The sequence below is a fragment of the Vibrio sp. 1-1(7) genome, assembly GCF_013048485.1.
GTDB classification, from domain to species: Bacteria; Pseudomonadota; Gammaproteobacteria; order Enterobacterales; family Vibrionaceae; genus Vibrio; species Vibrio fujianensis.
Genome location: NZ_VHSP01000002.1, coordinates 114,186 through 575,558, shown reverse-complemented (window position 1 = coordinate 575,558; position 461,373 = coordinate 114,186). Strand labels below are relative to the sequence as shown.

The 461,373-nt window shown below is 43.0% G+C and carries 365 protein-coding genes, 3 tRNA genes, 3 pseudogenes, 1 CRISPR repeat array and 1 riboswitch (1 of these 373 cut by a window edge); of the genes and pseudogenes, 148 read left to right on the top strand and 223 right to left on the bottom strand.

Translation table 11 applies throughout. The annotated features are described in order from the left end of the window. Positions 1 to 349: 349 nt before the first annotated feature. The 3 genes from nrdA (at position 350) to yfaE (ending at position 4,161) form a co-directional block, all read left to right on the top strand. A complete protein-coding gene (nrdA, locus tag FKN05_RS10525) occupies positions 350 to 2,632 on the top strand; it encodes a class 1a ribonucleoside-diphosphate reductase subunit alpha (RefSeq protein WP_170887462.1) in 2,283 nt (760 codons plus the stop codon). A gap of 117 nt (positions 2,633 to 2,749) precedes the next feature. Beyond that, a complete protein-coding gene (gene nrdB, locus FKN05_RS10520) occupies positions 2,750 to 3,883 on the top strand; it encodes a class Ia ribonucleoside-diphosphate reductase subunit beta (protein WP_099611171.1) in 1,134 nt (377 codons plus the stop codon). Then, a complete protein-coding gene (yfaE, locus tag FKN05_RS10515; RefSeq protein WP_099611170.1) occupies positions 3,883 to 4,161 on the top strand; it encodes a class I ribonucleotide reductase maintenance protein YfaE in 279 nt (92 codons plus the stop codon). Before nrdB ends, yfaE begins: the two co-directional genes overlap by 1 nt. A 5-nt stretch (positions 4,162 to 4,166) precedes the next feature. On the opposite strand, the gene FKN05_RS10510 is transcribed toward yfaE, so the two are convergent. Both FKN05_RS10510 and FKN05_RS10505 read right to left on the bottom strand, forming a co-directional pair. Further along, positions 4,167 to 4,439, bottom strand: coding sequence for a 30S ribosomal protein S6 modification protein (locus FKN05_RS10510; RefSeq protein ID WP_099611169.1), 273 nt, complete (start codon positions 4,437 to 4,439; stop codon positions 4,167 to 4,169). A gap of 227 nt (positions 4,440 to 4,666) precedes the next feature. Further along, positions 4,667 to 5,914 carry a CinA family nicotinamide mononucleotide deamidase-related protein gene (locus FKN05_RS10505; RefSeq protein WP_099611168.1) on the bottom strand — a complete coding sequence of 416 codons (1,248 nt, stop codon included), beginning with the start codon at positions 5,912 to 5,914 and terminating at the stop codon, positions 4,667 to 4,669. A gap of 324 nt (positions 5,915 to 6,238) precedes the next feature. Here FKN05_RS10505 and FKN05_RS10500 point away from each other — a divergent pair, with 324 nt between their 5' ends. After that, positions 6,239 to 6,751: a glycine cleavage system transcriptional repressor gene (locus tag FKN05_RS10500; RefSeq protein WP_099611167.1), complete on the top strand. Its 513-nt coding sequence runs from the start codon at positions 6,239 to 6,241 to the stop codon at positions 6,749 to 6,751. A gap of 105 nt (positions 6,752 to 6,856) precedes the next feature. Here the strand turns inward: FKN05_RS10500 and nspC are convergent, their stop codons facing one another. From nspC to FKN05_RS10425, 15 genes are all read right to left on the bottom strand, one after another. Beyond that, a complete protein-coding gene (gene nspC / locus FKN05_RS10495; RefSeq protein WP_099611166.1) occupies positions 6,857 to 7,987 on the bottom strand; it encodes a carboxynorspermidine decarboxylase in 1,131 nt (376 codons plus the stop codon). 165 nt (positions 7,988 to 8,152) lie between these two features. Beyond that, on the bottom strand, positions 8,153 to 9,397 hold the full coding sequence (locus FKN05_RS10490; protein WP_099611165.1) for a carboxynorspermidine synthase: 1,245 nt from the start codon (positions 9,395 to 9,397) through the stop codon (positions 8,153 to 8,155). A 14-nt stretch (positions 9,398 to 9,411) separates the two neighbouring features. Further along, positions 9,412 to 12,297: a pyridoxal phosphate-dependent class III aminotransferase gene (locus FKN05_RS10485; RefSeq protein ID WP_170887461.1), complete on the bottom strand. Its 2,886-nt coding sequence runs from the start codon at positions 12,295 to 12,297 to the stop codon at positions 9,412 to 9,414. A 596-nt stretch (positions 12,298 to 12,893) separates the two neighbouring features. Next, a complete protein-coding gene (gene mnhG, locus FKN05_RS10480; RefSeq protein WP_237665739.1) occupies positions 12,894 to 13,295 on the bottom strand; it encodes a monovalent cation/H(+) antiporter subunit G in 402 nt (133 codons plus the stop codon). After that, the gene (locus FKN05_RS10475; RefSeq protein WP_099611164.1) at positions 13,285 to 13,560 is read right to left on the bottom strand and encodes an MrpF/PhaF family protein; all 276 of its coding nucleotides are present in this window, start codon (positions 13,558 to 13,560) and stop codon (positions 13,285 to 13,287) included. The genes mnhG and FKN05_RS10475 overlap by 11 nt, the downstream gene beginning before the upstream one ends. A gap of 6 nt (positions 13,561 to 13,566) precedes the next feature. Continuing rightward, positions 13,567 to 14,040, bottom strand: coding sequence for a Na+/H+ antiporter subunit E (locus FKN05_RS10470; protein WP_099611163.1), 474 nt, complete (start codon positions 14,038 to 14,040; stop codon positions 13,567 to 13,569). Continuing rightward, the gene (locus FKN05_RS10465; RefSeq protein WP_099611162.1) at positions 14,037 to 15,533 is read right to left on the bottom strand and encodes a Na+/H+ antiporter subunit D; all 1,497 of its coding nucleotides are present in this window, start codon (positions 15,531 to 15,533) and stop codon (positions 14,037 to 14,039) included. Before FKN05_RS10465 ends, FKN05_RS10470 begins: the two co-directional genes overlap by 4 nt. A gap of 2 nt (positions 15,534 to 15,535) precedes the next feature. Then, the gene (locus FKN05_RS10460; RefSeq protein ID WP_099611161.1) at positions 15,536 to 15,883 is read right to left on the bottom strand and encodes a Na+/H+ antiporter subunit C; all 348 of its coding nucleotides are present in this window, start codon (positions 15,881 to 15,883) and stop codon (positions 15,536 to 15,538) included. A gap of 2 nt (positions 15,884 to 15,885) precedes the next feature. After that, the gene (locus tag FKN05_RS10455; RefSeq protein ID WP_099611160.1) at positions 15,886 to 16,317 is read right to left on the bottom strand and encodes a Na+/H+ antiporter subunit B; all 432 of its coding nucleotides are present in this window, start codon (positions 16,315 to 16,317) and stop codon (positions 15,886 to 15,888) included. Then, entirely contained in the window at positions 16,314 to 18,605 is a 2,292-nt protein-coding gene (locus FKN05_RS10450) for a putative monovalent cation/H+ antiporter subunit A (protein WP_170887460.1), read from the bottom strand. The genes FKN05_RS10455 and FKN05_RS10450 overlap by 4 nt, the downstream gene beginning before the upstream one ends. Before the next feature lie 308 nt (positions 18,606 to 18,913). Beyond that, positions 18,914 to 20,098 carry a Na+/H+ antiporter NhaA gene (gene nhaA / locus FKN05_RS10445; RefSeq protein ID WP_161433784.1) on the bottom strand — a complete coding sequence of 395 codons (1,185 nt, stop codon included), beginning with the start codon at positions 20,096 to 20,098 and terminating at the stop codon, positions 18,914 to 18,916. A 577-nt stretch (positions 20,099 to 20,675) separates the two neighbouring features. Continuing rightward, entirely contained in the window at positions 20,676 to 21,800 is a 1,125-nt protein-coding gene (locus FKN05_RS10440) for a lipocalin-like domain-containing protein (protein ID WP_524540898.1), read from the bottom strand. Beyond that, entirely contained in the window at positions 21,797 to 24,253 is a 2,457-nt protein-coding gene (locus FKN05_RS10435) for an ABC transporter permease (protein ID WP_170887459.1), read from the bottom strand. The genes FKN05_RS10440 and FKN05_RS10435 overlap by 4 nt, the downstream gene beginning before the upstream one ends. Next, positions 24,234 to 24,905, bottom strand: coding sequence for an ABC transporter ATP-binding protein (locus FKN05_RS10430; protein ID WP_099611338.1), 672 nt, complete (start codon positions 24,903 to 24,905; stop codon positions 24,234 to 24,236). The genes FKN05_RS10435 and FKN05_RS10430 overlap by 20 nt, the downstream gene beginning before the upstream one ends. Before the next feature lie 123 nt (positions 24,906 to 25,028). After that, the gene (locus tag FKN05_RS10425) at positions 25,029 to 26,405 is read right to left on the bottom strand and encodes an MATE family efflux transporter (protein ID WP_170887458.1); all 1,377 of its coding nucleotides are present in this window, start codon (positions 26,403 to 26,405) and stop codon (positions 25,029 to 25,031) included. A gap of 168 nt (positions 26,406 to 26,573) precedes the next feature. On the opposite strand from FKN05_RS10425, the gene FKN05_RS10420 reads away from it, so the two are divergent. Continuing rightward, positions 26,574 to 28,013 (top strand): DUF2867 domain-containing protein, encoded by a 1,440-nt coding sequence (locus FKN05_RS10420; protein ID WP_170887457.1) that lies wholly within the window; start codon positions 26,574 to 26,576, stop codon positions 28,011 to 28,013. Positions 28,014 to 28,041: 28 nt separating this feature from the next. On the opposite strand, the gene FKN05_RS10415 is transcribed toward FKN05_RS10420, so the two are convergent. From FKN05_RS10415 to rsuA, 3 genes are all read right to left on the bottom strand, one after another. Next, positions 28,042 to 28,707, bottom strand: coding sequence for a DUF2913 family protein (locus FKN05_RS10415; protein WP_099611156.1), 666 nt, complete (start codon positions 28,705 to 28,707; stop codon positions 28,042 to 28,044). Continuing rightward, a complete protein-coding gene (locus FKN05_RS10410; RefSeq protein ID WP_170887456.1) occupies positions 28,707 to 29,912 on the bottom strand; it encodes a Bcr/CflA family multidrug efflux MFS transporter in 1,206 nt (401 codons plus the stop codon). Before FKN05_RS10410 ends, FKN05_RS10415 begins: the two co-directional genes overlap by 1 nt. A gap of 96 nt (positions 29,913 to 30,008) precedes the next feature. Continuing rightward, positions 30,009 to 30,704, bottom strand: a complete 696-nt coding sequence (gene rsuA / locus FKN05_RS10405) for a 16S rRNA pseudouridine(516) synthase RsuA (RefSeq protein WP_099611155.1) — start codon at positions 30,702 to 30,704, stop codon at positions 30,009 to 30,011. An 87-nt stretch (positions 30,705 to 30,791) separates the two neighbouring features. Here rsuA and radD point away from each other — a divergent pair, with 87 nt between their 5' ends. Then, on the top strand, positions 30,792 to 32,564 hold the full coding sequence (radD, locus tag FKN05_RS10400) for a DNA repair helicase RadD (protein WP_170887455.1): 1,773 nt from the start codon (positions 30,792 to 30,794) through the stop codon (positions 32,562 to 32,564). 214 nt (positions 32,565 to 32,778) lie between these two features. After that, positions 32,779 to 33,057 carry a 50S ribosomal protein L25 gene (gene rplY, locus FKN05_RS10395; RefSeq protein WP_099611153.1) on the top strand — a complete coding sequence of 93 codons (279 nt, stop codon included), beginning with the start codon at positions 32,779 to 32,781 and terminating at the stop codon, positions 33,055 to 33,057. 279 nt (positions 33,058 to 33,336) lie between these two features. Here the strand turns inward: rplY and FKN05_RS10390 are convergent, their stop codons facing one another. From FKN05_RS10390 to FKN05_RS10370, 5 genes are read right to left on the bottom strand one after another with little or no spacing between them, the layout of a single operon-like run. Then, a complete protein-coding gene (locus tag FKN05_RS10390) occupies positions 33,337 to 34,701 on the bottom strand; it encodes a TrkH family potassium uptake protein (RefSeq protein ID WP_170887454.1) in 1,365 nt (454 codons plus the stop codon). Position 34,702: 1 nt separating this feature from the next. Further along, a complete protein-coding gene (locus FKN05_RS10385) occupies positions 34,703 to 35,356 on the bottom strand; it encodes a potassium channel family protein (RefSeq protein WP_161427080.1) in 654 nt (217 codons plus the stop codon). Positions 35,357 to 35,369: 13 nt separating this feature from the next. Further along, entirely contained in the window at positions 35,370 to 36,830 is a 1,461-nt protein-coding gene (locus FKN05_RS10380) for a potassium transporter TrkG (protein ID WP_170887453.1), read from the bottom strand. Beyond that, positions 36,823 to 37,521 carry a response regulator transcription factor gene (locus FKN05_RS10375; protein WP_099611149.1) on the bottom strand — a complete coding sequence of 233 codons (699 nt, stop codon included), beginning with the start codon at positions 37,519 to 37,521 and terminating at the stop codon, positions 36,823 to 36,825. Before FKN05_RS10375 ends, FKN05_RS10380 begins: the two co-directional genes overlap by 8 nt. After that, a complete protein-coding gene (locus FKN05_RS10370; RefSeq protein WP_099611337.1) occupies positions 37,522 to 38,547 on the bottom strand; it encodes a sensor histidine kinase in 1,026 nt (341 codons plus the stop codon). 728 nt (positions 38,548 to 39,275) lie between these two features. Here FKN05_RS10370 and pnuC point away from each other — a divergent pair. The 3 genes from pnuC to FKN05_RS10355 all read left to right on the top strand — a co-directional run bounded on the left by pnuC (position 39,276) and on the right by FKN05_RS10355 (position 41,698). Continuing rightward, positions 39,276 to 40,016: a nicotinamide riboside transporter PnuC gene (gene pnuC / locus FKN05_RS10365; protein ID WP_170887452.1), complete on the top strand. Its 741-nt coding sequence runs from the start codon at positions 39,276 to 39,278 to the stop codon at positions 40,014 to 40,016. After that, positions 40,013 to 40,741, top strand: coding sequence for a nucleoside phosphorylase (locus tag FKN05_RS10360; RefSeq protein WP_170887451.1), 729 nt, complete (start codon positions 40,013 to 40,015; stop codon positions 40,739 to 40,741). Before pnuC ends, FKN05_RS10360 begins: the two co-directional genes overlap by 4 nt. A gap of 267 nt (positions 40,742 to 41,008) precedes the next feature. Further along, on the top strand, positions 41,009 to 41,698 hold the full coding sequence (locus FKN05_RS10355; RefSeq protein WP_099611146.1) for a Crp/Fnr family transcriptional regulator: 690 nt from the start codon (positions 41,009 to 41,011) through the stop codon (positions 41,696 to 41,698). Here the strand turns inward: FKN05_RS10355 and FKN05_RS10350 are convergent. Further along, positions 41,672 to 43,534 carry a fructose-specific PTS transporter subunit EIIC gene (locus FKN05_RS10350; RefSeq protein ID WP_099611336.1) on the bottom strand — a complete coding sequence of 621 codons (1,863 nt, stop codon included), beginning with the start codon at positions 43,532 to 43,534 and terminating at the stop codon, positions 41,672 to 41,674. The two genes, FKN05_RS10355 and FKN05_RS10350, sit on opposite strands and share 27 nt — an antisense overlap. A 287-nt stretch (positions 43,535 to 43,821) precedes the next feature. Between FKN05_RS10350 and FKN05_RS10345 the strand changes: the two genes are divergently transcribed. Further along, positions 43,822 to 44,124, top strand: a complete 303-nt coding sequence (locus FKN05_RS10345) for a PTS fructose transporter subunit IIB (RefSeq protein WP_099611145.1) — start codon at positions 43,822 to 43,824, stop codon at positions 44,122 to 44,124. 55 nt (positions 44,125 to 44,179) lie between these two features. Continuing rightward, on the top strand, positions 44,180 to 44,956 hold the full coding sequence (locus tag FKN05_RS10340; RefSeq protein ID WP_161426993.1) for a PTS sugar transporter subunit IIA: 777 nt from the start codon (positions 44,180 to 44,182) through the stop codon (positions 44,954 to 44,956). 26 nt (positions 44,957 to 44,982) lie between these two features. On the opposite strand, the gene FKN05_RS10335 is transcribed toward FKN05_RS10340, so the two are convergent. Beyond that, positions 44,983 to 45,825, bottom strand: a complete 843-nt coding sequence (locus FKN05_RS10335; protein ID WP_099611144.1) for a helix-turn-helix transcriptional regulator — start codon at positions 45,823 to 45,825, stop codon at positions 44,983 to 44,985. A 358-nt stretch (positions 45,826 to 46,183) separates the two neighbouring features. Here FKN05_RS10335 and FKN05_RS10330 point away from each other — a divergent pair, with 358 nt between their 5' ends. The 3 genes from FKN05_RS10330 to FKN05_RS10320 all read left to right on the top strand — a co-directional run bounded on the left by FKN05_RS10330 (position 46,184) and on the right by FKN05_RS10320 (position 51,355). Continuing rightward, a complete protein-coding gene (locus FKN05_RS10330; RefSeq protein WP_099611143.1) occupies positions 46,184 to 48,091 on the top strand; it encodes a PTS fructose transporter subunit IIABC in 1,908 nt (635 codons plus the stop codon). A gap of 79 nt (positions 48,092 to 48,170) precedes the next feature. Continuing rightward, a complete protein-coding gene (gene manA, locus FKN05_RS10325) occupies positions 48,171 to 49,391 on the top strand; it encodes a mannose-6-phosphate isomerase, class I (protein ID WP_337247019.1) in 1,221 nt (406 codons plus the stop codon). 560 nt (positions 49,392 to 49,951) lie between these two features. Beyond that, the gene (locus FKN05_RS10320) at positions 49,952 to 51,355 is read left to right on the top strand and encodes a PTS fructose transporter subunit IIBC (RefSeq protein ID WP_170887450.1); all 1,404 of its coding nucleotides are present in this window, start codon (positions 49,952 to 49,954) and stop codon (positions 51,353 to 51,355) included. A 54-nt stretch (positions 51,356 to 51,409) separates the two neighbouring features. Here the strand turns inward: FKN05_RS10320 and FKN05_RS10315 are convergent, their stop codons facing one another. The 9 genes from FKN05_RS10315 to FKN05_RS10275 all read right to left on the bottom strand — a co-directional run bounded on the left by FKN05_RS10315 (position 51,410) and on the right by FKN05_RS10275 (position 62,190). Then, positions 51,410 to 51,895 (bottom strand): hypothetical protein, encoded by a 486-nt coding sequence (locus FKN05_RS10315; RefSeq protein ID WP_099611141.1) that lies wholly within the window; start codon positions 51,893 to 51,895, stop codon positions 51,410 to 51,412. 70 nt (positions 51,896 to 51,965) lie between these two features. Next, positions 51,966 to 52,382 carry an IrmA family protein gene (locus FKN05_RS10310; RefSeq protein WP_099611140.1) on the bottom strand — a complete coding sequence of 139 codons (417 nt, stop codon included), beginning with the start codon at positions 52,380 to 52,382 and terminating at the stop codon, positions 51,966 to 51,968. 169 nt (positions 52,383 to 52,551) lie between these two features. Beyond that, positions 52,552 to 52,999: a CRISPR direct-repeat array (repeat unit 28 nt; unit sequence TTTCTAAGCTGCCTGTGCGGCAGTGAAC). A 155-nt stretch (positions 53,000 to 53,154) separates the two neighbouring features. Next, on the bottom strand, positions 53,155 to 53,793 hold the full coding sequence (gene cas6f, locus FKN05_RS10305) for a type I-F CRISPR-associated endoribonuclease Cas6/Csy4 (RefSeq protein WP_170887449.1): 639 nt from the start codon (positions 53,791 to 53,793) through the stop codon (positions 53,155 to 53,157). A 9-nt stretch (positions 53,794 to 53,802) separates the two neighbouring features. Further along, positions 53,803 to 54,834 (bottom strand): type I-F CRISPR-associated protein Csy3, encoded by a 1,032-nt coding sequence (csy3, locus tag FKN05_RS10300; RefSeq protein WP_170887448.1) that lies wholly within the window; start codon positions 54,832 to 54,834, stop codon positions 53,803 to 53,805. 14 nt (positions 54,835 to 54,848) lie between these two features. After that, complete coding sequence (csy2, locus tag FKN05_RS10295) at positions 54,849 to 55,733, bottom strand: type I-F CRISPR-associated protein Csy2 (protein WP_170887447.1); 885 nt, start codon at positions 55,731 to 55,733, stop codon at positions 54,849 to 54,851. After that, positions 55,730 to 56,992, bottom strand: coding sequence for a type I-F CRISPR-associated protein Csy1 (csy1, locus tag FKN05_RS10290; RefSeq protein ID WP_170887446.1), 1,263 nt, complete (start codon positions 56,990 to 56,992; stop codon positions 55,730 to 55,732). The genes csy2 and csy1 overlap by 4 nt, the downstream gene beginning before the upstream one ends. A gap of 230 nt (positions 56,993 to 57,222) precedes the next feature. After that, positions 57,223 to 60,591 (bottom strand): type I-F CRISPR-associated helicase Cas3f, encoded by a 3,369-nt coding sequence (gene cas3f, locus FKN05_RS10285; protein ID WP_170887445.1) that lies wholly within the window; start codon positions 60,589 to 60,591, stop codon positions 57,223 to 57,225. Further along, on the bottom strand, positions 60,588 to 61,577 hold the full coding sequence (gene cas1f, locus FKN05_RS10280; RefSeq protein WP_170887444.1) for a type I-F CRISPR-associated endonuclease Cas1f: 990 nt from the start codon (positions 61,575 to 61,577) through the stop codon (positions 60,588 to 60,590). The genes cas3f and cas1f overlap by 4 nt, the downstream gene beginning before the upstream one ends. Before the next feature lie 538 nt (positions 61,578 to 62,115). Next, a tRNA-Gly gene (locus FKN05_RS10275) sits at positions 62,116 to 62,190 on the bottom strand. Positions 62,191 to 62,610: 420 nt separating this feature from the next. On the opposite strand from FKN05_RS10275, the gene FKN05_RS10270 reads away from it, so the two are divergent. Further along, a complete protein-coding gene (locus tag FKN05_RS10270) occupies positions 62,611 to 62,799 on the top strand; it encodes a hypothetical protein (protein WP_099611136.1) in 189 nt (62 codons plus the stop codon). Positions 62,800 to 62,852: 53 nt separating this feature from the next. On the opposite strand, the gene FKN05_RS10265 is transcribed toward FKN05_RS10270, so the two are convergent. Continuing rightward, a complete protein-coding gene (locus FKN05_RS10265; RefSeq protein WP_161426821.1) occupies positions 62,853 to 63,332 on the bottom strand; it encodes an RNA-binding S4 domain-containing protein in 480 nt (159 codons plus the stop codon). A 153-nt stretch (positions 63,333 to 63,485) separates the two neighbouring features. On the opposite strand from FKN05_RS10265, the gene FKN05_RS10260 reads away from it, so the two are divergent. Continuing rightward, positions 63,486 to 63,881: a PPC domain-containing DNA-binding protein gene (locus FKN05_RS10260; protein WP_099611134.1), complete on the top strand. Its 396-nt coding sequence runs from the start codon at positions 63,486 to 63,488 to the stop codon at positions 63,879 to 63,881. Here the strand turns inward: FKN05_RS10260 and FKN05_RS10255 are convergent. The 5 genes from FKN05_RS10255 to FKN05_RS10235 form a co-directional block, all read right to left on the bottom strand. Beyond that, positions 63,878 to 65,470, bottom strand: a complete 1,593-nt coding sequence (locus FKN05_RS10255) for an ABC transporter ATP-binding protein (protein ID WP_170887443.1) — start codon at positions 65,468 to 65,470, stop codon at positions 63,878 to 63,880. The two genes, FKN05_RS10260 and FKN05_RS10255, sit on opposite strands and share 4 nt — an antisense overlap. Then, positions 65,470 to 66,510, bottom strand: coding sequence for an ABC transporter permease (locus FKN05_RS10250; protein ID WP_099611132.1), 1,041 nt, complete (start codon positions 66,508 to 66,510; stop codon positions 65,470 to 65,472). The genes FKN05_RS10255 and FKN05_RS10250 overlap by 1 nt, the downstream gene beginning before the upstream one ends. Before the next feature lie 2 nt (positions 66,511 to 66,512). Further along, on the bottom strand, positions 66,513 to 67,595 hold the full coding sequence (locus FKN05_RS10245) for a microcin C ABC transporter permease YejB (RefSeq protein ID WP_170887442.1): 1,083 nt from the start codon (positions 67,593 to 67,595) through the stop codon (positions 66,513 to 66,515). A gap of 9 nt (positions 67,596 to 67,604) precedes the next feature. Then, positions 67,605 to 69,422 carry an extracellular solute-binding protein gene (locus tag FKN05_RS10240; protein WP_170887441.1) on the bottom strand — a complete coding sequence of 606 codons (1,818 nt, stop codon included), beginning with the start codon at positions 69,420 to 69,422 and terminating at the stop codon, positions 67,605 to 67,607. Between the two features lie 181 nt (positions 69,423 to 69,603). Next, on the bottom strand, positions 69,604 to 70,122 hold the full coding sequence (locus FKN05_RS10235; protein WP_099611131.1) for an NUDIX hydrolase: 519 nt from the start codon (positions 70,120 to 70,122) through the stop codon (positions 69,604 to 69,606). A 168-nt stretch (positions 70,123 to 70,290) separates the two neighbouring features. On the opposite strand from FKN05_RS10235, the gene FKN05_RS10230 reads away from it, so the two are divergent. Further along, positions 70,291 to 71,082 (top strand): siderophore-interacting protein, encoded by a 792-nt coding sequence (locus tag FKN05_RS10230; protein ID WP_161427946.1) that lies wholly within the window; start codon positions 70,291 to 70,293, stop codon positions 71,080 to 71,082. A 79-nt stretch (positions 71,083 to 71,161) separates the two neighbouring features. On the opposite strand, the gene phnR is transcribed toward FKN05_RS10230, so the two are convergent. Next, positions 71,162 to 71,911 (bottom strand): phosphonate utilization transcriptional regulator PhnR, encoded by a 750-nt coding sequence (gene phnR, locus FKN05_RS10225; protein ID WP_099611130.1) that lies wholly within the window; start codon positions 71,909 to 71,911, stop codon positions 71,162 to 71,164. A gap of 199 nt (positions 71,912 to 72,110) precedes the next feature. Here phnR and rnk point away from each other — a divergent pair, with 199 nt between their 5' ends. Next, positions 72,111 to 72,518 (top strand): nucleoside diphosphate kinase regulator, encoded by a 408-nt coding sequence (gene rnk, locus FKN05_RS10220; protein WP_099611129.1) that lies wholly within the window; start codon positions 72,111 to 72,113, stop codon positions 72,516 to 72,518. Between the two features lie 53 nt (positions 72,519 to 72,571). Here the strand turns inward: rnk and yjjG are convergent, their stop codons facing one another. Further along, positions 72,572 to 73,246, bottom strand: coding sequence for a pyrimidine 5'-nucleotidase (yjjG, locus tag FKN05_RS10215; protein ID WP_099611128.1), 675 nt, complete (start codon positions 73,244 to 73,246; stop codon positions 72,572 to 72,574). 100 nt (positions 73,247 to 73,346) lie between these two features. Here yjjG and elbB point away from each other — a divergent pair, with 100 nt between their 5' ends. Continuing rightward, entirely contained in the window at positions 73,347 to 73,997 is a 651-nt protein-coding gene (gene elbB, locus FKN05_RS10210) for an isoprenoid biosynthesis glyoxalase ElbB (RefSeq protein ID WP_099611127.1), read from the top strand. 77 nt (positions 73,998 to 74,074) lie between these two features. Here the strand turns inward: elbB and folE are convergent, their stop codons facing one another. Further along, a complete protein-coding gene (folE, locus tag FKN05_RS10205) occupies positions 74,075 to 74,728 on the bottom strand; it encodes a GTP cyclohydrolase I FolE (protein WP_099611126.1) in 654 nt (217 codons plus the stop codon). Between the two features lie 148 nt (positions 74,729 to 74,876). On the opposite strand from folE, the gene moeA reads away from it, so the two are divergent. The 3 genes from moeA (at position 74,877) to FKN05_RS10190 (ending at position 77,776) form a co-directional block, all read left to right on the top strand. After that, positions 74,877 to 76,112, top strand: a complete 1,236-nt coding sequence (moeA, locus tag FKN05_RS10200) for a molybdopterin molybdotransferase MoeA (RefSeq protein WP_099611125.1) — start codon at positions 74,877 to 74,879, stop codon at positions 76,110 to 76,112. An 8-nt stretch (positions 76,113 to 76,120) separates the two neighbouring features. Beyond that, a complete protein-coding gene (gene moeB, locus FKN05_RS10195) occupies positions 76,121 to 76,879 on the top strand; it encodes a molybdopterin-synthase adenylyltransferase MoeB (RefSeq protein WP_161427948.1) in 759 nt (252 codons plus the stop codon). 72 nt (positions 76,880 to 76,951) lie between these two features. Next, positions 76,952 to 77,776: a sulfurtransferase gene (locus FKN05_RS10190; protein ID WP_099611124.1), complete on the top strand. Its 825-nt coding sequence runs from the start codon at positions 76,952 to 76,954 to the stop codon at positions 77,774 to 77,776. Positions 77,777 to 77,863: 87 nt separating this feature from the next. Here FKN05_RS10190 and FKN05_RS10185 read toward each other — a convergent pair whose 3' ends face one another. The 3 genes from FKN05_RS10185 to FKN05_RS10175 all read right to left on the bottom strand — a co-directional run bounded on the left by FKN05_RS10185 (position 77,864) and on the right by FKN05_RS10175 (position 83,114). Further along, complete coding sequence (locus FKN05_RS10185; protein WP_170887440.1) at positions 77,864 to 80,521, bottom strand: alpha-amylase family glycosyl hydrolase; 2,658 nt, start codon at positions 80,519 to 80,521, stop codon at positions 77,864 to 77,866. Between the two features lie 130 nt (positions 80,522 to 80,651). Then, positions 80,652 to 82,088, bottom strand: a complete 1,437-nt coding sequence (locus FKN05_RS10180) for a helix-turn-helix transcriptional regulator (protein ID WP_099611122.1) — start codon at positions 82,086 to 82,088, stop codon at positions 80,652 to 80,654. Between the two features lie 36 nt (positions 82,089 to 82,124). Continuing rightward, positions 82,125 to 83,114 (bottom strand): sugar-binding transcriptional regulator, encoded by a 990-nt coding sequence (locus FKN05_RS10175; RefSeq protein ID WP_099611121.1) that lies wholly within the window; start codon positions 83,112 to 83,114, stop codon positions 82,125 to 82,127. A gap of 446 nt (positions 83,115 to 83,560) precedes the next feature. On the opposite strand from FKN05_RS10175, the gene tal reads away from it, so the two are divergent. After that, positions 83,561 to 84,511, top strand: coding sequence for a transaldolase (gene tal / locus FKN05_RS10170; protein ID WP_099611120.1), 951 nt, complete (start codon positions 83,561 to 83,563; stop codon positions 84,509 to 84,511). A gap of 390 nt (positions 84,512 to 84,901) precedes the next feature. Then, the gene (tkt, locus tag FKN05_RS10165) at positions 84,902 to 86,899 is read left to right on the top strand and encodes a transketolase (protein WP_099611119.1); all 1,998 of its coding nucleotides are present in this window, start codon (positions 84,902 to 84,904) and stop codon (positions 86,897 to 86,899) included. 75 nt (positions 86,900 to 86,974) lie between these two features. Here the strand turns inward: tkt and FKN05_RS10160 are convergent, their stop codons facing one another. Beyond that, on the bottom strand, positions 86,975 to 87,646 hold the full coding sequence (locus FKN05_RS10160) for an OmpA family protein (protein ID WP_245868847.1): 672 nt from the start codon (positions 87,644 to 87,646) through the stop codon (positions 86,975 to 86,977). Positions 87,647 to 87,786: 140 nt separating this feature from the next. Here FKN05_RS10160 and FKN05_RS10155 point away from each other — a divergent pair, with 140 nt between their 5' ends. Together FKN05_RS10155 and FKN05_RS10150 are read left to right on the top strand one after the other, a co-directional pair. Then, positions 87,787 to 88,422, top strand: coding sequence for a thiol:disulfide interchange protein DsbA/DsbL (locus FKN05_RS10155; RefSeq protein WP_161431019.1), 636 nt, complete (start codon positions 87,787 to 87,789; stop codon positions 88,420 to 88,422). A gap of 13 nt (positions 88,423 to 88,435) precedes the next feature. Then, complete coding sequence (locus FKN05_RS10150) at positions 88,436 to 88,909, top strand: FKBP-type peptidyl-prolyl cis-trans isomerase (RefSeq protein ID WP_099611116.1); 474 nt, start codon at positions 88,436 to 88,438, stop codon at positions 88,907 to 88,909. Positions 88,910 to 88,983: 74 nt separating this feature from the next. Here FKN05_RS10150 and FKN05_RS10145 read toward each other — a convergent pair whose 3' ends face one another. Together FKN05_RS10145 and FKN05_RS10140 are read right to left on the bottom strand one after the other, a co-directional pair. Beyond that, positions 88,984 to 89,607 carry a beta-phosphoglucomutase family hydrolase gene (locus FKN05_RS10145; RefSeq protein WP_170887439.1) on the bottom strand — a complete coding sequence of 208 codons (624 nt, stop codon included), beginning with the start codon at positions 89,605 to 89,607 and terminating at the stop codon, positions 88,984 to 88,986. A gap of 106 nt (positions 89,608 to 89,713) precedes the next feature. Further along, positions 89,714 to 90,244: a GNAT family N-acetyltransferase gene (locus tag FKN05_RS10140; RefSeq protein WP_099611114.1), complete on the bottom strand. Its 531-nt coding sequence runs from the start codon at positions 90,242 to 90,244 to the stop codon at positions 89,714 to 89,716. Between the two features lie 500 nt (positions 90,245 to 90,744). Between FKN05_RS10140 and dcuC the strand changes: the two genes are divergently transcribed. The 4 genes from dcuC to FKN05_RS10120 all read left to right on the top strand — a co-directional run bounded on the left by dcuC (position 90,745) and on the right by FKN05_RS10120 (position 98,628). Next, a complete protein-coding gene (gene dcuC, locus FKN05_RS10135; RefSeq protein ID WP_099611113.1) occupies positions 90,745 to 92,112 on the top strand; it encodes an anaerobic C4-dicarboxylate transporter DcuC in 1,368 nt (455 codons plus the stop codon). Positions 92,113 to 92,652: 540 nt separating this feature from the next. Beyond that, positions 92,653 to 94,290 carry a methyl-accepting chemotaxis protein gene (locus tag FKN05_RS10130; RefSeq protein ID WP_099611335.1) on the top strand — a complete coding sequence of 546 codons (1,638 nt, stop codon included), beginning with the start codon at positions 92,653 to 92,655 and terminating at the stop codon, positions 94,288 to 94,290. A gap of 438 nt (positions 94,291 to 94,728) precedes the next feature. Continuing rightward, positions 94,729 to 96,360: a methyl-accepting chemotaxis protein gene (locus FKN05_RS10125; RefSeq protein WP_161427172.1), complete on the top strand. Its 1,632-nt coding sequence runs from the start codon at positions 94,729 to 94,731 to the stop codon at positions 96,358 to 96,360. A gap of 330 nt (positions 96,361 to 96,690) precedes the next feature. Next, entirely contained in the window at positions 96,691 to 98,628 is a 1,938-nt protein-coding gene (locus FKN05_RS10120; protein ID WP_249339304.1) for a PAS domain-containing sensor histidine kinase, read from the top strand. A gap of 35 nt (positions 98,629 to 98,663) precedes the next feature. Here the strand turns inward: FKN05_RS10120 and FKN05_RS10115 are convergent, their stop codons facing one another. Together FKN05_RS10115 and FKN05_RS10110 are read right to left on the bottom strand one after the other, a co-directional pair. Continuing rightward, entirely contained in the window at positions 98,664 to 99,437 is a 774-nt protein-coding gene (locus FKN05_RS10115; protein WP_170887438.1) for a substrate-binding periplasmic protein, read from the bottom strand. 37 nt (positions 99,438 to 99,474) lie between these two features. Then, positions 99,475 to 100,404, bottom strand: a complete 930-nt coding sequence (locus FKN05_RS10110) for an ABC transporter substrate-binding protein (protein WP_157928687.1) — start codon at positions 100,402 to 100,404, stop codon at positions 99,475 to 99,477. A gap of 158 nt (positions 100,405 to 100,562) precedes the next feature. Here FKN05_RS10110 and FKN05_RS10105 point away from each other — a divergent pair, with 158 nt between their 5' ends. Then, positions 100,563 to 102,473, top strand: a complete 1,911-nt coding sequence (locus tag FKN05_RS10105; protein ID WP_170887437.1) for a PAS domain-containing sensor histidine kinase — start codon at positions 100,563 to 100,565, stop codon at positions 102,471 to 102,473. A 149-nt stretch (positions 102,474 to 102,622) separates the two neighbouring features. Here the strand turns inward: FKN05_RS10105 and FKN05_RS10100 are convergent, their stop codons facing one another. From FKN05_RS10100 to FKN05_RS10080, 5 genes are all read right to left on the bottom strand, one after another. Next, entirely contained in the window at positions 102,623 to 104,173 is a 1,551-nt protein-coding gene (locus FKN05_RS10100) for a DUF3369 domain-containing protein (RefSeq protein WP_161433850.1), read from the bottom strand. Positions 104,174 to 104,501: 328 nt separating this feature from the next. Further along, positions 104,502 to 105,404 (bottom strand): protein translocase subunit SecF, encoded by a 903-nt coding sequence (gene secF / locus FKN05_RS10095; protein WP_099611107.1) that lies wholly within the window; start codon positions 105,402 to 105,404, stop codon positions 104,502 to 104,504. Between the two features lie 2 nt (positions 105,405 to 105,406). After that, the gene (secD, locus tag FKN05_RS10090) at positions 105,407 to 107,233 is read right to left on the bottom strand and encodes a protein translocase subunit SecD (RefSeq protein WP_170887436.1); all 1,827 of its coding nucleotides are present in this window, start codon (positions 107,231 to 107,233) and stop codon (positions 105,407 to 105,409) included. Positions 107,234 to 107,300: 67 nt separating this feature from the next. Next, positions 107,301 to 107,774, bottom strand: coding sequence for a hypothetical protein (locus tag FKN05_RS10085; protein ID WP_170887435.1), 474 nt, complete (start codon positions 107,772 to 107,774; stop codon positions 107,301 to 107,303). A gap of 137 nt (positions 107,775 to 107,911) precedes the next feature. Then, entirely contained in the window at positions 107,912 to 108,586 is a 675-nt protein-coding gene (locus FKN05_RS10080; protein ID WP_170887434.1) for an SH3 domain-containing protein, read from the bottom strand. A 634-nt stretch (positions 108,587 to 109,220) separates the two neighbouring features. On the opposite strand from FKN05_RS10080, the pseudogene glgC reads away from it, so the two are divergent. Continuing rightward, positions 109,221 to 110,441 (top strand): annotated as a pseudogene (glgC, locus tag FKN05_RS10075) (glucose-1-phosphate adenylyltransferase); the annotation flags it as partial. Positions 110,442 to 110,507: 66 nt separating this feature from the next. Here glgC and FKN05_RS10070 read toward each other — a convergent pair. After that, positions 110,508 to 113,642 carry a chitinase C-terminal domain-containing protein gene (locus FKN05_RS10070; protein WP_170887433.1) on the bottom strand — a complete coding sequence of 1,045 codons (3,135 nt, stop codon included), beginning with the start codon at positions 113,640 to 113,642 and terminating at the stop codon, positions 110,508 to 110,510. A gap of 610 nt (positions 113,643 to 114,252) precedes the next feature. After that, the gene (locus tag FKN05_RS10065; protein ID WP_099611333.1) at positions 114,253 to 115,143 is read right to left on the bottom strand and encodes an AraC family transcriptional regulator; all 891 of its coding nucleotides are present in this window, start codon (positions 115,141 to 115,143) and stop codon (positions 114,253 to 114,255) included. Positions 115,144 to 115,337: 194 nt separating this feature from the next. Here FKN05_RS10065 and FKN05_RS10060 point away from each other — a divergent pair, with 194 nt between their 5' ends. Together FKN05_RS10060 and FKN05_RS10055 are read left to right on the top strand one after the other, a co-directional pair. Beyond that, a complete protein-coding gene (locus FKN05_RS10060) occupies positions 115,338 to 116,486 on the top strand; it encodes an iron-containing alcohol dehydrogenase (protein ID WP_170887432.1) in 1,149 nt (382 codons plus the stop codon). A gap of 177 nt (positions 116,487 to 116,663) precedes the next feature. Continuing rightward, entirely contained in the window at positions 116,664 to 117,119 is a 456-nt protein-coding gene (locus FKN05_RS10055) for a methylglyoxal synthase (RefSeq protein ID WP_099611101.1), read from the top strand. A gap of 224 nt (positions 117,120 to 117,343) precedes the next feature. On the opposite strand, the gene FKN05_RS10050 is transcribed toward FKN05_RS10055, so the two are convergent. From FKN05_RS10050 to helD, 5 genes are all read right to left on the bottom strand, one after another. Continuing rightward, positions 117,344 to 118,303 (bottom strand): reverse transcriptase family protein, encoded by a 960-nt coding sequence (locus tag FKN05_RS10050; RefSeq protein WP_170887431.1) that lies wholly within the window; start codon positions 118,301 to 118,303, stop codon positions 117,344 to 117,346. After that, complete coding sequence (locus FKN05_RS10045; RefSeq protein WP_170887430.1) at positions 118,284 to 118,589, bottom strand: helix-turn-helix domain-containing protein; 306 nt, start codon at positions 118,587 to 118,589, stop codon at positions 118,284 to 118,286. Before FKN05_RS10045 ends, FKN05_RS10050 begins: the two co-directional genes overlap by 20 nt. A 39-nt stretch (positions 118,590 to 118,628) precedes the next feature. Further along, positions 118,629 to 118,796, bottom strand: a complete 168-nt coding sequence (locus FKN05_RS10040; RefSeq protein WP_170887429.1) for a hypothetical protein — start codon at positions 118,794 to 118,796, stop codon at positions 118,629 to 118,631. Between the two features lie 597 nt (positions 118,797 to 119,393). Continuing rightward, positions 119,394 to 120,020, bottom strand: a complete 627-nt coding sequence (pncA, locus tag FKN05_RS10035) for a bifunctional nicotinamidase/pyrazinamidase (RefSeq protein WP_170887428.1) — start codon at positions 120,018 to 120,020, stop codon at positions 119,394 to 119,396. Between the two features lie 27 nt (positions 120,021 to 120,047). After that, positions 120,048 to 122,114, bottom strand: coding sequence for a DNA helicase IV (gene helD / locus FKN05_RS10030; RefSeq protein ID WP_170887427.1), 2,067 nt, complete (start codon positions 122,112 to 122,114; stop codon positions 120,048 to 120,050). Positions 122,115 to 122,285: 171 nt separating this feature from the next. Here helD and yccS point away from each other — a divergent pair, with 171 nt between their 5' ends. Further along, on the top strand, positions 122,286 to 124,439 hold the full coding sequence (yccS, locus tag FKN05_RS10025) for a YccS family putative transporter (RefSeq protein ID WP_161427449.1): 2,154 nt from the start codon (positions 122,286 to 122,288) through the stop codon (positions 124,437 to 124,439). 137 nt (positions 124,440 to 124,576) lie between these two features. Continuing rightward, positions 124,577 to 124,867, top strand: coding sequence for a hypothetical protein (locus FKN05_RS10020; protein WP_099610127.1), 291 nt, complete (start codon positions 124,577 to 124,579; stop codon positions 124,865 to 124,867). 57 nt (positions 124,868 to 124,924) lie between these two features. On the opposite strand, the gene modC is transcribed toward FKN05_RS10020, so the two are convergent. The 3 genes from modC to modA are packed head-to-tail and all read right to left on the bottom strand — an operon-like array spanning position 124,925 to position 127,489. Further along, positions 124,925 to 126,034 carry a molybdenum ABC transporter ATP-binding protein ModC gene (gene modC / locus FKN05_RS10015; RefSeq protein WP_161433834.1) on the bottom strand — a complete coding sequence of 370 codons (1,110 nt, stop codon included), beginning with the start codon at positions 126,032 to 126,034 and terminating at the stop codon, positions 124,925 to 124,927. Next, positions 126,031 to 126,735 carry a molybdate ABC transporter permease subunit gene (gene modB, locus FKN05_RS10010; protein WP_170887426.1) on the bottom strand — a complete coding sequence of 235 codons (705 nt, stop codon included), beginning with the start codon at positions 126,733 to 126,735 and terminating at the stop codon, positions 126,031 to 126,033. The genes modC and modB overlap by 4 nt, the downstream gene beginning before the upstream one ends. Next, a complete protein-coding gene (gene modA, locus FKN05_RS10005; protein ID WP_170887425.1) occupies positions 126,716 to 127,489 on the bottom strand; it encodes a molybdate ABC transporter substrate-binding protein in 774 nt (257 codons plus the stop codon). The genes modB and modA overlap by 20 nt, the downstream gene beginning before the upstream one ends. A gap of 180 nt (positions 127,490 to 127,669) precedes the next feature. Here modA and FKN05_RS10000 point away from each other — a divergent pair, with 180 nt between their 5' ends. After that, the gene (locus FKN05_RS10000) at positions 127,670 to 128,194 is read left to right on the top strand and encodes a hypothetical protein (protein ID WP_161427102.1); all 525 of its coding nucleotides are present in this window, start codon (positions 127,670 to 127,672) and stop codon (positions 128,192 to 128,194) included. 279 nt (positions 128,195 to 128,473) lie between these two features. On the opposite strand, the gene FKN05_RS09995 is transcribed toward FKN05_RS10000, so the two are convergent. The 3 genes from FKN05_RS09995 to FKN05_RS09985 form a co-directional block, all read right to left on the bottom strand. Beyond that, positions 128,474 to 128,773 (bottom strand): GIY-YIG nuclease family protein, encoded by a 300-nt coding sequence (locus tag FKN05_RS09995; RefSeq protein WP_161427104.1) that lies wholly within the window; start codon positions 128,771 to 128,773, stop codon positions 128,474 to 128,476. Between the two features lie 15 nt (positions 128,774 to 128,788). Beyond that, entirely contained in the window at positions 128,789 to 129,424 is a 636-nt protein-coding gene (locus FKN05_RS09990) for a YceH family protein (RefSeq protein WP_161427101.1), read from the bottom strand. A 96-nt stretch (positions 129,425 to 129,520) separates the two neighbouring features. Further along, positions 129,521 to 129,754, bottom strand: coding sequence for a hypothetical protein (locus FKN05_RS09985; protein WP_099610123.1), 234 nt, complete (start codon positions 129,752 to 129,754; stop codon positions 129,521 to 129,523). Between the two features lie 174 nt (positions 129,755 to 129,928). Here FKN05_RS09985 and FKN05_RS09980 point away from each other — a divergent pair, with 174 nt between their 5' ends. Together FKN05_RS09980 and FKN05_RS09975 are read left to right on the top strand one after the other, a co-directional pair. Further along, positions 129,929 to 130,249: a DUF496 family protein gene (locus FKN05_RS09980; protein WP_099610122.1), complete on the top strand. Its 321-nt coding sequence runs from the start codon at positions 129,929 to 129,931 to the stop codon at positions 130,247 to 130,249. A 304-nt stretch (positions 130,250 to 130,553) separates the two neighbouring features. Next, positions 130,554 to 130,799, top strand: coding sequence for a YgjV family protein (locus FKN05_RS09975; protein ID WP_099610121.1), 246 nt, complete (start codon positions 130,554 to 130,556; stop codon positions 130,797 to 130,799). Between the two features lie 165 nt (positions 130,800 to 130,964). On the opposite strand, the gene glpK is transcribed toward FKN05_RS09975, so the two are convergent. Together glpK and FKN05_RS09965 are read right to left on the bottom strand one after the other, a co-directional pair. Continuing rightward, positions 130,965 to 132,485 (bottom strand): glycerol kinase GlpK, encoded by a 1,521-nt coding sequence (gene glpK, locus FKN05_RS09970; protein WP_161427641.1) that lies wholly within the window; start codon positions 132,483 to 132,485, stop codon positions 130,965 to 130,967. A gap of 60 nt (positions 132,486 to 132,545) precedes the next feature. After that, complete coding sequence (locus FKN05_RS09965) at positions 132,546 to 133,400, bottom strand: MIP/aquaporin family protein (RefSeq protein ID WP_099610120.1); 855 nt, start codon at positions 133,398 to 133,400, stop codon at positions 132,546 to 132,548. A 538-nt stretch (positions 133,401 to 133,938) separates the two neighbouring features. Between FKN05_RS09965 and glpA the strand changes: the two genes are divergently transcribed. The 3 genes from glpA to glpC are packed head-to-tail and all read left to right on the top strand — an operon-like array spanning position 133,939 to position 138,115. Next, a complete protein-coding gene (gene glpA, locus FKN05_RS09960) occupies positions 133,939 to 135,582 on the top strand; it encodes an anaerobic glycerol-3-phosphate dehydrogenase subunit A (RefSeq protein WP_170887424.1) in 1,644 nt (547 codons plus the stop codon). Then, positions 135,579 to 136,892, top strand: coding sequence for a glycerol-3-phosphate dehydrogenase subunit GlpB (gene glpB, locus FKN05_RS09955; RefSeq protein WP_099610117.1), 1,314 nt, complete (start codon positions 135,579 to 135,581; stop codon positions 136,890 to 136,892). Before glpA ends, glpB begins: the two co-directional genes overlap by 4 nt. Then, complete coding sequence (glpC, locus tag FKN05_RS09950; protein ID WP_099610116.1) at positions 136,889 to 138,115, top strand: anaerobic glycerol-3-phosphate dehydrogenase subunit GlpC; 1,227 nt, start codon at positions 136,889 to 136,891, stop codon at positions 138,113 to 138,115. Before glpB ends, glpC begins: the two co-directional genes overlap by 4 nt. A 160-nt stretch (positions 138,116 to 138,275) precedes the next feature. Here the strand turns inward: glpC and FKN05_RS09945 are convergent, their stop codons facing one another. Further along, positions 138,276 to 139,370, bottom strand: coding sequence for a ketoacyl-ACP synthase III (locus FKN05_RS09945; protein ID WP_099610115.1), 1,095 nt, complete (start codon positions 139,368 to 139,370; stop codon positions 138,276 to 138,278). 192 nt (positions 139,371 to 139,562) lie between these two features. On the opposite strand from FKN05_RS09945, the gene trxC reads away from it, so the two are divergent. The 3 genes from trxC (at position 139,563) to FKN05_RS09930 (ending at position 141,742) form a co-directional block, all read left to right on the top strand. Beyond that, complete coding sequence (gene trxC / locus FKN05_RS09940) at positions 139,563 to 139,997, top strand: thioredoxin TrxC (RefSeq protein WP_099610114.1); 435 nt, start codon at positions 139,563 to 139,565, stop codon at positions 139,995 to 139,997. A gap of 196 nt (positions 139,998 to 140,193) precedes the next feature. Next, positions 140,194 to 141,348, top strand: coding sequence for an MFS transporter (locus FKN05_RS09935; RefSeq protein ID WP_099610113.1), 1,155 nt, complete (start codon positions 140,194 to 140,196; stop codon positions 141,346 to 141,348). A 211-nt stretch (positions 141,349 to 141,559) separates the two neighbouring features. Beyond that, complete coding sequence (locus FKN05_RS09930) at positions 141,560 to 141,742, top strand: DUF2986 domain-containing protein (RefSeq protein WP_099610112.1); 183 nt, start codon at positions 141,560 to 141,562, stop codon at positions 141,740 to 141,742. 49 nt (positions 141,743 to 141,791) lie between these two features. On the opposite strand, the gene FKN05_RS09925 is transcribed toward FKN05_RS09930, so the two are convergent. After that, positions 141,792 to 142,265 (bottom strand): LabA-like NYN domain-containing protein, encoded by a 474-nt coding sequence (locus FKN05_RS09925; protein WP_170887423.1) that lies wholly within the window; start codon positions 142,263 to 142,265, stop codon positions 141,792 to 141,794. 385 nt (positions 142,266 to 142,650) lie between these two features. Between FKN05_RS09925 and FKN05_RS09920 the strand changes: the two genes are divergently transcribed. Continuing rightward, positions 142,651 to 144,231 (top strand): BCCT family transporter, encoded by a 1,581-nt coding sequence (locus FKN05_RS09920; protein WP_161433836.1) that lies wholly within the window; start codon positions 142,651 to 142,653, stop codon positions 144,229 to 144,231. Positions 144,232 to 144,639: 408 nt separating this feature from the next. Here FKN05_RS09920 and FKN05_RS09915 read toward each other — a convergent pair. From FKN05_RS09915 to FKN05_RS09890, 6 genes are all read right to left on the bottom strand, one after another. After that, positions 144,640 to 144,713, bottom strand: a tRNA-Cys gene (locus FKN05_RS09915). 19 nt (positions 144,714 to 144,732) lie between these two features. After that, positions 144,733 to 144,819 (bottom strand) — tRNA-Leu (locus FKN05_RS09910). A 280-nt stretch (positions 144,820 to 145,099) separates the two neighbouring features. Further along, positions 145,100 to 146,266, bottom strand: a complete 1,167-nt coding sequence (locus FKN05_RS09905) for a D-alanyl-D-alanine carboxypeptidase family protein (protein ID WP_099610110.1) — start codon at positions 146,264 to 146,266, stop codon at positions 145,100 to 145,102. 209 nt (positions 146,267 to 146,475) lie between these two features. Continuing rightward, positions 146,476 to 147,402: an agmatinase gene (speB, locus tag FKN05_RS09900; protein WP_099610109.1), complete on the bottom strand. Its 927-nt coding sequence runs from the start codon at positions 147,400 to 147,402 to the stop codon at positions 146,476 to 146,478. Beyond that, entirely contained in the window at positions 147,403 to 149,313 is a 1,911-nt protein-coding gene (gene speA, locus FKN05_RS09895) for an arginine decarboxylase (protein WP_170887422.1), read from the bottom strand. A gap of 317 nt (positions 149,314 to 149,630) precedes the next feature. Further along, complete coding sequence (locus FKN05_RS09890) at positions 149,631 to 150,482, bottom strand: tetratricopeptide repeat protein (RefSeq protein ID WP_161433839.1); 852 nt, start codon at positions 150,480 to 150,482, stop codon at positions 149,631 to 149,633. A gap of 297 nt (positions 150,483 to 150,779) precedes the next feature. On the opposite strand from FKN05_RS09890, the gene proV reads away from it, so the two are divergent. The 4 genes from proV to FKN05_RS09870 are packed head-to-tail and all read left to right on the top strand — an operon-like array spanning position 150,780 to position 154,618. Next, positions 150,780 to 151,967: a glycine betaine/L-proline ABC transporter ATP-binding protein ProV gene (gene proV / locus FKN05_RS09885; protein ID WP_161427945.1), complete on the top strand. Its 1,188-nt coding sequence runs from the start codon at positions 150,780 to 150,782 to the stop codon at positions 151,965 to 151,967. Between the two features lie 2 nt (positions 151,968 to 151,969). Then, positions 151,970 to 153,034: a glycine betaine/L-proline ABC transporter permease ProW gene (proW, locus tag FKN05_RS09880; protein WP_170887421.1), complete on the top strand. Its 1,065-nt coding sequence runs from the start codon at positions 151,970 to 151,972 to the stop codon at positions 153,032 to 153,034. 32 nt (positions 153,035 to 153,066) lie between these two features. Next, positions 153,067 to 154,071 carry a glycine betaine/L-proline ABC transporter substrate-binding protein ProX gene (gene proX / locus FKN05_RS09875; RefSeq protein WP_161427943.1) on the top strand — a complete coding sequence of 335 codons (1,005 nt, stop codon included), beginning with the start codon at positions 153,067 to 153,069 and terminating at the stop codon, positions 154,069 to 154,071. 55 nt (positions 154,072 to 154,126) lie between these two features. Continuing rightward, positions 154,127 to 154,618, top strand: a complete 492-nt coding sequence (locus FKN05_RS09870) for a MarR family winged helix-turn-helix transcriptional regulator (protein WP_249339302.1) — start codon at positions 154,127 to 154,129, stop codon at positions 154,616 to 154,618. 75 nt (positions 154,619 to 154,693) lie between these two features. Here FKN05_RS09870 and FKN05_RS09865 read toward each other — a convergent pair whose 3' ends face one another. Next, positions 154,694 to 156,331: a methyl-accepting chemotaxis protein gene (locus FKN05_RS09865; RefSeq protein ID WP_170887419.1), complete on the bottom strand. Its 1,638-nt coding sequence runs from the start codon at positions 156,329 to 156,331 to the stop codon at positions 154,694 to 154,696. Positions 156,332 to 156,605: 274 nt separating this feature from the next. Then, positions 156,606 to 157,325 carry an AraC family transcriptional regulator gene (locus FKN05_RS09860; RefSeq protein WP_170887418.1) on the bottom strand — a complete coding sequence of 240 codons (720 nt, stop codon included), beginning with the start codon at positions 157,323 to 157,325 and terminating at the stop codon, positions 156,606 to 156,608. 110 nt (positions 157,326 to 157,435) lie between these two features. Here FKN05_RS09860 and FKN05_RS09855 point away from each other — a divergent pair, with 110 nt between their 5' ends. Further along, a complete protein-coding gene (locus tag FKN05_RS09855) occupies positions 157,436 to 157,858 on the top strand; it encodes a nuclear transport factor 2 family protein (protein ID WP_170887417.1) in 423 nt (140 codons plus the stop codon). Positions 157,859 to 158,015: 157 nt separating this feature from the next. Here FKN05_RS09855 and FKN05_RS09850 read toward each other — a convergent pair whose 3' ends face one another. The 6 genes from FKN05_RS09850 to FKN05_RS09825 all read right to left on the bottom strand — a co-directional run bounded on the left by FKN05_RS09850 (position 158,016) and on the right by FKN05_RS09825 (position 163,923). Beyond that, positions 158,016 to 159,206 carry an acetate/propionate family kinase gene (locus tag FKN05_RS09850; protein ID WP_099611077.1) on the bottom strand — a complete coding sequence of 397 codons (1,191 nt, stop codon included), beginning with the start codon at positions 159,204 to 159,206 and terminating at the stop codon, positions 158,016 to 158,018. Positions 159,207 to 159,542: 336 nt separating this feature from the next. Further along, the gene (gene vctC / locus FKN05_RS09845; protein WP_099611076.1) at positions 159,543 to 160,304 is read right to left on the bottom strand and encodes an iron chelate ABC transporter ATP-binding protein VctC; all 762 of its coding nucleotides are present in this window, start codon (positions 160,302 to 160,304) and stop codon (positions 159,543 to 159,545) included. A 7-nt stretch (positions 160,305 to 160,311) separates the two neighbouring features. After that, positions 160,312 to 161,262: an iron chelate uptake ABC transporter permease subunit VctG gene (vctG, locus tag FKN05_RS09840; protein ID WP_099611075.1), complete on the bottom strand. Its 951-nt coding sequence runs from the start codon at positions 161,260 to 161,262 to the stop codon at positions 160,312 to 160,314. Further along, on the bottom strand, positions 161,252 to 162,190 hold the full coding sequence (vctD, locus tag FKN05_RS09835; RefSeq protein ID WP_170887416.1) for an iron chelate uptake ABC transporter permease subunit VctD: 939 nt from the start codon (positions 162,188 to 162,190) through the stop codon (positions 161,252 to 161,254). Before vctD ends, vctG begins: the two co-directional genes overlap by 11 nt. Positions 162,191 to 162,413: 223 nt before the next feature. Continuing rightward, positions 162,414 to 163,328 carry a siderophore ABC transporter substrate-binding protein gene (locus tag FKN05_RS09830; RefSeq protein WP_161428175.1) on the bottom strand — a complete coding sequence of 305 codons (915 nt, stop codon included), beginning with the start codon at positions 163,326 to 163,328 and terminating at the stop codon, positions 162,414 to 162,416. 316 nt (positions 163,329 to 163,644) lie between these two features. Continuing rightward, a complete protein-coding gene (locus tag FKN05_RS09825; protein WP_170887415.1) occupies positions 163,645 to 163,923 on the bottom strand; it encodes a hypothetical protein in 279 nt (92 codons plus the stop codon). 317 nt (positions 163,924 to 164,240) lie between these two features. Here FKN05_RS09825 and emrD point away from each other — a divergent pair, with 317 nt between their 5' ends. Then, positions 164,241 to 165,446: a multidrug efflux MFS transporter EmrD gene (gene emrD / locus FKN05_RS09820; RefSeq protein WP_161428177.1), complete on the top strand. Its 1,206-nt coding sequence runs from the start codon at positions 164,241 to 164,243 to the stop codon at positions 165,444 to 165,446. Between the two features lie 157 nt (positions 165,447 to 165,603). On the opposite strand, the gene FKN05_RS09815 is transcribed toward emrD, so the two are convergent. Beyond that, positions 165,604 to 166,128 carry a nicotinate-nicotinamide nucleotide adenylyltransferase gene (locus tag FKN05_RS09815; RefSeq protein WP_170887414.1) on the bottom strand — a complete coding sequence of 175 codons (525 nt, stop codon included), beginning with the start codon at positions 166,126 to 166,128 and terminating at the stop codon, positions 165,604 to 165,606. A 129-nt stretch (positions 166,129 to 166,257) separates the two neighbouring features. On the opposite strand from FKN05_RS09815, the gene nadE reads away from it, so the two are divergent. Both nadE and FKN05_RS09805 read left to right on the top strand, forming a co-directional pair. Then, positions 166,258 to 167,103: an NAD(+) synthase gene (gene nadE / locus FKN05_RS09810; RefSeq protein ID WP_170887413.1), complete on the top strand. Its 846-nt coding sequence runs from the start codon at positions 166,258 to 166,260 to the stop codon at positions 167,101 to 167,103. A 329-nt stretch (positions 167,104 to 167,432) separates the two neighbouring features. Beyond that, positions 167,433 to 168,758, top strand: a complete 1,326-nt coding sequence (locus FKN05_RS09805; protein ID WP_161427418.1) for an anaerobic C4-dicarboxylate transporter — start codon at positions 167,433 to 167,435, stop codon at positions 168,756 to 168,758. Between the two features lie 86 nt (positions 168,759 to 168,844). Here FKN05_RS09805 and FKN05_RS09800 read toward each other — a convergent pair whose 3' ends face one another. From FKN05_RS09800 to ppiC, 4 genes are all read right to left on the bottom strand, one after another. Next, complete coding sequence (locus FKN05_RS09800; protein ID WP_170887412.1) at positions 168,845 to 169,753, bottom strand: aldo/keto reductase; 909 nt, start codon at positions 169,751 to 169,753, stop codon at positions 168,845 to 168,847. 27 nt (positions 169,754 to 169,780) lie between these two features. Beyond that, the gene (locus FKN05_RS09795) at positions 169,781 to 170,326 is read right to left on the bottom strand and encodes a hypothetical protein (protein ID WP_170887411.1); all 546 of its coding nucleotides are present in this window, start codon (positions 170,324 to 170,326) and stop codon (positions 169,781 to 169,783) included. A gap of 318 nt (positions 170,327 to 170,644) precedes the next feature. Next, positions 170,645 to 171,289: an outer membrane protein OmpW gene (gene ompW, locus FKN05_RS09790; RefSeq protein ID WP_161427420.1), complete on the bottom strand. Its 645-nt coding sequence runs from the start codon at positions 171,287 to 171,289 to the stop codon at positions 170,645 to 170,647. Positions 171,290 to 171,588: 299 nt separating this feature from the next. Continuing rightward, entirely contained in the window at positions 171,589 to 171,867 is a 279-nt protein-coding gene (gene ppiC, locus FKN05_RS09785; RefSeq protein WP_170887410.1) for a peptidylprolyl isomerase PpiC, read from the bottom strand. Between the two features lie 176 nt (positions 171,868 to 172,043). Between ppiC and FKN05_RS09780 the strand changes: the two genes are divergently transcribed. Both FKN05_RS09780 and FKN05_RS09775 read left to right on the top strand, forming a co-directional pair. Further along, positions 172,044 to 172,970: a chemotaxis protein gene (locus tag FKN05_RS09780; RefSeq protein WP_161428489.1), complete on the top strand. Its 927-nt coding sequence runs from the start codon at positions 172,044 to 172,046 to the stop codon at positions 172,968 to 172,970. Positions 172,971 to 173,340: 370 nt separating this feature from the next. Continuing rightward, positions 173,341 to 174,357: a GGDEF domain-containing protein gene (locus FKN05_RS09775; protein WP_161428491.1), complete on the top strand. Its 1,017-nt coding sequence runs from the start codon at positions 173,341 to 173,343 to the stop codon at positions 174,355 to 174,357. Between the two features lie 253 nt (positions 174,358 to 174,610). Here the strand turns inward: FKN05_RS09775 and FKN05_RS09770 are convergent, their stop codons facing one another. Beyond that, entirely contained in the window at positions 174,611 to 175,189 is a 579-nt protein-coding gene (locus tag FKN05_RS09770) for an aldolase/citrate lyase/malate synthase family protein (protein ID WP_099611068.1), read from the bottom strand. A gap of 159 nt (positions 175,190 to 175,348) precedes the next feature. On the opposite strand from FKN05_RS09770, the gene FKN05_RS09765 reads away from it, so the two are divergent. Next, positions 175,349 to 176,866: a DUF3612 domain-containing protein gene (locus tag FKN05_RS09765; protein ID WP_170887409.1), complete on the top strand. Its 1,518-nt coding sequence runs from the start codon at positions 175,349 to 175,351 to the stop codon at positions 176,864 to 176,866. A 498-nt stretch (positions 176,867 to 177,364) separates the two neighbouring features. On the opposite strand, the gene FKN05_RS09760 is transcribed toward FKN05_RS09765, so the two are convergent. Next, entirely contained in the window at positions 177,365 to 177,673 is a 309-nt protein-coding gene (locus tag FKN05_RS09760; protein ID WP_161439545.1) for a hypothetical protein, read from the bottom strand. Between the two features lie 352 nt (positions 177,674 to 178,025). On the opposite strand from FKN05_RS09760, the gene FKN05_RS09755 reads away from it, so the two are divergent. Continuing rightward, on the top strand, positions 178,026 to 178,490 hold the full coding sequence (locus tag FKN05_RS09755; RefSeq protein WP_099611065.1) for a DUF2850 domain-containing protein: 465 nt from the start codon (positions 178,026 to 178,028) through the stop codon (positions 178,488 to 178,490). A gap of 31 nt (positions 178,491 to 178,521) precedes the next feature. Here FKN05_RS09755 and FKN05_RS09750 read toward each other — a convergent pair whose 3' ends face one another. After that, the gene (locus tag FKN05_RS09750; protein ID WP_170887408.1) at positions 178,522 to 180,882 is read right to left on the bottom strand and encodes a Lon protease family protein; all 2,361 of its coding nucleotides are present in this window, start codon (positions 180,880 to 180,882) and stop codon (positions 178,522 to 178,524) included. 452 nt (positions 180,883 to 181,334) lie between these two features. On the opposite strand from FKN05_RS09750, the gene FKN05_RS09745 reads away from it, so the two are divergent. Beyond that, positions 181,335 to 181,829: a hypothetical protein gene (locus tag FKN05_RS09745; RefSeq protein WP_099611063.1), complete on the top strand. Its 495-nt coding sequence runs from the start codon at positions 181,335 to 181,337 to the stop codon at positions 181,827 to 181,829. 343 nt (positions 181,830 to 182,172) lie between these two features. Here the strand turns inward: FKN05_RS09745 and FKN05_RS09735 are convergent, their stop codons facing one another. After that, entirely contained in the window at positions 182,173 to 182,592 is a 420-nt protein-coding gene (locus FKN05_RS09735) for a PaaI family thioesterase (protein ID WP_161439548.1), read from the bottom strand. A gap of 492 nt (positions 182,593 to 183,084) precedes the next feature. Between FKN05_RS09735 and FKN05_RS09730 the strand changes: the two genes are divergently transcribed. Further along, positions 183,085 to 184,314 (top strand): aldose 1-epimerase family protein, encoded by a 1,230-nt coding sequence (locus tag FKN05_RS09730; RefSeq protein ID WP_161439549.1) that lies wholly within the window; start codon positions 183,085 to 183,087, stop codon positions 184,312 to 184,314. A 174-nt stretch (positions 184,315 to 184,488) separates the two neighbouring features. Here the strand turns inward: FKN05_RS09730 and aroG are convergent, their stop codons facing one another. After that, entirely contained in the window at positions 184,489 to 185,541 is a 1,053-nt protein-coding gene (aroG, locus tag FKN05_RS09725; protein ID WP_099611061.1) for a 3-deoxy-7-phosphoheptulonate synthase AroG, read from the bottom strand. A 511-nt stretch (positions 185,542 to 186,052) separates the two neighbouring features. On the opposite strand from aroG, the gene FKN05_RS09720 reads away from it, so the two are divergent. Then, positions 186,053 to 187,756 (top strand): phospho-sugar mutase, encoded by a 1,704-nt coding sequence (locus FKN05_RS09720; RefSeq protein ID WP_170887407.1) that lies wholly within the window; start codon positions 186,053 to 186,055, stop codon positions 187,754 to 187,756. A 42-nt stretch (positions 187,757 to 187,798) separates the two neighbouring features. Here the strand turns inward: FKN05_RS09720 and FKN05_RS09715 are convergent, their stop codons facing one another. Beyond that, on the bottom strand, positions 187,799 to 188,446 hold the full coding sequence (locus tag FKN05_RS09715; protein ID WP_161426957.1) for a LysE family translocator: 648 nt from the start codon (positions 188,444 to 188,446) through the stop codon (positions 187,799 to 187,801). A gap of 228 nt (positions 188,447 to 188,674) precedes the next feature. On the opposite strand from FKN05_RS09715, the gene FKN05_RS09710 reads away from it, so the two are divergent. After that, positions 188,675 to 189,397: an AzlC family ABC transporter permease gene (locus FKN05_RS09710; RefSeq protein ID WP_170887406.1), complete on the top strand. Its 723-nt coding sequence runs from the start codon at positions 188,675 to 188,677 to the stop codon at positions 189,395 to 189,397. Further along, on the top strand, positions 189,394 to 189,711 hold the full coding sequence (locus tag FKN05_RS09705) for a branched-chain amino acid transport AzlD family protein (RefSeq protein WP_170887405.1): 318 nt from the start codon (positions 189,394 to 189,396) through the stop codon (positions 189,709 to 189,711). Before FKN05_RS09710 ends, FKN05_RS09705 begins: the two co-directional genes overlap by 4 nt. A 63-nt stretch (positions 189,712 to 189,774) precedes the next feature. Here the strand turns inward: FKN05_RS09705 and FKN05_RS09700 are convergent, their stop codons facing one another. Continuing rightward, positions 189,775 to 190,389 carry a fumarylacetoacetate hydrolase family protein gene (locus tag FKN05_RS09700; RefSeq protein WP_099611058.1) on the bottom strand — a complete coding sequence of 205 codons (615 nt, stop codon included), beginning with the start codon at positions 190,387 to 190,389 and terminating at the stop codon, positions 189,775 to 189,777. Between the two features lie 271 nt (positions 190,390 to 190,660). Here FKN05_RS09700 and FKN05_RS09695 point away from each other — a divergent pair, with 271 nt between their 5' ends. Together FKN05_RS09695 and FKN05_RS09690 are read left to right on the top strand one after the other, a co-directional pair. Continuing rightward, entirely contained in the window at positions 190,661 to 191,593 is a 933-nt protein-coding gene (locus FKN05_RS09695; RefSeq protein WP_161427799.1) for a porin, read from the top strand. 170 nt (positions 191,594 to 191,763) lie between these two features. Beyond that, the gene (locus FKN05_RS09690) at positions 191,764 to 192,351 is read left to right on the top strand and encodes a glutaredoxin family protein (protein WP_099611056.1); all 588 of its coding nucleotides are present in this window, start codon (positions 191,764 to 191,766) and stop codon (positions 192,349 to 192,351) included. A gap of 58 nt (positions 192,352 to 192,409) precedes the next feature. Here the strand turns inward: FKN05_RS09690 and FKN05_RS16780 are convergent, their stop codons facing one another. Both FKN05_RS16780 and FKN05_RS09685 read right to left on the bottom strand, forming a co-directional pair. Further along, the gene (locus FKN05_RS16780; RefSeq protein WP_099611055.1) at positions 192,410 to 192,544 is read right to left on the bottom strand and encodes a hypothetical protein; all 135 of its coding nucleotides are present in this window, start codon (positions 192,542 to 192,544) and stop codon (positions 192,410 to 192,412) included. Positions 192,545 to 192,655: 111 nt separating this feature from the next. Then, the gene (locus FKN05_RS09685; RefSeq protein WP_099611054.1) at positions 192,656 to 193,006 is read right to left on the bottom strand and encodes a hypothetical protein; all 351 of its coding nucleotides are present in this window, start codon (positions 193,004 to 193,006) and stop codon (positions 192,656 to 192,658) included. A 253-nt stretch (positions 193,007 to 193,259) separates the two neighbouring features. Here FKN05_RS09685 and FKN05_RS09680 point away from each other — a divergent pair, with 253 nt between their 5' ends. Further along, entirely contained in the window at positions 193,260 to 195,089 is a 1,830-nt protein-coding gene (locus FKN05_RS09680) for a putative bifunctional diguanylate cyclase/phosphodiesterase (protein WP_170887404.1), read from the top strand. A gap of 42 nt (positions 195,090 to 195,131) precedes the next feature. Here FKN05_RS09680 and shyA read toward each other — a convergent pair whose 3' ends face one another. Both shyA and FKN05_RS09670 read right to left on the bottom strand, forming a co-directional pair. Continuing rightward, positions 195,132 to 196,448, bottom strand: coding sequence for a peptidoglycan DD-endopeptidase ShyA (shyA, locus tag FKN05_RS09675; protein ID WP_170887403.1), 1,317 nt, complete (start codon positions 196,446 to 196,448; stop codon positions 195,132 to 195,134). A 109-nt stretch (positions 196,449 to 196,557) separates the two neighbouring features. Next, entirely contained in the window at positions 196,558 to 196,857 is a 300-nt protein-coding gene (locus FKN05_RS09670; protein ID WP_099611053.1) for an isoamylase early set domain-containing protein, read from the bottom strand. Between the two features lie 286 nt (positions 196,858 to 197,143). Here FKN05_RS09670 and FKN05_RS09665 point away from each other — a divergent pair, with 286 nt between their 5' ends. Together FKN05_RS09665 and FKN05_RS09660 are read left to right on the top strand one after the other, a co-directional pair. Then, the gene (locus FKN05_RS09665) at positions 197,144 to 198,796 is read left to right on the top strand and encodes a SulP family inorganic anion transporter (RefSeq protein ID WP_170887402.1); all 1,653 of its coding nucleotides are present in this window, start codon (positions 197,144 to 197,146) and stop codon (positions 198,794 to 198,796) included. Between the two features lie 296 nt (positions 198,797 to 199,092). Next, on the top strand, positions 199,093 to 200,472 hold the full coding sequence (locus FKN05_RS09660) for a YjiH family protein (RefSeq protein ID WP_099611050.1): 1,380 nt from the start codon (positions 199,093 to 199,095) through the stop codon (positions 200,470 to 200,472). 252 nt (positions 200,473 to 200,724) lie between these two features. On the opposite strand, the gene FKN05_RS09655 is transcribed toward FKN05_RS09660, so the two are convergent. Further along, positions 200,725 to 202,056: a DEAD/DEAH box helicase gene (locus tag FKN05_RS09655; protein ID WP_346656354.1), complete on the bottom strand. Its 1,332-nt coding sequence runs from the start codon at positions 202,054 to 202,056 to the stop codon at positions 200,725 to 200,727. A 451-nt stretch (positions 202,057 to 202,507) separates the two neighbouring features. On the opposite strand from FKN05_RS09655, the gene FKN05_RS09650 reads away from it, so the two are divergent. Further along, a complete protein-coding gene (locus tag FKN05_RS09650) occupies positions 202,508 to 202,777 on the top strand; it encodes an Lpp/OprI family alanine-zipper lipoprotein (protein ID WP_099611048.1) in 270 nt (89 codons plus the stop codon). Positions 202,778 to 202,849: 72 nt separating this feature from the next. Here FKN05_RS09650 and FKN05_RS09645 read toward each other — a convergent pair whose 3' ends face one another. Continuing rightward, a complete protein-coding gene (locus FKN05_RS09645) occupies positions 202,850 to 203,734 on the bottom strand; it encodes a LysR family transcriptional regulator (protein ID WP_099611047.1) in 885 nt (294 codons plus the stop codon). A gap of 221 nt (positions 203,735 to 203,955) precedes the next feature. Between FKN05_RS09645 and maoP the strand changes: the two genes are divergently transcribed. Further along, on the top strand, positions 203,956 to 204,315 hold the full coding sequence (gene maoP / locus FKN05_RS09640) for a MaoP family protein (protein ID WP_099611046.1): 360 nt from the start codon (positions 203,956 to 203,958) through the stop codon (positions 204,313 to 204,315). A gap of 173 nt (positions 204,316 to 204,488) precedes the next feature. Here maoP and FKN05_RS09635 read toward each other — a convergent pair whose 3' ends face one another. Continuing rightward, the gene (locus tag FKN05_RS09635) at positions 204,489 to 204,740 is read right to left on the bottom strand and encodes a DUF3081 domain-containing protein (protein ID WP_099611045.1); all 252 of its coding nucleotides are present in this window, start codon (positions 204,738 to 204,740) and stop codon (positions 204,489 to 204,491) included. A gap of 310 nt (positions 204,741 to 205,050) precedes the next feature. On the opposite strand from FKN05_RS09635, the gene nagB reads away from it, so the two are divergent. Then, positions 205,051 to 205,851, top strand: coding sequence for a glucosamine-6-phosphate deaminase (gene nagB / locus FKN05_RS09630; RefSeq protein WP_099611044.1), 801 nt, complete (start codon positions 205,051 to 205,053; stop codon positions 205,849 to 205,851). A 66-nt stretch (positions 205,852 to 205,917) separates the two neighbouring features. On the opposite strand, the gene FKN05_RS09625 is transcribed toward nagB, so the two are convergent. Next, on the bottom strand, positions 205,918 to 207,657 hold the full coding sequence (locus FKN05_RS09625; protein ID WP_099611043.1) for a SulP family inorganic anion transporter: 1,740 nt from the start codon (positions 207,655 to 207,657) through the stop codon (positions 205,918 to 205,920). Positions 207,658 to 208,041: 384 nt separating this feature from the next. Here FKN05_RS09625 and FKN05_RS09620 point away from each other — a divergent pair, with 384 nt between their 5' ends. Further along, positions 208,042 to 208,707, top strand: coding sequence for an HAD family hydrolase (locus FKN05_RS09620; RefSeq protein ID WP_099611042.1), 666 nt, complete (start codon positions 208,042 to 208,044; stop codon positions 208,705 to 208,707). A 19-nt stretch (positions 208,708 to 208,726) separates the two neighbouring features. Here FKN05_RS09620 and FKN05_RS09615 read toward each other — a convergent pair whose 3' ends face one another. Continuing rightward, positions 208,727 to 211,462 carry a cation-translocating P-type ATPase gene (locus FKN05_RS09615; RefSeq protein ID WP_170887401.1) on the bottom strand — a complete coding sequence of 912 codons (2,736 nt, stop codon included), beginning with the start codon at positions 211,460 to 211,462 and terminating at the stop codon, positions 208,727 to 208,729. Between the two features lie 359 nt (positions 211,463 to 211,821). Here FKN05_RS09615 and FKN05_RS09610 point away from each other — a divergent pair, with 359 nt between their 5' ends. After that, entirely contained in the window at positions 211,822 to 213,357 is a 1,536-nt protein-coding gene (locus tag FKN05_RS09610; protein WP_099611041.1) for an EAL domain-containing protein, read from the top strand. A 95-nt stretch (positions 213,358 to 213,452) separates the two neighbouring features. Here the strand turns inward: FKN05_RS09610 and FKN05_RS09605 are convergent, their stop codons facing one another. After that, entirely contained in the window at positions 213,453 to 213,962 is a 510-nt protein-coding gene (locus FKN05_RS09605) for an outer membrane beta-barrel protein (protein ID WP_099611040.1), read from the bottom strand. Positions 213,963 to 214,436: 474 nt separating this feature from the next. Here FKN05_RS09605 and FKN05_RS09600 point away from each other — a divergent pair, with 474 nt between their 5' ends. From FKN05_RS09600 to tyrS, 4 genes are all read left to right on the top strand, one after another. Further along, positions 214,437 to 216,734, top strand: coding sequence for a starch-binding protein (locus tag FKN05_RS09600; RefSeq protein WP_170887400.1), 2,298 nt, complete (start codon positions 214,437 to 214,439; stop codon positions 216,732 to 216,734). A 146-nt stretch (positions 216,735 to 216,880) separates the two neighbouring features. Beyond that, on the top strand, positions 216,881 to 217,468 hold the full coding sequence (locus FKN05_RS09595) for a class I SAM-dependent methyltransferase (protein ID WP_170887399.1): 588 nt from the start codon (positions 216,881 to 216,883) through the stop codon (positions 217,466 to 217,468). Positions 217,469 to 217,571: 103 nt separating this feature from the next. Next, on the top strand, positions 217,572 to 218,369 hold the full coding sequence (locus FKN05_RS09590; RefSeq protein WP_099611091.1) for a LuxR C-terminal-related transcriptional regulator: 798 nt from the start codon (positions 217,572 to 217,574) through the stop codon (positions 218,367 to 218,369). Positions 218,370 to 218,471: 102 nt separating this feature from the next. Next, the gene (gene tyrS, locus FKN05_RS09585; protein ID WP_099611039.1) at positions 218,472 to 219,734 is read left to right on the top strand and encodes a tyrosine--tRNA ligase; all 1,263 of its coding nucleotides are present in this window, start codon (positions 218,472 to 218,474) and stop codon (positions 219,732 to 219,734) included. A gap of 57 nt (positions 219,735 to 219,791) precedes the next feature. Here the strand turns inward: tyrS and FKN05_RS09580 are convergent, their stop codons facing one another. Beyond that, the gene (locus FKN05_RS09580) at positions 219,792 to 220,241 is read right to left on the bottom strand and encodes a DoxX family protein (RefSeq protein ID WP_099611090.1); all 450 of its coding nucleotides are present in this window, start codon (positions 220,239 to 220,241) and stop codon (positions 219,792 to 219,794) included. Between the two features lie 203 nt (positions 220,242 to 220,444). Further along, positions 220,445 to 221,770 (bottom strand): 6-phospho-beta-glucosidase, encoded by a 1,326-nt coding sequence (locus FKN05_RS09575; RefSeq protein WP_099611038.1) that lies wholly within the window; start codon positions 221,768 to 221,770, stop codon positions 220,445 to 220,447. Between the two features lie 109 nt (positions 221,771 to 221,879). On the opposite strand from FKN05_RS09575, the gene FKN05_RS09570 reads away from it, so the two are divergent. Next, positions 221,880 to 222,782 carry a LysR substrate-binding domain-containing protein gene (locus tag FKN05_RS09570; RefSeq protein WP_170887398.1) on the top strand — a complete coding sequence of 301 codons (903 nt, stop codon included), beginning with the start codon at positions 221,880 to 221,882 and terminating at the stop codon, positions 222,780 to 222,782. A 107-nt stretch (positions 222,783 to 222,889) separates the two neighbouring features. On the opposite strand, the gene FKN05_RS09565 is transcribed toward FKN05_RS09570, so the two are convergent. Then, on the bottom strand, positions 222,890 to 223,234 hold the full coding sequence (locus FKN05_RS09565) for a hypothetical protein (RefSeq protein WP_099611037.1): 345 nt from the start codon (positions 223,232 to 223,234) through the stop codon (positions 222,890 to 222,892). A 285-nt stretch (positions 223,235 to 223,519) separates the two neighbouring features. On the opposite strand from FKN05_RS09565, the gene FKN05_RS09560 reads away from it, so the two are divergent. Continuing rightward, positions 223,520 to 224,083 (top strand): RNA methyltransferase, encoded by a 564-nt coding sequence (locus FKN05_RS09560; protein ID WP_099611036.1) that lies wholly within the window; start codon positions 223,520 to 223,522, stop codon positions 224,081 to 224,083. A gap of 12 nt (positions 224,084 to 224,095) precedes the next feature. On the opposite strand, the gene FKN05_RS09555 is transcribed toward FKN05_RS09560, so the two are convergent. The 20 genes from FKN05_RS09555 to FKN05_RS09460 all read right to left on the bottom strand — a co-directional run bounded on the left by FKN05_RS09555 (position 224,096) and on the right by FKN05_RS09460 (position 263,071). Beyond that, complete coding sequence (locus FKN05_RS09555; protein ID WP_170887397.1) at positions 224,096 to 225,091, bottom strand: M48 family metallopeptidase; 996 nt, start codon at positions 225,089 to 225,091, stop codon at positions 224,096 to 224,098. Beyond that, the gene (locus FKN05_RS09550; RefSeq protein ID WP_170887396.1) at positions 225,091 to 226,263 is read right to left on the bottom strand and encodes a YjgN family protein; all 1,173 of its coding nucleotides are present in this window, start codon (positions 226,261 to 226,263) and stop codon (positions 225,091 to 225,093) included. Before FKN05_RS09550 ends, FKN05_RS09555 begins: the two co-directional genes overlap by 1 nt. 530 nt (positions 226,264 to 226,793) lie before the next feature. Further along, positions 226,794 to 233,138: a DEAD/DEAH box helicase gene (locus FKN05_RS09545; RefSeq protein WP_170887395.1), complete on the bottom strand. Its 6,345-nt coding sequence runs from the start codon at positions 233,136 to 233,138 to the stop codon at positions 226,794 to 226,796. After that, the gene (locus tag FKN05_RS09540; protein ID WP_170887394.1) at positions 233,139 to 236,447 is read right to left on the bottom strand and encodes an STY4851/ECs_5259 family protein; all 3,309 of its coding nucleotides are present in this window, start codon (positions 236,445 to 236,447) and stop codon (positions 233,139 to 233,141) included. Positions 236,448 to 236,674: 227 nt separating this feature from the next. Then, complete coding sequence (locus FKN05_RS09535) at positions 236,675 to 238,495, bottom strand: hypothetical protein (protein ID WP_212752270.1); 1,821 nt, start codon at positions 238,493 to 238,495, stop codon at positions 236,675 to 236,677. Then, positions 238,495 to 241,083, bottom strand: coding sequence for an AAA family ATPase (locus tag FKN05_RS16830; RefSeq protein WP_212752269.1), 2,589 nt, complete (start codon positions 241,081 to 241,083; stop codon positions 238,495 to 238,497). The genes FKN05_RS09535 and FKN05_RS16830 overlap by 1 nt, the downstream gene beginning before the upstream one ends. Further along, on the bottom strand, positions 241,076 to 242,569 hold the full coding sequence (locus tag FKN05_RS09525; RefSeq protein ID WP_170887393.1) for a HEPN domain-containing protein: 1,494 nt from the start codon (positions 242,567 to 242,569) through the stop codon (positions 241,076 to 241,078). The genes FKN05_RS16830 and FKN05_RS09525 overlap by 8 nt, the downstream gene beginning before the upstream one ends. Next, the gene (locus tag FKN05_RS09520; RefSeq protein ID WP_170887392.1) at positions 242,553 to 246,014 is read right to left on the bottom strand and encodes a DEAD/DEAH box helicase; all 3,462 of its coding nucleotides are present in this window, start codon (positions 246,012 to 246,014) and stop codon (positions 242,553 to 242,555) included. Before FKN05_RS09520 ends, FKN05_RS09525 begins: the two co-directional genes overlap by 17 nt. 3 nt (positions 246,015 to 246,017) lie before the next feature. Then, on the bottom strand, positions 246,018 to 247,445 hold the full coding sequence (locus FKN05_RS09515) for a protein kinase domain-containing protein (RefSeq protein WP_170887391.1): 1,428 nt from the start codon (positions 247,443 to 247,445) through the stop codon (positions 246,018 to 246,020). Between the two features lie 3 nt (positions 247,446 to 247,448). Further along, positions 247,449 to 248,150 (bottom strand): PP2C family serine/threonine-protein phosphatase, encoded by a 702-nt coding sequence (locus tag FKN05_RS09510; RefSeq protein WP_170887390.1) that lies wholly within the window; start codon positions 248,148 to 248,150, stop codon positions 247,449 to 247,451. After that, complete coding sequence (locus tag FKN05_RS09505) at positions 248,150 to 248,836, bottom strand: vWA domain-containing protein (RefSeq protein ID WP_025788273.1); 687 nt, start codon at positions 248,834 to 248,836, stop codon at positions 248,150 to 248,152. The genes FKN05_RS09510 and FKN05_RS09505 overlap by 1 nt, the downstream gene beginning before the upstream one ends. A 42-nt stretch (positions 248,837 to 248,878) precedes the next feature. Then, complete coding sequence (locus tag FKN05_RS09500; RefSeq protein WP_170887389.1) at positions 248,879 to 249,520, bottom strand: hypothetical protein; 642 nt, start codon at positions 249,518 to 249,520, stop codon at positions 248,879 to 248,881. Between the two features lies 1 nt (position 249,521). Continuing rightward, positions 249,522 to 250,613 carry a ComEC/Rec2 family competence protein gene (locus FKN05_RS09495; RefSeq protein WP_170887388.1) on the bottom strand — a complete coding sequence of 364 codons (1,092 nt, stop codon included), beginning with the start codon at positions 250,611 to 250,613 and terminating at the stop codon, positions 249,522 to 249,524. A gap of 189 nt (positions 250,614 to 250,802) precedes the next feature. Beyond that, positions 250,803 to 251,702 (bottom strand): hypothetical protein, encoded by a 900-nt coding sequence (locus tag FKN05_RS09490; protein ID WP_170887387.1) that lies wholly within the window; start codon positions 251,700 to 251,702, stop codon positions 250,803 to 250,805. After that, a complete protein-coding gene (locus tag FKN05_RS16825) occupies positions 251,702 to 253,345 on the bottom strand; it encodes a DUF3696 domain-containing protein (protein WP_170887386.1) in 1,644 nt (547 codons plus the stop codon). Before FKN05_RS16825 ends, FKN05_RS09490 begins: the two co-directional genes overlap by 1 nt. Before the next feature lie 24 nt (positions 253,346 to 253,369). Then, complete coding sequence (locus FKN05_RS09480) at positions 253,370 to 254,560, bottom strand: restriction endonuclease subunit S (protein ID WP_170887385.1); 1,191 nt, start codon at positions 254,558 to 254,560, stop codon at positions 253,370 to 253,372. Further along, positions 254,557 to 256,158: a type I restriction-modification system subunit M gene (locus tag FKN05_RS09475; RefSeq protein WP_170887384.1), complete on the bottom strand. Its 1,602-nt coding sequence runs from the start codon at positions 256,156 to 256,158 to the stop codon at positions 254,557 to 254,559. The genes FKN05_RS09480 and FKN05_RS09475 overlap by 4 nt, the downstream gene beginning before the upstream one ends. Positions 256,159 to 256,315: 157 nt before the next feature. Beyond that, complete coding sequence (locus FKN05_RS09470) at positions 256,316 to 259,714, bottom strand: type I restriction endonuclease subunit R (RefSeq protein ID WP_249339301.1); 3,399 nt, start codon at positions 259,712 to 259,714, stop codon at positions 256,316 to 256,318. A gap of 61 nt (positions 259,715 to 259,775) precedes the next feature. Next, positions 259,776 to 261,269 (bottom strand): sigma-54 interaction domain-containing protein, encoded by a 1,494-nt coding sequence (locus FKN05_RS09465; protein WP_170887383.1) that lies wholly within the window; start codon positions 261,267 to 261,269, stop codon positions 259,776 to 259,778. Between the two features lie 758 nt (positions 261,270 to 262,027). Beyond that, the gene (locus tag FKN05_RS09460) at positions 262,028 to 263,071 is read right to left on the bottom strand and encodes a GMP reductase (protein ID WP_170887382.1); all 1,044 of its coding nucleotides are present in this window, start codon (positions 263,069 to 263,071) and stop codon (positions 262,028 to 262,030) included. Positions 263,072 to 263,807: 736 nt separating this feature from the next. On the opposite strand from FKN05_RS09460, the gene FKN05_RS09455 reads away from it, so the two are divergent. Beyond that, positions 263,808 to 264,803: a 2-hydroxyacid dehydrogenase gene (locus tag FKN05_RS09455; RefSeq protein WP_161426884.1), complete on the top strand. Its 996-nt coding sequence runs from the start codon at positions 263,808 to 263,810 to the stop codon at positions 264,801 to 264,803. Here FKN05_RS09455 and FKN05_RS09450 read toward each other — a convergent pair. The 5 genes from FKN05_RS09450 to FKN05_RS09430 all read right to left on the bottom strand — a co-directional run bounded on the left by FKN05_RS09450 (position 264,800) and on the right by FKN05_RS09430 (position 268,769). After that, positions 264,800 to 266,275: an NAD(P)H-hydrate dehydratase gene (locus FKN05_RS09450; RefSeq protein WP_099611032.1), complete on the bottom strand. Its 1,476-nt coding sequence runs from the start codon at positions 266,273 to 266,275 to the stop codon at positions 264,800 to 264,802. The two genes, FKN05_RS09455 and FKN05_RS09450, sit on opposite strands and share 4 nt — an antisense overlap. A gap of 222 nt (positions 266,276 to 266,497) precedes the next feature. Next, positions 266,498 to 266,941, bottom strand: coding sequence for a hypothetical protein (locus FKN05_RS09445; RefSeq protein WP_099611031.1), 444 nt, complete (start codon positions 266,939 to 266,941; stop codon positions 266,498 to 266,500). Continuing rightward, complete coding sequence (locus FKN05_RS09440) at positions 266,941 to 267,945, bottom strand: response regulator (protein ID WP_099611030.1); 1,005 nt, start codon at positions 267,943 to 267,945, stop codon at positions 266,941 to 266,943. The genes FKN05_RS09445 and FKN05_RS09440 overlap by 1 nt, the downstream gene beginning before the upstream one ends. A 110-nt stretch (positions 267,946 to 268,055) precedes the next feature. Beyond that, on the bottom strand, positions 268,056 to 268,319 hold the full coding sequence (locus FKN05_RS09435) for a hypothetical protein (RefSeq protein ID WP_202597784.1): 264 nt from the start codon (positions 268,317 to 268,319) through the stop codon (positions 268,056 to 268,058). A 108-nt stretch (positions 268,320 to 268,427) separates the two neighbouring features. Next, complete coding sequence (locus tag FKN05_RS09430; protein WP_099611029.1) at positions 268,428 to 268,769, bottom strand: NADH:ubiquinone oxidoreductase; 342 nt, start codon at positions 268,767 to 268,769, stop codon at positions 268,428 to 268,430. 675 nt (positions 268,770 to 269,444) lie between these two features. On the opposite strand from FKN05_RS09430, the gene FKN05_RS09425 reads away from it, so the two are divergent. Continuing rightward, a complete protein-coding gene (locus FKN05_RS09425) occupies positions 269,445 to 269,654 on the top strand; it encodes a cold-shock protein (RefSeq protein ID WP_000106983.1) in 210 nt (69 codons plus the stop codon). A 210-nt stretch (positions 269,655 to 269,864) separates the two neighbouring features. Here the strand turns inward: FKN05_RS09425 and FKN05_RS09420 are convergent, their stop codons facing one another. The 5 genes from FKN05_RS09420 to FKN05_RS09400 all read right to left on the bottom strand — a co-directional run bounded on the left by FKN05_RS09420 (position 269,865) and on the right by FKN05_RS09400 (position 276,849). Beyond that, complete coding sequence (locus tag FKN05_RS09420) at positions 269,865 to 270,737, bottom strand: mechanosensitive ion channel family protein (RefSeq protein ID WP_099611028.1); 873 nt, start codon at positions 270,735 to 270,737, stop codon at positions 269,865 to 269,867. A gap of 402 nt (positions 270,738 to 271,139) precedes the next feature. Continuing rightward, positions 271,140 to 272,372 (bottom strand): peptidase T, encoded by a 1,233-nt coding sequence (gene pepT / locus FKN05_RS09415; RefSeq protein WP_161430409.1) that lies wholly within the window; start codon positions 272,370 to 272,372, stop codon positions 271,140 to 271,142. Positions 272,373 to 272,868: 496 nt separating this feature from the next. Next, complete coding sequence (locus FKN05_RS09410; RefSeq protein WP_099611027.1) at positions 272,869 to 274,230, bottom strand: alpha-amylase family glycosyl hydrolase; 1,362 nt, start codon at positions 274,228 to 274,230, stop codon at positions 272,869 to 272,871. Between the two features lie 343 nt (positions 274,231 to 274,573). Continuing rightward, complete coding sequence (locus FKN05_RS09405) at positions 274,574 to 274,774, bottom strand: restriction endonuclease subunit S (RefSeq protein WP_170887553.1); 201 nt, start codon at positions 274,772 to 274,774, stop codon at positions 274,574 to 274,576. Positions 274,775 to 274,935: 161 nt separating this feature from the next. Then, positions 274,936 to 276,849 carry a methyl-accepting chemotaxis protein gene (locus FKN05_RS09400; RefSeq protein WP_170887381.1) on the bottom strand — a complete coding sequence of 638 codons (1,914 nt, stop codon included), beginning with the start codon at positions 276,847 to 276,849 and terminating at the stop codon, positions 274,936 to 274,938. Between the two features lie 401 nt (positions 276,850 to 277,250). Here FKN05_RS09400 and FKN05_RS09395 point away from each other — a divergent pair, with 401 nt between their 5' ends. Genes FKN05_RS09395 through FKN05_RS09370 form a run of 6 tightly spaced genes read left to right on the top strand, consistent with a single transcriptional unit; the run spans position 277,251 to position 284,116 of the window. Then, positions 277,251 to 278,207 (top strand): AAA family ATPase, encoded by a 957-nt coding sequence (locus FKN05_RS09395; RefSeq protein WP_170887380.1) that lies wholly within the window; start codon positions 277,251 to 277,253, stop codon positions 278,205 to 278,207. A gap of 9 nt (positions 278,208 to 278,216) precedes the next feature. Continuing rightward, on the top strand, positions 278,217 to 279,146 hold the full coding sequence (locus tag FKN05_RS09390) for a DUF58 domain-containing protein (protein ID WP_099611023.1): 930 nt from the start codon (positions 278,217 to 278,219) through the stop codon (positions 279,144 to 279,146). Positions 279,147 to 279,150: 4 nt separating this feature from the next. Further along, positions 279,151 to 279,636, top strand: a complete 486-nt coding sequence (locus FKN05_RS09385; protein ID WP_170887379.1) for a DUF4381 domain-containing protein — start codon at positions 279,151 to 279,153, stop codon at positions 279,634 to 279,636. Then, entirely contained in the window at positions 279,623 to 280,591 is a 969-nt protein-coding gene (locus FKN05_RS09380) for a vWA domain-containing protein (RefSeq protein WP_170887378.1), read from the top strand. Before FKN05_RS09385 ends, FKN05_RS09380 begins: the two co-directional genes overlap by 14 nt. Then, positions 280,584 to 282,476, top strand: coding sequence for a vWA domain-containing protein (locus FKN05_RS09375; RefSeq protein WP_170887377.1), 1,893 nt, complete (start codon positions 280,584 to 280,586; stop codon positions 282,474 to 282,476). Before FKN05_RS09380 ends, FKN05_RS09375 begins: the two co-directional genes overlap by 8 nt. Then, entirely contained in the window at positions 282,476 to 284,116 is a 1,641-nt protein-coding gene (locus FKN05_RS09370) for a BatD family protein (protein WP_170887376.1), read from the top strand. Before FKN05_RS09375 ends, FKN05_RS09370 begins: the two co-directional genes overlap by 1 nt. Positions 284,117 to 284,223: 107 nt before the next feature. Here FKN05_RS09370 and FKN05_RS09365 read toward each other — a convergent pair whose 3' ends face one another. Together FKN05_RS09365 and astB are read right to left on the bottom strand one after the other, a co-directional pair. Further along, a complete protein-coding gene (locus FKN05_RS09365) occupies positions 284,224 to 286,410 on the bottom strand; it encodes a sensor domain-containing diguanylate cyclase (protein ID WP_170887375.1) in 2,187 nt (728 codons plus the stop codon). A gap of 232 nt (positions 286,411 to 286,642) precedes the next feature. Continuing rightward, entirely contained in the window at positions 286,643 to 287,986 is a 1,344-nt protein-coding gene (gene astB, locus FKN05_RS09360; RefSeq protein WP_170887374.1) for an N-succinylarginine dihydrolase, read from the bottom strand. A gap of 661 nt (positions 287,987 to 288,647) precedes the next feature. Between astB and FKN05_RS09355 the strand changes: the two genes are divergently transcribed. Together FKN05_RS09355 and FKN05_RS09350 are read left to right on the top strand one after the other, a co-directional pair. Next, positions 288,648 to 289,856 (top strand): NupC/NupG family nucleoside CNT transporter, encoded by a 1,209-nt coding sequence (locus FKN05_RS09355; protein WP_161427833.1) that lies wholly within the window; start codon positions 288,648 to 288,650, stop codon positions 289,854 to 289,856. A gap of 143 nt (positions 289,857 to 289,999) precedes the next feature. After that, a complete protein-coding gene (locus tag FKN05_RS09350) occupies positions 290,000 to 292,525 on the top strand; it encodes a zinc-dependent metalloprotease (RefSeq protein WP_170887373.1) in 2,526 nt (841 codons plus the stop codon). Positions 292,526 to 292,661: 136 nt separating this feature from the next. Here FKN05_RS09350 and traF read toward each other — a convergent pair whose 3' ends face one another. The 4 genes from traF to FKN05_RS09330 form a co-directional block, all read right to left on the bottom strand. Further along, on the bottom strand, positions 292,662 to 293,792 hold the full coding sequence (gene traF, locus FKN05_RS09345; protein ID WP_099611015.1) for a conjugal transfer protein TraF: 1,131 nt from the start codon (positions 293,790 to 293,792) through the stop codon (positions 292,662 to 292,664). Between the two features lie 91 nt (positions 293,793 to 293,883). Next, positions 293,884 to 295,257, bottom strand: coding sequence for a DEAD/DEAH box helicase (locus FKN05_RS09340; RefSeq protein ID WP_099611014.1), 1,374 nt, complete (start codon positions 295,255 to 295,257; stop codon positions 293,884 to 293,886). 691 nt (positions 295,258 to 295,948) lie between these two features. Next, positions 295,949 to 296,161: a transcription antiterminator/RNA stability regulator CspE gene (gene cspE, locus FKN05_RS09335; RefSeq protein WP_099611012.1), complete on the bottom strand. Its 213-nt coding sequence runs from the start codon at positions 296,159 to 296,161 to the stop codon at positions 295,949 to 295,951. A gap of 390 nt (positions 296,162 to 296,551) precedes the next feature. After that, complete coding sequence (locus FKN05_RS09330; protein ID WP_099611011.1) at positions 296,552 to 297,628, bottom strand: helix-turn-helix transcriptional regulator; 1,077 nt, start codon at positions 297,626 to 297,628, stop codon at positions 296,552 to 296,554. A 26-nt stretch (positions 297,629 to 297,654) separates the two neighbouring features. Here FKN05_RS09330 and FKN05_RS09325 point away from each other — a divergent pair, with 26 nt between their 5' ends. Continuing rightward, positions 297,655 to 299,634, top strand: a complete 1,980-nt coding sequence (locus FKN05_RS09325; RefSeq protein WP_099611010.1) for a TonB-dependent siderophore receptor — start codon at positions 297,655 to 297,657, stop codon at positions 299,632 to 299,634. A 279-nt stretch (positions 299,635 to 299,913) separates the two neighbouring features. Here the strand turns inward: FKN05_RS09325 and budC are convergent, their stop codons facing one another. The 3 genes from budC to budA are packed head-to-tail and all read right to left on the bottom strand — an operon-like array spanning position 299,914 to position 303,193. After that, positions 299,914 to 300,672 (bottom strand): meso-2,3-butanediol dehydrogenase, encoded by a 759-nt coding sequence (gene budC, locus FKN05_RS09320; RefSeq protein ID WP_099611009.1) that lies wholly within the window; start codon positions 300,670 to 300,672, stop codon positions 299,914 to 299,916. After that, complete coding sequence (alsS, locus tag FKN05_RS09315) at positions 300,669 to 302,375, bottom strand: acetolactate synthase AlsS (protein WP_170887372.1); 1,707 nt, start codon at positions 302,373 to 302,375, stop codon at positions 300,669 to 300,671. The genes budC and alsS overlap by 4 nt, the downstream gene beginning before the upstream one ends. A 32-nt stretch (positions 302,376 to 302,407) precedes the next feature. After that, on the bottom strand, positions 302,408 to 303,193 hold the full coding sequence (budA, locus tag FKN05_RS09310; protein WP_099611008.1) for an acetolactate decarboxylase: 786 nt from the start codon (positions 303,191 to 303,193) through the stop codon (positions 302,408 to 302,410). A gap of 108 nt (positions 303,194 to 303,301) precedes the next feature. Here budA and FKN05_RS09305 point away from each other — a divergent pair, with 108 nt between their 5' ends. Next, on the top strand, positions 303,302 to 304,243 hold the full coding sequence (locus tag FKN05_RS09305; protein ID WP_245868758.1) for a LysR family transcriptional regulator: 942 nt from the start codon (positions 303,302 to 303,304) through the stop codon (positions 304,241 to 304,243). 286 nt (positions 304,244 to 304,529) lie between these two features. On the opposite strand, the gene hemB is transcribed toward FKN05_RS09305, so the two are convergent. The 3 genes from hemB to FKN05_RS09290 all read right to left on the bottom strand — a co-directional run bounded on the left by hemB (position 304,530) and on the right by FKN05_RS09290 (position 307,581). Then, positions 304,530 to 305,510: a porphobilinogen synthase gene (hemB, locus tag FKN05_RS09300; protein WP_212752268.1), complete on the bottom strand. Its 981-nt coding sequence runs from the start codon at positions 305,508 to 305,510 to the stop codon at positions 304,530 to 304,532. Between the two features lie 495 nt (positions 305,511 to 306,005). Continuing rightward, the gene (locus FKN05_RS09295; protein ID WP_099611006.1) at positions 306,006 to 306,221 is read right to left on the bottom strand and encodes a DUF3820 family protein; all 216 of its coding nucleotides are present in this window, start codon (positions 306,219 to 306,221) and stop codon (positions 306,006 to 306,008) included. A gap of 100 nt (positions 306,222 to 306,321) precedes the next feature. Continuing rightward, positions 306,322 to 307,581 carry an adenylosuccinate synthetase gene (locus FKN05_RS09290; RefSeq protein WP_170887371.1) on the bottom strand — a complete coding sequence of 420 codons (1,260 nt, stop codon included), beginning with the start codon at positions 307,579 to 307,581 and terminating at the stop codon, positions 306,322 to 306,324. 130 nt (positions 307,582 to 307,711) lie between these two features. Between FKN05_RS09290 and FKN05_RS09285 the strand changes: the two genes are divergently transcribed. Together FKN05_RS09285 and glpT are read left to right on the top strand one after the other, a co-directional pair. Then, entirely contained in the window at positions 307,712 to 308,635 is a 924-nt protein-coding gene (locus tag FKN05_RS09285) for a LysR family transcriptional regulator (RefSeq protein ID WP_161427828.1), read from the top strand. Between the two features lie 389 nt (positions 308,636 to 309,024). Then, positions 309,025 to 310,395, top strand: coding sequence for a glycerol-3-phosphate transporter (gene glpT / locus FKN05_RS09280; protein ID WP_170887370.1), 1,371 nt, complete (start codon positions 309,025 to 309,027; stop codon positions 310,393 to 310,395). A gap of 86 nt (positions 310,396 to 310,481) precedes the next feature. On the opposite strand, the gene FKN05_RS09275 is transcribed toward glpT, so the two are convergent. The 9 genes from FKN05_RS09275 to srlA (FKN05_RS09235) form a co-directional block, all read right to left on the bottom strand. Beyond that, a complete protein-coding gene (locus FKN05_RS09275) occupies positions 310,482 to 310,841 on the bottom strand; it encodes a PTS glucitol/sorbitol transporter subunit IIA (RefSeq protein ID WP_161431108.1) in 360 nt (119 codons plus the stop codon). Positions 310,842 to 310,848: 7 nt separating this feature from the next. Beyond that, positions 310,849 to 311,829: a PTS glucitol/sorbitol transporter subunit IIB gene (gene srlE / locus FKN05_RS09270; RefSeq protein ID WP_170887369.1), complete on the bottom strand. Its 981-nt coding sequence runs from the start codon at positions 311,827 to 311,829 to the stop codon at positions 310,849 to 310,851. Then, positions 311,826 to 312,386, bottom strand: coding sequence for a PTS glucitol/sorbitol transporter subunit IIC (gene srlA, locus FKN05_RS09265; RefSeq protein ID WP_170887368.1), 561 nt, complete (start codon positions 312,384 to 312,386; stop codon positions 311,826 to 311,828). The genes srlE (FKN05_RS09270) and srlA (FKN05_RS09265) overlap by 4 nt, the downstream gene beginning before the upstream one ends. Positions 312,387 to 312,544: 158 nt before the next feature. Further along, positions 312,545 to 313,321, bottom strand: coding sequence for a glucitol operon DNA-binding transcriptional repressor SrlR (srlR, locus tag FKN05_RS09260; protein ID WP_099611001.1), 777 nt, complete (start codon positions 313,319 to 313,321; stop codon positions 312,545 to 312,547). 81 nt (positions 313,322 to 313,402) lie between these two features. Continuing rightward, positions 313,403 to 313,756 carry a transcriptional regulator GutM gene (locus FKN05_RS09255; protein ID WP_099611000.1) on the bottom strand — a complete coding sequence of 118 codons (354 nt, stop codon included), beginning with the start codon at positions 313,754 to 313,756 and terminating at the stop codon, positions 313,403 to 313,405. Positions 313,757 to 313,844: 88 nt separating this feature from the next. Further along, positions 313,845 to 314,624 carry a sorbitol-6-phosphate dehydrogenase gene (gene srlD / locus FKN05_RS09250; RefSeq protein ID WP_099610999.1) on the bottom strand — a complete coding sequence of 260 codons (780 nt, stop codon included), beginning with the start codon at positions 314,622 to 314,624 and terminating at the stop codon, positions 313,845 to 313,847. Between the two features lie 62 nt (positions 314,625 to 314,686). Then, positions 314,687 to 315,052, bottom strand: coding sequence for a PTS glucitol/sorbitol transporter subunit IIA (locus FKN05_RS09245; RefSeq protein WP_161427044.1), 366 nt, complete (start codon positions 315,050 to 315,052; stop codon positions 314,687 to 314,689). Between the two features lie 12 nt (positions 315,053 to 315,064). Continuing rightward, positions 315,065 to 316,051 (bottom strand): PTS glucitol/sorbitol transporter subunit IIB, encoded by a 987-nt coding sequence (srlE, locus tag FKN05_RS09240; RefSeq protein ID WP_157928686.1) that lies wholly within the window; start codon positions 316,049 to 316,051, stop codon positions 315,065 to 315,067. Between the two features lie 12 nt (positions 316,052 to 316,063). After that, entirely contained in the window at positions 316,064 to 316,612 is a 549-nt protein-coding gene (gene srlA, locus FKN05_RS09235; protein WP_099610996.1) for a PTS glucitol/sorbitol transporter subunit IIC, read from the bottom strand. Positions 316,613 to 316,877: 265 nt separating this feature from the next. Between srlA (FKN05_RS09235) and FKN05_RS09230 the strand changes: the two genes are divergently transcribed. Beyond that, positions 316,878 to 317,846 carry a KpsF/GutQ family sugar-phosphate isomerase gene (locus FKN05_RS09230; RefSeq protein ID WP_170887367.1) on the top strand — a complete coding sequence of 323 codons (969 nt, stop codon included), beginning with the start codon at positions 316,878 to 316,880 and terminating at the stop codon, positions 317,844 to 317,846. Positions 317,847 to 317,889: 43 nt separating this feature from the next. On the opposite strand, the gene FKN05_RS09225 is transcribed toward FKN05_RS09230, so the two are convergent. From FKN05_RS09225 to rbsD, 6 genes are all read right to left on the bottom strand, one after another. Then, the gene (locus FKN05_RS09225) at positions 317,890 to 318,903 is read right to left on the bottom strand and encodes a substrate-binding domain-containing protein (protein ID WP_170887366.1); all 1,014 of its coding nucleotides are present in this window, start codon (positions 318,901 to 318,903) and stop codon (positions 317,890 to 317,892) included. A gap of 12 nt (positions 318,904 to 318,915) precedes the next feature. Further along, on the bottom strand, positions 318,916 to 319,836 hold the full coding sequence (rbsK, locus tag FKN05_RS09220; protein WP_099610993.1) for a ribokinase: 921 nt from the start codon (positions 319,834 to 319,836) through the stop codon (positions 318,916 to 318,918). A gap of 122 nt (positions 319,837 to 319,958) precedes the next feature. Beyond that, on the bottom strand, positions 319,959 to 320,837 hold the full coding sequence (gene rbsB / locus FKN05_RS09215; protein WP_099610992.1) for a ribose ABC transporter substrate-binding protein RbsB: 879 nt from the start codon (positions 320,835 to 320,837) through the stop codon (positions 319,959 to 319,961). 62 nt (positions 320,838 to 320,899) lie between these two features. Further along, positions 320,900 to 321,883, bottom strand: a complete 984-nt coding sequence (gene rbsC, locus FKN05_RS09210; protein WP_524540897.1) for a ribose ABC transporter permease — start codon at positions 321,881 to 321,883, stop codon at positions 320,900 to 320,902. Then, positions 321,880 to 323,388 carry a ribose ABC transporter ATP-binding protein RbsA gene (gene rbsA / locus FKN05_RS09205; RefSeq protein WP_099610990.1) on the bottom strand — a complete coding sequence of 503 codons (1,509 nt, stop codon included), beginning with the start codon at positions 323,386 to 323,388 and terminating at the stop codon, positions 321,880 to 321,882. Before rbsA ends, rbsC begins: the two co-directional genes overlap by 4 nt. Before the next feature lie 34 nt (positions 323,389 to 323,422). Then, entirely contained in the window at positions 323,423 to 323,842 is a 420-nt protein-coding gene (gene rbsD, locus FKN05_RS09200) for a D-ribose pyranase (RefSeq protein WP_170887365.1), read from the bottom strand. 376 nt (positions 323,843 to 324,218) lie between these two features. Between rbsD and FKN05_RS09195 the strand changes: the two genes are divergently transcribed. Next, positions 324,219 to 324,482, top strand: a complete 264-nt coding sequence (locus FKN05_RS09195; RefSeq protein ID WP_099610988.1) for a DUF3012 domain-containing protein — start codon at positions 324,219 to 324,221, stop codon at positions 324,480 to 324,482. A 37-nt stretch (positions 324,483 to 324,519) separates the two neighbouring features. On the opposite strand, the gene FKN05_RS09190 is transcribed toward FKN05_RS09195, so the two are convergent. Continuing rightward, entirely contained in the window at positions 324,520 to 324,963 is a 444-nt protein-coding gene (locus FKN05_RS09190) for an Lrp/AsnC family transcriptional regulator (protein WP_099610987.1), read from the bottom strand. Positions 324,964 to 325,072: 109 nt separating this feature from the next. On the opposite strand from FKN05_RS09190, the gene FKN05_RS09185 reads away from it, so the two are divergent. Beyond that, on the top strand, positions 325,073 to 325,657 hold the full coding sequence (locus FKN05_RS09185; protein ID WP_170887364.1) for a LysE family translocator: 585 nt from the start codon (positions 325,073 to 325,075) through the stop codon (positions 325,655 to 325,657). 113 nt (positions 325,658 to 325,770) lie between these two features. Then, a complete protein-coding gene (locus FKN05_RS09180) occupies positions 325,771 to 327,450 on the top strand; it encodes an RluA family pseudouridine synthase (RefSeq protein WP_170887363.1) in 1,680 nt (559 codons plus the stop codon). 12 nt (positions 327,451 to 327,462) lie between these two features. Here FKN05_RS09180 and FKN05_RS09175 read toward each other — a convergent pair whose 3' ends face one another. Both FKN05_RS09175 and FKN05_RS09170 read right to left on the bottom strand, forming a co-directional pair. Beyond that, the gene (locus tag FKN05_RS09175) at positions 327,463 to 327,786 is read right to left on the bottom strand and encodes a bactofilin family protein (protein ID WP_245868741.1); all 324 of its coding nucleotides are present in this window, start codon (positions 327,784 to 327,786) and stop codon (positions 327,463 to 327,465) included. A gap of 8 nt (positions 327,787 to 327,794) precedes the next feature. Beyond that, on the bottom strand, positions 327,795 to 328,742 hold the full coding sequence (locus FKN05_RS09170) for a M23 family metallopeptidase (protein ID WP_170887361.1): 948 nt from the start codon (positions 328,740 to 328,742) through the stop codon (positions 327,795 to 327,797). Positions 328,743 to 329,307: 565 nt separating this feature from the next. Here FKN05_RS09170 and FKN05_RS09165 point away from each other — a divergent pair. From FKN05_RS09165 to FKN05_RS09150, 4 genes are all read left to right on the top strand, one after another. Beyond that, on the top strand, positions 329,308 to 331,260 hold the full coding sequence (locus tag FKN05_RS09165; RefSeq protein WP_170887360.1) for a PTS mannitol transporter subunit IICBA: 1,953 nt from the start codon (positions 329,308 to 329,310) through the stop codon (positions 331,258 to 331,260). Positions 331,261 to 331,358: 98 nt separating this feature from the next. After that, positions 331,359 to 332,507: a mannitol-1-phosphate 5-dehydrogenase gene (locus tag FKN05_RS09160; RefSeq protein ID WP_161427006.1), complete on the top strand. Its 1,149-nt coding sequence runs from the start codon at positions 331,359 to 331,361 to the stop codon at positions 332,505 to 332,507. Between the two features lie 60 nt (positions 332,508 to 332,567). Beyond that, positions 332,568 to 333,098, top strand: coding sequence for an MltR family transcriptional regulator (locus FKN05_RS09155; RefSeq protein WP_161427007.1), 531 nt, complete (start codon positions 332,568 to 332,570; stop codon positions 333,096 to 333,098). A 230-nt stretch (positions 333,099 to 333,328) separates the two neighbouring features. After that, complete coding sequence (locus FKN05_RS09150) at positions 333,329 to 334,075, top strand: potassium channel family protein (protein ID WP_099610983.1); 747 nt, start codon at positions 333,329 to 333,331, stop codon at positions 334,073 to 334,075. 46 nt (positions 334,076 to 334,121) lie between these two features. Here FKN05_RS09150 and lplA read toward each other — a convergent pair whose 3' ends face one another. After that, a complete protein-coding gene (gene lplA / locus FKN05_RS09145) occupies positions 334,122 to 335,138 on the bottom strand; it encodes a lipoate--protein ligase (RefSeq protein WP_170887359.1) in 1,017 nt (338 codons plus the stop codon). A 223-nt stretch (positions 335,139 to 335,361) separates the two neighbouring features. On the opposite strand from lplA, the gene FKN05_RS09140 reads away from it, so the two are divergent. Next, on the top strand, positions 335,362 to 335,592 hold the full coding sequence (locus FKN05_RS09140; RefSeq protein WP_099610982.1) for a VF530 family protein: 231 nt from the start codon (positions 335,362 to 335,364) through the stop codon (positions 335,590 to 335,592). A gap of 128 nt (positions 335,593 to 335,720) precedes the next feature. Here FKN05_RS09140 and FKN05_RS09135 read toward each other — a convergent pair whose 3' ends face one another. Both FKN05_RS09135 and FKN05_RS09130 read right to left on the bottom strand, forming a co-directional pair. After that, entirely contained in the window at positions 335,721 to 336,635 is a 915-nt protein-coding gene (locus FKN05_RS09135) for a VirK/YbjX family protein (RefSeq protein ID WP_157928685.1), read from the bottom strand. Positions 336,636 to 336,964: 329 nt separating this feature from the next. Beyond that, the gene (locus FKN05_RS09130; RefSeq protein ID WP_099610981.1) at positions 336,965 to 337,600 is read right to left on the bottom strand and encodes an NAD(P)-dependent oxidoreductase; all 636 of its coding nucleotides are present in this window, start codon (positions 337,598 to 337,600) and stop codon (positions 336,965 to 336,967) included. Positions 337,601 to 337,719: 119 nt separating this feature from the next. Between FKN05_RS09130 and FKN05_RS09125 the strand changes: the two genes are divergently transcribed. Beyond that, the gene (locus tag FKN05_RS09125; protein WP_170887358.1) at positions 337,720 to 338,616 is read left to right on the top strand and encodes a LysR family transcriptional regulator; all 897 of its coding nucleotides are present in this window, start codon (positions 337,720 to 337,722) and stop codon (positions 338,614 to 338,616) included. Positions 338,617 to 338,676: 60 nt separating this feature from the next. Here FKN05_RS09125 and FKN05_RS09120 read toward each other — a convergent pair whose 3' ends face one another. The 6 genes from FKN05_RS09120 to FKN05_RS09095 form a co-directional block, all read right to left on the bottom strand. Then, positions 338,677 to 339,864 carry a DEAD/DEAH box helicase gene (locus FKN05_RS09120; RefSeq protein WP_161427012.1) on the bottom strand — a complete coding sequence of 396 codons (1,188 nt, stop codon included), beginning with the start codon at positions 339,862 to 339,864 and terminating at the stop codon, positions 338,677 to 338,679. Positions 339,865 to 340,012: 148 nt separating this feature from the next. Then, positions 340,013 to 340,669 (bottom strand): 3,4-dihydroxy-2-butanone-4-phosphate synthase, encoded by a 657-nt coding sequence (ribB, locus tag FKN05_RS09115; RefSeq protein WP_099610980.1) that lies wholly within the window; start codon positions 340,667 to 340,669, stop codon positions 340,013 to 340,015. Positions 340,670 to 340,867: 198 nt separating this feature from the next. Beyond that, positions 340,868 to 341,008: riboswitch (FMN riboswitch) on the bottom strand. A 494-nt stretch (positions 341,009 to 341,502) separates the two neighbouring features. After that, the gene (putP, locus tag FKN05_RS09110) at positions 341,503 to 342,993 is read right to left on the bottom strand and encodes a sodium/proline symporter PutP (protein WP_099610977.1); all 1,491 of its coding nucleotides are present in this window, start codon (positions 342,991 to 342,993) and stop codon (positions 341,503 to 341,505) included. Between the two features lie 71 nt (positions 342,994 to 343,064). Further along, positions 343,065 to 343,763 (bottom strand): 1-pyrroline-5-carboxylate dehydrogenase, encoded by a 699-nt coding sequence (locus tag FKN05_RS09105; protein ID WP_099610976.1) that lies wholly within the window; start codon positions 343,761 to 343,763, stop codon positions 343,065 to 343,067. Positions 343,764 to 343,784: 21 nt separating this feature from the next. Beyond that, positions 343,785 to 346,901: a bifunctional proline dehydrogenase/L-glutamate gamma-semialdehyde dehydrogenase PutA gene (putA, locus tag FKN05_RS09100; RefSeq protein WP_170887357.1), complete on the bottom strand. Its 3,117-nt coding sequence runs from the start codon at positions 346,899 to 346,901 to the stop codon at positions 343,785 to 343,787. A 262-nt stretch (positions 346,902 to 347,163) separates the two neighbouring features. Continuing rightward, positions 347,164 to 347,988 (bottom strand): AraC family transcriptional regulator, encoded by an 825-nt coding sequence (locus FKN05_RS09095; RefSeq protein WP_170887356.1) that lies wholly within the window; start codon positions 347,986 to 347,988, stop codon positions 347,164 to 347,166. A gap of 420 nt (positions 347,989 to 348,408) precedes the next feature. On the opposite strand from FKN05_RS09095, the gene FKN05_RS09090 reads away from it, so the two are divergent. After that, the gene (locus tag FKN05_RS09090; RefSeq protein WP_170887355.1) at positions 348,409 to 349,515 is read left to right on the top strand and encodes a PEGA domain-containing protein; all 1,107 of its coding nucleotides are present in this window, start codon (positions 348,409 to 348,411) and stop codon (positions 349,513 to 349,515) included. A gap of 156 nt (positions 349,516 to 349,671) precedes the next feature. Continuing rightward, on the top strand, positions 349,672 to 351,489 hold the full coding sequence (locus tag FKN05_RS09085) for an SUMF1/EgtB/PvdO family nonheme iron enzyme (protein WP_170887354.1): 1,818 nt from the start codon (positions 349,672 to 349,674) through the stop codon (positions 351,487 to 351,489). 58 nt (positions 351,490 to 351,547) lie between these two features. On the opposite strand, the gene pdxH is transcribed toward FKN05_RS09085, so the two are convergent. The 8 genes from pdxH to FKN05_RS09045 form a co-directional block, all read right to left on the bottom strand. After that, positions 351,548 to 352,183, bottom strand: coding sequence for a pyridoxamine 5'-phosphate oxidase (pdxH, locus tag FKN05_RS09080; protein WP_099610973.1), 636 nt, complete (start codon positions 352,181 to 352,183; stop codon positions 351,548 to 351,550). A 117-nt stretch (positions 352,184 to 352,300) separates the two neighbouring features. Further along, entirely contained in the window at positions 352,301 to 353,974 is a 1,674-nt protein-coding gene (locus FKN05_RS09075) for a flagellar assembly protein A (protein ID WP_161433719.1), read from the bottom strand. Positions 353,975 to 354,205: 231 nt separating this feature from the next. After that, positions 354,206 to 355,903 carry a SpoIIE family protein phosphatase gene (locus FKN05_RS09070; RefSeq protein ID WP_170887353.1) on the bottom strand — a complete coding sequence of 566 codons (1,698 nt, stop codon included), beginning with the start codon at positions 355,901 to 355,903 and terminating at the stop codon, positions 354,206 to 354,208. A gap of 131 nt (positions 355,904 to 356,034) precedes the next feature. Next, positions 356,035 to 356,901 (bottom strand): NAD(P)-dependent oxidoreductase, encoded by an 867-nt coding sequence (locus FKN05_RS09065; protein ID WP_170887352.1) that lies wholly within the window; start codon positions 356,899 to 356,901, stop codon positions 356,035 to 356,037. 203 nt (positions 356,902 to 357,104) lie between these two features. Beyond that, complete coding sequence (locus tag FKN05_RS09060; protein ID WP_170887351.1) at positions 357,105 to 357,824, bottom strand: YebC/PmpR family DNA-binding transcriptional regulator; 720 nt, start codon at positions 357,822 to 357,824, stop codon at positions 357,105 to 357,107. 73 nt (positions 357,825 to 357,897) lie between these two features. Then, positions 357,898 to 358,107 (bottom strand): DUF3283 family protein, encoded by a 210-nt coding sequence (locus tag FKN05_RS09055; protein ID WP_099610968.1) that lies wholly within the window; start codon positions 358,105 to 358,107, stop codon positions 357,898 to 357,900. Positions 358,108 to 358,263: 156 nt separating this feature from the next. Next, positions 358,264 to 358,461: a PA3496 family putative envelope integrity protein gene (locus FKN05_RS09050; protein ID WP_099610967.1), complete on the bottom strand. Its 198-nt coding sequence runs from the start codon at positions 358,459 to 358,461 to the stop codon at positions 358,264 to 358,266. Between the two features lie 398 nt (positions 358,462 to 358,859). Beyond that, a complete protein-coding gene (locus tag FKN05_RS09045; RefSeq protein ID WP_099610966.1) occupies positions 358,860 to 360,836 on the bottom strand; it encodes a replication initiator protein RctB domain-containing protein in 1,977 nt (658 codons plus the stop codon). Positions 360,837 to 362,165: 1,329 nt separating this feature from the next. On the opposite strand from FKN05_RS09045, the gene FKN05_RS09040 reads away from it, so the two are divergent. Together FKN05_RS09040 and FKN05_RS09035 are read left to right on the top strand one after the other, a co-directional pair. After that, positions 362,166 to 363,383, top strand: coding sequence for a ParA family protein (locus tag FKN05_RS09040; protein ID WP_170887350.1), 1,218 nt, complete (start codon positions 362,166 to 362,168; stop codon positions 363,381 to 363,383). A 7-nt stretch (positions 363,384 to 363,390) separates the two neighbouring features. Continuing rightward, on the top strand, positions 363,391 to 364,362 hold the full coding sequence (locus FKN05_RS09035) for a ParB/RepB/Spo0J family partition protein (RefSeq protein ID WP_161434049.1): 972 nt from the start codon (positions 363,391 to 363,393) through the stop codon (positions 364,360 to 364,362). A gap of 58 nt (positions 364,363 to 364,420) precedes the next feature. Here the strand turns inward: FKN05_RS09035 and potD are convergent. Then, a pseudogene (gene potD / locus FKN05_RS16820) lies at positions 364,421 to 364,644 on the bottom strand (spermidine/putrescine ABC transporter substrate-binding protein PotD); the annotation flags it as partial. A 90-nt stretch (positions 364,645 to 364,734) separates the two neighbouring features. On the opposite strand from potD, the gene FKN05_RS09030 reads away from it, so the two are divergent. Then, the gene (locus FKN05_RS09030; protein ID WP_170887349.1) at positions 364,735 to 366,777 is read left to right on the top strand and encodes a GNAT family N-acetyltransferase; all 2,043 of its coding nucleotides are present in this window, start codon (positions 364,735 to 364,737) and stop codon (positions 366,775 to 366,777) included. Between the two features lie 333 nt (positions 366,778 to 367,110). Then, positions 367,111 to 368,424 (top strand): FAD-dependent oxidoreductase, encoded by a 1,314-nt coding sequence (locus FKN05_RS09025; RefSeq protein WP_099610962.1) that lies wholly within the window; start codon positions 367,111 to 367,113, stop codon positions 368,422 to 368,424. A gap of 218 nt (positions 368,425 to 368,642) precedes the next feature. On the opposite strand, the gene FKN05_RS09020 is transcribed toward FKN05_RS09025, so the two are convergent. Then, the gene (locus FKN05_RS09020; RefSeq protein ID WP_099610961.1) at positions 368,643 to 370,586 is read right to left on the bottom strand and encodes a methyl-accepting chemotaxis protein; all 1,944 of its coding nucleotides are present in this window, start codon (positions 370,584 to 370,586) and stop codon (positions 368,643 to 368,645) included. Between the two features lie 228 nt (positions 370,587 to 370,814). Between FKN05_RS09020 and FKN05_RS09015 the strand changes: the two genes are divergently transcribed. The 3 genes from FKN05_RS09015 to FKN05_RS09005 all read left to right on the top strand — a co-directional run bounded on the left by FKN05_RS09015 (position 370,815) and on the right by FKN05_RS09005 (position 373,471). After that, positions 370,815 to 372,359 carry a cryptochrome/photolyase family protein gene (locus FKN05_RS09015; protein WP_099610960.1) on the top strand — a complete coding sequence of 515 codons (1,545 nt, stop codon included), beginning with the start codon at positions 370,815 to 370,817 and terminating at the stop codon, positions 372,357 to 372,359. A 350-nt stretch (positions 372,360 to 372,709) separates the two neighbouring features. Continuing rightward, the gene (locus FKN05_RS09010; RefSeq protein WP_099610959.1) at positions 372,710 to 373,021 is read left to right on the top strand and encodes a YkgJ family cysteine cluster protein; all 312 of its coding nucleotides are present in this window, start codon (positions 372,710 to 372,712) and stop codon (positions 373,019 to 373,021) included. A gap of 18 nt (positions 373,022 to 373,039) precedes the next feature. Beyond that, positions 373,040 to 373,471: a DUF1090 domain-containing protein gene (locus FKN05_RS09005; RefSeq protein ID WP_099610958.1), complete on the top strand. Its 432-nt coding sequence runs from the start codon at positions 373,040 to 373,042 to the stop codon at positions 373,469 to 373,471. A gap of 263 nt (positions 373,472 to 373,734) precedes the next feature. Here FKN05_RS09005 and FKN05_RS09000 read toward each other — a convergent pair whose 3' ends face one another. Next, on the bottom strand, positions 373,735 to 375,396 hold the full coding sequence (locus FKN05_RS09000) for a methyl-accepting chemotaxis protein (RefSeq protein ID WP_099610957.1): 1,662 nt from the start codon (positions 375,394 to 375,396) through the stop codon (positions 373,735 to 373,737). A 503-nt stretch (positions 375,397 to 375,899) separates the two neighbouring features. Between FKN05_RS09000 and FKN05_RS08995 the strand changes: the two genes are divergently transcribed. Then, positions 375,900 to 376,256, top strand: coding sequence for a YibL family ribosome-associated protein (locus tag FKN05_RS08995; protein WP_099610956.1), 357 nt, complete (start codon positions 375,900 to 375,902; stop codon positions 376,254 to 376,256). 71 nt (positions 376,257 to 376,327) lie between these two features. Here the strand turns inward: FKN05_RS08995 and malT are convergent, their stop codons facing one another. After that, positions 376,328 to 379,036: an HTH-type transcriptional regulator MalT gene (gene malT, locus FKN05_RS08990; RefSeq protein WP_170887348.1), complete on the bottom strand. Its 2,709-nt coding sequence runs from the start codon at positions 379,034 to 379,036 to the stop codon at positions 376,328 to 376,330. A gap of 517 nt (positions 379,037 to 379,553) precedes the next feature. On the opposite strand from malT, the gene FKN05_RS08985 reads away from it, so the two are divergent. The 3 genes from FKN05_RS08985 to glgB all read left to right on the top strand — a co-directional run bounded on the left by FKN05_RS08985 (position 379,554) and on the right by glgB (position 386,715). After that, positions 379,554 to 382,007: a glycogen/starch/alpha-glucan phosphorylase gene (locus tag FKN05_RS08985; RefSeq protein WP_099610954.1), complete on the top strand. Its 2,454-nt coding sequence runs from the start codon at positions 379,554 to 379,556 to the stop codon at positions 382,005 to 382,007. 99 nt (positions 382,008 to 382,106) lie between these two features. Then, entirely contained in the window at positions 382,107 to 384,287 is a 2,181-nt protein-coding gene (gene malQ, locus FKN05_RS08980; RefSeq protein ID WP_161427168.1) for a 4-alpha-glucanotransferase, read from the top strand. A gap of 244 nt (positions 384,288 to 384,531) precedes the next feature. Beyond that, the gene (gene glgB / locus FKN05_RS08975) at positions 384,532 to 386,715 is read left to right on the top strand and encodes a 1,4-alpha-glucan branching protein GlgB (protein WP_170887347.1); all 2,184 of its coding nucleotides are present in this window, start codon (positions 384,532 to 384,534) and stop codon (positions 386,713 to 386,715) included. Between the two features lie 61 nt (positions 386,716 to 386,776). Here the strand turns inward: glgB and FKN05_RS08970 are convergent, their stop codons facing one another. After that, positions 386,777 to 387,733, bottom strand: coding sequence for an AEC family transporter (locus FKN05_RS08970; RefSeq protein WP_170887346.1), 957 nt, complete (start codon positions 387,731 to 387,733; stop codon positions 386,777 to 386,779). Positions 387,734 to 388,028: 295 nt separating this feature from the next. Between FKN05_RS08970 and FKN05_RS08965 the strand changes: the two genes are divergently transcribed. Continuing rightward, complete coding sequence (locus FKN05_RS08965) at positions 388,029 to 389,417, top strand: SLC13 family permease (RefSeq protein ID WP_161427265.1); 1,389 nt, start codon at positions 388,029 to 388,031, stop codon at positions 389,415 to 389,417. A gap of 79 nt (positions 389,418 to 389,496) precedes the next feature. Here the strand turns inward: FKN05_RS08965 and FKN05_RS08960 are convergent, their stop codons facing one another. After that, positions 389,497 to 390,132, bottom strand: a complete 636-nt coding sequence (locus FKN05_RS08960; protein ID WP_170887345.1) for a DUF2057 family protein — start codon at positions 390,130 to 390,132, stop codon at positions 389,497 to 389,499. 387 nt (positions 390,133 to 390,519) lie between these two features. Between FKN05_RS08960 and FKN05_RS08955 the strand changes: the two genes are divergently transcribed. Together FKN05_RS08955 and FKN05_RS08950 are read left to right on the top strand one after the other, a co-directional pair. Further along, a complete protein-coding gene (locus FKN05_RS08955) occupies positions 390,520 to 393,060 on the top strand; it encodes a glycosyl hydrolase family 18 protein (RefSeq protein ID WP_170887344.1) in 2,541 nt (846 codons plus the stop codon). A gap of 723 nt (positions 393,061 to 393,783) precedes the next feature. Beyond that, a complete protein-coding gene (locus tag FKN05_RS08950; RefSeq protein ID WP_170887343.1) occupies positions 393,784 to 395,667 on the top strand; it encodes a methyl-accepting chemotaxis protein in 1,884 nt (627 codons plus the stop codon). A 53-nt stretch (positions 395,668 to 395,720) separates the two neighbouring features. On the opposite strand, the gene FKN05_RS08945 is transcribed toward FKN05_RS08950, so the two are convergent. Continuing rightward, positions 395,721 to 397,067 carry a Na+/H+ antiporter NhaC family protein gene (locus FKN05_RS08945; RefSeq protein ID WP_161427268.1) on the bottom strand — a complete coding sequence of 449 codons (1,347 nt, stop codon included), beginning with the start codon at positions 397,065 to 397,067 and terminating at the stop codon, positions 395,721 to 395,723. Positions 397,068 to 397,340: 273 nt separating this feature from the next. Here FKN05_RS08945 and FKN05_RS08940 point away from each other — a divergent pair, with 273 nt between their 5' ends. From FKN05_RS08940 to FKN05_RS08930, 3 genes are all read left to right on the top strand, one after another. Then, positions 397,341 to 398,075, top strand: a complete 735-nt coding sequence (locus FKN05_RS08940) for an IclR family transcriptional regulator (RefSeq protein ID WP_170887342.1) — start codon at positions 397,341 to 397,343, stop codon at positions 398,073 to 398,075. Positions 398,076 to 398,081: 6 nt separating this feature from the next. After that, positions 398,082 to 398,912: an arginase family protein gene (locus FKN05_RS08935; protein ID WP_099610948.1), complete on the top strand. Its 831-nt coding sequence runs from the start codon at positions 398,082 to 398,084 to the stop codon at positions 398,910 to 398,912. 122 nt (positions 398,913 to 399,034) lie between these two features. Then, positions 399,035 to 399,796 (top strand): phosphatase PAP2 family protein, encoded by a 762-nt coding sequence (locus FKN05_RS08930; RefSeq protein WP_099610947.1) that lies wholly within the window; start codon positions 399,035 to 399,037, stop codon positions 399,794 to 399,796. Positions 399,797 to 399,859: 63 nt separating this feature from the next. On the opposite strand, the pseudogene FKN05_RS08925 reads toward FKN05_RS08930, so the two are convergent. From FKN05_RS08925 to glgX, 3 genes and pseudogenes are all read right to left on the bottom strand, one after another. Continuing rightward, positions 399,860 to 400,264: pseudogene (locus FKN05_RS08925) on the bottom strand (DUF445 domain-containing protein); the annotation flags it as partial. A 277-nt stretch (positions 400,265 to 400,541) separates the two neighbouring features. Continuing rightward, entirely contained in the window at positions 400,542 to 402,389 is a 1,848-nt protein-coding gene (locus tag FKN05_RS08920; protein WP_170887341.1) for an ABC transporter ATP-binding protein, read from the bottom strand. Between the two features lie 219 nt (positions 402,390 to 402,608). Then, a complete protein-coding gene (glgX, locus tag FKN05_RS08915) occupies positions 402,609 to 404,585 on the bottom strand; it encodes a glycogen debranching protein GlgX (protein WP_170887340.1) in 1,977 nt (658 codons plus the stop codon). 449 nt (positions 404,586 to 405,034) lie between these two features. Between glgX and FKN05_RS08910 the strand changes: the two genes are divergently transcribed. From FKN05_RS08910 to FKN05_RS08890, 5 genes are all read left to right on the top strand, one after another. Next, positions 405,035 to 406,354 (top strand): maltoporin, encoded by a 1,320-nt coding sequence (locus FKN05_RS08910; protein WP_170887551.1) that lies wholly within the window; start codon positions 405,035 to 405,037, stop codon positions 406,352 to 406,354. Between the two features lie 97 nt (positions 406,355 to 406,451). Then, on the top strand, positions 406,452 to 407,267 hold the full coding sequence (locus tag FKN05_RS08905) for a MalM family protein (RefSeq protein ID WP_170887550.1): 816 nt from the start codon (positions 406,452 to 406,454) through the stop codon (positions 407,265 to 407,267). A gap of 188 nt (positions 407,268 to 407,455) precedes the next feature. Beyond that, positions 407,456 to 407,962 (top strand): glycosidase, encoded by a 507-nt coding sequence (locus FKN05_RS08900; protein WP_161430698.1) that lies wholly within the window; start codon positions 407,456 to 407,458, stop codon positions 407,960 to 407,962. A 276-nt stretch (positions 407,963 to 408,238) separates the two neighbouring features. Beyond that, a complete protein-coding gene (locus FKN05_RS08895) occupies positions 408,239 to 409,849 on the top strand; it encodes an alpha-amylase family glycosyl hydrolase (RefSeq protein WP_170887339.1) in 1,611 nt (536 codons plus the stop codon). Between the two features lie 358 nt (positions 409,850 to 410,207). Continuing rightward, positions 410,208 to 411,377: a tetratricopeptide repeat protein gene (locus tag FKN05_RS08890; protein WP_099610940.1), complete on the top strand. Its 1,170-nt coding sequence runs from the start codon at positions 410,208 to 410,210 to the stop codon at positions 411,375 to 411,377. 76 nt (positions 411,378 to 411,453) lie between these two features. On the opposite strand, the gene sstT is transcribed toward FKN05_RS08890, so the two are convergent. From sstT to deoD, 9 genes are all read right to left on the bottom strand, one after another. Further along, positions 411,454 to 412,764, bottom strand: coding sequence for a serine/threonine transporter SstT (gene sstT / locus FKN05_RS08885; RefSeq protein WP_099610939.1), 1,311 nt, complete (start codon positions 412,762 to 412,764; stop codon positions 411,454 to 411,456). Positions 412,765 to 413,252: 488 nt separating this feature from the next. After that, complete coding sequence (locus tag FKN05_RS08880) at positions 413,253 to 413,750, bottom strand: copper chaperone PCu(A)C (protein WP_161428075.1); 498 nt, start codon at positions 413,748 to 413,750, stop codon at positions 413,253 to 413,255. Further along, complete coding sequence (locus FKN05_RS08875; protein ID WP_170887338.1) at positions 413,747 to 414,349, bottom strand: SCO family protein; 603 nt, start codon at positions 414,347 to 414,349, stop codon at positions 413,747 to 413,749. Before FKN05_RS08875 ends, FKN05_RS08880 begins: the two co-directional genes overlap by 4 nt. Further along, positions 414,346 to 414,786: a hypothetical protein gene (locus FKN05_RS08870; RefSeq protein WP_170887337.1), complete on the bottom strand. Its 441-nt coding sequence runs from the start codon at positions 414,784 to 414,786 to the stop codon at positions 414,346 to 414,348. The genes FKN05_RS08875 and FKN05_RS08870 overlap by 4 nt, the downstream gene beginning before the upstream one ends. A gap of 142 nt (positions 414,787 to 414,928) precedes the next feature. Further along, on the bottom strand, positions 414,929 to 415,846 hold the full coding sequence (locus FKN05_RS08865) for a polyprenyl-phosphate transporter (RefSeq protein WP_161428072.1): 918 nt from the start codon (positions 415,844 to 415,846) through the stop codon (positions 414,929 to 414,931). A 710-nt stretch (positions 415,847 to 416,556) separates the two neighbouring features. Further along, positions 416,557 to 418,140 carry a GGDEF domain-containing protein gene (locus FKN05_RS08860; protein WP_170887336.1) on the bottom strand — a complete coding sequence of 528 codons (1,584 nt, stop codon included), beginning with the start codon at positions 418,138 to 418,140 and terminating at the stop codon, positions 416,557 to 416,559. Then, a complete protein-coding gene (locus FKN05_RS08855) occupies positions 418,121 to 419,608 on the bottom strand; it encodes a tetratricopeptide repeat protein (protein WP_099610932.1) in 1,488 nt (495 codons plus the stop codon). The genes FKN05_RS08860 and FKN05_RS08855 overlap by 20 nt, the downstream gene beginning before the upstream one ends. Positions 419,609 to 419,832: 224 nt before the next feature. Further along, a complete protein-coding gene (locus tag FKN05_RS08850; RefSeq protein ID WP_161427365.1) occupies positions 419,833 to 421,302 on the bottom strand; it encodes an IS1 family transposase in 1,470 nt (489 codons plus the stop codon). 22 nt (positions 421,303 to 421,324) lie between these two features. After that, the gene (deoD, locus tag FKN05_RS08845; RefSeq protein WP_099610931.1) at positions 421,325 to 422,041 is read right to left on the bottom strand and encodes a purine-nucleoside phosphorylase; all 717 of its coding nucleotides are present in this window, start codon (positions 422,039 to 422,041) and stop codon (positions 421,325 to 421,327) included. Between the two features lie 382 nt (positions 422,042 to 422,423). Here deoD and FKN05_RS08840 point away from each other — a divergent pair, with 382 nt between their 5' ends. From FKN05_RS08840 to FKN05_RS08805, 8 genes are all read left to right on the top strand, one after another. Then, positions 422,424 to 423,377, top strand: a complete 954-nt coding sequence (locus FKN05_RS08840) for a YbgA family protein (protein ID WP_099610930.1) — start codon at positions 422,424 to 422,426, stop codon at positions 423,375 to 423,377. Continuing rightward, a complete protein-coding gene (locus tag FKN05_RS08835) occupies positions 423,367 to 424,176 on the top strand; it encodes a MerR family transcriptional regulator (RefSeq protein WP_099610929.1) in 810 nt (269 codons plus the stop codon). Before FKN05_RS08840 ends, FKN05_RS08835 begins: the two co-directional genes overlap by 11 nt. Before the next feature lie 2 nt (positions 424,177 to 424,178). Further along, positions 424,179 to 425,606: a deoxyribodipyrimidine photo-lyase gene (phrB, locus tag FKN05_RS08830; protein WP_099610928.1), complete on the top strand. Its 1,428-nt coding sequence runs from the start codon at positions 424,179 to 424,181 to the stop codon at positions 425,604 to 425,606. 19 nt (positions 425,607 to 425,625) lie between these two features. Next, positions 425,626 to 426,507, top strand: a complete 882-nt coding sequence (locus tag FKN05_RS08825; RefSeq protein WP_170887548.1) for a L,D-transpeptidase family protein — start codon at positions 425,626 to 425,628, stop codon at positions 426,505 to 426,507. Between the two features lie 581 nt (positions 426,508 to 427,088). Further along, the gene (gene gltS, locus FKN05_RS08820) at positions 427,089 to 428,315 is read left to right on the top strand and encodes a sodium/glutamate symporter (protein ID WP_099610927.1); all 1,227 of its coding nucleotides are present in this window, start codon (positions 427,089 to 427,091) and stop codon (positions 428,313 to 428,315) included. A gap of 260 nt (positions 428,316 to 428,575) precedes the next feature. Beyond that, the gene (gene gltS / locus FKN05_RS08815) at positions 428,576 to 429,805 is read left to right on the top strand and encodes a sodium/glutamate symporter (protein ID WP_099610926.1); all 1,230 of its coding nucleotides are present in this window, start codon (positions 428,576 to 428,578) and stop codon (positions 429,803 to 429,805) included. A 182-nt stretch (positions 429,806 to 429,987) separates the two neighbouring features. After that, positions 429,988 to 430,467, top strand: coding sequence for a methylated-DNA--[protein]-cysteine S-methyltransferase (locus tag FKN05_RS08810; protein WP_170887335.1), 480 nt, complete (start codon positions 429,988 to 429,990; stop codon positions 430,465 to 430,467). Between the two features lie 11 nt (positions 430,468 to 430,478). Further along, positions 430,479 to 430,868 (top strand): hypothetical protein, encoded by a 390-nt coding sequence (locus FKN05_RS08805; protein WP_161428264.1) that lies wholly within the window; start codon positions 430,479 to 430,481, stop codon positions 430,866 to 430,868. Between the two features lie 49 nt (positions 430,869 to 430,917). Here the strand turns inward: FKN05_RS08805 and nhaD are convergent, their stop codons facing one another. Beyond that, complete coding sequence (nhaD, locus tag FKN05_RS08800) at positions 430,918 to 432,354, bottom strand: sodium:proton antiporter NhaD (RefSeq protein WP_099610924.1); 1,437 nt, start codon at positions 432,352 to 432,354, stop codon at positions 430,918 to 430,920. A gap of 308 nt (positions 432,355 to 432,662) precedes the next feature. Between nhaD and FKN05_RS08795 the strand changes: the two genes are divergently transcribed. Next, positions 432,663 to 432,947, top strand: coding sequence for a DUF134 domain-containing protein (locus FKN05_RS08795; RefSeq protein ID WP_099610923.1), 285 nt, complete (start codon positions 432,663 to 432,665; stop codon positions 432,945 to 432,947). A 120-nt stretch (positions 432,948 to 433,067) separates the two neighbouring features. Continuing rightward, on the top strand, positions 433,068 to 434,693 hold the full coding sequence (locus FKN05_RS08790) for a methyl-accepting chemotaxis protein (RefSeq protein ID WP_170887334.1): 1,626 nt from the start codon (positions 433,068 to 433,070) through the stop codon (positions 434,691 to 434,693). 58 nt (positions 434,694 to 434,751) lie between these two features. Here the strand turns inward: FKN05_RS08790 and FKN05_RS08785 are convergent, their stop codons facing one another. Further along, on the bottom strand, positions 434,752 to 435,375 hold the full coding sequence (locus tag FKN05_RS08785; protein WP_099610922.1) for a PGAP1-like alpha/beta domain-containing protein: 624 nt from the start codon (positions 435,373 to 435,375) through the stop codon (positions 434,752 to 434,754). Between the two features lie 70 nt (positions 435,376 to 435,445). Further along, the gene (locus FKN05_RS08780; RefSeq protein WP_099610921.1) at positions 435,446 to 436,162 is read right to left on the bottom strand and encodes an NUDIX hydrolase; all 717 of its coding nucleotides are present in this window, start codon (positions 436,160 to 436,162) and stop codon (positions 435,446 to 435,448) included. 302 nt (positions 436,163 to 436,464) lie between these two features. On the opposite strand from FKN05_RS08780, the gene pncB reads away from it, so the two are divergent. Then, on the top strand, positions 436,465 to 437,772 hold the full coding sequence (pncB, locus tag FKN05_RS08775) for a nicotinate phosphoribosyltransferase (RefSeq protein WP_161427874.1): 1,308 nt from the start codon (positions 436,465 to 436,467) through the stop codon (positions 437,770 to 437,772). Between the two features lie 133 nt (positions 437,773 to 437,905). After that, positions 437,906 to 438,964, top strand: coding sequence for an oxidoreductase (locus FKN05_RS08770; RefSeq protein ID WP_161427873.1), 1,059 nt, complete (start codon positions 437,906 to 437,908; stop codon positions 438,962 to 438,964). A 60-nt stretch (positions 438,965 to 439,024) separates the two neighbouring features. On the opposite strand, the gene gdhA is transcribed toward FKN05_RS08770, so the two are convergent. After that, positions 439,025 to 440,377: an NADP-specific glutamate dehydrogenase gene (gene gdhA, locus FKN05_RS08765; RefSeq protein WP_161427872.1), complete on the bottom strand. Its 1,353-nt coding sequence runs from the start codon at positions 440,375 to 440,377 to the stop codon at positions 439,025 to 439,027. A gap of 673 nt (positions 440,378 to 441,050) precedes the next feature. On the opposite strand from gdhA, the gene katG reads away from it, so the two are divergent. Continuing rightward, positions 441,051 to 443,228 carry a catalase/peroxidase HPI gene (gene katG, locus FKN05_RS08760; protein WP_099610918.1) on the top strand — a complete coding sequence of 726 codons (2,178 nt, stop codon included), beginning with the start codon at positions 441,051 to 441,053 and terminating at the stop codon, positions 443,226 to 443,228. 103 nt (positions 443,229 to 443,331) lie between these two features. On the opposite strand, the gene FKN05_RS08755 is transcribed toward katG, so the two are convergent. Both FKN05_RS08755 and FKN05_RS08750 read right to left on the bottom strand, forming a co-directional pair. Further along, positions 443,332 to 443,979 (bottom strand): DsbA family protein, encoded by a 648-nt coding sequence (locus FKN05_RS08755; RefSeq protein WP_099610917.1) that lies wholly within the window; start codon positions 443,977 to 443,979, stop codon positions 443,332 to 443,334. After that, the gene (locus tag FKN05_RS08750) at positions 443,973 to 444,836 is read right to left on the bottom strand and encodes an MBL fold metallo-hydrolase (protein ID WP_170887333.1); all 864 of its coding nucleotides are present in this window, start codon (positions 444,834 to 444,836) and stop codon (positions 443,973 to 443,975) included. Before FKN05_RS08750 ends, FKN05_RS08755 begins: the two co-directional genes overlap by 7 nt. A 123-nt stretch (positions 444,837 to 444,959) precedes the next feature. On the opposite strand from FKN05_RS08750, the gene FKN05_RS08745 reads away from it, so the two are divergent. Next, positions 444,960 to 445,898, top strand: coding sequence for a LysR family transcriptional regulator (locus FKN05_RS08745; RefSeq protein ID WP_170887332.1), 939 nt, complete (start codon positions 444,960 to 444,962; stop codon positions 445,896 to 445,898). A gap of 123 nt (positions 445,899 to 446,021) precedes the next feature. Here the strand turns inward: FKN05_RS08745 and FKN05_RS08740 are convergent, their stop codons facing one another. From FKN05_RS08740 to FKN05_RS08720, 5 genes are all read right to left on the bottom strand, one after another. Beyond that, positions 446,022 to 446,159, bottom strand: coding sequence for a hypothetical protein (locus tag FKN05_RS08740; protein WP_170887331.1), 138 nt, complete (start codon positions 446,157 to 446,159; stop codon positions 446,022 to 446,024). Positions 446,160 to 446,292: 133 nt separating this feature from the next. Beyond that, on the bottom strand, positions 446,293 to 447,741 hold the full coding sequence (gene gnd, locus FKN05_RS08735; RefSeq protein ID WP_099610914.1) for a decarboxylating NADP(+)-dependent phosphogluconate dehydrogenase: 1,449 nt from the start codon (positions 447,739 to 447,741) through the stop codon (positions 446,293 to 446,295). Positions 447,742 to 447,754: 13 nt separating this feature from the next. After that, positions 447,755 to 448,471: a 6-phosphogluconolactonase gene (gene pgl / locus FKN05_RS08730; RefSeq protein ID WP_099610913.1), complete on the bottom strand. Its 717-nt coding sequence runs from the start codon at positions 448,469 to 448,471 to the stop codon at positions 447,755 to 447,757. Beyond that, complete coding sequence (zwf, locus tag FKN05_RS08725; RefSeq protein WP_161427875.1) at positions 448,468 to 449,970, bottom strand: glucose-6-phosphate dehydrogenase; 1,503 nt, start codon at positions 449,968 to 449,970, stop codon at positions 448,468 to 448,470. The genes pgl and zwf overlap by 4 nt, the downstream gene beginning before the upstream one ends. A gap of 245 nt (positions 449,971 to 450,215) precedes the next feature. Beyond that, positions 450,216 to 453,089 (bottom strand): HD domain-containing phosphohydrolase, encoded by a 2,874-nt coding sequence (locus FKN05_RS08720; RefSeq protein WP_099610912.1) that lies wholly within the window; start codon positions 453,087 to 453,089, stop codon positions 450,216 to 450,218. Between the two features lie 210 nt (positions 453,090 to 453,299). Between FKN05_RS08720 and FKN05_RS08715 the strand changes: the two genes are divergently transcribed. Then, the gene (locus tag FKN05_RS08715) at positions 453,300 to 454,055 is read left to right on the top strand and encodes a phosphatase (protein ID WP_170887330.1); all 756 of its coding nucleotides are present in this window, start codon (positions 453,300 to 453,302) and stop codon (positions 454,053 to 454,055) included. Positions 454,056 to 454,252: 197 nt separating this feature from the next. Further along, positions 454,253 to 454,642, top strand: a complete 390-nt coding sequence (locus tag FKN05_RS08710) for a cytochrome b562 (RefSeq protein ID WP_099610910.1) — start codon at positions 454,253 to 454,255, stop codon at positions 454,640 to 454,642. Positions 454,643 to 454,698: 56 nt separating this feature from the next. Here FKN05_RS08710 and FKN05_RS08705 read toward each other — a convergent pair whose 3' ends face one another. Then, positions 454,699 to 455,631: a LysR family transcriptional regulator gene (locus FKN05_RS08705; RefSeq protein WP_099610909.1), complete on the bottom strand. Its 933-nt coding sequence runs from the start codon at positions 455,629 to 455,631 to the stop codon at positions 454,699 to 454,701. 618 nt (positions 455,632 to 456,249) lie between these two features. Between FKN05_RS08705 and kbl the strand changes: the two genes are divergently transcribed. From kbl to FKN05_RS08685, 4 genes are all read left to right on the top strand, one after another. Continuing rightward, positions 456,250 to 457,446 carry a glycine C-acetyltransferase gene (gene kbl / locus FKN05_RS08700; RefSeq protein WP_099610908.1) on the top strand — a complete coding sequence of 399 codons (1,197 nt, stop codon included), beginning with the start codon at positions 456,250 to 456,252 and terminating at the stop codon, positions 457,444 to 457,446. Beyond that, positions 457,443 to 458,474 (top strand): L-threonine 3-dehydrogenase, zinc-binding type, encoded by a 1,032-nt coding sequence (gene tdh / locus FKN05_RS08695; RefSeq protein WP_099610907.1) that lies wholly within the window; start codon positions 457,443 to 457,445, stop codon positions 458,472 to 458,474. Before kbl ends, tdh begins: the two co-directional genes overlap by 4 nt. Before the next feature lie 391 nt (positions 458,475 to 458,865). Further along, positions 458,866 to 460,383: a ParB/RepB/Spo0J family partition protein gene (locus tag FKN05_RS08690; RefSeq protein WP_170887329.1), complete on the top strand. Its 1,518-nt coding sequence runs from the start codon at positions 458,866 to 458,868 to the stop codon at positions 460,381 to 460,383. Positions 460,384 to 460,451: 68 nt separating this feature from the next. Beyond that, the gene (locus tag FKN05_RS08685) at positions 460,452 to 461,315 is read left to right on the top strand and encodes a DNA adenine methylase (RefSeq protein ID WP_170887328.1); all 864 of its coding nucleotides are present in this window, start codon (positions 460,452 to 460,454) and stop codon (positions 461,313 to 461,315) included. Positions 461,316 to 461,335: 20 nt separating this feature from the next. On the opposite strand, the gene FKN05_RS08680 is transcribed toward FKN05_RS08685, so the two are convergent. Next, positions 461,336 to 461,373, bottom strand: partial view of a site-specific integrase gene (locus FKN05_RS08680; RefSeq protein WP_170887327.1) — the 3' portion only. 1,189 nt of this gene lie beyond the right edge of the window; only the last 38 of its 1,227 coding nucleotides appear in the window; its start codon lies beyond the right edge, outside the window — the gene reads right to left on this strand; its stop codon occupies positions 461,336 to 461,338.

Below are 461,373 nucleotides of genomic sequence, written 5' to 3'. Positions count from 1 at the left end.
TGAAGTCAATTTATCGCAAAAGATCAAGTGATTTTTTTTCTGAACTGGTGAGTATAAAACCAATATTCAAACCATTATTTTTTACTATTAACTCTACCGTTTGATTGTCGGTAAGTAGCTACTAACTGAAAATTTTTCTTGCCCAACTTATCCACAAATTATGCAGCAACTCTGACTTGCATTCCCCCTCTGATAGCACTATCTTGTTACCCGAACACTGATACACCCCTACATATAGTGTTTATTCACACTAGGTGTAGGGCGACTTCGATAACAAAGCCAACGTTAAACTTACAAAAACCACACCAAAACACGGCTTTTATCAGTTTTGTTAGGGAAATAAAGCAGAATGAACCAACAACTTACTGTCACCAAGCGTGATGGCCGCAAAGAAACGATCAACCTCGATAAGATCCACCGCGTGGTGACTTGGGCCGCTGAAGGCCTAGAAAATGTCTCCGTATCGCAAGTTGAACTGCGTGCTCATATCCAGTTCTATGATGGGATCACCACTTCTGACATCCATGAAACGATCATCAAATCAGCCGCGGATCTGATTTCTGAAGAAACACCGGATTATCAATATCTAGCAGCTCGCCTAGCCGTCTTTCACTTACGCAAGAAAGCCTATGGTCAATACGAGCCGCCAACTCTCTTTGAACACGTTTCAAAGATGGTAGAAAAAGGCAAATACGATCGACACTTATTAAAAGATTATAGCGAAGCAGAATTCGCGATCATGAATGAGTTTATCGACCATCGCCGTGACCTCAATTTTTCGTATGCCGCCGTCAAACAGCTGGAAGGTAAATACTTCGTACAAAACCGAGTAACCGGTCAAATCTATGAAAGCGCCCAGTTTTTATACATCTTGGTCGCCGCGTGTTTATTTGCAAAATACCCGCAAGCCACACGTCTAGACTATATACAACGTTTTTATGATGCGACATCAACCTTTAAAATTTCATTGCCAACCCCAATCATGGCTGGAGTCCGAACCCCGACCCGCCAGTTCAGCTCATGTGTACTCATTGAATGTGGCGATAGTTTAGACTCAATCAATGCCACTGCTAGCTCTGTGGTTCGTTATGTGTCTCAACGTGCGGGTATTGGTATCAATGCTGGCCGTATCCGTGCACTCGGCTCGGAAATTCGTGGAGGAGAAGCTTTCCATACCGGTTGCATCCCTTTTTATAAATACTTCCAAACTGCGGTTAAATGTTGTTCTCAAGGTGGGGTGCGCGGTGGTGCAGCCACGGTATTCTATCCTCTCTGGCATGGTGAAGCTGAATCGCTGCTGGTGCTGAAAAATAACCGAGGAGTGGAAGAAAACCGTGTTCGCCATATGGATTACGGCGTCCAACTGAATAAATTGATGTACAAGCGTTTAGTCGAAGGTGGCAATATTACCCTATTTTCACCTTCCGACGTTCCTGGTCTATACGACGCATTCTTCCAAGATCAAGATGAATTTGAACGTTTATATGTTCAATATGAAAGTGATCCGGACATTAAAAAACGCAGCGTAAAAGCGATTGAAATTTTCTCGCTCTTAATGCAAGAGCGTGCATCTACTGGTCGAATTTACATTCAAAATGTCGATCACTGTAATACCCATAGCCCATTCGATGCCAGCGTCGCACCAGTACGTCAATCGAATCTGTGTTTAGAGATTGCTCTACCTACCAAACCACTAACGAATGTCGAAGACGATAGCGGTGAGATTGCACTCTGTACCCTGTCTGCCTTTAACTTAGGTGCAATAGAAAAACTGGATGATTTCGAAGAGTTAGCTGAATTGGTGGTGCGTGCATTAGATGCTCTACTCGATTATCAGGATTACCCTCTTCCAGCGGCACGTAAGTCCACCATGAATCGCCGAACGTTGGGCGTGGGTGTCATCAACTACGCTTACTACTTGGCAAAACACGGTGTGAAATATTCCGATGGCAGCGCGAACGGATTGACGCATCGTACCTTTGAAGCAATGCAGTATTATCTGCTTAAAGCATCGGTAAACCTTGCCAAAGAACAAGGAAGATGCCCTGCGTTCAATGAAACAAACTATGCTAAAGGCTTGCTCCCCATCGATACCTATAAGAAAGATATTGATCTTATTTGTCGTGAAGATCTGCATTACGATTGGGATACTCTGCGTCACGACATCATGGAGTTTGGTCTACGTAACTCAACCTTGACCGCTTTAATGCCATCTGAAACCTCATCGCAAATTTCTAACGCGACCAATGGTATTGAGCCACCACGTGGTTATGTATCGGTCAAAGCCTCTAAAGATGGTATTTTAAAGCAGGTGGTACCTGAGTTTATCAAACTCAAAGAGAACTATGAGTTATTATGGAATATCGGCTCAAATGAGGGTTATTTGCACCTAGTCGGTATCATGCAAAAATTTGTTGACCAAGCGATTTCTGCCAACACTAACTACGACCCAAGTCAATATGACTCAGGTAAAGTGCCAATGAAGAAGTTATTGCAAGACTTACTCACTGCGTACAAGTTTGGGGTAAAAACGCTTTACTACCATAACACCCGTGATGGTGCGAAAGACGATCAAAAAGATGCTGTTCAGCCACAAGATGATGATTGTGCTGGCGGCGGATGTAAGATCTAACTTTGTCGTTCTCTTCAGCTCACTTTGTACACTCGTACAAGTGAGCGAGAACAAACGTTATTCACTGATGATTTGTATACCTCTTGCAATAATAAGAGGTGAAACGGATGAAACACTATGGCTTACAGTACGTTTACCCAGAAAAAAAATAACCAACTCAAAGAACCTATGTTTCTTGGTCAATCGGTTAATGTCGCTCGCTACGATCAGCAAAAATATGAAATTTTCGAAAAACTGATTGAAAAACAATTAAGCTTTTTCTGGCGACCAGAAGAAGTTGATGTCTCTAGTGATCGTATCGATTACGGGAAGTTACCTGAACATGAAAAGCATATTTTCATTTCCAACCTTAAATATCAAACTCTACTCGATTCGATCCAAGGCCGTAGCCCAAACGTTGCATTACTGCCTTTGGTTTCACTACCAGAATTAGAGACTTGGATCGAAACCTGGTCATTTTCTGAAACGATCCACTCTCGCTCATACACACATATCATTCGAAACATTGTGAATGATCCTGCGGTTGTCTTTGACGATATTGTTGAAAATGAACACATTCTCAAGCGAGCAAAGGATATTGCCCACTATTATGATGACTTAATCCAATACACCAACGATTACCATCGTTTGGGCGAGGGTTCTCACCAACTGAATGGTGAGACAGTCAATATTAGCCTTCTGGAACTAAAGAAAAAGCTTTACCTATGCCTTATGTCGGTCAATGCACTAGAAGCGATTCGCTTTTATGTTAGCTTTGCTTGTTCATTTGCTTTTGCTGAGCGTGAGCTAATGGAAGGAAATGCAAAAATTATCAAGTTAATCGCTCGTGATGAAGCACTGCATCTCACTGGCACTCAGCACATGATCAATTTACTGCGTAATGGGATTGATGATTTTTCATTCTTGCAAATTGCAGAAGAATGTAAACAACAATGCTTTGATCTGTTTAAAGAAGCCGCCGAACAAGAAAAAGAGTGGGCTGCGTATTTATTTAAAGATGGTTCAATGATCGGTTTAAACCGCGATATATTATGCCAATATGTTGAATACATTACTAATATCCGCATGCAAGCCGTTGGTTTAGAACCTGCTTATCCAAAAGCAACCAGTAACCCGATTCCTTGGATTAATGCGTGGCTATCTTCTGACAATGTTCAAGTAGCACCACAAGAAGCAGAAATCAGCTCTTACTTAGTTGGTCAAATTGATAATGAAGTGAAAGCTGATGATTTTGAGGGCTTCGAACTGTAATGACCAGCCTCACGATCAACAAAATATTAACGATTGAATCGAACCCAACGAACACCTTACTGGAAAGTATGGAAAATGCCGGGTTACTGCCAGAGTATAACTGTCGAGATGGCCACTGCGGTGCTTGTCGTTGCCGTTTAATTTCTGGTGAAGTGGAGTATGTTGGTTTTGCCATGGCTTACACACAAGGCAACGAAATTTTACCTTGTATCTGCAAAGCAAAAAGCGCGCTTGAATTGGAAGATGTGAAATACTTCCCGAAAGCTAAGCGCGCTTAATCTATCTATTTTAACAAGCCAGAGCGACATTCTGGCTTGTTTGTCCCAAACAGTAAACGATCTGCAGTCGTCACTGATACCGATTTATTTGCGACCTCTCTCCCGTCATCATCAAACAAGGACAATTGATAGCCATAACCCAGCTTGAGTGGGTCTTCCGATGGTGCACGCCGCCACAACGAAGTCATATCTTGGGATTGATTGACCAACACTTCACCTAATATTATTTTTTGACTAGCAATTTTATACCACACGATAATTTTTGATTGATGGAACATCACAGCCTCCTGCCGAAATGATTCAAGCCGATGTTTGATGGATAAACAAGGTTAAGTTTACAAACAAATAATAATCTCGTGGCAATCAATTGTATCAGTTCAACAACACTCTCAATGAATCAGGCAGTTACCGTTTAGACTGATTATGCATAGACGCTATGCAATACCATAAATTCAAGTAATAAGGTTATCTTTCATTCGGTTATGTTGCTCAACCCTGTGATGGTTTATGATGATATGCTTAATAACTGAGCGGGTAGGTGCATTTCTTTTATCACCGACACTGAACCGTATTGGGTAAACACCGTTTTTCCAGAAAGATAGCGACGTAACATATCCCCCGCAATAGTACCAATCAACTCTCTTTGCTCAGACAACGAATAAGTTCGATTAAAAGTTAATTGCTGCCCCCACTCACCTTGTGGCGTTGATAATGCAACGCAAAACGTATCTTGATGCAAAGGCCCGGTCACGAGTGCAAGATCCGTTGCACATTTATCTTTCGTCGCTCCCGCCAAAGCAAAAATAGCCGCTAACGGTTCTTTCTCTACAAGCTCAGAAGCAACCTGATGGCTTAATATCCAGCTATGACCGCTCAGTTGATCAATCTGAGCATTGCTTAACAACCACTGTGACAACCAACCTTTGGTTGCTTGTTCGGCAATCGATAAGGACAGCCCTTTATCAGACATTAAATGCCCCAGATGCTCGAGCATCGGTTGATCAATGCTAACAACGTAAGGTTCAATCAAAGAATGGATGATTTGCATTAACTTGATACGCTTAGTCAAATCATTTCGAGGGCCAAATAATTTCACTTCAATAAAGGGTAAATATGAACGATAACCCAAGGTATACCCTTCAGGTAACTGAAGTTTATCTAACTGATCGGATAAGCCAGATTCTGAGCTGCCAAAAGTATATAATTTACTGCATTCAAGCCCAACCTGCTGAGGAAACTGTTGTTTTAGATCAGGCAAAATTTGCTCATTAACCATGCGTATAAATTCTTTTGGCACCCCAGGCGTAAAATAGAACCAACAATCGTTAATCTGCATTTTAAATCCACAAGCGGTGCCAATTGGGTTATCTAAAATAGTCGCTTTTTCTGGCAACATTGCTTGTTTAATATTGCTCTCTGGCATAGTTTTTTGTCGATGAGCAAAAAAAGCTTCTAACTTCGTTAACCACTCAGGAAAGAGCACCAAAGCCTGTTCTGCCGCTTGTGCTGCAGCCGCAGCACTAAGATCGTCGCTCGTTGGCCCTAAACCGCCATTCACAATCACCACATCGTTATTAAAACTGAGCATCAATAACTCTTCCGTTAATATCGCTTGGCTATCACCAACAGTGGAACGCTTGTGAAGACTAAACCCATTGTCAAAAAAGAGACGAGAAAGCCAAGCCGCATTCGTATCCAGGATATCACCGTGTAGAACCTCTTCACCTGTACTTAGCATTGCTATTTTGAGCATAATTAACCCTTATTTCTATTGGTGAAGGAGTTTCACTCTCCACCACTCTTTTACGACTCAGTATACCTAAATATCCTTCGAATCTGCGACTATTGTTAACTAAATAACATGACCATAAGCCTTCCTGAGGATAAATGTTTCGCGTTGATTTAGACCTCAATCCTTCTATTGCTCAAAGAATGGCTCTCTTTTGTGCGTAAAGTACAATTATCGCACCTTTGTCTTCATACCTCTTGTAAAAATTGACCCATATCAAGCTTTATTAACAAGAAACACCTACACTCAGTGGTATAGGATTTGTTAGGTAATGTTCTGGAGGCCGTTATGAATTGTACTTTTATTGTTAACTTCGTGGGTACAGCGACCGCTGCCACAATTAAACAGCTTGCCGCCATTACCCATGAGAATGACGGTAAGTGGCTAATTAGCAAAGTAAATTTTATTGACAACCAAGTTGCAGCCGTGATTAAAGTCGAGATGCCGCTTGATAAAGCCTCCATCGTTAAAGAAGCATTTCAATCACATCCGGATCTGCTGGTGCAAATTGTCGATTGTGAAGCCAGCGCTAATCAGGAAGAAGCGATTTACCAAGTTCGTCTTGATGCAAATGATCGCTTTGGTATCGTCAATGAAATCACTCATTTACTGGATGGTCAAGGCATTGGCATTTTAGATATGGATTGTCAGCGAGTCTTTTTAGCGGGTGGTGGTGGAGTAAGCTCAAGTTTATTTAGTGCGATGATGGCCATTCGCTTGCCAGCAGAAATCCAGATTGAAGATGTCATTAAAGAGCTGGAAGCGCTCAGTGAAGATACTCGAGTCATGCTCGAGTCTTAATCTAACCAGCACCTAACTTAATCAATTATTAGATCGATCAATAAAGGGAGGCCAAGAGCCTCCCTACTTTTCAGTACTCATTTTTCAGAGCCACGTAATCAGAGATTAAACCGACCACTGAGACAAAGAACGTTTAAAGTCTTGGTAACCAAACTCATTTAATTTAATGATTTGTCCATCACGACGCTCACAATACACCGATGGCATTTTTAGGCCATTAAACCAGTTTAGCTTCACCATGGTATAACCGGCGCTGTCCATGATATGCAGCTTTTGCCCGATCTGTAATGGCTGAGCAAATTTAGCCACGCAGAATTGATCGCCAGCCAAACAAGAACATGAACCAATCACATATTCATGTTCACCCTGTTCACTGGCTTCGAGTACCGATGCTGGCTCACGATAAATCAAAGTATCAAGGCGGTGCGCTTCGGTCGCCGAATCAACAATCGCGGTTTGCATTTCGTTATCTACAATATCAACCACGGTCACGACTAAATCTGTGGTTTGAGTAATGATCGCTTCACCCGGTTCAAGGTACAACTGCACCTTGTGCTTATCAGCAAACGCTTTCAGCGCATCGGCGAGTTTATCCACATCATAGCCCGGCCAAGTAAAGAATACGCCACCACCAAGACTTACCCAATCGAGTTTATCAAGATAAGCACCAAACTTTTCAGAAATCGCATCAAGCAACGCAATAAATGCGTCTACATCCTTGTTCTCACAGTTCATGTGGAACATCACACCATTGATAGAGTCGAAAACGCTGGTATCTAACTTATCAAACTGTACTCCGAGACGAGAAAATTTACGAGCAGGGTTAGCTAAATCTTGCCCCGCATAACTCACTCCCGGATTTAAACGTAAACCTAGTGATGCCTTACCTTCCACCAAGTGGCGATAAGCCGCCAACTGAGATTGAGAGTTAAAGATCATTTTGTCGCAAATATCAGCAACCTCTTTAACATCCTGCTCACTGTAACCAACACTGTAAGCGTGAGTTTCACCGCCAAACTTCTCATAACCTAGCTTGACTTCAAACGGGCCCGAGCTGGTGGTGCCGTCAAGGTAAGGCTTAATGATGTCAAACACGCCCCAAGTCGAGAAACATTTCAATGCCAGCACTAATTTAACCCCTGAACGTTCTTTTAAACGCTTAGCGATTTCCAAATTAGCGATCAACTTCGCTTCATCGATCATGAAGTAAGGGGTGTTTAATTCACTCTTTTGCATCTGATTTTATTCCTATTCATATCCAGTGACTTTCGTTACTGGAAATATCCTAAAAAGGAAAAAACAGCCGCTACTCAGTAGCTGCTGTTTTAAACACGCGGTATTTATTTCACATCTCTAGAATCAATATCCAAGCAATCAGTTCTAAGATGCCCTCAGTGATGATTATTTGAGAATTTTAATATCAGGCTGTCCTGGCTCAAGTTCAATCACATCCCAGTCCAAACCAATCGATGGCATGGTTTCTAAGAACGGATCGGGATTCAACTGCTCCATATTGAACACACCCGCTTGTGCCCACTCACCACGGAAAAACTGTAGCGCAGCAGTAATTGCTGGTACGCCAGTGGTATAAGCAATCGCCTGATGCTCAACATCCTTATAAGCCACTTGGTGATCAGCGTTATTATAAATAAATACACTGCGCTGTTTACCGTCTTTTATACCTTGCACCCAAGTACCAATACACGTTAATCCCGTGTAGCCCGGTGCGAGTGACGTTGGATCCGGTAACATAGCTTTCAATACTTGCAGTGGTTTTACTACCGTTCCATCATGCAAAGTTAATGGCTCTGGGTTCAATAAACCAATATCTTTCATCACATTAAAGTAATTCAGGTAACGATCGCCAAAGCCCATCCAAAATTCAATCCGTTTAGCTGGTATAAATTCTTGCAGCGAACGAATCTCATCATGAGACATTGAATAAACTTTAAAATTACCGCAATTCGGGAAATCGAATTCCAGCATCCGAGTATGGCAAGGAACGCTTTTCCACTGCCCCTCTTCCCAGTAGAAAGAGTCACCCTGAATTTCCAGTAAGTTAGTTTCTGGATCAAAGTTGGTGGCGAATTTTTTACCGTGATCGCCTGCGTTAATATCTAACACGTCGATGGTATCAATTTCATCGAATAAATGTTTGGCGGCATAAGCGGCAAACACACTCACCACACCAGGATCAAAACCTGCACTCAAAATACCAGTAATGCCCGCTTGCTTAAATTTATCGCGAAACGCCCATTGTGGATCATATGCTTCAGGTACTTGTTGGCCTTCTGTGCATAAGTCAACAGCCACTGATGTATCTAAATAAGAGACCTTCGCTTGGTAGCAAGCTTCCATAATTGTGACGTTAACCCAAGGAGGGCCTGCATTGATCACTAAATCTGGTTTTACTTCATTAATCAGTGCCACCAAAGCTGCAACATCATCAGCATCCACTGCGCGAGCTTCTAGCTTCTTAGTCGAATCTTTAAGGTTATTTTTACCTTTAATGGATTCAATGATCTTCTCACACTTCCCAATAGAACGAGAAGCAATGGTAATATCACCCAGTACGTCATTGTTTTGCGCTGCTTTGTGAGCAACGACCCAACCAACACCGCCCGCACCAATCTGTAGAATTGACATAGTATCCGTTACCTTTATTTCGCTAGCTCAACCGCTAGAGTTTCAATTTTAGCCAGTAAAGATTCAAAATCTGAAATCTTTAAGCATGGATTCAAGATTGTGAATTTCAAAGCCGTTTTGCCATCCACTATGGTTTCGCCAAGTACAGCGACACCGCGTACCAAGGCCTGCAGACGAACGGTTTTATTCAGTTCATCTAAATCAGACGCTTGTGTGTTTACCGCGCGGAACAACACGGTAGATAAACAAGGTTCAGCTAACAGTTCAAAAGCGTCATGCTGACGAACTAACTGAGCCACTTGTTGAGTTTGCTCAAGTAAATGATCATACATGGCACCCATTTGTTGTGGTCCCACGTTTTGCATGGTCATAAATACTTTTAAAGCATCAAAACGCTTGGTGGTCGCAATCGATTTATCGACCAAGTTTGGTAAAGTATCGTGTTCACGGTTTAAGTAATCCGCATGATGAAGCAGATACTTAAAGTTATGCTTGTCTTTCAGTAGCAAAGCGCCACAGCTGATGGTTTGGAAAAATAACTTATGGAAATCAACACTGACTGAGTGAGCGCGCTCAATGCCCTGTAAACGCTGTTTATGACTACTCAAAATCAGCGCACCACCGTAAGCACTGTCGACATGCATCCATAAATCATATTGCTGAGCGACATCAGCAATCGCCACTAAATCATCAATGGCACCGTGATCGGTTGTTCCAGCGGTGCCGACAATAGCAAAAGGTATTAACCCCTCCGCTTTTGCTTGGTGTATCACAGCGTCTAGCTGAGTGACGTCCATCGTGCCATTAGGCAGTGCATCCACAGCAAGAATGGCTTTTTCGCCTAAGCCCATCCAAGATGCAGATTTTTGCACCGTGAAGTGCGATTTTTTCGAACACACAATCCGCAGCTTATCGGCATAGTCTGGTAGGCCAAGCTTTTGAATTGAATGGCCACTTAATTTATCGGCAATCCAATCACGGGCTAACAGCAAACCCATTTGGTTACTTTGCGTGCCACCACTGGTGAAAATACCGTCCGCTTGAGCACCTAACTGGTATTTATCACACATCCAATCCACCACTTTCTGTTCAACAAACGTTGCCGCAGAAGATTGATCCCAAGAATCCATGGATTGATTGAGTGACGCGATGATCGCCTCAGCCACCACCGATGACATCAATGGCGGTGTGTGCAAGTGAGCAATACAATCTGGATGCTGAACAATGATTGAATTTTTAGCAATCAGTTCAGCAGTATCTGAAATCACATCGTGCAAAGACGCATTTTTATTATCCAGATCAACCGCGTTAATCGCATTTTCGAGGATCTTTGGCTCTAACCCCGAATAAGGCGCATTAACCTGCTCAAACACCGCTTTCATTGCCGCTGTGGTATGGTTCATTACTTGAGCAAATTCTTGACTACCTAAATGGCCAGTATGGATAAAGTGTTTTTTCCATTGTTCGTTGGACGCTTCAGGCTCTTTCAAGCTACCACCAGCAGCAAGTATCGCTTGTTCTAGCGTTCGTAAAGCAAAATCAATCTGCTCAAAAGAGATGATCAATGGGGGTAAGAAACGAATCACCGAACCATCACGCCCACCTTTTTCCACCATCAAACCACGCTCTAACGCTGCGCGTTGAATGGCTAAGGTTAATTGTGGTGCCGATTTAGGCTCGCCAAATTTATTCAGCTCACCACTTGGATCTTGAATTTCTAAACCAAGCATCAGACCCTTACCACGCACCTCGGCAATACAGTTCACACGGCGTTGGATACTTTCTAAGCCCATGCGTAAATATTGCCCCGCAATATTGGCATGCTCCACCAAATTATCGCGAACAATAATTTCTAATGCTTTAGCTCCTGAGATCATTGCTAATTGGTTACCGCGGAAAGTTCCCGTATGTTCACCTGGACGCCAAGTGTCGTGCTGTTTGTTGATCACCAAAATAGACATCGGTAAACCACCGCCAATCGCTTTTGATAAACAAAGTACATCAGGAATGATGCCGGCTTCTTCAAAGGCGAAGTGATAACCGGATTTACCAACCCCACACTGAATCTCATCGAAAATCAGTAAAATGCCATGTTCATCACAGATACGGCGCAACTCACGCAACCAAAATGCTGGCGCTGGGATAACCCCACCTTCGCCTTGTACAGGCTCCACAATGATCGCAGCGGGTTTCATGATCCCAGCTTCGTCATCATGCAATAAGCGCTCTATATAACGAATGCTGGCTTTGGCTCCTTCATCACCGCCGAGTCCAAACGGACAACGCAGGCTGTATGGGAAGGGCATAAAATGTACATCGGACATTAAACCGGTGCGACGTGCCTTGGTATTTAGGTTGCCCATCATGCCCATCGTCCCATTGGTCATGCCGTGGTAAGCGCCACGAAACGCAAACATGGTATTACGACCAGTCGTTTGTTTGGCAAGCTTAATCGCCGCTTCAACCGCGTCCGCACCTGATGGCCCACAAAACTGAATGACACACTGTTCAGCAAGTTCTGTCGGTAAAAATCCTTTCACTGTTTTAATAAAATGGGTTTTTGCCGCAGTCGCTATATCCAAGGTTTGATAAGGCAAGCCAGAGTCTAGCTGGTCTTTCAACGCTTGATTGATTTCAGGATGGTTATAACCTAACGCAAGGGTTCCTGCGCCAGCTAAACAATCGAGGAAAAGCTGTCCACGAGTATCTTCCACTAAACAACCAAAAGCTTGTTTAATCGCAATCGGTAAGCGACGTGGATAAGAACGTACCGCGGATTCGTGTTCAGCTTGATCAAGCAACACTTGATCAGGCGTCAGATCATAAAGACCATCGAGTATAGGTACTTGGTTGGAAAAACAGGTTGCGATAGTGTTATCGACTTCAAAGGCTGTGCTCATCTTCGTTCCCTTGAAATAGTTAAAGTTTTGTCCTTTCTCAATGACTATTCGAGAAAAAATGACAAATAGTGAAACTCCCAATGCACTCAAAAGATACATTCGGAATCTGGCCCATTAACAATGGCCAATGACTAAAACAGAGAATCAAGGTTCGGTTATGCTACTGTCTTGATAAACAGGGCATAGAGGAAGCACAAAGCTGATTATTAATGTGTGTAAGTTAAGTAAGTTCAATGTTGGGTTTCCCATTAACATGCTGTTTTCACAGCAATAGTATCCCGTCTATCAGTAAAAGGATTTACTGATACCTACCCTACGTAGTGTCACAATCAGCTTGAATGGTCACTACGCGTATCCCCCAGAATCATCGTCCGAGATTGTTGCGGACGTTAACATACAACTGGCGATATTCGCAACGACTTTCATCGATAATTTATTAAGATCATCTCTCAATTCATAACGCTTGATGATGAATTAAAGATCTTGATTTTTTATCAAAACCAGAGCATGTCCGCTTGATTATTTATCATCGTATTCACCCTGGCTGATGATAAAAAACCTGCCGTATAGGCAGGTTTATGATAAAAAATGATCAGTTAGTCCTTTTGGGGTGGTTCAAACTCTTCTTTTGATGGCATATGACGACTGGCTAACTCATGAGTTTCTAAGTTGTAACGCTCTTTAATTACATCCTTTACTACGCCATCCCATTGAGGTACACCAACAAAATAGCTAGCTCTGGCTAATACATGCGCGGCAATCGGTGCTGTTAAAATAACAAAAATAACAACCGCAAATGCTCGTACCACAAAAGCAACGTCGCCCCAATTGACCACGGCAAATGCAGTTACCATTAAACCGACCCCTAACGCTCCCGCTTTCGTCGTTGCATGCATCCGAGTGAGAAGATCAGGCATCCGATTTATTCCAATCGCAGCGAGTAGCATTAAAAAAGAGCCTAAAAGTACCAAAATTGAGATGATAAAATCAGTCATCATCACGGTGTCCTCGCTTTTCTAAATAACGGGAAAAACCGACTGCAGCCATAAATGATGTTAAGGCCAATACAATCGCCACATCAATAAAGTAAGGTTGCTGATAACGAATACTATAAAGAACAACCAAACCTACCGTTAATGAAGCCATTAGTTCCAATGCAACAACGCGATCAGGTAATGATGGCCCCTTTAGTAAGCGAATCGTTGCCAATACTAGACTCAGCGCTAACATGGCAAAACAGAGGGTATAGACAATATCTAACATACTTATTTACCCCAATAAATCGATTACACGCGCTTCAAGACGTTTAAATTCTTCAATTTGACGAGCCTCGTCTTCAAAGTACATTAAATGAACATATAAAACACTTTTATCTGTCGCTACATCTAATGCTAAAGAACCCGGCGTCACGGTAATGAGAGTTGCAAACATGGTAATTGCTCCTTCATCACGTAACTCTAAAGGAATCGCGATCACTGCGGGCTTCATTAAGTGAGTGGGCGTCAAAACATCATAAGCAACACGCCCATTAGCTTTAATTAAGTCCCAAATAAAAAATAAGCCAAAGCTAATCACTTTCGGTAATTTTTTAAAATAAGCCTCAAATGTCGGGCTATCGCGTAGTAAGTAAGCCAAAATGGCATAACTCATGATCATCCCAGCAAATAAGTTGGAAATTGTGTAATTTCCAGACAGTACCAACCATACCAAAGCAAGTAACATATTCCATCCAAAAGCTTTCATGGTTGGCCTCCTAATACGGCATCAATATATCCTTGTGGGTTCATTATCTGCTCAGCAGCTAAACTCGCTAGCTGGACAAACCACTCAGCACAGATCCCTATCGTAACGGTAACGCCTGCCATTAATATGATCGGTAGATAGAGACAAAAACGTTCACCGTCTGATAAAGGTGGCTTCGTTTCTGCTGCCACCGGCAATGGCTTCCAGAACGCCTCTGCCCAAATTTTCACCATAGAATAAAGTGTTAATAAGCCCACCGCTAACGCCGATGTGACCATTAACCATGCTTGGGTATCAATACCGGCTTTGATCACCACAAATTTGGCAAAGAAGCCAGAAAGTGGCGGTATGCCTGCCAGAGACATCGCTGGAATCGCAAATAAAAAGGCTAAAAAAGGAGCAGATTTATAAAGACCACCCAATTTTTCAAGATGGTAACTACCGTGTAAACGGTGCATAACCCCGCTGATTAAAAAAAGATTCGTTTTTACCACAATATGGTGAAAAAGATAAAAGATCCCTCCCATAATCGCTAAAGGAGTAAATAAGGCCAATCCGACAATCATGTAACCGATTTGGCTGACGATATGGAAAGAAAGAATTCGTCTGACTTCATATTGTGCTGCGGCCCCCAACACACCGGTGACCATTGTGAATATCCCCATCCACAACAAAAGTGTGTGATGCGTAAAAGCAATATCTCCAATAAAAATTACACTAAATACGCGGTATAAGGCATACACGCCAACTTTCGTTAATAACCCTGCGAATACAGCAGAAATAGCCACTGGCGGTGTATGATAAGAAGCCGGTAACCAAAAAAACAGCGGAAACGCAGCCGCCTTTATTCCAAATGCCACTAAAAAGAGCAAAGAGATGACGGTTACGACCCCAGTATTATCAGACTCCGCTAATTTACTCCCGAGATCCGCCATATTTAAAGTACCAGCATACGCATACAATAAACCCACAGCACTCAAGAACAAGGCGGAAGACAACAAGTTTAGGGTTACATATTTTAATGCGCCTTCCATCTGTGCGCGTTCGCCACCGAGAATTAAAAGCCCAAAGGAAGCGACCAGCATAACTTCAAACCACACATAGAGGTTAAAAATATCCCCTGTCAGAAAAGCGCCGATAACTCCCGCTAGCATTAAATGTAATAAAGGATAAAACCCAAAAGCCTCCCTTTCTTCATCCATTGTGGCCAATGCATAAATAGCAATACAAAATGCAACAAACGCGGAGACAGTCACCATGATCACTGCCAATAAATCGGCCACCAATGAAATACCAAAAGGCGCTTGCCAATCCCCTAAGTAGGCAACTTGAATACCGTTGTTATACACATCATGAAATAAGATCAGCGCCGAAATCAATAAAATGGAGTTGGCAAAAACACTGACCCAACGCTGAAGAGTGCGATGCCGCCAAATAGTCATGGATAAGGCAGCCGCAAACATGGGAACAAGAATAGGCATTAGTAGTATCATAATTAAGAATCTGTACTCTTCATTTTGTTCATATCATCGGCACCAATCACTTTATAAGCTCGGTGAATCAACACAACGGCAAACGCTAATACGCCAAAGCTAATCACAATAGCCGTTAAAATTAAGGCTTGTGGCAATGGGTCGGCAATTTCAGTCGCAGGCACATTCATCCCTTCAGGAATCAAAGGAGGTGCGCCCCTCACCAGTCCTCCCCCAGTAAAAATCAGAAGATTGGCAGCATTAGATAGGATCATTAATCCAATAACCAGTTTAACAATACTGCGTCTGAGCATCATAAATAATGCCGCAGCGTACAAACCGCCAATCACAAAGGCAAATAAAGTGGCCATGATTAATCCTCCACTTCAGCGAGGGTGAGTAACAAGGTCGTCACCATACCAATAACAACCAGATAAACCCCAATATCAAATAATAAGGGAGTGCTGAGTTTCAGCTCACCAACACCCGGTAGATAAACCGTCCACCACACACTGGTTAAAAATTGGCTACCCGATTTAATGACCCCAATGGCACCACTTAACATCGCAATGATAAGCCCTATACCCATCAACTGAGCACTATCAACACCCATTAATTGACGAGTTTGTAACGGGTTAAAGGCAAACAAATGCAAAGCAAAAGCACTAGCAGCGACTAAACCAGCGATAAAGCCACCACCAGGTTCATTATGACCCCGTAGCAATAAAAAAATAGAAAAAAGCAGCAGCATCGGTAGTAGAAAACGAGCGGCAACTTGCAAGATTAATGCGGAATCCGTTTTCATGATTTACCCTTGTCCAATTTAATCATCGCCGTCACTCCAATCGCGGCAAGCGCGAGAACAAAGATTTCTCCTAATGTGTCCAAAGCTCGATAATCCACCAAAATTACATTAACAATATTTCGCCCTTTCGCAATTACATAGCTATGTTCAATCAAATAATCACTAATACGTTCTGGCTCTGCAAAATGAATGACGGTCATGACCAGCAATGTCATCATCCCCCCAAAAACAATTGCAACTAACGCATCACGCCACCTGACATCTGAACTAGATAAACGCTGGAATCTTGGTAACTTAAATAACACAAACACCAATAAAATGACGGTTAATGTTTCAATCAGAACTTGGGTAATTGCTAAATCAGGAGCGCTAAAGAATACATAAATCAACGCCATGCTAAAACCTAACGCACCAATGGCTGCTACTGCGCCCAGACGCTGTTCTGTGATGCAGGCATAACCGACCACGGTGATAATGATTGCTGAGATCAAAATCTCATACACTTCGACACCAGAAAAATCCAACGTGCCATACCAACCAACCTTATTGCCCATTGTATAGCTGACTAACACAATGGTTGTAATAAAGATGGTTAAGATATAATTAGACAAGTAGCCATTTTGCAGTTTAGTTGTTAGCCACTTTGCAAACGACACCAACCCCACCATGAAATATTCATAACCTTTTTCAGGGCCATAATTAAGTAACGATTTAGCCCATACAATATGCGCTGATAATTTATCCCAATATTTAAACAGCAAGTAACCGAACACAAAAGCGAGAAAGCTCATCAAGAGAGGAAGGTTAAATCCATGCCAAAGCGATAAAGACACCGGCTCAATAGGACGGCCAATCACCGCAGAAGCAGAAGCAGTAATCAATGGTGAGACCAAAGACGGAAGTACCCCAAACATGAGCCCAAGTGTCGCCAATAATGAAAAACCTAACCGCATCGCTAAAGGGGCTTCATGTGGTGATTTTGGAGTGGCAATTTTTGCGCCCCAAAACGGCTTAATGACCACTAACCCAGCACAGGCAACTAAACAGATCGATGATATAACCCCAACCAGTAACAGCATACTCTGCCACGGGCTCGTCAATAGGCCCATCAGCATCGACTCTTTAGCAATAAAACCTAATACAGGTGGAATGCCAGCTAAAGCTAATGCCGCAAGCGACATAAAGATAGCCGTTTGTGGCATGGTGCGACGTAATCCACCTAACTGACGAATATCTTTGGTTCCCGTTTCATGATCAACCGTTCCTGCCGCCATAAAAAGTGCCCCTTTATATAGGGCATGCGCTAGCAGAAAAACCATCGCGGCAATTAATGCTGTCTCATTTCCAATACCAATCAGTAATGTCAAAGTGCCTAACGAAGCCACCGTGGTATAAGCTAAAATACGTTTCAAATCGGTACTTGTCACTGCCATAATGGATCCGACTAACATGGTCAATGCACCAACAGTGACAAGCAGTATGGTCCAAGTACTCTCTCCTGCCATCACGGGTTGCAAACGCGCCATTAAGTAGATTCCGGCTTTAACCATGGTCGCAGAGTGCAAAAATGAACTCACCGGTGTCGGCGCAGCCATGGCATTAGGCAACCAAAAGTGAAAAGGAACTTGTGCTGACTTAGTAAATGCTCCTGCCAAAATGAGCAATATCATCGGAAAGAAGAGCGCATGTTGTTGGATTTGAGGCCCTTGACTTATGATCTGATCTAACTGGTAGCTTCCTGCAATTTGACCCAGTAATAAAATCCCGGCCATAAGTGCTAGTCCTCCACCTACAGTGATAAATAACCCTTGCAGTGCAGACTTACGTGATTTGTCTTCTTCATGATAAAAACCGATCAACATATACGAGGTGATACTGGTTAACTCCCAAAAGACAAACATCGCCATCAGATTATTGGTTAAAACTACCCCTAGCATCGATCCCATAAATGCACATAAATACATGACAAGCTTACGTTGATCAGCATGCCCAGCAAGGTAGCTCCCCGTATAAACAATGACAAGAGTCCCAATACCACTGACGAGTAATGCAAATAGCAAGCTTAATCCATCAAGTCTTAAATCGAGAGAAATATCGAGCGATGGAATCCAATGATAATGGAAGAAAAGCACATCACCTTGGGCAATAGCGTTGATAAAACCGAAGAAATAGATAAACAAAGCGGCAGGAAGCAGTGCAATCCACCATACCGCCTGCTCCCCAAGCCGACGATACAGCAAAGGAACCAAAAAAGTTGCAACAAATCCTGACATTAATGCTAATAGCATTCAATGATCTCCAATCGTTAACGCTGTATTGAACACTCAACAACGTTTTTATCTTAGTGAGTAACTAAATATTAATCCTAGGTTCACCTTGGTTGCCTCATGATTCGTCATGATAGATAAACCAGAAGCTTTTGCTAAAGAATAGCTCAGTGTATACGAAAGAAGAAAGCATAAAAACCTTGTTTCATACTTTCTTCTACACATAACGCTAGCTTAATCTACCTATGCCATTACACACTAGTACAACGAAATGACTTGAAACATTATTTTATGACTTAAGGGCTGTTGACCCTCGCCTAGTAAAACCACTATTTTTTCGCTTGAGCAAGCGAAGATGGCATTTCTAAAGTTACTTTTTTCGGTAAAGTGGCTCGCAACATCATATAACCAGCTAATGCCGCAGTGGTCGACCCCATCAAAATACCTAAACGAGCATAATTATCTAATAAAATATAATTGCTACCAAATGCAAGAGAAGAGATAAATATCGACATCGTAAAGCCAATCCCACATAAAACAGAAACTGCAAAAATATGCCTGATATCAATTCCCTCAGGTAGCTTAGTCATTCCCAGTTTCACCGAAATCCAACTGAAGGTAAAAATACCCAAGGGTTTCCCAACAAATAGGCCTAATGCAACACCGATGGGCAAAGTCGACGTTAGCCCAGAGATAGAAATACCCGCCAAAGAAATCCCGGCATTCGCCAATGCAAATAGTGGCAAAATTAAAAAAGTCGACCAAGGATGGAGCCTATGCTCCAAATGTTTTAGAGGTGAATGTCCAACATGTTTTCCTTTCAGTGGTATCGCAAAACCAACAATTACCCCAGCCAAGGTTGCATGCACCCCTGATTGTAGAACGGCAAACCACAATATCGCACCAACAATTAAATAAGGTGCCGTTTGAGTCACCCGGTAACGATTCAGTAGATATAGTCCTCCGATGGCGATCACACAGAGACCTAAAGCCGCAAGCGATAAATCACTCGTATAAAAAAGCGCAATAATGATGATAACGCCTAAATCATCAATAATGGCGAGCGCCAGTAAAAAGGCTTTTAAACTCACTGGAACTCGATTGCCGAGTAATGCCATAATGCCCAATGCAAACGCAATATCGGTCGCAGCTGGAATGGCCCATCCTTGACTCGCCATTGGGTCGGCAGAATTAAACATCATATAAACCAACGCTGGAGCAAGCATGCCCCCAAGCGCAGCAATGGCTGGGAATAGCGCCTGTTCCTTTGACTTTAGTGATCCCTCAATTAACTCACGCTTGACTTCTAAGCCAATCAATAAGAAAAAGAGTGCCATCAAACCATCATTCACCCAATGAGCAACAGACATACCCAATACAGGAGCGTGCAGTACATGCTGATAGAGTTCATTCAGTGGAGAGTTAGCAACCAACATGGCCGCAACGGCGGCAAAAACAAGCAGAACGCCACCAGCCGCTTCCGACTTAAAAAAACTACGAAACAGATCAATCATGATGATATCGTCCTTAATTATTATGCTAATAAACGATGAGATAACCTAAGTGACTAAAAAATGGGGAATTAATAACGTCACTACGGCAAAAAGAAGATGCGAGCAGTTTACTCAGGCTACCGTCGCTTTAAAAATCGCTTGTAATGAATAAAGACATCGGAAAAACCGAACAATAGAGCGTAAATAAACGTAAATTCCGTGATTAAAATAAATCAACCCTAAACTCGTGCAAAGGTAAGAAAGATAAAATGCAGATGTGATAAAGAGATTGGCAAGGCTATCCGTTATTCCTAAAAAATTGGGCGTTGCAGGTAGCCATCAAGTGAGTGACAAATTGGTCTGGAATAAATTTGAACAGCCGCAGGCTAACCTTTGGTGAGAGTTACGGATGGCTCTCATAATCTGCATGAGCATAGACAGGCGATGTGATTAAGGTCAACGAACGTAGCCCCCTTGCAGCTTCAAATAGGAAGAAGATAAGTTTAATAACAATAGCTGAGTGAATCTGTAACCAAGAAATTAATAAGGTGGAGAAGAAACTCATCAAAACGAGCGAGAGTACTAGAGTCAGTTGGCCCTAATAACCGGTTAATTGCATAAAACCACGCGCTTGATGAGAGCCACTAGCTTTAATCGGGCCTTCCCAATAGGGCAAAGCAAAAGAAAGCCACAAATTTGGGTTCAACGCCTGAGTAGTGAGGTGGATATTTTGGCTTGGCACCGAAATTTCCCACTGGAGTGGTAATATTTTCGTCTCCGTGAGGGTCGTGGTAGCGAGCGGTGAAATATCAATATCTTGAGCAGATAATACTAACGTATTTCCCTGTCGTGTTGCTAACGTTCCATATAAATAAGGCGCTTTATTCCGATATCGGTGACGATACACGGTTAAGATCTTATGATTATCAAGATGGAGTACAAACCAATCCCAACCTAATTGCTCTTCTCCTAATAATCCACTGCCCCACTCTTTACTTACCCAGGCTTCCCCTTCCACAGGAATAGCATTCATCTCAGGACTCAATTGTAGCAATCCATTAACCGAGATAAATGGCGCATAAATTGAGTAAGATGCCATCGCATCCTTGGCCCCTCGACGCTGATAACCATGCTGTCCGGGCAAAATATAAGGCCCATTTGCCACCATCTGCAATGAGACACCAAAAGTATCTGTTTCGATCATTAACTGACTCGGCAATGGGCTAGATCCTAGAGAGCGCCAGCGCCAGTTATCAATCCATAAGCGAAAAGGCGACTGAATCATATCGGCTTGCCCGATTCCACCACGAGCAATCCTTTGTTCTTTCCATACTTGATGTGCATTTGAAATAACCACGTGTGACAAAAATAGTTGTGAATTTTGCCAGCCACTCTCTTGCCGATTATCATTCGCCACTCGAAAATAATTCCATTGCACACCATACTCTTGGCCTTGTTCATCACGGACATTGGCAAAGACATGCCACCATTCATGCTGATATTCAGGGTGAATGGAAAAATCATGCGGTAAACGTACAGGTTTCTCTGGCGAGACGAGCGCAAAACGTTGATCTTGATTCGATAAAAGTAGTCGATTAGATTGACCATCTAGCAATGGCTCAAGCGGATTTAAGATTGGATAAAGGCGGTATATAAGCACAGCTAACACCGTGCAGCCCAATGTCGCTATTAATAACACTCTGCCAATTTTTGTCATCTTCATACCGCATCTCTCAATGATTTCATTGCGGTTTGACGTACCAAACGAATAATTGGCAACGCTCCGGAGACAATCAAAGCCGACATAGAAAGTACAATGGTTTTTGTATAAGCCGAAGGCACCATTTGTAGTTCAAGCGTCCAACCAAAAGCCTCGCGAATCACAATATCCACCATTAACTTTGCCAACGCTAACCCTAACGGTAAGGCGATCAATAAAGAAATGAGACCAAACACAAACAGTTGCAAAGCGCCAATAATCACTAATTCTTTACCGGAAACACCAAGACATCGTAATAAAGAAATATGCCGCTGACGCGAAACCTCCCCTGCTAACGTAGCAAAGAAAATGCCACATATTGCAATAAACAGGGTAATATTACCTAAACTATCAGCAATCGCGAATGTTCGATCAAATACACGCATCGCTTGTTTATGTAAACGATGGTTATCAAACATTCGTTCAGAATCGAGTTTAAACATCGTATTTAATCGCTCAAGCAAGTGCTCGGTATCTTTATATTTATCTTTGAGTGTGACCCCTAACGAAACGTTACCGCTGGTTGATAAGCCCTCTATCCAATTATGATGAGACATCAACACCTGATGGTAAGGATTACCATAATCATAATAAACCCCCACCACGAGCCAGCTTTGACCTAATGGCAATGAAAGATCTAAATAATCACCCGGCCGGATCCCTAATCGTAATGCCATCGACTCACTGATCATCACACTACGAGAGTGATGCAAGTGATACCAATAATTGGGAATAGCTAATTTTACGGTTAACGACGCTAGCTCACCTTCTGAAGAGCCAGTACTGACAACCTGAATCGTTCCCTTATCGCTCATGATATCTTTTTCCCAGCGATGCCACACCGCTTGGACTTCAGGTTGTTGATTTAACCACTGGGTGATTTTTGCTGCCGAGCTATTGGTCGGATAAAGATAAAGATCCGCCGCTAAACGTTGAGTTAACCAAGTATCCGTGGTGTGTCTGAAACTACCAATCATAGTTTCCACACCAATATTAGCTGTCATGGCCAACATAAAAGCCATCGTCGCCACACCGCGATAGCTCATACTGGCCGCAGCATCAGCAAAAAACCAACGAACTTTAACCCAACGTAACGTATAAGAAAAACTGATAAAAAGCTTCCAAATTAAATAAGGCGTGATCAATGCTGCACCCAGCAACATTAATCCGATGATAACAAAACCCGATGTTTGACTTTTAGGAGCTTGATATACGGCAATAGCAGCGACCCCCAACGCACAAGCCACTATAGCCTGTAAGGTAAATTCTACCCCCGCAAAACGTGCTAATGATAAACGCGTGGTTAATCGAATCGGTTGAGACATGAGTAAACGAATTAAAGGCCAGGCACACGAAATTAAGGCAGCAATCATCGCCATCAATAAGCTGTAACTGCCCCATTCCCAACGCCAATTAATAGAAAGCCCGACATGTGCATCATATAAATTACTTAAGCTCGCCGAAACCGATGGCAGTAACTGATTAGCGAGCAATAAGCCTAAAACGTTGCCACATAGCCAACTAAATAGGATCAACCCAATGAGTTCTATTGATAAAGCTTGCGCTAGCTGCCAACCAGAGACCCCGGTTTGTCGTAAAATCCCAACCAAAGGCTGCCGCTGGATCAGCGAAAGTGACATCGCCTGATAAAAAATGAACATCCCCACCAGAAAAGATAGCATTCCTAATGCAGTCAAGTTCATATGGAACGCTTGCGTTAATGATTCCAGATCTGAGCGAGATGTCCTGACCAAGACCATGCCATTGGGCAAACTTTGCTTTAATTTTTCCAACTTACGACTTGGCATCTCTCCACAACTAATCACAGAAAGCCCAGCACTCTTACGTAATGTTCTCACCAAGGAAAGATCAGCGATCACCCGAGTCCCATTGAGCAAATGATAGCGGTCAACCAATATCGGGCCTAACGCACTCCCTTCCTCTAACAAAATAAAATCGCCATCTTGCCACTGTTGTAAAGCTGCAAACTCTTGGCTGACAAGCACTGGATAAGGGGCCCTCATTAAAGAAAGCGTGACCATTTCAGGCAATGGACGATCACTATTAATCGGTAACATCGCTACGGTATCAATTCCGAGTAAAGTAATGTCAATTCCATTTTGAGTGGTTAAACGATAATTGTCGAAAGGGACACATTGCTGAAAACCTTCGCGGCGCAACTGGACATAAAAACCTTGTGGGATTTTATTGGCTATATGTTTAGGGCGAATGCGATAAGGTAAAGGATTAGAGAAAAGTTTTTCACCGTGCTGATAACTCTGCTGCGCGTGTTGGTTAATCGCAGTCACACCCACCAACAAAGAGACACTGAGTGTTAAACCGAGCCAAACCAAAAAAATTTGCAGAGGGTAACGCCGATAGTGCCCAAGTAGCGCTTTAACTACGGGCCATAACATGAAGCTGCCCCCCTTGTAGGCGGATACACCCACGCATATGCTGAGCCACTTTTTCACTATGGGTAACCAGTAATAAAGTACAATCAAGCTGACGAGTTAAGCTGGTCAACAAACGCATCACCGCTTCTGCATTACGTTCATCTAAACTTCCTGTCGGTTCATCAGCCAACAAAAGCGTCGGTTGCATGTACAAGGCTCGAGCAATGGCAGCACGTTGTTGCTGACCACCCGAAACCTCTTCCGGGTAGCGCCCTAGCAACGGCATTAAATCTAATGATGAAAGAATTTGTCGCAGTAAGCCTTGATCTTCCGCAAGCCCTTTCAGTTGGCGACAAAAACGGATGTTATCGGCAATATTGAGGGTTGGTAACAAATTAAACTGTTGAAAAATGTGGCCGATATTATTGCGACGAAAAGCGGTTCGCTTATGTTCAGAGGTACGATGCATGGCAAAACCAGGAAACCAGATTTCACCAGAGTCAGCACTATCAAGCCCAGCGATCAAATTCAGTAACGTGCTTTTTCCTGATCCGCTTTCCCCCATCAACGCCAGCTGGTCGCCTCGATTTAACGTTAACTCTGCACCTTGTAACACAGGGTGGAACTCATCACCATCCACATAACCTTTGCACAAGTCTATCAGTTGTAACATTAAATCACTCACCATTGCTCAAAATAGGACTGAGAATCTACACTAAATCCTTTCAGGTAGAAAGTTTTTTGGACGCCAGATCACAAAATATGAATCAAATTGCATCAAAATGACAACCTCAGCCTAATTTTCAATCAAATTACGCATCCATTTTTTACTAAACATTCGCCACATTGATCCACCCCATTTAATCAGCTCTTCAAGTAAAAACAGCAAATATATCCACTCAGGAGCGAGATTGAAATAAATAGCAGACAGTGCCGTGAGTGGGATACCGATCAACCACTGAGCACATACATCTTGCGCAAAACAAAATTTCACATCGCCCCCGGCTCGTAATACCCCGACAATCACTGTCATTGGTACAGAACGTAGCACAATCCCTACACTCAAAATCATGATAAATTTTTCGGCCAACTGACGCGTTTCTTCGGTCAGAGCGCTGAATGCATTTAAAATTGGAATTTGAATTATAAAGAGCGCGATAGCAACCACGATACCAGCGATAAAACTTAAAATAGTTACTCCGATTGCTTGGTAATACACCGCATCATATTGCTTTGCCCCCAGTTGGTTACCCACCAACACAGCAGCAGCATTCGACATACCAATCAGCAAGCTCAGTGAAATCGATTCTACTGGCGTCATGACAGACAAGGCGGCTAAACCTTGGACACCACTTTGTCCCATAATGGCATGGTAAACAAATAGACCACCAGCCCACGTCAAAAAGTTAAACGTCGTGGGCAAAGAGAGTCGCAAAAAACGGGCAATCGGTTTCCACACCATTACCGCTTTAATATCATTCCATCCAAAAGCAAGTAGATGCTTCTTGCGATAAAGATAGCCATATAAACACCCAACCTCTATAGCACCACTTAATACGGTCGCGATGGCGGCACCTTCAATACCCAAAGCGGGGAAGCCCAATTTGCCAAAAATTAGCACCCAGTTAAGCATCACGTTAGCGACAATACCAATACCACTGAAAAAGGTACTCACTCCTGGTTTGTGCATCGCACGCAGCCCTACCGCCATACTGCTGACACAAGCAACGGCCAGCATACTTAGTGAGGTAATAACAAGATATTGGCTACCCAGTGCATTGACTTGCAGCGAATCTGTGGTTAATCCCATGATTTGGCTAGGAAACAATAAAAAAAGTGCGACAGTAAATAGGGCAAAGAAGGTGGAAATCAACCAAGTCAGAGCGGTACTCTCTCGTACCCCTTGATGATTGGCGGCCCCCCAATACTGAGCGGTTAATAATGCCCCTCCAGTTGTCACCCCCACTAGCATAATGGTTGTTACAAAAGTCGCTCTTGCGGCGACACCGACGGCTGCAATTTCTGCCTCACCCAGTTGACCGAGCATCAGTACATCGACTAACCCCCGGCTCGAAAACATGATACTTTGTAAACTGATCGGTAAAGCAATAGCGATCAAGCGACGCAGAAAATCCCCTTTGGTGTAGTATATAACTTGAGAAATAGCAGACAACGGATCACCTCTGTCGTGAGAGTTTGATATGATGAGTATTCTCGCCACTGTTCATCGGCAAAACGATTGCCGATTCAAAAGCGAATATACAACTGGGTATACCATTTATTAACCCGTGAATTATACGCATCGATATAAATTCAAACTAGTCCATATGAAGGAATAAAGATGAAAAAGGTATTAGTGTTAGGTGCTTCGGGTTATGTCGGCTCACAATTGCTTCCTCTATTGCTGAACGAAGGTTACACCGTCACCGCTACCGCTCGACAGGTAGAAGAATTATCCGATCGTATTCCTGCCCATCCTCAATTGACCATCACGCATCTTGATCTTGCGGAGCGAGATCAGACCATACAATTGATTAACGATTTTGATTTAGTCTATTTTCTGGTTCATGGCATGGCACAAGGAGGAGATTTTGTTGATTATGAACTGTCACTTGCCGAGAATGTTCGCCTAGCGCTAGATCAAAGCCAAGTTCAACATGTGATTTATCTCAGCGCCTTGCAGCCGATTGTCGGACATTCGGAACATTTATTGGCAAGACAGAAAACTGGAGACATTCTACGCCAAAGCCGCGTTCCAATCACTGAACTACGCGCCGGAGTTATTATTGGCCCAGGTTCAGCCGCTTTTGAGATCATGCGAGATTTTGTCTATAACTTGCCCATTTTAATTACCCCCAAATGGGTCGATTCCAAAGCGAATCCAATTGCACTGGATAACCTCAACAACTATTTACTCAATTTGGCTAAAGAAACACCTCAAGCCCACCAACAATTCGAAGCGGGTGGCCCCGATATTCTTAGTTATCGAGAGCAATTTGATATTATTTGTCAGTTAGCGGGTAAACCATTTCGACTCTGGTCTACCCGCTTACTCACACCACGTATGGCGTCTTATTGGCTTGGGCTGGTAACTTCAGTCCCCTCTAGTATTGGGCGCGCACTACTCGATGGATTAGCGCATGACTATATTGCTAAGGCTGATGAACTTCATCAGCGCTATCCTCAGCCACTGATCTCATACTATCAAGCCGTACAAAACACCATTGAGCAAGAAGGTCAGTTTATTCGCAGCAATGTATGGGGGTTTGATCCCGGTGCAATGCAACGTTGGCAGCCCGGTTTTGGGTTCTATGCTAAAAAAACCGGAGCCACAATCACGACAGAAGCAACCAGAGCACAACTTTGGCATGTTATAAAAACCATTGGTAGTGATCAGCAAGGGTATTTTTTTGCCAATACCTTATGGCGTACCCGAGAATGGTTAGATGTCTTATTCGGTGCCAGTCGTCCAATTCGCCGTCGTCCACAAGGGCCAGAGTTACAAATTGGCGATTTTATTGATTCTTGGAAAGTGATCCGGTGTGATCCCGGCCAATTTTTATCTTTACTGTTTGGTATGAAAGGGCCCGGACTTGGCCGACTTGAATTTATGATAAAAGAACAAGAAGGTAAACGCACATTGACCGTCACCGCTTGGTGGCATCCGCAAGGGTTTCTTGGACTTCTTTATTGGTTTGTGATGATGCCCGCCCATTTATTTATTTTCAAAGGCATGGTACGGGCCATCGTACGAAAAGCAAAACAAAAAGCTAATGCTTAAAGCAATTACAATAAATCTTCATTTAAGATCAGCGAGGCGAGGCTTGGAAAGATAATGGAATTTCTGCCAGTTGATTACCTTGGTTATCAGGAAAGATCAGATACTCGCCATGATATTTTACATTCGATTTATAGTCAGTCCGTTTATGCAGCATAAACCCTGCGGCAAACGCTTGTTCGATAAACTCAGCATGATGCCCCCGGACAAACCAACTCATAGGTTTCACCAAACGTTCACCCTCAAAGCAAGATTCACATTGTGTGGCACACAGCGCTAAAGAATTTTGTCCATCGGTAAAGAGCTGTACCCGACCACAATCAACCAGAGGTTCAGAGGTTGACACTTCCCACCCCGCTTGCTCCATTTGATCCAGAAAAGATTCAATCTTTTTATCTGTCAGCGTATTATCCGCTTGATCATGAAAAAAGTGTTGGTAATAAGCCGCAATGCGCTGAAACAGCGGTAATAGCCCCGCTTGATTCCCCTTGGAGCGACCCGCTTTTTGCCAAGTGGTTAAATCATTGCCCACACAACGATGAAAACGTTGATTTTTTAATGATTTAGATACCCAATGTACTAAAAAATGGTTATTCGCTACTGGTGCATCGACCAATTTCCCCGAAGCATGTTCTTGCGCTAATTCTTGCAGCGCACTATTCACTACATGTTGAATTTCTAAATGATAACTCGACATTATGCGTTTCTTCCGAATATCCAATAAAAACCAGCCGACAACACAGAGCATGCCGCCATCATAAAAATCATCGGCCACGCAACACCGCTTGGCATCGCGGCCACAATGGCTCCAATTACCGAGCCAGTACCAAAACGTAATGTGCCAGCCAATGAAGAAGCCGTACCTGCCATTCGTGGATAACCGCTAAGCAATAACCCCATAGTATTACTACCGATAGTAGAAATGGTACCGACAAACAGCACAACAAAAGGCACCGTTCCCCACAGCCCCCAATCCAACAACCAACCGATTAACAAGCCACAACCGGCCATAAGTTGGATAAATAGCCCAAACCGTAACATGGCATGAGAACCGACTTTTTTCACAATTCGACCATTCAAGCTGGTCATGGCGATCATCGCGATAATATTAAGCCCAAACAGATAACCAAATTCATTCGGTGTAACGCCATATAAATCAATATAGACAAATGACCCTGCCGTTAAAAAGGCAAACATACCGGCAAAAGAGAATGCTCCAGCAAAGATAAGCCCCATCGCCTGACCACTGCGACAAAGTTGAAAATAATTCCGTAAGGTATTTCCCAACCGTAACGGTTGACGGTTCTCAACCACTAAGGTTTCTGGGATCATCCATGTCACCATCGCCATCACGATCATTGCAAAAATCGCCAAGACCCAAAAAATAGATCGCCAACCAAACCAAATTGCAAGGTGTCCGCCAATCATTGGCGCAACCAATGGTGCTAATGTCACCACCAAAGTAACGAAAGACATGGCTCGAGCAAAATCTTCACGATCAAACATATCCCGGACGACCGCTTGGATGATAACCGCCGCTGCCGCACCAGCAAACCCTTGCGCGGCTCGAATATAGGTTAGTGCTTCAATACCTTGAATGGTGGCACTGACGACAGAGGCAACCGCAAATAAAAAGACGCCAACCAACATCACAGGCCGTCGTCCATAACTATCTGCTAGCGGCCCATGCAATAACTGTCCAATTGCAAACCCTGCGGTATAAGCGGTCAAGGTAATTTGCACCGCCCCCGCGCTAGTTCCGAGATCTTTAGCGATCGACGGCATAGCAGGCAAATACATATCAATGGCTAACGGAGTTAATGCTCCTATCGCCCCAAGCACCACAAATAATAAAAAGCCAATATTTGCCGCATTAGGCGGAGGAGACGCATCTTTAGTCATAACTTTCCAGAATAGTGATAATAATTAAACGGTATACCCAAAACTATTTTACGTTGTAGGTAAACGATAAGCAGTTGAATCTAATATGATTAGAGCCTATTTCCACACGGAGGCAATTTCTTGTTCTGTCAACCGACGGTATTCACCCGGCTCTAACTTGTCATCCAGTATAATGTCGCCAACCCGTTCACGATGTAAGCCAATCACCTTATTGCCAAGCGCGGCGAACATCCGCTTCACTTGGTGATATTTTCCCTCATGAATCGTGAGTAAGACTTGTGTTTGATCGATAATCTCTAATTGAGCGGGACGTGTTAATTCGCGCTCATTGCGCAGCTCAAGACCAAGAGCAAACTGCTCAGCGTAATCGGGCTCAACCGGGTCGGCAAGCCAGACTCGATAGGTTTTTTCACAATGATGTTTAGGTGAGGTAATACGATGTGACCATTGCCCATCATCGGTAATTAATACTAATCCCGTTGTATCTGCGTCTAAGCGCCCCGCAAAATGTAAATCACGTAGGTTCGCTTCATCAAGCAAAACAAAAGCCGTTTGATTAAAGCTATCTTCATGCGAACAAACATATCCTTGAGGTTTATATAACATGATATAACGAGGCCCGGTTAAACAAATAGAACGGCCTTGCCATTCCACACAAGCATCGCTCTTGACCTTAAAGGATCCACTTTTTTGTACGATGTCATCGACGGTGACTTCACCACTTTTCAATAGGCTAGTCGATTCTTTACGTGTGGTGCCGAGTGCATCACACAGGAATTTATCTAAACGCATGAATACCTCATCTGTTCTAAGTCAGGTATTATACAAGCCTTACTAAAAATAGTTGAACTATTTCACACAATTAATCTTTCGTTATTTATGTATACATTACGCCCTTACCAAGCCGATGCTGTCAAAGCGGTGATTCACTATTTTCGTCAACATTCAACTCCCGCGGTTATCGTCTTACCAACCGGAGCAGGTAAAAGCCTGGTTATTGCAGAGCTTGCTCGCTTAGCAAAAGGACGCGTTTTAGTACTAGCTCATGTTAAAGAATTGGTTGAGCAGAACCACGCCAAATATGAAGGTTATGGGCTTACCGGAGGAATTTATTCGGCAGGATTAGGGCGAAAAGACACCGATCATTCGGTTGTTTTCGCCTCGATTCAATCGGTAGCACGTAACTTAACCGATTTCACCGCTCAATTTTCACTCTTAGTAATTGATGAATGTCACCGAGTTCCAGATGCTAAGAATAGCAGTTATCAAAAAGTTATTGCACACCTCTCATCCTTAAATCCCAGGATGAAAGTACTTGGCTTAACCGCCACCCCTTATCGATTAGGCATGGGGTGGATTTATCAATACCACACTCGGGGACTAATACGCAGCGAAGAGCCCCGTTTTTTTCAAGATTGTATTTTTGAATTACCTATTCATTACTTACTTGATGAAGGCTTTTTAACTCCCGCAAAATTGATTGATGCTCCGGTGCTCAGTTATGATTTTTCACAAGTCAAGCCGGCCAGCACGGGGCGCTATAAGGAATCTGAACTCGACCTCGTGATTGAACAGTCCAAACGTGCCACACCACAAATTGTGCACCAAATTATTAACCTCGCAAAAAACAAACAAGGAGTCATGATCTTTGCTGCAACGGTGCGCCACGCTCAAGAAATTCTCGGCTTATTACCACCTGAGCAGGCAGCAATTGTGATTGGTGATACTCCATCACATGAGCGAGACATCATTATTCAACAATTTAAACAGCGAGAGATCCGTTTTTTAGTCAACGTCTCTGTACTCACAACAGGATTCGATGCTCCACATGTCGATCTTATCGCCATCTTGCGCCCCACTGAATCGGTCAGTTTATATCAACAAATTATTGGTCGGGGTTTAAGGCTATCACCAGGTAAAACAGAATGTCTGATTTTAGATTACGCAGGAAATAGCTACGATTTATACCAACCAGAAGTGGGAGATCCTAAACCCGACTCCAGCAGCGAAATTATTACCATCCCCTGCCCTGCTTGCGGCTTTAATAACAACTTTTGGGGTAAATTAGATGAAAATGGCTTCCTGATTGAGCATTATGGGCGTCGCTGCCAAGGCTATTTTGCAAACAAAGAAACGGGAGAACGCGAGCATTGCGGCTACCGTTTCCGTGCCAAATACTGTTCAGAATGTGGTGCGGATAATGATATTGCTGCGCGAATTTGTCATGCATGTGATGCAACCCTGGTCGACCCAGATAAAAAGTTAAAAGAAGCGCTCAATTTAAAAGATGCCTTAGTCTTTGAATGCTTGTCGATGGATCTCTCGGTTCATAAAGACAACCAAGGCAAAAACTCCCTGAAAGTTACTTATCAGGGAGAAAATAATGCCTTAGTACATGAATTTTGGTCATTAACCAGCGTCAAACAAAAAACCATATTTAAGCAACGTTTCGTGCGTCCTCACCTAGCTGATAAACACCGACCTTTTACAGCCGCCTCTCCCAATAAAGTCGTTGAGAATCAACATCGCTTCCGGCCCCCCAAATTTGTTATCACTCGCAAAGAAGGTCGTTTTTGGCGTTTGCGAGATAAAATTTTTGAAGATGAACTAACCAGCGATCCAAGCCGCATAACACCAAAGAAAGATGGGTAGAGGATCATATACGATGCTTATCCCGCTTTTGGCCACTTGAATCATTGGCAACCGTTCCCTTGCGCGGATTTTTATTGCCCGCAAGCCAATTGAATGCTAGTATCCGCGCTCGTTTTGATAATCACGTTTGTTCGTGGTTTTCAAAGCAACACTACAGCACAAGGTCGCATTGTGGCTGTAACTTTTATTTTTACTAATTTTGAGAGTAAATACTATGAAATTCAATGCAGTAGTACGTACTGAACTAGGTAAAGGTGCGAGCCGCCGCCTACGTCATGCTGATCAATTCCCTGCTATCGTTTATGGTGGCGAAGCTGCACCAGTTGCTATCGCTCTAAAACACGCTGACATCATTAACCAAATGGACAAGCCTGAATTCTACGAAGGCATCACGCTTGTTATTGATGGCACAGAAGTTAAAGTTAAACCTCAAGACGTTCAACGTCACGTGTTCAAGCCAAAAGTTGAGCACATGGACTTCATCCGCATCTAATTCCCTACCAAGGAATTCATCGGATATAATCCAACCTTTTGCATAATTAAGATTTTCCGGCTTTACCAACCGACAAATCTAAAAAATTAGAAACCCCGATGCTACCAACATCGGGGTTTCGGCGTTTAAAAGACCTGCCTTATTCACTTCACAATTGAGTTTAACAAAAAACATCGAATAAAAGACGCTAGCAGTGATGGTCATTAATGCGCATTGCGGTTAACTAGATTACCTTAGTCGTGAAACACGTGCACATTTCCTTGTTCTAGTCTTAAAAACTCATCCAATAGCTAATTTTGTCTCCGCAAAACGGAGTTTTTTCTGACGTGGGCTGGCTAAAAAGTACGCCAAGGTTAATGGCCCCAATCTACCCATATACATCATAAAGATGATAATAAGCTCGCCCGATGCAGAGAGCTGACCTGTTAAGCCACGAGATAATCCCACAGTACCCAATGCAGAAACCGCTTCAAACACGACATCTATCATCGGGGCATTTTCCGTCAAGAGTAATGCAAAGATGGCTAACCACGTTACTACAACCGAAATCATCGTCAGTGCCAGAGCTTTGCTGATCGTATCTTTCGCGATTTCACGTTTAAACACATGGATTTGCTCATCACGACGTAAGTAAGCGTAAGTCGATAATATCAACACCATAAAGGTCACGACTTTGATGCCGCTTGCAGTACTCAAAGAGCCGCCCCCAATAAACATCAGCACCAAAATAATCGTGGTTGTGGCATCTTCGAGTTGGTCAATCGCGAGCGTATTAAAACCTGCGGTTCTGGGGGTTACCGCTTGAAACCAAGAAGCCAGCCACTTACCGAGTTCGCTGAGTGGCGCTAAGGTGTTGGGGTTATCACGCTCGATTAGGTAGATGGCGATCACTGCCACAGCATTGATAAGCACGGTTCCCATTATCATCATGCGGCTATAAACCGTCAGCTTTGACCAGCGACGGTTTCGCTTTAAATCCATCCAAACCGAAAAGCCTAACCCACCAATAATAAATAACCCGGTAATTGTTAAGTTAACGACGGGGTCATCCACATAAGGCATTAAGCTATCAGCACTTAAGGCAAACCCTGCATTATTAAACGCACTGACGGTATAGAAAAAACCGTGAAATAAACTGGTTGCCCAGCCAAGTTCATCACTCCAATACCAAGTTAGTATCATCACCCCAACCAATTCGACGGTCAGTGCAAACATCAGTACGGATTTAGCGGTTGCAACCAACATCGAGGAGTCGGTTTGATTGAAGGCTTCTCTTGCGACGGTACGCTCTAAAAAGCCGATTTTCCCTCCCAAAGCAATTAAGGTCACAATGGCAAAGGTCATGAGCCCGAGTCCACCACACTGAATCAGTAAAGCGATGACAACTTGCCCAAATAAAGTGAACTGTGTGCCTGTATCAACCACCACTAGCCCTGTCACCGTCACGGCTGAGGTTGCCGTGAACAAACTCTGTATCCAAGTGATAGGCTCATGAACCGCAATAGGCAATTTGAGTAGTGCCATACCCAGCAGGATGAGCAGTAAAAAGCTGCCACTTAAAATCAACGGTGGCGCACCCACTATTTTTTTTCCTGACTTGGGTTTACGCTCTATCGGCGTGATCGAGGGATGCCACAATACCATGTCACACCAACCTTGGAGCGAGGTATTTTAACTCAGCCCGAGTGCCGCACAACAGAATAATATCATTTGCTTTCAAGACAAAATCATGACCAATCTGATTGAGCACGTCTTGTTCACGTTTGATGAGAACCGTTTGCACACTGCCTTTGGTATCGCCAAGAATTTGTCCAATTTGGGTATCGTGTAGCGACGCTTTAATATGAACTTCCACCACATACAAGCCATGACCTAATGACAAATAGTTATTCACCATCGGGTAGTTTAGTGCCTGAGCGACACGCACGCCCATTTCCTCTTCTGGATGGATAATACGTTGAACGCCAAGTTTCGATACAATGGTGTGATGTGCTTTGGTACTGGCCTTCACCCAAATCTCTTTAACACCGAGATTTTTCAATGCCAACGTGCAAAGCAAACTTGACTGCATGTCCTCCCCAATCGCGATCAATACCGCTTCACTGTTGCCAAGATCTAATTCACGCAGCGCATTTTCATCGGTGGAGTCACAAATAATCGCTTGCGTTAACTCCTCGACATATTTCTCAACAATTTTGGGGTCGCGATCAACGCCCGTCACGGTGTGTCCGAGATGGATCAGTTCAAGACTGGCTGCGATACCAAAACGCCCAAGTCCAATGACAGTAAAATGTGCCATGACAATACCTTTACTATTTTTTCCAAAAGTGGGGCAATAACATGGCTAACACCGTGAAGTATTCCAGTCGGCCAAGGATCATTGCCAGATTTAATATCCAGATGCCTGGATCAGAAACAGGTTGAAAATTGCTTGCTACCACGCCAAAACCAGGGCCAAGCACATTGATACACGCCACCACTGCGGTAAAAGACGACCAAAAATCCAGTCCCGTTGCCATCATCAATAAGGTAAACACCACGGTAGTCAATGCTGCTAGAGACATAAAAGCCATCACTGAGTTGGTGACATCAGAGGCCACTACACGACCTTGATAACGGATCGGTAATATCGCCCTAGGATAAGTCAGTTGGCGGATCTCTCTTCGAATAACTTTAAAAGTAATAATATCGCGCACAAATTTATTGCCCCCTGCGGTAGAGCCAGAGCAACCACCAAGATAAGCACAAAACACTAAAAAGAACGCGCTTGCCGCAGGCCAACTGCCCAAATCCGCCGCCCCAAACCCAGTACTGGTCATAAATGAAACGACGCTGAACATGGCAAAACTGAGTGAGGTCAGAAAATCGTCGTAAGCAGAATGGTTAAAAATATACCAGCCCAAAACAAAGGAGAGCGCAATCGCAGTAACAATAAACACTCTTGACTCTTCATCGGAAGCATACAGACGTAACCCTTTAAAGCCACCTCGAAAAACTCGGAAATGAAGGCCAAAACTGATCGCGCCCAACATCATGAAAATGTTGGATAATATAAGGATAAGGTGGCTTTCAAAATGCCACATACTGGCGTCATGGGTCGAGAACCCTCCTGTTGAAACCGTGGTAAAACTGTGCGCAATAGCATCGTAGGCCGACATCCCTGCAAGATAGTAAGCCAACGCACAAGCAACGGTTATCGCCAAATAGACACCCCAAAGGTAATGAGCAGATTTAGAAATACGTGGTGATAACTTATCATCCTTGATAGGGCCTGGTGTTTCGGCCTTAAGCAGCCGCATTCCACCCACATTAAGCATAGGCAACACCGCGACGACAAAAATCACCACGCCTAACCCTCCCATCCACTGAAGAAATTGACGATACAAGAGAAAAGATTTCGGCATATCGTCCAAGCCAGCCAAGATGGTGGCACCCGTGGTGGTTAACCCACTGATGGACTCAAATACTGCATCAGTCATACTGACTTTTGTAACGAGATGGATCGGTAATGCACCTAAAAATCCTGTCAAGACCCAAGTTAAACTGGCAAACATTAACGCATCTCGGAAGGTGACTTTATGCAGTTCACTTTTTCGCAATAAAACGGATAACAAAAAGGCAGTGAGCATCATTACCGCCGAAGGAGAGAAAAAGTTACTGGATATACGGTCTTGAAATATAAACAGCGATAACAAGCCAAATGAACCTTGCACAATCCCCATCCAAAGTATGGGCATAACCAAGAGTCGAACGGTGTTCTTAAGGTTAATCACAAGGTGGCTCCATTGAAACTAAACGGTAGCCAATCCCTGATTCGGTTTTAATGAGCTGTTGTTCGTCTGCACTGTCGTTGAGTTTTTTACGTAATTGGCTAACCAGTACGCGCAGATAATGGGTATCGTCGGTATGACTTTCGCCCCACACCTCTCTCAACAAGTCTGTTTGCTTCACAAGTTGCCCTGGTGTAATCATGAGCATTTCAAGAAACGCAAACTCCTTTTTGGTCAAAATGACTTCGGTATCGTACAGCCAACATTGATGGGTACTTTTTTGTAGCTTGAGCGCACTAAAAGTAACGATATCCTCGCTAAAATGGTCACTGACCAAATCTCGCAGCAGTACCTTAATCCGTACAATAAGTTCTTTAATGCCAAACGGCTTACTGAGGTAGTCGTTAGCGCCCGCTTCAAGTAAGCGGATCTTCTCTTCTTCTTGATCGCGTGCCGTTAGGATGAGCACGGGTGTTTTACTGGATTGGCGGATCATCGATAGGAACTCGATACCATCGCCATCAGGCAACCCTAAGTCGAGCACCACCACATGCGGCAGAACACGCTCAAATTGCACTTTCGCCGTCGCTAACGAGTCTGCTCCCACGTAATCAAAGCCTTCAGCCGCCAAAGAAATGCGCATAAACGTTTGGATTTGAGGCTCATCATCGACCACCAGTATTTTGTAGTTCACTTACTGCTCTCCTTGTTGACTGCTTGGCAGCGAAATCCGAATCAAACAACCTTGTTGTACTTCTACACATTCGATATGGCCTTGATGGGCTGAGACCACGCCTTTTGCCACACTCAATCCAAGGCCAGAGCCAGAGTCATCACTTCTTTTTCCCTTACCTGAATAAAACAGCTCGAACATGCGTTCTGCTTCATCGGGTCGCAGTGATTGGCCTTGGTTGTAGACATCAATCACCACATTCTGCTGACTCTGATAAATCGTCACACTGACCTGTTTATCTTTGGGGGAATAGCGCAACGCATTGTCCAAGACATTAAATAACGCCTGCTCTAGCAAAGCTCGACTGACATCAACCGATGAAACCACCTTATTGACGACAACCTCAATACTGGTAGTGGATGGAGAAAAACGGCCAATAACGCTTTTTACAATATGTACTATGGATTCTTGTTGCTTCTTGATACGAACCACACCGTGTTGTAATTTCGTCGCTTGCAAAAGGTTCTCAATGTATTGATGTAAGCGGTGACTTTCTTTGATGGCACTGTCGAGCAGTTCATTCTTTTCTTTGGCTTGCAGTTGCGTCTGATATTCTTTGAAGGTGGTGAGATTACCGATAATCCCCGCGAGCGGGGTTCTCAAATCATGGGATACAGAGAGCAAAATTTGGTGGCGCAGTTGAACTTGTTCTAGCGCATTTTGTTGGCGTCGATATCGATCTGCGAGCTGACTGGTGGTAAAGGCAACCACAATAAAAACAAGTAAATTGATGATGTCATCCAAGTGAAACATCTGAAGCGAATACCGAGGCGTGGTAAAGAGAAAATTGAAACTGACCGCTTCGGCAATCGCAGCCACATAAGCTATTCGTGAGTGACATTGGAGGGCAATCACAACGATAGAAAGCTGGAGTATCAGCAACACCGCGATGGTTGAGCCCAACCACTGATCAAGCCCTAAAGAGATAACAAGTGCAAGAACAAATACCGAGGCTGATAATAGATAACGCTTCTGTAGCCAACTCATTGCCATATCAATCATTTGCAAGAAAATATTAACCGCGACTCTATCAGATACGGAATCAGGGTTCGCGTAAAAAAAACGTAAAAAAATGGCAGGTAATAATAGAAAAATCTAGAGATGTAACAAACTTTGATCGGATAGGCAACACCTGTTACTAAGTGCTGACCTCCTCGTGCACCTTTCACTGCATACGGCTCAAGCCCCCACTAAAGTGTATTAGGTTACCCTGCAACCTAGGTAGCAGTTAAAGCAGGATCAAACCAAGAGTGACGGCTTTCCAATCAATGTATTGCCACTGAGTGCCATTAGGAGAAGCACTAATTTCTGATGATACAGATGATTCACTCTTATCGTGGTGAACAACGCTTTAGATCCCAGAGGCCAGAATAAGTTAGTCTCTGGTTAACAGACCCTAGGCGTAAAGGTAATAGAACTGAATCAACCCAGCAACAAAACTGGGCTGATGTGTAATGCATAAAAGGTGGCATTATACTGTACTTGAAAGTAAGTCACTCATTGAACCCGTCTTTTCCACGATACATATTACCTAATCTGCGAAGCTATCGGGCTTGAGAAGTATTGATAGAAAAATATGAACAAAAAATATATTGCCTTTTTTAGCGTCTGTTTGAGATCCCGCCCTTGTTTGGGAGGACATTTGTCCTCCCTTTTGACGAGTGAAGAGAGATACCATCCTTTTATCCACTAACATTCAATGAAAAGGACTTAATATGGAGCTGCTCTCCTTATTCGATATCAATAATACCTTGCTACACATTCCGATTGGCACAGGTTATGACATGAGCTGGATCGAAGCTATTGGCACCATTTTCGGCTTACTATGCATCTGGTTTGCCAGCCAAGAAAAAACCATTAACTACCTGTTTGGTTTAATTAACGTGACCCTTTTTGCGGTGATTTTCTTTCAAATCCAACTTTATGGCTTACTTCTGCTGCAGTTGTTTTTCTTCTGTGCCAATGTGTACGGCTGGTATGCATGGACAAGACCCAATGCGGCGGGAGATTTGCTCGAAGTTCGTTGGTTAAGTCAGAAAAAAATGCTCATCACCGCCAGCCTCTGCGTGTGTGCGATTGCCCTGTTAACACTTTATATTGACCCATTTTTCTTCGCGTTAGCAAACATCGCCGTCGATAGCATGAACCTATTTGGTGCCAACTTATCTGAACCAGTATTAGAACCGGATGCGTTTCCGTTCTGGGATTCAACCATGACCGTATTATCGATTGTCGCACAAGTTCTCATGACTCGGAAATACGTTGAAAACTGGGTACTTTGGGTTGTCATAAACATCATCAGTGTCGGCATCTATGCGATGCAAGGGGTGTATGCGATGTCATTACAATACGCTATCCTAATGTTTATCGCAGCCAATGGCACTCGCGCATGGGCACAAACAGCAAAACGGAACCGCGCATCAAACGAAAAATCGGTCAATGAGGCCGTCGCATGAGTAAACAACCCCATTTATGTGTTGATCCAACCCAAGTGGCTGAGCGAGTCATCGTTTGTGGTGAACCTGATCGTGCCGATCGCATTGCCGCATTGCTCAACAACGGAGAACGTATCGCAGAAAACCGTGAATTTCGCTTATTCAATGGACAATACCAAGGAAAAGCGATCACGGTGTGCAGTACCGGGATTGGCGCACCGTCGATGATTATTGCGGTTGAGGAGCTGGCACAATGTGGCGCACGCTACCTTGTGCGGGTCGGCTCAGCGGGTGCATTACAGCCAAATATCCAACTTGGCCAACTGATCATTGCGGAAGCTGCCGTGCGTGATGATGGAGGCTCAAAAAGTTATATCGATTCGACTTACCCTGCCTACGCCAGTTTTAATTTACTTCAAGGGCTTAATGGTTATTTGCAAACACAAAACAGGCCTTACCATATGGGAATCGTCCGTTCACACGACAGTTTTTATACCGACAATGAAGAAGCCTTATGTCATTACTGGCATGGAAAAGGCATCCTAGGGGCGGATATGGAAACGTCAGCACTATTTACCGTCGGTCGTTTACGCGGTTTACAGGTGGCGTCTGTACTCAATAACGTCGTTTGTTATCAGCAAGATGTAAAAGAAGGAGTCAACCAATACGTGAATGATAACAAGGACATGATGGATGGAGAAAAACGCGCCTGCTTGGCTGCACTGGAAGCCCTTGTAAACCTGTAGTGTGGTAATCCGCCCCACCAAAGCGAAATGGTCTCTTCAGAAACCGTTTCTATAGCCAGCCCACTGAAATTGCAGGTAGGTGGCAAGTAAATCCCCAATCGCATAGACAGACGATGCGATTGGGGTGAACGAGCGTAGCTAACACCGCTGCAGCGTCAGGTAACAAGGAGATACATCTGGTAAGCTCTCATTATCAACCGTAGAGGAGTGACATTGAGCAATAAGAAACGTACTCTTTACCTTCTTAATCGACAGTAATCATGAACTATGAGAATCAGCCCCTATCCCACTGGCCGTTTCGCAACTTATTTGACAAAACAAGCCAAAGCTTTTCGAGATCTCATCTACCGCTGCCAAATAAACAGCTACTATGTTGATGCTGGCACAGCCATACTGCGTCAAGGCGAACAGCTCGAACAAATTTTTGTCGTGCCTGTCGGCCGCGTTTCAATGAATATCATCGCCGTGAATGGCCGACGTTTTCAACTCGGTGAAGTTAATTGTGACCACCATATCTTTGGTGAAATGGAGTTTTTTACCGAAACACCGTGCCAGTGGACCGTCACCGCCGATGAACACTTACAAGTCGATCTCATTTGTATTCACCGTTTAATGCAAGCATTGCAACAACAGCCTGAAATGATGGTTTTCTTTGCCTCGGCATTAGCTGAGGATTATCAAGACTCTATGGCGATTTATACGAGCCGCTTACTGCACCCTATCGCTTACAACATTGCCTTTGATTTACTTCAACAAAAACAACATTCCGTAACGCTAGGAGGGTTTGACAAGGTGAATCAGGAAGCTGAACGCTTTGGTACTTCAAGTCGAGTATATAGACGTGCGGTAAAAGAACTGATCGAAAGAGGACTAATCACCAAACAAGGCAACCGCTTAGCCATTGTGAATGAACCGCAATTACGTCGTTTTCTAGGGTCTGTTGACCCGAGTGAGTAAAGCGGCAGCATTAAATATGGCTTCTTTAGTACTGACATCAAGAACGTTTATTTTATTAAAACGCTCCGGATCGTTTATCGCAACATCATGAGCAAAAATAACCAATTTGGCTTGTGCAATATCTTTCTCTGTAATCCGGTTAATCACTCCATTTGCCCCCTGTGTTTCAACCTTAATTTTAATGCCAAGTGCACAAGCGGCTTTTTCTAAGGATTTCGCTGCCAAAAACGTATGAGCCACCCCAGAAGGACAAGAGGTAACCGCTAGTACATCGGCTTCGCCTTCTCCATACACTGACGTATAAGCGGGAGAACCTGGCATATAGTATCGCTCTTCTACCACGTTTTTTTTCAAAGCAATAACAATCATCGCCGTCGTCACAGAACCGGCCACTGTACCGACGAGGTAGCCGATTTTCCCATCAATGACCGGCAATACGATCCAACCGCCCCACGGTGCATGATTCATCACCTGAAACATAAACCCAAGCACATTCCCAACAATTCCGCCCGCAACAATAGCAGGTAATACGCGGGCCGGATCGGCAGTGGCAAAGGGAATGGCACCTTCACTAATACCAATCATACCCATAATGCCAGCCGCTTTTCCGGCTTCGCGCTCTTCACGCTTAAATTTATGCGGTGATAACAACGTCGCCAGCGCCATTCCTAATGGCGGTGTGCAAATAGCGATTCCAACCCCACCCATCAGCCATGGCTGAGTATTCACTTGTGTCTGCGCAAACAAGGTGGCAACTTTATTAATCGGGCCGCCCATATCAAATGCAGTCATTGCTCCAAGCACAGTACCCAGCATAACTTTTCCTGAGCCTGCCATTTCCGTCAGCCCATTATTCATCGCCGTCATGGCACTTGCGATGGGTACTCCCATCACCCACATCACCGCACCACAAGTCACGAAAGTACCGACGAGGGGATAAATAAAGATAGAGCCGAGTGATATCATGCTATCGGGTAACCGAATTTTTTTGAGTAACCACACAACCCATCCGGCCAAAAAACCCACGATGATCGCACCAAGAAATCCGGTGTTGTAATGGCTTACCGCAATCCAAGACCCGATCATGCCGGGTGCAAGCCCCGGCTTATCAGCAATTGAATAAGCAATATAACCGCCCAGCACAACCGTAAATAACGTTAAACCGGCCATTCCCATTTGGGCGATATCGGCGAGAACGCCTTCTTGCGGCACACCACCATGACCAGAGATCATCACGGATAATGACAGCAAAACACCACCTGCAACAATAAACGGGATCATATGTGAGGTACCAAACAACAAATGTTCTTTGATCCGTCCGAGCTTTTGTGCCCAAGGGCTTAATGGCTGCTCGCTCACATCAAAAATCGCTGGCGAATCTTGTTCTGACGTCTCTGTTAGCATTGCGAACGCTTCTGCACATGATTGAGCCGCTTTAAGCTTTTCCACAAAGCTCTCTTCAATAATTTTAGTGGAAATTTGTGCCAATACTTCGATATGGTGGTGGTCATCCCCAACGGGTGAAGCCAGCATAAAAAAAACCTCCGCTCGCTCGCCATTCTCAGCACCATAATCAATCCCAGTACGGCTAATACCCACAGCAACCGCAGGCTTAGCAACGGCACGACTTTTCGCGTGCGGAATCGCAATTCCATCATCAAAGCCCGTATTCCCTATCTCTTCCCGCTGCCAAATATCGGTTAAAAACTCGCTTTGACTGGTTAACTTCCCAGCCGCACCAAGCAGACCGACCAGTTCTTTGAACACTTCATCTTTGGTTTGAGCCTTCAATTCTAAACAAATCGTATCTAGCTCGATTAAGTCGGTAATATCCATCAATTGTTGTTCAATATTCACGCTCGAATGTATCCTTATAGGCGTTTACCCTGTGCGATGAAGAGCAAAAATGGCTCTCTATGGGTAAGGTTGCTGTGATCACCTGCACGTTAATTGTGCATAGATTAACCAGCCAACTCGCTTGCAGCTATAGGACTAAGCACACATCAACTGGATTAATGTAACATGATGAGCAAACTGTGATAGAACACCAATGTTTATCGGTTATCGATTCATGCCATCGGTTGTTGTTGTGTTAATATTTACCAAAAATCATTGGATAGTTCATGAAGATTGTCGCAGTCACCGCATGCCCTACAGGCATTGCTCATACCTATATGGCGGCCGATGCTTTGATGAAAGCAGCGCCTAAATATAACGTACAAATCAAAGTTGAAACTCAAGGCGCAATGGGCATCGAAAATCAGCTCACGCCCCATGATATCGCCCAAGCGGATCGCGTTTTGATCGTCTCTGACATTGATATTGAACAACCAGCACGTTTCGAAGGGACACATCAAGTTCAAATCCCGATTGAAGATGTATTACTTAATGTCGATAAAGTATTTCTCCTCTATTGCCGCGATTAACCACTGCCAAGTGGCTGAGCATCAAAGCTGCCGTTTTCATGCGGAGAAATAACCGATGAACGAATATCAAATTACTTTTTTTGTTGATAACAACACTGCACGGGCTCATATCGTTCAGCCCCTCAATCGAGTGGTAAAAAAATTCAAAAGCACCTTGCATATCATCAACATAACTCGCAATCGCGTGGCACAATTAAGCAAATCCTTAGCTATATTACAAGTTGGATTACAGCAAAACGACCTGTGCCAAATCACAGCCATAGGCATTGATGCCGAGCTGGCTTGCTTCGTTATCAAAGACATCATGGCAGAATACTTTACGGTTGTTGGCTCACAAATCAACTATGAGTTTTCCAGCCAATTGGCCGAACGTCTACCACAGATCAGCCCACCCTGTGACATTAAATGGCTTTACGCCAACGCACACACAGCGTTGACTAAGTTTGAATGTTTAAAAGGATTGGCTCAATTAATTCATCCCATTCATCCAGATGAACTGCTCCTTGCGTTTATTAAACGAGAGGAGCGATCTTCCACATGTGTGATACCAGGGATCGCTCTGCCTCATGTTATGTTTGCAGGCGTTGAGCACATTAGCGTTGCTGTCATTGCCAATCAAATTCCGATGGATTGGGCGTCAAAAATGGGCAATGTCCATCTTGCCATCGCACTGGTCATGCCGGAAAAACCCTCTCGAGAACAGATCATCGCTGCGACAAATCTCACCCGTAACTTATTAACTGATCAAATGGCAGAACGCCTGCTACTGACGAAAAGTCGCGTTGATTTACAAGCATTGCTAATGTACGCTATGTCTCGCCTACTAGCTTGATTAATAAAGCTTTTTATTTCTCTTGGTCAAATTGAGCCACGGTATTGAGTTGGGGTTTTCCCTGTGCGATTTTTAAACACACGACAAAAATAGTTCACATCTTTAAAACCACAACGGACAGATACTTCATTCAGTTTAAAGTTATATTTTTTCAGCATAAACTTTGCGCGCTCAACCCTAACCCAAGTAATGTAATCAGCTAATGTCATGTGACCTTGTTGCCGAAAAAGGCGCGACAAATGATTGGATGAAATACTAAACCGAGCAGCAATACTGTCACGGGTAATTGGACGGTGAAAGTTCTCTTGAATATAAATACAAATACCTTGATACAAATCTTGCACACGGCGGCTCGACTGCTGCTCAATCGGCGCATCCAACATTGTTTTGGCATATTGTAATAGGGCTTGTAACAAAAGCTCATCCATCGGCTTTTTTATATTCTCACGAGCCAGCGAACTAAGCGCTTCTAAGATGTTATCAATCGCAAACCCAGAACGGGTCTGAATACTGTGTTTTTGAATATCGTAAAAAGTCGCCTCACCTTTACGTTTGCTTACTAAGCTCAGACCAAGCTGACGACGACCAAACAGAATGCTCAATACCGAACAATCTGTATCCCAATCAGGCTTATTCCAACAGTTTGGTGGAATAAAAATGGCGTCTCCACTTTTGGCAACAATATGGCTGACTTTTCGATGATCATCTTCCATTTGATTAATATATTCCCCACTTAATACCAACTCTAGACGCGGAAAATTGACTTGATAGCTAAATTTTGGGGGGGTATGAAAATCACCTGCGAACCAAATATGATGAAAGGGTTCCCTTTCTTGTAAGACCGCTGAAATTAACTCATTAAAAATCATTTGCTCATACCCTATCTATTGGGGACTATTTTTTTAGGTATACACTGGGCTGGATTTTTGTACTACAGAACAAAATCACACTTCACCAACAAGGTTATAAAAATCCAGTTACTGAATCAATTTTCTAGATAAAACCCGTCGCCAATTCTACTCTCGCAACGAGTGATAAGGTTGATGAGCTCTATATAATAATTTTCCCACAAATCACCGCTGCAATAAAAATACAGTAGATGATCTGAATCACACTCTTACTAGTGAGTTACAATTATCCAGTAAATGCATTATTTATTCACTACCCTGAATTGAGCACAACTTTGACAATGCACTGAAATAACAATGATCGTTACAGGGGTTATTCATGATCACCAAACTCATTAATGAAAATTTAATCAAGCTTGATCTTCAAGCCACGAGCAAAGAAGAGGTGTTTAAAGAACTCATTGAAGTTCTCTATGCTCAAGGTCGCATCTCAGACCAAGCACAATTTTTAACAGATATTCAAGCACGTGAAGCGTTGGGCAACACAGGATTTGAAGAAGGGGTTGCGATCCCGCATGCCAAAAGTGCCGCCGTCATTGAGCCGGCGGTGGTGATCGGTGTTAGCCAATCAGGTATTGAGTACGGTGCTGATGATGGGCTCCCTTCTAAATTATTTTTCATGATCGCCTCACCCGATGGTGGCGATAATCACCATATTGAAGTGCTTGCTGAACTCTCATCAAAATTAATTGAAGATGGCTTTATTGATGCCTTTGTTAACGCATCCAATAGCCAGCAAGCGCTGGCGTTGCTGTTAACCAAACAAGAATCACAACAACCCACACTCCCCGTAACCAATCAAGGATTCATTATTGGCGTAACGGGCTGTCCTGCCGGTGTTGCGCACACCTACCTCGCTGCAGAAGCACTAGAGAAAGGTGCCGCTGCCATGGGTTATGATATTAAAGTAGAAACGAATGGCTCTATCGGGGTCAAAAATAGCCCAACTGAGCAAGAAATCGAACGTGCCGACGCCATCATCGTCGCCTGTGATAAACAAGTGGACATGAGCCGTTTTGCGGGCAAGCGTGTGGTTAAAACGAATGTAAAAGCTCCTATCCGCGATGCTCAAGCCCTGATTAATGAAGCGTTAAACGCCCCCATCTACCAAGCAGATGCCACCAGCAATACACAAAAATTTGCCGCTGGCAAAGCCTCTCAAGCTCGCTCCGATCTCTACCGTTATTTAATGAATGGTGTCTCACACATGATTCCATTCGTTGTAACAGGCGGTCTACTGATCGCTTTAGCACTGGCAGTAGGCGGTGAGCCGAGTGAAACTGGCATGGCGATTCCGGACGGCAGTATGTGGAATCAAATCCTTAATGTGGGCGTGGTTGCCTTTACTCTGATGATCCCAATCCTTGCCGGTTACATTGCTTACGCCATTGCAGACCGCCCTGCACTCACCCCAGGATTGATCGGCGGCTGGATTGCCAATAACGGATCTTTTTACGGCGCAGATGCAGGCACAGGCTTTATTGGCGCGATCATCGCGGGTCTATTGGTGGGTTATTTCGTCAAATGGATTACATCCATCAACTACCACAAATTTATCCAACCTTTAGTCCCCATTATGATTGCGCCGATCACTGGTTCATTATTCATTGCGGGGCTATTTATCTTCGTAATTGGAGCACCAATTGCAAGCTTAATGGATAGCCTAACCGCACTTCTGACCACCATGAGTACCGGTAATGTGGTATTGCTCGGTATCGTATTAGGCGGAATGGCTGGATTCGATATGGGTGGCCCCTTCAACAAAGTTGCCTTCTTATTCTCGGTCGGTATGATAGCGAGCGGTCAAACACAATTTATGGGGGCAATGGCATGTGCTATCCCCGTCGCACCGTTAGGTATGGCATTAGCAACGGTATTGGGGCGTAAGTTCGCTCTATTTGAAGCATCAGAACAAGAAGCCGGTAAAGCGGCTGGTGCAATGGGTTTGGTCGGTATTTCTGAAGGTGCAATCCCATTTGCCGCGCAAGATCCGATGTCGGTTATTCCTGCCAATATGCTAGGTTCAATGGTTGCGGCAGTCATGGCGTTCTCATTTGGTATCACCAATAGCGTCGCACATGGTGGCCCCGTGGTTGCACTATTAGGTGCAATGAACCATCCCGTGCTTGCACTTCTCTGTATGATCGTCGGTGCAATAGTAACGGCAATAACGTGTGTCACATTGAAGAAAATTCGTAAAACGAAAATGATGCAAGCTACGGCTTAGCCCTAACGATTCTAATGGCTTGGGCAATTTGGTCCAAGCCATGATTTTTTAATGGTGAGATTTTATGTCTGATTTAACAATGTCTAAGGCACAAACGGCCCCAACACAGGCGGGTTATCCCATGTTCTTATTGATGAATAATGTGATTCAAAACTACGCTTGGGGCAGTACAACCTCTGTCAACCAACTGTTTGGGATTGAAAATCCAACCCATGAGCCACAAGCTGAAGTGTGGATGGGCGCGCATCCCAATGGCTGCTCAACCGTCAATATCCACGGTCAAGCCACAAAACTCTCTACGCTGATTGCTCAAGACATGGATGCTTTTCTAGGCACAGAAGTAGCCACTCGTTTTAAAGAACTTCCTTATTTATTCAAAATATTGGCAGCAGAAAAAGCCTTATCTATTCAAGTCCATCCAAACAAACAACAAGCAGAACAAGGATTCGCGTTAGAACAACAACAAGCCATTCCTCTCTCTGCGGCTCATCGTAACTATAAAGATCCCAACCACAAGCCGGAATTGGTCTACGCATTGACTGAGTACCAAGCGATGAATGGTTTTCGATCCATCAATGAGATTATTGGCCATTTTTCTCAGCTTGCTATTTTTGAGCTACAACCGCTATTAGACGAGCTTATCGCTCATCAAACACCTCAAGGCTTAGCGGCGTTCTTTTCTGGCTTATTATCTCTTGAAGGGCAACAAAAAGAAAACGCGCTCACCGCTCTGTTGGTAAAAGCGCGCGAACTAAACTCTCCCCTGTTTAGCCTCATTGCGACACTGGAAAAACAGTATCCGAATGATATTGGCCTATTTGCACCCTTATTGCTTAATGTGATCACACTACAACCCGGTCAAGCGATGTTTTTAGATGCCGAAACGCCACATGCCTATCTCCAAGGGACAGGTCTTGAAATTATGGCAAACTCTGACAACGTCTTACGCGCAGGCTTAACCCCTAAATATATTGATGTACAAGAGTTAATCGCTTGCACTCGTTTTACCGAAAAACCATCCGATAGCTTATTACTCGACCCCATTGAACGTGATGGTATCTTGGAATATCCCGTGCCAGTGAACGATTTCAAATTTGCTATCATTACCGCCTCAAACCACAATGCATTTGATGTGCAAAGTGCTGAAATCCTACTTCCGTTAGAAACCACCTTAGTGCTCACTCATGCAAACGGTGAAACCTGTGTGGTAGAGAAAGGCCGCTCCGTGTTCATTCCAGCTTATGCCAAACATTACACGATGAGTTGTACTGGCCGAGTTGCTCGCGCATATAGCGAGTAATCGACAAACTATACCCAAACAACGTGGAGTTACAGGTAGGCGGCAAGTGAGTGAATCCCCATGAGCATAGACAGGCTATGTGATTGGGGTGAAAGAACGTAACCAACACCCCTGCAGCGTCAAGTAGGAAGGGGATATCCGATTGGGCTAAACGAACGTCGCCAACACTGCTGCAGCGTCAAGCAAAAAAGGAATACCATTCAGCCAGTCTCTTTTGACTGGCTTTTTTTGTTTTTGGTATTGAGCGATATAAATCACATTTAAGCTTGAGTGATACAAATGTGTAGTAATAGACTCTTTTTTACTATTTCCGCTCCCCGCAAGATTAATTAAATTAGATCCATCATTTACTAAGCATGAATCAAAGCCGAATAATCCAATTAATCAATCGTTAATTTAATCAAAATCACCATCAAGAAAAGAATAAAAAGCCGTAATAAAAACACTTGATCAAATACGCCACCGATACTCAAACAATTTGGAGTTGCAGGTAGGCGGCAAGTGAATAAAAAAGGTGAGCATTAAATTATTATTTTAACTCAATCATAAGGTATAACATTATGAGTACCCTAACCGCTCAAGCTACCCATAATCGTAGCAATTTTAAAAAACTCCTCAGTACCGTGAAAGGCCATCTTTTATTTGGTACCTCTCACATGTTGCCATTTATCGTCGCCGGAGGGGTATTATTGGCGCTTGCCGTCATGGCCTCTGGTAAAGGAGCCGTACCGGCTGATGGTTTATTAGCTGACATTTCTAATATTGGCATAAAAGGCTTGGTATTGTTTCCTATTATTTTAGGGGGCTTTATCGGTTATTCTATTGCGGATAAACCAGCACTTGCACCGGCAATGATCTCATCTGGTATTATGGCCGACATGGGCGGCGGTTTCCTTGGCTGTATCGTGGCAGGCTTTATTGCCGGTGGCGTGGTATTCCAACTGAAAAAAATCCCACTTTCAGCCAACATGACCGCATTGGGGGCATATTTTATTTATCCTCTGGTAGGTACAATCATTTCTGCAGGCATCGTGCTATGGGGGATCGGTGAGCCAATTAAATTATTTATGGCTTCGATGAATGAGTTTCTCGCATCCATGGCCGGAGCATCAAAGGTGGTGTTAGGGACAATTCTAGGCGGGATGACAGCCTTTGATATGGGTGGCCCAATTAATAAAGTCGCGACCCTATTCGCACAAACACAAGTCGATACCCAACCATGGCTTATGGGCGGCGTCGGTATCGCCATTTGTACACCACCGTTAGGTATGGCACTGGCAACCTTCCTATTTAAGAAAAAATTCACCAAACAAGAGCAAGAGGCGGGTAAAGCGGCAGCCATCATGGGATCCATTGGTATTTCTGAAGGCGCAATTCCATTCGCAGCCAATGACCCGATACGAGTGCTACCGTCTATCGTTGCTGGTGGTATCGTAGGCTGTGTATTTGGCTTCTTAACCAATGTATTGCTTCACGCACCTTGGGGTGGCCTGATCACCGCGCCAGTTTCAAGCAACATTCCAATGTACGTAGTCGGTATCGCACTCGGTTCGCTCACAACGGCTTTAATGGTTGGCTTTTGGAAACCGGTTGTCACTGACGATCCAGAAATGGAAAAAGAAGAGAACACCCCATCCGAGACTCAAACCATACCTACCGTGGGTGAAGGCGAATATGACATCGTAGCCGTCACCTGTTGTCCATCCGGTGTGGCGCACACTTTCATGGCCGCAAAAGCACTTGAAAAAGCAGGGGCAGCAGCCGGCATCAAAATCAAAGTTGAAACGCAAGGTCAAAATGGTATCAAAAACCGCATTACTGACCAAGACATCGCCTATGCTAAGCTGGTTATTCTTGCCCACGATATCCAAGTCAAAGATGCACATCGCTTTGCTAAAGCAAATATTATCGAATGTTCAACTAAAGAGGCGATGAAAAAAGCCGCTGAATTGATTCAAATTTAAATAATACGCTCCAGTTCAAGAGCCCTTCCCCCAAGGGCTCTATTTGAGGAAAACTCAACGAATATAACTTATCTTTAACACATTATTCCGCGCATTCTCGCCAGCTTCGATAAGATCATCAAAATCAAACCCGTTGACAAAATTAATCAGTGCTTTACTTTTAGCTGGATTAATTTTCAATTCATAAGCCAGTTTCTCTGTATTTGATAAATGTATTAATCTTTCAATTTCAACGCGAGATAAACCTGGATTAGACTTAACATAATCTTCAAGCAGAATTTGATTAAATGCTACGGCTGCGGCATATTGTTCATTATAATCTTTTCTCGATTCGATGAGTTCAACTAACGAGTTAATCACACTATCGTATGACTCTCCCTCTATTTTTGGCCGTGAGACATATTGATAAAAGCTTACCGGCCATAATAATCCCACTTCAATATGGTCTTTCCCTATATTATCATAACCATGCGTGGTAACGATTGAATAGCCCGATACAACAAACATCATAATAATATAAAAACGTAAAATGTGTTTCATAACACTTCCATTCTAAACATAATAATTTAATAGCAAAATAGCGTTGATAACCTAAAAAGCATCCTATAACTTATTGAGCCATACGAATATTGAAAGGTTTAAAATCTCGCGCTGATATCATTTTGCTTTTTAGAAGATTAATAGGTTGACCATCTACGATGGCTTGAGCATCCTTAACTAAGATGGTTAGTTGTTCATCACAAAAAGCCTCGCTCTCTAAGTATGCGTCAATATAACGATCAGCTGATGATTGGCCAAAGTGTGCAATTTCAATAACCCCCGATGCAACTTCTTCACCGACCTGATTAAAAGCAGAAACTGAAAGCTGAAGATCGATTATTTCATTCATTTCACTATCAAATGAAAAGACAGCCGAACATTGTCCTTGACCGGCCCAAACCGTATTGGAATGCCAAAATTCAACGGCATAGGCGGGTAAGGTTAAAAAGGAACTTATGGTGATACATATCAAGATAATCGCTTTCATCAAATTTTCTCCTTGATTGATGAATGAATGAATGAATGTTGCAGTTTATCTTAGAACGACGCGATAAAGCGCGAACTTTTTAAGCTATTTTTAAGCTAAAAGTGGATCAGTTTTCGGTGATCGTTAACACAATGAACGAACGGTAACATAAGAAGAGCCGATCACTCGCTTTCTAAGCTGCCTGTGCGGCAGTGAACAGCTACACAGTACGGTGCATGGTGCATCAAAATTTCTAAGCTGCCTGTGCGGCAGTGAACGCATGGTCGTACTCAGCACGGCCATGTACCACTTTCTAAGCTGCCTGTGCGGCAGTGAACTCACTTTGTTAGTCTACTCAGGAATTCGGAGTTTTCTAAGCTGCCTGTGCGGCAGTGAACAAGGAATACGACTAATAGAAGATGTGGTATTGTTTCTAAGCTGCCTGTGCGGCAGTGAACGTGATGGTTGCGGTATCGGCTTTAGTCGCGGCTTTCTAAGCTGCCTGTGCGGCAGTGAACGGCGAGGCTTTCAAGAAAAACGCCCAGTTATTTTTCTAAGCTGCCTGTGCGGCAGTGAACCGCTTGCGCCCCTTGGTCACCCAACGCTTGACTTTCTAAGCTGCCTGTGCGGCAGTGAACAATAGAATAAATCAATAAAAATAAGTTACAACAGTTAGTTAGGATAAAAAATGCATTTTTACCTTATAAAAAACCACCCATTGTAACTTATTGTATTTAAAGCTTATTTTTAAAGAGCAAAAATAAAGGGTAAAAACTACCCTTTTTCGTTCAATTTAAAAGTGCGGTACGGTCGCCAATGCGGATTGTCCATTCGCTTTGCTACTTAAACCATAGCAATCAAAGCTCCCATCTTGAGATGTGCTTTGGGACTGCATCTCAATAAACAGCGGAAACTTGCTGTTTTTTTCTGGTGAGCGTTGCTTGGTTTGCTGGCTATGCAAGTAAATAAACGGCAAAGAGCACAAGGCTGTCGGCTTGCTTTGTTGCAAATCCGCTAAACATTCCACCAGTGGTTTACCGGATTTTGCTGCCCATAGTTCGGCTTTTTGCTGCATATCCCGCTCTATTCGTTCGGGCGATTTCACCTGCTTGCGTACAAAGCTGACGTAAGTTACCTCGCTTGGTACGGGTTTGATGCCTTTGATGTGCACATAGTCTTCTAGCCGAGTTAGCCAGCGGTGGATATCTAACTTTTCCAATGTCGCTTGCTCTTTTGCAAAGAGACGCAGCTTAGCGCCGAGCGGAAACTTTGCTTGACGATAATCAGGAAAACCGACCGCAACCAGAGATTGATTGCTACCCACTTTGTGCTCCACCAAAGCAATGTGCACTTGTTGAAAGACGTTTTGCCACAGGAAGCCTACTGCGATGTCGGCATCTGGCAATAAAGTGATCTCTTGGTAGTAGTTCATCACTGCCACCTATTTGTCACTTTCGCCAAATACACCACCGCGCACCAATACGGCCATGACGTAATGCTCATCTTCTTCACGGGGCAAGCTTTCACCACGCGCCCATTTATCAAAGAAAGTGTAAAAATCTTGCTTATCTTTCGGGGTACGGAACGCCTTTCCTAAGTTAGTGACTGCACCATAAGGTTCAACGGCAATTGCTCCTGCACTTTGCTCCTCAGATGCGTAATCTGGGTACCAAGTATCAATGGAACGCAGTGCGTTACCAATTTTTTGTGAGTGCATCGCAGCATGTTCATTAACTGCATACAGGATTTTACTTTTCTTGGTTTTGCTGTTGCCTTTATCCAGCACCAGCTCTTCACTTGGATAGACCTCTTGCGCTTTACCAACCTTGGCGTAACAGTCAATTTGCAGCATCAAATGTTCAGACTCGCTGGCTAAAGCTTTGGCAATACGTTCTGCCAAGCTATCGATATGTTGATCATTATGATCAAAATGACGTGTACTAAATTGTTTGCCATCAAAAGTCCAAGTTTGCTCCGCTCCTTTGTTAAGCGCCTTAACTTGCACTTCAATCTCTTCTGCACCCACTCGGTTGCGCCATAGAAAACGAGCATTGGCAAGGTTGGTGGCGTAGCGTTTCGCCAACTCAAAACAGCCATATTTGGCAATGTACTGTGAAACTGCAGCACTGTAACTCTGTTTGAACAGCGTATTGTTACATGCCGAAGGTTGAGCAAGCCCCCCTAATACTTTGAGTGTGAAGTGCAACTTCAAAGTATCGTGATCCTGCCCCAACGCACAAGCATCCACTCGTTGTAAGTTCGCCTTTTCGACTTCAGCATTCAATTTAGCGGGATCATTTTTCACCGCCGCTTTTAAACGATTAGAAATCGTGCCACGTACCGATTTTTCTTGCAGGGCTAACGGGATTGCGTGCTCTTTGGTTTCCCACTGGCAACCAAAGAGATAGCCATCCGATGGTACTAATTTTTTTTCAAATGCGAGTACTGAAGCGCTGTCGTTATTTTTAGCCATGATGTTGTTCCTTATTAGTATTCGTTGATAGGGTTAACTTGCTGACAAAGGTAAAGATCGTTTTCTAAATCGGGGTGGTATTGCCAAAGGATGTCATCGAGATGTTTGATTTTGTGCGCCATGACAAATTCGCCTAGCGTGACCACACTTTCGGCAAAGCGATGCGGCACTGATGGATCTCGCTGATTTTTTGCTTCACCTAATGGTGAAATGCCTTGAAAGCCTGTGGCAATCGGTACAATCCAGCCACTCGCCTTGCGCTGGCTACGCCAAACAACGCTTTGGTCTTCAAGCTGTTCACAATGGTGATGTACGGTGAGGTAGTCGAGCAGCGCATCTATGGCATCATTGCCTTGCTGCATGGCGTCTATCATTAAATCGCGGCGTTCAATCAGCACATAGCCTGGCATTAATTGGCGTAGGACTTGAGCGGTATCCTGTTCCGTAATCACAGATTTGATTGAGGGCTTCCCAACGGAAAGAACGTCACCTCCTGCCACTTTCATCGTCGCGATCACCGCTTGCAACTGCTGGGTAAAGTCTGGCTGCTGAAGTTCTTCGTCATTGCCACTCCACTCAATAACGAGGGACACATCTAAGTGACAGCGTGCTTCCTCGATAAATGCCGAGCGTGAACCATCCTTATCGAGTGGATTGCCAGTACCGATAATTGAATAAACAAAGTCACCTTCGCCTTTATGAGTCTGTACATCACAACGGTGGCTCACCACCGCAGCACTGTGCAGCATGAGATCGGATAACCCTGCTTGGTTCAGCTTGCGCTCTAAGGCATGCACAAAGCCTAGCCATGCCGTCATGGCCGGAAAGCCAATCGTAAAGGGGCTTGAAAGTGCATTGGCGTTGTGAATTTTAAGATGCGGTAAAATCAATACGTTCATCGCAAGTTCTCCTTATTGCTGGCAACCACGCTCTCAATCGCTAGCAGCTCTTGGTCAGCCAATGTTATGGGATTAGCGATCACTTTGCTGCGGCTGTAATGGTTGATGAAGCCTCGCGCAATGTGGCGAGCGAGTTTATCGAGCCATTCATCCTCGTGCTGACGCTGCTCAGCAAACTCTGGATAGAGCCAGATTTTTTGCTCCAAAGGCAACGCACTCGATAATTCACCGGAATACGCTTCAAGAAATAGGCGTACTTGCCACATTTTTTCAATCACCAAATCAACGTATTGCTGAATACGGTAGTCGCGCCCATCACGGAGATTGATGTTGTTGTAGTCGGTTTGAAAGAGTCGATGCAGCGCTTCAAGCACCTCTTTGGCTTGCCAAGCGCTAAAGCTCTCTTTGAAAAAATCCGTTTTCGGCAAACGAATATCGCGAGGTGTTAACTCCGGTGGTATAGAGGCCAGCAAATGTGCTTTACCTGCGTTTTGGTTATTGAGCACACTGATATTTTGCGGTTTTGTGCCGCCAAACCCAATCGTGGTGAGACCAAAGATCTCTTGGTAACCCTCAGGATGAAAGTGATTCGTTTTTTTGCACTCTCTTGCCTCTTTTACCGCATCACCAAATCGAAGTGCATCAAGACGTTTACGCAACTCAAAAAGATGACCGGAATGGGTTAATAACGACAATAAATGATATTCCCCATCGGCTATCGGGAAATAGACTTGCTTAATCTTCGAGCTAGAAACAGACGCCTGATCGCTATCGACCATTTTTAAAAAGCCATCGCGTAGCGCCTGATATTCACAACTTGGTATATCAAGCAATTGCCTTGCTAACTCGCTTTGTTCCTCAATATGCACCAATAAAGAACGTTGGTCGCTCATCTCTAAGCTGAGAAACTTGTATACATCTAATGCCGCTGCGTTACCGAGTGCATCTAGCTCAACACTCACATTGCCGGAACGAAGCAAACCATCTATTCTTGGTTTGTTCTTGGCAATAATGGACGATACGTAACCATTTTTGTTTTTCCGCGCACTCGGATGACTAAAGGTACAAGGATGCGAAGCCACTGAAATTTGTCCCGCCCTTTTGGCTGCATCAGGCAACCAATTGTCTAATAGAAAGTTTTGCTCACACTCCTGTTGTTTTTCCAATACTTCTGTATCAGACATTGCTGCACTGATGTTTTTCTTTAGCCATGCTTCTTTACGCTCAGCAAAAAAGGCGGCTATTGCTGGATCTATCATTTGACATCTCCCGTCTCGATTAAATTACGCTCAGTTTATAACCAACACAGACAACATTCAACCATTATATAATTATTTAATTAAGTTATAATAAAAATACTTTGAAAGAGTTCGACTCTTGTTATAGCCTCTCCCCCGACTGCAAAAATGCAGCTTAGAAAATTATCTAATTGTTTAAGATGTTCACTACCATACAGGTAGCCAAAGGCTGGATTTTCCAGCCTTTACTTCTAAGAGCTTTTGACCAACCCTAGCTGATCGTTGTAACTGTATTGCTGATTACCTTCACGGTAGATAAAACTGATTTCGCCATAACGCACTGAGGTGGAGAATTCCTGTTCAGGGCTTGGACTGTAAAAACTGACTAACTCACTGTAATCACGCTGTAGCCAGAGCTTCTGTTGCTGCGTTGGTGGAAGCGGCAGGTGTTTAATATTTAACACTTCATCGATTGAAGGCATCCCCTCGTCAGGCAAACAAAACTCAATGCTGCGCGCTTTTTTAACTAAGTAGATTTGCACTGTCGGTTCACTTTTACGAAAGCGTTTGAAGTGTTGCGGCAATCCGGTAAGCCACCAGTAGCCGTGAATATGACCGTGCAGATGCTCATACCAACATGACTGCGGCGAGCTACTGCGACGATTACGGTTGTATCTATCCTGACGGCTAGTATTGACTTGCTGTGGTTTGCCAATTTGATCGGTGCCAAGGGTTTTCGCGGTGGCAAAGTGCTCTAAATCTGCCAAGTTGTTGCGCGGTTCTAGCACTACTCGCTTTTGAATACGGACAATGGCATTGACCGCTTGCAGCAGCGACTTTTCATCCACCAGCTCAGATAAATCATGAGTGGCGAGCTGGGTGGCGCTGTCTGTTTCATAACCGGGATGATTAAATACTCGATCTGAGCCTCCCTTAAAGCCTTTAACGTTGTATTGCAACAAGCCAATATTGGGCTCCTGAATCTCACCATCACGATGTCTACGTACTCGGCCTGCCATTTGAATAATTGAACGAAAAGATGATGGCTCAATTACCGCCCAGTCAAAGTCATGATCACGCCCCACTTCTTCAACTGGGGTGGCAACCAGAATAAAAATCAGGTTTTTCGCTTGGCAAGTCGTTAGGTGATCACGAATCACGGGATGAGCAAACGCTTCGGGTAATTCTCCCGTTTTCTCTTTGCGTTTGAGCACTTCATCCAAATGCTTTTCTTGCGCATGACGTAGTAACATCACTTGCTGACTGTGATAAGGCATGCAACGCACTTCGGTATCGGCAGGCCACTCACAGCTGAGTAGATATTGGGTTAATTCGACGCAAGGTTGAATATTGGCAACCCGAACCACGCCAAACGATACTCTTGTTTGGCTTTCTGGCTCTATCGTGTTGTGGTGCTGGTGTTTGGTCAAAACCGCTTGTTTGACTATCTCGAAATACTCTTCCTCAAGCGGTTGCTCACCCTGTTTAATGCATGGAATGATTTCGGCTTTTCGTCTTGAGATTTGCTGTTTTAGTTTATCAACGCGTTTAGCAACAAAGCGTTGTTGGAACGCCTCATAGACAGCTAAATCAGCATCATCACAGCCCACCATCTGTGCTTCGGTATTAAATTCATCGACATAAACACAATTGATGCTACTGACTCTATCACGGCTGGCGGCAAACACTGCCCATCCTTGACGATAGGCATTGTATAAACCCAATGCTAAATCCGGTGGTATGGTGGCAGAGGAAATCATCACTTTGCGCCCTAGCATGCCCGCCAAATGCACTAATCGGCCAATCGCAATCAGATCATCGCCGGTAAAGTCGTCAATTTCATCAATCACCAAGTCGGATGACATTAAACGTAAACAGGGCAGAATATAGCGTCCACCACGCTTGGTTTCGGTCGCTGCCATAATGTGGTCGATAGTGCATACCAGTACGGGGGCATACAGAAGTTTTCGGTCTTTTTCTTTGGTTAAAACGGTCGTGAGCTCTTCTTCAGGCAGCACACCTTGCCAATCCAGAACATCGTTTTCATCTTGAAGACTCTCCAAAGACTCAGAACCAGCGTCAGCTTGTTCAGGTTCAATGTCGTCTTTTTCAACTTTCTTGCCCGATTGATGTAACTCCGAAATAGCTTTAGAACCAATCAGCACTGCTAAATCGCTCTCTTGCAGTTTGAGACGTTCTTTATATTCGTCTCCGGTTTGCAAAGTGAGTGTGCGCAAACCAAGTGCCAGAATAAAACGCAGGCTTTCACCCTCTTCAGATAACGCCTGCATAATTTTGGCGTTGGCGATGGTTTTACCACAACCGGTACTGGCCATGTTCACCACAAAATAGCCTTGGCTTTTATCTTCCGTGTGTTCACGCCACTCATTGATTTTGCGTACCGCTTTGTCTTGCCAACGGAATGCTTTAGGCGTGTTGGCCTTAGGTGCAAGCTCGTTGAGCTCGGTAGCTTTGAGCGGTTCGGTTTCAAAAAACGGCAGTAACTTCACTGTGTTCACTGCAACTTTAGCGACATTCACTAAGTGCTCATCCAGCTTTTGTTTACGCGCTTTAGTAATGGGATCGGTGTTGGCGTACAGATCTATCGAGGTTTTCCATTGATGATCATTAGGCTGTGATGAGTAATAGTGGTCACCTAGCATCAGGCACAACCGAGCATGGTGTAGAATCCCTCGCCAACTCCCATCATTCATTGCCAGATCGAGTAAAGGCAGATGATGCAATAGATCCTTTGCGCGGCGTTTTAGCTCAACAAGCCAAATCGAGGAATTAGAAAGTAACTCTAACGGAAATTCAAAACATTTCGGCAGCAGCGCGTTGTACTCATCAAAGCGGTTTTCATAACCCCATGCTGGGGTAATTCTGGCAAGTAAATCCGCCAAGGACGAGTTATCAACTTCTCGCTGGTTGTTACATAGAGCTTCTTCTTTTGGCAAAGGTAATCGGTGATGAGAAACAATCAACCAAGCGATCAAAGCCGCCGCTGTTGGTAATTCGGCAAGCGCCTTCTCTTTTTGTAACACGTTGGTGTTAAAGCAAGTTTCATCAATACTTTGATTGATAAGAGTCGCCAACCAAGCCTCATCTTGAGATTGGTGTATTGGATTAGCGACAAATTGATGGAACAGCAGACAAGATATCCACTCATGACGTAGCGGGTCACCTTTATGCTTGGTTTTAATTTCTGGATTTAACTTTTCCTGAAAAAGTACAGAGGCTTTACCCCAATCGTGCAGCAAAGCGGCCATTCCAGTTATCGCTTTAATCAGGGGTAAATATTTCCAATCGTTTTCAAATTCACTGTTCAACAGGTCTTTCTCTGTACTGTTTACTGGCACATATCCTTCTGCATTAAATTTCTTTTTGTTACCCACTACCCATAACAACTGGCTGCGCGATCGAGAACGGATCCAGTGGCAACTCACCGCAGTGCTGCGGCTAGCGGTTTGGCCTAGCATTTTTTTAATGGTGAGTAACCCATCTTCGGTGATCAGGGTTTGCCAGGTGTTATCACCAATGCGGTTGGCGAAGGCATCCAGTACGCGGCGGGTCTTCTTGAGAGCGTTTTTCTCACACTGAGAAACAAAGGTGACCATCATAAAGCGTGTTCCTCGCGCTCTTCTTCCTCTTTGCCTTGCAGTGCGATGTGTTTCACTGTGTCGAACATATAATCGAGCGCTTTGTGTTCAATGAAAGATTGTAAAACTTGTTGGCGAAACTCTTGCTCGGTGGCGTTTTCTTTGCCGCAAACAAAGGCCCACGGCAGCACAATCGCATCTTTGATTAAGTCGGCGACATCAAACACCAAAGCGCCACGACGGGTTTTGCCATGCATGACGGCAAAACCGTGCGGAATGCCAAGCACCCACAAGCAACTTGCCGCGAGTCCATAAGCTAAATAGTTACCATGATTCAAAAAGTCATTGGCTTTATCGGTGGATTTTTTATCCGGCTGATGCTGACGAGTAAAGCCTTCTTTCCCCGTATTATTGGCAGCGTACTTGTACAGGGCTTTGGTGAGCTGCGCTTCCGTGAGGAGCAGATCGGCTGGTTTATTCGCGGCTTCAGTACGTTGGTGGAAAGTATCAAGGGATTGCTGTATTACTTCATCTTGAACATTGAATTTTTCAAGGGTTAATTCTCGGTCTGATCGCCAAACCCGCTGCAAGTAATCAATTCGTGCGTTTTGAAATTGTTTGGCGGCGGCCAAGCGCTTTTGATCATCAAACCAGAATGAGAGCCAGCCTTGTAAGTATTCGGTTGGGCGATATTCGCTTTGCGGCGTAAACCATTCTACTTCGCAAGCCATGTGCAGTGGCGTACCGCCGCCACCACAAAACCCGACCAATACGCCAGCCTGTGAGAGCATGCGCATGGCCGCTTGAGTAATGGAGGTGCCGTTGCCGAGCATGAGTACGGTGGTATTGGCAATCGGGATATTGAAGTAGAGATTTTCTTTGTCTGCTTCGGTTAAATAGAGCACACGGCCATCTTTTTGCATCACGCGGCAGTATTCAAGGTAATACATATTGGCGCGCTTTGAGTGCAGGATGACTTTAAGATCGGAGGGTGAGAGATCGTCCATTTTTTGCTCCATGCCTGATGATTATGCATCGACTTTATCCCCTTCCTACTTGAATCTGCTGGGGTGTTGGCTACGTTCGCTTACCCCCAATCACATAAGCCTGTCTATACTCATGGGGATAATGAGAGCCATCTGTGGTTTTCATCAAAGGCCAGCCTACCTGCAACGCTAAGTTGTTTGGGTATGGGTTTGGCTAGTGGTGGTTTCAGTCAACACGGTGTCACATAACAACTTACCACGTTTAATCAACCGATTGCATGGTCATGGCACAGAGAAAAAGAGAAGTATGATGAGCTGCATATTTTTTAGAGTTATGCGGAGCTTCAGCAACAAAATGATGGCGCAAATATCTTCCATTTATCGGATAACCAATAATCTGATAAGACGATTCTATCGTTGACGCATGAAACGGAGAATTATGTTTAAAGGTAAAAACAAAAAAAACGCTCAAAAGCGCAGTGTTCGAATGGAAGTTTGGGGTTTGGGGTTTGGGGTTTGGGGTTTGGGGTTTGATAATAAACTGACGTTACTGGGGAATTGGAGCGTGCAGCGGGAATCGAACCCGCATCATCAGCTTGGAAGGCTGAGGTAATAGCCATTATACGATGCACGCTTTGCGTCTTGGCTTGCTGTCTACGGGAGTTATATTGCCACATTTATGAGAAAAGAAAAGTCTTTTTTAAGGATTTTTTTCTGTTTGCTCGTAAAATAAACAAAATAATATCAATAGGTTACTTTTCAAGCTATCCATCCCCTCAATCCTTGCTTACCCATCGTTCTCTGTATGGGACTCAGCGCACTTACCGTTTATTAGATTGATGAAGTTAAGTGGATGACAGGCGTTAAAACGCAAATTATCCGCATCAACCGCATCTAGGGTCTGTTGATCTTTCGCGATTAAATTTTGTTCAAAAAGTCAACGAATCGTAAAGAATAAGCATTCCATGTGAATCGGCAAAATTTATCAACTGGGTATATACTGACCAAGAGCAGCCAGTAACTCCCAACTCAAGTGAATTACAGGAGGTGTCAGATGAACATCAAAGACAGCATCGATGTACTAGAGCAACAAATCTATGTCGCTTGTTCAGAAGGTGATTACCAAACGGTTAATCAACTTGAGCAACAACTGGAAAAGTTACGTGGAGAAATGGAGCACCCTCTTGATGACGATCCATACGCACTCGAGGGGCGGACATTTCTTGATGATGACTGGCGATAAACCATCAAGGGAGCAAATTAAGCTCCCTTTTTACTCACTTTAGATTTTTCACTTTAGAAAAAGCGAATCGCACTGCGTCCACCTTTGGTGCTGGATGGTGCCTCTTCAATCGTCTCTTTCGTCGGCGTTTGCCTTTTATTCGACGGAGTTGGTTTTTTATTGGTGGATTTTTTTTCTGTTTTTTTTGCCGAATGACGCGCTTTGGGTTTGCTGACTGCTGGTGGCGGCGTGGTGTTGGTCATCAAACTTTGCTCTGATTTTTGTGGTTCAACCATCTCGGTCGTTGGAACATCACAAATTACTAAATAATACTCTTGGTCAAACTCCACCAAATCACCATCATATAGTTTTCTGCGTTTGCGCGTCTCTAATTCGCCATTGACCGCAACATAGCCTTCGGCGATTGCATACTTTGCCTCGCCTCCGCCACTCACGGCATTAGCAAGCTTTAAAACTTTATAAAGTTCGATGGGTTGAGCATCAACCTCAATACCGATGGCTTCAATTTCTACTTCTTCTGGATGATCACTCATTGGGAATTCTACTTTTCTGACATAACCATAGTGTATACTGAATCGATATCATGACAATGTTTCAATTCTACTGGGCGGGATTGCATTGAACACGATGTATGGGATTGGTACTATTTCAGCCATTCTTTTCCGTTTTATTATCAAGGCTTGGCCATGAAACTTATCGCAACTCGTCTATTACCGGGCACCGATCTTAAACTGGCGATACAATCGCTGGTCGCTCAGCATAATATTCGAGCGGGAACCATCGCATCTTGTGTCGGTAGTTTATCAACGTTAGCCATTCGCTTGGCAGACAGTACCACCACTCTACAGCAAAGTGCTTACTTTGAAATTGTCTCTCTTATGGGTACATTGACACCGGAACATCAGCATCTACATATCTCTGTCGCTGACCATCAAGGGCAAGTATGGGGTGGACATTTACAAGTGGGTAATATTATCCACACAACGGCTGAGCTGATGATACATCACTATCCTGAACACCAATTTTCACGCCAATTTGATCCCAACACTGGGTTTACCGAACTTACCATTAACCCCAATTAGCCTGCAGACAGCCGCACCAAAGTTTGAGTATAAGGGTGACTCGGGGCAGAAAAGAGTTGTTCTGTTGGCCCTTGCTCTACTATTTCTCCCTGCTTCATCACAATAGTGTAATGGCATAACGACTTCACCACATTTAAATCATGGCTGATAAATAAATAAGTTAACCCATATTTTTCCTGTAGTGACTTCAATAGATCGAGCACTTGCGCTTGAACCGTACGATCCAGCGATGAAGTCGGTTCATCAAGTAAGATAAATTCCGGTTTTAAAACAAGCGCACGAGCAATGGCAATGCGCTGCCGCTGCCCTCCCGAAAATTCATTGGGATAACGATGTCGCGTTTCAGGATCAAGCCCAACTTCTTGCATTGCTAAACAGATAGCTTGATCAATTTCTGAGGCAGAGTGTTGGCTATGTACAGTCAGCCCTTCACCAATCACTTGAGCCACCGACATGCGAGGGTTTAACGCAGAAAAGGGATCTTGAAAAACCACCTGCATTTTACGCCGAAATGGCAACATCGCCTGCCTATCAAGTGATTGGATAGTCTGATCGGCATAACGAATCTCACCACTCGAATTGACCAACCTTAATACCGCCATGCCTGTGGTCGATTTTCCTGAGCCACTTTCCCCAACTAATCCAATCGCATGCCCTTGACGCAACTGAAATGTCATCCCTGTGACCGCTTTGACGTGATCCATGGTGCGTTTAAAAATCCCGCCTTTAATTGGAAACCACACATTCATTTGCTGAGTTTCTAATAAAACTGGGTTATTTTTATTGACGGCAACCGGTGTGCCACGCGGATCTGATTCAATCAGTAATCGGGTATAAGGATGCTGCGGCGCAGAAAATAATTCCGCGCAATGATTTTGTTCAATCACGCGCCCAGCCTGCATCACCGCGACCCGATCGGCAATACGTCGGACAATGCTTAAGTCATGGGTAATGAACAACATGGCCATACCTAACTCTTGCTGCAAAGATTTGAGTAGATCTAAAATCTGCGCTTGAACCGAAACATCCAAAGCGGTGGTTGGCTCGTCAGCAATCAAGAGTTCGGGCTCATTGATCAACGCCATCGCAATCATCACCCGCTGCCTTTCTCCTCCGGATAATTCATGAGGATAAGCATTAATTTTCACCTGTGGTTGCCGAATCCCAACTTTTTCTAACCAAGTCATGGCTAAGGATTCTGCGTGACGTTGACGCATCCCACGGTGAATCGCTAAGGTTTCAACCAGCTGTTTACCGATTTTATGCAATGGATTTAATGACACCATAGGTTCTTGGAAAATCATACCTATCCGTCCCCCGCGAATACCCCGCAGTTGACGCTCTGAACAGGTGAGTAGATTCAATCCCGCAAACTCAATTCTGCCCTGCTGATAATGCGCTGAACCCTTCGGTAAGAGTTTTAAAATAGCATTGGCGGTGACTGATTTTCCGGAACCACTCTCCCCGACTAATGCCAGTGTTTCCCCTTTATGAATAGAGAGGGAAACTTGATGAGTCACCGTTTCGATCGCTTGTGCTCGACCAAATCCAATCGAGAGATCGGTAATGGTTAATAATGGTTCGCTCATTAACTTCTTCCTTGCACATGTGGATCAAACGCATCACGCACCGCTTCACCAATAAACACCAGCAACGTGAGCATCAAAGATAACACCACAAACGCTGAAATACCGAGCCAAGGGGCTTGTAAATTCGCTTTGCCTTGCGCTAATAATTCACCAAGAGAAGGTGAGCCCACGGGTAAACCAAAACCGAGAAAATCCAGTGAGGTTAAGGTGGTGACTGAACCCGATAAAATAAAAGGCATCATAGTGAGTGAGGCAACCATAGCATTAGGCAACATATGTCGGAAGATGATGCGGGTATCTTTTACTCCCATCGCTTGTGCTGCGCGGATATAATCAAAATTTCGGCAACGCAAAAACTCCGCACGTACCACACCCACCAAACTCATCCAACTAAATAACACCATGATGCCAAGTAACCACCAAAAATTGGGCTCGACAAAACTAGACAGGATAATCAACAAGAATAAGGTCGGCATACCTGACCAAACTTCAATAAAACGTTGCCCGAACAGATCCAGCCAGCCGCCGTAGTAGCCTTGGGTTGCTCCCACCAAAACACCAATCACCGATGAAATAATGGTCAATGCAAAGCCGAATAATACTGAAACCCGAAAGCCGTAGATAATTCTGGCTAATACATCACGCCCTTTATCATCTGTACCTAACCAGTTAACAGAATCCGGTGCAGACGGCACCGAGCCGACCACATTGAGATTGATGGTATCGTAGCTAAACCGAATCGGTGCCCAGATGAGATAGCCTTTTTGCTCAATTAATCCCACCACATAAGGGTCGGTATAGTCTGCTTCTGTCTCGAACTCGCCGCCAAAGCGGGTTTCGGCATATTGAGTCACGACAGGGAAAAACCACTGATGGTCATAAGAGACCAGCAGCGGTTTATCATTGGCAATGATTTCAGCAAACAGACTCACAATAAAGAGCAGTGAAAAAATCCACAGCGAATAGAAACCTCGCCGATGAAATTTAAACCGTTGCCAGCGCGCCTGAGTTAATGGGTTGATCCTTGACTTGTTTACCATACTTAGCGCGCCTCAAAATCAATACGAGGATCCACCCAAGTGTAGGTAAGATCGGAAATAATACTAAGCAGTAACCCAAGTAACGTCATGATATAGAGTGAACTAAATACCACAGGATAGTCACGTTGAATGGTTGACTCAAACCCGAGCAAACCGATACCTTCTAAAGAGAACATCACTTCAATCAACATCGATCCGGTAAAGAAAATACCGATAAAGGCGCTAGGAAAGCCCGCAATGATGATCAACATAGCATTGCGAAAGACGTGTTTATATAAAATAGTCCGTTCATCCAACCCTTTGGCTCGTGCCGTTACCACATATTGCTTATTAATTTCATCAAGAAAGGAGTTTTTGGTCAGCATACTTAACGTCGCAAACCCACCGATCACCATGGCAAAAATGGGCAGCGCCAAATGCCAAAAGTAGTCAATTATTTTTTGATACCAGAGCAGTTGGTCAAAATGATCAGACACTAGTCCTCGGAGTGGGAACCAACTAAAATAGTTTCCGCTCGCAAAGAGAATAATCAAAATGATGGCAAATAAAAAACCGGGAATCGCATAGCCGACAATCACCAGTGCACTTGACCAGACATCAAAACGAGAGCCGTGATGAATCGCTTTCATAATGCCAAGGGGAATGGAGATAAAGTAGATGATGAGGGTACTCCATAACCCCAAAGAAATCGAAACGGGCAAACGTTCTACAATCAAATCAATCACATCTCCGCCACGAAACAGACTCTCACCAAAATTAAAGGTCAGATAGTTTTTCAGCATCTCAAAGTAGCGTTGATGTATCGGTTTATCAAATCCAAACTGGCGTTTGATCGCCTCAACCACTTCGGGATCTAAGCCTCGTGATCCTTTGTAACCTGAACTATCATCCAGTTTGCTGGCGATAACCTCTTGCCCACCGCCAGCGAATCGTTCCATGACGCCAGAAGTGTGCCCTTCTAACTGAGCAATCGCTTGTTCAACAGGGCCACCTGGCGCAATTTGAATAATAAAAAAGTTAATGGTGATGATCGCCCACAAGGTGGGGATCACCAGCAATAATCGGCGAAAAATATACGCAGCCATGTCGACCTCTTAACGGCGTTTGGCAGGCAGTTTCTGCGCTTTTTGCTCAGAGATCCACCACGTGTCTAACCCTAAATCATAATCTGGCATCACATCGGGACGGGCAAATTTATCCCAACTGGCGACCCGATACATTCCGGTATACCACTGAGGAATTAGGTAAAAGTTCCATTGTAAAACGCGATCTAATGATCGTCCTAATGCGACTAACTGCGATGGATTTTGTTGATTTTGTACGATTTGCTCAGTAAGCGCATCAATCACCGGATCATTCACTCCCGCAGTGTTATAGGTAGAATCCATATAACTTGAGTGCCAAACAATCAGTAAATTGGGGCTCGGATAAGGGTTAGCGAAAAAGCTGGATGAGACCATGTCAAAATCTCGATCACGCAGCCGTTTAGTATATTGCGTGGTATCAATGGTGCGAATTTTCATATCGATGCCCATCAACTTTAAATTGCGCTGGATAGGAATGGCAATTCGCTCTGCCGTTGGGCTATAAATAAGTAATTCAAAACTCATCGGCTCTCCGGTGGCGACGTTTTTCATCACTTTATTCTCCAGTTCCCATCCCGCCTCTTTTAGCAATCGGAAAGCTTCTCGCATCTGTGGGCGAATTCGGCCACTGCCATCGGTCACTGGCGGCTGATATTCTTGAGTAAAAACCCGAGCGGGGAGCTGTGCTTTAAACGGCTCAAGTACCGCTAATTCTTGTTCACTCGGTAAACCTTTTGCTTCATAGCGAGTATTTTGGAAATAGCTGCGAGTACGGGAATATTGATCGTAAAACATATTCCGATTCATCCACTCAAAATCCATGGCATAATTTAATGCTTCACGTACTCGAACATCTTGAAAAATCGGGCGCTGAGTATTAAAAACAAAGCCTTGAGTTGCAACTGGTGCATGATGTGGAATCTCTTCTTTTTTGATCCACCCCCGATCAAAATTAGCACCGGTATAAGAGGTTGCCCAAAATTTCGCCTGACTCTCTTGGCGCAGGTCAAACTCACCGGCCTTAAAGGCTTCAAGCATCACCGTATCATCGCGGTAATAATCATACTGCACTTGCTTAAAGTTATTTCGTCCAACATTCACCGGTAGATCTTTCGCCCAATAATCATCCACCAGCTGATAAGTCACACTTTGACCGGGTTTAAAATCAACCACACGGTAAGGCCCGCTACCGACGGGAGGCTGATTTAAAGGTTCAGATAAATTTTTATCACGCCAAAAATGGGCGGGTAACACTCGAGTCGATTGAGCAAAACTAAAGAGCTTCTCACGGTTGCCTGTTTTCATTTCAACGCGGACAGTACGCTTATTTAAGGCTTGCACCGATTTGATTTCTTGATAGTAAACTCGGTACTGAGCAACGCCTTCGGTCATAAATTTATTAAAGGTGAACTCCACATCATAAGCGGTGATCGGAGTGCCGTCGTGAAAACGTGCCGCAGGGTTTATATCCAATTCAAGCCAGAGGTAATCATCAGAATAACGGACTTTTTCGGCGATAAGTGGATAGTAGGTATCGATTTCGTCACTGGGTGAAAACATTAATGCATCGTATAACTCACCCGTTCCCGCAGCCGCCACTCCACGTGAAGCATAACGGTTAAAGTTATCAAAGGTGCCAATCTGCCCATAAGTGATTTTTCCATACTTGGGCGCTTGAGGATTCACATAATCAAAATGGGTAAAATTGGCTGGATATTTCGCTTTGCCGTAACCGACTAACTGGGTCGTCTCTATAACATCCGCCCAAGCCATCTGGCTGGATGCGACCAATAATGCTCCCAATACCCATCGTGAATATTTCCCCATGTAAACGTCCTTTTGGTTAACTGGTTATTTTTCGTCTTATCCTATTGTTTTTACTATACTCAACTCTGAATAAGATACCAATGCATAACGGATCTGATTTCATTCAATTGCCGCGCTTCGAACGAGATCGTATTAGCGACTTACGATTTCATTCTGTCCAAGCGTTTAATTCCCCTAAATCTTACAGCAATTCTTTGGCAATCAAGCGCAGTAAAAAAGTTTCTCGCTCAATACTCATGCCTTTTTGTGTACTATGTGCCATGGTCTGCTCATTATGGGCAATGGCCTGATGAATATTCATCCACACAGGCTGCATACCATTGTTGATTTCATACTCTTCCAAACGCATTTGACCAAGCTGACGATCGGCTTTGCAGGTATAGCAATAAGAGATCATATGCATCACATCAGCATCCTCTCGATACCAAGGACGAAACTCTTCATATAAGCCAAATGGTTGGATCATTTGAATATTGCTTGCACCTGTTTCTTCTTGTAATTCACGCACCATGGCTTGGATGATATCTTCCTGTTTATCAACGCCCCCACCGGGTAAGGTGTAATCATCATAGCGCTCAGTATAGAGCAATAAAATCTCTTCACCTTCAAGCACAATGGCTCGAGCGGCTTTACGCTGTATGATTGAATAATGGCTTAAGTTAGCGATATCTGGGTGGGTTGCTGTCTGTAAATGTCTCATGAGTCTCTCGCTTTAATCCTTGCAGTGAATTTTATCATGTAGACTCATCGACCAGCGAATCCGTTCATTATTTTTATCGATAAATTATTGTAAACGACAACGATTATCATTGCCGATACGTAAAATTATCGTTATGGTAAGCCAGATAAAGTCAGCGAGATAAATACTATGAGTCATCCAAATAATCAACGCCCTTCTTACCCTGTCACCGTGGTAAAAACTGAACGAATCTCTCCGCACATTCAGCGTATTACTCTGCAAGGTTCAAGCATTGCTCACTTTGGAAAAGAGAGTGAAGGTGGCTATATTAAACTGCTGTTCACTCCGCAAGGATCCAGTGATCTCAGTCAACTTGGCAGTGAAGAACGCTCCGTCATGCGCACTTATACCATTCGTCAGTTCGATACACAGACTCACAGCCTTGTGGTCGATTTTGTTCGCCATTCCAGTGAGGATTTGGCTTGCAGTTTTGCCTCCCGCTGGGCAGAAACTGTACAAGTGGGTGAAAGCATTGCCATCGCAGGGCCGGGTAAAAGCCAAGACCCAAACTGGAAAGCAGCTGAATGGGTATTTCTTGCAGCAGATATGACCGCCCTGCCCGCCTTGTCAGTGACACTGGCGAGTCTTGATGCAAAAACAAAAGGTTATGCTGTGATAGAGATCAGCGATCCCGCCGATCAACAACGCTTAATCTCCCCAACCGGCGTGCAAATTATATGGGTCAATGCAGCGCAAGGAGAATCCTTAACTGAGGTTGTCAAAGCTCAATCTTGGTTAACGGGTCAATGCGCGGTGTGGTGTGCCTGTGAATTTGATGCCATGCGGACACTGCGGCAATATTTTCGAAATGAACGAGCCGTTGCGCGAGATTTTATTTACATCAGCAGTTACTGGAAAAATGGAGTAACGGAAGATGGGCATAAAGTGATCAAACGCCAAGATGCGGAAGAAAACAGTTAGCCATTCACTATTCAGTGGTATAAGTCAAACCACCTCAAACATGGCCTGCGGGCCATGTTTTTCTCATTTATCGTTTTTCTCACTTATCGGCACGAGTTAAACACGATGAGAGATCCGATTCAGCGGGATGTGATCGCTCAGCCACCGATTCGATACTAATGGCATCATGTCGCCAATATTCAATACCACAGTCGATTAACTCGCCGTACTGGTTGTAATTCACTCGCTCAACTACCGTTGCCGGTGTTCCTGTTGTCGATCTCAAGGCCTGCGCAGTTTCACCGAATAGTGAACGAGTGGTGATCCGATAGCGTATTTTTTGATATTGTATCGAAAAGTGACGTTGATAGGTGTCAGTCAATGATTGTGACAAATCAAAATCTAACAAGTTAGGACAATATTCTGGACGCACGTAGTGAGTCACGAACGCCACCGGACGATGATCTAAATAACGAACACGCTCAATACAATACACTTCCGAAAATGGGGCTAATTGCAAAAGTTTCGAGGCTAATTTATTAGCCACCTCTACTTTGGCACTCACAAGCTCAGTTTTCGGCTGACGATGTTGTGCTCGTGCCATATTGGTAAAATTTAAAGTTTGAGTTGGGTCATAACGCAGTGGTGGTGGAGAAATAAACCAGCCTCGCCGATCTTCTCGATAGATTCTTCCTTCCGCTTCTAATAATGAAAGCGCTTCACGCAGCGTTACCCGTGTTGTATTAAAAGTCTCGGCTAATTGACGTTCAGCAGGTAATTTCTGCTTAGCCGTCAACATGCCTGCTTCAATTTGTTCAACAATGACATCTTTAATTTTTATGTACTGCACATTCGCCCTTATTTATTCCTAGGGTCTGTTGCCCCTAGCACATCATCAGCCACTAACACGACAAAACTGTGCGCGCAACGATTGAATTTTATCACCATTCAGTTTATGTTCTAGACACAATAGATGCAAAATTGCATACTGGACATGTTTTATGCCGCCCTGATTCGTTCGGGGCGGTATTTCTTTTGGAGAAAATAAAATGCCAAACAATCATTCAATTATCGTGTCAACCCTCGACATGGATCGCATCAGTGCATTAATGGATAACATGCCTAAGTTATCAGCAGAGCTGGAACGTCTAGAAGATGAGTTGGATCGTGCAACCGTACTCGCTCCTGAAGAAATCCCAGCGAATGTTGTCACAATGAATTCTACGGTGAAGTTTAAATTTTTGGGCAGTGATGAAATTATGCAAAAAAACCTAGTCTACCCCAAAGACCTAAAAACAAGCGACGATATCTCGATTTTTGCCCCAGTAGGCAGCGCATTGCTCGGTTTATCAGAAGGGCAGCAACTCTCTTGGCCAATGCCAAGTGGTGGCGAAAAAACGATTGAGATCATTGAAGTGGTTTATCAGCCAGAACGAGAAGGTGAATATACTCGTTAATCATCCCTGACACTTTGGTGCAAAGGCCACTCTTTGCACCAAGAGCGATGGACTTACGCCAGTAAAATGGTTTGCAACTCATACAAGGAAGCCACTTCATAGTGAGCATTAATCCCTTCTGGGCATGGGTGTTGATGTGTATTTAGCCAACATGTTTCAAACCCAAAATTAAGCCCTCCCAAAATATCTGAGTGAGGATTGTCTCCTACCATCAGGACTTTTTCTTTCGAAGGATGCCCCATCCTCTCCATCGCATGGGCAAAAATTCCCGCATCGGGTTTAGCAATACCGACTTGCTCAGAAATAACAATATGCTCAAAATAATCCGTCATACCTGTTTTTGCTAAACGCACATCCTGCAGCTCTGTAAAACCGTTGGTAATAATCCCTAGCTTGGCTTTTCCTTTTAATCCATCTAATAACTCTTGTGCACCAGGTAATAAAGTACAAATATCTGCCATTGCGGTTAAAAATGCGCTATTAAGCTCTGTGGTGGTGGTCTCTAATTGTTCAGCCCAGTGCGTAAAGCGAATATGTTTGAGTTGCTCAGCGCTAATATCGCCATTTTGGTAGTCCACCCACAGCGGTTTATTAACCTGTTGGTATTGATGGAAATCCTGCTCAGTAAAATCGACCCCTTTACGCGCAAACATTAATTGCATGCCTTTAAAGGCATCAAAGTGGAATAACGTTTCATCCGCATCAAACAAAATCCAATCGTACTTCATTACTTGCTCCTCAAAATTATCCGCGCAGTGTAGATTGTTTTTAATAAAATGTTAACCTCATAGAGAGGTCTTATCGATGAAATAAGTAAGGAGCCTATCAATGAAAAAAGTGGCCGTAATTTTAAGTGGATGTGGTGTTTTTGATGGCGCTGAAATTCACGAAACGGTATTAGCCCTGTATGCCATAGAAAAGCAAAGAGCCAGTTGGCACTGCTTTGCGCCCAACATTGAGCAACAGGTCGTCATTAATCACTTGACGGGTGAAGTAATGAAAGAAACCCGTAATGTCTTGGTTGAAGCGGCCCGCCTCACTCGTGGTAACATCCAAGATCTAACCCAACTGAACGTTCAGGACTTTGATGCATTACTGCTTCCCGGTGGGTTCGGTGTGGCAAAAAACCTAAGTGATTTTGCCGATAACGGCGCTGAATGCGGTATTAACGAGCAAGTTGCGACGATTTGCCGAGCTTTTGCGAAAGTGGGTAAACCGGCGGGTTACCTTTGTATTGCTCCTGCGCTTATCCCCCATATTTACGAATCTGGCGTTGAAGGAACCATTGGTAATGATCCTGATACCGCTTGTGCATTCACTAAAATGGGGGGTGAACACGTAAACTGTCCGGTCGATGATTATGTGTACGATCAGCAGCATAATGTGCTTTCTACCCCTGCTTATATGCTCGCAGAGAATATCACTCAAGCAGCAAGTGGGATTGATCGATTAGTTAAAAGATTGATTCAATTGGCTTAATAGCATTCAGAATCCATCCTTAAGCTTTACATACTTTAGTTAAATGATGGATTCTGATCTGCATATCACGACTTAGTTTAGCGAATGCTGTGTAAAAACTCTGCGCGAGTGGAAGGGTTTGACTTAAAAATCCCGCCTAATGCTGTCGTGGTTGTCATGCTGGTTGCGTCCATCACACCGCGAGATTTAACGCAATAGTGGGTCGCATCAATAGTGACCGCCACATCATCCGATTCAAGCAAGGTTTGCAATGCCACCAAAATTTGCTGGGTGAGCCTTTCTTGAACCTGCGGACGCTGGGCAAAAAATCGAACAATGCGGTTAATTTTTGATAAACCAATAATTTTCCCACGCGGGATATAGGCAACTGCGGCTTTACCATCAATGGTAACTAAATGGTGTTCACAGGTGCTGGTCAAGGTGATGTCTTTCACGCATACCATCTCACTGACCTTCATCTTATTTTCGATGACGGTGATTTTAGGGAAGTTCTTATAGTCAAGCCCAGAGAAAATCTCATCCACATACATTTTTGCGATGCGATGGGGCGTTTCTTCTAAGCTGTCATCAGTGAGATCAAGCCCCAGCAGATTTAAGATTTCACGCATATGATGTTCAATTTGCGTTTTTTTCTCTTCACGGCTGATCACATTGGGTTGCATTGGCGTTTCCTGGCCGCGGCTTTCGAGAGCCGCTTTCACTAACTGGGCGGATTCGCTCAAACTTGACATTTCCCTACCTCTTGTTTACCCCTTTTGAATGGCAAACAAGAATACTCGTATTTTTGAATAATTACATCCCTATTTTATGAGAGGGCATTATTGTCTCGCCCTTTGTATGCTAAAGTACGCCAAAAATAATAACCACAGGACGATTAATATGGGCTGTTGCGATGCACAAAATCTCATGCCAATTGAAGATGCTCTCAACTCAATGCTTGCACGCATTACACCGATTAATGACACACACCAACTTCCGCTAGCCGATGCCCTCGGTTTTGTGCTCGCAGAAGATATTCTCTCCCCAATCCACGTTCCTCCTTTTGATAATTCAGCCATGGATGGATACGCGGTAAGACGCGCGGAACTCGCACAACAAGTCCAGTTGCCCGTTGTGGGCAAATCATTTGCAGGACAACCTTATACCGGCAATTGGCCAGCAATGACATGCATCAGAATCATGACCGGTGCTCAAATCCCATCGGGATGCGATGCAGTGATCATGCAAGAGCAAGCCCAAGTGACAGAGCAAGGTATTCGGTTTGCGGTCTCTGAAGTAAAGCCGAACAGTAATATTCGCCCCACAGGTGATGATATCCGACAAGGTGATGTGGTGCTCAGCGCTGGTTCACGTTTAACCGTGCGCGATATTCCGATGATCGCCACCTTAGGGATAAGCCATGTGCGTGTGTTTCGTAAACCCAAAGTAGCCTTTTTTTCAACCGGCGATGAATTAAAGCCACTGGGTGAACCACTAAAGGCTGGGCAAATTTATGATAGCAACCGCTATGGCATGAAGCCGTTAATTGAAAAATTTGGCTGTGAAGCGATTGATTTAGGAATTATTCCCGACTGTCCTGCCCAATTAACCACTGCATTTGAGCAAGCACAAACTCAAGCCGATGTGGTGATTACTTCCGGAGGCGTGAGTGTCGGCGAGGCGGATTACACTAAAGATATTCTGGCTAAACTTGGTGAGATCGGCTTTTGGAAATTAGCCATAAAACCCGGTAAACCCTTCGCGTTTGGCTCACTCAATCATGCATGGTTTTGCGGCTTACCGGGTAATCCGGTTTCTGCTATGTTAACTCTATATGTGCTCGTGCAACCCATGTTGGCAAAACTTGCTGGGCACACGGCTTGGCAAGCCTCTCCCTCGATCCCAGCGACGACTCGCTCTCGTTTTAAAAAATCTCCCGGACGCACCGATTATCAACGAGGAATCTACTCAATTGAAGATGGGCAGTTTGTCGTTGAAAGCACAGGTAACCAAAGTTCTGGTGCCTTCCGTTCCATGAGTTTAGCTAACTGTTTTGTGGTGCTTGAACGAGAACGTGGCCATGTTGAGGTTGGAGAAACGGTTCACATTCAGCTATTTAATGCCAGCTTGTATTGAGGAACATTATGGATCTTTTGTCTGATCAGGAAATGCTGCGTTACAACCGCCAGATCATGCTAAAAAACTTCGATTTCGAAGGGCAAGAAGCGCTGAAACAAAGTTCTGTTTTAATTCTTGGTGCAGGGGGGTTAGGTTGTGCCGCAAGCCAATATTTAGCGACCGCGGGCATCGGTAGCCTGACGCTGATTGATGATGATGTGGTTGAATTATCTAACCTACAACGCCAAGTGTTGCACACGGATAACGATCTTGGCCGCCATAAAGTTGACTCGGCGGCCGAGTCACTGCATAAACTCAACCCACACTTGGTGATCAGGACGATTGCGCAACGTTTAGAGGATGAAGCGTTGAATGCGCTGATTGCCACTCATAGCCTTGTGCTGGACGCGTGTGATAACGTTGAAACTCGCAATCAACTTAACCGCCTATGTTACCAAAACAAAACACCGCTCGTTTCTGGTGCGGCGATTCGAATGGAAGGGCAAGTCAGCGTATTTATGTATCAACACCCTGACGAACCCTGTTACCAATGCTTAAGCGCTCTATTTGGCCATAATTCACTCACGTGTGTTGAAGCGGGAGTTATGGCACCGATAGTCGGTATTATCGGTGCAGTGCAAGCATTAGAGGCAATCAAAGTCATTGCTAATTACGGCCAACCTTTGAGTGGAAAAATTTTGATGCTTGATGCATTAAGCATGACATGGCGAGAAATGAAATTACCTAAACAGGCTCACTGCCCTATTTGTCATGCTCAATCATGATCACGAAAAAGACGACAGAGCACCAGCGATAAGGACGCCCTGCCATATTTTGTTACTTAAGGAATCGTAACCATGTCCCCACTCGTAACTCCAGCTTGGCTATCTCAGCACTTAGCCTCTCCAGAAATCATCCTCCTCGATTGCAGTATTGAATTTCAAATGGCTAATGAAACGGAGAAGGATTGGCTCAATAAAATTCCTGGCGCACAACGCTTTGATTACGATAAAGAATTTTGTGATCCATACAGTACCCTGCCGCATATGATGCCAGATGAAATTCGGTTTAATTGTCTTGCACAAGCACTAGGGATCAATCAAGACTCTATCATTGTGGTGTACGACAATAGTGGAACTTTTGCTTCACCTCGTGCTTGGTGGATGTTTCAAGCCTTCGGCCATAAGCAAGTTTATATTTTGGATGGCGGGCTACATGAATGGAAATTGGCAGGGTATGACGTGTCACAGGAATACACCCAGACGCCACGTCGAGGTAACTTCGTGGGTAAGCTTTCACCTGACTATTTTGTTGATGCGGGCTATGTTTTCAATAAAATTGCCGACCCCACCAGCTTAACGATCGATGCTCGCTCTGCTGAACGATTTTTAGCGCAAGTCCCCGAACCAAGGGCCGGTGTGCGCAGTGGTCACATCCCAAACTCGTGTAATATGCCGTTTGCACAGGTAATGGATGGGCATAAAATGAAATCGTCACAAGCTTTAGCTCCTATCCTTGCCCAAGCTTTCGCACCCGCTAATGAGTATCTATTTAGTTGTGGATCTGGAGTGACCGCTTGCATTGTTTTGCTGGCCGCTTATCTCTGCGGCTATCCCAATCTCGCCATTTATGATGGTTCATGGACTGAATGGGGCCAACGACACGAATTACCGATTGCATAAATCCTATTTTTACCCAAACAACTTTGAGTTACAGGTAGGCAGCAAAGACGAGGCCTAAAGCCTCGTCTCATTCGAACGCCTAACCGTTTATTCTTTTAAGGTTATGATAGGCAACTCATCCCAAATTTTACTTTCATCCGATGCGCCACCAGAGAAGTTCCATGGCCCTTTGTCTTGATTTAACGGACGATAATTGGCCGATAAACCATCCAAATCCCAGGTAGTAACATAAAAGCGGACATCATCGAGTGACTCAGGTCGACCCAGCGCATCGCTGGCAAAATCGATCGAGATCGTGTTATTGGCTTTATCCACCGTGACCTTAGGTGCTGGTGTCACAGCCTCTCCCCATGTGGTGGCATTTGCTCCTTTGGTGTTGTAAATCGAGCTTTGCCAGCCAAAAATAACCGCATTGCGACTCCAGGTTCCGCTTGGCATCGATGCGTTGATCTTTGGCAGTTCCGTTAGGTTGGTTGCCGCTTCTTCTGGTAAATCAATGAAGATGGTGAAACCCACGTGGTCAAAGCCGTTTGGCGGTAACCAAGTATCGGTGATCTTGTCCATGGTGAAGGTCAAACGTACGTTACTGCCAACGGTAAACACCTCTGCTTGGTTGATTGCGAGTTGGCTGTTGTCTTTGTCGAACGTTGGATCGGTTGGCAACGAGTAGTTACCGTTAAGGCCGCCTGTACCGTCTTGCGCATCGTCCGCATCATCAATAGTCTCATCCGGCATGTTTGACCAACTTAGGTTCGAGATAAAATTCACATCCTCGATACCTGCTTTTTTCTCGGTGGAATAAATTGCGAAGCGGTGCTGTTGCTCACCAATCGCAAAGTGACGCGTCGACAGCGTGACGCTAAACTGACCGTCAGCGCTTACAGTAATGGTTTGCGCGGTTTCCAAGTTACCGTCGACGACAAGGTTTAATTTCTCGTTCGCGTTAGCACTACCCGCGATAACAATATCACCAGTGATGGTTTGTCCTTCCCAATTCTCCGCCAGTTGGATGTTGAGATCCGGTCTGTCTACTGATTGGGTATCGGCACTTTTAAAGTAAATGGCGGCAGATTTCGCGGGCAATTCCAGCGTCACATGACCATTGTCATCGATAACTAACTGTTCTGGCGCACCTGCCCAGTTCGACATAATTTGTTGTTGGAATACGGTACCGCCCGCTTGCTCTACGTCGAGTTGGTTCATCAACATCGGTGAGTTGGAGGTGTTCATCACCACTAAGACTTCGTCGTTATCCAATGTTCGAGTAAAGGCGAATACGCCCGCGCCCGCTTTATCGCTGCCAATCACTTTTATTTCGCCACGTGTCATGACTTTGTTTTCGGTGCGCAACTTAGCCAGTTCTTGGATGAACAAGTACATCTCGCTATTTTGATCGAATGAATCGACAGATTGACCATCTTCACGGTAACCGCCAGCAAACATCGCATCACGTGCCACTGACATCGCCTGTTCTGTACCTTGGTAAATCACAGGAATACCGGGTACGCTCATCATGGTGATCAGTGCTTGTTTCATGTCATTCACGCTACCTTGCGACAGAAAACGCGGCATATCGTGATTATCAATGAAGTTCGGCATGATGTATGGATTCGGGAACATCTCCATCATTTTTTCTAGCCGGAAACGCAAATAATCAGTTGGTTGTCCTGAAGCAAATACGCGCGTCATGGTCGCTTGCAGTGGGAAGTTCAATACCGAGGTTAGCTGTTTCGGCGAGCCATTTTCACCGATGTAAGTCAGCATCTTTTCTTCACCTTGCGTCTGGTAAGGTGTGGATGTTTCGAATACTTCACCAAAAGTGAGGAAGTTGTCACGCCCGGTATCAACCGCTTGCGTCATCACGCCATCGTCGGCGTGCAAGAAATCATGCCAAAAATCGTGTTCGACAAACTTTACCGTGTCGATACGAAAAGCGTCAACACCCACTTCGCGAATCCATTTTCGGTAGCTCTCTTTTAGATAAGCGCGTACTTCTGGATCGGACGTGTTGAGATCATCCAAATCAGAAAGCTGCCAGGTTTTTTCTTGTATCGGATCATTGTGATCGGTGATGCTTGGTGTCCAGTGGTAACTGCCTGTGCCGTCTGTTTTACATTCGTTCATGTTGAGTGGGTAAGGCAGCTCTTGCCCTGCTGGCAACGCATTTTCAATCAAACGGAAGCCCTGACAAGGGAGGCTTGGATCATAATTATAAGGATTATCGTAGGTGAAGAAGTTGCCTACATGGTTAGTCACGATATCCTGAATTAAGAACATATTGCGAGCATGCACTTCGCGCGCTAACGCTTGATAACTTTCTAGATCCCCAAAATGCTCATCCACTTTTTGGAAGTCACGCGCCCAATAGCCGTGGTAACCGCCGTAGTTTTGCTCTGCATCCCACCATTGGTTTGCAACCGGAGGCGTAATCCAGATCGATGTCGCGCCCAACTGCTCAATATAGCCCAGTTTATCGCTCACCCCAACAAGATCGCCGCCACTGAATTTTTTCTCAGAGGTGGGGTCATATTCGTTCTGTCCTTGGTCATTAATCGCATGATCACCATCATTAAAGCGGTCAATCATTAAAAAATAAATGATCTGATCTCGCCAGTCAGGAGATGCCACGTGACTACCGGCTTCTACTGATGTCGTTTCATCACTTCCACAGCCAGAAAGAGCAAGAGCAATCGATAAAGAAAGTATTTTTATTTTATTCATAGGTTTAGGTATTATTTCAAACACAGTTATTGTCTCCGTTATGCAGCAATAACAGAACAATAAAGTAAAGGTTTGAAATCGATAGTGTCATTTCACGCCAAAAAAGACGTGAAATGATGTCACGTGATACAGTATTTGATCTCGCCGACAAATTTTATGTTAATGGCTGCACAATCGTGTATTGGACAGGATAATGTTCTTTCGCTTGTTCATTTCCCGATGAGTCATAAAGTCGAAATCGACACTGCTTCACCTTTTGATTGATAGGTAATTGAAGTGTCCAACAGCCGTATTCAGATGATGCTAGCGTACGGCTCATGATATGGGATGCGGGATCGTCATCAATAAAACACTCAATGTTCGCCACATGATTAAGCCTGCAGGCTAACTCAATAAATAACGTGTACTGTTCACCAAATTGAATGAGTTGGCATGTCCGGACAATGTACTCCGTCTCTCCAAGCAAAAGTCCTTTTGCGACGACATAATCTCGCTGGTGGTTGTTGTCGATATAGCGTTCACCATCCACTTCATAACAAAGCCTAAAGGTAAGCGGGTGAGCCACCGGTAGCTCTGTCGTGACCCAAAGCTCAGTCCCTTGATTTAAAAAACTCTCGAAAAACGCAGGGTAATGACGCCAAACGCCATCACGATCTCGACATTCGACCGACACCACTTTTTCAAACGCAATGTTATCGACTTCTAACCAAATTTTACCAACCGGTTGATTGATATCATGCTCAGACCATAAATTCGCTTTGGCGTAATATAAACGGATCGGTTGTTGGCGCAGTGGCGTGCGGTTTTCTAAGCACTGCTGGCGATACTGCATAGGAGAAAAAGGATACCAACGGCGAAACGTTCGATGAAAATTAGAAGGCTCTTCATAACCAAGCTGATAAGCAATTTGTTGGATCGTCAGTTGGGTATCTGCCAATAACGCCAGGGCGTGCTTCTTCTTAGCAAAGTCAACGCATTGCGAATAGCTCATGTGCTTTTCTTTCAGTCGGCGTTGCAAAGTACGCTTTGATACGCCCAATTCTTGCGCCGCTTGTGCTAATTTGAGCGCATAATTGCTATTTTGTGTAAAAATGGCATTTAAAACGCTAAGTAATTCAGGTTGTTCAATCGATTGATGAGAAAGCAATACATAGCACTGTTTCACCAATTCAAACACACTTGAACTGTCGTTTGAAACCGTACGCGGCGATATGCGAACCGCTATGCCAAATGGCGACTGGGTATGAACCGACAATTGCACCCAACGAGTCAAATTAAGCAGCTCTAATTGCATCATTAACAAATCAAACACCGCTTCCGACCAATTAGGCAATGTCGCGACTCTACATTTTAACGTCATGCGCATATGGTTATGATTCTGCTCAACGCTGATGTACAAGCGACGATCGAATAAAGACACCGTTTTACTCCACCATCGCAAGCCTTCTTCTAGGCTAGGTGCGGCTTCTAAAAGCATGCACTGCAGAGTAATCAGCTTTTCAATATGCCAATATTCACCGGCGATCCGTAGGTGATTGTGGCCCAACTTTTTACACCAAAAGGAGGTAATGTGGGTGTGTTCAGCGAACATATTTATCCTCTTACCGGCGCTAACACAGCTAAACGATTACTGCACATGACGCATCTGCTCATCTAAGTTGAGAACTGTTAACGCATTACTCACACTGGTTGCAATCACATCAATCGCTCCGGTACGAAGTGCGCCCAATAGCGCAAGGGGCTTACTATTTTCAGCCGCAATGGCTATCACTTCCGAGATAGGTCGAAACTCATCAATGCCTAATCCGATCACTCGATCACTCATCACAGTATTCGCGATTTGGCCGTGGATATCGAAAAAATCATAACCGGCAAAATCGCCCACCACCCCTTGCTGAAGACGTGATTGCACAACTTCATCAGGAGTAAACCAGCCCAAATCGACCATGTAACTGTTCTCACTCATATCGCCAATTCCTACCAAGGCAATATCGGCTTTACGTGCTAAGTCTAATGTTTGTTTCACCGTCGCGTTTTGCATAAAAGCCAGTTTTTGCTCACGATTTTCGGCATAAGCAGGGGCATATAAGGTTTCCGATGTACCGCCATATTTTTTCGCCATTTGTCGACAGATATGATCCGCATTAAACATCCCACCTCGAGGATGAATACCGCCAATACTACAAACGAATTTACAATCTCTTGGCGTGATCACACCAATATGATGAGCAACCGCAGACACGTTTCGCCCTTGCCCAATGCTAACCACCAGACCATTTTTTAAATTACTGGATAGGTAATTGGAAACCAAACCAGCCACTTGTAACCTTTGCTGCTCTTCATTCGGTTGATCCAAAGCAACCAATGCGCGTTTTATACCAAAGCGTTCAATTAATCGTTGCTCTATTTTGGCACTAAACACGGGGTGGTATTTCACCGTAATTTCGACAATCCCTTCATCTCTTGCCTGTTTGAGCAAACGCCCAACCTTCGCTCGGGAGAGGGAAAACTTTTTTGAGATCTCCTCTTGAGTCGCACCATCTTGATAATACGCGACTGAAATTTCAGTCAGTAGATCGGTATTTTCCATTGAAAAATCTTTAGTTGAATGACTCATACCCTGCTCTCATGCGCAATTTTACCCTTAACTTATCATATAAACTTGAACATATGCTCATGGTGCTAGCATATGTAAAGCGGGCAAGATAATCAACATTTGCTCAGCAGCATGACATTTTCTCAACCAGATTTTTTACGCCTATCCAGAGCAATTCATCCACAGACCACCTAGGCAAACGTTTATTTTCTTATACTGATTTATCATACGCAAAATTAGTGCGTTGAGGGCGTCATTCCACCGTTATGATGATTGACTTTCTGTATAGATAAGATAAATATGGGGTCATCATTTACTCATCGATAGAGCAAATGTTCAATGCATTTGTTTGGTCGCTGAAAATTAACGTTCGCATTAGCAATATCGAGCAAGTTAGCTAGCCAGAACTTTGCTAATTCGCTGCCAGCCTTCCAGCTGGTTTTGCCACAAGAAATAGGATGACCGAAATGAGCAACAAATTAGAGCAACTTCGTAAACTTACCACTGTTGTCGCCGATACCGGTGAAATTGATGCGATAAAAAAATATCAACCTGAAGATGCAACAACTAACCCATCTCTGATTCTTAAAGCAGCACAAATTGCTGAATACGCCCCCTTGATTGATGCCGCTATCGCATACGCCAAAACACAAAGTTCCGATAAAGCGCAACAAGTGCAAGACACTTGCGATATGCTTGCGGTTAATATCGGTAAAGAAATTCTCAAAACGATTCCGGGCCGAATTTCAACCGAAGTTGATGCTCGACTCTCTTATAATACCGAAGGCAGTGTGGCAAAAGCGCGTCAACTGATCAAAATGTATAATGATGCTGGGATCAGCAACGACCGTATCCTGATCAAACTCGCCTCAACTTGGGAAGGCATCCGCGCAGCTGAAATTCTAGAAAAAGAAGGCATTAACTGTAACCTCACGCTCCTTTTCTCTTTCGCACAAGCTCGTGCCTGTGCAGAAGCCGGTGTGTTCCTTATTTCGCCTTTCGTTGGCCGGATTATGGACTGGTATAAAGCCAAAGAAGGACGTGATTTTGCTCCGCAAGAAGATCCGGGCGTGGTGTCTGTCACCACCATCTATAACTACTACAAAGAGCATGGTTATAATACTGTCGTTATGGGGGCGAGCTTCCGTAACATCGGGGAAATTCTAGAGCTTGCAGGCTGTGATCGTTTGACGATTGCCCCTGCTCTACTGGCAGAATTAGAAGCGGCAGAAGGAGAAGTAATCGAGAAACTCATCGATTCGAAAGGCACCAAAACACGGCCAACCCCAATGACGCACGCAGAATTCCTTTGGGAACATAACCAAGATCCAATGGCAGTTGAAAAGTTAGCCGAGGGTATCCGTAACTTCGCTATTGACCAAGGCAAATTAGAAACCATGATTGCGGCAAAATTGTAACTCAAAGGTATCAAGCAGCTAGCTAAGCAGGATCGCAACACGGTTTTTCTTGGCTAAGTCTAGCTTGTTAAGCGCTTTTCTCTGATGGTGCTTTATGCACCATCGATATACCCAGACCATTTGCTGGCAAGCCAATGTGCTGCTCATTACCCTGGTAATGAACGAAAGTTACTTATATACCCAAACAACTTGGAGTTGCAGGTAGGCGGCAAGTGAATAAATCCCCATGAGCATAGACAAGCGATGTGATTGGGGTGAACGAACATAGCTAACCCCCCTGCAGCTTCAAGTAGGAAGGGAATAACCATTTCGTTGAGCGGTCGGGGGTCACTTTATTTAAATAATTCTGTTTTCAAATAACTCTGTTTTCAAATAACTCAGGAAAATATTATGGATCGTAAACAACTGGCCAATGCAATTCGTGCGTTAAGCATGGATGGGGTACAGCAAGCCAATTCGGGTCACCCCGGTGCCCCGATGGGAATGGCAGATATTGCCGAAGTACTTTGGCGAAACCATTTGAACCACAACCCACAAAATCCCAAGTGGGCCGATCGAGATCGCTTCGTCCTCTCTAATGGCCACGGCTCGATGCTGCTTTACTCACTGCTTCATTTAAGTGGTTATGAACTTTCGATTGATGATCTAAAAAACTTCCGCCAGTTGCACTCTAAAACACCAGGTCATCCTGAATACGGTTACGCACCGGGTATTGAGACAACCACAGGCCCGTTAGGCCAAGGAATTACCAATGCTGTCGGTATGGCTATCGCGGAAAAAGCTCTTGCTGCTCAATTTAATAAACCCGAGCATGACATTGTGGATCATTTCACTTATGTCTTTATGGGTGATGGTTGTTTGATGGAAGGTATTTCTCATGAGGCCTGTTCACTCGCTGGTACATTAGGGCTGGGTAAACTGATTGCCTTCTGGGATGACAACGGTATCTCTATTGATGGCCATGTAGAAGGCTGGTTCTCTGACGACACACCTAAACGTTTTGAAGCTTACGGTTGGCATGTCATTCCCGCGGTGGATGGCCATGATGCGAAGGCGATTAACGCAGCGATTGAAGCGGCAAAAGCAGAAACAGCTCGCCCCACACTCATTTGTACCAAAACCATTATTGGTTTTGGTTCTCCCAATAAATCTGGTTCACATGACTGTCATGGCGCTCCTCTTGGCCATGATGAAATTAAAGCAACAAAAGAATTTTTAGGTTGGAAATACGGTGCGTTCGAAATTCCGCAAGAGATCTACTCAGAATGGTCAGCGAAGGAAGCTGGCGCAACTAAGGAAACAGCGTGGAATCAGAAATTTGCAGCTTATGAAGCAGCGTATCCCGAGTTGGCGGCTGAATTTAAACGCCGCGTAAACGGTGAATTACCCGCGCAATGGGAAGAGAAAGCGAGTCAAATCATTGCCGATCTACAAGCGAACCCTGCCAATATCGCGTCACGTAAAGCCTCACAAAATGCCTTAGAAGCCTTTGGTCAGTTACTCCCCGAGTTTATGGGCGGTTCAGCGGACTTGGCCCCGTCTAACCTGACAATGTGGTCTGGTTCTAAGTCATTAACCACTGACGATTTCGCAGGTAACTATATTCATTATGGGGTGCGTGAGTTTGGAATGACGGCGATCATGAACGGCATCGCCTTACACGGTGGCTTTGTACCTTACGGTGCAACCTTCTTAATGTTTATGGAATATGCTCGTAATGCAATGCGCATGGCTGCGCTGATGAAAATTCAAAATATCCAAGTCTACACCCATGATTCCATTGGCTTAGGCGAAGATGGCCCCACTCACCAACCGGTTGAGCAGATCGCCTCACTGCGGTTAACACCGAACATGAGCACATGGCGTCCTTGTGACCAAGTGGAGTCGGCAATGGCTTGGAAATTGGCCATTGAACGTAAAGAAGCGCCATCGGCCTTGATCTTCTCTCGTCAGAACTTGGCTCAGCAGCCTCGTACGGCCGAGCAAGTGGCAGATATTGCCAAAGGTGGTTATGTTTTAAAAGATTGTGCAGGCCAACCTGAGCTTATCTTGATTGCAACAGGTTCTGAAGTTAGCCTTGCGGTAGAAGCGGCAGAAAAACTGGCAGCGGAAGGTAAACAAGTGCGAGTCGTTTCCATGCCATCAACCGATACATTTGATAAACAAGATGCTGCTTACCGTGAAGCGGTACTGCCTGCTGAGGTAACCAAACGTATTGCGATTGAAGCGGGTATTGCAGACTTCTGGTACAAATACGTCGGTTTTGGCGGTAAGATCATCGGTATGACAAGCTTTGGTGAGTCAGCACCAGCGGATGAGCTGTTTAAATTATTTGGCTTTAGCACCGATCACGTCGTTAAAACTGCGCAAGAGTTATTAGCATCATAAGATAGCTAAACTCATCTAATCACAATCACCGCCACTGGCGGTGATTGTGTATTCAACTCGTGACGTTTAAGAAACTTATTGATCTAAATATTGTGGCACAATTAAGCGCAGTGTCGCTCTTCGGTTACACGCTCTGCCTTGAGCAGTACCGTTTGAACAACTCGGCAAATGAGCGCCATACCCTCTAATATACACCACCTCTTGTGCAATTTTTTGGGCTAATAAGACTTGCTTCACCGCTTCAGCTCGCCGCATTGATAACCCATCATTGAATCGCTCTGAACCGGTATTGTCCGTATGCCCTTCAACGACAATGTCGATGGTTTGATCTTGAGCGAGAAAGCGGCCTAATGCGCTAATCCAACGGATTGAATCTGCCGATAGTTGCGCCTTCCCTGTTTGGAAAAGAATGGGACGATTGAGTTTCACCATCGAATGTTCACCGGCTTGTAATTCATAGTCAATACGGTAACTGGCTAAAAAATCTAACAACGATTGGGGCTCATCGGCATGGAGAGGTTGCCGCTCTGCCGTCTTTGTCACGGTCGTCTCAACCGCTGTCGGAGAAACATCTCGGCTAGACAGTTGGCTCGCTCTGCGCCAATCAGGATAGAGCACTTCTGCATCATTTTTCGGCGCGGTGTTTAATAGATTATCGCTAAACATTCGATCCACGGCTAAAGAACCGCATCCAGATAATAATAGGCATACTAGTAGCGTATAAACTTTCATTAATGCTGCACTCACTTTCCTTATCTCTCCTTTTGTTATCGGCCAACATCGTAAAACTTTATGCTGTCTAGCTAACAAATTCGTCTTATGCGATTTGCCTCACGTCGATTACTGGTTAGACTGATCCGGTATTTTTCACTGTTATGGATTTTTTTATGAAAACATCGGCTTTTCGCTTAATTACCCTTTTATTCAGCCTTATCGCGATCATTAGCTGCAGTGATAATGCAGAAACCCACCCCACCGAGGGGGTTCACTATAAAGAGTTACCCGTCAGCCTAACCAGCTACCAGCTTGCTCCTATCACGGAGGTTTTCTCTCTAACCTGTGGCCATTGTCGAACCATGGAATCGATGATTCCTGAGCTAGAAAAAATCACCGGAGAGCATTTTGGTAAGCTTCATGTCACTTTCAACCAAGGTGCTCAGATCAGTGCCATGCTTTACTACAGTGCAGTCATGCAATTAGAGGAGGTTCCTAACTCAAGTATCATGGAAGGGCTGTTTGCTGCTATTCAAGCCCCCATAGAAACCACTCCAGATGCCAGAAAAGCGGCAATTGATAAGATATTTCATCAACATCAATTAATCAGCCCCTATGATTTGAACGAGGCCCAGCAAAACCAACTGATGGAAATGATCACACTCGCGAGTGAAATTTCACAAAAATCACAAATTAATGCCGTTCCAACCTTTATCATTAAAGGAAAATATCAATTACTGACCAGTGGGCATGACGACATCAACAGTATTGCTACAACAATGCGCTACTTACTAAAACAACCGCAATAACAAGAGCACGATCATGAATAAAACTATCTTTACTCTCATTGCCTTATTGTTGGCGATTTTTTTTGTCTATCGTTCTTGGAATAACAGTAAACTTGCTGAACAAAACCGCATGCAGGGCGAAGCCTTTTTACTTAACAATAGCCAACAGCCGGACATATCGACAACAGAAAGTGGCTTGCAATATCAATTACTACAAGCGGGTTCAGGAAAAATACATCCCACGGCAACCAGTAAAGTCACTGTCCACTATGAGGGGCGATTGCTTGATGGCACGGTGTTTGATAGCTCAATACAACGGAAAACACCGATTACTTTTGGCTTGAATCAAGTCATTAAAGGCTGGCAGGAAGGCGTCCAACTGATGGTAGAAGGAGAAAAAATGCGTTTTTTCATTCCAAGTCATCTCGCCTATGGAAAAAGTGGTGCGGGCTCTATTCCGCCCGCTTCAACCTTAATTTTTGAGGTCGAACTGCTTGAGATTAAATAACACTCTCACATTCACCTGACTAAAATGAGCAGTAACCCCTGCTCATTTTAAAATAATCCGGTGACGATAGATGCTCACTCAGTTATCGGATTGGCGGGCGTTTTAGCCGCATGAAACGTTAATCCATTTGACGTAACCATGACACAATCCATTCCCCCTGCATGTGCTGCCTGCATTCCCAATGCGGTATCTTCAAAAACGATACACTCTTGCGGTGATAAATCTAACAGCTCGCTAGCACGAACAAAGGTTTCAGGATGCGGCTTATGGTGAGTCACATCCGTTGCCGTCACTAATGCATCTAATTGTTCTAAAATACCCGCTTTAGTCAGCAATCGAATCGCACTTTGTCGTTGACTGCCGGTTCCAACGGCTATTTTCTTCTCGCCCCGATTTGAGCAAAAAATGGCATAAGTTTCAGCAATTAAGGGGCTATCCGCTCCCTGCTGATCAAATGATCGCATTTTATATTGCGCAACCTGCTGCGGATCTAACGCAAGCTGAAAGCGCTGGTTAATTTCTCGAACAATGTTAAAACTGGGCATTCCCCCCATACTATGTAACCACTGCGAATCAAAAGGGAACTGAAAATGTTCGGCTGTCATTCGCCATGCCGCAAGGTGTGCTGGCATCGTATCAATTAAGGTTCCATCCATATCAAAAATGAGACCTTTATAGCGGCTTAAATTTAATAACATTCATTACTCCAAGGTGTGAGGTGTGATAATCGCGGATCTTACAAGCGTGTTTTTCATCATCATGATTAAATCAAAATGGTATCTAGGATCTGCTAGGCAGCTAACTCTAACTCACGGCTTGCAACATGACTTGCGATGACGGCCAAGTAAACACTTTTTCCAGTAGCTGATAGCCACTGGGAGCTTGCCACGTTTTTATCACGGTACTTTGTCCACCAATATGTTCATAAAAATCCAGAGCTGATTGATTTTTCTCTGCCACTTGCAAATAAATACCATGTTCAGGAAAATAGTGTTCAACCCATTCAAGCATCGCCTTAATCAGCCACTTTCCTAATCCTTGACCTTGATAGTCAGGGCTGACATGTAATGCATCAATCATGGTACCTTTTTCAACATCATGATTGCCAAAAGCACAAATAAATCCCAGCAAACGATCGTTAGCTTCCAATAATAAAATATGTTGATTATAAGGAGGGTTAGTCAGTCGAGTCTGCCAGATCAGTAAACAATCTTGTAACGCCTCATTATCCAGATAATCTTGCTCTAGAATGCCTTGATAATGGCGCTGCCAATTGTGCGCATGCAAGTGTGCAATCCGTTCAAAGTCCTTATATTCCGCTACTTTTATTTCCATTTTATAGCCCTTATCACTTCCTGTTGCTGTTTCTACTTCACATCATACTATTCATTTATATAGTAAAAGCAAAACTGACCGATCACATCCGCCTCTACCCAAACAACTTGGAGTTGCAGATCAACGACAAGTGAGTGAGCCCTGATGAACATAGACAAACGATGCAATTGAGGTGAATGCACGTAACCGACACCGCAACAGCTTCAAGTAGGAAGGGGATATTTGCTCCCTAAAAGTGACAATATTGTCACTTTTATTTTCTCATGAACATTAAACCCAATAGTAATCAATAAAACTAGCTCATGGTTTTAACATAAAATTTACCACTAAAATCAATCCCAATAACCTTATTATTCACTCTATAAACTTATTGTTTTTTTGTTTGTTTTAGATCATACAAAGTACAACTTTGCCTCGTCTCTCGCTCCTGTTTTGAGTAAATTCTCAGTTATAAATTGTATTAGACTGTTACAACTCAACATATTTGACTGGAGATCACTATGCTAGAGCTTCTTATCGGCGCAATTGTGACCATTGCTGTCGGTTATTTTATCGTTAAAGGTTATAAACCCGCAGGGGTACTCCTAACCGCGGGGATTACATTATTATTGATCACCGGTTTGTTAGGTTATGACGTGCTACCAGAATCAATTACCGCAACCGGTAATTTAGTGACTGATACCATGGAGTATATAAAATTCACACTACAAAGCCGTGGTGGTGGCTTAGGTATGCAGATTATGCTGCTATGCGGTTTTGCTTCTTATATGACACATATTGGTGCCAATAATGTCGTGGTCAAACAGTTTTCAAAACCCCTTTCTGTTATCAACTCGCCTTATGTACTGCTCGTAGCTGCTTATATTGTCGCCTGCTTAATGTCACTGGCGGTTAGTTCTGCAACCGGGCTTGGTGTGTTATTGATGGCCACCCTATTTCCGATGATGACTGCGATGGGCATTTCTCGCCCCGCTGCCGTTGCCGTTTGTGCTTCACCGGCAGCGATTATTTTATCGCCGACCTCTGGTGATGTCGTGATCGCGGCTGAAAAATCCGGCCTTGCTTTGCATGTATTTGCTGTTGAAACCGTCTTACCGGTTTCTATTTGTGCCATTATTGTGATGGCGGCTGCCACGTTTTTCTGGAATAAATACTTAGACAAACGAAACAATACTCCGATGGAACGTATTGATGTTTCGACCATTGAAGTCAATGCCCCCGCCTACTATGCCGTATTACCATTTCTTCCTATTATCGGTGTATTCCTCTTTAATGGAGAAACCATTCCGGGCCTGTATCTTGACATTTATACCATTGTGGTTGTTTCTATTTTTGCCGGTGCTCTGGTTGATTTTATTACCAAACGCTTTGATGGCAAAAAAACGCTTGAAGATTTGGAGTCATGTTATGAAGGCATGGCAGAAGCGTTTAAAGGCGTGGTTATGTTATTGGTGGCCGCTGGAGTATTCGCGCAAGGTTTAATGTCTATCGGGGCAATTGATAACTTACTAGGCTTGGCAGAAACAGCCGGCGCTGGCGGTTTAGCACTCATGATGATTTTAACGATCCTAACAATGGCGGCTGCGATTGCAACCGGATCAGGTAATGCTCCATTTTACGCTTTTGTCGAGTTAGCCCCTTCGCTCGCAGCAAAAATGGGCGTAAACCCTGCATTTTTAATTATTCCTATGCTGCAAGCGTCTAACTTAGGTCGTACTGTGTCACCAGTTTCTGGCGTTGTGGTCGCCACAGCAGGTATGGCGCATATCAGCCCATTTGAAGTGGTAAAACGGACCTCTGTTCCCGTATTGGCTGGATTAATTACCGTAATTATCGGTACCATGATCCTTGTCCCGATGACGGCTTGATTGTAAATCAACATAATGAACAGCGGCGAGAATGAACGCTCCTGTTCGTTATGTTTTTAATAAGCAAGTAAAAAGAAAATCAATAATTAAAAGCATAACAGATACTAATATATTCCACGCCAATTTCTTGTTTAATCTATTTATTATACGAACATAACATAGAGATTAATTAACATTTCCACCTCAATTTACCAACTCAACACTGTAAAAGAAAACGAACATTTCATTCAGCTAATAAAATCTATTTTTCCTTAGTTTATCAATCAGCTCCGTGCTAAACTTTCCTGCCATAATGCAGGCTTAATATTCCTCCATTCTGCCTCTTTAATTAAAATATTTTTATTATACGGATAAATATATTCAGTCAACTTGAATTGATCGGTAAACGACAAGTCAGTCCCCTTACTTATAAGCATAGCCATACGATGCCATCGTCAGGGGTAAACGAGCGTAGCCCTCAGTAGTAAGGGAATAATACCGCGGCAAATTTAAGGAGAATGGATATATCCATTCGTTCTTACCATGAGGTTACTCACTGTTATGTCGTTTTTAAAAAACTTAGCAATCCGTAATAAAATTGCACTATCTTTTAGTATTATTGCCCTGGTCAATATTGCGTTTGGTCTTTATATTTATTTATCTATCAATTCAATTGAAAAGAAAGTATGGGAATTAACCGACACGACGTTACCTTCTCTGATGCTGGTTAATGATTTGAAATATAATATGGCTTCGGTACGTCGAGGACAGCTTGGCATTCTTTCCGCTGCGAATGATTCAGCCATTAACGCTGAAATAGAATGGATGAATGGTATCGAAAAAAAAATTCAAGAAGAATTCGCCAGCTATGAACAATCAATATGGGATGATGACCATGCTGATCGAGAAAAATTTTTGGCCGTGAAAAACTATTGGCAAACTTATTTACGCGATCTCCAATCATTTAATAATCATGCGCTCAGCCATGATATTGATAAAGCGGCAAATCAACTAGCAAGTACTTTAGCCACTTATGAAAAAATCGAAGCTGCGGTCGATGAGTTGCTGCAGTTTAACGTCTCATACGCCAATGAGAACCGCACCACCCTAACTAAATCAATTAGTCATATTATTCAATTTACCGTTATTTGTTTTATTGCCATTCTCATTTTTATGGCCGCGATGACAGGGCTATTATCGAAGTTAATTTGCCGTCCACTACATTTGGTTGTAGCTCAAGCCCAATCGATTGCCAAAGGTGACCTCACCCATACGCTAAATCGACATGAAATCGGTGAAGACGAATTAGGTCACCTTGCTGATGCGTGCCACACCATGCAAAGTAACCTCGCCAAAACTGTAGAAGAAATCGTTGCAGGCGCAACACAATTGGCGCATGCGGTCGATGAAGTGAGTGCGGTATCGGAGCAAACGTCACAAGGGATGCATGAGCAACAAGCTGAAGTGATGCACATCGCAACGGCAATGACTGAGATGAAATCCACGGTAGCGGAAGTCGCTCGCAATACTGAAGTCGCTTCTGATGCAGCTCGAGAGAGCAACCAACAAGCGATCACCGGCTCAGAGCAGATGGCGAACGTGACGAATTCGATTGACCGAGTGACACACGAAATCTCACTGGCTGAGCAACGTGTTTTAGAGCTTGAAGAGCAAGCTCAACAAATTAATATGGTGGTCGATGTGATCAGCAATATTGCCGATCAAACTAATTTGTTAGCCCTCAACGCTGCGATTGAGGCGGCTCGGGCAGGTGAACAAGGCCGTGGATTTGCCGTTGTTGCTGATGAAGTGCGAGCCCTTGCCGGTAAAACTCAGCAATCAACTGGCGATATTGTCACTATTATTCAAACATTACAGCATTGTGCGCTAAAAGCTCGTGAAGCAACGGCGCAAAGTAGCACACTGATGGCTCAATGCGTTGAACAAGGCCATCAAACTCAACTAGTTATTCAGCAAATCAGTAACCAAAGTGAACAAATTGCTGATATGACCATTCAAATTGCCAGCGCTTGTGGTGAACAAGACTCGGTAAGTGAAGAGCTAAACCGCAATATTGAACGGATTAATGAATCCGCTAAACAAGTTGCCCAAGGCTCATCAGGTGCTGCGCAAGCATGTATTGAGTTAAGCCAATTAGCCTCCCAATTACAAAACACCGTCAACCGCTTCCAAGTATAACGGAACCCACTCAGCCACCTTCCTCTGGCCTAAATCATGACCGATTGAGCGAGGCACTAAGCCTCGCCTTCGTCCGCAAACCAATGATGATTGAAGATACCCATTCTTTTAAGTGATGGATCATGCTGTATCCCAAAACCACTTTCATGCTAGAATCCGCCGCCGCAATACGTCAAAAAACACGACGGTATTGATTGGTATGCCCAAACAATTGGAGCGTTGCAGGCCAGCGGTAAGATCAGTGATCAATGATTAACTCAGCCCAAAGCTGGCCTTTCGTGAGAGCCAAGAGCCCCATACTCAGCGACATCGCTCAATGATGTTAATGTGGTGATGAACGGCCTCCACCACGACCAACTCCAGTTGTAAAGGGATCGAAGGATTAATTTTATCATATGGATGTGACCACTCGTTTTTAGTATAAGGTCACTCACTGTTATGTCATTTTTGAAAGATTTAGCGATACGCAAAAAAATAGCTCTTGCATTTACTATTATTGCGTTAATTAATATTTTGTTTGGGATCTACCTCTATCGTGCTCTTGAGTCAATTAAAGGCGATGTACTTAACCTGACTGACGATACGTTACCATCTATGATGATGGTCAATAATATCAAATATAATATGTCCTCCGTTCGACGGGCTCAAATCAGCTTACTAACCGCAACCGATCCAGCCGAAATTGATGAAGAAATCACTTGGATGGACGGGCGTTATCAAGAAATTGCCGCTGAACTAACCCACTATGAACGCAGTATCTGGACAGAAAATGAACGTGCAGTTTTTGCTCCGGTGAAAAATCTCTGGCTAGAGTATCAAAATGCATTAAGTTCTTTTAATAATGAAATTCGCGCGCAAAAAACGGAAAAAGCTCTCAACGATATTCGGCACTCGCTACACACATATGAAAAGCTAGAAAATGCCATCGGTGAGTTACTTAAGCTAAATTTAAGCTATGTTGATAATAACCGTTCAGAATTAACCGCATTAACTGATACTATCCGACACTTTTCTATTTCCAGCATTGCTGCATTACTTGGCTTTATGGTCGGCATGACGCTCCTTTTAGCCAACTTAATTTGCCGTCCTTTGCAGCAAGTCGTCAATCAAGCCCATGCCATTGCTCAAGGTAATTTAGCCCATCACTTGGATCGCCAACAGATCGGGCAAGATGAGCTGGGTAAGCTGGCTGATGCGTGTAGCAGCATGCAAAATAATTTACGCACTATGGTCGAAGAAATTGTTGCTGGTGCAACACAACTGGCACATTCAGTTGATGAAGTCAGTGCAGTCTCAGAGCAAACGTCACAAGGGATGCATGAGCAACAAGCCGAAGTGATGCACATCGCAACCGCAATGACTGAGATGAAATCAACCATAACGGAAGTTGCTCGCAATACTGAAGTCGCTTCTGATGCAGCTCGAGAGAGCAATCAACAAGCGATCACTGGCTCAGAGCAGATGGCAAACGTGGCCCATTCCATTGACCAAGTAACACACGAGATCTCACAGGCTGAGCAACGTGTTTTAGAACTTGAAGAGCAAGCTCAACAAATTAATATGGTGGTCGATGTGATCAGCAATATTGCCGATCAAACTAATTTGTTAGCCCTCAACGCTGCGATTGAGGCGGCTCGAGCAGGTGAACAAGGCCGTGGATTTGCCGTTGTCGCTGATGAAGTGCGAGCCCTTGCCGGTAAAACTCAGCAATCAACTGGCGATATTGTCACTATTATTCAAACATTACAGCATTGTGCCCTCAAAGCTCGTGAAGCGACGGCGCAAAGCAGCGCATTGATGACCCAATGTGTTGAACAAAGCCATCAAACCCAGCAAGTTATTCAGCAAATCAGTAACCAAAGTGAACAAATTGCTGATATGACCATTCAAATCGCCAGCGCTTGTGGTGAACAAGACTCGGTAAGTGAAGAGCTAAACCGCAATATTGAACGGATTAATGAATCAGCTAAACAAGTTGCCCAAGGATCATCAAGTGCGACACAAGCTTGTATTGAATTAAGTCAATTAGCCTCTCAGCTACAAAACACCGTGAATCGTTTTCAGGTCTAAACCACCAGTTCCGCAACGTTTCACGACGGCTTAGCCCATGCAGTGAATAATAAATTTGTCTAAAACAAATTTGCATAGCCGAAGCCCCGTAAGCACGAACCGCCCCATAAGCAATAACCACTAGGTACTCCCTGATCAGAGTCAGGGAATACCTAGTGGCACCTCAACGCGCTTTTTTACTCCTGCCTGCAACATCATAAGACAAATGAAAACCATGTGTCCCAAATACTCTATACTAGTAGCATGAGAAAATGAGTGTTATTGGGATGTGTTTCTACCACTACCAATAATACGCTGTTACTTTTAATGCTTTATCGATCAGGAAACGCTATGCACTATAAGGACATACCACAAAATCCCTGGCTCAGTCGTATTGGCAAAAAAATAATCCTCACTATGGTGCTGGTGAGCAGCCTCTTTACTCTTGTCGCAACTTCGATTCAATTATTTAATTACTACCGGATAGAAATGAATGAAGTCAAGAATAGGCATCAAGAAATTGAAACACTACATATTGAACTGATTGCCAGTGCTTTGTGGGCTTATGATCTTCCGTTAGTTCAACAACACATGAACTTACTCGCACAACTTCCTAAGATCGACTATTTAGAAATACAATCTAATGGAACCCAAATCTCTTCAGGTACCCCACCGCCAACTTATGCGATTGAACACGTCTATCCTATAAATCATATTGATCAAAATGAACAGTATTCACAAAAGATAGGAATCCTAACGGTACTTTCTAATACAGAGGGGATATATAATAATTTAGTTAATCAGTTTATCTCAATTCTAATTATTAATACAATCAAGACTCTCTTTGTTTGTATTTGTTTATTATCCGTATTTCATATGAGTATCAATAGACGCATTTTTAATATCGTTGACTATCTACATCATTATGATTTAAATAAAAAAAACCAACCTTTACAATTACACTCCTCTTTTTTTATAGATAACTTCGAGGATGAAATTGACATTCTTGCCAGAGAAACAAATCGACTCACTGCTCATATAAGTCATTTATATAAAGGCCTCAAATTAGAAAAAGAACGTTTAAACGATTTTACCAAAGCTTCATCAGACTGGTTATGGGAGACAAATGCTGATGGATATATCATTTATTGTTCTGAAAATATGGCTACCGTTTTATCGATTCCCGATCAAGAACACAAACGTTTCCGTGAATTACCCTATGGTAATAAATTTACTCAATTGCAAAAGATGATTGATAATGAATGTGACTTTTCTCATTGTGAAGTAAATATCGATATTGGCGGAGAAAGTGAATTTTTCATTTTTCAAGCACTGGTAAAAAAAGAACATGGTAAATTTTCTGGATTTAGGGGCACTGCACTCAATATCACAAGACTAAAACAAGTACAGTTAGAACTTAGTCAACTCAATAATCACTTGGAACAACAAGTCGATTTAAGAACTCAAGAATTAACCACAAGTTTAGAACAATTACAACAAACTCAGCAGCAATTAATCGAATCAGAAAAACTTTCAGCCTTAGGAGGATTAGTCTCAGGTGTTGCGCACGAAGTCAATACACCACTTGGTATTGCCGTCACCTCTGCATCTATTATTCAAGAATCCGCACAACAACTGCATCAAGCATTTTCTAATAGCTCTCTTACTAGTCAAAATTTTACTGAAACAATGAGTAATATTCTAGATAGTAGCGATATCCTACAAAGTAATTTAAATCGAGCGGCAAAACTAATCAGAGATTTTAAACAAACCGCAGTCGATCAAGTTTCCGAAGCAAGGAGTGAATTTGATTTACAGCAAGTGCTAATGGCACTGCTTGCCAGTCTACATTCTCAAACACGCCAAGTTCCTGTCACTCCAGTATTGTTATTCGATCAAACGATACAAATGAATAGCTTACCGGGTGCTATTACTCAAATTTTCACGAACTTGATCTTAAATAGTGTCAACCATGCTTTTCACCATACTCCACAAGCGAGCATCATCATCAAAGCCTCCAAGGCTGATCATCATACCGTTATTTTAGATTATTCAGATAATGGTGCTGGTATTGAACCGCATTTACATCAAAAAGTATTTGAACCTTTCTATACAACAATGAGGGGCAAAGGCGGTTCTGGTTTAGGGCTAAATATTGTTTTTAATCTAGTGAAAAAATTGCATGGTGAATTAACTTTAGATTCCAAACCAAACCAAGGCGTTCATTTTACCATTAAACTACCGATAAACTATCAATACAAGATTGAAATTGAAGAGGAATCACCATAAATAATTTTATGGTTGATCACTCAGACAATAGGCTTTTATTTTTTTATAAAATACTGGTCAAGCATCACCATAAGATGATCATTATTGCGCATTTCAATTATTCCTTGATCAATGATCTGTTTAATCCTTTGTGCCTCTGGATGAAAACGAGAAATTAATAAGTAAAATGGTTCTGGTTTAAGGCGAGGAATAGTGACCAATCGAATATCATCTGATAAATGAACAATATTTTTAACTTCATTAAAACCTCTTAGTATTTCATAACGAGCTAAAAAAACATCACAACGTTCAGATCGCAGCATTTTGACTAATTGTTCAAAACTTCTCGCTAATTTATGAACCCGATGTTCATCGACGCCAAACTTCAAATAATTATAACCTTGTAAACCACACATCCTCAATGAATTCAATTCCTGTGGAGAAGTTATATTTAACCCTTGAGGATATTTATTGGCTGAATATACATAACTAGGGACAACCGTATAATAATATTCAGTCATAAGATAATCACGGTCTCTTTCTTCATTATAAGAAGCACTAAGCGCAATATCAAAAACGCCAGATAAAGTATCTTGTAGGCAGCGTTGCCATGGTGGCAAACGAAATGTTAATTGGACATTTTCTTTTTTAAAGATGGCACTTAATACATCAATGTCATAACCCACTATTTCCCCTTCACGAATAAAATGATAAGGCGGCCATTCCCCACCATCACCGCAAACATTAATATGTTTAGTTTCTAATGCGTTGACATTTTTAGACAATATAAAAAATATCAATAAAAACATATATTTTATTAAAAATCGCATAATTTCAATCTCCAGAAAACATCATTGTCACCCATTATCATTTTTTAAATTGACCATCAATAAATAATGTGGTTCCTTTTCTATCCAACTCAAAAGGAATCATTCTCGGATTTTTACCTTGCTCAACAATTTGTTTAATTAATGATGCAGCTATTTCTCCCTGGTTTTTCCCACTCAACACGATCCCACCCATTGCTTTATTTTCTCCAACGGAGAAATCCCAAAATGCAAATATAGGTACAAGGCTATTCTTTGCTGTCCATTGGATTATCTCTTCATCTGACACATTTTCTTCACTTGCATCAATTAAACTTTGATAGAGTCCAACAATGATGGCATCGAAACCATTTTTATGGGCATTCAATATTGCTTTTTGCCACTCTTGTTGGCTAATAACAGATAAATACTCAACCTCTATATTTAATTTTTCTTTTACAAAAAATTTATTAGAATATAAATAATTTAAAGTAATTTGCGATGTGTAAGAATCATCAAATAACACCAATATTTTAGGGTTAATAAAAAATCGGCCAATACTAGCAATATTTTTAATATACAATGGACGCTCTAAAACTCCCGTTATTCTAGCTAAGCCTTGATTTAATTCTTTAATATTTCTTGGGTTATCATTAACCCCTAAAAATACAATATCAATGGATTCTTCATACAGCAATGGGACGAGGTAGGTCAAGGCATTATCATCGCCAAGAACGACAAGGTCAGGTTTTATTTTCAAGTAATAATCGAAAGCTTTCTTCGCCATTGCTGGATGTTCATGGCTGGGTAATACTTTGGTATTCATTTCAAAAAAGACCCAATGATAGGACTTATCCAAACTTTCTTTTAATGCCTGCCGATAATCATGGCTCCACTGATAACTTTCAGTATAGCTATCAACAACCAATATCGTTTTGCTTTGTAGGTCAAAGCCAATGAATATCAAAATAATCATTACTAGTACACGCACACAATCACCTAACCGATCTATCATCACATTTAATGATAGACTATATTGATATTTTATCAGCTTGAATTATGCTTAATGCAACGTAAAATTGTACATAGATCACAAGCGAGTTTAATCGCTCACCTAATGGATCAGCTTTCCTCTAGAAGATGAGAACAATGCGAAAATATGCACATAGAAGAAATACAATATCAAAAATAAAAATAAGCCATCTTGGCAAAAGAGTCAGTATTATTGTTTTTGCTATTAGTCTTGTTTTCACCTTGATTTTTTCTTTTATACAAACGAAATTAGCCATTAATCAAGAGATTGCCCATATTGAAAATCGTCAACTAGAACTTGATCAAGATTTCACACAGGATATAGGAACATTTATTTGGAATTATGAGTTTTTTACCCTTCAGTTAAGGCTTAATGCACTAGAGAACTTATCACATATTGATTATCTACAAGTTACGTCTGACCATTATACCTTCCATTCAGGAGAAAAAGGTAAAGAACCTTTAATCAAAAAATCTTTTCCTATTTTATATAAAAATAATATTGTAGGTGATATTTATGTTGAATCTAGCTTACAAAGTGTTTATCAAGATATTTATTATAACTTCTTTCATTCTTTATCAGTAAACTTGCTCAAAACTGGATTGCTTTGTTTGGTTATTTTATATATCTTTCACTATAGTATTAATGTTCGATTAACTCAAATGGTTAAATATTTAAAAGAAATTGACCCTCATCTGATTAGTAAAAAATTAATATTATTCAAAAAACCTATCATTACCTCTAGTAAAGATGAAATAAGCAAACTCGGTTCAACAATAAATAAACTTACTATTAATTTATATCATCTTTACGATAAAATAAGAAAAGAAAAAGATCGTCTCAATGACTTTACACAAGTCTCATCAGATTGGTTATGGGAAACAGATTGTGACGGTATGCTTGTCTTTGCTTCTGATAGCATGAAAAAAACACTACAAATGGATAGTAATGAGACTGTGTCTTTATTTGATATTTGTAAAAAATTTAATTTTAATCATTTAGAGGAAAACTTAAAGAAAAATAAACCCTTTAATTTATGTGAAGAAAAATTAGCCAGTGACAATATATCTGGGTCTCTTATCCTTATTTTTCAAGCTGTAATAAAAAATGATATCAATCATCAATTTTTAGGTTATCGAGGAACCGCGATTGACGTCACTGATCTCTATTTGGCGCAACATCAACTTAAAGAAATTAATCAAAATTTAGAGAAAAAAGTGACAGAACGCACCTTGGAATTAAAGCATAATCTAGAACAATTACAAAAAGCACAAACTCAACTCATTGAAACTGAAAAGTTAGCTGCATTAGGTAGTTTGGTGGCTGGCGTAGCACACGAAGTTAACACACCTCTCGGTGTTGCTGTTACCTCTAACTCAATTATTCAAGAAACGATTAATGACTTAAAAAGTCAATTTGAAACACAAACCCTTACTGCCGATCAGTTCAGCATACTGATAAACGAAATACAAGATGCAACTCAACTTCAAGAACATAATCTTAATCGCGCAGCCAAATTAATCAAAGATTTCAAACAAACCGCGGTTGATCAAGTTTCGGAGGTTAAAACTGAATATGTTATTTTCCAAGTTTTACAATCATTAATTAATAGTTTGCATTCTGAAACTAAAAAAGTTCCGGTTAGCCCCAAGCTTGATGGCGATCATCATCTAGTAATGTATGGTTTCCCTGGTATTCTTAGCCAAATATTTTCGAATTTAATTATGAATAGCATAAAGCATGCATTTAATATGCAAAAATCACCAGAAATATCGATCCGATTTTATCAAGAAGATAATGAGATCATCTTTATTTATCAAGATAATGGTTCCGGTGTAGCGCCTAAATTACATGAAAAGATTTTCGAACCATTCTATACAACACAACGCGCTCAAGGTGGCTCAGGGCTTGGGTTAAATATTGTTTATAACTTGATTAAAAAACAGTTAAAAGGTGACCTTAAATTTGACTCGGATATCGATCAAGGAGTGACTTACACCATTATATTGCCAAAATTATTATCTTAATTGTTTCTGTTTATATCCAAACAACTTGGAGTTGCAGGTAGGCGGCAAGTGAGTGAATCCCCATGAGCATAGACAGGCTATGTGATTGGGGTGGATGAACCTAGCCAACACTGCTACACCTTCAAGTAAGAAGAGCATCGATTGATGATTCAATCAGGATATTTATCTCTGATTGCAACAAACTCAGACCAATGCTCGATTAATAGATCAACGAGTAACGGCTCAAAATGTAGCCCTTTTTGTTTCACTATTTCAGTTTTAATATCGTCTTCAGACCAAGGCTCTTTATAACTACGCTTCGATCCTAACGCATCAAAAACATCCGCTAACGCAGTAATACGTCCACTAATAGGAATGCCTTGACCTTGCAAGCCATTTGGATAACCACTTCCATCCCATTTCTCATGATGCGTTCCTGCAATTTCTTTCGCTTTAATAATCAGTGGCCGGGTCGATTTACTGAGGATTTGCACGCCATAGTCCACATGTTTTTTCATTATTTCCCATTCATCAGCATCGAGCTTAGCGGGTTTATGTAAAATAGCATCAGGAATTGCAACTTTACCAATATCATGCAATGGTGAAGCATGTTGAATCATATAAGCTTCTTCTTCAGGTAATCCATACAATAAAGCGAGCTTTTCACAAAATAAGGAAACCCGCTGTACATGTGCTCCGGTTTCTTTGCTTCGAGCCTCAACCGCATTGGCTAAATTATGCACTAATTCACGGGAGGTTTCTCTGATATCAAGCTGCAAATTTAAATTATTAAAAGTCAAAGCGATATTTTGCATATAAATATCAAGTAAGTTTTTTGAGGCCTCATCTAAGGGTTCAATAAGATTAATATAAAGTAAATTCTCGTAGCCTCGGCTATCTAGCATATACAGTAGCGTTGCATCAGGATACGTTTGCGATTTTTTTTCCTTTAATACATCTTGGCATCGCTCAGCGACAAGTTTAGGTAAGTGATTAAAATTACACTCTGTATGTAAATCGACAAAACCACCAATAGCGGCAAGAGTTAAAGATGAAGCGCTATTGCTATCGTAAGAAGGTTTTACAACACAATAAAAACCGGATGCCGGTAAATGCAACAAGGAAGTCAATTGATGCAGAACCGCCTCGGCATAGTTTTTTAAGGTGGTAGTATTCTGAACATTGGCGGATGCTTCGATGACCCTTTTTAGCCCTTGTTTTTGCTCCTCAATCAGGCATAAATCACGATAAGCACGTAACATAGAATACATTAAGGTACGTAATTTTTGAGTCGTCAATTCGGTTTTTTCTTTATAATCATCAATATCATATTGTTGAATGACTTTATCTTCCGGAGCTTGCCCAGCTTGGCCGGTCCGAAGTACTAAGCGGATATTATGATTATGATGAGAGTTACGAATATACTCAACTAACTCTAGGCCCGCATGCTCGGTTTCCATCACCACGTCAATCAACGCTAAAGCAATATCAGTATGGTCATCGAGTATTTTTTTTGCTTCTAGGCCAGACATTGCCGACAGTAATTCCAACTTTCGATGTTGAAATGTAAATCCCCTTAAGGCCATTTTGGTGACCAAATGAACTTGTTCATCATCATCGACTAACAGCACTTTCCAAGGCTTCAAAGCATATTTGAACGTGGTACCGTTTTCGGGATTATCCTCGGGAAGAGCTGGCTTAGTATCGGCAAAAAAATCCATAAATTTGGGCACTTAAATGATTTCACTTACTATAGTTGTAATACAAAAAGTACCATCTATACAACTTTCTGTATCCAAAATTGCTAACAGCTAATCAGATTTTTATGGTGAATCGCTCAGGTGACAACTTGATGACATTGAGGTGCATATCCATCATTTGTCACTCCATCCATGCATTAATATATACCCAAACAACTTGGCGTTGCAGGTAGGCAGCAAGTGAGTGAATCGCCATGAGCATAGACAAGCTATGGATTCTCGGCATGGCTGACTTGCTCCCTCTACAACTCCCTGCTGTTTGAATATGCTTACATCAGTGACTTGCGTGTTACGGTGCCATATCCACTTCAACGGGCAAATAATGCTTTGGCTCTAAATGCAGCCACTCTGGCAAGACCGTACCAATCGAAATCGATGACCATGTCCCAGAAATAATGCCAATAAACATCGCAATGGCAAACCCTTCCAAAGGTTCCCCTCCCATCATCCATAACGCTGCCACGGTCAACAGTGTCGTCCCTGAGGTGACCATTGTGCGTGAGAAAGTCGCAATAACAGCTTGATCGTTAATCATGGCTGTTGGGCTTGTTTGTTTGGCTATCAAGAGTTCGCGGATCCGATCAGCAATAATAATCGAATCATTCAATGAATAGCCTAAAATGGCCAGTATTGCGGCAAATACCGTTAGATTAAATTCCATTTGTGTGATGGCAAAAAATCCGAGCACTAGTACAACATCATGGGCTAGGGCAAATAACGCACCGCTCGCTAATCGCCATTCAAAACGGAAGGACAGATAGCCTAAAATCGCTAAACAACAAATCAATAATGCTAATGCCCCTTGATCAACGAGGTCATCCCCCACTTGTGAGCCAACCATACTGTTACTAATCACTTGTACTGAAGAGGAGACCGTTTTGAGCAGCGCCTGTATATCTGGAGTGGTCTGAGATACCTCTATAAGTGGATAGCGAATCACCCAGCGTCCTTCTTCTCCTGACGGAGTGATCAGGGTTGAATCACCCAACACGGGCTTAACGATCTTAAGCAATTGCTCATGAGTGAGTGTTTTTTCGATCTTGACTTCGGTGACCATTCCGCCAGTAAAGTCGAGACCAAGATTTAAGCCTTTGATTAGAAATGCGCTTAAAGCCAGCAGTGTCAGAGCGATGGAAACAAAACTGGTGATATATCGAATTCGGCGAATATGTGTTTTTAAATAGTTCAGCATGATTAAACCCTCACATCTCGGCGAGTATCTCGCCCCCAAACTAAATTAATTAGTGCCCTTGATGCAAAGACCCCAGTAAACATGCTCGTAAGCAACCCTAATCCAAGTGTGAGTGCGAATCCTTGAATCGGCCCATTACCAATACAGTACAATACGACCGCTGTAATCATGGTCGTAATATTGGCATCTAAAATGGTACTCAATGCACTACTAAATCCGCTATCGATCGCTTGGGCGAAACTTCTCCCTTCAGTTAATTTATCTCGAATACGTTCAAAAATAAGGACATTGGTATCTACCGCCATTCCGACCGTTAGCACCAATCCTGCAATGCCAGGTAAGGTTAAAACCGCTCCCGGTAGCAGTGCGATCAACCCAAGTAAGCAACCCATGTTGGTAATCAATGCGGCGTTGGCAATCCAACCTAGGCGACGATACCACAATGCCATAAACGTCAGCGTCATCGCCATACCGAGGCCTAATGCAGCAAAACCATTTGCAATATTTTCCGCTCCGAGTGATGCACCGATCGTCCTTTCTTCCACAATAGTCACGGGCGCGGTTAATGAACCCGCACGAAGTAAAAGCGCAAGTTGTTGAGCTTCTTGATTAGAGCCCGCTCCCGTAATTCTAAATTGGCTGCCTAGCTGGGATTGAATCGTCGCCACGCTGATCACTCGTTCACTACGTTCGGTTTCCCCGCGCGCATTGGTTTTATATTCTCGATACACCGTCGCCATTGGTTTACCAATATGTTTTGCGGAAAAATCACTCATCACTTTTCCACCCGTGTGATCGAGCGAAATATTGACTTCCGAAAAGCCCATTTTATCCATCCCTGCACGGGCATTAATAATATGATCGCCGGTTAAGACGGGACGTTTATTTAAAATAACAGCGTGTCCGGCGTTATCATTTAAGATGATATCTTCTCGGGAAGCGATCGTTTTTACTTCATAAAACGCGAGACTTGCGGTAGCGCCAATCACATTTTTTGCTTGGGACGGATCTTGTACGCCAGGGAGTTCGATACGAATGCTATGCTCACCTTGACGCTGAACAAGTGCTTCTGTAATCCCCAGTTCTTCAATACGATCACGCATGATCTTTAAATTTTGTTGTAAAGTCGCGGATTGAAAGTCCAGTTTATTTTGTTGGCTCGGCTGAACCGTCACTCGATTTGACGCAACCTTGACTTCCCATCCCGCATAGTTTTCTTTAACAAACTTTTGGATTTTACTCAGTGAGGCATTGGAATTGACTGACACCATAAATCCATCATTTCCAACAGGCTGAATACTAGCCCCTCGAATCGATTCATTACGCAGCATATCGCGTAATTCATCGGTTAGCGCATCACGCTGCTCTTGAAAAGCCTTATCCACATCAACATTCAGGAGGAATTGCACTCCACCACGTAGATCTAACCCTAATTTAATTGGATGAAATCCTAACTCGCTCAGCCATCTCGGTGCCATTGAGACATAAGAAAAAGTAATACTTTCTCCTTCTTTAATCATGGGATCCAAAACTTGGCGAGCTTGCGCTTGTTCGGTCTCGTTACTAAAAACCAAAGTCAATGTATTCTCTTGTTGACGGATCTCTTGTGCCTGAAGCCCTTTTTCTTTAAGTATCCGGTTAAGGTTAACTATATTATTTAGTTGCTGGTTAGCGGATGAATATTGAATCTGAATCGATGGTTGTTCACCATACCAAGTCGGGATGGCACTTAAGATCAAGATAGCAACCGTCACCACCAGAATCAGGTATTTCCACATCGAATAATGATTGATTAGACGAGCGGATGCTTTACTACTTTTTTTCTGCATAACTCTCTCCTCGAGCTGAACGTCGAGTTAAAATAAATAAGAAGTGACAAGGTCACTGATAGAGAAATTAGACAGTAAAAAATTGGCTGTTAAGCGCCACATACATGGCATTAGTTTCTTTCCAACCGGAAAGACGATAGGAGGTATGAAAATGTTGATAGGGTGTAGCCAATAATGCAGCCGAGATTAATCGACATGAACCATTCAGGCAAGGAACGACATTTAATCCAGAGCCATCAATATCGCTGTCTTCATCGTCTTGCCAGAGCGTTTCACCCACACTCCAACGTGAAGAATAGATAATACCATGCTGCTGCGTCAGTTGAGGTATTTCAGTGATAGGAGAAGAAATCCCCTCCGATAAAGACTTTTCTGTTTTAGAATCAAGCTGCAATGGATTAAATAAAACAGATGCAGACTGCTCTATTTCACTGCTTATCGGTTGACCAAGTGGTGTATTGGATGCAGCAGAAAGGCTCTGCATAGGCAGCAGCGCACTTATTAACACCAACCAAAACAGACCCGTCAAACGACTAACCATAACAACACCACAAAAACAGACTGGCTCAGTTTAGGGCCGGGTGTGCAAGTACTCAAGTAAAATCTTTGCACTCAAGATAAAATCACTACTATTTTCGTTTAAGTCACTGTAAATCAATCATAACACCCGTTACGGGTTTACTGATAAAAAATATCCCCACTTTGTACATTCAAATAAATTTTATTCGATTGATTTAAACCACCGCAATAGACAAAATAAACATCTCTATCTTGATAACGTACCGATCGAATCCACCCGCCTAACTCTTTAAAATCGACTGGAGAACACGAACCATCGGTTAACAGTTGCTCTGTTTTTTCAATAAATATTTCTTCAAATAAATCTAAATCATCGGAATCAGCAATATAGCTTAGTACGGTGTTATACCGTTCTTCAGCGGTAATACTCGGTGCTTGCTCACTCAACCCTTGTAAAGGGATCCATTCGGCGACCTCTGGCCCGCCATCTTGATAAACAAAATAGGGAGAAATCCGCCCCCAACCCGATTTCTTTTCATAAAGATAAACTTTTTCACCGCGATACAATAAACGATGAACAAATGCATTTATTTCCGGCGACTCACGAACCCCTATCGTTGTTGCGTCGACATAATAATCCATCACTTCAGGTAAAATAGGTACGTTCAGATCGTCACTCTGAACCTTGGTTTCCTCTAACAGCATCGGGTCATCTTTCGGCAAATTTTCCTTCTGGGCCAGCTCATGCTGAGGTTTATAATAAAACAGGTAATAACCTGCACCAGCGCCTGCTAGCCCCAACATTAGAATGAAGAGCATGAGTGTTTTTTTCATGATGGCCCGCTCCCTATCTGAGTAAACAATCCGTTACCGTTATAGTGCTCCATCGGCAGCCTACCCCCTTCTGACTTGCCGCCTACCGACAACACCAAGTCGTTTAGGTATAGCTCCTCTTTTTATAACGACCTTGATCCGATGAACTTTAACTGAGGAACTTTCACTGATGAACTTTAACTATAGTTGAAACGACAGCCAGGTTAAGCATGGGGCCCCATAACATAGCCAATCTACGTTGATCGGCACTCATTCACTGGCCGTCTACGACAATACCAGCTCATTTGACGGTAACCATTGGGCTTGAGAACTTATCTTATTAAGCCGATAATTTTGAAGCTAACCCTATATCATAACTAGAATTTACAATGTAAATTGTTATTCGTCATCTAAATATAAACTCACTTACACGCTCTTTTAACTTTTGCACTTATGCTGTGCAAATGCCACTCTCATTGCACCTTACTTGGATGCCAACACTTTTGTGCTACCCATCATTTTTGCTCAAGCTGGCCTCTATTTTTCTTATAACTGGCTAATATCAAATATAATAAGATCGAAAAACACATTCTGCGCCGATAACTTGGCGCAAAACTTGTACAGTTAAACCAGCGATTGCACAAAAACAGGGAGAGATAAGATGCAAGAAACGTTAGCCATTGTACTAGCCGGAGGTGTCGGCTCACGCTTATCACCTCTGACCGATAATCGAACAAAACCCGCCGTTCCTTTCGGTGGCAAATATCGCATCATTGACTTTACTCTCACCAATTGCCTGCATTCAGGGCTACGGCGGATTTTGGTTCTCACCCAGTACAAATCTCATTCACTGCAAAAACACCTGCGTGATGGATGGTCAATTTTTAATCCTGAGCTAGGCGAATATGTCACTGCAGTTCCACCTCAAATGCGCAAAGGTGGAAAATGGTATGAAGGAACCGCCGATGCGCTTTATCACAATATGTGGTTACTTTCTCGCAGTGATGCGAAATACGTTGTTGTTCTTTCTGGCGACCACATCTATCGAATGGATTATGCGGCAATGCTTGAGGAACATATTGAAAATAAAGCAATTTTAACAATTGCCTCAATGAAAGTTAGCCAACCCGAGGCGCACGCTTTTGGGGTGCTCGCGATAGATCATCACCATCGAGTTCACAACTTTGTAGAAAAACCAATACAACCGGCCAGCCTGCCGGATGATCCTGATCACAGCTTAGTATCCATGGGAGTCTATATTTTTAATATGGCAACACTCCAGCAAGCTCTCATTGACGATGCCGCTTTAGATTCATCAAGTCACGACTTTGGGCATGATATTATCCCTAAGCTCATACCAACCGAACGGGTGTTTGCTTATTCTTTTGGCAATGAAAAAGGCCGAGTAGCAAAAGACTGTTACTGGCGCGATGTCGGCACGTTAGATTCATTTTACCAAGCAAATATGGATTTGCTCGATCCTGTACCGCCAATGAATCTTTATCAAAAAAACTGGGCTATTCGTACTTATGAACCTCAATTACCGCCAGCCAGAACGGTATCTTCGGCAACAGGAAATGAAGGCATTTTTATTAATTCCATGATCGCCAGCGGAGTAATTAATTCTGGCGGTTCTGTACAACGTTCGATTATTTCCTCTGGTGTACGGATTAATGATGGCGCAACGGTAATGGACAGCATTTTATTTGATGGTGTAGAAGTTGGAGCAGGATGCCAATTAGTACGTTGTATTATTGATAAACAAGTTAAAATCCCGCCACATACGCACATTGGCGTCAACCCTAACGAGGATAAACAACGTTTTACCCTTTCGGATAAAGGCATTGTTATCGTTCCAGAAAATTATCAGTTTTGAGCAATGTTCATGACCAAAAGACCGCATAAAAGCGGTCTTTTTAGTAAGATTGCCTCGCTTAGCGGTTTACGGACAAGTCACTTCAGTCCAAAACCAGTTGCTTTGAGTGGGTGATTCCCATACTCCCGGGTTATTTTGAGCAATGAAACATTTATTGTTATACAGTACCGTCGTGCCATTAGCGACTTGGCTCACTCCCGGCTGCCATTGAATAACCGTACCGGGCTGAGTCTCGCCACCATCAGCTGGGTTATCTTCCCCAGTTCCGGACGAAAGATCGGCAAGAGGAAGATCTGGCTGTTCTGATTTAAAAGCATACTCTACCCCATTAATACGCACGGTATAATTAGCCGGCCCAGAAATCGGTAAATAATAAACCATATCCAATTCATAGCTTGCTCCGGCGGGTAACGCTTTCCATGTCGGTAATGAGAACGCGACTCGGTGCATCGTGCCATCAAGCCCACCAATATTATCAGCACGAGTATGACCAGATGCGATGACAGACAGTCCGCCACCCGATTGATCTTTCGCATTGTCAGGCGCTGAAACTGGAATATCGAACTGGAACTCAGTGCCCCCCGGAAGATCAACCCCCGTCTGGTTAGTAAACGTTAATGTCGGATTGATAGGATAGTTTTGATCGCCCACTTTAAAGCCATCAATCGAAACACCAATATCAACCGCTTCTAACGGTGTGGCTCCAGTCGCTAATTTATTGCCGTAAGGTGAGGCCGACTTAAATTTATCGAACATGGCTTTAGTCATGGTATTCCCCATATGATATTCACCATGACCACTGGCACAAGCTCGCTCTGACAGATCCACTTCGGTACGTTGACCATTTTCATCAAGAATATAGCAGTTATAGTCACCGGCTAGTTCCCAGAACATAATGCCGCCGATCTCTTTATCGATGACATAATCCGCTTTAATATCAATTGACTGCTGATCTTCTGTGGATAGGAATACACGTTTGTCAGCGTTCCATAGCCAAGGCGCAACAGCTACGCTATCAAAATGGCGTTGATATTGACCAACCCAAGGTGCATTGTCTGGATTAAGCCCATAAGCGGCTAGGTACGAACCCCAAATACCTTTTTCAAGGTTTTTCGCATGCCACATGGGGTTAGAACCGGCTCCCATTTCATTGCCATTTACGTCTAAGTCATGCCACATGTTCTCTAAACCGGTGGCACCATATCCGCAATTATTTTTTTCACCTTCCCCAGTTCCGGCTGGGCATTCGCTTTGATTTGGCAATGCCGCCCGTCCCCAAAGCCCATTTTCACCGCCCGTTACTCCTTGCCAGCCACGGGTATAATAAGGCACACCAATATTAATCCGGCCTGCGGGCATGGAACCGCGGAAGTAGTGGAAAGCCCAGTCGGTATTGAGATAACCAATGCCGCCATATTGAGAGGTGGTATAAACGCCCCATTGCGCTAGCTCTGAGTCCTTGCCTGTATCATAAAGTGCAGCGTTATGACCGACATGATCATTCCATGCTCCGTGCAAGTCATAACTCATGATATTGACGTAATCGAGATACTTGGTGACTTCCATGGTTTCCATGCCGCGCAATAGATAAGCTGACGAAGGGGCAGCAATGGTTAACATATAATGAACCCCATCTTGTTCACTAGCGACATCTAACCGCTCACGTAATACACGCATCAGTTCATGATAGGATCGCATTAAATGAGGGCGACGAGACTCCGCAAAATCTTTATCATCTGGATTGCCCGCTCCGGCCATCGATGTGGGATATTCATAATCAATGTCGAGTCCATCAAAACGATACTGACGCATCATTTGAATGGCAGAATCAACAAAGGTTGCTATCGCTTGATGATTAATCGAGCCATCGGCATTGGTTGTCATGGTATAAAAACCACCGTCTGCTACGCGCTGGCCATTGTCATCAAAATGCCCGCCGGTTTCAGCCCAACCGCCGATCGAGATCAACGTCTTCACTCCATAACGTTCTTTATAGGTTGCCAACGCACCAAAATGGCCTTTAAACCCTAATGCAGGATCAACCTCAACGCCATCCCACTCTTTCCCTACCGCAGGATTTTCTGGGTCATTCACATTGCCAATGTTAACTTTACCATCAGAGCCAATACTGACAAAAGCGTAGTTAATATGGGTTAGATGCTGCCAAGGAATGTCTTTAACCAAGTACGAGGTTTGTGGATCATCACCAGAGCGCCAACTGGTAAAGTAACCAATCACACGTCTTGGTTGGCCTCCAGCCATGATTTCACGCCCCTCCTCATCATAAATCGTACAATAAGGAACGTTTACCCCTTCGGTTTGATATAATCCATCCGGTCGACAAGTACTAGCGACTGGCGCACGCTTGACTGTCAACGTCATTGAGGCTGAAGTGCTCACCGCCCCGTGATCATCGGTCGCTTTCGCTAACACGGCTAAAGCACCCGCACGTTCAGCGGTATAATCATACGTATAAGGCGCTTCAGTTAAGCTTGCAACAAGGCTTCCGCCGACAAAAAATTCCACTTTCTCGACTTGTCCATCCGCATCATCTGCATCGGCAGAGAGCGTCACCACTTCACCTTGCTCAATCGTATTGGTAGATAAAGCAATCTCTACTTTTGGTGCTTGATTACCCGGTTGTGATGATGCTTCAACATCAACCGTCACGCTGCTGGCTTCACTAGCAAGATCTTTATTATCATAAGCAATGGCACTAATGGTATGTAAGCCACCAATAGCCAGCCATGTAGCCTGATAAGGCGCTTGTGTCGCGCGCTCTACAACCACGCCGTCGACCAGAAAATCAACTCGTGCAATCTCGCCATCAGTGTCGCTAGCGTCGGCCGCCAGTTTCACCGCTTGGTTTACGACAATCGATAGACTAGCGGAAGGAGAAGTCAAAGAAACGGTTGGAGCAAAATTGCTAACCTCTCCGGTTGCACAAGTATCTAGGATCCGCCACTGAGCATGATCACCCGAAAATTGGTCTGGACTGTTATTTTGCGTCCAATAATTGGCTTGATAAACGATACCTTGGTACTGAACTTGGTCACCACCGTGATACACCGTGCCAGACTGCCAAGGGTTTAAATTTTCGCAATCCATGGCGGCATAGCTGTTAAACGCCATTAAACACGATGCGGTGAGCGTGCTAAGCGTCAATACACTCTTAGGCACGGTTGCTTGCTTTAAGCGCATAATATTTTCCTTAAGTTGTTGTTTCCACGTTATTAAAACCATCAGTCCTTACTCTGACAGTGTTAAATTTTGTGTAATACCACTGTAGAACAGCGCCACAATTTGGCATCTGATAATGTGTAAAACTTAAGAATCACTCGCAAACTACAGCCACGAATCAACAATGATCACAGGTTAATTTGGCAGCAAACACTAACTTATTGATGATAAAGTCAGCAAAAAAATGCCCGTTATAAAAACGAGCAATAAATATAAGCATATATACCCAAATAACTTGACGTTGCAGGTCGGCAAGTCAGTGACAAATTTGTCTGGAACAAATTTGAACAACCGTAGGCTGGCCTTTGGTGAGAGCCACGGATGGCTCTCATACCCCTTGCGCATAGACAGGCTATGGGATTGGGGTAAACGAACGTAGCCAACCCCCCTGCAACTTCAAGTAGGAAGAGTATAAACAATGCCTATAGGGGGAAAGCCATTATCAAATAAGAGTAAGAAAACAAAAAGAGTAAATGTCTTGCTTTCTCTTTCCTCTTTTGCCTCAACAGTTCAGCACGCGCTGTACCATTCATCCTGACGAACGATCAGACATCCTGATGAACGATCAGAATCACACATGAGGTAACGTGCCTCGCGGTGTTTGATTAAAATGACGTTTATACTCACGGCTAAACTGTGACGGACTGGTGTATCCAACCAGCCGAGCGGCATCACTGACTCTTTTTCCCTCCACTTGAATCAGCTCCTTTGCCTTATTCAGACGAACTTTTTTAAGATATTGCAAAGGAGAGGCTAAGGTAACATCACGAAAAGCTTGATGGAAAGCAGAAACACTCATGCTCGCCTCTTCCGCTAAAGTATGTACCGTCAGACGAGTAGCGTAATCTCGATGCACGCGGCTTAATGCTTTGGCAATGCGTGCATAATGTCCTTCTTGGTGAGCCAACTCAAAAAGCACATGCCCCTCCGAACTGGTTAGAGCACGAAAGACCATCTCTTCTAACAAAGAAGCGCCTAATAGTTGAGCTTCTAAACCGTTTAATAAAGCAGCAATCAGCCTTTTACTACTGGCCAGCATCGCGTCATTCATTTTTACGCATTGGAGACCGCATGCGTTATCTCTTGAGTTGGCATTAGGCTCAAAGCCATACTGCTCAAGCGCGGCCACCTGTTTGAGCAACAAGGAATGATCAATATCTATCGTTAGCCCTAATAGTGGCTGATTGTTTTTTGCTATCGCCTCACATTCCAAAGGCATTGGAACCCCTACCACCAAATAATCGTTTGGGCCATACTCCACTGAAGTCGCTCCCAAGTGAACCTGCTTATAACCTTGCCCGAGAATAATAATGCCGGATTGATAAATAAAAGGCTGTCGTTCATTACCTTGACGACTTCGGTAAAACCATACCCCCGGTATCGCAGTTTCAATGCATCCCTCAAGTTGTTCAAGTTGGTATTTTTCCACATATCGTTGCATTAACGATGCAAGATCGTCCATATCAACATCTTGCGTCATTCTCCACCTCCTATTGAGGATATTGTAGGAATAGGCAATAAATTTACAGGAATTGCGCTATAAGTACGACCATTACTCGACTATTATGCATATAACAATCACATCCCCACCATCATTACAATCCGAATTAACGGTCGCTCTCTGGGTGGTTATCCTAACAATAAGAGGTAAAAGGAATGAAATTTACTTATGTTAATCCGACTCGAATTTATTTTGGTCAGCAACAGATTGCAGCAATAGAACATGCCATTGCACAAGATAAAAAAGTACTGGTCATTTATGGTGGCGGGTCGATTAAACGTAACGGTGTGTATGATCAAGTCGTCGATGCACTGAAACATCATACTTGGTTAGAATTTTCTGGCGTGGAAGCAAATCCAACAAAAGAAACTTTGGATAAAGCGATTACTCTCGCTAAACAACAAGATATCGACTTTATCCTTGCGGTTGGTGGTGGTTCGGTCATTGATGGTGCAAAATATGTTGCCGCCGCCGCTAAATATGACGGTGATGGCTGGGATATTATGCTGGGTAAACATACGGTCATCGATGCAACGCCAATCGGCGCAATTTTAACGCTGCCAGCCACAGGCTCAGAGTCCAACTCTGGCGCAGTGATTACCAAAGCAGAAACCGCGGACAAGCTGGCATTTTTATCGCCACATGTGCAACCTCAATTTGCCGTCATGGATCCGGATGTGATGAAAACACTCCCCGAGCGGCAACTGATTAATGGCTTAGTGGATGCTTGGGTTCACACTTGCGAACAATATCTGACGATGCCAACTCAAGCCATGGTTCAAGAGGGCTATGCCGAGGTGTTACTAAAAAATTTATTAATACTGGGTCGCGACTTTTCTAAGCGCGATGATGACGCATGGCGCGCCAATTTAATGTGGACAGCAAACCAAGCATTGAACGGCTTAATTGGTAGTGGCGTACCACAAGATTGGGCAACCCATATGATAGGCCATGAATTAACGGCGTTATGGCATGTTGATCACGCTCGCTCACTTGCCATTATTCAGCCTTCTTTATTACGTAACCAATTAGCGGTAAAAAAAGCCAAATTAGAGCAAATGGGGCAACATGTTTTTAGCCTCACTCCCGGAGAAGATCTCGCCCTTCGTACCATTGATGCCATCGAAGCGTTTTATCATCAGTTAGGCGTCGACACTCAATTCTCTGCACCGAATGTAACCCGTGAACAAGCCGTGGAGATGGTCATTAATCAGTTGCAAGCTCACGGCATGGTTGCCCTTGGCGAGCATCAAGCCATTCAATTACAGCAATCACGAGAGATTCTTTCTCAAGCATTGGTCTAAATTTTCTTCCGAGCGGCGCGAAAGCGCTGCTCTATATCTCGCCCTAAACAGCCCTTCTCTTAATATCATTTAATTTACTCGTTTTAGATCTCAGTTAGAGTTTCCACTCAAAGTGATTGAATAAGCGTATACTTTTCGTTATGAAAGAAAAGTAACTAAATATTAGGAACGATTGTTATGAAGAAAATTACACGCACCATGGCGGCCCAAAAACACGTCGCTTTAGTTGCTCACGATAACTATAAAGGTGAGCTGCTACGTTGGGTGATAGAAAATAAAGAAAAATTACAACATCATCAATTATATGCAACAGGCACAACAGGCCATATGCTAACCAAAGAAACAGGGCTTCCCATCACCAGTATGATCAGCGGCCCAATGGGAGGGGATCAACAACTGGGAGCAAAAATTGCCGAAGGGCTGATTGATGTCTTGATCTTCTTCTGGGATCCGTTGAACTCCGTTCCCCATGATCCTGATGTTAAAGCACTACTTCGTATTGCCAGCGTCTGGAATATTCCGGTTGCCACCAACCGTGCCACCGCAAAGTTCTTATTCAATTCCGTTTTAATGGAACAAGATGTTGATATCGAAATTCCTGACTATCATGCTTATCTTACCGACCGCACTTAATCTCCCCTCCCCAAAGGTATTTTAGCGGCGTGGATATAAGAGGGCAGACAAGCCTCATATTAAAATGGCAGCGATATAACCAAACGTTGCCATTGCTAAATTGAAAGTGCCCCATTCCGTGTTTCGACCGATTTAACGCAGATATCACCAAAGCCTCATTTGACTTATTTTTCGTAATACCTGTGTCTACATATCTCAGGCCTTACCAAACCTTGGATTGCAGTTTATTTTGCAGTTTGGTTTCTGATATTAGTAGCTTTATCTTTAAAAATAGACTCGATTACCCCCATCGAGTGTAATCGCCCTATCAGCCTGTTTGTATAAGGCATCCTGATAGCTTCTGGTATTGCTTTAATACTACTCCAACAAGCCATGTCAGTGACTAGTTGCTTGTGTTGCTCATTGCGAACTTTGATTTCACCATTATGTACAACAACTCCTGTAACTAACTTAGGCTCTTCTTTCTTATATATCTTAGTCTTGTCTGGATGCATTGTATGGTGATGACGTTCTATAACTCTCTTTACTGTTGATTTGAAAAGCTTATTTACGTTATTACCTGAAAAAGTAAGGTCATCAACGTAAACGGTCATAACAATATCGTGCTTTATAGATAAAGCTTCTAGCTCTTCAAACATTCTTGAATTTGCCCAAAACGCAAGAGGCATACTAATTCGACTGCCTGTAGGTAAAAACTTGTGAATTGTACAAATATCCGCTAGGACATCAGCAACGTCTGCACTGCACTTCATTACAGAATAGAAGAAAGAAAAAATCATCTTTCTGGTAGTCGATGGGAAAAATGACTTAATATCTGTAGTCATAGTCGGAACATTATCGAGGTGTTTTTCTACATGAGTTTTTGCATTAGATACATTTGAGTGATTCTTTTTCCCTGAATGTAGATAGCCTGGTGTTTCTATCCTGCATAAAAGACTAGCTATTCGAGTATGAATTCTATCTAAGCCGCTAACTGGTTGTTGTATCTTCCGACTTTTACCACCAGTACTTTTTTCTTGAAACTCGTGATAGTTGCCTTTGTCTATAGAAAAAGCTTTAAGTTCGTTAAGAGTACAACCAATTAGAATTGATAGTCTTTTCTTGGTTTTTATATTGTAGAAAGGGGAATCTTTCAGCGAGTATTCTTTGCCATTGGTCTTGATTTTAAGCTTCGATTTTTTCATTTTTATTCATCGCCCATTCTGCTACATCAAGGATTTTTCCTGCCAAAGAACTTCTAAGCTTCTTCGCCAGTTTTCTCTCATTAGTAATTTGTGCTGAGAACATAACTAGAGAAGAAATAGGAATATCGAATCTGTTTGAATATTTTTCGAGAATATCATTGCCTACAGGTTTTACACCTGATTCTATTCCATCTAAATATTGCTTAGGAATGCTGAGTTCTTCAGCTAGCTTGGTTACAGAAAGATTATGATACTGACGAATCAAACGTAATGCTCTATGAATCATATAAATAGCCTCATATTTCGAAACTAGGGGGAGCAAACATTAGCTATCACCACCATCTAACAGACCTAGAAGAAAATTGAACCAATACCAAAGACGGTATAGCCAACTAAGAGCTTTAAGGAAGCGTTTGAATTGCTTTTGGCGTTTCTCATGCTTTGATGGTTTTGTAATGCTTACTTGCTGATCGCGTTGCGTGTTATTTGACATTTCATGTCCTCCGTAATCCCCAAGCCCCCTCGCCAGTACGAAGTAAAAAGCTTGGTTTCGTCCAATTACAGAGAAGGGATTGATCAGCACATGCCCCCGTCTCGACGAACCTTGATTTCGTCCCAAGGTTCGAATTCCCACATGTTCTGAACGGTGCTCATCATGGTCACTGCTAGGCATGTATGGGTCAAAAAGACAGAAAACTTTCGTTTTCCCACGAGCTAAATAAGCTCAATATGTGACGAGGATATCCCACACCACAACGTATTGAAAAGACTATATCAAGTTGCTTTGGTGTGCAACTTAAGTGCTATAAGTTATATTAAATAATGTGAATATGATGACATTTACCTTCTTTCGTCTCTTCTTCAATCTATCAGTGAGGATAGATTTGTAGTGGAATCGTGAATTTGGTCAGGAAACAGGAGTTTTTCATACTTGTAGTAATCCGTGCTTTGCTAAATTAAGTAGAAATTCCAACAAACTTCTGTCCAAAAACAAGTTAAGTTGACAATAAAGCTCTAATCCCGCTCATACCAATTTAAGTAGGAAAAGAAGCATTTCATTTTTCAAAAAAACGCTTCTTTTTGTGGTTGTCTAATACCCTTTTTGTAAAAAAGAGGATGATACCGTCAACTGACAACCGGCCGCTTGCATGGTGCTCCAAGCCGCTTCAATATCACCGTCATGGAGATTAACCCCTCGGCAAGCATCTTGGATAACCCATGTTTTAAAGCCTAATGAAATCGCATCCAAAACCGTATACTTAACACAGTAATCGGTTGCTAGTCCGACAATATAAAGCTCTGTTACTGCTATTTTATGTAGGTAATCCGCCAGACCTGTCGCTTGATAACGCTGGTTATCAAAAAAACCACTATAGCTATCGATCTCAGGGTGAGTCCCTTTATATATCACCCGTTCAATCGCATCGAGATTGAGCCCAGCTATAAACTCAGCCCCGTGAGTTTCTTGCACGCAATGATCCGGCCAAAGGATCTGCTCAATGCCAGCCAGTATCATCTGCTCTCCCGGTTGTTTTCCCTGCGTTGAGGCAAAACTGGCGTGCCCTTCTGGGTGCCAATCTTTGGTGGCAATCACATGGTCAAAATGGGGCATCAAAAGATTAATCACAGGCACAATCGCGCCACCATCAGGAACAGGTAATGCACCATCGGGCGAAAAATCATTTTGCACATCAACTAAAATTAACGCTTTGCTCATCGGTTCCTTCCTTTATACATCATAAGGTTACTTATATTTGATCACCGGATAGTCATCATCGGCTAATAACTCTTGAACAAAGCAAGAACCATTACCACTGTAGGTTACCCAAACTTTTTCTTTTGCTCTGGTCATTGCAACATAAAATAAGCGTCGTTCCTCTGCATAAGGGTAGGCCTTTTCTGGCTGGTTAAGCGCGCTATCGAGATGAAGGCTTTTCACTCGTGCAGGGAATTGACCTTCATTCACTGCCAGTATAATGACATAATCCGCTTCTTTTCCTTTACTGGCATGACAAGTCATAAACTCCAATTGCAGCGATAAATAGCGCTGCTGCCAATCTGATAAGTGCTCTGGTCGATGATAATGGTTACGACCGAGTAATAAAACACGTTTGGGTGTTTTGGTTTTTCGATTGAGCTGATCCAATACTTTCTCAACCTGAGCACTCTCGCTAAGATACACCGCTGGTTGTTTTTGTTTTTTAAAACTATTGAGCGTTTTCGGTAATTGGTGGGGATTTTTTTGCACAAATCGATTGGCCACAGCACCGATCTGATCATTAAACCGATAGGTTGTGTCTAGATGATGAATCGTTGAATGTGGAAAACGGGCCGAAAATTCCGTCGTTAAATTAACATCGGATCCTGCAAATTGATAAATAGATTGCCAATCATCGCCCACAGCAAATAAGTTCGGGCGAATTGGTTCTTGTTCACACAAAGCTTGGATCAACTCGAGCCGTTGCGGCGAAATATCTTGATATTCATCCACCATGATATATTTCCAAGGTACAGAAAATTTACCTTTACGCACATATTCAGCAGCTCGGCTGATCATGATATTAAAATCGATTTGGTTGCTGTCTTTTAGTGTCTGTTGCCACGCTTGAAAACAGGGCCAACATAATGCTAACTCACTATTTAGACGAGCATAGTCAGGGTGATCAACCAATTGCTGTTGAATGGCTTTTTTGCTAAGAGCTAACTGTGCAAGGAGATCAAGCTGCCTCTCTAACCAAGCGATCAATTTAGGGTCTTCAACATGGCTTCCTAGCTCATCGTCACCAGCAAGATAAGCGATGGGCCATTGGGCTAAATGTTTTTGCCACCGTTTAAAATGAGTCGGTGTCATCCAGTGACGCTTCAGCCAATCGACACACCATGCTTTTTTTAGTTTCTCATTTAGAGCCAGTGGAGAAATCGTCACCTCATGCGTTTCAACTTGGTTGATAATAAATAATCCCAACTGATGAAAAGTATTCACGCGTAGATGATCAGCTACTGATCCTAATGTATTTTTTACCCGCTGTGCCATCTCATTCGCTGCATCTTTACCAAAAGCGATCAGCAGCATCTCTTCGGCTTGAGCAAGCTGACTCTGTAGTAAATAAGCCGTCCGAGCCGTCAGAACACTTGTTTTACCAGACCCCGCGCCTGCTAACACTAAGTTATGATCATCATTCAGCAACACCGCTTGTTGCTGAGAAGTATTCAATGGGGAAGACTCTAATTGGTCAAATAATACGTGCCAACGGTGTCGTTCAGCTTCTAACCACTGCTGATTACGAGCAAGTAGCACTTGGTTGGTTTCTAATAGCCAAGGGGTTAGCGGAGCCATTGCTTCGGGCAAATGATGGCAAGCTTCCGCTAAACTCATTCCCATGTCAGAAAGGTCGGCAAAGACTTGATTGACCCATTGTTCAATGTGAGAGTGGGATAAAAAAGTTGCTGAATCGACTCGTTCATGTAACCTCTGTTGCCAGACGGGTAAGTGGCTCGATAACGCAACACATTGGCGATTAAACCAAGCCTGATAAGCCGTAACAAGCTGATGAGCAAACTGACGCGCCTGAGGCCAAGGTAACCCTTGAACCAACCATGATCGTTGAATTGCTTGTTCTGGATGAGCAAAAAATTGCAGTTCTGCCCATAACAAACCTCGACGAACTTTGACTTGTCCATTCCATACCGTGAAAGGAATACGTTCTTCACTCTGTAATGAGGTTAATACCAGACGTTCGTTTTCTAGGCTAATTTGATGGTATTCATTAGCAATAAAAAACTGTGCAGTTTTGCTTGCACCTAGCTGCATATTGACGGCCCTGTAATTTCATCAGTTAAATATCATAACCTAAACCATCATTGCAATGAAAAATTAATGTCAATAATGAAGTTATATTAAGCGATTTTCTTATTTTTGATCAGACCCTTAGCATTAAATTCTGCTACACTAAGCGTTTTATTTCTTGTATTGATGATTCCCGTGAAAAGACTCCACCGAATCCGGCTTTATTGGGCAAATAAAACCATTAATTATTGCCTACTGATCCTTATCACTTTATTAGGTGTCGTCATTCCTGCATGGCATTACAACCTGAATACTTGGATTACACCACTGATTTTAGGGGTGATTGCCGCCGCGCTCGCTGAACGAGATGACCGTTTCTCAGGGCGCTTAAAATCTATTCTATTAACTTTTATCTGCTTTGCGATCGCGGCTTTTTCGATTGAGATTTTATTTAATACCCCATTACTGTTTGCGATTGGGCTGTTCATTTCAACCTTTGGTTTTATCATGCTCGGGGCCATGGGAGCACGCTATGCGAGTATTGCTTTTGGCTCCCTGTTGATCGCCATCTATACCATGTTAGGTGCTCATCAAAGTACCAATATTTGGTTTCAACCCTTATTACTGCTTAGTGGCAGCGCTTGGTATTATCTCTTATCGATGGTGTGGCATGCCTTTTGGCCGATGCAGCCTGTACAACAAAATTTAGCCACGGTTTTTCTTCAATTAGCCAATTATCTCGATGCTAAATCACAGCTTTTTTATCCCGTGTCTAACTTAGTGCCACAGCCCTATCGAATTGCAGAAGCTAATTTAAATGCCGCAACCGTCAATGCGCTTAATCAATGTAAGGCGACCTTATTAACTCGTTCCAAGCGAGGCCATGTTGATAGTGCCAGTGACCGTTTCTTAAGCCTCTATTTCTTAGCCCAAGATATTCATGAACGAGCCAGTTCAAGCCATTATCGATATCAAGAGTTAGCCGAGCATTTTGGCCGGACCGATGTGCTGTTTCGTTTTAAATATTTGCTGCATACTCAAGCACAGGCCTGTCGTGATATCGCACTTTCGATTCGTTTAGGACAGCCTTATCAACATCGTGATCATTCTATCCTCGCGCTGGATGAAGTGTTTCTATCACTCACCCATTTACAAGAGCAACAACGTCCTGAATGGAAAAGCTTATTAACTCAATTAGGTTATCTTTTCAATAATTTAGCAACGGTAGAAAAACAGCTTAATAATGTCAGTAACCCAGATGTGCATAAATCTGAAGATGATGTGCTCCACGATACCGAAGCCCATTCTCTCAAATCGATGTGGCAACGGCTCACCGCTAATTTCAACTCGGATTCTCTGCTCTTTCGGCATGCGATTCGAATGTCTATCGCGCTCACCACCGGCTATGCCATCTTACAAGGGTTAGGGTTAGAACGGGGATATTGGATTTTATTGACCACGTTGTTCGTTTGTCAGCCAAACTATGCCGCAACACGGCAAAAACTGGTATCACGGATCATCGGTACGTTAGCCGGTCTATTGATCGGGGTTCTTTTACTGACGTTATTCCCATCACAAGAGAGTCAACTGGTCTTTATTGTCATCTCTGGGGTGATGTTTTTTGCTTTTCGCCTTAATAACTACGGCTACGCGACTGGGTTTATCACGCTATTGGTTCTCTTTTGCTTTAACCAATTAGGAGAGGGTTACGCCGTTGTACTCCCTCGCCTTGCTGATACCTTAATTGGTTGTATTTTAGCCGTATTAGCGGTGATTTTTATTTTACCTGACTGGCAATCTAAGCGACTACATAAAGTCATGGCGGAGGCAATTGATGCCAACAAACACTATTTGGCACAAATCATTGGCCAGTACCGTATCGGCAAAAAGGATAATCTAAGTTATCGAATCGCTCGGCGCAATGCACACAATCAAGATGCCGCCTTGTCTGCAGCGGTGAGTAATATGTTAGCGGAACCAGGGAAATACCGAGCAGCAACTGATGAAAGCTTTCGATTTTTAACGCTCAATCACGCGCTATTAAGTTATGTCTCCGCTTTGGGTGCCCACCGGACAAGGATCGATGATGAACAGATCCATCAATTAGTACTGGATTCTCATCGCGTGATCCACCAACACTTAGACATACTGTACCAGCAATTATTCAATCATTGTGACGAATGTGACACTCGTAATATTGATGAAATGAATCTTGAGACAAGATTGGCTGAATGGCGAGAAGAAGATGATAGCTCGGCACGCATGGTGCTGCAGCAGTTGCATCTTATTTACCGAATGCTACCAGAGCTGCATTCATTAGCCAGTAAGTTTGCGGTTCGAGTCAACTGATGTACATGGATGCCTCTCAATCCTCTCGAAGCATCCACGTTATGACACTAAAGCACTTTTGACGTTCTTTGCTGTGGTTAACCTTGCACATCAAGGAAGATAGACATAAGATTAATTAAACAGTGCGGAGAAAAACGATGTCTATTTCAGCCATTTCTTCTGGATATCCCATCATTCAGCAATCGTCCAAGATGGCTGAAGAAGCCGCACTCGATATTCAAAAAAACCAAGCAGAAAACGCTAAGCCAAGCCCACTCTCTTTTAATCAGGTTGATGATCAACCAATCGAAAAAAAAGCACCAGCTCCGGTTGATAATACTCAAGCCATGGTTAACCTCAATCAGGCTCAGCAATACCATCGTGTCGGAACCAGTGTCATTCAGCGAGAGCAGGCCATGATCGGTAGCCTGCTAGATATTCGTATATAAATCCACCGATTCTTCTTACTGCTGGTAAAAAGTCACATTTATACTATATGAAATCGGTTAACAATGGCTCAAAGTAATATCTCGCTGAGCGACGCTCACCCCCTTGATCTGAGCATAAACCGATGATCCTACGCTAAGTTGTAGATCGTCTAATGCCCACTCCGTAATCGTTGACCATAAAAAACAGTTTTCCGCTAACGCCAATTGCAACGCCACACTTTTTCTATTTTCTCCCTGTTGGAGGTGCTCAATAGCCCTTACCTTCGCAGGTAATATATTGCGAATAGAGGTTTTCTGCGGCTTTTGTAATGTGACGGACACATCCGTGGCTCGTATTTTTAATCGAATGGCGGCATTAAGCTCACCGTCAACCTGTTGTACCCAGATCCCCACGTCATCGGCCAGCATAATACAACTCAAACCATATTCTGTTTGGTGCTGAGCAATATAACCTGAGAGTAAGGTACTTTGTTCACTAAAGGCTTGCCAAGGCCGCATCACAGCAGACGACCAAACCGGTTCAACCGGCCCTGAAATTAATTCTTGTCCGTTGTCTAAAACCACTAAATAATCAGCAAGGCGTAAAACCTCATTCATACTATGGGTAACGTATAAAACAGGAATATTAACCGATAGTGTCAATTGTTCCAGAAAAGGCATCACTTCACGCTTGCGAGGAATATCAAGCGAAGCCAACGGCTCATCCATCAATAACAAATCCGGTTTACTTAGTAAGGCTCGCCCAATAGAAACACGTTGTTTCTCGCCACCAGATAAAGCATGGGGATAACGTTCTAATAATGGTTGTAATGCTAAAAGTTGTACGACTTGGTGGAAATAGGCAGGGTCGTTGTCAGTGACACCATAGAGTAAGTTGCCACGAACGCGGTAGTGAGGAAATAATCGCGCATCTTGAAATACATAACCAATTTTTCTTTTTTCAACTGGCACATTTATTTTTTGCTGAGCATGAAACAAGACCCGATGAGGAAGCTCAATTTTTCCATCATCGGGAGTGGTTAACCCACTAATTAAATTAATTAATGAAGTTTTTCCAGAGCCAGAACGACCAAAAATAGCGGTTATGCCGGTTGCGGGTAAATGTAAATCGACACTCAGTGCCATCGACCCAAGCTGTTTATTCACTTGAATATGCAACGAATTCATGCGCTATGTACTCCTAAACGAGGTTGCATACGTCGGTTTACCCATTCAGATACAAATAATGATAGCAACGCAATGATGATAGAAATCAGACATAGACGAGCCGCTTCCATCTCTGCCCCTGGCGTTTCTAAAAAGTTGTACATCGCTAAAGGTAAAGTTTGTGTTTCACCCGGAATATTAGAGACAAAACTAATGGTTGCACCAAACTCACCTAAACTACGCGCAAATGAAAGCATGGTACCGGTAATAATCCCCGGTAATATCAAGGGAAGCGTAATGGTAACAAACACTTTCGCTTGCGAAGCACCTAAAGTTCGAGCGGCTTGTTCTAGCTTAGGATCTACGTTTTCGATACTTAAACGAATGGCTCGAACCATCAAAGGTAACGCGATAACCACACAAGCTAAAACTGCACCCCGCCAACTAAAACTAAACGACAAACCCAACCAAGCCGCAAACCATTGGCCGATAAAACCTTGGCTCCCCATTGAAATTAACAACAGATAGCCAACCACAATCGGTGGCAAGACCAATGGAAGGTGAATCACACTATCTAGCAAAGACTTACCGATAAAGGTTTTGCGAGCCAGTACCCACGCAAGGAATACACCAATCGGCAGTAACCATAATACGGTATAACCTGCCACTTTTAAGCTCAGTTGTAAGGCCATCCACTCATAGTCACTGAGCAAATTGTTCATGCGCTATATCCGTATTAAAACCATAAGAGGTTAAGATGCCTTTTGCATCAGAAGAAGTTAAAAAGGTCATGAATGAAGCACTGCTTGGTTTATTATTCAATTGAGCCACCGGATAGTGGATTGGAGAATGTAAAGCGCTGTCAAACTCTAGCACAATCGCAACCTTGTTACTCGTCAACGCGTCGGTTTTATATACCATGCCTAGCGGAGCTTCTCCCCGTTCAACTAAAGCTAACGCCAAACGAACATTATTTGTTTGCGCCAACCGTGAGTGCACGGTATCCCAAACACCTAGGGTTGTAAGTACCTGTTTAGAATAAATACCAATCGGAACGGCATCTGTATTACCAACAGCCAAACGTTCCCCAGTTAAACGTTGTGTCCATTGCTGAGAGTCTGCCACATCAAACGCCGTTAAATTTAAATTAGCCGGCTGGATCAAGACCACTTGATTACTGGCTAATAACGCCACCTGCGCTTCCTGCACCTTATTTTTTCCTATAAGGTACGTCATCCAGTCATCATTTGCGGAGAGAAACACGTCAGCTGGCGCGCCATGTTCAATTTGTCGAGCCAAAGATGAAGATCCCCCAAATACCGCAACAACTTTAGTATCATGGTGCGATTGATAAAGACGAATAAGATCATTAACCGCATTGGTCATTGAGGACGCAGCATAAATATGGACGGTTTCTTGTGCCCAAACCATCGGGCTAAGAAGCAAGGCGATGAGCATGTAAATTCGTTTTTTCATTGTTTACTCGTATCGTGCAATTAATATGTATTGGCGTTGTTATAAACAGAACACAACCACCAGTCGTGCCTATTTTAACCCTAATCTCTGTGATAAAATGGAATAATTTACAGAAATGGCCTGAAATTGGCATAACATTGTTGTATCTTTACGCTTTCCTCGTTTTAGGATGAATCTAATATGCTCAAAATAACCTCTTTAGCTGGTGTTTTACTTTTATCGACGCTTCTTCCCACCACCGCTTCAGCGAATAATTTTGACTACAATTTCTTTGAAGTAAGAACCGCCTTAAATCCTGAATCGATGGGGGCAGAATTCAACACCTATTTTACAGAAAACTCGCACGTTATTGCTCGGATTGATTCTCGCTTTGAAGGTGATTGGGATGCCGCTGGCGGTATTGGCTTTAATGGCCCGATCAATCCATTTGCTGATATCTATGGTCAAATGCTAGTCCATAGTGTCCGTAGCAGTAACGATGAAGGCAATAAAAATGATCTGATGATGGAACTCAACATCGGCACTCGAGTTTGGCTCACCAACCAAATTGAAGGCCACCTGCGTATTGGTCGAAATGAAGACAGATCCGTATTTATCGGCGGGCTACGCTTCCATTCAACTCAACAGATGACGATTTCAGCAGAAGCGCGCAATGCTGGATTGTGGGGGCCACAGATCAGCATGGGAGTCCGCTTTCAATTTTAGGTTATGATAAATCAATTAAGGTGATAAACCGATGAGAGTTACTCTCATCACCTTACTGATCCGAAAGTCAATTTGCTTTAGCGTACCCCAAACAACTTGGAATTGCAGGTAGACGGCCAGTGAGTGACACATTTGTCTGGAATAAATTTGAACAGCCGTAGACTGGCCTTTGGTGAGAGCCACGAATGGCTCTCATAATCCCCATGAACATAGACAGACGATGCGATTAGGGTGAACGGCATGTATAGGTAAACGAACGAAGCCAACACCGCTGCAATTTCAAGTAGAAGGAGTATAAGTTAATTGATCCAGAGAGCAAGTTCCGGCAACTAGGCTCTCTTTGTCCTTTTTATTCAAACGCTTAATCTGATATTCCAACTGCAACGCTTGGCTCTTATTGGAGCCAACCTCATACTGCCACACTAAAGTCAGTGGCCCCTTGCCTCTTAATGCTTTAGCGCCTTGTCCTTGCTGATGTTGCTTCAAACGGCGCTCAGTGTCCGTACTAATGCCACAATATAAGGCATTTCCGGAAGTCCGAATCAAATACACCCACCAACACGGGCCAGCAGCCGTCAACGAATTCACCACCTTTTAGTGCTGGCGTTCAATCAGTGCCCGTAGCTCTGCGACTTCTTCACGCAAAGCAGCCACTTCTAATGCTAATGTTTCAACTTGAGAAGAGGCGGGTTCAGCCACAGAGCTTGCTGAAAAACTGGCCAGATCAACCTCACCACAAAACAAGTGATGGTATCGAGACTCTCGTTTGCCAGGCTCACGCGGCAATTTCACCACGAGATCTCGTTCAACTAACTGATCTAAGGTGGCTTCGGTTTGCTTAACATCACTAAAGCTGCATAAACGATTGGTGCGAGTTCTCAATTCACCAGGGGTTTGAGGCCCTCGCAGTAATAAACAGCACACTAATGCAAGTTCTTGTTCATCTAGTTTTAAATCACCAAATTCTGTATTACAAAAGCGGTGCTGGTATTTACGAGTGCGGCTATTAAAACTACTTTCATCACTAACTAAACGACGTGCAATGAGCGCTTCAACCGTATCTTGCACCTCTGCTTCTGACAATGAGAGAACAGGATCACGGTTACTTTTCTGATTACAAGCTGTCGTTAAACTATTAAGCGTTAGCGGGTAGTGATCCGGAGTGGTAATGGCTTTTTCAATCAAGCAGCCAATAACTCTAGCTTCTAAGTGGGAAAGTTCATTCTGCATTTCTGCTTCCTTATTATCTAAGAGCGTCACGGCCCTAAAATTAACTTTTGGGGTCACGACTTTTCATCTTGCTCAGGCATCAGTACTCACTAATGCTTAATGCTCTAGAATGCAGGCTAGACCAATTAACCGGCCATATTGATCGAGCATGACAATACTAGCGCGGTTTAATTCTATTTCGTGTAGGGCAAGGTTTTGCCGTTCATCTAGATAGGCTTGGCAAAATTTCTGTTGTTGCTCAGTCAGGCAAGACTTCGCTTTTGAGCTTGGAACAACAATTTGTGAGCATGACATAATTAAATTAGTTGTTTCATGTTTCATAAAATACATGATATAGCGCCTTCTGATTGATGTACACTAGCACTATATCTAAGGCCCTCAAAAACCACACATTCTGGTGATTTATTCAGCAATATGTCATGAGGTTTGATCTTAGGTCTGTTATGCGTCTTAACGATGTGCTTTAATCTCTGGTAGTGGTATTTATGATAGGAAAAGGGATCTATGAACAGCGTATTTGAAATTGTGAGCTTAGCTCGTCGTAAAAACAAACTGAAACGTGAATTGCTCGATAACGAAAAGAAAGTTCGTGATAACCGTAAACGTGTAGATCTACTAGAAAATTTAGTCGACTACATTAAACCAGACATGACTCAAGAAGAGATCATCGAAATTGTCAAAAAAATGAAGTCAGACTACGAAGATCGTGTCGATGACCACATCATTAAAAGTGCTGAAATTTCTAAAGAGCGTCGTGAAATTAGCCGCCGAATTCGTGAACTCACTGAGCAAGATAAGCTCATGACTCAAGGCGGTAAAAAATAAACTCACCTCTGAGTACTTCTTTGTCGATATAAGTCCGCAATATGCGGACTTTCTTTTTCGAGACAACCTCTCTGAATAGTTCAACAGATAACGTAATAACAAAACTATTATTAGCGTTAATCGTTTGCGTAATCGCTAACCTTCTCCGAAGTTCTTTTTAACGGTTTTACCTCAGATTAACCATTGTTATAGTTTCGATTAGAAAAATTAATTTCGCCCTTTCGGTAAGGCTTTGTCCATTTTCATCATGAAAAACAGCGTGCCACTACTGACCCGGTTTGGGCCAACAGCAAGAGGATAAATAATGGATGTGATTGAAATCATGGGCTACGCTGCCTCAATTATGGTCGCTATCTCCTTAACGATGAAAGACATCGTTAAACTAAGAATATTAAACTTTATCGGTTGTGCTTTATTCGTTGTTTACGGATTAATGATTGATGCTTGGCCTGTCGTGGCAACCAATGCCTTTATCGCTTGTGTTAATGTCTACTTTTTAGTGAAGATGCAACAAGCAAAAAAGGCTGAAGGCGTACAAAGCGCCGCCTAAATACCCCAAGCAAGATAGCAGAGTCGGTGGTAAAGATTCAGTGAACCCGATGCACCATAAAAACGATGCAAGTGGAGCAAACCAATACAGCCAATAGCACTGCTATCTTCAAATAAAAAAACGATAGCCCGACGCTCTGCCGGGCTTAGTCATCATGAGCCATTATTACTCGTCTTCGTAATGTAATTCAGCCCAAGACTGAGCGCATTTCACGGCACGTTTCCAACCGCGATAGCGACGTTGACGCTTCTCTTCATCTTGATGTGGCATAAATGAACGATCAATTTCTGCTTTATTCTGCAGCTCTTCTAACCCATCCCAGAAACCAACGGCAATCCCCGCTAAGTAAGCGGCTCCCAATGCGGTCACCTCTGTAACTTTAGGACGATGAACTTCCGTATCAAGCACATCGGATTGGAACTGCATTAAAAAGTTATTGGCTACCGCCCCTCCGTCGACACGCAGCGCCGCCAATTTAATACCAGAATCCGCCTGCATCGCATCCAACACATCACGCGTTTGGTAAGCAATGCTTTCTAATGTCGCACGGATAATATGGTTAGCATTCACGCCACGTGTTAATCCAACAATGGTACCGCGCGCGTACGCATCCCAGTAAGGCGCACCAAGCCCAGTAAAGGCAGGAACAACGTACACGCCATTCGACGTGTCGACTTTTGTTGAAAAATATTCTGAATCATGAGCATCGGAGATCAATTTCAATTCATCACGCAGCCACTGGATAGAGGCTCCCCCCATAAAGACCGCACCTTCTAATGCATAAGCTGGTTCGCCTTTCGGGCCACAGGCTAATGTGGTGAGCAAGCCATTTTTAGAGATCACTTTTTCTTGCCCAGTATTCATTAACAAGAAACAACCTGTACCATAAGTATTTTTCGCCTGCCCCGCTTGCACACACATTTGACCGTATAAAGCCGCTTGTTGATCACCGGCAATACCCGCAATAGGGATCCGTGTTCCTCCCTTGCCTCCAATGTTAGTTTGGCCATAAATTTCAGAAGAAGATCTCACTTCTGGCATCATATTAAGCGGAATATCAAATTCTTTTAATATTTTCTCATCCCAGTGTAATTTATTGATGTTAAATAACATGGTTCGAGATGCATTGGTATAATCCGTCACATGAACTCGGCCTTGAGTCATCTTCCAGACCAACCAAGTATCCACGGTTCCAAACAATAACTTACCCGCTTCGGCATCTTCGCGTGCCCCTGGCACATTATCCAGAATCCATTTGATTTTGGTGCCTGAGAAATAAGGGTCAAGCAATAGTCCAGTATTTTCTCGAATATAGGCTTCTAGCCCTTCACGCATCTTCAATGTTTCGCAAATTTCGGCCGTACGACGGCATTGCCACACGATGGCGTTGTAAACCGGCTTTCCTGTTTCTTTATTCCAAACAATCGTTGTTTCACGTTGGTTAGTAATCCCGATTGCCGCAACTTCATCGCTACGAATACCAGATTTACCCAACACTTCAACCAAGGTTGACGTTTGAGTTGCGTAAATTTCCATTGGATCGTGTTCAACCCATCCCGCTTGAGGATAAATTTGAGTAAATTCACGCTGAGAAACGCTGACAATATTGGCATCATGATCCAGTACAACGGCTCGAGAACTGGTGGTGCCTTGATCAAGGGCAACGACATATTTTTGCTCAGTCATGGTGTGTTCCTTATTATTTCACGTTCGAATAAATCGACTAAATAGCATAATGTGTGGCATTTATACGTGTGCTTGCTCGCTTTCTTCTGCTTTATCACACTGATTAGGAATCGTACATCCTGTCCCCACTTTCGGAAGATAAACCGCAATAAATTTCGGATACGCCCAACCACCAAAACAGGCACCAGCGATCGGTGCGACAATCGGGACAATAAAGTAAGGAATATCTTTAGCACCGCTCAAGGCATAATCCCAGCCAGCAAAATAAGCAAATAGCTTAGGCCCAAAATCTCGCGCTGGATTCATCGCAAAACCTGTCAATGGGCCAAGCGACCCACCGATAATCGCGATTAACACACCGATCAGAAGTGGATTTAATGCGTTACGGTGCGCACCATTGTTTTCATCTCCTAGAGCCAAGATGCCAAACATCAACACCGCGGTAATGACAAACTCTACCGCCATGGCACCAGAAAAAGAAAGAGACGCATGCGAATAGGTAGAAAAAACCCCCGCAGTAGCAAGTGCTTCTTGGCTATTGCGGGTGAAATTATGAGCGATTTCGTAATCAACAAAAAGGTTACTGTATAGACTGTAGACTAACGCCGCTGCACAAAAAGCGCCGAGTGTTTGTGCAATGATGTAAGGGATTACTTTCGCTTTATCAAAGCCGTGAAATGCGGCCAGGGCTACCGTCACGGCAGGGTTAATATGAGCCCCGGAAACGCCTGCGGTGCAATAAATAGCAATCGCGACTCCGAGCCCCCAAATGATACTGATTTCCCATTGGCCAAACTGAGCATTGGTTAAAACTAATGCCGCAACGCAGCCGACCCCAAAAAAAATGAGCAAACCCGTACCGATAAATTCTGCGATACACTCTCCTAATAGAGTATGTTGTTTTGTTCGCGCCATAGTAAGCATCCTTGTGTTTATTTACAGCTTGAGTGGTTTACACGTTGTTTGTGTGCAGCACAATCTGCCACAGAACCATCAACTCGCAAATAAACAAAGATTACTAATGAGCGTTCGAGCACATAAATGTTAATGTTAAACTCGTTTTTTGTTAAACAACGCAATTTTTTGATCAACCCATTGCATGAATCACTCATAAAAAACAACGCTAAATAAAGTAAAAACACAACCGCATAGAAATCATCTTTTAGTGTTACACCTTTTTAAATCAATCCCATTGTCAAGCGTCAGCAACATTTTGCTAGACAAGACTTTTACCACTTCAAATGTAATCAAAAGGTTACACAGACTACTATCGCCATTCTAAAGTGTTGCTACATTTCACCATCACACGCTAAAAATGAACTTTCCCTTTGGTTGTTTGTTTCGTTCGAGCTTTTGTGAGCAAGGTTACGAACACAAAGTTATAAAAATGACACAATAACTATTAGTACAACGAATAACGATCAGCATAACGGATAAAAATAGGGTAACGGTCATGACGGCAAAGCAACGAATGGAAACTGACGTAGTCATCATCGGAGGTGGCGCAACGGGTACGGGAATTATGCGCGATTGCGCATTACGAGGTATCCCGTGCATTCTTTTGGAAAAAGACGATATTGCTTCTGGTACGACAGGCCGAAATCACGGCTTGCTCCACTCAGGCGCTCGTTATGCAGTCACAGATCCTGAATCAGCTAAAGAGTGTATCCAAGAAAATCAGATTCTCAAAAAAATTGCCAAACACTGTGTAGAAGCAACCGACGGCTTATTTATTACCTTGCCGGAAGATGACTTAGCTTTTCAAGCACGTTTTATCGATGCCTGTACTCAGGCTGGAATCGAAACTTCCCGCTTAACACCCAAGCAAGCATTGGCATTAGAGCCAAATGTCAACCCTGCTTTGGTCGGTGCTATTAAAGTTCCCGATGGAACGATCGATCCTTTTCGTCTCTGTGCATCCAATGTCTTGGATGCCAAAGAGCGGGGAGCACAAATCATTAATCGCACCATCGTCACTGGCCTTATCCGCCAAGGTGACACTATCTTAGGTGTCCACTGCCTACAACTAAGCACTCATCAATCGTTTGATATTTATGCAAAACAAGTCATTAATGCGGCGGGAATCTGGGGACAAAATATCTGCGAATACGCCGATCTGAATATCAAAATGTTTCCAGCAAAAGGATCTTTGCTGATTCTGGATTATCGAATTAACAACCTTGTGATCAATCGCTGCCGAAAACCGTCGGATGCCGATATTTTAGTCCCTGGGGATACCATTTCGTTAATTGGCACCACCTCAGAACACATCGATTATGACCAAATCGATCACTTACACGTCACCGATCATGAAGTGGATGTATTACTCAAAGAAGGAACAAAGTTAGCTCCAATTATGGCAAATACACGCGTTTTACGTGCTTATGCTGGCGTACGACCTTTAGTTTCAGTCGATGATGATGGAAGTGGACGCAATATCAGCCGAGGAATTGTACTGTTAGATCATCAAGAACGAGATGGTTTGAATGGGTTAACGACCATTACCGGCGGCAAATTAATGACCTACCGATTAATGGCTGAATGGGCAACTGATCTCATCGCAAAAAAACTGGGGAATCAGCAACCTTGTACGACGCATCTACAGCCACTTCCTGGTTCAAATGAAACCCCAAAAGAGGTCAAAAAAACCGCCAGTATCGCCAAACCCGTTTATGAGTCGGCCATTTATCGTCATGGGGAAAGAGCAAAAGCCTTCTTAACCGATGAGATGAAAAACCAAGCCATTATTTGCGAATGTGAAATGGTCACTGCCGGAGAGATTGAATACGCGATTACCCAGCTCGATGTGAATAACTTGGTCGACTTACGCCGTCGAACTCGTCTTGGAATGGGGCCTTGTCAGGGAGAGTTGTGCAGCTACCGAGCTGCGACCCTCTTTTCAGAATATGGCCACTGTACAGGTCAGCAGTCTAGCCAATTACTTACCGAATTTCTTGAAGAGCGCTGGAAAGGAATTAAACCCATTTTTTGGGGAGATGCTCTACGAGAAGCCGAATTTAGTTACTGGATTTATGATGGGCTACTCGGCGCAGGAGAGCTGAATCAAGCCAATAATCATAAGGAGAATAACCAATGATGCACTATGATATTGTGGTGATCGGCGGCGGAATTGCAGGATATACGGCGGCAATTCGTAGCTTACAAGCAGGAAAGAAAACCTTATTGATCAACCAAGGGCAAAGTGCGTTACATTTTTCTTCCGGCTCAATTGATGTACTCGCCAAACTCCCGGATGGTAGCCCTGTGACTCATCCTTTTGAGGCACTCAACCAACTGAAACAGCAAAATGACCAACATCCTTACCACCTTGTAGGACAACCATTATTAATGGAGGGGCTGGACTGGTTCAAACGTACCATTACGGATGCTGGGCTCCCAATGCTCCATCACCCACAAGGAGCGAATCATCAACGCATCACTCCGTTAGGTACATTGAAAGCCACTTGGCTTTCCCAGCCGTTCGTTTATCAACACCATGATGCCCTCCCTTTTAAACGTATTGTGGTTATCGCTATCGACGGTTACCGAGATTTCCATCCACAAATGTTGCAGGATAATCTTCGCCAACACGTTGATTTTGCCAATACACACATTGAACATAAAACCATTACCTTACCCGGCTTTGATGCGTATCGGCGTAATCCAAATGAGCTTCGGTCGATTGATATAGCGCGTTTTCTCAAACAACAAAGTGCATGGGATCACCTGTGTCACGCATTAACTGCGCTCGCAACACCTGATGATTTGGTGATCCTACCAGCCATTATGGGCAACGGTGATGGGCTAATCTTGATGAATAAGCTACGTGAGGCAACACAATTACATTTTCATGAAGTACCCACGATGCCGCCCTCTCTGCTTGGTATTCGGATTGAAGAAACGCTTAACCGTATCTTTATTCAACTGGGAGGCACTCAGTTGAAAGGAGATAAAGTCGTTCGCGGCACATTTACTAACGGTCAGTTAAACGAAATTTATACCCAAAATCTACGAGATATCCCAGTACAAGCACCATACTTTATCATGGCGACAGGAAGTTATTTCAGCCAAGGATTGGCAGCCACGCAAGATCAGATCTCTGAACCAATCTTTGGGCTGAAGGTCAGCTATCCTCAACAGCGGACGTTATGGCGAAATGGGAACTTTTTTGCACCTAAGGCTCATCCATTTATGACCTTTGGCGTACAAACCAATGCACAGCTGAATCCTTATCAACAAGACATCGCGATCAAAAATCTATATTGCTGTGGTTCGATGCTATCTGGCTACGATCCGGTATTTGAAGGTAGCGGTGGCGGAGTAGCGATTGCAACAGCTTACTATGCCATTAAACAAGCGCTACAAATTGATTCTACTATTTATTCGACTCTGGAGGCGCGAGTATGAACACCCCCTTCTCTCAAGCAGCTCCTCAAAACACCAGTTTTGATCAATGTATTAAGTGCACCGTGTGTACCGTTTATTGCCCTGTAGCAAAAGCTAACCCCGATTATCCGGGCCCCAAACAATGTGGCCCAGATGGTGAACGTTTACGTATTAAAAGCCCTGAATACTATGATGAAGCCTTAAAATATTGTACCAACTGCAAACGCTGTGAAACGGCGTGTCCTTCTGGAGTCAAGATCGGTGATTTGATTGCTGTCGCTCGCGGTAAATATGGTAAAAAACCGCTAAATCCCAAACTTGTCCGGGACTATGTATTGAGTCACACCGATTTATTTGGCTCTCTTGCCACACCGTTTGCTCCTGTGGTCAATTTCGCAACAGCTTTACCCGTGGTAAAAAAGATCATGCACAAAACCATTGGCGTACATGATCATAAAGCACTCCCTAAATATTCACAGGGTACTTTTCGTCGCTGGTTTAAACAAAACTGTACCCGTCAACCACTGTATCAACGGCAAGTAACTTACTTCCACGGCTGTTATGTGAATTATAACCACCCCCAATTAGGCAAAGATTTAGTACGCGTTCTCAATGCTATGAATATTGGGGTGCGCTTACTCGAAAATGAAAAATGTTGTGGTGTACCTTTAATCGCCAACGGCTTTCACGACAAAGCTCGAAAAAATGCTTTGCTCAATATCAAACATATTGAATCCGCAGTTGAAGATTACCAAACCAAAATCATCTCTACATCATCGACTTGTTCTTTCACCCTTCAGCAAGAATATCCTCATGTACTCGGAGTGGATAACAGTAAAGTGGTCAATGAGATTGAATATGTCACTCGCTTTTTACTCAAAGAATTTATGAGTGGGAATGCTCCAGCAATGAAACCGCTTCATTTAAAAGTGGTCTATCACACCCCTTGTCATTTAGAACGAAGCGGTAATGTAATGTTTACTATCGAGTTGCTGCGTATGATCCCTGGGCTGGAGTTGATCGTGTTAGAGAGTGAATGTTGTGGATTAGCCGGTACGTATGGGTTTAAAGAAGAAAACTACGACGTATCGATGAAAATTGGCAACCATTTATTTAGCGCCATTAATCATTCCGAGGCAGATTTTGCAGTCACGGATTGTGAAACATGTAAATGGCAAATAGAGGAAAACACCCAACAAGAGTGCCTACATCCCATTAGCTTGCTTGCCATGGCGCTTGCTTAACCCATTAGCCTATTTCAAGCAAGCCGACTTTTCGAGCTGGTTTTTGTCGCTGTTTGAGGCTTCTTTCTACACGGCTGAGGCTTTGAAATATAGTGGCTCTATATGATAAGTCGATAACGCCGTAGAAAGAAGCCATCTCGGCTCCTTACCATCATTTATTCTATTGATGTGATAGGGGCCGTTTTTGACAATGTTCAATGGCTTGTTGCAATAAAGCTAACGCTGTTTGTTCACAAGGAGGTAATTGTGCATCACTCTTGGCCAGTGGGGTTACACGTTCACCCCATTTTATATGGCCTGCTCCCCAAGTGAGTCCAGCGCCAAAGGCGGCAACTAGCAGATCATCGCCAGCCGCCACTCGTCCTTGTTCGAGTGCTTCACATAACGCAATAGGAACGGTCGCTGCTGAGGTATTGCCATAGTGTTGAATATTCACAAATGCTTTGCTTTGATCAATGCCTGCTAGATCACACAAGGTGTGAATAATACGGATATTAGCTTGATGTGGAACCATCACATCAATATCTTGCTGAGCCAGCCCACTACGAGCTAAGACTTGCTGTACTGCTGCCCCCATACCTTTAACCGCCCGCTTAAAGATCTCTTTACCAACAAAATCAAATGCCCAATAACCATTATCAGCAGCGAAGCGATCCATCGAACTGCCAAACTTAGGTACCGCAAGAATATCTCGCCCTTGAGCATCGCAGCCAATTTGAGTGTGTTGTAGCCCTAACGGTTGCTCCGTTTTACTCAATACCACCGCACCAGCACCATCACCAAATAAAACGGCGGTATCTCGCTTAGTCCAATCAATGTAAAAAGAGAGGTGCTCGGCACCAATCACCAATGCATGGCGATAGTAACTGGCTTGCATCAAACGAGTCGCCGTTTCAAGCCCGTAAATAAACCCAGTGCAAGCGGCATTCAAATCAAAAGCAGCAGCGTTATCAATCATCAAGTTTTGTTGAATTTTGGACGCAATATTAGGAATTAATGAATCTGGAGAACAGGTCGCAACAATAATTAAATCGATATCTTGTGCATTAATACCAGCACAAGCGATGGCGTGTTGGGCCGCAACGGTTGCTAAATCAGAGGTATCCACATGACTGATACGGCGCGCTTCAATCCCCGTTCGAGTCCGGATCCACTCGTCACTGGTGTCAAGGAACGTACTTAAATCTTCATTAGAGAGCGAGGCGGGAGGTAAACATTTACCCCAACCAGTAATTTCAGCATAATATTGAGTCATTATCGTCCTGCTTTGTTGTTGTCATTTTTCAGGGGGAGTCAACTGATGTCGTCATCTACGCCATTCATACCCCGCCCTTGATACAGAAAATAGCGATTTTTTGTTAAAATCGTGCATAAAGTTCTCAGTATACGCCGATTTAACCGCTCAAGTTAAGTCTGAGTCACTCACAATGATGATAAAGAGGAAGTTATGTCAACATTCACCACTCGTTGCTCTGCCTGCCATGGGCTAAATAGAATCCCATCGGATCGCGTTTCCGAAAGCCCTCGATGTGGCAAATGCCAAACCCCATTATTAGATGGTGCCCCGATTGAAGGAACCTTAGCCAATTTCGATACGCTTCTAAAAAGTGCTCAACCCGTCGTCGTCGATTTTTGGGCCCCTTGGTGCCACCCTTGTGTTGGATTTGCCCCCATTTTTGCAGAAGAAGCCAAAAAGCAACAAGGCCGCCTCCGGTTTATTAAAATCGATACCGAAGCACAGCCCGAATTGGCGAAAAGATATCAAATTCGCAGCATTCCAACCATTATGGTGTTTAAACATGGCCAAAAAATAAATATGATCAATGGTGCACTAGCAAAAGGACAATTTAATCAATGGATAAATCAAACTACTGAACAATAATTCATTCAATAAAACGAGCGGTAAAGTTGGTCTATCCCCTGCAATTAGTCCAACTTTATCGTTGTTTATTCACAAGGAATGATTGATAGATTTATTTTATCGTCAAGAGCATTATTTTTCATTTTACCTTTCTAGCTTAAAGTCTCATATTCGCCGCGAATCTCTTCCATCATCCACATCTTGTGAGGCGAAAACTATGAACATGCATCCAACTTCCGTTCATCGTATTTCTGTACCGGTTATTGCGTTAACTCTTTATGCGGTCGCCTCCGGATATTTGATGAGCGTCATTCCGCTCATGCTTTCCCACTATGGGTTAGAATCCTCGCTCGCCAGTTGGTTAGCCAGTGTTTTCTATGCGGGTCTATTGCTGGGGGCGCTATTTATGGAACCGCTGGTGAATCGCTTTGGTCACCGCAATGCTTTTATTGGCTGCTTGCTTCTTTTGCTCGCTTCTATTGTGATTTTGCCAATCAATCACCACAGCCTAGTTTGGCTAACTGCACGCTTTATTGCGGGAATTGCTGTGGCGGGCGTATTTGTGGTGGTGGAATCTTGGCTACTACATGGTAACGAGTCAGGCCGAGCAAAAAGACTCGGTATTTATATGGCATCACTTTATGGCGGAACGGCCATTGGACAATTGGGCATTGGTTTTCTCGGTGTCGCGGGCTCAATGCCTTTTATCGCAATTTGTTCACTCTTGATACTCGCAACCGTGGTATTGATTTATGGTAAGTCAGATCAACCCTCAACAGAAGCCGGGCAAAGCCTGTCATGGAAACAAATAACCAAACTCAGTCACGCCGCAGTGATAGGTTGCTTAGTTTCTGGTTTAGTGTTGGGAGCGATTTATGGCTTGATGCCCGTCGAGCTAGCCGAACGTGGGATCAGTCACACAGAGGTTGGTCGCTTAATGGCTTTAGTCATTCTTGGCGCAATGGCGGTACAACCTCTGGTTCCTTGGTTATCAAAACACCTCGGACGAACTCTGCTTATGGCACTGTTTTGCTTGTTAGGTGCAACGTCAGCGGTACTGCCATTATTGGATAACCAAATGGGCACACTGGCCGTTAGCTTGTTTATGCTTGGCATGGCGACTTTTGCACTCTATCCGATTGCGATTAACCTAGGCTGTGACAAGCTCGATGCTCACTATATTGTGTCTGCGACTCAAGTGATGCTATTTAGCTATAGCATTGGATCCGTCGCTGGCCCAGTTCTGGCTGATTGGTTTCTTCAAACCAACCAAAGCTTACTGGGTTATCTATTTGTCACCTTGCTAGCAACCTGCTTGTACATGCTCGCTGCCAGCCTAAAAACCAAACGCCAATGGGTGGCCGGAGAGTAACACTTAAAAAGGGTAACTGAGGTTACCCTTTTTTGTTATTCACTTTCAATCGCTCTGCTGACGACAAGCTGTATTGACCATACTGCGACTATTTTATCGTCGGTTAATCCCTTGTCGCTAAGTATTTTTCATCCATCCTTACGAATAGATTGAGTTGAACGATAAAAACTCGTAAGCTCACCATCCACGACTTAAGCGGCTAGTCACTCACATGAACCGTAAAAAACGAATTAATCAAATTTTAAAATCTAAGCAGAAGAAGCAAAATGCCAAGCTACATAAAAGTGGCAAGCCTCGTTATATTGCTAAGGCTGAGCGAGAACAAACCGCACTATCACCATCCGATGAAATAGAAGGCCAAGAAACTTCCCTTACCGATTTAGAGCGGTCATAAAACCGCCGAAATGCGTTCCCCCACCGCCAACACCAACGAATGGTAAACACTAGAGCAATAGAGGCAGCTCGATTGCTTGATACTCATCTGCCACCTCGATTAAGTTTTTAGCGGTTAACCCCGGCACACCATACACGATCACCCGAGTGCCAAAGCGACGTTGAATTCGTTCAACCAACAACTCAAAATCACCATCACCTGAGACTAAAATCAAGGTATCCACTTGTGAAGCTAGCTCATAAGCATCCAGCGCAATGCCAACATCCCAATCACCTTTAGTACTGCCATCTCCACGTTGAATAAACGGTTTTAATACCACTTCAAAACCAATTCCGCGCAGAATATGGTGAAACTGTCGTTGACGAGTATCGTACGTAGCAATCGCATAGGCATTGGCTTTTACTACCTGTCGCGTTGCTGTCGCCATTGACCAAAATTGATTGTAGTTAAAGTGCCGCCCGTAACGTTCGCGGCAGGTGTAATAAACGTTTTGTACATCGACCAATATGGCGATCTTTTCCATCAGTATCTTCTATTCAATTGAAATTAACTCATGCCTTCGGATTCAATCACCCAATGAGTAAAGAGAAAGATACTTTAACACACTCTAGTTCTGACCCACTATCCTTTGCTGAATTCTCTTACTCATAGTCGCACCTCATTGAGCGAAATCGTGTTACCACTTAAGCAAAAAACCAAGCAAAAACCTTTCGTACACATACCTTTAATTATAAGAAAAAACAAACAAAAAAAGTAAAACACTTACCGAGTATGACAAAAATTAAAAAAAGCGGTATGATTAGCCCGTAAAAATAATTTGCACTCTAATTATTTAATTCACTTTTAACGCATTCATCACTTCTCTAACTGTAGAAAAGTGACGAATGCGATACTGATCGAGTCATACGATGGAAGACGCATTAAAAAAATACAGTATAGAAACCACCGACTACCGAGTGGGACAAGATAACGTTCAGAAATGGGGGTTTGATGTTCATAACCCTGTTTTTGGCATCAGTGCCGGATTAATCATTTTCTTTTTAATTTCAATTATCTGGGTTGGCCCAACGACAGCGAAAGAGGTGCTCGACACCCTAAAGAACAGCATTATTCAAGAATTTGATGTTTTCTTTATGTGGATAACGAACTTCTTTTTATGCTTTGCTTTAATCTTGATGATCTCTCCACTGGGTAAAATTCGCCTAGGTGGAAAAGATGCCACCCCGGATCACTCTCGTCCCTCATGGCTCTCGATGCTTTTTGCCGCAGGAATGGGCATCGGCTTACTATTCTGGAGTGTGGCTGAACCGACCGCTTACTATACCAATTGGTGGGGAACTCCTTTTAATGTCGCAGCCAATACTCCTGAAGCGAAATCATTAGCCATGGGCGCGACCCTCTTCCATTGGGGAATTCATGGCTGGTCCATTTATGCCATCGTCGCTTTATCGCTCGGATTTTTTACCTTCAATAAAGGTCTCCCTTTATCCATTCGTTCCGTGTTCTATCCCATTTTTGGTGATCGCGCTTGGGGATGGCTAGGCCATGTTATTGATATTATGGCTGTATTAGCAACCTTATTCGGGCTGGCGACTTCATTAGGTTTAGGCGCTCAGCAAGCCACAAGTGGCATTAACTATATCTTTGGAACGAATGGCGGCATCGGTATGCAATTTACCGTTATCATTTTTGTTACGCTTATTGCCATCATCTCCGTATTTCGAGGGATCAATGGTGGTGTCAAAGTGCTTAGTAATATTAATATGCTGTTTGCTTTTGCACTGTTGATTTTTATGATCATCGTCAGCTTTACTATCACTTTACAGTCGATCCCTGATACCTTCATGGCGTATGTTGAAAATATTCTTCCGCTAAGTAATCCCCATGGGCGGGAAGATGAAATCTGGATGCATGGTTGGACTGTATTCTATTGGGCATGGTGGATTTCATGGTCACCTTTTGTCGGCATGTTTATCGCACGGGTGTCAAGAGGGCGAACGGTTCGTGAGTTTATCCTTGCGGTGGTCTTTATTCCTACGTTATTAATTTTAATTTGGATGTCTGTTTTTGGTGGTGTTGCGCTCGATCAAGTTGCCAATCACATCGGTGAACTAGGAGCCAATGGACTGACGGATATTTCATTAACATTGTTCCATGTTTATGAGCAATTACCGTTTGGCAGCGTTATTTCTCTCATTTCTATTGGATTGATTTTAATTTTCTTTATTACCTCAGCCGACTCAGGATCACTTGTTATTGATAGTATTACCGCTGGTGGTAAAGTCGATGCGCCCGTTCTACAACGTATTTTTTGGGCTATTATTGGTGGGGCGATTGCTGCGGTCATGCTTTGGGTTGGCGGCCCAGAGGCACTACAGGCCCTGCAATCTGGAGTGGTCGCTACAGCGTTGCCATTCAGCTTTGTGCTACTCTTAATGTGTTTCAGTTTGATCCAAGGGTTAAGAACTGAACAAACCTTATATCGTTAATACATGCATAATTAATACAAGGCCAGCGATTGTTGGCCTTTTTTGATTATCCCCTTGCTACTTGAAGCTGCAAGAGCGTTGGTGACGTTCGTTCACCCCAATCACATCACCTATCAATGCCGTAATTCTGAATGCTCACCATTAACCGCCATCATTGATACGATAACAAAGTAATGGTAAAGGTGACCTTCGGATAGAAAAAACAACGTTGCTGCTTACGAAAGATTCTAGCAGTGAAAGTGAAGCTAGGTTGAATAGAGGGCGAATTTATTCACATAAGTGAAATAAATCAACGGATACACCGGCAACCGCCTTGCCAATTAGATTAAGAGAAAGGCTAAAACAAAAAAAACAGCTCAATGCTGGTTACGATTAATAACAGAGATTTATAACAGAGATTTATAGTAATGGAGGCGCGTCCCGGAGTCGAACCGAGGTCCACGGATTTGCAATCCGCTGCATGGCCACTCTGCCAACGCGCCTTTACTGTCTTTCGATAGATGGTGCCCCGGGCCGGACTTGAACCGGCACGACTCGAAAGTCGAGGGATTTTAAATCCCTTGTGTCTACCAATTTCACCACCAGGGCAACGCGCATTACGCTAGGCTCACACTATCTATTCCCGTTTCGCCTTGGGAACGAGACGTACTTTAACGTATTCAGCCATAAGGTCAATAAAAAAATTACTAAAATCAATCAAATGGTTAATAAACACCCCAAGCAGTATAGATAGGCATCAAATAGGATAATTCTCAAACAGCTTTGTGCAATAACGTTATCTGCTCACACAAATTAAACTCAGGATGTATGACGAAGAACTCACCATCATTTATTAATACCTCCGCTTGATCCTTAAGTCAAAACGACATTAAAACCAACCAGCAAAGAAGCGCTTAATGCTATCGAACAGACGTTTAAACCAGTTCCCTTCTTCCACTGTTTCCAAAGCCACTAGCGCGGCTTCTCCAACTTGATGTCCATCAACTTGATAAATCACTTTGCCAATCACCTCGCCCTGTTTCAGTGGCGCTTCCAGCTCCTTATCTAATTCAATAACACCGCTGAGTTTTGCTAATTCACCTTTAATAAGCGTTAAATAAGTCGTGTGTGCAACCCCGACCGCAACTTGATCTTGCTTCCCGCTCCAAATTCTGACGCTCTCTAGCACTTCATTGTTTTGATGGGGTGAGATGGTTTCAAAAAACCTAAAGCCATAGCTGAGTAATTGTTTACTTTCTGATTCTCGTGATTTTTGGCTATTTGCTCCCATGACAACCGAAATTAAACGCATATCACCATCGGTTGCTGAGGTTGCTAAGCTGTAACCAGCTCCGCTGGTAAAGCCGGTTTTCATTCCATCGACATTCAAACTGCGATCACGTAACAGTCCATTACGGTTGTATTGAGTAATGCCGTTATACGAGAATGACGTTTCGCTATAAAGCGGGTAGATTTCCGGTAAATCACGAATAATCGCTTGGGCGAGTTTGGCTATATCATAAGGCGTGCTGTATAGCCCCTCACTATCGAGACCATGAGGATTGGTAAATGAGGTGTTTTCTAACCCCAGTTTTTGGGCCCATAAATTCATTAGATCCACAAAAGCACTTTCTGAACCTGCAACATGCTCAGCAATGGCAACGCTAGCATCATTGCCAGACTGCACAATAAGCCCTCGATATAAGTCCATCATGTTGACTTGCTTTCCAACCTCGATAAACATCTTTGAAGAATCTGGAAAGTTTTTAGCCCAAGCTTTATGGCTAATGGTCACTTGATCAGCTGCGCTAATTTTACCTTGCTTAAGACCTTGTCCCGCCACATAGGAGGTCATCAATTTTGTTAAGCTAGCAGGGTTTAGCCGCTCATGAGCATGATGTTGAACCAATACCCTTCCCGTGTGGTAATCCATCAACACATACCCTTTCGCCGAAAGTTGAGGCGGATTCGGCACGACAATGGGTGTAGAATGACCCAGACTTGGCAAAAGAGACAATCCGATCGTAGACAACACGATTGACTTGATATTTTTCATAATCTATATCCCAAAAAATCATGCAAAAATAAATCACTGGCTTTAGATTACCTTGTTTCGAGATCGGTATTAAGACCGTTATGTAAACGAACGTAACAAACCGATTCATTTCCTACGCTTGATTAAAAGTTAGGTAATTTTGGACATTAAAAACTGATAAAAAAACCGAGCGTACACAAGCTCGGTTTCCATCAGCAGCTAACGTCTAGTTATTCTATCTCTTGACGAGATGCCCACACATAAAGCAGCTCCAAGGCAATCGTTGCTCCCGCTAAAGCGGTCACATCACTCTGATCATAAGGAGGAGACACCTCTACGACATCCATCCCAACCAAATTGATGCCTTTGAGTGCCCGAATAATTTTTAAAATTTTATCGGAATTTAAACCACCACACACCGGGGTACCGGTACCGGGAGCAAACGCAGGATCTAAACAATCGATGTCAAACGTCAAATAGACCGGCTTATCGGCAACAATCTGACGAATTCGCTCAACAATCTCCTCAACTGGCATGTCATTGGCTTGCATCGCATTAATCACATTAAAACCGTGTCCTTGCTGTTTATACTCGGTTCGAATACCAATTTGGACCGAATGTTTCGGTGAAATCAATCCTTCTTTGGGAGCATGATAAAACATCGTCCCATGATCATAAGCACTGCCATTAGCATAAGTATCAGTATGCGCATCAAAATGAATCAATGCCATTTCACCGACATGCTTGGCATAAGCACGTAAGATCGGCAAAGTAATAAAATGATCGCCCCCTAATGCAAGTAACGTTTTACCACTTTTGACGATTTCATTTGCGGCCGCCTCTAGACGATAAGTAAAATCTTCCGCATCACCGCAATCAAACACTAGATCACCGGCGTCAATCACCTTGGTTTGCTCAAATAAATTGAACTCCCAAGGAAATTTTTTGCCTTCCCACGCTAAATTCACCGATGCACGACGAATCGCATCCGGCCCCATTCTAGCTCCCGGGCGACCCGATGTAGCCATATCAAGCGGAACCCCAAGTACAACGACATCGGCTTCAGTATCGACTGGGTTTCTCACATACGGGCGACGGACAAAAGTCATCGCATTGGAGTAGAGTGAATAATCAGTTTTCGTAAACAAATCATTCATTTAAAAATCCTCTAAATAAGTATAACCACTCAGGCCTTGTTCTAACTCTTCCAGCACGGTTGCCTGCTCTTGCTCTGCCACTCGTTGACTGACTAGCTGACGATAATTGGCACGAATTGCATCGACATCAATATGAACATAACGCATCATATCCTCAACCGTATCGCCTTCATTGATAAAGGTAATTTCTGACTCACCTTGATCATTGATATGCACAACCACGCTATGAGTATCGCCAAACAAGTTATGCATATCACCTAAAATTTCCTGATAGGCTCCAACTAGGAAAAATCCCATCAGATAGGGCGTATCTTTCGACCAAGCAGGAACGGGTAAGGTGGTTTCAATACCCTGTCCTTCGACATATTGCTCTATTGCGCCATCTGAGTCGCATGTAATATCCAACATCACCGCTCGCCGATCGTCGACATGCTCTAACCCCGACAAGGGCAATACGGGAAATACTTGATCAATTCCCCATGCATCTGGTAAGGATTGAAAAAGTGAAAAGTTGACAAAAAATTTATCAGCCAACCGTTCTTGTAACTCATCTAAAATGGGGCGATGGAAACGGTTTTTCGTACTCATTTTTAAACGTAGTTCATGATAAATACGTAACGAAAGTTGTTCGATCCATGCGCGATGGGGTAAGTTAATCACCCCGGACGCAAAGAGCGTGTGCGCCTCGGATAAATCACTCTGGGTATCATTGTAAATCTCAATTAACGCTCGAGCATCGGTTCCTTCTCGTAATGTTTCCCAACTACGCCACATATTTTGCATCAATAACGGAGCATCGGCATCCGGCTCACTGATCGTTTCAGGGCTATAAATCTCTGTTCCAATCACATTGGTAATTAATACCGCATGATGAGCAGTAATTGAACGGCCCGATTCAGAAATAATGATCGGTTTCGGTTGTTGATAAAGAGTGCACATATCCGCAACAACACTGACAATATTGCGTGCATACTCTTGCAGACCATAGTTCATAGAATTGGAAGACTGGCTGCGCGTGCCATCATAATCGACCGCCAAACCTCCGCCTACATCAAAATAGTCAATTTGTGCCCCCAGCTCTCTTAGTTCACAATAAAAACGAGCGGCTTCATTGACGCCATTTCTGACGTCACGGATATTGGCCATTTGTGAACCAAGATGAAAATGCACCAGTTGTAACGTATCTAACTGTTGCTCTACTTTTAAACGCTCAATCACTGTTAATACTTGTGCCGCCGCTAAACCAAATTTTGATTTTTCGCCACCACTCGACTGCCACTTTCCTGCTCCCTGCGAAGCTAAACGGATGCGCAAACCCAAGCGCGGTTGTACGCCAAGGCTCTTGGCTTCTTTGAGCACAAGCTCCAACTCTGACAGTTTTTCTAATACAATAAAAACTTTATGCCCAAGCTTTTCACCAATTAGTGCTAACCGAATGTATTCTCTATCTTTATAACCATTACATACAATCACCGAACTGGCTTGCTGAGCCATAGCAAGAACGGCCAAAAGTTCAGGTTTACTTCCGGCCTCAAGCCCTAGCTGCTTTGTTTCTAACTTAGCTTGGCTAGCCAGTATTTCATCTACCACTTCTTTTTGTTGATTCACTTTTATCGGATACACCAACAAATATTGGTTGGGATAATCACATTCTTCTATTGCTTGGTTAAAAGCATCACAAATATTATGAACTCGTTGGTGCAAAATTTGTGGGAAACGCACAAGGACGGGTAAATTGAGATTACGAGCCTCCAACTGTTGAACAATCGAACTCAAGGCCGTTGAATAGGCTCGATCTTTACGAGGAGAAACATACACTTCACCTTGATCATTAATGCCATAAAACCCTTGGCTCCAGTAATGAACGTTATAATCCGCACGAACGCGATCCAATTTGGATGATTTTTCCACTTGATATCTCACAAAAACAAAGAGAATGTAGTGGCGACTCAATACAAGTCGCCCTCCCCGACACCCTGAGGGTCTCGCGCTTTATCCGCGAAAAACCAAGGTGTGTCTAATGATAATAATTTGTCGTTAAGACAACACTTCGTTATGCGTTAAACAGCTCGGCCTATCCCCAAATAACTTGGCGTTGCAGGTCGGCGGCAAGTGAGTGACAAATTTGTCTGGAACAATTTGAACAGCCGTAGGCTGGCCTTTGAATGAACGTAGCCAACACCCCTGCAGATTCAAGTAACAAGGGGATATACCATAATCATAAAAAATTAACTGATATTACCGCTAATTAACGCATCAAAACGTTTATTGCCATATAAAGATTCAAAGTCAGGCTCATCAGCAATCAATTCTCGCAACGAAGGGCTGATATCCGTAGCTCGCTGAATATCTTCCAACGCCTGTTCTTCAGCCCCTAAACGAGCATAAGCACAAGCTCGCTGATACAGTGCAGGGCCATTACTTTCATCCAACTCGAGCACTCGATTACATAAGCTCATTGCCCAATGGTACTCCTGCATCTCCATGACCGCATCAGCTTTATAAGTTAATGCTTCTAGATCGCCTGGGCGAATCTTAAGAATTTCATCATACACTTCGATTCGTTGCTCGGCTGTTTGTACATTCTGCGAACGCAACCACAAATTATGAATCTCATTGATAATTTCAATTTCTCGGTTATTTTCACTGATGATGCTACTTTTACGTTTAAGATCACGCTCTAACGCGACAAATTTCCGCTCATATTCTTGAGCTATTTTATTAAGTTTTTTATCGGCCATTTCTCGAGTGTTATGCTTTACCTCTCTTAATGATTGCCAACCAATTAAGGCGACCAGTGAAGCGACCCCCGCAATTACATAGAAAAAATAGGTCACGGTGACATTAGAATAATTGAGAGATTTATCAGCAACAGCCAACTCTCGATCCGTGATCTGAATCGTCAAACGCCGTTCTAGATCCTGTTGATCCTGACGTAACGCTTTTAACTCATCTAAAATATACCGTTCCACTAAGGGCCTATCTAATATCGGTGATTCCGAGTAAGGCACGGCTTGTTGCTCTTGAGCAAAAAGGTTTGTCGTACTGCCCAACAGCAAAACCACTCCATATAGCACCATCCAAAATTGTCGCACGCGTTACGCTCCTCAATTACATCAATTTCACCGTCACATCATACCGCTAAATCAGTTTATATGCAGGCGCAGTGAGAAAAAACCACCCCATCCAAAACATTCTACCTCAAATTAAAACACTTTTTTTTGTATTTTTTATTTTCTTTAAAAAACAACATTTTAACTAAAATTACACACTAGCAGCACCAATAAAAACTTGAAAAGTCATAAAACAATGTTTAGTGTTCTATGCATATTTTCTATTTTCATTGTGTCATATTGACAAAGATAAAGGATATAAAGATGTCAACTATGCTGGAAGTGAAGAACCTTTATAAGGTGTTTGGAGAGACACCAGATGAAGCGTTCCCTCTCATCGAAAAAGGCCTGAATAAAGATCAAATCTTTGAAAAAACAGGCCTGACCGTTGGGGTTAAAGATGTGTCATTATCGATTAATGAAGGGGAGATTTTTGTGATCATGGGGCTTTCAGGCTCCGGAAAATCGACCCTTGTTCGATTATTAAACCGTTTGATTGAACCGACCCGAGGGAGCGTTTTACTCAAAGGAAACGACATTGCCACAATTTCTGACCAAGCGTTAAGAACCGTTCGTCGTCAAAGTATCTCCATGGTGTTTCAAAACTTTGCCCTCATGCCACACATGACCGTGATAGAGAACACGGCTTTTGGCCTTGAATTAGCAGGTGTTGATGAGAAAGAGCGCCACCAAATCGCCCGTCAAGCGCTTGAGCGAGTCGGGTTAGAAGCTTACTGTGATTCCTACCCTGATGAACTTTCTGGTGGTATGAAACAACGCGTTGGGCTCGCCAGAGCGCTCAGCAATGATCCCGATATTTTATTAATGGATGAGGCTTTCTCCGCCCTTGACCCTTTGATTCGTAGTGAAATGCAAGACGAACTGATTCGTCTACAAAATGATGACAAGCGCACTATTGTTTTTATTTCTCATGATTTAGATGAAGCGATGCGCATCGGGGATCGCATCGCTATTATGCAGGATGGTGTGGTGGTACAAGTCGGCACTCCGGATGAAATACTGCATCAACCAGCAAATGATTATGTCAGTTCCTTTTTCCGCGGCGTCAATATCGCTAGCGTGTTCAGTGCAAAAGATATCGCGCGTAAAAAACCTGCGGCGGTCTTTAAAAAACATGATAACGATGGCCCAGCAACCGCCCTGCAATTGCTACTAGATAATGAGCGAGAATTTGGCATTGTGGTTGATCGCACCAATAAATACACCGGCATTGTTTCACTTGACTCGCTAAAAGCCGCCAAAAAAGAGCAACGCTCTCTTAACAGCGCTTTATTATCAGACACGGTGACCATTCACCCTGATGTTTCCGTCGGCGACTTAATTAGCCAAGTGGCCAGTGTGCCTTATGCTGTTCCTGTTGTGGATGAACAAGGGAAATATTTTGGCGTCATCACAAAATCACGATTACTGCAAACTTTAGATAGAGAATAATTATGACCATGGAAACAAGTCATGCCGCGGCAAACGCCGCAGATCCTTGGGGAGCAGCGACTCAAACGGTCAGCAGCGACCCATGGTCAACCACCTCAAGTGCCACCGCCGCTAATGATTGGCTCAATGCCGCACCAGTCACCACCGAACCGTTTGATTGGTTACACCCATTTAAAGAGGCCCATATCCCTTTTGATCACTGGGTAGAAACCGCCATTAATGGACTGGTTCAGCATGGTCGGCCATTATTTCAAGCCATTCGTGTGCCTATTGATTTCATACTCAGTTCATTCCAAACCACACTGATTTCAACACCAGCTCCACTTATGCTGTTGATTGTATTACTGATTACTTGGCAGCTTGCTGGGCGACGTTTGGGTATCGCCTCTTTCGTCTCATTGCTTGTCATTGGTCTTATTGGTGCTTGGGATGAGGCAATGGTCACTCTAGCCTTAGTCATGACCTCAGTTTTTTTCTGCCTTCTTATTGGCCTTCCCACGGGGATATGGCTCGCTCGTAGTGAAACTTCAGCTAAGATCATTCGGCCCATGCTAGATGCCATGCAGACAACGCCTGCCTTTGTCTACTTAGTTCCGATTGTCATGCTGTTTGGTATTGGGAATGTTCCGGGTGTCGTCGTCACCATTATCTTTGCACTGCCTCCGATTGTTCGTTTAACCATCTTAGGTATTCAACAAGTTCCTGAAGAGCTGATTGAAGCTGGGCACGCTTTTGGGGCTAGCCCAAAACAAATGCTCTACCGAATTCAACTACCACTGGCTATGCCAACGATAATGGCGGGGGTCAACCAAACCTTGATGCTTTCACTCTCTATGGTCGTGATTGCCTCAATGATAGCGGTCGGCGGTTTAGGACAAATGGTGTTACGCGGCATTGGTCGTCTCGATATGGGTCTCGCGGCTGTCGGTGGCTTAGGCATTGTTATCCTCGCCATTTTACTCGACAGACTTACTCAGACGATTGGCATCAACAGTCGAGATAAGAAAATACGTTGGTACGAAAAAGGCCCGGCCTTACTCGTGTACCGACTTAAGCCAAAAAAATAACTTGATATAAATCAATTACTAGGAGAATAGAAATGAATAACGCATGGAAGACGCTGCTCACGACTGGGCTCACCGTCAGCGCAACCTTATCTGGCTCTGCTTGGGCTAAACTTCCCGGCGAAGGGATTACTGTACAGCCAATACAATCCACCGTTGCAGAAGAAACCTTCCAAACTTTAATTGTCAATAAAGCCATGGAAGCTTTGGGTTATCACGTACTGCCTACCAAAGAAGTTGACTACAACGTAGGCTATACCTCAATTGCAGAAGGTGATGCGACCTACTTGGCGGTGAATTGGCAGCCATTGCATGATGATAAATACCTCGCCTCTGGTGGTGATGACAAATTCTATCGTCAAGGCACATATATCTCCGGAGCCGCTCAAGGTTACTTGATTGATAAAAAAACCGCTGAGAAATATCACATTACCAACATCGGTCAGCTCAAAGATCCCAAAATTGCAAAACTCTTTGATGCCAATGGTAACGGAAAAGCCGACTTAACCGGTTGTAATCCAGGCTGGGGATGTGAAAGTGTGGTTGAATACCAACTCGATACTTTTGGCCTACGTGATACGGTAACCCACAATCAAGGCAACTACGCAGCTATTATTGCTGATACCATCTCTCGCTATAAAAAAGGCGATCCGATTATTTACTACACATGGACACCTTACTGGGTGAGTGGTGTTTTAGTTCCAGGAAAAGATGTGGTGTGGCTAGAAGTGCCATTTTCAGCGCTACCAGGGAATCAAAAGGGAATTGATACGACGCTACCAAATGGTAAAAACTACGGTTTCCCAATTAACTCGATGAATATTATCGCCAATAAACAATTTGCTATGGAAAACCCAGCAGCAGCGAAATTGTTTGAAATCATGAAATTAAGCATCAACGATATCAGTGCACAAAATATGCTGATGAGTCAGGGTAAAAATTCAGCACGAGATATTGAATCTCATGCCAATGGTTGGATCAAAGCTAACCAAGCATTGTTTAACTCATGGATAGCAGCTGCCACACAAGCAGCGCAATAACTCGGTGATCGTTAATAGAGGCTGCTTGAGCAGCCTCTTCCTTATGGAGGAAAAATTGGATATTCACGAAGAAGTACTCGTATCAGTGCGACAAATTATTCGCGCGATTGATCTACATTCAAAACAGTTGAATAAAACGTTTGGCCTAACGAGCCCACAACTGTTATTGATGCGAGCCATTAATAACTCGCCTAATATGACCATTCGCCAACTGTCAATAGCAACCAATATGAGCCAAGCAACGGCGACCAGTATTTTAGACCGCTTAGAGAAACGGCAGCTTGTCCTGCGTACACGAGATACTGATGATAAAAGAAAGGTACATGCGATGCTCACGACCACTGGACAAACCTTGCTACAAACTGCACCACAGCTTATGCAACAAGACTTTATTCAACGATTTCAATCATTAGCTGGTTGGGAACAAACTCTACTGCTCTCTTCACTACAACGCCTCTCTAAAATGATGAATACCTCTGATTTAACTGATGATCCATCGCAACGGACATTAAATAAACCCGCTTTGCCGCCGCCTAATCACGGTTAGCATCATGGTTTTTTTAAGTAACCCCAGCCAACAAACTTTCTTGATCGTTTCAATGATCAAGAGAGCAAGCTTCATTTATGCGGTGACAAAGTGATGAACCTTATCTCGCAGCTCACCAGAGGCTTGGCTCAACATTTCGCTCACTTCTCGAGCCTGCTTTGCCTGCTGCTCTAAATCCTGTGTATCGCCACTTAAGCTATGGATACTTTGCTTCGTTTGCTGAGCAACCAAAGCCTGCTGCTCACTGGCCGTGGTGATCGAACGATTCACTTGTGCTACATCTTCAAATGCTTGCCGAATATGATTTAAAACTTGTTCCGATTGATTAGAAAAATCGACACTTTCTAGTGCTTGTTGATTCGCAGACTGCATGGCGTTCACCGCATTATCCGCGCCTTGTTGTAAACGCGACAAAACATCACTAATCGAGCGAGTCGCTTTTTCTGTGTTACCCGACAAATTACGCACTTCATCAGCGACAACCGCAAATCCTCGTCCGGCCTCGCCAGCACGTGCGGCTTCTATCGCAGCATTAAGCGCTAATAAGTTGGTTTGTTCAGCAATATTTTGTATCACACCCAACACTTGGGTAATTTCTGTCGACTCTTGATGTAAGTGCCGAATAATTTGAGCAGAATGATCTATTGCATTGGCTAAGTTTTTTATCCGCATACTGGCTTGTTGAACGGTATTTGCACCTTGTAAACTAAGCTCATCAGCTTGTGTTACCACCGTTTGTGCATATTGAGTATGTTGACTTACCGCACTAATCGCTTGGCCCATTTCTTCCATAGCTTGGGTCACGGACTCGGTTTGTAAAGATTGGTTATTCGATTTTTCTTCTACGGTTTCGCTAACCAACAACATACGCTTGGCATTTTTTCTTAGTTCAACACTCTTATTCTCTATCTCAATAATCAAGTGACAAAAGTGATTTACCATCCTATTTAATGCTTGTGCCGTTTGAGCGATTTCATCTCGACCTTGTACAACGACTTGCGTGGTCAGATCAGAAGAGTTGGCTAATCGTTGTATGCCTGCACGTAACTGATGCAGTGGCCGTTGAATAGAATGCTGAATTAACCAACCGAGTAACATTAATAAGCTAATCCAAATCGCTCCACCAAACAGATAAAATTGGACCATGGTATGAGTAAGGCTAGCCGCCTCGGTCTGTACTTCCCCAGCCATACCAATCTGCTGTGCGACCAGTTGATTTAACGTCTCACCCAGTGGAACAAGGGTATGATTAATCTCGTTATTAAAAGTCGATTCATTCAGGATTCGCACAGTAATTGCATCACTCCCTGCGCGAGATATCCATTGCTGATAGAGTTGAATGGCGCTCTCTAATTGTTGATCAGCCAATTGGTTGAGCGGATCAACAGCCTCTCCCCTTTGTTGTTGATAAGCTCTCCAGTGTTCTCCAACTTGAGCTAATAAGCTTTCAATCTTATCTATCGTTTCATTTTGGCCAGCCCACCCGGTTCGATAACGCCTTAAATCATCAAGGCCAGTTTGTCTGAGCAATGAATGAGTCGCAAGGATTTCACTTAGAGGCAGTAGGTGTTGCTGGTAAAGACGATCAAATAAACGATCTTTTTGTTGTGTCACTTGAAAAGAGAGGAAAAGTGCCACCAGTAAACTGATGATAGGGAGCGCGCTTAAGCAAAATAAGCGCGTACTGATTTTGACTTGGTTGAATCTGAACATGCCGATAATCGCTCTGAAAAACAGAAAAGTCGGCGATATATACCAAACAATATGAAATGGCCGTATCAAGTAACTCACCGCCGAACCATACCCAAAGACGGAACCGGAACCCAATCACTCAGCCAACGTCATACAGAAGAAGTATTTCAGATCGCTCGCTATAAGCCACGCAAGCAATCCATACCGCCTTAGTGTGATGGTATGGATTATTCCTAAAGACTATGACAAGAGCGTTACAATGTATTCAACACTCTCGATTTACTAAAATGGGGCTTTATTTTTTTATCCATTGACCTGGAGAGCATGCTAAGTATTGTTTAAACACAGCAATAAAAACACTTGCATTACAATATCCGCAGGACTGAGCTACCCATTCGACCGACTTTCCCATTTGTAACCATTCCATAGCTTTCATTAATCTAGCAAGTATTCTCCAACGAACTAATGGCATCCCAGTCTCCTGTGCAAACTTTCGACTGAGAGTACGAGTACCCATCCCAATCACCTGCGCCAAATCAGCAACTGAATCACCACAACTGACGTCACTGAGAATAAGCATTGTTAATTTCTGTAACCGACGATCTCGAGGAACTGGTAATTGCCAAGTCTCTCTCTCTGATGTGCTTAATTCATGTATAAGCACCGCGATCAAATGTGAATGAATGGGGCTAGACTCTTCCTCGTTTAATAACCGAGTAAAAACAACATCGGCAAGCTCTGTTGGCTTCAACACCGTGGGCTCCGCTGGCATTCGCTGGCAGTATTGGGGAGATAAATACGTTGAATGGCCTGATATTTCCGTATGAGAGTATGACATGTGCCGTTGCTTTGGAGGTATCCAACCAATACGTCCGTGAGGCACCAGCCACTTACCATAGGCAGTATCCACAATTAGCACACCTACATCTATTTTAGTTATTTGCCCATATTCATGACTATGCCATTCTGTTTGATATTGAGGTGGATGGGACACTTGATCTGTTCGTGAAAACATAATGTCGGACATAGATTGGCTTAAAAACATTATTATTAGTCCAAATATATAAACATGAACTGCTTCAGTCAAGGCAAGATAGTCGCGAACATTACAACGAGGAAAACATCATGAGCTTATCTATTCAACACCAATTATCAGATAAAAATGAAAGTGAACAGTGTGCCATTTTAAGCGATATCCTTAACCGATTATTTATCGGTGATATTGCAGTCGAAACACTGTTCAGAGCTGATTATCAACAAAACACCGATGGAAAAACGTTAGACTTGGTCGATTTTAAGCAGCATGTATCCTTCCTTCGTCAGCATGTCAGTAAAATTCAATTTAATGTCGTGGATGTATGTTTACATGAAAATAGGCTGGGCGAACGTCATTTCGTCACCATCACACACCTAGACCAAACGGAATCTCAGCTAGAGGTATATATGTTTATCCGCTTTAGAGATCAAAAAATAGAATCAACGCATGAAGTCACGCGGCTCATCTCTGGGAATATAATTGACAGAGAGCTAGCGAGCGCAGTAGCTTAGAATCTTAAAACGACAAATTAAACGATTAAGTTGGTCGCTGCCAGAATGTCTTACCATTTTAAGCCGCCATTCGCGTGACTAGCGACGATCTATCCAAAAAAGGAACAAAAAAAAGCGAGCACTAAGCTCGCCTTTAACTACCTGTGTTTAATTTAAATTACAATAACTCAACCGATTGTTTGGCGATCACGAATTCTTCGTTGGTTGGGATCACTAATGCCAATTTTGAATCTGAGCAAGTGATGCTACCCGACTGACCAAAACGCGCCTCTGCATTACCTTTCGGATCTTCTTTATAGCCAAAAACAGAGAGGTAACTTAAAATCTCACTGCGAATCGGTAGTGAATTTTCACCAATACCTCCAGTAAAGACAATCGCATCAACGGCTTCACCAATTGCGACCATATAAGAGCCAATGTATTTGGCAACGCGATACGTAAAAATATCAAAGGCAAGTTTGGCTCGAGGGTTGCCATTGTCCATCGCTTCTAATACACCGCGAGCATCACTGGTGACTCCAGATACCCCTAAGAACCCTGATTTTTTATTCAGCATTTCAAAGAGTTCTTCTTGTTTCCAACCTTTACGGAATAAAAACTCAATCACACTCGGATCGAGATCGCCACAACGCGTCCCCATCATCAAACCGGCAAGCGGTGTTAAGCCCATGCTGGTATCCACACATTCGCCATGTTTTACTGCAGTGACAGAGGCTCCATTACCTAAATGTACGGTAATAAAGTTACTTTGTTCAATGGGCTTATTGATCATTTTTGCGGCTTCACGACTCACATAATAGTGACTAGTCCCGTGAGCACCATAACGACGCACTTTATGTTTTTCATACAACTCGTAAGGCAGTGCAAACGTAAACGCTTTCGCCGGCATCGTTTGGTGGAACGCAGTGTCAAAAACCGCAAATTGAGGTAACTCAGGGAAGGCTTCCATCGCAGCTCGCATTCCAACGGCGTTCGCTTTGTTATGCAATGGAGCAAGTTCGGCTAAACGTTCCACTTCGTTTATGACCTCATCAGTGACTCTTACGGTTCCTTTAAACGTTTCTCCTCCAGCGACAATACGATGCCCAACGGCAACAAATTGAGCACTTAGCCCCAAGGTTTCTAAGAGCTTCACAACTCGGTTTACGGCATATTGATGATGATCCTCTGCCGTGTTAATCACTTCCTCTGTTTTTTCTCCTTGATATTTCCAGCTGATTGAGGCTTCGGGCAGGCCAAAACACTCACCAAGACCAGTAACCAATGCTTCGCCAGTGACTGAGTCAATCACGGCAAATTTAAGCGAAGAGCTTCCTGAGTTGATAACCAACACATACGAGTTCGACATGGGGCAGTATCCTGTTTCCGACTAAGAGTTCGAAGCTTGTGCTTCTCCATTTCATGTTGACCATTATTCAATAATTTTTGAATCTTTCAACTTTTGTTTTGTTCTTTGTGACTGGAAAGGTTTATTTGTTGATCTTTAGCAAGGAATGATTTCTTTTAAGTAGAGAAATATATGACCATATTCCTTACAAGGATTAAATGATGGCTTAAGATAACATAACAAAAAATGGCCGCCATGCCCAATAGCCGCATTGCTCAATAATGACGCTCACAGCACTCGCCATAACCCGTCGAGATGAACTCACTAGAGACGGAATCAATGGCTAACAAAACACACCTAAGCGGTGTGATATAAGCACATCCGTTTTCCTTCTAGCTCAAGGACTCGAAAGGGAGTTTCATAAATTTCACCGAGTACGCCTTCTTGGATCACCTCATTGACTGAGCCTTGCGCAACCACTTGCCCTTTTTTTAAAGCAATGATGGCGTCTGAATAACAAGATGCAAAATTAATATCATGAATCACGACCACAACCGCCTTATTTAACTCGTGAGCGAGTCGCTGGATAGTCGTCATAATCTGTAATGAATGCTTGATGTCTAAATTATTGAGCGGCTCATCTAAGAAAATGTAGTCGGTATCTTGTGCCATCACCATAGCAATAAAAGCAAGTTGGCGCTGTCCCCCACTTAACTCATCTAAATAATGATGTTCTAAACTTTTTATATCCAGATAATGAATCGCTTGATCAATCATCGCCTGATCTTCAGCGGTTAGCTTACCTTGTGAGTGCGGGAAACGGCCAAACGCCACTAACTCTCGTACCGTAAAGCGCATCGTTAAATTATTGGCTTGACGCAGTACCGATAGACGCTTGGCCAGTGCTTTGGTATCCCAATCAACCAGCTCGCGACTATCAATCCAAACCTTGCCTTGATCTCGTGAAATTAATCGGCTCGCCATCGACAATAAGGTACTTTTACCTGCACCATTGGGCCCAATAATCGAGGTCACCTTACCTTTAGCAAATTCGGCACTGGCTTCGTACACGACCGCTTGTGAGCCAAAATATTTAGTCAATTTATCTAATTGAATCATAACGGGCCTATACCACTTTATTGCGCAAAAGAAGAGAGAGGAAATAAATACCACCAATAAAATTGATGATAACGCTCAAGGTTGTACCAAATGAAAATAGGTTTTCCACCACCCATTGACCCGCTAATAAAGCGGCAACGGACATCGCAGAACAAGCCAATAATAGCGTTCGATGCTGGTAGGTGTGCAACCATTCTCGAGTTAAGTTAGTGACCAATAACCCAAAAAACATCACAGGCCCAACAAGCGCAGTTGAAATAGAGACTAACACCGCACTCAATAGCATTACTGAACGTGTTGTCCGTTTTACATCAACCCCAAGGCTAATGGCATTGTCTGCATCTAACCAAAATACATCTAAAATCCGGTGTAAACGGAACAAGGCATAGCTAACCACCAATAGTAGCGGTGAAACCGCATAGACTAAATGCACATTAACATTATTAAAGCTAGCGAACATTTTGGCTTGCACAGCAGCAAAATCATTCGGGTCCATCAACATAATAAAAAAGGAAGAGAAATTAGAGAAAAGTTGACCGAGAATGACACCCAGTAGTAATAACACAATGATGTTGCTACGTTGACGACGAAAGTAAAAGGTGAACAGTAGACTAGAGAATAGCAGCATCACTATAACGGATACTGAGAAGTTCCAATAAGTGTTCAACATGATATGGCTTAAACTACCCAATAACGCAACCACTAACACTTGCACAAGTAAATAAAGCGAATCAAACCCCATAATACTTGGGGTAAGTATGCGATTGTGAGTAATGGTTTGAAACGCCAACGAAGATTGCGCAATAGCGATACCTGCCACAATCATGGCCAATACTTTAGGGATACGGCGAGATAAAAAGTATTGATAATTATCAGCCGTTAGTCCAAGACCAATAAAAAGCCCAGCAAACACAAGCGCTACGCATAGCATGGCCAGCGTTTTACGATTATCTTGCATGTTTTGGCCCTCTTAAAATCAGCAAGATAAACGCAATGCCGCCAAGAATACTGATGATCATGGAAATAGGAATTTCATAAGGAAAGATAATCACTCGGCTGATGATGTCACATAACAGCACGAGTGAAGCACCAAAGAGTGCCGTTCGTGGAATGTTTTTGCGCAAGTTATCGCCATAAAAATAACTGACCAAATTGGGCACAATTAGGCCGAGAAAGGGTAATTGTCCGACAATCATGACCACAGAAGCCGCCATAATTGATACTAAACAGACGCCTAATGTCAAAACTTGTTGGTAATTTAAGCCCAAATTGACCGCAAAATCTTTCCCCATGCCGACAGCAGAAATGCGTGCCGCATAAAGGTAGCTCAGTAAAGCAACCGGAATGGCAATGTACAGTAGCTCAAAATCACCACTTAATAAATTTGCGAAATTCGCAACGGCCCAACCAGAGAGGTTTTGCAAAGCATCATAACGATAAGCAATAAAGGTAGCGGCTGACTGCACAACATTGCCAAAGATAATTCCCACGAGGGGAACAAAGACAACATTCTTAAACTGAATACGTTGAATAAACTGAACAAAAATCAAAGTGCCTATCATCGCAGTGGCAAAAATAAGCAGTAAACTTTCACCATGACCAAAAAGGACAAGGCTAAGCACATACCCCAGCATCGCGCATTCAATCGTGCCAGAAGTAGACGGAGCCGCAAATCGGTTTTGACTAATTTGCTGCATGATAAGCCCGGCGATACTTAACCCACCGCCCGCAAGTAGCACAGCAAGCACGCGAGGTAACCGGCTGGTCCATAATAGCTGCCAAGCTATACTATCCCCCTGCATTAAAGCCATCAGAGAAAGCTGTCCGACCCCAACAAATAATGAAATCAGACTTAAAATAAACAAAACGAGTAATAACTTTTTCAAAGTTAACCCCAAACAACACAAATCGATACAGTGATCGCGACACTAACGATAAAAGTCAGACCACGAAAATAGAGACCAAATCTAAGCAAACGTTGACTTTATAGGTTCAACCAATCAGGCCTAATTCTACGATGACAATCAAAAGTACAAACATTGAACAATAGCGGCCGAGATGACTTAGCATCAACCAAGTCATCCACCAACTTACAAGGCAACACAGGCGTTATTCTTGATGCAGTTTCACTTGCATATCATTCAACATTTGCTCCGTCGCTGTAACACCAGCAATCGCTAGGTACCAAGCATTGAGATCGAGAAACACCATCCGGTTATGTTGATAAGCCTCTGTGGCTTTGATCAAATCATTTTCAAACTCTTCACGAGTGTGACTTTGCCCTTTATTCACCAACCTGTCTCGATCGATAATAAACAGCGTTTGCGGGTTATTTTGTCGAATATATTCGTATGAAATTAAATTACCGTGATTAGCCGTTTGCTTCACCGTGGCCGCTTCAGCGAAGCCAAAATCTTTATAGACCGCTGCAAAACGCGAGTTTGCCCCAAAAGTGGTTATATTTCCTCCCGAACTCATCACCGTCATCGCTTGTGCTTGATGCTTTTGGTTATAGTCATGAACTTGAGTAAAGCGTTTGTCTAACTCGGCAATTTTTGCTTCGACTTTATCTTCAATGGCAAACAGTTTGCCGAGATTACGCCATTGAGCTTGCGTACTCTCCCAATACGGTTTTTTGTCATCAATCGCAAACACGACCGTTGGGGCAATTTTACTTAACTCATCATAGGCAGTACGTGCCGCTCGTGGCCCGGTAATAATAACATCAGGCTTTTGCATATAAATACGCTCAAAATCGGGTTCAAATAATGAACCCGCTGGAGCATATTGCGCCTCTTTATACTGAGCTAAATAGTCGGGTAACTCTGCCACTTTGGAAACCGCCACTGGATTAATACCAAAGTAGTGAACGGCATCTAACGGGCCAATACCTATCACCACCACGCGCTGAGGATTTTGCTCTAACGTTGTTTGTCCCATTTGATGCTCGATTGTGACATTGGCAGCCTGTACAGAAAGTGAGGCAAATAATCCCAATGCGGCCAAACTCATTACTGATTTCATACGATTCCTTATTGCTAGCTAAATATTGCGATGTATTTTGATAAGCATTCTCATTATTGGGTGAGAACTATAACCAGTAATGTTTTACGCCGCAATAGTATTGCAATGATTTGATAAACTTATCCCTCAGCGAGTTGTATACCCAACCAACTTGACGTTGCAGGTAAGCGGCCAGTGAGTGACTAATTTGTCTGGAAGAATTTGAACAGCCGTAGGCTGGCCTTTGGTGAGAGCCACGGATGGCTCTCACCATCCCCATAAACATAGGCAAACGATGTGATTGGGGTGAACGAATGCAGCCAACACAGCTGCAGCTTCAAGCAGGAGGAGTGTGGACAAAAATTAACCACAAATTGAGCAAACAAGGTCCGAGCACACAAAACATAAAAGAAATTTTCGTCCATGGCTGTGCTTTCCAGTGACTGAGAACTGGCGCAGCAATAAATAAACAAATCAGGACGAAAACCATGTGGAACCCTGCTTGTAAAGACAGTCCCACCAGTAATAAAGCGAGCAGTAATAATCGAGCAATAGGGATGGCAAGTTTGCTGCCCAATCCAAATAACAAGATTAGTGTAAAAACGAGGGTTATCATACGCCTCCTTTATGATATTGATTATTATTTAGATATAGAATACCACTGACTCGCGTAAAGGCAATCCGTTCACGCTAAAACCTTACTTTTTCTATTTCTTAGTCCTTATTACGCATTACAAGCGTATACTGGATCTAAATATTGATTAGTTTTTCTAATTCAAACTATAGATTTTTATCGTGCGATACTCGATAGATTAAGATTGCTTAAGTTAATTTATCTAACTAATATCTCGCGCTGAGAATATAGCCACACTCTGATTTGTCATTAGTAAAACTTTCCCTTTTTATTTTTAATGTTGTTAGGTGGAGAAAAAGATGTCTGCAACATTTCCATTAGCTAAACTAACTTTCCTGATCGCCATATTGACTGCAGTCGGTCAAATGACGCAAACCATGTACGTTCCTTCCGTTGGCTACATGGCTAATGAGTTTCTGGTCACGCCTGCGGCTTTACAAGCAGTGATGGCTTGCTACTTAATTCCTTATGGTTTTTCACAGTTTATCTATGGAACCTTATCTGATCGTCTTGGCCGTAAACCCATCATTATTGCTGGGTTAGCTATTTATATTGTGGGAAGTTTAGTGGCGCTATTTGCTCACCAGTACTCCCTATTTTTAGCGGGCAGCTTTATTCAGGGATTAGGAATTGGCTGTGGTGGAGCCATGAGTCGCACCTTAACCCGAGACTGTTTCAGTGGTGCAAAATTGCATCAAGCAAATAGTTTGATCAGTATGTGTTTGATCTTTTCGCCATTAATTGCACCGGTGCTCGGCGGTTATTTAACCGAAACGTTTGGTTGGCGATCCAGCTATCTGTTTTTATCTTTATTTGCTATCGCCGTCATTATCGTCATGATGACAACGATGATTGAAACACTACCGAAAGAAGCGCGGAAAAAAGAATCGGTACTGAAAAGCTACCAATTTGTTCTTTCAGATCACCGATTTCAAGGATATTTACTGTGCTTAGTCGCCACCTTTGCTGGTGTCGCTGTTTTTGAAGGGGCGGCAGGGGTTCTTTTAGGCGGAGTGCTCGCATTACCAGCCACCACAGTAAGTTTACTATTTGTTACTCCTATTCCCGGTTATCTTACTGGCGCATGGCTATCAAATACCATTGCCCAACGTAGTGGTGAAAAACAGGCGTTACATGTCGGATTAATGGCGATTATTTGTGGCTCAATGATCGTACTCATTCCGGGTCTATTTGATAAAACCACAGCGCTCACCTTAGTCGGAGGTGCAACCTTGTATTTTTTAGGCGCGGGTATATTGTTCCCGGCTGCAACAACCGGAGCGTTGGAGCCATTGCCTTATCATGCCGGAACAGGAGGCGCTATTCTTGGCGGTATGCAAAACTTGGGGGCTGGTATTGCAACGTTAGTCGCTTCACTTTTCCCGGCTACGAATCAATTACCACTCGGCACGATTATGCTGGTGATGTCTATTTTTGCTCTGCTCGGATTACGGCGAGTCTATAAACATCAAGATCCTTCACAGCATATGCCTTTAGCCGTATAACACTGAGGCAGCAAGCGCTATTTTTCAGGCCCGTCACCAAATAACCGACATCCAGCCATCGCCGATCACACCGGCGATGACAACATTTTCCAACTAAATGCATCACGTGATCTGCTTCAGGTGCTTCAAACTCGGTTGTATTACCCAATGCAGGCTCTTATGATGCGATCCGATAACAGTTAAGCTGTGTAATCAACGCTGCAACCCTCGGTGTGGTTAACTCGCTGATATCTTTCTTTTCTTGCACGGCATACCGAATATCAGTGCTTCTTACCTTGATTTTTTCTGGGCAGGCCATCACCGACCAGCGTTGAAGAATATCCTGGGCACGATAAAATTGACTAAATTGAAATAGGTTATCGGGGCCAATGACAAAAGTCAGTTCCGCCTCGGGCCATTGCGCTTGTAAAAAAGAAAGCACAGCATAAGTCGTTACGCTTTGACCCGGCTGTAAAAGCTCTTTTTCAACCGTGGCTAATTGAGCTTGAGGTAAACTTAAATCGGCAATAAATGCTTCGATTAACCGACAACGGACTTCATAATCCACCATCTCTTTCCCCCATGCATGCGCAATACTGGGGACAAGTACAATGCGATCAAAATGAGTTAACGACTCGATCACACTCTGATGCCCAATCGTTGGCGGATTAAAAGCGCTACCAAATACGGCTATTTTTTCCATCGATTTCTCTCTTTATTTTCGAGATCGTATTCACGGTTTTCTAATTTATCGTTTTCGGTATGATATAACTAATTTACATCAAGATGCGAGGATCCAAACATGGTTTCGCTTACTGGGAAAGGAAAAATTATGGAACAAATGATTCGAAAAGAGATGCGGGTACAACCAAACATTGATCCTCAGTTTGAAATTGAACGTCGAGTCGCATTCATTCAGCGTAAGCTAGTAGACTCTGGCTGCCATGCCCTTGTACTGGGGATCAGTGGCGGGGTTGACTCAACCACCTGTGGTCGTTTAGCTCAATTGGCGATCGAAGCATTAAATCAACAACACAATACGGATCGATACCAATTTATTGCGGTGCGTTTGCCTTATGGTGAACAAAAAGATGAGCAGGAGGCGCAACTCGCCCTCTCTTTCATTCAACCGACTCATTGTGTTTCCGTCAATATTAAATCCGGAGTCGATGGCTTACATTCGGCCTCGCATCAAGCGCTCTCGGGGACGGGATTATTGCCCACCGATAAGGCAAAAATTGATTTTGTAAAAGGCAATGTCAAAGCTCGAGCGAGAATGGTTGCTCAATATGAAATTGCAGGGTATGTGGGAGGCTTGGTATTAGGAACTGATCACTCAGCCGAAAATATCACAGGGTTTTATACAAAATATGGGGATGGCGCTTGCGATTTAGCACCACTCTTTGGCCTCAATAAGCGTCAAGTTCGTCTGGTGGCAGCTCAACTCGGAGCCCCCGAAGTATTAGTGAATAAAATACCCACCGCCGATTTAGAAGAACTGACGCCACAAAAGGCGGATGAAGAAGCGCTCAATCTAACCTATGAACAAATTGATGATTTTCTCGAAGGTAAACCCATTCCTTCTTCAATCACAGAACGTCTGATTCATATTTATCAGACGACACAACATAAGCGTCAACCTATCCCAACCATTTATGATGATATCGAAACCGAATAAATATTCGGTTATCCCTTTCCTACTTGAAGCTGCTGGGGTGTTGGCTACGTTCGTTCACCCCAATCACATCGCCTATTTATGCTCATGGGGATTAGGAGAGCCAGACTAATTCGTTTGGCTTTTTTTTTACATTCCACCACGAGTAACACAACATTTTTCCTACAGCCATCCTCCTAAATTTTTTACCTTTACTTAAAATAAAGTGACCCAAATCACACCAACAACTTTCCATTTTTAGAATGTAAGTTTATGTGACAAATGCTTCATATTTTTTATCTATAGCACGGGAAAATAGTCGCCATTTATCTTAAATAACAAGGTCTATATCTATGCTCTATTTGGAATTTTTATTCCTCTTGCTGATCCTTTATACCGGCTCACGTTACGGCGGTATCGGGTTAGGGGTTGTCTCAGGCATTGGCTTGGTCATCGAGGTGTTCATCTTCAAAATGCCACCAACGTCACCCCCGATTACCGTCATGCTGATCATTTTGGCAGTGGTAACTTGTGCTTCTATTCTGGAAGCTGCCGGTGGTCTGAAATACATGCTGCAAGTCGCAGAAAAGTTGTTACGCCGTAACCCAAAGCGCGTCACTATTATTGCTCCTTTAGTGACCTATTCAATGACTTTTTTGCTCGGTACCGGCCATGCCGTTTATTCCATCATGCCGATTATCGGTGATGTCGCGCTAAAAAATGGTATTCGACCTGAACGCCCAATGGCGGCAGCTTCTGTGGCATCACAAATTGCCATTACCGCCTCTCCTATCTCTGCCGCTGTGGTGTATTACTTAGCTGAATTATCGAATATTAATCACAGCATAACCTTGCTCTCAATTTTAATGGTATCCGTTCCCGCTACATTATTTGGTACCGTATTGATGTCACTCTACAGTATGCGTAGAGGCAAGGAACTGGATCAAGATAAAGATTATCAATCAAGACTACAAGATCCTGTTTTTAAAGAAAAAATATTAAGCACAACCGCCACATCTTTAGATGAAAAACTGCCAACCGCTGCGAGAAATTCGGTATTACTGTTTATTTTATCAATTTTGGTTATTGTTTTTGTCGCCATGTTCCCTGAAGTCCGTATGGTTGGCGGTGATAAACCGGTGAATATGGCCACCGTCATTCAGATGATGATGCTCTGCTTTGGTGGGATTATTTTACTGGTCGCCAAGGTAAACCCTAAAGTGGTTCCAGAAGGCGTTGTTTTTAAATCAGGTATGGTGGCTGCGATTGCCATTTTTGGTATTGCTTGGATGTCGGATACTTATTTCCAATATGCCATGCCACAGTTTCGTTCCGGCATTATTGACATGGTCAACGCTTACCCTTGGACTTTTGCTCTGGCTCTATTTATCGTTTCTGTCGTGGTAAATTCACAAGCCGTTGTAGCAAAAATGATGTTACCCGTTGGTTTAGCACTCGGTTTAGAGCCTGCTTTATTAATTGGCCTTATGCCAGCACTATATGGTTACTTCTTTATTCCGAACTACCCATCGGATATTGCAACAGTCAACTTTGATATGACCGGCACGACCAAAATTGGCAAGTGGTACTTTAACCACTCTTTTATGGCTCCGGGTTTAGTTGGTGTGATCAGCGCATGCTGCTTAGGCTACGTACTGGGGCAAATTGTGATTGGTTAATTACCTTTCGCCATCGAATGAGAAAGCCGCGGCACGATATGATGCCGCGGCTTTTTTACATGAAAAAATTTACATAACAACACAATTTAAGGCACGTTATGTCCTTTCGCGGCCACCCAAACTCGATACCATTGCTCACGAGTTAACGTAAGTTCTAGTGCTGCAACAGCCGATTTTACGCGTTCTATATTTCCAGATCCAATTATCGGTAGCGGCCTAGAAGGTAACTGACGCACCCAAGCGTATACCACTTGAGCGATAGTCTGTGCGCCTGTCTCTTCTTTTAGTTGTTCAAGTACAGCTCGCACACGTTGACTCAACTCTTCTTGTCCATTCAAGATCGCGCCACCGGCTAAACAAGACCAAGCCATGGGGCGAACACGCAACATTTGTAGTTGATCTAATGTGCCGTCATGAGCGACCTGAAAATTCAATGGATTGATTTCCACCTGATTAGTGATTAAAGGCTTACTAAGACGAGATTGCAATAATTCAAACTGAGCAGGCGTAAAATTTGACACGCCAAAGTGTTTCACTTTACCAACTTTGTGCAATTCGGCGAACGATTCTGCCACTTCATCAGCATCCATCAGCAGATCTGGACGATGCAATAACAGCACATCTAATTCATTGACACCTAAACGTTGCAAAGAATTATTTACAGACTGATAAATATGTGTCGAACTGGTGTCATAATGATTAATCTGACGATTCGGGAATTGATCGCTGCATAATTTAATATCGCATTTGGTCACAATTTGCAGTCGTTCTCGTAGTGAAGGCTCCAGCGCAAGCGCTTCACCAAATAAACGTTCACACTGGTAATTGCCATAAATATCCGCGTGATCGACCGTGGTAATACCAAGCTCAATATGTTGCTTAAGGAACGTTAAACGCGCTTGGGGGGTCATATTCCACTCCCCTAAACGCCAATAACCTTGCACCAATTCAGAGAACTCAGGCCCTTTCGATGCCATCGTTACTTTTTCAACCATGGGTAACACTCCTCTACGTTCAGTATGTTATGAACGGTTATTAATATAAATCCATTGCAATTCGATGATGATTCCATCCGTTTTTAACTGCACTTGCCTTTGCTGAGCAAGCCAACGTTGTGTTTTGGGAAACTCGTTCACATTACGGTTTAAGAATACAATCAACGCTCGATCAAGCTCTTGCCAAGACTCATCCTCTCGCCGCTCGATCACATCAAACTCATTATCGCCCAGCTTCACCCAACCCAATGAAAAACCATCTCGTCTTAAGCCAAGCTGAAGTTGACTCCAAATTGAAGAGGAATAATCGCTGTACATCGTCATCACTGCCGGTTGATCGGCATCTTGCCCAATACTGGCCCAAACAGAAACTGAATAATAATAAAATGGATCACTACACCAGCGCTTGTCAGTGGCTCGCTCACCACACGCAAACCAGTATGGGCTCTGTTCAATCGTTTCAAAACTAGGAAATGGTACATTTCTTTGTAAAAAGGGCGCGATAAATGTAGGGTGAGCGGCTTGAGCACTAGCAGCCCACAGCCACGCGACTATCCACAACCAATGCAACATATTGGACGGCCCTATAAAGTTGGTAAGTTAGAATAAAGAGGCATATTACTATTGTTATGTGGTGTAAGCGCGTTTCTATTCATAGGATACATATTGGCACAGCAGAGATGATAACATTCAAACCATGAACAAAATGAAGGGATGGTAAAAATCTATAGTGCCTTGGCATTACATTCGGAACAAGTCTTTTTCGCCTCGGCATATCACAAAATACCGACAGAGACTTGCTAAACAGAAGAGATAAAAAGAGGTGCTAGAGTGCACCTCTTAGATTAAATTGAATTTTATTACACACTAAGCGGAGTTGAGATTTCGCAGTTAAAACTTATACCCACCCGCTATCATCAACACCCAAGGATTAATTTTTACATCCGTTGACTGAGCAGCACCACCAAATTTATACTTGGCGGTTGTTTCAATATTAGCGTACCACGCTGACGCATTGAAAAACCAATTATCGTCAAGCATATAATCAATACCAATATTGGCCGCCAATCCCCATGAGTCATCCAATTTCAGATCACTTAACCCAGCAGTTTTACCGGTGTTATTAAATTTCTCATCAAAAAAAGTGGTGTAGTTAATGCCTGCTCCGACATAAGGACGAAACGCAGAATTCGCCTCACCAAAATAGTACTGAACCATTACGGTTGGGGGTAAATGTTTCGTTTTACCAATATCGCCTAATCCAAGTAGATCAGTAGAAATATCATGGGAAAATGGGGTCGCTGCCAACAGCTCAACACTGAAATTATCCGTCAACATATACCCTAAGGTGAGTCCCAATTGAGTATTGGTATTAACTTTCAACTCGTCAGAGCTTCCTAGAATTTTATCACTGCTATCATTAGGCACAACAGCAGCTAGGCCTGCCCGGACTAAAATATCCCCTTGCTGGTGGGCTAATACATGAGTTGAGACAAGCGCGGCTAATACAGCCAATCCACAGACTGTTTTTTTCATTATGATTTTCCTTTTGTTGGGGCTAATAATTATTATGCCCGCAACATAACACAGAAAAACCATACAAATTTGATGGAAATCAATTTGTAAAATTTATTGTAAAAAAGTATGAGAATATGCAACCTTCGTCACTTTTTATTGCCAATAACACACAATTATCTAATGCAACTTTAACGTGTATCACACCATGGTATCTGGCTTTGTGTTGACACGAATCAATTAAAACTGCAGTAATAAAGCAATTACTGAGACTCAGTTGACATATTAATCAAAATCCAGCCACTTACGGTCTGTTGACCTTAGGTACGATACAGCACCTTAACAATATGCCAACCAAATTTGGTTTTGACTAACTGAGGTGTCAAAAGTTCAGCCTGAAAACACACCTTATCAAACGCAGGTACCATTTGTCCCTGACGAAACTCTCCCAAATCACCGCCTCGTTTTCCTGATGGACATAAGGAGTGTTTTCTTGCCAAATTTTGAAATTTTGCTCCTTTTTTTAGCTGCTGAAGTAATGCTTCGGCCTGTTCTTTATGCTTGACTAAAATATGCAATGCCGCTGCTGTTTTTGCCATGGTTTTCTCTCACAATAAAAGTGGCTCAGTCTAACGAAAGGTTAAAGAGAATGCACCTCCTCACTGCCCATCGATTTTTTCTGGTTTGCTGACGCTAAAAATGGCTTGATCACGTTACGACTTGACCTTTTTCAGTTACTATAGACACATAGAAAGCATTTATTTTGAGTAATATTATGGCTAAAACCATCAGTAAAGCGAATCAGTCACAAGGGATGTTGATGTTCACCTTGAACTCACAGCGGCAACTGTTTGCGATAGGAACATTAAAAGTACGAGAAATTGTTCCTTTTTTACCGATGACTCAAATCCCTTATTCTCATCATCATGTGGTTGGTACTGTCACGATTCGAGACCTCACTGTGCCAGTAATCGATATGGCTGCGGCTATTGGTTTTCGGCGGATAACTGAACAAGAATATAAAAACTGTTATTTAATTGTTACCGACTGTCTGCGAACTGTGGTGGCTTTTATGGTTCGTAGTATTGAAAAAATTATTGAATGTGATTGGCGCACCATCGAGAGTGCTCCTAGCTCTGCAGGTCAAAATGTTTTTGTGACGGGAATTACTCGCTATCAAGATCGTATCGTACAATTGTTAGACGTTGAACTATTGCTCTCAAAAATCTATCCGCAGTATGAGTCAGCGAAAGTTCCAATGCTGACAGATATAGAACGTGAACGCCTAAAACCCCTTCATATTTTGTTAGTGGATGACTCTTCTATCGCTCGTAAACAACTCGCTGATGCTTTAGACAGTATTAATATTCCATACCAAATTTGTAAAAATGGACTTGATGCCATTGAACTGATGCGTCGAGCCGCGGATGAACATAAAGCGATTGATATTCTAGTCAGTGATATTGAAATGCCCGGTTTAGATGGCTATGAACTTGCTTTTGAAGTGCAAAATGATAGCAAACTCAGCCATGCATATTGTATTTTACATACCTCATTATCGAGTGAAATATGCGTCGATAGAGCGCGTCAAGTGGGGGCACATGAAGCATTGGAAAAATTTAATGCGACAGAACTGATTGAAGCGATGTTACGAGGAGCAAAAACTATCGACACTCAACGTAATGGCACCTTAGCTCGTTAGGTTCCCAGTTCAGAGGGCGTGTGCCCGCCCTTCTTTTTAACCTGCTATACCCAAACAACTTGGAGTTGCAGGTAGGCGACAAGTAAGTGACAAATTTGTCTGGAACAAATTTGAACAGCCGTAGGCTGGCCTTTGGTGAGGGCCACGGATGGCTCTCATCATCCCCATGAGCATAGACAGGCTATGTGATTGGGGTGAAAGAACGTAGCCAACACCCCTGCAGCTTCAAGTAGGAAGGGGATAACTCGCTTTATCTAGCCATCAATGCCTTATCGAGCTTCATTGTGTAGCCGATTATTTTGCAGCAATATAAAATAAAATCCGCTATGCTAAATATACTAGTTCATAGGGTAGTATTGTGAATAAGACAATGACTGACGACACGTTTAAAAAAGCAACCGAGAACCTAAAAAAAGCGGTGCCTTTAATGATGAAGCATCATGTTGCTGCCAGCCCAACTAACTATGCACTTTGGTACACCTATGTTGATAATACGATGCCACAACTCAACCAAGAGCTTGATGACGTATTAAGCAACTTGGGGATTTGCCCGCCAGCTTCTGGGGATTACCTCTACCAGCAATTTATTGCTTCTAAAGTCGAAACCACGGTTAGTGAACTACGCTCCAATATCGAACTATTAGCCACTGAAGTCGCCAGTTCAATGTCAGACACAATGACAGATACTCATGCTTTTGAAACGATCATTGATAAAAGCTTTAATCATTTAGAACGCGTGGAAAAAGAAGATCTTTCCATCGATGAAGTCATGAGCTTAATTAGGCAGTTGGTCAGTGAATCACAAGATATTCGCCATTCAACTCGCTTTCTAGGCGCTCAATTGAAAAATGCCTGCGAAGAAATTTCTCGCTTGCGTCATCAATTATCCGATGTGCAAAAAGACGCTTTATTTGATTCACTATCCGGGCTTTATAATCGTCGTTCATTTAACGCTGATTTGCTCAGTTTTGTGCATGCTCAACAAGCCATGAGTCTTATTTTATTGGATATCGATCATTTTAAATCGTATAACGATGACTTTGGCCATCTATTCGGTGACTCGGTTCTGCGTACACTGGCAAAACGTATTCAAGCCAGTTGTAGAGAAGGCATTACAGCCTATCGATTTGGTGGTGAAGAATTTGCCTTGATTCTACCACATAAACCATTGCGTAGTGCTCGCCAATTTGCCGATTCTCTCCGCCGCTCAATTGAAAGGTTATACGTTCGCGATCGTCGAACAGGGCAGCAAGTTGGCAATATTACCGCCTCTTTTGGTGTGGTGGAGTATCAACCAATGGAAACAGTAGACAATCTGATTGATCGGGCAGACAAACTGCTTTATGAAGCAAAAAAATTAGGTCGTAACCGAGTTATGCCCTTATAAAACAGAACCTTGAGCATTAAACCATCAAGCTCAAGGTTTTATACCCAAACAACTTGGAATTGCAGGTAGGCGGCAAGTAAGTAACAAATTTGTCTGGAACAAATTTGAACAGCCGTAGGCACTGACCTTTGGTGAGAGCCACGGATGGCTCTCATCATCCCCATGAACATAAACAGGCGATGTAATTGGGGTGAACCAACGTAGCCAACACCCCTGCAGATTCAAGTAGGAAGGGGATATCGTTTTTATTTGGTCATAAATTAAAACAATAACTAAGACAGTAATCCCCTCCACTCTTAGCTCTAAATTCTTTATCTTCACTGCTGGCCTGAGGCTTACCCCGCTCATCTCCCTTAATTAAGCTAATCCAATGGCGCAAAACAGCGTTTGGCATATGATCGTTCACCTCTTGGCTAAGGACAGTACAGGTTTCTAACTGAATGTCATCGATGTCGATCAGTTCAATATAACCGGTTCCTCGTTGACAACCGAGTAAGACTTCAACATGGCTCCCATGCCCATCTCGAAAAAGAATTGAACAAGGTTGTTCTTTCCCCCCCGTGTAAGCAATAAACTGTTTAGGATACTTCAGCCCACTATGCTGACCATTTTTAAAATATGCCAGTACATGATGATAATCGATCACATAACTTGTCACTTCTTGGTGAGAACCATTTTCTAACGGGAATAAACGATCAAGCAATTGCTTGGCTCTAAGTTGTTTTTCTCGTTGTAAATTCGCGCTGATTGTCTCGACGGCGAAGACAGCTTCAGCGATAAAGGGTTTATTGTGTTGTTGCATGTTAGTCTTATCGAATGTCAGCATATTCATCGTCTTTCCCTCATGGATAACTTTCAATTATGTCCTAGCGCAATCTTTTTCAAACTTGTGGTTAAATTTCACTCAAGTTTGTGACTTGCTTACTTGGTAGATTACCGTATTTTTAACTACAATTTCACAACAAAAATTTTACAATGTGAATTTTACAAAATGGCCATCTCCAAAAGCTTAGTTAGACAGTCCCATTTTTTGGGTACAAAAGTGCGAAATTTAAGAAAACGTAACCATTTAACGATGGAAGATCTCTCTGCGCGCTGTATTCGTATTAATCCAGAGTATGCGCCATCGGTCTCTTATCTTTCGATGATTGAACGAGGGAAACGGGTACCTAGCATAGAAATGCTGGAAGTGATTGCAGAGGTTTTTCAAAAAGATCCACGTTGGTTTTTAGACGATGAACCCGAGCAAGCGGATATTACACCAGATAAAGGGAAACGAGGAGGCATCAGTGGTATGGCTCTTGAGCCGAGTTTTCTTTTTTCCCATGATATTTTACAAATAGCTATCCCGGAAATGCTCTCACAAGCAGGCATCACAGGACGACAATTTGCTCATCTTTTGATTCGAGCCCATCAAGAAAGCTTGCAAAATCATTTTCCTGATTTAGAACGAGCCGCTGAGGAAGTTGGATTAAAACGCCTTAACTTAGCAGTAGAAGACTTAATCGATATGGCGAAAAGTTTAGGCTTAACCGTACGCTGGGTGACTCGCACACCACATGATGTGGTCGATGAATTAGGGACTAGCGCCAAACAGTTGGTCACCTCTTTCTTCGAACCGCCAGGCCATATCTACTTAAATGAAATCCTACGCAGCTATCCGACTCGGCTCAAATATGATTTAGCCGTCTATATTGGCCATAATATACTCCACAGTAAGGACGGGTTAAAAAGCGTTCTTTCGGTTGGACATACACACAGTTGGGAAGAGTTGGCTGAAACCCCACAGGGTTCTGAACTGAATTCACAAGATATTTTACAAGCTTGGCGTGATTTTGAATCAAGCTTTTTTGCCGGAGCATTACTCTGTCCTAAAGTTCCATTTCGCCAGTTACTGGATAGAAATGGCTATGAGATAGCGGTACATCAAAAGGCCGGTGTTTCTCCCTCTGTGGCGATGAGAAGAATGACCGTCGTCTCTCCCTACCCACATTGGCATTATTTTGATGCTTATGGTGAAGGGAAGCTAAAAGCGGTTTATCGTGGAAATGGTATTCCTCTTCCTTGGGGAAATATGCGTAAAGTGAATGACCCATGTCAACATTGGGCAGTATTTCGTCGCTTAGCGGAGCCTCAGCCTGGCAGTTCGGCACAAATTTCCATTTTAAATGTGGGTGATGAACCACGGATCTACTGCTGTGAATCGATGAATATGACCGATCCTGCAGGAAACAACCGAGTCCTTTGTGCCGGTATCGATCTTAACCCAGCCATTAATGCACAGGGGGGAGATGCCCGAAGCATTGCTGAAGAGCTAAAAGCCTCTTGCGTCACACAAGGAGGAACCACATCCATTCCTCGCCATATTAAAAAGGACTTATTGACGATTGCTAAGATTCTCAACATTAACTGGGTTGAGCGTGGTATAGAGAACCAAGCACGCTTAATCTGCTCTCGAGGTGCCGTTTGTCCTCGTATCCCAAGCTGTTATCAAAAATGTGGGGAATAACAAATAAAAAAATAGCCAATCGCAAGAAGCGCGATTGGCTGTATATAGATGTGAACAAAAGGGTTCACTAACAACGTCAGTTGGCTAGGTGACCCTCGGCTTAAAAGGGTCAATTTATATAAAGCACATTGTGTGCCAACTTTTAACCCTATGAAAAGTGCGATTTTGGGCAAAAAACCACCAGTTTCATTACAACTAATCTCATAATAAAATTGCATAATGCAAAATATTTGCTATTTGCAAAAAACAGCTATCTCTGTCTCATTTCATTATCTGTACAAGTATTGATTATGAAAAATTAATTGCTCATCCACATAGATAACGGCCAATTCCAGTGAAGTAAGTATGCACTAACTCAACAGCATCAATAAGGGGAGATTGATGGATTGCCGTATTTGGCCGCCGCTAAACATATCGAGCGCTTTCCTATGGTTGTGGATTAGTGCCCCTTGATGTTACCAAGCCGAAAACTCAGCAGCAGTGATCGGTTCCAATCGTTTAACCGGACATATACATCCACCACAACCCGATCGCTGCAAACACAACTAACCAAACGATATAGCGAAGCGTATTCGGTTTATCTGATTTAGTTACCACGACGGGCTTCATCGCCTGACGTCGAGCACGACGTGCCGCTGCCATCATAAACGATGGTTTCTCTGGTGGTTTTTCTTCTGCTGATTGTTCTTCGCGCTTTTTTTGAGCACTATTCGCCGTTTGTGTAAAACGGTGTAATTGGTCTGTAGTTAGGTCTCGCTCAGGATCATAACGTGAATAAGGATCAGTATGTTTGGGAACGATCGCCATCTATTCTCCTCACTCGCCCAGCTTTGATTAAATTATAGCCAATACTATCAACCCATGCTTAAACATGCTTCATGAGCTATATATTTTCCCGTTCTCTCATCTCTGATCAGCTCAGCTATGTGCTACAACGCCTTGAGAGAATAAAAATAACCGCTACCTACTTGCCGTATTGAATAAATATTGAAGCTAGATCATACTTTCGATCATCGTTGTTGCGCTTAATAAATCACTGCTTCACTCTAAATTAATCGATACACTCAAACCACTGTGGGTATAACACAAACCTATACGTCGAAGTGGTTTCTAAGTGTACCTGTTTGATCACTGAGTATGCTGAAAAATAGAAGAGATCATGAATAAACCACGCTATCGCCATTATCCATCGACCTCCAAGCAGATTCTGTTACAAACTGTTTTCTGGCTAGTGCTGGCTTTTTTGGCATTGATATTTTCCATGCTCATCTATTTTAGTTATCAAGATTATACCCACCCCAAACATGTCTATGGCTCATGGATAGAAATAGGCACTCCCCCCCATTTGACGGAAGTTCTTACCTTTAATGAACAAGGTGTCTTTCGGAATGAACGGCTGATCAGTACTCAATTTGGGTTTGATGGAAGAAGTATTGAGGTCACCACTGGCAGTGGGATAACCATTTATCAATTATCCGGGACTCAGAAATCCCCCCAGTTGCGGCGAATTGAGCCATTAATTCCTCATCAACGCTTTATTCGAGAAGGCTACGAACATACCATATCAACCGATCCAACGCCGACTCGTCGATCTGCCGTTTCGGAACACTTTAGAGAGCAATAAGGCTTCGGCAAAGAAGCCTTATCAGCGTAGTTTATTTACGCAAAGCGTTGAGTTTTGCCTGTGCTAAGCCAAAGATACTATCTACTGGATAGCTGCCATCTTCTGTTGCAATTCCAGCAGGTTTACCGGTAAATAGTTCAATGGCTTCGGTAACATGCTCAATTGCCCAAATATGAAATTCACCTTTTTCTACCGCTTTGACAATATCATTACGTAACATCAGGTTATGCATATTTGCCCGCGGAATAATCACGCCCTGATGATCATGCCGCCCTTTAATATTACAGACATCAAAGAAGCCTTCGATTTTCTCATTCACGCCACCAATTGGCTGCGCTTGACCAAACTGATTCATGGAGCCCGTAATCGCAATATCTTGTCGGTTCGGGTACTTAGAAAATGCCGACACAATCGCGCAAAATTCAGCCATACTCGCACTATCGCCATCTACCCCACCATACGATTGTTCAAAAGTAATAGTAGTGGTTAATGGTACCCGAGCGGTACGGCCAAAGACTGACGTTAAGTAAGCAGATAAGATCATCACTCCTTTTGAATGAATACTGCCGCCTAAATCAACACTGCGTTCAATATCAATGATCTCGCCGTCACCATAAGAAGTGGTGGCCGTAATTCGATTCGGTGCCCCAAAAGCATGGTCACTGGTTGCCAGCACTGAAAGTGCATTGACTTGACCGATTGCTGTGCTCTCTGTTTGAATTAAAGTTGTGCCATTGAGAAAGGTTTCCATAACCCCTTCTTGCAAACGGTTAACACGCATTTGTTGGTTATTCAACGCCTCTTCGACATGATTTTGTCGAATCATATTTGAATTAGCTTGTCTGGCAACGTAGTTTGATTCACGTAATAAATTAGCAATATGCGCTGAGTGTAACGACAGTTTATGCTGATCACCTGTCATTCTAGAACTGTGTTCGATAATTCGTGCAATCGCTTTTCGGTCACAATGCAGCAAATTATTGTCATGAATGATACTAGAAATAAACCGAGCGTAATGCAGCTCACTCTCTACGGTACGCTTCATTTCATCTTCAAAATCGGCAGTGACACGGAACAACTCACTAAACTCAGGATCGTAATGAGTCAGCAATTCATAGGTGCGATAATCACCAAATAAGATAATTTTCACATCTAAAGGAATCGGTTCTGGATCCAATGAGACTGTGCCCGTCAAAGTGACCTCTTTTTCTAATGAGGTAAAGCTTAACTGACGTGAACGGAGTGCTCGTTTCAGGCCGTCCCAAACATAAGGTTGCTCTAATACTTTGACGGCATCCATCAACAGCACGCCACCATTGGCTTTATGTAAACTACCCGCACGGATCAAAGAAAAATCAGTGAATACGGTGCCTTTATACGTCGCAGTTTCAATATAGCCAAACAGTGAATGATAATTCGGATTTTCCTCAACGACGACAGGGAACTGTTGCGATGATCGACAAACCAGGACATTCACTTTATAACGACGGGGCAGTTTTTTATCGAGGGCAGCAGTGGCTAATTCACCTTGCTCGCCGGTATCATCGAGGAAAATATCCACATTCTCAACAATATCTTTTTGTAACTCGGTCAGATAAGCTTTGATTTCTGGGTATTTAGAATAATCTTGTTTGAGCTGCTTAATAAAATGACTGATGACATCTAGCGTCACATCATCATTCAATTTTTTAATTTTTTCACTGTACGCTTCTTCCCATTCAGTTAGCTGTCGAACCATATTTCTGAGACTAACTTCAAGTTCATCAATCGTTTGAGAAAAATATTCTTGTTCTTTTTTACTTAACGCATCGAAACTTTCTTCGGTATGCATCTCCTCGCCATTCATGGCTACGAATTGATAATCACCTTGCGTCGTGATGGTTAAGCTAATATCACGCTCTTTCGCTCGGCGAGTAATTTCTTCCAACTCGTGTCGCTGCTTCTGTGCTAATTGATTTTTTAACCGATCGGCACGGCTAAAATAGAGTTCATTATCAAAAGCTAATGGAATGGCATTCATTAATTTTGCCATCAATTTTTCAATATCTTGGCGAAATTTTTGTCCCACGCCAGATGGAAGCTTTAACACCCGAGGAGTACGAATATCATCAAAATTGGCCACATAACACCAATCAAATAACTCGGTATTTTCATGCTGATGGCGATTAAGATAACGGAGAATCATCGTCCGTTTACCCAGCCCATTACGCCCAATAGCATAAATGTTGTAACCTTTCTCTTTGATAGACATGGCAAATTCAACCGCTTTTTGCGCACGCTCTTGACCGACGATCTCATCAATAGGAGCCAATTCTTTGGTTGATTTACATGGCAGTTTTTCTAATGTTGCAACATGATAGAGCTGCTCAGCACTTAAATGTTGAATTGCCATACTCCCTCCTTATTTTTTTATGATTGTTATGCATCCTGATACTCCAAGGAGATAATTACGTCTATGTGGATGGATACTGAATAATGTTTGACTACAACACGTCTTTAATACTTCACCGTTATTTGGTTCTTTGTTTACCGTATCGGTTAGCCTTACGCTCCTTTGTAGCTCAAGTGTAGAAGAAAATCACAACCTTTTTAGTGACTTAATACCAATTCACAACCAAGCGGATAAATAATCAACAACCGAGCCTAAAAAATTAAATGATAATTAGTTGCATTTAGTGAGTTGTTGCATTTAAATATATCTAAATAACTTGGATCTGCAGATAGGCGGCTAAAGTGTAAAGCCTCATGATCATACGTGCTCAATGTTATTGAGGGCAATCAATTCGCCAACACCGCCTCCCCTGCAACTAGGTTCGAAAAAAGTTACTCTCTATCGGAGTTAATATGGAACTAAAACCATGCTGGAGCCATTACCTTAAAGCGAAACAATTAATGGCTCAACACCATTGGCCTGAAGCTCATTGTCTTTTGATTGATGTCCTACACCATCTTCCCAAACATCTGTGTGATGCGGCACAAAACGCACAAACGAAACCTTGCCAGTTTATTTGCCTCATGACAGGGTTAAAAGAAAGCGCTATTTATCAGTCAGACATTCTTTCTAAAATGGGGCAAGATCAATATGCTTATCAGGCCATTAATCAGACTTATGCTCTATTGCAATTTCTTTCCATAGAGACAAGTCCTCTCATTCGCTCGGTAGCTAATGTAATCAATACACTCTGTAACGAGTTACTTGAGCATATCCACCGGTTTTGTCATAACCAGAGAAGTGCTTCGTGGCGAATCGAATATCAGGATGTTGAAAAAACACATCGTTATTTTACTCAGCTAAAATACCACCAAGGGCAGCCTTGTGATATCCCGATGTTAAATTAAATCAATCGAATCAAATATAGTGCACTATGGTTAAATAGCGTGAACGAGTATGCTCTATGAATAAACGAACTTTATTAGGGAGGCTGATGTGTAAATGGATAAACGAAGTTGCGAGATGCGTGGGCAATATCATGTCAGCCTAATCAAGTATTAGGCGCTTGCTGACTTAAACAACTCGCGCATCAATGATGTCAATGAAATGAAGGGATAACCTCTGTTTAGTTGGCGGCTAATCCTCTCAGAGGCTAGTGGCCTTTAGCCAAAGTTAATTTATCGCTTTTGAATAGAAACGAATTTGAAACCATTGCTCCAGAGGCACTCAATAACGTATTGAACCATTAATTTAATCCTTTTGGCTTTGCTTTTTGGCACATAGAAATCGACCTTTGGCACTCACTCTACGCTCTCCATTCACCAATAATTGAGCAGATAAAAAATAAATACCTCGTCGCTCATCATGACATTGTCCGATCACCGTGAGCCTATCTCCCACCTTAATCGGATGATGAAAGCGAACATCTAACTGCGCCGTTAACGCTGGGATCTCTTGCAGCAACAGACAATGCGTCATAGCTGCATCTAATAACGAACTGGCAATACCGCCATGCAATAATCCTAAGTATCCTTGGTGTCTAGGCTCAACAATAAAGTGCCCTTCTGTTTTTCCAGCAGCAACCGCTGTAAAGTTAACCCCTAAGGAATAAAAGTTTTTTTCTGGTGTTGAACACACCGCACACATTACGTGAGAATCCACCGCTGACATTGATCACTCTCCATTACTCAATGTTAATAGCATATGCTAATTATGGGTAACGTAAAGGAATGGAAACATTGTTTGCAGCACATATTTATATTTACTATAACCAAACAACTGAGAGTTGCAGGTTGGCGGCAAGTGAGTGACAAATTTGTCTGGAACAAATTTGAACAGCCGTAGGCTGGCCTTTGGTTAGAGCCACGGATGGCTCTCATTATCTCCATGAGCATAGACAGACGATACGATTAGGGTAAAAGAACATAAACACCCCATGCAGCTTCAAGTAGGAAGGGCATAGCCCTTCGGTTTATCATTATCCCCCTTATTCCCATTTTGCTGAAGTTGATTCAGCCATCAAAAATCACCCCTATTTTTCTATTCCATCCTATAAAGATCACATTACGCCAAGTTATATATTGAGCACCAGTTGTTCAGGTGTACTCTTTTTGCTGAATCGATTCAGTTATTTAAAATTCGACAATAACATAAGGAAAGACAATGAAAATCACACCGACATTTGCTGCCGTGTTACTGGGTTTAACTGCAATGAATAGCTACGCAGTGGAATTTGTCCTTACAGATTCCATGCTTGCAAAAGAGGTAGGCAATTGGCAAGTCACCCACGACTCACTGGATTTTACCGATAGTCACCCCTTTTCTATTGAAAAACGACAACTACATGGAGGAAAACAAACTGGGGTCGATGTTCTTATTATTGATAATGGAATTCTCTCCATCACCTTAGTTCCCACTCGTGGTATGGGGATTTATGATGTCAAAATGGATGGTCAACGAATTTTAGGTTGGAACTCTCCTGTCAAAGAAATTGTGAATCCGGCATTTATTGATCTTGAAAGTCGTAATGGATTGGGCTGGTTAGATGGCTTTAACGAAATGTTAGTACGCTGTGGTTATGAATGGACAGGTCACCCGGGCATTGATGATAATGGGCAGTTACTCAGTTTACATGGCCGAGTGCAAAATACCCCCGCCTCGACAGTAAAAGTGATTATTGATGATACGCCACCACACAAGATTACGGTTGAAGGTAAAGTGGCTGAACGTACCTTTAAAAAAGCAGAATTAGTGACGCTCACACGGCTAGAAGTCACCCCTGGCAATAATACCTTTGCAATACATGATACGCTCACCAATAAAGCCGATTATGATGATGAATATCAAATTATTTATCACTCCAATTTTGGCCGTCCCATACTAGAAGAAGGGGCCAAAGTAACCGCGGCCGCCAGTGAGATCTCTCCTTTTAATGACTATGCTCAAGCCGGATTAAAAAGTTGGCAAACCTACCTTGGTCCAACAAAAGGATTTGACGAAATGGTCTTTAACTTAAAACCCATCGGCGATGAAAATGGCCATTCTCTGGCGGTATTGCATAACAAGGCAGCAAATAAAGGGGTAGCCGTCGGCTACAACGTGCAGCAACTGCCTGTTCTTACCCTATGGAAAAATACCGATACTGAGCAACAAGGTTACGTAACGGGTATCGAACCAGGAACCAGTTATGCGTACAATACCAAGTATCAGCGTCCTCTAGGTTTAGTGCCAACCATTAAGGCTGGAGAAAGCAAAGACTTTAATGTGACCTATACCGTATTACGGGACCATAAAGAAGTCCAAAAAGCATTGCAAGCTGTCCAAAAAATCCAAAAGAATGTGCCGCTAAAAACCAGTAACACACTGATTGTAGACTTAAATAAGGTTCAGTAACCCACGACCATAGCTTCCTCCATCATGAATAAGGCTGGAGTTCTCACTGGGTTTATCTATTGTCATTCAACCGCTCAAAATGAGTAGAGAACATTCAGAGTGATATAGATATAACACTGGCGCTTACAGTAAGCGCCAGTGTTTTTATGTTTTTAGCGGAGTAAAAATCACCATTTAACCCGCTCGGCGTATTTCTACCGCTTTCGCCAGCTCACGCAACACAGTCTCTGTATCATTCCAACCAATGCACGCATCGGTGATCGATTGTCCATAAACGGGCGCTTGACCATCCACCAGATCTTGGCGACCTTCGACCAAATGTGACTCGATCATCACGCCAAAAATAGCATGCTCACCTGAACGAATTTGCTGGCAAATATCCTCTGCGACCACCATTTGACGCTGGTACTGTTTTGAACTGTTGGCATGGCTAAAATCGATCATTACTTTTTGTTTTAAACCTGATGTTTCCAATTCTTGTTTGATCGCTGCAACATGCTCTGCACTGTAGTTTGGCTCCTTGCCACCACGCAAAATGATATGACAATCTGGATTACCTGCCGTTTCTACAATTGCCGAATGTCCAAATTTAGTGACCGATAAAAAATGGTGTGATGCACTCGCAGAGCGAATGGCGTCAGAGGCTATTTTAATATTGCCATCGGTACCGTTTTTAAAGCCAACAGGGCAAGAAAGGCCAGAAGACAGCTCTCGGTGAACCTGCGATTCCGTCGTGCGTGCACCTATCGCTCCCCAACTGATCAAGTCTGCAACATATTGTGGTGTAATCATATCTAAAAACTCACTGGCGGTAGGAATACCCATGTCCGTCAGATCCAATAATAACTTACGTCCAATGCGTAAACCGTCATTAATTTTATAAGAATCATCTAGATAAGGGTCATTAATTAAACCTTTCCACCCTACTGTCGTCCGGGGTTTTTCAAAATAAACCCGCATCACGATTTCTAAATGGCCACTTAACTCCTCTCGCAATGTTTTAAGACGCTGGCCATACTCCATCGCCGCTTTCGTGTCATGGATGGAGCAAGGCCCTACCACGACTAATAACCGATCATCTTTATCGTGTAAAATATTATGTATTGCCTCACGCGCTTGGAATGTCGTTGAAGAAGCGATACGACTAGCAGGGAATTTTTCTAAAACCGCCACAGGGGGTAATAATTGCTTAATTCGTTTAATATTAACATCATCAGTTTGGTACATCGCTTACTTCTTCCTATTACTTACATTCAACCGTTGCCGGTTATCCCGTCACAGATTACTTATCCTCTTTAAGTAACTTAAAGGCTTCCTCAACCAAGAGCAAGCACTATTTTATAAAAAATGCAACAAAACAACTTAACTTACAACTAAGTAGATTCGTAATATTTTCTTTACACCCAATAATAAAGAAAACCATCAGCTTAAAATCACTGAGTTATAATGAGCAAAGAGAAGTTTAGCGATTGCGTGCCCATTATTGATAATGAATATCAATTACAATATATCCTCAAATAACTTCGAGTTGCAGGTAGCCGGCAAGTGAGTGATAAATTTGGACAGCCTCAAGCTGTCTTTTACTGAAAGCTAAGGATGGCACTCATCATCACCATAAACATAGACAGGCGAGGAGGTTGAGGTGAACGAACATAGCCAACACCACTGCAACTTGAAATAGGAAAGGTATACCATCCTCTCGGAATAATCATCGCTCAACAATAATAAGGTGACCACAATGATGAATAAAGTCCTAGCTTGGCTAGAAAAAGATCCTGATCTTAAAACTCGTCAAGAGCTACAATCGCTGATTGATAAGCACCAAATGGATCAAGTTGAAGAACGGTTTAAATCCCGATTAGAGTTTGGTACCGCAGGGTTGCGAGGGAAAGTCGGTTGTGGCCCCAACCGAATGAACCGATTGGTAATTCAAGAAACTGCCGCAGGGCTAGGTGCCTATTTAATAAAGCAGGTTGAAAATGCTCAGCAACGTGGTGTGGTCATTGGCTATGATGGCCGCCCGGACTCTCAACAATTTGCTCACGATACTGCCTCAGTGCTCACCGCTTTAGGCATCAAAGTGTACCTCACCTACCAAGTCGCTCCAACGCCAGTGGTGGCTTTTGGTGTCAACCATTTTAACGCCGCCGCTGCGGTTGTCGTGACTGCCAGCCATAACCCTCCCGAGTATAATGGTTTTAAAGTTTATTGGGGAAATGGCGCACAAATCATTCCGCCTCATGATGCAGGCATTGCGGCAGAGATCGAACTGGCGGCAGTGCAAGAAATTCTAACGCTAGATTTGAAGACAGCAGAGCAACAAGGTCTACTGGTTTGGCTGGAAGAAAATTATTACCAGACTTACCGCCAAACCATTAATGCCAGCCCACTTCTTCAAAATCACACTCACCCAGAAAATATCACATTGGCCTATACGGCGATGCATGGTGTTGGCGCTGAAATGGCGGAAACGTTACTAGCGGATGCGGGTTTTACTCAGGTGTACAGCGTGCAAGAACAGCGCGAACCCGATGGTACTTTTCCTACCGTACATTTCCCAAATCCAGAAGAAGCGGGCGCGATGGATCGAGTCATTGCATTAGCCAGTTCGGTTAATGCTCAACTAGCTTGTGCCAATGATCCCGACGCTGATCGGTTTGCGGTCGCTATCCGTAAATTGAACGGGGAATACCAAATGTTAACGGGCGATCAAGTCGGGGCGTTACTAGGCCACTACTTGCTCAATCAGACTCATCAACAACAGCCTCTGGTTGGAAATACCATCGTATCGTCTAGCCTATTACATAAAATAGCCCACGCTCATGGTGCGAAATATTATCAAACCTTGACCGGGTTCAAATGGTTAACCAATATTGCCATGCAGCAACAAAGCGAGCAGCATCCTTTCTTATTTGCCTACGAAGAAGCCTTGGGTTACACCGTTGGCAATACCGTTTGGGATAAAGATGGCTTATCTGCCATGGTTGCCTTTGCGCAACTTGCCGCAGAGTTATATAGCCAAGGAAAAACAATTTGGGATCAGCTTGAATCTCTTTACCGTCAGCATGGTTTATATGTCACCGCTCAGCGTAGTATTGCGCTGGATCCGGATACCCCCCCCATTGGCGATCAACTACGTGCAGCGCCACCTCAATCGATTGCAGGTCAAGCTATCTTAAGCTGGGACGATCTCAAACATGCGCTTCGTCACCATCAAGATGGCTCAAGTGAAACACTGACGTTACCCAGCAGTGATGTACTCATTTACCACTTGGCCAACGGCGCTCGGGTGATTGTACGACCTTCAGGTACTGAACCAAAGCTCAAATGTTACTATGAGGTGATCGGCAGTTTTGATGATCATGAAAGCTTCAGTGATGCTCAGCAACGAGCAGAAGAACAGATGGCGCTATTGATTAGTGAGCATCAAAAAAGCCTATAATCTAAGCGCAGAAGCTCAACCTCATCACAGAGGTTGGGCTCTTTAACTATTCAAGAAAGGGATGACAATCCCACTAACCATCCAGAGTGCCAAGAGCAAAAAAATCGTCCCCATCAATTTATGTTGATAACATCGAAATTTATCATTTTCTAACAATGTGTTACCGCATAAACCCACCAAGGCAACTAATGATAAATTAAATAATAACCCACAAATATTGAGTAAAATACCCAACGCGAGCATTTGCTCACCTGAGCTGGCGGCTATCTTATGAGAAACAAACTGAGGCAAAAACATAACAAAGAAAACCAATGCCTTAGGATTAAGTAAATTACTCAATAAGGCTCGTTGATAAAACGTTTTTGCCAATTTTGATTCAATCGCCACCGTCGCCGCTGAATGCTCAGTCGCCCGCAGACAATCGATGCCCATTTTCAATAAATACGCCCCACCTAATAACTGTAGAATTGTCAATGCCATCGGATTCATAGCAACCATGGTGGAGACGCCTAGTGCTGCCAGTAAAGTTAAAATCACACCAGAGGTGGCATTGCCTAAGCTAGCAAAAACTCCGACTCTACGTCCATAACTCAAACTAGAGCTGGCAATCAATAACATATCTGGGCCAGGTAATAACAGCAAGGCAATCACCGCCGTGAGATACACAGGAAGAATCGATAAATCAATCATTACTATCTTTCATATAATAAATAAAACCAGAAATTTTATATCAATAAATAAGAAAAACATAATTATATAAGTAATATATTGACAAAGTATCCAGTCAATTACTTCAATAAAAAAATCAGGCGAAATTTTGTACAAGTATTTGTTGTTCAATGGTGGTTAGATAAGGTTTTTCACACTGTATTTTGTCAAGGCAACAAGATACAGTCAGCCTATTGATTAGGATGATTTATGAGTAACCACATTTTGTCACAACACACTGAAATAGAGTCTCAGTCACGCTTATTCTGGCAAGGCTGTCTTGCCATGTTACCACTCAGTATCGCCGTTTTACCTTGGGGATTATTAGCAGGTTCCTTTGCGATTGATGCCGGTTTAACCTTATTAGAAGGTCAGGCTCTTTCGGCGATTCTCTTTGCCGGCTCCGCACAGTTGGTTGCTATCGGAATGATGAAAACGGGCGCGGGATTAATGACCCTGCTGATGACCACCTTTTTTATTACTTCTCGCCATTTCCTCTACAGCGTCTCCATGCGTAAGAAAATAAGCCCGCTGCCTCTTCGTTGGCGTTTAACGCTTGGCTTTCTTCTCACCGATGAATTATTTGCTATTTGTGGGCAACAAAGTGATCAGCAATTTCAACGCTGGTATGCATTAGGGGCAGGGCTGAGTTTTTATTTATGCTGGAACCTCGCCACTTTGGTGGGCATTATTGCAGGGCAATACTTACCCGCTTTAAATGAATTAGGCTTGGATTTTGCTGTAGCAGCAACCTTTATCGCGATTGTCATTCCCACGGTGAAAAATCGAGCCGTTTTAGTTTCCATACTCGTCGCACTGATACTTTCAGTCGGGTTAACCGTCTTTCATGTACAAGGAAGTTTAATGATCGCCAGCATTGGCGCTATGTTAGCGGGATTTTTCACCGAACAAATGACCGGAGGAAAAGTATGATTATCCTGTTTATTTTTGCAATGGCAGCGTTGGTGTTCTTAAGCCGGTATCTATTTTTAGAGCCTCGTCTTCCTCTTCGACTCAACCCAACATTGCACCGCTTACTAAGCTACTCAGGGCCTGCGGTCTTAACCGCCATTTGGGCCCCTATAGTCTTTACGGATCAGGGGACTCTTTGGGTCAGCCATCACAACCCTTATTTATGGGCTGCGCTACTGGCGGTAATATTGGCGTGGAAAAGCAGCAATGTACTACTCACCACTCTTATTAGCATGGCAATGTTTTTATTGCTCAATATCGTACTCCTGTCTTGAAACGAAATGTTGCTTCGTCAACCACACCAATTTAGGAGTGGATTCTTCAACTCACTCGGCTGGCTACTCTGCCAGCCATTCAACTTCTATCAAGACTTGATCAGCACATTTTAAACGCCCTAAAAATCGATCCCCCTGATGCACTTCGCCAACGCCTTGGGGCGTACCAGTCATCACAATGTCGTTATCGCACACGGAGGTATATGTTTTTAACTCAGCCAAAATTGCATCTGGTTTATAAATCATCTGTGCCACACCGCCACCTTGTACTCGGACGCTATTAATAAATAGTTCCAGTTGTAAATCAGAGATATTTACGCCTGGCAATGGAATAAATCGACTTAACACCGCTGAACCATCAAAGGCTTTGGCTCGCTCCCACGGTAACTGTTTCTGTTTCAACTGTGATTGTAAAGTCCGTTTCGTTAAGTCTAATCCCAAGCCTACCGCAGTATAAAGACCATTTTCCACCAAAAAGCAGATTTCAGTTTCGTAATGTAAAGCTTCTTGATGGAAAGCCCGTAAGGTGGAAGTAATACTGCTGTTCGGTTTATTAAACACCACCATCTGTTCTGGGAAGGGATTATTCAGCTCTTTGATATGGTCAGCATAATTGCGCCCGACACACAGTACCTTTGATGGATAGACTAACTGTCCTGCATAACGTACGGCGTTCATTTCTCGTCCTTGAATGATGAGTAAAAACAAAGTGTAACCGATCTTTTTTAATCACCAACCTTCACGCTAAAAATCCTAATAGAAATAAGATCCCTGACTCAATATGCGGCAATAGTCCGCGCTTCATCACCAAACATATTCATTTTTATTCAATAAAAACAAAACCTAATCGTCACAATTAAGCAATCAAATCGTCATTTTAAAATCTTAACTTATTCTCAACCAAAACATAGGGCATGAAGCTCAATTCACTATCAATAAGGTAATAACAATGAAACAAGCAGTAGTAGCAACCGCAATCTTCGCCGCTCTCGCTTCTGGTTCCGCGATGGCAGCCACTGTGTATAAAGCAGAGGGTACAGAACTCAAAGTGGGCGGTCGTGCAGAAGCACGCTTCAATATATCTGATAATAACGAGTCGGATAGCTCGACTAAATTTAAAGATAAATCACGTGCTCGGTTCAATTTAGTGGGTAAAACCACCATTGCTGACGATCTGTACGGTTTTGGTAAATACGAAGCGGAATTAGATGGCAGTGACAATTTAACTAATCGCTACTTCTTTGCTGGGCTTGGTACTTCTCTCGGAGCATTCTCATATGGCAAACAAGATTCTGCACAAGTAATGCTCACAAACTTCACCGATATCATGGCAACCTTTGGTGCCGATGCCGCTGACATTGTTGACGGCAATAAAGATAAACGCACCAATAACTTCCTTTATAGCGCTAAATTTGATGCATTATCAGTCCAAGCTAACTATCTTGCTGGAGAGAAAAAACAGGCCAATGGCGATGATGACAGCAGTTTCGGTATTGCTCTTAAATACGACTTCAACATGTTTACACTCGGCTTAGGCTATGTCGGACAAGACAATGATGACAAACAGTTCAACCTTGCTGCTTCCATAACACCAACAGACTCTCTCAGCCTAGCGGCGCTCTTTGTCAAAGGAGAAAAATCGTCTGAAGATATTATCGGTTATGAACTTGCCGCTAAATTTAAAGCCAATAAACAGCTTGATTTAGTCGGTGTGTATAACTTCCAAGAAAATGATGATACCAATACCGATCTAGCGAAAAACTTTGCTATCGAAGCGGTCTATAAATTTAACGGCAATATTCGAACGTATGCTGGTTACAAATTTGAGCAGCTGAACAATAAAGATGATCAACTCCAAGCAGGCATCCGTTACGATTTCTAGTTTCTCGTCTACTCCATAAATACTGTCCTTTTGCTTAGCCTCTCTCACCGGGAGGCTTTTTTCACTGCAATGAACAGTGATCTCAGCTATCTTGATTATATTCAGATACATTAGATGTGCTGCTCAATCGAGCTTATCTACTTAAATACTCATTTATCGAGATCACCAACATGGCAACTCCTATCAATATCACTTTATACCGTTGGGCTGGTCAATTTGGACCATTTAAAGTCAAAATACCTTGTGGTGAGTGCACCTTAACGCTCGATATTCTCAAAGACACCTTCAACCATGAACTGTCCGACGTGGAGATCAATCTACAAACAAAAGAGTGGCTTAGCCATTGGTGGGAACCATTGAAATTCGGCGCTTGGCATGCACCAATTGTGGTTGTTGAAGGTAAATTGATCAGTCAAGGTGAGGCGATGAATCGTGGTGTGCTTATACAAGCTGTCATAAACGAGTGGCGCAAACGTCAATCTCTGCAAGGGAATATTATATTTGGTAAAGCGGGCTGTCCTTATTGCCAAAAAGCCCAGCAAGCACTTCACGAGGCAAGTATTTCTTTTCAATATTTTGATGTGATAAAAGACAGTGCGGCGCTCTACCGGATGATTCCCGAAGTAAAAGCAATGATTGGCCCGAAAACCCCTGTCACAGTGCCACAAATCTGGCTTGATAGCCAATACATCGGGGGCTACGATGCGTTGACTCAATGGCTAGCCGACTCCTCTACGAGTCAATCATCCCGAGTATAACGTCACGCAAAAACCCCGAGCATTCACTCGGGGCTTTTCATATTCTGTTTAGGCAAAGTTATTTGCTCATTTTCTTCCACACGTTTTTGATGAAAGATTTTTTCTTTGGTTTAGCTTTGCCATAGAGGGCTTCATGCATCATTTGTTTCGCGATGATTTGGCCCATATAGACGGTACCTAAATCGTTACCCATGACAATCTCCTACAATAATTACGTAAATTAATTACCAAACAAAGTAAATATATCACATAATAAGGCAAAAAAAAGCCATGGATCACATAAATTTAGTTATTTTATTACAAGCTAATTTCGTTTTGGTTGCTGGTAAGTTTTTCCCGCAGCTTTATAAGTCTCTTTAGCCTTAATCGAAAATTGTGAATCAAAAAACCAAGCGATAAACCTAATTACATCGTCCCCTTCGTTCATCACATGCTCAATAAACTCTTGCTCTTCACCTTGCTCATTTTCCTCTTGTGTCACATGATAGATACGCTTTTCTCCATCAACGGTAGCCAAAGCAAACTGTCCGGTTAACGCTTGCGCGGCTTCGGCAATATCAGACTCGTCATGCGTTTTTAATACTTCCAGAGCCTGTGGCAAATTTGGCTGTTGACAAAGGTTTTTCACCAGAGCCTCAAATTGTTTTTGCTGCATTATTATCCCCCAAAATTATTTGAGGGGAGATTATATACTGAACGCCGACAAGGTACAGAATTCAAATACTTCCCGACGTCTCCTCCATGTCTGGCTATCATTACCACCCAATCGCTCCGAAAGTCGTAGAGCCATAAAGTGGCAAATCCATGCATCTTCATCCATAGTTTCTCTATGCATATGATCAATGATTAGCACCATCAAATTATATTAAGACTAGGTAGTTTCCTTTAAACCGTACAGTGAGCAAGCTATGATAACCACCAGCACCTTGGCTAGAGATGCTGTCAGTTTAGAGACAGTGAATAAATTGCTGTTGCTTGACGGTAAGTCTCTCTATGAACAATCCGTATTGAGTTTACATACTCACTTTCAGACCGAGACAACCCAGCTATTGGAGATCGATAAATTAAACTATAAAGCGGTGATGCTTGCTTACGCAGGAAATAACCCAGCATCTACCCATTGCTATATGATAAAAGGAAGTCTCTTCGAGCACATTGCACATTCTAAGCAAGAATTTTCGCTCATCACTGAGCACTCTCTCTCGACTTTTGCCCATGCCCCCGGTTTCCTTAACCAAGGCACACAAGCATATTTAGGCCTCCCCATAAAAGCAGAAACCGGTGAAGTGCTTGGATTACTTTTTTCAACGTTCACTCAGCCAATAGAGCATCACCATCCTGCGCTTGAATATCATCGAATAATCGCGCGGCTATTAACTCACAGTTTACGCAATAAGTGGCTATATGACCGTTCTGAAAGTTTAATTCAGCAGCTCAGCTATGAGATATCACACGATAATCTGACCCACCTTCTTAATCGCGATTGTTTATCCGATAAATTGGATTATTTGCTAGAGAATAACCATCAATCTTTTACTCTCGCCTACCTCGATATCGATAACTTTAAAGCCATTAACGATCTCTTTGGCCACTATATTGGTGATCAAGTCATTAAATACGTCGCGAATACTATTTTTCAATGCGTATACAATGAAAACCTAATCTTTCGCATTGCTGGCGATGAATTTGCGTTCATTACCTTTTCCAGTGACCCACTAAAAATCTGTCAAATGATCATAGAAAGGTTACAGCGAGGCTATCGTGATTCTAATCATCACATTAAAGTCCGTTTAAGTATTGGGCTCGCCAAAAAAGATGCCACAATCAAAAGTTCGGATCAGCTCATTCTGAATGCCAGCTTGGCACTAAAAGAATGTAAGTCCATACATAATCAACCTATTTGTTGTTATGATACGCACCTAAGCCATGACTATCATCGGCGTACACAAATTATTAATGCGTTACGTATAGAGTTGGATAAATCACTAGAAAATGCGCAGGAACTTTATGTCAACGTCCAGCCGATAGTGCAACGTAGCAACCCAGAATGGCACTATTTTGAGGTGTTAGCACGTTGGGAAAACCCACAACTGGGTACGATTTCTCCAGTCGAGTTTATTGATGCTGCAGAACAATCAGGCTTGATTGTCGATCTAGGGGAAAGAATTGTAGAACTCGCCTGTCAAGCCAAAAAGGAATTAGAACGCTCTTTTAAGCGCAAAATAAAACTTGCCATTAACTGTTCCGTACATGAAATCGCTCACTCCTCACGTTACTTAAAACAGTTAATGGCAATCATTGGACGCTACCAATTTCATCCCGATGAATTTACCATCGAACTCACAGAAACCGTACTATTATCGAAAACCGCTGAAGTCTCGCAGATGCTCGGCCAGCTACGTAAGTTAGGGTTTAAAGTCGCGTTAGATGATTTTGGCACAGGCTATTCCAGCCTCAATTATATTCACAGCTATCCAATTGATTGTATAAAAATTGATGCGACCTTCATCCGTAACATGCTTTGCAGTGAGACATCTGAACGGGTGGTATGGTTAATCATTCAACTAGCCAAGCAGCTGAAGGTCGATTTAATTGCTGAAGGAGTAGAAAATCAGCAAGCATTGGACAAATTGTATGCGATGGGATGTGAACAAATACAAGGCTATTATTTTTCAAAACCGGCCCTACCATCACAAATATTGCAGCGGTGGCACACTTGGCAAGCACAACATCCTTAAACTATAAGCCCGATGTTGTACTTGCCTCAGACTCAAAAACCGTTAACGCTCTGAATCTGGGGGGGTTGAGTGAACGGCCAGCAAACCATCTTGCTTGGCAAGCAGTTGGTCTAACTCGTTACGTCGTGCTATAAATGTCGCCATTTCTTGTTTAGGCACTGAATTGGCCATTGGGATATTCGCTGTCATCGGATTAACAGGACGGCCTCGAACAATGAGTTCATAGTGTATATGGGGGCCTGTCACTCTTCCCGTTGCTCCCGATAAGCCAATTCGCTGGCCACGCGTTACCTTCTGCCCCTTACGTACCAAGATTTTATCAAGATGCAGGTAACGGGTCATGTATGTACTACCATGCTGGATAGCAACATAATTACCAGCATAAGGATGATTTCGCGTCATTACGACAACGCCATCGCCGGTCGAAACCACTGGCGTTCCGATTGGCGCAGCAAAATCAGTTCCATTATGAGGGGAAACTCGTCCGGTAACCGGGTGGCGACGATGAGGATCAAACCCTGAAGACATACGCCATCGACTGGTGGTCGGATAACGTTGGAAAGCGCGTTGTAAACTTTCGCCGTTTTTATCGTAATACTGGCCATCTTTATATAGATAAGCCGAAATTTCATTCCCTCGGTTATAAATTTTAACCGCTTGAATTTCTTTATTACCTGTAAACTGATCGGCAACAAATTGGCGAGATAATACCACTTCGAAACGATCCCCTGCACGAAGATCACGTCCAAAGTTAATTTTATCTTTTAGCACACTCACAATTTGATCAATATCGGCACTCCCTAGGCCTAATTGGTGAGCAGATTGTGAAAAGCTGCCTTGTATTTCACCAATAACTGGCAGCTCTTGCCAACGGCCAGGTAAGCTAATTTCTTCAAACTCGTAGCTACCATCATCTAAACGAGAATACACCGCCCCTTGCACTAAGCTAAATTTCAACTCCATTTTCGCTAGCGTTTGTCCATCAATCGATTTCCAAAATCGTAGCGTATTGCCTGGTTTCAACGTATCTAGCGCCAGATAATTTAAATCCGTTTCCATAATTTTCATCAATTCTTGGTAACTAAAACCAAGGTGATTAAAAATAGAACTTAAGTTATCCCCTGCTTTGATCTCATATTCATAATCAGGGTAAGAGACTTTTTTGGTTTCTTCAGTATCCGATAAAATCGACTGCACGATCTGAGACTCAGTAATCGTCAAATCGATTTTTCTGGGATAAGACGGATGGCTAAAAGAGGCATAAACCGCAGCAATAGCCAGTAGAGGCAAGCCTACAACGGAAGCTTTTCTCCCTTTAGAAAGCTCCGAAAATCGAAAAAAAAGAGACTTTGGTGACACAATTAACCCGTACAGACTGTTCAAAGAAGCAAAAGGGTAAAACTTTCTCGCCTAAAAGTCACCTTCTGAGTAAAAAACAGCCCATTTTTTGACAAACTTGTCAAATTTATTACTGGGCAGTGCAGAGTACGCAGTTATGGTCGCCAAACTCATTTACAACATAATCATCCGCTTGGGAATCATTCATCCACTCTTGTTCGTTCAGTAAATAGCGATATTGGAACTTACCATTTTTAGGTAAACGAGTTTTAAACTTATAAATACTCGATTTAGCCACTTTTTTCATTGGCTGAGGTTGCCAGTCTGAAAAGTCAGCGACAAGAGATACTCTGGTGGTTTCTGCGGGTACTTCTAGCTCAAAAGTAACTTCAACTTCATTTTTTGTCTTAAAAAAACGTTTGCTAATCATAACCAATTCCCTTTATGTATCAATTTTGCTCAACCTGAACGATTATAAGCATACTTACGCACATGCTCAACATGAAATCTATTTTATTACCACTGAAAAGCCGTAAAGCTTCTCTCTGTCTATTTCTGAACTCATCATGTATATACCCAAACAACGTGGAGTTGCAGGTAGGCGGTAAGTGAGTGGCAATCACACTTCCTGCCATGGCCGCTCCCTTTACAGCAATCAAAATAAGCGTAGAATCCCCAGCGTCCTTATCCCCCTATATTTATTAAGGTGATCATTCATGTTTGCCGTTTATGAGTCTTATAAAGCAGGTTTACTCAAACCCAATCAATGGATAAAAAATATTACCGCCGGTATTATTGTTGGCGTAGTTGCTTTACCTCTAGCCATGGCTTTTGCGATCGCTTCAGGCGTTAAACCCGAGCAAGGAATTTATACTGCCATTATTGCAGGTATTATCGTTTCACTGTTTGGTGGATCTCGCGTCCAGATAGCAGGCCCAACTGGAGCATTTATCGTTATTTTAGCGGGTATTGTCGCTGAGTTCGGTGTTGCTGGATTACAAATCGCCACCATGATGGCTGGCGTGATTTTACTCATTCTTGGTATTGCTAAACTTGGCAGTATCATTCGTTATATCCCAAGCCCTGTCATTGTGGGTTTTACTAGTGGTATTGGTGTCATCATCTGGATTGGCCAATGGCAAGAATTTTTTGGATTACCAGCAATCACCGGAGATCACTTTCATCAGAAATTGATCGCGATTTTTTATGCCTTTCCTCGCCTTGATCTGACCACGACCTTACTTGGTTTGTTTTCACTTGCGCTTGTTATTTTTGGCCCAAAACTTCCGAAGTTGACTAAAGTTCCCGGGCCATTATTAGCATTACTGGTCGTCACTAGCCTACAGTACACGGTTGGTTTCGATGGCGTTCGCACAATTGGCTCAGCCTTCGGTGGAATTCCACAAGGGTTACCTGAGCTCGCGATACCTCAGGTGAGTTTTTCACAAATTTTACAACTAATAGGCCCTGCCTTTGCGATTGCAATGTTGGGAGCCATTGAATCTTTACTGTCTGCGGTTGTCGCCGATGGTATGGCGGGTACTAAGCATAATTCGAATCAAGAACTTGTCGGACAAGGGCTCGCAAATATTGTTGCACCATTATTTGGTGGTATCGCAGCAACGGGCGCGATTGCTCGTACCGCGACAAATATTCGTAACGGGGGTAATAGCCCTATTTCCGGTATTATTCACGCCCTAACATTAGTTATCATTCTACTGGCGTTAGCTCCTCTTGCGGTCAATATTCCATTAGCAACTCTCAGTGCGATTTTATTTGTGGTTGCTTGGAATATGAGTGAAGCACCACACTTTATTAAACTGATCAAACGAGCCCCCAAAGCTGATGTTGCTATCTTATTGATCACATTTGGCTTAACTGTTTTTGCCGATCTCGTTGTGGCCGTTAATATCGGGGTGATCATCGCCACCTTACATTTTGTAAAACGTATGGCGGCAAGTGTTGAAGTCAAAGCAAGCACGCCACGCGAGCTAAATTATGAACTTCAGCAACACGGTATGACTGAACTCCCAAGAGAGATTGCGGTTTATGCGTTAGAAGGACCATTCTTTTTTGCGGCAGCCGAAAACTTTGAACAAGTGATGAGTAGTATTCAAGAGACGCCAGAGATTTTAATTATTCGTTTAAAATGGGTGCCGTTTATGGATATTACGGCACTGCAAACGCTAGAAGGCATGATTAACCACTTTCATCGTAAACAGGTCAAAGTGCTCATCTCTGGCGCAAACGCCAGAGTTACCCTTAAGCTGCGCCGGGCTGGTCTTATTGATTTAGTTGGTGAAAAAAACGTCTTCACTGAGTTTGATGCAGCACTGAGTGCGAGTTTGGCGGATATTCAAGCGAAATAGCGGTCAATCATCATTTTTTATTCATTTAAAGTGCATCGCCCTTTACCCGATAGGTAAGGGGCTTTTTTTATGTCACCGACAATTAAACAAAATAATAACAAATCAAACACTAACAAAACAAAGGACCATTTGGATTAAATATAACAGTAGAAATAAATGAATATTTAAACCATTTAAATGAATAGTATTGCAAAGTAATACGAATATAGATATTCTGAGCGACAAGGTTAAAGTCATCGTATTGAATAAATATCAGATAGAAACCTTTCATTTATTAGCTACGTATGGGAAAAAAGATGCAAGATAATAGTCAACCCTTCACATCCAGTGCCAATAAGCACTCTGCCAGCAGCTTTTGGATGTTTTTCCTGCCATCATTAATGGGCATTTTTCTATTTATGGCCCCCATTTATTATAATGATGGCCTAACCATTCCTGTCGCTGTTTTAGCTAAATCAGTCCAAGCGATCTTTGGTGATTATCTCGTAGGCACCATTACGATCATTGTTACTTTTATGGCGATCGCTTCCGTTATCACTAAGCTATTCAAACCTGCGGTGATTATTCGCCACACTTTTCTTAATAACCTTTTTAATCCAAGCTGGGTTTGGCTAATTGTTCGAGTTATTGGTGGGTTAGCAATCATCATGACTTTCTTCCAAATTGGTCCTAAAGCCATCTGGGAGGAAAATACTGGTGGTTTAGTACTTGATGGATTACTTCCAACGTTATTCTCGGTATTTATTTTCGCAGGGCTACTGTTACCCCTCCTGTTAAACTTTGGTCTACTTGAATTGATGGGCAGTTTGCTCAGTAAAATAATGCGTCCTCTGTTTAACTTACCAGGGCGTAGTGCAATTGACTGTACAGCTTCTTGGCTTGGTGATGGTAGCGTGGGCATCCTGCTAACCAGCAAACAATATGAAGATAAGTTTTATACTCAGCGTGAAGCGGCTGTTGTCGGTACCACCTTCTCTGCCGTGTCGATTACGTTCAGTTTGGTTGTTCTCGCTCAAGTACAATTAGAACACCTATTCTTACCATTTTATGCCGCCATTTGCCTTGCGGGTATTGTTGCCGCAGTTATCATTCCTCGTTTACCGCCTTTAAGCTTAAAAAAAGACGTATTTATTGACGGTTCAACACCAGAAAAAGACGCCGATGCCATTCCACAAGGACACAGCACTTTTTCTTGGGGGCTCTCACTGGCACTAACGAGAGCAGGACAAGTTAAATCTGCCAAGGCGATTTTTGGTGAAGGCATTCGTAATGCGATCGATATGGTATTTGGCGTACTGCCTGTTGTGATGGGTCTCGGTACAATCGCTCTCGTCATTGCCGAATACACTTCTGTTTTTGCGATGCTTGGTCAGCCATTTATCCCCTATTTAGAAATGCTCGGCGTTCCTGAAGCGGTACAAGCATCACAAACTATGGTTGTGGGTTTTGCCGATATGTTTATTCCGGCGATTCTCGCCGCGTCTATCGATAATGAAATGACTCGATTTGTAATTGCAGCCATGTCCGTCACTCAACTTATCTATATGTCCGAAGTTGGAGCCCTGTTACTGGGCAGCCGCATTCCCGTCAACATCTTGGAATTATTTATTATCTTTATTCTACGAACCCTGATTACATTACCGGTCATTGTTGGGGTTGCCCATCTCATTTTCTAATGATGCCATTATCTAGATAACCATTTAAGCTCCGTTAATTCGGAGCTTTTTTTATCGTCGGCGATACCTAAACCGCTTGGAATGGCTGTTAGGTGGCAAGTAAATCTCCCCCGTGAGCATAGGCAGGTTATGTGCTCGGGGGAAACGAACGTAGCCAACACCGATGCAGATTCAACTAGGAAGGATCTAGAAGAATATATACGCAAAAGCCGCCATATTGGCGGCTTTGGAATGACGGGTATCCTTAACGATCTATTCTCCATCATCCGTTTTAGGCGGTGTTTTCTTTTTGGGAATAAAAATAGAGTCACCAACGGCCACATTCTGATAATAGCTTTTATCTCGCTTCACCGGTTTCTTAGCCATTTTCTTTTGTTGAGGCTTTTTGTTGTTAACGCTAACCGTGGATTTTTTTGTCGCTTGGCGAACTTTGAGCCCTTTAAACTTGCCTTGTAAACCTTCTAAAACATCAAACTGAATATCTTGCTGTAAAAAGGCTTCTACACGTTTAAAACTATCCCAATCTTTCGGACCAACAAGAGAAATGGCATCACCTTTATTACCAGCTCGTCCAGTACGCCCTACACGATGAACATACTCTTCGGTGTGTTTAGGCATATCAAAGTTAATCACATGCGTGACCGTAGCAATATCCAAACCGCGAGACGCAACGTCAGTGGTCACTAAAATTTTAAAAACAGCACGTTCGAATTGGCTCATAATGGTATTACGTTGAGCTTGATTCAGATTCCCACTCAACGCGACCGCTTTTAACTGCTGTTGGTTTAACTTCTCTGTTAAACGTTCCGTATCAAGACGTGTTGCGGTAAAAATAATCACTTGACGATAATCCGCTTCTTGCAAAATACGTTCGAGCAATGCTTCTTTATGATCGAGATGATCACACAAATAAAAACGTTGTTGAATATCTTTATGTTGCTCATTGGATAATCCAATGGCAATGCGTTTGGGATCGTTAAGCATTTCATAAGCAATGTCATTCATTTCTGCGTGATCTAACGTTGCAGAAAACATCAGCGTTTGTCGCCGACGATGCTTCGCTGCCTTATGGATATGTCTAAGTTGTGGCGCAAAGCCGAGATCAAGCATGCGATCCGCTTCATCTAAAATAAGTGTCTCTAGCCCATCTAAAAAAAGTGAACGATGCTCAAGATGATCCGCTAAACGGCCCGGAGTTGCGACAATAAATCTCGGCCCTCGACGCAACGCTTTCACCTGATCATTAAAGTTTTCTCCACCAGTAATCAGTGTGGCAGTATAACTTAACCCAGCCAACACTGAACGAAGCTCACCGTAAACCTGCTTCGCTAATTCACGGGTTGGAACTAAAATAATCCCTCTTGGATCCTTAGCTGATAATGCTTTAGTTTTTAATGCCTTATGCAGCATTGGCAGCAAAAAGGCTAACGTTTTTCCCGATCCCGTTTTTGAAGAGGCCAGCAAATCTTTTCCCGCCATGGCGACTGGAATGGCTTGTCGTTGGATATCGGTCGCTTGTTTGAAATTATAATGCGCTAAGGTTTTCAATAAGCGATTGTCTAGGCCTAATTCTTTAAACTGCAAAGGATTCTCCAATAAAAAATAACAACGGCTAACGCTATAAAATAAGATGCTTGCTGATACAGATAAACAACAAGCATTCACCTCGCACAATCACGAAGAAGATAAACGCCGCCAGATCGCTGCGACTTCAAGTAGAAGCTAAGCAGCACACCAAAAATTTAACGCGATATGATAGCGCGAATAGCTACCGCATAGATAGCCATCATGGACAATTATTCTAGCTCAAACCACTTGCATTGCAGGCCATCGACATGTACCTCGCTTCATTCACGAGCTGAACGGTGGAACACAGGCCTAAATTATTTATTATTTTATAATATTTTGGATTATTTTGACGGTTCTTCTATAGGCGTAAGGTAGAATAGTGGCTACACTTTAACCCGTCACTATATAATATGGTATAAAAATAATGTATAGGGCGTATTTGGTAAATATCAACAAGGAGTTCGATATGAATAAACTATTACTTGCCGCTGCAGCATCGTCAGTACTTCTATTGGCGGGTTGTGCATCAGGCCCTGATGAAGCAACAACCACAAAACTGGATGAATTAAGTAACCAAGTCGGTCAACTGAGCGAACAGGTTTCTGCACTCAGAAGTGAAACCGCTTCATTAACCTCGAAAACGAATACAGCAGCCGATGCAGCCATGGCAGCACAAGAAGAAGCAGCTCGTGCCAATGAACGTATCGATAATATTGCACAGTCATATACGAAATAATTGACTAGCTTGGCACTACTGAAAGAAAAAGGGCAATCATTGCCCTTTTTACATGTTCTGACCTCGTACTACTTAATTTATTTTACCCGCTTTTTGTAGACTATAAGCGGTTAATGGATCAATTTTTTTGACCAACTTTTCCACTTGAGTAATTGCCTCAATTGATGAGCTGTTTTTTCTATAACTCAAATAAATAGGCCAATACCAATCTTCTACCGCTGCGACACGATACAACTGACCTGACTGCAAAAACGGCTCAACAACGGATGCCGGTAAATAAGCACTACCACCTTTCTCTAGAATAAAATCAAGCGCAATACGAGCTGTTGACGTTCTGAGAAATGGCGCAGGAGAGCGAGGGTGGCGATCGGCATGCTCAGAAGCAAATCGTCCTCCCCAATCAACATATACGTACTTGTTATCAAACACAGTGTCTGCTGTATCGGGTCGTGTTGAGACAAATACTAACACTAAGTCTGCCACTTTTTTACATTGCAGCTCTTCTGCTTTGATTTGATCAAAAGAGAAAGCCATGTCTAATGTTCGCTCAAGAAGATGGCGATTAAGCTGTTCTCGCCCCATAACCTCAGCTTTAAACCCATAGCCACTAAATTCATCAGTCACTGCGCTAAGACAATTTTGTAAATAAGCATCCCATATGTTAGGAGTGCCTCCTAATGTAAGTTGTAGTGCTTTACCGCTCTCTAATGAAAGTTCTAGCTTAGCTTGCTGTAGAGTCGTGACCATCACTTCAGCATAACCGACCAGTCGTTCCCCAGCAGATGTTAACTTGATGTTATTACGATCACGGGTAAACAGTTGGGCATCAAAGTAATTTTCCAACTGTTTGATTCTTGCGCTTACCGCTGCTTGAGTGAGATACAAGTTCTCCGCGGCCCGCCCGAAGTGACGAACTTTAGCCAACTCAAGAAAGGTACGAAAGACTTTTACATCCATTATTCAATCCTCTGCAATGACAGATGAAGATTAACAAGTAACTACAATTATGACGATAAAAAATTTTTGTTTTTCTTTTCCGGAGTTTGCGCCTAACTTTCGCCGTAATCTACCGTTAAGTAATGCTTCTCCTAAATATCGTCAAAATGTGAGCATTATCACTGACATCCGAGCATCTTAGCGGAATTTAGGGAACACCCGCATATTCATACGAGGTTGATATGTCTGAAACACTCTTTCGTCACGGTAAAAAACGTTTTTACGATACAAAAAAATTTCCGCGCGGCTTCGCCAAATCCGGTGACTTTACTCTTGGTGAAGAAGAACTACTAACCCTTTACGGAGAAACTCTGCTGGGGTTAGAGTCTGGTGAATTACACCCTGCTAATGAGGAAGAACAACACTTTGTTGCTGTACTCGCTAACCCAGAATTAGCCGAAACTAAAATTGAGCGAGTGTGGATGAAATACGTTCGTTTGGCTCGTGGACGTAAGCGCTTCCATACGTTAAATGGTCGCAATAAACCGGATGCGGCAGATGACTATGTGGATGATGAACCCAGCTTAGTCGAAGAAGACTAATCAAATCGTTATTATTAGACTTTGATTGTTTAGCCAATTGACCCTGATGAATAAAGAGCGCGCTCTACCACAGTGCCACTCAAATATCGTTAGTTTAACGTTATAAACCAATCTTTCTCCCAAGGCCCCTGAGCGATATCCGCATGGGGCCTTGTCTTTCTATCGTACGACCTTTACTTTACCAACGAGGCAATTTTTTTTAAAAAACTATCTCGTAGATGTTCTTGGTCATAGTCTAAGTGATAGGTGTTATGAAACCCGACTTTCAACTCCACCCCATTTCCGCGCATATAGACGGTATAGCCATCATAGTCAGAAAACGCTTCTACTCCTTGATATATTTTTCCATATTCGGTTGGCGTGCCATGCGTCATAATGCTTTCATAAGCTTGTAATATTTTGCTGGGTTCAAGTTCATTTTTCATGGTCATCACTCCCTAGGGTCGCTCTTCAAGTATGGATAAGGAAAATGATTTTTACCAACATACACAGTATAGAGCAGCAAATGACTTATTTTTATTATTGAATTTTCCTCTTATCTCGGCCCAGCACACATTACCCATTAGTATAACGAGTACTTATCATGCGATAAAAACGACATAAAAATGTAATATAGAAGAGGAAAAATCACTAAATGTGAAAAATTTGACCCAAAGCATAGCGGTTATAAATAACTTTTTTTATAATGCAAATTAATGAACAATCACATGATATGAATACGATTAGGGGCAAAGAATGAGACTGATTCCATTACACCATGCAGCACAAGTCGGTAAGTGGGCGGCAGCACATATTGCAAAACGCATCAACGAGTTCAACCCAACAGCTGAACGTCCTTTTGTATTAGGGTTACCAACTGGGGGCACACCATTAGCAACGTATCAGGCATTAATTGATCTACACAAAGCGGGTGAAGTTAGTTTTAAACATGTCGTAACATTCAATATGGATGAGTATATTGGTATTGCACCAGACCACCCTGAATCTTACCGCTCTTTTATGTACAATAACTTCTTCAATCATATTGATATTCAAGAAGAAAATATTAATCTTTTAAATGGTAATACTGACGATCACGAAGCAGAATGTAAACGCTACGAAGATAAGATCAAATCTTATGGCAAAATTAACCTCTTTATGGGAGGGGTCGGTAATGATGGGCATATTGCCTTCAATGAACCTGCTTCATCTCTTTCTTCTCGTACTCGAATCAAAACATTAACTGAAGAAACACGTATCGCTAACTCACGTTTCTTTGATGGTGATATCAGTCAAGTTCCAAAATATGCACTGACCATTGGTGTGGGTACTTTGCTTGATGCCGAGGAGGTGATGATTCTTGTGACTGGACATAACAAAGCCTTGGCACTACAAGCTGCTGTTGAAGGGTGCGTTAACCATATGTGGACCGTCTCTGCGCTTCAATTGCATCCTAAAGCAGTCATCGTTTGTGATGCGCCATCAACCCAAGAACTCAAAGTAAAAACGGTGAAATATTTTTCTGAACTTGAAGCGGAAAATATCAAAGGCTTTTAATGCAATCACAATGGCTATTTAACAAAAAGTCAGGTCATTAAACCTGACTTTTTTGTGTCACCAAGATTAAGCGACTTCAGGAATAGATGTAGTACTGATATCAGATTCTGGCTCTTTTTGTACAGGCGGTACTTGGCCTTCTTCTCGTGCATTTTGATAGCAACCACTGAGCTTGACGGCAAGATACATGTCTGCACGTAACACTAAACCACCATCACCAACAGGAACTCCCGTTAGCTCACACCACTGGCGTAAACTTCGTTTTCTTCCGGCTAGAATCAAGCGAACCCCTCGTTTTTTAAGCAATGTCTGCGTTTCTGCAAGCATTGCCATGACGCTAAGATCTAAATGGGTAAAACAGGCCACCGCATCAATCACTACACAACTCACTGCTGGTTCACTCTGCTCGACTTGATCTAATAATCGCCGTTTAAAATAGGGGGCATTAAAATAGGTTAATGGGGAATTAAAACGATAAAGCAATAATCCCGGAATTTGTAAAGCTTTCCCTGAGGCATCCATAGTACGAATCGTGCCATCTTGATCCAGTCCAAGTCGCTGATCACTAGGACGCATCACGACACGTAAAAATTGAAATAACCCAAGTAATACTGCAAGGGTAATGCCAGGTATCACACCAATAATCAATACCGAAATAAAGGTAATTGTTGATAAATAGAAAGCATCTCTATCTCTTTTTTTAAGCCCCCAGATCCCTTTTAGATCCAATAATGACGTTGAAGCAATGATTAATACAACCCCTAAAGCAGCGGTAGGAATGTATTGTAACGGCTGATAAAGAAAAACTGCGACAAAACCTATCACCAATGCAGCAATAATAGACACCAGTTGTGATTTACCACCATTAGCATCATTCACAGCGGTACGAGAATCGGCTCCACTAATGGCAAAACCTTGCGAGAAAGCAGACGCAAGGTTGGCCAAGCCCAAGGCTCGAAATTCTTTATCTGCATCAATATCGTAGCCATTTTTCGCTGCAAAACTACGGGCGGTTAACATCATACTGACAAAGCTCACCATTGCTAGATTCAATGCTGGTACCACTAACTCACGGCTCAGGCCAATATCAAAAATAGGCGTTTGTAACCCAGGCAATCCACCTTGAATGGCTCCAACAATATTAACCCCTTGTTGATCCAGTTGGCTAAACCACACGACAAATCCAGCAACCACCATCGCTAACATCGCGCCAGGCCATCCAGGACGAAAACGCTTAGTCGTAAAATAGACGCTCAATGTCACCACGCTCACTAAAACCGTTTGCCAATGAAATTCTAATACCCGTTGTGGCGCTTCAATTAACCGTTCCAATAAATATTTTTGTTCATACCTCACCCCAAATACCTTACTGAGCTGGCCAACGATGATCGTCAACGCCACACCATTAAGTAAGCCAAGCAATATAGGACGAGATAAAAAATCGGCTAATACTCCTAATCGGAACCGACTAGCAATGAGACACCACATACCCATCATCGCGGTCATGGTCATAACCAGTTGCCAATGTTTAGTTGGATCTCCCGCAGCTAAAGGGGTAACCACGGCGGCCACCACCGCGCAAGTTGCCGCATCTGGGCCAACAATCAATTGTCGAGAAGTACCAAACAAGGCATACACAATCATCGGAACAACACACGAATAGAGACCAACAATCGCCGAAACCCCGGTCAACTGTGCGTACGCAATCGCAACCGGTAACGCAACTGCGACTACAGATAATGCAGCACGTAGATCGTCTTTAAACCAAGATCGTTGATACTCTTTGAACAGGCACAATCCAGGCATCCACTGTCTAATCACAATTGATTTCAATTATCTTACCCTTGCTACGTCAAGTCGGAAAAGTCATAACCCTATATTAACAAACTGATACGACTCATTCTCTAATTTTTACAATCATTTATACCCTTCCTACTTAAATCTGCAGGGGGTTGGCTACGTGCTTGACCCCAATCACATAGCCTGTCTATGTGGATGATAAGAGCCATCCGTGGCTCCCGCCGAAGGCCAGCCTACGGCTGTTCAAATTTATCACTCACTTGCCGCCGACCTCCAACTCCAAGTTGTTTAGGTATATTTTCTTTATTCACAGAAAAATCGCCTGTTTCCCGCGCCTATTTATGTAAGAATAAGTGACTTCATTTCATTGTTAACCAAGATGTCATATTTATGAATTTTCAAGCTGCTATTTTCGATATGGATGGATTGCTACTCGACACTGAGCGCGTTTGTCTGACGGTTTTTGAACAAGCGTGTCATGCGGTAGGTATCCCTTTCTTGCGTGACGTTTACTTGTCCGTTATTGGACGAAACGCAGCGGGGATTGAACAAGCATTAACTGCCGGCTATGGCCCTCAACTCGATTATCCTGCGTTACATAAAGAGTGGCGTCAACGGTATGATGCGGTCGTTAAACATCAAGCGATTCCGGTAAAACAAGGCGTCATTGAATTATTACAATGGTTAAAAGCAAACCGTATTCCGACCGCGGTTGCGACTTCGACTCAAAAAGAAATCGCAACGATTAAACTTCGTTTAGCCCAGATTGATCATTACTTTGATTCGCTGACCACCGGTTGCGAAGTAACCCATGGTAAGCCAGATCCGGAGATCTATTTACTAGCCGCTAAGCGCTTAGGGGTCACACCAACCCAATGTGTTGCTTTTGAAGATTCCAATAACGGCGTAAGATCTGCTATGGGAGCACAGATGATCACATTCCAAATTCCAGATTTAGTGCAACCGGATGAAGAAATTCGGGCACTCGGTCATCATATACGCCCATCGCTGACCCAAGTGCTGTGCGACTTACAACACTCATTGGTTAGTAAATAAGGGGGAATCCCCCCCTTACTCATCCACGCTTTTGTTGTTTATGTTTTCGCCAAATCATTTTTTCTATTTCAATCAATATCATCACGATGAAGCCATACAGGATCATAACCCCCCATTGCATTAAAGAAATAGGAGCACTATGAAACAGTTGATTCATTACTGGTAAATATAAAAAAGCCAATTGTGCGCTGAACATCGCGAATAGTCCCACCATTATCCACGGGTTAGTATGCAGTGGCATAGTAAATATAGAACCATTTAAACGACGACAATTGAGTAAGAAAAAACTTTGTACAACCACAAATAAAGTGACCGCAATACTGCGAGACTCGTCCAAACTCGCGCCCTGAAAGACCGACCATTGAAACAAACCAAATGCGCCAAGTAGTAATAAACTACTCACAGAAAGAATTCGGCTAATGATCTCTCGATTTAGAATTGGCTCTTTTAACTGCCTCGGTCGACGCTGCATTAGCCCAACTTCTTTTGGTTCAAAGGCCAGCATCAGGCCTAAAAAGACAGCAGTCGTCATATTTAGCCATAAGGCCTGCACTGGTAAAATAGGTAGCGTTAAACCAAAGACAATCGCGACCATAATGACTAGCCCTTGACCTAAATTGGTTGGAAGAATCCAAGTGATAAATTTTGTAAGATTATCGAAAACATTACGCCCCTCTTCCACTGCCGCCTCAATCGATGAGAAGTTGTCATCAGTTAGCACCATATCGGAGGCTTCTTTCGCAACTTCTGTGCCACTAATACCCATCGCAATTCCAATATCAGCTTGCTTCAATGCTGGGGCATCATTAACACCATCTCCCGTCATTGCGACAACCCATTGATGAGCTTGCAGTGCCGTCACTAACTGTAATTTTTGTTCTGGTGCAACACGAGCAAAAATCGAGACTTCATGGCAAGCAAGTTTAAACTCTTCATCATTCAATTCATTCAATTGTTGGCCAGTCAATACCGAGCCAAATCGTGAATCGGGAGCACTGATGATACCAATTTTCGACGCAATAGCTTGAGCTGTTAGAGCATGATCCCCCGTGATCATTTTTACTTTTACTCCCGCTTTCTGGCAAATTTCAACCGCATGAATCGCTTCTGAACGAGGCGGATCAATCATGGCTTGGAGGCCAATGAATACCAAGTTTTTTTCTGCCTCTTGGTGATTAAAGCGTTGTAGATTTTTTTCCTCTTTATCAACCCACTGCATCGCAAAAGCGAGGACACGTAAACCTTGACTCGCCCATTGAGTAACCTGTTCATTGACTTGTGTAAGATTAAACGCCGTCAAATGTCCTTCTGCAGTTAATTGTTGACGACAGCGACGGCTGATCTGCTCGACCGATCCTTTCAGGTAAATAATATTTCTATCGTCATCAAAATGGTGCAGGGTCGCCATATACTGGCGATCTGATTCAAAAGGAATGGTATCTAAACGCGGATAACATTGTTGGCTATCATGAGTCTCGAACCCTGCTTTCAGAGCACAGGTAATTAAGGCCCCTTCGGTGGGATCGCCCTCAACGAACCAACGCTCGTTTTTTTCTAATAAGCGAGAGTCATTATTCAATAATCCAGCTCGTAGTAAATGTTCAAATGCACAATTTCCTTTCCACCCCTCATCTAGCTCGCCATAAGGAGCATAACCGCTCCCAGAAACTTCAATTCGATCCTCGCCAGCATAAAGCCCTTGTACCGTCATTTGATTTTCAGTTAGCGTCCCGGTTTTATCTGAACAAATCACATTGGTCGAACCCAATGTTTCTACCGCTGAAAGCTTACGAATAATGGCATTACGTCTGGCCATTCGCCGAACACCAATGGCTAAAGTGATCGTGACGACCGCAGGAAGCCCCTCTGGAATCGCCGCAACAGCCAACGCCACAGCAGCCATAAAAGTATCAGAAACCGATAGCCCATACCCGAGGCCGATAAAAAAAGTGACTGCAGCTAAAACGAGAATCACCCACAATAACAGACGGCTGAAAGCATGAATTTTACGGGTTAATGGTGTTTCTAGTTGAATGGCTTGCGCTATCATACGCGCAATTTTTCCCGTCTGCGTTTTATCACCGGTTGCCACAACAATCCCTTGAGCGGTACCATAAGTCACCAAGGTTCCCGCAAACACCATGTTATGTCGGTCTCCTAAAACCGTCTCAGCATCAAGCTGACCTGGTTGCTTTTGAACCGCCACCGACTCTCCAGTTAAAGTCGATTCATCCACCTGAAGATCCCGACAACGATAAAGACGCGTATCAGCCGGAACTTTATCCCCCGAGGCAAATAACACAATATCGCCACAAACCAATTCTATCGTCGGAATCGACTGTTTTTTTCCGTCACGAATGACGGTTGTATTGGATGAAAGCATTTTCTTTAAAGAGTGGATCGCTTGCTCTGCTTTACTCTCTTGGGCAAAGCCAATCAAGGCATTCACGACTACCACCAATAAAATCACACCGGCATCAACATACTCGCCTAGTAACATCGTCACTAAAATTGCAACTAGGAGAATATAAATCAATGGATTATGAAATTGCAGTAACATTCGACGCCAAGCAGGCATCATGGCTTGACCCGTTATCACATTGGGGCCATCTTGCGCTAAGCGATGCTCAACCTCTTGCGCAGATAAACCACACTCGGCATCACTGCCGATCCGTTGAAATACTTCGTCTTCTGTTAATTGATGCCAATAAACCATTGGGTCGTTATATCGGCTATCCGATGCCTTCTTGCTCATTCTCACCTCCTCATCTCAACCGCTTATCCACTTATTAAGGATAGTTGCCAGATGATAAGAAACGAGATTGTGCTTAAAAATCCGTCTTAGAGTTCAAATTTTTCTGCTCAACTGGGTGTGACGAAGTGGGCAATCTACACCCTTCCTACTTGAAGCTGCAGGGGTACTGGCTACGTGCAACACCACGTTGTTTGGATATAGAATGATCGCAATGAGGGAAATAAGTTGAATGCCAAGAAACTAACAACAGTCTCATAATTAAGACAACAATCGCTTCGATTTACCGCACAAGATACAGGAGCGAGCACTAAAGGGTGCTAAAGTAATGAGTATCACCGATCATTTTGAGGATTAGGACTTTGCCTTCTCACCGCACCAAACAATGTGCCTTATCTCTATTATTACTACCACTACTTATCTATTTCGCAGCCTTCCCACTGATTTCATCATCCATCACGACCCTTCTTCTCAATCAGAAGAAGAATCAGATAGAACTCTATCTGATTCATCGCGGGGAAGCCCTGCAAGAAATGATCAAGCAGCAACTGACTGCCCTACACTTTGATTGTAATAATGAAGATTGGCAAATTATCCGTAACCCACATTTCTATAATCGGTATATTCGTTTTATGAGCGTTGAAACCAAAGAGGGTAAGCAGTGCTCTACACTCGGTTATCCACTAATACTCGACGATATAAAAGGTTTTTCCATTCCAGTGCAAACCGGCTTTTCAATCTCAGCTACACCTGTAATCGACCACACTGAAAGCGAACTGCTTATTCAATTTACTGACAATAATAATCGGGTGATTTGGGTCATTGATAGCAGTTGGATACAAAATAAACTCGATAGCCCATGTAACGCCTGTTTTTATTATCAAGCGACTTTTCTTGAAAATGGTACTGAAGTCTTATCAATCAAAAGAGGAAATGAACAGGTTCCCCTCGAGAGCAACGCAAAATCTGTTGTCTTTCATGGTACAGGAAAGACCTCCGCCACTAAACAACAGCTCTGGTCTGGTGAAGCTCTACAACAATACATCCAATACAAGATGATCATTTGGGGTGCTCCGATTAGTCTCTTATTGGGTCTCCTCCTCATGAGTGGCTATTGGTTAGTTCGTAACTATCGAAATTCAATTGAAGGTCTCATTGAAAAAGGAATTCGGGATCGTGAATTTATCCCTTATTACCAACCGATTGTCGATAGTCGCACGCAGAAAGTCGTCGGTTATGAAGTACTATTACGTTGGCAAAAAGGGCATGAATTAGTAGCACCTGATTTATTTATCTATGCCGCAGAAAGCACCGGATTAATCGTTGAGATCACAACTCAGATCATACGAAAAGTCTTAAATGATTTAGAGCGTCTTCCTTCCAGCCATTGGGTAAGTATCAATTTAGTCGCTGAACATGTTGAAAAACGTCAGCTATCCATACTCTTGCATTCCCTGAACTGGCCACAAACTCAACGAATTAAATTTGAACTAACCGAGCGCATCCCGATCAAAAATTTAACCGTCGCCGCAGAAGAGATCGCATTATTAATGGAAAAAGGCTATCAATTTAAAATCGATGATTTTGGTACTGGTTATGGTGGATTTTCCTATCTGCAACATCTCCATATCCGCAGCATAAAAATTGATAAAATGTTTGTCGATACCATCGAAACGGATGATGTAAAGAAAAGCGTGTTAGATTCCATTATTGCCTCAGCAAAAACGGGCAAAATAGAATTGATTGCAGAAGGAGCGGAGACACTGAATCAAGTTAATTATCTTGCAGCACAAGGAGTCTATCTCATTCAAGGTTACGTCTATGCGCACCCTATGCCTATCAATGAAATCGTCCAGCGACTCAGCCATACAAACTCATCATCTTCTATTTTTGTATAACTACCTTCTATTTTTATATAACTAAAAGTAAGCTCTCTACCTGACGAGAAGAGAGCTTATCCACACGTTTGACGCTATTTGTATCGATGAGCGAGCTAAAAGCCAAGCCCAGCACCAACAGTAATCGAGGTAGAATCAGCACTGCCTTGTGTACTGTAACCCACTTCTAATGAAAAATTAGAAGCATTAGTACTCAATAAGTTAATTCCAATCGCTCCCGTTAAACCAAAACCGTCACTCTCATTATCTTTATAAGTACGATTGTAATATTGACCACCAGCGCGTAAATAAACATCTCCTGCCGCAAAAGGTTGACGTAACGTCATGGTCAGTGGAACCGTGTAAGCCTTATACGAATGTTTGTCTCCTAAGTCATCTTTAAGATCTGCATTCGTTTCACCATAACCCAAGTTAACGGAGCTAAACGGTGTCAATAAATAAGAGCCTCGAACGTTCCATGCATAACCGGTCGCTTTATCGCCACCATAAGAAACCTGTGTTGGGCCAGCACTGGCCGTCATACTAAAAGGCGTTGATTGAGCATAACTCGATGCAGCAAAAGTAAGTAATAGAGCAGCACCTGTCACCAGAGGGAATTTATTCATGCGTATATCCTTATCCATATCTAAACCAGACACTATATTGAATTTAGCGGCAAATAGAATAAAAACCTTAGCAATATTCCTGCCTTCTTTCATAACCTTATATCACATAAGACAAAGAGAATGCCTTTCTTTCGCCCTTCAACATACTAGGCGCTTCGCCTATCGTTTTGCCTAATACATCACGTTATGTGTCAATCAACCACCTGGATACACATTACAAATACAATGAAATCAACACATTAATTCAAAACCAAACTTCTATTCCAATTCTACTCTCTTATTTCATCGTGGGTATGCACATTTAGTGACTGTATTTGAATATAGAAAAGTAAAGCCTGTACAAATAATGACGATTCTCACAATCCCCCTTTATTTCAGGAGGTATTCTTTTTTATCTCTCCTAAAGTCTTGCTGTCTTTTTAGACAAAATAAATTTTTTCTTACATATTAAGATATCAAACTTAAGGAAAGAACATGAAATTAAACAAGAGTTTGTCTGCCGGACTCATGTTATTCGGGAGTTTAATCGGGGGAACGCAAAGCTATGCTCAAAGCATTCCAAAGACAACATTCGTCCACTTATTTGAATGGAGTTGGCAAGATATTGCTCAGGAATGTGAAGAGTTCCTAGGGCCTAAAGGATTTGCTGCAGTACAAGTCTCACCTCCTCAGAAAAGTGTCGATAACCCAGCGTGGTGGTCTCGCTACCAACCCGTTGGTTATGCTTTTGAAGGTCGTAGTGGTAACCGTGCACAATTTTCGGATATGGTGCAACGTTGTAAAAACGTAGGGGTAGATATTTATGTGGATGCCGTCATTAACCATATGGCAGCATGGAATCGTAACTTCCCTGAAGTCCCATATGGAGTTAATGACTTTAATAGCTGCACCAGTGACATCAACTATTCTAATCGCTGGTCGGTACAAAATTGTGATCTTGTTGGACTTAACGATCTCAAAACCAATTCTGAGTCTGTTCGCCAAAAAATTGCGGACTACATGAATGATGCGATCAGTATGGGGGTCGCAGGGTTTCGTATTGATGCGGCGAAACATATACCAGCCGAAGATATCGCGGCAATACAGAGTAAATTACATGGCACCCCTTATATTTTCCAAGAAGTAATCGGTGCCGAGAATGAACCCGTTAAGCCTGCAGAATATACCTATATTGGTGATGTCACTGAGTTCTTCTTTGCTCGCACCCTAGGACCTAAGTTTAAGCACGGGGGAATTAAAGACTTACAAGGTATTGGTTCCTGGAATGGTTGGCTAAGCAGCAGCGATGCCGTTACTTTTGTAACCAACCATGATGAAGAACGCCATAACCCAGAGCAAGTACTCAGCCATCAAGACTTTGGTAACCTCTACTTCCTCGGTAACGTTTTTACTTTGGCCTATCCTTATGGGTATCCCAAAGTCATGTCAGGCTACTACTTCAATGATTTTGATGCAGGCCCTCCCGCGACTGGTATACATACGGGTAACGCTTGTGGTTTTGATGGAGGAGACTGGGTTTGTGAACATCGCTGGCGCGGCGTAGCCAATATGGTGGCTTTTCGTAATCACACCGCAGCAGAATGGCGCGTAACCAACTGGTGGGATGATGGCTATAACCAAGTGGCCTTTGGCCGTGGTGGGCTAGGTTTTGTTGTCATTAACCGAGACGACAACAAAGGCATCAACCAAGGTTTTGCTACCGGAATGTCAGCGGGTGAATATTGCGACATCATCAGTGGTGACTTTAACTCACAAACAGGAACATGTAGTGGCACCACCATCAGTGTAGACAGTTCAGGTTATGCCCATTTCACCGTGGCTTCTCATAATGCGGCGGCCATTCATGTCGGAGCAAAAGTAGGACAAACCTGCACCGATTGTGATGATGGTGAGAAAAAACCGGCTACGCCTGTTACGGCAACCAACCTATGCTACGACAATGTCGCTAATCACACTTCACCAACACTCTACCACTGGGGAGCACAACCAGCAGGCTCACTCACAAACGCCACTTGGCCTGGCGTTACCATGACTGCAAATGGTGATTTCTATTGCCATGATGTTGAAACTGAGCTTTCAAGTGTGAATGTGATTTTTTCAAATCAAGGTGCCAATAAGAGTAACGATCTCACCACCACTACTGGAACGTGTTATAGCGATGGTAGCTGGAAATCTTTAGCCGACTGTGGGTTTACCCTAATCACAGAGAGCGATGAGGATGAAGGTAACGCCACCCAAATCTGTTATGACAATGAGCAAGGATTCTCTCAGCCTTACCTCTATTTCTGGAATGTGGCGGCCGCAACCCCCATTGCTAACGCAACTTGGCCTGGGCAAGCAATGACCCAACAAAATGGTCAATACTGTTATGACTTTGGTACTAACCTCAATAGTTTGAAAGTCATTTTCAGTGATCAAGGCAGCCGCCAAATCCTCGATATGGAGGTGTCAGCACCAAACCTTTGCTATGCCAATGGTGAATGGAAAGATCTGTCTCAGTGCACCAGCAGCACGAATGGTGGAAATGAAACTTGGTACTTCCGAGGTACAGCAAACGGGTGGGGATTAACACTGTTGGATTACAATGAGCAAACCGGCCTTTACACAACAACCCAAACCTTCAGTGGTGAAGAGTCACCCGCAAGGTTTAAAATTGATGATGGTTCGTGGACAGAATCCTACCCAAGTACGGATTATCAAGTCGGCGACTACGCCACCTATCAGATTCATTTCAATAGCAGTACAAAAGCCATCAGTGTGACACAACACTAATCACCTTATCGGTACAGTCTTGAGGCTGTACCGATTTTAAACCATGCATACGATGCTTCACTGCGGCTTAAACAAAGCGAGCGATACACTTTGATTTGATATGGTTAACTGTTACAGTCTTTTGTCTCATAATCAAGGAGCCTGTGATGTGGAATGAGATCTATCAAAGAAAAGAGTATGTCTATGGTGATCAGCCAAACGATTTTTTGAAAGAGCATGCTCATTTCTTACCCAAAGGAAAAGTTCTCTGCTTGGCTGATGGTGAAGGGCGCAATTCGGTATTTTTGGCCCAACTTGGCTATCAGGTTACTGCCGTTGATATTTCAGAGGTCGCTTTAGCAAAAGCTCACCAGTTAGCAGAGAAAAATCAAGTAAACATCCATTTTATCCACGCCGATCTAGCTGATTTTGATTTAGGACATCAAGATTGGGATGGCATCGTTTCTATCTTCTGTCACCTTCCAGCACCATTACGTCGCCAAATCCATAGCTCTGTTATACACGGGCTAAAAACACAAGGGGTTTATCTGGTTGAAGGTTACACCCCTGAGCAACTGAATTATCAATCAGGAGGCCCACCGATTGCCGAAATGATGCTTAGCCAAGCATTACTCAGTAAAGAATTAGCCCAATTAACGCCACTATTTTTAGAAGAAAAAGAGCGAGATATTCAAGAAGGGTTAAACCATACTGGGCTAGGTCATGTCGTCCAAGGCGTTTTTTGTAAGCCCTAATCGACATCAGCCGATCATTTACGCCTATTATAATAGGGGGGTACAGGCAATTCGCCATGTTCAACCTAGCCCCCCAACACACGAACTGTATTTACTTAACCTTATGAATAATCAAGAATATCATCAGCTCGGCAAAGCCATTACTGCGCTACAAACCCCCTATTTTACCTCACAGCTTATCGATTTATTGAAAACGATACTCCCTTTCGATTGCGCCGTCATTTTAGGCTATCGACAAGATAAACATCCGATTTACCTTTATGATTCGATTCCTTCACAGCGTCAGTTACTTTTTCAGCACTACTTAACTCACACCTATTTACAAGATCCTTTTTATACCGCCATTACCTTGCAGCAACACCGTGGTATCTTACATCGCTCAGAATTCAGCCAATTGACATCCACCTATTTTCAACAAAAGTATCACGCTGATTTTTATCAAAAAACAGGCTGGCAAGATGAGGTGGCTATTGCGGTCAATTTAGATGAAACACGCTGGATAGGTGTGTATTTAGGCATTTTAGAGAGAGAAAAAAGCATTACCGCCAAACAGCTCACCTTACTCAAACAGCGCTTTTCCGTGCTCGAAGCCTTATGCCGTCAACATTGGGGACGCCAGCCATTACTGTTGGCTGAAAATGGTCAAGCTAAAACAGATATACGCCACTGGGTCGAACAGGCAATCAATCAATTTGGAGCGAAGCATTTAACTCCGCGGGAACAACAAATTACCTCACTACTGGTGCAAGGACTAGACTCACAAGAGATAGCTCAGCATTTAAACATTGCTCATGGCACCGTCAAAAATCATCGTAAACATATTTATGCTCAGCTAAATGTCTCTTCATTAAGTGAACTGTTTCAGTTGTTTCTGAATTATTTGATAGCCTCCGCGCAATAAAACCTCAAGGTCAGCAAAAATAACGGCGAACTGTCCCTTTAGGGACATCGTCTCTTACGGCCTTCTTCCGCTACTCTGCCAGCAGATTACATTGGAGGCCATATGAATTCACACCCCTTACTTAATGAACTCAATCAACGAGGTTTAATTGCCCAAAGTACCCCACTCGAGGAACTCAGCGTTCTACTCTCTACCCCACAAACGCTTTACTGTGGGTTTGATCCGACCGCGGGTAGCTTACATATTGGCCACTTAGTACCCTTATTAATGCTCAAGCGTTTTCAAGATGCAGGGCATCAAGCGATTGCGTTAATTGGCGGAGCGACAGGTATGATTGGCGATCCGAGCTTTAAAGCCGCTGAGCGCAGCTTGAATTCAGCACAAATCGTACAGCAGTGGGTTGCCGAGCTGTCACAACAAATTCAACAAGTGATGAGTCCTCACCTTCAGCAACCCTTTGTCACCGTTAATAATGCAGATTGGATTGGACAAATCAGCATCATTGATTTCTTTCGTGATGTGGGTAAACACTTTTCTGTCAATACGATGATTAATCGGGAGTCAGTCAAACAACGTTTAGCCCGCCCAGATCAAGGCATCTCTTTTACGGAATTTAGCTATTCTTTGCTACAGTCTTTTGATTTTGCTCATCTCAACCAGCATTATCAGTGCAATTTACAGATTGGTGGCAACGATCAGTGGGGGAATATTGTTAGCGGTATTGATCTCACTCGCCGACTCAATAATACCAATGTACATGGGCTGACTCTTCCGTTGATCACCAAATCTGATGGAACAAAATTTGGTAAAACGGAAAGTGGGGCTGTCTGGCTTGATGCCAATAAAACTTCGCCTTATGCTTTCTACCAATTTTGGCTTAATACGGATGATGCTGATGTCTACCGCTTCTTACGTTATTACACGTTTCTCTCTTTATCGGAAATTGAAGCCATTGAGCAAGAAGACCACACACGCACAGGAAAACCCCAAGCACAGCAGATTCTCGCCCAGCAACTAACCCAATTTGTCCACGGTGATGAAGGCCTCCTTAGCGCTCAACGTATTACCCAAGCACTATTTAGCGGCGAAATGAGTCAATTGAGTCTCAGTGAACTACAACAACTTGAGCTTGATGGTTTACCTTGTTTTCATACTGAGCAAGCCGGTAACTTGATCGACCTCTTGCTGGAGACTCAATTGGCAAGCTCGAAGCGCCAAGCGAGAGAATGGCTCACCAATGGCGCAATTCGAGTTAATGGTGAACGCGTTCAGAACGAAAACATGGCTGAGAATTTTGCTCTCTTTGATCGTTACTATATTCTTCAGCGTGGTAAAAAACAGTTTGCGTTGTTGAAATTAGCTTAAGCGTTTACACTGTCAATAAGCACCGAACCACTCGGTGCTTATTAACTTCACCAACCTTTACTTAGCCATCAGCTTTTTCACAACAATTCCATCTAATCCCAGTTTACCAGCACCTGATAACATTAAAGATAGGCTAGCGGCGAATAAAGCCAAACCAAATTCATAACCGTTATTCGCCATAAACAGACCATTGGTAAGGTGTACTGAGAAAATGGCAACCAACATAGTAAATGAAAGCATCGCGGCCGCTGGGCGAGTGAGCAAGCCTAATAGAATGGCTAACCCGCCAAAAAATTCACCACTTCCGGCTAAAAATGCCATCACAACACCAGGGCCAAGCCCAATAGAGTCCATCCATTGCCCTGTCCCTTCAAGCCCATACCCGCCAAACCAACCAAACAGTTTTTGCGCTCCATGTGCCATAAAGATAATACCAACTGGAATACGTAGCGCCAATGTGCTGTAGCCCGCTTTAGAGTCAACGAGTTTTTTAATGTGTGCTTGCATGATTTCTTCCTCAATAAATTTAAACTTTAAATTCCAAACTGAATACATTGTTTATCAACTGATGTAGCCATTTTAGAGAGAAAAAAAATCAGAAAAACCAGGTTAAATTGATATTAATGTTCAAATTTTTTGAATAAGATAAGTTCCCATTAATCAAAGAAAAAATCCAAGCGCTCCATCACTCGGATATCTTATTTTGGTGATTAAGCTGGAAACATCCAGCGGAACTGAGGCATAAAATCGAGATTTTCTTTTACCGTCTCTTTCAACGCTTCCTCTAATACCGTCCCAGTATTAACGATAGGGTTCAATATTAATCCACGTTTAGCGGCAACTAAATTCCCCGTTACCGCCGCTTCAACCGTTAATGTTTCAAACTCTTTCATCAACTGAATCAGGCGTAAAGTATCGCTTGGAAAGGGGGCGACATTAAGCGGAAGAGGGCCACTTCTGGTGATCACTGAGCTGACTTCAACGGCACAGTCTTCCGGCAAACCTGCGATGGTGCCATTATTGCGCGTGTTGACATGCATGATGGTACGTTTATCGTTATGAATGGAGGCCATTAATTCACAAGCAGCTTCTGAATAATATTGACCGCCTCTTTTTTCCAACTCTTTCGGTTTTTCTGCCAATTGTGGATTTTTATAGATCTCGAACAACCGTTGTTCCATCGCTTTGACCACTTCACCACGAGTACCTTCACCCTCTGCTTCGTATTGTTCCTGTTGCATAATATCGTCACTGGTATAGTAGTAACGTAAATAGGCACATGGAATCATGCCCATGGCTTGTAAAAGATCTTTCGGCCACTTGAATGGGGGAATATTTGCCGGTACTAAAGGATCGTGACCATTAAGAATCTCGTTCATCACCCAACTCAGCTTGTCTTGTCCTTGATGGAGGATCTGACGAACCCAGATCAGATGGTTTAAACCCGCGACCTGCATGATGAAATCATCTTCTTTGCTATTGAGAATCTGGGCGACTCCTTTTTGCATAATGATCGGGACATTACACAGGCCCACCGCCTTAACGTTGGTATGTTTAAGTACCGCTTCCGTTACCATGCCGGATGGATTAGTGAAATTCAGTAACCACGCATCAGGGCAAAGCTTTTCCATCTCTCGACAGATTTCTAAGGTAATTGGAATCGTACGGCAAGCATTAGCAAAACCACCTAACCCGTTTGTTTCCTGTCCAATCATGCCATATTTCAGTGAAATTCGTTCATCTCGAATACGCCCTTCCAGACACCCAGCACGAAATTGTGAGCAAACAAAATCGGCGTTTTCTAATGCAGGACGTCGATCTAAACTGACATGCACATCGATTGTTAATCCGGCTTTTTTGATCATACGGCGAGCAAGATCTGCGATGATATTAACTTTTTCCCAACCCTCTTCAATATCAACAAGCCACAATTCACCGATCGGCAGTTCATTTTTACGCTTTAATAAACCTTCAATCAGTTCAGGAGTGTAGCTTGAGCCGCCACCAATAACCGCTATCTTTAGTTGTCTGTCCATTCCCATTTCCTCATTTGGATAAGCTGTGCTAATTTCACATGGATACCCATGGCAAGAAAAACCAAATAATCACCCTCATCTATTAGTTATATTAATACGTGGTCATCATATGAAACATAAAGAACATTTGCTTGCTCATTTATATACCTTCAGCGTCGTCGCTAAATTTCGAAGCTTTACCTTAGCGGCAGAAGAGCTATGCCTGACACAAGGAGCCGTGAGTCAACGCATAAAAAAACTGGAAGAAGAGTTAGGATTCAAACTGTTTGTTCGCTTGACTCGTAAACTCGAATTAACCGAACAAGGAAAGCGGATTTTAACCACTCTTACCTACTCACTAGATAATGTTTTTGCCGAAATTGAAGATATTCGTTTCAACGAGTTACGCGGTGAACTGTACCTTGGGGCCGCTCCTACCTTTGCTCATTCATGGCTTTTACCTCGCTTAGCGGAGTTTCAACATCTATACCCTCATTTAGATGTCAAAATTCGAGTTAAAGCCAGCAAATTAGATTTTCAGAACCAACCGGTTGATCTAGCAATTTATTATGGCGATAACACCCATGCCGATTTCTACCATCATCGTCTGTTTGATGAGTACTTGTTACCGGTTTGTACCCCAGCGTACGCCCAAAAACTAAACTTACTAGATAACGATCACCGTTTACATGAAGCGTGCTTTTTACACTGTACCGAATCGTTAGAATTTATCTCTCCATTAGCGGAATGGCAGCAATGGCTAAAAGAGACTGGACGAGTCCCGCAAATACTGCAACGAAAGTATGTATTTAATCATGAAGAACTCACTATGGTGGCCGCAAGGCAATCAATGGGAATAGCCATGGGCCGTTACCACTTGATTAAACCCTACCTAGAGAGTGGTGAGCTGATTGCGCCATTTGAACGTATCCCTTCTGGGCTAGGGTACGATTTAATTTGCCCGAAAGGACATGAAGTTCGCCCTCGATTTAGTGCATTTTTCCAATGGATTAACAACCAAGTAGGAGAGTAAGTGATGTTATTGATGTTATTGATGTTATAGTAGATAAAATTGGCGCGAGAGCGATCAAAACCTAGCCTATTGTTAACAACGCGCCACATCAAGGATTACCAATAAATTCAATGTCTAAACATGTGAGGCTCATTGATATTCATCGCACTTAGATCGCCATTTGGGTTAAGTACATGAGGTAAAATTTTAGGTAAATTTAACTCAATATCGTTATCTTCTACAGGGTGAATCACTTCGTTATACCACCCTAATAAACCCAGTACCGCATAACCAATCGCATCATCATCTTCACGATGTTCGATAATAATTTGCAGTAAGCGTAAAATGGCACGGTCATTCGTTTGCGTTTGTGTGCGAGTCGCATGAAAAATTGAAGTTGCCTCTACCACAAGTCCATCAAATTCAGTTTCAATCGCTACTTTAAATGACCCACCATCAACAGAAATTCTCATATCACGTTATCTACTTATACTGATTGATTTCAATGGTTGCTAAGCATAACCATTTTTGAACGTTTTGTCTGTTAAGCGTATGGACTGGTGAAATTTTTCACCTACCGCTCTCTTAGCTCAACATCACTGATGGTTAACATTGCTAGGTACAAAGCGCTCTAGTTTTTTTTAATCGGTAAACATTCGTATCTACCTGATACCGAATCAGTAGTACTTTTGCCAAGTTCGAGCGATAATCCTCCGCCCCTGATAAGTCCATACTCCAAGGTAAACAGTACAGAAACCATGACAGTACAACCAACCGTTATTATCGGGCTGTATAATCCCAAAAGCCCAACCAATGTAGGAGCGGTGATGCGCGCCGCTGGATGCTATAACGCCACTCAAGTGCGCTACAATGGCAGCCGCTATGATCGTGCCGTAAAATTCCAAACCGACACTAAAAAAATGCATCAACATCTTAATGTTGTAGCAATAGACGACCTAACCGCCGATCTTGCCGATGACGTTGAAATTGTCTGTGTTGAATTAGTCGTTGGCGCAACCGCGCTACCTCACTTCACTCACCCTGAAAAGGCCATCTACCTATTCGGGCCTGAAGACGGTTCATTGCCACAAGAGATCGTGAATAAAGCACAGCACGTCGTTTATATCCCAACACATGGCTGTATGAATCTGGCAGCAACAGTGAATGTGGTGATGTATGATCGTTTAGCCAAAACACTAGGCACGATTGATGATCAACAGCAAGTCATGGCGAATCGCGATAATAAAAATCGCTTAATCATCAAGGATGACTTATCCGTCAAAAAAAGAGCACGGATAGGAGAAAACGCCAACATAGCGTAAGCGCACAACTTGTTACTTGTTCTTCACCGCTTCAATTCTCTCTGTAAAATTAGGATGAGATCGAAACCACTCCGGAGTTTCGATCTCTTCTTGCGCTTTGAACAACTCAAACATTTCTGCTAGTGCGTCACTATTACCATAAATTTGCTGCATAGCATTTTTTGCATACTGATCGGCTTGTCTCTCTGCCTCACGAGATTGACCATTCGACGCGATAAAGACTCCGACGCCAGCGAGATTATCAACGATTCCTGAGCTTTCACCCGTTATTAGAGAAACGGCAACCGAAAGAATGGTCGAGTGAACCACACGTGTCATCATATGACGATGATAGACATGGCCAATCTCATGCAAAATTATACCGTCTAACTGCTGCTGAGTTTGTGCTAATGCCACTAAATCATCGAGCAAGACGATCGTCCCTCCCGGAAGTGCAAAAGCATTTGCAACTTCGGGTAAAGAACGAAATTCCACATTTATTTTATTGGGGAGTTCAGGCAGCACGGTGACCCATTGAGCAACGCGTCGGCAAATCTCTTGTTGTTGGTCAATAGGTAAATCACTCGGCGCAAATTGCAGATCAAGAGATGCCAATACTTGCTCGCCTACCGCAACAGACAAGGAGTCGGGTAAACGCTCTGCAATGTGCTTACTTCCCCAAGGTAATAGGTAATAATAACCGCCTACGATAACGCCCAAACAAATCAATGCAGACAAAATCCACGCAGGAATGCTGCCTTCCATACTCGCGACAAAACTGGATTTCTTATGATGACTTCGCCACTGTGTCAAAGATAAGCATGGCTCTGTCACAAACACCCAACCATTAGGAAAAGAGATTCGAACGGGTAATTGTCCCACTGAATCACTGATCGCTACACAATTATGTTCCGCGTTGAAAACCTCTCCATTCACGTGCAAAACTAAAATGGATGGTTGAGAAAGATCCAACACCGCCTCGTGCCGCATAGCACTACGAGGCGGGAAAGCGGTTCCATCAATACGCATTAGTTAATACTGATCCCAAGATCAAACATTTGCGCCACTTCATCACCGATGGCTGTTTTCACATCAGAATCTTGATCCATCGCTTGCAGTGCATCCATATCACCAATCACTGCGGTATTGTGCGCCACATAACGCGTGGTACGCACCATCACCCAAGGACGAGCTAAACCAACCGTGAACACTTGCAAAAAGAAGTTACTGATCACCAACACCATGTAATCCCACACGCTAAATGTAGAAACAAAATTAAATTGCGTTTCTGGATCACTATCTAAATTGGCACCAAGCTTAGAGAATACATAGTTGCGTACTCGAGTGGTCGTATAAGCGCTAATCATGAGAGACATAGCAATGATAAAGACATAAGGTAACATGATATAAGCAAACAACCAGTATCCTTCCCCCATAGCCAGCTCATCGGTAAACGGATATGTCATCTTGATGCTAAGTACCACAATGCCCATAACAATCATAAACGCCACCGAGGTTAAGCCCCCCAGTAATATTGCTTTCAAGTAAGTCTTCAAAAAGAAGCGAGTTTCAATTTGCGCAGAAAATTTCCAGTCACCGTATTGATAGCCTGATGCAAAATACTGATGAATACCAGCGACTAGCCATGCGTACAAAACCACCATCACTAAAATCAGCCCCAAACCTAATACAATCGCCACCACGGGTAACGCATTGGCAGAAATGATCATGAGCACAATATAAGCCACAATCGCTAAGAGAGAGAGCATCCCACGGCCAAGTATCGAACTATAAGCGCCTTTCAATGACCCATTAAAAGCAAAACGCACGTTACGGTAACTCGTCATCGCTGAATCAAAACGTGCATGACTCCAAAGTAGCCAAGGCAAAGCCAGATAAAACAAAACCAGCAAAACAATAGATAGCGGTGGAAAAACCGAATTTGAAACGACCCATACTAATAAAATAACAAGCGCAACTAAGCGCCCTTTTAGTAATTGCATGGGAGTTGCATGGTATTCAAAGTTGTCACCTGAGATAAATGTATTACCGTAAAAATAACGCTTCGTTCTCACTTTAGCCCACGCAGAATAAATCCCTAACGTAATAATCGACAGCAGTATGTTAACGATCCAAATACCAAAAAACTCCCCACCTTGCCCTTTAAATTGAATCGGATTCTTCCGCTGTTTCGTGTTCATTTCTACTTTTCCTGACGTGATCGTGAATTCGACTTTTGAGTCATCCACTATTAGTTTTTATAAAACGGCTTATTTTAACCGTTCTCCACAGAATCATGCTGTGATAAGCGTTAATGAATTAATCGCTGACGTTAATTAATCAGCAATCAATCGGATAAAAATTAGCGATATAATGTGAATCGAGTGAATGAACCCCGCCAACCAACTCACAAGGTCAACATACAAAGAGCCGCAAAAGCGGCCCTTTGTTATTGATGTTGAAACAACCATAAATTGATATTTCATATTTAATTATAATCAATAACTTATCTAAAAAACAACCATATATTGATTCAACCCAAAACAACCATAAGTTGATATTTTTGTGATAAACCGAATTAATGCTGAGTTTTTATGTAAGAAAGTTTCTTACATAAAACGGTCGTTGTACCAAGTTTGGTTAACACAAAGCGCTCATACATTGAACTGAACTTTAATGTGTGATTGATAACCCAACAGTAATATCTATAGACAATACTGATTGGAAATACCTACAACACGTTAACAGCAATCCAAGTGGACCAGTTAGCACTGTTAGACACCTTAGCTAATTTATATACTTCAATTAACCTTTTTATCTGGTCGTGTGTGTCTCTCATAAAATCAAACCGATGCATACCACCAGAGAGATCTAATCGCCAATAGCCAAACCCTTGATCTAGAGTGACTTCAACTATATCACCAGTAGAAAAACGCAACTTTATCGCTCTTCGGTGCGGCACTTCGCGTTTATTATCAATTATATTTGTATCTACTGTTTTAGCGGCCATATGGGTCAACCATGCACCAAATATTGCTTTATAGTCATCACGATCATCCCAATCATGGTTTACCGTATAAGGATTTCTATTTTGTTCATCAAAGCAACTATTTACTTCTATTTGGCAATCTGATGTTCCTACTAGTGCTTTGAGAACTTCCGCTAACAATAATAATGAAACAGGGCTTTGGAGATACCGGTCCGAATACGAAACACTCTTAAGCTCACCTTCTTTAAGCAACTTTGTTAGTCGCTCATCTTTACTTTTTAATAACTTCACAAAACCTCGACCGAAGTTTGAGAGCTGTCCATTTAATTCAGTCGCAATATCAACATGAACTGCTCCTAACAAGTGAGTTGGTTCCTTGGAGTCTAACTCAAAAGGAATTGTCGCGATTTCTGGTTCACTATAAGAAATAATGGAGATGTCGTCTGCTGTAAGCCAATGCGCTCCTGGGGTGGTGGCTTTAACGTCAAGATTGGCTAACGTTGACCAACCACTACTTGTCAAGCCTTGGAAAACAATCGCCCCACACTCTTTCCCATATCTTAGCTGAACTCCAATTTTTTGTATTTCCCTTAAGAAACTCACAATTTCATCTGTGAATTCAACTTTAGGGACGACTATTGAAACAGCGATATTCTTCGCTAATAGTTCATGCAATTTCGATTTCATCAAGACAAGAGATGTATCCCACCCCTCGACTTCAGAAGAAAGAACAAATAAACATTCCGATACCTTTTCATTGAGTAAATCGGTCAATTGGGCCTCGATAGTTTGAGGGCAGTATTTTCCATCCTTGATAAGGTTTTTGTGCTTAGTCGAGAGTGATACGTAATGTTTAAAATTATCCCCTAACCATTCTATCGCTAACATGCGATCGAGTTTATCGGTATCGTGCTTCGAATCCGACTCTAAAAGGCATTCAGGACAAAACGCATCACATTGCTTCCTACAATCAAGTTTTCCAACTAATCCATTCAATATCTCGGAAATATGAAATGGCGCGGATGTCGAAAATCCGGCACCACCGCCCACGCTGTCGAACAGTTGTAGTACTAATGCGCGTTGATTATCACCAATAACTGTTGGCCTAACGCTATATTGGACCTCATTTGTAGATACACCGAGTTGCTCTACTAAGCACTTTCGTAACGCTACAGCCAAAGTGGTCGCTATTTTTCGACCCTGCTCATTATCAGGTATGTATTCACCCGTTTTGGGATTCTTAATCACCAGTTCAAATACGTCTGTTCGAGAGTTAATACCCAAATGAATCGAAGACATTATCTTGGCAGACCCGTCACAGTCCGCATGTCGACCTACTTCATCTTTATCGAACTTACTAGGGCGCGGTGGTTTATGTGTCTTTTCAAAGTTAAGTGCGTTTGGCAACTCACCTTTCGCTGTCATTGACTCTGCACGACCACAAGCCATACATAACGCATATCCTTTACCCGACAATCCAGAACTATGATGGAAGACCTTGCCGTTGGCATCCGACACCATATATCCAAGTGCAGGCATTGGTAATGGTGTCGCTGTACCTGATGCAATAACCCAGGAAGGTTGAACGGGAACATAAACATTATTCGAAATATTATTCGTCGGCTCTCGATAATAATCAGTGACAAACCCTGTAGGCTGAATTACTTTTTTACGACAATCTCTTTTGCTTGGATCTTTCTCGTCGTTTTTCGGAATAGCTTGACCACAAGCAATGTTAGTACACATTAGGTCATTTGAATCAGATTGTATTTCTAGATCCGTTTCGTAGCCTGTCTGCCCACAACTTGGACAACGCCAGGCTAGGTCAAACTTCTGAGAATCTTTCGCGCCATCAACGTGAATTTTTCGCCAATTCAGAGAAATACCTGCCGCTCGATGTACTCGACCATCAAGCACTATTTCAGAACCAGGAGCATACTCGCGGATTGCAACAGCTAAATTTCGACTTGGCAATCCTCGATTTATAGAAACATTATCTTCTCGATCGAGTTTACTTAGATTTCTAAATTGAAGCTGCCTTCTAAAATCGACGATATTATCGGTATCCAAGTTTACGACATCCGTAGGGAATCCATATCCCGGGAGGAACGCCCTTGTTGCTAAATCTCGCAGTAAGTACTCTCGACATAAACGGGACTTCTCACTATTTAGCTTAAAAGCATACGGGCCATCAGGATCAACGCCGATCAATTCATTTTCTATGTATTGATATTCATTTACCCACCGAGTGGTTATTTCCTCTATTTTCTTTGCTGAGTACTTACAAATTTGTGCCAAAGGAGCATTTCTCAACGCGGTACCTTTAACTAAAGTAGACAAGGCTGATTGAAACTTCTTATCACACGTTTTCACCCAATTGATATAACGTTCTGCGATAGATTTTTCGTCATTAACCTTTGCGTTAAACCACTCAAGATCTAAATTAAATTTTTCTTTACTTGTTAAACCAATTTCTTCGATTAAAAAGCGTCCCATCAAAAATGAATTTACATGTCTCTGCACCAATTTCTCAGATGAAAATTCAACGTGTGGAGCAGGTATAACGGTGGTGAATGGCCATTTCGGGTTGTTAAAAACCAACGAGTCATGAGGATTGCTTTTGCATAGCGTATAACTTATCGCTCTAGACTCTTTAGATCGGCCTGCCCGACCTGCGCGTTGAAGGTAGTTAGCAGGGTGTGGCGGTACATTATTCATCACTACCGCAGTAATCCCCCCTATATCAACGCCCATTTCCATTGTTGTAGAGCAATTGAGGACATTTTTCCTACCAACTTTAAACTCATCCTCATATATTTTAAGTCGCTCAGCGGATTGTTGCGCAGAGTGTTCTGCAGAAGAGTAGTAAAAACCACCCTCTACTGTTCTGTCATTAATATCCGTCCACAAGTTTTGCTCTCTTAGTGCTTTCACTTCCGATGAGCTCGCAATAGCTTTGCGCGTTAAAATCAGTGAAAGCAAGAAGTCATCACTTCCTTCAAAAGCCCATACAGCCGGAAGTTTCACTTCTTCACATAGATTATCATCTAACTGACCTTTAAAGGGAATATACGGAGTGATTCCTTTGAACGTAGTATCCAACAGCTTGTTCGTAACCGGGCATATGTAAGCCGAATTCATCAATGAAAAGCTGACATTAGTCAAGTTCAAACTATATTGTTTGTCTGCTGTTGAATCTTGCAAGATTTTCGAACCAGTTAACGCATTCCAAGCAGAAATCAACCAGCCATTAATAGTGTCTTCTCCTGACGTACTCGTTATATCAATACCTGTGGCAATAGTGAGCAAATTGATTATACGCTGTTGACGTTTATTGCCTTTTCTTACTAGCGGCCAACTCTTTGCTCTGTTTTCATCGACATCACTCGCGTCAGGCCCTAATAAGGTTTTGGGAGAAAAGTGCATGCCGATCCAACGAATCCATTCACGATCAATGGTTATATAGGAGTTTTCGCGTACAAAGAAATCCAGACATACTTTAAGGTAATCGCGCCAATCTGTTACTGTTAAGCCGTAATTTTCCCAAAGCTCCGGTACAACATCAATTTTATCCAATCCTGGGTAGACTATCTTAACCAAGCCCTGAGTTTCTAGACTGTTTCTATTTTTGGGTCGTCTAGCAAATTCTCTTGTCAGTAGCATTTGAGTCAGTCGTATAGGCCCAGTCGAATCATCAAATATTTCCGGCGACAACCTCTTGTTCTCTTTTAACATCGACTCTTTTAAATCATTATCTTGCTTAATAACATCAACAAGATCAGACCAAGGGACCGTTTGAGGCACCGGTATAGCAACCGAGCTACTAGCAATATTAATATATTCTTTTAGTGCTTTTGCGTCTTCAGGCATGGATTGTTCGATGGATGGCAACATAACTCGTAGTTTTTCGATCGGCATACTCAAGTAGTCTTTCACCTGGTTAAGTAACGCCCCATCTATAACAACTTTGTCTTCAACATGCCTACGAAGCTCCTTAAATACTAGACCTCGCAACCGAGACCGCTCAGCTTCTTGTTGCATCCGAATTGACATTTTTGCGGTTCCTTGTCGGCTATCGGTAAAGGTAATTAACCGACGTCCTCTCCCTGGAACGGAATTAGGACCTATCCTGGATTCTTTATCCACCTCAATATCTGGGCAGTACTCGAGTACTGTTGGTACCGCATTCGCCGTATAGAATGGCGCGCCTAATAGACCTCTTCGCAACGCTTTATTGTACTGACCTCTTCCTGAGTAACCACATTCACAACACTGTTGCGATTCACTCATCGACTTAGTCAACCGGATTGGACTCTTATCTAGAAAGCGTTCATGTCCAGCAATATCAAAACCCGTTAATAGGTAATCATCGCTCTGTTTTGAGCCGATAACGACTTGAGTATCACTTGCCATTGCATTTTTAGAAAACTGATCTGAGCGCTCTTCATCCATCTCTTTTTCAGCTTCATCAAGTAGCGAAAACTCATCATTAATTTTTCCCGTCCACTGTTGCAAATGTCCATTGTGATCGGCTGCCAATAAATGAGGTTCGTTACAATCATTGCAAAACGCAAGTTCAAGCACTACCGCACCACAATGACATTTCTGAAGATGTTCACTATACACATACCCAAATGGCCATGCGCCATTCAGTTTAGATTGTTTTTTATTCGGGCAGTTGGGGTCAATACAGCACCACAAGCCATGCAATGTTCGCTGAAAATAATGAGCTCTGAGTTTTAAAAATGCCTCACTATTATGGGAGCTTTTAGTTCCTGTGCAAATATCTAACCATCGAGTTAACTCTGCTTCATCTAACTCATAAGGTTTTAATTTATCTATTAATTCAGCGTAATGTACTGGACCTATATTGTCTCCAGATAACAATTCTCGTATTTTCACAGCTAATGCTGAGCTCGCTAAAGCAGAGTATCGACGTTCTGATACTTCCGAGTTTTGACTCCGCTTCTTCTCTTTGGGTTGTTCACCTTCTGGATCTATCGCTTCTATTTCACTGAGGGTTAAATTTGCTGGCGTTACTTTGGGCAACTTAGGAACAACACGTTTCCCCCCAATGACAACTACCTGCTGTACATCAACATTAGCTAACCTAGCAAGATATTCTTTTAGTTGCGTTTCAGCTTCTGCGCCCGCAATCGTTGCGGAAGTCGCAATAAAGCGAATATCTTCAGGCTTAACATCAAAAGCTTGCATGACACGTCTTAATTGCAGAGCAAGCTCAGCGGCCTGGGAACCAACATACGTATGCGCTTCATCTAGTACGATCCAACGCAACTTACCCTGCGACTTTTGGATAATGGGAGCATCAGCTTGCCTCACCAACATATACTCCAGCATGGTTCCGTTAGTTACCAAAATGGGTGCTGGGTCGTCTCGCATCAACTTTCTAGAAAGAACTTCCTGAGGCTGCTTTCTTTGCCTTTGCCTATCTTGGGCTTTAAGGTCATTTGGGGTATTCCCGTTATACAAACAAAAACGAATATCTCCGTTAAAGTGCCTCGTCCAAGCATTTAGTCGTTCTTTCTGAGAATTTATTAACGCATTCAAAGGATAAAGAAATAACGCTCTCACTCCAGTTAGCGAATTGTTTATCTGTTGCGTTTCTCTATACAAATCTTCGAGTACTGGCACCATGAAGCACTCAGTTTTACCAGAGCCGGTACCACTGGTGATAATTTGAGATTGGGGTTGAAGATCAAGTAAGCCTCTCCATGCTTCTAATTGGTGTTTATATGGTCTTATCTCTCGATTCAACACATACTTACACTTGCAACTGCTGTCTTTTTTACACCCTTCTTTATGCGGTGCGACATCTAGCGCGTCTAGTAGTTCTGGGCTGAGTAGGTTGTTATGTTTAGGGGTAGAGAGGTCTTCTATCGTTATTTCGTCTGCTTCCCAAGCAAACATTTGCTCAAACACAGGACCATGGACAAACTTTTCATCCGTTTCCATCAACTCACTTAAATGGTTTCTAAGAGCGGGATTATTAATACCCAAAATACTCAAAGTTGACTCTTTTGCTCGGCTATTAGCTTGTTGTTTTAGGGTGGAAAAATATTGCTTCATTTAAGCTTCCTCTTGAGCAAATACATATAATGCACTTTGAAATACGGGGTTAAACCAATGACGATCAAACTCGACAATCTGTCGCAAATGGAAATAATGAATGGGATAAAGTGTCGACGATAGTTCTTCCAATTGAACTTTTCCACACGCCACTGCCGCTGCAAAGATAGGAAAATAAAGGACGCTCTTGTGGAACCCACGAATGACTTCGAAATGAATAAGCGATTCACAGTGTTTTTTGCACCATGTTTCTAACTCAAAACTAAATGCTGTCGGCCACTCACGGTCAGACAAATGAACTCGCACCAAGTCTTGACTCCATTCAGGCAGACAATATTGAAAAACAGCTGACAAATTCGGTTCTGGTTGGATAAATTGATCGGAGAACAATGCTCGACACTGTTCTTCAAACAATGGGGTAAATTCAGAAAGTGTTTCTAGTCTACTGTTTACTTTGTTATCCACCACTTTGTCAGGCAGTCCTATGCTTAACAACATCTGACGATATTTATCAATATTCGACTGCCAAATATGCAGCGGTATAAGCTCCCAAATAACATTAAATTCCACTTTCAAACGTTCCATTAACTGAACGGGGTTATCAGCTTTAAACGCAAGTGCTGATAGGCAAGCGGTGTGTTTCACGATTGCTTTCCATACTTCAAACGTAGCCATTGGGAGGTGAGAATAATTGGCAAACAAGTCATTAATAAATCGCCAACTACTGTGATTAAAATCATTAGCTAACATTGGAAATACATCGGCTATCGCATTTGGATTAGTTATTGGGTGGAATAAGGCAACAGCCTTGTTTAAGGTATGGATATCACTAATACAATCAATAGCCTCACTACCAGGAATAAATTTTGCGCGAAATGCCAGCTCAGTCTTGCTTGAAGGAACGATTAACGCTAGCTGATATAACCTTTTATTCAGTTCGAATACACCTGTCGCTGCGCCATTGGAATATCTTTGTTGAAGAGCATGCGGTTTTTCTGCTGGGTCTGCCAAATTAATCACTTCTGGCTGAATGATGAGATCTTTCCCCAGCTTCACGTCAAAACTTACCGTCTCATTAACCAACTGGGCTTCGGTCGCATATCGACCAATAATTATTTGTTGCTCTCTACAACCCGCCCCCCCAATTACCATTCGAACTTCATCATCAAGTTCACCAGATGCCGCCAGTAGCTCCTGAATTCTATGACGGAACTCATATAGACTTACTTCAAAGACCTTATCTGTAACCTTGTACTCCCAATAATAATAAGCATCACGAGACTTCATAGGTCCTTTCAATTCAATATGATAACTCGCCGCAACATCCACGCGCGGGAAAAACTGAATACGCGCGCCTAATAAATCATCGATGGTGATACGTTTAGCTAGACCCTTACCATCTTTGTCAAAGATTAATGCACCAGACGCTGGAAAAGGTACCCGTACTTTTATCGGGTCAGCCATCAAGTTAGCACTTATGGAAAGAATAATATCTGCTGGCGGTGCCCCTTCGGCTGTCACCTTGATCCTTTTACCGCTTTCTATATTTATTTGCTTATAAGAGATTTGCTCTCCTTCTATCGATACAAATAAGTTGCGTTCACAATGAAGATCAACGTAGCCACTATTAGCTTGTTTAGACGGCTTAAGCTCAAGCTGGAATGACTGCGGAAGAATAGCAAGCCGTTTACGAAGTATTGTGCGATTACCACTCCCCTTTAAACGTACTGATTGGATACCAAACAAACCAGATTGATGAGCTTCTCCTAATGGCTTACTACCTAACCACAATTCTGTATTCGCTTCTTGACTGGTAATGGTTGGCAAACCCAAATAGATTGGTTGTCCCGTACTAGAGTAATACTGTAATTTAGCTCCTCGCACACTCACTTGCTCAGCCAACACTGCTGACTGACGAGTCGATATTACATAGGTGTCGCCTTCACCTTCTTCAGTACGGTAATCAACCTTAATTTCCCCACTAAACTCTACTAATTGGTAGCGTTCAGTCGTTACTGACTTGCACAAGTCTGGAAACTCGGCTGTGTACGTTGAACCTTTTAGCAAAAGAGCTTTAAGTTGGTCTGCTTTGACATTTACGCTTCCTTGCCCAATGACCCAATCATGTTCACCGTCTGACTTAAGAACAATCGGCATCTCATTAATAGCGATGTCACAGTTCGGAATTTCTTCTCTATGAAGCTCAATACCAGCCTGTAATACTACTAAGTACAAGTATTGCTCTATGGATTGGCGACGAAACTCACATGCAGGGGTTCGCAAAATTACCTGGGTCATTTCGCCTTCAAAGGTTGTATGCCCGACACCCAACTCGGCGACTACTCGATTACCTTCTTGTATAAATAACTCAACCCGACTGTTAATCAATGCTTCGCGTTTAAAAGGCATTGGTATCGCCTTCATCAATTTAATTTGAGTAACAAAACCCAAGTCTTCATTGTTCGAAAGCCTTTGCGAGCAAATAATTCGTTTTGTTTGTTGTGACTTGCTTTGTCGCTGAACTGAAGCTGAAGTCAGTAAACTGGAGAGAAATTCACTGCCAGTGTCTGTATCAAGTGGGATTGGAAATAGATCTCGCCAATTTGGCAGTTGGGTATCTAAATGATTGACTGGTTGCTCTTGTTGTTGCAGGTTGTATTCGTCGGTTAAACGCAGCAATAGCTCCGCCATATTAGTAATAAGATCAACCGTTGTTTCTTGCCTAAATGCCTCAGGTAAGTGTTCAAGCCCCTCTAACACCAACTCGAACGGCGACTGACCGAATGCCTGAGCATCATCAAAAACCCTAAGAATACGCTTAAAAATTACTAAGAACCTGCCGCCTTCACTAGCTAGCAGACCATAAGGCAGACCGCCCTCTCGGAACACTGAACCAAGAAAACTATGCCTATCATCGTTATATTGACTAACGGTTCGCTGCCAATATTTAAAACCTGTTTTTATTACCTTACTACGTTGATTTGCATCTAACTCAAACCCTAAACTGCTTGATATACCACTCCAACTCCATCCTCCTTGATATTTACGTCGGTACCATTCAGCACTAAAAAGACAAAAAGCCGCACACCAGCTACTATCCCGATGCAACTTTGTTGGCAATTTTTGGCTTTTTAAACTGATTTGCAAATGACGATATTCGGGCTCTGATAGTTGATAAGTAAATAGCGGCTGGCCCGTGGGCTGAGATAGTTCTCGTTTCGTCAAAATGGCCCTTAGACAGCCATTAACAGAAGTAGAGTCGAATATCATACTTGCAGATCCAAGTTTGCTGCGGGACGTAGTATCCATTGATCACCTCTCCTTAGTGCCTAGCCTCAAATTTTATTTTGCTAAATACTCCGTACTTAGCAGCCTCTGTTTACAAGCAAGTGCATTGCAACAAACATCCCCATCAGTAACAAGTTGATTTCATATGGAATAAGTAGGCAGTCACACTTTGATTTAGTAAATAAAATTACAGAGGTGTAACTAATTTACCTATCTCATCCCTTAGCCTAGTCAACGCTTGCTCTTGATTACTCGTCAAAATCAACAGAAAAACTTCTTCGTCCGATAAGTAAAAAGTCGCTGCTCTTATAGAATTGTTCAAAATTAAAATTGCCTTCGTTTAAATCTTTCAAGTACCGTGTAAAGCCGCAACTACAAGTTTGCTTAAACCCTGAAGGTTGAGACAAAAAATCAGTCTTTGATGAACAAATAGGGCAAACAATCAAAGACTCGATTTCCTTTTGACGTATTTCTAGGGCCGCAACCTGTTCTCGAGCATTAGATTGGACTAATAAGTCTTTCAACTGTTTTAACTCTTTATGGTTTATTTCACCAAATAATCGAAAAGTGTATTGCTGGGAGTCAACAGAAATATTTTTTATATTCTGAACGTACTCTAAAGGCTTCATAGGGACTTTCACTATAGGTTTTCCGTACGACATTAAAACATCCTTATACAGCACCCTATCAATTATAAGTCCCAACCGTTCAACACAGTACATATCTGACGGTGTGATCGTAATGAATTTATCCGCATTCATATCTTGATGGTTCTGATTGCCGATATTTGGCCAAGCGATAACATGGTTCTTACTGAGATGCTGACAATTCTCAGCTAAGGGCACATGACTAAACCAAGGTACAACTGTTAGCAATATATCATTGCTTCTAGAAACCCCATCTCTAACAAGCACTAATTGCCATTCGAAACCACATCGCTGAAGCCTTAGTTTTCTTCCCGCCCACTCTCCTTCACTTCGCCCATTCAAATACGGATGTAAAGCATGTGTTAGTACGAGGCCTACATATTGAGAATATGAATAAGACAATTCCTGATTCAGCCAAAATTGCTCATCAGGGCTATTCTTTGTTCTCGATATCGTTACCTCTAACTGTTCCCACAAAATCGCCAAATGCCGATAATGCGGGTCATGACTAAGGATATTTGTTCGGTGTAGTGCTCCACTTAATTGCTTATTTCTGTCAATTCGAGAGTACAAACCAGTTTGTTTAAGGCTTTGAACAGAGTGATTCAGATGCTGAAGTTTGTCTATCGTTTCACTCAGTAACTCGCTCGCCTGGGCTGTCGTTTTTTCATCAAAAGTCCTTCCCCAGAGCTCACATACGTTTTTAGATAAACGAAAATCAATATATTGAGACTGATAAAACTTCATTGCCTGATCTATCGTCAGCAATAAAGTTGTGAGTGTGGATAAACGCCTCTGAAGATGATATTCGAATTTATCTAAAAGCCTCGCAAAGACACAATTTTCGTAAATATTGTATTCGTCGTCACTAAACCGAGCCAATACCTTCTTGGGAACTACGCCACTAAGTGTCTGTCGCTGCCAGTATTCAGAGTGGGAAGCCAAATGAACTAATGCTCCTTTTGACAGTCGTTTCGCCCGAGCCGCATCTGTCACTTCTTCATCGTAACGAATATCGAGTCTTGGACGCTGCGAAATATGGTGCAAATGCCCCTTATTAAGAACTTCCAACAACACAACTTCCACAGGTAGTAAATGGCTTTCTGAATTAACAATAGCAGCTGGTAACATAGGTGATACCAACCTATCAGCATTACTCTCCAATTGTTTACTGATAGTTGTGATTGCATTATTAAATAGAGCAATTGAAGGTTTAAGTCCTTTATCTGCCTGTATAAAAGAATAGTTTCCCGAATTTAGCTGACAACGTACATAACCATCATCAACCAGTAAGTGTTCATAATGTATTTTTGCATGCCTATTGAGACACTCATCATTTTTACCTAGCCATTGATAACGACATGGCTCAATAGTTGGTGGTAAATCAGGTAACTTTTTTTGACTCAACCTGTCAAACCACATTACAAACGCTCCTTACGTTGGCGGTCTGTATTTAATAATTCTAAAGATTTGCGAGGATCACCGGATAGATTATGACTAATCCAAAAATCTTCCAAAGCATCGGTCAATTTGCCGACATCATCAGCGTTAATATCATAACGTCCAGTAACCTTGCCACTACGCATAACACGGCTGGATAACAAATGATCTAAAGCTTCTCCTTCAGTTCCACCACAAGCTAGCATTACGGGAATAAAACGTTTCGCCTGACGTTCAAATCGGTTACCCCATCCAAGCTCAAAAGTCTCAGTCAATTGAGTGGTAATATCATGATCAGACAGCTTCAAAAGCAAATTTTCCACTTCCTTTCTGTGCTTCTGACTTGCTTGATGAAATGCTTTCTGGAGCGACTTAAATGAATAATTAGCCTTATCAAACTTTTCGATATTGAATTGGATATCCTGCTTCGGTAACGTCATCACGTGTGCACGGTCATAAGTTTTGTCTGCTAATTCATTCGTCGTTTCATCATGGTTTGATGTCCCGATAAACCAAACATTCTGTGGTACTAAGATTTGCCGACCATCTTTTAAGCCTCTAGGTGCATTTGGGAGAGCAGTTTCTGAGAGGCTTATCAGGCGGTCCTGACGGTCGTTTTTCTCTAATGCAGAAAGGAATTCCGAAAAGTACTGTTCAGGCCGAGATAAGTTCATTTCATCCAACAAAATAACGTTACAGGTGTCATTCCAGCGAGGAGTTTGAGCCTGGTAAAGTGCTTGCAAACAGTCTTTTTCGTAAAACTTACGCTCGAAAGAATTATAGTGACCAAGAAGATCATCTCTATCACGCCAGCCTGCCTGAACGGCGATATCCGTACAGAAACCACCCATCGCTTTAGCAAACGCTTTAGCCAAACTGGTTTTACCTGTACCACTGATCCCCTGAAAAACGTGCAACTGACTCATTGCTAGACCACTCAGTAATACTCGGATATCTTCTAATCGGTAATATAGTTTTACGCGCTCTGCCTGAGCAATTCGCTGCTGAAGCTCTGATGCAAAGATACTGAGATCAGGCACATCTTCGAGTACCATTGTCGATTGAAAACTCTTGTTGCTGTCCATATTTGACATAGCAGGGAAAGGAGTCTGAGTTTTATGCGCATCTGTAAGCTTTTCGATACGACTTTCCAAATCGTCAATATGCACACTTAATGTGTTTTTGTGCTGTTCAAGTATCCTTTTTTCCTGCTGAATAGCCTGCAACTGTGTAGCCGCTATTCTCTTTTGTGCAACTTCAGACTGAACCCTTTCAAATTCTGGGCGAATCTTAGTTAGTTCTTTTTCCAATTCGGCTACACGAGCACGTAAATTCTCATTTTGCTCTTCCAAACCTCCATGATCAGTATCAGAAAGCTTATTTTTTAATTCTCGGTTCTTCTGTTTAAGCTGATCCAATTGATCAATAAATTCTCTTATCGGCTGTTCACCCAAAGCATTTTGTAACTCTTCAAAATCCGCCAACTTATCATTTAATTGCTCAACTTTATTCCATGCGTTATCTATTTTTTGTTTCTGCTTAGTAATTTCCTTTTGATGGGATTCACGTTCTTCATCCATCCTCTCATCAACGATAGCATCAAGATTATCTTTAGCTTCACGCAAATCATCCCACTCACCATCAAGCTGTTTTCTCTCCAGAGCCAAAGCATCTTGAATCTCTTTACGCTGACGTTCTATTGCTTCTTGCTGATAATGAATTTTTAAATCCAGTGTCGATTTATAAGCCGCTTTTTCATCTTCTAAAGCAGACCGTTCCAACTTAAGCTGTTCCTTCTCTTTATCCAGCTCTGATGCCTTAACCTGCTGAGCAGATTGCAACGCAATCAGTTCAATTTCTTTATTATCCAACTCAGCTTTACGTTGCTGCTCAGTATCCGACAGAGTTAGCTTAGCTGCTTCAATTGCATGCTCAATCTCAGATTTCTGCTTGCTTAACTCGGAGATTTTTGATTTATAACCTGTTATTTCTTTTTCTTGTTCTAACTTCAACTGCTCTAACGATTCACGATTTTGTCGTTCAAAACCTTGGTTAGCATTTAGCTCACGAGAATTCAGTTCGCGTTCACGAGATGTCTGTTCACTTTGTTGTTTTGCCAACTTTGTTTGCAGAAGATCCAATTCATTACTTTGTTTTCCTAAACTTTCAGTTCGGATACATAGATCATCTTGTTCTGTATGAAGTTTTTCTTCTAATGCTTCTAATTCTAAGCCTTTTTGATTATTGGTATCCCAACGAGCTTTATATTCTTCATCCAGACCGAGTTTATATTTATTAATTTCTTTGCAAACATCGGCAAACTGTTGAACCCAACCTCTGAACTGGCTTGTTTTTTCATTAGGGAGTGCGTTAATGAGACTCTTCAAATAATGTTCATCAACCAATATATTCATTTTTTTACCCACACAATCAAAGACTTTACTAGCATTTTCAAAAGATGCTGTCCACATTGGTATCTGTTTTTCCAACTGGATTTTATCATTCGACTTTTGGGTTATTGCTACGTTGTTCTGGGGTTGATTTCCGCTATTTTTTTTATTTCTAGCCACGGATCCATTCCTTAAATTGTTCTGTAAATTGTAATGCGAATTCGATATTTTCCTGAACCACTTCAACCGTTATTTCAGTGTACTGTTTCCCCGTATAACGGCTATTCCCGTGGCTGGTTTGATTGCGTAAGTCAGCTAACGCTAATAATTTTTGTAAATCCAATTGTTCACTGTTAAGTACTTTCAGCGGATGTACATCGGTACCTATCGTCCCAAGCGCGGCTGCAAAAACTAAAGCTTTTAAGGAACTTGTTGGATTTTTGAAAGCACGAATAACCATTTGTAGCTTCTGCCTAGACAGGGTTGCTATAACATCTTCAGTAAATGCAGGAAGATTTAGGTTAGTTAATAAACTACGGTTTAAATTTGTGTCATTTTGTTTTGACTTAGGCAATTGTTCAACTGCTCCTTGAAAGGATTTAATCAGCCATTGCATCAACACTTCTAACAGCTTTTGACATTCTGTAATGGCTGCTTCCAGGTCATTTTTATGATTTTGCCCATTTTCCAACATTTCCTGACGAGTAAGTACAACCGATAATGCATCTGCAATATCAGGCTCCTTTTGTACCCATGGATAGTCCATCATTACTTGTAAGGATGCTTGGTCCCGCAAACTTATCAACCACTCTGACACTGTCTGATTTTCAGGCTCTGGCTGTTCAATTAATCCACTCAAACTTCGAGATAGATTTTTGTCATTTTCTAATAGTTCAGGCAAGTTTCCAGTCAACCACCAGGCTTCATCACGAATATCAAAAGGATCCTTAATACTCCAAAGTCTGCTATTATGACTTGCCGTAATCCATACAAATATCCAAGCAGATTCCGGTTGCTCTGATTGATAAGTCAAACCTGAAAGTTTTATCTGTTTTGGTAACTTATCAGGTGTATATAGCTGTCGAGCTATACGATAATCACTACGATAATCTTGCCATGCCCGCATGGTATCTTGTGTCTTTGGTGTGGCATGATTGACAGGTTTAAATGACGGTTTGAATGGCTCCAATACTTTCCCTGTTTTACGACTTAATGAAAATTTAGGGAATTTGTCACTTGGATTATCCGGTTCTATTATTGCGAGGCGATTATCAATTCTAGGCCAAAACTTACCTGAGACGGCATCCTGGAAAAGATACCCACTAGCTAATTGTTCACTTTGATCGTCTTCTTCACCAATCGCTTTAAGTCCAGACTCGGTCAATTCGATCGCTTTATCATCAATCCATCCTCTACTTAATAATTGCGCCTGAATAAGCTTAACCAAATTGATATGAAAACCTGTTAATTCAGCGATATCACCTGCATCAAAAGTATTAGCTCGAATTAAACGCATCACGACTTTTTGAAACAAGTTCATTTTAGGCTGTTGAACTTCTGGATACAGAACTTGATGAACAAGCACTGGCCAAAGAATAGCTCTGGCTTTACCTGAAGGTTTATTAACGTATTTAAGGTAAGTCATAGTATCAACGAATGCAGCCATGCTGACCTCCACATAGTTCATAAAATGCGTTCAAGGCCGGAACACCTTCCTGTGCACATTCATTGGTTACTAATTCTGGATCTCCAACGCAAATTAACATCTGACGCTGACGACTCATTGCTACGTTCATACGATTAGGCAAACGTAAAAATCCAAACATACGATTAAGTTTGCTTTCGAACCTCTCATCAGAAGATTTCTCATCATTTTCTGTCTTCACCGAATCTAGTGCCGGCTTTTGCCACGTTCTTACACAAGACAATAACACCACATCGAACTCTTTCCCCTGAAAGGCATCTACAGATCCAACTCGCAAACCCTCTTCTTTGTCTATTGTTCCATCTTTTTTCCTTTTTACTGCCCACTTAAACTCATCATGTGGTTCATATTGTCCTTCACGTTTAACCATAAGTGGAATACCGTTTACCTGTTTGGTAGCCAATTTTTCCATGATAAGGTCTCGTTGTGCTGCATAGAAAGTAATAACACCAATCGATAAACTATTTCCTGCAGCCGAAAACAGATGCTGTACTTCTGTTGCAATTCGTTCAGCCTCTGCATCGCGAATACGGCTAGTCCCACGTTTATTGGTTTTTCCATCAGATAAAGGAACATTGATCCACTGACAAACTTTGTCCTTATAAAACTTTCCCTCATATTCAAGAGCATCAATTAATTCGGAAGAAAAAGTGAAATCATCGGCATGTCTGCCAGCTTTTACTTTATCCAAACCAATTGATTCATAGAATTGCTGACTCACAAAATCACCAAGAATAGGATGCATACGGAACTGGGTATCAAGCATTACAACTCGAGAATAATCACTTAACTTATCGAGCTGCAGCCGTAGGCGTTCAAACAAACTAGATTTAAAAGCTGCCAATTGTTGTTCTGTCAATAAATGTTCTTCTTGAAGTTGCTCTTCTATATCAGGTTCAAGCATATGGGGGAGCTGACGGTCATCACCAACTAATATAACTCTACGTTTTGCCATCGACATTGGAATAAACAGATCAAGTGGGTTTGCCCGTGCAGCTTCATCGATGATGACGGTATCAAATTCAATTTCAGAACTATCAAGATCAACTATAGCCTTTAGATTTGCCATTTTCTTACCTGCAGATTGCTGACAGGTTGCGCCTACAACCATGGCATACTCTTCGGTCGTGTTTAATGCAGATAATCGATCAGTTTCGATGTTATCAACAAGCTCTTGAAGAGCCCAGGCAACTCCCTGTTTATGCTGATGCATATACTGGTCAAGAGATAACTCAAGTCGATCTAGCAAATCACTTCCCGTCTTATCAAGAACCTGTTTCAGTTCTGGAGGTCGATAATCAGGTAAATACTGGTCAAGTAATTGGTTTTTGAGATTATTCAATAACTGCAATAACTGATTATCAGGCTGCGTCGTATCTGAGGCTTGTTGCAGTAATTCTTTACTTTCTTTGGAAAAGCGATGCAACTGTCGTTTTAATTCACGTAACAAATCTACTGCTCTTGCACACCCGTCATCTGCAAAACTTAACTCTGTCACTCGTAAACCGCGAATACTACGCAAAAGAGTTTCATTACCGCCACTATGTTCACATACAGCAGTTTCTTGCTCCTGCTCAGCAATATAATCTTCCAATTCGCTTATCAAACGCATAGGTATTCGCATATTGAGTTGTTGTAAATCATCTAACTGACGATACAACTGCCGAAGGCGCTCAATATACTGAGCCGGAGAAACCTGACTGACACGCAACAAAGTCATCGACAGAGAAACTTCATCTAATTTTTTTAGAAATGGGATTTTCTTATATTGTTGGTCAATTTGTTCTTTCAGATAATTTGACTGAGCATCAACCCAACGACTAAAGTTTCCTTCTTCATCAGCATTTTGTTTTTTTCCACCTACTCGAGTTGCTGGTAAATTGAAAACCTGACTTCGATCAAGTGCATTATCAACAGCATCATGTTGAAAACTACTTACCAACACTTGACCACTGATATTCTGCTCTTCAAATTCTTCTGCTAGTCGACGCTGTAATGCGGCTATTACCTGAGTTTTTCCCGTACCAGGAGGGCCGATGATTATAGCCAGATCAGGAGTATTTAATGCTGTTTCCAATGCCAACAACTGTTTATCTGTTGGCTTTCCGCCCTTAAAAGTATCTTTAGCGTATGGCGTTAATCCTTTGAGTTTTCGATGTCTATCCATTGGGACTGAAACACCTTCCAACAACCATTTTAATTGGGGCATTCGTTTTCCAGAGTCAATAACCTGCCTAGCACTCAAACGACGTTTCCCAGCAGTACGTTGCCCTGCTAGTGACAAATACAACCAGCCACCTTTGCTATTTTCTCCATCCTGTTTGGAAAATCGAGGAACAGCGTCTCTTCGTTCTGAGGATGGTGTAAAGACAATATGATCTTCTTCAAAGCGAATTTCACCACGAGGATTTTGACGTTGTTCTCCAGATGCACTATCAGTACTGAGTTCTTCAGCCCAATCAGGGGCTTGTTCTGATAAATCAACTTGCGCTGTTTTATCCAACTCTAGCGATTTCCAGTTTGCCTGGAACTCCTTATATGCTTCAGCTGATTTTGGCCAAATATTCCAGCGGTTTGTTCTAGTATCTTCAAATGACTCAGAATGAGTAAAACGTAATGCTTTAAGTGTCTCTGCTTTTTTTAAAGCAATTTCCCATTCTTTATCATTGTAGAGATTCCACAATTCTAAATAACTTCCATTATCACGTAATGCAGCATCCAACATAGCTCTGTGTGATGCATTATTTAATGCCGTTGCGGTGCTTACATCTGTAAAGGAAAATTCACCGTTCAATAATGAAAATCCACTATCACGACGAGCATGGCGTGTTATACGCTTAATCAAATAGCGGTCATCACGCTGCTCTTCCACATCAGCACGCCAACCTTTACCTAATATTTGAAAACCGTTCCCACGATTAGAATTACTAAATCGAGATATTGATAACCAATGTTCTTCCGAAATATCCGGGTTAGCTAAATCTGAAGTATTTGTCGTCGAAAGGATAAAGTGCTCTGCTAACCATTGGCATGCTGCTTCAATACTGTTTTCACTAATTTCATTTTTTGTAAACAAATCATCTGAAATCAAACCGTCAACACCAAGTGTCAAATCTAGTAAATTGATCTCAACCGGTGCCATATATTGAAGTTGCAATGTATTGTTCTGTACATTCAGATTTGCAAGCATCCAACGAGTTTGATCTCTTCTCGTTAAGCTGGTCAAATGTGGGCGATCGATTTTAGAACAAAATACTGAAATCCTCTCTTCTGACTGTTGCAGTAACCAGTGATCATCGTATTCAAAAAGTTGTACTCGCTGATTCACTCGTAACCGAGATATATTTTCTTCTGATGTTAAATTAATCACATCATTAGCAAAGTAAGGAAATTCTCTTAACTTCATGACTTACCACCTAAATTGCCAAAAAATGTGTGTATCTTGCGGATTACCCAAATGAATACAGTAGGGTTCGTTACTTTTCCCGCGATTATCAGCTTTCAAACGAATTTTTTTGCTAAATTCCTGAATATGTTCATTTCCACGAGAAATATGCAGAGGCTCTACGGGAATAACCATTAAATAGGAATCGGAATACTCAAGTTGAATATGATCACTAGGGGTTTTATCGTAGCTAAACGATGGTAATAATCGCTTCAGCTCTTTTTTATCGCCAGGTTGCAGACAAACTCTTCTGCCTGTAACGACTTGATTGCCATCCAATTCAGGATATTTTTCCTGTTTTTCTTTATCTGATAAAAATATAAATTCCTCAAACTGAACTAACTGTTCATCAACCGCAAAATCACAGAAGAAACAACTAATATCATCAAGATCAGAATTATCTAACGGTAATAAACTGTGACCGCCGCAATTGTGGCAAACAAATAGATGCTCCTCAACTTCAGTAAGTGCTTCTAACCATTCAGCCATACTTGGGCGTTCTAATGGCATATTTTTTCCAGGTCCAAAAGTCTGTTGAAATAGATGGGGTAACTTACTTTCTTCAATCAATTGAATCGGTAAATTAGCCCAACATTCATTATCAGGATCATCCGGGTCGTTTATCCACGGATGTTCGCCACGTAATGCTTCGTCTTCGATCTCTGGTTCTCCATCATTCACCAAATCACCTTTCAGTGGGTGGTTATGGGTCAACAATTGATAAGCAATTACTGCAAAGCTCCAACAGTCGGTCAAACTAGACAACATAGCTTCACCACGAACAACTTCTGGCGCACCATAATCTGGAGTATGTACAGTTAAACCAGAGTGAGATTCAAAACTAATGTTATCGCAGTCAATCAGCCAAGTTTCTGAATAATTTGGGTCATCCGATACAAAGATGTTATCGGGTGAAATATCACCATATAGCATTCCTCGGCTATGCAATTGATTAAGAGTGCGTGCGAGTTGGCATAAAATACGGATTCGTCTGCGCAAACCACCTTGTTCAAGATAGTTCTGAATATGTGCCGTTTGATTCTCTTCCGATATACTGTCTGTTGCTTCTATAAAGCTATCTAACAATGACTTCAGAGGCACTAAACCATCCATCAGTTCCATCACATAACCCATGCGAGGTTCTTTTAATAACACCAGTGGTCGAGCTAATTTCAGGTCAGCAATATCCTGACGAATAAGCCATTCAATATGGGAATGCCAACGCTTTTTAGCTGTTTCATCCTTATTCGTAAAACCTTTAATCAAAACTTGGGGTAACTCAGTTGTGTACACGACCCCTTGACCACCACTTGCCAACTGATTTTTTAGTGGATACTTAGCACCGCGAACGTCTTCCAAAATAGGTAATTTTTTCGTTTTATTTTTACTCATAAATCAGTCAATCCTGAATATAGCAGCTATGCTCTTATCATCCCCATGTCTTGGGGTCGTCCATTCATTCAATTCTTTTGTTAACCATCGTTTACAACGCCGCTTATTAGTCCGTTTCAACTGCTTATAAATTACATCGAAAAAAGCTTCTAGGTGTTCAGGAATCAGATCATCGGAAACTCCATCCGACATTAACAAGACACCGTCACCAGGTAATGTCAAAGAACATTCAATTGTTGACCAATCACAGTCCTTCGCCCGGGATAGTGTTTGAGTTTGATTGCCAAAACCATCTCGTTGTGGCGTAACTGCAGAAAATTGCCCATGACTTCTAACCAACAACAGTCCATCGCCTACCTGAGCGGCTTTGATTTGCCCTTTATTATTACTCCAGGCCCAAAGACAGGTCGTTTCATACTGCAAATATTCATTATTATAAATTTCCAGCCATCGCTTTTGAGCCTGCTGACTGATACTTAATGGTGATAGATTCGCAACATCCCCCATTTCTCGAAGAACTGAACGAACGACCTTTGTAGCCTGTTTGGAACCTTTATGACTCAGTTTTCGACTACCTAAACCATCACAAACGGAAATACACATTCCCTTATTAATGCCATGGACTAACACGGCATCCTGATTAGGAATATTGTCTTGCAAATGAGCGGGTCCCACCACTGAAGTTGCCGTAGCTAACAATTTCATTAGAAATCTAACTCTTCATATTCATCATCCTCTGCACTATCTGCAGAAGGAAGAGATAAAGGTGCTGACTGATTTGGCGTAGTCGAACGACTACGAGTCGTCACACTCATCGTTACAGCTTTGAAGAAACGATGAATATCACGTGCATTTTCAGCCTTAAATACAGGCGCTTCCAAATCATTAGCAAAATCCCCCAAAAGAGATAAATCTGCATCAGCCCCAATCCCCATAGCAAAGCGAGTCGCCTTGGCAGAACGTTCACCATGTAAAAGAGACTGAAAAGCCCCAGAAAAATCATCAGTCGGATGACCATCTGATACCAATACAATAACTGGCTTGTATGCGCGAGATGGAATTTGCTCTTTATCTTCAATCAAATTAGCAACCAACTTACAAGCTTCACCTAATGGCGTTCCACCACTAGCCGGCAATGGTTTAATGGCTTCAATTTGATAAGCTGGTGTTAATGGCAAGTGAACTTCCGCGATACCACCAAAAGTCACCACACTCACTTGCAGTTCGGCTCTCAAGCGACTTTCACTTGCAAAGGCACTAATCATGTCTTTAAGCGCTTTGTTTAATGCCTCAACTTTCCCGTCAACTGACATACTGCCGCTGGTATCAGCCATAACAATAATTGGTAATGGCCGTGCACTCTGAACCTGAAATTTCTTAAGATCTGACATTGTTATATTCTCTTTTATTTAATAACCGCTAATATACGTTATTTATTCTGTAACTATCGTAGTTAAGCTCACAGCAATTGCTGTGGTAACCATTCTCTGCCCTGCATTTCTCGCCGCGACGATAAAACCGATAATGGCAATACCAAATACCCAAACGGAATCAAAACCAATTTGTGCCATCTGTATGTCTACCAACAATTTCGTCAACACCAAGATAACCGCACTAATCAAGGAAACCGCTGCTGCATCCCGGTAAAGCAAATACGATTTATGCGTTGTTGCTACTTCATCCTGATTTGTTACCGGTCGATAAAATTCCCGATACCAGTAACTATTTTGGCTTTTGTTGTCAGATTTAAGAGATTCATAATCAACCACTCTCGTCTTAAACAAATCGATATCAATACGAGTATCCTTTTCGGCAAGCTGAATAAATCGATGACCTGGTAACACATTTCGCCAGCGAAGAAACACCAGTGCATTTTTTAAGTCTGCCGGCATAAGGTGGCTAAGCCACCCTGCTAATACGCTAATTACCAGCATTGCTCCCCCAGTATCCTTTAGAATATCCAGCAGACTGGTATCGAAGGTATGACGGTTAACCATAGCAATAGCAACAAGTTGAATAACCACCAACACAGAAAGTGGTGCGATATTTTTCGCCTTTAGAGATAAACCAGCCATCTTATGCCACCTCATCTTCATATTCATAGTAGTAAGGTTCTGGATCTAAACTATTCCAGCCGGCTCGGTTTGGGGCATTGTGGTAATGGTGGATCCCTGTCCCTCTGGTTGCGAGAACTTTAACACCTCGGTGAGTAAAAGCATTCATCACCGCTTTTCTTGGATGTTTTGGCTCTGCCCATTTCGCTGTGGAAGCTATCGCCGTAATCCCGCGGGATTCTCCTTGTGCAACAGGCTCCCCGACTAAACGATTAAGTACCGTTTTCCCAATATTTCGTTTGCTACCATGGTGAGGAATTTGTATAAATCGTAAGTCTGCAGTTTGACCACTTTGTTCTAATTGGTCGGCTGCGTATTCAAGGGCCTTAATACCAGCATCTCCCGTGAATAGTGAGCGCCGTTCATCCACCAATAGTTGGGTAATGACACTCGAATTGTTTCTAGGAGAGGTTTCTCCACTATCATCAATTTTATCTTCTCCCCAGGAGACAAAGAAACGACGAATTGCAGAAGCTGCTTTATTAAATGCACTTTCCAGCCTATTTGATAGAGAGGCTTTTTCTGGCATGCCTTCAAAGTCCGGAATAAGCGATTCATAAAACTCAACTGAAGGTCCGAGAATTTTAATACCACCACCGGCGTCCGCTAAACCAGTAAATGGTTCTTGAACTTTGATACCTTTTGCTTCAGCCAATTTAACTAACGACCAAGCTTTTTCTAAGTTCTCCTTGAGGCGCGCCCCAATACTGTTGTCCGTGACTCGTCCATCTTTAAACTTATCAGCCAAACCTTGGTTATGTTCCCACGGTTTATGAATCCAGAGTTCTTTGACATCCAGTTCATTGAGTACTGTTTCCAGACCGTTGATATGGTCTAGATCTGGATGAGTGTTGATAACTAAATCAACCTCAGATGTACCGTAATGATTTTTGATATGTTCAACGAGGCTTGCACCTGTATCTTTGAACCCACCATCAATCACAACAACGGTTTGCTCTTCACGAGTGCCGTACAGATTGCCATAACGCAAAGCAATCGCATCGCCACTCTTAGATTCTTCACCAACACCTAAAAAATCAATTTCATAACCCATAACATTTTTCCTCTTTTTGCTAATGTTACAGGTTATATATCAAGGTTTGTGCCAACCCATAAAAAACATATAAATCAATATGTTGGCTATTTTACGCTCAGAGATTAGGGATAAAAAGATAAAATATATTACCATTAGATAAAAATTATTATGCCAACAATAACTTCCTATACCTTTCGCTAATAAACTCTATAGCAATTGAAAATGATCAATCACTTTTGGGTTGACTTCATAATCAGAAAATTGTGCTAGGATTTGATTTTTCCTATTCTCATCCATGCACGTTAGATCCGTCATATTCTCTCTTTGAGCCACATCCTCCGGTTCAACAAATCCACGATCGATGCGTAAACCTGCTTTTTCAGAAATAAGATAGCGAGCATGAAAATCAAAATCTAGATAATCGTCAGACCAACGAACAACTCGCATAGTAGTCTTATCATTGGAAAACGGAGCTAACATCGCTGTACATTCATTCTTGAACTGTTCAGCAGAAATGGGATATTTACTGTAAGCCGTGTGAATAACAAAATCACAGTTCTTTCGATCCATATTGACGCACACAGTTAGAAGAGCAACCAGAACCTTTAGACATCTATTCTTTGATTGAAAATAAGGATCGACTAAAGTGAACTTACTGCTATCGCTGATAACGAACTTTGCTGATTCTGCCAAACAATTTGCTGTTCTTTTAATGTTTATATCACGGCGATTTTGGAACAAATTTTCATCGACTTGATTAAGTGGATGTACTTTAGCGTTATCAAAATCAACTTTGGTTAATATCGCATCCAGTTGTGAACAAATTGCATCGGAGGTCGTGTTATGAATCCAGTCGATCTCACGATCATAAGGTTGACTAAATTTATAAACCCGATCCTGTTTTATCTGACTGAGCTTTTCTTCGATCCGTTTGAGTTGAATATCACCCACCCCATTCTTTCTGCAGGCTTCCATAACTAAGGCAAACCATCTTTTAGGATAACGGGCGATCAAAAGACCGTTGCTATAACCAAATTTCTCGACCGTATAGCGAAAATCGGCCCAGTTATCAATCGCCTCCGGCTCTATGGCAAATAAACTATGCATTAGAACAGCTCCTCAGAACGTTCAACAAAGAACCCTTGCGGCCAGCGGTCGACAAACTCACCATCTTCATCAATACGGATACGTTTTGTGACAACACCATCATTAGTCGGCTCTAAATAAACAATTGCGACATCCTCTTGTTTAATTGAAGGATAGCCATCTGGCAATTCATCATCCGTTGTTTGTCTGATTCTTTTGAGCAACCTGAGAATTAAGTGTTCGCTATGCGTCTCAATCAGAAACGAGTGTTTATCTTTGGTTCTGAGAAAGACATCAGCTAGCTCTACCTGAAAGCGAGGATGAATATGTAATTCCGGTTGTTCAATGCTTATCAAACCAACATCATCATAATTTGCTGCAACAATCAGAGGTAAAACCTGTGAAATCCCCGTTCCCAATTGATTGGCAGACAACATAATATTTGAGCGTAACTCTTTAAAAAACACATGGCGTTTGCTTAACAAACCCAATTCATCAGGCACACCAGAAAGGTTGGAGATTTCAGCAATGGATTTGTTAATAATTTCATAACCAGCATCAAGCTTATCACTCGATGCAAACCATTCACTGGTGTTTTTAATCAATTTCTTAATTGCATCATTGCTTTTCGGGTCTTTATACAACAAATCCCAGGCTGCGGAACCATCAACCCAATCTTTTTGTTCTGGGTGAGGATTGGGAACATAATCATTGTCGGGAACCAGACGCAAAGGGCCAATCTGAGCATTGGCGTTCAAATATTCCAGCAACTTATCAAGCGGTAATACAAATGCTTGACTCAAGACCTGACGAACGACAAGAAAGTTAAAATGAATATCTAAATCATCAAATTCCTGGCCATCCAAATTGGTAAACACTGGCATGCCTAGATATGGAATAGCGCCGCTTCGACAGCCTAAACTGATTGGTGCAACTCGGTTTACAAATGAAATACCAGCCCCTTCGGTATCAGCCACTTCGGCTGTACTTGCCGGATTGGGATTGAGAATATCTAATACAGCTTCAAATTCGCTATGAAATGCCTCTTCATCAAGAGGCTCTCGCTCACTTGCCTCACCATATTGCTCCTCTAGCCAATCATCATGGTTAAATGGAGTCAATAATGGGTGTTGAGTATTCATTTCACTGATGGCCGTGTTTTTCAGATCTTCTTTTGAACTGATACAACCGACATAAATACCATTAATCCAAACTCGATAATGTTTAACGTATGCTCGTTTAAATCGCTCTGACCACGCGATGTCGAATTCAACCGCGCCAGATTCAATGCTGCCACCAAAGTCATCCATCAGCAGATAGCTAACACCTTGAATTTCATTAGCCATTTCCTCCACATCAGAGCCATAGTAGACAAACGGGGTTCTATCTGGGGAAAATTCCAAGCGAATCTTTATTGATTTTTTTAAGTCCTGACCATGCACGAGTGTTCGAAAACCACCAATGGATTTATCTCCAAGTGCGTCCAGTTTTTGTGGGTCGCAATGTCCATTTTTCAAGATCTGCTGAATATAAGCTAATGCCATCAACACCGAACTTTTACCAACACTATTTGGTCCAAATAACAGTGTCACTGGTGCAAAATCGATGGACTGAGTACTTTTAAAAGAGCGAAAATTGGTCAGAGATATTTTGGTAATTTTCACGGCGTTGAGTCCTTTCTATTTTACTTAGAGTTCACCAGAGAATGCTTTTTGGCTTAATGCGGCAAAAAGAACATTCTCTTCGCCCATCGTTTTACGCTTGTATGAATTTTGAGCATTCACAATATTTAAATATCGATCTTGCAACTCAATAGGTGGAATAAAAGGCTCAAATTCACTCAAAACAGTTTTATTTATCGTCGCAATACCAGTCGTTTGCTTGCCAACTTTTAAAAAATATTGTTTTCCTCGCTGTGATGCGATTAAAGCACTCAAAAATTCAGGACGAACTTTATTTAAATCTTTTATGCGAACTGAAAAAATATGGTTCTGATGGATGCAGTTAGGAATCTCATCCCTCCAAACATGTCCACGCCCCAATTTGTCAGGATCCCCACCTTCTGTTAACAAAATATCACCAGAGACCAATTTACACTTCTGAGCATCTGCTGGTGATACAGCAATTTCTTGAACATCATCTAAGGCAAGATAACCATCTTGTACATTTGCAACTCGCATATACGGCAAAGTTATCGCTGTCGATAAATCAATTTTTTTTCCTTTAGTAACACCTGAGCGGATATGTGCAATATTTTTAAGGACAGAAACCTTCAACCCCTTCGGATTTGTCACCGGATCACCAAACATATCCAAAAACACTGCATGCAAAAATTCATCGGCAAGCTCAATAGATTGTTGTCGTTTACGACGAATGGCATCCGCTTTATCCAAAATCGCTGCAATGCGTTTTTGTTCGGCTAGAGGAGGGAGTGGTATTTCACTTTCTTTAATAATTTTATCCGAAACTGCTGGGTAATTTGCTCCGGATGCTTTTGATATCATTTCATTTACAAAAAATGAAGTTTGAACCCAGTAAAACAAATATCTATTATAGACTAAGTTATGATTGGATCTTAATACGCAGTAACCTGTTGATGCTGTTGCACCGGAAAACTCCGCTTCAACCATAGCAACACCATTCAAATTTGGACGCACTGTAGCAACTAATACATCCCCACCTTCAACAAGTTGCCTAGCTCTACTTGGAGCTTTATCAGAGACAACTTGAGTAATGGATTCCGATATAATCTTTTTTGTATCCTTATCCACTGAACTAAGATCTATATAACTAAAAACAATATTACCTTTATGTTTTCCTGGATTCCAAGTTTCAATTTTCGTTACTATGTCACCAATTTTTACTAATGGCCAACTCATAGCATCGCCTCCAACTCATCTAAATCAGCCAGAATTTCTTTTTCTAACGCTTTAAGCTTACCTAATATTACTTTTGGCTCGTCATATTGCTCTTCCTTATACACCACCTGTTTATAGCGGTTAATAGAAAGGTCAAACTTATTATTGGCTATATCCTCAGCATCCACGACAAATGCTTTTTGAGTCTTATCACCAAAGGCTTTGTTAATTTCATCAACAGAAGCATTACGTTGCACCAATTGGCAATATTGCTTCCATTGAGCAAGTGCATCTGGCAAATCATTACTGCCCTCGCCTTTGAGCTCTTGGCGCTTATCATCTAATGAATAACCATCGGCTTGCAGATCATAGAACCAGACGCGATCTGTTTTACCACCCTTGGTAAAGAGCAATATTGCGGTAGATACTCCCGCGTAAGGTTTAAAGACCCCACTTGGCAGGCTAACAATCCCTTCCAACTGATTGTTTTCCAGCAGTTCCTGACGTAATTGCTGGTGCGCTTTAGAGGAACCAAATAAAACACCATCCGGCACAATCACCGCAGCACGTCCACCTAGCTTAAGTGCACGCAAAATATGAGCCACAAACAGCAATTCCGTCTTTTTGGTTTTTACCATTCCTAATACATCTGGATTGGTATTCGTTTCATCCAAGCTGCCTTTAAATGGCGGATTCGCCAAAATCACATTAAAGAAGTTCTCTTCCTGCTGGGGAAAGTTCTCTTTAATCGACTTACTCAAGGTATCCTGATAATGAATATTCGCGCCATTCACCCCATGAAGCGCCATGTTCATACTACTTACCCGCAGCATGGTAGTATCAAAATCAAAGCCCCAGAACATATCCTGATTAATATGATCTCGGTAAGGTTCTAACAAATCGCCGGAATACTGTTTATTGCCATCCTCATCTTCATAAATACCTGCTGGACTAGAATACTGACGATTTAGATATTCCATGGCGCGAGCTAAAAATCCCGCCGTGCCACAAGCCGGGTCGCAAATGGTATCCGTTGGTTGTGGATCAATAAATTCAACCATGGTATCGATGATATGGCGTGGGGTACGAAATTGTCCGTTGATACCGGCAGTGGTTAGCTTACTCAACAGATATTCGTAGATATCACCTTTAACATCGCTCTCAGTAAGAGGCAAACGATCCACGGCTCCAACTGCGCTTGCTAATACCGTTTCATTTTTGATCTCTAGATCGGCATCTTGCATATACTCGCCGATACTACCTAATGCTCGTTTATGGTCACCATTCTGATCGTCAACATCATTATCTAACTCATGGCCAATTTCGGCAAAAAAAGGAAAGACTTTGTCCTTGAGGTGCGAGTGAAGTGCTTTCCCGCTTAAATGCTTAAAGTTCTTCCAACGCAGCAACTGCCCTTCTTGCGTATTAGGAAACAAACGATCAAACTCTTTACCAGAACGATTTGCTTTACGCTCAGCAACATCTTCCTGCATGTCCAACATTCGAGCAAACATCAAATAGCTGATCTGCTCAATCACAGTGAGTGGATTGGTGATACCGCCTGTCCAGAATTGTTCCCAGAGTTTATCGATATCATTACGGATTCTGCCTGTTAGCATGTGTTATCTCGCTTTATACATTTTTGTTTGTAAATTAAATTCTGAATATAAATTGGCAAGGATGCATCCATCATCACTTGCCACTCTGCGGGGTATTATACCCTGTTACTCATTGTAAAATACGGAAGCATTGAATCTGCCAACGTAACTAGTCACATTACACACCAGTTGGTTGAATATCATCCTGGATAAAGGGTTTAAGCACCGCGATAAGTTCGTTGATATCATCCTGAGGGAACACGCCATCAATCCCATCATAAGAGATGGTGGTAAATGGAGCTTCATAAAGCTTATCAACAATGATCGAACCATGCTGCGCAATATAACTTTTCAGCTGATTCATAAACCGAACCTGCTTGGCGGTTAATGCCGGATGCGCATGTAAAAAGTTTTTGAAAACTTCTTCAACTGCTTTCCCATCCAACCCAATAATTTCTCGTACCGTCAGATGTAACTGATCGGCTGTTCGACCATAAAATTCATTCAGTACATCCAGACTCACACCAGGATGTGAGGTAAGAATGGTCGACGTTAATGATTTGAGTTCGTCTTCAGCAATCGGCTCACCTTTACGAATTTTCTGTAGCGTTGGGTTAGCCGCAATCATCTGGTCAAGAATATCCTTAAGGCGACGACGATAAATCATTGCTTCATTCGCCCCAGGGATAACCACTTTTCGATCTTTTTCCTTGATATTGCTATCGCCAATTTTGGTCGTTGGTGTGGCATACATTCCGCCACCGACGCTCTGACGATACTTCATAATACCGCGCAGTTCTTTGCGCGCATTTTCTAGTTTTTCAATACTTGGATTTTGCCAAAAATCCGCACTGCGAACGTCAGCTATCACTGCATCTTTCTGCCGTACAGCCTGAATATTGATCGCTAACTTATCGATCTCTTCCAACAATTGTATTTTCCCGTCGTCGAAACAACTCGCTTGCTCGACTAAACAACGTTCAATACTTGCCATCAGTTTATCTAACTGTGTCGCATGTTTATCACGCAGTACTCGTGCTGACATCAACGGCGAAATGGTGTTTGCCAACACATGTTGCGTTTTCGCATCCAGTTTCTGCAGTAAATCCGTTTGCTGTAGTTGATGCACAATACGCAATTCTCTTTTCACCGCTACACTGGTATCCGGTAGATCATTAATATCCAGCCGTAATAGTTCAATGGCTGCATCAAACCCTGCTGCATGATTGTGTTTTAAAGCGGCTTGAGCTAATTCTAAACGAGCTTCAAACGTGGTTTGTAAAAGAGATTTACTCCCAGTATCTTCGGGCTCTTGGTACTCTTCTTCAAAGAAGTCAAAGTTGCCATAGTGATCAAAAATCAAAAACTCTTTTTTGTGTTTATCTTTACCAAACAGATCTTTACACAGACGCGTTCCACGCCCAATCATCTGCCAAAATTTCACCCATGATTTAACCGGTTTGGCGAACACCAAGTTCACAACCTCAGGCACATCAATACCGGTATCGAGCATATCGACAGAAATCGCAATGCGAAAATCATTGTGACTCTTTTTAAACTCCTTAATCAGGCTATCGACATGTGGAACCTTGTTGTGAATCACCTTACAAACTTTTGTTCCATATTGTGGATACAGTTTGCAGAATAATTTTTCCAGTTGCTCAGCATGCTCCTGACGTTGAGCAAAAATGATCGACTTACCTACCAACGAGCCAGTTTCATCCTTAATACCGTTATTCATCAAGTTTTCAAGGATAATTCGATCGGTTTTTTCACTAAAAATCTTACGACCAATATCTTTGCCTGCAACTGTCGTTTGCTGGGCCTCTTCAACACCAAGCTCGTCTTCTAACTGGCGTTTTTGTTTGTCGCTTAAATCGTTATAGTGAATCCCATCACGCAAAAATCCGGTGGTGAGGTCTCTTACGCGAAAAGGCACTAGATATGGCGGTTCATTGTTGATCGCCGCATCTAATCCAAATTCAAAGGTAGGATCCGTTGTTTCGCAATCAAACATGTCAAAGGTATTACGACTGATAAATTTGACTGGCGTTGCCGTTAACCCCATCTGAAGCGCATCAAAGTAATCAAATAAATCACGATATTTATTATAAATACTACGGTGAGATTCATCGGCAATAATCAAATCAAAGAAACCGACATCTAACTGAGCAAATCGGTTCATCATACCTGGGTAAGTAGCGATATAAATTCTGGCTGTTGGGTCAATTTTATTGGTTTTTCCGACAACGCAGCGTGGTTCAGATGGCAAGTTAAGCTTAAATGCATCATCTGCCTGAACTCGTAATTCTTTGCGGTCACACAAAAACAAAACGCGTTTTGCCCAGCCGGTACGGAGCAGTAATTCAGCTAAAGCAATCGCAACACGGGTTTTGCCTGTTCCAGTGGCCTGGATAATCAGTGCCTTACGACGCTGTTTCTGAAAATGCTCAGCCACTGTTTTAATAGCTTCAATCTGATAAGGACGATCAGCAATGTTCAAATCCGGGTTGAATTTTTCCAATTCAGCCGTTCGGTAATGTCTCTGATAGATCAAATAGTCCAAACTGTCTTGACTATAAAAACCGTAGACAGGTCGGTAAGCATTATATTGATGATCATCCCAGATAAACGTTTCATAGCCATTTGAATAGAAGATAACCGGACGTTGATATCCCATTCTTTCAAAAGCATCCGCATATAAACGAGCCTGTTCACGACCAGCCTGCAAGCTGACTTCACTTGATTTTTTCGCTTCAATTACCGCAAGTGGATGACCATTGCTTCCCCACAATACATAATCGACATAACCTTTTCCTGATGGATTGTCAGGGAAATCGACTTCCACTTCTTGACCGACTTGATCTTTATTATGGATGTCCCAACCAGCCTGTAGAATCATGGCATCAATCAACATTTCACGGGTTTTCTCTTCATTCCACTGAAGGCTATCCGCGACTTGCTGACTTTGTTGTTGTCGCTGTTGTCGTTCTGCAGCATTAGGCTCAGGTAATTGATCACTATGTTGAGTGCGTTCCTGCTCCAACTGCTCCATAACTTTGTTGAGTTCATCTTGCTGTTTTTTGAGTTCTTTCTCATAACTGGAGACTGATTTCTTCAGTTGAGTTAGCATGGATGTTGGATCTGGAATATCAGTAAAAGCAGGGATCTGCTCTTTCTTCTTACCGTAATATTTGATGCCAATGTACATAGCAAGTTGGTGAGCGATACCCAGAGCCATGTATGCATTGCGTAATTCGCCTTCAGCACCATGAGCAGTATCATTGCCTTGGACACGTAAAAAGTTGATTTGATAAGTAAGCGATTTAGTTACGCAGTCCGAAAAAACCGGGCTTTTGGTTAACTCGTAAAAAGTAGCCTCTGGTAGCCTTGGCAAGCACTCTTCTTTATAAATGGATTTGGTTAATTCTTCAGCAAAGTTACGCAGACGAGTCAAAGCACTTCCAGGATCAATATGTAGTACGGCCTCAGCCAACCCGCCAAGATTAGCCAGCACTTCATTTTCTGGTCGCAAAAATTCAAAGTTTACAGATTTCATAAAATTTATTATGTCCATGCTCGTCTCCCCTATTGCACATATGACTTATAGCGAAGACCGTGCCAAGTTTATTCCCTCATTAGGAAATACCGTATTTTTCCATCCAATTATTCAGATTTTGATAGCTTTTCAAGCCAAGAAGTTTTGCCGCATTCGTTTTGTTTCCATTGCAATGTTCAAGAGCCTGACGAATATATTGAGATACAACCTCACCAATAACATCATTAATATCAACACCTTGAGATATATCCTTATGCATTACACCTGCGTCTTTTTCTGGCATTTGGAATAATGCTTGTCGAATATCATCTGAAGTAATGGTGTTATCTTCACACCAAAGTAGAGCTCGTAACAAAGTTGATTGCAATTCACGAACATTCCCTTTCCATGAATGCTTTAGGATAAGATTTTTTGCATCAGGAGAAATTATTTTATGCTCTAAACTTGATTCTTGCGAACTTAATGCTTCAAGTAGAGAGTCAGCTAAAAGCAGTAAATCGCCTTCGCGCTCTCTGAGCGGTGGCAAATGCAACACTCCAACTGCAATTCGATAAAACAAATCTTCTCGGAAAGTTCCATTGGAGACGGCTTCCATTAAGTTCCGGTGAGTCGCAGTAATCAACCGAACATCAACCTTATGCTCTTTGGTTCCACCGACAGGAGTAAACGAACCTTCCTGTAGAACTCGTAATAGACGAACTTGAACATTCGCTTCCAGCTCTCCGAATTCATCTAAAAAGAGAGAACCACCATTCGCCTGTTCAAATACGCCAGGTTTATCTGCTGTTGCCCCAGTAAATGCGCCCTTTTTATGACCAAATAGAACCGAATCAACCAACTCAGAAGGAATAGCACCGCAGTTTAAGGCTACGAATGGTTGTTTATCTCGATTACTCGCGTTATGGATAGCTCTGGCAAATAATTCCTTACCGGTTCCTGTTTCACCATAGATAAGCACAGGCACATCATGCTCAGCAATGACCTGGGCCTGAGCTTTAAGCTTCATCATCCGAGGATTACGAGTAATGATATTGTCGAATGCAGCATCTATTGGCGTACTCGCTTGTGCTAATTGTCCAATTTTATCGCTGGCTAGCGTTTTCGCAGCGGGAATGTATTCTGCCGACAATTCAAAAGGAATCTCTATCTTTTGAACGCCTTGTTGAATGGAGGACTGATAAAAGTCACAGGCATAACGAGTCTTGCCCAGTAGTATCCAAACAGCCTGCATCGCAGGAGTGCCAGGACTGAGTAGGATGGACAAATGATCGTTATTAACATCAAACGAAGAAAGGTGTTTACTTGCTTGAAGATAAATTTCGCTGAAATTTATTGGTGATGATAGGTTGGCAAATTTGGCATTAACAGGAACATCTGTTTGGCTCTTTAGCCAATCAAGATATGGCAATACACGCTCATCAGGGTAATTATAAATAAACTCAGCAGCGTCAAACGCTTCAGTTTCCAATGTAGAAGCAATTGGACCAATCGGTTCATTTTTTTGGGGGTCATGACCTGTTGATTTCAAATCCGTATCGCCAATCCAGCTAACTAGTACACGTCGACTTTTCATGTTTACCTTTCTATTTCAACATATTGATTCACCGAACATAAATTCCGTGCACTACACAATACCATGTATATGAAACAATGAACGATATTACCCTAAAAATTTTAAAATTTAATACAAGCTGTTGCAAAAAAGTAAGTTGATACCCTTCCTACTTGAAGCTACCGAGGGGGGGTACGTTGGTAAATCCCAATCACATCGCCTATCAATGCTCATGGGTTCACTCACTTACCAGCTACCTGCAACTCCAAGTTGTTTGGGTATAGCTTATTGTCTCTGCGCAGTAAGTTTTTCTTTAAATTCATCTTGTTTAGATACCCACTTAGGCTTAACATTCATAATGTGGCGCATAACCATCATGAAAATAATAACAAAGTATATCTGGAATATATCAACGTAAGCGTCCGTTCATCCAATATTTGAAGCCCAATGATTGAGTTTCGAATGTCTTTATTTGCGAAGAAAATTCAAAATGAAAATATACATCAAATTCAAGATCCGATTCAGTAATTTGAACTGAATCTGTCTTCAAGCTAACAAATCGAGAAGCGTTCTTAACTTTTAAGTTTTTGAGGATTCGTTTCTTCATATAAAACAACCACACCCGTAGTAAACTTTCGAAGATATGGTACAACATTCATATAAATTCAAGATATAGTTGTATTAACAGAGTGAATGAACCCCGCCAACCAACTCACAAGGTCAACATACAAAGAGCCGCAAAAGCGGCCCTTTGTTATTGATAAACCATGATATGACGATCACTCTTTACCAAATACATTATTTTCCTGTTCCAACACACGAATAAATGTCGTACGTTTGGTTAGCTCTTTAAGCTTTGCTGCACCTACGTATGTACAGGTTGAGCGCACGCCACCGAGGATATCTTGAATGGTGCCGTGAACGCTGCCTCGGTATGGCAATAGTACGGTTTTTCCTTCGGCTGCCCGATAACCAGCAACACCACCGGAGTGCTTCTCCATGGCGCTCTTTGACGACATGCCATAAAATTTCATGTATGTCTCACCGTCTTTGACTACCATTTCTCCGCCAGCTTCCTCATGCCCAGCTAACATGCCACCAAGCATGACGAAGTCTGCACCGCCACCAAAGGCTTTCGAAACATCTCCAGCACAAGTACAACCACCATCACCAATAATACAACCACCTAAACCATGGGCGGCATCACCACATTCGATAATCGCTGAAAGTTGTGGATAACCAACCCCTGTTTTTACTCGCGTTGTACAAACAGACCCCGGGCCAATACCGACTTTAACAATATCAGCACCGGCAAGGATCAACTCTTCGCACATGTCTCCTGTGACCACATTACCCGCCGCAATCACTTTGTCTGGAAATGCGGTACGGACTTGCTGCACATAGTCAACTAAGTGTTCAGAGTAGCCATTCGCAATATCAATACAGATAAAAATAAGCTCATCAGACAGCGCCATAATATCTTTGGTTTTTTGAAAATCAGCTTGAGAAGTACCGGTTGATACCATCACTTTACTTAACGTTGCACTGTCTACATTTTTTACAAACTCCGCCCAATCATCAACATTGTAATGCTTGTGAACAGCTGTCATGACTCCATGTTCAGCCAATGCTATTGCCATGGCAAACGTTCCTACAGAATCCATATTAGCAGCAATAACAGGAACACCAGACCATTGACGACCACTATGCTTGAAGGTAAAATCGCGGGTTAAATTGACTTGAGAGCGGCTTTTTAACGTTGAACGTTTTGGACGAAACAGGACATCTTTAAAACCTAACTTAAGTTCTTGTTCGATACGCATGGTTATTTCCTTAGTTAATTCACTATCTGTGCTTTATCGCAAGGGTGTAACATACCCAAGTTGGCAGACCTGAGTATATTTCGGACACAAAAAAACCGGAGCGTTGGCAGACGCTCCGGTTTTCAGCATTATAGGTTGCAATTTATTTCCAGCAAGTCTGATATTTCATTTTTTTTTGTGTTACCCTTGAAAAGATTCCATATTCCCAATTTAGTCATGATTGGCTAAGCGTCTCACTTTTAAAATCATTCTATATTTCAACACATTAAAGATACTCCGAACCATTATCTTACTGAAAAAGCTTACTCGTATTATCACATGCAATAAAATAGCAACGTACAATGCTAATAATGTGAGGTTAATCACCTAACAAAATGCCTTTTTTCATCGTTCAAGTATACTAAAGATCGCCATGTTGACCGGCTAAACACATTACCAAACAAGAAATAGGGTTTATTTTTATCACGATTCGGTTGATATCCAAGGGGATGTTTCCGATTTATTTCTATACCTAAACAACTTGGAGTTGCAGGTAGGCGGCAAGTGAGTGACAAATTTGTCTGGAACAAATTTGAACAGCCGTAGGCTGGCCTTTGGTAAGGGCCACGGATGGCTCTCATCATCCCCATCAGCATAGACAGGCGATGTGCTTGGGGTGAATGAACGTATAGCCAACACCCCTGCAGATTCAAGTAGGAAGGGTATGAGTCTGATCTTATTTAAGGAGACCGCAACTATGATCAACGTCGCTTTTTTCAGCGCCAAAACCTATGATGAAAACTCATTTAACCGCTTTGTTGATCCTCAGCAACTCACATTACACTTCCATGATTTCCGCTTAACGCATAAAACCGCTCAAATGGCTCGAAACTGTCAAGTCGTTTGTGCCTTTGTAAATGATGAATTAGGCGAAGATGTCTTAAATGCACTCTACCAAGGCGGCACACGCCTTATTGCGATGCGCTGTGCCGGGTTTGACAAAGTCGATTTAGCTGCTGCCAAAAGCATCGGTTTACAAGTTGTCCGTGTTCCAGCTTACTCTCCGGAAGCCGTTGCTGAGCATACCGTAGGGCTGATGATGTGTCTTAATCGCCGTTTCCACAAAGCGTACCAAAGAACTCGAGAAGCCAATTTTTCACTCGAAGGCTTGGTCGGCTTTAACTTCTATGGAAAAACCGTTGGGGTAATCGGTACCGGCAAAATTGGCGTTGCAACCATGCGAATTCTCAAAGGGTTAGGAATGACGATTCTTTGTTATGACCCATATCAAAATCCTGCCGCCATTGAATTAGGAGCACGATATGTAGAGCTGTCGGAAATTTTCACCAAGAGCGATGTCATTACCCTCCACTGCCCCATGTCGAAAGAAAATCATCATCTCCTGAACGAACAAGCATTTAACCAAATGAAAGACAAAGTGATGATTATTAATACTAGCCGAGGAGAATTACTCGATTCGGTCGCCGCGATCGAAGCACTAAAAAAAGGGCGCATTGGCTCACTGGGTCTTGATGTTTATGACAATGAAAAAGATCTTTTCTTCCAAGATAAATCCAATGATGTGATTGTTGATGATGTATTCCGCCGGCTATCCGCCTGCCATAATGTCCTCTTTACTGGCCATCAAGCCTTCTTAACCGAAGATGCGCTTAACAACATTGCTCAGACAACGCTCAACAATATTTTGGCTTTTACACAAGGCACCTCATCAGGCAATGAGCTAATTGCTTAACGGTTGACTAAGCGACGCAAATGCGGGATTAAATCGCTCGCAATTAGCCCTCGTTCACCAAAGGCTTCGGCGTTTTGATCGGCCGCTTGGCTATGGATCAAAACGCCGATTTTGGCAGCATCAAATAATGCAAGCCCTTGCCCAAGCAATGACACAATCACCCCAGTCAATACATCTCCCATGCCACCACTCGCCATACCTGGGTTTCCAGCCAAACAGACATAGGTGTCTTGACCATTACATACTAAGGTTCCTGCGCCTTTTAATACCACCACACCACCATATTTCTGGTGTAACGCTTTAATCGCCTGAAAACGATCAGTCTCTATGTTTTCGACACCACATCCCAACAGTCTCGCTGCTTCTGCAGGATGCGGTGTTATAATACGCTGGTCATCATAACAAGCCGATTGTGCCAAAAAGTACAGTGCATCAGCGTCCATCACTTTCGGTTTCGTGATGCTTTGTACTCGATTGATTAGCTGCTGAGCCATTGTATCTCGGCCTAAACCAGGGCCAATAGCTAATACACTACACCAGTCTAGCCGATAATCGAACATCACTGTATCCATCCAACTTGATGTCATCATCTCAGGGCAACTGATTAAAACTGGTTGGGTATTATCCGGGTGAACTAAGGCGGCTGTTAATCCACTGCCCGTTCGAACACAAGCTTGAGCTGCTAATATTGCCGCGCCTCCCATTCCAGAATTACCGCCAATAAGCAACACTTTACCCTGTTGACCTTTATGAGCGGTACGCTTTCTGCCAGGTAAGGCCTTTTGAGCCGCCTGAGGATCAATCGCTTTTAAAGTGGCCGTATTTTGATTGTTAAACGTCTCTTCCAGCCCCAATCCAGCAAAATGCAGCTTTCCAACATAATCACGGGCTTTGCCTGTCACTAACCCTTGCTTAAGTCCAATCAAACTGATTGTGTGCTGAGCACAAATTGCCGAACCAAGAACGGTTCCTGTGTGGCTAGACAAACCAGATGGAAGATCAATAGAAACCACCGGAATGCCACTGTCATTAATCGTTTGAATTAATTGTTTCATGGAAGAGCGAACTGCACCTTTGAGGCCTGTTCCAAGTAAACCATCAATCACTACATCAACATCATCAGGTAATGTTTCTGTGCAGGGAAGTACTTCCCCACCACTATCAATCCAATGGTAATAGGCGGTACGAGCATCCCCTTGTAAGCGCTCGGGATCGCCATATTGCCATAACGTCACTTGAATCCCGACCGACTGCGCTAATCGAGCGACAATGTAACCATCACCACCATTGTTTCCGCTACCGCAACAAACCAACCAATGATGCGAGCCTGGATACTGGGCCAATGCAACAGTAAACACCGCTTGTCCCGCTCGTTCCATTAATCGAAACATTTCTAAGCCTTGCGCTCTCGCTGCCCGCAATTCACCACATTTGACTTGTTGAGGGGTATAGAAAACTTGTGGTAACAGCACCGATGATCTCCTTGTGTTAAGTATCCTGACTTTAATTCACCCAGCGGTATTTTTAACGCTTGGTATACCCTTCTTACTTGAAGCTGCAGCGGTGTTGGCTACATTCGTTCATCCCAATCACATCGCCTGTCTATGCTCATGGCGATGATGAGAGCCATCCGAGGCTCTCACCAAAGGCCAGCCTACGGCTGTTCAAATTTGCGGCCTACCTGCAACTCCACCTTATTTGGGTATAGTTAAAGAGGCTAATGCCTCCGCAGTTGCATCTTGTACAGAAAGAAAAAGAGAATTAACTTTACCTGTTGGAGTTCGCATTGGATTTAACGTGATATTTTGATACATGAATTCGGCCTGTTGAGTAACGGGACGTACATTACGGCACTTAAATAAGTAGGGGCGCTGCTGCCAGGTAATAAAACTGCGGCAACCGAGATCATAGACCGGCTTAGTTTTTAATTTAAACCATTCTGATGGAATTTCAGGAAAAATAGTAAATATCGATTTACCAATCACATCATGCCCATGTTTACCACTGTGATGGGTCATAAATCCATTCCATACCTGCACTTCATAGTCTCGATTTAATACAATCAGCCCCATATCAACATTTTGTACCATGTCAACCATCCAATGGAACTGCTCAAATTCAGCGGGTAGTGATAGCATTAGAACTCCTCCATTAAATAGGCGAGCTTATTGTCGAGTAACGGCAGTGATTCATCGACAAACATAAATAGGAGATCGCAGCGAATTGATGTACCTTCAATGTTGTAACTGACTTCAAACGTCATGGTTTTATTAAATGACCCAGTCGTTGACTGAATAACCGAATCAATCGAAATATGCTGCCCCAGTAACACCGGCGAGCTTTGGAAAAACCTCACTTCAGATTGCTGTCCAAGCCCATTTAAAAAAGAACCAACTAAGATATTCGAAACGTCCATTAATAACTCAAGTTCTTCTAACTCTTCGCTATCAACAGGAACTTTCATTAATTTTTTTAAATCCGCGACACTCGAATCACTAAGCAAGACTAACGCTTCGCCAGCAATGCCTTCACCACTGAACCCCTGACAAACACCAGAAACCTGAACATTATCGGCTAAATCACGCAAAGCCATATGTAGTTCGCTCACTTCGAGAATATTAATATTCGGCAAAGGTAATTCAACAAATACATCAAAGTGGCGCGCCAATGCATCAGCCGCTTGACCAATCGACACGTTAGCGACTTCCATATAGACATCACGACGTCGTAAAATCGGCAGATCAACCGCAACTGGCGTGATCATTCGAGGTTGCGTCGAGGGCTCAACAAGTTCGCGTAAAACCGCATTTAAGGCATCTTTATCTATTGGCTTTTTGATAAATGCCTTTGCCCCGAGAGTGAGTACCCGCTCCTTAGCTTTAGGTTGAATATCACCAGAAACCACGACGACTGGGGTTTGGTTGTCTTGGGCTCGCATCGCCTCAAGCGTTTCAAACCCATCTAGCTCTGGCATGGTTAAATCTAAAAACATCAATTTAAACGACTGCTTATCAAGCTGCTCCAGTGCATCAACACCATGGACAGCAAAAGTAATGTCTGCATTTAATGAGGCGGGTAGAGAACGTGCCATTTGCTTTCTAGCTAACGCTGAATCATCGCAGATCAATACTGGGTAAGACATAACGACCACCAATCTTATTTATTATTACTTCCAATGTTAAAAGTGTATACCCAAATGAAACCGAGGGTTAAGTCATACAGCAAAGACTCTTACCGCTCGAGCGATCTAGGCTAGGCTGGCCAAAAAATTAACCGCACAATACGTAAAACAATCGCCAACACCATCATCGCAATGCCTAAGCGATACCATTTATATTCGGCTACAGACATTGGTATACGTTTATAGAACATCGTTGCGACGCCTTTCCAATCGTGGCTTCGCCTCCCATAACCGATAATTCCCGTTAAACTACAAATGATGCCGAATACCAGTAATGTGTTTTCTAATCCAAACAATACAAAATCCACTTTAACCTCTCTATTCTTTTTCAACATCCAATATCACTAGCATAGAAAGACATAGACAAAATCGCTGTAACACACTAGTAGAATAGGAAAGGAGCGCCCCCAAAACCCGGTATGCGACTCCAAACCTAATTTATATTAATGTGTTAAACCTAGCTGATTTGAACGAGTTTGAAACCATAAATAAGTGGTAACAATAGAAAAAAACAGATAAGAAAGACCAAAAATGGCAGGGGAAGACATTAAGTGTAAAGAGACAGCCCATAACACACCGACAATGGTAATCAGCATTTTTACCATCACCCCCAAAAACAGTAACATCAGGGCCAGTTCAGGGAAACGTGTACAGCGAAATGTTAACCAATAACAACTACTAACGGCAACAACTGCAATAGAGAAACCAAGGAAAAATGAATGAACATGATCAGCCGATGCGATAGCCGCCGATACTGACACGATAGCAATGATTAACCATCTCATTATCTACCTTCCTTAGTGCTCGAGCACCTTAAGAAACAGTAACAACCGTGAATATACGCAAGACGTTAAAAAAGCTAAACGCCGTACGACACTGATACCCAAATCGCTTGCAATTTTAGGTCGGAGGCGAGTAAGTAAACCCCATATCATGTGATTGGGATGAACCCACATAACCAACACCGATGCTACTTCAAGTTAGAAGGGTATACATAATAACTAAAGTTTAGCTTATCTAATGGATTTTATCGAGGATAAGCCTTTATAAAAAAACAAATTCTTGCTCAACCTCCCTCACTCGGTACGATGACAAATAAGTGTTAGCGAGCACGTGATAAAGCGTCCATTTAGGTAGGCACCATTAATCAAATAATCAAACAAACATAGCCGCTTAACTAAGATGAAAAATAAGTAAATAGTGAATTACACAGAAATGCCGCATAGAGCAAAAAAATGAATAAAAGTTAAAAAACGTCTGCGACTCATATCAAGTTCCGATTGACAAGCCCAAAGATTGCTCTAGACTCGATGTTAGCTAGAAATGAAGTTGATTGTATACACATTGTTTCGTTGGATTCCTTGTAACTCCCGTCGTGTCGTACGCAATAGCAATCTACTTTTCCACGCTATCCGTGCCGAGATCGGCCTATATAAAATTGTTTTTTTAGGATTTTTACTATGTCTACTCCTGTTACTGGTACCGTTAAATGGTTCAACGAAACGAAAGGTTTCGGCTTCATTAAGCAAGAGAACGGTCCTGACGTTTTTGCTCACTTCAGTGCAATCCAAGGCGACGGTTTCCGTACTTTGGCTGAAGGCCAAAAAGTTGAGTTTGTCATTACTCAAGGTCAAAAAGGCCCTCAAGCTGAAAGCATTAAAGTCCTGTAATAGACTTCCAAATTATTCTAATAGCCAGCCTTAGCGCTGGCTATTTTTATATCTGCCACCAAACAACTTGGAGTTGCAGGTGGGCGGCAAGTAAGTGGAGTGAACGAACGTAGCCAACACCCCTACAGCTTCAAGTGGGAAGGGTATGGTTGACCAACACTAGCCATTACCAAAATAGCCACACTAAAAAACACCTCAAGCTAGACAAATTTAGTGCTGAGCTTCAACAACTCGCTCAACCATAGGCTCCGCTGGAAAAGCTTTCTCGTACTCCACCATAAAATCTTGCCGAATAAGCTGTTCTAAATGATTTGCTTTGTCCGTTGGACAAAAAATCATAAAGTGAACGATCTGTTCCCCCGCTGGTGCACTGGTGATTTCAATATGAGGTTCAGCACTAGGTAAATCGACCCCCGCATGTTTTTCGATCATACTGTTATAGCGACGGGCAACATCAATAAAATGGGAAAAATGCTCTTCCATACGCTGATGCATGATAGGTAATAGTGGGTATAAATTGACAAACTTTGGCACTACAATGTTAAAATTATGAAAAACATAACGTTTCATAAAATTCAGGTTTTTCACGGGATGAGTAAAAAACAAGCTATTGGGGAGAGTTGCTGTTTTTCCGGTGTAGTGGTACTGACCATGCTGTAGGTCTATTTCTTGAATTACTGTTGCCATCATATTGTGCTCAATAACTTCACCACAAACTTTTCCTACTTCGATCCAATCCCCCATTCGAAAAGAGCGAGAACTGGCCCGTTGGATTGACCCGGTAAAGCAGAGAATAATTTCTTTGGAGGCGACCACAATTGCAATCGCTATTGCGGTGACTGATAGAGCAAACTGACTAATTTCAGATTTCCAAAGTACAAATAAAATCATCAAGCTGATAACAAAAGCGCCATTCTTGGTGCGAGACATCCACTTACGTTGATCTTCACTCAAAAATGAAACATCACCTCGTATCTGTGCTAAGGCTATCCGTTTAATTAACACGATCACTGATAAAACCAATAAGGTTAAAACTAACTTATTGGTCAATAGATAATCGACAATAGCATTAATGTGTTCCATTCTTTAGCTCCATCAATCACAGTTAAACTAAGACGTTTTCGCCTCATTGGCTAGCATGTCCAACAAAACACAACTCATTGATTTATCCTCAAATAACCTGGAGTTACAAGTAGACCTCCCCCATGAACCTAAATACGCTATCGAATTGGAATAAACGAATATCGCCAGCATCACTGCCGTGTCAAATGAGAAGGTATATACCCCAACAACTTGGTGTTGCAGGTAAGCGGCAAGTGAGTGACACGAACGTAGCCAACACCCCTGCAGCTTCAAGTAGGAAGGGCATAGCTCTATATTTATCTGATTATATTAACAATATGAAGCATGGATATCAGGATAAATTCTAAATTTGTGATTTGTGATGAAGGATAAAACGTGCTGGACGCTCCAACACGTTTTGAATTACAGGGCGTATTGACGAGCGGTTTTTTCAGCCAACTTCATGATAACACGGACAGCTTGCTCCATGCCTTCAATCGTAATAAATTCATGGATACCATGGAAATTATAGCCACCGGTAAAAATATTTGGGCAAGGTAACCCCATAAAGGATAATCTCGCGCCATCTGTTCCACCGCGAATCGGCTTAATCATCGGCTCAATGCCACACGCTTGCATCGCCGATTTAGCAAGCTCGATAATGTGTGGATGCTCGGCAATTTTTTCCTTCATATTGGCATAGCTATCGATAATGTCTAACTCAATATGCCCTTTGTTTAACTGGCGATTGAGTTCCGCCACTTTTTGTTGCATCAACGCCTTACGATCAGCAAACCCTGCAAGATCAAAATCACGAATCAAATAGTCTAGTTGAGAACGAGCAACGCTCATCTTAGCAGATTTGAGATGATAAAAACCTTGGTAACCTTCAGTATGTTCCGGAGTCTCTTGCGCTGGCATCATTTGAATAAATTGCGCTGCAAGATACATTGAGTTGACCATTTTATCTTTGGCGGTTCCTGGGTGAACATTAACACCATGACAAACCACTTGAGCATTCGCAGCATGGAAGTTTTCAAATTCCAGCTCACCAACAGGGCCACCATCAATCGTATAAGCCCACTGTGCGGCAAACTTCTCAACATCAAAATGATCCGCTCCCCGGCCGATTTCCTCATCAGGCGTAAAAGCAAGACAAATATCCCCATGTGGTATAGAAGGATCAGCGATTAACAGTTCAACCGCGGTGATAATTTCCGCAATCCCAGCTTTATTATCGGCACCAAGTAGCGTATTACCATCAGTAGTAATCAAATTATAGCCATGTAGCTGATGCAATTCTGGGTATTGAATTGGCGATAAAATTTCATCACCTTTTCCTAATGCAATATCGCCGCCCTGATAGTTCTCAACTATTTGCGGTTTAACATGCTTACCGGACGCATCCGGTGCAGTGTCCATATGTGAAATAAAACCAATGGCAGGAACAGGGTAATCAACATTAGATTTTAATTTCGCCATGACATAGCCATGGTCATCTAAGCTCACCTCATTCAGTCCAAGTGCTCGCAGTTCATCATACAATAATTGGCCAAACACTCTTTGTCCTGTTGAGCTGGGGCAATGGGTATTCTTAGGTTTTGATTGAGTATCATAGGTAACATAGCGTAAAAAACGCTCAACAAGATTATTCATAGCTAGCACTCACTATCGATAAATACAGTCAAAAATCGACTGAAAAAACGCTATACCCAAACAACCTAACAGAGTACGACAAGGACAATAAAGTGATTTGGGTATATACGCAGCGAATTGCAATTCATAGTACGTATTTATATCCGAGATAACTTGCTATAAATCAGTTTTTATTGGATTAACTAACCGAATCGCTCAACTGGCCGAAAAATAAGATTTCAAGAAGTGAAAGCAAAGCCCACCAAAAGATGGAACCTACATCTCAAATTCATCACAAAAATAGTATTTTCTCTGCCGAGATTGGCATTTTTTCAAAGTATAACTACATTTACAGGTATGCGATTCCAATAGTTAGTCTATCTGGATTCCCTCAATTAATTATTATCACTAACAACGTCTTGCCTCTTGCGATCTCAGTTTGGTCCTTGAGGCTCTTTTCTTTTATAAAAATTCAATAAAGATGCTCAAGAGCACTTCTTGAGCATCGCTGAACGGCTTATGACTCACAAACCACCGACAACATTCGGCTACTTTTCGCTGGGGTATTAATGGTGACTTTTCCTTGCGAACTCAAAAAAGCATCGCCAGTAGACAAGTCGTAAAGCGTTTGATCCCATAACAACTCAACTTGCTGGGTACGAGACGATTTATTAATAATGACTACGCCTTTATCACCCCGACAAAAGACCAACAGATCATCACTTGCCTCTATCGTAGTCATGGGTAAGCCATGCATTTGATTATGGAAAGTAATCCCCGCCATAATGTGAGGTGCGCACCAAGCATCTAACCAACGAGGACATCCTTCTGAATCACGAAGATGACTCGGGTTTAAGTCAGAATAAATCAGAGGCACGCCCCCGTCTCGGCCTAAAATATAGCTATAAGCGAGTGCTTCATTATCCGCGGACATGACGAGGTCAATAAATACATCATTGTTGGGAATATCATGGGTGATGGCAAATGTGATCGCTCGCTCCTTAGATAGGGCTTCACCAAAGCAATACGGGTCAATCAAACGCTTTAAGCTGCCTTTGGGTTGCAACGCATTATAAACGGTTTGAAATAGAGGAAAATCATAAGCTCCGAGGCGAGTTTCTGCTAGATAAGGCTCCAAAAAAAGTTGGTATTCGGATTTGGTTGCCCCACCATCAGTGATAATTTCACCAAAAATATGTACATCATGCGTAATTGCCTCTGTCCACACCAAAGTGAGATGTTCAAGGCTCATATGTTTAGCGGCATCGATACGAAACCCTTTGACCCCCATGGCTTTTAGAGCCTGTAGATAAGCTTGTTGGCACTCAACAACATGCTTATTGGGCCGCAAGCTGGGTAGCCCGGGATCATGAGGGCCTCCGGAAATTCGGCCATTTTGCACTTGCCATTTATCTTGCCAATTTTCAATGCCAAACGCTTCGACAAAGTCCGTTTCGGTAAATAAGGGTTGTGATAAGTCCCCAAAAAGACGTTGCTTTTGGTAATAATCAGCCTGTTGCCGATAAGCCAATAGATCTTTATTGCTCGGATACTGTAAGTCCAAACGAAGAGATGATTCATTTGCCATATGGTTAAACACCACATCGGCATAAACCCATAAATCTAATCGTTGTAAGGTACTCACCATCGTTTGAAACGATTCCGTATTACCTAATTGGTTATCAATAACTCGGTAGTCTTGTGGTTGGTAACGCTGCCACCACGGCGTGCCTTTATCGTGTCGATAAGATTTCATTGGTGGAGAAACCAGCACGGCTTTATAGCCCGCTTCAAAGATAGCTTGTGCGCGCTCTGTAACTTGTGAATACGGCCAGTCAAACGCGTGTAAAATAACATCAGTTGGCTGAGAACGAATCATGACAAATACTCCTGCTCTGTCTAGCAAGCGAAAAAAAATAATTGAATGCAACTTACTCAATCGCATTCCTACTATTGACGATGATTATAATTCGTCCTCTAAAAGGGCAATCCCCCTAACGTTAATTATTCATGGTGGAGAGCTAGGGCGTAGAACTCAACATATCCTGCTTATGATTAAAGACAATAACTCATCGTTCATCAAGATTGAAAGATAAACGAAAAAGATCGATAACGACTGGGATAAACAAGGAAAATGCTTTAAAAAGGCATAGATGGTAGAACAAAGAAAATGGGGAAATATCACAGCAGGCACCATTCAATACCTGCTGTTTAGCATCCAATCAGTGAATAGGAACTTCCGATTGAGCAAAAAACTGACCAAAATGGGCTTCTAATACCTCTGGAGTTAACTTGCCTTCAGCCTCTAATTTTTTAAGTTCAGCCACAATGGCCTTTTGCTCATCCAAGCTAGGGAGGGCAACCTCCGGTTGTGCTTGCATTTCTTGAGCCATTGTTTCTAGTTCTTTTTCGAAATCATTCATCATACTTACCTGATAGTGTTAATGCTGGCGAGGAGTGTAACTAACTCCTCGTCCAGATTCTAGCGTTAACCATGTTCAAGCATAATGGATAAAGATCGCCGTTTTGATTAGAAGATACCCAAATAACTTGGAGTTGTAGGTAGGAAGGGGATTAAAACCCATTATACCTTAAAGCGCCCCACTCTCGTTTGCAGGTCGGTGGCTAAACGGGCTAATTCATCGCTCGCAGCGGCAATATGTGTTGACCCATTCGAGAGTTGCTCAACCCCACTACTGATCCGGTTTAAGGTTTCATTGACATCATCCGCAACAATTGACTGCTGCTCGGTTGCTGTGGCAATTTGAATATTCATATCATTAATGGTAAAGATGCCCTTGGTAATATCACGTAATTTTTCGGAGGCTTCTTCAGCCCACTGTACAACTTCATTCGCCTTACGATAGCTACCATCCATGACATGAGAGGCTTCTTTAGAGGCAGTTTGTAGTTTTTCAATAATATCTCGGATCTCTTCTGTCGAACTTTGAGTCCGTGTCGCTAAGGTACGAACTTCATCGGCCACAACAGCAAATCCACGGCCATGTTCACCCGCTCGAGCGGCCTCAATGGCAGCATTCAGTGCTAATAGGTTAGTTTGTTCAGCAATGCTGCGGATGACCTCTAATACTTTACCAATAGAATCGGCATCTTGCTGTAATTTACCAATCACTTCAACGGCAGTTTGTACTTCCTTCGATAGCACTAACACTTCATTGGTGGTATTAGTAACGACCGCTTCACCCTCTTGCGTAAATCGACTTGATTGTTCCGCTGCTTGCGCTGCATTCGCTGCATTTTCAGCAACTTGGTTAACCGTTGTGGCCATTTCAGTCATGGCCGTTGCCACCTGATCCGTTTCATGTCGTTGCTGTTGAACCTGGTCATTCGCTTCTCGACTAGAGACCGCGAGCTCTTCTGCTGCTGCACCGAGTTGAATCGAGGCTTCAGCAACTTGTTTGACTAGGCTATGTACACCACCAACAAAGGCGTTAAAACTACGCGCAAGATCGCCAAATTCATCGTATCGGTCTTCGTTTAATCGTTGAGTTAAATCTCCATCACCAGCGGCGATTTGTTCTAACGCTTGACGCGTTTCATTAACTGGTTTGACTATCATTTTGGCCACCAATAAGACAATGCCAATAAGAACAATGATCGTCACCACAAAGGCAAGCAATAAACTCACCGTTAGCTCATGAGCGGTTGACATAATTGCATCGTATGGCTGAGCCACTGCTAATGACCATCCAGGGGTATTTGCCACTGGATGATATGCCACCATATAATGCTGGTTATTCTCTAAATAAAGATCGGTAATGCCAGTCTGCCCGGCAACCATCTGCTTACTCATCTGAGCATAAGCAGCATCACCAGATTCGATGGCCTTATCTTTTAAGCGCTTGCTTTCGGTTGGGTGGGCAACATAAATACCTCGTGAATCCACCAGCCAAGCAACCGCATTATCGGTTGAAACATTATCCACCAGCTCGGTTAAAGTATTCAGCGTCACCGTGGCTGCTAATAAACCAATCACCTCGCCCTGATGATTTTTCACCGCTTGCGCTAACACAATGATCGCATTACCTGAAGTTCCCGAATACAGAGGATCACTCACTAAGGAGGATTGTGTTTTTTGTACAACCAATTGTTGGAAATAAGCTCGATTTGCTCGACTAGCAATCACACCATTGTGATGATAGGCATCGCCTTTAAGATCAACAAAAAACATAACTTCAAACTCCGGACTCATTTTTTTGCCAAAATGCTTCACGTAGTTAAAAATGGCTTGTGTGTCTCCTGATGCTAAGGTTTCTGTTTGCGCTAACGAACGCACCACCGCCATTCGCGCCTCAACCCAACTGCTTACCATATCAGCACTGCTTTGAGACGTTTGACTCACTGACGTCTCTCCCAAACTGACCACTCGTGAACTGACCTGATTAGTCACAATCCAAGCCGCTAATAACAAACAAAGCGTTAATGGCAAGCTAAATACCATAATAAGTCTTGAGGTCATTCTTAATTTTTTAAACATAGGTTCCTCTCGGCAACAACATCTATATACATCAACATACGCAACTTTATTTTTATGATTATCGCTACAGTTTTAGCACAGTTTGCATCGGGCGCATCCATTTGATCTAAATTTGGTGAGAACTCTCCAATAAAAATAGCTCTATACCCAAATAATTTGGCGTGACAGGTCGGCGGCAAGCGATGTGATTGGGGTGAAAGAACGTAGCCCCGCCTCCCTGCAGATTCAAGTAGCAAGGGTCTATATCTAACTATCTAAACCGCTTGATATTGCAACCGATAACCAGATTGTATACATGATAACCAATCAGACAGTAAAATGAACATTCCGCTTTTATTGATAGGAACTTTTCGATAAATACAGTGACCAATGGCTGAATTACTAATCGGGAGTCGGGTTAAATGCAGTTATCCACCTTTCAATCACTACAAACCTATTTGAACCAGCAAGTCATTGGTCAACAAGCCTTAGTTGAGCAGTTATTGATTGCCCTGCTCGCAGATGGACATATTCTAGTAGAAGGGCCACCAGGACTTGCAAAAACAAGAGCGGTAAAATGTCTCGCTGAATGTATTGAGGGCGAATTTCATCGCATTCAATTTACCCCTGATTTACTCCCAGCTGATTTAACAGGAACAGATATTTTCCGACCAGAAACAGGAGAGTTCATTTTTCAAGCTGGGCCTATTTTCCACTCTTTGGTATTAGCCGATGAAATTAACCGTGCTCCGGCTAAAGTACAGGCGGCGATGCTAGAAGCGATGGCGGAAAAACAAATTACCGCAGGAAGAAAGACTTATCGTCTCCCCGAGTTGTTTTTGGTCATGGCGACTCAAAACCCTATTGAGCAAGAAGGAACCTATCCGCTACCAGAAGCCCAATTAGACCGTTTTTTGATTCATCTTGATGTCGATTATCCTGATGCTGAACATGAGCTGGCCATTCTACGCCTCAATCGAGGAGAAGCTCTGGGACAAACCTCCGCACGCGCCCCCATGATCACTCAAGCCGAAATTTTTCAAGCTCGACAAGAAGTGCTTAATATTCATATGGCCGAATCCATTGAACATTATTTAATTCGCTTAGTCATGGTAACGCGTCAACCTAAAGAATATGACCAGCAGCTCGCACAATGGATTGAGTTGGGAGTGAGTCCACGGGCGACGATAGCGTTGGATCGTTGCGCTAGAGCACACGCTTGGCTTAATGGCCGTGATTTTGTTAGCCCTGAAGATGTACAAGCTATGGTTTTCCCAGTGTTGCGTCACCGATTACTTCTCTCGTATCAAGCTCAGGCAGAAGGCATTCATCCGAATCAGGTCATAGCTCATTTACTTTCTTTGGTTGGCAGCGCCTAAGGCACTACGATGGTCAATTCGTTAAGCTTATCTCTCCCAGAATATGCAGATGGTATTCACCTTTGCCTTGAGGAACTATTACCTTATCAGCAGCATGCAATAAAATGGTTACCGCCAGCAAAAAGTTTATGGTCTCAACTATTAGGGCATCATCAAAGTAGACAGCTGGGACGAGGGATGGATTTTGCAGAAGTACGTCAATACCAGCCGGGCGATGATATTCGAGCCATGGATTGGCGAGTAACAGCCAGAACAGGCAAACCACATACCAAACTGTTTTGTGAAGAGCGCGAAAAGCCGGTCATTTTATATGTAGATTTGAGTACCTCGATGCAATTTGGCTCAACCCTGCTCTTTAAGTCGGTACTAGCCGCTCATTTGGCCAGCTTACTCAGTTGGCTCGCGGTAGCTCAGCACGACCGGATCGGAGCAATTATTGACCTTGGCTTTCAACAATTCGAATTGAAGCCAACGGCTCGCCACAAAGGGGCATTACAGATCATGGCCAATTTGGTCAATGGTCAACAACAAGCATTATCCCAAATAACCCAGACGCCCACCTCAATGCGAGAAGGGCTTCTGGCATTGAACCGCCTTTGCCCTAAAGGTAGTGAAGTGGTCTTAATCAGTGACTTTGTTCGTTATCATGACGAGTTAACCCCGCTATTTAGCCAACTGAGTCAGCGCAACCAAGTTCGTATGGTACATATCATCGATCCTTTAGAGCAAGGCGAGACCGATTTTAGAGGAATCGCACGAGTAAAGAATGAACAACAGACGCGCTGGCTCAACTTTTCAGCAAATAATACACGGTTAGGCATCAAAAAATCCTTTGAATCTCAAAAAGTAAAACTAAAATCATTGAGCCAATCTCAGGCAATGGACTACCGTTCACTCTTGTGTGATCGGCCTTTGTTGCAACAATTATCTGGACTCTAAACCGATGCAGGAACCGTCAGCCACTTTAAGCCTTAATCCACTCCACCTCCCGACTCAACCTTCTTGGTGGCCTTTAGCCTGGGGGTGGTGGGCCAGCCTAGCGGTGATTTTTATCATCAGCCTAGTGATGATTGCACTACTAATATGGAGAAAAAAACGTCTCGCTCCCCAAAAAACGGCTCTACGCCTACTTTGTCAAACGAGTGGCTATCAAACACCCTCTGCAGCCATGGAGTTACTCAGACAAACAGCACTTTGCTATTACCCACGAGACTACATCGCACCATTGACGGGCCATGAATGGTACACCTTTTTAGATACCCAATTAGGTCAATCGCGCTTTGTACCTAATGTCTCCCTATGGCAGCAAGCGTTATATCAAAAAACACCGGTGACTCATCCCGATCAGTTAATTAATGACTGCCAATTGTGGATCAGTGAGGCATTGCCACCGAAAAAGAGGAGTTTAAGGAACCTTGGCAAATATTGAGTTTTTATGGTGGTGGTTTTTATTACTACTTCCATTACCTGTTTTGGTCTATCATTTTGTCTCGCCGCTCCCACAACAGGCGGCGATTCCACTCGCTTATTTACCAACTGATAGCCATGCTGCAAGCCAACAGCAGTGGCGGATAAAAGGCCCCGTCATCGCCATGTGGGTCTGCCTAATTATCGCGGCTGCTCGCCCAGTTTGGTATGGAGACCCTATATCGGTGACGACTCAACAACGAGATGTGATGCTGGTTGTTGACCTTTCCTATTCTATGAATCAGCAAGATATGCAACTCGGAAAGGAATATGTGGATCGCCTCACAGCCGTCAAACAGGTACTCAGTGATTTTATTGCTAAACGGCAGGGAGATCGATTAGGGCTGATTTTCTTTGCTGACCATGCTTACCTGCAGACTCCTCTGACCTTCGATCGCACCACAATTACACAGCAATTAAATCAAGCGGTCTTAAAATTAATTGGAACCAGAACCGCGATAGGTGATGGCATTGGACTTGCCACAAAAACCTTTATTGACAGTGACGCTCCGCAGCGGGTCATGATTTTACTCAGTGATGGCAGCAATAATGCTGGAGTATTAGATCCACTTGAAGCCGCTGAGATCGCAAAACACTATGGTACCACCATCTATACAATTGGGGTCGGCGCTGGTGAAATGACGATCAGAGATTTTCTGCTGACTCGCCGCGTTAATACCGCAGAGGATCTGGATGAAAAAACGTTACAAGAAATCGCTCAATTAACCGGTGGCCAATATTTTCGAGCCCGTGATCAACAAGAGCTGCAAACGATTTATGACACCATCAATCAGTTAGAACCACTGAGTCAAGCAACCCAAACTTGGCGTCCACAAAGTGAATGGTTTCACTATCCACTGGCTGCTGCTTTATTGTTTTCCGTGGTATTAATGATTGTAAGGAGACAGTATGGTTGATTTTATGTTTCTCTATCCTGTTTGGTTGTGGGCCTTGCTGCCTTTAGCTGGGCTATTAGGCTGGCTCTTTTATCGCTCTCCTGGTCAGTCATTAATTGCCCCTCACTTGGCACAAGCGTTGGGCGTTAGCCATAAACGGCATCACCACCTTTGGCTGACAGGGGTAAGCTTTTGTTGGCTAATCACCACACTCGCCTTAGCTGGGCCTAGCTTTGAAAAACAAACCAGACCCAGCTATACCAATAGTGCTGGTCGAGTTGTGGTCATGGATATGTCATTATCGATGTATGCCAGTGATCTTAAACCGAACCGACTCTCTCAGGCTCGCTACAAAGTATTAGATTTACTCGCTAGCTGGCAAGAAGGCAATACGGGGTTAGTCGCTTATGCTGGCGATGCTTATAGCATTAGCCCCTTAACCACAGACACGGCAACAATCGCCAATCTACTACCAAACTTGTCACCAGATATCATGCCCTTTCCTGGGGCAAATGCAGCAGCAGGTGTGCAACTTGCGATAGACATGTTAAAGCAAGCGCAGTTAGCTTCAGGGGATATTATTCTGGTCGCGGATGATTTATCGGCACAAGAAAGCCAATCGATCCAAACCCTCCTCAATGGAACGCCGTGGCGATTGACCCTCTGGGCAATCGGAAGTGCCAATGGTTCACCAATCACATTAAATGATGGCCGCCTACTAAAAGACGAGAAACAGCAACCTGTGATAGCAAAAACCGATATGATTGCGATGCAAACATTCGCCTCACAAGTGGGAGGTCATTTTGTCGCTTATCGTAATGATGATCAAGATGTACAAAATATTCTGCGTGTTACTGATGCCCCAAAAACTGAGATCAAGCAACGCTCGGATACTGCTCAGATAACCGATGCCATCAATAATGGTTATTGGCTGGTAGGGCTGTTAATTATCCCTGCCCTCTTGCTCTTTCGGCGCGGTGTTCTATTCACTCTCCTACTCTGTATTGGTAGCACTGCCGTTCCTAATCCTGCTCATGCCTCTGCTTGGTTAAATCAAGATCAACAGGCGTGGCAAGCCTACCAGCGAGGCGATTATGATGCTGCCGCGACACTCTTTACCTCACCAGCATGGCAAGGCGCGGCGCATTACCAAGCGGGAAATTACCAAGCCGCTATCGATAGCTGGGAAGGCATTGCCAACCCAGATGAGCAAACCCAATACAACCTAGCAAATGCCTACGCGCAAGCTGGCCAGTTAGCAAAAGCCGCCCAAGGTTACCAAACCATACTCAAAAACCATCCCAATCATCAAGATGCTCAGCATAACCTCGCTGAGGTTGAGCAGGCATTGAAACAGCAACAGCAACAGCAACAGCAACAGCAACAGCAACAGCAACAGCAACAGCAACAGCAACAGCAACAGCAACAGCAACAGCAACAGCAACAGCAACAGCAACAGCAACAGCAACAGCAACAGCAACAAAAGTCTTCATCGGGTAAAGAGCAAGGTCAAGACGTTTCTTCCTCATCGGATAATCCAGCACATAAAGCGGAAAAAGCCGTAGACCAATCTCAACCTTCACGGCCCACAGAACACGATCCATCATCACAAGCTCAAAGCGCATTAAATGAGCAGTCGCAGATGGATCAGAGCGATGAATTAAAAAATCAACAGTACAATACGAAACAAGCGGAAGCTAAACCGGAGAACTCCCAAGAAAACAAGGGCAAGTATATCAATACAACCCCAGAGCCTAGTGAGGGCAGCACTCAAGATGTCGATCCTCAAATGCGAAAGCTTGAACAAGTGGAAAGTACCCGTGACCCGAGCCGCTTGCTACGCGCACAACTTTATCTGCAAGCAAAAAATAAACCGGCTCCAACAACAGAAGGTAAAAAGTGGTAATGATTAAATTGTTACAACGTCGATTTGCTCTTTGGCTAATCGTATTACTAAGTATGCTAAGTCTGTCTGTCCATGCGGCCACCTTATATGCCACTGTCAGTAAAAACAAAGTGATACAAAATGAGGTCTTTCAACTGCGCATCGTTAGTGATCAACCCTCGACAGCGGATGCGATTGATTTTCACGAACTGGACAACGACTTTTTTACCAGTCGCCCTAGTTTTACCTCTTCAGTAAATATCATGAATGGCAAACGCAGCCAGCATAGTGAATGGACTCTTTCTCTGGCCGCTAATCGACTCGGTATCCTGACTATTCCCAGTTTTGAGCTGGATGGACAAACCACTCAACCCATTGCCATCCAAGTCACCGTTGATCAACAAGCACCCAATATCGATGAACTCATTGAGATGCACAGTCATCTTTCACGAGATAAGCTTTATCCACAAGAAAGCGCCCTGTTGCATATTCGATTGCTGATCAAAACCGAGGTACGTCGGCTGCAAAACCCTCAACTGACACCTCCCTCTGTTGAAGGAATGACGATCACTCAAGCTAACGAAACCAAGCAATACCAAACCGTGCTAGGGGGAGTGGAAGTGACTGTGCTAGAACAAGATTTTCGCCTAACGGCAGAGAAAGCGGGACAATTTCATTTAACCGAGGCCATATTCCAAGGCTCACTTATTTATGGTAATCACTATGATAACGCCACTCGGATCATCCCTTTTAAGACCACGCCCAAAACCTATGCAATAACCGTAGAAGATAAGCCAGCTGATTATCAAGGTGCTTGGCTGCCTACCTCTCAGCTCACTCTGACGGAACAGTGGCAAGATAGCCAAGGCGCGCCGATTGAACAATCACCTTATTCCCTTCAAGTCGGAGAGACAATCAGTCGGCAAATAACCATGCAAGTGACTGGATTAAGCCCAGAACAACTGCCTAAATTAACCGTCTCTTATCCAGACGCAGTACGCGTGTATGAAGAAAAACCGCAATTGACCACTCAAGAGAATGGTCAAGTCGTTATGACGGTAAAACACGTGTTAATTCCACGCCAACCTGGCGAAGTGACCTTGCCAGAAATTACTGTCAATTGGTGGAATACCGAAACCAAACAGCAACAGGTTTCTCGAGCATCAGGCTTAACCTTAATCGTCGCAGAGAATGAAGAAGTAAGCATCTTACCCATCAACTCAGAACAACCGTCCTCTAGCTCGGTGAATCTTGTCCAAGACTCAGGCTGGTGGCCTTACTTAACAATGCTCTTTGCTCTACTCTGGCTAATGACAGCATTCCTTGCTTGGCGTTTACACTCATCCACTACACAGGATCGCACAGCGACAAACCCGATCATTGCGCCATCAAACTCTAGCTGGCAACGGCTACAGCAGGCGTTAGCACAACAAGACGGGATCATGATCAGTCATGCAGTAAAAACATGGATGGAGACATTAGATCTCAGCAACGCTGAAAAAATATCGCTTCAACAGGCACTTCAGCAATACCATGCCCAGCTTTATTCTGCGAATGGCCAAACTGCAAATATTGAACAATTAAAACAAGCGATTAATCAAATTCATCGTCAGCAGGCACAACGACAGAGCCAATCGACTCACCCCTTAGCGAAATTATGATTCTCAGCCATCATCATTGAGGACAATGAGCAAAACATTTGTAGCTTCTTTATCCAACAAAATGCGATCAAATTAAAGAAGATGAGCGTGAGAGAAAGCGTAAAATATTACCGATCAGGTTGATTTGAGATTGGTAGACAAGCGGCATCAAGCGCCGATGAGGTGAGCAAAGTTTCACCAATAACACGATTACGGCCTTGATGCTTTGCTTGATAGAGTGCTTTGTCTGCTTGGGCGTACATACGCTCAAATTGAATTTCACTGGCTGGGAAGTTAGCCACACAATAACCAACAGAAATGGTTAACCAAGAACCATCGGGACTAGCACAATGTGGAATGCTTTCCTGTTCAACCGCTGCACGAATACTTTCTGCCAATTGATGTACTTTTTGTGCGCTATGTCCAACCAGTAATAAGACAAATTCTTCTCCCCCGATACGACAAAATTGCTCGCCATCTGACTGAGTGTGTTGGCTTAAAATTTTACCAATACGCATCAGGGCAATATCACCCTCTAAATGTCCATAGTGGTTATTAAACAAACCAAAATGGTCAATATCTAGTAATATAACGCCATAATCAACGGGCTGCACATCATACTGCTCACAGATTTGCTCCAATAAATGCGTCAGCATTCTTCGATTACCTAACCGCGTTAAAGGATCCATTTTCGCTAATCGTTCCAGCTTTTCATTCGCTTTCTGCAACTCTCGAGTGCGGTTATAGATCTCCTTTTCAAGGTTTGCATTTAACTCATTGATTGCTTGCTGTGCTTTCGCTCGCATCAATACTTCGGTCAGGTTTGAAGCAAACATACGAATCACCTCCCTTAACTGAGAAGTTAAAGGAGAGCGGCGAATTAAATTATCAACCGATATAAAAGCCAGTGGTACGTCGTTATCTGTTAGCATGGTCATCGCTGTCCAGCCGAATCCAACGATGTTATTGTCATGATAAATCGGCGCTGATTCTTTAAATACCACTTCATTAGGAGAAGCTTTAGCTAAAAGCACGATTTCATTGTCTTGCGCTGAGGTACGAAAATACCGTTCATCGACAATATTTCCTTGAATATCAGTGCCCCATGTACCTTGTAAGGTATGACATTTTTCATCCGTTAAAAAAACCGCCATGCGATCAATTCCCATCCGTTTTATCGCAAAAGCAACGGCGGTTTTACATACATCACTCACCGTTAAGCAACGTGATAGTTCGACCATACTGGCATGTAAGATACGAATATTCTGTTCTTGCCGTTTACGTAGGTAAATCTGAGCCAGTAAAGAAGAAAACGATTCCAACATCTGTTTTTGATAATCACTAATGGGCTGACGATGAATAAAATTATCCATGGCTAACCAACCAAACACCTCTTCCCCATCACGAAGCAATAACATACCGTTCCAGCCTTGCCCAACGACGGCTCCGTCAGTATAGAGTGGCGCGTCATCGACAATAACGAGTGTAGAATGCCCATCTGAAATCGCTTCAATGTAGCGTGCTTCTAATTGATGTAGGTCGTATTGGCTATGATGTTCACTAATGGTGACACCTTGCTCATTGGTTCCATAGGTTCCATAGGTTCCATAGGTTCCATAGGTTCCATTAAAGCAGCGTTTTTTCATATCCAGTAAAAAAAAAGCGACCCGATCAACACCTAGCTTATCCCTAACTGCTTCAACGGCAGCCCGATGAAGTGCATCCAAATTTTCCGGATTGGATAAAGTGATCGCAAGTTGATGGACACACTTCATATTCTCAATGAATGCTTCCCGCGCAGTAATTTCATCTCGATATTTGGCTTCTCGTCGATCACGCAGTTTAAATTCGGTTGCCGCGTCTGTTTCTGCTCGAATACACTGCCATCGAGCGGCCAGCAAGTGCAGACACTCTAACTCTCCCGCAGCCATCATCTGAGCGACACGCTGCTCATTAACGCCTTCTAACACAAGGTAGGCACGTCGCTCATTATGGTTATCTAACGTAAATAAGTAAGTTTCTTCAGCAATCAGTTGTTTATAATTCCATTGGCAAGGATTGGTCGCAAAGGGGATCAGTGAGTCCGATGAATCAAACTGAGCAGCCCAAGTCCAAAAGTCGTCTGGGTAATGGGTGACCTCTAAAGGCTGCCCTAATTTAAACAAACATTCAAAACGCTGAGTGACCGATGGAGGGTAAAAGACCAATATCGCCTGGGGTAAAAGTTGTTGCTGTAAAAAGGAAAACATAACGTCAGCCAGCATGCGATAATTTCGACAAGCCGAAAGCGGTTTAGAGAGCGTTCGAGAAAGCATGGTGGGCGCCTAAATCAAGTGACCTTGCTATAAAATTAGAAAATAGCACACGGTAACTCAATGGCTTATGTACTGCTCTGTTAACTGCGCCGCAAATCATGTAAACCGGTTTATTTATCTTAGAGCAGAGCAACATTTTTGAGAGGTTGTTTCCATTTTAATCCCCTTCCCTAGCAATAAAATCAACAAAAGTATCAATAGTGAGACACTCTCTCGTGATGCTTCCGTTTAATTAATCACGCTGAAATGGGTAAAGGGAGCCTAAGTCCATCAATTGAGTCAATTCATCCAAAGCGGTACGATTCTCGTTAAGTAATACAGGGTCAGCGAGATCAGCTTCCGTTAATCGATCTCGATAATGTTTTTTCACCCAACGGGTTAGCGAGTGATAGAGATGATCATCCAGCAAAGTATTTGGATTAGTGGCTGCCAATTCTTGTTGATTAAGTACTACCCTTAACCGCAAACAAGCTGGCCCACCGCCATTTGCCATACTTTCTCTTAAATCAAACGCTTTTACTTCATTAATCGGGCCACCGCTGCTAACTAAATCATTTAAATAAGCCCAAACACGCGTATGTTGCTGAGACTCCTCTGGTACAATCATCAACATCTTTCCATCAACTTTACTCAGTAACTGACTATTGAACAAATAAGTCCTCACGGCCTCCTCAACGGAGACGGTATGGTTTGGTACTTCAATCGGCACAAACTGACATTCAAACTGGCTTAATTGGCGAGTAATTTGCTCAAATACACGTGATTTATCAAGAAATGCATGCTGATGATAAAAAAGCACTGGGCCATTGGCCACGGCAATCACATCATTATGAAAGACGCCTTGATCAATCACTTGTGGGTTTTGTTGTACAAACACACAATGTTCATCCGCCAATTGATGTAGGCGAGCAATCGCCTCACTCGCTTCACGAGTATGACGCGCGGGAAAATAGCGGGGCTCAACACTCCCTCCCCATGCTTGCCGTCCATACACAAAAACTTCAACCCCCGGTTTACCATAATCAGCGCATAAACGATTATGGTTGGCAGCGCCTTCATCACCAAACTGCGCCTGCAAAGGTAGTGGTGTATGATGCACAAAGTGTTCTTTTGCTCGAAACGTCGCTTGTAAGGCTTGTCTCGTCGTTTCTACCTCTATCGAACGATGAAATTTATTGGTGAGATTTGCCACCGTAAAATGAACTTTATTATCCTGCGTATCAGCAGATGGAGAAACTGTTGCAGCATTCGCAACCCACATCGCCGATGCCGAACTCACGTTTGCTAAAAGGTACGGGGCTTTTTTTGCGACTTGGCCTAAAATATGCGCATCAGTGCCAGAAAAGCCAAGCAAACGTAAGCTATTGATGCAGGGCCTTTCTTGTGGAGGAAGCACCCCTTGCTTAAATCCGATATCGACCAGTGCTTTCATTTTTTTCAGCCCTTGCAAGGCCGCCAACTGAGGATTTGCCACTGCATGTTGATTCGCTGTAGAGGCGAGATTACCTAATGACAGCCCAGCGTAATTATGGGTTAACCCAACCAAACCATCAAAATTCACTTCATAAGTCGGCATTACCTGCACTCCTTTGACTAAGGTTCTATTCATCGATTTTATGGTGAACTGAATATCATTGAGGCGAATCATGCCATTTTACACCACCTGATGAATCTTTATTCTTCACCACACAACGGTGATAATAAAGTAAAGACTTAAAAAAACACAAATTCTTTAACAAAAAACAAACAACCACGCTGTTATTCATTCCTCTTCAGCCAAATACTTTGTTACCCGATCTCTTCCCATCAATATGCCTAAATAACGTTAATTAATAAGTTACAAAGTACCGCTCCTAAACCCGTCTCTATAGATTTAAGTCACCATAGGATGGAGACCAATGGACGTAGCGAATACTGCCGCACCGTCAAATAGAAAAAGTAATAGTGATTTTCATTACTGAATAAATGTGATGAAAGTCACCTCTTATACCGCTATACTCCGCGCTCGGTGGTTATCCGAACTCACCAATACAAGCTGTCATATGGAATAGTGAATGACCCTAGGAGGGGACCGGCTCGTTAACATTGCTTGTAAAGGTGCTTTATGAACAAACAAAGGCGACCGCATGGGTCTTTTATTTATCCTTCACTGCAAGTCAGTGCCGTTGCTTGTTTCTCCACTTTTATTTCTATCGCAACTCTTCCCTTTTTATTGACACAACTCATCGAAAACTATTATGAATATTCTTTTTAGCTTACTAGGCATGCTAGTACTGCTTGCTTTAGCGTACCTGCTGTCTGAACGACGCTCGATTATTAATTGGAAAACCGTTTCACGCGCCTTACTACTCCAGATTAGTTTTGCTGCACTAGTCCTCTACTTCCCATGGGGACAAGCGGCTCTAGGTGCATTGAGCCAAGGTGTCGCTAGCCTACTCGGCTTTGCCGATGTCGGAATCGCTTTTCTCTTTGGTGACTTAGCCAATACCGGTTTTATCTTTGCGATTCGGGTATTACCTATCATTATCTTTTTTAGCGCCATAATTTCTGCACTTTATTATTTAGGCATTATGCAGAAAGTGATCGCTTGGTTAGGCGGCGGCATACAGCGCTTTTTAGGAACCAGTAAAGCGGAATCGTTAGTGGCGACAGGTAATATTTTTTTATCACAGGGCGAATCACCATTATTAGTACGACCTTTTCTGCCTAAATTAACACGTTCAGAACTGTTTGCCGTTATGACGGGCGGCATGGCTTCTGTAGCAGGGAGTGTGCTTGGTGGTTATGCTGGCTTAGGCATCGAATTGAAATATTTGATTGCCGCAAGCTTTATGGCTGCACCGGGTAGCTTATTGATGGCCAAATTAATCGTGCCGGAAACCGAACAACCCGGCGATCAAACGGACGTACACATTGATGGTAGTGAACAAAGTAATGTCATTGATGCGCTAGCTAGTGGCGCGATGAATGGTATGAAGGTTGCGGTTGCGGTTGGTACCATGCTAATCGCTTTTGTCAGTGTCATTGCGATGGTCAATACTGGGCTGGAAAGCTTTGCCGAGTTATTCGGTATGCAAGGCATCACGTTACAATTATTATTGGGTTATGTATTTGCCCCTCTCGCTTGGATCTTGGGAATACCAGCGAATGAAATGGTACAGGCTGGATCTTACATCGGGCAAAAAGTCATTATGAATGAATTTGTTGCTTTTATTGATTTTATTCAAGGAAGAGAAACGCTATCAAGCTATACCCAAGTCGTCATTACTTTTGCGTTATGCGGCTTTGCTAATATCGGTTCAATCGCTATCCAATTAGGCTCTATAGGGGTGATGGCACCAGAGCGCCGCGCAGAAGTCGCAAACTTGGGCTTAAAAGCCGTTGTCGCAGGTACACTTGCTAACTTAATGAGTGCCTGTTTAGCTGGCTTATTTATTTCCCTTTAATATATCGAATAAGGAAGGCGTTGTCCTTCCTTATCGATGGCTTGGCCCGTATCAAGTCCCGTAAGTGTCAACCTGAGTAACAAGCCAAATTGCTAGTGCATCAAATGGGGAGAATTATCTCCAATAATAAAGGATCGTTCCGCATGATAATGCATTTTCGTCAACAAACTGTCGTTGCACTACTCACCAGTGCGCTCTTGATCTCATTTCCTGTGTCAGCAAGCCCCCCGCCAGATGCTCACTCACTAAGCTATCGCAATATTGTAGAAACCATGAGCCATAAGGAGGGTTTTCTTAACTTTTATCGCGATCAAATTACCGGTGAAACCTTGTTTTCTATCCACGAATCACAACTCCATCATCCGATGATTTATCTCGCCCAAAGCCTAGATGGTATTGTCGAAACGGGACATTTCCGGGGCAACTATCGTCAAACCCGCATCATCGAGTTTCGTCGCTATTTTGATAGAATTGATATCGTGGCATTAAATCCTCGCTTTCAATTTGACGTGAATCATCCGCTCTCTCGTGCAGCTAACGCCAATATTAGTCAAGCTACGTTGGCAACCTTGCCCATTATCGCCGAAGAAGAGGGAAATATTTTACTCAGTGCTGATCGATTATTCATTAGCGATGCGCTGCATAAACTGACCCCAACATTAGATAACCATTCAATAGAACAAGGTTTTATAATGGGCGATCTACTTGAGCATCGCTCACGTTTTAGTGCTGAACGTATCTACCCACGTAATGTCGATATCGTGGTAGATTACGTGTTTTTGAACAATGAGCCACAGCACTACTCTACCGCACAAGCCGATGCGCGGATCACTCAGATTCGGCTCCAGCATTCATTAATTGCTTTACCAGACAATAATTATCAACCCCGTGCCGATGATGCTCGTATAGGCTACTTTACACAGTCGTTTGATCGAATGACGGAGAGCAGTTGGGCACCTTATGGCGATGTCATTAATCGCTGGCACTTAGAGAAAAAACACCCCGAACAAGCGCTCTCCGAACCGGTCAAACCGATCGTGTGGTGGATAGAAAATACCACCCCCTATGAATGGCGAGACGCCATTCGTCAAGGTGTAGAAAGCTGGAATATCGCGTTCGAAGCTGCCGGGTTTAAACATGCTCTGGTCGTTAAAGAACAACCTGACGATGCTGAGTGGCAAGCTGGGGATATTAACTATAATGTCTTGCGTTGGGCCTCTTCACCTCAACCATCATTTGGCGGTTACGGCCCTTCCCTGGCCAATCCTTTAACGGGTGAGATTATTGCAGCTAACATTATGTTAGAACATGCCTTTTTGACTAACGTTTGGCGAACAGGGCAAGTGTTTGCACCACTAAAATCATCGCCCTCTCACATGGTTAACGGGCCACAGGTACATTGCTCTGCGGCTGATTCTTTACATCAAGGTTTGCTGATGGCAAACGCAACGTATGGCTTGCCTAGCGGGGAACAGTTTGCCAATAATGAGCGCTTACAGCAAAGTTTACGTCATTTGGTGATGCACGAAATTGGTCACACTCTTGGGCTAAGCCATAATATGAAAGCCCATTCATTATGGGATAATACCCAAATTCATGATAAATCGCTCACTAAAGGGGTCTTATCTGGATCAGTCATGGATTACGCACCGATTAACTTAGCACCAGTGGGTATTGTTCAAGGTGATTATTACAGTTACTCACCCGGGCCTTACGATATTTGGGCGATTGAATATGGTTACTCACCCGCACTGGCTGATGCTGAGCAAGAATCTCAACGTTTAGAGCGTATTCTCCAACGTTCTCATCAACCTGAATTGGCATTTGCTAACGACGCAGATGATATGCGTTTACCTGGAGTACATATCGACCCACGCGCAATGATTGGCGCACATAGCTCAGATCCCATTACCTATGCCACGCAACGTTTTGAGCTAATTAAACAGACTTATCCTCAACTGTTGCAAACAACCCGGGTAGCGGGCCAATCCCATCAGCAACTATTAAGCAGCGCTAATGTGTTATTTGACCACTACCTTAATCAGGCTAATGTGGTTTCGCGCTATATTGGCGGTATTTATGTCGAACGAGCAGTGGTTGGACAACAATCTGCCGTCAAACCGTTTACCCCGGTACCGCTCGCCGAGCAACAACGGGCGATGCGCACCTTAGCACGCTATGTTTTTGCCCCTGATGTCTTGCAAGAAATGATGCCGCTGCTCAATTATATGCAACCGCAACGACGCGGCTTTGAACGATACAATATGAATGAAGATCCAAAACCTCACCAGCGTTTATTTGTGATGCAGCAAATAATTCTCGATCATTTACTGCATCCGAGCGTCACGATGCGTCTGAGTGATAGCCAATTGTATGGTAATCAATACACTGTGAATCAAATGCTGAGTGAGTTAACTCAGGCTATTTTTGTCGATGCAAGACAGGTCAATACCATTAGCCAAATGTTACAAGTCAGTTATGTACAGCGCTTGATTGTAATCGCGAATCTCGATCCAGAAAGTGGAAGTGAACATGATTTTGTGACTCGATCTGAAGCCTTAGCTCAACTCAACGCAATTCGTAAAATGCGCATATCGAGACATGTGAGTGATGAAGTGAAAAATCATTATCAGTTTATTAATCAAATGATAGATAAAGCGCGAAAATAAAATACCCCAAAATGAGGAATGAGGGATAACCGACCAGAGAAAGTTTGAAGTGTTCGGCCCAAAGCCGTTAAGGTATACACCAGCGGCTTTGGGCCATTTTAATCTAGTGGCTTTGTTAAGCTAGTCGCTCAGCCGCTTAAAAGGTAAATGAAATATTAGCGGCGGCACCCAACTGGTTTTTACCCGCGTAATTTCCTGCAAGATCAAAACGAACCACACTGAACGGGCTAAAACCAATCCCCGCGGTAACCGTATTGTCTAAATTATCTTGTAGATCAACTTCATACCCTGCGCGCAATTGTGCCCAACCCCATGCATTACCCTCGACACCGAAACGCAAAAACTGAGTATCATCGATTTTTCCCTCAAAGCGTGATTGCTTGGTCACATCCATATCAATAGCTGCGGTGAAAAAATCCGATACATAGCCACCAGAAATGGTCACTTGAGTATCGAGTTTATAATGACTCTGATCGTTAAAAGTTGCGATGGTTTGACTAAAGAGATCTTTTACCGCAATACCCGCGCGATAATTGTCTTTAAAATAAACCACCCCTAAATCAAGATTAAAGGCGCTTTTGCTCACCTCACTCTGATCATAGTCGTCAAGATCAAAATCTTGCACACTAAACGTTTGATGGTACGTTTTAAGCTGTTGAACTTTTGGAGAAATACCGACAGCCCAATGATGGCCACGCGAGGTTATTGTCTTGGCTAGAGCAAGACCATATTCGGAATAACCGAATGCCATCAAGTCAACCGCAGAATTTTGGTAACGATCTTCGATATCAGCATCCTGACTTATCTGCGCATCGGCTTGAATTTCCACATAACCACGCGAGAAAAAATTCAGCGATATTTTATTCATCGGAATCGCGACTGCAACCCCCAAACCACCCGATACCGCAAAAGGTTTATTGGTGCTTAATTCATCTAAGTAACGACTTAAGCGGGCCTGATTCGCAGGTGATATATCCCCGGCTTCAAACGCTTTGATTGTATCTTGTAGATCATCAATCGTTGACAGGTTATCATCACTATCACGCAGATTAATCCCTACCGCAGGCAACAATACGCCAAAATCATCTCGACTTTGATAAACAGCCGTCAGCGCGGGATTATAAAAAGGCGCTAATAAGTAATTAGAGGTTGTTACCCCAGTATTTCCCATTGCATTCCCTCTCGCATCAGCCACCATATTTGCTGCATAGCTACTGCCACTCATCAATACGCCCAGCACCACTGCCAGTTGTGTGTATTTTTTCATATTCTTTACAATCCTGAATTAAAAACTCATCCATAAGATTAATACATTCGAGACAGGAGAGGGATAAAAATCGAGATTCGTGTCTAAAAAACTAAGAGGCTTCACGGCTCGGTTGAACACGGCGGTTGGTGTCTCCAGAACCTCGCTGAAACTTCGGCTTTATTGCGCTTCTCGGAGTATGACGGCGCTCAGGCTGGCTAGTCCGGTTTTTTCTCCCCTCTGGCGTACCTTGCGCCGATTTCACTTCTGGCAATACAGAGGTGAGATTTTTCAACTTTTTCGGTTTTTTAGGTTTTTTCGCACGCGTATCTAATTTGGACTCTGGCAATGCATTCACGGGTTCAAAACCAGTTAGCGTTATCCGAGTTAGTAACGTTTGAGTTAAACGTTCAATGGCAAATAATTCTGGAGCTTCTACCGCGCAGACAAGGGAAATCGCTTTACCGACTTCACCAGCTCGGCCCGTTCGGCCAATGCGGTGCACATAATCTTCGGCAACATTAGGCAGTTCAAAATTGACCACTTGCGGCAACTGAGGAATATCGATGCCACGAGCAGCAATATCTGTCGCCACTAATGCCCGCACTTCACCAGATTTAAAGTTCGCCAAAGCTTTAGTACGAGCGCCTTGGCTCTTATTTCCGTGAATCGCCGCCGCGGTAATCCCTTGCTCAGTTAGATAAGTTGCAAGGCGGTTTGCACCGTGTTTGGTGCGCATAAACACCAAAACTTGCTGCCAATTCCCATCATTAATTAATTTCACCAACATTGGTGCTTTCTTTTTTACATCAACAGGATAGATACATTGCTCAACGGTTCTGGCCGTAGAGTTCGCTGGACTAACTGAAATTTCAATCGGATTATTTACAAGCCCTTTCGCCAGTTGACGAATTTCGCTGGAAAACGTCGCAGAAAAGAGTAAATTTTGTCGTTTTTCTGGAAGTAATGCTAAGATTTTACGAATATCACGAATAAACCCCATATCCAACATACGGTCGGCTTCATCGAGGACTAAAACCTCTAACTGATCAAATTTCACCGCATTTTGATGATATAAATCCATCAAACGTCCCGGCGTGGCCACTAATACATCCGCCCCTTTGCGTAAACGCAGCATTTGCGGGTTAATCTTCACTCCGCCGAATACCACAGCACTGGTGAGCGGTAAATGACGTCCATACATAAAAACATTATCTTGGATCTGTGCTGCTAATTCACGGGTTGGGGTTAAAATCAAAGCGCGAACTTGATTACCTCGAACCCGCGGGCCTTTCGATAAACGTTCAAGAATTGGTAATGTAAAACCCGCTGTTTTACCTGTTCCGGTCTGAGCTGCCGCCATGACATCTTTACCTTCTAATACCGCAGGAATCGCCTGCTGTTGGATAGGAGAAGGTGTATCGTATCCTTTCTCTTGAATTGCTTTCAGGATTGGTGCAGACAGACCAAGCGAGGTAAAACTCATATATAATTCTCAATAGTAATATAAATAAACAACGTGGCATGGCCACGAAAGGCGGCCATTCTGAGGCCTTTACGATTGAGTCGCAACCGTTAATTGCCTATCAACCGAAACGCCTTGATCATGTCATCAGTAAAGCCTGACGAATTTTCGTCAACCTGACGCCACTAACAAACCGAAAAGGATCCAATTAAATGATTATTTGTATTTTTTATTTCGCCTTTGCAAGTTTGCTCACAATAAGTGAAATGAATACAAGTATCGACATTGGCTTTAGCTAAAACATGCCGAGTCAATACATCACTATTTAATTGATGGATATCAGAACTCCAGTGATGTTGATTAACAAAGAAATGAACAATCATTGATGAACTTCGATTTTTTTACTTTTATTCATGGTATTTTGTTGTGATCGCTGTTGAAACCAAAACCGTTTACGACCAATAGAACGAGACATAAGCATCCTTAGCTTTTTAAGCATTTTAAAGCGATATAATTATATAGCTCGCTCTAAAATATTTAATAAAATAAATCTATTTATAATAATGCAACGAAGAAAATAAGGAACGTAACGACAAAAACACAGAGGTAGATGTAAGAAATGTTTAATATTTTTATGGTGTGTGTATAAATAAAATTATAGCAGTCAATATGGGTGCCAATAAAATTACTTTATTAACACCCTACAATACGATTATAGAGCAACAACGTTCGCAGCTTGAAGACCTTTCTGGCCTTGCTCTACATCAAAAGAAACTTTTTGACCTTCAGTCAAGGTTTTAAAACCTTCAGAAGCAATAGCACGGAAATGAACGAATACGTCAGCATTGCCATTATCTTGAGTTAAAAAGCCAAAGCCTTTCTCTTCGTTAAACCATTTTACTAAACCAGTTGTTTTATTAGACATATGTGTCCCTTAATTTAAAATTCATAAAATATACCGCAAAATGCGATGCACTGAGCTTGAATTATTGAATGTAACGATGAAGCTAAGGGAAACACTGAGGATTGCAACGGTGACGAAGATATTCTGAGGGTTTTACTACACTTTATTTTTCATTAATAACTCTGAACAACAGAGCGAAGCTATTATTAATCAAATAGTCTATGATGTAAAGCATTATTTAAATGCTTTATTGCTATCCCCAAACAACGTGGAGTTGCAGGTCGGCGGCAAATGAGTGATAAATTTGTCTGGCACAATTTTGAACAGCCGTAGGCTGGCCTTTGATGAGAGCCACCGATGGCTCTCATCATCCCCATGAGCACCGGTTTTATTAAGTTGAACGCCTTACGCTCACCTTGTACTAAATGGGGTTTGTTCAAGAAAAACCTGAGGGGAAGAACCAAACGCTTTTTTAAAAGCTGCCGTAAAGTTGGATGGGTGTAAATAACCTGCTTCATAAGCCGCCTCGGTAATCGTCACTAAACCGCGTTCTAGTTTCTGACGCGCGAATTGCAGACGACGATGGCGGATGTAGTGTGCCATCGTCATATTAAGGCGATATTTAAACTTTCGCTGCAAAGTAGAGACGCTCATCGCATGTTGGTCTGCAAGCTTAGCCAAGCTAAGCTCATCGTAGAGATGCTGATCAATGTAATGTAGGACATCGTCAATGACACTTTCTGTTGGCTCATCGCGAGGTAACGCTGAACGATGATCAACCGTCGCTAGCGAGCACTGTAGCATGACGTCTTGGATCAATCGCCAACTCATCGCCTCTCGGGTAATATGCCAACTGAGCGTTTGCGACTCAGGCTTATTAAGCAAGTTCGCTACAGTTTGCCAGCTATCGGTAGCCAGCATCAAATGCGTGAATACTTTATCTTGTTGAATAAAATGATGCAGCGGGCACTCTTGGACTGCAAATGGTTGTAATTTGTCCTGCGGTAAGGTGATGGTGAGTTTACGTACTTGCATATCTTGATGTAGGCGACGATGGAAAATACAAGGCTGCAATACATTCACCATCAACGCTTGAGGCTCAACATTAGCCGACAAATTAAACTTAAGATCGTCATAAGCAAAACTTAACGTTCCTTCCATTAAAAGGATTATCACCAAGGCCGGTGCACTGGTCGTCACCACATCACAATCAATCAGTTCATGACTACAACCGCCATGCAAGGTAAACCCGCTTGGGCTGGTGTATTCAATAAATCGACCTCGCGCTATTACGGGCTGATTGGATTGCTGAGCAATGATGACCTCATCCTGATCGGTGATGACATGACGCGCTAAAGTAATCGTTTGTCGTATTACTTGCTGAGCAGGCCTGTGCTTGTTTTCCATAACTGATGTGCGATTTTGCATAATCTGTTCAACTTTTTTCTCGATGGCTCTCAATTTAACATACATGCGAATTATTATCATTTGTATTTTTGAGGACTAAAGTCAGTATGGATATTTGCAATAAGTCAGCGTTATGGCTTGCCATCACCGCAGCAATATCAACCCACGCCCTTGCTCAACAAGAAACCGCACCAGATCAGAACAATATTGTCGTTTGGGGAACCAAAGTATCAAGCAGCTCAGAATCGCTGACGACCGATGATTTATCACTCAAACAAGCAGATCATATGTCAGATTTGCTACGTGATATTCCAGGTGTCGACGTCGGAGGAACACACTCAGTGAATCAACGAATCAATATTCGTGGCTTGGGTGAAACCGATCTAGATATTCGTCTCGATGGCGCTTCTCAACATGCCAATATGTTCCACCATGTCGGTAACTTAACCTTGAACCCTGATATTTTAAAATCTGCCAACGTTCAGGTCGGTAATAACTCCGTCACTCAAAGTGGTCTTGGCGGCGCAGTCTATTTTGAAACCAAAAATGCCAAAGATTTGTTGGTAGGAAGTGAAACGTTCGGTACTCGCGTGTTTGGTGGTTATTCTTCTAATAATAGCCGACAAGGCTCCGTGACTGTTTATGGTCAATTGAATCAGACTATCGATGCACTGATATATGTTCAAGGCATCTCCCGCGGTGATTTCAAAGAGGGTGATGGTCAAAAAACCTTTGGTGTTGAAGGGGATACCTATAATGTTCTTGCTAAAATCGGTTTTGAGCCAAGCGATGGACACCGTTTCCAGCTTGCTTATGACGCGTATCGTGATGAAGGTGATTACCGGCCACGAGCTGATATGGCGGGCAGCGCAAATGAAGGTTTGAGTCAAAATCGTTTAATTCCAACCCATTATGATCGCGATACCATTACTGGATCATATGAACTGAAGACAGCACAACACCAAGGTAAAGTGACGCTCTACAGTAGCCAAACCAAAATCGATCGTGATGAAAGCGTGATGGCTGGCGCTTGGCCAAGTAACCGCGTATCGCGCAATACCGCCACAAATCGCAATGTGGGTATTAATGCTCTCTTTCAGTCAGATTATCAACTGGCCAATCTTCGTAACCAAATTACCTACGGGATGGACTACATCGATCAAACCAGTAAAGCCAGCTATGGCAATACATCCTTTATGAAAGAATCAACGATTTCTACCGCAGCATTTGCAGAAAATAAATTATACGCCACTGAGGCTTGGTCACTCACTGGCGGCCTACGCTTCGATGACTTTCAACGCAAGGCCGTTACCGGTAAAAAAGACTTTGACCGGTTAACTTGGTCACTCGGTACAGAATGGGATGTGAATAGCAATTGGACTCTATTTGCCAATGCCCGTTCACTATTTAAAGGCCCAGAACTACTAGAGACTTTTGTTCGCTATCAAGATATTACTTATCTAGCGGATAACATCAAAGCAGAAACTGGTCTCAATACGCAAGGAGGTGTACGCTTTGACAAACAGTTTGGCGAACACTTCATCGGTACAAACCTTACCCTATTTAAAACCAAAATTAATGACCATATTCGTACAGACAATAATTACCTCATCAGCAATGTCGGTGATGTGGAAGTGAAAGGTTTTGAACTTAGCACCACCTACACTTATCAAGCCTTGAGCACAAAGCTTGCGTACGCTCGATCAGATACCAAAGATTTAACCAATGGCGGGCCATTACTCAATGCGGATGACACCAGTGCCGATATGGGTGACAGCATAGCGCTAACACTGAGCTACCAAGCTGATTCAATTGATACGCTATTTGGCTGGAACTCTATTATCGTCTTAGATGAAGATAACGTGGTTCAAGGTAGCGCGAAAAAAGAAGGTTACGATGTGCACAACCTTTATGCGCAATGGACGCCATACACGGTACCAAACTTAGTGCTGACCTTCGGTATCGACAACGTATTCGATGAAACTTATACCTCTCACGCATCACGTCTTGGTGCAGCACGAGGTTTCACCTTGGATGATAAAGAACCAGGCCGTAGTTATAAATTATCCGCCGCTTATCAATTCTAATTTTTGAGGCACCATAAAAGCCCGTACCGTGCCGGTTTCTTGATCTAGAAATGTGATCAAGAGACCGGCACGGGGCGGGCTTTTTATGCGAGGAGTTTAACCATATCTGATCAATCAACATTCTGGACACATAGCAAAATACTTCATGGTGTTATGTCGCCATTTTGCGTGTAACGTGCCGATAATATGAGACAAATTCAAGGCCGCGTTGATAATGAAATCCGTCTTTGTTGCAGATACACCGATATATCAACATAGTCCTCAACCGCCACTAACACGTTACACGATTTTCGGTTGTCCATCTGAAGCCGTCGCGCCACCATCAACCGGTAAATTCACACCATTGATAAATGAAGCATCATCACTGGCTAAAAATGCCACTACCGCTGCTATCTCTTTGGGGTCAGCGGCTCGCCCTAGTGGGATACGTTCATTAAATTTATCTCGCACTGAATCCGACCAAGCATTGGTCATATTGGTTTTCACTAAGCTTGGGCATACCGCATTAACACGAACACCGTCTAAACCATGATCTAGTGCCATCGCACGCGTTAAATTGACGACAGCGCCTTTCGTTGCACAATAGAATGCAGCGCCCCAGTCACCACCTAGACCAGAAACTGACGCGGTATTCACAATGCAGCCACGGGTTTTCAATAACTCTGGTAAGGCAAATTTCGCGCAGTAAACCACCCCATCGATATTGACTGCCGAAATTTTCTGCCAGTCTTCTACGCTACATTCCAGTACCGTTCCGGGAATATGAATCCCCGCGTTGTTAACTAAAATATCCAGTTGACCAAAGCGCTCAACGCAGGCTTGAACCAAGGCGGTCACTTGCTGGGCATCGGATACATCTACTTTCTGCGCGGCAACACGAGCCTTATCAAAATGCTCTAAAGCATTCAGCAATTGCTCTTGATCCCAGTCAGCTAGCATCAACTGAGCGCCTTCATCATACAAACGCTGTGCAATCGCTAAACCAATGCCATTAGCGGCACCGGTGATGATCGCGACTTTATTGGTTAACCCTTTCATAGCAAAACTCCTTCATGATTGATTTGAAAAATAGGATCTTGATGCTGCTCACTACGAGCCTGCATTAATTTGTAGTTATCTGAATAGTCCACTGGAATCGCGACAACTGCTGGCCCTTCGACTTCCATGGCTTGGCGAAGGATAGGCATTAATTGATCCGCTTGGGTCACAGCAAATCCATGCGCACCAAACGATTGCGCGTAAGCTTGAAAATCAATTGGGCCAAATTTTACCCCCGAGCTGCGTTGATATTTTTGTTGTTCCTGCATTTCGACCATGTTGTAAGCATGATCAACCCAGATAATATGCACAATATTGCATCTTAAACGCACTGCGGTTTCTAACTCCATGCTCGACTGCATAAAGCCACCATCACCAGAAACTGAAACCACTTTATGTCCCGGTTTTAATAGGCTCGCGGCAATCGCCCAAGGTAGCGCAACGCCCATGGTTTGCTGACCATTCGAAACTAACATCTGCCGAGCTCGAAAGCAGCTTAAATAGCGCGCAATCCAAATATGAAAACTCCCCATATCAAGGCACAAGGTCGTATCGGGGGTAATGATCGCCTGCATGATTTTAATCAAGCTCAGAGGATGAAAACCCGCCGCTTGCTGCCTAATTGGATAGTTTTTTAGAATATGCCTTTGCTGCGTGACTTCTTCTAAAATCGATAATGCCTTGGGTGATAAACAAGCAAATTCGGTCATCTGTGTACAGAGAGCTTGTAACGTTGCTCCAATATGACCAACCACTTCAATGCATGGTTGGTAATACTGTTGGAACTGTGCAGGTTCAATATCAATATGGATAATCGGACAACGACGCGTATTCCACAGTTCTGGGTCGTATTCGATGGGGTTAAAGCCAATAGTGATGATTAAATCCGCTTCTTGCAGTAACACATCTCCTGGTTGGTTATTGAACAATCCGACGCGGCCAGCAAAATGGTGATAATAGTTAATATCTACCGCGCCTGCCGCTTGATAAGTCCCCACTACCGGTAACTGCATTTTTTGTAAAAATCGACTGATCATAGAGGCGGTCATTTGATCGCTTGCATGTAGGCCAAGCAGCACCACACAACGCTGTGCTTTACTGATCCGATTGGCAACCTCTTCAACCGCCGTTAAATCAGAATAGCCCGTTGGGCGATAGCTGGGAGGGATGACTAAATCGGTTTTCGTTTGAGCACTTAACACATCTTGCGGAACACTAATAAAACATGCCCCTTGACGACCAGACTCGGCAATTCGAAACGCATTAGCCATGATTTCACTCGCCGCATCAACATGTTGGATCTCTGCGCTGTATTTGGTTACCGAGCGAAAAATGCTCACGGTATCCATACTCTGGTGAGTCTGTTTTTGCTGGTAAGTTCGTTTTACCGCACCACCAATAGCCAACATCGGATCGCCCTCGGCATTGGCCGTTGCAACACCAGTCACTAAATTTCCACAGCCCGGCCCTGAGGTCGCCAAGGTGACTCCCGCTTTACCGGTTAAACGGCCCATGATACCCGCCATAAACGCGCCATTGGCTTCATGTCTGACCGGGATCAGTTGAATGTGGGTATCTTCAAATGCGTCAAATAACCGATCAATTTTCGCGCCGGGTATACCAAACACATAACGAACACCTAAGGTTTCTAACTGTTGTGCAATTAACTGCGCCCCATTGCGCAAGGCATGATGAGATGACATAACCTTTCCTTTTTGACTGACAGAATGGTGGATTATTTTTCAGCCGCTTCGATGGCGGAATGAAGATCTTTTGGCATCAAATCAGCACCAAGAAACTCACTTGATACCGGCATATCAATCACTAAGCGCGACACACGACCGATTTGTAAAAAACCCGACGCAACGACATAATCTTGAACATGACCGCCCCCTGTTCTCGCTTGATCAATAAAGTGCTCATGGTAACCGGGGACATTAATCCCCGTGGTATATCGTGGGCTACGAAACCCCGCCATCACCCCCGATTGATGTTCAAAATGAAACATGGGCTGCTGTTTGATTGCTTCGAGCATCGGCCGATAAGGGCGCTGCTGTTTAGGAACGGTGCGGGTTTGGACGAATGGAAAATCCCCTTCAAGCCGAATCGCGCAAAATACATTGTCACTAGGCACCAAGCGATCGATAAGCTGATGCACTTCCTGACGGGTTAACGTGTCATTAATGGGTAATTCAATGTCTGGTTTAAAGAAAGTAAACACCGCAAACGGCGTTTTTTGATCAAGTTGAGCAGGATGCGCGGAACCATTGGCGTGCAGTTGGAAAACCTGACGATCAAAAGCGATCAATTCGCCATCCAATTGATTAAATGTCCCTAATCCGAAGTCTCCGTGTTTAAGCAGTTCGGCAATGGTTGTTGAACCTTCATAAACACCGGCAATTAAGCCGCTCATCAGCGAAGTTTGATAAATTTCTCCTTCTCCTGAGCCTTGCTGATAGTGAGAAAATTGTTGTGCAATCTGCTGAGGACAAGAACAGACCGCAGAGATAAAACGTTGCATCATTCAACCCTAATATGAACCAAAGCGTATATTTAGATTGACTTCATGCGCACAACAAATCCAATATAAAAAAGATTTATTTTGATATAAAAAAAATATGGATGAACCATGGAATTTCGCTATATGAAATATTTTGTCGCGGTTGCTAAGGCTAAGCATTTTACCCGCGCGGCTGAACAGTTGGGCATGGCCCAACCACCGCTGAGTCAACAGATCAAAAAATTAGAAGATGAGTTAGGCATTGCCTTATTTAAACGTTTATCTCGCGGAGTTGAACTTACTGCCGCTGGGGAAGAGTTTTATCATGATGCGCAGCACATTTTGCAAGAGGTTGAGTGCTGTCAGCGAAAGTTAGAACAAATTGCGCGCGGTGAAAAACAAGAGTTACGCATCGGGTTTGCCTCCTCAACAGCGAGCAGTCGTAGCGTTTTAGAGAATATCCGCCAATTGCATGAACAGTGCCCAACTCTCCATTTAATTGCCGTTGAACACTCAATGCCCGAGCTGGTTACGTTACTTAAACAACAGCGTCTAGAGCTGGCTTTTCTGCGTTTACCTTGCTATGCCAGTGAGTCACTCAAACAACTGATCTTATTTGATGATCCTTTTGTCGCTGTCACCCCAGTCAGTCATCATTTAGCCGTCCACTCAAGCATTTATTTAGCTCAGTTACATCATGAAAATGTGTTGATGTTTCCCCGTGATACAGGTCCTGCGTTGTACGACCGTATTGAGGCAGCGTTACACAATGCTGAGGTACATATTGCTCGGCCTTACGCCACACCACAACTACGCACCGCGATTACCATGGCACAAGCCGGTTTTGGTATCGCCATTGTACCGTTATCTTTAACTGAGCATCTCGATCAATCCGTCGTTATACAACATCTTAACGACATGCCTTTTGTCAGTCAGGTCGCATTAGTATGGAATAGCCATCATCATCATCCCTTAATTAGTCACAGTATTCGATGTATGAACAGTTCTATCCCTAAACAACGTGGAGTTGCAGGTCGGCAGCAAGTGAGTGAAAAATTTGAACAGCCGTAGGCTGGCCTTTGGTGAGAGCCACGGATGGCTCATCATCCCCATGAGCATAGACAGGCGATGTGATTGAACGTAGCCAGCACCCCTGCAGCTTCAAAATCCGTTAGTGCTATTGGACTAACTCAATCCGATTAAATTAGAAAAAGTACCTTAAGGCTTTAAACGCTTGAATGCGAATTTACCGACTCTGAAAATGAAATAATTGTGGACGAAGATCATTCCCTTAGCCCACAGTCTTAGTACAGCAGAGAAATTATTGAAATTATTGAAATTATAGTAAAATACTCAGCTAATCTTCTTCACTTAACCATGTCGCATACTGCTTGGTGTAGTAGCTGACAATGAAATCAGCTCCCGCTCGTTTTAGCCCAATAAAAGTTTCGTTCACTACTCGTTTTTCATCGAGAGCGCCGGCCAGAGCCGCAAATTTAATACTCGCATACTCACCACCTACTTGATAAGCCGCTAGCGGTAAATGAGTCTCTTGTCTTAAGCGGGAGAGAACGTCTAAATAAGGTGTGCCCGGTTTAACCATAAGAATATCAGCGCCTTCAGCTTCATCAAGAGAAGCTTCGAGTAAAGCTTGTCGACCATTGGCATAGTCAAGTTGATAGCCTTTCCTATCACCATTGAGATCACAATCTACTGCCGCTCTAAATGGCCCGTAAAACGAAGAAGCAAACTTTGCTGAATGGGCCAAAATTGCCACATCATGATAACCAGCGGCATCAAGACCGAGACGAATCGCTTTTACTTGACCATCCATCATTGCTGATGGTGCTAACATGTCAGCACCCGCTTGGGCTGCGGTTAAAGCTTGCTTGACTAAGTTTTCAACCGTAAGGTCGTTACACACTTTACTATTTTTTATGACTCCGCAATGCCCATGATCAGTATATTCACAGAAACAAATATCCGGGATGACCATCATATCTGGCACAGCAGACTTTATTATTTTAATCATACGTGCAAGTAGACCATGCTCATTCCATGTATCGCTTCCTTGCGCATCTTTAGTGTGAGATATTCCAAAAGGCATCACATAACGTATACCTAACGCATGAAGTTCTCGAACCTCATCCGCTAAATGACATTCAGGGATTCTGCTTATCCCAGGTAGAGTAGAAATTGGCACTGCTTGCTCTATATGCTCTTCGACAAATATAGGGTGAATTAAATCGCCTAGCTGCACATGAGTTTCTCGTAATAAATCTCGCATAGCTTCGGAACTGCGGAGACGTCTCAGTCGTCGTGTTGGGGCAGTATTCAAAATATCATATCCTCATTTAAGTTAATTGATGCAAGGGTTCGTTAGCTCCGGTTGACGCTCACCGTTTCCCAAGAGGTAACGTTTAGACTGTGGATATCCGCCTTCTGGCAAACGTGATGATTTATACACGCATGAGAACATACTGGATTCGGTGTCGTTGGTTCGCCCTCTATAAACCTAACCTTCGATCGACCAAACTGGTCACACAGTCCGCTAACGCCTTCACTTCGAAGAAAAGCCACCATTGAAATACCTTGATACCGCAAAACCTGTACTATTAATTATGCTTGATGGATCTTACGTTATCAGACAACAAGCCATAGCAGCATTTGATCGAGACAGAATTCCGGGGAAAATTACCTGTGTTGGCCGAAGTTTGAGTCAATGATGAAGTGCAATTAATGCTGGATTAAGAATTACCGTTCGTTCTTCTTTCAGTCACCCGGATACTGTTAGTAAATTGAAGAGCTAAAAATTTACGGTTGCTCCCATCAATCACATTCGTTGTAAGGGTTTAACCACACTGTCCAACCCTTCGATTTTTAATGCCAGGCAAAGCTGCAATAACTGACCTAATTCCCCTTCCGGAAAGCCTTTATTAGCGAACCATAATAAGTACTCTTCAGGTAAATCAATCAGCGCTCTTCCAGCATATTTACCAAAAGGCATCGGCATTCTGGCCAATTTGATGAGATTTTCTTTTTCTAACATCGATGAACCAAGCTCGGTAACGCACAGAAAAATTAGAATACAAAAAGTCTCCCAGGCAAAGCAAGCTCTGCGGGAGACTTAGTTGCTTAAAAGATCCCGATTAACCGCGTAAGATCATTTGCTCACGCTCAGGCCCCACAGAAATCATGGAGACGGGAACACCCAGCAGCGCTTCAATACGCTGTACATATTTTTGTGCAGCAATCGGTAAACTCTCAAATGTGCGGCAACCGGTAATATCTTCTTGCCAGCTCTCCATTTGCTCATAAATAGGGGCTAATTGTGCGGTTTGTGGCCAAATTGGGTTTTCGCTGTGGTTACCTTCATAACCGATACAAATTTTTAGATCGGCCAACCCAGTTAAACAATCAATTTTAGTCAGTGCCACTTCGGTTGCCGCTTGTAGCTCAACCCCATTACGCGTTGCTACCGCATCAAAATAACCCATATCACGTGGGCGACCGGTTGTTGCACCAAATTCATTGGCTTTTTCACGGAAGGCATCTTGCTCTTCCATCGCAGTGATTAAGGTGCCGGTACCCACAGATGAACTGAAAGCTTTCGCAACCGCAACCACACGTTCAGGACGTAACGCTGGTAAACCGCCGCCGAGACCAGCATAAGCGGAAGTCACATTCGAAGAGGTAGTCCAAGGATATTCCCCATAAACTAAATCACGACCAGCCCCTAGTTGCGCTTCAAACAGTAAGTGCCCCCCTTGAGCTTGGATCGCTTTAAGCGGTACGGTGACATTGCAGACTGCATCCAACCAAGGTTTTGACACGTCAAGTAACCATTGGGTCATCTCAGCGGCACTTTGACTAAATTCAAAGCTTGGATAAAGCGCTTTAAGCTGCGGTAATTTCCAATCTAACCAAAATTGAATACGCTCTTGTAGCACGTCTGGTTGTTTTAACCAACCGACTAAAATGCCTTTTTTCATCACTCGATCACCATAAGCCGGTGCAATACCTTGACGAGTTGAACCGTAGGCGCGATCAGCTAATCGAGCTTCTTCTAGTGAGTCTTCTAGGGCATGTAGAGGTAAACATAGCGTAGCTCGGTCTGAAATGGCTAAACGCAATGGCACACCAGACTGCTCAACTTCTGCCATTTCTTGTGCTAATAGCTCAGGGCTAATTACCATGCCTGGGCCAAGTACCGCTAAACAATCTGGGTTAAATACGCCGCTCGGTAGTTGGTGCAATTTAAACGTACCAAATTCATTCACTACGGTGTGACCGGCGTTATTTCCGCCTTGAAAGCGAACACTGGCTGAGGCTTGATCTGCTAAATAATCAACAATACGACCTTTACCTTCATCACCCCAGTTCGCACCAACGACAACAATAGACGACATAATTTACTCTCCTTAAAAGCAATAAAGCTCATCCTATGCTCAATATTGAAATAAGAAAAATTAATTATTATTATAATGCCAATAAGAAAATCATATCGATATAACCCTAAGTAAAATGCACGGAGCCATCATGCTTGATTTCAACTGGTTAAATACTTTCGTAACCTTGGCTAAATATCAGCACTTTGGCAAAACAGCAGTAGCGCTACATATGACTCAACCCAATGTCAGCCTGCATCTTAAACAGTTAGAACAGGTAACCCGAGTTAAACTAGTTGAACGAAATCCCTTTCGCTTAACTCAAGCAGGCGAGCGCTTACTGATCAGTGCAGAAAAAACACTACTGGAGCTACAAGTTTGTCAGGCTGATCTCAATGCGATTAATGATCTGCATCAAGGAACGCTGACGATAGCTGCCAGTGACATTATTTCCCGGTTATTGTTGATCGGCCCTTTCCAGAAGTTTCGTCAACACTACCCAGGTATCGATCTCTCTTTATTTAACACCACGTCTTCTCAAGCGGCTGAACTGGTCAAAAGTGCTAAAGCCGATTTAGGATTCGTGATCGCACAAAAAGAAGAATCTCCCATTCACTTTACCAAACTGCGTCAGGTTGAATGGTGTGCGTTAGGAAATGGTTTACAAAAATGGCAAGCAATTGCCAATTCCCCATTACTTCACAAAGACGATCAACATCAAGAGCGAACCACCGATGAACCAACCTTGATTCTATTGGGTCATGATACTCGAACCCGAGAGCTGATTGATGTCGCACTTCCACAACTGCATTTGCCTAACTATCGAATCATGGAGGTGGGCAGTGTTGATGCACAAATTGATTGGGCTGAAGCTGGATTTGGCGTAGCGATTATTCCAACGTTCTCTGTCAATCCCAAACGCCAACTAAAGACCACCATTACACCTCTTCCTGATTTTTCCACCACCAGCTTGGGCTATATCGTGCGACAAAATCAGCGATTATCTCGTGCCATTAAACAGTTATTAGTGTGGGTGGATGAAGAAATTCAAAAATCGCAACCGTTGACTCGCTAAACTCACGCTGTTGAATTTTTGTTCGATATTAATCAAAAATGATGATTTCACCATCACATTAAAATTCGTTTGAACACACACTATCGTGTTATGCGGGTGCAGTTCCACTGCTGTGTTTAATGGAATAAAAAGATATACGCCACCTCATTTAAGTCACAATATACTGAAATAGTTATTTATTTACTTCGTAAAATAAATTTAACCTCTCAGCGGTCACAGAAATAACTCCTCACAAAAATAGAATTACCACAAAGTTTCGAACGAAGCATTTTATATTTCGTTCAACAATTTTAGCTGATTAAAAACCACGGATGGATGGTACGAAAAGGAAGCGTATTTTCAGTTGCGTAAGTGTTCTCCCAGCAATTTAATGACTATACGAGGCGACTATGTTTGGGATCTTTAAACCACAAGCTCATATTGAGCGACTATCAAAAGAGCGGATAGATAGCACCTATTCACGGCTACGTTGGCAGCTATTTATCGGAATTTTCGTCGGCTATGCGGGGTATTATTTAGTACGTAAAAACTTTAGCCTTGCTATGCCTTACCTGATTGAACAAGGCTTTAGTCGCGGTGAGCTTGGTATTGCTTTGGCTGCTGTATCAATCGCTTATGGGCTATCAAAGTTTTTGATGGGCAGTGTTTCTGATCGCTCCAATCCACGCTATTTTTTAAGTGCAGGCTTATTACTCTCCGCGCTCGTCATGTTCTGTTTTGGCTTTATGCCATGGGCGACGGGCAGCATCACTGCCATGTTCATCTTACTCTTTTTAAATGGTTGGTTCCAAGGAATGGGCTGGCCCGCCTGTGGACGAACCATGGTTCACTGGTGGTCTCGCAAAGAACGGGGAGAACTGGTTTCTGTTTGGAACGTTGCACACAACGTTGGTGGTGGATTAATTGGCCCTATTTTTATTTTTGGCTTGTGGCTATTTCATGATGACTGGCGCACAGCATTTTACGTACCTGCTTTTTTCGCCGTATTAGTCGCAATATTTATTTGGTTAACCATGCGTGATACTCCTCAGTCGTGCGGTTTACCATCAATTGAAGAGTATAAAAACGACTATCCTGAAAATTATGATCAATCTCATGAGAATGAGATGACGGCAAAAGAGATTTTCTTAAAATATGTTTTAAATAACAAACTGTTGTGGGCGATTGCCATTGCGAATGCGTTTGTTTATCTCATCCGTTATGGTGTTTTAGATTGGGCTCCTGTTTATTTACAAGAGGCCAAAGCGTTCACGGTCAATAAATCTTCATGGGCTTATTTTCTCTACGAATGGGCAGGCATCCCCGGCACACTTCTGTGTGGTTGGGTTTCCGATAAAGTGTTTAAAGGTCGCCGAGCACCTGCCGGCATTCTTTTTATGGCACTGGTTACTTTAGCCGTATTGGTTTACTGGTTTAACCCACCGGGTAACCCTATGGTTGATATGATTGCACTGATTGCTATTGGGTTCTTAATTTATGGCCCGGTCATGCTTATTGGTCTATATGCGTTAGAATTAGCGCCTAAAAAAGCCGCAGGAACCGCCGCAGGCCTAACCGGTTTATTTGGTTATTTAGGTGGCGCGGTTGCAGCTAATGCTATCTTAGGTTATACCGTAGACCACTTTGGTTGGGACGGAGGATTTTTTATCCTAACCGGCTCATGCATCGTTTCCATTCTCTGTTTGCTTTACGCTTTCATTGGTGAACGCGCCTACCACAAACAAAAAGAGGAAAACGAGATAAAAACAGCGACCCTTTAGGCTAGCTGTATACGCAAAGGTCGCTTTATTCTGTCAGCGACCTTTGTTTTCTCTGTTGACTTATCGAGTGCTCAACGATCACCTCATCAACCAAAAATAAGCGTCTCCCCGGGTCTAACTTGAGATAATTTCGGCCCTAACAGATGAATGGTACCCGGTAATTCAGGGGTAGGCTGACCATCAAATTTTAATGTGACATGTCCTAACATCGCTAAGTTGTGATTCGCCAACTCTCCTACTGATGTCACAATATAGGCTCGCTCTCCAATCATCAGGGTACTCTGCCGATCGATATTTGCCGCTAATAAGCTATGACGACGAATCAAAAAACAGTAGTCTTGCACTTCTTGCGGTGCTTCTATGCCAAATAGAATCATCATATCATCATCCAGCGCGTCATAAGCGTGCTCACCCACACCCGCGATACTCGCAATAAATTGATACATAACTACCTCACTGATAAATGAAATAGGAGAAGCCCCAAGCCAATAATACGGTAGGAGCCCCAGTCAAAAAGCGAGAATAGAGCACAGAAGGCACCCCTACTCGTACTGTTTCCGGTTTAGCTTCGGCAAGGCCAAGGCCGACAGGGATAAAATCACAGGCCGCCTGAGCATTAATAGCAAAAAGGGCGGGTAATGCGAGGTGAGCAGGGATAGTCCCCATTCCAATTTGCGTGCCGATTAACACCCCAATAACTTGAGCAATCACAGCTCCTGGCCCTAAAAATGGCGAAAGCAACGGAAAAGAGCAAATTAATGCTAAGGTAATTAACCCCAACGGATGACTGGCTAATGGTGCTAAACCATGCGCAATCAGGTCACCTAAGCCAGAGGCGAGAATGACCCCAATAAGCATGGACACAAAAGCCATAAAAGGGAGTAATGTTTTTAAGACGGTGTCTATCGTTTCTCGTCCGGCCTGATTAAAGGTCGCCATGACCGACCCCATGCCCATACCGATTTTAGCGATTAAACCATCACTCTGCTCTGATAACTTACGGTCAGTATCGAAGTCATGATGAGTAGAAACGTTCTGCTCATTTTGCTTTTCAACGAACCATGATGCAGCCTGGTCCACTAATCTAAAGCACCCGGACGTGACAGAAGATACATAAATTTGTTCGTTAATATATTGGGCCAATGGGCCACTCTTACCCGTCGCATGAATATTTAAGGTTGGAATATTTTTTTTAGGGTATAAACCACAACGTAGCGTGCCACCACAGTCAATCACCACACAGGCAATATCACGCTCTTCAACATAATGTTGAAACCCGTCGATGGCTTCCATGCCTGTTAAAGTGACGATTTCCTCAATGAATGCCGGTTTGACACCTGCGGTGATGTAAACAATTTTTTTATGTGTTTCAACCGGAATATAGAGTGGGCCACCCCATCCTCCTTTTCCAGAGGTTACCTCAAGTATTGTCATTCTGGCTTCTCACTGATATTCACCTGATCACTTAATTCCACCCCTTGCTGCTTAGCCACCCAAGCAGTGGTAAAATCGGTCACCCAACCTCGGAAAAAATTGGTCACTACGCCAACGAGTAGATAAGCAATGGCTAATGGGCCCAACGACAATCCCTGTTGGGTCACACCGGCAGCGACGCCAAGAAAAATAAATAGCTCACCCGGGTTAACATGAGGAAACATGCCATTCATTGTATGGCAACTGTAGGAAGCGGAAGCATAAAAGGAGGGTTTATATTTTTCTGGAAGAAAACATCCTAAACTTAATACCATCGGATTACAAAACACAAAAGTGCCAATCGTCGGCAACAGCAAATATCTAGAAAGAGGATTTGAAGCACTTCTTTGCGCCAGTCGTTCAATTTTGTCTGGCCCCAAAAAGCGAGTGAACGCGTTCATTGCAACAAGCAAGCAAACCAGTAAGGGAAGTATATTGGTCACCATATCGGTGAACACTTCTCCTCCTCTTTTAAATAAACCAATAAACCAATCTGCACCGATAAGAATCCAATCCATTTACCACACCCATCAAATGACCGAATACAGAGTGTTTCTCTTATTGATCATTTAAAAAAGAGGTAAAAGAGAAAATCGTGAATTTCATCACCACAAATTTTCATTTCAAAAAACGAACAGTGAAAAATCACTAAAATCGACTATCGTTTCATAGGCCACTACTCACCGACACAAATCACTTTAATTCCTTGTTTTTCAAGTGAGTGGACATCTTCTATCGAAATTCTATGATCGGTAATGAGTATGTCTATTTTTTCTAAAGGCACCACAACATTCGGGCTGCGACGGCCAAATTTACTAGAATCAGTCACGACAATGATCTGGCTAGCAGCCTGGCACATGGCTTGGCTAACCTGATAAGCTTCATTATATGTAGTCGTTCCTTGTGTTAAATCAAAACCATCAGCACCAATAAAAAGCTTATCAAAGGAAAAATGTTGAAACGCGCGTTCGGCCACTTGACCATGAAAGGAAGCGGATTTACGTCGATAAGTGCCCCCGGGCATAAGTACAGTATGTTCGGTATCTAAATCTGCCATCGCATTAACAATATGCATACTGTTCGTCATCAGGGTCAACGACGTTAACCGCTCAAAGTGTGGCACCATTTGTAAGGTTGTACTGCCACAGTCTAAAATGATTGACTCGCCTTCATGAACCAGGCTAGCCGCCATTTGAGCAATTTGGCATTTCATTTCCAAATTCACTGTCTGCTTCTCATCCATGGAACGATCTTCACCATGAATAAAGGGCGTTTGACAAGCTTCAGCAGCCCCATAACGACGAATGACCAAAGCTTCTTCTTCTAATGATCGTAAATCACTACGAATGGTTGCTCCTGATGTTTTGAAAATTTTCGCCAACTCATTGACCGATGTCTTGCCATGACGACGCAAAAACTGCAGTAACTGTTCTCTTCTATTATCTAGATTCATATCATTCACTTAACGGTTATACTGTGATTAGTTTAACATTAAATTTTCACATTGAAAGAGATAAGCCCACAGTGTTGCCGATTAGTTTGAAAATGCGACGTTTATCGCTTCTTGTAACGGTTTATCTAAGTGCATCACTTGCTCACGGTTAATCGGTGAGCTTAAACCTATTAAATCAGGCAGCGATTTGGGTCTGGCAAAAATTGTGACTCCCCGCATCACTTTGGCGTCAATAATGCGGTGACTTTCATCTTCAACGAAGACCACAATGGTTCTAGGTTTCCAGCGACTGCGAGTTTTACCTATTTTCACTTGTCCTCGCTTTGCAAGAGATTGCAGCATCCTATTGAATGCTCTAATTTGCAAAAAACCCAGCGCAATCTGGCCACCCCAAGCACATAAAGCTAATACGATTAACCATGTTGTCTCATCCATATTCGTTGCCCTCATTTAAAAAAAGGGGCAAGCAAAGCCTGCCCAATGACTTCAGAAGCATATTGACGCTAAAATCCTGGGGGAAGGATTAAAACATCACTTGTCCACCGGTAATATTGATGGATTGTCCAGTGCAATAAGCCGCACTATCGCTGGCATAAAAGGTCAAGACATTCAGTACATCTTGATAATCACAACCCGCTTTTAATGGCACTTTATCAATATAAATTTGTTCCACTTCAGACTCTGCCACTCCCAATTTCTTGGCATACTGAGGAATCAAAGACTGAAACATCGGGCTTTTTAATAAATTCCCCAGCATCAAAGAATGTACGGTAATTTGATGTTCAGCAAGATCTAACGCCAATGATTGCGTTAGCCCTACCCCACCAAATTTCGCCGCAGAATAACCACTGTTATGTTTTGAACCCACTTTACCAGACTTCGAATTGATTTGAATAATCCGACCGCCTCGCCCTTCTCTAATCATCACTTTAGCGACTTCTCGAGCACATAAGAAATAGCCGGTCAGGTTCACATTAATCGAAAGCTGCCATGCATCGAGGGGAAATTGATCAATCTTAGCCGCGGTTGCGGTTCCCGCGTTATAGACCAGAAGATCAACTCGTCCAAACGCCTCATCAACTTGATGAACCATATGGCAAACACTCGCTTCTTGAGTGGCGTCTACGGCAATGCCCATCGCTTTATTGTCACCATATTGCTGACAAATCTGCTCAGCAACCGAGCATGCATTCGACTCATTCAGATCAGCGACGGCAACGGTATAGCCTTCAGCGGCTAACCCTCGAGATAGAAACTCACCCAAAGTTTGGCCACCACCTACCACCAATGCTACTTTATCCATGATTCACTCCAACTTTTATTTGACATCTTACTTACGATATAAAAACTTTAACTAACAAAACGTTACGACTTAAAAAAGGTGATCTGTTCTCCGCAGATGATTTGTGTTGGTTTCTGCCCATCTACATGAAGACAACCGGGATACTCAGCTTGCGCTAGCGCATCAAAACGAATCGTGATGTGCCCTAGTTCAGCTAAGTTTTGGTTCACCACCTCACCAACCGAGGTAATGGGATAACGTTGCTGACCAATCATTAAGGTGTAGCCAGCTTCAATCGGCGCTTTCAACGTATCGTGACTATGAATAAAACAGTAATCGGCAGCATCTTGTGGTGCGATTTGGCTAAAGATAATCATCATGTCATCTTCTAAAGCTTCATAAGCAAAAGCACCAATTCGTTCAACTTGTACTTGATAAAGGGCAGACATCACTTCGTCTCCTTATTGATAAATAAACATTGAAACAAACCAAGCGAGCATGACGGTGGGAGCCCCTGTCAGAAAACGGGAATACAAAACAGAAGGCACACCAATTTCAACCGTTTTCGGTTTCGCTTCAGCCAAACCTAAGCCCACAGGAATAAAGTCACAGGCCGCTTGCGCATTGATTGCGAATAACGCAGGTAACGCTAATTGCGGTGGAATATTACCTAACCCGATTTGGGTACCCACTAATACACCGATGACTTGGGCAATCACCGCACCCGGGCCCAAAAAGGGAGACAGTAAAGGAAAGGAACAAATCAGCGCTAAGGTGATCAATCCGAGTGGGTTCTGAGCCAAGGGAGTCAACGCATGAGCGATAAGATCGCCAAGCCCTGACGCCATAATCACTCCAATGAGCATCGAAACAAAGGCCATAAAAGGCAAAATGGTTTTTAAAACGGTATCAATCGTTTCTCGACCCGCTTGGAAAAAGACCGCCATAACTGACCCCATCCCAATACCAATTTTGGCCAGTAATCCATCACTTTGTTGCGTCAGCTTTTTACTGGTATCAAATTTATTCTGAGTTGCTTCTGGTTGACTAAGGTCGTGAGTGACCGTCGAAGCACTTACATCATCGCCTTGATATAAAAAGATATTTTTATCTCTAACACCAGAGACGTAAATATCTTCAGTAATGAATTGTGCCAAAGGGCCACTTTGACCAGTGGAATGAATGTTGATGGTAGGAATACGTTTTTTAGGATATAACCCACAACGTAAGGTTCCACCGCAATCGATCACGGCCACACCAATTTCATCATCACTAATGGTGGTTTTAAAACCATCGACCGCTTCCCATCCAGTTAGCTCGACTAGCTTATCGACAATGCTGGGACGTGTGCCACCGGTGATATAAATAATTTTTTTATTGGGTTCAATCGGTAAGCGTAAAGGGCCACCCCAACCACCATTACCTTTTTCAATTTGAATGTAATTCATTATCTTATTCCTCTATTTGAAATGAACTTCACTTTCAAGTTGAACACCTTGTTGCCGTTCAACCATCATGGTGGTGAAATCAGTAACCCATCCGCGGAAAAAATTCGTGATCATCCCAACCAGTAAATAGCTCACCGCCAAAGGACCAAGCGGTAAACCCAATGTCGTTAACCCACTCGCAATACCTAAATAAACAAACAATTCGCCTGGATTAATATGTGGGAAGAGCCCATTCATCGAGTGGCAACTGTATGATGCCGCTGCATAATAGGAAGGTTTGTAACGTTCAGGTAAAAATCGCCCAAGACTCAGTGTCATCGGATTACAAAAAATAAATGTACCGATAACAGGTAACACGAAATAACGAGATATCGGGTTTCCTGCACTGCGCTGCGCCAAACGTTCAACACGCTCTTGCCCTATAAATTGAATTAATGCGTTCATTGCCACGAGCAACGCAATCAGCAATGGCAGTATTCCTGTTACCATGCTAACGAAGACATCGCCCCCTTTTTGGAACAGCCCAATAAACCATTCCGCACCGTGAATTATCCATTCCATCTTTAGACCCTCATTTAATTGTAACCGTGTGTCTTACCACACCAATATACTTTCACTTTAACTTTCAGATTAAAAGCTCATACTTTCACTTAATTGAAAGCGATCACAAAAATAGGCTTTCAAAGTAAAAATAAAGTAAGAAAAATCTTTCATGGGATGATTAACTTTGAAATAATCAATAAAAATAAATAGCCATGCTTTTCTCGACTTTTACTTGAAAGAAAAGGTTGAAAAATGAAAACAGAAAAAACCGGTAGGTGAGAAGATGACGATAATCGAACGTATGATTGAATGTGGTAAGCACGTTATTCAACAGGAGTTAGAGCAAGGAGCTCGGCTTAAAAATCGGCTGGATATCGCATTTGCTAACAGTTGTATGGCGATACAGCAATGCAAAGGCAAAATTATTCTGTTTGGTATCGGTAAATCCGGTCATATTGGGAAAAAAATTGCAGCGACTTTCGCCTCAACGGGATCGCCGGCATTTTTTATTCACCCAGCAGAAGCTTTACATGGGGATCTAGGGATGATCACTGAGCACGATTTAGCGATTTTGATCTCTTACTCGGGAGAAGCGAGTGAATTTAAAACGATTGTGCCGTTATTATTGAGCAAACGTATTCCCATCATTGCGATTACAGGGCAACGCAACAGTTACCTAGCCAAACATAGCCACTACCTTTTAAATATTAATGTCGAAAAAGAAGCCTGTCCGCTTGGGCTAGCTCCAACCTCGAGCACCACCAATACCCTGTTAATAGGAGATGCACTTGCGTTAACCGTCATGTCTGAAAAGAAGTTTACCGCTGAAGAGTTTGCTTTTTCTCACCCGGCAGGTGCTCTGGGCGCTCGACTATTAACCCAAGTCCATCAACTGATGACAGATGTACATACCGCGGCCTATTGTTCGCCAAAAACAGGCTTAACTGAGGTCATTGAGATCATGTGTAACACTGGATTAGGATTAATTGCCATTGTCGAAGGAAAGCAATTACAAGGTGTTTTTACTGACGGTGATCTTCGTAGGGCATTGAATAATAACATTGACATGACGATAACGATTGCTCAATTAATGACCCATCAACCGATTGTTATCCGTCACTCCGCGCTATGCCACCATGCCCTTACTATCATGCGTAAGAATGGAATTACCGCACTGCCTATTATCAACGAAAAACAGCATTATCTAGGGGTGATCAATCAGCAATCAATTCAAAGAGCGGGTATCATCTAAGCTCACATGATTAACTGAAAATGTTTAGCTAGGGGTTAGATCGCTACCGCGACCGATTGATCCGCTTCACACTGTCACGAACCACTAGGGTCGGTTCTAATTGCACCACCTGAGGCTCGCGGCTGAGATTTTCCAGTTTATTCAGTAGGGTCTCTACCGCTGCTTGACCTAAACGATACTTGGGCTGATGAATGGTGGTTAAGGCGGGAAGCATAAACTGAGCAATATGGATATCATCGTAACCCATTACTGATAACTGTGCTGGAATAGCAACCCCGGCTCTATTTGCTGCATAAATCACCCCCATGGCCATCATGTCATTACAGACAAAAAGAGCACTCGGAAGAGGCCCCCTTTTTTGCATTCGGGTCAGTGCCTCTAAGCCGCCTTCACATTCAAAATTAGACTCAACAATCCAATGGGGGTTAATCTCTAACCCAGCGTCGAGTAGTGCACGTTTATAGCCTTCATAACGCATTTGTGCTTGATGGCGGATCAGCGGGCCAGTAATACAACCGATTGACTGATGTCCACATTCAATCAAATACTGAGTTGCCATGTATCCGCCACGCAATGAGTTGTCTTGAATTTTATCACTAGCAAACAACATTGGTCCCCAATCCATCACCACGACTGGGATATCGGGATAGCGATCAAAGACCTCAATACGTTCCCCTTCTAAGGTTGAACACATTAAAATCAAACCATCGACCCGCTTTTGTAACAAAGCATTGATGGATGATTTCATACGTTGATTATCACCTTCCGTATTGCAAAGAATAAGATTATATCCTTGTTGATAACAACTGCGTTCGACCCCTTTTACCACTTCACCAAAAAAGGGGTTGGTGGATGTCGTGACCAGCATACCAATGGTATGGGTACGGTTCATTTTTAGACTTCGAGCTAAAGCAGAAGGGGCATAATTCAGCTCTTGGGCGACTTTGTTCACCCGTTCGGCAATCTCATCACTGACATAACGCGTTTTATTGATCACATGACTCACGGTTGATGTGGAAACACCGGCAATGCGTGCGATGTCTTTCATGGTCGCCATGTGATCTTCTCCTTATTGGTGCTGAGCTAAAAATTGGTTCACTTCATGTCGAGTTGGAATTGAGGTTTGTGCGCCAAATCGGGTTACCGAAATAGCAGCCGCAGCATGAGCAAATTTAATGGCTGATTCTAAAGGCATTTCTTCTAATAAACCAGTAACAAACGCACCATTAAAGGTATCCCCCGCCGCCGTGGTATCGACCGCTGAAACACGAAAACCAGCAATGCATTTTCCACGGCCATTTTCACTCAACCAAACTCCTTTAGCACCTAAAGTGATCATGACAATTTCAATGCCTTTTTGGTGCAGCACATTCGCAGCTTGTTGAGCCGTCACTTCGTCTAGCACAGTGATGCCAGTTAATACCTCCGCTTCTGTTTCATTCGGGGTTATCACATCAATACATCGCAACAATTCGTCCGGCAGCGTTTGAGCTGGCGCTGGATTAAGCACCACATTAGTTTTGGCCTGTTTCGCTTCCTGCGCCGCTTTGACAATCCCATCTATGGGTGTTTCTAACTGCATCAACAAGTACTTGGCAGCACGAATACGTGCTAAATCGGCTTCTATCGCTTGAGCGCTTAACTTTGCATTGGCTTCTGCTGACAAGCAAATACTGTTTTCACCACGATCAGAGACTTGGATCATCGCTATCCCGGTTGGGCAATTGGGCTGCATTTTTATGCCTGAGATATCGATTCCATCCAACTTAAAACTTTCTCGAATATTAATGCCAAAAGCATCATCCCCAACACAAGCGATAAAACCAATATCGGCCCCAAGCCGAGCGGCGGCAACCGCTTGATTTGCACCTTTACCACCGGGAATCACTTGGTAATTACGGCCATGGAGCGTCTCGCCAGGACGAGGAAAAGAAGGCACTTGAAGAACATGGTCAGCATTGACACTGCCTAATACTACCAATTTGTTCATAAGGATTATCCTCAGTTTGATTAGAAATAGAGAGCTTTAACGCCTAACTAAGCGCTTTCACAAGCGCTATAGCACTCTATTTGGATAAGGAACCCCCACCTTATACGGTAGGGGTTAAGTTTTTATTGACCAATAATTTTCAGAGGAACGGGAATGTAAGCATCAACATTTTCCCCTTTCAGTACGCGATCAGCGGTTTCCACACCTAGCGCACCAATAAGATCCGGTTGCTGTGCTACCGTTGCTGCCAATTGGCCACGATGAACTGCCGCAATCCCATCATCGGTACCATCAAAACCAACAATTAACACATTTTTGCCGGAAGCTTGTACCGCTCGCAACGCTCCTAATGCCATTTCATCGTTTTGTGCAAACACCGCTTGAACGTCTGGATTCGCCGCAAGCAGGTTTTCCATTACGTTTAGCCCTTTGGTTCGGTCAAAATCAGCGGGTTGACTGGCTAACAGCTGCATACCACTGCCTTTGACCGCATTCATAAATCCTTCCCCACGTTCACGCGCAGCGGATGTTCCGGCAATGCCCTCCAATTGAATAACTTTGGCTTTTTCACCGACTTTTTCGACAATAAAATGCCCCGCCATTTCACCCCCAACAACGTTATCGGACGCAATATGGCTCACGACCTCACCGCGGCTTGCACCTCGGTCTAATGTGAGCACTGGCACTTTAGCACGGTTCGCCATGCGAATTGCATTGGATACGGCATCGGAATCGGTCGGGTTAATCAAAATGGCTTTTACACCGCGTACGGTTAAATCTTCCACATTAGAAAGTTCTTTACTGGGATCATTTTGTGAATCCAGAACAATCAAGTTGTAACCCAACTCTTTCGCTTTCGCTTCTGCCCCATCTTTCATGGTGACAAAAAATGGGTTATTAAGTGTTGAAACCACAATCGCAATGTTGTCGCTTGCATAAGCGGATACCGAAACAGAAGCAGACAGCAGCGCAGCAGAAATTAAAGTTGCCAGTTTTTTCATGTTTATCGTCCTTTTTTGTAGGGGGCCACACAGTAACCATTTCCGTGTGGCGGGTTCACGATTTACTTGTTTTTATTGTCCACCAGTACCGCAAGCAAAATAACCACTGCTTTTGCTATCATCTGGTAGTAAGAGGTCACATCGAGTAAGTTCAATGCGTTATTGAGGAAACCGATGATTAGTGCCCCAATCAAGGTTCCCATGATTCGTCCTTTGCCGCCCATTAAGCTGGTTCCGCCAAGTACGACCGCGGCAATGGCATCCAACTCATAGCCCATACCTGCGGTTGGCTGTGCGGAAGAGAGGCGAGACGTGACAATGATGCCCGCCAAAGCCGACAATAAACCACAAATGGCATAGACGCCGATTTTAACGCGATCAACATTAATGCCGGATAAACGCGCCGCTGACTCGTTACCCCCCATAGCATAAACATAGCGACCAAAACGGGTGTGATTGAGTAGATACCATGCCGCAGCAAAAACAATCACCATCATCCAGACCGGAACGGGAATCCCAAGTGCATAGCCAGTCCCAAACCAAGCAAAAGCATCGGCGGTATCGGTAAAGCCAGTGGAAATCGGGCGGCCATCGGTGTAAACCATAGTGACGCCACGTAGCAAGGTCATGGTCACTAAGGTGGCAATAAAAGCTTGTACTTTGCCTTTAGCGATAATAATGCCACTGATGCCACCCAACATGGCTCCCGCTAATAAAGCGGTCGGCACCGCAACCAATACGGGCACTTCGAGCGCAATTAGGCTGGCAGCAAACGCGCCACACAACGCTAAAACAGAACCCACGCTTAAATCAATTCCTGCCGTTAAAATGACTAAAGTCATGCCAACCGCAATAATGGCATTGACCGAGGTTTGGCGCAGAATATTTAAAATGTTATCAACCGTAAAAAAGTTTGGGTTTAAAAATGACACCACAACCACTAGAAATAGCAATGCGATCAACGATTTTTGTTCAATCAACCACGCTTTGCTAAACAATTTTTGTCCGCCGTCTGGGGTTGGATTACTCATGGTTTTACTACTCATGCTGCTTCCTCATTCACGGTTTTGCCAACGGCACAGGCTAATAAATTTTCTTGGTTCGCTTGTTTTGCATCGAATTCACCACTAATGCGGCCTTCATGCATCACTAAAATACGGTCACTCATTCCCAACACTTCCGGCATTTCTGAGGACACCAAAATAATGCTCATCCCTTGTGCTTTAAATTTGTTGATCAACTGATAGATCTCTTTTTTCGCCCCCACATCCACACCTCGGGTCGGCTCGTCTAAAATCAACACTTTCGGTTTTGTCATCAGCCCTTTTGCAATGGCGACTTTCTGTTGGTTTCCACCAGAGAGGTTGCCGATAATTTGATGACGAGAAGGCGTTTTGATGTTAAAGAGCTGAATAAAATCCTCGACTGCGATTGCTTCTTCACTATGTTGGATCTGAATACCTTTGGTTAATTTATCTAAAGCACACAGCGACATGTTTTCTTTCACTGATAAGCCCAGTACTAACCCATCGCCTTTGCGATCTTCAGAGATATATGCGATCCCATTGGCTAGTCCATCTTGCGGACTGACAGGATTAATGGTGCGTCCATCAAGATTAATCACCCCATGCTCGGAAGGCAGAGCGCCGTAGATCACTTTCATCAGTTCACTGCGCCCTGCGCCCATCAAGCCTGAAATGCCTAAAATTTCGCCCCGTTTAAGGGTAAAGCTCACATCATGAACCCCCGATCCGGTCAAGCCAATCACCTCTAAACACACGCTATTTTCTGGTTGAACATCAATACGGGGGTATTGCTCTTCCAATTTACGCCCAACCATCATTTCAATAAGGCCATCTTCATTGGTGTCATCCACTCGACATTGACCAATAAATTTGCCATCACGCAGAACGGTAATGTCATCACAGATCTGGAAAATCTCTTTTAATCGATGCGAGATATAAACAATGCCACAACCTTGATCACGCAATTCATTAATTACTTTAAACAGTGAATCGGTTTCGGTATCGGTTAATGCATCCGTCGGCTCATCCATAATGATGACTTTGGACTCAAACGACAGCGCTTTGGCGATTTCCACCATCTGTTGTTCACCTAAGCTCAGTTCCCCCAATAAGGTCTTCGCACTGTGCTTCACATTTAAACGCGCCAGCAGTTGATCCGCTTCGGCGTACATTTCTTTCCATAAAATATGGCCAAAGACTCCAGTTTTTTCTCGGCCTAGGAAAATATTTTCAGCAATGGTCAATTGAGGAATTAGGTTCAATTCTTGGTGAATAATGCTGATCCCGGCTTGCTGTGAATCTCGTGGCCCTTTAAAACTGACAGGTTGACCTTGATACTCGATGCTGCCTGCATCTTTACTATAAATTCCCGTTAACACTTTCATTAAGGTCGATTTCCCTGCGCCATTCTCTCCCATCAGTGCCATTACCCGTCCCGGATAGACATTCAGACAAGCTTGATCAAGCGCCTTCACACCAGGGAAGGCTTTATCAATGTCACGGAGAGCCAAAATCGGTTGAGTCATCACTCCTCCTTAGATCTGGATTACTATCTGGGCGTTAAAACACAACACCGGCTTGGAAAATAATATTGGCATACGGCGTACATTCCCCCGTTCTAATCACCGCTCGGCTATCACGAGTGCGAATTTTAAACGCTTCATGAGGAAGATAGGTCATGGTGATGGTATGGCCACAGCGTGTCTCTTCTTCTTTGAGTTCACTCATCAGTGCCGCATATAAATCTGGGCTCACTTGGGCAAACTCCTGCGCCAGCACCACGGCTTGCACTCGCATTTCGCTCAATATCACCTTAACGGTCTCTATAAAGCTTGGAATGCCATGTGTCAGCGCTAAATCAATCCGTTGCACCGATCCATCAATCGGTAAACCAGCATCACAAATCGTGACTTCATCCGTATGGCCTAATGTCGCCACAAGGTAAGAGAGTTCAGCATTCAGTAGGGTACTTTTTTTCATTGTTCTGCCTTATATTTATTCACGCTTGCAGTTTTATCATTCAGTTTGCTGCCAAACCAGAGGACAAATTGTAGAAAAAATACACATCGAAACGTTTCGATGTGATATTAACGTGAGAATTATGCATTGCACTAAGATTGAAAGCAGAGTGTGAGTTGGATCAGTAAATGCCGATATAAAATTCAGCAAATAGTGAGAATGATCACTGAGAGTTTTATCAGTAGTCACGAGGATTTTTTGCTATTTCACCAAAACAGAGTTTCGGTTAATTCAAGGTAAACTAAGCAACCGACCCTAAAATAATCAGCACATCAGTAGCACTCAACGGTTCACTTCGGCTATGATTTCAACTTCTACTCGTAGCGGATCCTGAGCAATGAAAAAACAAGTATTGATTTTACTGAGTACATTGGCATTAAGTGCCTGTGAAAATGAAGTGGGCACCGCTTCTTGGTGCCAAGACATGCGTGATAAACCGAAAAGCGAATGGAGCGCTCAAGGTGCGCTGGATTTTACCAAACACTGCCTATTACAGTCAGAAATCGGCAGCCAAGCCTGGTGTGAAGATATGCAACTCAAGCCGAAAGGAGACTGGACGGCAAATGAAGCGACCTCTTACGCGAAGCACTGTATCTTTTAGTCTAAAAGGCACCAAAGCAATATACAACCAGCGCTCTTTATTGCCGCTCATCTTTCGGGGAATCCATCACCACCATGGTACTGATGGATTTTACCGTAAGACATTCCCCTAATACATCGGCATGAAAGCGTTTATAAGCACTCAGATCTTTGGTCTCAACGCGTAATAAATATTCATTCATCCCCGTGATGTTATGGCATTCAACGACTTCTTTCGCAAACTGAACATGCTCTTCAAAACTGAGTTGAGCTTTCTTGGTATGGCTATTTAATCCAATTGCCACATAAGCAATAAAACCGATATTTAGCTGCGTTTTATCTAATACCGCTCGATAACCTTTGATTACCCGCTTACGTTCAAGCTCTTGCACACGTCGGAGCGTCGCGGACGGTGATAATCCGACCCGTTCAGCCAGCTCAACATTGGCAATTCGCCCGTTTGCCTGTAGCTCATGCAATATTCTTTCGTCAAATCTGTCCATAGTTAATTTTTATTGTTTGATTCATTCATTTATAACAAATATAAACACAATATTGTCCATCAATGCTATTACTATTTTTCCTATTCTATGACCGAAAAAAGAAGAGAGTATGGACTACACACAGTGGGGACCGTTGATCGCCTTTGCTTTTGTTTCGACCTTTTCCCCAGGGCCAAACAATATTATGTTGATGACCTCAGGGGCAAATGTCGGCTTTATCCGCACGATCCCGCATATGCTTGGTGTCACTTTAGGCTTTAGCATTATGGTATTACTGGTGGGTATTGGCCTAACGGATTTATTTCAACGCTACCCATGGATGCAGCATGGATTACACATTGCCTGTAGTGGTTATTTAATCTATTTAGCGTTTAAAATTGCCTTTAGCTCCCCCACACAAGCCAAACAAGACTATCAACCGATGAGCTTTTTAAGTGCGGTACTTTTTCAGTGGGTTAACCCAAAAGGTTGGTCGATGGCTCTTACCGCGGTTAGTGTCTTTAATCCAAGTGCCAGTTGGTTACAGCTTATGGTGATTGCGCTGGTGTTTATCATGGTCAATATCCCATCAGTCAGCGTATGGGCTGCCGCAGGCAAGCAACTCAGCTATTGGATGAATGACTCTCGCTACGTGCGCTGGTTTAACGGCATCATGGGAGGGCTATTGCTGCTTTCTGTTCTGCCAATGCTCTAGCATTACATTTTCTTCCTCAGCACATCGTTTATACGACATGCTGAGGGAGAAATACTGACTTTTCTTGTTAAGCACAGTAAAATTGCTAGGTATGTAGACAACCGATCGCGACTATGCCCACTTATCCTGACTGTTTTACCCCATTTAAAAACGATATTGCTACCCTCACGCCTCCCTTGCGTTTTACTTACCCATTTTGCTATGACCCCCACCCATTATCGGTGATTGCAGCCCAAGAGCTACAACTGCACCTGACGACTCAAACACATTGGACGCACCCTTTTGGACTGAATGAGCAAACACAGCATTCACATGGGAAAATGTTTGGTGTACTGGTAGTAAGGCATCCGCTGGGTACATTGGGTTACTTATCAGCATTTTCCGGTCAACTCGCTGGGCAAGATCATCTGCCCGGTTTTGTCCCTCCGGTGTTTGATCGTTTTACTGACTCAAGCTTTTTTTGTCATGAAGCCGAACAAATTTCTGATATGAATCGACAAATTAGTGAATTAACCGAAGCAACATTACGCAAACAATTAATCCACAAGCTTGATGAGGCTCAGCAAACCGCCAAACATGCAATTGTACGACAACAGCAGCAGATGACGAACCATCGCGCCCAGAGAAAACATCAACGAAAACAAGTAGAAACCTTGCCAGAGGAGCAACGGCCAGCCTTATTGGCACAACTGGCTCAACAAAGTGTGTATGAGAAATGGCAACTTAAACAACTGAAACTCGATTGGCAAAAACGTATTAACGAACTCAGCAGCCAATTACATCAACTAGATCAAACAATCGAAGCGCTCAAGCAACAACGTAAACAGCGCTCTGCGCAATTACAACACAAACTCTTTGCTCACTACCGATTCCTTAACCAATCTGGTGAAGAGAAAAACTTAAATGATATTTTTGCCTGTGCAATGACCCCTATTCCGCCAGCGGGTGCCGGTGAATGTGCAGCCCCGAAACTATTACAGTATGCGTTCCAGCATCATTTAACCCCAATTGCCATGGCTGAATTTTGGTGGGGGTGTTCGCCTAAATCTGAAATTCGCCAGCATGGGCAGTTTTATCCTGCCTGCCAAAGTAAATGTCAGCCGATTCTCACCCATATGCTCAAAGGGCTGCCAATGGACGATAATCCTCTACTTCAGAACCCCGCCGAAGGAAAAGAGATAACGATCATTTACCAAGATGAAGCGATTGTTGTTGTTAACAAACCCGCAGAGTTTCTCTCTGTACCGGGCGTCAATATTAAAGACTCAGTACAAACACGTTTAGAGCAAACCTTCCCCGATGTTGAGGGGCCATTTGTTCTCCATCGTTTAGATATGTCCACTTCTGGGCTTTTAGTCTTTGCTTTAACTCGACGGGCCAATAAATCGCTCCAAAAACAGTTTATTACTCGCCAAGTAGAAAAGCAGTATGTCGCTTTATTAGCCGGAGAACTCTTACAACAACAAGGCGATATTACGCTTCCTTTATGTGCTGATTTAGAAGATAGACCAAGACAGAAAGTCTGTGAAAAACAGGGCAAAGCGGCGCACACGCGGTGGGAAAAAGTGGCCATCGAAAATGGTCAAACTCGGGTCAACCTCTACCCTTTAACGGGGCGCACCCACCAGCTGCGCGTCCATTGCGCACATCATGATGGGTTAGCGATACCGATAGTGGGTGACGATCTTTATGGAGAAAAAGGCGCTCGACTTTGCTTACACGCTCAAAAACTAAGTTTTGTTCACCCTTACCACAAAAAAAGAATGGTTTTCGAAACGCCCGTTCCTTTTTAGTTTCAGATGCTTCTAGCCTTTGGCAATATTTTTCGATTCTTTCACTTCTTTTAACTCAGTGATCTCGGCAAGCTGCGCCACATTTTCCTCAGCAGCTGGATAAGTGACGCCATTAAAACGTCCACCTTGTTCAATGCTGAGATCATCACTGTAAAGCGAGCCTTTCACCTGCCCTTTTGTCAGAATTTCGATTTTATCTGCATGACAGGTTCCTTCAAACTGTCCGTTCACAATCACATGCTGTGCAAAAATTTCACCACTCACGATACCGCTTTCACTGATCACCAAAGTTTTTTCGACATGAAGTTGCCCATCGATCAAACCATCTACTTGCATATTGCTTTCTAACCTGAGTTGTCCACTAACTGCACAGCCTTTTGCGATGAGAGTTGTAACTGAGCGCTGACTCTTAGCTCGACTTTGTTTACTAAAGATTCCCATCGAATACCTCTTACTTTACTAAATAAACTATCAAAATCATTGACTCCCCAATCCACAAACGGCCGAGGATCCAACGGTCGACCCACAAATCGAATTTCATAGTGCAAATGAGGGCCAGAAGAAAGGCCAGTGTTACCGGAATAACCAATTAAATCGCCTTTCTGTACAAAATCACCACTTTTTACCGCGAACTTTTGCATGTGAGAGTAAGAACTCGAGAAACCATAAGAATGTTGTAAACGCAAAAAATTACCAGACCCTTGATTACTCGCTCGAGTCACTTCAACAACACCATCCGCAGGAGCATAAATCGGTGTGCCTATGTTGACCGCAAAATCTTGTCCACGATGAAACTTCACTTCTCCCGTAATAGGATGAGTACGTTTACCATATCCTGACGAAATACGCGCGTCCTGAACAGGAGAACCACTTGGAATTTGGCTCAACATCACCATTCTAACTGAAGAGGTAATGGCAGCAGTATCGAGTCGAGACTCTAATTCAGCATGGCTTTCTCCCACACCTAATACTTTTTCCAGATCGCCGAGCCGATCAGAAACAATCTGTATTTTTTCTTCTCGCTCATTCAGATCACTTTCTAAGTTATCCTTAAGATCCTTCAGTGCCGACAATTCACCAAGCAATGACGAAGATTGATTTTCTAATTCTTGCTGCTTAAGTTTCGCAAAATCCACTTCATTAGATAAATAATAAATCACCCCACCGATGGTAATGACTCCGGCAAACAATACATAGCCAAAGCCTTTTAATAGATGCCGATACCATTTTCCAATATGAAAATGCCGGGTTCCATGGATAGAGGAAACAGAAACGATGACCTGTTCTTTCATAGAATTACGCATGTTAAAACGAATGGAGGGCATTCTAACAGGTAACGAATTTCGACTAAATGTTTTGCTTCACTGATTCAGAACAAAGCCACACATAACAGTGAATTAAATCATACTTTGCCGATCGCTCCCGCCACGTTTAATCGTATTTTTATTACAAAACCCACCGTTAATTTCCCCTTAATTTCTTTTTCGCAATAAAACCAAACAAAACTATCGATCGAAATCACATTTAACCGAACAAAATAAGAACAAAAGACAAAAAACGTGATCTAATTATCATTACCACCCAAGAGAGTTATTGTTAGAATGAGATGTAAATCATTTAAAATTAATTGACAAATAAAAAACACAAGGAATGTAATTAAATTACAATACAGAAATGTGACATAAGATACATAAAAATAATAAGAGAAAGAATTTTATCTAGGATGAGATCACAAAAAACCCGTTGTCAGCTCTAAAGTAAAATTGTGTGATAAATTGATTGTGTACTAAGCAACCAACGGTTTTTAGACGAACCGTTACCACATCATTTCTATAGAACATCGAACGGGGAACAGATATGTTATCACCAGATGCTAAGATCAAGATACAAAATTTTGGTCGTTTCTTATCAAACATGGTTATGCCCAATATTGGCGCATTCATCGCTTGGGGCTTTATTACCGCACTTTTCATTCCAACCGGCTGGTTACCCAATGAGACATTAGCCTCTTTAGTTGGCCCAATGATCACCTATTTACTTCCGTTGCTGATCGGCTATACCGGCGGCAAACTGGTCGGTGGTGAACGAGGAGCGGTTGTTGGTGCTATTACTACCATGGGGGTTATTGTCGGAACCGATATCCCTATGTTTATGGGTGCAATGATCGTTGGCCCTATGGGTGGCTGGGCTATTAAATATTTCGACCAACGGGTTGAAGGTAAAATAAAAAGCGGTTTTGAGATGTTGGTTAATAACTTCTCCGCTGGCATTATTGGTATGATATGCGCCATCATCGCCTTCTACCTTATCGGGCCTTTCGTAAAAATACTTTCAGAGCTTCTTGCTGCTGGCGTCAACTTTTTAGTCGCGGCTCATCTTCTGCCTTTAACTTCTATTTTTGTTGAACCTGCAAAAATTCTTTTCCTCAACAATGCGATTAACCACGGTATTTTCTCTCCTCTCGGCATTCAACAAGCCAATGAAATGGGCCAGTCAATTTTCTTCCTAATTGAAGCCAACCCAGGGCCTGGTTTAGGAATCTTACTGGCCTATATGTTTTTTGGAAAAGGAACAGCTCGTCAAACGGCTGGCGGCGCAACCATTATTCATTTCTTTGGCGGCATCCATGAAATTTATTTTCCCTACATTTTAATGAATCCGCGCCTCATCCTCGCCGCTATTGCAGGCGGTATGACTGGAGTATTTACTTTAACTTTATTCAATGCCGGCATTGTTTCCCCTGCCTCTCCGGGGTCTATTTTTGCTGTATTACTTATGACCAACAAAGCCTCGATGCTGGGCGTTCTTTGCTCCATTTTCGGGGCGGCTGGTGTTTCTTTCACCGTTGCTGCAATTTTAATGAAAGCACAACACTCTACCGATGAGGAAGATAATGAAGAAGCGCTAGAGAAAGCGACCGCTCAAATGCAAGAATTGAAATCTACCGCTAAAGGGCAGCCAACATCTTCAAGTAGCGATCGTGACATCAACCTTAGTCAAGTCAAAAACATCATTGTGGCTTGTGATGCTGGGATGGGGTCTAGTGCCATGGGTGCCAGTTTACTACGTAAGAAAATACAAGATGCAGGCCTAAACATCAACGTAACCAACCTTGCTATCAATAATTTACCGAAAGATGTCGATATTGTAATTACCCATAAAGACTTAACCGACCGAGCACGTAAACATGCTCCGAATGCGCAACATCTTTCACTCAATAATTTTCTCGACAACCAAATGTATAATCAATTGGTGACGCAATTACTGGCCGTGAAATATCCACAAGCGGCGAACGATGGGCATTTAATTAAAATGTCTGTTGTCGCTGCCAATGATGACTATTTTGAGGAGCCCCAACAACCTTCCATTTTTAGCCTACAAGAAAAAAATATTCATCTTGGTTTAACGGCCCGCAATAAAGAAGAAGCGATACGCTTTGCGGGTAATCAACTGGTTGAACTAGGTTATGTTGAACCTGAATATGTGGATGCCATGTTTGAGCGAGAAAAATTAGTTCCAACCTACTTAGGTGAATCAATCGCAGTGCCTCATGGAACGATAGAAGCTAAAGATCGTGTCATTAAAACCGGTATTGTTATTTGCCAATATCCATCAGGGGTTCAATTTACTGACGAAAAAGAAGATATTGCTAAACTCGTGATCGGGATTGCTGCAAAAAATGATGAGCATATTCAAGTGATTACTGCCATTACTAACGCCCTTGATGAGCCAGAGGCCATCAAAACATTAACCTCAACTAAAGACATTAAAGACATCTTGGCCATTTTATCGAAAACCCAAGCTGCATAATAGCTTTGCTCCTGAGGCAAAACGAGGTCAGCTCCCCCTTATTTACCACGCTGACCTCACCCTAATCTCGTTAGTCACTTTTTAATAGGTAATCAATTATGAAAAATGCAGTACATTTTGGTGCGGGTAATATTGGCCGTGGTTTTATCGGCAAACTTCTGGCAGATGCTGATATTCAAGTCACCTTTGCCGATGTAAATGAACCTTTAGTCGATCAACTCAGTCACCAGCAACAGTATCAGGTTAAAGTCGTCGGTAGTGAATGCCGAATAGAAACGGTCAACCATGTTACCGCAGTAAATTCAGCCAGTGATGATGTCATTGAACGCATCATGAATACCGATTTAGTGACAACAGCCGTTGGCCCCACTGTGTTGGATATTATCGCCAAAACGATAGCTAAGGGACTTGAAGCGCGCTTTGCTAGCGGCAATGAACAGCCACTCAATATCATTGCTTGTGAAAACATGGTTCGCGGAACCAGTCACTTAAAAAGTGAAATTTTTAAGTATTTAAGTTCTGAGTCACAAGTAAAAGCAGAACAATGGGTCGGTTTTGTTGATTCAGCGGTCGATAGAATCGTCCCGCCTACGGAAGCGGCAAACGATGATCCACTTGAAGTGACCGTGGAAAGCTTCAGTGAATGGATTGTCGATGAACAACAATTTAAAGGAGACATTCCTTCAATTAACGGCATGGAAAAAACAGATAATCTGATGGCTTTCGTTGAGCGTAAACTCTTTACCCTCAATACCGGACACTGTATCACCGCTTATTTAGGCTGCTTGAAAGGACACCAAACGATCCGACAGGCAATCCAAGATCCACTTATTCATGCTGAAGTTAAACAAGCAATGCAAGAAAGTGGCGAAGTGTTAATTCGTCGATATGGTTTTGATCGAAAACTGCACTACGCCTACATTGAAAAGATCTTGTCTCGCTTTGCTAACCCCTATTTAGTCGATGAAGTGGATCGCGTTGGCAGGCAACCTCTACGAAAATTAGGTGTAAATGATAGATTGATCAAACCATTACTCGGTACAATAGAATACGGCTTAGAAAATAAAACCTTACTCAAAGGGATTGCTGCCGCGCTGAAATATACCAATATCAGTGATCCACAAGCGGTTGAACTGCAAAACTCGCTACGGAAACAAGGTATTGCTCAAACGCTAGCGCATTATTCCGGCTTAGATGCAAACAGTGTCGAAGTACAACAAATCGAAGCGATTTATCATCAGCTTTAATATGACACTTCGATGGGAAGAGCATGCTCTTCCCATCATCAACTTAAATTAGATCAGTATATGGCAGAAAAAATTAACGAAATCGATATCTTAGAACGACTAAACGAGGCCCCTTCTGTACGCGGTTTTTTTATCACCACTGTCGAGGTGTTAGCTCAAGCCATTGATACACTGATACAACGTATTTTTCGCAAAGATAATTTTGCCGTCCAATCGGTCGTTGGGCCACTACTAGACGATACCGGCCCGCTAGGCAATTTGTCCGTTCGTTTAAAATTATTGTATGGTTTAGGGGTTATTGCTGATGATGTTTATCACGATATTGAAACCATCATTAAATTGCGCAATCAACTCAATAGTGATGGAGCTGAGTATCTTTTTACGGATAGCAAAATCCTTGCTGCAATTGAAGCACTTCATCTTGTACAAAACATGGGCCTATTGCAGCTCAATCCCCCGGAGCCTGATGAGGACATCGACCTAGAATTTTATCATTTACACCTCCAGCGACAACAACAAGTGATTCGCTCCGGGCTATCCCTTGCTATTATTGAAATTTGCAATGAGTTAAATAAAGAGAGTCCATTTTAAGTCTCTTTTTCCTGATTGATTTAATATCAATAGTGATAGCCTGAGCAGTTTCGAACCCAAAAACTATCGATGTGATTAGCATGCAACAATTAAACGTCGAGATAAGCCAGTCAAGACTTTCAGGCGATGATTAGATATCGATTGCAGATGGTTATCGCTACCATGGCGGATCATATACGAGCAGGGTATAGTGATCGGCAGCCCCTTTTCTAACATGATCAAATTGTCATATGAACCATCAACAACGAAGTCAATTACTGAACGCCTTTGAGCATAAAACCGAAGTACCTATGCTCATCCTTTCATTGATTTATGTCCTCTTAGCTTTAGTCCCAGATCTTGCTCAATTGGATGAACAAGAACGTCACTTTATTAACCAATTGATCTGGCTAGTGTGGGGCATTTTTGCCACGGAGCTGGGCATCAAAGTATTACTAAGCACCCACCGCTGGAGCTATTTGATTCAACATTGGCAAGATGTCTTGATTGTTGCTATGCCTTTTCTTAGACCATTACGCTTTTTACGTATCCTTTTTATTTTGCCTAAGACATGGCGTCAAACCAAAGCCGTATTACGTCAAAAAACGTTTAGCTTTATTGGTTTAACCAGTTTACTAACGGTCATCTTAAGTTCTGCTTTTGTTTATTTGGTCGAAAGAGGCAGCTCAAGCCCGATAGAAAGTTACGGCGATGCACTATGGTGGGCAATGACCACCATTACTACCGTTGGATATGGTGATATGTATCCGGTGACCTCCTTTGGCCGAGGGGTCGCTGTTTTTTTAATGTTAACCGGAATCACTCTTTTTGGTTTACTTACCGCCAGTGTGGCCTCTTTTTTTGTCGATGATAATCAACAAAGTCGGCAGCATGAAAAACAACCGGATAGCTCTTCCATTCCTCGTCGCACTTTTCATCTGGCCCGTTTTCGGTATCAACTCAAAGAAAAGCAGCGCCGCCGACACAAACGCAAATAAACTTCGCGAGCTTGAACTCAGACTTACAGTTCGGTTAATAACAATATTAATCTATCTGCTGAATAAACCATTGAGAAAATGCCTGTAATTCTAACGCGAATTGAGGCATTTTTTCACATAGTGGTGCTAGGCTCTGAGTGATTGCCTGTTTGTTATAAGTCACCCCCTTCAATTGTTGTGCTATTTTCTCCATTGGATAAGGCTCTAACATATCACTAAATAGTGTCGCGTATTGGATTGTTCCTTGTTCAACCGTTAAATACACATCAACACCGCCCCAAGAAAAACGTTCATCCATACGATGCGTAAAAGGCGGAGTCTGCCCAAAGTTCCACTGCCAACTACGCTGTTTAGCAAATTTTTCCTCAAAATCCGGCAAGTCAGCAAAATGCTCTGGAGAAATCCATTCTGGTGTCACCGTTTGTTGGTAATGCTCAAGATAAGCTTGCATGATAGCTTCACATACTTGCTGATGATGAATATCTGCCTTGACAGTATTAAGGTTAATGACTCGAGATTTTACCGACGTGATCCCTTTTGCTTGCAGCTTTTTCGGATCTGGGTTGAGGTAATCAGCCAACCGGCTCATATCCGCACTGAGTAATAAAGTACCGTGGTGAAAACCGCGATCCACAGTTTCTCGGTAAGCCGAACCTGAAAACTTGCGTAGGCCTTGTTCATCTTCCAGCACTAAATCATTTCGACCATTAGCCACTCCCGCAATGCCAAGCTTACTGAGCCCAGTTAACACAATTTGTGTTGATATCTGTTTATCATATTCAGGCTTACCCGCCATAAAAGTAAAGTTAGTATTCCCCAAATCGTGGAATACAGCCCCGCCTCCTGTCTGTCGACGGGCCAGTTTGACGTTATCTTGCTCCATTCGTTCGATTCGACATTCTCGCCAAGGGTTTTGCGCACGACCAATGACGACCGTATCAGCATTGCGCCACAAAAACAGAATACGTTGATCAGCGGGCATCGAGCGGAAAATCGTATCTTCAACCGCTAAGTTAAACCAAGGATTGGTTGATTCAGAAATTAGAATTCGGGTACGAGTCATGTCTAGTTCACATTGATATTAACCAAACCATTATCCTACTGAGCATAACTCAAGATAGCGAGCAAAATTCCGCTCGCAAGGTCAACAAACCCTAGCGCATACCAACCAGCCAATCCAGCATCTCACCATCGCGTATGTTCAATTACTTCAAGAACGGCCCTACTGCACATTTCTAACTAAGCGCGCTATACTTACTAGCTCAATCATTACTGACGCCAATTTTATGCCAATAAACAATCCCCATGTGCAGCCACATAACCCTTTACACGGCTTAACCTTAGAAAAAATTCTCACTCGATTGGTAGAACATTATGGCTGGCAAGGATTAGCGCAACACATTAATCTCAACTGTTTTAAAAGCGATCCGTCAATCAAATCTTCCTTGAAATTTTTACGGCGTACAGAGTGGGCAAGAAATAAGGTGGAAAAGATCTATCTTGAGACCTTTCATTAAACCATATACCTAAACAACTTGGCGTTGCAGGTAGGCGGCAAGTGTATAGATTAAATAAAGGGCTGAGCAGCCCTTTATCTCCTACCGACGTGACATTATGAAGGGATATCGTTTTACAACTTGGATAATTAACCGCTCAATTGCTTAAGTCGATCACCAATCGCTAGCTCTAACTCATCTAACCATTGATAACGTTTGGTATACAAACGACGCTTATTACGGTTTAAACTCTCAATCTCTTTGCGAGCCGGTAACATAGGAATGCAATATAAATAGCGATTGATTTTTTCCGCCTCATATTCTGTCCATAGCTCATCATAATCAAAACTAACTTTATTACGCTTAGAGCCAATATAACGCAATGCTTGATAAATATGGCCACGATTAGCAATTGCATAACAGCGCTCAACACCCAACTGACGAGACACTAATAACGCTAACTCAACCATTAATGCTTTCGTCCGTAAACCATGTACTGTACGGGTTAAATCTTTAATAATTTGCTGACGGTTTTCAATCTTATCACTTGGGCCTTGCAAGGCTCCGATATACATCGTTTTACCGTGATCAGAAAAATGAAAGCTGATCGAATAAATAATAGTCTCCGCTTGATTCACTAAGCTTAAACCCATTGCCCCCTCACGGCTGGCTCCTCGGTTTAAACGAATATCATAGGTTTCGCCATTTTTATCTTCGATACATAATAAGCTCACACCTTGGGCGGACATGATCTCCGTACAATGCTCACCAAAACGCTCAGCTACAAATAAAAAATGCTGCTCAAGGAGCTCCACCCTTTGCATTAGCGATAAATCAACACAGAGGTAGGGCTTTAGTGGTTTTTCTAATAGCTGTGGATTGTCATTCAGCACCTTAGCGAGAATAGGCTGCTCAAACATTGATAACATCCGCCGCACAGCTTGGGGGTACAACAATGTCCATAAACGAAAACGCCAGTTTTTACGTATACGAGACCAGCCTTTACTCTCTGGATAAATTTTTTCCGCCCATGCCGGCAGATCATTTTGGATATTAGTCAACATAATATAACTCACACTGCGCCAGTGGTAGGATAAATCACCCACCAGAACAAATAGACATAGAATGCAATTATACAGCGTTTTATTACTCTGGACTCGATGACTAATGTATGGGATTGTATGGAGACTCAATCTATACCTAAACAACTTGGCGTTGCAGGTAGGCGGCAAGTGAGTGACAAATTTGTCTGGAACAAATTTGAACAGCCGTAGGCTGGCTTTCATAATCCCCATCAGCATAGATAGGCTATATGATTGGGGTGAAGAACGTAGCCAACACCCCTGCAGATTCAAGTAGGAAGGGGATAAATATCAGCGTTGATAACGATCCGTTAGTAGGCAACTCCGACTCGCTGCTGCGCAAAAGACGCCGTTTCTAACATATCCAGCATTGCCACTGCATAATCACTGACCGAAATCCGACTATGCCCATCTTGGTCGGCAAGTAGCTGATCACCACCGATTCGATAAGCTCCTTGCTTCTCACCAGGGAAAATCTCAGCCGCTGGGCTAACAAAAGTCCAATTCAGTAGACTATCGCTACTTCTAAAAATGGCCAAGGCTTCACCTTGTGCCAGTGCTTCTGGTTTATATTCGCTTGGAAAGTCCGGTAAAGAGACCAGTGCAACCCCCGGTGAAACTTCTAACGAACCGGCTCCCCCAACCCAAAGTAAACGCTTGACGCCTACTTGAGGTAATTGGCTTAATAATAGCTCTGCCGTCTTAGCCACAATACCATGTTCCCCGTTTGCTCGACCGCCAATCGACACCATGACGACATCAATACCGGCAAATAATTGCGCAAAATTAGTTTGATTGTGCAGGTCAAACTGACGTACTTCGACATTCGCATCGGTCATTTTAGCGGGATCACGCACCATAGCGACCACATCATGCCGACGAGACAGGGCTTCTTGCACTAAATGGCTACCGATCCAACCCGAAGCTCCAACAATAGCAACTTTCATTTCTAACACCTTAATGTTTAATTTATCAACAGATGCTAGTGTAGTCGCCCCTGAACGAGTGATAAATGGTCAGAAAGGATGTAGATTGTATCTAAATAAGATACTAATAAGAGATGACCATGGATAAATTAACCGCGATGCGCAGCTTTGTAGAAGTCGCCAACATTGGCAGTTTCACTCAAGCGGCAGAAAACCTTAACTTAAGTCGCTTACAAGTCTCACGCCATGTCCAAGAAATTGAAGATTGGTTAAAACAGCGTTTGTTGCATAGAACCACACGCAAAGTGAGCCTAACAGCATCTGGGGAAGAAGCGCTAAGACAGTGTGAAAAAATCCTCCATCAAACAGCAGAATTAGAAATGCGAGCGCTAGAGCAATCGCAGTCACTGTCTGGACGCATTCGAATTTCGGTACCGATTGGTTTGGCACGTTATCTCCTGCTTGATGCGGTAGAAGCGTTTACTGACCAGAACCCACAAGTAACGATTGATATTCTTGCTTCCGATCGCTTAGCTCAACTGGTTGATGAACGGGTAGATATTGCACTGCGTTTTACTCCCCAACCCGACGAACAATTAATTGCTCGACGTCTTTTTCAAGTCGATACGGTCGCTTGTGCTGCACCCACTTATCTTGCTCAACATCAACCGATTACGCAGCCAAGTGATCTAGCTAAGCACAACTGTTTTGTCCATCTTTCACATCATAAATGGGAATTTATTCGTGATAACCAAACCTACAGTGTCAATGTCAATGGTACGATTCGAGCGAACGATATGAGCCTAATCTGTCGAGCAACATTACATGGTAAAGGCATTGCCCTGCTCCCTTGTGATTTAGCCAATCGCTACTTAAAAGATCGCGCCCTCATCCAGATATTACCCGACTACCATTTAGCGACCAGCGCATTGTGGGCGGTGTATTTATCGCGCAGCTATCAGTCGCCACTCGTGCGACAATTTATCGATTTTGTCAGCACACAATGGGATAATTTAAATATGACCGTACCAGAATAAAGCAGCTTCCACTGATTGATAAGAATGAGGCTGACAGCATGAATCCATCAGCCTCATTGGTTATTGGATGCGTTTGTGTTTTGGTACATAGTTAAGAATAGAGATCGGCACTGGCTTTTTCGGCTCAAACCCCTCAACCACTCTACGCTCAATTAAGTGACCTAATCGGCTTTCAATCATGCAAAGATTTTTAAAATTATCTTTCGAGACAAAAGAAATCGCTTCACCTTTCTCGCCCGCTCGTCCTGTACGTCCAATACGGTGCACATACTCATCAGCAGGAAATGGCAAATCATAATTGACGACTCGTGCCAACGCTTGAATATCGATACCACGAGCCCCGACTCCAGTTGCTACCAAGTATTTGATTTTACCGGCTTTGAAATCTTCTAGAAGTTGGACGCGGATCGCTTGACTACGGCCACTATGAAAAGCTTCCGCATAAATACCTCGCTTTTCTAACTGAGCGACTAATTTTGCTGCCCCGTGTTTAGTTTCGATAAAAATCAGCGCCTGCTCCCAATGATTTTCTTTGATTAAGTGACTTAATAGGGCGGATTTTTTATCTTTATCCACCGTAATAAGCCATTGATCAATATTCGTTTTAGAGGCTTGGTTGGCTGCAATCGTAATCTCGTAAGGGTCGGTGACGGCAGTCTTCGCTAAATCTCGAACCTTGTTCGATAAAGTGGCAGAAAAGAGCAAAAATTGAGCCTGTCTTGGAAGACGATCAATGATTTTATTAATCGGCTCAATAAACCCCATATCGAGCATCCGATCAGCTTCATCCAATACCACCATCTCAACTTCATCAAAATGAACAGCACGTTGACCATACATATCCAACAAACGCCCTGGCGTGGCAACTAAAACATCAATGCCATCGATCAACTGCTGCTTTTGTGTCTGTTCATCTACCCCACCGTACATTGCCAACGTCGTTAATCGAGTATGCTGAGCATATTGCTCTGTATTTTTCGCTACCTGAATCGCAAGCTCCCGGGTAGGGACTAAAATCAACGCTCGAATCCGCTTTTTCCGTTGGATATTTCCATTTTGCAATTGATGTAAAATCGGCAAGACAAAGCTGGCGGTTTTTCCGGTACCCGTTTGGGCGGCCGCAATCAGATCTTGTCCTTGTAAAATAACCGGAATGGCTTTACGTTGAATGGGGGTTGGTGTGTGATAACCCAGTTCAGCCACTGATTGAATCAGAGCCTCGCTAAGTCCAAGTTGTGCAAATGACATGATTGAGCCCAAATCGATAAAGTAGAGTAAGAACACGCTAGAATAGGGCAAATTCTAACATGAAGCGAAAGGTATGAAGAGCGTTATCACACTTTCATACCTTTTACGTCAAATCAAAAGAGTATAAAACAGTAACTCAATGCGTTGATCAAGCCAGCTTTTGTTCATAAGCAAGACGATACTGCACCATATCTTCAATGGTCAGAACTGGCATATTATGCAAGCGGCCAAAGGCAATAATTTCTGGTGTTTTCGCCATAGTCCCATCTGGGTTAGTCAGTTCACACAATACACCGGAAGGAAGCAAACCCGCCATTTGCATTAAATCAACCGTCCCTTCAGTATGACCTCGACGCGTCATAATGCCACCTTTACGAGCCCGCAAAGGAAATACATGCCCAGGACGAGCAAGATCTTCTGGTTTCGCATTAGGGTTAATCGCAGTTTTTATCGTGGTCACTCGATCTTTGGCTGACACTCCCGTTGTTACCCCACTCTTCGCTTCAATTGAGACGGTAAAAGCCGTTTGATTTTGGCTATTATTGTGTTGCACCATAGGAGGGAGATCCAGTTTATTCGCTTGTTCATCGGTCAAGCATAAACAGACGATGCCACTGCATTCTCGGATCATCAGCGCCATTTGCTCTGCAGTTAATGTTTCGGCAGGATAAATGATGTCCCCTTCATTTTCACGATCTTCATCATCCAATAATAAAACACCTCGCCCTTCTCGTAAGGCTTGTAGTGCGCGCTCGACTCGAGTAATAGGGTCGCCAAATTCGGCAAGTAAAGATAACTGATTCATGGTTTACTCCTAATAATGACCAGAATCAGGGCGGTTATGAGGTAAGCGGAAAGCATCAAACACAAGAGGCAAAAAATGCACCTGCACGATGTCTGATGTATACCCAATTCACGAAAATAACCACGGCTCTCAGCTGCGAATTTACGCCATCGCATAAACACCACCGCGCTGCAGTTATTTCATACTGGTAGGTATAATTGCCATTCTCTCTCATCCGGACTATAACCGTCGGCTCTGGCGTCTCACCAGATCTGCTGACCTCGACGAATCGAGCGCTCGTGGGCTCACCCAATCGGGTATACCACCGGTGGGGAATTCCACCCCGCCCTGAGAATTGTATAAATAAATTACGTATTCAGTATAAAGAATGAAAACCGAGCTCATTCTTCGCTGATTATGGTAATACTTTGTTGCGTTTTTGCAAAGGGGAACTCTGACAGATAACCACTTTCAACTGACTTTAGCACGCGAAAAGTTGGTGGATGGTAATGAAGAGGGTTGATTGCATAGTCGGCAAATGGCTTGTTTTTTCATCTTATGGTAATGCTCACCATGCATGACTAGTGACATGAATTGCAGGATAATTTGCCAACTAGAGCAAGGAGAAGTTTGACAGCGCCTCATTACAACTTTGTGCGGGGTAATTTTGTGACAACAGTTGCAATAAGCTTCGGGCATAATTCTATTCTCCTTATTCAGGTTATTGACAATTGACGCAATATTGCCCATTTGGTTCCATCAATACGGTTCTCAATGACATATTTGTGATGAAAATCAAAAAAATACCTCATCGTATCGTATGAGGTATTAAGACATGAGACTCGATGATAAGCTTAATTTAACTCAACCAATTGCTTCTTAAAACTAACATGTTGTGCTTTTACTGTTTCTTCTGGTTCACCAGTCAAAAAACTCACTAGCACAATCGCTGCAGTAGAAAAAATAATGCCGGGTAAAATTTCGTAGACATCAAACCATCCTCCTGCCAATTGCTTCCAAATCACGATGGTCAGGCCGCCGACTAAAATTCCCGCCAACGCGCCATTACGGTTCATTCTCGACCAATAAAGGCTAAGAACTAACACCGGGCCAAAAGCCGCTCCGAATCCAGCCCATGCATAAGAAACTAAGCCAAGTACCGAACTATCTGGCGTCATCGCCAGTATTAATGCCACAATTGATATCAAAATAACCGCTAAACGGCCAACGCGTACTACGTCTTCTGAACTCGCCTCTTGCTTGAATACCTGTTTATAAAAGTCTTCAGCCAAAGCCGAGGAAGAGACCAATAATTGAGAATCAGCGGTACTCATGATCGCAGCTAAAATTGCCGCCAGCAAAATACCCGCTATCACCGGATGGAAAATAGCATTAACCAACAACATAAAGATTTTTTCACCATCATCTAGCTGCATTGTACCGCTGTTGGTCACATAGACTAATCCGACTAACCCCACTAACATAGCCCCACACATTGAAAGCGCCGTCCAGATCACCGCAATCCAACGCGCAGTGGTGAGATCTTTATTGGATCGAGCCGCTTTAAAACGCGCTAAGATATGCGGCTGACCAAAGTAACCAAAACCCCAACCAACTAACGATAAAATAGCGATAATAGATAAAGGTTGACCTTTCACATCATTCCATAATGTGAGCAATTGTGGATTTATGTCGCTTAAATCGGAGTCTAGCTGGCTAAATCCGCCATTCATGGCGGTAATTGGCACAATCAACAAGGCCGCCGACATTAATAACCCTTGCACTAAATCTGTCCAAGAGACCGCGAGAAATCCACCAAACAAGGTATAGGACACCACACAAATCGTACCAATAATGACCGCCGTGGTGTAATCAAGCCCAAAGACTGTTTCAAACAATTTACCGCCTGCGACTAAACCAGAACTGGTATAGAAAAGGAAAAATAACAGAATGAAAAAAGCAGAGATCGTTTGAATCAGCTTCGATTTATCATTAAATCGACGTGATAAAAACTCAGGTAATGTCAATGAGTCAGTCGTAATACTGTAGGTCCGTAGCCGTTTCGCCGTAATAAGCCAGTTTGCCCATGTCCCCAGCAAAAGCCCACCAGCCAACCAAAATGCTTCAATTCCAGCAGCATAGGCATAACCAGGTAGTCCCAGTAATAACCAACCACTCATATCAGAGGCTCCAGCAGAGAGCGCAGCAGGCCATGGGCCGAGAGAACGTCCCCCTAAAAAGTAATCTGCTGAGTTCTTTGTTCGCTGATAGGCAAACACGCCAATCGCCAACATCATAATTAAATAAATGATGAAGGTTGTTGTAATAGCAAAGCTATTTTCCATTGATATTTCCTCTATTTATAAGATCGCTTTCTGTCATCCCCTCCATAATCGAGGGGAAAGTCAGTAAAGGATTAATGAGTTTCACTTCCTAACTCAAGCAAGGTGGCATTCCCTCCCACAGCAGTTATATTTATAGTTCGCGTACGTTCGGTAATAAAACGTAGCGATAGATGCGGATCATGAGTGGTCGGAAGTTGAATAAAATCGGTTTCAGAAACCAGATTAATGATAGCGCCAGAACGTTTGGCTAATTGTCGATTCAGTAAGCGCTCACATGCGTCAGAGCCAACATAACCGACACTACCAATATCTGACTCGATTAAGGTTGAATAGCCATCCAATGAAGTTAGTTGCAAAACATTAAGCGGCAACGAAGCATTTTGAATCGCAGCGTCTAGTCTGGCAATAAACGCGCTATCGTCACTGCATACCACCACGCTATTACCTGCCGCTAACGCACAAACGAGCAGAGCCATCACAGACCATTGACCTGCTTGGCTTTGTTCTTCCTGGATAATCAAAGCCACACCTCGTCCTGATGTGTAGAGTTGGTTACTTTCTCCCGTCGGTCCAACCAAACAATGAGGCTGAGCTAGTAACGAAGTGGCATGTTCAATATGATAAGCCATGACTTGGGCTAAGTCTTTTTTATCCTTTTCTAACTGAGACTTTAGTGAAAGTAAGTGTTCACACTTTTTATCATAGGGTGTAAAGTTCCAATCTTCCCAGGCTGAAAGAGCATCAGTAAAATAGGTGACTTGGTGTACCATAAAAATTCCTCGCTCAGTCAATTAGTGATATTTCACTTGGGTAAAACGGTATAAATAGTGGGGGCCACCCGCTTTGGGGCCGGTTCCAGATAAGCCTTGACCACCAAAAGGTTGAACCCCAACAACAGCACCGACTTGATCACGATTGATATAACAATTTCCAACTCGTGCGTGTTTTTCTATCCAACGATAAGTTGTTTCATTACGACTATGAATGCCCATCGTTAAGCCAAAACCGGTGTTGTTGATTTGCTGTACGACTTGAGCTAATTCTTTCGCTTGATAGCGAACAATATGCAAAATTGGACCAAACTGCTCTTCGCTTAACTCCTCGATACTAGAAATCTCGAAGGCTGTTGGAGCAACAAAATCACCTTGCTGGCACGCGTCACTCAAGGTAAGTTGAGCGATTTTTTTCTGAGTTTTTGTCATATATTCAATGTGTTTTTGCAACTGCTGTTTGGCCTTATCATCAATAACAGGGCCAACATCTGTGCTGTGTAAATAAGGCAGCCCAACCGATAACTCCTGCATCGCCCCTTGGATTAAAGAAATAATGCGCTCAGCAACATCATGCTGCACAAAAAGAACTCGAAGTGCTGAGCAGCGTTGTCCTGCCGATGCAAAGGCTGATCGTAACACATCGCGCACCACTTGCTCTGGCAAAGCAGTACTATCAACAATCATCGCATTTTGCCCACCCGTTTCAGCAATCAACGGGACTGGAGAAGCCTCCCGTTCGGCTAACGTTTGGTTGATCTGCTGCGCGGTCGCGGTCGAGCCGGTAAAGGCAACCCCAGCAACAGCGGGATGAGAGGTCAGAGCTTGTCCAATGAGTGAACCGCGACCTGGGATAAATTGAATAACACCATTGGGAAAACCAGCTTGTAGCATTAATTCCACTGCACGAGCAGCAATAAGGCTGGTTTGTTCGGCAGGTTTGGCGACGACCGTATTGCCCGCGACTAATGCAGCGGTTATTTGGCCAATAAAAATGGCTAGAGGAAAGTTCCAAGGACTGATACAAACAAAAACACCTCGTCCTTGCCGTGATATCTGCCGATTGATCCCATCAAAGCCCGCGATGGTGGTAGGCGATAATGAAGCGATCTGTTTGGCATAATAACGGCAGAAATCAACGGCCTCGCGCACCTCATCAATCGCATCATGGATCGTTTTCCCCGCTTCTTGATGACACAAGGCACAAAGCTCAGGTAGATTCTCTTCTAATAAATCAGCCAAAGTGTCTAGTTTTTCACTCCGTTGATGCACCGGTGTTTGATTCCACTCAGCAAATGCGGCTTGAGCATTCTCCATCGCTATGGAAACATGATCATGGGTTGCATGAAAAACATGACCGATTTGAATTTGACGATCATACGGCGCGCTCACCACTTCAGGCATGATCGCCTCCTTGATCATGCTTTCGAGTTGTGAATGGCCATTAAGAATAGGAGCTGCTTGCCAACGTTGATTTAGGTGCTGCTGAACTTGTAATACAAAAGGCTGTGCCTCACTTTCAATATCAATATTAATACCGCTGGCATTCTTTCGTTCAGGAAAAATAGCGGGAGGAAGAGGGATTTTGCTATTGTGTAACGTTACACATTCAAGTAACCGTTCAACGGGGTGGATGACTAAGGTTTCAACGGGACAACGAGCATCGACCAAACGGTGCACAAAGGAGCTGTTTGCCCCATTTTCAAGTAATCGACGAACCAAATAAGGTAAAAGATCTTTATGGCTCCCAACCGGAGCATAAATACGAACGGGCTGTTGATGGATGGCCTTGACCTGTTTATAAAGTGCCTCCCCCATTCCATGTAAACGCTGAAACTCAAAATCTTTATGGGTGGCCATTACCGCAATAGCAGAAACCGTTTGAGCATTATGGCTGGCAAACTGAGGAAACAGATGCCCACGCACGGAGTCACTCAGAAGAAAACGAGCGCAAGCCAAATAAGAAACATCCGTCGCTTCTTTACGGGTAAAAACTGGGTAGTTTGCATAACCGCTTTGCTGGGACCATTTGATCTCACTATCCCAATAAGCGCCTTTGACAAGCCGTACTGGAATTAAATCTCCCTGTTGCTTGGCAAGGCCTGTTAACCAAACTAAAGTCGGTAATGCCCGTTTAGAATAAGCTTGCACCACTAATCCAAATTTACCCCAACCCCGTACTGATGGAGTACGATACACTTTTTCAAATAGTTGCAATGATAATTCGAGTCGGTCAGCTTCTTCAGCATCAATGGTGATCGCAACATCCAAAGCAACGGCTCGTTCCAATAATTGCAATAATGTTTGATAAAGCTCACTCATCACTCGAGAATAATTAGCCACCTCATAACGAGGGTGTAAGGCTGAAAGCTTAATTGAAATTGATGGTGCAGGGCTTTGGCAATTGGCTTTATTTTGTCCGACCGCCTCAATGGCTTGCAGATAATCTTGAGCATACTTTTTTGCATCGTCTTGCGTGAGTGCAGCTTCTCCCAACATATCAAAAGAATAGGTATAGCCTTGTTCACACATAGCTTGGCCATTGCTTTGTGCTTCAGTCATCGTTCGGCCAAGAACAAATTGGTGCCCCATAATTTTCATTGCTTGGTGCATTGCTTGACGAATAACCGGTTCAGACAGTTTAGTGACCAATCGATTTAAAGCTTGAACCGGACTACGCCATTCTGTATTCGCTAATCCAATCACTTTTCCCGTAAGCATCAACCCCCAAGTTGACGCATTAACAAAGACGGAATCTGAATGTTTTAAATGTGACTTCCAATCTGCTACGCCTAACCGATCCTTGATAAATGCATCAGCCGTGTCTTTATCTGGAATTCGCATCAACGCTTCCGCCAAACACATTAATAAAATCCCTTCTTGTGTATCTAAACTGTACTCAAGTAGTAATGCATCGATCATTTGCAACGCTTTTTTATCTCGCCGTATCGCTTCGATCAAATGAGTAGTTTTGCTAGCCATCGCTGATTGTTCAGCATTGCTTGGCATCGCGAGGGGAAGTAACTGCTTTAGCCATTGAGATTCGTCCACCATATAAAGTGGCGAGATCTGCATCCAAAGTTTATTAAGAGGTTGCTCAACAAACGTCGGATTCAACACATCCGTTGCTGTAAACATGCGTTTTCCTCAATCTCATACCCAGGTAACATGCCTGAGTTTCCTACAATGGCTAGCAGTGTATTTTGAGTGCATGAGGAATACTTGTCAAAAACTCCGAAATTTTTACCAAAAACTCGCCAAATTAACAAAGCAGAAACACAATCACATCATATAATCTCATATAAAATAGCGTTTGGTTAGCAATAGAGCCGTTGCCGTGATGCGACTGCAACACTTATCCATAAACCCCATGCCATCAACTTGGACTGATCGGACGACATTAACGATAGAAACGTTTTCTGTACTGTGAAGGAGAAACGCCTTGTAAGCGAGAAAAGGTATGAGTGAATGTGCTTTGGTTAGAGAACCCCGTTAATTCGGCCACTTGCCCCAGACTAAAGCGCCCTTGTTCAATCAAGGTTTTTGCTAGATCCACTCGTTTTTTTAACACATATTGATGAGGGGTTACGCCCACTTGCTCTTTAAATAGCTGATGAAATTGACTCTCACCAAGATAAACGCTGCCCGCAAGCTGAGCAATAGAGATGCGTCGGCTTAAGTGTTGTTCGATATAACGATCAACCACCTCTAAATCAAAGCGAGATTCTCTCCGATGGACATCAAAAGCCGAAATATGGTGCAGTAATAAAGCCAGCACCGTGTCACTACAAGCTCGACTTAACAATAAATCATTCGGGCTCGATCGTATTTCCTGTACCAGCATATCAATCAATTTTTGAATCGAACTATCAAGTTGAAAATAGATATCCATTTTAGATAACTCATTGATTTTCTCAAGTATTAATGAATCATCTTCTGCCGGATAAGGCAAATTTAAGACTAAAATATCAGATTGATGCGCCAGACTTCCAAAAGCATGATCAGTACTTGCGGTCACTACACATCCTTGGCCGGTACCAACCACATTCGCCACCCCAGAGACCTCAAATTCGACTAACCCTTTTAAGCCAATCACGATTTGTGTATAGCTATGTTCGTGACAATCCATATAAGATGGTAAGGTAATTAATTCGGCAGGACGAGGCGACAAAAGTTTGGCTCTTGATGCCGACTCTAACGAGAAATTCAATGAGGAAAGGTTCATGATCGTTATCTCATACAATGACCTTTTCGCATCATATAACAGTTTAGTCCGAAGCCAAAATGACACGCATTATCTTCTTTGACGTTATCTTATGGATTAATTTTCGTGCTACAGATAAGAAACCCCGACTCAATTGAATTCGGAACAATGATCAAGTGCACATAAATTACGGTCAATGAGTGTTCAATTAAAAAACGTTAAAGCAGATCGAAAATCGGAGCTTGCATATTTCGAGAATCTGCTCAAAATGAAGTGTGTACAGTTATAAAATATACAAAATCAGTGACCTAGTTGTTTGATTTTGTATACTGTTGTGCTTTGAAACTGAGATATTTTAGGATGAGTCAGCATGTTGCTATGCTGTCAAAAGTTTGTCTTCCGCCACGAAACAGTGGCTATATGAATTGTTGCAGGGACCTAATGATCAAATATCACCTCTCAGCGCTACTGCTTGCGCTAAGCCCTTTTTGGGTATCTGCATCAGTGTCCGCAGAAGAAATTACACAGGTAGATCCTGTGGCGGCCATTGATGGAAAAATAAGCATTAAACAAAATGAAATTGAGACGATAGCCTCAGAATTTGAAACCGAAGGAGCCAAGCTTCAACAATTAAAAAATGAACAAGCACGCTTACAACGCGAGAACGAAGAACTTCAAGCCAAACAAAATCGTGCCAAATCGGCTTTGGACAAACAATATAATCGCCTTCTTGAAGATCCAGACACGGATTTAGTCTCTTTTCAGCAACGCTACCAACAAGCTTGGGCTGATGTGAAACAAAATCAATCTGAACAATTGTTGAATCAACAAGCGATCACTGAAAGTGATATGCGTCTCTCACAAATGAAACAAAAGCATGCTCGGTTAAAAACTGAATTTACTAACTTACAAGAAAGTAAAATCGAAGCTCGCGTCAAACGCTTAAGTGCCGAGTTACGTGAGAGTAAAGTGTTGGAAAGTAGCTTTCGTACCACCTGTTCAACCAGTATGACGCTAGGTGAATGTGCCAATCAAGGGCAACACCTCACTCGTCAAAAAGCGGTTAATACTTTCCGTGAACAATTACTCGACCAGTTGACAGAGTCAGTCATCGCCAAACAAAACCTTCGCGGTGTAGAACTCAATATCCACGTCCAAGAAAGCCAAATCATCCGTAGTGGCTTTGAAGGCAATAATGAATACTTCACGCAATTACAGGCCCAATTACAAGCCAAACCTGATGCCGTTGCAGCATGTAAACTGCTCAATGTCTCTAGTCGTTACTGTTTAAAAGGTTCAGCAGATACAAAAAATAGCAAAACGGATAATAAACAGTGGGCTAATGTCAAAGTACGCTCGGATCAATACAATGACATTGTCACGATTAATGGCATTCAATACGGTAGTACACCGGTTGAAATTGTCTTACCTGCAGGGAGACATCAAGTCACCGTGGCTAAAGATGGCTTTGAAACTTATAACCGTGTGGTCACGATTAATGGAAACGATACAATTTGGGTAAAATTACGCCCAAATAAAAATGAGTAGTTACCCCACGTGAGGTGATTTTCTGGTCTGATTTCACAAAGCTGTCGTTAAAACGCCGTTTGGATCTTAAGTTATTGAAAGATGACTTCTGACAAAGCGGCGTTTTCGTTTAGAATAGAGACAACCATTTTCAAAATTTTAACTGAAGTAGGCAACATGCGATTAGGTTTATCCGCTCTGTTATTCGCTCTCTCATCTTGTTTAGTGACAACATCAACTCAGGCTGAAAACGCATCACCCTCTGTTATGGCCATTGATGACACACTATTTAGCCACCAAACACAATGGCAAGAGGCGCAAAAAGCCACCCAAGCTCAGCACATAAAAGTTCATAATCAACAAGCAGAGCTCGATCGCCTAATCGAGATAGCGAAACAATTGAATACTCAGCTACAAAGCGCTAAGGCTCATCTTGAGCATGATTATCTTAAAATGATTGATGAGCCAGAGCTAGATATAACGCCCTCTCAAAATGCCTATCAGGCAGCATGGGCTGAGGTTAAGCAGAACCAACAACAACGCTTAGCGGCAGAACAAACATTACAAGAACAGCAAGCACAGTTAACACAACTGCAAACCTCTCAAGAGGCGCTAGCACAAAAAATCAAACACTTTGAACAAGATAAACTACGGGCTCGTAGTGAACGACTACGAACCGAGCTGAAACGAGCCAGCGTACAGAAAGTCAGTTTTACTAATGTTTGTAGCGCTTCAATGACACTTCAGCAGTGCAATCAACAAACATTAGAACTGGCTCAGCAGAAGGCCGTTAAGCAATTTCAAGCTTGGTTAATTAATGAAACGACTGAATCTTCATTGGTAAAACAACATCTTGCCAATATCTCACTCAATATTCATTTATTAAGTCACAAGATAGTAGAGTCTGGCTTTTATAGCGGTAATAAATTTAAAACGGTGATAGAAGCACAGTTAGAAGCCAGACCCACCACCACCGCCCCTTGCTCTTTACTCAATATTCATAATCAATACTGCTTTGCTGCTGGTGAAGATCAACAAAATACTCAACAACAGGAGGTCGCTTGGATCAGTTTGGTGATACGTTCTAATCAATATCATGACAACGTCTCCATTGATGGCGTTCGCTACGGAAGCACGCCTATCGAAGTGATGCTACCTGCGGGTAAACATTTAGTGGTTATAGAAAAAGAGGGATACCGAACATTCCGTCAAGAAATCGATATATCATCCGATCATACGTTACGTGCCATGTTACATGAGCAAGAAAATGAACTAAAAGCGGGTGATAAATTTGCAGATACACTCAAAAATAATCAACAAGCGCCAGAAATGATAACTCTCGTCGCAGGGCAATACTTACTCGGTGAGAATATTGCTCGCCAAATTCACCTTGATCATGCTTTCGCATTAAGTGCAACTCCTGTCACGGTCGAGCAGTTCAAAAGCTTCACTCAGCAAACCGGTTATCAAACCGATGCGGAATTACAAAATATTTGCTTAGCCGTCAACGAAACAGCAGTCGCTCCGATTTCTGGTAGTCACTGGCAGAAACCGGGCTTTTCTCAAACCGCTCAATCTCCAGTGGTGTGTATCAGTCAGAATGATGCTAACGCTTATACTCGCTGGCTATCCCAACAAACTGGATTTAAGTATCGCCTTCCTACTGAGGATGAGTGGGAAGTTGCAGCGAGAGCTGGGAGTAAGATGGATTACTGGTGGGGAAATCACTTTAGTGCAGGCCAAGCCAATACCGGCTGGGCTGGGACTCCATGGTCAAATAAAAGTACCTCCCCCGTTCGCGCTTTTGCCGCAAATCCGCTCGGTTTCTACGATATGGTAGGCAATGTGTGGCAATGGACAAATGACCCACGAGGCGTCGTCAAAGGGGGAGCGTGGAGCTTTTCTCCAGATATGGCGAAAGCATATAGTCAGTTGTTTGTTGCCCCATCTGCGGCGGCCAACTACGTAGGTTTCCGTATACTTCGCGAATTATAGTTTTTCATAAGCCGGCTAGGGTCCATACCCTAGCCGGCTATGGTTAAGATGCCAGCGGTTAAGGTGCCAGCCGTTCGATCAACCAATCGCTCTCCTGTTGACTATAAAGAAAACGATCATGCAATCGATGCTCTCCCCCCTGCCAAAATTCGATACTGTGAGGGCGGACACGAAATCCCCCCCAAAAACTGGGAACGGGTATTTCTCCTTTCGCAAACTTTTGTTTTAACTCAAGATACTTCCCCTCCAATACGCCTCGAGCAGAAAGACGACTACTCTGTCGACTGGCGATCGCAGCAAGTTGACTTTCCTTTGGCCGAGAGGTGAAATATTTCATATTTTCAAATGCTGTCAATTTTTCGGCATAGCCAGTGATGTGGACTTGTCGCTCGATGGGATGCCAAGGAAAATGAAGGCTTACTTGGTTATTCTGCTGAATATGCAATGCCTTACGACTGGCTAAATTGGTATAAAATACAAACCCTTGCTTATCAACATTTTTCAGCAATACAATTCGCTGAAATGGCTGCCCTTTTTCGTCGACCGTGGCTACTGTCATCGCCGTTGGGTCGGTTAATTGCGCATTAATCGCTTGTTCAAGCCAAAGATTAAATTGGTCAATCGGATCAACCAATAAGTCTTTTCTCCGTAAACCGCCTCGTGTGTATTCACGACGAATATCTGAAAGATCCATTGTTACTCCTTATTTTTCTGCCGATTGTGCGCCGTTAAAGAGCAGATCTCAAGTCGGTAGGAGAAACTCCATCACATAAAGTCTGGTTATCGAATCCTGTTCCTCTAACTAATATCATCATATCCCGATATCTTCTTCATCAAACTTGGAGGAGAGTTGAATTTCATACTGATTAAATGACACGATGGATGGGCCATGAGATCGTTTCGTGGTGACTTTTTCATCACCGAATTGTAGTGTTACGTGGGTAAAAATCTTGCCTTTTGCTTCGATCGTGTTGAGTTCCAACATCTGTTCAAACTCATCATTAAGTAGCTCAACAGCTTCTTTGACTTTTTCCATATGCGCACTGGCTTGATATTTTTGTTGATCAATCTCGCTTAATTCTTCTTCGCTTCGTTCAGCCTTTGGCCGTTTTTTAAATTCTAATTCTCGGCGAATAATATCCATTGTTCTTTCTTGCGCTTGTTTATAATGCTCTTTATGTTTGTTTATTCTATCTTTGTACCATCCATAACGAGCAAACGCCTCCACGGTTGTTGCAGCATCACCTTCAACGCCTAAATTTAAGCAGATTACTTTGCCGCCAACTTTCGCTGTCCCACCACTTAAGGTGCCTTGCTTTTCATTTTTATCTAATACAATCAGATCATTACCACAACGAATGCTATTACTCATACTATGCACAGCGAGTTCAATATTTTCAGAGGCTTGCAGTTCAGAAAACTGGGCATAGTTAGCCCGAATACTGCCTCCCGATTTAACAATGCAGGTTTTCGGTTCATCATCAAAGACTGTATGCCCGATAATCCCTTTACCAATATCAATATCACCTTGTGCTTGTACATCGGCCGATTCAACAAAACCACCAATGGTAATTGAACCGGTTGCACGAACAATCATCCCTGGCTCAACATCACCAGAAATCACTACACTTCCTTTAAACTTCACATGTCCAGTTGCAACACTAACATGATTCAGACAAAGAGCACTTTCTACATCGACTGTTTTATTTTTAATAATTGGCATCCCCGACTGGCTCGCTAACAATAAGTTCGGATCGTCCGGTGAAATATGAGTCCCCTTACCCGCAACCAACGCGGCCTCATTCCCCGGTTTAGCTGGAATGACCTTACCTAATACGGTGTAGCCAGGTTCTCCTTGAGTTGACGGCTTACGGCGCATCACTGGGGAGTTTTCACCAATGGTGACCGTTTCCCCCAAATTGCGCATATCGACCTTTTGAGCACCTTTGATGGGCTGAGGTGCTAAAATGCGAGTGGTGACATCTTCAACCAATGGTATAAATTGTGCGTCTTGTCCTTGAACCGCCTCTTTTCCCTGAGCGACAGGTTGAGTAAAGACTTCGCCAGGCTTGAGGGTATTACTCACCATAAGCACTTTTTTTAATGCAAGTTTGTTAATCCCTTTAAGCACATAGGCTTTGGCCAGTGCATGTACCAACTCACTACCATAGAGCCCTCGACCACCGTAGGCACCAGTAACGACCATCGTCGCCAACATATCTTGCTCACTAACCACCACTTCAACGGTCGCGTTTCTTTTTTCCGCAATAACAATACCTTCACGGGCGGCTTTTTTCCCTTCTTTGACGCTATTGATAAACCGATTAACGGCTTCATCGTTTAGGTAAAACTTACCCGCTCCAATTCTTAACAGTGACTCAGTAAGACCGATAGTGCTTAGTTCTTGGTTCACGTGGGTATCACTCGATAAACGTGCGATAACCGATTTTTTATCTTCTGAGAGGGTGATGAAGTCCTTCCACATAATGCTTAACCTTACGGCGATCTTTCCATTTATTACACAGTGTATAAAAAATCGAGAGTGAGCTAAATCATTCAATATGAAGAGTAAGGCTCATATCAAGATATTTATTTAAATCAGAGCTATTTGGATGCGATACCCAGACGACTTGAAGTTGCCGGTAGGCGGCAAGTGAGTGACAAATTTGTCTGGAAAAAATTTGTTAAGCCATGACCTCAATTCACAGCGTCTTGTTTATCTATTAATAAAATGGGCAATATCAGGGAAAATCGGTGGTGTATCGAATCGATAAACCGCATGCAGCGTTTGACCGGCATGAAGATAATGAAGTGACTCACATAATTGAGCAGCAAATAGAAAGTCATTATCCATAATTGTTGGGTATTCAGAGAGTTGCTCGACTTGCCCGCTATGAGTTAAATAAAATTCAATGGATTGATTTTGAGGTTGATAATTCACCTCACAAGTCACGTAATCCCCCTCTGTGAGAGCTTGAAGCCCTATGTCTCGTAGCTGATGATAACGACTAAAGCCTTCAGGATCCTCTTTCAGTGACATAGGTAACCGTAATAACCTTTGTTCAATCATATGGGAAAAAAGCTCAGATAAAATTTCACAAAGAAAATCCAAATGGTAACTGGTATGAATAATTCCTTTGAGGAAAACTCGAACTTCGTTCATCACAACCACTTGCTTTAAAACATAGGCTGGAAAATATAGTTCACTTTTACAAGGAATGGGGCTTAATAATGACTCGCTACTGGATGGAATTAATTTCGCGTTAATGACAGGAAAGGACAGCATTAATAACGAAATCGGTACGGGTTCCTCTTTGGAGGAGAATTGCTCAATCGCTTCATACAAACTATCCAATGTTTGATTCTCTGCCTGCTCTGTAAATAATGCTACCAAACGAGATTCACCAAACCGTTCACCTTGCTCACTGATCACATCGACAACCCCTTTAGTACAACAAAGAATTTTTTGTCCTGGCTCTAATTTAAAATGTTTAATATCACAACTAAACGAATTTTCTGCCCGCTCCCCCAAGGGATGATGAGTGGCAACTAATGATTTCACTAATTGTCCAGAAGATGAAAGAATATGCGCACTGGGTAGCCCACCTCCCCACCACGAAACCTCGAATCCATTAGAATGTATTTCAAATACATGCGCCGCGAGGTGGATCCCTTCCGGTAAAAAAGCAACGAGCTTTTGGTTTAATTCAACTACCATTTCGCTGAGAGAACAACCTTGCTCTGCCAATGAGAAAAAGGCACGCGTCACTGGTATATTCGCCATTGCGGCAGGTAACCCTTCAGCATTAGAATCGGCAATCATGGCATACACCCCACCATATAACCGTCGAGCCACTAGGATTAAATCGCCATGAAATAGTGTCGTCGGACTTGAAATCGAGTGAATACCATAGATAGGTTCTATTTGTGCGCTCATTTCATCCATTAAACGGTGAAAAATAGATTCTGCAATCGCATATTCTTTCTTTACTCGATCTTGATACCTTTGCAGTTGATCGCGCTGTTGCCTGAGTTGCTTATGCATTTGTGCAATTCTAAAATGCGCTTGTATTTTAGCTAACAAGACGGATCTTTCGACCGGTTTGGGAATGAAATCATCCCCAAATGCAAGACAACGAGAGAATGATTCTGGATCCTCTAATACGGTTAGAAATAGGATGGGAATATGGCACTTTGGAAAAGCTCGCCGAATGTCCTGAGCGGTGGTAAAACCGTCTTTTATCGGCATCATGACATCGAGTAGGATAATATCAGGTAGAGAGGTCATTTGCTGCATTGCCTGAACCACATGTTGACCATTTTCAAATAGATCAACATGTTGTGTAATGGGGGCCAGCATCATACGGCACAATTCTCGGTTTGTTGCATGATCATCAACGATCATTACTCGCATCACAACGCCTCACTTTTTCTATTGTCCATTATTCAATAATATGCGTACACTCCTGTTCAAAATATAGTTCAGTTTATTTGATGGGGCGAACCGTATTTTTCCCCATCATTGACTATTCCATTCGCTTACATTCAGTGAGTGGTCAGTGCTTTAATCAGTACTGAAGTATCCATGCGTCCCAACCCTTGTGAAGATAACGTCTGATACAGTTGAGCCGTTCTTTCTGTCATCGGTAATTGGATCCCCTGCCGCTGTGCTTCGTCGAGACAAAAACCGAGATCTTTGATCATCCAATCAATCGCAAACCCAAAGTCAAAACGATCTTCCGCCATCGTGATCGCCCGGTTTTCCATTTGCCATGAGCCTGCTGCACCATGTTTTAGACAAGAAACTAAGGTGGCAATATCTAGCCCAGCTTGCTTCGCTAGCACTAATCCTTCTGCGAGGCCATTTAGTACACCAGCAATGCAAATTTGGTTGACCATTTTTGCTCTTTGTCCTTGCCCCACTTCACCCATTAAAACAGATGAACGGCCATAAGCATCAAAAATCGGTTGAAGATCACTAAACAACGATAAATCACCACCACACATAATCGTTAGCTGGCCATTCTCAGCTCCAGCTTGCCCTCCAGAGATAGGGGCATCCATAAACTGAACACCAACCTTACCCGCCGCCATAGCCACTTCTTGTGCCAGTAGAGCTGAGGTCGTCGTGTGATCGACCAAGATCGCTCCCGGTTTCATATAAGCCAATGCACCGTACTCATGAGTGGTCATGCTGCGTACATCATCATCATTGCCCACACAGGTAAGAACAACATCCGCTTGAGCGACGCACTCAGCAACCGAATTTGCCGCTTTTCCTGCATATTGTTTCGCCCATGCTAGCGCTGTCTTTTTTGTTCGATTGAAAACCGTGACATCAAAACCCGCTTTAACGAGATGTCCAGCCATCGGATATCCCATAACACCTAAACCAATAAAACTGACTTTCATACAAACTCCTTGTTAAACCTTCACCACACTGAATCAATAAACCGTCCAATTAATGCGAACCATACAGATCATCTCACCCAACGGCAGAGGCCACTTATAGCGCAAAAGATCGACGTGATTAAATTTATGATGATGGGTGATGATAAGAAAGAATGGTGTAAACAGAAATAAAAAAGCCGAGACAAACTCGGCAATTGATATAACTATGCGATATCCGCGTTGTGATACACTTGCTGAACATCATCGCAATCATCCAGCATATCTAAAAACTTCTGGAATTTTTCTGCGTCTTCGCCACTAATAGAGGTTTGATTTTGTGGAACAAAGGTGATCTCTTCCACATCAATGGTTAGCTCTGGGAATGCATTGGTCAGGGCTGTTTTCGCTTTAAAGAATTCAGTATTCGGCGCAAAAACGGTAATCACCCCATCTTCCAATTCGATATCAGTCACATCGACGTCTTCCATCATCAATGCTTCTAAAACAGACTCTTCATCATCACCCTTGAATTGAAATACCGCCTGATGATCAAACATGTGTGCCACTACGCCCGGCGTGCCAATTTTTGCGCCTGTTTTCACAAAACATTGGCGAACATCCTGATAAGTACGGTTACCATTATCAGTTAAACAGTCAACGATCACACTCACCCCACCCGGGCCAAAACCTTCATAGCGAGCGGGTTGATAATCTTCACCGCCACCGCCACTGGCTTTATCAAGTGCTTTTTCAATAACATGTGCTGGTACTTGATCTTTTTTCGCTTTGGCAATCAAATGACGAAGCGACAAGTTCATGTCTGGATCTGCGCCACCATTTTTAGCACATACGTAAATTTCTTTACCATATTTGGAATAAACTTTAATCTTTGCGCCTTGAGTCTTGGCCATAGAGGCTTTGCGCACTTCAAAACTTCTTCCCATTGGGATGTTCTCTCTAGTTCAATTTAATGCGACGGGTAAACAAAAATGGAACATTTTTGTTTAATAATGAACGCTACGCGACACCCATTATTCGTTTATATTTATCCACTGACTGCTGAAACCATGTCTTTTCTTGCTCAGAAACCAGTTTAGAAAGCTGTTTAGTGACGACATCGGGTCCACATTTTGCCTGCTTCATCTTCCAAACTAAAAAAGAAGCTTGTTTATCTAGCTCTATTTTATTTTTCTGCTCTGCATCAAGCAGTGCAAGGTTAAAAGGCATAAGAAAATCTACAATCAGTCAAACGTGCCGCCGAATATAGCATAAAAATGTGCAAAATTCAGAAGCAAAATATTACCTTAACCCTCTAAAATCAACAAAACGACAAAAACAAAGGGTGGCTTATGCCACCCTTATCAATCTGCTCATTAGGGACTTCTAATGAAGTAGACCCAATTCCTTCGCTTCCTCAATAGTTAAGCCGCTTTCACGAATTTCTCGTAGCGTTTCAATACGCCGACGAGCTTCGGCAGACTTAAGGTGTTTCACTGGGCGTTGTGTCTCTACTTCATCCATGAAGTCCCACTTGTTTGTGATATTAGTCATTTCATCATGGTCAATTGAATTTATAGACATTGCAACCTCCGAACAAACCATGCCAGGGACAAGTAATCTGTAGCAAAAGGCTTAAATCTTGTTAAGTAAATTTAAGCTAGAGTGTGACTAAAACGAGAGTTCAAGTATCTAATCAATAAATCACTCAATTATCTTTTGCTCAACCTGAAATATAGCAGTACATTTGAGGAATTATCTTCAAAAAATAAAATCGATCAACCTCTCATTTTTAAGCTTATCACTCCGCACGCACGATCGAGAATTCAGACCAGTAGATCGAAGCAAAATCGCGTAATTCATCGCACAGAAAGAAATAAAAAAACGAGCCCTTATCGAGACTCGTCTACCTTCGCTAAAAACATGGCATTGGTTTCAAGTCATTAGATTTTGCTTACGATCTTATCCACTTAAACCAGCGATCAAAGACCAATAGCCACATCGTCCAAAGCTCGGAATACGGCGTCATCTAGATGCCCTTCATAGACTAATTTACACACTTTTCGGCGTACAGCTAAACCCGAGATCACCCGTTCGATCGATAAGTGTTTATCACAGTTTTGTTTATTATAAAGATCAATCACCTTACTCAGTGTCTCATAAGGAATGATCTCTTCATCGGCTCTTAACCAATCAAGCTTATCTATCAGCTCTAGGCACTCTTCTCGAATCGATGAAGGTGCATGCCCAGTCATTGCTGCTAAAGCCGTTATGCTGCGTTCTAGAGCCTCTGGTGAGGTATACTTAGATAAAGTAATGGTAATCTCGTCAGCATTAATCTCAACCAAATGCTTACGCTGTTTAACTCGACGTCCTAACTTTCCTCGCGGAGAAGGCGCTTTTCTCTGAATCGGTTCAAATTCGCCATCAATAATTTCTGATAACTCATCTAACCTTTGTTTGGATACCATTTCATTTCGCAGCGGGTTAGGTAGGGTTGGAGCCATATTTCGTTTACCCGCATTGGTGGTTTTAGCACGAGAATAACGTAACACCTCTTCAACATTGCATTTTATATCGACCTGATAATCGGAGAGCTTATCCTTTTCAAGCAAACTGGTTATGGTTAAATGGTACCCCCACAAGTTCACTTCAAAATGATCCTCTGTTTTATCTTTTTTAGCTAAACGTCTCAACTCTCGGATAAGATCCATCGAAAAACGTCGCCACTCAATATTACGAGCTAATTTTTGATTGAGTTCGCTAAGCAACATGACATCCGTGTGGCGGCGTGACATACGGCTACGAAAGTAAGAGTAGAGCTGAAACACCAAGGTGTGTTGTTTTAAGATTTCCGGTGGAAATAGGAAAAAGTAATCACGGGTCATTAATTCTTCAAAAAACGAAGGTTCCCAAACTAGGATATATAAATTAGGTTTGATGCGTATTTCACCATCACTTCCTTCGGTGGGCGCTTCTTCTGAAGCTGTAATGGTACGAGCGAGAAAACGAAAACGATCACTTTTAAATCCTTCAGGCATGTTCTCACTCAACCAACGTCCTGTTAGTTCATGTAATTGAAAGTCGGTAAACTCAATTCGATCAATACTATCTCGGATTGAATCTCGTGCTGGTCCACTGTCTTTTTTACCCCGCAATGACAAAATATCGGTAATGTAGAGTGGGGTTTTGTTGGGAACATATTTAGCATTGAGTTGGTAATCTTCTTGATGATGATCGTGGTACTGTACAGTTAAGGTAAACAGTGCAAAGAGCGTCATCAGATCATCGACAGTCATAATATTTTTTGATGAGCGAGTCTCGATCACAGCACGAGTTCCTGAAATCGAAACCATCGATTTTTGATAATTTTTTCGAGTACGAGGCGGTGCTAACGCTTGATCAATGATCCCAGCCCAATTGGTTGGTGAAACGACAAATTGATCCGCTTCATCTTTCATGGCTGGTGGTGTATTTAGGCCATGTTCATGCAATAAACGTTGATTAACCTGCGTTTGTGCTAATGCTTTTGAACGTTTACGTTTTTCGGTTTGCTTAACAGACTCTGTCACTAAACTGGTTGATCCAAGTACAGAAATCAATTGGTTTGGGTTAACAAAACGGTGAAGCATGGTTTTTCCTGCTAGACCCTCTTGAAAACGAACGGGAACTTGCTTAAATAAACCAATCGCCACCGCCGCTCTTAGGCGTTGTTGGATTGCAGCTCGAGTGAGTTGGCCATCTGTTGCTTCAATTAGTTCAGTGGTTGAGACTAAGCCATCTTTACTTCTAAAACCACGTAAAGAAATGAGGTTTAACAGTTCAACAATACTTTTTGTGACACCTTTAAAATGCTGATACTGTTCAATCCAATCGACCGCAGCTTCTGAAATTTCAAAAAGATGCCCATCTTTGTGGCTTCTGGGGGCATTGATCAGCAATTTTTCTTCAGCGGTCATCTTCTTTTCCGTTTTGCATTAGCCGTAATATTGCTATGGTTCCAAGAGCATAAAGAAAAAATGATCATAAATAAAGAGAAATTTATTGTTTTTAAATAACTGATCTTTTTGATTATTCTGATCAGTATTGATTAGTATGATCATATGATCTGGTCGCCGCTTTGCTTTTAAGTGGTTGTTTATAAATAATGTTTTTTTTACTGCGCCAGAAGCATGATCATGTCTGTTGCGTAACGATGATCATTGCGTCTCAGTAAGCATGATCAAAGACCACTTGAACGATGATCATCACATATTCGAATTAATGATCAATAGTAGTTAGGAACAATGATCAAGTGGGATTCACAACTTATCCACAGTCTTAAAGCATAATTCGTTTTTATTGTTGGTTTAGAATGCCCTTGCTCTTACTTTTGTATTGGAAGAATGATCAAGAGAGTGATGAATATGGGCTATTTTAAGCGATTAATACTTGAAAAGTGGTTCAAATAACACTTTACACAGCAATATGCTTTTTTAAGATTGTTGCTAAGGTTAACGAAAGCATGATCATGGTTATTATTGTGCTTTTCTATCTTTAACAAGGCATTTTGTGCCGTTTTATATCCGATTGATGCTAAACAGCAAGCCTGATTACAATTGACATCTACCGTAAATTATCTTGTTTTTATCATGCTTCCGGGAGATCTATACTACTTGATCATTTTTCCGTGCAGCAATGATCTTTTTTACGTTGATTGCGTTACCCGATTCGATCCATTTATCCCTTGATCATTGTTCCATTGACTCTTTTTTCTACGGAAACATGATCATGACGATTCCCTTGATCATCGTTCCATACTTAGAATCAGCCCATCTTCTGGGTACTAACAACTGTCTAAGGGTAAGTATTCCTTACTGGGAGGATAAAAAAGCCCATTTCTGTCCATAACAGCTTAAAAATCGAGCTTTTAATGGCTTTATCAGCTGATATGGATTGATTCTATTCAATTGAAAATACATTAGCCGTAGTTTATTGATTGGAACTAATCGTTCCGATGGATTGATCTTATACATCGAGTGGTATTGATTCACTTTTCTCTTCCTTATTTATTCAGTTTACATTGTAAATGTGTGACAGTGTGACATTTTCATTTGATCTCATAATGAGTATTAATCTGCACAATTTTTTAAAAATAAAAACTCAGCATTATGTTAATAATAGGTCAATTGATGCTTGTTTTTCTATTTATTGTGATTGACCTATGAAAGTGAATGTTCACCTTTTTATTGTTTATAATAAAATTTGCTGTACAATTGGATGGATGGGAATCAGTTATGGAAATGACTATGAAAAGAGAACAAACAATAGAGAATCTCTATCGGCTGGCTGAGCAGACTCAGCAGGTTCAAGCCGATCGAATCGAGATTGTATTAGAAGAGCGTCGTGATGAACATTTTCCACCGATGTCGAAAGCGTTAATGGAAACACGTTCAGGGTTGACGCGACGAAAACTTGATGAGGCGATCGCTAAACTAGAGGCTTCTGGCCATCAGTTTACAAAAAATAATGCTAATCACTACTCTATTTCTCTTGCTGAAGCCCATATGCTTATGGATGCGGCGGGTGTGTTGAAATTCCATCAACGCAAAAAGAATACAGAGAATAAGCCTTGGATTATTAATGTGCAAAACCAAAAAGGTGGAACCGGCAAATCAATGACGGCGGTGCATTTGGCGGCTTGTTTAGCACTAAATTTAGATAAGCGATATCGAATTTGCTTAATTGATTTGGATCCTCAAGGCTCTTTACGTTTGTTTTTAAATCCACAAATCAGCTTGGCAGAACACAGCAATATTTATTCAGCGGTTGATATTATGTTGGATAATTTTCCAGAAGGCACCGAGATTGATAAGTCATTTTTACAAAAAAATGTCTTATTACCGACTCAATACCCTAACCTGAAAACTATTTCAGCATTTCCGGAAGACGCCATGTTCAATGCTGAAGCTTGGCAATATTTGTCACAGAATCAATCCTTGGATATTGTTCGTTTATTAAAAGAAAAGTTGATCGATAAAATTGCAGATGAATTTGACATTATCATGATTGATACTGGGCCACACGTTGATCCTTTGGTGTGGAATGCGATGTATGCTTCAAATGCGCTGTTGATTCCTTGTGCCGCCAAACGTTTGGATTGGGCTTCCACAGTCAACTTCTTTCAACATCTACCAACGGTTTATGAAATGTTTCCCGACGATTGGAAAGGGTTGGAGTTTGTCCGTCTGATGCCAACGATGTTTGAAGATGATAATAAAAAGCAGGTCTCTGTTTTAACAGAAATGAATTATTTACTTGGTGATCAAGTCATGATGGCAACGATTCCGCGTAGCCGTGCTTTTGAAACCTGTGCCGATACTTATAGTACGGTTTTTGATCTAACCACCAGTGATTTTGAGGGGGGCAAAAAGACGTTGGCTACCGCTCAGGATGCGGTACAAAAAAGTGCCTTAGAATTAGAGCGTGTACTGCATACACATTGGACTTCATTGAATCAGGGGTAAATGATAAATGGCAATAAAAACGTCTGAGTTGAATGCGAAGTTATTTGGAAAAGCAGATAAGCGGCGAGCTTCAACACCTCAAGAAGCACAGGCTGCTGCGAAAGCTCAAGCACAAGTGATAGAGTTGGCTGTTGCTGGTGAAGATCTAGTCACTTTTGAATTGATTCGAATTCCGGCCAATAAAATAGAACAAAGCACGGTCGTTTTTGCTCAAAATGCTCGTGAACAGTCGTTTCTTAATGAGCATGCATTAGCTGATATTCTCAATTCGCTACGAGAGCGTGGTCAACAGTTTCCAGCGGTGGGCCGTCGTAAAGATGATGGCAAAATTGAAATTTTAGATGGTAGTCGCCGTCGCAAGTCATGTATTCTCGCTCAACAAGATTTTTTAGTCTATGTTGCTGATAATATTAATACGGAGCATGCAAAATTTCTTTCGGATGTGGCCAATGCGCATAAACCACTTTCATTATATGAGAAAGGAAAAGAGATGCAGGCACAGCTTGACAGCGGTGCTGCGGAAGATCAAAAAGCATTAGCAAAAATGTTTCAATGTAGTGAAGCTTTGGTGAGTGGTGCTTTAAAAGCCGCTTCATTACCGCTTGCTCTGTTACAGGCTTATCCCAATGTCGTTGAGCTTGGGCGACCAACTATTGTGAAATTACACAAACAGTTTAATGAGTTAACTGAAGCACAACAAGCGGAGCTTTTGGCTAAATGCCAGCAACATGATGGGTTTGTTTGGCAGCATTGCCAGTCTCAAGGTGTCGCTCGTATAACTAAAGAGGTCACGGAGACGATAGAAGAATGGATTCAATCTTTAATTCCACCTAAAAAAGCAGTCAGTAATAAGGTCGAATTGGTCAAAGGTCGAGTTCATTATACGCGGAAAGGAAATCAATTAACGATGAATTTGCAGAAAGTCGATGATCGTTCGATGCAAGAAATTCTTGATTTTATACAACAAAAACTAAGTTAGTTTGCTTAAAGTAGCCCGCCAAAGCGGGCTACTTTAGTTTGATACAGCCCCTTGCGTATTACTGATTATGCAAGCGTTGCCAATATTTGTCGTAGAGAGCTAAAGCTGCTGGCCCGGCATCGTTAATAAACTCCCTTTTTTATCACTTCCTCTGTTGGATAAATATCCCCTTCCTGATTACGTTGCTGAAGCATAACCTAAGCTATTAACGACCTCCGCTTGGTTTTTAGCTTCAAACATAAAATTGATCAATTTATTCGCTAAGGCTTTATTTTTACTACCCCTCCATTTTTTACTCGCAGACGAGGGAATGTGGGTGGTGAATGATGCTTGTGCTACCATTATGGCTTCTGTTCTATGATCTGATTTTTTATGGTTGATTTAACGATACAGTTTGGTGAATACATCAAACAACTGAAATCCTCTGCATGTTCGAGCTACTGTCGCCTCGGCTTATATTTTCAAGCAGAAGCGGAATGGAGTCGCACAATGCTCAAACAAGGAGTCAGCCAGCTTGAGAATCCAATGATTTTCCAACTGGGCGGGCTAGCTCTTTTTCCCGATTTAGGCCAAAGCGTTGCTTATAATCAAGGGCAACGCTTGCTTGGGCAAGAATGTGATGTGCTTGTTTGTGACTGTTCTAGTGGATGGGATGCCAATAGTTTTAGCGCCGCATTGGGTACTTTGATTGGCGGGGGCTTACTATTTATTTTTGGCCATGATGAATCAGTCTTTCGTGCTGATAAACGTTGGTTAACTCGTGCGTTACAGCAACTTTTGGTCATCAATAAACAAAATTGGCCAGCTATTCCCACCAGGGATTCGGTGGATCAGCGACATGATTTTACTCAGCAAAATATGGCAGTTGAGCAGATTATTCGAGTCGTAGAAGGGCATCGAAAACGTCCCTTAGTCTTAACTGCGGATCGCGGTCGGGGAAAAAGCAGTGCTTTAGGTATCGCTGTTGCTCGCTTAATGTTATCTCGCTCTCTTTCTATTATTGTCACTGCACCTACCCTTGCGGCTATTGCTCCGGTATTTGATTTTGCGCAGCGTTTATTACCATCAGGACAACATTCAAAAGGTGTCCTGCATTATCAAACATCGGTGCTTCGCTATTTGCCACCCGATGAGATACAGCGTCATCGACCTTCATGTGATCTATTATTGGTCGATGAGGCCGCAGCGTTACCTCTTTCTTTTCTTCAATTATTTGTTGAACAGTATCCTCGAGCTGTTTTCTCGACCACCATTCATGGTTATGAAGGATGTGGGCGTGGTTTCACACTTAAATTTCAACATTGGCTAAAACAAGTTCGTCCGCAGATGCGTCATGTTCATTTAGAGCAACCTATTCGCTGGGCAGCGGACGATCCTTTAGAAGCTTGGCATCGGAAAACCTTTCTGCTTGATAATGAGTTCGAATTTGAACTGACGCATGATGATTCTGAGCCAGTGTTTTATCATGCCGTGACAAAACAAGAGTTGTTGGATCAACCTGATGTATTAAATGCGGTATTTTCTTTATTGGTGAATGCACATTATCAAACCTCCCCTAATGATTTATTTCACCTTTTAGCGGATGACCATATTCAGCTTTTCATTGCCCGTAATCAACGTCATTACTTAGGTTGTCTTTTAGCTATACGGGAAGGACAACTTGATCATAAATTGATTGAACAGATTCAACTAGGAAAGCGTCGTCCTAAAGGACATTTAGCGGCGATAACGATCGCAAATCAGTTAGGTATTTCTCAGGCGGCTCATCAGTCATGTTGGCGAGTGATGCGTATCGCTGTACATCCAGCGAGGCAAAAGCAAGGCTTAGGCAGTGCTTTATTACGTCATTTTATCGAGGTTAATCCTTGTGACTATATTGCTACGAGTTTTGGAGCTACTGCTGAATTGATTTATTTTTGGCAACAGAATCAATTTTATCCGATTAAAATAGGTTCTCATCGTGATCAAGCCAGTGGCTGCTATTCATTGTTGATGGTTTATAGTCAACAGGTTGATTGGCTCGATGAGGCAAGAAAACAATTTATTCTATACCTTCAGTATGCGCTTAAAGATACGTTGCACGCATTAGAGCCAGAATTGGTTCGTGCGTTACTGAACACCGTTATGTTATCTAACCATGAAAAGATCGCTAATACTTCGCTGCAGGCTCTTATTCATCGTTATTCTCTAGGGGGAGCTAATTATGAGAGTGTGGCGGTTTGGATAGAACAATGGCTGTTGGATATTTTTCATCTTGTTCAGGTTTCTGATTTATTGATCGTTAAAGTATTACAGCAGCATTCATGGCAGTCTTGTGCGCTTCGCTATGGTTATACTGGCCGAAAGCAAATAGAGTATGTACTACGTCAACAACTGAATGATTTAATCGCCGATTTACACTGTAAACTCAAATGATCAACCATAGCGCTATTTACAGTGTAAATTGGCATTGTTTTATTTAACTGATAGTCATAATGATGTTGTAAAGGCATAAAGTTTGATCAAGTCGACAGGTTATTATTTTACAGTTAGCACTTATTGTTAATTATGCCTATTTTATAAGAGAAAGCTTATGTTCATAATCTGACGTTACGAATTACGAATAGAAATGGCTAGGGAGCTGTTCTTTCTTTATTAAAGTTGCGAAAACAAAGGAAGTGAATGGCAAATCAAGAGGTTTAGAAGGGGGAATATTATCAGCGATGCCAACTCTTCGCTGGTAATATATCTTTTGATGCAGGAGAGCACATGTCGATTTCGCGTAGAACTTTTTTAAAGGCTGGCATCGGCGTTGGAGTTGTGAGTGCCGCCGGTGTTGGGTATCGAGAATTATCTAAAGTAACAACAAATGCCAAAATCTTAATTGTGGGAGGAGGGGCCGCTGGAATTGGTATTGCTAACCAATTGGAGCATCATTTGGACGGTGCAACGATAACCGTGATAGAGCCGCGTGGTTTTCATTGGTATCAACCGGGCCAAACTTTGTTACTTGCAGGAGTTTATACACAAGCCAGTGATGTGATCAGTGCGAATGAACGTTTTATTGATACGAGTGTGCGATGGGTTGAAGATTCAGTTGTTGAGTATCAACCTGAGCAGAATCAAGTGGTAACAGAAAATGGCCGAGTGATCAGCTATGATTACTTGATTGTCGCGACGGGGGTTGAACTTCGTTATGACTTAATCGAAGGGTTTGATCCGCAAGAAATCGGCCAAAATGGGATAACCAGCATCTATTACAGCCCACAAGCAGGAATCGCTAGTCATCAACAAGCTCAAACCTTTGCTCATAGTCAAGGAGGGAAAGCGGTGTTTACTCGTCCCCAAGGAGCGATGAAGTGTGCGGGTGCACCAATGAAAGCCACTAATTTGGTGGAGTCTTTTGTTGCTAACGCCGGTCATCGGGACGATTTCGTTTTTGATTATTTTACGTCAGAAAACTTCCTTTTCTCGGTTAAAGTGTTTGACCAGCGAATACGAGAGATTTGGCAGCAGCGCAGTATTGAGCCACATTTTCAGCATACTTTAACGTCGATTGATACCAGTAAAAAACGAGCCACATTTCAACTAGCAGACCAATCGACACACACTGTTGATTGGGACTTTATACATGTTGCTCCCCCTATGACGGCCATTAAAAGCATCAGAGAATCGCCATTGGCAGATAACGAGCAATTTAAGGGGTATCTAGAGGTCGATCAATATACGATGCAGCATAAGCGTTACCATAATGTTTTTGGTTTGGGCGATAATGTAGGTACGCCAATAGGTAAGACAGCGGCGTCGGTTAAAACACAAATTCCGGTGGTGACGCAAAATTTAACGGCGCTGATAACAGATAAGCCCTTAGTTGCGAAATGGGATGGGTATACTTCTTGTCCAATGATCCTAGATGTGGGACATGCGATGTTATGGGAGTTTGACTTTACTCTTCAGCCGATGACAGCGCTACCGTTTGAAGTGGTTGATCCTTTAAAAAGTAGTCGTTTTGCTTGGAAGGTTAAAGAATCGGTGATTAGACCGATTTATGACATGATGCTCCATGGTTATACACCAATGTAGCGTCTTTTTATCCCCTTCCTACTTGAAGCTGCAGGGGTGTTGGGGACGTTCTTTCACCCCAATCACATAGCCTGCCTATGCTCATGGGGATGATGAAAGCCATCCGTGGCTTTCACCAAAGGCCAGCCTACCGCTATTCAAATTTGTTCCAGACAAATTTGTCACTCACTTGCCGCCTATCTGCAGCGCCAAGTGGTTTGGGGATAACACTAAACCCGTTATATCCCCTTAAACTGACTGATCTTTGTCGCTAAATGAGTCATCTGTTTTGCTACCCCGTTCACCGAATGCTCACCTTGTTGGGTGAGTTGTTCCGTGCGGCTACTTTGTTCATTTAAATTCTCGATGCTTTGATTAATTTCCAGTACCGCTGCACTTTGCTCTTCTGCACCTTGAACGATGTGTTGATTCATCGAAAAGAGTGCTTGTAGTGTGGTATTGAGGGACTGAACATCATTGACGGCTTGGTGATGAGTGGTCAAACTGTGTTGGCTATTTTCATGCACAACTTCAATTTGTGTCGTCACTGAATTCGACGCTGATCGCAGCTTATTGATGATGTCTTGAATTTCCGTGGTTGACTCACTGGTGCGCTGAGAAAGTGAACGTACTTCATCGGCAACGACGGCAAATCCTCGACCATGCTCTCCGGCTCTTGCGGCTTCAATGGCCGCATTTAATGCTAATAAATTCGTTTGTTCGGAGATAGAACTAATCACTTCTAGTACGCGGAGAATATTTTCAATATGGCTATTAAGTTGTTGCAGGCTTTGCTGACTGGTTGCCATATTGGAACCCAGTTGTTCAATGTGGTTGAGGCTACTCTGCATCGCAGAGAGGGCATTTTGTAATGAGCTATTGCCTTGTGTTGAAAGCTCTCCAGCATGGTTAGCAAGCCGTGTTGCTTCTTCGGTCCGTTCTGTAATATGTTGACTGGCTTGAGAAATTATCTCTAAAGCGCTGCGTTGTTGTTCAGTTGCTTGATTGGTCTCTTTGGCGTTATGCTTTAATTGTAAAAACGCCACTTGCGATTCAGCGACAGTCTGGTTGACTGAACTTAATGAATCTCGGAATCGCTCAATAAAGAGATTAATTTTCTGTGATAAATTCGCTACTTCTGCGCCATCAAAAATATTCACTTTGTGACTCAAATCGAGATGATGAGCGATATGATCTATCTCATTACTTAGTTGTTGAATCGGTTGAGTTAACGTTGTAACCACAACATGCATAATCACTAAGGCGACAGCGATAAAGATCAACGTAAATAGCAGCGATTGAATAAATTGATCGACGATCGGTGAGGTGATTTGAGATTCAGGAATTTCAACCACCACAAAGCGATCCAAATCGGCTAACCAGTAAGAACCAATCAGATAAGTTTGTTGATTAACGATGGTTTCTGTTATAACCGGTGTGGTTTTCCCTGCGATGATGGCTTGCTGCACTTGACTCGTTGCGTGGTTTGCTAACACAGAGTCATCAGGAGCAACTTGAATTTTTCCATCACTAGATGCCAGCATGGCGCGGCCATTAGAGCCAATCCTAAAACCTTCGATCATATTGACTAGACTACTGACATTGAAACCTAATCCCGCGACCACATAAGGTTGATTGGTTAGAGGATTGATTTGTGTACTACGGTAATTAATAAAAATAACGTATTGGCCACCTACTTGATCTTGGTTCATGTTTAATTCAACGGGCTTGTTTTTACCGAGAAAGTTGGGATAGAAATCTTTAAAGGGATAATCGTTAAGACGAGTGGCTCGATGCTGACCATCATAAGTAAAAATATATTTACCTTCCTCACTATCTAATACGGCAAATGCATTGTCTGCGCCGAGTCGAGCCATTGCATTTTCTAAAGCCTGGTGAGCAACAGCCGGGCGATAGATAGATTGTTGCTGGGCGCTCCAATCTAATAGGCCAGAATGGTGAGCAAGAAAATTTGATCCTGTGATCGCGGGCTGTAACTGATTACTGATTTCAAAAGCGAGTCCGCGTAATTGACTTGGCAGAGTATGCGACTTAAGCTCACTCAATTGATCATTTGATGTACGAATTGCCTGTTGCCCCATCGCAATCAGCGTACATGTGACCAAGATGATAGAGAGAACCCAGTTAATTCTGCGACGAATTGATAGCGTTTTCCAATACATAGCATAAGCCTCATTTATTATTATTAGCCAACTAATAGAGAATAGTGTTTATTTGCAAAAATGAACAATAAATGAGCGAAAATAAAAATAACCAATTCATTAACTTATTGATTTTAATTGTTTTGTTATGAGGGTTCTTGGTGGTGGGAATGAATGAGAATCAATAACTGATTCACGAGCAGCTTGAACAGAGTCGCTCTATGTTTAAAGTAAGGATCTTTTTACCGCATGAATTTCAAAACGGCTCGATTACTATTAGGCGATCAGCTCAATGCTCAACACGCTTGGTTTAAGAAAGTGGATGATCATGTGTTGTACATTATTGCTGAACTTCATCAGGAAACGGGCTATGTGGCTCATCACATTCAAAAGACGGTGGCGTTTTTTTTAGCGATGCAAGAATTTGCTCAAGCAAGGCAGGAAGAAGGTCATCAAGTCCTTTATCTGACCCTTGATGAAACGCAGGCTTTTGCTGATCTACCGCAATTGATTGCCCACTACGTACAACTAACGGGGGCCACCTCTTTTCAATATCAGCGTCCGGATGAGTATCGTTTACTCGCTCAATTGGCAAATCTACGTCTTGCTAATACGGCCATTGATTGTGTCGATAGCGAGCACTTTTTGCTGCCGTTTGACGAGATCGAGCAATATTTCCCCAAAGGGAAGCATAAAACGATGGAACACTTTTATCGGCGGATGCGGCAACGTTTTTCGGTTTTAGTCGAAGGCGGTAAACCGCTTGCAGGTCAATGGAATTTTGATGCCAATAATCGTAATAAATTAAAAGCACAAGATATCGCCCAGTTACCCGCCCCTTTGCTGTTCAAAAATAACCCATCTGACGTTATTGAACGGCTAAATCGACATGGAATACAAACGATAGGGCACCTAAAGGGGGATTTACTGTGGCCAATCAATCGCGCCCAGAGTTTGACACTGCTTGCTCACTTCTGCCAAGTGTGTTTACCTCGCTTTGGCCTATTTCAAGATGCAATGACCCACCTGCATCCTGCGCAATGGAGTCTCTATCATAGTCGCTTGTCCTTTGCTCTTAACAGTAAGCTTTTACACCCCAAAGAAGTGATTGATGCCGCAGTTGCAGCGTTTCAGCGTGATAGCCAAATAGATCTTGCTCAAGTTGAAGGCTTTGTTCGCCAAATTCTAGGTTGGCGTGAATATATACGTGGCATCTATTGGGCCAACATGCCGCATTATGCGCAGCTCAATGCATTACAGGCTACGCGTCGCTTACCTGAATATTTTTGGACAGCAAAAACTAAAATGCATTGTATGCAGCGAGCGATTGGTCAATCACTCGATTTTGCTTATGCGCACCATATTCAGCGCTTAATGGTGACGGGAAACTTCTGTTTATTAACAGGAATTAATCCCGACGAAGTTGACGCGTGGTATTTAGGTGTGTATGTCGATGCCATTGAGTGGGTAGAAATGCCCAATACTCGGGGAATGGCTTTATTTGCCGATGGTGGGATCGTCGGAACTAAACCGTATGCGGCTAGCGGCTCCTACATTAATAAAATGAGCGATTATTGTAAGAGCTGTTTCTACGATAATAAGGCGCGCAGCGGTAAGGGGTCGTGCCCATTTAATAGCCTTTATTGGCGATTTATGCACCGGCAACGTGATCGCTTAGCGGTGAATCCCCGTATCGGAATGCTGTATCGCTCATGGGATAAGATGGCCGATCAGCAACGCGCTGATATTTTGCAGACTGCAGAATATTATTTGAGTGACCTGGAGGCGTTATAATGGATATTTTGCTGGTTGCCGCAATTGGTGGAATTGGTTTATACGCCAAACCACTTGGCGTTGCAGATAGGCGGTAAGTGAGTGATAAATTTGAACAGCCGTAGGCTAGCCTCGGATGGCTCTCATCATCCCCATGAGCATAGAACAGGCCATGTGATTGGGGTGAACGAACGTCGTCAACCCCCCTACAGATTCAAGTAGGAAGGGGATAGCCATCGTAAAAGAGTTATTAACGGCCTTACCTGAAGCAAATATTCATGCTAATCATTATCGACCATTCAAAAATAGGAATTTCGCTATCTTAGCAGAGTTGGCGTATCATGCGCTTATCGCCTTTATGATTGACCTTTATGCCGAAATCAATTCCTGTCCATACCCAATTCAATCCTGATCCATCTTCGCCAATTACCTGTGCAACCTGTCAGGCTTGTTGCTGTCGATTAGAAGTGATGATTATTAGTGATACCGGGGTTCCTGAGCAATATATTGCGATTGATCAATGGGGCGGAGAAACCATGCGTCGTTTGGATGACGGGTGGTGCTCGGCGCTTGATCGTGAAACCTTTATGTGTAGTATTTATGAATTGCGACCTTGGGTTTGTCGTGCCTTTGAAATGGGGGCGCATGAATGTTTACAAGAACGTGAGTTGTTTAATCCTTAAGTCTATGGTAGGAGAAAAATGATTAAAGTCTCTATTTTAAGCCGCCCATGCTCGTTACGGTTAAGCCTTGTTACTTTGTTCGTGTGTGGTTCCACTGCTGTTTTTGCCTCCTCTGCTTGTGTCGATCTGATCGGTTGTGAGAGGAAAATTTGTGAAATAGAACGGCAGCTCGACGATGCCAAGTTACATGGTAATAAGAAACAGGAGCAAGGCTTAGCAAAAGCCTTATTGGCTGTACAGCAACATTGTACTTCTGAGTACTTAATGGAAGCATTATTGGATGATATCAAAGAGAAAAAACAAGATATTATCGATTATCAAAATGATAAGCAGGACGCTGAGCGTGAAGGCAAACTACAAAAAGTTGAAAAATATCAGCAGAAAATAGAACGCCAGCAAGCAGAGCTAGAGCGGTTGCAGCAAGAATTAGCCGATCTTTCGACAAAATAATGTCATGTTTTCTACTGGAAGTGGCGTGGCTGCGTTGTTGATGCTGTTGGTTTCTTGCAATGTCATGATGATGGCGTGTGATGCTAGCTTTCCTTGCTCACTACAGGTCAGCCTGTTGCTTTGCAAATTTATTTTTGATTAATTTGTCACTGACTTGATGATAATTTAACCAAGCCTTTGAGCTATGTGTTTCAGCGCTCAAAGGCTTGCTATTCTCGACGCTTCTGTATAATAAAAAGCAACGTATTTACACTGTAAACTCGTTAAACTTGAAAGCGACCCACTAACTGATAAAGCTCATTTGCACGTCCATTTAAGTTTTTGCTGCTTGTCCGGTTTTCATTAGCCAGCTCGGCTGATTGACGACTTTGATCTGAAATCACCACAATTCGTTGTGAAATCTCTTGCCCAACTAAACTCTGTTGTTCTGTTGCTGTTGCAATCAGCGAGTTCATATCCATGATGGTACCAATCGACTGTTGAATTTTTTCTAGTGCCTTGGCTGCGTCGCTGGCTTCTTGTACGGTAGATGCACTACGGTTTTGACTTGAATCCATCGCCTTCACTGCGTTATCTGATGCAGATTTGAGTTGTTGAATCATAGTATGAATTTCTTCAGTACTGTCTTGTGTTCGGCTGGCAAGTTTACGCACTTCATCTGCCACCACAGCAAAGCCTCTACCTTGGTCTCCTGCTCGAGCGGCCTCAATAGCGGCGTTGAGTGCTAATAAGTTGGTCTGTTCAGCAATGTCTTGGATGACTTCAAGTGAGCGAGAAATATTTTGTACATCCCCTTCCAGTTTAGAAATCACACTACTAGCATCAGCGACTTCTATCGCTAACGCTTGTACTGACTGTGCCGCTGATTCGACAATGTTATGTGCGTCTAATGCGTTGTCTTCAGCATCTTTAGCGGATTGAGCGGCTTGACTGGCGTTGTTCGATATTTCGTGCGCTGTTGTGGTCATTTCTGTCATTGCCGTGGCAACCTGTTCTGTTTCTTCCCGTTGATTTGATGCTAAGTCATCCACTTGTGCGGCGCGTTGCGTCATGGCATCGGTTTCATCTACGACTTGCAAGCCCACCTGATTAACACGCTGAATGATCTCCTGCAAGCTGGCAACAAAAGTATTAAAGTTACGGCTTAAGCGTGCAAATTCAGGAATACTAAAGCTTTCCATTCGAGCGGTAAGGTCTGCATCACCATTGGCAAACGAACGTATCGAATTATCCAAAATATCCAGAGGACGCATAATGCTCCGGTTAAGAACGATGACCATGATGCCGACCACAATCACAATCACCCCAGCAATAGAAGCTAATTTCCATAAGCTACCGGTTAATTGCTCGTCTGCTCTTTTTTCCATGGCGGCAATTTCAGCATCGACATCGTCGGTATAAAAGCCGGTACCAATAGTTAGATCCCATTGAGGGAGGTAAACCGAATAACTCAATTTAGGTAAGGGTTGTGATTCTCCTGGCTTAGGGAAATAATAAACAGAGAACGCCTTTTTCTTAGCATTCGTTATCAAATCTTGGATAAGGTAGTTACCTCGACTATCGGTCATGTTGATCAAGTTATCGCCAATGCCAGCATTGCTTTGTCCTAGCAATACACGGGTTCCTTTGCTGTCATAACCGAAAATATAGCCATCAGCACCAAATCGGATTTCACGTAGAATGGCCAGTACTTGGTCTAAAGATGCTTGTTGCTTTCGTAATGGCTCAATTGCTGATTCGGCAATCTCTAAATAGGATTTTAGTTCGGCCTTTTTCATCTCCATCATCGCTGAGCGAGTGGCGGTCATTTGTTCGTGGCTTAAACTTTGAGTTTCTGAAAAAGTAGAATAAATCATACTCAATGTGATGAGTAGTAAAGGTATGATCGATAAAATATAGAGTCTGTGGCGTATAGTGAGATTCATAAGTCTTCCATCCTAGGTATGCCGAAAATAATCAACTGATAGTTGTTTTTTATTATGTGCTTTTACTTGAAGCTGTTGTGGCGTCAGCCATTTTTGCCTAGCGCAATAACCGCATCATGAGACACTCGGTTGCCACGTCCTTGCTGGGCCAAATTACTTGTTTATCCCCTTCCTACTTGAAGCTGCAGGGGTGTTGGCTACGTTCGTTCACCCCAATCACATAGCCTGTCTATGCTCATGGGGGGCTCTCACTTGCCGCTTATCTGCAACGCCAAGTTGTTTGAGTATAGTATTATAATAATACTGTAGTTAGCGGTTTATGCTTGGAGAATAACGGCTAGTCGGTTCACATTTTTTATTTATTTTTCGGCGGGTTTGCAGCTTATTTGGTTTACTTGTTGTTCAGCTGGATTTTTGTGTTTCAATAGTCCGTTTTGTGTTTCTATAGCGATAGTTGCTTGTGTTATACTCCGCAGCCATTTCTCCAGTAAGAGCCTTATACCATGAGCTTAAAAAATGACATTCAACAACTAAACAATCGCCTTGATTCTTGCCGTCACAAGTTGGATGCTGCTAAGGCTCGCGGCGATAGTGCCATGATCAGTAAATTTACCGATGAAGTAGATCAATTGACTAAACAGGTTAATAGCTTAAAAAATAAAGCCGAATATGAGCTTAACAAAGAGCGAAAGATGCTATCCGATATGCCTTTTTATCGTGAACTAACCAAAGCAGAGCAGGCGGATCAAGGGAAGCTGAAAAAATCAGTCAAAGGTTTAATTATTGTCCATCCCACCACTAAAATTGGCCAAGCTTTACGCTTGCAAGCGATGACTGGTTTTGCACCCAAACCATTTTAAGTTGTTTTTCTGAGCGATAAAAAAAGAGCCAAGCAAGGTTTGGCTCTTTTTTAGTGCTTTAAAGAAGCGTTTTAGTATCCCATCAGTTGTAATAAGTTCTCTGCGGTACTGACGGCTTCTTTACGGTTAGCAATATTCAATTTTTGATACAAATTTCGAATATGCGTTTTAATTGTCGTGCCAGCAACATCGAGTTCCTGAGCTATTTGTTCATTACTAAAACCAGAATAGATCAGCCCCAGAACCTGCCATTCTCGTTGGGTCAGCGGGCTGGTGCGAACCAGTTCTGGGATGTTGGGATGGTTGATTAACTTTTCAACAAATTCTTCATCGAAATGAATCGAGCGACTACGTTGAGTGGTGGAAATTTCTTTAACCAATTGTTGTGCTCGATGACGTTCTAGATCACCTAGTTCTACTCGATGTGTTAGTTTTTCGAGCAAATGACCGATTCGGTGACCATCAACCAGAAAATTACCAATCATACCAGTTTGGTTGGTCAGATGGAGTGCCTCTTTGAGTTTTTCTCGGGCCAAATCTTCTTCGTTACAGGCGACCGCTAAAGACGCTTCTACAATTAAGTTTCGGTTGAGATCGGTCAATAAATGGTATTCTTGCGCTTGCTCATGAATAAAGAGCAGTGTTTGTTTGGCTTCAGCATACTGTTCTAAGCTAATTTGAGCGCGCGCAATATTACGCCATTGCAGTTGCAAAAAATGGTTATACGCATTTTCGGGACGAGTTGTGACACTTAACCAATTTTGTATCGCGTCGGTATCTCCCCGAGCTTGCCAATACAGTAATAATGACAACGATGCATTAGCTGTCCAATCAACATGATAATGAGACTGTTTCATTAAATGCTGCACTTGTTCGATAAACCTTCCGGCTTTATCCAGTTCTCCACGGCCAATGGCAATACGGGCTAACATTGAGTAGCAGTGCAAATGTTGGCTAGGCGAATGAGGGCCAAGAACACTTAGCCCCTTATAAGCACACTCTTCTGCTTCATCTAACCGATTCCAGCACCAGAGTATTTGCGCTCGGATACGTAGCAGAAACTCATGAAGTGGTACTTGGTGTAGGTGTTGCTCTTCAACTAGCTTAAACGCATTTTCTTGCACTTCAAAAGCCGCTTGCACATACCCTTGAGCTATTAAAATTTCACTCTGCTGTAAAAGAGCCCATAGAGCTTGATGATAAACTTGATATTGACGGGCCAATTTCTCAGTTTGTTGCATCATCGACAGTGCTCGGCTTAATTGCCCTAGAACATGATTCACTTCACCGACCACAGAGGTTGCCACGATACGACTTAAATAAACGCTATTATCAAGCTGGCTCAAGGCCAGTTCGGCCAGTTGTAGGGCTTTTTCTGGTTCATTTTTATTGATCGCGACTTGAGCCAGTAAGGCATTAAACTCACCTTGTTGTTTACTACTGAGTTCAACATTGAGTGCTTGCATCTCTTTTTTTGCTTTCGCCAACATGTCACCGACAACGTCATAACGATGCTGACTTTGTGCTAGCCATGCTTGCAATAGACACAATTTGGGTTCTTGGTAAAGCTGATTAGGTGAGAGTAAGTTAATCGCAGATTCAAGTACCTTAAGCTCGCCTTGGTTAAACATTTTCCAGCCATACTGGGTTAAGATGTTAGCTAGTAGCTCGGTGTCTTGTGCTAGGTTGGCATGGCGTAATGCTTGGTGAGGCGTGGAGGCTTCAAGCCATGCTTGGGCGGCAGAGCGATGCAGTTCTTGCTCTTGTTGAGGGATACGGGCTAAACGCTGATGAGCAAGAAATTCTGCAAATAGATTATGGAATCGATACCAGTTATGTTCACCTTCAAGCGGGTAGATAAATAACCCATAACGGTTGAGAGACTCAATCATGCTTAGTGCATCATCTCGTTTGGTTAGCGTTGCAACTAAACTATCATTGAAATGATCCAACACTGAGCATTGCATCAAAAAATAGCGAGTATCCTCATCGAGTAAATCAAAAACCTCCTCAACCAAGTAGTCCCAGAGGTGGGCATGGTTAAAATGGGAAACCGATTCAGCGGTTTGCGCTAAGGTACGTTTTTGATGTTGAGCTTGTAGAGCAATAAGTTGTAGCGCAGAAGGCCAACCTTCAACATAGTTACGTAGGTTGATGGCCGTTTTATCATCAATACCATCGGCCACTCGTTGATTGAAGAAACGCGTGGTTTCCTCTGAATCAAAAGCTAACAGTTCATTACCGATCTCGATCATTAAATCCCGAACCCGCAGGTTTGCTGTACCTAGTGGTGGCGTGGTACGGCTCGTCACCACTAATGTTAAATTATCGGGCATATGCTTCAGGAAAAATCGCATCGCTTCATGAATATCGTCATCATTGATGAGATGATAATCGTCAAGCACCACAAAACATTCCTGATGAAATTCGGACATTTCAGCAAAAACTTCACTAAACAAAGAGTGCAATGACGAAAATTGACGCCGTTCCGCGAGTTTCTGGGCATTAGGGCAGCTGTGCTGAGTCGCTTTATTAAGCGCTTGGAGTAAATAATTGATAAAGCGAAATGAATCATTATCACTTTCATCGATGCTATACCAGCCGATATTGGGTTTGTCTGCTAGCCACTGGGCGGCCATGGTAGTTTTTCCATAACCGGCCGGTGAACGAAAAAGAACTAATTTATAGCAAGGCGCGTACTGTAAAAGCTCTAAGACTCGTGGACGAACAATCGCATTATGTAGCCGTCCCGGGCGTGTTAATTTAGAGGGTATCCACATTGTATTGTCCCGTCATTGCGTGTATTGAAGGTTTGCTTATCCATAGTGACAAAGATGTTACTAGAAGTTTGGATAGCAGGTTATTGATCGAGCGCGGCTTTTCTGCATGATTCACAGTTTCCCATTAACTACGCCCCGTAATTGTGATTTGAATCACTTTCTGCTTGAGTGATATTGAAGGTTTTAAACGTGTTCCATACGAACAATGATGAAAATTAAGTAAAATATAAAAATTATTTGTGACTAAAATAACGTTTTGAGTAAATAGTTATCAAGTCTACAGCAGGCCACCAGCAAAAATAATTGGCGCAATTTAGAATGTTGGCGTGATCGACGTCACTTATAAAAGCGATTTAATCCCCATCAATGAGAGCTAGATCACTGCAATTTAGCGATGCTTCCCTCTACGCCCTAGCTCCTCCTCCCGATTTGCTAATTGATCAGGAGGATGTTTTGTTGAGTTAGCCGCGGCAGGATATGACCTAGATGGATTAGAACCTATAAGTGAGATTTCTCGATGAAACCTACGCAACAGAAAGCTTTTGATAAAGCATTATTCCAAGCTAACGTAAAACGACACCTAACCGCGACTTATGCGACCACGATAGAGCAGGCTTCGGCACGTGCTTGGTACTTAGCAATGGGTCGAGCGTTAGCTGAGCTAACCACCTTTGATCTACTTGAAACAGAACAAGATCAACGCATCGTTAAAGCTAAAAGCCTTAACTATTTATCACTGGAATTTTTGATTGGCCGCTTAACAGGTAATAACCTGATTAGTATGGGGTTGTATGAACAAATTTCAGATGCGATGGCCGAGTTGGGCCAAAGTTTAACAGATATTCTAGAAGAAGAACGCGATCCATCATTAGGTAATGGTGGTTTAGGCCGTCTGGCAGCCTGTTTTATGGATTCATGTGCTGCGCAAGAGTACCCAACCGTTGGATATGGTTTGCATTATGAATACGGCTTATTTAAGCAATCTTTTGAAGATGGTCACCAGCAAGAAGCACCAGATGCGTGGCGCGGTGTTGAAGGTTATCCTTGGGAAGTTGCTCGTCCAGAACTGAAGCAAGAAATTGGTTTCTATGGTCATGTTGAGGTGTATAACGACCATGGCAAAGAAAAGCGTCGTTGGGTTCCAGGTATGTTGGTTCAAGCGATGCCTTGGGATTTACCGATTGTTGGCTATCAAAGTGAAACGGTTTATCCATTACGTCTTTGGGAATGCCGTGCGATCGCGCCGTTCTCGTTAGAAAGTTTTAACAATGGTAACTATTTTGAAGCTCAGCATGCACTAATTGACGCAGGTAACATCACGAAAGTTCTTTACCCGAACGATAACCATGAAAAAGGTAAAACACTGCGTTTAATGCAACAGTACTTCCATAGTGCAGCATCGGTACGTGATATTTTGCGTCGTCATGAGGCGGCTGGATTGACACTGCAAGATTTACCTAAGCATGAAACCATTCAATTAAACGATACCCACCCAACGATCGCGATTCCAGAGCTGATGCGCATTTTAATTGATGAGCGAGATTTGAGCTGGGAAGCTGCATGGGAAATCAGTTCAAAAACGTTTGCTTATACTAACCACACCTTATTACCCGAAGCGTTAGAAACGTGGAGTGAATCCTTGATTCAGCGTTTACTACCTCGCCACATGGAAATTATTTACGAAATCAACCACCGTTTCTTACAACAGGTTCGCGCTAAATGGCCTGGGGATGTCGCTAAGCAGCAAAAATTGTCGATTATTGAAGAAGGGTTCCATCGCGTTGTTCGTATGGCGAATCTGTGTGTTGTGGGCTCTTATGCGGTCAATGGGGTTGCGGCACTACACTCTGAATTAGTAAAGCGTGACTTATTCCCAGAATTTGTTGAGCTTTATCCGGGGCGTATTCAGAACGTCACTAACGGTATCACCCCACGCCGTTGGTTGAAATTCTGTAACCCTGGATTATCGAGCTTAATCACTGAAAAAATAGGCGATCAATGGCCTGCCCATCTTGAGCAATTAGCTGAAATCGCTAAATATGCAGACGACAAAGCGTTCCAAAAACAGTTTATGGCGGTGAAAAAAGAGAATAAAACACGTTTGGCGCACTGGGTGAAAGAGAACATGGGTATTGAACTCGATACCAATGCGATCTTTGACGTGCAAATTAAACGTTTGCATGAGTACAAACGCCAGCACCTAAATATGCTGCACATCTTGTCTCTCTACCACCGTTTACTGAATGACCCTCATTTTGACATGCACCCACGAGTGGTCTTTTTTGCGGCAAAAGCAGCACCGGGTTATCACCTAGCGAAAGAAATTATCTATGCCCTAAACAAGATCGCAGAAAAAGTGAATAACGATCCTCGCGTAAATAACAAACTCAAAGTGGTCTTTATTCCCGATTATCGAGTGAGCATGGCGGAAATCATTATTCCTGCAGCGGATGTTTCTGAGCAAATCTCCACTGCTGGTAAAGAAGCGTCAGGCACAGGCAACATGAAAATGGCACTCAACGGCGCATTAACGATTGGAACCATGGATGGTGCCAACGTTGAAATTCGTGAAGAAGTGGGGGATGACAATATCTACATCTTTGGTCTAGACGTAGATGGTGTCGAAGCATTAAAAGCCCAAGGTTATAACCCTTATGATTACTATAAGGCTGATCCTCTGCTCAAGGCCTCTTTGGATCTTCTACTCGGTGAGGAATTTACTCCAGGTGAACCCGGTAAGTTACGTGCCACTTATGAAAGCTTACTTGATGGTGGTGACCCTTATCTTGTATTAGCAGACTTTGCTTCTTATGTGCAGGCTCATGAAGCTATTGATAAGCAGTACCGCGATCAAGCTGGCTGGGCGAATAAAGCGATTCTTAATACCGCTTTAGTGGGTAAATTTAGCTCTGACCGTAGTATTCGTGATTACGTGAATAACATTTGGAAATTGAAAGCGGTCAAACGTTAATCATCCCAAATTTCCAGCCAAGGCGTGACCTTGGCTGGTTCATTCCTTTTTCTTATACCCTACATGATTTGAAGGGGAGTTGTCCCTTCGGAGAGAGCGATGAAAGAACATTATGCATTAAAACAAGTCGCTGAGATGGCAAATATTGCCGACAGCTATATAAGCGCATGGGGCGACGTAGCAAACGTTTCAGACGACACAATACGTCGTCTTTTGGCGTCTATGGGATATGATACGAGCAGTGATGACGCTCTCTTGAAGTCCGCGGAGAAAAAGCACAAAAAAGAGGTGTTGGATTCTGTACTGGTGATTCCTGACGGTGACGCAATTGAAGTTCCTCTTTACTTGGGTGTGAGTGCTCGTGAAAGTGAATTTAATTGGCGTCTTGAAACAGAACAAGGTGACGTTCTTGAAGGGTATTTGCAGTCTCAAATTGTTCGAGATGAACGCTCTGAAGGCGGCCCTTTAGTATTTACGCTCCCGAATGATTTACCATGGGGGTATCACACCTTATTGATTACGCGCAAACGCCGTAAATCTCCTTATCGTATGACACTGATCATCACACCGAAAGCTTGCTATAAACAACCTGAGTTAGAGAAAGGTAAGAAGCTTTGGGGGCCAAGTATTCAACTATATACACTACGTACTCAGCATAACTGGGGAATGGGTGATTTTGGTGATCTCAAACAATTAGTGGCAGAGATTGCCTCTCGCGGCGGTGATTTTGTTGGTTTAAACCCGATTCATGCATTATTTCCTGCTAATCCCGAAGGCGCGAGCCCATATAGTCCATCTTCACGTCGTTGGTTGAATATTTTATACATTGATGTGAGTTCAGTACCTGAATTTGCGCTAAGTGCGCAGGCACAGCAGCAAGTGGGAAGCCAAGAATTTCAGCAGCGATTGCAGAAAGTGCGTGAGACGCATTGGGTTAATTACTGTGAAGTCGCTAATCTTAAAATGAGTATTTTACCGCTTCTTTTTGCTGAGTTTAAAACACGTCATTTAGACAAAAATACTGATCGAGCACAAGAATTTTTAAACTTTGTAGAACAAGGCGGCGATAGTTTACGGCATCAAGCTGCATTTGATGCGTTGCATATTGATTTGCATACCCAAGATGATTCCGTATGGGGGTGGCCGGTTTTCCCTGAAAAATACCGTCACTTTGATAATGTGGCAGTGCAAAAATACATTGAGGAACATCAAGAGCAGGTGCAGTTATATATGTATTTGCAATGGGTTGCCGATACACAAATTCATGAAGTGCAAGCTCTGGCTGATGAAAAGGGCATGACAGTCGGGCTGTATCGTGATCTGGCTGTTGGTGTGTCTGATGCGGGTGCGGAAACGTGGGCGGATCATGGTAACTTAGTACAAGATGCGTGTATTGGTGCTCCGCCAGATGTGCTTGGGCCCCTTGGCCAGAATTGGGGGCTACCACCATTAAATCCACAGGCGTTACAAACAACGGCCTACGATGCATACATTAAATTATTACGCGCAAATATGAAGCATTGTGGTGCACTGCGTATTGACCATGTGCTCGGTTTGTTACGTTTGTGGTGGATTCCGAAAGGTGAAAATGCCACTCAAGGCGCATACGTTTACTACCCCGTTAAGGATATGCTCGCAATTCTTGCGTTAGAGTCACATCGCCATCATTGCAGTGTTATTGGGGAAGATTTGGGCACCGTTCCGGATGAAATCGTACAACTGTTACGCGATGCGGGTGTTCATTCTTATAAAGTCTTTTTCTTTGAAACGTCAAAAGAGGACGGCGGGTTTATTTCTCCTAAACACTACGCTGAACAATCTATGGCTGCACTATGTACTCATGATATGCCGACCTTGCGTGGTTTCTGGCATTGTGATGATCTGAAAATGGGGCGAGAAATTGGCCTTTATCCTGATGAAGAACAACTTGAAGGATTGTTTGCTGATCGCTTGAAATGCAAGCAGGGAATCCTTGATTCGGTTGCATGGCATGGTTATTTACCAGAAGGTGTTGGGCGTGATGCGCAGTTGGTTCCGATGGATTCCTACTTGAGTGAGGCCTTACAACTTCATGTTGCCGCGGGCTCTTCAGCTTTACTTAGCGTACAACTTGAAGACTGGTTAGAAATGGATAAGCCTGTGAACATACCTGGTACGGTGAATGAATATCCTAACTGGCGTCGTAAACTCTCTATCAATTTAGACGAGTTATTTGCCCGTGAGGACGTGAACCGTATTGCCGCGAAATTGACCGATATCCGGGCTAAAGCTCGCCATTAACCTACTCGTCATTAAACTAAGAGATGGCCTAGTGTTTTCTTTGTCATGAGTTTCATAAATTAAGGCTAGGTCACTCCATGTTGGATTAGAGTTCGTTAAGATGTCTTTAATTAAATAACCAAATGGGTATTACGTTTCTTTATAGATGATTTTTCTAAGCGTGCTCTGGTTATTTTTACGCTAACAAGCCCGCTTTGTGCGGGCATTTTTTCCATTTTGAGAGAGTCGGCTAGGAGAAGGTATATTGAAACCCATAAAGAAACCATCCAAAAAACAGCAAATCTATCATCAGTTATCTTATGCTGCTTTTGCTGATCCCTTTTCATTTCTAGGTCCTTACCTGCCAACAGAGCAAGGTGCGTTAAGGGTTTGGATGCCTGGTGCTGATAAAGTCGAGCTGTTAGTTGACGGTCAGCCACGTATTGAATTATCGCCAGAAGAGCCTGGCGGCTTTATTTTAAAGTCTGAGCTTGATTTACAATGGACACACTATCGACTAGCGGTTGATTGGGCTGGGGTTGAGCAAATCATCGATGATCCTTACCAATACCACGCTTTATATGCGGAGTATGACGATCTCCATACCCCAAAACAGATGTATCACCAAATGGGATCACAATTTGTTACGTTAGAACGTGACGGACAATCGATCAGTGGGGTTCGTTTTTTAGTTTATGCGCCTCATGCATCGGCTTGTAGTTTGATTGGCGCGTTCAATCATTGGGATGGTCGTCGTCATCCAATGCAGCGGCTTGACTATGGTATCTGGGGGATTTTTGTGCCCGATTTACCAGAAGGCACACAATATAAGTTTGAACTCAAAGGGCCACATGGCGAGAGCTTGCCACATAAAGCAGACCCATGGGGTTTCTATGCTGAGCAACACCCTTCTTTTGCCTCGATCACTTATAACCATCACCGTTATGATTGGCAAGATTCAAATTGGCAACAACGGGCAGTGACAGAAAAACGTAAGCAAGCCTTATCATTCTATGAATTACACCCCGGATCTTGGAAACGAGCCGCCGATGGCCGTTTTTTAACATATCGTGAATTAGCGGATGAATTGGTACCTTATTTACAAAATATGGGATATACCCATGTTGAGTTAATGCCGGTTTCAGAACATCCTTTCTATGGTTCCTGGGGCTACCAGCCTGTCGGACTTTTTGCGCCGACCAGTCGCTATGGGTCTCCCGACGATTTTAAATATTTTGTAGATCAATGCCATCAAGCTGAAATTGGTGTGGTATTGGATTGGGTTCCAGCTCATTTCCCATCTGATTCACATGGTTTGGCAAACTTTGATGGTACGCCACTTTTCCATGATCCTGATCCGCGTCGTGGGTGGCATCAAGATTGGAGTTCATACATCTACGATCTAGGTCGTGAGCATGTCAGACGCTTTTTAGTTTCTAATGCTTTGTATTGGTTTGAAATGTTCCATATTGACGGTATTCGGGTTGATGCGGTTGCATCCATGCTTTATCTCGACTATTCCCGTAGCCATGATCAGTGGATTCCTAATGTTGATGGTGGACGTGAAAATTACGATGCCATTGCAACGTTGAAGTGGATGAACGAGGAAGTATATAAGCATTTCCCTAATGCGATGACGATTGCCGAAGAGTCAACCGCGTTTCCCGGTGTTTCCGCTCCGACTTTTAGCGGAGGGTTAGGGTTTGGATTTAAATGGAATATGGGCTGGATGCATGACAGTTTATCCTATATCAAAGAAGATCCGATTCATCGTAAATATCACCATAATACATTAACTTTTCCACTGATTTATGCCTTTAGTGAGAACTACATATTATCACTTTCGCACGATGAAGTTGTGTATGGTAAGCAATCATTGATTTATAAAATGCCTGGAGATGAGTGGCAACAAACTGCCAATATGCGTGCTTATTTAGGTTATATGTATGGTCAACCGGGTAAAAAACTCAATTTCATGGGCGCTGAATTTGCTCAAACATCCGAATGGAATCATGATGATCAATTGCAATGGTTCTTGCTTGAATTTGATCGCCATAAAGGGGTACAAAATTTAGTGCGAGATTTGAACCATATGTACCGCGTTGAAAGTGCACTGCATGAACTAGATTGTCAACCACAAGGGTTTGAGTGGCGTTTGCAGGATGAAGCGCAGGCAAGCATTATTGCTCATGATCGCTTGAATGCAAAAGGGGAGCGTATCCTTGTGATCACCAACTTTACTCCAGTCCCTCATGAAGCATTCCGGTTAGGTGTTCCACAGGCGGCGAAATATCAACTGCTACTCAATACCGACAGCGCTGTTTATGGCGGAAGCGATTTTGCCGTGTTGGAGTCTGTGACGACTGAAGCGGTAGTGAGTCAAGATCTCGATCAATCATTACTATTGCGTATTCCACCGTTAGCAACGGTCTTTTACAAGCGCTTGTGATGTGTCGTTATCATGCGACGAAAAAGGCCCATTCGGGCCTTTTCTTACGCTGAGTTACGTTTTAAATTAATTGCCAATTGGCCAATAAGAAAATGCCAAATGTACAGGTAAAGAGAGAAAGTACCGTCGTTAAGGCAATGATATTGGCTGCTAAGGTTGCATTCCCTCCCATCGCTCTTGCCATGACATAGCTGGCAGCGGCGGTTGGTGCACCACTCATGAGAAAAACAATACCCAAATCCAATCCTCTAAATCCATACAGTAGCGCAGCCCCGGTAATCAATATTGGTGACCAGACTAATTTATACACTGTGGCAAACCAAGCCGAATGAGTATCTTCTCTGAGCGATTGTATATTCAGAGAGCCGCCAGTACAAAGTAGTGCCAGTGGCAGAGTCATATTAGCAAAATAGTGTCCGGCATCTGCAATCATGGTTGGAATAGGCAGTGCGATCGAGTAGCAGATCATGCCTAATACAATAGAGATGATGAGTGGATTTTTAGTCAATGTTTTAAGTATGATGGTCGAGGCTTTGGTGCCATGAGCCTCTCCTTTTGCCGTCAAAGCAATCACCGCTTGGATATTATACAGTACCGTGGTGGATGCCACATAAATAGCTGCCAATGCCACCCCAGAATTACCGTAGATATTGGCGACATAAGCAAGGCCAATAATCGCCGTATTGGCTCGAAACCCACCTTGGATCACGACCCCTTGATCTTGTGGCTGGTGAACGTTTCGCTGACTCATCCAACAGATAAATAGAAAAAACAACATATTAGCGATTAAGCCGAAGATGATTAACGACATGCTGGACGAAAAGTCGTGTCGTTCACCGACAATACTTAAAAAAAGCATCGCGGGTAGAGTGACTTGGAACACGATACGAGAAGCAACATCAATAAAATTGTCATTAATGAGCTGAATTCGTTTAAGAAACACACCTAACATCAGCATTAAGCAGATTGGGCCTGTGATGGAGAGAGAAAACTGCAGCTGTTCAAGAATTCCGTGCATAGTCAGATCATCGTCATGAGTATTATTTTTATTCTTTCATAGAAGGCTCTCTGCGGGAATGGGTATTCAGAAAATCTTTCTTCGGTACGCTATTGGTATGGTCGATTGTTTAACCCACGGTAAAGTGTTTTTACTATGTTAACAACTTGGCATTGTTCAAGATGTTTTATTTCATAATGTTAAATGTTTATCCATAGTTTTGATAAGGTTAACATTTTTGCAATGATAATTATCCTCTTGTTTGAATCTATGAAATCATAGCGATTGCCAACTGGCCCGATGAGGAAGAATTATAATGAATCGAAATGATAGTGTCCCTTTGCCTAATAACACCCGAGAGTGGTTGTTGAATAGAAATAGCTTAATTGTCCTTGCAGACATAGTGTTGTTTTTCGTTCTATTTAATACATTGCCTTTTGACGCAAATGTAGTACTCGGCTTGAGTATTCTAGCGTTTATTGCGGTGTTGTGGTTAACAGAAGCCTTACATGTCACGGTGACGGCGATTTTAGTCCCGATCATGGCCGTTGTTTTTGGCATTTTTGATACGCAAGTTGCTTTAAATAACTTTGCCAACTCGGTTATTTTCCTATTTTTAGGCGGTTTTGCACTCGCTGCAGCCATGCACCGACAAGGATTAGATAAAGTCATTGCCGATAAGGTGCTTTTAATGGCTCGCGGCCGTTTTAGTGTGGCTGTTTTTATGTTATTTGGTGTGACGGCAGCGTTGTCGATGTGGATCAGCAATACCGCCACGGCTGCGATGATGCTGCCTCTAGTGCTTGGTATTTTGAGTAAAGTTGATCAAGACAAAGGCCATAATACCTATGTTTTTGTTCTACTTGGTATTGCCTATAGTGCCAGTATCGGTGGGATTGCGACTATGGTGGGTAGCCCTCCGAATGCAATTGCTGCGGCTCAAGTCGGCCTTTCTTTCTCTGAATGGATGAAGTTTGGTGTGCCGATCACGATCATCATGCTACCCATCGCCATGCTCTTGCTTTACTTGCTCTTGAAACCGAATCTCAGTGGCCAATTTGAGCTTAACCACGATGTGGTGGATTGGGATAAAGGTAAAGTGGTCACTTTAGCCATATTTGCCCTCACCGTCGCTTTGTGGATTTTCAGTAAACCGATTAATGCGATGCTTGGTGGCTTTAAAAGCTTTGATACCATCATTGCGCTTGGTGCGATCGTTTTAGTTAGCATCGCTCGAGTGGTTCATTGGAAAGATATTGAAAAAACAGCAGATTGGGGAGTCTTGCTGCTCTTTGGTGGTGGTATCTGCTTAAGTAATATTCTCCGCCAAACAGGCACCAGTCTTTTCCTTGCCCATGAGCTGAGTGCGCTGATTTCAGAGCTAAATATCCTCTTTATTATTATTGCAATTGCCGCTTTTGTGGTGTTTTTGACCGAATTTGCGAGTAATACCGCGAGTGCCGCTTTGCTTATTCCTGTATTTGCTGGCATTGCCGAAGTACTGGGTGTTTCGCCGATCATTCTTTCGGTATTGATTGCCGTTGCGGCTTCTTGTGCCTTTATGCTTCCTGTTGCGACACCACCGAATGCGATCGTATTTGCGACGGGCCATATTAAGCAAAATGAAATGATGCGGGTTGGAATGGTACTCAATATTGCCTGTATTGCGATTTTATCGGTAGTTGCAATGTTATTCTGGAACTAAGTTTCAAGAAGTGAATGTGATCCCCCATCAACACACGGCCTGATGCAAGTTAGCGCTTGGTGTTGATGGGGGATTCATATTATTGATTATTCATGATAAAGGCTTTAAAGCGTGCTTTTGTTGCGGTATCGGCTTTGTTATACCAAAAGTGCAGCATTTCTTCAGCAGTCGTCTCTGTCGGATGATCAAGGTTTGCTGTTGTTGTGGGAGGAAGCGTTGATACCATCGCAATCGCAGCTGGGCCACCTTCCAAATTATACTTAAAGATCTCTTGTGGGTAATCTCGTCCAATTTGCATTCCCGGTTTAATTAAACGATCTTGACGTAGCGGAATGGCCGTATGGTGTTCATCAAGTAATGACCAGGCCATGGATTTAATATTTTTTTCAGCATCAAGCGCATTTCGATATTGAGGCATCTCGAAAGTTAACGTTTGCTCTTGAGCTTGAAACGCGGCCACAATGACATCACTTTCAACCCGAACGCGATCACTTCCTTGAGTGAAATAGGGCTGGTAACGAAAAACAATTTGTTGCTCGCCATCTTCTAAGTTAATGGTTTTATTGGCAGAAAAAAAACCACCAGAAACTTGTGGCTTCTCTCCATTTACAACCAGTAGATCGATGGTATCTGGAATTTCTATCGTGACTTTTGCCATGGCTGAAGCACTAAGTAGCATCGCCATAATGCATGATAAAGATTTCATTTTATTCATCAGGGTTATCCTTTTAACCGCTTACGCATTATCAATCACGAGGTTGCCGATTGTCGGTGAGAAAATCAAGCGCTTATCACCGGAAGGTCTTGCTTGGTCATTAAAATTTCATTGTTTAAGATAGCCTTTGATTGGTGGGGTAGTCGAAGAGCGTTATTTCTCTATTTTGTTTAAGGATATTTTCCGTTTCTTGGCTCAAGGTTGAATTTGTCATGCAATGGCTTGAATTTTCCCTGTGCAATGGTCGTAGTCACTCGTAAACTCTAGCACGAAATTTTCAAAATTCGCGTGGTTGTCAAATACTCTTTCTTGATGCTTTTTTTAATTATAAAAGAGCAGTTATGACGCATTTTGAGTGCAATTGGATAACAAGGAAGAGAGATCACTATGAACCGTATAACTCTGTGTGCTGCGAGCATTACGTTAGCGCTTTCGGGAGCAGTAATGGCAGCGCCTGCAGCCCCGAGCATTGATATTTATGGCTCGAACAACCTACAATTTTCGAAAATAGAACTCGCGATGGAAACCACTGCCGGTTACAAGCAGATGGTGAAATATCATGATCAAGCTCCGATAAACCTTACCTTTAACCAATGGAGCGGTGAAACCGGCGATACTTATAAAATATACTTTGATGGCTTAGAGGTTGCTTCTGGTGCCATCACAGGAAGTCAAACGACGGCTCGCTTTACGTATGAGAAAGGTGGGCGTTACCAGTTGGAAATTGCAGCATGTGATGACAATTCATGCAGCACAAGTGCTCCCGTCGAACTGGTTATCGCGGATACTGATGGTTCGCATCTCACTCCCTTGTCGATGAATGTGGATCCTAATAATAAAAGCTACTCTTTAAAGCCCAATACCGTTGTGGGAACCTATTTTGTCGAATGGGGGATTTATGGGCGTAACTATACGGTAGATAATATTCCAGCGCAGAACTTAACCCATATTTTATACGGTTTTATTCCTATTTGTGGCCCGAATGAATCGGTGAAATCGGTGGGAGGTAATAGTTACAATGCCTTGATGACCGCTTGTCAGGGCGTTCCAGATTATGAAGTGGTGATTCATGATCCGTGGGCGGCTTATCAGAAAAGCTTTCCTCAAGCCGGTCATCAATACAGTTCGCCGATCAAAGGCAACTATGCGATGTTAATGGCACTTAAGCAGCGTTATCCTGATTTGAAGATTTTACCGTCAGTTGGCGGTTGGACCTTGTCTGATCCTTTCTATGATTTTACTACCAAAGCCAACCGCGACACTTTTGTCGCTTCGGTTAAGCGTTTCTTACAAACTTGGAAGTTTTTCGATGGTGTTGATATTGATTGGGAATTTCCAGGCGGCGGTGGGGCAGCTTCCGATCTTGGTGACCCCATTCATGATGGCCCAGCATATATCGCGCTGATGCAAGAGTTACGAGTGATGCTGGATGAATTAGAGGCAGAAACCGGACGAACCTATCAACTTACTTCTGCAATTGGTGTCGGCCACGACAAACTCGAAGATGTTGATTATGGACAAGCCACCCAGTATATGGATCATCTCTTTGCCATGAGTTACGACTTTTATGGAGGGTGGAATAACGTATTAGGCCATCAAACGGCTCTTTATTGTGGTAGCTTTATGCGGCCAGGTCAGTGCGATGGAACGGGAATTGATGAAAATGGTGAACCGTATAAAGGCCCAGCTTATACCACCGATAACGCCATTCAGTTACTGCTGGCACAAGGCGTTCCTGCCGATAAAATCGTTGTGGGAACCGCGATGTATGGCCGAGGTTGGGAAGGGGTTATGCCAACCTCATTAACGGATCCTTCCGATCCGATGACCGGTGTCGGAAATGGCAAGCTAACAGGGTCAACGGCTCAAGGGGTTTGGGAAGATGGCGTCATTGATTATAAAGGCATCAAATCGTATATGTTAGGCCCGAATAATACAGGTATTAACGGGTTTGAGTATGGCTATGACGTTCAAGCTGAAGCACCTTGGGTATGGAACCGTACTACAGGACAGTTGATTACCTTCGATGATGAACGCTCAGTAAAAGCGAAAGGAGCCTATGTTCGACAGCTTGGCTTAGGAGGGTTATTTTCGTGGGAAATTGACGCAGATAACGGCGATATTTTAAATGCGATGCATGAAGGGCTATCAGGAAGCGCTCTTCCTCCGGTTAATCGAGCCCCAACGGCAGATGCAGGTGCTGCACAAGTAGTCGTAGGCCCAGCTACCGTCATGCTTGATGGACAAGCATCAAAAGACAGTGATGGTACGATTGTTCAGTATCAATGGCAGCAAGTATCAGGCCAAGCGGTCCAGTTAGAGCATGCTGATGCAGTACAAGCGAATTTCACGATCGGGGAAGTGCGAGTCACGGAAGTATTCACCTTTAAACTGACCGTGACCGATGACAAGGGGGCGAGCGACTCAGCCACCGTACAAGTTACGGTAAAACCGGTTGAGGGCGAGGTTGAAAATACACCTCCTGTCGCCATCATTAGCGCGCCAAGTCAAGTTCATGCTGGCGATACTATTGTGATTGATGCTTCGGCATCAAGTGATGCTGATCAAGACCCATTGACTTATCGTTGGGAAATCCCAGCCGGTCTTAATGCACAAATTAAAGGCGATCACGTGCTCTTTACGGCAGGAGAATATACACAAGAGACGACGCTTAGCTTTACTGTAACCGTGAGCGATGGAGAAGCAAGTTCATCTGCGACAGCTTTAGTGGTTGTATTGGCGAGTAGCGCAGAGGAGCAATGTGAAAACCTTTGGGATGCTTCTGCGGTATACGTTGGTGGTGATCAAGTCGTTTGGTCTGGCAAAGTTTGGCAGGCCAGATGGTGGACTCAAGGGGATGATCCTGCTCAATCAGGCCCTTGGGGAGTGTGGAAAGAGGTTGGCTTGGCCGGCTGTACCACACAATAATGTCTTCGCTTTATTTTGCCCGACTAGTGAGACTTAAATGACTCAGCGTGGCAAATAAGCGGTTAAGCGGTAAGTCAGCTCCTCCCATGAGCATCGGTAAACGATAGGATTGGGAGGACAAACGTTGTGAATACCGTTAACTCGAATACCTTGGGATAGGACCTTTTTCTTCTTTTCCATATCAAATAATCAGCTTTTTTATTTGAATAGCTCACACTTTATCAACCCGATACCGCACTTTTATCGCCATCAACTATAGTCATAATAATAACCTGAGTTACTGCAAGCTCAAGCGAAAGATCTATCGATACCGAGCTGTATGTAGCGATGAACTGCCCTTGATCGTTTATGTGATTTATCTCGTCAGTACTCATTGGTTGTAAATCTTCATCTCTATTATTTTTAGTAAAAAATAAACCAATACGTTGGTCAGTTCGCATTAATTTCGAGGCTAAAAATTATAATACACATCTAATAAAAAGTGCTTCATAAATAGAAGAATACCCAAACCACTTGGCGTTGCAGGTCGGTGGCAAGTGAGTAACAAATTTGTCTGGAACCAATTTGACCAGCCGTAGGCTGGCCTTTGGTGAGAGTCAGGAATGGCTCTCACCATCCCCATCAGCATAGATAGGCGATGGGATTGGGGTGAAAGAACGTAGCCAACACCGCTGCAGATTCAAGTAGGAAGGGTATACACGGTATTAACGAACGAGGTTGCATATGTTCAAAAACCTATCATTAAAAAATAAACTGGCCATTTCTGCCAGTATGGCCATCATCATCGGGGGCATATTAGTTGAAGCGGTTTCATTTAATTCGGCATTGGGACGTTTGGATGTCGAAGTTGAACAACGTCTGCAAAGTGCCACTGCTTCTTATAATCTGTATGTGACGGATTGGTTATCTTCAAAAGAACGCGCATTAACTTCTTTATCGCAAGAGGTTAAGCCTGATGCCATCGTGACTCATTTAAAACAGGTAAAGCATTCGGCTGCATTTGATAATGTTTTTCTCGCTTATCCTGATGGCTCGCAATATAACGCGAATGGTGTGGTTTTACCGCCAGGAAATGACGATCCTCGGCAATGGGGATGGTATATCAATGCGAAAGCTAGCCCCAATGAAGTATTTATGGATAACCCAACCGTAGCGGCAGCGACAGGGGCGAATGTGGTTTCCTTAGGTAAGGCGATCAACTTACATGGTCAGTTGCTCGTGTTAGGAGCTGATGTTGAGATCACTGACATTCTCAATAGCATGAAACAGGTTATTTTACCGGGTTCAGGTTACATGTTTATTGTTAATAAGCAGGGCAATATTTTTACCCACGCTAATACTAAATTATTGAATAAAAGCGTTTCAGAATTAGGACTAAGTTTTAATCAGATCCAATCTGCTCAGCGCTCTGGTGAGGATACCAAGGTTGTGATTGATGGTGAGGAGTATGTGCTTTTTGCGCGAGCCATTGAAGGAACAGCATTAAGTACGGTGGTGGTGATTAACTATTCATCACTGATTGCGCCATTATTTGATGGGTTGTGGGGGCAACTATTGGTCACCTTCTTGGTCGTCGTGGTGTGTACGGTCTTGTTTAACTTGCTCTGTAATATCTTATTTCGTCCTCTCAATAACGTTTCTCAAGCTCTTGAGCAAATTGCCAATGGTAGCGGGGATTTAACCCAGCGCATTACCGTTGAAAATAATGATGAGGTGGGTAAGCTCGCCAATAGTTTCAATACTTTTGTTGCTAGTTTACAGCAACTTATCGGTCATATTCGCCAACAGTCACAACAGTTAACGGTGCAAGCAGAACACAGTGCACACCGAGCAAATCAATCAGCTTCCGAGCTTGGTTTGCAGCAGCAGGAGGTGACTATGGTGGCAACGGCTGTGACAGAAATGGCTTCTGCAACACAAGAGATTGCTTCGCATGCAGAGCAAACCGCCCATGCTGCACAAGATTCAACCACCAGTACCAATAATGGCCGTACATTGGTTTTAAATACCAAATCATCAATTCATAGCTTGGCACAAGAAGTTTCCCAAGCCAGTAATGTTATTTCTGCTCTCAATCAGCATGCGCAAGAAATTTCTACCGTATTATCGACCATCCAAGGCATTGCCGAACAAACCAATTTATTGGCGTTAAATGCGGCAATTGAAGCCGCGCGGGCTGGAGAGCAAGGGCGAGGTTTTGCTGTGGTGGCGGATGAAGTGCGAGTCTTGTCTCAACGGACACACACTTCAACAGAAGAGATAAAATCAACCATTGAAACGCTGCAAGAGACAACCCAACGAGCCGTTATGCTAATGGAGAGTAGTTCTGGGCTTGCGGCTAATTCGGTTGAAGATGCGGATAAAGCAACGCATGCTTTGGAAGAAATTAATACTGCAGTGGCATTGATTAGCGATATGGCGACACAGATTGCCACTGCTGCAGAAGAACAGACTCATGTTACGAGTGAGATTACGCAAAATGTGACCGCAATTAAAGATGTGACCGAACAACTGGCTGAAGGCGCGGAAGATAGTTTGAATCAGTCAAATACCTTGAAACAGCAAGCCGCTGAATTAAGTGAAAAAGTATCAGCCTTCAAACTATAATCTTTATGGTTCAAGCGATGCGCTGTTTGGCATCGCTTGATGTTTATCATCAACTATCGACCAGTAGGGTGAGCAAGAAAAATGGCTACAATGGCTGCCAAGGCAAGGGCAAAACAGTAGTAAGAATGGGTAATAATGGCTAAGGGGGATAGTTTGAAAATAGAACCCAGTAATAGCACTTGTGCACCATAAGGAAGAATGCCTTGCATCACACATGAAAAAATATCTAATAAGCTAGCGGCACGGCGTGGAGTGACGGCATTTTCTTGTGCTAACTCTCGAGCGATTCCCCCTGAAACGATAATCGCAACCGTATTGTTTGCCGTGCAGGTGTTGACTAAGGCGACCAACCCCGCTATCCCAAGCTCACTGATTCGACTATTGGCCATAATAGAGTGTTTTTGACCAAAAAGATGAATCACTCGGCTGATATATTGGGTTAAAAAAGCAAGCCCGCCTTGGCAGCGCATTAACTCACTAAGCCCACCGATCAGCATCGACAGTAAAAAGATCTCCTGCATATTGCCAAACCCAGCATAAATGTCTTGCCCGAGGTGAGTTAACTGGTAATGATTATTGTCAACTAAGCTCACACCTCCGGCGAGTAATATTCCGACCGTTAAAACCACAAACACGTTTATTCCAGAGATTGCGAGCACTAAGATCATGATATAAGGCATGACTTTTAGCCACTCAATATCATTGGTTTGCGGTATTTGTGTTGCCGCGCTGCTAAACGTGAATACAATCAATGAGAATAGCGCCGCAGGGAGAGCAATGCGGATGTTTTCACGAAATTTATCTTTCATCTCACAGCCCTGTGAGCGTGTTGCCGCAATGGTGGTGTCGGAAATAATCGATAAATTATCACCAAACATCGCTCCGCTTAAGACCACTCCGGCAGTCAAGGGGAGGCTCATACCCGATGATTCAGCGATACCTAAGGCAACAGGGGCGACCGCCGCAATGGTGCCCATTGACGTTCCCATGGCCGTGGCAATAAACGCGGAGATGATAAAAATACCGGGTAGAATCATTTCAGTGGGGATGGCAGATAAGCCAAGATTAACCGTTGCATCCACACCTCCAGACGCTTTTGCGACCGCCGCAAAAGCCCCCGCTAACAAGTAAATTAAGCACATAGCAATAATATCGGGGTGGCCAACACCGCGGATAAATTGTTCTATTGCTCGATTTAATGAGTCCTTACTCAGCAATAAGCCAATGATGATAGCCGGTAAAATCGCAATCGGTGCGGGCAATTGATAAAAGGCAAACTCAACACCTTGAAACGTTAAATAGGTGCCTACTCCAATAAAAAGCAGTAAAAAGACCAACAGCGGAATCAGTGCTGTGGCTGAAGGGGTAATGATTTTATGGGTAGAGGAATTTGAAGACATGCAAACAACAACTTAATTTTGGGATAACAAAGGTGTGCAGACTAATCGCTCCCTGGTCGCTTGTCAATTTATAGCCATCTAAACATCTGGATTTTTATATGGCCTTTCCACTTTTAGCGATCAAACTCCACGTATTCTTTTTTATGCTGATAATTGATTTATTTTTGCTCATTTCTCACTCTATAAGAAAGTAATGCTTTCAATGTCGATAGATTCTCGTTATATAAGAATAAAAGTTTGAGTGAAAAGCGAATAAAGGCTAAAAATAACCCTATGAATGAGAGCAAACCTTCGGCCAGTCAAGTTAATGAAAAATCGCTTCAATTGTTAATGCAAGTGGCGGTTAACGAGGTACCGATATCCGCCAAAGAGTTAAGTGAACAGCTACAAGTTCCACTGAGTAGCCTCTACCGACATTTAAAACTGCTCAAAGAGTGGAATTTAATTGAAGAGAGTCCTCACGATAAGACGCTGATTATTGGGCCTGCGGCGTTGTTGCTGATGCGAAGTTATGAAACAAGTCAGCATAACTTGGATGCGGTGGACGCGGTATTAAGTCGTTTACAAAAACAGACTGGGGAGATGGCCGCGTATATGGTGCCAGTAGGATACCGTGCACTGTGTGTCAGCCAAAAAGAAAGTATGCAGGCACTTCGATGTAGCTTCGTCCAGGGTCAAAGCCAACCACTACTTCGTGGTGCCTCATCTAAGGTATTACTGGCTTATATGCCAGCACAACGTTGTGAAAAAATTCTGCGCTATTTTGGAGAAGAATACCAAATGGAAAAGTGGCAGACAGAATTAGAAAAAATTCGCCGTCATGGGTATGCCGTGAGCACTTCTGAGATCGATCCTGGTGTCTCAGGAATTAGTGCTCCGGTCATGAAAGGAAGTAAATTGATAGGGGCGATTTCGGTGATGGCACCCGCTCATCGGGTTGAAACTCATCGGCAACGAATCATTTTACATGTATTACAGGCCGCTCGTGCGTTGCCACCAGAAAGGTAATTCATCATGCTTAGTTTATTCAAACGTTCTCGTCTTAGTCGGCCTTCAACCGCCGCGATTCCTGCCTTTACGTTTTGCACCGTGTGTGAACAAGTAAAGCCGATGTCACCAGTCGAGTTTGAATTTGCTCAGCAAAGTTTAGAGTTTGCTTCCGATTGGCTTTATCAAAGACAAGTAAATGCCACCTATGCCGATGCTGGGCATCTGGTTTTACGAGACCCAGCAGATAGCCGCTTTCGAGATTTATTAAGTCACCATTTAGCCATGAATTCGCTACCCGTGGTTTTAGGTAATTGCCATGAATTATTATTGAATGCATTACCATTATTAGCGTTAGATAACGAAGAACTGGGTATTATTCATATTGGTCATCAGTTTGAACTGAAGCAAACATTAGATCGTCAGCTAGGGTCGGTATACCATTTTGCCTTGTCTCGGTATCAGCAAACGCATCTGTTTTACTTTGGTATCGATCCCGAGCGTGTGGATAGCCAAACTTGGGAGTACGCAGAGGATTTAGGCTGTAATTGGCTAACGGAAGCAGAATGTAGTTTTCGGCATCGTACCCAAGTCAAGAACCAGCTCGACCATTATATTGAACATTGTGATCAATTGGTGGTGTCAGTTGATCTCGCTTCTTTAGTGCCCAGTCATGGTTTAGATGAACATAAAATTTTAGATAGCCAAATGGTGCTCCGTGTCCTGCGTCAAGCGATTATGTCTGGCAAAGTTAAAATGATCCAACTGATTGGTGCTAAAGATAAGCTTATTTATTCCAAACAAACGAAAACCATGATTGATGAACTGGCTCATTTATCTCGAGAGTCTTTTTATTGATTGCATCGCTAACAGGGCTGTTGCTTTCAGTTGGAAGGAGATAACAGAAATTGACAGATAGCTGATAGTTCTCTTATTTTTTCTGGTTAAACTGCACAAAAACAGTGATAGGGAACCAGAGAATGATGCTGACAACGCGACCATGTCGTCGTACCGAATTATGGCTATTGACTGGGTTTATGCTCGTGCTTGTTTTACTTACTGGCGTGACCTCGATGGTGAACTGGTCGAGTTTCGGCCCCGAGTGGTTGACACGATTTTGGTTTGCATTAACCCAGACAGCAGGCAAAGAAGGGTTTGTGTTAACGCTGGTGGTTCTCATGATATGGGTCTATTGGCGAGTACCTAGTCATCGTCAGCAATGGTTGAATCGAGGCATTCAGTTAGTCTTGTTATTGTTGTTCACCATGCTAGTTAAGGTCGGCCTCAAGCAGGCCACGCATAGCCCTCGGCCATATACCGAAGTTATGGTGCAAAAACTAATTCTCCCTTCGCCAGAACATTTTTATCGGTTAGATCGCCAACAACAAGAAGCGGCGATTGGATTAATGGCAGATAGCACTTCTCCTTATCGTCTACGGGTTTGGCTGCAGGAGCGCGATTTTTCTTTTCCGTCTGGACACACCACCTTTGCAGTGACTTGTTTACTTTTTTTTGGTGGTTTATTGGTTGAGCAAAAACGCTGGATCAGCGTTGCGTTACTGTTTAGCTGGAGTAGTGCGATTGCTCTTTCTCGCTTATGGCTTGTAATGCATCGACCAGAAGACTTATGGGCGGCAACGCTACTTGTTGGTCTGGTGTATTTATTGATACCAAGGCGTTACCCATGGTTAGAAGAAATGATCGCGTCCTTAAGTTGGAGAAGGAAAAAGAAAATGGGCTGAAAGCCCATTTTCTTTTTGGTAGTGGCAGAATTATTGGACTAAGGCGGCGATCACTCCGATAAGGCCACCAAACATCGCCAGCATTCCACCAAAAGAGGAGTGTTGGATAACATCAACCAGTGAATCAAAGCTTGGGGTGAAATCCACTTGCGCAATGACCGGCTCAAGATCAAGCGGTTGGTCACGGTTCATTTCTTGCTTTAAGAAACGGTTGATGTTGGCATCGGTAAAAAACTCCTCCATCATTAAGCGTTTAATCGCCGTTTTAAATTCCTCAAAACGGGCGGGGATCACTCCTGAGCCGTATAAACCAGGTACTTTTTCAAACAGCATATGAATGGCTAACCAGTTAGTGATCGCACCAGAAAAGGCGAATAAACCTGCATTAAACACAATGGGTTGGTTAAAGTAATTGCCGATAGCTAGCAGTAATAACGCGATAAGATTAGTAAGGATACTTTTGTTCATGATGACTTCAATTGGATATCAAACAATAAGGAAAAAAGAAGAAAGTTATAGTAAGAGAAAACGCCAGAGCAGGGAAGAGCTAGCACAATCTGTTGACGATAGGCGATTGACCTCTTGCCGCGATTAACACGCTTTTATTTCAAACAAAATTTAATCGCGAAAGGCCAACAAACCCAAGGTCTGTTGGCCTTTCGAGCTGATTTTTGCAACAGTTTGTGGCTTCTTTATACAAGGCAGAGGCTTTGAAATGTCGTGACTCTACTTGAGAAGCCAAGCATCAGTGAAGGTTCTCTTCCTCTGTGCCACCAATAAATCCGCCAGTCTGATGGGCCCATAATTGAGCGTAGATCCCCTTCTGGTTGATCAGGTCTTGGTGAGTCCCTTGTTCAACGATTTGTCCCTTATCTAACACAATCAGTCGATCCATCGCTGCAATGGTCGAGAGGCGGTGTGCAATGGCAATTACTGTTTTGCCTTGCATCAGTTCATTCAGGCTTTCTTGGATAGCCGCTTCGACTTCTGAATCTAATGCAGAGGTTGCCTCATCTAATATTAATAACGGAGCATCTTTAAGTAACACGCGAGAGATGGCGATTCGCTGACGTTGTCCTCCGGAGAGTTTAACACCTCGTTCTCCCACTTGTGCGTCATAACCGGTATTACCCAAGGTATCGGTTAAGGTTTCAATAAAGTCGTGTGCATGTGCTTGCATCGCCGCCCGCCGCATCGCTTCGTCATTTGCTGAGGGATTGCTGTAGAGAATATTATCCCGAATCGAACGATGCAGTAATGAGGTGTCTTGTGTCACCATACCGATAGCGCCGCGCAACGAGTCTTGAGTCACCTCTGCAATATTTTGTCCATCAATTTTTATTGTTCCGCCTTCGACATCATGAAAACGCAGCAATAAATTAACTAAGGTCGACTTACCGGCACCAGAACGACCAACCAAACCTACTTTTTCACCGGGTTTAATCGTTAAATTAAGGTGATTAATAACCGTTTTACTTTCACCATAATGAAAACTGACATCAGAAAACTCAATAGAGCCCTCGGTCACCTTGAGTTCGGCTGCATTGGGTTTATCTTCAATAGCAATCGGTTTTGCAAGCATTTGCATCCCATCAACCACGGTTCCCATATTTTCGAATAATGCTCCCACTTCCCACATGATCCATTTCGACATGCCATTAATTCGCAGTGCTAAGCTAATTGCTATCGCAATCGCACCGACGCTGATCGCACTGAGTGACCATAAATAGATCGACATAGCGGCAATGATAAACACCAAAAAATAGTTGGCAATTTCGACCCAAATATTAAACCCAGTCACAAGGCGCATTTGGCGATAGACGGTATCTAAGAAGCCATTCATTCCCTCTTCGGCATAATCTGTTTCGCGACGACTATGGGAAAAAAGTTTGACGGTCATAATATTGGTATAGCTATCGACAATTCGCCCTGTCATCATCGAGCGAGCATCTGCTTGCTCACTTGACACTTGTTTCAATTTTGGAATGTAATGAAGTTGAATGGTGATGTAAGCACATAGCCAAAACAGCATCGGAAGCATTAAACGCCAATCTGCCTGAGCTAACATAACCAACATCGCGGAAAAGTAGACAATCACGTAGACGAAAACGTCGAGTGTTTTCATCACGGTTTCACGTACCGATAGGGCTGTCTGCATCACTTTGGTTGCTATACGACCAGAGAACTCATCCTGATAAAAAGAGAGGCTTTGTTTTAGCAGATAGCGATGGGCTAACCAACGAATCGACATGGGGTAGTTGCCAAGCAGCGTTTGATGAATCAACAATGAATAAATCGCGACGAGTAGCGGCATCCCTACTAAAAGCAGTAACGTAAGGCCAATTAAGGTGTTGCGGTTCTCGGTAAAAAAAAGATCGGGTTGGCTATTGGAAAGCCAGTCGACCAATTGCCCCATAAAACCAAATAACGAAACTTCAATAATGGCGATTAACGTGCTGAGTAATGCCATGATGATTAGTGGTTTTTCATAGCCTTTCGTGTAGTGAAGACAAAAAGCCCACAAGGTATTCGGGGGACGTTGTGGGGTCGCTTTCGGAAACGCTTTGGTAAAACTTTCAAATCGTTTATACATGAAAAATCCTTATTGAACTCGGTCAAAGAGCCATTAAGAGGAATAATAGAAATGGAGGAGGCATGGTTATAGCAGAATGGCCGCTCGAGATCAAAATTGTAACATTGTTGTGACGATATGTTCGTAAAACGGCGGATCAGCCAATACAGCATCAGCCAATATAATAGCCAGCACATCCTCAGAGCGCTGAACCGTTCAGTACTCTGAGATGAATGAGGCTTATTCTTTGGTTGCCTTCTTTTTCGGTTGATAGTGTAAGATTGCCATCGAAACAGGCAGCTGTAACACTTCACCTTGGGCAGTGTCTTGATGGACGGTACGCATATTGGTATCACAGATCACGCACCATTGCTGTTGTTTATCACCCGGTAACGTGAAACGCGCCGTGGCGTTAGTTTGATTGATTAAATAGAGCAACTCTTGGCCATCTTCACCAATACCAATATGCAATGCCACAGAGTTGACTTGATTCCAATCGTCTTGCTCCATTAAGCTGCCATCATTACGACGCCAAAAGACTCGGTTAGAATTACGGGTCTCACCACTAAAGGCACGAATAAAAGGCACCATATAACGTTGGCGAGCCGTGATCATCTCAGATAACCATTGCTTAAAGTATTGCTTGCGCTCGGTCATTGACCAGTTTAGCCAACTGATTTCATTGTCTTGGCAGTAGGCATTATTATTTCCTTGCTGAGTATGTGAAACCACATCAGCAGTAAGAATATGAGGAATACCAAAAGCAAACAGTAAGCTTGCCATGAAATTTCGTTTTTGCCGCTCACGAATGGTGCGGATCACCATATTATCGGTATCGCCTTCCACACCGTAGTTATCCGATCGGTTATCACCGTGACCGTCTCGGTTTTGTTCACCATTGGCTTCATTATGTTTGTGTTTATAAGAGACGAGATCTTGCAGGGTAAAGCCATCATGGTAGGTAATGTAATTAACGGTTAATTTATAGGGCCAAAGTGAGGCACTATAGAGATCGCGTGAGCCCATAAGACGGGTGGCAAACTCTTTGAGGTAACCTTGATCGCCACGCCAAAAACTACGAGTAATATCACGTAATTTATCGTTAGTTTCATTCCAACCAAAAGGAAAATTACCCACCTGATACCCATTAGGGCCAATATCCCAAGGCTCTGCGATCAATTTGACTTCTCGTAATAAAGGATCTTGTGCGACGGCTTTAAAGAAGGCCGATTCTTGGCTAAAATTTTCTCCATGACGACCAAGTGTCGCCGCTAGGTCAAACCGAAAACCATCAACTTGATACTCACTAACCCAGTAGCGCAGAGTATCCATAATCAAATTTAAGGTCGGTTGATAGGCCAGATCGAGGGTATTTCCACAGCCGGTAAAATTAGCGTACTGTTGACCATGTTTAAGGTAGTAATGTGGATCGAGCGCTTTAAGGTTAAATACGGGCCCGCCTTCTCCTCCTTCTGCTGTATGGTTGTAAACTACATCAAGAATTACCTCAATGCCTTGCTTATGCAGTTCGCGAATGGCTGTTTTTAACTCAGTGACTGCATCATGCTTCGCATAACGAGGATCGGGTGCCATAAATACATAAGGGTTATAGCCCCAGTAGTTGACTTTGCCCATTTCTAACAAATGGGGTTCATGCATACAAGCGGCAATGGGGAGCAGTTGTAATGTATTAATATTTTGTTCTCGGTAAAAGGTCAGCATGGGTTCGCTAATCAGCCCAAGGTAAGTGCCTTGTTGGTTCTTATTTACCTCCGGATGCAGTTTCGTTAAGCCTTTTACGTGCGTTTCAAATAACACCATTTCATCGCGTGGGCGTCTTGGCTTTGTGACCCCTTGCCAATCAAACTGTGGGTCGATGACCACACATTTAGGAAGATCAAAACTTTCTGCTGATGTGAATGGAACTTGGTAACTCAGTTGATGATCCAATGCTCTAGCATAAGGATCAGCGAGGTACAGCAGCTCATCATTAACATGAGTGAGGTAACCATAGCGTTGTCCGGCTTTAATGCCTTTAACATGGGTATATCGAATACCAGCATATTCTTGCTCCAGTGGCAGGGTTTGATAACTGCCATCAGCGTGAAAAAGAGCCAGCAGCAAGTGAGCGTCCGCTGGAGCGTAGATTGCAAAATTACATCCGTCATCATCAAGTGTCGCGCCGAGTGGATACGGCTTAGAGAGCATCAATGTCATGGGTAAGTTACCGTTATGATTCTATTTTCAGTCGCTGCCTTTGTAAGTAAAAGGCTTTGTCAGCTTAAGGTCAAGCGTCTTGTCACAAATATTCCACTGTAATTTTATTTCATCTAATACGTTAATTTTGAGTAAAAGAGTGATCAAAGAGACACTTTGTAGTGAAAGAAATAGAAAGTGAGTAAGACTACTCCCCCTTATTTCGTGATCAGTACTTCAAAAACACCATACGGTTAATTTTCTCATCCTTTCTCATCCCCCCTAAATATCATAGGGGTGGAGGAAGCCACGCCCCTGCGCCTTTAGTAATCTCTCCCACAGTTGAAACAAACGGGGACTCGTCCCATCTTGCTTCTTTTTATCGTGAATTCATTTCTGCCTTGGTGAGTTGGATAAAAAGAGCGTGAAAATAGAGTGACATAAAAAAAACCTAAATGGAGTTAATAATGATGAAAAAGATTAGTGTAATTGCTGCTGCAGTGGCTGCTTCTTTAGCAGCGGGGTCTGCATTTGCTGTCGATTTTCATGGCTACATGCGTGCTGGCGTAGGGGTTAGCGCTGACGGTGGTCAACAAGTGACGTTTGAAAAAAATAAAATTGGCCGTCTAGGTAACGAAGGTGATACTTACGGTGAAGTTCAATTAGGCAAAGAAGTTTACAACAACAATGGTAAGACGTTCTACGTTGATTCAATGTTTGCGATGAGCTCTAACGGCTCTAATGACTGGGAAGGTACAGGTACCAACTGTGGTCTAGGTAAAAACGATAAAGGGGACGATATTGTTAATTGTGCGGATGATGCAGAGTTTGCACTACGTCAATTTAATGTACGTGCTCAAGGGGTATTAAATTTTGCTCCAGAAGCCACATTATGGGCTGGTAAACGTTATTATCAACGCCATGATATTCATATTTCCGACTTCTACTACTGGAACATTTCTGGTTCTGGTGCTGGTATTGAGGGTATTGAAGCTGGCCCAGGTCGCCTCTCTCTAGCTTGGGTTCGTAATGACCGAAATGATAATTTTAAATTGGGGGAAAATAAAAGTGGTGATACCCCTGACGTTGGCAACAACGGCGGCGCAGTCAATGTCAATACATTAGATGCACGTTATGCCGGTATTCCTGTTTGGGAAAATGGTTCTTTGGAAGTAGGTATGAACTACGCTTTAGTTCATGATACTGATGCGGCGTCACAAGCGGCTAAAGATGCTAAAAATGGCGTAATGTTAACGGCTGAGTTAACTCAAGGTCTTGCGAGTGGCTTTAACAAAACAGTATTGCAATATGGTACAGAAGGTTATTCTAAAGCGTTTGCTTTCTACGGTGACGGTAGCTGGTATGGTGCTGAAGCGAAAAAAGGCGCTAGTGGTTATCGGTTAATCAACTGGGGTGTGGTTGGCCTTGGCGATAGTTGGGAACTGGGTCACCAATTAGTTTATGGTGTAGGCGAAGAGATGTGGGATGGCCAGGATAAATGGAAAGCCATGTCTGCCGTTATCCGTCCGGTTTACAAATGGGACGACAATCACAAAACCATTTTTGAAGCTGGCTATGCTGTAGATGATAACGATGGTGCTAAAGATAAATATGGTAAGTTGACCGTTGCTCAAGCTTGGTCTGCTGGCTCAAGTTTCTGGGCTCGTCCTGAAATTCGTCTTTACGCCTCATATCTAACCAGCGATTATGATAATGATCGTAAAGTCTTTGACAGTGGTAAGTCAGATGACTCATTCCAGTTTGGTGTTCAAGCTGAAGCATGGTGGTAATGAGCAATAGAGATTAATTTACTGTCCTAATCAATACAGCCAGAGTTTCTCTGGCTGTATTCTTTCAGCCCTTATTAGATTCCGAGGTGAGAAAATGATAAAAAAATGGTTAGCACCATTATTAGTTGGGGTGTTAGTGACCGGATGTACTTCAACGGAACAACTGGATTTACAGCAAAACCAAAGTGCTGAGAAGTTTATTACTCACCTTGAAAACGTCTCTTGGAATGTCCTTGATATACCTACAGAGGTTGAATTCACGTTTAATCAGTCAAGTCAGCTCTTGTTAGATGGAAAGAGTGCAGGGCCTGTTGCCGGATTTATTATTCCAGGAAATAGAGGAAGTTTAGACATTTCTCTGGCGAGTTTTGTCTCTAATGATTTAAACGTTTATGCACCCACCGTGGTAATTCTTGATGGTCAAGGAAAAGAGATCTATAAGAAAACGTTTTCTGATTTTCAATATTATCCAGCCAAAATGCTAGATAATGATCAGTTCGTTACAACGTTTAATGTTATTCCTGATATGACTGGTCAAGAATTAAAAGTTCTTATTTATACAACTGCGGAAGATTTAGCCGGAACGAGTCAAATTTTGCATCCTGCTAAAGCTCATGCTTTAGCTCGACATACCCAGCCACCTGATATTGCTGACCCTTATGCAAACCATTCATTATCAGGACATTTACGCTTAACCATTACTGCGAATGATATGGTATCTAAACATATTGTTTCACAATCAGATGTGCGTCCTCAAGGAACGGAGTTGACACTTTATTATCATAGTGAAATTAAAAAAGCAGTAGAAGAAAATAATATTCCTAAAGCACTTGGGTTATTAGATGAAGCGAAAGCACTAGATATTAAAGATGCACAAGATGTTTTTATTAAAGCGATAAATACACAAAAATAATTCAATGCCAGAGATTTCTGGCATTTTTACTGAGATTAAAAATTAATATAATAGGCTAGATCACATTAGGTGATGATTTTTTTCTCTATTATAAATTAAAGTTTACTATTTAATTAATGGTATATAATACAAGAAGTTTGTTATTGATATTAAATAAAAAGTTAGTATATCTAATAAAAGGAATTAATATGAAACTACAAAAATCCTCATTGTTTATTGCGGTTATGATTGGTTTAATGGGATGTCAATCAACATCCGAGTCTAGTGTTGTAGAAGAAACAGTAACCAATTTATCGCCACAAGAGACGATAGACTTTATGTCCCGTTGTGATAATCCAGATAGCCTTGCCTCAGGCCCTATCAAACAGCCGCTGTATGTGGTTGGCAGTTTCCCTGATGCTGAATGGAAACATGTATCAGCTCGACAATATCATTATAAGGGAAATAACTTTTATCAAGCCGTGACGGTTGAAAAAGAAGGTGGTTATAAAATGCAGTATGCGACCGAACTTTGGTCACCACAATTTACCGCCAAAGGCCGACGACTTAATGTCGGTGAGTTAACAGAATTAACATTCGGTGGATATGGTACCGATACCATGGTAGACATTAAGCAAGCCGGTAAATATGTTTGGAGTCTACAGTTTGATGAAAAAGGTAAACCACTTAACGTCATGGTTAACCCTTGTAAATAATTATACCCTTTCTACTTGAATCTGCAGGGGGCTTGGCTACGTTTGTTCACCCTAACCACATCGCCTGTCTATGCTCATGGGGATGATGAGCGCCATCCGTGGCTCTTAACAAAGGCCAGCCTACGGTTATTCAAATTTGTTCCAGACAAATTTGTCACTCACTTGCCGTCGACCTGCAACGTCAAGTTGTTTGGGTATAGCCCTATTTCAACTCACTAAAATACAGTAAGGCTATTTTCATAGCTTGCTGTATTTTAGCTCTATTCGATTATTCCAATGAAAAATAAATTATATAAACGATTAATTTTAATATCAGCGATTAGCTTGATATTAATTGGTTGTTCTTCGTCTGATGATCAAGAAAATCCAGATACAAGTGGTGATTTAAAACATTATGCGTGCTCGACCCAAGTCGCAGAAAAAACTAATACATTAATGACTTATCAAATCATGGTCGAAAGCTTTGTCGATGGTGATCCCAGTATTGGCCATGGGACAGGGTATGGGACGAGCGACCATAACGGGGATTTACAAGGCATTATTGATGCGTTGGATTATATTCAAGCATTAGGCGTGAATGCGATTTGGTTGACTCCGATATTTGAATCTCAGCCGATAGCAGGACAAGATCATTGGGCTGATCGCCTAGATGCAACCGGCTATTTTGCGACCGATTATTTTAAAATAGATCCCCGTTTTGGGGATTTGGCCACCGCGAAAACCTTAGTGGATGAAGCGCATAAAAGAGGGTTATACGTTTTCTTTGATGGGGTCTTTGGCCATCATAAACAAGGCTTAATTAAACCTTCACCTTCTGGTTTACTGCCTGCGGGGGGAAATAACCCGGTTGATTACCCAGCAAGTTTGGCGTTTTATAAAGAAGTGGCAACTTATTGGATCGAACAGCTTCGTATTGATGGTTGGCGGCTTGATCAGGCTTATCAAGTCCCGCTGGCAGATTGGGTTCAAATTCGTCAAGCGGTTGAACAGGCTTCTCAACGCGTTACTTATATTAATGCCGATGGCGTTGCCGTCAATCCATTGGGGTATATGGTGGCCGAAGTCTGGAAAGGTGAATCTGACATTGCTCGTCAAGCTTATGGCGAAGCACAAACCCCAGCGCTATGCTCTGCGTTTGACTTCCCGATGCGTTATCGAATCGTCGAAACGCTCGCGGTCAATGAAAGTGGTGTCGGTGGAAAGGGGGCGCAATGGCTAAATAATGGATTTACGACACACGACCAATACCCCGTACACGCTCAGCCTAACCTAATGCTTGGGAACCATGATTTAGTGCGCTTTGGGGATTTATTGCAACGCGGTGGACTTGCTCAACCCAATGATGTGGATTATTGGCTGCGCCACAAAGCCGCATTTGCTTTCCAAGCCGCTTATACCGGGCCAATTACACTCTATTATGGTGAAGAAATTGGCGATCAAGTGGATGATTTTGCTGCGAAAGAAGATAACCAAACGTGCGCAATACGTGGTGTCTGTGACGATCATGTCGCTCGCAGCAGTGCAAAAATTGACGGCGTCAATGCAACGCTTGATGCAAACCAAATGGATTTAAAAGACTACGTTGCATCATTACTGGCACTACGAGCTAAGCATCCCGCCCTTTATCAAGGTTCTAGAACTCATTTACTTGCCGATGAAACCCGTTATGCGGATCTCAAACAATCAGGTGACGATCGAGTGTTATTTTTATTAAATACCTCTCAAGAAACCAAGCAGTTTTCTTTTTCTGTTGCAGAGCTTGGTTCCTCGGTTGAGCTTATTGACTTACTTGTTGACGGTACAAGCATTGCGCCTAGCCACGGTAATTATACGATTGTGATGGAGCCCTTACAGGCTCGTTTTTTACAGGTTCAAGCGACAAACTAACTCGATATGGCAACCTCTGTTTGTTGACGCTGAGGTTGCCGTATTGGTTTATCCTAAAGTCGATATTTTTACTTTGAAGATTGTTATCTCTGGGTATGTCATGTAGCCCAAATGATCAGTTGGGTGCGACGCTCTTTTTTCTTATTGAACCTACAACAAATTCTTGACGAGGAAAAAGGAGAATCGATTGGGGAATAGGTCGATATACAGTAAGCTTACAGGGAGTGAAATAAGGAATAAAACTCTATTCATGACAGTAATTCGACGACTTTGCTCGTGTCATTGTCGTTAGGTGGAACTTTGCTAGATCAAAAGAAACGATTGAATAGAGATGGAACCGTCAATAAAAAGAGATGATATGAATACCATTGGTATGGCAATTGGTGCGGCTGGGCTTTCTCTAATTCTAATTTTTGTTTGGATGATTTCATTATCGATCCGTAAAAAGCGTTTAGAAGAAGAGAGAAAAGCTCGGGAAGAGGCCTATCGCAAAGCACTCGATCGAATGCGTGAGCAAGAACGAAAAGAACGTTTGTTTAAAGCTGAATCCGGCCATGTACCGACTATCTTATATTTAGCCAAAGAAGCCGAGCGAACCAATTTAAAAGAAGCGCTGTTTTGGTATGAGAAAGCGGCGCAGTTAGACAATATTAATGGCATGTATGGTGTCGTGCGCATTTGTGAAAAAGCGCGTGATGACATGATCCTAAGAGGAAAGGCTAAGTTTTGGTGGCAATTTATCCGAGCCATTGAAGGGGATCTTAATGCGAAGTTTGAGACAGGGCTTGCTCTCATTTATGGCCGAGGGATTGAAATCGATGTGGCAAAAGGTCTTACTTTAATTCAAGAGGCGGCGGAAGCGAAGCACATTGAGTCGATTATCTTCATGGGTGAATGGTGTGTCTCGAAAGATAATATTGCGCCAGCCCCTCGTGATTCAACATTTTGGTTTACTAAAGCGGCCAAGTTGAACAGCCTTGAAGGCATGATGAAATTAGGCTTGAATTATCTACAAGGCGTCGGTGTTGCTGCCGATCACGGTAAAGGCTGCTATTGGCTAGAACGCGCCGCAGAAAAAGGCCATGCAGAAGCCATGTTTCACGCGGGTGAAGCGTGGATTGAACGTGGAACAAGCGGCAATGCGATTGCTTATATTTGGCTATTTCTGTCTGCTTTTTTTGGTTATCAGCCAGCCAAAGGGTTACGCGATCATATTGGTGGTAAAATTGGGGTCGATTCAGTCGTTGGATTACAGTCTTTAGCCAAACCGTTGCAGAAAAAAATTAGCGCCTCGACCGTGAATAAACATTCGATTATTCGGGCACTGAATAAGTTGTATAAACGAAGTGTCCCTGTGCCGAATAAAGGAGAAGTGCTTGAAGACGACGATATTCTTGAGCCTTTTGAGTCGGTTCTCGACGGTCATGACTTGGTGGATGAGCAAGAGGGGCAGCCTGAAGAGAGCCAAGAAAAATCCAGCCCTAAACCATTAGACTTTTCTCAAGCCGCAATGGATAAACATCAGTAACCATGATGGTTAGGTAAGAGAAGAAAACGGCTCGATTGGATCGGGCCGTTTTTTGTTTGAATAAGTAATATATTGATTATGCTTGGTTTTGTTTTGCTTGGCAAACTGCGGCGGTAAACACAACATCGGTTGAACTATTCAGCGCCGTTTCTGCTGAGTCTTGAATGACGCCGATGATAAAGCCAACCGCGACAACTTGCATCGCGACATCGTTAGAGATACCAAATAGGCTACAAGCAAGAGGAATCAATAATAGTGAGCCACCAGCGACACCCGATGCACCACAGGCGGATATCGCCGCGACAACACTGAGTAACAAGGCGGTCAATAGGTCGATTTGAATTCCCACCGTATGCACGGCGGCGAGCGTTAATACGGTAATGGTAATTGCAGCGCCACCCATGTTAATAGCGGCACCCAACGGAATAGAAACCGAATAGGTGTCTTTATCCAGTTTTAGTTTTTCACATAGAGCCATGTTGACCGGAATATTAGCCGCACTTGACCGGGTGAAAAACGCTGTCACCCCACTTTCTCGTAAGCATTGCCAAACTAGTGGGTAAGGGTTGCGCTTGATTTTTTGGGCGACGATTAATGGGTTTACGATTAAGGCAATAAAGAACATTGCACTGAGTAATACAGCAAGTAGCTGAGCATAACCGGCTAAGGCATTAAAACCTGTGGTGGCTAACGTCGATGTCACTAAGCCAAAAATACCAAACGGCGCTAAGCGAATAATAAAGCGAACAATTTGCGATACACCATGGCTAAGATCTTCAAATACTGACTTCGTGGTTGCCGAGGCGTGGTGAAGTGCTAGTCCTAAACCGATAGCCCAAGCAAGGATACCAATGTAGTTCGCCGACAGTAGCGCATTGACCGGATTATCGACCAATTTATACAGCAACGTTTGCAGAACTTCAGTAATTCCTTGCGGTGGTGTTGAACCTTCTATGCCTGAAACCAGAGTTAAAGTGGTTGGAAACATAAAGCTGAGTACAACGGCAGTCAGTGCAGCAGCAAATGTACCAAAAAGGTAAAGAATGACAATTGGGCGCATGTAGGTGTGTTGGTTTTTCTTTTGATTCGCAATCGAGGCGGCAACCAAAATAAAAACTAGAATCGGTGCGACTGCTTTTAGCGCGCCGACGAATAAATTACCCAGTAATCCTACTTTTTGTGCGTGTTCTGGTGTGAATTCGAACAAATGGCCGAGGAATTGTAATTTTGGTGCATACTTAGGCGAGAAATTCACCAAGGCAGTTTGAATTTGCTCTGGTGAAAAACTCGCTAAGGTTGCTAGTATTGCACCAGATAGGATCCCAGTTAAAATTTGTAGTACTAGATTCCCACGAGCAAAACGGGCAAAAATAGAGTTGCTTTGCATAGTTATCCCTGTAATGAAAATGAATTTATTTTATTTTTTCCAAGAAATGTTAGCCATCTGGCATAGAATCCCCTGCACCATCGTGTTTCTTGGATCGCTCTGTCATGCTGTGATTACGAGCTGTGCTCAGTAATATCGAGTGAACGAGGCAGCCAATATTAACGTTGCCAAACAATGTGTCTAGGTTTTATTGATAACAAGCATAAAAAATTACGAAGAAGAGTGAAATACAGCTCAAATCAATGTGAATGGATTGTGGTTTTTTCGAGAGGGCCAATCTTTAATGGTTGTTGGCTACGTTCTTTCACCCCAATCACATAGCCTGTCTATGCTCATGGGGATGATGAGAGCCATCCGTGGCTCTCATCAAAGGCCAGCCTACGGCTGTTCAAATTGGTTTCAAACAAATTTGTCACTCACTTGCCGCCTACCTGCAACGCCAAGTTGTTTGGGTATAGCGGGTATTTATCGCCCCCCCTTCTGATCAGTTAATGATGTTGCTGCATACTGCTCATCACCGTTTTTATCGGAGCGACAAATGAAAACGATTGACCGTCTTGCGTGGTTAATTGAAGCGTGATCTGCTCACCGGCAATAAACGGATGCTGAAGGTCAAATAACATAATATGAAAGCTGCCTGGCTTTAATGATAAAACCCCTTGTGCAGGTATTGTTAATTTATCAACTTGGCGCATTTTCATCACATCACCGTCTTTGATCATGTCGTGTAACTCAATTTTTCCTGCCGAAGGACTCGAAGCTGCGACAATATAACGGTCAGTTTTGCTGTGATTGATTAATGTGCCAAAAACGGCGCTGGTCGCAGCATTCGGTGGGGTAGCGCGCGCGTAAGGTTCTTTCATCATCAAACGATCTGCATAAGCGCTAGTATCTGTATAAGAATTATCATGTGTATAAGAACTATCATGCGCATAAGTATGAGCGGTGCATAAACTGGCAATTAAAATCAACAAGCGATATTTCATCGTGACCATCCTTTTTGAGTTATAAGCGCTTCAATGGCTGTGATAATCGGGGTGGGGGTATTGGTATGAGGAACTTGAGTGAGTAACGTGCCGTCAGGCTTTAGAAAATAAAAGTAGGAGCTATGATCAAGGGTGTAGTTTAATTCAGAATTTGGCAGATCGATTTTTTGCACGATGACGCCATATCGATCAGTCAAACGCTGAGTCTGAGCGAAAGGAAGAGCGAGACCTTCTATTTGCGGGTGAAAATACGCCGCGTAAATTTCCGTTGCTTGTGGTGTGTCTCTTTGAGGATCCAATGAGATAAAAATAGGGCGCAATTGTTGCAGAGCGGACTCGCTGAGCTGGTTGAGTGCTGCTCCTAGCATAGCCAGTGACGTCGGGCAGACGTCCGGGCAACGCGTAAAACCAAAATACACAATACGAATCCGCGAATCACGGGGGTCAAATAAATCTGCCATGAGCGGATGTTGAGTGTCAGCAGTTGAAGCGGCCTCTGGTATGGTTTTTTGCTGAGAGGTTTGTGTGTCCCAGTAGCTTTTTAGGCCAAAACCAAAAGCGAAAATGACCACGCAAAAAAGCGACCAATTTTTACTCATTTTTCCATCCTTACTGAAAGATAAACCGTAGTTTCCCCATCGGTTAATGTGCCTATCCAGGTCATATTTTGCATGGTACAGACGGGGAGCATTAATTGGCCGCTAAACGAGTGTCCGGTGCTTCTGGTGAGTAGAAACTTGACCGTCCCCATCTCCATTTCCAGCCCTTGTAGAGTGAGCGTTAATTGCTGAGTTTGAGATGTTGGCCAATCGACCATCAGTGTCGTGCTTACAAGTGGCTGTACCGTATCTTGCGTTAATCTCATCGTTACGCCTTGCTGCTGACAAGGTTTACTGGTAACAGGGCAATAGTGCTGATTTTGTTGTTTGGCCTCCGATGAAAAATGCTGCGTTAGATCGCTGGCGTAAAATCCGGCAAGCAGAGCAAGAACAGCACAGAGTAGCTTGATCACCATTGGCATCGTACTGGTATCCATGACAATAAATACAGAATGTTAACATAGTGGAAATAGGCGTAAGCGGTGAATAAGAAAGAAGTGTGTCACGAGTCAAACTCTGAGCGGTTTTCCCTCGCCGCCCCGGTGCTGATAGCGGCGAGAGAAATGCAATGTCCAGCCTTTAGCGAGTGCGAGAGGCAAATTTTTCTAGCCCAAGGACAAGAATCATTGCACCAAGCATAGCGAGTATAGCAAGGCTTAAATGAGCTGACTGAGCGGTAAGGGATTCATAGTCAAATGGTGATAAATTTTGTTGAATGAGTGGCACTTGCTCGCCGTGGGAGTTGATTCTCCAACTGAGGGTTTGTTTCCAAGGCCAAATTTTAGGTAAGGTTCCAAGCATGAGTCCGGTTAGAAAGGTGAGCGTTACATCTCGGTAGTGCTTTAGTAGCCAAGACAATAGATGAGAAAAGCTCGTCAGTCCAATAACACATCCGACAAGGAATACGCTCAAGATATCAATTTGTAATGTTTTAATTGCGTTCAGTATTGGGGTGTACATACCAAGGAGTAGTAAAATAAAGCTGCCCGAAATTCCCGGTAAGATCATGGCACAAATGGCGATACTGCCAGCGATAAGTATATTGAGATGAGTGATCTCCATATCGATAGGTTTAAGGACGGTAATCGTATAAGCTAGCAGCACACCAATACCAATAGCGCACCAGCGGGATAAGCAACGCTGGTGAACTTGTTGTAACATATGCCACACAGAAATGAGAATTAGACCAAAGAAAAATGCCCAAGTTGGAATCGGATGCGTGGCTAATAGCCAAGAAATAAACTTAGCTAAACTTATGATGCTTGTGAATATCCCACCAAATAATGCGAGTAAAAACCCCCCATTAATATGCTGGAAAGTTGCTTGAATACCTCGTTGTTTCCAATAGAGGATAAGGCTTGGGTTAATGCGTCGGATACTTTCCAGTAAGGTGTCATAAATACCTGTAATAAAAGCAATTGTCCCACCAGATACGCCCGGAACAACATCAGCTGCTCCCATGGCGATTCCTTTGAAAAAGGTACTTATATAATTCATTGTACACCTAACATCATGTTAAATAACAAGTCGCGCAGTATAGCAGACATGGTTTTGAAAGTGTTGTACAGATTATTGTGAGCCCTTGTCTTATCTGTGACTGCGGTTGTTTGGATTTTCAGTGTTTTTTTTGCATTTTGCAATTTTATTTTGCAATTTACTCACTGGCATCCGAGGTGAATTACAGGATGGATTCGCGTTGTGCCTTTATTAGGATAAAAATAAAAAAGAGTAATAGCGCGTTATTAGTGTAATTTGTGTTTTTTTCTACTAATTGTTGATGATTTTAATGTTGATCTAAGCGATAAGTGCTAAAAGTATTTATTTTTTCTTATTTTTTATAAATTGGCACGTTAAGTGCTTTATGTTTGTTGACCCTTACTAAAGCCGAGGGTCACCTAGCCAACTGACGTTGTTAGTGAATAGAAATTTGTTCACACATAATATAAGCCAATCGACCTATTGCGATTGGCTATTTTTTTATTCGTGCGAATTTATATAACTTTCCTACTTCAATCTGCAGAGGTGTTGGCTACGTTTGTTCACCCCAATTACATCGCCTGTCTATGCTCATGGATGATGAGAGCCATCCGTGCTCTCACCAAAGGCCAGCCTACAGCTGTTCAAATTTGTCACTCACTTGCCGCCTACCTGCAACGCCAAGTTGTTTGAGGATAAACATCAGTTGAATGCTGGTAATGAGAGTTGGTCTACTCTGTACAAATTTGATTTCGACCATTAGCTTTTGCACGGTACAAGGCTTTATCTGCTCGGTAGAAGGTTCGTTGGGTATTTTCTCCAGGACGATGCACCGTGATACCGACACTGACCGTTAGCCTTCGATCCCCTAATATCGGTTGCCAATCAACATCGGCAATCCGTTGACGGAAGGCATCAGCGTGTAAAGCTGACTGCTTTAAGGTTTCACCTTCTAAAATGATCAAAAACTCTTCTCCACCAAAACGGATACAAGAAGCGGGATAGTGCTGGAAATAGTCGGTTAATGTTGTTGACACTTGGACAATGGCTTTATCTCCGACTAAATGGCCGAGATCATCATTAATCGCTTTGAAGTGATCAATGTCGACCACAAGGAAAGCAAAAGGCGTAGCATGGTGAATAAGTTCTTTCAGTTTGATCTCTAGCCAGCGTCGGTTATGCAATTGAGTTAATGGGTCGGTTAATACATCTTGTTGCAGTTGGGCGACCGTATTCTTTTGATGTTCAGTGGCTTCTTTGAGTTCTCGATTCTCTTGTTCAGAGACAATCAGTTTGAGCTGAGGTTCGAAACGAGCAAGCCGTCGTAATTGAGTCGCTCCTAGATCACCGATCGGAATCGATTTGATCAGGGTCGATTCGATCTTAAATCCTTTTTTTTCATAGTGGAGTGCAAGAGCGTAATTACTTTGGCGAGCACAGACATCACTGAATGCAGCATAAAGACTTTGTTCTAGAATTGAGACATTTTTTAATAAAGGGATTCGCCTTTCCGCTGCGCTCAGTAACATATTTGCAATATGGATTTTATTTAGCTCCAGCAAACAGTAAGCTTGTTCAATTCGTACCATATTGAATAGCCAGATTGAGTGAATATTCCCCTTGATATACTGCACATTAGTTAGTGTATGAATCGCTTTTTCAAGTTGATTTTGCTGACGATATAATTTGGCCTGATAGAGTGATATTTGCCCAATTAACGTTTTGTTAGTGGCGAGAGCGCTTAAGGTTTCACATTCGCTGAGCAGCGTTTGTGCTGCGGAGTATTGGTTTAACTGCAAGTGGCAAGCCAGCATACAGAGTTTATAGCGTAAACGTAGTGAACGGCTACTTAATGCACGGTCGAGTGCATCGACTTTTTGGTAATAGCGCAAAGCACGTTTGTGATCCCCATACGCATCACATAAATTACCCATCCCTAGCACGGCTTGAGCATAATCATCAATATAGCCATGCTCAACCGCTAAACTTGAGCTAGAGACGTATTCGTTTAGTGCAGCGGTATACTCCCCATATTCGACTAATCTATCGCTCAGACTTCGTTTTATATGCAGAATGAGCTCAATATTTTGGCTGGTTGATAACAAAGCGAGTGCGCTACGTAGCTCTTGGATGCTGTTGGCGATGTGTTTTATTTCTGTGTAATATTCTGCACTGAGAGTGAGACACAGTGCTTGTTCCTCGGGACTACTGGCAATATTTTTTTCAACATGATGCCAAAAAATCACCGCTTCTTCGCCATTCACTGACGTGACATCCAACCCTGCTTTCTGGATTTTATTCAGTAGCGCTTCCATGATGATTATCCTGTTGTTGAACGTGTTCCAGCTGCTCTAAAGTAAAAGGGAAACTTAAAATAGTTTGCAGTGTGATGACGGGCAGAGAATCGCTCAATCCTTTACGCTGCCATGGGTAAATTTGAATCATGTTAGCGACGGTTGCTTTGAGTTGTTCGGCACTTTGCCCAGTTTCTGCTAGCAGTAAACCGAGTTGGGTCGGACTTAAACGTGAAAGTAAGTCGTGCTGTGTGCAAATGGTATGAATAAGTTCGGTACAAATATCGAGATAATGTGGCTCGTCATGGTGGATCACCATGACAGAATGTTGGCAATGTTGTAGTTCCGCTTTAAACATCATTAATTGTTCCCACCAATCGTTTTCTGCTACAACATGCGAGAGCTGTTTTTCAGGATTATATTCATAGTGGTTACGGACGCGTCGAATCAGTTTGTGAGCACGTTGTTCGAGTTGACGCTTGGAAATGTGGGCGCGATCAAGCCCGAGGCGAAAAGTTTGCTCTCGTAACATTGATAGGGAAAAACGGCGATATTTTTTAAACGCAATCAGGGCTTTTTGGTGATCGCCTTGTTGTTCAGCAACCCGCGATTGCTGCAAACAAATTTGTGATAACAATTCCCCATTATCAAATGTTTGTGCTGATTGTTCTGCACAGAGTAATAACTCAGTGGCTTTGTGATGATTTTTACGCAGTAGCTCAAGCCGTGCTCGGCTGATATAAGAGTGCGCTTTCATCCATACTAGATTATGTTTTTTGGCCAGCTCATGAGCCCGTTTTGTCGCTTGCTCTGCATCTTCTAATCGCTCTAACCCGAGCAGCGCCAAGCCTCGGAAGTCCCAAACTTCGGCTTGCCATGTATTATCGGTGTGATCGCGTAAAGCTTCTTCGGCCCCATCTAACACAGAAAGCATCTCTAAATATTGCTCGAGTAAATAGAGATCCCAGGCCCATAAAATACGGGCTTTACCTTCCAGCCAATGAATTCGAGTTTTGTTGGCAACACTGACCGCCAATTCATGTGTACAGCAAGCAAGCGAATATTCATTGGTTATTCGCCAGATATTTCCTAAGCCAATTAAACTTTCGATGATGATTTCGATCTCATCGGTTAAAGAGGCCTGTTCTAGTGCATTAATCCAATATTGTTGAGCGGTGTAGTACTTTGCTTGTCCCCAAAAATGGAGTGCATGGATATGCAGGATCTCGGGTAGGTATTCATCACTCTCAAGACTATGTTGATACTGAAGAGCTTGCTTAATGGTCTTAAGGCCAAATCGATAATCCATTTTGCACCAAGCACCGCGCGAGATCAGAATATGAGATTGCAAAATACCATCAGAAAAATTCAGTTGCTTGGCTTGTGCTAAGCATTGCTCCGCAGCGGATATCACTTGTTGAGGGTCAGATTCTAGACGGCTTTTTAATTGTTCAAGCTCAAGTTCAAGAATGTGTTGATGCTTATCCAAATGGTTGTCCTTGCCAATATCTCGCTGATAAAGAGGCCAAATTTGCTAGGTGCCGACAGGCATGGTGAGCGGACTCAAGTACAAATCTAAGCTTAGTGTTATATGACAATAATTTAGGTTTATTTACCACTGGTTATCACAGTTATTGATCTTGGTTCACATTTTTAATTGAGAAATTTGAAGTTAATTTATGCCTGCCACTTTTGTATGGCCAAGGGCAGGTATTAAGACAGTAATTCTTTTAATGTCAGGGGATGCTCTGTCACGCCTAAGTTTTGCGCGGCAGTAAAGCCATATTTATCTTGATAACATAAATTGTGCCAAGCGCGAAAAATATCCAATAGCGGCATAATTCCGCCTGGACGTAGCTTTCTTCTTGGTTCATTGATGAGTGATTCAAACAACAATTGAAATCGCTGCTGATAAAAATCAATTTGGCGGGTGCTGGCAATGGGTAGCCAATGTTGTGGCGAGGGATGGTTTCCTGCCAGATAGCAGATGCCTTTGGTCGCGTGATGCTGGTGGATAATCGCCCAACGATCTCGCCACCACCCCATCAAAACAATATCAATGCGAGTAAAAGGCTCGCTGGCGTTCCACTGATGCTCTTCTTCTACGTACATTAAATCAACTTGTTGCTGACGAATACGAGGTAAACAAACACTCAGTGCCGCTGAGCGTAGCAGCGGATCTTGCGGCATAAATAAAGAAACATGTTTATTGGGTAAACACATATCTAATACATGCAGATAGTGCGCATAAGCGGTATAAGGCGGTCGAATTAACGCGCCTTTAGAAGGATAATGAAAGGCGGTGAGGTTCCCCATTGGGTCTTCAACATTGCCTCTTGCTAAGATCGTTTGATATTTTTGATCGATACGTTCACGTAATATTGAAGACGGCTCTGGCATAGCCAGATTCGACTCGGAAGAATAATCGCGAGCCACAAAACGGGCAGGAAGGCGATAAGGATCGTGATCGCCGCAACTGGGGGCGTCTTCATTAGCAGAGTAGTTAACGTGTTGACATAAAATATAACCGGTTTTGGCATCGCCAGTGGTGATCCACAATGCACCATTATTGCTCAGGGGTTGCAAAGCGGTATAGTGAGAGGCTAACTGATATGAGTCAGCGTGGTTGACCCAACGTGCATCAATCATGGCTAATTTGCGTCGACAACGGCTGGCAATATGTTCAACATGGTCATAAAACGTTTTAGGGTTAATCGTCAGTTTGCGGCAAATTTCACGCACAGAATAGCCAGTAAACAGTAATCCTAGCAGGCTTTCTTGCAACGCGAGTTTATGATTCGCACCCGACCATTTATCAACGAATGTGGTTTGACAAGCTTTACAGCGATAGCGCTGGCGATCCCCGCTGTAACCGAAGGCATGGTAAAGGTGTTTATGTGTGTGAACCGATAAGCCAAAATTTGTGCAGTCAGTATGGCGACATGCAGGTAAGCCATCGCTATGCAACTGGCGTAGACGATGCAGTTCGTTGAGTACATCGGCATTATTAAGTAAAGGGGGGAAAGCACCACACTCTCGACAAACCATCGTTGGCCGCTTCGGGTTCGCATGTTGCAAAACATAATGTTTTGCATCGCTCAAGCCAAAGTTGTTACACGCCAATGTTTTACAAAAGTTGAGTTGTAAACCCTCAGCCGCCAGCGGTAATTGGTCATTTGGCACGATCGCCCCCTCGGGGTAAAAATTAGAAATCGATGTTGATGGCAGTGTCCAGTGCGATTTGCATCATGTCATGGAACGATTTTTGACGGTCTTCTGAGCTGAGTTTCTCACCACGTAAGATGTGATCGGATACGGTCAGAATTGTCAATGCTCGAGCACCGAGGTCAGCAGCGACACCATAAATGCCTGCAGCCTCCATATCAACGCCTAAGATGCCAAGACTTTTCATTTTTTCAAAAATCTCAGGCTCTGGGGTATAGAATAAATCAGCAGAAAAAACATTACCGACTTTAACCGCGACTTTGTGCGCTCTGGCTTGATTGACAGCGGTTTCAAGTAGATCATAATCGGCAATCGCAGCAAAGTCATGGCCATTAAAGCGAATACGGTTTACTTTCGAGTCAGTAGAAGCTCCCATGCCAATGACAACATCCATCAATTTCACGTCATCGCGAATTGCACCACAGCTACCAATTCGAATAATGTTTTTTACGCCATATTCAGCAATCAGTTCATGGACATAAATACTGCATGATGGGATCCCCATTCCATGTCCCATGACGGAAACTTTTTGACCTTTATAGAAGCCAGTGTATCCGAACATATTGCGTACATCACACACCTGAGTCACGTCATCTAAGTAAGTTTCAGCAATAAATTTTGCGCGTAAAGGGTCGCCTGGCATTAATACCGTTTCAGCAAAAGCGTCTGCTTTTGCATTGATATGTGGGGTCGGCATGGGTTGTTCTCCAAAAGTTAAATAATCAACAGAATACAACTATTTACGAATACTGTTGATGAATGAAAATCGGTTGAGGCAATAATATCGAGCAACACCAAGGCCCCATGAGATATCGGTCACAAAATATAGTGAGTACGAGTTATTTTACCTTATTGATAACTAAATGTGTTGGAATTGGTAGCGCAAGCGATTTGTTGCGACTTAAGCCAATAACATTTAGGCCAACAAGCAGAGCGCATCAAGGGGTGGAACATTCAATGTGTACAGAAAATAAAATTGTATAACATTGAGATACTGTGCTATATCTTATACAAGAATATTTTATGTATAATCTTTTCATCGTTGTTGGTGAATAAGGCTTGGTTGGTCGGGAGGCAATATGACGGTTAAACTCATTCGTGTGGGCATTAGTGCCTGTGTACTTGGTGAACGCGTTCGGTTTGATGCGGGGCACAAAGTGAGCCATTTTGTTACTCAAGAGTTAAGCCCTTTTTTTGATTTTGTCCCTGTTTGTCCGGAAGTCGGGATGGGGTTACCTGTTCCGCGTCCCACTATCCGTCTTGTTGCTGATGAGCAACGTATTGCGCTAGTCGAAACGAAAGACGCGAGTCGCGATCATACCGAAGCCTTGCTACAGTACACCCATAAAAAAATTGACCATCTTCAATCTCAAGCTTTGTGTGGTTACATTGTTTGTGCCAAATCCCCCACGTGTGGCATGGAGCGAGTCAAAGTCTATCGAGATCATGGTGCAGAAAAAAATGGGGTTGGTTTATACACCGAACAATTAATGCAACGTATGCCTTGGTTACCCGTGGAGGAAGATGGGCGACTGAATGATCCGGTGTTGCGTGAGAATTTTATTACCCGTGTGTTTTGTTTACACGATTTTTACCAAAGCTTAGGTGATAACCCAACCGCTGGTAAAGTGGTGGATTTTCACTCGCGATATAAATTGACCTTAATGGCCCATCATCCTACGTCTTATCAACGCTTAGGGCGGTTAGTGGCAAACGTGGCTCAATATCAATTAGCGGATTTTATTCAAGAGTATCGTTTAGAGCTGATGCAAGCCCTGACCTTTCGCGCGAGTCGAAAAAATCAAACCAATGTTCTGATGCATATTCAAGGTTATTTTAAACGTTCACTCACCTCATCACAGAAAGCAGAGCTTGCTCAAGTGATTGATGAATATCGTCGCGGATTATTACCACTTTTGGCTCCTTTAACGTTAATCAAACACTATTTAGCCATGTATCCAGATGCGTACCTTAGCCAACAACGCTATCTAAACCCTCATCCTCAGGAGTTGAAACTACGTTATGGATTGTAAAGAAACCCGTTATGCCATTCGTGAAGTGTCGGAGCTGACAGGGGTTAAGCCTGTCACGTTACGCGCTTGGCAACGTCGCTATAATTTAATTCAACCAAAGCGTTCAGACAAAGGACATCGACTGTACAGCGAGCACGATATCAATACCATTCGTCAAATACAGAGCTGGCTGTTAAAAGGGGTCGCTATTGGCAAAGTAAGCCAGTTACTGCAAGCCAATGAGTTGATCGATGCCGAGTTACCGTTGGAAACCGCGGCAGAGTTGCAAGCGTGTCACCAATTACTGGATGCTTTGGCTCAGTTAAATGGTGTAAAAGCGGCAAATGTGCTTGCTACAGTGATGAAAGAATATCCTTTAGATATTGTTGAAACACAATTTGTACTGCCTGTGATTGAGGCGTTGGAAAAAGTAAAAGGGCCACTGCGATCTTTACAAAAAGGATTATTTAACAGTGTGATGTTGAGTAAGCTATCGAGCATTCTTGAGGCGGAAAATAAAGCCGCTTATAAGGGAAAATGCTTATGTGTTAGTTTTGAGCATGCCGGTCATATTCTCGCGTGGCTATGGGCCGTGAGCTGGGCAGAGAAAGGATATCAGGTGACCTTCATGGAAGGCATTGACGATATTACTGGCTTAGTTGACCATCAAGGTAGTACGAACTATTCAAGCCTTGCATTATTTTCGTATCGTCATTTATCGGATAACCAACGTAAGGCGTTAACCGCGCTGAAAACACAGTTCTCTGAAGCGATCTATTTTTCAGAGGTATTAGCCACTCTGGTAAAACAGGAAGACTAGGAATGAAATTGGTTTGGTTAAGGCGCGATCTTCGCGCTGTGGATAATACCGCTTTACGTTATGCCATCACCAGTACTCAACCGGTTTATGCACTTTATATTGCAACGCCACAACAATGGCAGCAGCATGGAATGGCCGCGATTCAAGCGGATTTAATTTATCGTCGCTTATTTGAATTACAGCAAGAGTTAGCAGCGTTAAATGTGCCACTTCTCTACATCGAATGTGATGATTTTAGCCAGGCGGCTCAAGCGGTGGCAGAGATGTCCGCCGCGCTTGGGGTGGATCAAGTGCTGGTTAATCGTGAGTACGAATACAATGAACAACAACGGGATGCGTTAGCGCAGCGACTGCTCGCCGAACAAGCGATAGAGTGGTGTGATTTTGATGATAAATGTGTGATTCCTCCTGGGCAGGTGTTAACCAAACAAGGGGATTATTTTAAAGTTTTTACCCCTTTTAAACGCGCTTGGCTAACTCAGTTTGTTCCACCGACGATTTTAACCACCCCTGTCGCGCAAAAGGTTAAAGTACCAGAGGCTTATCGTGCTTATGTATGGAGTGAAGCACAGCCTTTTACCTATCCACGTTACACGAGTGAGCAATGGCCGGTCGATTTTGATGCAATACGGCAACAGCTTCGTCAATTCTGTCAGCATAAGGTGGATGAATACCATCAACAACGCGACTATCCCGCCCAAGAGTATACCAGTCGCCTTTCTGCTTATCTGGCTATTGGGGCCCTTTCTGCTCGCCAATGTCTTGCTCGACTCTATACGCAATCGACTGGCGGCGTGCTTTCTGCGGGGGCTGATATGTGGATGAGTGAATTAGTGTGGCGAGAGTTTTATCAACATTTAATGGCATTTGAAGCCAAACTTTCACAAGGAAAAGACTTCCACTCTTGGGCGGCTCAACTGGTTTGGTACAATGATACCGCTGCATTTGAGCGCTGGTGCGAAGGACAGACGGGGTTTCCTATTGTGGATGCCGCCATGCGTCAGCTTAAACAAACGGGCTGGATGCATAATCGATTAAGAATGATTGTGGCGAGTTTCTTAACTAAAGATCTACATATTGATTGGCGTTGGGGAGAAGATTACTTCATGCGTCATTTGATCGATGGCGATTATGCGTCAAATAATGGAGGCTGGCAGTGGTGCGCATCAACTGGATGTGATGGCCAACCTTATTTTCGAATTTTCAACCCAATTACTCAAGGTGAAAAGTTTGACCCCAATGGCCAGTTTATTCGCCAATGGGTTCCTGAATTAGCTCATGTGCCGCTCACTTATTTGCATTCGCCGTGGACATGGTCTGAATTTAATCTGATGTCATACCCATCGCCAATGGTTGATCATAAAGTACAAAGAGAAGTAACCTTGCGTTTATACAAAGAAGCCAAAGAAATGGAGAATGGTATTGCGTAATGGGTTGATATTTTTGCTGATGTGGTTGAGTTATGCGACGACCAGCCAAGCGACAGTTTATGATTTTCCTAAAGAAGGAAGCCGTTTGGTTGGCCGTATGCAATACCATGTGGTTAGCCAAGGAGAAACTCTTGCCAACATTGCTAACCAGTATGAAGTGGGTTTTTTGGCTTTAATGGCAGCGAATAAAGGGGTTGATCCTTTTCTGCCTGCCGAAGGCAGTGTTTTAACCATTCCGTCGCAAATGATTTTACCTGATGTGCCATATGAAGGCATTGTGATTAATTTAGCGGAATTACGCTTGTATTACTTTCAACCTGAGCAGCGTCAAGTGCATATTTTCCCTGTTGGCATTGGCCGCATTGGTCGTGATACACCCGAAATGGAAACCTATATTAGTCAAAAGCGACCGAATCCAACATGGACACCCCCTCAATCTATTCGTCATGAGTATTTGCAGCGAGGCATTGAGCTGCCAGCGGTGGTACCGGCCGGGCCCAACAACCCACTCGGCGAATACGCGATGCGTTTAGCTTATGGTTCTGGAGAATATTTGATTCATGGCACCAATAAAGATTTTGGCATTGGTATGCGGGTCAGTGCTGGATGTATTCGGATGGAGCCTAAAGATATTGAGTGGCTATTTCAGCAAGCCGAACGAGGGATGAAAGTTCGTGTAATTAACGAGCCAATAAAAGTCACCTTAGAAGCGGATCGCAGTGTTTTTATTGAGGCGCATGAGCCGTTAACTCGTAGTGATGGCAGTAAAAAAATCTTGAGTTTACCCATTGAGTTAACGTGGTGGATGCGTGAATTTAATCAACCTGAAGCACGAGCTCGTGCTGCTATTTTGGCTCAAAATGGCATTCCAATCGAGGTGGTTCCGCCAAGTGAACAGTAAACGACTCGAGGAAAGGATTGCTTCTCGTAGCGCAGAGAAATCTATCGTTGCTTTGCTCAATAATTAGACGAAAATAACATAATTTACGAAAATGTCAGTTAATATGCTAGAATCTGGTCTCGTTATGATAATCACCTCTATTGAGAACTTGAGTGTTTCCCGAGGTTCGGCTCGTTATTTGTCATGAGTCAGAGTGATTTCGCTACAACGGGAACAAGTCAATCTTAGAGGTAGAGCGCTTTAAAACAGCGCTCTATTTTTTTTGTAATAGCGGGTAATTTTGTTCAAGGAAAGGCCATGTCTGTTTAAAAAAGGAGCCTATGGAGAGGCGCAGACATGACTGTATCGCCGGTACTCAGCGTAAAAAAAGAGCCCTATCATTTATACCAAGGTGCTCTTTTTATATTTTATGGGGAATAGCAGCGTAATAAAAACACCGTTTAGTCATCCCTTTAATTTAGCTTCAGGCGCATAAGTAACGTGTTGAGTAGGCTTTCTTAGTCGGCGATCGCTTTGAACAAACCCATCAATTTTCCCTCAGTCATCATGGAGGATGAAGAGAATAAAAATAATGAGGTTATATGAATCATTTGATTTCTATTGGCACATTGGAGTCCTTTTTGGTGGCCATCAGTGTTCTTTTTCTTGGCCATTTTGTGAATGCTAGGCTACCAATATTAAATAAATTTAATATCCCAGAACCCATTGTCGGTGGTTTGATTATTGCTTGTATCATTGCAGGTTTACACTTCAATGGGATTGATTTGGATTTTGAACTCCCGTTGCAGAGCACCTTTATGTTGATGTTTTTTGCAACGGTGGGTTTGGCGGCTAATTACACTCAACTGATTAAAGGCGGTGCTAAAGTGTTTATTTTTTTAGCGGTAGCCTCGTTGTATATCATTATTCAAAACGCTATCGGTATCTCTTTAGCCAGCGCATTAGGGCTTGATCCGCTAATGGGCTTGATTGCTGGATCTATCACCTTGTCAGGCGGCCATGGCACTGGCGCGGCTTGGTCACAAACATTTCAAGCGGTGTACGGTTTAGATAACGTATTAGAAATTGCCATGGCATCGGCGACATTTGGCCTGATTATTGGCGGGCTTATTGGTAGTCCTGTGGCTCAGCGCTTAGTGGATAAGCACAATTTTGAGTCGGAATATGGTCGCGGCTCAAGAACACATGAGCGCTTTCCTGAAGTGGTGACTTATAACGAGAATGAAGAAGATAGCGTGACAGCGAAAACGGTAATTGAGAACCTGTTTTTCTTATTGATCTGTGTTACGGGCGCTAAGTATGTTGAGCAGTGGGTAAGTACATTTCATATTCCGTGGCTGATGATCCCTGATTTTGTTTATGCCTTATTTATTGGGGTATTGATCACCAACCTATTAGAAGTGACTAAGGTTCGTAAAGTGGATGCGGAAACGGTGGATATGTTGGGCACGGTTTCTTTGGCGCTGTTTCTTGCCATGGCATTGATGAGCTTAAAATTGTGGAATATTTTCGATTTAGCGATCCCATTTCTATTGATTTTAGCGGTACAGTCGGTGGTGTTAGCCTTTTTTACATACTATGTCACCTTTAAAGTCATGGGGCGTAATTACGATGCCGCGGTGATCGCTGGTGGTCATTGTGGGTTTGGCCTAGGTGCGACACCCACAGCGGTCATGAATATGGGGTCTATCGTCAATCGATTTGGCCCTTCTCCGCAGGCTTTTATGGTGGTACCGATTGTCGGCGCTTTTTTTATTGATATTGTGAATCTGATTATCTTACAGGGATACATCACACTGATAAGCTAATCGCTCTTTTTGTTTATTGTTTAGTCACTAGATTCAGTGAGCGAACCACCAGTGAAAGAGGAACCGCTAGGTTCCTTTTTCTTTTTTATCAAATTATGAGAATTATTTGCGATTTATTTATTCTTTATTCTTATTTAATGAGAAAGTTGCTTTTTTAGACCCTAGTAATGTTGGCTTTCTCTAGGCAACCTGACTTTATACCCAATCATGTTTTTATATCGATTCTCAAAAAACATGAGAAAAAGTAGGAAAGAGGTGTTATGAATCAGGTTATTTCTATTGGCCCACAGGAGTCATTTTTAGTTGCGATTGGCGTGCTTTTTTTAGGTCAGTTCATCAATCATAAATTCCCCATCTTAAAACGATTTAATATTCCCGAACCCATAGTTGGGGGGCTTATTGTCGCCTGCCTGATTACCATAATGCATTTGCATGGCATCGATTGGGTTTTTGATCTACCACTGCAAAATACCTTTATGTTGATGTTTTTTTCAACCGTAGGATTAGCCGCTAATTATACGCAATTGGTCAAGGGCGGCATGAAGGTCTTTTTGTTTTTGATCATCGCATCCGTGTATATTGTTATCCAAAATGCTGTGGGCGTGTCTCTTGCTTCGCTACTTGGCCTTGATCCTTTGATGGGATTGATTGCGGGTTCTATTACACTCTCTGGTGGGCATGGTACGGGAGCTGCGTGGGCGCAGACATTTCAAAATATGTATGGGCTAAATAATGTGCTCGAAGTTGCTATGGCATCTGCAACGTTTGGCTTAATTATTGGGGGGATTATCGGTAGCCCGATTGCTAACCATCTGATAGAAAAACGTCATTTAGAATCTGAATATGGACGCAGCCTTCAAACACACCAGCGTTTCCCAGAACTGGTCACCTACAACGAGCATGAAGAAGATCGGGTGACATCGAAAAAAGTGATAGAAAGCTTATCGATTATCTTGCTTTGTGTTACCGGGGCTCATTATCTTGGGCAATGGGTTCGTCATTTCGAGATTAGTTGGCTAATGATCCCTGATTTTGTCTATGCACTTTTTATCGGTGTTGCAATAACTAATGTGATGGAAGTGACTCATGTTCGAAAAATCGATATGGAGACGGTCGATATCTTAGGGACGGTATCATTAGCACTGTTCCTTGCCATGGCATTGATGAGTTTAAAGCTGTGGAATATTTTTGACTTAGCGATCCCTTTTTTGGTGATCTTAACCGTTCAGTCGGTTGTGTTAGCACTTTTTGCTTATTATGTGACCTTCCGAGTGATGGGGCGTAGTTATGATGCCGCCGTTATCACCAGCGGTCATTGTGGTTTTGGGCTAGGTGCAACCCCAACAGCGGTGATGAATATGGGATCGGTCGTCAACCGCTTTGGCCCTTCTCCACAGGCTTTTATGGTCGTGCCGATTGTGGGCGCTTTTTTTATTGATATTGTTAATTTAGTCATCTTACAGGCCAGTCTCTCTTTTTTAACCCATTGATGGCAATAAAGTAGAGGATGAACAAAGCCTAGGTTTATACGCTGGAATTGGTTCAGTTCGCAGTCATCGTTTGTGAGGTCTATTTTCAAGCGCAAAAGTAGACCCTAATATTGGCTTCAGTAGCCCAGATGTCGTACTCTATCTAAGGATTCAAGCGATGAAATGGGTTAAGGTGTGGCGCAATGTATCAATTTACCGACTATCAAAGCCCGCTGGGGAAAATCATATTACAGTCCGACCCTAATGGTTTATCTGGCCTTTGGTTTATCACGACGGTGGGTATGCCTATAGAACTGGGGGCATATACCAAGTCTTGTCCTATACTGATACAAACAATCAATCAGTTAAGCGAGTATTTTTTAGGCCGTCGCACCGATTTTGATTTGCCACTGTCGCTCCAAGGGTCGGAATTTCAGCAAAAAATATGGCAAGTGTTGCGCGGTATCCCTTATGGTAAAACATGGAGTTATGGACAACTCGCTCAAGCGATTAACCAACCCACTGCGACGAGAGCTGTCGGAGTGGCAAGTAGTCGTAATCCCATCTCTATCATCATACCTTGTCATCGAGTAATTGGTAAAAATGGCGCATTAACGGGCTATGCTGGGGGAATCGAACGGAAAGCGTATCTGCTTGAATTGGAGAAAAAGTACACAGAATAAGGATCACCTTGATGCGTAATAAGCCAATGCACATTATCGGTATGCTGTTGCTCTCTCTCTTGAATGGATGTACTCAGGACGATTTGGAGCGCATGGCTGATAAAGAAACGTTTGCTTTTGAAGGCGCGTATGATAATCAACATACCCCTTACACCTTGAAATTTAAGGATGGTAAGGTTTCTTTTCAATCTGAAACAGCAAACTTAGAGTGGCAGCGTAATTATACAGTCAAGGAGAACCTCCTCTATATCGAAATTCGTAATAACTCGAAAGAAAAGCGAGATGATCTGGTGATGAGGATTCATGGTGGCGGTGAGGTCTTGACCTGTAGTGCTTGTGCCAAATATCAATTAAGTAATATTTGGGTTCGTATTGATGCATTACCGCAAAATAAGGAGTAAACAAAAGGCTCTCTTATCGAAAATGAAAGAGAGCCTGAATAAGGGGGGGTTAAGAAAATAACGCTTGGTTAAGCAGCAGATGTACCGCAATGCTGGCAATGTAACCGAGCATAATTACGGGCGTCCATTTTAGGTGACCGATAAAGGTATATTTACCGTGAGCGGCTCCCATCAAGGCCACGCCAGCGGCTGAACCAATCGATAATAAACTTCCCCCAACACCGGCGGTTAAAGTGATCAGTAGCCAGTTTCCTAATGACATGGAAGGATCCATACTTAGTACCGCAAACATAACGGGAATGTTATCCACAATGGCAGAAATGCCACCTAATGCGATATTGGCCCAAATCGGGTTCCATTGGGTATACATCACCTCAGATACCATGCCGAGATAACCTAATAAGCTTAGGCCACCGACACACATGACAACGCCGTAGAAGAAGAGCAAGGTATCCCATTCTGCGTGGGAAATGCGGCGAAAAACATCAAAAGGAACCACGGAACCGAGACGTTTTAAAGCGGCTTCATCCTTCTTCGCCATCGCAATTGCGGCTTTTTTCGCTAATGAGCTGGCTAACGTTTTTCTCAGGAAATAGCCAAAAAATTGTAGGTAACCTAACCCCATCATCATGCCGATAACGGGTGGAAAGTGGAATAAGGCATGAAAAGATACCGCCGTAGCAACAGTGAAAATAAACAAAGCCACGATACGACGTGCGCCTCGTTTTAACTCTACCTGTTCATAAAGCGCGTCCGGTTTTTCAGTGGGTAAGAACCACGAGATGATGACGGCAGGGATCACGTAGTTAATCACCGATGGGATAAAGAGATCCATAAATTGCATAAAGGTGACGTGACCCGCTTGCCATACCATTAGCGTGGTAATATCACCGAATGGACTAAAGGCCCCGCCAGCGTTAGCCGCAAGAACGATATTAATACAAGCTAAATTGACAAATTTAATATTATTGCCACCCACTTTAAGGACAACAGCACACATAAGTAGTGCGGTAGTCAGGTTATCGGCAATAGGGGAGATGAAAAAAGCGAGGATACCGGTAAGCCAAAACAACGTCTTAAAGTTAAACCCTTTACCCACCATCCACGCTTGCAAAGCATCAAAAAGACGGCGTTCTTCCATGGCACTAATATAAGTCATGGCAACCAACAAGAAGAGTAGAAGTTCTGCATATTCGAGAAGATTATGCTCTAACGCAGCCCGGGCGATCTCTACGTTATCATGTTGTTGATAAACATAACCGATCATCGCCCAGATTAATCCTGCCGCAAGCAGTACGGGTTTTGATTTTCGCAGATGTAAGTATTCTTCTAACATCACCAGAGCATAAGCAATACAAAATAGAATTAGCGACGCATAACCTATTGTGGAATGCGTCAGTGGTAAGGGGGAACCTGGGGTTATCGTGGTTGCAAAAGCAAGCTGGGGAATAAATAGCAGACAAAAGCCCACCCATATTCGATTCATTATTGGTACTCCGATAGTCAAAAAAATTGCTCAGAGTGTAATGATTATCCATAAAAATGACTGTGAAGCAGGTTGGAAATGTTTGATTTGTTTTATTTTTGTGTTATTTGTTAATGGAATTTATCCGAGGCGTGTCGCAGAAAAAGTGTTGGGCATCCGGTGATATGGGCCACTTAATATATGGTCGTGATATTGGTTACTTTATTTTGTGATGTTAATTACCTTGAGCCCGAGGTGTTGAGTTGCCTTTTCAAGCCAAAATGCCACAATAGCGCGTATTCCCATGTTCCCGATAAAAAGAGAAGGTTATGGCGCGTCCAAAAATTCCAAGACAAATTTGTGGCTTTCCAGCTCAAAGTTGTTTTAAACCCAATGGAATTCCGATGGCTCAGTTAGAAGCGGTTTCCATTCAAGCGGATGAGTTTGAAGCGCTGCGTTTGGTTGATTATCAAGGAATGCAGCAGCAAGAAGCCGCCATGGTGATGGGCGTTTCTCGTCAAACCTTAGCGAATCTAGTGAAATCGGCGAGGCGTAAAGTCTCAGACTGCTTGCTTCATGGCAAAGCACTGTTGATGGAAGAACAGCCACAATAACGGCCACCACCAAGTTTTGACGGTTTTATCTATCAAAGAAATAGGTACAATCGAGCGTTCGAATATCACCCTCTCCTTTATACTGTGCTCTTATGACATTGATAGACAGGGCACCGTGTTATGCGTTCACTTTCCATTACTCGATTAGTCCGAGCCAATGCCGCGTTGGCGGTTTTTGCGATTGTTGGCTTAAGCTTTTTCCTTATTCTCAATTTAACCCGTGTCCAGCAGCAGTTTGGTACGGTGGTTGATCGTAATGTTCAACTGCTCACCGCGATTTCTGATCTGCGTTATTACACAGTGACTTACCGCCGTTTTGCTCTCGACTATGGCTTAACTGATGATGTTGATGAACATCGCACGATTATGCAAACCATCGAATTTAATGATCAAGCGGTCAAACAGGCATTACAACGTATGGAGCAGTTAGCGGATTTGCCCGATATTCAAACATCAGTATCTGATTTTGAACGCCAAATAGAGGCCTACCAAATAATGCAGCAGCATTATATAGATCTCATTGATCAAAACCGGATTGAAGAAGCTCGCCGTCAAATGCTGGGTCCAATGTTGGCACCTTTTAATGAGATTGTGGAAGGATTGACACAATTTCAGCATCAACTAGAGCAAGATGCGACTCGCATGAAAAATGAGAAACAAGCACAGATTGAGCGAGTGATCCGTAGTTCTGTTGGGGCTGCTGCTTTAGTGGTACTTGCGTTACTTGTCAGCGGATATTTGACAGCCAAACGAGTATTGCGGCCATTGGCTCGGTTAAAAGCACACATGTCGATTGTTGGACAGGGGCAGTTGGAATCGCGTTTATCACTGACACAGTTTAAGCACGATGAATTTGGTGAAGCGGCGCAAGCATTTATTCATATGCAAGAGAACTTAACCACATTGATCCTTTCCGTAAAAGAGAGTGTCCATTCGTTAGACTTGGCTTCTGAAGAGCTGGCCGCTAAGGTTGCGCATACTCAGCAAAGTGTGGATGAGCAGAAATACGAGATCCAGAAAATTGTCTCATCTGTGGCAGATTTATCAGGCAACACTCAGCATATTGATCAAGTGACGCATAAGGCATCGTACAAGAGTGAGGAAACTCAACAACAAGCGCAGCTAGGTGAGCAAAGTATTGTGCATTCCATTGAGCGGACAGAACACTTATCACAATTACTGGATCAAGCCGGACAAGTGATTAATGGGCTGTATCAACGTAGCTCAGATATTAGCCTTATTTCTGAGGTGATTGGTAATATCACCAAGCAAACCAACTTACTGGCATTAAACGCGGCAATTGAAGCTGCGCGAGCCGGTGAGGCTGGACGAGGGTTTGCTGTTGTAGCCGATCACGTTCGTGAATTAGCTCAGCAGACCCAGCAGTCGATTGAAGAAATTGCCGGAGTGATTGAAAACCTGCAAGCTCAAGCTTCGGATGCGCAAGGTTTTATGAAACAGTGTCAAATTGAAATTGGGGAAAGTTTACAGCAAGTCAAAGAGGCGGGAGCTGCTTATCACCAAATCGTGGAGGCCGCGCAAGCTATTGCAAAACTTGATGGACAAATTGCTCAATTGGCACAAACGCAGCAACAGTTATCAATGCATGTGAGTGAGAGCGTCAACACGATTGAAGGATCTTCTCTTAATATTGAACATATTGCTAGTGAAACCACGCAGACCTATCACCTTGTTCAGCAACAAACTGAACACTTAAAGCAGTACATTGGTGCATTTACCGTTTAGTGGTTTCAATTTTTCATGGTTTGCTTGACCTGAATCGAGTTGTTCTCTTGATGCTGATTCAGGTCTTTTCATGTTCAAATTGGTCATAGCGAATGAAGTGGTCAATTTGTTTGGCGATATAATGGTTGTATAACATACTGGTGTGTGTGGTTCGTGTTTCCAGATGATCCGTCATGCCTGCAATTTTGGTTTCTTCCACCGTCACCGTGCCATCGGACTCCTTTTGATTCCCCATTAATAATGTGCGCATTCCGATGGGAAGCGTCCCCGCGATACTGCCGAGCTTTTGTGGAAAATGCCAGCTATCATGATGTTTTTTTAAGCCATATTCAGTGGCGTTTCCAAGAATCATTCCCAGCCCTAATTGCTCTATTTTGCTTACAATCGAGGCCCCCTGCAAAGGAGAACCGATGGTGATCACATGAGAGATATGCTGAGTATTGGGGTGGCGTGAAGCTAAATAGCGTTTGATCATCAAGCCGCCTAAGCTATGCCCGACCAACACATTGCTTTGTTTGCAATCGAGTGCGGCATCAATTTGGAGAAACAGTTTTTCCTCATTAATCGACAGTGTATTGTAACTAAGTGCGATCGCTTGATAACCCAACTTAGTCAGTTGCTGGCGTAAGGGATGCATAACAATGCTATGCATGTAGAGTCCATGAAGAATAATAATTGGCATGATAGGTCGTCCTACAAACGGCTCGAAGTGGTGATCTAACCATGCTTTTATGACAAGTTAAAGTGGTCTTTTATCCGCGTAAGCAGGTTTGAAAGTAAGTGACTTCGTGGTTGGCAAGGCGATATACAGTGGCGGGTTTCCCACCTTTTCCTTTACATGAAGCGGCGATTTTGTTCGCGCTGACAATTACGCCTGTATTAATCAGCCGCCGTTTGACCGTCATGCGATTCATGTCTACCCCAAATTTTGCATAAGCATCAATGATATCTGCCACCAGAAATTCTTTTTCCAATGAGAAAAGTACAACCGATGTGTATTCGACCGCGGCACGTAGTTTTTTCCATGCGTGTTGAATTTGAGCGACATGGTCAAAAGCCAGTTCCATTTCATTATTTAGCAGCATCTTCAGACTAAACCAATTAGCGCGATTGCGATCGATACCAAAATCTTCAATTTGTTGAACATTAGAAGGATTAAGCAGCGCGTAATGCGAGATACTGACGCTCCAACCATCGGGATCGCGTTTAGGGTTACCATCAACGAGTGGATCGCTAATAAAATTCGGATAAGTATGAATTTTTTGCCGACAAATACGTCGTCGGGCAGAATCAAAATCTTCATCGGCGGGTTCACCACCCTTGGCCGTCATATCTTCATCATACACGAGTCCTCCCGGCAAGGCCCATTGACCGCAATCTGGCCGATTAGGATTACTGCGTTTAACCAATAATATTTGAATACCGGTTGGTGCAAGGCGTAAACAAACCAGATCAATGGTAACAATCATGCTGACATTCCTAAAAAATTGAGCCTTTATTCTAGGTAAGAGCTGAGAGAGGGTCAAATGTAAATAACAGTTTGTGACAAACATAGTTTTTATCAGTGGTCTTATTTCAGTAACGCCTTCACTGGGTTGTTATTTTTATATTATCGCCATAAATAAACATACAAATTATATGGATATAAGGTAAGCGTTAGTTTGTCACAATAGTTGACAAACTTGTAAGGCTAATTTATTGTGCTGAAAAAGTTAGCAACATAATGTTACTAACATACAGCTCTGTTAACCTTGAATGGAAGGATGGCATAATGAACGCTTGCCTGTTTTCTCCCCACCTTATCCGCAGCTTGTTGGATCTTGATGCTTATAAAATCAATATGATGCAGGCCATTCATTCTTTTTATCCTGACGTTCAAGTTCGCTATGAATTGATTGTTCGGAGTGATGAAGATGTTAGTGACCTTTTGGAAGAGGTGCGTGAAAAGATCGCGCATTTAGCCTCTTTACGTTTCTCTGATGCGGATATTACCTATCTAGAGAAAAGCTCCCCTCATCTTAAAGCTTCGTTTTTACAATCCTTGCGTTATTTTCATTTTCAACCAGAGCGTCAGGTTGAGATGGGGATTATCAAGCAAGAGGGAAAGCACCAGTTACGTATTGCGATTCAGGGAGCATGGCGAGATACCATTTTGTATGAAACCTTGGTGATGGCGATCGTCTCTGAAGTTCGTAGCCGCCGTCGATGGTCACAAGTGCCTATTGAGCTACCTTTGCAAGTATTGGCAGAAAAAGTTCAGACTTTAAAAGTCGAACTTAAAAAACGTGGTATAGAGAATTTTTCATTGACAGAAATGGGCACTCGCCGCCGTTTTTCCAGCCAAGTTCAGCGCGATGTGATTGCTTATCTGCACCAAGAAATTCCCGAGTTATTACTTGGTACCAGTAATTACCATTTTGCTCGTGAATTTAACCTTAAACCGATTGGTACAATTGCTCATGAGTGGTTTATGGGCCATCAAGCTTTAGTCAATGTCGGCGATTCACAACGAGTTGCTTTAGAACAGTGGTTACGAGCGTTTGATGGGCAGCTGTCTATTGCCCCAACCGATACCTTAACCATTGATGCCTTTATTCGTGATTTTAATGTGCACCTTGCCAAAGCCTATGATGGGGTTCGCCATGACTCCGGTTGTCCGTTTACTTGGGGCGATAAAATGCTCGCTCACTATAAAAAGTTAGGCATTGACCCTAAAAATAAGCTGTTTATTTTCTCCGATGGGCTTAACTTTGACCAGGCATTATCATTGTGTGAATACTTTGCAGGGCGAGTTCGTATCTCATTTGGTATCGGAACCTTTCTTACTAATGATTTAGCGGGCTGGAAAAATGATCGGGATAAAGCCTATCAACCGTTGTCGATGGTGATTAAATTAACTGAGTGCAATGGTCGTCCGGTAGCGAAGGTGAGTGATGAACCAGAAAAAGCCATGTGTGAAGACCCAATTTTTCTCGCTAACCTGAAGCAACGCTTTAATATTGAGGTGGATATGGATCGGTTAATTTTAGAGTTACAGCAAAAAAAGAGTCGAAAACGACAATACATTGCCGCTGCATAGCTAATCATGACTGAAAACCACCGGCTATGCCGGTGGATACTTTTTTTAGGTGGTGCATGCAATAGGTAAAACTTTACCTAATTAGTCCGATTCGGCATGATAATAAAACTCGAGATGCATAAAGAGAAACGTCATGATTTATACGCCAATCAAAACCGCCGTTATTGGCTACGGTTATTCTGCTAAAACCTTTCACCTCCCATTTATAAAAACCTTACCTGAGCTAGAGCTATGCGCGATCAGTTCTAGTCAACAATCTGCCGTTGAACATGATTGGCCACAGGCGAAGTGGTATCAAGATGCCGAGGCATTACTCGATCACAGCGATGCAGAACTGGTGATTATTACCGCTCCTAATGATGTTCATTTCCCTTTGGCCAAGCGTGCGTTAGAAAATGGCAAACATGTGATCGTTGAAAAGCCATTTGTCACCCAAATTGAACAAGGCAAAGCTTTAATTACTTTGGCGCAAGAGCAACGGCGAGTGTTGAGTGTGTTCCATAATCGGCGTTGGGATGGGGATTTCCTCACCGTAAAAAAAATGATTGAACAAGGTCGTTTGGGGGAGGTGCGCTTATTCGAGTCTCATTTTGATCGTTATCGTCCAGACGTTCGCCAGCGTTGGCGTGAACAGGCACAAGAGGGGGGTGGCATTTTATTTGATTTAGCTCCACACTTATTGGATCAAGCGTTGGTGCTGTTTGGTCTTCCACAAGCCATCAATGCTCAATGTCGAATGATGCGCCCAGGCGCGACAACCATTGATTACTATAATCTTATTTTGCACTACCCTAATCATTTAGTGCATTTGCATTCTAACCTATACAGCCCCGAGCCCAATCTACGTTATAAGATCTTAGGAACGCTTGCCAAATACGAAAAAATGGGGCTTGACCCACAAGAAGCGCAGCTTAAACAAGGGGTAGAGCCTATTGGTGACCACTGGGTAAGTGAAGACCCAACGCTTTATGGTCAACGCTATAGTGAATCCGGGGCTCAGGCGATAACCACTGAGTGTGGCGGCTATCAGCACTACTTTAAAGCCGTTGCCGATGCGATTCGGTTGGGCACTGAAAACCCCGTTCCTGCTGAGCAAGCGCTGCAAAATATCGCCTTAATTAAGCTAGCACAAGAAAGCAGCAAAACCGGACGAACGTTAGCGGTCATTGCTTCTGAGATGGGCATTATGTAGCGATATTCAGTTGTTAAGAGAAAGGTGAGGGGGGGATTTTCCCCCTCCTCGGTGATATAATCAAACCACACCTTGCTCGATCATTGCGTCAGCGACTTTTCGAAAGCCTGCAATGTTGGCTCCGAGAACCAAATTGTTCGGTTCGCCAAATTCTACTGCCGTATCACGGGCATTGCGGTAGATATTTTTCATGATCACTTTTAATTTTTCATCGACTTTGGCAAAACTCCACGTTTGCATACTGGCATTTTGCGCCATTTCTAGCTGGCTGGTGGCCACGCCTCCTGCATTGGCCGCTTTACCTGGGCCGTAGCAAATGTTTGCATCAAGGAACACTTCTACTGCGTCTTGGGTTGACGGCATGTTTGCACCTTCCGATACCGCGATAACGCCATTGGCCACAAGAGCTTGCGCATCTTGTGCGGTCAGTTCATTTTGTGTGGCACATGGAAAGGCTAAGTCAGCAGGGAAGCGCCAAACTGCATGACCATCGGCTGGATAATCGCTAGCCGGAATATAACGAGCATCAGAATGATACTGTAGGTATTCTGCTAAACGAACTTTACGCACTTCTTTGAGTTCTTTTAAGGTCGCCAAGTTAATGCCTGTTTCATGGTAGAGGGTTCCGCTTGAATCCGAGCATGTAATGGGGCGAGCACCGAGTTCATAGAGCTTTTCAATGGTGTAAATCGCCACATTACCGGCCCCAGAAACTAGACAGGTTTTGCCTGCTAATGATTGATTGTGATCTTCTAGCATGTATTGTGCGAAGTAAACGCACCCATAACCGGTGGCTTCTTTACGAACCAAAGAACCGCCCCAAAGTAGGCTTTTTCCTGTGAATACGCCGTCATAATTACCCGTTAAGCGTTTATATTGACCAAACATATAGCCAATTTCACGTGCTCCAACGCCAATATCGCCTGCTGGAACATCACTTGTCGGGCCAATGTGACGGTACAATTCATTAATAAACGATTGGCAAAAACGCATAATTTCAGCATCCGATTTCCCTTTGGGATCGAAATTTGCGCCCCCTTTTCCACCGCCAATGGGTAAGCCAGTTAAGGCATTCTTAAACACTTGTTCAAAGCCTAAAAATTTGATGATACTGGCATTGACGCTCGGGTGAAAACGTAGTCCACCTTTGTATGGCCCTAAAGCCGAGTTAAATTCAATCCGATAGCCTTTGTTAACTTGCACATTTCCTTGATCATCAACCCAAGGTACACGAAACATAATTTGTCGCTCAGGTTCAACCATTCGTTCGATGATGGCATGCGCTTTGTATTTTTCATTGGTTTCTAAGATGGGTTGTAGTGAGTCTAAGATCTCTTCTACTGCTTGATAAAATTCGGCTTGTGCGGGGCTTGTTTTTTTTAATCTGGCTATAGTGTTATGAATGTAAGTCACGATGATTTCCTTGTGAGATTAATTTGTTGATGTCCTTGATTAGGAAATGATGCCCTCATGGCTTTTCCTAACTTTTTGATAAAATAAGAGTTTTTCGCTCGTTAATGGGTGTTGATGATTCCAGAGCAACCCATATATGCTATTGAATCATGAAATAAAATGCAGCAAAAATGTGTATAAATGTATTCAACGTCGGAAAAATAAATATTAAGGCGAAAAACCAGCCAAGTATTTTTATGGTGAATGCTTTGGTTTCATGTCACCACTCACAAAATAAAGAGCAAAACGATCTGCTCGCTTGATAAATATCAAAGTTTACTCATTCATGTCACGGGAACAAGGAAAATTTTTTAGGCTCGCCTATCCTTAGTATCGATATGTTTTAAAGGGAGATATTCCCTTTGTGACTTGAGGCGACCGCGGTATTGGCGATGTTGGTTTTCCGCAATCATATAGATTGGCTTTTAATAAAAATCAGCCTTCGGTTGGGTAAATTTATCACTCACTTGCCGTTTTCTGGTTACTTCAAGTGGTTTGGGGATAGTGTCTATTAAATTGATAGCTATAGTGTATTAGTGTTTGATTTTTAAATAGCTTAGCCTAGATCTAGATAACCGTTTATGTGTGAAATTACTCGGTAGTCACTGCAGCAATGTATAGCAAGGAGAATAGAATGGAAAATAATGGGATAAATTCAGGTGGTAAGTGCCCAGTCATGCATGGTGGTGTTACCTCTGCCGAGATGTCTAACATGGATTGGTGGCCTAAAGCACTTAATCTTGACATCTTGCATCAACATGACGCAAAAACGAACCCAATGGGGGCTGATTTTAATTACCGTGAAGAATTAAAAAAACTCGATGTTAATGCCTTAAAAAACGACCTGAAAGCGTTAATGACCAATAGCCAAGAGTGGTGGCCAGCTGACTGGGGGCATTATGGTGGTTTAATGATCCGTATGGCTTGGCACTCGGCCGGAACTTATCGTATTGCTGATGGCCGAGGTGGCGCAGGCACCGGCAATCAGCGTTTTGCACCAATAAACTCTTGGCCTGATAATGCTAACTTAGATAAAGCTCGTCGTTTACTTTGGCCAATCAAGCAAAAATACGGCAATAAGATCAGCTGGGCAGATTTGATCATCCTCGCGGGTAACATGGCCTATGAATCGATGGGGCTTAAGACTTTTGGTTTTGCTTTTGGTCGGGAAGATATCTGGCACCCAGAAAAAGATACTTATTGGGGATCAGAAAAAGAGTGGTTGGCACCGAGTGGCGCTAAAAATAGCCGTTATTCTGGCGTTCGTGATCTAGAAAACCCATTAGCGGCAGTCATGATGGGGTTGATTTATGTCAACCCAGAAGGCGTTGATGGCAATCCTGACCCACTGAAAACGGCTCATGATATGCGCGTTACTTTTGAACGTATGGCAATGAACGATGAAGAGACGGTGGCGTTAACCGCTGGTGGTCATACCGTGGGTAAATGTCATGGTAATGGCGACGCGGCCAATTTAGGGCCTGATCCGGAAGGGGCGGAATTAGAAGAACAAGGTTTAGGTTGGATCAATCACACCACACGTGGTGTGGGGCGTAATACGGTCACCAGTGGTATTGAAGGGGCATGGACAACCAATCCAACACAGTGGGATAACGGTTTCTTCTATTTATTGTTTACTTACGATTGGGAATTGAAAAAAAGCCCAGCGGGCGCTTGGCAATGGGAGCCCATCAATATCAAAGAGGAAGATAAGCCAGTTGATGTCGAAGATCCAAGTATTCGCTATAACCCAATCATGACTGACGCCGATATGGCGCTGAAAATGGACCCTGCTTATCGCAAGATTTCTGAGCGTTTTTATCAAGATCCGGCTTATTTTTCTGAGGTGTTTGCTCGTGCTTGGTTCAAACTGACGCACCGTGATATGGGGCCTAAAGCTCGCTATATTGGCCCTGATGTTCCTAAAGAAGATTTGATTTGGCAAGATCCAATCCCAGCGGGACGTAGCGATTATGACGTTGATGCGGTAAAAGCGAAAATTGCCGCCAGCGGATTAAGTATTAGTGAAATGGTCTCCACCGCTTGGGATAGTGCCCGTACCTTCCGTGGATCCGATAAACGGGGTGGTGCAAATGGTGCGCGGATCCGTCTTGCGCCACAGAAAGATTGGCAAGGTAATGAACCTGAGCGCTTAGCAAAAGTGCTTGCTGTGCTAGAAAACATCGCCAGTGAGTTTGGCATAAGTGTCGCGGATACCATCGTGCTTGCTGGTAATGTCGGAGTTGAAATGGCGGCTAAAGCGGCGGGTGTTGAGGTCAAGGTACCATTTGTTCCTGGGCGTGGCGATGCAACATTAGAGCAAACTGATGTGGCATCATTTGATGTTCTTGAACCCTTATCTGATGGTTTTCGGAATTGGTTGAAGAAAGACTATGTTGTTAGCCCAGAAGAATTGTTGCTTGATCGCGCTCAGCTCATGCGTCTTACCGCACCAGAAATGACCGTATTAATGGGGGGAATGCGCGTATTAGGTACCAACTATGGCGAAACATCGCATGGTGTCTTTACCGACAATGTCGGCGTGTTAAGTAATGACTTTTTCGTGAACTTAACTGATATGCGGTACACTTGGAAACCTAAAGGGCGAAATTTGTATCAAATATGCGAGCGTCAATCTGGCGCAGTCAAATGGACAGCGACGCGAGTCGACTTAGTATTTGGCTCAAACTCTATTCTTCGATCATATGCGGAAGTGTACGCACAAGACGATAACAAAGGAAAATTTGTGCATGACTTTGTTGCGGCTTGGTGCAAAGTGATGAATGCTGATCGTTTTGATCTGATAAAATAGCTTTATCAACGTCAATAGCCCCCAAGTTTGGGGGCTGTTTTTTAAGTGAATGATCGCTTTTCGATTTAATCTGGCCTCAATATTATCGATCATCCTAACTGGTTTAGGCATGGCTGCCAGATGAGATACCTGCCATTGATTGCCAAAACGCTTGCCACTGATTAAGCTTCCCATAATAAACGCTCGGCTGAACCGAGTGCCACTGGCCATTTGCCTGCTCAATCATCAGTGATGGAAATCCCCGCAATTGATACTGAGCCATCAGTTGTTGGCTATTGGCAATCGTGGCCGGTAAATCAGATTTGGCTTGCTGCATGGCGTTGTGCCATTTATCGTGTTCAATACCTAATTGGCTTGCTAACTGAGCCAATACTTCTGGCTCGGCAACTGTTAATCCTCGTTGATAATGGGCTTGCTGAATTTTTTTCAACATCGCCAATCCTAGGCCTTGCAATGCTTCCGCGGCGATGATCGCCTGAGCGGTAAGGTAAGAGTCAACGATGAGCGGCTGCTGGCTGGCAATTCGCGAGCGGTACGCTTCACCAAAAACTTGTCCAGTCACCAGGCTAATCTGTTGATCTGCCTCTAATATATGCGCTCGAAACTCGGCGGCCAACTCGGAGCGTGGCAACATGCCACCCGGATGTAACTTGAGTGTGATAGTCGGCATTTCAGCCAGTGTTTCTAGTAGTGGGCTAGCACCGAAACACCAGCCACACATTGGGTCAAAAAAGTAGTGTACTTTTACCATTGCATTTCACCCATATGTACTTTTGCGCCAATCTCTAATGCCATGGGTAAACCGGCTTCAGGATAAAGCTTAAGCATACGTTTGATTAATTGTTGACTATCTTTACTGGTTTGTTTTGCTTGGGCAAAATCCGCTAAATAGCGCTGAGCAAAGCTAATCGCTGAGGCATCTAATTGAGTACCGGCAATCATGTGACCAGGGATCACCACTTCTGGTTTTAAGGCTTGCATACGCTCAAGCTGCTGTGCCCACGCTTGACGGCTGGCATCGCTTTGCGCATCGGCCATCCATAAGTGAACGTTACCGTAGACCGCTACATTGCCCAAAATGGCTTTGTTGGCTGGGATCCACAAGTAAGGGCGATGCGCTAGCTCACCGTCTGCATCGTGGATCTCTATGGTTTGTCCATCAATGGTGAGCGTTTTACCATGATAAGCGGTCGGTAATACTGGTTTCACTGGCGCGTTAGTGCCCATTTTCGGAGCCCAGAACGCTAGTTTGCCATCGAGCTTCTCTTCAATCGTCGCGCGAACTCCCGGAGTGGTGAGGACTTTCGCATCAGGGAATAGGTCATGTAATACTTCCGCGCCAAAATAGTAATCCGGATCCGCTTGGCTAATAAAAATCGTGCTTAGGTTTTTGCCTGAATCGATGACTTTAGCGGCAATACGTAAGGCATCGGCTTTGGTAAAGCCAGTATCAATCACCATGGCTTCTGTTGCGCCGTAAACTAAGGTTGAGTTTACATGAAAGCTATTGCCATCGGCGTTGTATACGTCCAGTGTTAAAGGTTGCTGTACCGCAAATGCAGTGCTGGTGATCAGTGTCGTTGCGGTCAGTAGAGTCAGTTTTTTCATGATGATTGATCCTAAAATAGAGTATCGAAAGTGGGTTATCGGTTCGGGAGCTATCATACGAATTAGACTTGTTCGGATATATAGCTAATAATTAACATCATTGTTTCTTAAATCGAGCAAATTATGGATCGACTCACGGCAGCAAAAGTTTTTCTAGATGTGGCGATAACTCAAAGCTTTACAGCAACCGCAGAACGTTTAACCATGTCACGGCCAATGGTGACCCGTTATATTGATACCATGGAAAATTGGTTGGCGATTCGATTACTCAACCGGACAACACGGATGGTGTCACTAACGAGCGCTGGTGAGCAATGTTTGCCGGAAATTGAAGCTTGGGTTCAGCAGTCAGAAGTTTTATTACATCAGACAATGAATAAAGAGGATTTGCGTGGCAAGATAAAATTGGCGGCAAGTATGTCTTTTGGTTTTTCGCAGTTAGTGCCTGCCATCAAGACGTTTTTAATAAAGCATCCGTTGGTATCGATTGATATGGAAGTGCAGGATAAAACGGCTGATCTTATTGCTGAGCGAATTGATCTTGCGATCAGGATTGCCTCTAATCCTGACCCTAGTTTGATTGGGCGTAAGATTGCGGAGTGTGAGTCGGTATTGGTCGCCGCTCCAGACTATTTAGCTACTCAGCCTGAGATTACCATTCCGCAAGATTTAGTCTTGCACCGCTGTTTAGGATATAAAAGTGCAGAGCGACATATTTGGCATTTAAGTCAAGGAGAGCAACAGACGTCAGTAGAGGTACAATGTGCATTCAGTGCTAACGAGGCAACGGCACTCTTGAGTGCTGCGATTTATGGAATGGGGGTGAGTTTACAACCGACTTACCTTGTTGCGCGAGCATTAGCGAATGGACAATTAATACGCTTATTACCCGATTGGCAACCACAAACGATGGCAATCTATGCATTATATCCATCACGAAAGCATCTTGCTCCTGCTGTTCGCCATTTGATCGATCATTTGGTCGCAGAGTTTTTACCTGGCGAGTCGCTTTCTAAGCAAAGCATCGGGATGGATAGAGTGTGGCAACCCTTATGTTTGTGAGCCATTCACTAGATTGCGACAACGATATCGGCGAGATTCGCTGATCGTGTCTTATGCTTGAGTATTACTGCGGGAAGATGCCCCACCTTAGTCGCAACAAAAGCGGTTAAGGTGGGGAAGCCGTTAGCAACCGCCTTGTTGCTGCGCCTGTTTAACCATTGCTTGGCGCTGAGTTTCCTTATCCGATGTCCATTCAGTGTTTTGCTGCGTTCCTTCTTCCAATGCTTTAGGAGCAAATACAAAGTACTTATTGAAGGTCATTGTTAATTCTCTCAGTAATAAAAATTAACCAAAAAATAGAGGATGTTAACTCAGTTAACATCCTCCCTGATGCTTATTTTTTAGGCGTAGATAATAGGGATGAATTTATTTACCGTCAATAGGGCGAGTAAATTTATACATCATAAGTCGTGGAAGCGGTATTACCACCCGTTCCTGTCCAATTGGTATGGAAGAACTCACCACGAGGTCGGTCGATACGTTCATAAGTATGAGCGCCAAAGTAATCACGCTGGGCTTGTAGTAAGTTTGCCGGTAAACGAGCGGTGGTATAGCCATCGAGGAAAGTGAGTGCTGAGGTCATGCACGGCATTGGGATTCCCACTTCCATTGATTTCGCTGCCACTTTACGCCACGCGCCAAGGCAGTTATCCAAAATACCTTTGAAGTAGGGATCAGAACCTAAGAATGCAATGTCTGGGTTTGCTGCAAACGCATCACGAATATTACTTAAGAAAGCGGAACGAATGATACAGCCACCACGCCACATTAGCGCTACGTTGCCGTAGTTAAGATCCCAACCATTTTCATTCGAGGCTTCACGCATCAACATAAAACCTTGTGCATAAGAGATGATCTTCGATGCCAATAAGGCTTGACGAAGCGCATCAACCCACGCTTGCTTATCACCTTCAACCGGTGTGATGGCTTTGGCAAATAATTGTTCAGCAGCAACACGTTGATCTTTAAGTGCGGATAAGCAGCGAGAGAATACGGACTCAGTGATTAGCGTCAGCGGAATACCCATGTCTAAGGCATTAATCCCCGTCCATTTACCCGTGCCTTTTTGACCAGCAGTATCAAGAATTTTTTCTACTAATGGTTGGCCATCTTGATCTTTATAGCCAAGGATATCGGCGGTAATTTCAATAAGATAGCTATCAAGTTCGGTTTTGTTCCAATCAGAAAATACCGCTTGCATTTCATCCGCAGACATCCCAAGTCCATCTTTCATAAACTGGTAAGCTTCAGTGATAAGCTGCATGTCACCGTATTCGATACCGTTATGAACCATTTTCACAAAGTGTCCCGCACCATCATTACCGACCCAGTCACAACAAGGTTCTCCAGAATCCGTTTTGGCTGAAATGGCTTGAAAAATGGGTTTTACGGCTGGCCAAGCTTCCTCGGCACCACCCGGCATGATAGAAGGCCCGAAACGTGCACCTTCTTCTCCACCAGAAACACCAGTACCAATAAAGTGAATACCTTTCTCTCGTAGCGCGGCAACACGGCGGTTAGTGTCTGGGTAGTTAGTATTGCCCCCATCGATAATGATGTCGCCTTTATCGAGTAAAGGAACTAATTGATCGATAAATGCATCCACCACATCTCCAGCTCGTACCATCAGCATGACTTTGCGTGGTGTGGCAAGTTTATCCACTAAGTCTTGTAGTGAGTAAGCACCGACAATCTTGGTGCCTTTGGCTGGGCCTTGTAAAAACTCATCCACTTTCGCGGTAGTACGGTTATAAGCCACCACGTTAAAGCCATGATCATTCATATTTAAGATAAGGTTTTGGCCCATGACTGCTAGGCCGATAACACCGATATCACCTTTCATTTCTTATTCTCCTTTACGCAATTTTTGCTGCTGCGTCTAAATCTAAATACCACTCCGTTGCACCGTGAGATGACTGAATTTTCGCCGCTGGATAAGGGAGAGCTACGGCTGGAGTGGTGTGAATTTGATGGACGATCTCGGCTTTACTTGAGCCCAGAACAAGGTAACTAATCCGTTTTGCCGCTTCTAATACTTTTGCTGTTTTAGAAATACGAAGTTGCCCCGATTCTGGATGAGTGGCCACGACCGATAGCTGTTCATCTTGATAGTTGGTCAGGTTAGGAAAGAGCGATGCGGTATGTCCATCAGCGCCGACTCCCAATAGAATCCAATCAAAAACTGGGACGCCATTTTCCACCGGAACGATTTGCGTCATTTCTTCGGCAAAACGTTTTGCTTCGGCATGGGGTTCATTTTCGCCTAAAATACGGTGGATATTTTCCGCGGGAATGTTGATTTGGCTAAATAAAAGCGTGTTCGCTTCGCCATAGTTACTTTCGGCATCATCGGGAGCCACACAGCGCTCATCACCCCACCAAAAATGTAAGTTTTGCCATTGAATGTTGGAGGCGTACGGTTGAGAAGCCAACAATTTAAACAACATCTTCGGTGTGCTGCCGCCAGAAAGAGAGATATGTATTGGCTGGCCTTGTTGGCTGTATGCCTGTAAGTCCTTCGCTAAGGATTCAACAACCGCGTTTGCCGTTGGAAAAATCTTATTTTTAATCATAATTCGCAATAATCCGTATCGGTTAAATTTTTACATGGGAAGCGCCATTCACGGCCATCTCGCTGTAATAAATCATCTGACTCTTTGGGCCCCCAAGTGCCACAAGCATAGCCATAAAGTGATTGGGGATCTTGTTTAAAATCTAAAATAGGCTGCACAAATTTCCAACAGGCTTCTACCGCGTCAGTTCTTGCAAACAAGGTCGCATCACCGTTAAGAGCATCAAGTAATAGACGCTCATAAGCTGTCAGCATTTTTTTCTCAGAGAGTGACGTGTAGTGAAAGTCCATTGCGACTTCTTTGGCTTTAAAACCAGCACCTGGCTCTTTTAATCCAAAGCTCATCTGAATACCTTCATCAGGCTGAATACGGATGATTAATTTATTTTCTGGCGCATTGTGAGCAAAAACTGGGTGGGGTGTACGTTTGAAATGGATGACGACTTCAGTGACTCGAGTCGGCAGACGTTTACCTGAGCGCACGTAAAAAGGTACACCATTCCAACGCCAGTTATTAATAAACATTTTCAAAGCAATATACGTTTCAGTACGAGAATCATCGGCCACGCCTGGCTCATTTCGATAACTGGGTAAAAACTTACCTCGTACTTCTGATTCTGTGTATTGACCGAGTACTAGGTTATTTCGTAGATCTTGTTCAGACAGTGGTTGTAAGCTCTGCAACACTTTATTCACTTCATTACGAATGGCATTGGCATTAATTTCAGCCGGAGGCTCCATACTCATCATAGCCAGTACTTGGAGTAAATGGTTTTGGAACATATCACGCACTGCACCGGAACCATCGTAATAACCGCCACGCTCTTCGACGCCAAGAAATTCTGCGCCAGTAATTTCGACATAGTCGATAAAATTCCGGTTCCATAATGGCTCAAACATACCGTTGGCAAAGCGGAAAACCAGTAAGTTTTGGACGGTTTCTTTGCCTAAGTAATGATCAATTCGGTAGATTTGGTGTTCGGAAAAATAGCGGTGGATTTCGATATCCAATGCCTGTGCAGATTTTAAATCATAACCAAATGGTTTTTCGATAACTAATCGTTTCCAGCCATTTTGTTCACTATTTAATCCGTGAGCGGCCAAATTACTCGGGATGACACCATATAAGCTGGGTGGGGTAGCAAGATAAAACAGCGTATTACGCTTGGTTTGTTGATATTGCAGCGCAAGTTGATCAAGGCGTGTCGATAACTTGGCATAATCATCAACGTTTGAAGTGTCAATGGCTTGATAGTGAAGGTGTTCACTGAAAGCATCAAGAATGGCGGGTTCGGTTTTTTCTAACTCTTGCAGGGAGCGTGTTAATTTTTCTCGATAAGTTTGATCGCTATATTCCGTTCGACTAACACCTAAAATACAAAAGGATTCAGGAAGTTGTTTGCTTGCATATAAATGATATAAAGCAGGAACTAACTTACGGTAGGTGAGATCTCCCGATGCACCAAAAATAACGATGCAGCTGTTTTCAGGTATTACCATCATCTTTCCCTTAAAAACGAAGTACTTAGTATGCGCCAACTCTAGGATTGTTGACTTTAGCAGCGCAGTACACGTATAAAAAGTAGTTTTTGGCTATCATGCTCATAGTCAAAACCGATATCCAGATCACACAGTGAGTGAAATGGCTACCGTTCTTTGGCAGGTATTGTCTACGACAATTTGACATACATCAACTATTGATGACGCAATCGATTAAATATTGAGTGTTCAAAGTGCGAGATAAATTAAAACTGGTCGCGTAAATAAGTTTTCACGGCTTGAATGTGTTGATCAATCGCGACTTGGTCTCGTTGTGCTTCATCGAGAAATTGATCGGCATAGGTTTGGTACACCTTCTGTTCTAAAAAAAGTAGGTAAAGTTTTGGATCAATATGGCCACTGGTCGCCATGGTCGTCATGATGTCTATCGATTCGGTGAGTGTTTTGGCTTTTTTATATGGCCTATCACTCGATGTCAGTGCTTCGAAAACATCGGCGATGGCCATAATGCGAGCTGGAATGGAAAGTTGTTGTTCATTTAATCCTCTTGGGTAGCCTTTTCCATCCATTCGTTCATGATGTCCTCCTGCAATGTCGGGCACATTTTTGAGATGTTCTGGATAGGGAAGACGTTTTAGCATGACAATTGTTTGAATAATATGGTCATTGATCATAAAGCGTTCTTCCTCGGTTAAGGTGCCGCGGCGCACACTGAGGTTATACAGCTCACCGCGGTTATAGCGCAGCGGTTTGGGCTTAAGTACAAAGCCTTCTTGTTCTATTGTTGCTAGTGGAGCGCTATCCCATTTTATTTGATGAACCACTTTATCAGCCAGAACGTTTTCCATCACTGGCAAGGTGGGTTTGTTGCGATGACGCTGAGCTTCCAGCCAAGAGATACCGATTTGATCATCTAAGGTGCGCTTCCATTGTCGTTGAGCAATCTGTCCAAGTCGGGCGATATCTTGCTCCGTCATTGATTCACTGCCAATATTGCACTGTGCGACAAAGGTAAATTCATCATCAAGCGTCTGGTGTTGTTTGGTGAGTGTTTTTTGTAGAGTGACGGGATTACCACCGTTAGCGATGGCTTGCCAGTAATCGGCTTCAGCTTGTACTTTCAGCAATTCAAAACGCATACGTATTTCGTGGATTCGGTCATAAATCGTCTCAAGTTTGGTCGCTTTATCGACCACATATTCGGGCGTGGTGACTTTCCCGCAATCGTGCATCCAAGCGGCGAGCATTAATTCTTCCCACTGTTCGGTAGATAAGATGAAGTCGGGGAAATAACGCTTATCTTTAGTTGCGGCTTTGGCGAGCATTTGGGTCAATTCAGGCACTCGTTGGCAGTGGCCTCCTGTATAGGGAGATTTAGTATCAATGGCCGAGGCGATTAAGGTAATAAAAGCATTCAGCATCTCTTTTTGCTGCTGCATTTTATCAATATTATCTTTGGCAATTTCTGCAAAGCTAAGCACTTCACGCAGGAACGCGTGTTTGTCAAGTTGCGATTTTTTGATTGCCCGTTCGTACCCCAAATTCAGTACACCAATCAGTTGACGTGATTTATTAATTAATGGAAACAGATAAATATCGCTATTAAATAGCTGATCTTTATAAGGGAATAATACATTGTCGTTACGATTTAAATGTATGATTTGTCCTTGACGTAGCTTGGTCAATAGCCAAGGTGTGCTTTGTACTAAGGTATTGATGTCAATTTTAAATGGTATGATTGCGTGGTTGGCGGCGGTGGTGAACTGCTGCTGATCGTGGTTATAGGTATAAAGTAAAATAGTTTCAGCCTTCGTGATCAAATAACCTTGATGAGTAATGGTTTTCGCAAAAACGTCAAAGTCTTGGTTAGAGGCAGCATCACGTAGTAGGCGTAATAAGTCATGCAGCGTGTGTTCCATCAATTCGATCGATTTCGTTAGATCGGCAACTTCTTTAATGATGCTTTTGGGATAGCGAGTTTTTTGGAAATCAAAACGAGAAATGTTACCGGTTTGCACGACTAAATCACTGAGTGGCTTGGCAATTCTATTCGAAACAAACCGGACAAAAAGAAAACTAATACTCAACATGAACAAAGCTAAGAATATTTGTTTATCCCGAATGCTTAATAAGGTTGCCATTAGGTCATTTTCTGGGGTTGCATGGGCAAGAATTAGGTTTACCTCTGGGCTTAACTTAATCAAGGAGTTTGCTCCAATCCAGGATTGATCCGCAAAAGTGAAGGTTTTCAGCGTACTTTTCTTGGCTGCTTCTGATGTTAAATTGGCAAAGATACTGGATGAAAACGGGGTTTGATCTCCTGAGCTAGGTTCACGGAATGTCATTGAAGTGTTGTGCTGTGCCAATAGTTGGAAATTTTGATCAAAGAGTGCCAGTTGAGTATTGGCGGTATAAGCGATGTTTGACAACTGTTCTGAGAGGCCATCTAGGGTGAAATCGGCACCCACCACTTTTTTTTGATCCAAGGATCGGCGCGAGAGCGATACACCGTACTGATTGATAAAGTAAAAAAAATAAGGTTCAGTCAGGCGGATAGCACCATCACTTTTTGCATTCACAAACCACGGGCGGACACGTGGATCAAATGGTGTGTCGTGATGTTCTGTTTGTTGAATAGGAATAAAGTGTTGATCTAAAAAGGTGATGCGGCTATATCCATTGACTAGTGTTTCATTAATCAGTAAGTGAGCTTCTTGCGGAGCTTGATAACGTTGTTTGCTCTGTTCGTTAAATAAAGGAACCAGCATGGTGAAATCGCCATTTTCATTGCCGAAATAAACCGTTACTAAATATGGATTTTGCTGAAAAATTAGATTTAATGCGTTGAGTGAGCGAATGTCTTCATCAATAGGATAGTGCCCATCAATAAAATGGCTGAAGGCCATAAAATCAAGCGTGGTGATGATTGGGGCAATACCTTGCTGGAAAGTCTGCTCTATTTTTTCTCGTTTTTCTTGATGGCTCTGTGTCAGGCTAACTTGAACCAGTTGTTTAGAATAATGGGAGCCCACCATAATAAGTATCATGCCAATAAACACAACCAGTACCATGAATAGTGTACTGATTTGTATGCTGAGGGAGAAATAGCGCTTCACCATGATCACATCCTAAGTTAGGTCATGGATTAAGTATTGTTCAGGTCGATTGAGTTGCCAAGCGGATGGAGTGATTGTGTGAATCTCACCCAAGATGACGGAGGGCGAGATTTGATCCGATATATGACATTGAAAGGGCCTCTGGGTATACGATTGGTAAGCTGATTCTCAGGCTGGTAAACTGTTCACCTGCTAAATATAAGGGAGTTGGTTATGAAACTTGCGGTCGATACTCATACACACACATACGCTAGTGGTCACGCTTATAGTACGTTAATCGAAAATGCTAAAGCGGCGCAAGAAAAAGGGCTGCAGATGTTCTGTACTACCGATCATGCTGAGTCGATGCCTGGGGCTCCTCATTATTGGTTTTTTGCCAATCAACGAATTTTACCCCGCTTTTTACATGATGTAGCGATTATTCGAGGAATAGAATCAAATATTCTTAATGTACAAGGTGAGGTGGATCTTCACCCTTCCGTTGATCAACATCTAGATTGGGTTATCGCTAGTTTTCATGAGCCAGTTTTTCAGCCGAGTACCCAAGCTGTTCATACCCAAGCGCTGATCAACACGATAAAAAGCGGTCGGGTAGATGCATTAGGACACTTAGGCAATCCCAATTTTGATTTTGACTTTGAAACCGTGATTAAGTGTGCGGCAGAGTATAATGTTGCAATAGAAATTAATAACAGTACCTTAAAAGGACATAGTCGAGTGGGCAGTGTTGAGCGTTGTTATCATATCGCTGAAATAGCCAAATCGGTGGGAGCCTGGATCACAACAGGGAGTGACGCGCACTTTTGTCATGACGTCGGCAATTTAACGCTCGCGAGTGAATTATTAGATAAGGTTGGTGTCGAGCCATCCAGCGTTATTACTCATTGCCCGCAACAATTTTTGGCCTTTCTTGCACTACGCGGACGCCAGCCTATTTCTGAATATCAATCTATTTTTGAATATCAATAAAGGTAAATATGTCTGGTTTTTTGATCGGTTGTTTAAGCAAAATAGGTATATCCCCTTTTACTTGAAGACGCAGTGGTGCTAGCTGTTTTCGTTTACCCCAATCACATAGTTGGTCTATGTTAATGGGGATAAACTCCTTTGCCGCCTACCGGCAACTGCAAGTCGTTTGGACATAGACATTATAAGGAAGTTATACAATGAAAAAACGTTTACTGTTGAGTACGGGACTATTATTAGTCGCTAGTCAGGCATGGGCGGCTAATATGGATCTGAAACCACTCATGCAACAGATGAAATTGGAATTTAAGGCCGCAGCAGAAGCGCAAACTGTTGAAGACATGCAAGTGCCCATTGCACAGTTGAGCGTGTTGGTAACACAAGCAAAACAGGCGCAATACCCACCAGAAAGAGCAAGTATTTATCAAGAAGGGTTTAACAAGCTGACGGTGGCCTTAGATCAAGTGACGAATGAACTCTCAGCAGGTGAATTTGATGCGGCTAAACGGTCACTAAAAGAAGTCGATGATCTTCGTATTGAATATCATGAGAAAAAAAAGCCGAGTCTATGGCAACGTTTATTTGGCTAGCGGTTAGGTGATGATAATGATTCTCCCATCGCCCATGTGCGTTTGGGGATGGGGAATCATTTTGCTGGTGTTGCTAATTTAGGTTTGAGGTGCAGCAGAATAAAATCAATAAAGACGCGTAATCGAGCGGGCATATATTTGGTTTGAGCATACTGCATGGCAATGGCTCCGTGGTAGTTACTTTTTATCGTCCAATCTGGTAGTAATTGAACCACTTCCCCCTTTACTAAAGCATTTTGTATAACAAAATCATGGAAAATTCCAATTCCCAGTCCACTTTTTACTGCATTTAGGCGCATTTGCGAATGGTTGACGGCATAGCGACCTGAAATGGGCACGGTATGGAATTCATCCTCTTTAAGAAAATCCCAAATATGATCGCGTTCCGTCTCTGCAAGATATAAGCAATCATGCTCTTTCAACTCTGTTGGGTGACAAGGCGTGCCTCGCTCCTGCAAATAGGTAGGGCTCGCGCACAGCACTAAGTTTGTTTTGCACAATTCACGTAGCACTAAATTTTCATCGGGTTTATCTGTTAGTTTAAAAGCCACATCGATGTTATGGCGGAACAGATCAATCTCTCCATCGATAACCCGCAATTTGAGCTGAATGAGAGGGTACTGCTTGAGGAAAGGAATGACGAAAGGCTGGAGAACCGAATTAAGAAAGGCTTCGGGAGCTGCAATCGTTAATGCTCCAGAGGGTTCAGTATGGTCAGCATGAGATAATTCAAAAGCTTGCTGGGCGGCATTAACCATCACTAAGCACTGATCATAGACTCTTTGTCCGGCTTGAGTAATGACCAGTTTGCGGGTCGTTCTTTCAAATAATTTAACAGAAAGCGCCAGTTCTAGGCGAGTAATCAGCTTGCTCAATGCTGATGGCGTAACCCCCAGTTTTTGGGCGGCAGCAGTAAAGCTACCTTCATTAACCACTAAAATAAAAGTGGCTAGATCTGGGAGTAGGCTGATGAGTTTCGTATTAAGCATAATGGGTGTGCTTACTCTGATAAATTGCTAATAGGAGTTTATAACCATCTATCGATAGGATAGTTGTATGGCTAAATTATTCGCTTTTATTATGTTTTTATTTTTATTTATCAATATCCCCTTCCTACTTGAAGCTGCACGGGTGTTGGCTACGTTCTTTCACCCCAATCAACTAGCCTGTCTATGCTGATGGGGATTGACTCACTTGTCGCCTACCTGCCACTCCAAGTTGTTTGGGTATAAAATGTATTTTATTTGAGTTCTTCATTGGGTGTTTCATCGTCAATTGCCGAGTTATTGCGACACAAACGCACTATTCTGGCAGATTAATGACCAATCAGCCCTTGTGTATCATTTTTAATATTCACTTTTGTGATCTGTGCCAAGGTTTATTGATATTAATTTTATATTCCTCAGTCGTTTATTTGTGATTTTATTTCATAAATGATTTTCCACAACCCAAGATAATGCTCTCTCTAGACATCGATTACACTTACACTGATTCAAAGTTCCACCATTGTAAAGCCTGTTATGTCAGTGGCTTTACAGTGTAAATGGGAAATTTACTAAATGGTTCCACATCGTGAACGAGCAAGAATATTAAAGAAGGAAATAGCAATGTCTTGTGATTTTTATCAACAAATACGCCAACAGCTGGATGATGTTAAAACCGAAGGTCTCTATAAGTCTGAACGTGTGATCACCTCACAACAACAAGCGGCGGTTTCTATCTCAACCGGTCAAGAAGTGCTTAACTTTTGCGCCAATAATTATCTTGGTTTGGCTAATCATCCGGCTTTGATTGAAGCGGGCCAGCAAGGTATGGCGACCCATGGTTTCGGGATGGCTTCGGTACGTTTTATCTGTGGTACGCAAGATATCCATAAGCAGCTTGAAGAGAAGCTGTCTGCTTTCCTGGGCAAAGAAGACACCATTCTTTACACCTCGTGCTTTGATGCGAACACCGGGTTATTTGAAACACTACTTGATAAAGAAGATGCCATCATCTCTGATGCGCTGAATCACGCTTCGATCATTGATGGCGTTCGTTTATGTAAAGCGATGCGTTTTCGTTACAGCAATAACAACATGCAAGAGTTGGAGCAGCAGCTGATTGCTGCTGACCAAGCGGGCGCACGCCATAAGCTGATTGTCACAGATGGTGTTTTCTCTATGGACGGCGTAGTGGCGAACTTGCCAGCGATTTGTGATTTAGCGGACAAATACCATGCTTTGGTGATGGTGGATGATTCCCATGCAGTCGGCTTTATGGGCGCAAATGGCCGTGGTACGCATGAATATCATAACGTTATCGACAGAATTGATATTATTACCGGAACGCTAGGCAAAGCGATGGGTGGCGCTTCTGGTGGTTATACTTCTGGTAAAAAAGAAGTGATTGATTGGCTGCGCCAGCGCTCACGTCCTTATCTGTTCTCAAACTCCGTTGCACCAGCAATTGTCGCCGCTTCTTTGCGTGTTTTGGATCTGTTAGCTGAAAGTGGTGAGCTGCGCGATAAATTGTGGAGCAACGCAGCACATTTTCGTACTCGTATGGAAGCAGCAGGTTTTACCATGGGCGGCGCTGATCATGCGATCATCCCGATTATGCTGGGTGATGCGAAAGTGGCCGCTGAGTTTGCTGAGCGTGCATTAGTGAAGGGCATTTACGTGGTTGGTTTTTCTTTCCCGGTGGTGCCAAAAGGTCAGGCGCGGATCCGCACGCAAATGTCAGCGGCTCACAGTCGCGAGCAGCTCGACAGAGCGATTGACGTCTTTATTGAAGTCGGCCAAGAGATGGGGCTTATCAAATGAAAATTAAAGCATTAGCCAAGTTAAAACCCGAGCAAGGTATCTGGATGACCGAAGTGGATATGCCAGAGCTGGGTCATAATGACTTGCTGATTAAAATCAAAAAGACCGCCATTTGTGGCACCGATGTGCATATTTACAACTGGGATGAATGGTCGCAAAAAACCATCCCTGTACCTATGGTGGTGGGCCATGAATACGTCGGTGAAGTGGTTGGTATTGGTCAAGAAGTTCGCGGTTTTGAAATAGGAGATCGCGTTTCTGGTGAAGGTCATATTACGTGTGGTCACTGTCGTAATTGCCGTGGTGGTCGTACTCACCTTTGCCGCAATACGATTGGGGTGGGGGTGAATCGCACCGGTTCATTCTCAGAGTATTTAGTGATACCCGCTTTTAATGCGTTTAAAATTCCAGCCGATATTTCTGATGATTTGGCGGCGATTTTTGATCCCTTTGGCAATGCGGTTCATACAGCGTTGTCGTTTGATTTAGTCGGAGAAGATGTACTCATTACTGGTGCTGGCCCAATCGGTATTATGGCGGCAGCGGTGGCGAAACATGTTGGTGCTCGTCATGTGGTGATCACCGATGTGAATGAATACCGCCTTGATTTAGCACGTAAAATCGGTGTAACGCGGGCGGTTAACGTCGCAGAGCAAACACTTGAAGAGGTCATGAATGAACTCGGCATGACAGAAGGCTTTGATGTCGGCCTTGAAATGTCTGGAGTACCAAGTGCGTTTAGCTCGATGCTGCAAACCATGAATCATGGCGGACGGGTGGCTTTGCTAGGTATTCCACCTTCATCGATGGCGATTGATTGGAACCAAGTGATTTTTAAAGGCTTAGTCATCAAAGGCATTTATGGTCGGGAAATGTTCGAAACTTGGTACAAGATGGCAAGCCTCATTCAATCGGGCTTAGATTTAACCCCAATCATCACTCATCACTTCAAAGTGGATGACTTTCAAAAAGGCTTCGACGCTATGCGTAGCGGGGCTTCCGGTAAAGTCATCCTTGATTGGGAATAATGAACAAAGCGCTCCGAAAAGGGGCGCTGTTCATTTTTACTATCACTGTAAGCATAAACAGTAAAATGGAAGATCGAGCTGTTTTTAGCCCCACGAATGGTCCCATTTTGGTCCCATCGCTTTGCAATTATCAAACTTATTTCTAAAATTTGGTCCCATATAACTGGTGTGACTAGTAGTACTCAGACATAGCAAACCATAATCTCTCCGCCAAGTCTCTATGGAACAACATTGAGCGATGTTTTGTATTTAAAAATGGATAATTAGGACAGACAGATCTATATCTGGTTAACTCGCGCTAACTATTAATATTGTTTTCTGTTATAACGTTACGCAATTAAAATAATAGTATTTTACAAGTTCATTTTAGATACGTCGGGAGCCAATTGGTATGGAAAGAGACATTCAACTTATACCTCTCAATTCAATTAAACTTGATCAAGAGAATGTGCGATTTGGTGGAGATATTGCTCAGAGCCAAAGAGAAGCACTTGAACTAATGATGGCTGATGTCGAAGATGTTAAAAAGTTAGTTCGATTGGCCGAACATATCGCAGAGAATGGACTTGATCCGACAGAGCTTCAATTAGTATACCCAGATGAAGACGGCTCTTATGTGGTCCTTGAAGGAAACAGAAGATTGACTGCATTAAAAATGCTTCAGAACCCTTTGTTGTGCCCAGTAGAAAAATTTGTTCGTGGGTTTAAAGGCGCTCAGGAAAAACTGAGCGGTAACTTACCCTATGAGATTGCATGCAGCGTTGTTCCCAGTCGAGCTCATGGAAGTATTTGGGTAGAACTTAAGCACACTGGACAGAACAACGGTGTGGGCCGAGTAAATTGGAGCAGTGATATTCGTGATGAAGTTCGTTCAAGAGCGACTGGAGTGGAGTCCGTTGGGCGTCAGATAAGGACTTTGGTCTCTGAAAACGCTGAGATATTTGGTTCCAAAACAGTAGAAAATATAAAGAAAATACCGGTTACTACACTGACCCGTTTATTTGCATCCACTCCTGCTCAAAACACTTTTAAGCTAAAGATCGAAAACAAACTTCTTATTCCTAGTGTTGCTCTCAAGTATATAGCCCCAAGCGTAGAATTTGCGATATCAATGTTTGTACAAGAAGGGTACAACGTTAATGACATACGAGGAAATAAAGATCGTCGTGAATTTATTAGCCACATACCACCAGAGCTGCTGCCTAGTAAACAAGAGCAAAATAGTGGCGCTTCGTCTCCAAACGGACAAGGAAGTAGTCATAATGGTAGTGCACAAAATAGCAACGGAATGAATGGAAGTGGTAATAAGGAGCCATCATCAGAATCTAATTGCGGAGAAAACAGCGATACTGCATCTAAAGGTGATACTGCATCTAAAGATGATACTGCTCCTCAAGGTAGCGGAGATGGTACTCAAAGTAATTCTAAAACCATATCTCAAAGAACGACTAAGGCAAGAAAATACCTGTTTCCGTGGACTCTTAGAATTGGCAATTCTCGTATTAACGAAATTTATAGAGAACTCAAAAGTTCTTTGATAGTTGATAAAACACCAAATGCAGTTGCAGTAACTTTTAGAGTCTTTTTGGAAACAAGCTGTGATGATTACACTAAGCGTTATGAGAAGTCGCCTACCCCTGTGAAGAAAACAGATAACCAACAGCCTTTATCTGAAAAAGATCCGTTGTGGAAAAAAGTTGTTGCAGTAAGTGCGCATCTAGAAAAGAGACAATGCATCGGTGGTCAAGAACATAGAGCGATCTCAAAAAGAGCAGGAGCATTAGACAAAGTCGGTTCGATTGATCATCTAAACTTGTTTGTGCATAGTGCCGCCAGTTCGCCCATTGCTTCGGAACTTAAAGACGTGGCTGAAGAGTATAAGCCTTTACTAGAGGCGATCTGGTCGTGATTCAGGTATGGCCATCATATACAAAATGTGGTCTAATTTACGTATGATCTCTCAATCAATTTGAAACGATGTCGCATAAATTTTCAACACCTCTCCGTTACCCCGGAGGAAAAGGCAAATTTTCCCATTTCGTTAAACAAGTATTCGAAACTAATGAGCTACTTGATGGACACTATGTCGAACCGTTTGCTGGTGGTGCAGGGGTTGCACTAGATCTACTATTTAATGAATTTGCAAGTCATATACATATTAATGACTTAGATCCGGCAATCTATTCTTTTTGGAAAATTGCTACAGAGCAAACCGATGATTTATGCAAAGTAATCCATGATACACCAGTAACAATAGAAAATTGGCATAAACAAAAGGTAGTCTTGAATAACCCATCGGCCTACAACATGCTGGAAGTCGCTTTTGCTACATTCTTTTTAAACAGAACAAACCGGTCAGGAATACTGAAAGCTGGTGTAATTGGAGGAAAAGAGCAAAGTGGGAAGTGGAAGCTTGATGTTCGCTTTAACAAGGACGACTTGACTAAACGTATCCAAATGATCGGCCGTTTTAAAGATAGAATACATGTGTACAATAAAGATGCGGTAGATTTGCTTACTACTGTTGTCCCTACGCTTCCGGAAAAAACACTAGTTTATCTTGACCCTCCTTATTATGTGAAAGGACAAGGTCTTTATCGAAACTTCTATAGACATGACGATCATGTAGAAATCGCTAAGACACTTAGTTCAGTGTCACACCCTTGGATTGTGTCCTATGATAATGTGCCTCAAATAAAAGAAATCTACGCTGCTTACCGCACTGATGAATACTTCTTAAGCTATACAGCTCAGGAAAAGAAGAAAGGAGCTGAAGTTATGATCTATGGTCCATCCATCACTCCTCCAAATCTGGCTTTGTCCTTACTTAAAAGCACATAGTTTACATTTAACTTTGCATATCAAATACTGTTCTTCAGCTTTAGCAGTTCAAGCCACA

Bases quoted from the DNA above. Each gene is read 5' to 3' on its own strand.
- FKN05_RS09015 (WP_099610960.1), top strand. From the start codon at position 370,815: ATGAATTTCAAAACGGCTCGATTACTATTAGGCGATCAGCTCAATGCT.
- FKN05_RS10370 (WP_099611337.1), bottom strand. From the start codon at position 38,547: ATGAGTTGGCTACAGAAGCGTTATCTATTATCAGCCTCGGTATTTGTT.
- moeB (WP_161427948.1), top strand. From the start codon at position 76,121: ATGGATCTTTTGTCTGATCAGGAAATGCTGCGTTACAACCGCCAGATC.
- budC (WP_099611009.1), bottom strand. From the start codon at position 300,672: ATGAAAGGGTTAACCAATAAAGTCGCGATCATCACCGGTGCCGCTAAT.
- katG (WP_099610918.1), top strand. From the start codon at position 441,051: ATGGAAAATAATGGGATAAATTCAGGTGGTAAGTGCCCAGTCATGCAT.
- FKN05_RS09660 (WP_099611050.1), top strand. From the start codon at position 199,093: ATGCAAGATAATAGTCAACCCTTCACATCCAGTGCCAATAAGCACTCT.
- speB (WP_099610109.1), bottom strand. From the start codon at position 147,402: ATGAATGATTTGTTTACGAAAACTGATTATTCACTCTACTCCAATGCG.
- FKN05_RS10440 (WP_524540898.1), bottom strand. From the start codon at position 21,800: ATGAAGATGACAAAAATTGGCAGAGTGTTATTAATAGCGACATTGGGC.
- nrdB (WP_099611171.1), top strand. From the start codon at position 2,750: ATGGCTTACAGTACGTTTACCCAGAAAAAAAATAACCAACTCAAAGAA.
- vctG (WP_099611075.1), bottom strand. From the start codon at position 161,262: ATGCAAGATAATCGTAAAACGCTGGCCATGCTATGCGTAGCGCTTGTG.
- FKN05_RS09075 (WP_161433719.1), bottom strand. From the start codon at position 353,974: ATGTGGAAGGACTTCATCACCCTCTCAGAAGATAAAAAATCGGTTATC.
- malQ (WP_161427168.1), top strand. From the start codon at position 382,107: ATGAAAGAACATTATGCATTAAAACAAGTCGCTGAGATGGCAAATATT.
- FKN05_RS09355 (WP_161427833.1), top strand. From the start codon at position 288,648: ATGAATATTCTTTTTAGCTTACTAGGCATGCTAGTACTGCTTGCTTTA.
- FKN05_RS09560 (WP_099611036.1), top strand. From the start codon at position 223,520: ATGACAGTACAACCAACCGTTATTATCGGGCTGTATAATCCCAAAAGC.
- FKN05_RS09500 (WP_170887389.1), bottom strand. From the start codon at position 249,520: ATGGCTGGTTTATCTCTAAAGGCGAAAAATATCGCACCACTTTCTGTG.
- FKN05_RS09050 (WP_099610967.1), bottom strand. From the start codon at position 358,461: ATGTCTATAAATTCAATTGACCATGATGAAATGACTAATATCACAAAC.
- FKN05_RS09090 (WP_170887355.1), top strand. From the start codon at position 348,409: ATGATCAAATATCACCTCTCAGCGCTACTGCTTGCGCTAAGCCCTTTT.
- FKN05_RS09705 (WP_170887405.1), top strand. From the start codon at position 189,394: ATGATTATCCTGTTTATTTTTGCAATGGCAGCGTTGGTGTTCTTAAGC.
- FKN05_RS09295 (WP_099611006.1), bottom strand. From the start codon at position 306,221: ATGTTAGAAAAAGAAAATCTCATCAAATTGGCCAGAATGCCGATGCCT.
- FKN05_RS09945 (WP_099610115.1), bottom strand. From the start codon at position 139,370: ATGACTCAATATTATGCTGAAATTACTGGTTGGGGTAAATGTTTACCT.
- FKN05_RS10490 (WP_099611165.1), bottom strand. From the start codon at position 9,397: ATGTCAATTCTACAGATTGGTGCGGGCGGTGTTGGTTGGGTCGTTGCT.
- FKN05_RS09365 (WP_170887375.1), bottom strand. From the start codon at position 286,410: ATGCTTTCTCGAACGCTCTCTAAACCGCTTTCGGCTTGTCGAAATTAT.
- rsuA (WP_099611155.1), bottom strand. From the start codon at position 30,704: ATGCGTTTAGATAAATTCCTGTGTGATGCACTCGGCACCACACGTAAA.
- FKN05_RS08795 (WP_099610923.1), top strand. From the start codon at position 432,663: ATGGCGCGTCCAAAAATTCCAAGACAAATTTGTGGCTTTCCAGCTCAA.
- FKN05_RS08835 (WP_099610929.1), top strand. From the start codon at position 423,367: ATGGATTGTAAAGAAACCCGTTATGCCATTCGTGAAGTGTCGGAGCTG.
- FKN05_RS09175 (WP_245868741.1), bottom strand. From the start codon at position 327,786: ATGCAAGTAGATGGTTTGATCGATGGGCAACTTCATGTCGAAAAAACT.
- FKN05_RS09095 (WP_170887356.1), bottom strand. From the start codon at position 347,988: ATGAACCTTTCCTCATTGAATTTCTCGTTAGAGTCGGCATCAAGAGCC.
- tyrS (WP_099611039.1), top strand. From the start codon at position 218,472: ATGAATTCACACCCCTTACTTAATGAACTCAATCAACGAGGTTTAATT.
- FKN05_RS09475 (WP_170887384.1), bottom strand. From the start codon at position 256,158: ATGCTAACAGGCAGAATCCGTAATGATATCGATAAACTCTGGGAACAA.
- FKN05_RS10510 (WP_099611169.1), bottom strand. From the start codon at position 4,439: ATGTTCCATCAATCAAAAATTATCGTGTGGTATAAAATTGCTAGTCAA.
- FKN05_RS08750 (WP_170887333.1), bottom strand. From the start codon at position 444,836: ATGAAAAAACTGACTCTACTGACCGCAACGACACTGATCACCAGCACT.
- ompW (WP_161427420.1), bottom strand. From the start codon at position 171,289: ATGAAAAAAACAGTCTGTGGATTGGCTGTATTAGCCGCGCTTGTCTCA.
- FKN05_RS09570 (WP_170887398.1), top strand. From the start codon at position 221,880: ATGAAACATAAAGAACATTTGCTTGCTCATTTATATACCTTCAGCGTC.
- FKN05_RS08870 (WP_170887337.1), bottom strand. From the start codon at position 414,786: ATGGATACCAGTACGATGCCAATGGTGATCAAGCTACTCTGTGCTGTT.
- maoP (WP_099611046.1), top strand. From the start codon at position 203,956: ATGTCTGAAACACTCTTTCGTCACGGTAAAAAACGTTTTTACGATACA.
- nhaA (WP_161433784.1), bottom strand. From the start codon at position 20,098: ATGATTGATCTGTTTCGTAGTTTTTTTAAGTCGGAAGCGGCTGGTGGC.
- FKN05_RS09465 (WP_170887383.1), bottom strand. From the start codon at position 261,269: ATGAAAAGTCGACGTGTACTAGTTAGCTGGATTGGCGATACGGATTTG.
- FKN05_RS09065 (WP_170887352.1), bottom strand. From the start codon at position 356,901: ATGAAAGTCAGTTTTATTGGTTTAGGTGTTATGGGATATCCGATGGCT.
- FKN05_RS09865 (WP_170887419.1), bottom strand. From the start codon at position 156,331: ATGTTCAGATTCAACCAAGTCAAAATCAGTACGCGCTTATTTTGCTTA.
- glpA (WP_170887424.1), top strand. From the start codon at position 133,939: ATGACGGCAAAGCAACGAATGGAAACTGACGTAGTCATCATCGGAGGT.
- FKN05_RS09055 (WP_099610968.1), bottom strand. From the start codon at position 358,107: ATGCCTTTTAACCTTGCACTGCTTGATGCAGAGCAGAAAAATAAAATA.
- FKN05_RS08840 (WP_099610930.1), top strand. From the start codon at position 422,424: ATGACGGTTAAACTCATTCGTGTGGGCATTAGTGCCTGTGTACTTGGT.
- rbsA (WP_099610990.1), bottom strand. From the start codon at position 323,388: ATGACTCAACCGATTTTGGCTCTCCGTGACATTGATAAAGCCTTCCCT.
- FKN05_RS09690 (WP_099611056.1), top strand. From the start codon at position 191,764: ATGGCAACTCCTATCAATATCACTTTATACCGTTGGGCTGGTCAATTT.
- FKN05_RS09855 (WP_170887417.1), top strand. From the start codon at position 157,436: ATGAGCTTATCTATTCAACACCAATTATCAGATAAAAATGAAAGTGAA.
- FKN05_RS09025 (WP_099610962.1), top strand. From the start codon at position 367,111: ATGTCGATTTCGCGTAGAACTTTTTTAAAGGCTGGCATCGGCGTTGGA.
- FKN05_RS09400 (WP_170887381.1), bottom strand. From the start codon at position 276,849: ATGTTTAAAAAATTAAGAATGACCTCAAGACTTATTATGGTATTTAGC.
- proW (WP_170887421.1), top strand. From the start codon at position 151,970: ATGACCATGGAAACAAGTCATGCCGCGGCAAACGCCGCAGATCCTTGG.
- FKN05_RS08920 (WP_170887341.1), bottom strand. From the start codon at position 402,389: ATGTATAAACGATTTGAAAGTTTTACCAAAGCGTTTCCGAAAGCGACC.
- malT (WP_170887348.1), bottom strand. From the start codon at position 379,036: ATGTGGATACCCTCTAAATTAACACGCCCGGGACGGCTACATAATGCG.
- FKN05_RS09825 (WP_170887415.1), bottom strand. From the start codon at position 163,923: ATGATAACCCTCGTTTTTACACTAATCTTGTTATTTGGATTGGGCAGC.
- FKN05_RS09540 (WP_170887394.1), bottom strand. From the start codon at position 236,447: ATGGATACTACGTCCCGCAGCAAACTTGGATCTGCAAGTATGATATTC.
- srlA (WP_099610996.1), bottom strand. From the start codon at position 316,612: ATGGAATGGATAATTCACGGTGCGGAATGGTTTATTGGGCTGTTCCAA.
- FKN05_RS10500 (WP_099611167.1), top strand. From the start codon at position 6,239: ATGAATTGTACTTTTATTGTTAACTTCGTGGGTACAGCGACCGCTGCC.
- FKN05_RS09135 (WP_157928685.1), bottom strand. From the start codon at position 336,635: ATGTTGACTAATATCCAAAATGATCTGCCGGCATGGGCGGAAAAAATT.
- FKN05_RS09935 (WP_099610113.1), top strand. From the start codon at position 140,194: ATGAACATGCATCCAACTTCCGTTCATCGTATTTCTGTACCGGTTATT.
- secF (WP_099611107.1), bottom strand. From the start codon at position 105,404: ATGCTGAACTATTTAAAAACACATATTCGCCGAATTCGATATATCACC.
- pnuC (WP_170887452.1), top strand. From the start codon at position 39,276: ATGGAGCTGCTCTCCTTATTCGATATCAATAATACCTTGCTACACATT.
- kbl (WP_099610908.1), top strand. From the start codon at position 456,250: ATGTCTTGTGATTTTTATCAACAAATACGCCAACAGCTGGATGATGTT.
- FKN05_RS09580 (WP_099611090.1), bottom strand. From the start codon at position 220,241: ATGCAAGCACACATTAAAAAACTCGTTGACTCTAAAGCGGGCTACAGC.
- FKN05_RS09375 (WP_170887377.1), top strand. From the start codon at position 280,584: ATGGTTGATTTTATGTTTCTCTATCCTGTTTGGTTGTGGGCCTTGCTG.
- FKN05_RS08965 (WP_161427265.1), top strand. From the start codon at position 388,029: ATGAATCGAAATGATAGTGTCCCTTTGCCTAATAACACCCGAGAGTGG.
- FKN05_RS08805 (WP_161428264.1), top strand. From the start codon at position 430,479: ATGCGTAATAAGCCAATGCACATTATCGGTATGCTGTTGCTCTCTCTC.
- FKN05_RS09930 (WP_099610112.1), top strand. From the start codon at position 141,560: ATGAACCGTAAAAAACGAATTAATCAAATTTTAAAATCTAAGCAGAAG.
- FKN05_RS10320 (WP_170887450.1), top strand. From the start codon at position 49,952: ATGAGTACCCTAACCGCTCAAGCTACCCATAATCGTAGCAATTTTAAA.
- FKN05_RS09515 (WP_170887391.1), bottom strand. From the start codon at position 247,445: ATGAGTAAAAATAAAACGAAAAAATTACCTATTTTGGAAGACGTTCGC.
- FKN05_RS10050 (WP_170887431.1), bottom strand. From the start codon at position 118,303: ATGAAAAAATCGAAGCTTAAAATCAAGACCAATGGCAAAGAATACTCG.
- FKN05_RS08785 (WP_099610922.1), bottom strand. From the start codon at position 435,375: ATGCCAATTATTATTCTTCATGGACTCTACATGCATAGCATTGTTATG.
- alsS (WP_170887372.1), bottom strand. From the start codon at position 302,375: ATGTCATCTCATCATGCCTTGCGCAATGGGGCGCAGTTAATTGCACAA.
- FKN05_RS09980 (WP_099610122.1), top strand. From the start codon at position 129,929: ATGAACAGCGTATTTGAAATTGTGAGCTTAGCTCGTCGTAAAAACAAA.
- elbB (WP_099611127.1), top strand. From the start codon at position 73,347: ATGAAAAAAGTGGCCGTAATTTTAAGTGGATGTGGTGTTTTTGATGGC.
- FKN05_RS09035 (WP_161434049.1), top strand. From the start codon at position 363,391: ATGGCAATAAAAACGTCTGAGTTGAATGCGAAGTTATTTGGAAAAGCA.
- FKN05_RS09575 (WP_099611038.1), bottom strand. From the start codon at position 221,770: ATGGACAGACAACTAAAGATAGCGGTTATTGGTGGCGGCTCAAGCTAC.
- nspC (WP_099611166.1), bottom strand. From the start codon at position 7,987: ATGCAAAAGAGTGAATTAAACACCCCTTACTTCATGATCGATGAAGCG.
- FKN05_RS09905 (WP_099610110.1), bottom strand. From the start codon at position 146,266: ATGAAAAATATCAAGTCAATCGTGTTGTCTACGATCGGATTGTCTCTT.
- ribB (WP_099610980.1), bottom strand. From the start codon at position 340,669: ATGAATCAGTTATCTTTACTTGCCGAATTTGGCGACCCTATTACTCGA.
- FKN05_RS08880 (WP_161428075.1), bottom strand. From the start codon at position 413,750: ATGAAATATCGCTTGTTGATTTTAATTGCCAGTTTATGCACCGCTCAT.
- rbsB (WP_099610992.1), bottom strand. From the start codon at position 320,837: ATGAAAAAACTGGCAACTTTAATTTCTGCTGCGCTGCTGTCTGCTTCT.
- FKN05_RS09700 (WP_099611058.1), bottom strand. From the start codon at position 190,389: ATGAACGCCGTACGTTATGCAGGACAGTTAGTCTATCCATCAAAGGTA.
- FKN05_RS10060 (WP_170887432.1), top strand. From the start codon at position 115,338: ATGAAATTTACTTATGTTAATCCGACTCGAATTTATTTTGGTCAGCAA.
- FKN05_RS10430 (WP_099611338.1), bottom strand. From the start codon at position 24,905: ATGTTACAACTGATAGACTTGTGCAAAGGTTATGTGGATGGTGATGAG.
- modC (WP_161433834.1), bottom strand. From the start codon at position 126,034: ATGAATTCGTTGCATATTCAAGTGAATAAACAGCTTGGGTCGATGGCA.
- astB (WP_170887374.1), bottom strand. From the start codon at position 287,986: ATGCCGACTTATGAAGTGAATTTTGATGGTTTGGTTGGGTTAACCCAT.
- FKN05_RS09815 (WP_170887414.1), bottom strand. From the start codon at position 166,128: ATGGAAAAAATAGCCGTATTTGGTAGCGCTTTTAATCCGCCAACGATT.
- FKN05_RS09595 (WP_170887399.1), top strand. From the start codon at position 216,881: ATGTGGAATGAGATCTATCAAAGAAAAGAGTATGTCTATGGTGATCAG.
- FKN05_RS09800 (WP_170887412.1), bottom strand. From the start codon at position 169,753: ATGGTTGAAAAAGTAACGATGGCATCGAAAGGGCCTGAGTTCTCTGAA.
- FKN05_RS10355 (WP_099611146.1), top strand. From the start codon at position 41,009: ATGAGAATCAGCCCCTATCCCACTGGCCGTTTCGCAACTTATTTGACA.
- FKN05_RS09245 (WP_161427044.1), bottom strand. From the start codon at position 315,052: ATGTCTGCCCTTTATCAAGTACAAGTTGAACGAATTGGTGCTTTTGCT.
- FKN05_RS10340 (WP_161426993.1), top strand. From the start codon at position 44,180: ATGAACGAATATCAAATTACTTTTTTTGTTGATAACAACACTGCACGG.
- FKN05_RS09695 (WP_161427799.1), top strand. From the start codon at position 190,661: ATGAAACAAGCAGTAGTAGCAACCGCAATCTTCGCCGCTCTCGCTTCT.
- FKN05_RS10070 (WP_170887433.1), bottom strand. From the start codon at position 113,642: ATGCGCTTAAAGCAAGCAACCGTGCCTAAGAGTGTATTGACGCTTAGC.
- FKN05_RS10255 (WP_170887443.1), bottom strand. From the start codon at position 65,470: ATGAGCGAACCATTATTAACCATTACCGATCTCTCGATTGGATTTGGT.
- FKN05_RS10180 (WP_099611122.1), bottom strand. From the start codon at position 82,088: ATGTTCGCTGAACACACCCACATTACCTCCTTTTGGTGTAAAAAGTTG.
- FKN05_RS08865 (WP_161428072.1), bottom strand. From the start codon at position 415,846: ATGAATTATATAAGTACCTTTTTCAAAGGAATCGCCATGGGAGCAGCT.
- FKN05_RS09435 (WP_202597784.1), bottom strand. From the start codon at position 268,319: ATGTTGAAAAAGAATAGAGAGGTTAAAGTGGATTTTGTATTGTTTGGA.
- FKN05_RS09770 (WP_099611068.1), bottom strand. From the start codon at position 175,189: ATGAATATGCTGACATTCGATAAGACTAACATGCAACAACACAATAAA.
- FKN05_RS09410 (WP_099611027.1), bottom strand. From the start codon at position 274,230: ATGATTCGTTCTCAGCCAACTGATGTTATTTTACACGCGTTTGACTGG.
- FKN05_RS10350 (WP_099611336.1), bottom strand. From the start codon at position 43,534: ATGGATATTACCGACTTAATCGAGCTAGATACGATTTGTTTAGAATTG.
- tdh (WP_099610907.1), top strand. From the start codon at position 457,443: ATGAAAATTAAAGCATTAGCCAAGTTAAAACCCGAGCAAGGTATCTGG.
- trxC (WP_099610114.1), top strand. From the start codon at position 139,563: ATGTCAACATTCACCACTCGTTGCTCTGCCTGCCATGGGCTAAATAGA.
- FKN05_RS09860 (WP_170887418.1), bottom strand. From the start codon at position 157,325: ATGTTTTCACGAACAGATCAAGTGTCCCATCCACCTCAATATCAAACA.
- sstT (WP_099610939.1), bottom strand. From the start codon at position 412,764: ATGCAAAGCAACTCTATTTTTGCCCGTTTTGCTCGTGGGAATCTAGTA.
- FKN05_RS08890 (WP_099610940.1), top strand. From the start codon at position 410,208: ATGAATACCATTGGTATGGCAATTGGTGCGGCTGGGCTTTCTCTAATT.
- FKN05_RS09160 (WP_161427006.1), top strand. From the start codon at position 331,359: ATGAAAAATGCAGTACATTTTGGTGCGGGTAATATTGGCCGTGGTTTT.
- FKN05_RS10125 (WP_161427172.1), top strand. From the start codon at position 94,729: ATGTCATTTTTGAAAGATTTAGCGATACGCAAAAAAATAGCTCTTGCA.
- FKN05_RS08740 (WP_170887331.1), bottom strand. From the start codon at position 446,159: ATGACCTTCAATAAGTACTTTGTATTTGCTCCTAAAGCATTGGAAGAA.
- FKN05_RS10335 (WP_099611144.1), bottom strand. From the start codon at position 45,825: ATGATTTTTAATGAGTTAATTTCAGCGGTCTTACAAGAAAGGGAACCC.
- FKN05_RS09030 (WP_170887349.1), top strand. From the start codon at position 364,735: ATGGTTGATTTAACGATACAGTTTGGTGAATACATCAAACAACTGAAA.
- FKN05_RS10465 (WP_099611162.1), bottom strand. From the start codon at position 15,533: ATGATACTACTAATGCCTATTCTTGTTCCCATGTTTGCGGCTGCCTTA.
- FKN05_RS09190 (WP_099610987.1), bottom strand. From the start codon at position 324,963: ATGGACAGATTTGACGAAAGAATATTGCATGAGCTACAGGCAAACGGG.
- rplY (WP_099611153.1), top strand. From the start codon at position 32,779: ATGAAATTCAATGCAGTAGTACGTACTGAACTAGGTAAAGGTGCGAGC.
- FKN05_RS09645 (WP_099611047.1), bottom strand. From the start codon at position 203,734: ATGGATGTAAAAGTCTTTCGTACCTTTCTTGAGTTGGCTAAAGTTCGT.
- FKN05_RS09525 (WP_170887393.1), bottom strand. From the start codon at position 242,569: ATGGCTGCATTCGTTGATACTATGACTTACCTTAAATACGTTAATAAA.
- FKN05_RS09715 (WP_161426957.1), bottom strand. From the start codon at position 188,446: ATGATTGATTTATCGATTCTTCCTGTGTATCTCACGGCGGTGATTGCC.
- FKN05_RS08935 (WP_099610948.1), top strand. From the start codon at position 398,082: ATGCTTAGTTTATTCAAACGTTCTCGTCTTAGTCGGCCTTCAACCGCC.
- FKN05_RS09325 (WP_099611010.1), top strand. From the start codon at position 297,655: ATGGATATTTGCAATAAGTCAGCGTTATGGCTTGCCATCACCGCAGCA.
- FKN05_RS08690 (WP_170887329.1), top strand. From the start codon at position 458,866: ATGGAAAGAGACATTCAACTTATACCTCTCAATTCAATTAAACTTGAT.
- FKN05_RS09590 (WP_099611091.1), top strand. From the start codon at position 217,572: ATGAATAATCAAGAATATCATCAGCTCGGCAAAGCCATTACTGCGCTA.
- FKN05_RS09370 (WP_170887376.1), top strand. From the start codon at position 282,476: ATGATTAAATTGTTACAACGTCGATTTGCTCTTTGGCTAATCGTATTA.
- FKN05_RS10080 (WP_170887434.1), bottom strand. From the start codon at position 108,586: ATGAAAAAAACACTCATGCTCTTCATTCTAATGTTGGGGCTAGCAGGC.
- FKN05_RS10105 (WP_170887437.1), top strand. From the start codon at position 100,563: ATGCGAAAATATGCACATAGAAGAAATACAATATCAAAAATAAAAATA.
- FKN05_RS08790 (WP_170887334.1), top strand. From the start codon at position 433,068: ATGCGTTCACTTTCCATTACTCGATTAGTCCGAGCCAATGCCGCGTTG.
- FKN05_RS09155 (WP_161427007.1), top strand. From the start codon at position 332,568: ATGGCAGAAAAAATTAACGAAATCGATATCTTAGAACGACTAAACGAG.
- FKN05_RS08950 (WP_170887343.1), top strand. From the start codon at position 393,784: ATGTTCAAAAACCTATCATTAAAAAATAAACTGGCCATTTCTGCCAGT.
- FKN05_RS08860 (WP_170887336.1), bottom strand. From the start codon at position 418,140: ATGGAAGCGCTACTGAATAAAATCCAGAAAGCAGGGTTGGATGTCACG.
- FKN05_RS09685 (WP_099611054.1), bottom strand. From the start codon at position 193,006: ATGCAGCAAAAACAATTTGAGGCTCTGGTGAAAAACCTTTGTCAACAG.
- FKN05_RS09020 (WP_099610961.1), bottom strand. From the start codon at position 370,586: ATGTATTGGAAAACGCTATCAATTCGTCGCAGAATTAACTGGGTTCTC.
- cas3f (WP_170887445.1), bottom strand. From the start codon at position 60,591: ATGATGGTCACCTTTGTTTCTCAGTGTGAGAAAAACGCTCTCAAGAAG.
- FKN05_RS09670 (WP_099611053.1), bottom strand. From the start codon at position 196,857: ATGATTAGCAAACGTTTTTTTAAGACAAAAAATGAAGTTGAAGTTACT.
- FKN05_RS09070 (WP_170887353.1), bottom strand. From the start codon at position 355,903: ATGCGAGTAATGATCGTTGATGATCATGCAACAAACCGAGAATTGTGC.
- FKN05_RS08985 (WP_099610954.1), top strand. From the start codon at position 379,554: ATGAAACCTACGCAACAGAAAGCTTTTGATAAAGCATTATTCCAAGCT.
- FKN05_RS10420 (WP_170887457.1), top strand. From the start codon at position 26,574: ATGAAAAAGGTATTAGTGTTAGGTGCTTCGGGTTATGTCGGCTCACAA.
- FKN05_RS09455 (WP_161426884.1), top strand. From the start codon at position 263,808: ATGATCAACGTCGCTTTTTTCAGCGCCAAAACCTATGATGAAAACTCA.
- FKN05_RS09460 (WP_170887382.1), bottom strand. From the start codon at position 263,071: ATGCGTATCGAACAAGAACTTAAGTTAGGTTTTAAAGATGTCCTGTTT.
- FKN05_RS08685 (WP_170887328.1), top strand. From the start codon at position 460,452: ATGTCGCATAAATTTTCAACACCTCTCCGTTACCCCGGAGGAAAAGGC.
- FKN05_RS09510 (WP_170887390.1), bottom strand. From the start codon at position 248,150: ATGAAATTGTTAGCTACGGCAACTTCAGTGGTGGGACCCGCTCATTTG.
- FKN05_RS09180 (WP_170887363.1), top strand. From the start codon at position 325,771: ATGCCCACTTATCCTGACTGTTTTACCCCATTTAAAAACGATATTGCT.
- FKN05_RS09605 (WP_099611040.1), bottom strand. From the start codon at position 213,962: ATGAATAAATTCCCTCTGGTGACAGGTGCTGCTCTATTACTTACTTTT.
- FKN05_RS08825 (WP_170887548.1), top strand. From the start codon at position 425,626: ATGTGGTTGAGTTATGCGACGACCAGCCAAGCGACAGTTTATGATTTT.
- nagB (WP_099611044.1), top strand. From the start codon at position 205,051: ATGAGACTGATTCCATTACACCATGCAGCACAAGTCGGTAAGTGGGCG.
- FKN05_RS09010 (WP_099610959.1), top strand. From the start codon at position 372,710: ATGCCGAAATCAATTCCTGTCCATACCCAATTCAATCCTGATCCATCT.
- glpB (WP_099610117.1), top strand. From the start codon at position 135,579: ATGATGCACTATGATATTGTGGTGATCGGCGGCGGAATTGCAGGATAT.
- srlA (WP_170887368.1), bottom strand. From the start codon at position 312,386: ATGGATTGGATTCTTATCGGTGCAGATTGGTTTATTGGTTTATTTAAA.
- gnd (WP_099610914.1), bottom strand. From the start codon at position 447,741: ATGAAAGGTGATATCGGTGTTATCGGCCTAGCAGTCATGGGCCAAAAC.
- FKN05_RS09185 (WP_170887364.1), top strand. From the start codon at position 325,073: ATGGACTACACACAGTGGGGACCGTTGATCGCCTTTGCTTTTGTTTCG.
- FKN05_RS08715 (WP_170887330.1), top strand. From the start codon at position 453,300: ATGAAACTTGCGGTCGATACTCATACACACACATACGCTAGTGGTCAC.
- tal (WP_099611120.1), top strand. From the start codon at position 83,561: ATGAGCAACAAATTAGAGCAACTTCGTAAACTTACCACTGTTGTCGCC.
- FKN05_RS09045 (WP_099610966.1), bottom strand. From the start codon at position 360,836: ATGACCGCTGAAGAAAAATTGCTGATCAATGCCCCCAGAAGCCACAAA.
- manA (WP_337247019.1), top strand. From the start codon at position 48,171: ATGTCTAAGGCACAAACGGCCCCAACACAGGCGGGTTATCCCATGTTC.
- FKN05_RS09680 (WP_170887404.1), top strand. From the start codon at position 193,260: ATGATAACCACCAGCACCTTGGCTAGAGATGCTGTCAGTTTAGAGACA.
- FKN05_RS08895 (WP_170887339.1), top strand. From the start codon at position 408,239: ATGAAAAATAAATTATATAAACGATTAATTTTAATATCAGCGATTAGC.
- FKN05_RS08995 (WP_099610956.1), top strand. From the start codon at position 375,900: ATGAGCTTAAAAAATGACATTCAACAACTAAACAATCGCCTTGATTCT.
- FKN05_RS10435 (WP_170887459.1), bottom strand. From the start codon at position 24,253: ATGTTATGGCCCGTAGTTAAAGCGCTACTTGGGCACTATCGGCGTTAC.
- FKN05_RS10250 (WP_099611132.1), bottom strand. From the start codon at position 66,510: ATGGTAAACAAGTCAAGGATCAACCCATTAACTCAGGCGCGCTGGCAA.
- FKN05_RS09920 (WP_161433836.1), top strand. From the start codon at position 142,651: ATGGAAGACGCATTAAAAAAATACAGTATAGAAACCACCGACTACCGA.
- yjjG (WP_099611128.1), bottom strand. From the start codon at position 73,246: ATGAAGTACGATTGGATTTTGTTTGATGCGGATGAAACGTTATTCCAC.
- FKN05_RS08945 (WP_161427268.1), bottom strand. From the start codon at position 397,067: ATGTCTTCAAATTCCTCTACCCATAAAATCATTACCCCTTCAGCCACA.
- FKN05_RS09490 (WP_170887387.1), bottom strand. From the start codon at position 251,702: ATGCATAGTTTATTTGCCATAGAGCCGGAGGCGATTGATAACTGGGCC.
- traF (WP_099611015.1), bottom strand. From the start codon at position 293,792: ATGAAAAAATACACACAACTGGCAGTGGTGCTGGGCGTATTGATGAGT.
- secD (WP_170887436.1), bottom strand. From the start codon at position 107,233: ATGCAGAAAAAAAGTAGTAAAGCATCCGCTCGTCTAATCAATCATTAT.
- FKN05_RS09430 (WP_099611029.1), bottom strand. From the start codon at position 268,769: ATGAGATGGTTAATCATTGCTATCGTGTCAGTATCGGCGGCTATCGCA.
- FKN05_RS08745 (WP_170887332.1), top strand. From the start codon at position 444,960: ATGGATCGACTCACGGCAGCAAAAGTTTTTCTAGATGTGGCGATAACT.
- FKN05_RS10505 (WP_099611168.1), bottom strand. From the start codon at position 5,914: ATGCTCAAAATAGCAATGCTAAGTACAGGTGAAGAGGTTCTACACGGT.
- FKN05_RS09805 (WP_161427418.1), top strand. From the start codon at position 167,433: ATGCTCTATTTGGAATTTTTATTCCTCTTGCTGATCCTTTATACCGGC.
- FKN05_RS09520 (WP_170887392.1), bottom strand. From the start codon at position 246,014: ATGAAGTTAAGAGAATTTCCTTACTTTGCTAATGATGTGATTAATTTA.
- dcuC (WP_099611113.1), top strand. From the start codon at position 90,745: ATGCTAGAGCTTCTTATCGGCGCAATTGTGACCATTGCTGTCGGTTAT.
- FKN05_RS09720 (WP_170887407.1), top strand. From the start codon at position 186,053: ATGATGAATAAAGTCCTAGCTTGGCTAGAAAAAGATCCTGATCTTAAA.
- FKN05_RS09005 (WP_099610958.1), top strand. From the start codon at position 373,040: ATGATTAAAGTCTCTATTTTAAGCCGCCCATGCTCGTTACGGTTAAGC.
- FKN05_RS09985 (WP_099610123.1), bottom strand. From the start codon at position 129,754: ATGTATTTTATGAAACATGAAACAACTAATTTAATTATGTCATGCTCA.
- FKN05_RS10345 (WP_099611145.1), top strand. From the start codon at position 43,822: ATGAAGATTGTCGCAGTCACCGCATGCCCTACAGGCATTGCTCATACC.
- FKN05_RS09830 (WP_161428175.1), bottom strand. From the start codon at position 163,328: ATGAAATCAGTAATGAGTTTGGCCGCATTGGGATTATTTGCCTCACTT.
- aroG (WP_099611061.1), bottom strand. From the start codon at position 185,541: ATGTACCAAACTGATGATGTTAATATTAAACGAATTAAGCAATTATTA.
- FKN05_RS09775 (WP_161428491.1), top strand. From the start codon at position 173,341: ATGACTGACGACACGTTTAAAAAAGCAACCGAGAACCTAAAAAAAGCG.
- ppiC (WP_170887410.1), bottom strand. From the start codon at position 171,867: ATGGCAAAAACAGCAGCGGCATTGCATATTTTAGTCAAGCATAAAGAA.
- FKN05_RS10385 (WP_161427080.1), bottom strand. From the start codon at position 35,356: ATGGCACATTTTACTGTCATTGGACTTGGGCGTTTTGGTATCGCAGCC.
- FKN05_RS08705 (WP_099610909.1), bottom strand. From the start codon at position 455,631: ATGCTTAATACGAAACTCATCAGCCTACTCCCAGATCTAGCCACTTTT.
- FKN05_RS09795 (WP_170887411.1), bottom strand. From the start codon at position 170,326: ATGTTGCATTGGTTGTGGATAGTCGCGTGGCTGTGGGCTGCTAGTGCT.
- rnk (WP_099611129.1), top strand. From the start codon at position 72,111: ATGCCAAACAATCATTCAATTATCGTGTCAACCCTCGACATGGATCGC.
- FKN05_RS10310 (WP_099611140.1), bottom strand. From the start codon at position 52,382: ATGAAAGCGATTATCTTGATATGTATCACCATAAGTTCCTTTTTAACC.
- FKN05_RS09615 (WP_170887401.1), bottom strand. From the start codon at position 211,462: ATGAGCAAGAAGGCATCGGATAGCCGATATAACGACCCAATGGTTTAT.
- glgX (WP_170887340.1), bottom strand. From the start codon at position 404,585: ATGACATTGATGCTCTCTAAGCCGTATCCACTCGGCGCGACACTTGAT.
- csy1 (WP_170887446.1), bottom strand. From the start codon at position 56,992: ATGATAGATCCAGCAATAGCCGCCTTTTTTGCTGAGCGTAAAGAAGCA.
- FKN05_RS09505 (WP_025788273.1), bottom strand. From the start codon at position 248,836: ATGTCAGATCTTAAGAAATTTCAGGTTCAGAGTGCACGGCCATTACCA.
- FKN05_RS09495 (WP_170887388.1), bottom strand. From the start codon at position 250,613: ATGGGTTATGAAATTGATTTTTTAGGTGTTGGTGAAGAATCTAAGAGT.
- FKN05_RS16780 (WP_099611055.1), bottom strand. From the start codon at position 192,544: ATGGGTAACGATTTAGGTACCGTCTATATGGGCCAAATCATCGCGAAA.
- FKN05_RS09975 (WP_099610121.1), top strand. From the start codon at position 130,554: ATGGATGTGATTGAAATCATGGGCTACGCTGCCTCAATTATGGTCGCT.
- glpC (WP_099610116.1), top strand. From the start codon at position 136,889: ATGAACACCCCCTTCTCTCAAGCAGCTCCTCAAAACACCAGTTTTGAT.
- FKN05_RS09600 (WP_170887400.1), top strand. From the start codon at position 214,437: ATGAAATTAAACAAGAGTTTGTCTGCCGGACTCATGTTATTCGGGAGT.
- FKN05_RS10230 (WP_161427946.1), top strand. From the start codon at position 70,291: ATGAGTCATCCAAATAATCAACGCCCTTCTTACCCTGTCACCGTGGTA.
- FKN05_RS10055 (WP_099611101.1), top strand. From the start codon at position 116,664: ATGAAGAAAATTACACGCACCATGGCGGCCCAAAAACACGTCGCTTTA.
- FKN05_RS09130 (WP_099610981.1), bottom strand. From the start codon at position 337,600: ATGAAAGTTGCTATTGTTGGAGCTTCGGGTTGGATCGGTAGCCATTTA.
- FKN05_RS09470 (WP_249339301.1), bottom strand. From the start codon at position 259,714: ATGGACATAATAAATTTTATGAAATCTGTAAACTTTGAATTTTTGCGA.
- FKN05_RS09405 (WP_170887553.1), bottom strand. From the start codon at position 274,774: ATGAATGATTTCGAAAAAGAACTAGAAACAATGGCTCAAGAAATGCAA.
- FKN05_RS09290 (WP_170887371.1), bottom strand. From the start codon at position 307,581: ATGTCGTCTATTGTTGTCGTTGGTGCGAACTGGGGTGATGAAGGTAAA.
- FKN05_RS09890 (WP_161433839.1), bottom strand. From the start codon at position 150,482: ATGGTGCTATATGGAGTGGTTTTGCTGTTGGGCAGTACGACAAACCTT.
- FKN05_RS09340 (WP_099611014.1), bottom strand. From the start codon at position 295,257: ATGAGTTTTACCTCGCTTGGTCTGTCTGCACCAATCCTGAAAGCAATT.
- pgl (WP_099610913.1), bottom strand. From the start codon at position 448,471: ATGATTAAAAATAAGATTTTTCCAACGGCAAACGCGGTTGTTGAATCC.
- FKN05_RS09750 (WP_170887408.1), bottom strand. From the start codon at position 180,882: ATGGCAATTCAACATTTAAGTGCTGAGCAGCTCTATCATGTTGCAACA.
- FKN05_RS09735 (WP_161439548.1), bottom strand. From the start codon at position 182,592: ATGTCAGCGGTGGATTCTCACGTAATGTGTGCGGTGTGTTCAACACCA.
- FKN05_RS09255 (WP_099611000.1), bottom strand. From the start codon at position 313,756: ATGGATGAGACAACATGGTTAATCGTATTAGCTTTATGTGCTTGGGGT.
- FKN05_RS09285 (WP_161427828.1), top strand. From the start codon at position 307,712: ATGCTTGATTTCAACTGGTTAAATACTTTCGTAACCTTGGCTAAATAT.
- FKN05_RS09120 (WP_161427012.1), bottom strand. From the start codon at position 339,864: ATGTCATTTGCACAACTTGGACTTAGCGAGGCTCTGATTCAATCAGTG.
- putP (WP_099610977.1), bottom strand. From the start codon at position 342,993: ATGGAAAATAGCTTTGCTATTACAACAACCTTCATCATTTATTTAATT.
- FKN05_RS09850 (WP_099611077.1), bottom strand. From the start codon at position 159,206: ATGTCGAACTCGTATGTGTTGGTTATCAACTCAGGAAGCTCTTCGCTT.
- FKN05_RS10130 (WP_099611335.1), top strand. From the start codon at position 92,653: ATGTCGTTTTTAAAAAACTTAGCAATCCGTAATAAAATTGCACTATCT.
- FKN05_RS08930 (WP_099610947.1), top strand. From the start codon at position 399,035: ATGATGCTGACAACGCGACCATGTCGTCGTACCGAATTATGGCTATTG.
- moeA (WP_099611125.1), top strand. From the start codon at position 74,877: ATGGGCTGTTGCGATGCACAAAATCTCATGCCAATTGAAGATGCTCTC.
- FKN05_RS08755 (WP_099610917.1), bottom strand. From the start codon at position 443,979: ATGGTAAAAGTACACTACTTTTTTGACCCAATGTGTGGCTGGTGTTTC.
- FKN05_RS09040 (WP_170887350.1), top strand. From the start codon at position 362,166: ATGAAAAGAGAACAAACAATAGAGAATCTCTATCGGCTGGCTGAGCAG.
- FKN05_RS10140 (WP_099611114.1), bottom strand. From the start codon at position 90,244: ATGGAAATAAAAGTAGCGGAATATAAGGACTTTGAACGGATTGCACAC.
- lplA (WP_170887359.1), bottom strand. From the start codon at position 335,138: ATGACTCGTACCCGAATTCTAATTTCTGAATCAACCAATCCTTGGTTT.
- FKN05_RS09125 (WP_170887358.1), top strand. From the start codon at position 337,720: ATGGATAAATTAACCGCGATGCGCAGCTTTGTAGAAGTCGCCAACATT.
- pncA (WP_170887428.1), bottom strand. From the start codon at position 120,020: ATGAGCAAAGCGTTAATTTTAGTTGATGTGCAAAATGATTTTTCGCCC.
- FKN05_RS10245 (WP_170887442.1), bottom strand. From the start codon at position 67,595: ATGGCTGCGTATATTTTTCGCCGATTATTGCTGGTGATCCCCACCTTG.
- FKN05_RS09650 (WP_099611048.1), top strand. From the start codon at position 202,508: ATGAATAAACTATTACTTGCCGCTGCAGCATCGTCAGTACTTCTATTG.
- gltS (WP_099610926.1), top strand. From the start codon at position 428,576: ATGAATCAGGTTATTTCTATTGGCCCACAGGAGTCATTTTTAGTTGCG.
- FKN05_RS10260 (WP_099611134.1), top strand. From the start codon at position 63,486: ATGAAACTTATCGCAACTCGTCTATTACCGGGCACCGATCTTAAACTG.
- FKN05_RS09550 (WP_170887396.1), bottom strand. From the start codon at position 226,263: ATGAACACGAAACAGCGGAAGAATCCGATTCAATTTAAAGGGCAAGGT.
- srlR (WP_099611001.1), bottom strand. From the start codon at position 313,321: ATGAATCTAGATAATAGAAGAGAACAGTTACTGCAGTTTTTGCGTCGT.
- FKN05_RS09565 (WP_099611037.1), bottom strand. From the start codon at position 223,234: ATGAGAATTTCTGTTGATGGTGGGTCATTTAAAGTAGCGATTGAAACT.
- FKN05_RS09140 (WP_099610982.1), top strand. From the start codon at position 335,362: ATGCCAATAAACAATCCCCATGTGCAGCCACATAACCCTTTACACGGC.
- FKN05_RS08940 (WP_170887342.1), top strand. From the start codon at position 397,341: ATGAATGAGAGCAAACCTTCGGCCAGTCAAGTTAATGAAAAATCGCTT.
- nadE (WP_170887413.1), top strand. From the start codon at position 166,258: ATGGAACAAATGATTCGAAAAGAGATGCGGGTACAACCAAACATTGAT.
- cspE (WP_099611012.1), bottom strand. From the start codon at position 296,161: ATGTCTAATAAAACAACTGGTTTAGTAAAATGGTTTAACGAAGAGAAA.
- srlD (WP_099610999.1), bottom strand. From the start codon at position 314,624: ATGGATAAAGTAGCATTGGTGGTAGGTGGTGGCCAAACTTTGGGTGAG.
- FKN05_RS10470 (WP_099611163.1), bottom strand. From the start codon at position 14,040: ATGAAAGCTTTTGGATGGAATATGTTACTTGCTTTGGTATGGTTGGTA.
- FKN05_RS08875 (WP_170887338.1), bottom strand. From the start codon at position 414,349: ATGAGTAAAAATTGGTCGCTTTTTTGCGTGGTCATTTTCGCTTTTGGT.
- FKN05_RS09195 (WP_099610988.1), top strand. From the start codon at position 324,219: ATGAAAAAACAAGTATTGATTTTACTGAGTACATTGGCATTAAGTGCC.
- FKN05_RS09555 (WP_170887397.1), bottom strand. From the start codon at position 225,091: ATGCGTATTGATGGAACCGCTTTCCCGCCTCGTAGTGCTATGCGGCAC.
- FKN05_RS10390 (WP_170887454.1), bottom strand. From the start codon at position 34,701: ATGGTATTGTGGCATCCCTCGATCACGCCGATAGAGCGTAAACCCAAG.
- FKN05_RS09780 (WP_161428489.1), top strand. From the start codon at position 172,044: ATGGCTAAAACCATCAGTAAAGCGAATCAGTCACAAGGGATGTTGATG.
- FKN05_RS08770 (WP_161427873.1), top strand. From the start codon at position 437,906: ATGATTTATACGCCAATCAAAACCGCCGTTATTGGCTACGGTTATTCT.
- csy3 (WP_170887448.1), bottom strand. From the start codon at position 54,834: ATGGCTAAAAATAACGACAGCGCTTCAGTACTCGCATTTGAAAAAAAA.
- FKN05_RS10040 (WP_170887429.1), bottom strand. From the start codon at position 118,796: ATGTCAAATAACACGCAACGCGATCAGCAAGTAAGCATTACAAAACCA.
- FKN05_RS10150 (WP_099611116.1), top strand. From the start codon at position 88,436: ATGAATAAAACTATCTTTACTCTCATTGCCTTATTGTTGGCGATTTTT.
- FKN05_RS10265 (WP_161426821.1), bottom strand. From the start codon at position 63,332: ATGAGTGATCATCCAGAAGAAGTAGAAATTGAAGCCATCGGTATTGAG.
- FKN05_RS10330 (WP_099611143.1), top strand. From the start codon at position 46,184: ATGATCACCAAACTCATTAATGAAAATTTAATCAAGCTTGATCTTCAA.
- FKN05_RS09730 (WP_161439549.1), top strand. From the start codon at position 183,085: ATGAAAATCACACCGACATTTGCTGCCGTGTTACTGGGTTTAACTGCA.
- FKN05_RS09225 (WP_170887366.1), bottom strand. From the start codon at position 318,903: ATGGCGACCATGAAAGACATCGCACGCATTGCCGGTGTTTCCACATCA.
- FKN05_RS09440 (WP_099611030.1), bottom strand. From the start codon at position 267,945: ATGTCTTACCCAGTATTGATCTGCGATGATTCAGCGTTAGCTAGAAAG.
- pdxH (WP_099610973.1), bottom strand. From the start codon at position 352,183: ATGGATCTTTCAGATATTCGTCGTGAATACACACGAGGCGGTTTACGG.
- FKN05_RS08900 (WP_161430698.1), top strand. From the start codon at position 407,456: ATGAAACTACAAAAATCCTCATTGTTTATTGCGGTTATGATTGGTTTA.
- proX (WP_161427943.1), top strand. From the start codon at position 153,067: ATGAATAACGCATGGAAGACGCTGCTCACGACTGGGCTCACCGTCAGC.
- FKN05_RS09165 (WP_170887360.1), top strand. From the start codon at position 329,308: ATGTTATCACCAGATGCTAAGATCAAGATACAAAATTTTGGTCGTTTC.
- nrdA (WP_170887462.1), top strand. From the start codon at position 350: ATGAACCAACAACTTACTGTCACCAAGCGTGATGGCCGCAAAGAAACG.
- FKN05_RS09230 (WP_170887367.1), top strand. From the start codon at position 316,878: ATGACGATAATCGAACGTATGATTGAATGTGGTAAGCACGTTATTCAA.
- phrB (WP_099610928.1), top strand. From the start codon at position 424,179: ATGAAATTGGTTTGGTTAAGGCGCGATCTTCGCGCTGTGGATAATACC.
- FKN05_RS10475 (WP_099611164.1), bottom strand. From the start codon at position 13,560: ATGTTAGATATTGTCTATACCCTCTGTTTTGCCATGTTAGCGCTGAGT.
- budA (WP_099611008.1), bottom strand. From the start codon at position 303,193: ATGCAACGTTTTATCTCTGCGGTCTGTTCTTGTCCTCAGCAGATTGCA.
- FKN05_RS09480 (WP_170887385.1), bottom strand. From the start codon at position 254,560: ATGAGTTGGCCATTAGTAAAAATTGGTGACATAGTAACGAAAATTGAA.
- FKN05_RS10270 (WP_099611136.1), top strand. From the start codon at position 62,611: ATGAACATCAAAGACAGCATCGATGTACTAGAGCAACAAATCTATGTC.
- FKN05_RS08970 (WP_170887346.1), bottom strand. From the start codon at position 387,733: ATGCACGGAATTCTTGAACAGCTGCAGTTTTCTCTCTCCATCACAGGC.
- FKN05_RS09625 (WP_099611043.1), bottom strand. From the start codon at position 207,657: ATGCCTGGATTGTGCCTGTTCAAAGAGTATCAACGATCTTGGTTTAAA.
- proV (WP_161427945.1), top strand. From the start codon at position 150,780: ATGTCAACTATGCTGGAAGTGAAGAACCTTTATAAGGTGTTTGGAGAG.
- FKN05_RS09395 (WP_170887380.1), top strand. From the start codon at position 277,251: ATGCAGTTATCCACCTTTCAATCACTACAAACCTATTTGAACCAGCAA.
- FKN05_RS10065 (WP_099611333.1), bottom strand. From the start codon at position 115,143: ATGGACGATCTTGCATCGTTAATGCAACGATATGTGGAAAAATACCAA.
- FKN05_RS10360 (WP_170887451.1), top strand. From the start codon at position 40,013: ATGAGTAAACAACCCCATTTATGTGTTGATCCAACCCAAGTGGCTGAG.
- modB (WP_170887426.1), bottom strand. From the start codon at position 126,735: ATGAACAATTTGCTCAGTGACTATGAGTGGATGGCCTTACAACTGAGC.
- csy2 (WP_170887447.1), bottom strand. From the start codon at position 55,733: ATGAACGTATTGATTTTACCGCATCTTAAAATTCACAACGCCAATGCA.
- FKN05_RS09275 (WP_161431108.1), bottom strand. From the start codon at position 310,841: ATGTATCAATTTATTGCGAGTATCGCGGGTGTGGGTGAGCACGCTTAT.
- pncB (WP_161427874.1), top strand. From the start codon at position 436,465: ATGAACGCTTGCCTGTTTTCTCCCCACCTTATCCGCAGCTTGTTGGAT.
- pepT (WP_161430409.1), bottom strand. From the start codon at position 272,372: ATGAATAATCTTGTTGAGCGTTTTTTACGCTATGTTACCTATGATACT.
- FKN05_RS10155 (WP_161431019.1), top strand. From the start codon at position 87,787: ATGAAAACATCGGCTTTTCGCTTAATTACCCTTTTATTCAGCCTTATC.
- FKN05_RS09000 (WP_099610957.1), bottom strand. From the start codon at position 375,396: ATGAATCTCACTATACGCCACAGACTCTATATTTTATCGATCATACCT.
- FKN05_RS09085 (WP_170887354.1), top strand. From the start codon at position 349,672: ATGCGATTAGGTTTATCCGCTCTGTTATTCGCTCTCTCATCTTGTTTA.
- rbsK (WP_099610993.1), bottom strand. From the start codon at position 319,836: ATGAACAAATTGGTAGTATTAGGCAGTGTCAATGCTGACCATGTTCTT.
- deoD (WP_099610931.1), bottom strand. From the start codon at position 422,041: ATGCCGACCCCACATATCAATGCAAAAGCAGACGCTTTTGCTGAAACG.
- srlE (WP_157928686.1), bottom strand. From the start codon at position 316,051: ATGAATTACATTCAAATTGAAAAAGGTAATGGTGGTTGGGGTGGCCCT.
- nhaD (WP_099610924.1), bottom strand. From the start codon at position 432,354: ATGAATCGAATATGGGTGGGCTTTTGTCTGCTATTTATTCCCCAGCTT.
- FKN05_RS10120 (WP_249339304.1), top strand. From the start codon at position 96,691: ATGCACTATAAGGACATACCACAAAATCCCTGGCTCAGTCGTATTGGC.
- FKN05_RS10315 (WP_099611141.1), bottom strand. From the start codon at position 51,895: ATGAAACACATTTTACGTTTTTATATTATTATGATGTTTGTTGTATCG.
- FKN05_RS09710 (WP_170887406.1), top strand. From the start codon at position 188,675: ATGAGTAACCACATTTTGTCACAACACACTGAAATAGAGTCTCAGTCA.
- FKN05_RS09965 (WP_099610120.1), bottom strand. From the start codon at position 133,400: ATGGCGCGAACAAAACAACATACTCTATTAGGAGAGTGTATCGCAGAA.
- FKN05_RS10450 (WP_170887460.1), bottom strand. From the start codon at position 18,605: ATGCTATTAGCATTAATGTCAGGATTTGTTGCAACTTTTTTGGTTCCT.
- FKN05_RS09330 (WP_099611011.1), bottom strand. From the start codon at position 297,628: ATGATAATAATTCGCATGTATGTTAAATTGAGAGCCATCGAGAAAAAA.
- FKN05_RS09150 (WP_099610983.1), top strand. From the start codon at position 333,329: ATGAACCATCAACAACGAAGTCAATTACTGAACGCCTTTGAGCATAAA.
- FKN05_RS08960 (WP_170887345.1), bottom strand. From the start codon at position 390,132: ATGAATAAAATGAAATCTTTATCATGCATTATGGCGATGCTACTTAGT.
- gltS (WP_099610927.1), top strand. From the start codon at position 427,089: ATGAATCATTTGATTTCTATTGGCACATTGGAGTCCTTTTTGGTGGCC.
- emrD (WP_161428177.1), top strand. From the start codon at position 164,241: ATGTCTGCAACATTTCCATTAGCTAAACTAACTTTCCTGATCGCCATA.
- FKN05_RS10100 (WP_161433850.1), bottom strand. From the start codon at position 104,173: ATGGATTTTTTTGCCGATACTAAGCCAGCTCTTCCCGAGGATAATCCC.
- FKN05_RS09425 (WP_000106983.1), top strand. From the start codon at position 269,445: ATGTCTACTCCTGTTACTGGTACCGTTAAATGGTTCAACGAAACGAAA.
- FKN05_RS08710 (WP_099610910.1), top strand. From the start codon at position 454,253: ATGAAAAAACGTTTACTGTTGAGTACGGGACTATTATTAGTCGCTAGT.
- FKN05_RS10145 (WP_170887439.1), bottom strand. From the start codon at position 89,607: ATGTTATTAAATTTAAGCCGCTATAAAGGTCTCATTTTTGATATGGAT.
- FKN05_RS10485 (WP_170887461.1), bottom strand. From the start codon at position 12,297: ATGAGCACAGCCTTTGAAGTCGATAACACTATCGCAACCTGTTTTTCC.
- FKN05_RS09990 (WP_161427101.1), bottom strand. From the start codon at position 129,424: ATGCAGAATGAACTTTCCCACTTAGAAGCTAGAGTTATTGGCTGCTTG.
- FKN05_RS09760 (WP_161439545.1), bottom strand. From the start codon at position 177,673: ATGGCGATCGTTCCCAAACATACTGATCCTTATTCACGTTATGATCCT.
- FKN05_RS10190 (WP_099611124.1), top strand. From the start codon at position 76,952: ATGTCCCCACTCGTAACTCCAGCTTGGCTATCTCAGCACTTAGCCTCT.
- FKN05_RS10240 (WP_170887441.1), bottom strand. From the start codon at position 69,422: ATGGGGAAATATTCACGATGGGTATTGGGAGCATTATTGGTCGCATCC.
- helD (WP_170887427.1), bottom strand. From the start codon at position 122,114: ATGCAGCTAGGTGCAAGCAAAACTGCACAGTTTTTTATTGCTAATGAA.
- modA (WP_170887425.1), bottom strand. From the start codon at position 127,489: ATGAAAAAACGAATTTACATGCTCATCGCCTTGCTTCTTAGCCCGATG.
- FKN05_RS10020 (WP_099610127.1), top strand. From the start codon at position 124,577: ATGTCTATTTCAGCCATTTCTTCTGGATATCCCATCATTCAGCAATCG.
- glpT (WP_170887370.1), top strand. From the start codon at position 309,025: ATGTTTGGGATCTTTAAACCACAAGCTCATATTGAGCGACTATCAAAA.
- folE (WP_099611126.1), bottom strand. From the start codon at position 74,728: ATGTCAAGTTTGAGCGAATCCGCCCAGTTAGTGAAAGCGGCTCTCGAA.
- FKN05_RS10455 (WP_099611160.1), bottom strand. From the start codon at position 16,317: ATGAAAACGGATTCCGCATTAATCTTGCAAGTTGCCGCTCGTTTTCTA.
- rbsC (WP_524540897.1), bottom strand. From the start codon at position 321,883: ATGAGTAGTAAAACCATGAGTAATCCAACCCCAGACGGCGGACAAAAA.
- FKN05_RS08720 (WP_099610912.1), bottom strand. From the start codon at position 453,089: ATGGTGAAGCGCTATTTCTCCCTCAGCATACAAATCAGTACACTATTC.
- FKN05_RS09925 (WP_170887423.1), bottom strand. From the start codon at position 142,265: ATGGAAAAGATCGCCATATTGGTCGATGTACAAAACGTTTATTACACC.
- FKN05_RS10115 (WP_170887438.1), bottom strand. From the start codon at position 99,437: ATGCGATTTTTAATAAAATATATGTTTTTATTGATATTTTTTATATTG.
- FKN05_RS08910 (WP_170887551.1), top strand. From the start codon at position 405,035: ATGAAAAAGATTAGTGTAATTGCTGCTGCAGTGGCTGCTTCTTTAGCA.
- FKN05_RS09545 (WP_170887395.1), bottom strand. From the start codon at position 233,138: ATGAAGCAATATTTTTCCACCCTAAAACAACAAGCTAATAGCCGAGCA.
- FKN05_RS09350 (WP_170887373.1), top strand. From the start codon at position 290,000: ATGATAATGCATTTTCGTCAACAAACTGTCGTTGCACTACTCACCAGT.
- FKN05_RS09635 (WP_099611045.1), bottom strand. From the start codon at position 204,740: ATGAAAAATGAACTTGAACCCAGCAAAATATTACAAGCTTATGAAAGC.
- FKN05_RS10460 (WP_099611161.1), bottom strand. From the start codon at position 15,883: ATGGCCACTTTATTTGCCTTTGTGATTGGCGGTTTGTACGCTGCGGCA.
- FKN05_RS09170 (WP_170887361.1), bottom strand. From the start codon at position 328,742: ATGAAAGAACAGGTCATCGTTTCTGTTTCCTCTATCCATGGAACCCGG.
- FKN05_RS08955 (WP_170887344.1), top strand. From the start codon at position 390,520: ATGAACCGTATAACTCTGTGTGCTGCGAGCATTACGTTAGCGCTTTCG.
- putA (WP_170887357.1), bottom strand. From the start codon at position 346,901: ATGTTTACAGCAACGGATGTGTTGAATCCGACGTTTGTTGAGCAACCT.
- FKN05_RS09745 (WP_099611063.1), top strand. From the start codon at position 181,335: ATGGAACTAAAACCATGCTGGAGCCATTACCTTAAAGCGAAACAATTA.
- tkt (WP_099611119.1), top strand. From the start codon at position 84,902: ATGGATCGTAAACAACTGGCCAATGCAATTCGTGCGTTAAGCATGGAT.
- cas1f (WP_170887444.1), bottom strand. From the start codon at position 61,577: ATGGACGATCTCTCACCCTCCGATCTTAAAGTCATCCTGCACTCAAAG.
- FKN05_RS09620 (WP_099611042.1), top strand. From the start codon at position 208,042: ATGAATTTTCAAGCTGCTATTTTCGATATGGATGGATTGCTACTCGAC.
- FKN05_RS09060 (WP_170887351.1), bottom strand. From the start codon at position 357,824: ATGGGAAGAAGTTTTGAAGTGCGCAAAGCCTCTATGGCCAAGACTCAA.
- FKN05_RS09105 (WP_099610976.1), bottom strand. From the start codon at position 343,763: ATGGTACACCAAGTCACCTATTTTACTGATGCTCTTTCAGCCTGGGAA.
- FKN05_RS09765 (WP_170887409.1), top strand. From the start codon at position 175,349: ATGGCCATCTCCAAAAGCTTAGTTAGACAGTCCCATTTTTTGGGTACA.
- FKN05_RS08810 (WP_170887335.1), top strand. From the start codon at position 429,988: ATGTATCAATTTACCGACTATCAAAGCCCGCTGGGGAAAATCATATTA.
- FKN05_RS10085 (WP_170887435.1), bottom strand. From the start codon at position 107,774: ATGGTTAGTCGTTTGACGGGTCTGTTTTGGTTGGTGTTAATAAGTGCG.
- FKN05_RS10235 (WP_099611131.1), bottom strand. From the start codon at position 70,122: ATGAGACATTTACAGACAGCAACCCACCCAGATATCGCTAACTTAAGC.
- FKN05_RS10045 (WP_170887430.1), bottom strand. From the start codon at position 118,589: ATGATTCATAGAGCATTACGTTTGATTCGTCAGTATCATAATCTTTCT.
- glpK (WP_161427641.1), bottom strand. From the start codon at position 132,485: ATGACTGAGCAAAAATATGTCGTTGCCCTTGATCAAGGCACCACCAGT.
- vctC (WP_099611076.1), bottom strand. From the start codon at position 160,304: ATGATTCAATTAGATAAATTGACTAAATATTTTGGCTCACAAGCGGTC.
- zwf (WP_161427875.1), bottom strand. From the start codon at position 449,970: ATGGTAATACCTGAAAACAGCTGCATCGTTATTTTTGGTGCATCGGGA.
- FKN05_RS10415 (WP_099611156.1), bottom strand. From the start codon at position 28,707: ATGTCGAGTTATCATTTAGAAATTCAACATGTAGTGAATAGTGCGCTG.
- FKN05_RS09535 (WP_212752270.1), bottom strand. From the start codon at position 238,495: ATGTGGTTTGACAGGTTGAGTCAAAAAAAGTTACCTGATTTACCACCA.
- FKN05_RS10000 (WP_161427102.1), top strand. From the start codon at position 127,670: ATGCTCAAAATAACCTCTTTAGCTGGTGTTTTACTTTTATCGACGCTT.
- FKN05_RS10410 (WP_170887456.1), bottom strand. From the start codon at position 29,912: ATGACTAAAGATGCGTCTCCTCCGCCTAATGCGGCAAATATTGGCTTT.
- rbsD (WP_170887365.1), bottom strand. From the start codon at position 323,842: ATGAAAAAAAGTACCCTACTGAATGCTGAACTCTCTTACCTTGTGGCG.
- FKN05_RS09445 (WP_099611031.1), bottom strand. From the start codon at position 266,941: ATGCTATCACTACCCGCTGAATTTGAGCAGTTCCATTGGATGGTTGAC.
- radD (WP_170887455.1), top strand. From the start codon at position 30,792: ATGTATACATTACGCCCTTACCAAGCCGATGCTGTCAAAGCGGTGATT.
- yfaE (WP_099611170.1), top strand. From the start codon at position 3,883: ATGACCAGCCTCACGATCAACAAAATATTAACGATTGAATCGAACCCA.
- FKN05_RS10175 (WP_099611121.1), bottom strand. From the start codon at position 83,114: ATGAGTCATTCAACTAAAGATTTTTCAATGGAAAATACCGATCTACTG.
- cas6f (WP_170887449.1), bottom strand. From the start codon at position 53,793: ATGAACTACTACCAAGAGATCACTTTATTGCCAGATGCCGACATCGCA.
- srlE (WP_170887369.1), bottom strand. From the start codon at position 311,829: ATGACAATACTTGAGGTAACCTCTGGAAAAGGAGGATGGGGTGGCCCA.
- FKN05_RS09755 (WP_099611065.1), top strand. From the start codon at position 178,026: ATGAATAAACCACGCTATCGCCATTATCCATCGACCTCCAAGCAGATT.
- FKN05_RS08780 (WP_099610921.1), bottom strand. From the start codon at position 436,162: ATGATTGTTACCATTGATCTGGTTTGTTTACGCCTTGCACCAACCGGT.
- FKN05_RS09305 (WP_245868758.1), top strand. From the start codon at position 303,302: ATGGAATTTCGCTATATGAAATATTTTGTCGCGGTTGCTAAGGCTAAG.
- mnhG (WP_237665739.1), bottom strand. From the start codon at position 13,295: ATGATGACTGATTTTATCATCTCAATTTTGGTACTTTTAGGCTCTTTT.
- FKN05_RS09385 (WP_170887379.1), top strand. From the start codon at position 279,151: ATGCAGGAACCGTCAGCCACTTTAAGCCTTAATCCACTCCACCTCCCG.
- FKN05_RS09665 (WP_170887402.1), top strand. From the start codon at position 197,144: ATGTTTGCCGTTTATGAGTCTTATAAAGCAGGTTTACTCAAACCCAAT.
- FKN05_RS09390 (WP_099611023.1), top strand. From the start codon at position 278,217: ATGGTCAATTCGTTAAGCTTATCTCTCCCAGAATATGCAGATGGTATT.
- FKN05_RS09420 (WP_099611028.1), bottom strand. From the start codon at position 270,737: ATGGAACACATTAATGCTATTGTCGATTATCTATTGACCAATAAGTTA.